This window comes from Marinicellulosiphila megalodicopiae (assembly GCF_045862395.1).
In the GTDB taxonomy this organism is placed as follows: domain Bacteria; phylum Pseudomonadota; class Gammaproteobacteria; order Pseudomonadales; family Natronospirillaceae; genus Marinicellulosiphila; species Marinicellulosiphila megalodicopiae.
On the sequence record NZ_AP023087.1, the window covers coordinates 576,714 to 1,038,086 of the forward strand.

General features: G+C 36.1%; 393 protein-coding genes, 6 tRNA genes, 6 rRNA genes, 2 pseudogenes and 2 riboswitches (2 of these 409 running past the window's edge). Of the genes and pseudogenes, 220 read left to right on the forward strand and 187 right to left on the reverse strand.

Annotated features, from left to right (window positions below; all coding sequences use genetic code 11):
* Window positions 1-217, forward strand: partial view of an MBL fold metallo-hydrolase gene (locus TYM08_RS02355; protein WP_422381370.1) — the final stretch only. Its footprint begins 743 nt before the window's first position; 217 of the gene's 960 nt are visible here — the last part of the coding sequence; its start codon lies off the left edge, out of view; it ends in the stop codon at window positions 215-217.
* Between the two features lie 526 nt (window positions 218-743).
* Here TYM08_RS02355 and map read toward each other — a convergent pair.
* From map to TYM08_RS02380, 5 genes are all read right to left on the reverse strand, one after another.
* Window positions 744-1,517 (reverse strand): type I methionyl aminopeptidase, encoded by a 774-nt coding sequence (gene map, locus TYM08_RS02360; RefSeq protein WP_422381371.1) that lies wholly within the window; start codon window positions 1,515-1,517, stop codon window positions 744-746.
* Window positions 1,510-1,719 carry a ParD-like family protein gene (locus tag TYM08_RS02365; protein ID WP_422381372.1) on the reverse strand — a complete coding sequence of 70 codons (210 nt, stop codon included), beginning with the start codon at window positions 1,717-1,719 and terminating at the stop codon, window positions 1,510-1,512. The genes map and TYM08_RS02365 overlap by 8 nt, the downstream gene beginning before the upstream one ends.
* Before the next feature lie 1,028 nt (window positions 1,720-2,747).
* Entirely contained in the window at window positions 2,748-6,167 is a 3,420-nt protein-coding gene (locus tag TYM08_RS02370) for a carbohydrate-binding protein (protein ID WP_422381373.1), read from the reverse strand.
* A complete protein-coding gene (locus TYM08_RS02375; RefSeq protein ID WP_422381374.1) occupies window positions 6,167-9,208 on the reverse strand; it encodes a hypothetical protein in 3,042 nt (1,013 codons plus the stop codon). The genes TYM08_RS02370 and TYM08_RS02375 overlap by 1 nt, the downstream gene beginning before the upstream one ends.
* 82 nt (window positions 9,209-9,290) lie before the next feature.
* Entirely contained in the window at window positions 9,291-12,290 is a 3,000-nt protein-coding gene (locus TYM08_RS02380; RefSeq protein ID WP_422381375.1) for a malectin domain-containing carbohydrate-binding protein, read from the reverse strand.
* A gap of 760 nt (window positions 12,291-13,050) precedes the next feature.
* Between TYM08_RS02380 and TYM08_RS02385 the strand changes: the two genes are divergently transcribed.
* From TYM08_RS02385 to TYM08_RS02395, 3 genes are read left to right on the forward strand one after another with little or no spacing between them, the layout of a single operon-like run.
* Window positions 13,051-13,620: a cytochrome b gene (locus TYM08_RS02385; protein ID WP_422381376.1), complete on the forward strand. Its 570-nt coding sequence runs from the start codon at window positions 13,051-13,053 to the stop codon at window positions 13,618-13,620.
* The gene (locus TYM08_RS02390) at window positions 13,620-15,938 is read left to right on the forward strand and encodes a DUF1592 domain-containing protein (RefSeq protein WP_422381377.1); all 2,319 of its coding nucleotides are present in this window, start codon (window positions 13,620-13,622) and stop codon (window positions 15,936-15,938) included. Before TYM08_RS02385 ends, TYM08_RS02390 begins: the two co-directional genes overlap by 1 nt.
* Before the next feature lies 1 nt (window position 15,939).
* Window positions 15,940-17,235, forward strand: coding sequence for a DUF1552 domain-containing protein (locus tag TYM08_RS02395; protein ID WP_422381378.1), 1,296 nt, complete (start codon window positions 15,940-15,942; stop codon window positions 17,233-17,235).
* A 136-nt stretch (window positions 17,236-17,371) separates the two neighbouring features.
* Here TYM08_RS02395 and TYM08_RS02400 read toward each other — a convergent pair whose 3' ends face one another.
* Window positions 17,372-18,586: a multidrug effflux MFS transporter gene (locus tag TYM08_RS02400; protein WP_422381379.1), complete on the reverse strand. Its 1,215-nt coding sequence runs from the start codon at window positions 18,584-18,586 to the stop codon at window positions 17,372-17,374.
* Window positions 18,587-18,975: 389 nt separating this feature from the next.
* Between TYM08_RS02400 and TYM08_RS02405 the strand changes: the two genes are divergently transcribed.
* The 5 genes from TYM08_RS02405 to TYM08_RS02425 all read left to right on the forward strand — a co-directional run bounded on the left by TYM08_RS02405 (window position 18,976) and on the right by TYM08_RS02425 (window position 24,384).
* Window positions 18,976-19,731 (forward strand): hypothetical protein, encoded by a 756-nt coding sequence (locus TYM08_RS02405; protein ID WP_422381380.1) that lies wholly within the window; start codon window positions 18,976-18,978, stop codon window positions 19,729-19,731.
* A 99-nt stretch (window positions 19,732-19,830) separates the two neighbouring features.
* Window positions 19,831-21,423 carry an ATP-binding protein gene (locus TYM08_RS02410; RefSeq protein WP_422381381.1) on the forward strand — a complete coding sequence of 531 codons (1,593 nt, stop codon included), beginning with the start codon at window positions 19,831-19,833 and terminating at the stop codon, window positions 21,421-21,423.
* 137 nt (window positions 21,424-21,560) lie between these two features.
* Window positions 21,561-22,220: a hypothetical protein gene (locus TYM08_RS02415; protein WP_422381382.1), complete on the forward strand. Its 660-nt coding sequence runs from the start codon at window positions 21,561-21,563 to the stop codon at window positions 22,218-22,220.
* Window positions 22,221-22,282: 62 nt separating this feature from the next.
* Window positions 22,283-23,671 (forward strand): tetratricopeptide repeat protein, encoded by a 1,389-nt coding sequence (locus TYM08_RS02420; protein WP_422381383.1) that lies wholly within the window; start codon window positions 22,283-22,285, stop codon window positions 23,669-23,671.
* Between the two features lie 23 nt (window positions 23,672-23,694).
* Window positions 23,695-24,384 carry a response regulator gene (locus tag TYM08_RS02425; RefSeq protein WP_422381384.1) on the forward strand — a complete coding sequence of 230 codons (690 nt, stop codon included), beginning with the start codon at window positions 23,695-23,697 and terminating at the stop codon, window positions 24,382-24,384.
* A gap of 63 nt (window positions 24,385-24,447) precedes the next feature.
* Here the strand turns inward: TYM08_RS02425 and TYM08_RS02430 are convergent, their stop codons facing one another.
* The 5 genes from TYM08_RS02430 to TYM08_RS02450 all read right to left on the reverse strand — a co-directional run bounded on the left by TYM08_RS02430 (window position 24,448) and on the right by TYM08_RS02450 (window position 28,957).
* Window positions 24,448-24,867, reverse strand: a complete 420-nt coding sequence (locus tag TYM08_RS02430) for a globin family protein (RefSeq protein ID WP_422381385.1) — start codon at window positions 24,865-24,867, stop codon at window positions 24,448-24,450.
* Between the two features lie 178 nt (window positions 24,868-25,045).
* The gene (locus TYM08_RS02435) at window positions 25,046-25,573 is read right to left on the reverse strand and encodes a PadR family transcriptional regulator (protein WP_422381386.1); all 528 of its coding nucleotides are present in this window, start codon (window positions 25,571-25,573) and stop codon (window positions 25,046-25,048) included.
* Complete coding sequence (locus TYM08_RS02440; protein WP_422381387.1) at window positions 25,563-26,813, reverse strand: hypothetical protein; 1,251 nt, start codon at window positions 26,811-26,813, stop codon at window positions 25,563-25,565. Before TYM08_RS02440 ends, TYM08_RS02435 begins: the two co-directional genes overlap by 11 nt.
* 383 nt (window positions 26,814-27,196) lie before the next feature.
* A complete protein-coding gene (gene hemH, locus TYM08_RS02445) occupies window positions 27,197-28,276 on the reverse strand; it encodes a ferrochelatase (protein WP_422381388.1) in 1,080 nt (359 codons plus the stop codon).
* A gap of 171 nt (window positions 28,277-28,447) precedes the next feature.
* Window positions 28,448-28,957 (reverse strand): SRPBCC family protein, encoded by a 510-nt coding sequence (locus TYM08_RS02450; RefSeq protein ID WP_422381389.1) that lies wholly within the window; start codon window positions 28,955-28,957, stop codon window positions 28,448-28,450.
* Window positions 28,958-29,118: 161 nt separating this feature from the next.
* Here TYM08_RS02450 and TYM08_RS02455 point away from each other — a divergent pair, with 161 nt between their 5' ends.
* Window positions 29,119-30,012, forward strand: a complete 894-nt coding sequence (locus TYM08_RS02455) for a LysR family transcriptional regulator (protein WP_422381390.1) — start codon at window positions 29,119-29,121, stop codon at window positions 30,010-30,012.
* Window positions 30,013-30,069: 57 nt separating this feature from the next.
* On the opposite strand, the gene TYM08_RS02460 is transcribed toward TYM08_RS02455, so the two are convergent.
* Both TYM08_RS02460 and TYM08_RS02465 read right to left on the reverse strand, forming a co-directional pair.
* Window positions 30,070-32,481 carry a beta-glucosidase gene (locus TYM08_RS02460; protein WP_422381391.1) on the reverse strand — a complete coding sequence of 804 codons (2,412 nt, stop codon included), beginning with the start codon at window positions 32,479-32,481 and terminating at the stop codon, window positions 30,070-30,072.
* 23 nt (window positions 32,482-32,504) lie between these two features.
* Window positions 32,505-33,140, reverse strand: a complete 636-nt coding sequence (locus TYM08_RS02465; RefSeq protein ID WP_422381392.1) for a TetR/AcrR family transcriptional regulator — start codon at window positions 33,138-33,140, stop codon at window positions 32,505-32,507.
* 717 nt (window positions 33,141-33,857) lie between these two features.
* Between TYM08_RS02465 and TYM08_RS02470 the strand changes: the two genes are divergently transcribed.
* From TYM08_RS02470 to TYM08_RS02490, 5 genes are all read left to right on the forward strand, one after another.
* Window positions 33,858-34,865, forward strand: coding sequence for a transposase (locus TYM08_RS02470; protein WP_422381393.1), 1,008 nt, complete (start codon window positions 33,858-33,860; stop codon window positions 34,863-34,865).
* Window positions 34,866-35,254: 389 nt separating this feature from the next.
* On the forward strand, window positions 35,255-35,482 hold the full coding sequence (locus TYM08_RS02475) for a hypothetical protein (RefSeq protein ID WP_422381394.1): 228 nt from the start codon (window positions 35,255-35,257) through the stop codon (window positions 35,480-35,482).
* Window positions 35,483-35,697: 215 nt separating this feature from the next.
* On the forward strand, window positions 35,698-35,922 hold the full coding sequence (locus tag TYM08_RS02480; RefSeq protein ID WP_422381395.1) for a DUF6429 family protein: 225 nt from the start codon (window positions 35,698-35,700) through the stop codon (window positions 35,920-35,922).
* Window positions 35,923-35,957: 35 nt separating this feature from the next.
* Window positions 35,958-36,470, forward strand: a complete 513-nt coding sequence (locus TYM08_RS02485; RefSeq protein WP_422381396.1) for a GNAT family N-acetyltransferase — start codon at window positions 35,958-35,960, stop codon at window positions 36,468-36,470.
* 202 nt (window positions 36,471-36,672) lie between these two features.
* On the forward strand, window positions 36,673-37,629 hold the full coding sequence (locus TYM08_RS02490) for an IS5 family transposase (protein WP_422379715.1): 957 nt from the start codon (window positions 36,673-36,675) through the stop codon (window positions 37,627-37,629).
* A 696-nt stretch (window positions 37,630-38,325) separates the two neighbouring features.
* On the opposite strand, the gene TYM08_RS02495 is transcribed toward TYM08_RS02490, so the two are convergent.
* Window positions 38,326-39,162: an SHOCT domain-containing protein gene (locus TYM08_RS02495; RefSeq protein WP_422381397.1), complete on the reverse strand. Its 837-nt coding sequence runs from the start codon at window positions 39,160-39,162 to the stop codon at window positions 38,326-38,328.
* 342 nt (window positions 39,163-39,504) lie between these two features.
* Between TYM08_RS02495 and TYM08_RS02500 the strand changes: the two genes are divergently transcribed.
* Window positions 39,505-40,104, forward strand: coding sequence for a hypothetical protein (locus tag TYM08_RS02500; protein ID WP_422381398.1), 600 nt, complete (start codon window positions 39,505-39,507; stop codon window positions 40,102-40,104).
* A gap of 10 nt (window positions 40,105-40,114) precedes the next feature.
* Here the strand turns inward: TYM08_RS02500 and TYM08_RS02505 are convergent, their stop codons facing one another.
* Complete coding sequence (locus tag TYM08_RS02505) at window positions 40,115-41,050, reverse strand: hypothetical protein (RefSeq protein ID WP_422381399.1); 936 nt, start codon at window positions 41,048-41,050, stop codon at window positions 40,115-40,117.
* Window positions 41,051-41,176: 126 nt separating this feature from the next.
* On the opposite strand from TYM08_RS02505, the gene TYM08_RS02510 reads away from it, so the two are divergent.
* Entirely contained in the window at window positions 41,177-41,755 is a 579-nt protein-coding gene (locus TYM08_RS02510) for an HD domain-containing protein (protein ID WP_422381400.1), read from the forward strand.
* Between the two features lie 46 nt (window positions 41,756-41,801).
* Here TYM08_RS02510 and TYM08_RS02515 read toward each other — a convergent pair whose 3' ends face one another.
* From TYM08_RS02515 to lnt, 5 genes are all read right to left on the reverse strand, one after another.
* A complete protein-coding gene (locus TYM08_RS02515; RefSeq protein ID WP_422381401.1) occupies window positions 41,802-42,587 on the reverse strand; it encodes an amino acid ABC transporter ATP-binding protein in 786 nt (261 codons plus the stop codon).
* A gap of 21 nt (window positions 42,588-42,608) precedes the next feature.
* On the reverse strand, window positions 42,609-43,709 hold the full coding sequence (locus TYM08_RS02520; RefSeq protein WP_422381402.1) for an amino acid ABC transporter permease: 1,101 nt from the start codon (window positions 43,707-43,709) through the stop codon (window positions 42,609-42,611).
* A 9-nt stretch (window positions 43,710-43,718) separates the two neighbouring features.
* Window positions 43,719-44,909 (reverse strand): amino acid ABC transporter permease, encoded by a 1,191-nt coding sequence (locus TYM08_RS02525; RefSeq protein ID WP_422381403.1) that lies wholly within the window; start codon window positions 44,907-44,909, stop codon window positions 43,719-43,721.
* A gap of 96 nt (window positions 44,910-45,005) precedes the next feature.
* The gene (locus tag TYM08_RS02530; protein ID WP_422381404.1) at window positions 45,006-46,019 is read right to left on the reverse strand and encodes an amino acid ABC transporter substrate-binding protein; all 1,014 of its coding nucleotides are present in this window, start codon (window positions 46,017-46,019) and stop codon (window positions 45,006-45,008) included.
* 377 nt (window positions 46,020-46,396) lie between these two features.
* Window positions 46,397-47,887 carry an apolipoprotein N-acyltransferase gene (lnt, locus tag TYM08_RS02535; RefSeq protein WP_422381405.1) on the reverse strand — a complete coding sequence of 497 codons (1,491 nt, stop codon included), beginning with the start codon at window positions 47,885-47,887 and terminating at the stop codon, window positions 46,397-46,399.
* Window positions 47,888-48,116: 229 nt separating this feature from the next.
* On the opposite strand from lnt, the gene TYM08_RS02540 reads away from it, so the two are divergent.
* Genes TYM08_RS02540 through TYM08_RS02560 form a run of 5 tightly spaced genes read left to right on the forward strand, consistent with a single transcriptional unit; the run spans window position 48,117 to window position 54,238 of the window.
* Window positions 48,117-50,030 carry a response regulator gene (locus TYM08_RS02540; protein WP_422381406.1) on the forward strand — a complete coding sequence of 638 codons (1,914 nt, stop codon included), beginning with the start codon at window positions 48,117-48,119 and terminating at the stop codon, window positions 50,028-50,030.
* 42 nt (window positions 50,031-50,072) lie between these two features.
* Entirely contained in the window at window positions 50,073-51,353 is a 1,281-nt protein-coding gene (argA, locus tag TYM08_RS02545) for an amino-acid N-acetyltransferase (protein WP_422381407.1), read from the forward strand.
* Window positions 51,354-51,367: 14 nt separating this feature from the next.
* Window positions 51,368-52,186: an orotidine-5'-phosphate decarboxylase gene (pyrF, locus tag TYM08_RS02550; RefSeq protein WP_422381408.1), complete on the forward strand. Its 819-nt coding sequence runs from the start codon at window positions 51,368-51,370 to the stop codon at window positions 52,184-52,186.
* A 13-nt stretch (window positions 52,187-52,199) separates the two neighbouring features.
* Entirely contained in the window at window positions 52,200-53,513 is a 1,314-nt protein-coding gene (locus TYM08_RS02555; protein ID WP_422381409.1) for a deoxyguanosinetriphosphate triphosphohydrolase, read from the forward strand.
* Between the two features lie 11 nt (window positions 53,514-53,524).
* Window positions 53,525-54,238, forward strand: a complete 714-nt coding sequence (locus TYM08_RS02560) for an SDR family NAD(P)-dependent oxidoreductase (RefSeq protein WP_422381410.1) — start codon at window positions 53,525-53,527, stop codon at window positions 54,236-54,238.
* A 62-nt stretch (window positions 54,239-54,300) separates the two neighbouring features.
* Here the strand turns inward: TYM08_RS02560 and TYM08_RS02565 are convergent, their stop codons facing one another.
* From TYM08_RS02565 to TYM08_RS02610, 10 genes are all read right to left on the reverse strand, one after another.
* Window positions 54,301-55,173, reverse strand: a complete 873-nt coding sequence (locus TYM08_RS02565; protein WP_422381411.1) for an AraC family transcriptional regulator — start codon at window positions 55,171-55,173, stop codon at window positions 54,301-54,303.
* A 115-nt stretch (window positions 55,174-55,288) separates the two neighbouring features.
* A complete protein-coding gene (nhaD, locus tag TYM08_RS02570; protein WP_422381412.1) occupies window positions 55,289-56,662 on the reverse strand; it encodes a sodium:proton antiporter NhaD in 1,374 nt (457 codons plus the stop codon).
* A gap of 130 nt (window positions 56,663-56,792) precedes the next feature.
* Window positions 56,793-57,776, reverse strand: a complete 984-nt coding sequence (locus TYM08_RS02575; RefSeq protein WP_422381413.1) for an NAD-dependent epimerase/dehydratase family protein — start codon at window positions 57,774-57,776, stop codon at window positions 56,793-56,795.
* Window positions 57,776-58,450 (reverse strand): trimeric intracellular cation channel family protein, encoded by a 675-nt coding sequence (locus TYM08_RS02580; RefSeq protein ID WP_422381414.1) that lies wholly within the window; start codon window positions 58,448-58,450, stop codon window positions 57,776-57,778. The genes TYM08_RS02575 and TYM08_RS02580 overlap by 1 nt, the downstream gene beginning before the upstream one ends.
* Complete coding sequence (locus TYM08_RS02585; protein ID WP_422381415.1) at window positions 58,447-58,860, reverse strand: hypothetical protein; 414 nt, start codon at window positions 58,858-58,860, stop codon at window positions 58,447-58,449. Before TYM08_RS02585 ends, TYM08_RS02580 begins: the two co-directional genes overlap by 4 nt.
* A 195-nt stretch (window positions 58,861-59,055) precedes the next feature.
* Window positions 59,056-60,285, reverse strand: coding sequence for a phosphoglycerate dehydrogenase (serA, locus tag TYM08_RS02590; RefSeq protein WP_422381416.1), 1,230 nt, complete (start codon window positions 60,283-60,285; stop codon window positions 59,056-59,058).
* A 137-nt stretch (window positions 60,286-60,422) separates the two neighbouring features.
* Window positions 60,423-61,499 carry a class II fructose-bisphosphate aldolase gene (gene fbaA, locus TYM08_RS02595; RefSeq protein WP_422381417.1) on the reverse strand — a complete coding sequence of 359 codons (1,077 nt, stop codon included), beginning with the start codon at window positions 61,497-61,499 and terminating at the stop codon, window positions 60,423-60,425.
* 61 nt (window positions 61,500-61,560) lie between these two features.
* The gene (locus tag TYM08_RS02600; RefSeq protein ID WP_422381418.1) at window positions 61,561-62,742 is read right to left on the reverse strand and encodes a phosphoglycerate kinase; all 1,182 of its coding nucleotides are present in this window, start codon (window positions 62,740-62,742) and stop codon (window positions 61,561-61,563) included.
* A gap of 238 nt (window positions 62,743-62,980) precedes the next feature.
* The gene (locus tag TYM08_RS02605) at window positions 62,981-63,187 is read right to left on the reverse strand and encodes a cold-shock protein (protein WP_422381419.1); all 207 of its coding nucleotides are present in this window, start codon (window positions 63,185-63,187) and stop codon (window positions 62,981-62,983) included.
* Between the two features lie 427 nt (window positions 63,188-63,614).
* Entirely contained in the window at window positions 63,615-63,821 is a 207-nt protein-coding gene (locus tag TYM08_RS02610; protein WP_422381419.1) for a cold-shock protein, read from the reverse strand.
* Between the two features lie 362 nt (window positions 63,822-64,183).
* Here TYM08_RS02610 and TYM08_RS02615 point away from each other — a divergent pair, with 362 nt between their 5' ends.
* Together TYM08_RS02615 and TYM08_RS02620 are read left to right on the forward strand one after the other, a co-directional pair.
* A complete protein-coding gene (locus TYM08_RS02615) occupies window positions 64,184-66,457 on the forward strand; it encodes a peptidase U32 family protein (protein ID WP_422381420.1) in 2,274 nt (757 codons plus the stop codon).
* 64 nt (window positions 66,458-66,521) lie between these two features.
* A complete protein-coding gene (locus tag TYM08_RS02620; protein ID WP_422381421.1) occupies window positions 66,522-67,220 on the forward strand; it encodes a glutathione S-transferase in 699 nt (232 codons plus the stop codon).
* Between the two features lie 102 nt (window positions 67,221-67,322).
* On the opposite strand, the gene TYM08_RS02625 is transcribed toward TYM08_RS02620, so the two are convergent.
* Window positions 67,323-67,523 carry a phage integrase N-terminal SAM-like domain-containing protein gene (locus TYM08_RS02625; protein WP_422381422.1) on the reverse strand — a complete coding sequence of 67 codons (201 nt, stop codon included), beginning with the start codon at window positions 67,521-67,523 and terminating at the stop codon, window positions 67,323-67,325.
* Between the two features lie 551 nt (window positions 67,524-68,074).
* Between TYM08_RS02625 and TYM08_RS02630 the strand changes: the two genes are divergently transcribed.
* Both TYM08_RS02630 and TYM08_RS02635 read left to right on the forward strand, forming a co-directional pair.
* Complete coding sequence (locus TYM08_RS02630) at window positions 68,075-68,710, forward strand: hypothetical protein (RefSeq protein ID WP_422381423.1); 636 nt, start codon at window positions 68,075-68,077, stop codon at window positions 68,708-68,710.
* 127 nt (window positions 68,711-68,837) lie between these two features.
* Window positions 68,838-69,317 carry a hypothetical protein gene (locus tag TYM08_RS02635; protein WP_422381424.1) on the forward strand — a complete coding sequence of 160 codons (480 nt, stop codon included), beginning with the start codon at window positions 68,838-68,840 and terminating at the stop codon, window positions 69,315-69,317.
* Window positions 69,318-70,004: 687 nt separating this feature from the next.
* Here TYM08_RS02635 and TYM08_RS02640 read toward each other — a convergent pair.
* Together TYM08_RS02640 and TYM08_RS02645 are read right to left on the reverse strand one after the other, a co-directional pair.
* Window positions 70,005-70,991: a transposase gene (locus tag TYM08_RS02640; protein ID WP_422381425.1), complete on the reverse strand. Its 987-nt coding sequence runs from the start codon at window positions 70,989-70,991 to the stop codon at window positions 70,005-70,007.
* 70 nt (window positions 70,992-71,061) lie between these two features.
* Complete coding sequence (locus tag TYM08_RS02645; protein ID WP_422381426.1) at window positions 71,062-71,295, reverse strand: hypothetical protein; 234 nt, start codon at window positions 71,293-71,295, stop codon at window positions 71,062-71,064.
* A 158-nt stretch (window positions 71,296-71,453) separates the two neighbouring features.
* On the opposite strand from TYM08_RS02645, the gene TYM08_RS02650 reads away from it, so the two are divergent.
* The 6 genes and pseudogenes from TYM08_RS02650 to TYM08_RS02675 form a co-directional block, all read left to right on the forward strand.
* Window positions 71,454-71,978 carry a hypothetical protein gene (locus TYM08_RS02650; protein WP_422381427.1) on the forward strand — a complete coding sequence of 175 codons (525 nt, stop codon included), beginning with the start codon at window positions 71,454-71,456 and terminating at the stop codon, window positions 71,976-71,978.
* A 624-nt stretch (window positions 71,979-72,602) separates the two neighbouring features.
* Window positions 72,603-73,943, forward strand: a complete 1,341-nt coding sequence (ltrA, locus tag TYM08_RS02655) for a group II intron reverse transcriptase/maturase (RefSeq protein ID WP_422381428.1) — start codon at window positions 72,603-72,605, stop codon at window positions 73,941-73,943.
* Window positions 73,944-74,112: 169 nt separating this feature from the next.
* Window positions 74,113-74,604: a hypothetical protein gene (locus TYM08_RS02660; protein ID WP_422381429.1), complete on the forward strand. Its 492-nt coding sequence runs from the start codon at window positions 74,113-74,115 to the stop codon at window positions 74,602-74,604.
* Window positions 74,605-75,373: 769 nt separating this feature from the next.
* The gene (ltrA, locus tag TYM08_RS02665; RefSeq protein ID WP_422379593.1) at window positions 75,374-76,714 is read left to right on the forward strand and encodes a group II intron reverse transcriptase/maturase; all 1,341 of its coding nucleotides are present in this window, start codon (window positions 75,374-75,376) and stop codon (window positions 76,712-76,714) included.
* Between the two features lie 158 nt (window positions 76,715-76,872).
* Window positions 76,873-77,847, forward strand: a complete 975-nt coding sequence (locus TYM08_RS02670) for a transposase (RefSeq protein WP_422381430.1) — start codon at window positions 76,873-76,875, stop codon at window positions 77,845-77,847.
* Window positions 77,848-77,921: 74 nt separating this feature from the next.
* Window positions 77,922-78,103: pseudogene (locus TYM08_RS02675) on the forward strand (transposase); the annotation flags it as partial.
* 366 nt (window positions 78,104-78,469) lie between these two features.
* Here the strand turns inward: TYM08_RS02675 and TYM08_RS02680 are convergent.
* From TYM08_RS02680 to TYM08_RS02690, 3 genes are all read right to left on the reverse strand, one after another.
* Window positions 78,470-79,018 (reverse strand): secretin N-terminal domain-containing protein, encoded by a 549-nt coding sequence (locus TYM08_RS02680; protein ID WP_422381431.1) that lies wholly within the window; start codon window positions 79,016-79,018, stop codon window positions 78,470-78,472.
* Between the two features lie 509 nt (window positions 79,019-79,527).
* Window positions 79,528-80,337: a DUF3037 domain-containing protein gene (locus TYM08_RS02685; protein WP_422381432.1), complete on the reverse strand. Its 810-nt coding sequence runs from the start codon at window positions 80,335-80,337 to the stop codon at window positions 79,528-79,530.
* On the reverse strand, window positions 80,334-81,053 hold the full coding sequence (locus TYM08_RS02690; protein ID WP_422381433.1) for a HipA family kinase: 720 nt from the start codon (window positions 81,051-81,053) through the stop codon (window positions 80,334-80,336). The genes TYM08_RS02685 and TYM08_RS02690 overlap by 4 nt, the downstream gene beginning before the upstream one ends.
* 569 nt (window positions 81,054-81,622) lie before the next feature.
* Here TYM08_RS02690 and TYM08_RS02695 point away from each other — a divergent pair.
* Window positions 81,623-82,084, forward strand: a complete 462-nt coding sequence (locus TYM08_RS02695; protein WP_422381434.1) for a GNAT family N-acetyltransferase — start codon at window positions 81,623-81,625, stop codon at window positions 82,082-82,084.
* A gap of 113 nt (window positions 82,085-82,197) precedes the next feature.
* Entirely contained in the window at window positions 82,198-83,505 is a 1,308-nt protein-coding gene (locus tag TYM08_RS02700; protein ID WP_422381435.1) for a DEAD/DEAH box helicase, read from the forward strand.
* Window positions 83,506-83,581: 76 nt separating this feature from the next.
* On the opposite strand, the gene TYM08_RS02705 is transcribed toward TYM08_RS02700, so the two are convergent.
* The 3 genes from TYM08_RS02705 to TYM08_RS02715 all read right to left on the reverse strand — a co-directional run bounded on the left by TYM08_RS02705 (window position 83,582) and on the right by TYM08_RS02715 (window position 86,556).
* Window positions 83,582-84,553, reverse strand: a complete 972-nt coding sequence (locus TYM08_RS02705) for an IS1595 family transposase (protein ID WP_422381436.1) — start codon at window positions 84,551-84,553, stop codon at window positions 83,582-83,584.
* 97 nt (window positions 84,554-84,650) lie between these two features.
* Window positions 84,651-85,526 carry a TIGR00730 family Rossman fold protein gene (locus tag TYM08_RS02710; RefSeq protein ID WP_422381437.1) on the reverse strand — a complete coding sequence of 292 codons (876 nt, stop codon included), beginning with the start codon at window positions 85,524-85,526 and terminating at the stop codon, window positions 84,651-84,653.
* 244 nt (window positions 85,527-85,770) lie between these two features.
* Window positions 85,771-86,556: a substrate-binding periplasmic protein gene (locus tag TYM08_RS02715; RefSeq protein WP_422381438.1), complete on the reverse strand. Its 786-nt coding sequence runs from the start codon at window positions 86,554-86,556 to the stop codon at window positions 85,771-85,773.
* Between the two features lie 216 nt (window positions 86,557-86,772).
* On the opposite strand from TYM08_RS02715, the gene TYM08_RS02720 reads away from it, so the two are divergent.
* The 3 genes from TYM08_RS02720 (at window position 86,773) to TYM08_RS02730 (ending at window position 89,600) form a co-directional block, all read left to right on the forward strand.
* Window positions 86,773-88,617 (forward strand): ABC transporter transmembrane domain-containing protein, encoded by a 1,845-nt coding sequence (locus TYM08_RS02720; RefSeq protein ID WP_422381439.1) that lies wholly within the window; start codon window positions 86,773-86,775, stop codon window positions 88,615-88,617.
* A gap of 38 nt (window positions 88,618-88,655) precedes the next feature.
* A complete protein-coding gene (locus TYM08_RS02725; RefSeq protein WP_422381440.1) occupies window positions 88,656-88,943 on the forward strand; it encodes a hypothetical protein in 288 nt (95 codons plus the stop codon).
* 297 nt (window positions 88,944-89,240) lie between these two features.
* The gene (locus tag TYM08_RS02730; RefSeq protein ID WP_422381441.1) at window positions 89,241-89,600 is read left to right on the forward strand and encodes a glutaredoxin family protein; all 360 of its coding nucleotides are present in this window, start codon (window positions 89,241-89,243) and stop codon (window positions 89,598-89,600) included.
* 31 nt (window positions 89,601-89,631) lie between these two features.
* On the opposite strand, the gene TYM08_RS02735 is transcribed toward TYM08_RS02730, so the two are convergent.
* A complete protein-coding gene (locus TYM08_RS02735; RefSeq protein ID WP_422381442.1) occupies window positions 89,632-90,633 on the reverse strand; it encodes a hypothetical protein in 1,002 nt (333 codons plus the stop codon).
* 343 nt (window positions 90,634-90,976) lie between these two features.
* Between TYM08_RS02735 and pssA the strand changes: the two genes are divergently transcribed.
* The 6 genes from pssA to rrf (TYM08_RS02765) all read left to right on the forward strand — a co-directional run bounded on the left by pssA (window position 90,977) and on the right by rrf (TYM08_RS02765) (window position 99,305).
* Complete coding sequence (pssA, locus tag TYM08_RS02740; RefSeq protein WP_422381443.1) at window positions 90,977-91,768, forward strand: CDP-diacylglycerol--serine O-phosphatidyltransferase; 792 nt, start codon at window positions 90,977-90,979, stop codon at window positions 91,766-91,768.
* A 289-nt stretch (window positions 91,769-92,057) separates the two neighbouring features.
* Window positions 92,058-93,035: a protein-methionine-sulfoxide reductase catalytic subunit MsrP gene (gene msrP / locus TYM08_RS02745; protein ID WP_422381444.1), complete on the forward strand. Its 978-nt coding sequence runs from the start codon at window positions 92,058-92,060 to the stop codon at window positions 93,033-93,035.
* Window positions 93,035-93,655 carry a sulfite oxidase heme-binding subunit YedZ gene (locus TYM08_RS02750; protein ID WP_422381445.1) on the forward strand — a complete coding sequence of 207 codons (621 nt, stop codon included), beginning with the start codon at window positions 93,035-93,037 and terminating at the stop codon, window positions 93,653-93,655. Before msrP ends, TYM08_RS02750 begins: the two co-directional genes overlap by 1 nt.
* 403 nt (window positions 93,656-94,058) lie before the next feature.
* Window positions 94,059-95,598, forward strand: a 16S ribosomal RNA gene (locus tag TYM08_RS02755).
* Window positions 95,599-95,970: 372 nt separating this feature from the next.
* Window positions 95,971-98,872: ribosomal RNA gene (locus tag TYM08_RS02760) — 23S ribosomal RNA — on the forward strand.
* Window positions 98,873-99,190: 318 nt separating this feature from the next.
* Window positions 99,191-99,305, forward strand: a 5S ribosomal RNA gene (gene rrf / locus TYM08_RS02765).
* The 16S, 23S and 5S rRNA genes sit together here, the layout of an rRNA operon.
* 541 nt (window positions 99,306-99,846) lie before the next feature.
* On the opposite strand, the gene TYM08_RS02770 is transcribed toward rrf (TYM08_RS02765), so the two are convergent.
* Window positions 99,847-101,079 (reverse strand): SDR family oxidoreductase, encoded by a 1,233-nt coding sequence (locus tag TYM08_RS02770; RefSeq protein ID WP_422381446.1) that lies wholly within the window; start codon window positions 101,077-101,079, stop codon window positions 99,847-99,849.
* A 1,447-nt stretch (window positions 101,080-102,526) separates the two neighbouring features.
* Here TYM08_RS02770 and TYM08_RS02775 point away from each other — a divergent pair.
* Window positions 102,527-102,826, forward strand: a complete 300-nt coding sequence (locus TYM08_RS02775; RefSeq protein WP_422381447.1) for a DUF6172 family protein — start codon at window positions 102,527-102,529, stop codon at window positions 102,824-102,826.
* A 53-nt stretch (window positions 102,827-102,879) separates the two neighbouring features.
* Here the strand turns inward: TYM08_RS02775 and TYM08_RS02780 are convergent, their stop codons facing one another.
* The 6 genes from TYM08_RS02780 to TYM08_RS02805 all read right to left on the reverse strand — a co-directional run bounded on the left by TYM08_RS02780 (window position 102,880) and on the right by TYM08_RS02805 (window position 108,506).
* Window positions 102,880-104,706, reverse strand: a complete 1,827-nt coding sequence (locus tag TYM08_RS02780; RefSeq protein WP_422381448.1) for a monovalent cation:proton antiporter-2 (CPA2) family protein — start codon at window positions 104,704-104,706, stop codon at window positions 102,880-102,882.
* A gap of 175 nt (window positions 104,707-104,881) precedes the next feature.
* Complete coding sequence (locus TYM08_RS02785) at window positions 104,882-105,439, reverse strand: SDR family NAD(P)-dependent oxidoreductase (protein ID WP_422382806.1); 558 nt, start codon at window positions 105,437-105,439, stop codon at window positions 104,882-104,884.
* Between the two features lie 136 nt (window positions 105,440-105,575).
* Window positions 105,576-106,568, reverse strand: a complete 993-nt coding sequence (locus TYM08_RS02790; protein ID WP_422381449.1) for a serine/threonine protein kinase — start codon at window positions 106,566-106,568, stop codon at window positions 105,576-105,578.
* Between the two features lie 119 nt (window positions 106,569-106,687).
* Complete coding sequence (locus TYM08_RS02795; RefSeq protein WP_422381450.1) at window positions 106,688-107,725, reverse strand: alpha/beta hydrolase; 1,038 nt, start codon at window positions 107,723-107,725, stop codon at window positions 106,688-106,690.
* 26 nt (window positions 107,726-107,751) lie between these two features.
* Window positions 107,752-108,117 carry a ZapG family protein gene (locus TYM08_RS02800; protein WP_422381451.1) on the reverse strand — a complete coding sequence of 122 codons (366 nt, stop codon included), beginning with the start codon at window positions 108,115-108,117 and terminating at the stop codon, window positions 107,752-107,754.
* Between the two features lie 170 nt (window positions 108,118-108,287).
* Window positions 108,288-108,506 (reverse strand): hypothetical protein, encoded by a 219-nt coding sequence (locus tag TYM08_RS02805; protein ID WP_422381452.1) that lies wholly within the window; start codon window positions 108,504-108,506, stop codon window positions 108,288-108,290.
* 430 nt (window positions 108,507-108,936) lie between these two features.
* On the opposite strand from TYM08_RS02805, the gene TYM08_RS02810 reads away from it, so the two are divergent.
* Window positions 108,937-109,158 (forward strand): hypothetical protein, encoded by a 222-nt coding sequence (locus tag TYM08_RS02810; protein ID WP_422381453.1) that lies wholly within the window; start codon window positions 108,937-108,939, stop codon window positions 109,156-109,158.
* Between the two features lie 87 nt (window positions 109,159-109,245).
* Here TYM08_RS02810 and TYM08_RS02815 read toward each other — a convergent pair whose 3' ends face one another.
* Entirely contained in the window at window positions 109,246-110,055 is an 810-nt protein-coding gene (locus TYM08_RS02815; protein ID WP_422381454.1) for a DUF4105 domain-containing protein, read from the reverse strand.
* A gap of 598 nt (window positions 110,056-110,653) precedes the next feature.
* Between TYM08_RS02815 and TYM08_RS02820 the strand changes: the two genes are divergently transcribed.
* Both TYM08_RS02820 and TYM08_RS02825 read left to right on the forward strand, forming a co-directional pair.
* Window positions 110,654-112,105, forward strand: a complete 1,452-nt coding sequence (locus TYM08_RS02820) for a hypothetical protein (protein WP_422381455.1) — start codon at window positions 110,654-110,656, stop codon at window positions 112,103-112,105.
* 36 nt (window positions 112,106-112,141) lie between these two features.
* Window positions 112,142-112,651 carry a hypothetical protein gene (locus tag TYM08_RS02825; protein ID WP_422381456.1) on the forward strand — a complete coding sequence of 170 codons (510 nt, stop codon included), beginning with the start codon at window positions 112,142-112,144 and terminating at the stop codon, window positions 112,649-112,651.
* 535 nt (window positions 112,652-113,186) lie between these two features.
* Here TYM08_RS02825 and TYM08_RS02830 read toward each other — a convergent pair.
* A complete protein-coding gene (locus TYM08_RS02830) occupies window positions 113,187-116,675 on the reverse strand; it encodes a G8 domain-containing protein (protein ID WP_422381457.1) in 3,489 nt (1,162 codons plus the stop codon).
* Window positions 116,676-117,275: 600 nt separating this feature from the next.
* Between TYM08_RS02830 and TYM08_RS02835 the strand changes: the two genes are divergently transcribed.
* Window positions 117,276-119,408 carry a sugar-binding protein gene (locus TYM08_RS02835; RefSeq protein WP_422381458.1) on the forward strand — a complete coding sequence of 711 codons (2,133 nt, stop codon included), beginning with the start codon at window positions 117,276-117,278 and terminating at the stop codon, window positions 119,406-119,408.
* A 284-nt stretch (window positions 119,409-119,692) separates the two neighbouring features.
* On the opposite strand, the gene speE is transcribed toward TYM08_RS02835, so the two are convergent.
* Both speE and TYM08_RS02845 read right to left on the reverse strand, forming a co-directional pair.
* Window positions 119,693-120,547 (reverse strand): polyamine aminopropyltransferase, encoded by an 855-nt coding sequence (speE, locus tag TYM08_RS02840; RefSeq protein WP_422381459.1) that lies wholly within the window; start codon window positions 120,545-120,547, stop codon window positions 119,693-119,695.
* A 9-nt stretch (window positions 120,548-120,556) separates the two neighbouring features.
* Window positions 120,557-122,677 carry a RelA/SpoT family protein gene (locus TYM08_RS02845; RefSeq protein ID WP_422381460.1) on the reverse strand — a complete coding sequence of 707 codons (2,121 nt, stop codon included), beginning with the start codon at window positions 122,675-122,677 and terminating at the stop codon, window positions 120,557-120,559.
* Window positions 122,678-122,781: 104 nt separating this feature from the next.
* Here TYM08_RS02845 and TYM08_RS02850 point away from each other — a divergent pair, with 104 nt between their 5' ends.
* Both TYM08_RS02850 and TYM08_RS02855 read left to right on the forward strand, forming a co-directional pair.
* Complete coding sequence (locus TYM08_RS02850) at window positions 122,782-123,726, forward strand: carbohydrate kinase family protein (protein WP_422381461.1); 945 nt, start codon at window positions 122,782-122,784, stop codon at window positions 123,724-123,726.
* Window positions 123,727-124,896 (forward strand): AGE family epimerase/isomerase, encoded by a 1,170-nt coding sequence (locus TYM08_RS02855; protein WP_422381462.1) that lies wholly within the window; start codon window positions 123,727-123,729, stop codon window positions 124,894-124,896.
* Between the two features lie 8 nt (window positions 124,897-124,904).
* Here TYM08_RS02855 and TYM08_RS02860 read toward each other — a convergent pair whose 3' ends face one another.
* From TYM08_RS02860 to TYM08_RS02890, 7 genes are all read right to left on the reverse strand, one after another.
* Complete coding sequence (locus TYM08_RS02860) at window positions 124,905-125,699, reverse strand: M48 family metallopeptidase (RefSeq protein WP_422381463.1); 795 nt, start codon at window positions 125,697-125,699, stop codon at window positions 124,905-124,907.
* Window positions 125,699-126,169 carry a molybdenum cofactor biosynthesis protein MoaE gene (locus TYM08_RS02865; protein WP_422381464.1) on the reverse strand — a complete coding sequence of 157 codons (471 nt, stop codon included), beginning with the start codon at window positions 126,167-126,169 and terminating at the stop codon, window positions 125,699-125,701. The genes TYM08_RS02860 and TYM08_RS02865 overlap by 1 nt, the downstream gene beginning before the upstream one ends.
* A complete protein-coding gene (gene moaD, locus TYM08_RS02870; RefSeq protein WP_422381465.1) occupies window positions 126,170-126,415 on the reverse strand; it encodes a molybdopterin converting factor subunit 1 in 246 nt (81 codons plus the stop codon).
* A 1-nt stretch (window position 126,416) separates the two neighbouring features.
* Window positions 126,417-126,965 carry a molybdenum cofactor biosynthesis protein B gene (moaB, locus tag TYM08_RS02875; RefSeq protein WP_422381466.1) on the reverse strand — a complete coding sequence of 183 codons (549 nt, stop codon included), beginning with the start codon at window positions 126,963-126,965 and terminating at the stop codon, window positions 126,417-126,419.
* Window positions 126,952-127,497 (reverse strand): molybdenum cofactor guanylyltransferase, encoded by a 546-nt coding sequence (gene mobA / locus TYM08_RS02880; RefSeq protein ID WP_422381467.1) that lies wholly within the window; start codon window positions 127,495-127,497, stop codon window positions 126,952-126,954. The genes moaB and mobA overlap by 14 nt, the downstream gene beginning before the upstream one ends.
* A gap of 1 nt (window position 127,498) precedes the next feature.
* Complete coding sequence (gene moaA, locus TYM08_RS02885) at window positions 127,499-128,500, reverse strand: GTP 3',8-cyclase MoaA (protein ID WP_422381468.1); 1,002 nt, start codon at window positions 128,498-128,500, stop codon at window positions 127,499-127,501.
* Window positions 128,488-128,622: riboswitch (molybdenum cofactor riboswitch) on the reverse strand. (Overlaps the previous gene by 13 nt.)
* A gap of 356 nt (window positions 128,623-128,978) precedes the next feature.
* Window positions 128,979-130,166, reverse strand: coding sequence for a PLP-dependent aminotransferase family protein (locus tag TYM08_RS02890; protein WP_422381469.1), 1,188 nt, complete (start codon window positions 130,164-130,166; stop codon window positions 128,979-128,981).
* Window positions 130,167-130,270: 104 nt separating this feature from the next.
* Between TYM08_RS02890 and TYM08_RS02895 the strand changes: the two genes are divergently transcribed.
* The 6 genes from TYM08_RS02895 (at window position 130,271) to TYM08_RS02920 (ending at window position 135,973) form a co-directional block, all read left to right on the forward strand.
* Window positions 130,271-131,134 (forward strand): AraC family transcriptional regulator, encoded by an 864-nt coding sequence (locus tag TYM08_RS02895; protein WP_422381470.1) that lies wholly within the window; start codon window positions 130,271-130,273, stop codon window positions 131,132-131,134.
* A gap of 715 nt (window positions 131,135-131,849) precedes the next feature.
* Window positions 131,850-133,430, forward strand: a complete 1,581-nt coding sequence (locus TYM08_RS02900) for an adenylate/guanylate cyclase domain-containing protein (RefSeq protein ID WP_422381471.1) — start codon at window positions 131,850-131,852, stop codon at window positions 133,428-133,430.
* Window positions 133,423-134,484 (forward strand): hypothetical protein, encoded by a 1,062-nt coding sequence (locus TYM08_RS02905; RefSeq protein ID WP_422381472.1) that lies wholly within the window; start codon window positions 133,423-133,425, stop codon window positions 134,482-134,484. The genes TYM08_RS02900 and TYM08_RS02905 overlap by 8 nt, the downstream gene beginning before the upstream one ends.
* Before the next feature lie 28 nt (window positions 134,485-134,512).
* Window positions 134,513-134,860, forward strand: a complete 348-nt coding sequence (locus TYM08_RS02910; protein ID WP_422381473.1) for a DUF6164 family protein — start codon at window positions 134,513-134,515, stop codon at window positions 134,858-134,860.
* A 150-nt stretch (window positions 134,861-135,010) separates the two neighbouring features.
* A complete protein-coding gene (locus TYM08_RS02915; protein WP_422381474.1) occupies window positions 135,011-135,271 on the forward strand; it encodes a hypothetical protein in 261 nt (86 codons plus the stop codon).
* A 153-nt stretch (window positions 135,272-135,424) separates the two neighbouring features.
* A complete protein-coding gene (locus TYM08_RS02920) occupies window positions 135,425-135,973 on the forward strand; it encodes a hypothetical protein (protein ID WP_422381475.1) in 549 nt (182 codons plus the stop codon).
* A 28-nt stretch (window positions 135,974-136,001) separates the two neighbouring features.
* Here the strand turns inward: TYM08_RS02920 and TYM08_RS02925 are convergent, their stop codons facing one another.
* Window positions 136,002-136,613, reverse strand: a complete 612-nt coding sequence (locus TYM08_RS02925; protein WP_422381476.1) for an FKBP-type peptidyl-prolyl cis-trans isomerase — start codon at window positions 136,611-136,613, stop codon at window positions 136,002-136,004.
* Window positions 136,614-136,729: 116 nt separating this feature from the next.
* On the opposite strand from TYM08_RS02925, the gene TYM08_RS02930 reads away from it, so the two are divergent.
* Window positions 136,730-138,139, forward strand: coding sequence for a hypothetical protein (locus tag TYM08_RS02930; protein ID WP_422381477.1), 1,410 nt, complete (start codon window positions 136,730-136,732; stop codon window positions 138,137-138,139).
* 54 nt (window positions 138,140-138,193) lie between these two features.
* Here the strand turns inward: TYM08_RS02930 and TYM08_RS02935 are convergent, their stop codons facing one another.
* Both TYM08_RS02935 and TYM08_RS02940 read right to left on the reverse strand, forming a co-directional pair.
* Complete coding sequence (locus TYM08_RS02935) at window positions 138,194-138,733, reverse strand: hypothetical protein (protein WP_422381478.1); 540 nt, start codon at window positions 138,731-138,733, stop codon at window positions 138,194-138,196.
* Between the two features lie 5 nt (window positions 138,734-138,738).
* Window positions 138,739-139,557 (reverse strand): ferritin-like domain-containing protein, encoded by an 819-nt coding sequence (locus TYM08_RS02940; RefSeq protein ID WP_422381479.1) that lies wholly within the window; start codon window positions 139,555-139,557, stop codon window positions 138,739-138,741.
* Between the two features lie 132 nt (window positions 139,558-139,689).
* On the opposite strand from TYM08_RS02940, the gene lepB reads away from it, so the two are divergent.
* Window positions 139,690-140,412: a signal peptidase I gene (gene lepB / locus TYM08_RS02945; protein ID WP_422381480.1), complete on the forward strand. Its 723-nt coding sequence runs from the start codon at window positions 139,690-139,692 to the stop codon at window positions 140,410-140,412.
* Window positions 140,413-140,502: 90 nt separating this feature from the next.
* Here lepB and TYM08_RS02950 read toward each other — a convergent pair whose 3' ends face one another.
* Window positions 140,503-140,823, reverse strand: coding sequence for a DUF2956 domain-containing protein (locus TYM08_RS02950; protein WP_422381481.1), 321 nt, complete (start codon window positions 140,821-140,823; stop codon window positions 140,503-140,505).
* A gap of 194 nt (window positions 140,824-141,017) precedes the next feature.
* Here TYM08_RS02950 and TYM08_RS02955 point away from each other — a divergent pair, with 194 nt between their 5' ends.
* From TYM08_RS02955 to TYM08_RS02965, 3 genes are all read left to right on the forward strand, one after another.
* Window positions 141,018-141,203 carry a PA3496 family putative envelope integrity protein gene (locus TYM08_RS02955; protein ID WP_422381482.1) on the forward strand — a complete coding sequence of 62 codons (186 nt, stop codon included), beginning with the start codon at window positions 141,018-141,020 and terminating at the stop codon, window positions 141,201-141,203.
* 153 nt (window positions 141,204-141,356) lie between these two features.
* Complete coding sequence (locus tag TYM08_RS02960; RefSeq protein ID WP_422381483.1) at window positions 141,357-141,719, forward strand: response regulator; 363 nt, start codon at window positions 141,357-141,359, stop codon at window positions 141,717-141,719.
* A 40-nt stretch (window positions 141,720-141,759) separates the two neighbouring features.
* Window positions 141,760-144,513, forward strand: a complete 2,754-nt coding sequence (locus tag TYM08_RS02965; protein WP_422381484.1) for a hypothetical protein — start codon at window positions 141,760-141,762, stop codon at window positions 144,511-144,513.
* Here the strand turns inward: TYM08_RS02965 and TYM08_RS02970 are convergent.
* The 8 genes from TYM08_RS02970 to rlmE all read right to left on the reverse strand — a co-directional run bounded on the left by TYM08_RS02970 (window position 144,473) and on the right by rlmE (window position 151,622).
* On the reverse strand, window positions 144,473-145,444 hold the full coding sequence (locus TYM08_RS02970; RefSeq protein WP_422381485.1) for a D-2-hydroxyacid dehydrogenase: 972 nt from the start codon (window positions 145,442-145,444) through the stop codon (window positions 144,473-144,475). The two genes, TYM08_RS02965 and TYM08_RS02970, sit on opposite strands and share 41 nt — an antisense overlap.
* Before the next feature lie 72 nt (window positions 145,445-145,516).
* Window positions 145,517-145,602, reverse strand: a tRNA-Leu gene (locus TYM08_RS02975).
* A gap of 7 nt (window positions 145,603-145,609) precedes the next feature.
* Window positions 145,610-145,933 (reverse strand): preprotein translocase subunit SecG, encoded by a 324-nt coding sequence (gene secG, locus TYM08_RS02980; RefSeq protein WP_422381486.1) that lies wholly within the window; start codon window positions 145,931-145,933, stop codon window positions 145,610-145,612.
* A 14-nt stretch (window positions 145,934-145,947) separates the two neighbouring features.
* Window positions 145,948-146,697, reverse strand: a complete 750-nt coding sequence (tpiA, locus tag TYM08_RS02985; protein WP_422381487.1) for a triose-phosphate isomerase — start codon at window positions 146,695-146,697, stop codon at window positions 145,948-145,950.
* Window positions 146,698-146,808: 111 nt separating this feature from the next.
* A complete protein-coding gene (gene glmM, locus TYM08_RS02990; protein WP_422381488.1) occupies window positions 146,809-148,164 on the reverse strand; it encodes a phosphoglucosamine mutase in 1,356 nt (451 codons plus the stop codon).
* Window positions 148,154-148,996, reverse strand: a complete 843-nt coding sequence (gene folP / locus TYM08_RS02995) for a dihydropteroate synthase (RefSeq protein WP_422381489.1) — start codon at window positions 148,994-148,996, stop codon at window positions 148,154-148,156. The genes glmM and folP overlap by 11 nt, the downstream gene beginning before the upstream one ends.
* Window positions 148,997-149,055: 59 nt before the next feature.
* Window positions 149,056-150,963, reverse strand: a complete 1,908-nt coding sequence (gene ftsH / locus TYM08_RS03000; RefSeq protein ID WP_422381490.1) for an ATP-dependent zinc metalloprotease FtsH — start codon at window positions 150,961-150,963, stop codon at window positions 149,056-149,058.
* Between the two features lie 38 nt (window positions 150,964-151,001).
* Window positions 151,002-151,622, reverse strand: coding sequence for a 23S rRNA (uridine(2552)-2'-O)-methyltransferase RlmE (rlmE, locus tag TYM08_RS03005; RefSeq protein WP_422381491.1), 621 nt, complete (start codon window positions 151,620-151,622; stop codon window positions 151,002-151,004).
* 67 nt (window positions 151,623-151,689) lie between these two features.
* Here rlmE and yhbY point away from each other — a divergent pair, with 67 nt between their 5' ends.
* A complete protein-coding gene (gene yhbY, locus TYM08_RS03010) occupies window positions 151,690-151,998 on the forward strand; it encodes a ribosome assembly RNA-binding protein YhbY (RefSeq protein ID WP_422381492.1) in 309 nt (102 codons plus the stop codon).
* 30 nt (window positions 151,999-152,028) lie between these two features.
* On the opposite strand, the gene TYM08_RS03015 is transcribed toward yhbY, so the two are convergent.
* Entirely contained in the window at window positions 152,029-153,279 is a 1,251-nt protein-coding gene (locus TYM08_RS03015; protein WP_422381493.1) for a hypothetical protein, read from the reverse strand.
* Between the two features lie 65 nt (window positions 153,280-153,344).
* The gene (locus tag TYM08_RS03020) at window positions 153,345-155,078 is read right to left on the reverse strand and encodes a hypothetical protein (RefSeq protein WP_422381494.1); all 1,734 of its coding nucleotides are present in this window, start codon (window positions 155,076-155,078) and stop codon (window positions 153,345-153,347) included.
* 26 nt (window positions 155,079-155,104) lie between these two features.
* On the opposite strand from TYM08_RS03020, the gene TYM08_RS03025 reads away from it, so the two are divergent.
* From TYM08_RS03025 to TYM08_RS03050, 6 genes are all read left to right on the forward strand, one after another.
* Window positions 155,105-155,542 carry a DUF423 domain-containing protein gene (locus TYM08_RS03025; RefSeq protein WP_422381495.1) on the forward strand — a complete coding sequence of 146 codons (438 nt, stop codon included), beginning with the start codon at window positions 155,105-155,107 and terminating at the stop codon, window positions 155,540-155,542.
* Window position 155,543: 1 nt separating this feature from the next.
* A complete protein-coding gene (gene trmB / locus TYM08_RS03030; RefSeq protein ID WP_422381496.1) occupies window positions 155,544-156,269 on the forward strand; it encodes a tRNA (guanosine(46)-N7)-methyltransferase TrmB in 726 nt (241 codons plus the stop codon).
* Window positions 156,270-156,345: 76 nt separating this feature from the next.
* Window positions 156,346-156,633 (forward strand): PA4642 family protein, encoded by a 288-nt coding sequence (locus tag TYM08_RS03035; RefSeq protein ID WP_422381497.1) that lies wholly within the window; start codon window positions 156,346-156,348, stop codon window positions 156,631-156,633.
* A gap of 11 nt (window positions 156,634-156,644) precedes the next feature.
* Window positions 156,645-157,541: a LysR family transcriptional regulator gene (locus tag TYM08_RS03040; protein WP_422381498.1), complete on the forward strand. Its 897-nt coding sequence runs from the start codon at window positions 156,645-156,647 to the stop codon at window positions 157,539-157,541.
* The gene (locus TYM08_RS03045) at window positions 157,531-158,298 is read left to right on the forward strand and encodes a YceH family protein (protein ID WP_422381499.1); all 768 of its coding nucleotides are present in this window, start codon (window positions 157,531-157,533) and stop codon (window positions 158,296-158,298) included. Before TYM08_RS03040 ends, TYM08_RS03045 begins: the two co-directional genes overlap by 11 nt.
* 66 nt (window positions 158,299-158,364) lie before the next feature.
* Window positions 158,365-158,637 carry a hypothetical protein gene (locus tag TYM08_RS03050; RefSeq protein ID WP_422381500.1) on the forward strand — a complete coding sequence of 91 codons (273 nt, stop codon included), beginning with the start codon at window positions 158,365-158,367 and terminating at the stop codon, window positions 158,635-158,637.
* Window positions 158,638-158,663: 26 nt separating this feature from the next.
* Here TYM08_RS03050 and TYM08_RS03055 read toward each other — a convergent pair whose 3' ends face one another.
* Both TYM08_RS03055 and clpB read right to left on the reverse strand, forming a co-directional pair.
* Window positions 158,664-159,593: a sigma-54 interaction domain-containing protein gene (locus TYM08_RS03055; protein ID WP_422381501.1), complete on the reverse strand. Its 930-nt coding sequence runs from the start codon at window positions 159,591-159,593 to the stop codon at window positions 158,664-158,666.
* 2 nt (window positions 159,594-159,595) lie between these two features.
* Window positions 159,596-162,169, reverse strand: a complete 2,574-nt coding sequence (clpB, locus tag TYM08_RS03060) for an ATP-dependent chaperone ClpB (protein ID WP_422381502.1) — start codon at window positions 162,167-162,169, stop codon at window positions 159,596-159,598.
* 198 nt (window positions 162,170-162,367) lie between these two features.
* Here clpB and TYM08_RS03065 point away from each other — a divergent pair, with 198 nt between their 5' ends.
* The 4 genes from TYM08_RS03065 (at window position 162,368) to TYM08_RS03080 (ending at window position 165,084) form a co-directional block, all read left to right on the forward strand.
* Entirely contained in the window at window positions 162,368-162,985 is a 618-nt protein-coding gene (locus TYM08_RS03065) for an RNA polymerase sigma factor (RefSeq protein WP_422381503.1), read from the forward strand.
* On the forward strand, window positions 162,979-163,212 hold the full coding sequence (locus TYM08_RS03070) for a zf-HC2 domain-containing protein (RefSeq protein WP_422381504.1): 234 nt from the start codon (window positions 162,979-162,981) through the stop codon (window positions 163,210-163,212). Before TYM08_RS03065 ends, TYM08_RS03070 begins: the two co-directional genes overlap by 7 nt.
* Before the next feature lie 326 nt (window positions 163,213-163,538).
* Window positions 163,539-164,225 carry a hypothetical protein gene (locus TYM08_RS03075; RefSeq protein WP_422381505.1) on the forward strand — a complete coding sequence of 229 codons (687 nt, stop codon included), beginning with the start codon at window positions 163,539-163,541 and terminating at the stop codon, window positions 164,223-164,225.
* A 22-nt stretch (window positions 164,226-164,247) separates the two neighbouring features.
* Window positions 164,248-165,084: a 3'(2'),5'-bisphosphate nucleotidase CysQ family protein gene (locus tag TYM08_RS03080; RefSeq protein WP_422381506.1), complete on the forward strand. Its 837-nt coding sequence runs from the start codon at window positions 164,248-164,250 to the stop codon at window positions 165,082-165,084.
* A gap of 35 nt (window positions 165,085-165,119) precedes the next feature.
* Here TYM08_RS03080 and TYM08_RS03085 read toward each other — a convergent pair whose 3' ends face one another.
* Window positions 165,120-165,923, reverse strand: a complete 804-nt coding sequence (locus tag TYM08_RS03085; protein ID WP_422381507.1) for a TatD family hydrolase — start codon at window positions 165,921-165,923, stop codon at window positions 165,120-165,122.
* Window positions 165,924-166,081: 158 nt separating this feature from the next.
* Here TYM08_RS03085 and TYM08_RS03090 point away from each other — a divergent pair.
* A pseudogene (locus TYM08_RS03090) lies at window positions 166,082-167,049 on the forward strand (IS30 family transposase).
* A gap of 62 nt (window positions 167,050-167,111) precedes the next feature.
* Here TYM08_RS03090 and TYM08_RS03095 read toward each other — a convergent pair.
* Window positions 167,112-168,290, reverse strand: coding sequence for an ATP-binding protein (locus tag TYM08_RS03095; protein WP_422381508.1), 1,179 nt, complete (start codon window positions 168,288-168,290; stop codon window positions 167,112-167,114).
* A gap of 209 nt (window positions 168,291-168,499) precedes the next feature.
* Between TYM08_RS03095 and TYM08_RS03100 the strand changes: the two genes are divergently transcribed.
* Window positions 168,500-170,086: a sensor histidine kinase gene (locus tag TYM08_RS03100; RefSeq protein WP_422381509.1), complete on the forward strand. Its 1,587-nt coding sequence runs from the start codon at window positions 168,500-168,502 to the stop codon at window positions 170,084-170,086.
* A gap of 8 nt (window positions 170,087-170,094) precedes the next feature.
* Here the strand turns inward: TYM08_RS03100 and TYM08_RS03105 are convergent, their stop codons facing one another.
* Window positions 170,095-170,778, reverse strand: coding sequence for a DUF6901 family protein (locus tag TYM08_RS03105; RefSeq protein ID WP_422381510.1), 684 nt, complete (start codon window positions 170,776-170,778; stop codon window positions 170,095-170,097).
* 89 nt (window positions 170,779-170,867) lie between these two features.
* On the opposite strand from TYM08_RS03105, the gene TYM08_RS03110 reads away from it, so the two are divergent.
* From TYM08_RS03110 to TYM08_RS03125, 4 genes are read left to right on the forward strand one after another with little or no spacing between them, the layout of a single operon-like run.
* Window positions 170,868-171,632 carry a response regulator gene (locus TYM08_RS03110; RefSeq protein WP_422381511.1) on the forward strand — a complete coding sequence of 255 codons (765 nt, stop codon included), beginning with the start codon at window positions 170,868-170,870 and terminating at the stop codon, window positions 171,630-171,632.
* 11 nt (window positions 171,633-171,643) lie between these two features.
* Window positions 171,644-171,913 carry a hypothetical protein gene (locus TYM08_RS03115; RefSeq protein ID WP_422381512.1) on the forward strand — a complete coding sequence of 90 codons (270 nt, stop codon included), beginning with the start codon at window positions 171,644-171,646 and terminating at the stop codon, window positions 171,911-171,913.
* 17 nt (window positions 171,914-171,930) lie between these two features.
* On the forward strand, window positions 171,931-172,680 hold the full coding sequence (locus TYM08_RS03120) for an HDOD domain-containing protein (RefSeq protein WP_422381513.1): 750 nt from the start codon (window positions 171,931-171,933) through the stop codon (window positions 172,678-172,680).
* A gap of 1 nt (window position 172,681) precedes the next feature.
* Window positions 172,682-173,983 carry an HD domain-containing phosphohydrolase gene (locus TYM08_RS03125; RefSeq protein ID WP_422381514.1) on the forward strand — a complete coding sequence of 434 codons (1,302 nt, stop codon included), beginning with the start codon at window positions 172,682-172,684 and terminating at the stop codon, window positions 173,981-173,983.
* 26 nt (window positions 173,984-174,009) lie between these two features.
* Here the strand turns inward: TYM08_RS03125 and TYM08_RS03130 are convergent, their stop codons facing one another.
* The 4 genes from TYM08_RS03130 to argH form a co-directional block, all read right to left on the reverse strand.
* The gene (locus tag TYM08_RS03130; protein WP_422381515.1) at window positions 174,010-175,155 is read right to left on the reverse strand and encodes a sterol desaturase family protein; all 1,146 of its coding nucleotides are present in this window, start codon (window positions 175,153-175,155) and stop codon (window positions 174,010-174,012) included.
* A 297-nt stretch (window positions 175,156-175,452) separates the two neighbouring features.
* Window positions 175,453-176,328, reverse strand: a complete 876-nt coding sequence (rpoH, locus tag TYM08_RS03135; RefSeq protein WP_422381516.1) for an RNA polymerase sigma factor RpoH — start codon at window positions 176,326-176,328, stop codon at window positions 175,453-175,455.
* A 175-nt stretch (window positions 176,329-176,503) separates the two neighbouring features.
* Window positions 176,504-177,469, reverse strand: a complete 966-nt coding sequence (gene ftsX / locus TYM08_RS03140) for a permease-like cell division protein FtsX (RefSeq protein ID WP_422381517.1) — start codon at window positions 177,467-177,469, stop codon at window positions 176,504-176,506.
* A 35-nt stretch (window positions 177,470-177,504) separates the two neighbouring features.
* Window positions 177,505-178,899, reverse strand: a complete 1,395-nt coding sequence (argH, locus tag TYM08_RS03145) for an argininosuccinate lyase (protein WP_422381518.1) — start codon at window positions 178,897-178,899, stop codon at window positions 177,505-177,507.
* Window positions 178,900-179,099: 200 nt separating this feature from the next.
* On the opposite strand from argH, the gene TYM08_RS03150 reads away from it, so the two are divergent.
* Both TYM08_RS03150 and TYM08_RS03155 read left to right on the forward strand, forming a co-directional pair.
* The gene (locus TYM08_RS03150; RefSeq protein ID WP_422381519.1) at window positions 179,100-179,435 is read left to right on the forward strand and encodes a thioredoxin family protein; all 336 of its coding nucleotides are present in this window, start codon (window positions 179,100-179,102) and stop codon (window positions 179,433-179,435) included.
* 143 nt (window positions 179,436-179,578) lie between these two features.
* Complete coding sequence (locus TYM08_RS03155) at window positions 179,579-180,649, forward strand: MBL fold metallo-hydrolase (RefSeq protein WP_422381520.1); 1,071 nt, start codon at window positions 179,579-179,581, stop codon at window positions 180,647-180,649.
* A 277-nt stretch (window positions 180,650-180,926) separates the two neighbouring features.
* Here TYM08_RS03155 and TYM08_RS03160 read toward each other — a convergent pair whose 3' ends face one another.
* Window positions 180,927-181,976, reverse strand: coding sequence for a Stealth CR1 domain-containing protein (locus TYM08_RS03160; protein WP_422381521.1), 1,050 nt, complete (start codon window positions 181,974-181,976; stop codon window positions 180,927-180,929).
* Window positions 181,977-182,200: 224 nt separating this feature from the next.
* On the opposite strand from TYM08_RS03160, the gene TYM08_RS03165 reads away from it, so the two are divergent.
* From TYM08_RS03165 to TYM08_RS03180, 4 genes are all read left to right on the forward strand, one after another.
* Complete coding sequence (locus TYM08_RS03165; protein WP_422381522.1) at window positions 182,201-184,501, forward strand: esterase-like activity of phytase family protein; 2,301 nt, start codon at window positions 182,201-182,203, stop codon at window positions 184,499-184,501.
* 135 nt (window positions 184,502-184,636) lie between these two features.
* Entirely contained in the window at window positions 184,637-185,005 is a 369-nt protein-coding gene (locus TYM08_RS03170) for a hypothetical protein (protein WP_422381523.1), read from the forward strand.
* A 187-nt stretch (window positions 185,006-185,192) separates the two neighbouring features.
* Window positions 185,193-188,615: a WD40/YVTN/BNR-like repeat-containing protein gene (locus TYM08_RS03175; RefSeq protein WP_422381524.1), complete on the forward strand. Its 3,423-nt coding sequence runs from the start codon at window positions 185,193-185,195 to the stop codon at window positions 188,613-188,615.
* Window positions 188,616-189,135: 520 nt separating this feature from the next.
* Entirely contained in the window at window positions 189,136-192,495 is a 3,360-nt protein-coding gene (locus TYM08_RS03180) for a PKD domain-containing protein (protein WP_422381525.1), read from the forward strand.
* Window positions 192,496-192,870: 375 nt separating this feature from the next.
* Here TYM08_RS03180 and TYM08_RS03185 read toward each other — a convergent pair whose 3' ends face one another.
* From TYM08_RS03185 to arsH, 7 genes are all read right to left on the reverse strand, one after another.
* Window positions 192,871-193,107: a DUF1059 domain-containing protein gene (locus tag TYM08_RS03185; protein ID WP_422381526.1), complete on the reverse strand. Its 237-nt coding sequence runs from the start codon at window positions 193,105-193,107 to the stop codon at window positions 192,871-192,873.
* 79 nt (window positions 193,108-193,186) lie between these two features.
* Complete coding sequence (locus TYM08_RS03190) at window positions 193,187-193,537, reverse strand: GFA family protein (protein ID WP_422381527.1); 351 nt, start codon at window positions 193,535-193,537, stop codon at window positions 193,187-193,189.
* Window positions 193,538-193,553: 16 nt separating this feature from the next.
* Window positions 193,554-194,900: an NAD(P)/FAD-dependent oxidoreductase gene (locus TYM08_RS03195; RefSeq protein ID WP_422381528.1), complete on the reverse strand. Its 1,347-nt coding sequence runs from the start codon at window positions 194,898-194,900 to the stop codon at window positions 193,554-193,556.
* Window positions 194,901-195,126: 226 nt separating this feature from the next.
* Window positions 195,127-196,353, reverse strand: coding sequence for a DUF1552 domain-containing protein (locus TYM08_RS03200; protein ID WP_422381529.1), 1,227 nt, complete (start codon window positions 196,351-196,353; stop codon window positions 195,127-195,129).
* A 10-nt stretch (window positions 196,354-196,363) separates the two neighbouring features.
* A complete protein-coding gene (locus TYM08_RS03205; protein ID WP_422381530.1) occupies window positions 196,364-198,754 on the reverse strand; it encodes a DUF1592 domain-containing protein in 2,391 nt (796 codons plus the stop codon).
* Window positions 198,755-198,972: 218 nt separating this feature from the next.
* On the reverse strand, window positions 198,973-199,380 hold the full coding sequence (locus tag TYM08_RS03210; RefSeq protein WP_422381531.1) for a hypothetical protein: 408 nt from the start codon (window positions 199,378-199,380) through the stop codon (window positions 198,973-198,975).
* Window positions 199,380-200,093 carry an arsenical resistance protein ArsH gene (gene arsH / locus TYM08_RS03215; protein WP_422381532.1) on the reverse strand — a complete coding sequence of 238 codons (714 nt, stop codon included), beginning with the start codon at window positions 200,091-200,093 and terminating at the stop codon, window positions 199,380-199,382. The genes TYM08_RS03210 and arsH overlap by 1 nt, the downstream gene beginning before the upstream one ends.
* 154 nt (window positions 200,094-200,247) lie before the next feature.
* Here arsH and TYM08_RS03220 point away from each other — a divergent pair, with 154 nt between their 5' ends.
* A complete protein-coding gene (locus TYM08_RS03220) occupies window positions 200,248-201,744 on the forward strand; it encodes a leucine-rich repeat domain-containing protein (RefSeq protein WP_422381533.1) in 1,497 nt (498 codons plus the stop codon).
* Window positions 201,745-201,977: 233 nt separating this feature from the next.
* Here TYM08_RS03220 and TYM08_RS03225 read toward each other — a convergent pair whose 3' ends face one another.
* The 3 genes from TYM08_RS03225 to TYM08_RS03235 form a co-directional block, all read right to left on the reverse strand.
* Window positions 201,978-202,349 (reverse strand): VOC family protein, encoded by a 372-nt coding sequence (locus TYM08_RS03225; protein ID WP_422381534.1) that lies wholly within the window; start codon window positions 202,347-202,349, stop codon window positions 201,978-201,980.
* A gap of 55 nt (window positions 202,350-202,404) precedes the next feature.
* Window positions 202,405-202,809, reverse strand: coding sequence for a hypothetical protein (locus TYM08_RS03230; RefSeq protein ID WP_422381535.1), 405 nt, complete (start codon window positions 202,807-202,809; stop codon window positions 202,405-202,407).
* 75 nt (window positions 202,810-202,884) lie between these two features.
* The gene (locus TYM08_RS03235) at window positions 202,885-203,118 is read right to left on the reverse strand and encodes a hypothetical protein (protein WP_422381536.1); all 234 of its coding nucleotides are present in this window, start codon (window positions 203,116-203,118) and stop codon (window positions 202,885-202,887) included.
* 432 nt (window positions 203,119-203,550) lie between these two features.
* Here TYM08_RS03235 and TYM08_RS03240 point away from each other — a divergent pair, with 432 nt between their 5' ends.
* The 5 genes from TYM08_RS03240 to ltrA (TYM08_RS03260) all read left to right on the forward strand — a co-directional run bounded on the left by TYM08_RS03240 (window position 203,551) and on the right by ltrA (TYM08_RS03260) (window position 207,553).
* The gene (locus tag TYM08_RS03240) at window positions 203,551-203,877 is read left to right on the forward strand and encodes a hypothetical protein (RefSeq protein ID WP_422381537.1); all 327 of its coding nucleotides are present in this window, start codon (window positions 203,551-203,553) and stop codon (window positions 203,875-203,877) included.
* Window positions 203,878-203,889: 12 nt separating this feature from the next.
* The gene (locus tag TYM08_RS03245; RefSeq protein ID WP_422381538.1) at window positions 203,890-204,585 is read left to right on the forward strand and encodes a hypothetical protein; all 696 of its coding nucleotides are present in this window, start codon (window positions 203,890-203,892) and stop codon (window positions 204,583-204,585) included.
* Entirely contained in the window at window positions 204,566-205,150 is a 585-nt protein-coding gene (locus TYM08_RS03250; protein WP_422381539.1) for a cytochrome c oxidase assembly factor Coa1 family protein, read from the forward strand. Before TYM08_RS03245 ends, TYM08_RS03250 begins: the two co-directional genes overlap by 20 nt.
* Window positions 205,151-205,476: 326 nt before the next feature.
* Window positions 205,477-205,701 (forward strand): type II toxin-antitoxin system VapB family antitoxin, encoded by a 225-nt coding sequence (gene vapB / locus TYM08_RS03255; protein ID WP_422381540.1) that lies wholly within the window; start codon window positions 205,477-205,479, stop codon window positions 205,699-205,701.
* A gap of 511 nt (window positions 205,702-206,212) precedes the next feature.
* Window positions 206,213-207,553, forward strand: coding sequence for a group II intron reverse transcriptase/maturase (ltrA, locus tag TYM08_RS03260; RefSeq protein WP_422379593.1), 1,341 nt, complete (start codon window positions 206,213-206,215; stop codon window positions 207,551-207,553).
* A 315-nt stretch (window positions 207,554-207,868) separates the two neighbouring features.
* Here ltrA (TYM08_RS03260) and TYM08_RS03265 read toward each other — a convergent pair whose 3' ends face one another.
* From TYM08_RS03265 to TYM08_RS03275, 3 genes are all read right to left on the reverse strand, one after another.
* On the reverse strand, window positions 207,869-208,570 hold the full coding sequence (locus TYM08_RS03265; RefSeq protein WP_422381541.1) for a hypothetical protein: 702 nt from the start codon (window positions 208,568-208,570) through the stop codon (window positions 207,869-207,871).
* 274 nt (window positions 208,571-208,844) lie between these two features.
* Window positions 208,845-211,946: an efflux RND transporter permease subunit gene (locus TYM08_RS03270; RefSeq protein WP_422381542.1), complete on the reverse strand. Its 3,102-nt coding sequence runs from the start codon at window positions 211,944-211,946 to the stop codon at window positions 208,845-208,847.
* A 27-nt stretch (window positions 211,947-211,973) separates the two neighbouring features.
* Complete coding sequence (locus TYM08_RS03275) at window positions 211,974-213,230, reverse strand: efflux RND transporter periplasmic adaptor subunit (protein ID WP_422381543.1); 1,257 nt, start codon at window positions 213,228-213,230, stop codon at window positions 211,974-211,976.
* A gap of 212 nt (window positions 213,231-213,442) precedes the next feature.
* On the opposite strand from TYM08_RS03275, the gene TYM08_RS03280 reads away from it, so the two are divergent.
* Window positions 213,443-213,967: a hypothetical protein gene (locus TYM08_RS03280; protein ID WP_422381544.1), complete on the forward strand. Its 525-nt coding sequence runs from the start codon at window positions 213,443-213,445 to the stop codon at window positions 213,965-213,967.
* Between the two features lie 560 nt (window positions 213,968-214,527).
* Here TYM08_RS03280 and TYM08_RS03285 read toward each other — a convergent pair.
* A complete protein-coding gene (locus TYM08_RS03285) occupies window positions 214,528-215,871 on the reverse strand; it encodes a sensor histidine kinase (protein WP_422381545.1) in 1,344 nt (447 codons plus the stop codon).
* Between the two features lie 214 nt (window positions 215,872-216,085).
* Window positions 216,086-219,118 (reverse strand): DUF6701 domain-containing protein, encoded by a 3,033-nt coding sequence (locus TYM08_RS03290; protein WP_422381546.1) that lies wholly within the window; start codon window positions 219,116-219,118, stop codon window positions 216,086-216,088.
* A 222-nt stretch (window positions 219,119-219,340) separates the two neighbouring features.
* On the opposite strand from TYM08_RS03290, the gene TYM08_RS03295 reads away from it, so the two are divergent.
* From TYM08_RS03295 to rrf (TYM08_RS03315), 5 genes are all read left to right on the forward strand, one after another.
* Window positions 219,341-220,099 (forward strand): SDR family NAD(P)-dependent oxidoreductase, encoded by a 759-nt coding sequence (locus TYM08_RS03295; RefSeq protein WP_422381547.1) that lies wholly within the window; start codon window positions 219,341-219,343, stop codon window positions 220,097-220,099.
* A gap of 89 nt (window positions 220,100-220,188) precedes the next feature.
* Entirely contained in the window at window positions 220,189-220,716 is a 528-nt protein-coding gene (locus tag TYM08_RS03300) for a c-type cytochrome (protein ID WP_422381548.1), read from the forward strand.
* Window positions 220,717-221,149: 433 nt separating this feature from the next.
* Window positions 221,150-222,689, forward strand: a 16S ribosomal RNA gene (locus TYM08_RS03305).
* 372 nt (window positions 222,690-223,061) lie between these two features.
* A 23S ribosomal RNA gene (locus tag TYM08_RS03310) occupies window positions 223,062-225,963 on the forward strand.
* 334 nt (window positions 225,964-226,297) lie between these two features.
* Window positions 226,298-226,412: ribosomal RNA gene (gene rrf, locus TYM08_RS03315) — 5S ribosomal RNA — on the forward strand.
* Between the two features lie 410 nt (window positions 226,413-226,822).
* Here rrf (TYM08_RS03315) and pip read toward each other — a convergent pair.
* Window positions 226,823-227,788: a prolyl aminopeptidase gene (gene pip, locus TYM08_RS03320; protein ID WP_422381549.1), complete on the reverse strand. Its 966-nt coding sequence runs from the start codon at window positions 227,786-227,788 to the stop codon at window positions 226,823-226,825.
* A gap of 73 nt (window positions 227,789-227,861) precedes the next feature.
* Window positions 227,862-229,673, reverse strand: coding sequence for a L,D-transpeptidase family protein (locus TYM08_RS03325; RefSeq protein WP_422381550.1), 1,812 nt, complete (start codon window positions 229,671-229,673; stop codon window positions 227,862-227,864).
* 208 nt (window positions 229,674-229,881) lie between these two features.
* Between TYM08_RS03325 and TYM08_RS03330 the strand changes: the two genes are divergently transcribed.
* From TYM08_RS03330 to sthA, 3 genes are read left to right on the forward strand one after another with little or no spacing between them, the layout of a single operon-like run.
* Entirely contained in the window at window positions 229,882-231,432 is a 1,551-nt protein-coding gene (locus TYM08_RS03330; protein ID WP_422381551.1) for a methyl-accepting chemotaxis protein, read from the forward strand.
* 14 nt (window positions 231,433-231,446) lie between these two features.
* The gene (locus TYM08_RS03335) at window positions 231,447-232,244 is read left to right on the forward strand and encodes an HDOD domain-containing protein (RefSeq protein WP_422381552.1); all 798 of its coding nucleotides are present in this window, start codon (window positions 231,447-231,449) and stop codon (window positions 232,242-232,244) included.
* A complete protein-coding gene (gene sthA, locus TYM08_RS03340) occupies window positions 232,241-233,653 on the forward strand; it encodes a Si-specific NAD(P)(+) transhydrogenase (protein ID WP_422381553.1) in 1,413 nt (470 codons plus the stop codon). The genes TYM08_RS03335 and sthA overlap by 4 nt, the downstream gene beginning before the upstream one ends.
* A 31-nt stretch (window positions 233,654-233,684) precedes the next feature.
* On the opposite strand, the gene TYM08_RS03345 is transcribed toward sthA, so the two are convergent.
* Window positions 233,685-236,885 (reverse strand): hypothetical protein, encoded by a 3,201-nt coding sequence (locus tag TYM08_RS03345; RefSeq protein WP_422381554.1) that lies wholly within the window; start codon window positions 236,883-236,885, stop codon window positions 233,685-233,687.
* A gap of 438 nt (window positions 236,886-237,323) precedes the next feature.
* Here TYM08_RS03345 and TYM08_RS03350 point away from each other — a divergent pair, with 438 nt between their 5' ends.
* On the forward strand, window positions 237,324-239,597 hold the full coding sequence (locus tag TYM08_RS03350) for a glycoside hydrolase family 6 protein (protein ID WP_422381555.1): 2,274 nt from the start codon (window positions 237,324-237,326) through the stop codon (window positions 239,595-239,597).
* 57 nt (window positions 239,598-239,654) lie between these two features.
* On the opposite strand, the gene TYM08_RS03355 is transcribed toward TYM08_RS03350, so the two are convergent.
* Complete coding sequence (locus TYM08_RS03355; RefSeq protein ID WP_422381556.1) at window positions 239,655-240,005, reverse strand: ComEA family DNA-binding protein; 351 nt, start codon at window positions 240,003-240,005, stop codon at window positions 239,655-239,657.
* Window positions 240,006-240,226: 221 nt separating this feature from the next.
* Between TYM08_RS03355 and pyrB the strand changes: the two genes are divergently transcribed.
* From pyrB to galE, 24 genes are all read left to right on the forward strand, one after another.
* Window positions 240,227-241,183 (forward strand): aspartate carbamoyltransferase, encoded by a 957-nt coding sequence (gene pyrB / locus TYM08_RS03360; RefSeq protein ID WP_422381557.1) that lies wholly within the window; start codon window positions 240,227-240,229, stop codon window positions 241,181-241,183.
* Window positions 241,167-241,622, forward strand: coding sequence for an aspartate carbamoyltransferase regulatory subunit (pyrI, locus tag TYM08_RS03365; protein WP_422381558.1), 456 nt, complete (start codon window positions 241,167-241,169; stop codon window positions 241,620-241,622). The genes pyrB and pyrI overlap by 17 nt, the downstream gene beginning before the upstream one ends.
* 9 nt (window positions 241,623-241,631) lie before the next feature.
* Window positions 241,632-242,651, forward strand: a complete 1,020-nt coding sequence (locus tag TYM08_RS03370) for an NAD-dependent epimerase (RefSeq protein WP_422381559.1) — start codon at window positions 241,632-241,634, stop codon at window positions 242,649-242,651.
* Window positions 242,651-243,820 (forward strand): nucleotide sugar dehydrogenase, encoded by a 1,170-nt coding sequence (locus tag TYM08_RS03375; RefSeq protein WP_422381560.1) that lies wholly within the window; start codon window positions 242,651-242,653, stop codon window positions 243,818-243,820. The genes TYM08_RS03370 and TYM08_RS03375 overlap by 1 nt, the downstream gene beginning before the upstream one ends.
* Window positions 243,821-243,823: 3 nt before the next feature.
* Window positions 243,824-245,284 carry a mannose-1-phosphate guanylyltransferase/mannose-6-phosphate isomerase gene (locus TYM08_RS03380; RefSeq protein WP_422381561.1) on the forward strand — a complete coding sequence of 487 codons (1,461 nt, stop codon included), beginning with the start codon at window positions 243,824-243,826 and terminating at the stop codon, window positions 245,282-245,284.
* Window positions 245,285-245,325: 41 nt separating this feature from the next.
* The gene (gmd, locus tag TYM08_RS03385) at window positions 245,326-246,453 is read left to right on the forward strand and encodes a GDP-mannose 4,6-dehydratase (RefSeq protein WP_422381562.1); all 1,128 of its coding nucleotides are present in this window, start codon (window positions 245,326-245,328) and stop codon (window positions 246,451-246,453) included.
* Between the two features lie 103 nt (window positions 246,454-246,556).
* Window positions 246,557-247,522 (forward strand): GDP-L-fucose synthase, encoded by a 966-nt coding sequence (gene fcl / locus TYM08_RS03390; protein WP_422381563.1) that lies wholly within the window; start codon window positions 246,557-246,559, stop codon window positions 247,520-247,522.
* Window positions 247,523-248,593, forward strand: a complete 1,071-nt coding sequence (gene rfbB / locus TYM08_RS03395) for a dTDP-glucose 4,6-dehydratase (protein WP_422381564.1) — start codon at window positions 247,523-247,525, stop codon at window positions 248,591-248,593.
* Between the two features lie 4 nt (window positions 248,594-248,597).
* A complete protein-coding gene (gene rfbA / locus TYM08_RS03400; protein ID WP_422381565.1) occupies window positions 248,598-249,479 on the forward strand; it encodes a glucose-1-phosphate thymidylyltransferase RfbA in 882 nt (293 codons plus the stop codon).
* Entirely contained in the window at window positions 249,466-250,521 is a 1,056-nt protein-coding gene (locus TYM08_RS03405) for a glycosyltransferase family 4 protein (protein WP_422381566.1), read from the forward strand. The genes rfbA and TYM08_RS03405 overlap by 14 nt, the downstream gene beginning before the upstream one ends.
* Complete coding sequence (locus tag TYM08_RS03410; protein ID WP_422381567.1) at window positions 250,518-251,018, forward strand: hypothetical protein; 501 nt, start codon at window positions 250,518-250,520, stop codon at window positions 251,016-251,018. The genes TYM08_RS03405 and TYM08_RS03410 overlap by 4 nt, the downstream gene beginning before the upstream one ends.
* 2 nt (window positions 251,019-251,020) lie before the next feature.
* Window positions 251,021-252,130 (forward strand): DegT/DnrJ/EryC1/StrS family aminotransferase, encoded by a 1,110-nt coding sequence (locus TYM08_RS03415; RefSeq protein WP_422381568.1) that lies wholly within the window; start codon window positions 251,021-251,023, stop codon window positions 252,128-252,130.
* A gap of 12 nt (window positions 252,131-252,142) precedes the next feature.
* Window positions 252,143-252,700, forward strand: a complete 558-nt coding sequence (gene rfbC / locus TYM08_RS03420) for a dTDP-4-dehydrorhamnose 3,5-epimerase (protein ID WP_422381569.1) — start codon at window positions 252,143-252,145, stop codon at window positions 252,698-252,700.
* A 29-nt stretch (window positions 252,701-252,729) separates the two neighbouring features.
* Window positions 252,730-253,806: a glycosyltransferase family protein gene (locus TYM08_RS03425; RefSeq protein WP_422381570.1), complete on the forward strand. Its 1,077-nt coding sequence runs from the start codon at window positions 252,730-252,732 to the stop codon at window positions 253,804-253,806.
* Window positions 253,790-255,061 (forward strand): hypothetical protein, encoded by a 1,272-nt coding sequence (locus TYM08_RS03430; RefSeq protein ID WP_422381571.1) that lies wholly within the window; start codon window positions 253,790-253,792, stop codon window positions 255,059-255,061. The genes TYM08_RS03425 and TYM08_RS03430 overlap by 17 nt, the downstream gene beginning before the upstream one ends.
* A 24-nt stretch (window positions 255,062-255,085) precedes the next feature.
* The gene (locus TYM08_RS03435; RefSeq protein ID WP_422381572.1) at window positions 255,086-256,702 is read left to right on the forward strand and encodes a hypothetical protein; all 1,617 of its coding nucleotides are present in this window, start codon (window positions 255,086-255,088) and stop codon (window positions 256,700-256,702) included.
* 53 nt (window positions 256,703-256,755) lie between these two features.
* Window positions 256,756-257,808, forward strand: a complete 1,053-nt coding sequence (locus TYM08_RS03440; RefSeq protein ID WP_422381573.1) for a glycosyltransferase family 4 protein — start codon at window positions 256,756-256,758, stop codon at window positions 257,806-257,808.
* Between the two features lie 39 nt (window positions 257,809-257,847).
* A complete protein-coding gene (locus tag TYM08_RS03445) occupies window positions 257,848-258,939 on the forward strand; it encodes an EpsG family protein (protein ID WP_422381574.1) in 1,092 nt (363 codons plus the stop codon).
* A gap of 112 nt (window positions 258,940-259,051) precedes the next feature.
* Window positions 259,052-259,795 (forward strand): glycosyltransferase family 2 protein, encoded by a 744-nt coding sequence (locus tag TYM08_RS03450; protein ID WP_422381575.1) that lies wholly within the window; start codon window positions 259,052-259,054, stop codon window positions 259,793-259,795.
* Entirely contained in the window at window positions 259,792-260,739 is a 948-nt protein-coding gene (locus TYM08_RS03455; RefSeq protein WP_422381576.1) for a UDP-glucose 4-epimerase family protein, read from the forward strand. Before TYM08_RS03450 ends, TYM08_RS03455 begins: the two co-directional genes overlap by 4 nt.
* A complete protein-coding gene (locus TYM08_RS03460) occupies window positions 260,736-261,296 on the forward strand; it encodes a sugar transferase (RefSeq protein WP_422381577.1) in 561 nt (186 codons plus the stop codon). The genes TYM08_RS03455 and TYM08_RS03460 overlap by 4 nt, the downstream gene beginning before the upstream one ends.
* 34 nt (window positions 261,297-261,330) lie before the next feature.
* Window positions 261,331-263,226: a polysaccharide biosynthesis protein gene (locus TYM08_RS03465; protein WP_422381578.1), complete on the forward strand. Its 1,896-nt coding sequence runs from the start codon at window positions 261,331-261,333 to the stop codon at window positions 263,224-263,226.
* 66 nt (window positions 263,227-263,292) lie between these two features.
* On the forward strand, window positions 263,293-264,663 hold the full coding sequence (locus TYM08_RS03470) for a phosphomannomutase CpsG (protein WP_422381579.1): 1,371 nt from the start codon (window positions 263,293-263,295) through the stop codon (window positions 264,661-264,663).
* Between the two features lie 77 nt (window positions 264,664-264,740).
* Complete coding sequence (gene galE / locus TYM08_RS03475; protein ID WP_422381580.1) at window positions 264,741-265,751, forward strand: UDP-glucose 4-epimerase GalE; 1,011 nt, start codon at window positions 264,741-264,743, stop codon at window positions 265,749-265,751.
* A gap of 173 nt (window positions 265,752-265,924) precedes the next feature.
* On the opposite strand, the gene pepP is transcribed toward galE, so the two are convergent.
* Window positions 265,925-267,235, reverse strand: coding sequence for a Xaa-Pro aminopeptidase (gene pepP, locus TYM08_RS03480; RefSeq protein WP_422381581.1), 1,311 nt, complete (start codon window positions 267,233-267,235; stop codon window positions 265,925-265,927).
* A 42-nt stretch (window positions 267,236-267,277) separates the two neighbouring features.
* Complete coding sequence (locus TYM08_RS03485; RefSeq protein ID WP_422381582.1) at window positions 267,278-267,886, reverse strand: UPF0149 family protein; 609 nt, start codon at window positions 267,884-267,886, stop codon at window positions 267,278-267,280.
* Between the two features lie 410 nt (window positions 267,887-268,296).
* On the opposite strand from TYM08_RS03485, the gene glnK reads away from it, so the two are divergent.
* The 22 genes from glnK to mutT all read left to right on the forward strand — a co-directional run bounded on the left by glnK (window position 268,297) and on the right by mutT (window position 292,941).
* Entirely contained in the window at window positions 268,297-268,635 is a 339-nt protein-coding gene (glnK, locus tag TYM08_RS03490) for a P-II family nitrogen regulator (RefSeq protein WP_422381583.1), read from the forward strand.
* Between the two features lie 34 nt (window positions 268,636-268,669).
* Window positions 268,670-270,028, forward strand: coding sequence for an ammonium transporter (locus TYM08_RS03495; protein ID WP_422382807.1), 1,359 nt, complete (start codon window positions 268,670-268,672; stop codon window positions 270,026-270,028).
* Between the two features lie 235 nt (window positions 270,029-270,263).
* Entirely contained in the window at window positions 270,264-270,602 is a 339-nt protein-coding gene (locus TYM08_RS03500; RefSeq protein ID WP_422381584.1) for a P-II family nitrogen regulator, read from the forward strand.
* Between the two features lie 344 nt (window positions 270,603-270,946).
* Entirely contained in the window at window positions 270,947-271,411 is a 465-nt protein-coding gene (gene mraZ, locus TYM08_RS03505) for a division/cell wall cluster transcriptional repressor MraZ (RefSeq protein ID WP_422381585.1), read from the forward strand.
* Window positions 271,408-272,382 carry a 16S rRNA (cytosine(1402)-N(4))-methyltransferase RsmH gene (rsmH, locus tag TYM08_RS03510; protein ID WP_422381586.1) on the forward strand — a complete coding sequence of 325 codons (975 nt, stop codon included), beginning with the start codon at window positions 271,408-271,410 and terminating at the stop codon, window positions 272,380-272,382. The genes mraZ and rsmH overlap by 4 nt, the downstream gene beginning before the upstream one ends.
* A complete protein-coding gene (ftsL, locus tag TYM08_RS03515) occupies window positions 272,383-272,661 on the forward strand; it encodes a cell division protein FtsL (RefSeq protein WP_422381587.1) in 279 nt (92 codons plus the stop codon).
* The gene (locus tag TYM08_RS03520; protein WP_422381588.1) at window positions 272,662-274,311 is read left to right on the forward strand and encodes a peptidoglycan D,D-transpeptidase FtsI family protein; all 1,650 of its coding nucleotides are present in this window, start codon (window positions 272,662-272,664) and stop codon (window positions 274,309-274,311) included.
* On the forward strand, window positions 274,308-275,792 hold the full coding sequence (locus TYM08_RS03525; RefSeq protein WP_422381589.1) for a UDP-N-acetylmuramoyl-L-alanyl-D-glutamate--2,6-diaminopimelate ligase: 1,485 nt from the start codon (window positions 274,308-274,310) through the stop codon (window positions 275,790-275,792). The genes TYM08_RS03520 and TYM08_RS03525 overlap by 4 nt, the downstream gene beginning before the upstream one ends.
* Window positions 275,779-277,173 carry a UDP-N-acetylmuramoyl-tripeptide--D-alanyl-D-alanine ligase gene (locus tag TYM08_RS03530; RefSeq protein ID WP_422381590.1) on the forward strand — a complete coding sequence of 465 codons (1,395 nt, stop codon included), beginning with the start codon at window positions 275,779-275,781 and terminating at the stop codon, window positions 277,171-277,173. Before TYM08_RS03525 ends, TYM08_RS03530 begins: the two co-directional genes overlap by 14 nt.
* A complete protein-coding gene (mraY, locus tag TYM08_RS03535; protein WP_422381591.1) occupies window positions 277,154-278,236 on the forward strand; it encodes a phospho-N-acetylmuramoyl-pentapeptide-transferase in 1,083 nt (360 codons plus the stop codon). The genes TYM08_RS03530 and mraY overlap by 20 nt, the downstream gene beginning before the upstream one ends.
* Before the next feature lie 2 nt (window positions 278,237-278,238).
* On the forward strand, window positions 278,239-279,582 hold the full coding sequence (gene murD, locus TYM08_RS03540; RefSeq protein ID WP_422381592.1) for a UDP-N-acetylmuramoyl-L-alanine--D-glutamate ligase: 1,344 nt from the start codon (window positions 278,239-278,241) through the stop codon (window positions 279,580-279,582).
* Window positions 279,583-279,587: 5 nt separating this feature from the next.
* The gene (gene ftsW, locus TYM08_RS03545) at window positions 279,588-280,754 is read left to right on the forward strand and encodes a putative lipid II flippase FtsW (protein WP_422381593.1); all 1,167 of its coding nucleotides are present in this window, start codon (window positions 279,588-279,590) and stop codon (window positions 280,752-280,754) included.
* Entirely contained in the window at window positions 280,751-281,839 is a 1,089-nt protein-coding gene (gene murG, locus TYM08_RS03550; RefSeq protein WP_422381594.1) for an undecaprenyldiphospho-muramoylpentapeptide beta-N-acetylglucosaminyltransferase, read from the forward strand. The genes ftsW and murG overlap by 4 nt, the downstream gene beginning before the upstream one ends.
* On the forward strand, window positions 281,836-283,266 hold the full coding sequence (gene murC, locus TYM08_RS03555) for a UDP-N-acetylmuramate--L-alanine ligase (protein WP_422381595.1): 1,431 nt from the start codon (window positions 281,836-281,838) through the stop codon (window positions 283,264-283,266). Before murG ends, murC begins: the two co-directional genes overlap by 4 nt.
* A gap of 87 nt (window positions 283,267-283,353) precedes the next feature.
* Complete coding sequence (locus TYM08_RS03560; RefSeq protein WP_422381596.1) at window positions 283,354-284,052, forward strand: cell division protein FtsQ/DivIB; 699 nt, start codon at window positions 283,354-283,356, stop codon at window positions 284,050-284,052.
* Window positions 284,042-285,283 carry a cell division protein FtsA gene (gene ftsA, locus TYM08_RS03565; protein ID WP_422381597.1) on the forward strand — a complete coding sequence of 414 codons (1,242 nt, stop codon included), beginning with the start codon at window positions 284,042-284,044 and terminating at the stop codon, window positions 285,281-285,283. The genes TYM08_RS03560 and ftsA overlap by 11 nt, the downstream gene beginning before the upstream one ends.
* 38 nt (window positions 285,284-285,321) lie before the next feature.
* Window positions 285,322-286,485 (forward strand): cell division protein FtsZ, encoded by a 1,164-nt coding sequence (gene ftsZ / locus TYM08_RS03570; RefSeq protein ID WP_422381598.1) that lies wholly within the window; start codon window positions 285,322-285,324, stop codon window positions 286,483-286,485.
* A gap of 88 nt (window positions 286,486-286,573) precedes the next feature.
* Window positions 286,574-287,488, forward strand: coding sequence for a UDP-3-O-acyl-N-acetylglucosamine deacetylase (gene lpxC, locus TYM08_RS03575; protein ID WP_422381599.1), 915 nt, complete (start codon window positions 286,574-286,576; stop codon window positions 287,486-287,488).
* 2 nt (window positions 287,489-287,490) lie between these two features.
* Entirely contained in the window at window positions 287,491-288,438 is a 948-nt protein-coding gene (locus TYM08_RS03580; RefSeq protein ID WP_422381600.1) for a M23 family metallopeptidase, read from the forward strand.
* Window positions 288,439-288,624: 186 nt separating this feature from the next.
* Entirely contained in the window at window positions 288,625-291,324 is a 2,700-nt protein-coding gene (secA, locus tag TYM08_RS03585; RefSeq protein ID WP_422381601.1) for a preprotein translocase subunit SecA, read from the forward strand.
* A 13-nt stretch (window positions 291,325-291,337) separates the two neighbouring features.
* Window positions 291,338-292,549, forward strand: coding sequence for a bifunctional glutamate N-acetyltransferase/amino-acid acetyltransferase ArgJ (gene argJ / locus TYM08_RS03590; RefSeq protein ID WP_422381602.1), 1,212 nt, complete (start codon window positions 291,338-291,340; stop codon window positions 292,547-292,549).
* Complete coding sequence (gene mutT / locus TYM08_RS03595; RefSeq protein ID WP_422381603.1) at window positions 292,549-292,941, forward strand: 8-oxo-dGTP diphosphatase MutT; 393 nt, start codon at window positions 292,549-292,551, stop codon at window positions 292,939-292,941. Before argJ ends, mutT begins: the two co-directional genes overlap by 1 nt.
* On the opposite strand, the gene TYM08_RS03600 is transcribed toward mutT, so the two are convergent.
* From TYM08_RS03600 to TYM08_RS03630, 7 genes are all read right to left on the reverse strand, one after another.
* A complete protein-coding gene (locus TYM08_RS03600) occupies window positions 292,917-293,114 on the reverse strand; it encodes a DNA gyrase inhibitor YacG (protein WP_422381604.1) in 198 nt (65 codons plus the stop codon). The genes mutT and TYM08_RS03600 overlap by 25 nt on opposite strands.
* A complete protein-coding gene (gene coaE, locus TYM08_RS03605; RefSeq protein WP_422381605.1) occupies window positions 293,101-293,703 on the reverse strand; it encodes a dephospho-CoA kinase in 603 nt (200 codons plus the stop codon). The genes TYM08_RS03600 and coaE overlap by 14 nt, the downstream gene beginning before the upstream one ends.
* On the reverse strand, window positions 293,700-294,593 hold the full coding sequence (locus tag TYM08_RS03610) for a prepilin peptidase (RefSeq protein ID WP_422381606.1): 894 nt from the start codon (window positions 294,591-294,593) through the stop codon (window positions 293,700-293,702). Before TYM08_RS03610 ends, coaE begins: the two co-directional genes overlap by 4 nt.
* Entirely contained in the window at window positions 294,590-295,807 is a 1,218-nt protein-coding gene (locus tag TYM08_RS03615) for a type II secretion system F family protein (RefSeq protein WP_422381607.1), read from the reverse strand. The genes TYM08_RS03610 and TYM08_RS03615 overlap by 4 nt, the downstream gene beginning before the upstream one ends.
* A 2-nt stretch (window positions 295,808-295,809) precedes the next feature.
* The gene (gene pilB / locus TYM08_RS03620; RefSeq protein ID WP_422381608.1) at window positions 295,810-297,495 is read right to left on the reverse strand and encodes a type IV-A pilus assembly ATPase PilB; all 1,686 of its coding nucleotides are present in this window, start codon (window positions 297,493-297,495) and stop codon (window positions 295,810-295,812) included.
* Between the two features lie 98 nt (window positions 297,496-297,593).
* A complete protein-coding gene (locus TYM08_RS03625; protein ID WP_422381609.1) occupies window positions 297,594-299,291 on the reverse strand; it encodes a PglL family O-oligosaccharyltransferase in 1,698 nt (565 codons plus the stop codon).
* 45 nt (window positions 299,292-299,336) lie between these two features.
* Window positions 299,337-299,762 (reverse strand): pilin, encoded by a 426-nt coding sequence (locus tag TYM08_RS03630; RefSeq protein ID WP_422381610.1) that lies wholly within the window; start codon window positions 299,760-299,762, stop codon window positions 299,337-299,339.
* Between the two features lie 273 nt (window positions 299,763-300,035).
* On the opposite strand from TYM08_RS03630, the gene TYM08_RS03635 reads away from it, so the two are divergent.
* Genes TYM08_RS03635 through TYM08_RS03645 form a run of 3 tightly spaced genes read left to right on the forward strand, consistent with a single transcriptional unit; the run spans window position 300,036 to window position 302,420 of the window.
* Window positions 300,036-301,262 carry a hypothetical protein gene (locus TYM08_RS03635; RefSeq protein ID WP_422381611.1) on the forward strand — a complete coding sequence of 409 codons (1,227 nt, stop codon included), beginning with the start codon at window positions 300,036-300,038 and terminating at the stop codon, window positions 301,260-301,262.
* The gene (locus TYM08_RS03640; RefSeq protein WP_422381612.1) at window positions 301,252-301,947 is read left to right on the forward strand and encodes an OmpA/MotB family protein; all 696 of its coding nucleotides are present in this window, start codon (window positions 301,252-301,254) and stop codon (window positions 301,945-301,947) included. The genes TYM08_RS03635 and TYM08_RS03640 overlap by 11 nt, the downstream gene beginning before the upstream one ends.
* Entirely contained in the window at window positions 301,944-302,420 is a 477-nt protein-coding gene (locus TYM08_RS03645; RefSeq protein WP_422381613.1) for a hypothetical protein, read from the forward strand. The genes TYM08_RS03640 and TYM08_RS03645 overlap by 4 nt, the downstream gene beginning before the upstream one ends.
* On the opposite strand, the gene TYM08_RS03650 is transcribed toward TYM08_RS03645, so the two are convergent.
* From TYM08_RS03650 to purM, 4 genes are read right to left on the reverse strand one after another with little or no spacing between them, the layout of a single operon-like run.
* Window positions 302,417-302,881 carry a deoxycytidylate deaminase gene (locus tag TYM08_RS03650; RefSeq protein WP_422381614.1) on the reverse strand — a complete coding sequence of 155 codons (465 nt, stop codon included), beginning with the start codon at window positions 302,879-302,881 and terminating at the stop codon, window positions 302,417-302,419. The two genes, TYM08_RS03645 and TYM08_RS03650, sit on opposite strands and share 4 nt — an antisense overlap.
* 10 nt (window positions 302,882-302,891) lie before the next feature.
* Window positions 302,892-303,599 (reverse strand): DUF3108 domain-containing protein, encoded by a 708-nt coding sequence (locus TYM08_RS03655; protein ID WP_422381615.1) that lies wholly within the window; start codon window positions 303,597-303,599, stop codon window positions 302,892-302,894.
* 30 nt (window positions 303,600-303,629) lie between these two features.
* The gene (purN, locus tag TYM08_RS03660) at window positions 303,630-304,283 is read right to left on the reverse strand and encodes a phosphoribosylglycinamide formyltransferase (protein ID WP_422381616.1); all 654 of its coding nucleotides are present in this window, start codon (window positions 304,281-304,283) and stop codon (window positions 303,630-303,632) included.
* On the reverse strand, window positions 304,280-305,314 hold the full coding sequence (gene purM, locus TYM08_RS03665) for a phosphoribosylformylglycinamidine cyclo-ligase (protein WP_422381617.1): 1,035 nt from the start codon (window positions 305,312-305,314) through the stop codon (window positions 304,280-304,282). Before purM ends, purN begins: the two co-directional genes overlap by 4 nt.
* 179 nt (window positions 305,315-305,493) lie before the next feature.
* Here purM and TYM08_RS03670 point away from each other — a divergent pair, with 179 nt between their 5' ends.
* The 3 genes from TYM08_RS03670 to hda are packed head-to-tail and all read left to right on the forward strand — an operon-like array spanning window position 305,494 to window position 308,547.
* Window positions 305,494-306,762, forward strand: coding sequence for a DUF2066 domain-containing protein (locus TYM08_RS03670; protein WP_422381618.1), 1,269 nt, complete (start codon window positions 305,494-305,496; stop codon window positions 306,760-306,762).
* 11 nt (window positions 306,763-306,773) lie between these two features.
* Window positions 306,774-307,844 (forward strand): AI-2E family transporter, encoded by a 1,071-nt coding sequence (locus TYM08_RS03675; RefSeq protein ID WP_422381619.1) that lies wholly within the window; start codon window positions 306,774-306,776, stop codon window positions 307,842-307,844.
* Window positions 307,837-308,547, forward strand: a complete 711-nt coding sequence (gene hda / locus TYM08_RS03680) for a DnaA regulatory inactivator Hda (protein ID WP_422381620.1) — start codon at window positions 307,837-307,839, stop codon at window positions 308,545-308,547. The genes TYM08_RS03675 and hda overlap by 8 nt, the downstream gene beginning before the upstream one ends.
* Window positions 308,548-308,552: 5 nt before the next feature.
* Here hda and TYM08_RS03685 read toward each other — a convergent pair whose 3' ends face one another.
* Window positions 308,553-308,900, reverse strand: coding sequence for a hypothetical protein (locus tag TYM08_RS03685; RefSeq protein ID WP_422381621.1), 348 nt, complete (start codon window positions 308,898-308,900; stop codon window positions 308,553-308,555).
* 50 nt (window positions 308,901-308,950) lie between these two features.
* Window positions 308,951-310,165 carry a pyridoxal phosphate-dependent aminotransferase gene (locus tag TYM08_RS03690; protein ID WP_422381622.1) on the reverse strand — a complete coding sequence of 405 codons (1,215 nt, stop codon included), beginning with the start codon at window positions 310,163-310,165 and terminating at the stop codon, window positions 308,951-308,953.
* Window positions 310,166-310,246: 81 nt separating this feature from the next.
* On the opposite strand from TYM08_RS03690, the gene msrB reads away from it, so the two are divergent.
* Complete coding sequence (gene msrB, locus TYM08_RS03695; RefSeq protein ID WP_422381623.1) at window positions 310,247-310,627, forward strand: peptide-methionine (R)-S-oxide reductase MsrB; 381 nt, start codon at window positions 310,247-310,249, stop codon at window positions 310,625-310,627.
* On the opposite strand, the gene TYM08_RS03700 is transcribed toward msrB, so the two are convergent.
* The 6 genes from TYM08_RS03700 to TYM08_RS03725 all read right to left on the reverse strand — a co-directional run bounded on the left by TYM08_RS03700 (window position 310,624) and on the right by TYM08_RS03725 (window position 316,026).
* Window positions 310,624-311,400, reverse strand: a complete 777-nt coding sequence (locus TYM08_RS03700; RefSeq protein ID WP_422381624.1) for a hypothetical protein — start codon at window positions 311,398-311,400, stop codon at window positions 310,624-310,626. The two genes, msrB and TYM08_RS03700, sit on opposite strands and share 4 nt — an antisense overlap.
* Window positions 311,401-311,451: 51 nt before the next feature.
* Complete coding sequence (locus TYM08_RS03705; protein ID WP_422381625.1) at window positions 311,452-311,697, reverse strand: LapA family protein; 246 nt, start codon at window positions 311,695-311,697, stop codon at window positions 311,452-311,454.
* An 8-nt stretch (window positions 311,698-311,705) separates the two neighbouring features.
* Complete coding sequence (gene ihfB / locus TYM08_RS03710; RefSeq protein ID WP_422381626.1) at window positions 311,706-311,996, reverse strand: integration host factor subunit beta; 291 nt, start codon at window positions 311,994-311,996, stop codon at window positions 311,706-311,708.
* A 229-nt stretch (window positions 311,997-312,225) separates the two neighbouring features.
* Window positions 312,226-313,902 (reverse strand): 30S ribosomal protein S1, encoded by a 1,677-nt coding sequence (gene rpsA, locus TYM08_RS03715; protein WP_422381627.1) that lies wholly within the window; start codon window positions 313,900-313,902, stop codon window positions 312,226-312,228.
* A gap of 253 nt (window positions 313,903-314,155) precedes the next feature.
* Window positions 314,156-314,860: a DNA/RNA nuclease SfsA gene (gene sfsA, locus TYM08_RS03720; RefSeq protein WP_422381628.1), complete on the reverse strand. Its 705-nt coding sequence runs from the start codon at window positions 314,858-314,860 to the stop codon at window positions 314,156-314,158.
* Window positions 314,857-316,026, reverse strand: a complete 1,170-nt coding sequence (locus tag TYM08_RS03725; RefSeq protein WP_422381629.1) for an aminotransferase class I/II-fold pyridoxal phosphate-dependent enzyme — start codon at window positions 316,024-316,026, stop codon at window positions 314,857-314,859. Before TYM08_RS03725 ends, sfsA begins: the two co-directional genes overlap by 4 nt.
* A gap of 61 nt (window positions 316,027-316,087) precedes the next feature.
* On the opposite strand from TYM08_RS03725, the gene gluQRS reads away from it, so the two are divergent.
* From gluQRS to TYM08_RS03770, 9 genes are all read left to right on the forward strand, one after another.
* The gene (gluQRS, locus tag TYM08_RS03730) at window positions 316,088-316,972 is read left to right on the forward strand and encodes a tRNA glutamyl-Q(34) synthetase GluQRS (protein ID WP_422381630.1); all 885 of its coding nucleotides are present in this window, start codon (window positions 316,088-316,090) and stop codon (window positions 316,970-316,972) included.
* A gap of 263 nt (window positions 316,973-317,235) precedes the next feature.
* Window positions 317,236-318,675: a cytochrome-c oxidase, cbb3-type subunit I gene (gene ccoN / locus TYM08_RS03735; RefSeq protein WP_422381631.1), complete on the forward strand. Its 1,440-nt coding sequence runs from the start codon at window positions 317,236-317,238 to the stop codon at window positions 318,673-318,675.
* Between the two features lie 9 nt (window positions 318,676-318,684).
* Complete coding sequence (gene ccoO / locus TYM08_RS03740) at window positions 318,685-319,332, forward strand: cytochrome-c oxidase, cbb3-type subunit II (RefSeq protein ID WP_422381632.1); 648 nt, start codon at window positions 318,685-318,687, stop codon at window positions 319,330-319,332.
* A 23-nt stretch (window positions 319,333-319,355) separates the two neighbouring features.
* On the forward strand, window positions 319,356-319,535 hold the full coding sequence (locus TYM08_RS03745; RefSeq protein WP_422381633.1) for a cbb3-type cytochrome oxidase subunit 3: 180 nt from the start codon (window positions 319,356-319,358) through the stop codon (window positions 319,533-319,535).
* The gene (gene ccoP / locus TYM08_RS03750; protein WP_422381634.1) at window positions 319,528-320,478 is read left to right on the forward strand and encodes a cytochrome-c oxidase, cbb3-type subunit III; all 951 of its coding nucleotides are present in this window, start codon (window positions 319,528-319,530) and stop codon (window positions 320,476-320,478) included. The genes TYM08_RS03745 and ccoP overlap by 8 nt, the downstream gene beginning before the upstream one ends.
* 74 nt (window positions 320,479-320,552) lie before the next feature.
* Window positions 320,553-321,953, forward strand: a complete 1,401-nt coding sequence (gene ccoG / locus TYM08_RS03755) for a cytochrome c oxidase accessory protein CcoG (RefSeq protein ID WP_422381635.1) — start codon at window positions 320,553-320,555, stop codon at window positions 321,951-321,953.
* Window positions 321,953-322,483: a FixH family protein gene (locus TYM08_RS03760; RefSeq protein WP_422381636.1), complete on the forward strand. Its 531-nt coding sequence runs from the start codon at window positions 321,953-321,955 to the stop codon at window positions 322,481-322,483. Before ccoG ends, TYM08_RS03760 begins: the two co-directional genes overlap by 1 nt.
* 9 nt (window positions 322,484-322,492) lie before the next feature.
* Window positions 322,493-324,850: a heavy metal translocating P-type ATPase gene (locus TYM08_RS03765; protein WP_422381637.1), complete on the forward strand. Its 2,358-nt coding sequence runs from the start codon at window positions 322,493-322,495 to the stop codon at window positions 324,848-324,850.
* A gap of 53 nt (window positions 324,851-324,903) precedes the next feature.
* On the forward strand, window positions 324,904-325,434 hold the full coding sequence (locus TYM08_RS03770; protein ID WP_422381638.1) for a UPF0149 family protein: 531 nt from the start codon (window positions 324,904-324,906) through the stop codon (window positions 325,432-325,434).
* Between the two features lie 69 nt (window positions 325,435-325,503).
* Here TYM08_RS03770 and TYM08_RS03775 read toward each other — a convergent pair whose 3' ends face one another.
* The 5 genes from TYM08_RS03775 to aroQ all read right to left on the reverse strand — a co-directional run bounded on the left by TYM08_RS03775 (window position 325,504) and on the right by aroQ (window position 330,386).
* On the reverse strand, window positions 325,504-327,120 hold the full coding sequence (locus TYM08_RS03775) for a DUF3426 domain-containing protein (protein WP_422381639.1): 1,617 nt from the start codon (window positions 327,118-327,120) through the stop codon (window positions 325,504-325,506).
* Window positions 327,121-327,147: 27 nt separating this feature from the next.
* Entirely contained in the window at window positions 327,148-328,041 is an 894-nt protein-coding gene (prmA, locus tag TYM08_RS03780; RefSeq protein WP_422381640.1) for a 50S ribosomal protein L11 methyltransferase, read from the reverse strand.
* Between the two features lie 64 nt (window positions 328,042-328,105).
* Window positions 328,106-329,449 carry an acetyl-CoA carboxylase biotin carboxylase subunit gene (accC, locus tag TYM08_RS03785; RefSeq protein ID WP_422381641.1) on the reverse strand — a complete coding sequence of 448 codons (1,344 nt, stop codon included), beginning with the start codon at window positions 329,447-329,449 and terminating at the stop codon, window positions 328,106-328,108.
* Between the two features lie 9 nt (window positions 329,450-329,458).
* Window positions 329,459-329,914, reverse strand: coding sequence for an acetyl-CoA carboxylase biotin carboxyl carrier protein (gene accB, locus TYM08_RS03790; RefSeq protein ID WP_422381642.1), 456 nt, complete (start codon window positions 329,912-329,914; stop codon window positions 329,459-329,461).
* Between the two features lie 31 nt (window positions 329,915-329,945).
* Complete coding sequence (aroQ, locus tag TYM08_RS03795) at window positions 329,946-330,386, reverse strand: type II 3-dehydroquinate dehydratase (protein ID WP_422381643.1); 441 nt, start codon at window positions 330,384-330,386, stop codon at window positions 329,946-329,948.
* Window positions 330,387-330,726: 340 nt separating this feature from the next.
* Here aroQ and panD point away from each other — a divergent pair, with 340 nt between their 5' ends.
* Together panD and pgi are read left to right on the forward strand one after the other, a co-directional pair.
* The gene (gene panD / locus TYM08_RS03800) at window positions 330,727-331,107 is read left to right on the forward strand and encodes an aspartate 1-decarboxylase (protein WP_422381644.1); all 381 of its coding nucleotides are present in this window, start codon (window positions 330,727-330,729) and stop codon (window positions 331,105-331,107) included.
* Window positions 331,108-331,202: 95 nt separating this feature from the next.
* Entirely contained in the window at window positions 331,203-332,822 is a 1,620-nt protein-coding gene (pgi, locus tag TYM08_RS03805) for a glucose-6-phosphate isomerase (RefSeq protein WP_422381645.1), read from the forward strand.
* Window positions 332,823-333,084: 262 nt separating this feature from the next.
* Here the strand turns inward: pgi and TYM08_RS03810 are convergent, their stop codons facing one another.
* The gene (locus tag TYM08_RS03810) at window positions 333,085-333,852 is read right to left on the reverse strand and encodes a hypothetical protein (RefSeq protein WP_422381646.1); all 768 of its coding nucleotides are present in this window, start codon (window positions 333,850-333,852) and stop codon (window positions 333,085-333,087) included.
* 139 nt (window positions 333,853-333,991) lie between these two features.
* Here TYM08_RS03810 and TYM08_RS03815 point away from each other — a divergent pair.
* Window positions 333,992-334,082 (forward strand) — tRNA-Ser (locus TYM08_RS03815).
* A gap of 215 nt (window positions 334,083-334,297) precedes the next feature.
* Here the strand turns inward: TYM08_RS03815 and TYM08_RS03820 are convergent.
* The 4 genes from TYM08_RS03820 to lexA form a co-directional block, all read right to left on the reverse strand.
* On the reverse strand, window positions 334,298-334,762 hold the full coding sequence (locus TYM08_RS03820; protein ID WP_422381647.1) for a hypothetical protein: 465 nt from the start codon (window positions 334,760-334,762) through the stop codon (window positions 334,298-334,300).
* Between the two features lie 188 nt (window positions 334,763-334,950).
* The gene (locus tag TYM08_RS03825) at window positions 334,951-335,844 is read right to left on the reverse strand and encodes a type II secretion system F family protein (RefSeq protein WP_422381648.1); all 894 of its coding nucleotides are present in this window, start codon (window positions 335,842-335,844) and stop codon (window positions 334,951-334,953) included.
* Complete coding sequence (locus TYM08_RS03830; RefSeq protein WP_422381649.1) at window positions 335,841-338,309, reverse strand: DNA polymerase II; 2,469 nt, start codon at window positions 338,307-338,309, stop codon at window positions 335,841-335,843. The genes TYM08_RS03825 and TYM08_RS03830 overlap by 4 nt, the downstream gene beginning before the upstream one ends.
* 437 nt (window positions 338,310-338,746) lie before the next feature.
* Window positions 338,747-339,346: a transcriptional repressor LexA gene (gene lexA / locus TYM08_RS03835; RefSeq protein WP_422381650.1), complete on the reverse strand. Its 600-nt coding sequence runs from the start codon at window positions 339,344-339,346 to the stop codon at window positions 338,747-338,749.
* A gap of 607 nt (window positions 339,347-339,953) precedes the next feature.
* On the opposite strand from lexA, the gene TYM08_RS03840 reads away from it, so the two are divergent.
* The 9 genes from TYM08_RS03840 to TYM08_RS03880 all read left to right on the forward strand — a co-directional run bounded on the left by TYM08_RS03840 (window position 339,954) and on the right by TYM08_RS03880 (window position 353,103).
* Window positions 339,954-340,892 (forward strand): hypothetical protein, encoded by a 939-nt coding sequence (locus tag TYM08_RS03840; RefSeq protein WP_422381651.1) that lies wholly within the window; start codon window positions 339,954-339,956, stop codon window positions 340,890-340,892.
* Between the two features lie 462 nt (window positions 340,893-341,354).
* Window positions 341,355-343,772, forward strand: a complete 2,418-nt coding sequence (hsdR, locus tag TYM08_RS03845; RefSeq protein WP_422381652.1) for an EcoAI/FtnUII family type I restriction enzme subunit R — start codon at window positions 341,355-341,357, stop codon at window positions 343,770-343,772.
* Between the two features lie 333 nt (window positions 343,773-344,105).
* Complete coding sequence (locus tag TYM08_RS03850) at window positions 344,106-345,260, forward strand: Fic family protein (RefSeq protein ID WP_422381653.1); 1,155 nt, start codon at window positions 344,106-344,108, stop codon at window positions 345,258-345,260.
* Between the two features lie 54 nt (window positions 345,261-345,314).
* Window positions 345,315-346,793 (forward strand): N-6 DNA methylase, encoded by a 1,479-nt coding sequence (locus tag TYM08_RS03855; RefSeq protein ID WP_422381654.1) that lies wholly within the window; start codon window positions 345,315-345,317, stop codon window positions 346,791-346,793.
* A 1-nt stretch (window position 346,794) separates the two neighbouring features.
* Entirely contained in the window at window positions 346,795-347,325 is a 531-nt protein-coding gene (locus tag TYM08_RS03860) for a hypothetical protein (RefSeq protein ID WP_422381655.1), read from the forward strand.
* The gene (locus TYM08_RS03865) at window positions 347,322-349,130 is read left to right on the forward strand and encodes a restriction endonuclease subunit S (RefSeq protein WP_422381656.1); all 1,809 of its coding nucleotides are present in this window, start codon (window positions 347,322-347,324) and stop codon (window positions 349,128-349,130) included. Before TYM08_RS03860 ends, TYM08_RS03865 begins: the two co-directional genes overlap by 4 nt.
* A 2-nt stretch (window positions 349,131-349,132) precedes the next feature.
* Window positions 349,133-351,043 carry an ATP-dependent nuclease gene (locus tag TYM08_RS03870; protein WP_422381657.1) on the forward strand — a complete coding sequence of 637 codons (1,911 nt, stop codon included), beginning with the start codon at window positions 349,133-349,135 and terminating at the stop codon, window positions 351,041-351,043.
* A gap of 1 nt (window position 351,044) precedes the next feature.
* Window positions 351,045-352,352, forward strand: a complete 1,308-nt coding sequence (locus TYM08_RS03875) for an RES family NAD+ phosphorylase (RefSeq protein WP_422381658.1) — start codon at window positions 351,045-351,047, stop codon at window positions 352,350-352,352.
* A gap of 289 nt (window positions 352,353-352,641) precedes the next feature.
* Window positions 352,642-353,103 carry a hypothetical protein gene (locus TYM08_RS03880; RefSeq protein ID WP_422381659.1) on the forward strand — a complete coding sequence of 154 codons (462 nt, stop codon included), beginning with the start codon at window positions 352,642-352,644 and terminating at the stop codon, window positions 353,101-353,103.
* A gap of 196 nt (window positions 353,104-353,299) precedes the next feature.
* On the opposite strand, the gene TYM08_RS03885 is transcribed toward TYM08_RS03880, so the two are convergent.
* The gene (locus TYM08_RS03885) at window positions 353,300-353,560 is read right to left on the reverse strand and encodes a hypothetical protein (RefSeq protein WP_422381660.1); all 261 of its coding nucleotides are present in this window, start codon (window positions 353,558-353,560) and stop codon (window positions 353,300-353,302) included.
* Window positions 353,561-353,650: 90 nt separating this feature from the next.
* Here TYM08_RS03885 and TYM08_RS03890 point away from each other — a divergent pair, with 90 nt between their 5' ends.
* The 7 genes from TYM08_RS03890 (at window position 353,651) to TYM08_RS03920 (ending at window position 362,671) form a co-directional block, all read left to right on the forward strand.
* The gene (locus tag TYM08_RS03890) at window positions 353,651-353,986 is read left to right on the forward strand and encodes a hypothetical protein (protein ID WP_422381661.1); all 336 of its coding nucleotides are present in this window, start codon (window positions 353,651-353,653) and stop codon (window positions 353,984-353,986) included.
* A gap of 90 nt (window positions 353,987-354,076) precedes the next feature.
* Window positions 354,077-354,247 (forward strand): hypothetical protein, encoded by a 171-nt coding sequence (locus tag TYM08_RS03895; RefSeq protein WP_422381662.1) that lies wholly within the window; start codon window positions 354,077-354,079, stop codon window positions 354,245-354,247.
* Between the two features lie 146 nt (window positions 354,248-354,393).
* Window positions 354,394-355,419, forward strand: a complete 1,026-nt coding sequence (locus TYM08_RS03900) for a virulence RhuM family protein (RefSeq protein WP_422381663.1) — start codon at window positions 354,394-354,396, stop codon at window positions 355,417-355,419.
* A gap of 817 nt (window positions 355,420-356,236) precedes the next feature.
* Window positions 356,237-357,553, forward strand: coding sequence for a pentapeptide repeat-containing protein (locus TYM08_RS03905; protein ID WP_422381664.1), 1,317 nt, complete (start codon window positions 356,237-356,239; stop codon window positions 357,551-357,553).
* A gap of 35 nt (window positions 357,554-357,588) precedes the next feature.
* Window positions 357,589-358,530 (forward strand): pentapeptide repeat-containing protein, encoded by a 942-nt coding sequence (locus tag TYM08_RS03910; RefSeq protein ID WP_422381665.1) that lies wholly within the window; start codon window positions 357,589-357,591, stop codon window positions 358,528-358,530.
* 525 nt (window positions 358,531-359,055) lie between these two features.
* Complete coding sequence (locus tag TYM08_RS03915) at window positions 359,056-360,330, forward strand: BspA family leucine-rich repeat surface protein (protein ID WP_422381666.1); 1,275 nt, start codon at window positions 359,056-359,058, stop codon at window positions 360,328-360,330.
* Window positions 360,331-361,045: 715 nt separating this feature from the next.
* Window positions 361,046-362,671 carry a hypothetical protein gene (locus tag TYM08_RS03920; protein ID WP_422381667.1) on the forward strand — a complete coding sequence of 542 codons (1,626 nt, stop codon included), beginning with the start codon at window positions 361,046-361,048 and terminating at the stop codon, window positions 362,669-362,671.
* Window positions 362,672-362,802: 131 nt separating this feature from the next.
* Here TYM08_RS03920 and TYM08_RS03925 read toward each other — a convergent pair whose 3' ends face one another.
* Window positions 362,803-363,759 carry an IS5 family transposase gene (locus tag TYM08_RS03925; protein WP_422379240.1) on the reverse strand — a complete coding sequence of 319 codons (957 nt, stop codon included), beginning with the start codon at window positions 363,757-363,759 and terminating at the stop codon, window positions 362,803-362,805.
* Between the two features lie 27 nt (window positions 363,760-363,786).
* Between TYM08_RS03925 and TYM08_RS03930 the strand changes: the two genes are divergently transcribed.
* From TYM08_RS03930 to TYM08_RS03940, 3 genes are read left to right on the forward strand one after another with little or no spacing between them, the layout of a single operon-like run.
* Window positions 363,787-364,857, forward strand: a complete 1,071-nt coding sequence (locus TYM08_RS03930; protein WP_422381668.1) for a leucine-rich repeat domain-containing protein — start codon at window positions 363,787-363,789, stop codon at window positions 364,855-364,857.
* Window positions 364,858-364,910: 53 nt separating this feature from the next.
* Window positions 364,911-367,622, forward strand: coding sequence for a leucine-rich repeat domain-containing protein (locus TYM08_RS03935; RefSeq protein ID WP_422381669.1), 2,712 nt, complete (start codon window positions 364,911-364,913; stop codon window positions 367,620-367,622).
* Between the two features lie 56 nt (window positions 367,623-367,678).
* Window positions 367,679-369,709, forward strand: coding sequence for a formylglycine-generating enzyme family protein (locus tag TYM08_RS03940; RefSeq protein ID WP_422381670.1), 2,031 nt, complete (start codon window positions 367,679-367,681; stop codon window positions 369,707-369,709).
* A 63-nt stretch (window positions 369,710-369,772) separates the two neighbouring features.
* On the opposite strand, the gene TYM08_RS03945 is transcribed toward TYM08_RS03940, so the two are convergent.
* Complete coding sequence (locus tag TYM08_RS03945) at window positions 369,773-370,855, reverse strand: helix-turn-helix transcriptional regulator (RefSeq protein ID WP_422381671.1); 1,083 nt, start codon at window positions 370,853-370,855, stop codon at window positions 369,773-369,775.
* Between the two features lie 146 nt (window positions 370,856-371,001).
* On the opposite strand from TYM08_RS03945, the gene TYM08_RS03950 reads away from it, so the two are divergent.
* The 4 genes from TYM08_RS03950 to TYM08_RS03965 all read left to right on the forward strand — a co-directional run bounded on the left by TYM08_RS03950 (window position 371,002) and on the right by TYM08_RS03965 (window position 378,596).
* Complete coding sequence (locus tag TYM08_RS03950) at window positions 371,002-372,108, forward strand: helix-turn-helix transcriptional regulator (protein ID WP_422381672.1); 1,107 nt, start codon at window positions 371,002-371,004, stop codon at window positions 372,106-372,108.
* Window positions 372,109-372,505: 397 nt separating this feature from the next.
* Window positions 372,506-376,429, forward strand: a complete 3,924-nt coding sequence (locus tag TYM08_RS03955) for an extracellular solute-binding protein (RefSeq protein ID WP_422381673.1) — start codon at window positions 372,506-372,508, stop codon at window positions 376,427-376,429.
* Window positions 376,430-376,586: 157 nt separating this feature from the next.
* Window positions 376,587-377,027, forward strand: coding sequence for a hypothetical protein (locus tag TYM08_RS03960; RefSeq protein WP_422381674.1), 441 nt, complete (start codon window positions 376,587-376,589; stop codon window positions 377,025-377,027).
* A 423-nt stretch (window positions 377,028-377,450) separates the two neighbouring features.
* Complete coding sequence (locus tag TYM08_RS03965; protein ID WP_422381675.1) at window positions 377,451-378,596, forward strand: helix-turn-helix transcriptional regulator; 1,146 nt, start codon at window positions 377,451-377,453, stop codon at window positions 378,594-378,596.
* Between the two features lie 486 nt (window positions 378,597-379,082).
* On the opposite strand, the gene TYM08_RS03970 is transcribed toward TYM08_RS03965, so the two are convergent.
* Together TYM08_RS03970 and TYM08_RS03975 are read right to left on the reverse strand one after the other, a co-directional pair.
* The gene (locus TYM08_RS03970) at window positions 379,083-380,837 is read right to left on the reverse strand and encodes an ABC transporter ATP-binding protein (RefSeq protein ID WP_422381676.1); all 1,755 of its coding nucleotides are present in this window, start codon (window positions 380,835-380,837) and stop codon (window positions 379,083-379,085) included.
* Entirely contained in the window at window positions 380,834-382,642 is a 1,809-nt protein-coding gene (locus TYM08_RS03975) for an ABC transporter ATP-binding protein (protein ID WP_422381677.1), read from the reverse strand. The genes TYM08_RS03970 and TYM08_RS03975 overlap by 4 nt, the downstream gene beginning before the upstream one ends.
* Window positions 382,643-383,436: 794 nt before the next feature.
* Between TYM08_RS03975 and TYM08_RS03980 the strand changes: the two genes are divergently transcribed.
* On the forward strand, window positions 383,437-384,201 hold the full coding sequence (locus tag TYM08_RS03980) for a carbon-nitrogen hydrolase family protein (RefSeq protein WP_422381678.1): 765 nt from the start codon (window positions 383,437-383,439) through the stop codon (window positions 384,199-384,201).
* A 279-nt stretch (window positions 384,202-384,480) separates the two neighbouring features.
* On the opposite strand, the gene TYM08_RS03985 is transcribed toward TYM08_RS03980, so the two are convergent.
* The 6 genes from TYM08_RS03985 to radC all read right to left on the reverse strand — a co-directional run bounded on the left by TYM08_RS03985 (window position 384,481) and on the right by radC (window position 387,832).
* Window positions 384,481-384,939 (reverse strand): DUF1456 family protein, encoded by a 459-nt coding sequence (locus TYM08_RS03985; protein WP_422381679.1) that lies wholly within the window; start codon window positions 384,937-384,939, stop codon window positions 384,481-384,483.
* Between the two features lie 57 nt (window positions 384,940-384,996).
* Window positions 384,997-385,689, reverse strand: a complete 693-nt coding sequence (locus TYM08_RS03990; protein WP_422381680.1) for a pseudouridine synthase — start codon at window positions 385,687-385,689, stop codon at window positions 384,997-384,999.
* The gene (mutM, locus tag TYM08_RS03995; RefSeq protein ID WP_422381681.1) at window positions 385,686-386,525 is read right to left on the reverse strand and encodes a bifunctional DNA-formamidopyrimidine glycosylase/DNA-(apurinic or apyrimidinic site) lyase; all 840 of its coding nucleotides are present in this window, start codon (window positions 386,523-386,525) and stop codon (window positions 385,686-385,688) included. Before mutM ends, TYM08_RS03990 begins: the two co-directional genes overlap by 4 nt.
* 43 nt (window positions 386,526-386,568) lie before the next feature.
* The gene (gene rpmG / locus TYM08_RS04000) at window positions 386,569-386,727 is read right to left on the reverse strand and encodes a 50S ribosomal protein L33 (protein WP_422381682.1); all 159 of its coding nucleotides are present in this window, start codon (window positions 386,725-386,727) and stop codon (window positions 386,569-386,571) included.
* A 10-nt stretch (window positions 386,728-386,737) separates the two neighbouring features.
* Window positions 386,738-386,974 carry a 50S ribosomal protein L28 gene (gene rpmB / locus TYM08_RS04005; RefSeq protein WP_422381683.1) on the reverse strand — a complete coding sequence of 79 codons (237 nt, stop codon included), beginning with the start codon at window positions 386,972-386,974 and terminating at the stop codon, window positions 386,738-386,740.
* A gap of 183 nt (window positions 386,975-387,157) precedes the next feature.
* Window positions 387,158-387,832: a RadC family protein gene (gene radC / locus TYM08_RS04010; RefSeq protein ID WP_422381684.1), complete on the reverse strand. Its 675-nt coding sequence runs from the start codon at window positions 387,830-387,832 to the stop codon at window positions 387,158-387,160.
* A gap of 105 nt (window positions 387,833-387,937) precedes the next feature.
* Between radC and coaBC the strand changes: the two genes are divergently transcribed.
* The 4 genes from coaBC to slmA are packed head-to-tail and all read left to right on the forward strand — an operon-like array spanning window position 387,938 to window position 393,357.
* Window positions 387,938-389,140: a bifunctional phosphopantothenoylcysteine decarboxylase/phosphopantothenate--cysteine ligase CoaBC gene (coaBC, locus tag TYM08_RS04015; RefSeq protein WP_422381685.1), complete on the forward strand. Its 1,203-nt coding sequence runs from the start codon at window positions 387,938-387,940 to the stop codon at window positions 389,138-389,140.
* A 17-nt stretch (window positions 389,141-389,157) separates the two neighbouring features.
* Window positions 389,158-391,836: a phosphomannomutase/phosphoglucomutase gene (locus TYM08_RS04020; protein ID WP_422381686.1), complete on the forward strand. Its 2,679-nt coding sequence runs from the start codon at window positions 389,158-389,160 to the stop codon at window positions 391,834-391,836.
* 15 nt (window positions 391,837-391,851) lie between these two features.
* Entirely contained in the window at window positions 391,852-392,754 is a 903-nt protein-coding gene (gene argB / locus TYM08_RS04025; RefSeq protein WP_422381687.1) for an acetylglutamate kinase, read from the forward strand.
* Between the two features lie 9 nt (window positions 392,755-392,763).
* The gene (slmA, locus tag TYM08_RS04030; RefSeq protein ID WP_422381688.1) at window positions 392,764-393,357 is read left to right on the forward strand and encodes a nucleoid occlusion factor SlmA; all 594 of its coding nucleotides are present in this window, start codon (window positions 392,764-392,766) and stop codon (window positions 393,355-393,357) included.
* 58 nt (window positions 393,358-393,415) lie between these two features.
* On the opposite strand, the gene TYM08_RS04035 is transcribed toward slmA, so the two are convergent.
* The 6 genes from TYM08_RS04035 to rnt form a co-directional block, all read right to left on the reverse strand.
* Complete coding sequence (locus TYM08_RS04035; protein WP_422381689.1) at window positions 393,416-393,904, reverse strand: hypothetical protein; 489 nt, start codon at window positions 393,902-393,904, stop codon at window positions 393,416-393,418.
* A gap of 199 nt (window positions 393,905-394,103) precedes the next feature.
* Entirely contained in the window at window positions 394,104-394,640 is a 537-nt protein-coding gene (locus TYM08_RS04040) for an adenine phosphoribosyltransferase (RefSeq protein ID WP_422381690.1), read from the reverse strand.
* Between the two features lie 109 nt (window positions 394,641-394,749).
* Window positions 394,750-395,160: a ribosome hibernation-promoting factor, HPF/YfiA family gene (gene hpf, locus TYM08_RS04045; RefSeq protein ID WP_422381691.1), complete on the reverse strand. Its 411-nt coding sequence runs from the start codon at window positions 395,158-395,160 to the stop codon at window positions 394,750-394,752.
* A gap of 340 nt (window positions 395,161-395,500) precedes the next feature.
* Window positions 395,501-395,995 (reverse strand): 2-amino-4-hydroxy-6-hydroxymethyldihydropteridine diphosphokinase, encoded by a 495-nt coding sequence (gene folK / locus TYM08_RS04050; RefSeq protein ID WP_422381692.1) that lies wholly within the window; start codon window positions 395,993-395,995, stop codon window positions 395,501-395,503.
* Entirely contained in the window at window positions 395,992-397,467 is a 1,476-nt protein-coding gene (pcnB, locus tag TYM08_RS04055) for a polynucleotide adenylyltransferase PcnB (protein WP_422381693.1), read from the reverse strand. The genes folK and pcnB overlap by 4 nt, the downstream gene beginning before the upstream one ends.
* 80 nt (window positions 397,468-397,547) lie before the next feature.
* Window positions 397,548-398,195 carry a ribonuclease T gene (gene rnt / locus TYM08_RS04060; RefSeq protein ID WP_422381694.1) on the reverse strand — a complete coding sequence of 216 codons (648 nt, stop codon included), beginning with the start codon at window positions 398,193-398,195 and terminating at the stop codon, window positions 397,548-397,550.
* A gap of 130 nt (window positions 398,196-398,325) precedes the next feature.
* Between rnt and TYM08_RS04065 the strand changes: the two genes are divergently transcribed.
* Window positions 398,326-398,664 (forward strand): Hpt domain-containing protein, encoded by a 339-nt coding sequence (locus TYM08_RS04065; protein ID WP_422381695.1) that lies wholly within the window; start codon window positions 398,326-398,328, stop codon window positions 398,662-398,664.
* A 15-nt stretch (window positions 398,665-398,679) separates the two neighbouring features.
* On the opposite strand, the gene TYM08_RS04070 is transcribed toward TYM08_RS04065, so the two are convergent.
* The 3 genes from TYM08_RS04070 to tyrS all read right to left on the reverse strand — a co-directional run bounded on the left by TYM08_RS04070 (window position 398,680) and on the right by tyrS (window position 402,004).
* A complete protein-coding gene (locus TYM08_RS04070; RefSeq protein ID WP_422381696.1) occupies window positions 398,680-399,897 on the reverse strand; it encodes a leucine-rich repeat domain-containing protein in 1,218 nt (405 codons plus the stop codon).
* Between the two features lie 61 nt (window positions 399,898-399,958).
* Window positions 399,959-400,804, reverse strand: a complete 846-nt coding sequence (prmC, locus tag TYM08_RS04075; RefSeq protein WP_422381697.1) for a peptide chain release factor N(5)-glutamine methyltransferase — start codon at window positions 400,802-400,804, stop codon at window positions 399,959-399,961.
* A 3-nt stretch (window positions 400,805-400,807) separates the two neighbouring features.
* Window positions 400,808-402,004 carry a tyrosine--tRNA ligase gene (gene tyrS / locus TYM08_RS04080; protein WP_422382808.1) on the reverse strand — a complete coding sequence of 399 codons (1,197 nt, stop codon included), beginning with the start codon at window positions 402,002-402,004 and terminating at the stop codon, window positions 400,808-400,810.
* Between the two features lie 306 nt (window positions 402,005-402,310).
* Here tyrS and TYM08_RS04085 point away from each other — a divergent pair, with 306 nt between their 5' ends.
* From TYM08_RS04085 to purT, 3 genes are all read left to right on the forward strand, one after another.
* Window positions 402,311-403,750 carry a peptidoglycan DD-metalloendopeptidase family protein gene (locus TYM08_RS04085; RefSeq protein WP_422381698.1) on the forward strand — a complete coding sequence of 480 codons (1,440 nt, stop codon included), beginning with the start codon at window positions 402,311-402,313 and terminating at the stop codon, window positions 403,748-403,750.
* A gap of 141 nt (window positions 403,751-403,891) precedes the next feature.
* Window positions 403,892-405,154 (forward strand): hypothetical protein, encoded by a 1,263-nt coding sequence (locus TYM08_RS04090; RefSeq protein ID WP_422381699.1) that lies wholly within the window; start codon window positions 403,892-403,894, stop codon window positions 405,152-405,154.
* 119 nt (window positions 405,155-405,273) lie between these two features.
* Entirely contained in the window at window positions 405,274-406,458 is a 1,185-nt protein-coding gene (gene purT / locus TYM08_RS04095; protein WP_422382809.1) for a formate-dependent phosphoribosylglycinamide formyltransferase, read from the forward strand.
* 173 nt (window positions 406,459-406,631) lie between these two features.
* Here the strand turns inward: purT and TYM08_RS04100 are convergent, their stop codons facing one another.
* The 5 genes from TYM08_RS04100 to TYM08_RS04120 form a co-directional block, all read right to left on the reverse strand.
* Window positions 406,632-407,600 (reverse strand): IS30 family transposase, encoded by a 969-nt coding sequence (locus TYM08_RS04100; RefSeq protein WP_422381700.1) that lies wholly within the window; start codon window positions 407,598-407,600, stop codon window positions 406,632-406,634.
* Between the two features lie 69 nt (window positions 407,601-407,669).
* Window positions 407,670-408,059 carry a GNAT family N-acetyltransferase gene (locus TYM08_RS04105; protein WP_422381701.1) on the reverse strand — a complete coding sequence of 130 codons (390 nt, stop codon included), beginning with the start codon at window positions 408,057-408,059 and terminating at the stop codon, window positions 407,670-407,672.
* Window positions 408,060-408,133: 74 nt separating this feature from the next.
* Entirely contained in the window at window positions 408,134-408,334 is a 201-nt protein-coding gene (locus TYM08_RS04110) for a hypothetical protein (protein WP_422381702.1), read from the reverse strand.
* A 928-nt stretch (window positions 408,335-409,262) separates the two neighbouring features.
* Window positions 409,263-410,018 (reverse strand): transposase, encoded by a 756-nt coding sequence (locus TYM08_RS04115; RefSeq protein WP_422381703.1) that lies wholly within the window; start codon window positions 410,016-410,018, stop codon window positions 409,263-409,265.
* A 72-nt stretch (window positions 410,019-410,090) separates the two neighbouring features.
* Window positions 410,091-410,249 carry a hypothetical protein gene (locus TYM08_RS04120; RefSeq protein ID WP_422381704.1) on the reverse strand — a complete coding sequence of 53 codons (159 nt, stop codon included), beginning with the start codon at window positions 410,247-410,249 and terminating at the stop codon, window positions 410,091-410,093.
* A gap of 1,134 nt (window positions 410,250-411,383) precedes the next feature.
* On the opposite strand from TYM08_RS04120, the gene TYM08_RS04125 reads away from it, so the two are divergent.
* The 11 genes from TYM08_RS04125 to TYM08_RS04175 all read left to right on the forward strand — a co-directional run bounded on the left by TYM08_RS04125 (window position 411,384) and on the right by TYM08_RS04175 (window position 426,024).
* Window positions 411,384-412,748 carry a CmpA/NrtA family ABC transporter substrate-binding protein gene (locus TYM08_RS04125; RefSeq protein WP_422381705.1) on the forward strand — a complete coding sequence of 455 codons (1,365 nt, stop codon included), beginning with the start codon at window positions 411,384-411,386 and terminating at the stop codon, window positions 412,746-412,748.
* A 190-nt stretch (window positions 412,749-412,938) separates the two neighbouring features.
* Window positions 412,939-413,937 (forward strand): ABC transporter permease, encoded by a 999-nt coding sequence (locus tag TYM08_RS04130; protein WP_422381706.1) that lies wholly within the window; start codon window positions 412,939-412,941, stop codon window positions 413,935-413,937.
* A 130-nt stretch (window positions 413,938-414,067) separates the two neighbouring features.
* Complete coding sequence (locus tag TYM08_RS04135; RefSeq protein ID WP_422382810.1) at window positions 414,068-414,823, forward strand: ABC transporter ATP-binding protein; 756 nt, start codon at window positions 414,068-414,070, stop codon at window positions 414,821-414,823.
* 25 nt (window positions 414,824-414,848) lie between these two features.
* Window positions 414,849-416,180 carry an NAD(P)/FAD-dependent oxidoreductase gene (locus TYM08_RS04140; RefSeq protein WP_422381707.1) on the forward strand — a complete coding sequence of 444 codons (1,332 nt, stop codon included), beginning with the start codon at window positions 414,849-414,851 and terminating at the stop codon, window positions 416,178-416,180.
* Window positions 416,180-417,169, forward strand: a complete 990-nt coding sequence (locus tag TYM08_RS04145) for an FAD-binding oxidoreductase (RefSeq protein ID WP_422381708.1) — start codon at window positions 416,180-416,182, stop codon at window positions 417,167-417,169. Before TYM08_RS04140 ends, TYM08_RS04145 begins: the two co-directional genes overlap by 1 nt.
* On the forward strand, window positions 417,159-418,073 hold the full coding sequence (locus TYM08_RS04150; RefSeq protein WP_422381709.1) for a hypothetical protein: 915 nt from the start codon (window positions 417,159-417,161) through the stop codon (window positions 418,071-418,073). Before TYM08_RS04145 ends, TYM08_RS04150 begins: the two co-directional genes overlap by 11 nt.
* Before the next feature lie 2 nt (window positions 418,074-418,075).
* On the forward strand, window positions 418,076-418,909 hold the full coding sequence (locus TYM08_RS04155; RefSeq protein WP_422381710.1) for an HAD-IIB family hydrolase: 834 nt from the start codon (window positions 418,076-418,078) through the stop codon (window positions 418,907-418,909).
* Between the two features lie 12 nt (window positions 418,910-418,921).
* A complete protein-coding gene (locus TYM08_RS04160) occupies window positions 418,922-420,148 on the forward strand; it encodes a glycosyl transferase (protein WP_422381711.1) in 1,227 nt (408 codons plus the stop codon).
* Between the two features lie 65 nt (window positions 420,149-420,213).
* On the forward strand, window positions 420,214-421,977 hold the full coding sequence (locus TYM08_RS04165; RefSeq protein WP_422381712.1) for a sugar phosphorylase: 1,764 nt from the start codon (window positions 420,214-420,216) through the stop codon (window positions 421,975-421,977).
* Between the two features lie 158 nt (window positions 421,978-422,135).
* Window positions 422,136-424,406 carry a hypothetical protein gene (locus TYM08_RS04170; protein WP_422381713.1) on the forward strand — a complete coding sequence of 757 codons (2,271 nt, stop codon included), beginning with the start codon at window positions 422,136-422,138 and terminating at the stop codon, window positions 424,404-424,406.
* A gap of 217 nt (window positions 424,407-424,623) precedes the next feature.
* Window positions 424,624-426,024: an HDOD domain-containing protein gene (locus TYM08_RS04175; RefSeq protein WP_422381714.1), complete on the forward strand. Its 1,401-nt coding sequence runs from the start codon at window positions 424,624-424,626 to the stop codon at window positions 426,022-426,024.
* 82 nt (window positions 426,025-426,106) lie between these two features.
* On the opposite strand, the gene TYM08_RS04180 is transcribed toward TYM08_RS04175, so the two are convergent.
* From TYM08_RS04180 to lolB, 7 genes are all read right to left on the reverse strand, one after another.
* On the reverse strand, window positions 426,107-426,559 hold the full coding sequence (locus tag TYM08_RS04180) for a copper chaperone PCu(A)C (protein ID WP_422381715.1): 453 nt from the start codon (window positions 426,557-426,559) through the stop codon (window positions 426,107-426,109).
* Between the two features lie 32 nt (window positions 426,560-426,591).
* Window positions 426,592-427,170, reverse strand: coding sequence for an aminoacyl-tRNA hydrolase (pth, locus tag TYM08_RS04185; protein WP_422381716.1), 579 nt, complete (start codon window positions 427,168-427,170; stop codon window positions 426,592-426,594).
* Window positions 427,171-427,231: 61 nt separating this feature from the next.
* On the reverse strand, window positions 427,232-427,828 hold the full coding sequence (locus TYM08_RS04190; RefSeq protein ID WP_422381717.1) for a 50S ribosomal protein L25/general stress protein Ctc: 597 nt from the start codon (window positions 427,826-427,828) through the stop codon (window positions 427,232-427,234).
* 156 nt (window positions 427,829-427,984) lie between these two features.
* Complete coding sequence (locus tag TYM08_RS04195; protein WP_422381718.1) at window positions 427,985-428,938, reverse strand: ribose-phosphate pyrophosphokinase; 954 nt, start codon at window positions 428,936-428,938, stop codon at window positions 427,985-427,987.
* Between the two features lie 19 nt (window positions 428,939-428,957).
* Window positions 428,958-429,032: transfer RNA gene (locus tag TYM08_RS04200), tRNA-Gln, on the reverse strand.
* A complete protein-coding gene (gene ispE / locus TYM08_RS04205) occupies window positions 429,033-429,917 on the reverse strand; it encodes a 4-(cytidine 5'-diphospho)-2-C-methyl-D-erythritol kinase (protein ID WP_422381719.1) in 885 nt (294 codons plus the stop codon).
* The gene (gene lolB / locus TYM08_RS04210) at window positions 429,917-430,546 is read right to left on the reverse strand and encodes a lipoprotein insertase outer membrane protein LolB (RefSeq protein WP_422381720.1); all 630 of its coding nucleotides are present in this window, start codon (window positions 430,544-430,546) and stop codon (window positions 429,917-429,919) included. The genes ispE and lolB overlap by 1 nt, the downstream gene beginning before the upstream one ends.
* Window positions 430,547-430,629: 83 nt before the next feature.
* Between lolB and ttcA the strand changes: the two genes are divergently transcribed.
* On the forward strand, window positions 430,630-431,619 hold the full coding sequence (gene ttcA, locus TYM08_RS04215; protein ID WP_422381721.1) for a tRNA 2-thiocytidine(32) synthetase TtcA: 990 nt from the start codon (window positions 430,630-430,632) through the stop codon (window positions 431,617-431,619).
* Window positions 431,620-431,651: 32 nt separating this feature from the next.
* On the opposite strand, the gene TYM08_RS04220 is transcribed toward ttcA, so the two are convergent.
* From TYM08_RS04220 to TYM08_RS04265, 10 genes are all read right to left on the reverse strand, one after another.
* Entirely contained in the window at window positions 431,652-432,659 is a 1,008-nt protein-coding gene (locus tag TYM08_RS04220) for a hypothetical protein (RefSeq protein ID WP_422381722.1), read from the reverse strand.
* Window positions 432,660-432,725: 66 nt separating this feature from the next.
* The gene (locus TYM08_RS04225) at window positions 432,726-432,872 is read right to left on the reverse strand and encodes a hypothetical protein (RefSeq protein WP_422381723.1); all 147 of its coding nucleotides are present in this window, start codon (window positions 432,870-432,872) and stop codon (window positions 432,726-432,728) included.
* A gap of 403 nt (window positions 432,873-433,275) precedes the next feature.
* Window positions 433,276-434,499 (reverse strand): elongation factor Tu, encoded by a 1,224-nt coding sequence (tuf, locus tag TYM08_RS04230; protein ID WP_422380500.1) that lies wholly within the window; start codon window positions 434,497-434,499, stop codon window positions 433,276-433,278.
* Window positions 434,500-434,563: 64 nt separating this feature from the next.
* Window positions 434,564-434,638 (reverse strand) — tRNA-Thr (locus TYM08_RS04235).
* A 13-nt stretch (window positions 434,639-434,651) separates the two neighbouring features.
* A tRNA-Gly gene (locus TYM08_RS04240) sits at window positions 434,652-434,725 on the reverse strand.
* Between the two features lie 16 nt (window positions 434,726-434,741).
* Window positions 434,742-434,825: transfer RNA gene (locus TYM08_RS04245), tRNA-Tyr, on the reverse strand.
* 172 nt (window positions 434,826-434,997) lie between these two features.
* A complete protein-coding gene (locus TYM08_RS04250; protein WP_422381724.1) occupies window positions 434,998-435,684 on the reverse strand; it encodes a hypothetical protein in 687 nt (228 codons plus the stop codon).
* The gene (locus TYM08_RS04255) at window positions 435,681-436,403 is read right to left on the reverse strand and encodes a type III pantothenate kinase (RefSeq protein ID WP_422381725.1); all 723 of its coding nucleotides are present in this window, start codon (window positions 436,401-436,403) and stop codon (window positions 435,681-435,683) included. Before TYM08_RS04255 ends, TYM08_RS04250 begins: the two co-directional genes overlap by 4 nt.
* Entirely contained in the window at window positions 436,396-437,364 is a 969-nt protein-coding gene (locus tag TYM08_RS04260) for a biotin--[acetyl-CoA-carboxylase] ligase (protein WP_422381726.1), read from the reverse strand. Before TYM08_RS04260 ends, TYM08_RS04255 begins: the two co-directional genes overlap by 8 nt.
* A 160-nt stretch (window positions 437,365-437,524) precedes the next feature.
* Complete coding sequence (locus TYM08_RS04265) at window positions 437,525-438,319, reverse strand: sterol desaturase family protein (protein ID WP_422381727.1); 795 nt, start codon at window positions 438,317-438,319, stop codon at window positions 437,525-437,527.
* 218 nt (window positions 438,320-438,537) lie between these two features.
* On the opposite strand from TYM08_RS04265, the gene yeiP reads away from it, so the two are divergent.
* Entirely contained in the window at window positions 438,538-439,107 is a 570-nt protein-coding gene (gene yeiP / locus TYM08_RS04270) for an elongation factor P-like protein EfpL (RefSeq protein WP_422381728.1), read from the forward strand.
* Between the two features lie 126 nt (window positions 439,108-439,233).
* Window positions 439,234-439,911 carry a phosphoglycolate phosphatase gene (locus TYM08_RS04275; protein ID WP_422381729.1) on the forward strand — a complete coding sequence of 226 codons (678 nt, stop codon included), beginning with the start codon at window positions 439,234-439,236 and terminating at the stop codon, window positions 439,909-439,911.
* 53 nt (window positions 439,912-439,964) lie between these two features.
* Here TYM08_RS04275 and chrA read toward each other — a convergent pair whose 3' ends face one another.
* The gene (gene chrA / locus TYM08_RS04280) at window positions 439,965-441,158 is read right to left on the reverse strand and encodes a chromate efflux transporter (RefSeq protein ID WP_422381730.1); all 1,194 of its coding nucleotides are present in this window, start codon (window positions 441,156-441,158) and stop codon (window positions 439,965-439,967) included.
* Between the two features lie 230 nt (window positions 441,159-441,388).
* On the opposite strand from chrA, the gene TYM08_RS04285 reads away from it, so the two are divergent.
* On the forward strand, window positions 441,389-442,726 hold the full coding sequence (locus TYM08_RS04285) for a diguanylate cyclase (RefSeq protein ID WP_422381731.1): 1,338 nt from the start codon (window positions 441,389-441,391) through the stop codon (window positions 442,724-442,726).
* A gap of 19 nt (window positions 442,727-442,745) precedes the next feature.
* Here TYM08_RS04285 and ampE read toward each other — a convergent pair whose 3' ends face one another.
* The gene (gene ampE / locus TYM08_RS04290) at window positions 442,746-443,573 is read right to left on the reverse strand and encodes a regulatory signaling modulator protein AmpE (RefSeq protein WP_422381732.1); all 828 of its coding nucleotides are present in this window, start codon (window positions 443,571-443,573) and stop codon (window positions 442,746-442,748) included.
* 164 nt (window positions 443,574-443,737) lie between these two features.
* Here ampE and nadC point away from each other — a divergent pair, with 164 nt between their 5' ends.
* Window positions 443,738-444,601: a carboxylating nicotinate-nucleotide diphosphorylase gene (nadC, locus tag TYM08_RS04295; protein ID WP_422381733.1), complete on the forward strand. Its 864-nt coding sequence runs from the start codon at window positions 443,738-443,740 to the stop codon at window positions 444,599-444,601.
* A gap of 50 nt (window positions 444,602-444,651) precedes the next feature.
* Complete coding sequence (locus TYM08_RS04300; protein WP_422381734.1) at window positions 444,652-444,954, forward strand: hypothetical protein; 303 nt, start codon at window positions 444,652-444,654, stop codon at window positions 444,952-444,954.
* Between the two features lie 37 nt (window positions 444,955-444,991).
* Here TYM08_RS04300 and TYM08_RS04305 read toward each other — a convergent pair whose 3' ends face one another.
* From TYM08_RS04305 to TYM08_RS04355, 11 genes are all read right to left on the reverse strand, one after another.
* Window positions 444,992-445,474 carry a c-type cytochrome gene (locus tag TYM08_RS04305; RefSeq protein ID WP_422381735.1) on the reverse strand — a complete coding sequence of 161 codons (483 nt, stop codon included), beginning with the start codon at window positions 445,472-445,474 and terminating at the stop codon, window positions 444,992-444,994.
* A 9-nt stretch (window positions 445,475-445,483) separates the two neighbouring features.
* Window positions 445,484-445,897 carry a c-type cytochrome gene (locus tag TYM08_RS04310; RefSeq protein ID WP_422381736.1) on the reverse strand — a complete coding sequence of 138 codons (414 nt, stop codon included), beginning with the start codon at window positions 445,895-445,897 and terminating at the stop codon, window positions 445,484-445,486.
* Window positions 445,894-446,382, reverse strand: a complete 489-nt coding sequence (locus tag TYM08_RS04315; protein WP_422381737.1) for a c-type cytochrome — start codon at window positions 446,380-446,382, stop codon at window positions 445,894-445,896. Before TYM08_RS04315 ends, TYM08_RS04310 begins: the two co-directional genes overlap by 4 nt.
* Window positions 446,383-446,397: 15 nt before the next feature.
* A complete protein-coding gene (locus TYM08_RS04320) occupies window positions 446,398-446,823 on the reverse strand; it encodes a c-type cytochrome (RefSeq protein ID WP_422381738.1) in 426 nt (141 codons plus the stop codon).
* A gap of 13 nt (window positions 446,824-446,836) precedes the next feature.
* The gene (locus tag TYM08_RS04325) at window positions 446,837-447,706 is read right to left on the reverse strand and encodes a copper resistance D family protein (protein ID WP_422381739.1); all 870 of its coding nucleotides are present in this window, start codon (window positions 447,704-447,706) and stop codon (window positions 446,837-446,839) included.
* 14 nt (window positions 447,707-447,720) lie between these two features.
* On the reverse strand, window positions 447,721-448,170 hold the full coding sequence (locus tag TYM08_RS04330) for a copper resistance CopC family protein (RefSeq protein ID WP_422381740.1): 450 nt from the start codon (window positions 448,168-448,170) through the stop codon (window positions 447,721-447,723).
* A gap of 57 nt (window positions 448,171-448,227) precedes the next feature.
* On the reverse strand, window positions 448,228-448,704 hold the full coding sequence (locus TYM08_RS04335; protein ID WP_422381741.1) for a copper resistance protein CopC: 477 nt from the start codon (window positions 448,702-448,704) through the stop codon (window positions 448,228-448,230).
* An 18-nt stretch (window positions 448,705-448,722) separates the two neighbouring features.
* Window positions 448,723-451,854, reverse strand: coding sequence for an efflux RND transporter permease subunit (locus tag TYM08_RS04340; RefSeq protein WP_422381742.1), 3,132 nt, complete (start codon window positions 451,852-451,854; stop codon window positions 448,723-448,725).
* A gap of 9 nt (window positions 451,855-451,863) precedes the next feature.
* Window positions 451,864-453,663, reverse strand: a complete 1,800-nt coding sequence (locus TYM08_RS04345; RefSeq protein ID WP_422381743.1) for an efflux RND transporter periplasmic adaptor subunit — start codon at window positions 453,661-453,663, stop codon at window positions 451,864-451,866.
* Window positions 453,660-454,934, reverse strand: a complete 1,275-nt coding sequence (locus TYM08_RS04350) for a TolC family protein (RefSeq protein WP_422381744.1) — start codon at window positions 454,932-454,934, stop codon at window positions 453,660-453,662. The genes TYM08_RS04345 and TYM08_RS04350 overlap by 4 nt, the downstream gene beginning before the upstream one ends.
* A 170-nt stretch (window positions 454,935-455,104) precedes the next feature.
* Window positions 455,105-455,464 carry a hypothetical protein gene (locus tag TYM08_RS04355; protein ID WP_422381745.1) on the reverse strand — a complete coding sequence of 120 codons (360 nt, stop codon included), beginning with the start codon at window positions 455,462-455,464 and terminating at the stop codon, window positions 455,105-455,107.
* Window positions 455,465-455,724: 260 nt separating this feature from the next.
* On the opposite strand from TYM08_RS04355, the gene TYM08_RS04360 reads away from it, so the two are divergent.
* The 6 genes from TYM08_RS04360 to TYM08_RS04385 form a co-directional block, all read left to right on the forward strand.
* A complete protein-coding gene (locus tag TYM08_RS04360; RefSeq protein WP_422381746.1) occupies window positions 455,725-458,469 on the forward strand; it encodes a copper-transporting P-type ATPase in 2,745 nt (914 codons plus the stop codon).
* Window positions 458,470-458,487: 18 nt separating this feature from the next.
* Window positions 458,488-458,841: a cupredoxin domain-containing protein gene (locus tag TYM08_RS04365; RefSeq protein ID WP_422381747.1), complete on the forward strand. Its 354-nt coding sequence runs from the start codon at window positions 458,488-458,490 to the stop codon at window positions 458,839-458,841.
* 22 nt (window positions 458,842-458,863) lie between these two features.
* Window positions 458,864-459,367 carry a hypothetical protein gene (locus TYM08_RS04370; RefSeq protein WP_422381748.1) on the forward strand — a complete coding sequence of 168 codons (504 nt, stop codon included), beginning with the start codon at window positions 458,864-458,866 and terminating at the stop codon, window positions 459,365-459,367.
* A gap of 16 nt (window positions 459,368-459,383) precedes the next feature.
* Complete coding sequence (locus TYM08_RS04375; RefSeq protein ID WP_422381749.1) at window positions 459,384-460,730, forward strand: multicopper oxidase family protein; 1,347 nt, start codon at window positions 459,384-459,386, stop codon at window positions 460,728-460,730.
* Window positions 460,731-460,824: 94 nt separating this feature from the next.
* Window positions 460,825-460,903: riboswitch (adenosylcobalamin-variant (AdoCbl-variant) riboswitch) on the forward strand.
* A 46-nt stretch (window positions 460,904-460,949) separates the two neighbouring features.
* The gene (locus TYM08_RS04380) at window positions 460,950-461,132 is read left to right on the forward strand and encodes a CbtB domain-containing protein (RefSeq protein ID WP_422381750.1); all 183 of its coding nucleotides are present in this window, start codon (window positions 460,950-460,952) and stop codon (window positions 461,130-461,132) included.
* Window positions 461,133-461,170: 38 nt separating this feature from the next.
* Window positions 461,171-461,373 carry the 5' end (the start) of a CbtA family protein gene (locus tag TYM08_RS04385; RefSeq protein ID WP_422381751.1) on the forward strand. The gene runs 553 nt beyond the window's last position, so the window shows 203 of its 756 coding nt (coding positions 1-203); it begins with the start codon at window positions 461,171-461,173; its stop codon lies beyond the right edge, outside the window.

Consider the following 461,373-nt stretch of genomic DNA (forward strand, 5'->3'; position numbering starts at 1 on the left):
TACAGCAGGGCATGTGTCTTATTTATTGAATACTACTGATGGTTGGATATTATTGGCAGGGGATGCCACACATTTTTCGTTTGGATTTGAAAATAATATTGCACCTGCGGCCATTGGCAAATCATTACAAAAACAGGCTGTAGAATCATTAAATGCCATTAAACAATTTAAGCAGCAATATTCTTTTATTAAAATAATATACGGTCACGAAAAGTGAAGTAAAGTAAAAAATCGAAGCGGGAAAAACATTCGCTTTACCATTATTTTTTACGATTTAAAAAAGCACAGAAGCAAAAATACTAGTTAATAAAACAAGCTCTATCCAGACACCCTAAATAAAGCATTTCTGTAGGTGCGTGATTCATTGCGCAAAAGAAAGCTCTATCAATACACATTAAATAAAGAGCATTTAAAGGATTTGGTTAGTTTTTCGGAATGAATCCCGAACCTACAGGGTGGATTTGTTTTTCGGAACGATTGCACGCTCTCGGCTTTGGCATCCCTGCGTCGCTCTAACGCCTAAGTTTATTTAGGCGCGCACAATTCTAATTAGTCACATCCCTGTGACGATAAATCCCGACCCTACAATGTTGGAAATAATCTTTCTGTAGGTGCGTGATTCATTACGCAAAAGAAAGCTCTACTATCCAGACGCACTACATAAAGAACCGTGGTTCGTAAAGTGGGCATCTCTTTTAGGCACTTCTCTTTTAGGCATTAATACAGTGGGTCACTATTTTTATTCAGATCACTTCATTTTCGCGTAAAGTTAATACCTTATAACCATCTTGGGTCACTGCAACGGTATGCTCCCATTGGGCAGATAACTTTTTATCTTTTGTGATAACGGTCCAGCCATCTTTTTTTACTTTACATTGCCGTTTACCCATATTGATCATTGGTTCAATGGTAAACACCATACCTTCTTTTAAAATTAAACCCGTATTTTTTCGTCCAAAATGTAAAACTTGAGGCGCTTCATGCATTTGTTCGCCAATGCCATGTCCACAATATTCTTGAACTACCGAATAATTATGCGTCTGAGCATGGCTTTGAATGGCATGACCAATATCCCCTAATCGAACTCCTGGTTTGACAAGTTGAATGGCTTTGCACATAGCTTGATACGTAACGGCTACTAATTTTTTGGCATGTGGTGAGACTTCGCCGATCAAATAAGTTGTGCTTGAATCTGCAATGTAACCGTTTTTTTCAAGAGTAATATCAATATTTACAATGTCGCCATTTTTTAACAAAACATGTTCATTAGGCATGCCATGACAAACTTCTTCGTTGATTGATGCATTTAACACAAATGGAAAATCGTACTGACCTTTACTTGCTGGGCGGGCTTTTAAATCATTAACAATAAATCCTTCTACTTTATTATTGATGTCCATAGTAGATATGCCTGCAGTAATATAACCGTCTAACATTTTAAAAACGCGAGCGAGTAATTGACCAGATTGATGCATAAGCTCAATCTGTTTTTCATTTTTTAAAATAATGCTATTCATTTACTAGCTCTTTGAGTGTCTTATTATTAGTTGATAACAACAGTTTTCGTGTCAGCTCGTTATAAGTTAGGTTTGGATGTATTTCCGCCATCATGCCGATTTTAATCCAAAATTCTGCCTGCGCATTAATTGAACGAGACATAACCGCGCTAGATTCACGAATGTCCTCATGCAACGCTTCGCTAATTTTTACAATACCCATGAACTTCTCTTTAAATTATTGAATATATGAATGGTATATTAAATATATACGTAATGTATATAGTTTATATAAAGAAAGTGAAGTAGAGAGATTGAGAATTGTCAAATAAATTGTCCACATAAACTGTGGATAACTGTGTTTGTAACAAGTTTTTAAAACCATTCATTACTTTCGCAGAAGCGTAAATGCATTTGGATGAATTATGATCATCTAAGTGAAAGTGGTTATACATCAATAGTTGTGTCGTTTTTGAATGTTAAATTGAGCGCATGTTTGCAATGACATGTAACTTAACATAGGTAGTGTTTGATCAATGTTAGATTTAGTTTGGGTGTATGTCCTGATGTTGCTCTGATGTTGCTTAGGGGCTTTTCTATATGATTATCACTTTTAGGCATTTATCAAGACACACTAAATAAAGTCCTACTAAATAAAGTCCTAAGTAAAGAGCATTTAAAGGATTTGGTTAGTTCTTTCGGAATAAATCCCGAACCTACAATGTTGGAAATAATCTTTCTGTAGGTGCGTGATTCATTACGCAAAAGAAAGCTCAATCAATACACATTAAATAAAGAGCATTTAAAGGGCTTGGTTTGTTTTTTCGGAATGAATCCCAAACCTACAATGTTGGAAATAATCTTTCTGTAGGAGCTCAATCAAGACACACTAAATAAGAGCATTTAAAGAATTTGGTTAGTTCTTTCGGAATAAATCCCGAACCTACAATGTTGGAAATAATCTTTCTGTAGGTGCGTGATTCATTACGCAAAAGAAAGCTCAATCAATACACATTAAATAAAGAGCATTTAAAGGGCTTGGTTTGTTTTTCGGAACGATTGCACGCTCTCGGCTTTGGCATCCCTGCGTCGCTCTAACGCCTAAGTCCATTTAGGCGCGCACAATTCTAATTAGTCACATCCCTGTGACGATAAATCCCGAACCTACAGGTATGCGCATATTTTACATTGTAGGGTCGGGATTCTTTGTGAGTTTTCAATCAATTAGTCACAACCTCTGTGACGATGAATCTATTTTTTTCTCCCCCATCTTATTACTACTAACATTATTGCTAATAACCATGCAGGGAAACTGCCCGATTTTTTGTCGGTTGATGCTGCGCTTGGTGACTGTTGTAGGTTAGTTTGGGTTTGGGTTGAGGTATTAACTGTTGTGTGCGTTGCGGTTTGTGTGTTTTGCTCTGTAGTGGTTTGTGTTTGAGTATTTTCATCGGTAAATGTGTCTGTTTCGATGACTGTGTCGGTAGTAGTAATAGTTTGAGTTGTAGTTTGGGTTGTAGTTTGAGTTGTAGTTTGGGTTGTAGTTTGAGTTGTAGTTTGAGTTGTAGTTTGAGTGTCATCAATTATAAATGTTATGTTGTCTATATTTGCCACAAAAGATTGATCCGCAGAGAGACCAATTAAATAAATATCTTGCCCGTTAATATCAACGCTTTGATTCAGTGTGTTGGTTATTTCAACATACTGTTGCCAATCACCTGTATCACTTAAATTAAACGTCGTTAACAACTCGCCAGTTGCGCTACCCAATCTTAATTCGATGCTGTTTCCTGCTGCTGGTACGGCAAAGTTAAGTTTAATTGCGGCAACTTTTCCTAGAGTTTTGTTTTTGTAAATCAGTTGTTCTTGATGATTAAAATAACCAATGGTTGTGCCGTTATTTTCTAAGGTAACGTCACCGACTGCTTCATCAAAACTTTCAGCTTGTAAGATAATCTGATTGTCAGTTTGGGTTCCAGTTGCAGTTATTGTATTGGTTGCGGACTCTGTATTGGTTGCGGACTCTGTATTGGTTGAAGACTCTGTAGCAGTTGAGGACTCTGTAGCAGTTGAGGACTCTGTAGCAGTTGCAGTTTGAGTAACTGTCTGAGTTTGCGTGTCTTGTACTTCGCAACCATTTTGTAAATCTGGCACAAACACAAATATTTTGCGTACCATACTGTGATTATCTGAATCGGTTACTTTAAACTCAACTTCATTCATTCCACAATTGGTTGCTTTTATTGAAGCGGTGTTACCAGAAATTTGCACCATCGCTTGATTGGCCGACTGTACTATATAATTTGGATTTTTGTTAAAACCTGCAAAAAAATCGTTTAAATTTAATTGTGTCGTGGCATTTAAATCCATTTGGAAATGTGGCGTGGCCATGTAATGCAAATAGTTTTCTAAGTTGGTATATCGGTCACCATCTAGATCACCATTGGTATCAGAGTAATCACCGCTTGCTGAATTTGGATTTAAATTATAAAACACTTCCCAAATATTTGGTAAGCCGTCACCGTCGCTATCGAAATCATTTGCACGTTGCACAAACGGATAATTTTCATAGCCGCCTACATCGTTTTCATGATCGGGTAATCCGGGATAACCTGACACACTGCCTTTGTATTGATAGGTGCCGTTTAAGGTTTCATTGATAATGCGTTTATCGTGATCATCGATCATTGGCATGTTCATGCCAACATCAGATAATACGATTTTGTAAGCATGTTCTGCAGTTTGAATCTCTGCATAAGATGGGAAAAACGGCTGATCCACCCAAGGGTTGTAATTAACCGGTAGGGTATTGCCATCATTAATATAATTACTGGCACTTAAAGTTTGCCCTTGGTTTGGTCCCTGAAAAATATAGTGGGTAGAGGTTCGTCCTTTATTAGTATCACTTGCCGAGAAATGTCCAGGCATCACATTACCTGAATAATAGTAGCGCTGTGATCCACCAAAATTGTCTTCAAAGTCTGCTTTTAACGCATGAAATACTCTTGATGCGGCGCCGGGTTTATAATAATTATTTACAAAATTTACTTCATGCGCGCCACCATCTGTGGTGCGACCGCGCCAGTTGTAAACCACGTTATTAAAAAGATCTAATTGCCCTGCAAATTCATTACTGCCATTTAGGCCGCCACCCATTGATACATTTCGCCCTTCGTTATGAGCGAATAAATTATGATGGATACTGGCAACTGCACCACCGACTGTTGCGGCGTAACCGTGAGCGGTTCCTACTGGGTAATTTTGGTGATTGGCAATATTTAACGCTTCGGAAATCAGCGTTTTTTGTAAAGTCACATTTTTGGCATTACGCGATGAAAACGCTTCATCAATCGACCAGCTCACTGAAATGTGATCCATAATCGAATGATTCGCCCCGGCCATACCTGTGCCGTCTTGTGTTTTTCCACCACCAATACGAATACGAAATTGCTGCCAAATTACGTCATCGCTGCCCATTCCAAATGGCGCACCTGAAACCGTTATGCCTTTGCCCGGTGCAGTTTGTCCTGCAATGGTGACAAATTTATCACCAAGAGATAAACGACTTTCTAATTTAATGCGACCTGCAACATCAAACACAATGGTTCTTGGGCCAATGTCTGTTTCAATGGCTTCACGCAAACTGCCGGGGCCACTGTCGTTTAAATTAGTGACATGCACAACTTTGCCGCCACGACCTCCAATTGCAAAACGCCCGTAACCTTCAGCGCCAGGAAAAGCTAATTGACGCGGTCTAAATTGCCACACGTCACCAGTAAATACATTGCCTTGACTGTCGACTTCATCCACGCGCCAAAAATAATTTTGAAAACTGTTTAGATCTTCAATCGTTAGATTTGAACTGTTTGTTTCAGTGACATAACCTGCTGTATTACCATTTATCAAATCGTTTTCATCGATGCTGAAATACACACGATGGCTGACAGCATTTGCCGATGAATCCCAACTTAAATTCACTTGGCCGTTATTCGATTCAACATGCAAATCTTGATGCAACGGCACTGGATTTTTAGCTAAATCGTCCACGTTTGTGGTGTTTAATTCAAAACCATTTAACGTGACGTTTTTGTATGATTTACCAACATTGGTTTTCGCTTTAATTTGTATTTTGCTTGTGCCAGTGCTGTTAAAAGTGACATAAGCAGTTGTGGCGTCTGCATTATTAGCAACACGAACAGTCGGCTGCACGTTGGCCACTATTAATTTGTCATCCACATAAATATCCACTGGTGCAATGTCGTTTGCAGCAACAGAATCTACGACACTCAAATATAATAAAACACTGTTTTTACCTGAATTTAAATTGGTTAATGTCATGATGACACTCGCACCATCGTTGCCTTCTTCGACAATCAAACCGTCGCCAGCTAAGCGCACATAATACGGACTTGACACATAGGTTTTATACCATGATGACCTAACACCTACGCCACCGGTGCTGGTGAATGTCACGCCCACTTCTGAAAAACTTTTACTGATGCTGGTCGCGCCATCGACTGGCCAAGGTAAAAAATCGATTTCGTTTACTTCAGTTTCACTGCGGCCGGCTTGGTTTAAATCCACTTTAAATTGTGGCGTTTGTGCTGCACTGCCTACTGCAACAAATAAAAGAGATAAAGGCATCAACGAGTTTATTATTGTTTTTTTCATTATTTCACCAAGCTATTGATGTATTCTTCGATGTTAACCCAACCATCGCCGTCGATGTCTGTCATTGCATCAGCAGGGTTGTTTGGATTTAAGCCGTTTGCTAATTCCCAGCTGTCTGCCATGCCATCGTTGTCACTGTCCGTTGGTAATGTACCTGTAGGAATGACACCCACATTATTGGTTAAGCCAAGCTCTGTTTCATTTGAAATGGTTTTACCGGTTGTGCCCCAGCTTAATACTTCGTTGATGACATATTGGTCTGGTTCGTCGCGCCATTTCGATGCTCCTGCGTTTGCAATCACATAATCAAATGCTTGTTGTGCACTTAAAATCGTGACATCAGGAAATTCTATAGAAGGGGTATCTTCATGCCATGTGACACTGCCGTAATCGCCTTTACCTAATAAACGCCCGTTTTGTACGCCGTCACGATTGCTGTCATACCAGTTATCTTTTGCGTACATATTGTAAGCAGGTCCGGGGCTGCCTAATGTGCTGCTGCCTTTTTCGGGCCCTGAAATATAATAGTTACCCACCATATATCCATCACTGCGACCGGTTGTATCCCCTAAAATGTATCCAGAAGCCACCCAGTTATAAACAACGTTATTGACCCACTGTAATGTGCCGCGTGCTTTTGGATTACGTGAATTATTATCGATCCATAAATTACGAATCACTGATGTTCCCGTGTTAGCTAACAAACCTCCTGTTGAGTGGGTTTGTAAACCTTGTGCAACAATCGAATCTTGTAAACTGATGTTATAAAGCGTGGCGCCAGATGAGGTATTTAAGTCAAAGTTTGCATCGCGCCCCCAGCTTAAACTCATGTGATCCAACATCATGTCATGGCCGTTGGCGGCGGCTAATGTGTCTTTGCCCGATGTGCCGATTCTGCCCATGCGAATACGACAATAACGAATAATTAAGTTATGCGCACCAGACATGGATGTCCCGTTTCCATAAATTGTTATGCCGCCACCTGGAGCCGTTTGACAGGCAATGGTTTGGTTTTGCTTGAACACTAGTCGCTCTGAAATTTTAATCACACCTGAGACATCAAACACCACAATACGATTAGGCTGACTGATGGCATCACGCAGAGAACCTGCGCCTGAATCATTTAAATTGGTGACATGCACCACTTCACCAAAACGACCACCCACTGCAAATCGACCTAGACCTTGCGCCCCTGGAAACGCTAATGTTTTGCCACTTGGATCAGGTACGTTGACGTCATCGTCATCATTGTCATCAACAACAGGCATGTTTTTGTTTTCGCCAGTTGTGTTGCAATCAGAATACACAGGATTTAAAAACCAACGCTGAGTTTGTTCGTCTGCAAATGTTTTTAAACTTAAAACATCTCCACTGCTTGTGCCGGATGCAGTGACACTTAAATTTGTACCTTTAGCAATTAATCGAAATGGGCCACCTGCTGCATTTTGGATTAAATCAAAGTGCGCGGGTTCTGTACTTAATTCTAAGTTTGCATTAACAGAGCTTTGCCCATTAGCAAAATTTAAATATAAATCGGAATGTTCAGGCTTAATGATCCAATCAAAATCATCGACCATTTCGAGCAAAAATATTTGATGTTTGCCACCTGAAAAATTCCAAATTCCCATTTGAGCGCCAGCCACATTTGCCGCAGATGGCGTATCAAAAGCTGGGCCGCCTTGGGCTAATTGTATGTGATAACTTAAACCGTTTTGTGGTTGGTCAATGCATTGATGTGCGAAAGGTTCAATGACGGTTTTGTCTTTTGAAATTAACTCAGGCACTGGTGTGTTAATTTCAATATTGGTTTCAATTAACTGTGGCTGTCCTGTTGTACAGGTGTTTTCTGTTGGATTAAAAAACCATCGACCTTGGCTTGTTTGATCGTCGCGAGTTTGAATAACTGGCGAGCCTTGATCGGCACTTTCAACGGATACGGTTAGCCCGCTTTGTGCAGCTACAATTTTAAATGGTTGGTTTTGATGGTCGCGTTGTACATAAAATCCAACAGAGTTATTTTGTTGCTCTAATTGAATGCCACCCACTAATAATTCATCGCGCACGGCAATGGGTAAATCAGAATGGCTTGGGTAAAACTGCCATAAATTATCGTTAATTTTTTCTGCACGATATATTTGATCGGCATTATTTAAGGTTTCCCAAATCACTAAATCGGCACCAGCATTTAAACTGCCCTCAGCAATACCCCAACCTAATGCGTTGTTGGCATTAATGATTGAATATTCACTGCCTGATTGCGGTTCATCTAAACAATAAGCATATTCTGGTTGCGCACAAGGCGGCATTAATACATCAATTAACTCACCATCGGCTTCAATAACCACTTCATCAATGTTTGCTAAACCTGTTGCGTTTAAAGCGCTGATGGTTAAATCGTGATTGCCCGCTGATAACGTTTCATTAAATACAATCGTTTGTATTTGCCAATTATCCCAAGTGTTTGTGCTAACAAAGTCGGCAGTTTGAGCATTTTGATCAAGTGTTACGGTTGCACTTCGACCTGTTGCGGTTGCATGTGCGTAACGAATTTTAATGGTTAACTGATTAATAGTTTCGCTTGTAAAACTCCAAGTAAAACTGGCACCGACTTCGTTTGCGCTGTTTAATGCCACGCCATTATTTGGCGAGTATTGGTATTCAAATAAATTTTGATAATCACAAGCTAATAAGTTGCGTTCGTCTAATAGAAGGGTTGTATTGATTTCTACATCGGTTTGAGTTTGCGTATTTGTTTGTGACTGGGTTTGAGTTTGAGTTTCAGTTTCAGTTTGCGTGATGGTATCTGTTGCAGTTTGTGTGATGGTATTTGTCAGTGTTTCATTTTGTGTGTCTGTTTCACTTTGTGTCTGACTTTCGGTTTGGTTTTGTGTGTTAGTAATTGTATTCGTATCACTTTGCGTCGCCAAACTTGTATTGGTTTGAGTATCATTTACTTCTGAAAATGGCGTTGTGTCGGGCGTTGTGTCACAGGCATTTAATAATATTCCTGAGGCAAGGCCAATTAATAATTTTGTTTTCATGTTTAACCTATTTTTTAATTAATTTTTAAAAGGCGCTGTTTATGGCGCCGTTTTTAATGTGAAAAGCCGGTTTAAATGCCTACTACTGGCATTGATAATTTACTGCATCGCCGGTGCAGTTTATGAATCCGCCTTGGCCAATGCCCATGCCTTGTTTGACAGTGTCTAATACGTCACTTGGATTACTATCTAAACCATATGGATAACTTGGTACTACTGAGTCGTCATTATTTAAAGTATTGACGTCATAACCGCGACTGCTAAATGCGTTTAATAATTCTGGCCAGCCAGTGTCGCTGAAAATATTTTGTTTTCTTGAATCGGTTAATAAGCTGTTATCCCATGGCGCGTAAATTTTCAAATTATCACCATCGCCCATTGCAAATGGCTCTTTGCCGTCTAAATAGCTGCCTTCGACTCTTAAGATGGCATCGTGGCGACCGTTAAGTCCGGTTTTGACATCTTCCCAAAGTGAATTAATAAAATGCGCATGCCCCCCATCAATGGCTGGGTTGCGCCCGTGTCCTTTATAAAAACGAGTATGATCAAAGGTTAATGCTGGGTTTTCGGTGGTAAAAAATGGATAAGGCGAATCGGTCTCGCCATTACAACGCCAGTCTTCTGAGCTGTTAATGTCTAACCAAGAGAACGTCATCCAACCTGAATCTTCATAAGCGTAAAATCCATATTCGCCGTTTGGATCGTCTACACGAGTACCAGATAGCACAACCGAGCCACGACCAAAATTAGAAAACGACATATGGTCTAACCAAATATGATCGGCACCAACTAAGTACATGCCATCATTCCAAACTCGCGCATCACCTGGTGTGTCGCGAACGGAAATATTTCTGAAAATCACATTGCTTACAAAATCGCCATCTGCGGATGGATTGCTATTGCGTGCAACCCATTGTGCTTTGGCAATATTTGCTCCGTCGCCCAAACCAATAATGGTTTTATTTAGACCAAACCAAATTCGACGACCATGATCGTTGTAAGTACCTGTTGGTGTATTTTCACCGGTGCACCAAGCTAAAAAGTCCCCCGTTGCTAAATAAGTGCCGCCGCTTGTGGTGCCACATTGTAGATAACAAGAGGCAATCACTTTTGGGCTGTCTGCTGAAAAATCATAATCGCCTTGTTCAAATATCACGATTTTTGCTTCGCTGCCTTGAAGTGCGGTATTTAATCGATCAAATGAATCAGAGCGAGTTGAGCCTTGAAAATCACTGGGCTTAAACCAAGTCACGTTACTGAAGTTTTTAGCGCGGGCATCTTGCCAAGTACCGCCGCCCACTGTTGGACCTGAATATCGGGTTTGTTCGTCGCCATTTGCAGGGGAACCGTCTGAAATTACAATGTCTTTTTCAATGGTTGCCCAACCAATAGGGCGCTCGTTTACCATTACTTCCATTGGGTCGGCGTTGCCAATTATGCTTACTTCAAACGAAGCACTGGCTTGGTTGGTGCCTGTTAATTCGCCTAATGATTTATTACCAATAAATGATTCAAACCCATAGCCATTTTGCGCATCGCCGTTGTAATGAAATTGTTGGTTAGGCGCATTGGTGCAGTTTTGTAATGATGATTCATCGCCAGCTACTTCTAGGCACATGCCGCTGTTGTTATCAATTATGCTTAGAAAGTCATCGCTTAACACTTGTAAACGTAATACCGCCAGATCTGATCCGCATACTGAGCTCATATTCATGATGCCAAATATTGCAGTCATACATTGGTTTGTACCTAACTCACGTAACGCTAACGTACTAAAACGAAGATCTTTTGAAATATCCACACCAGCATCTGTTACCCCTACAAAACTTTGCTCGGCTTGGCCGTACGCTGAACGAACTAAAATTGCTGAGACTATGGCTAAATCTTGTTCGGCTGTGTATTGAATGGTTAAAAATCCATCCTCAACGGTAACTGGGTCAGAGGTAATGTCTAATGCGGTGTTTTTGCCTGCTAACAAAAACGGGTCGATATTGGTTTGGATTGATTGCCCTTCAATGCTGATGCCCATCTTGCGAATATCTGCTGCGCTTTGGAACATCTCGGCAATTGACGTTGTGACTGTATAAACATTATTGCTTACAGGTAATTCATAAGTAAATAAACCAAAACGCTGTGTTTGATAAAGGGCATCGTCATTGGTGTTATCTACTTCTGCTGTATAAGTGTCGGTGCCATAAAACGCACCACCGTCATCGTTTGCCAAATAAGATGGGTCAGCGATGTATTCAATATTTTGCTCTGAGGCAAAAGGGGATGTACTGCCAACATTAATGGCGTACACAACCGGTTCAATACAATCTAGCCCAGTGGTAACAACCGAAACTTTGCCATTGGATGTAATAGTAATGTAATCAATATTAGGTAAACCTTCAGCGGTGGTTGCAGTTAATCTTAGGGCATATTCACCAGGGGTGATCACTTGACTAAACTGACTTGATTGCTCCGTCCAATTTGCCCAAACATCGGTGGTATTAGGTAATAGCATGGGGGTGAAGGATAAGTCGGATTGAAGTTGCGCAAAACTTAATTGAGCATCGCGGCTGTTGTTACTTCCGTTTGCGTAGCGAACTGAAATGTTCAACTCTGAGATATCTTCAACGTTAAGCATCCATGTTAATTCGGCGCCTAATGCATTAGGTGTATTTAAAGCCGAACCGCTTGATCCTGCATGTATGCCTTGTTCTTTAATATTGTCATAAAAACAAGCGAATAAATTGGATTCATCAGCCATTACTGTGAATTCAGTTTGGACTTGCGTTTGAGTGATTGTGTTGGTTTGGGTCAACGTCTCAGTCGGGGTGATGATCTCTGTTTCTGTTTCTGTGATTGATTGAGTTGTAGTTTGGGTTACCGTATTTGTATCACTTTGGGTCGCCAAACTTGTATTGGTTTGGGTGTCAGTTATTGTTCCATCCGTTATCGTGTCATCAGTTATCGTTCCACTTAGTGCTTGAGTATTGGTTGAGGTAGTACTTTGTGTATTGGCTGCATTGGAATTAGACGTGTCACAAGCACTTAAAGCAATGGAAGCTGCCAGTCCAATTATTAAATGAGACTTCATATTTCACCTATTAATTTATTGAAGGTATCAGTGGGGAATATCCGTGAGAGACAGCAACACAAAGATTCGATTATTTTTCGGGAGTATAAAGGGTACATAAAAATACATTGTGAAAACTATCACAACATAATAATAACAATATAAACGTATCGAATACATTGAGAAGTGGCGCAGGAAACCAGCCTTTAAGGACACTGGTTGTGAATTTTTTGAGCAGGGTAAATAAGGAAATAATCTTTCTGTAGGTGCGTGATTCATTGCGCAAAAAACTAACCCAATCATTTATAAAACCAAAATTTGTTGAAAACCTCGGAACGAGTCCCGAGCCTACAATGTTGGAAATAATCTTTCAGCTCTATCAAGACACACTAAATAAAGAGCATTTAAAGGATTTGGTTAGTTTTTCCGAATGAATCCGGAACCTACAATGTTGGAATTAATCTTTCTGTAGGTGCGTGATTCATTGCGCAAAAAACTAACCCAATCATTTATAAAACCAAAATTTGTTGAAAACCTCGGAATGAATCCCGAGCCTACAATGTTGGAATTAATCTTTCTGTAGGTGCGTGATTCATTGCACAAAAAACTAACCCAATCATTCAAAAAACCAAAAATCAGTCAAAACAGACGCTTACTTTTTAAAAGATTAATAAACGTTTAAAATTAATGGAAAATGCTAAATGTTACACGTTTTGCAGCAGTCAAATTTAAATCAACATGCTAGTATTGGTGCATTCATTTTCAATCTACAGTATTCATCATGTCTTCAAATTCACACCCAAACCTTCCATCACACCCACCATCAAACCCGAGCAAACAATATAACCTGCAAACTAAGCTCATTCATTGGGTATTTTTGTTGTTATTTATTGTCATGATTGTCTTGGGCAAGGTGATGACTTCTGTTTCATTTGAAAACCCGCTTTCTTATTATTTACCTCAATATCATTATTTATTGGGTTTGATATTATTGGGATTAGTGATTTTCCGATTTAAAAATTGGTGGGCAAATCGTTCTATGTTGTCACCAACGCAAGATAAAACCCTTAAATGGCTTGTGGCCAGAGTCGTGCAATTTTGTTTATTGTTGTGTGTCACTTTGTTAATAATTTCAGGTTATGCCTTAGCCACCATGGATGGCACCCCTGCGTTATTGCCTTGGGGCAGTTGGTTGCCCCAGCTGTTGCCAAATGATGTAGCATCCGAACAACAGCTTTATGCTTTGCATGAATATTCGTTGATGGGATTTTTTACTATACTGTTTTTACATGTTTCGGGCGCATTGTTAAATTTGATCACCAACTGGCGCTCCATTAAGAGAATCCTTTAATGAAACATTTATTTTTCAAATTTTGCTTTATAGTATTTTGCTTGCTTGGCATTAATATCTTTGTTCAGGCTGACGATTCGTCAATGACTTCTGCACAACTTTTGCAAAACACAATTGATCAAGCTCAGGCAGACTACAGTCAATGGTGCAGTAATTGTCATGGGCAAGATGGGTTGGGTGTGGGAGAGTTTCCAAAACTTTATAATTGTTTTCGCTGTAAAAATGAAAAAGAATTAATCCAATACATTCAAGCCAAAATGCCCCACGGACACAAACAAGACTGCGTAGATGAATGTGCTAAATCTACCGCATTTCATATTTTAAATACCATAGCCGCACAACCTGCTGCGCAACGCATTGCTAAAAAAGTCACCATTCAGCGCCTTAATAAAAATCAATACAACCATACCGTTCAAGATTTATTTTCTACAAACCTAAGACCTGCTGATGACTTTCCATCTGATGATCACGGTTATGGATTTGATCGTATTGGTGATGTGTTAAGTATTTCACCTGTGCAGTTTGAATTGTATTTACGCTCAGCTCAAATGCTGAGCGATGAATTATTTCAATCTCTAAACGTGCAATCTGTAGATAAACTAGTGAAAAGCCAACAATTTAAAAGTACAACGGGTAAAGATATGGGAGACTATTTTAACCTTTGGTCTAACGGTGAGGTTTCAACCAAATTTTATGTGGTGACACCAGGGGCATACAATGTGACCATTATCGCTTCAAGCTCAAAAGGGGGCGATGAAGAGGCGAAAATGGCTTATACATTAAATGACCAATCTTTAAATTATGAAGAAGTAGAAGCCGATAAAATTAAACCCTACCAAAAAAAATTTCAATTTAAAAAAGGCATGCAAAAAATTGGTGTTGAATTCTTAAATGATTTTTATGATGAAAAAACCAAACAAGATCGAAATTTATTTGTGCAATCTATTCAGATACAAGGGCCAATAATCAATAATGAATTAAAAGAAAAAGCAGAAGGGTTTATATTTTGTGACACTTACGACAGCGATATAACTTGTTTGACAGGTATCATTCAAAACTTTGCATCAAAAGTGTGGCGCAGGAACATTCAACCTGAAGAAGTCGGATTATTAATTGGGTTATTTAATCAGTTTGATGAAAATACAAAAAAAGAAGAGGCATTAAAAGAAGTCTTTAATGCTGTATTAGTGTCGCCTAATTTTATTTTTAGATTAGAATCGTTACCAACGAAAGATAATCAATTCTTATCTCATTATGAAATCGCTTCTCGGTTGTCTTATTTTATTTGGGACAGTAATCCAGATGAAATATTAATGAATTTAGCCAAAAATAATCAATTGCACGATGTTAATGTTATTAAACAACAGGTTAAAAGAATGCTGTTGGATGATAAATCTCAACGTATGGTAACTAGTTTTGCAGGGCAGTGGTTATTTTTTAATGCAATGGACGAACATGATGTGAATATGGCGTTGTTTCCAAAATATAATTTTTCTATTTCACAAGATTTAAAACAAGAAACTTCAATTTTATTTCGCGATTTTATGTTAAGCGATCAACCATTTTCAAATATTTTGTCTAATAATTACACCTATTTAAATGATAATCTAAAACAATATTACGGCATCAAAACATCTGAAAATACATTATCTGCAACAGATGAAAAAAACTCAAAATTTGAAAAAGTATTCTTAAATAATACTCCAGAACGATTTGGGTTATTAAGCCAAGGCAGTATTTTAACCACCACTTCTCATGCTAATCGCACATCGGTAGTTAAACGCGGTAAGTGGGTGTTGTCTAATTTGTTGTGTCAAACGCCGCCCCCACCGCCACCTGCTGTAGAAGGCGATCTTGCTGAATTATCAGACTCATTAACGCTTAAGCAAAAAATGAAAATCCATGCAAGTGATCCTGTGTGTCAATCTTGTCACGTAACAATGGATGCGATTGGTTTTGCCTTTGAGCATTACGATGCCATTGGATTATATCGACAAACCGATAACGGATTAGATATTGATAGCAGCGGCGAATTAGGATTTAGACAATCTTTTGATGATGCTCAACAGTTAAGTGACATTATCAAAAAAGATCCACGATTTAATGAGTGCGTGATTGAAAAGTTATACACATTTGCAACCAACAGTGGCGTAAGTGTTAACGATGCATTCTTTTTAAAAGAGATTTCAAAACAATTTAATGTGAATAAAAATAGCTGGCTTGAACTTATGCAAATCATAGCCACAAGTGATGGGTTTTTAAAACACAGCCCTTCGCAAGATATGTTCAGTAATCAACTTAGTCAAACGGTGCATTAACATGAGTTTAAATAGACGAGCATTTTTATCCAGCGCTGCGGTTACATTAAGTTTGCCTTGGATGGAATCACAAGCCAGTACACAACATCAAACGAAACGTTTTGTGGGGTTTTATGTACCAAATGGCATCCATATGCAAAACTTTGATATTGAAAACGAAGGACAACTTCAAACATTGTCCCCCATTTTGTCACCATTAGAATCAATCAAACATAAACTTACTGTTGTAGCAGGATTAAAAAATACCCCAGCCAAACCAAATGGTGCAGGAGATCATGCATCGGGTACGGCATCGTTTATGTCGGTGGCGCATCCTAAAAAAACAAATGGTTTAGGAATTAAAAACGGCATCACAATCGATCAGGTTATTGCTAATCATCTTAAATCTTCTACGCCTGTGCCTTCATTGCAATTAGGCTTAGAAGGTGGCAGCAGTATTGGAGATTGCGATTCAGGCTATTCTTGTGCGTATCCAAGAAATATATCATGGGCGTCTGACACGCAACCGTTACCTAAAATTGTCAATCCACGTTTGGTGTTTGATTATTTATTTGCAGGCGAAGATAAAAACGAGACAGTCATACAAAGAGAAAAAAGATTAAAAAGACAAACCAGTGTTTTAGATTATGTGAATGACCAAGCCAAAGCATTAAGTAATAAGATCAGTTTTACAGATCGTCAAAAAATGAATGAGTATTTAACATCCGTAAGAGAAACCGAATTAAAAATGCAAGCTACAGCTCAGTCATGTGGATTAGATTTAGTGACAGGCCAATACAATAATGTAGAAGCACACAGTGAAATCATGACAGACATAATGGTCATGGCATTAAGTTGCAACCATACACCTGTTATAAGCTATATGATGGGTAATGGCGGTTCGCAACGTAACTATGGATTTTTGGATATAGAAGGAGGGCATCACGATATTTCTCATCATCAAAATCGAAAATCCAATTTTGAAAAATTAACTAAAATTAATCATTGGGAAATAACGCAATACGCAGATTTAGTTAATAAACTTGACCAAATCAATGAAGGTGAGGGTACGTTACTTGATCAATGTTGTGTGTTTTTATCAAGTGAGGTATCAGATGGTAATCGACATAACCACACTAATTTACCTGTGATTTATGCGGGAAGTTTAGGTGGGAATTTATTAACGGGGCAAAATGTAAAACGATCGTTTAGATCCATTGGGGAGTTGTATATTTCAATCGCTCAAACCATGGGAGTAGAGCTAAATCAATTTGGTGATGCATTTGCACCATTGCAGGGAATTGCGTTGAATTCATAATGTTAATAACCAAACCTGTTTAAACCAAACCAAACCAAACCAAACCAAACCAAACCAAACCAAACCAAACCAAACCAAACCAAGCCAATTAAGCTAAACCATAACCTTTCAGCTACGAAAGGTTATGTAGAATTGTTTAAACCTGTTCTGTCTGCTTATTTATTTTACCCACATAAATCAAAATACCCGTTGCAATGGTGCCAATAAATACAAATCCTAAAGTGATGGGCATGACAGTGCCATCATATAGCTGTCCAATAGTTGTTCCGATAATAATAGACATAATAGACGACACAGATCCAATTACCGCAGAGGCAATGCCCGCATTGTCACCCATTGGCTCCATTGCCATGGCGTTGACATTACCAAAAATCAAACCAAAACTAAAAAATACACAGGCAATATAAGTTAAGAAAATCCACAAATTAATGTCCATTAATAATTGAATAATCAAAAAGATAACCGATGCCAGCACAATGGCCATAAATGCAGACTGACTTAAAAATTGCATACCCAGTCTTTGCACTAATTGTGAGTTGACCATTGACGAGACACCCATTACTAATGCAAGCACACCAAAATACACGCTGAACATTTTTCCTACTGCAAACTGCTCTTGGAATATTTGTTGAGAGCTATTTAAATAACTAATAAAACAACCAAACAATAACCCCATACAAATCGTCAAACTCATAGTGATTTTATGGGTGATCACTGCTTTAAAACCAGATAAAAATCCAGGTACGGTTAATTTAATACGATGATCTTTTGGTAGGGTTTCTGGTAAACGTAAAAATATCCATAATGTGATGATTAATGCATACGCAATATAAAAAATAAACACACCACGCCAATCTGATATCAACAATAGACCTTGACCTAATGTAGGTGCAATAGCTGGCACTAACATAAAAATCATCATCACTAATGACATGATTTTTGCCATGTCACGACCTTTATATTGATCACGTACTAATGACACTGCTGAAATATATGGACCAGCAACTCCTAAGCCTTGAATGAATCTTCCGGCTAATAACGTGTTTAAGTCTCCAGCGAAATAACAAAGTAATGTGCCTGCTAAATACATTAACAATCCAGCATACAAAACCGGTTTGCGACCAAGTGCGTCGGAATAAGGGCCGCAAATTAATTGGCCTAACGCCATACCTAAAAATAAAGCACTGATGACAAGTTGGGTTCTATTTGGGTCACTTACTAATAAATCACTACTAATAAACCCAAGAGCAGGTAACAGCGCATCAATAGAAATGGCGACCATAGACATTAATGTTGCAGTAAAAATCGTCATTTCCAACGGAGAAATAGCGGGATTGGTTTGGGGTGTCATAGTTAATACTCGAAAATAAAAAGATTTTAAGTAAGCAAAATGGGGTTTTGCTAGGGGTGGGCATTTTAGCATTGGTTTAACTTTAAATGGTTAAACAAACGCAGATTAATGACTTATGGCCAACAAATAAATCGAAGCATAAGCAATATGGAATTGAATGATTTTTTGAGAAAGATCAAATGTTTCTTACAATGTATAACATTAGTGGCACAGATTAAAACTGAATAAGGCGTAGCAAAACATTTTTCCCACAGTAAACCCAAGGACACAGTGCAAGCAATGAATAATAATTTACCCCACATTGATTAACACTTAAAACTTCTTAAGAGTGTGATTGATTTTAGTTTGAGTATTAAAAATAAAATTAATAATCCGTAAGGGGAAAAATTATGAACTTAAAGAAAACGTTAGCAATATGTGGCTTTCAAGTTGTTGCATTAACTGCAGCATTACAAGCAACTGCTGAGCAAGATGGTGTTTGGGCAGAATGGGATGAAATTGAGATCTCAGAAATTGTACTTGATGAAAACTTTGAAATGACAATTGAAGAATCTTTAGAAGTCATTACTAAAGAGCACAAACCCAATCGCGCCCGTCATGAATTTGAAGGTGAATTTAATCATAATGGATCAGCTAAAATTGATTTTTCTGACTTTGAATTACCAGCGTTTATTAAAGAGTCTTACCCTGAATTTGAAGGGGATTTTGAAGATTTCTTAGAAATGAAAAAAGAAGAGCGTCAAGTATTTATAGACGCTAAAAAAGTAGAATTTGAAAATGCTGATTTTGAAGCTGAATTTGAACATAAAGAAAAGCATGAATTTGAGCGCCCAGAATTTGTAGAGCGTGAGATGCCAGAATTCGAAAAACCAGAATTTGAGCGCCCAGAATTTATTGACGGTGACTTGCCTGAGTTTGAAGTTCCTGCGTTTGAACGTCCAGAATTTGTAGAAGTGGATTTACCTGAACTGGAACTTCCTGAGTTTGAACAAGGCGAAAAACCAAAATTTGAACGTCCTGAATTTCCAAAAGACGATTTTGAATTTGAACTGCCAGACTTTGAACTGCCAGACGTTGAAGTAGATGCAGAAATAGACGTTGAAATGCAAGTAAATGCTGACGTTGACGTTCAAGTATCCATCTAAAAAATTGTCATTGTTTCATTCAAGCAGCATAATAGTCTAATCACTACATGCTGCTTTTTTGCGTGTGCCTGTTATTTACCGTAATAATTAGATTATTTTATGACTCGATTATTTTTATCTCTGTATCTTAAATTAATAGCCGCCGCTCAAATATCCGTTGTGATTATTTGGTTGATCTTCAGCTCTGTCAATAAACAGCGTGAAATACAATATTGGGAGCACCAAATGTCAGGAGTTGCATATTTAGTGCAACAAGGAGCAAGTCGTCATCAAGGTGAAAGGCAACTGGCCTGGCTTAAATTAGCCTCCAATATTACTGATCTATCATTTAATTTAGTGAATCAATCCCTTAAAGATTCTAAAAAGAATTTACAAATCAAAAAAACAAAATTTAATGATCAGTTTCAAGCAAATGTGGCGTTAGGCGATAAAACCATACAGTTTGATTTTTCTATTATTAGTAAACAATTTATGGAAGGCGTTAATAAACTGATTCTTAATGAGCTTGCTTTGCGTAACACTATTGAAAGAGAGGGCTTTTTAATTGAGTTGAATTATCAATTTAATTATCCAATTGCCATGATACAAAGCCTAGATGTTGCATTAACTGAATTTGAAAAACGTCAATTAGGGTCAGGATTAGTTATTTTTAGATTTGAAGAAGGCATTAGCGCTATCAGTGGATTTGGCGATCCAAATACATTTTTAAAATCTGGCGCAGTGTCAGCATTTGTTACCTACCCAACAAGTTTATTATTAATTGCGAGTTTTGCGTTATTTGTCTTAACGTTATTGATGTCATTATTATTGATTAGACCATTAGAGAAGCGTTTTTCAATGTTTTCAGATCAAGTGGATTTAATAAAGTTGGGCAATAAAAATATATTTAATCGGGTGAATATTCGACAACCAGGTAATGATGAATTGTCTACTTTATCAATTAAAGTCGACGACATGGCTAAACGCATTATTCAATACGCAGAAGAACAACAACAAATGACTCGTTCTGTAAGTCATGAAATTCGCACCCCAATTGTAAAAATGAATTATCGATTAGCGCGGTTTAATCAAGACAACATGAATGAAAGTGAACTCAAAAATTTTAATGGACTTAAAACAAATATGGCGGAATTAGACAGTTTAGTAGACGAACTTTTGTTGTATTCTAGCCTTGATAAAATGCCTTCACCTGAATTGGTTTGTATTAACTTATATCAATTTTTACAAGATCAAATTAAGCCTTTGCAAAATTTGGCATGCGCGGACATTCATTTAAAAACTATCAAAAATACCGATACCGATACCGATACCGATGTACTAAGTTTTGCTCCGTATCTTTCGCGGATTATGCAAAATTTACTGACCAATGCGCAGCGTTATGCTCAACAAAATATTTGGGTAAGTTTTATTGTCACCCAAACGGGTTTTACCATAGTAGTTGAAGATGATGGTTCAGGTATTTCAAAAGAGTTGGCTAGCAAAATATTTGAGCCGTTTGTAGTGGACGATGAAAGTCGAAATAGTGCCTTAAATGGTCATGGATTGGGTTTATCTATTGTAAATAAAATGGTATCTGCGCTGTCAGGTGAAATAGAAGTATTAAGCAGCGAAAGATTAGGTGGAGCTTGTTTTGTACTTACATTCAATGAAAAAAGTGACCCTGTCGATGTTTCTAACATTTCTAAGACATAGGCTAACGAAAAACAACCGATTTTTATTACATTAAAAAGTATTATTTAAGCCTATATTATTTGAGGATTGCTTAGTTAATCTAAATATTAGTTAGCCTTTGCTCCTCTAAGTTTTGTTGTCATCAATTTGAGTTATGTATGAAGTATTATAATCCTATATTAAATCTGTTATTTATCATATTGGGTGTCAGTTTGGCTCCTATAGTTTGCGCTGAGGTTGATGAATTTGACCAGTGGGAAGAATGGATCAGTGAAGATCTTTTTGATCAAGGTGAGCTACAGGACTTTGATGAATTACAACTTTATGAATTGGACAATAGTGATATTCATCGTTTACCAAAACTTGATAAACCATTAAAAAATGATGATCAAGTTTGGTTGCAAGATCTTTGGGAGATTGAGAATTCTCATTGGGAGCAAAATATTCAATTAACGGATGAACAACGAGAGTTTTACGAGCAATGGTTAGATCATAAAAAAGATGGCTCAGAATATACTCCCGATCAACTTGATTGGTTAGAGCAAGTTGAATTGGATGATGATGCAGAACACAATAAATTTGATCGACCAAACCATGATCATAAACCACATGATCATCACAACCCAGATGATTATGATAAACCATCATTTAATGAGTTACCTAAACCCTTTGATTTAGATGATGCACCGCAATTCGATGAGTTGTTGCCACCACCATTTATGCCACTACCATTTATGCCACCTTTTGAATTTGAAGACTTTAATCCAGAAAATTTTCAAGATGAAGACGATCATCGATCGGATGATGATGACGATTAATTCGTCATTTTTTGTGATTATTAAATTTAAAAACATATACGTTGTTTCAAGGTGAATCAAAAGTGAGTTCAATCGTTAAAGTATCAATACAGTTTTTTACTGTAACCCTATTCTTATTTTTTGTATCAACATCATTGTATGCGCAAGAACTAAGCAGTGAACAAGTAAAACAAGCAAGAGTTGTTATTAAGGCGCTGCAAAAAAATAAAAACTATGCAGATGCTGACGAAATGATTAAAGAATTAATAAAGCAGCAACCTGATAATCCATTATTTTATTTGGATTTATCTTTAAATTATTATTATTCAGGCCAACCAATTAAAGCTGAAAAAGCATTGCAATATTTGATGGAAAATAAAAATATAGAAACTGCACCAGATCAAGTACAGCAAAATATTTCTGTATTTTATAAAAAAATACATCAAGCGGCCGAAGCCCATCGTGAAAAAAACTACAATAAATCAAGCTACAATAAATCAAGCAACAATAAATCAAAGTTCAATTATTCTGTCACGATCAGTACTAATTTTAACGATAACGCCAATTTATTTCCAAGTGATGTCGATGCGCAGCAAACAGAAGTGCAAAATGGTAATGAGTTTTTTGCTACTTATAACTTAGATCCTTCGTTATTTGGTTATGATACGCAAACTAATAAAAGCGTAACTACTGCAACAAATGTTTCGTTAAATTATTATTCAAAATATAAAGCTGTGAGTTCTCAATATTTACAGCTTGGGCATTTTTTGAAATTTTCAGGACAATCAACAAGTCAAACAGATGAGCAAACCAATAAAGGCATTTCATTTAGTTATAAATTTCAGCCAAAATTAAAATCTGTTAACCAAACTTCTTTGATCAGTACTCAGCAATATCCAGTTTCGTTTACTTATTTAACCGAAACTACAAACAGCTTAGCGATACTTTCTTTTGAGCCGAGTGTGAATGTATTTAAAGCTCATAGATTTGGTTATCGATTTAATTTTAATCAACGATTTTATCAACAGTCGAATCTTCGTCAACTTACCCAAACGCCTGACACCTACGAATATTATATTGATGACATTCAAGATGAAATTGTCAGTCATGCTGTATATTACCAATTTAATAAACAATTTGAATTCAAATTTAATCCTGTGATTTATAATAAACTTTCATTTGGGGTTGTTTCTAATGCAAGTGAATACACTCATTTTGGAAATTTATTAAATATTGAAATAAACATAACCAATAATCTTGCTATATCTGAGCAGTATCAATATAAGTATTTAAGTTACACTGATGATACCCGTATAGATATGGAGCACGCATTTATAAGTGCCATAGAATACGATTTATTAAAAAAATTGAAGATAGAGTCGCAATACCAATTTAAAATGCGTGATTCTAATGAAACAGAAGATAAGTATAATCAATCTCAATATACGATCATTTTAAAATGGATCGACTAATTGATTAACTACACGAGGTCACAATGAAACAGCATATAATGTTAGTAGAAGATGAAGTTGAAATTGCCGAATTAACAAAAGAATACTTAGAAGATAATGGTTATAAAGTGTCTGTTTGTTATAACGGGTTTGATGCAATTCAACAATATCAAGAATTAGAACCTGATCTGATCGTTTTGGATGTCATGTTACCTAAGATGGATGGTATGGAGGTATGTAAACATATTCGTCCGACATTTAAAGGGCCAATCATGATGTTAACATCACGTGATGATCAAATAGATCAAATTTTAGGCTTAGAATTAGGTGCGGACGATTACGTTCCTAAAACTTCAGACCCACGATTGGTACTGGCCCGAGTAAAAGCATTATTGCGTCGAAACGATCATATAAAACCCAATGATTCTGCTGATGATGGTGTCTTGGATTTTGGTAGTGTGTTTATTGACTTTGGCATGCGAGAAGTAAAAGTATTTGGTAATACCATTGAATTAAGCTCGCCCGAGTATGAATTATTATGTTTGTTAGCAAACAGTGCTGGTAAAGTCATGACACGGGAAAAAATATTTGAAAATATGCGTGGCATTCAATATGACGGACAAAATCGATTAGTTGATATAACTGTTTCGCAGCTAAGGGTGAAACTTGATAGTCCTGAGCGTATCAAAACCGTACGCAATAAAGGCTATCAATTTACTAATAAAGTCGATTGATAAAGTCGTTTGATTTTCTCGATTCAATACTGTTGTATTGAATCGAAATTTTCTCAACTGAAATTAAGCAATTTCATCATTGTAAGCGGCATCACACATTACATTTTTTAAAATGGTGTAAGCAGTGCACCACGCTTCTTTTGCTTCTTCGGTGTACGCAGGTCCTAATCCTTTTTCTAATGTCCATAATAATGATAAGCCAACCGTTTCGTACATATCAGAAGTGACACCATAATCCACATGGCGCCTGCCTAAATCTTGAATAGCAGGAATTAATGCATCTAAATTATTTAAACCATTTACCACATAACCTAGCATCTTCATTAACTTTGCGCCCTGCAACGTTAAATCTGATTTAAATAATTTTTTTAAACTAGGATCTAATTCAAATAAGCGCGTATAAAAAAGATCAGCAGCGGTATCGGCAATCGGTACGACCATAGCAAAGGTTTGTTGTATTATTTTTATTTGTTGATCATTCATCTCACACCCCTAAAATTTTAGTTAGTGAATATTTTATTCATTGTTCGTGCCAATTTTTAAACCTAATAAATAAGGGTTAATTTATTTAAAATACATTGTATATGCACTAAATTAAGTCGAAAGTTAAGGCTGGTTAACAATTTTAGTGCTTTTTAAAGTCACACTCGATTTTTTAAAGTCACACTCGACTTTTTAAATTCACATACCATTTACGAGCAAACTGCATATAATCAATACCAAAACGTAAGGTCTCTAACCTAAGCTTTTGCACTGAAGTGAGTGTGATGGATTTTATTTTTTGTTGATTTAATTGATCTAGCATTTTTAATGCATCTAATGACTCATCTAATTTTGCAATATATTCGTCAATTATTATTAGAATTTGTTCAGTTTTTAAATGCCCAATAAAAAATAATTTAACCAGTGCATCTTCTTTGATTCGTCCCATTTCAATAGAGCAGCTTAACCATTTTTTAAATTCAAGTTCACCTGATTTTGTAATGTGGTATTCAAAACTCTTTCGTTTACCCGATAGAATTTCTTTTGATTCACAAAAACCATTTTTTTCTAATTTTTTTAAACAAGGATGAATGCTGCCTAAACTGCAGCTATAAAAAAAATCCACACTTTGTTCCATGGCTTTTTTGATTGAATAAGATGTGTAAGGCTGCTCAATGAGTAGTCCTAGTATGATTTTATCTTGCATAAAATACTTCTATGGTTGCTTGTTTGTTTTTAAAATAAGGTGTGATGTTTAACTCTTTAGAATGAGGTTGCAAATAAAAATCTAAAATATCCACGCTGCTTGCATTCAGCCAGTGACCAAATTTTTTACCGTTAATTTTACCTAACATGCCAAATAATTTTAATATCGACTGATGGGTTAAGTCAGTAAAATTATTGTGATGTGCTTTTTCAATATTTACCAAGCAGCCTCCAAATGAGTTAGATTGAACTGACCGATCACTGACTCCAGTCATGCCAATATTATGTTTAGCTAACTGTGTGCCGTTGCCTTGAAATACGCAAACAGGTGATGCGTAGTAATTTGTCAAGTCAATGCCTTGTTGAAACTCAAATAATACCCCAGGCGCATCATAATTAATAACCAATGCAACGGGTGTTTTTTGTTTGGCTAGTTGTCTGCTTGCCTCAATTGAAATCATTGCTCCTAATGAATGCCCCACAAGAGCTATGTTAGATAAGTCCATATGTTGGAATACTGGCTGAGGCTGATTTGAAAAAGCATCAATGCTTTGAATTAGATTACGTGCACCGTTATCTACGTAAGGTGCGTACTTTGAAAATAATGAATCGTTACCAAGTTGTTTGAGCTGAGCGATGTAATTGGAGTGATCACTATTTTTGATGGCGTTTAAATTGTCAGCCATGTCTTTTGCCATGATTTTAACGCGTTTTTTATTCAAATTATCAAGCTTAACCATTGCAGGGGTCGTTCGATCCATTTGGATATAATCGCCGTTTGTGTATTCGGTTAACAGCGACGCTTTTGGATTGCTTATTGCCACAATGATGTAGCCATTTTTGGCAAAGTGTTCCATCATTTTATTGTTTTGGCGGGCAAAAGAGGCAAACCCGTGACTGAAAAAAACGACGGGGTGTTTGCCTTCAGCAATAGGTGAGTGAGTACTTGCTTGCGTGGTGGTCTTTGTTGATATTGAGAATCTAGGCATTTTAAATTGTTTTGCCATAGCATCACGCATGGGGATGCTGGTTTCATAATCAACTTCACCAGAAGGCTCTAGAGTTGGATACCAAATGATGGCGTTGAGCTTTTCACCTGATTTGATTTGATAATCAATTTTAGTGATGCCCACTTTGTAGTTTGGGCGAGTGTTTTTTTTCATAGTGGCTGCGCATCCTATTGTTGTGATTAAGAGTAACGCAAATGCGAAAATTTGAGTATGTTTCATTGTTTTAACCATATGTATCTATCCGATACATAAAATATATATCGTATAGATATATATTGCAATCAAGCAAACTAAATAATTTGTAATGAATCGTTTGTAATTGATTGTAAAAAGCCAGTTGTGGACAAAATTTTGAGGGGGATTATGCGTTGAATTAAAAGTGGGCTATGTTTTAAATTGTTGTTGCTGTTTAAAGTAAGTCAACTTAATAGTCGCTTTAGCCTAGGTTTAACAAGCAAGGATTCAGAATATACCTCGCAGTATCTGTGAATTGAAAATACGTTAAAAATCAATCCGTTATTGAAACAGCAACACAAATGTAAAACATAGCGGAAGCAAAGCGGTTTTTTCAATATTCAATGAATTCCCAAAGTGGGAATTCATTGGTTTAATACTTACTGTTTAGCACCAAATAATTTAGCCTGTTGCTCGGTGATATTCACATCTTGCTGAATTGACCAATCAGCAATACTGGTTTGAATAATATTAGCAAGCGCATCGATATGTTCTGCATCGGCATTTAATGCCTTGATGTATTCAAACTTTTCACCGCCGGCTTCTAAAAAGTAGTCACGGTTTTCTTCGCCAATTTCTTCGATAGTTTCTAAACAATCGGCACTAAAACCTGGACACACAATTTGTACAAATTTAATGCCCTGTTTCGGAAACGATTTTAAAGTGAAATCAGTATATGGTTGTAGCCATTCTTCTCGGCCAAAACGAGATTGGAATGTGGTCATGTATTGCTCTTTAGACAAACCTAATTTTTCTGCAATTAAGCGTGATGTTTTATAGCATTCACAATGGTACGGATCACCTTCATCTAAATAGCGTTTTGGAATGCCGTGATAAGAGAATAATAATTTGTCAGGTTGTCCGTTGCTGTCCCAATGTTTTTGTATTTTATTCGCCATCGCTTGAATATAGCCTTCATTATCATGGTAGTGGCTGATGAATCTAAAATCAGGTATCCAGCGACGTTTCATGAAATCTTGAGCAATAGCATCAAAAGTAGAGGCGCTGGTTGATGCAGAGTATTGTGGGTAAAGAGGCAGCACCACTAATTTGGTGACACCCTGTTCTTGCATAGAGTCTAATGCTGTACTAATTGATGGTTGTCCATAACGCATGGCAAGTTCAACAACAACATCATCGCCATACTGTTGTTTGAGTTTGTCTGTTAAAGCTTTGTGTTGGTGCAGAGAATGAACCAACAATGGAGAGCCTTCATCAGTCCAAACACCTGCATAGGCTTTAGCGGAACGCGCTGGACGAATATTAAGAATCACAATGTTTAAAATACACCACCAAATTAATTTAGGTACTTCAACAACTCTAGGGTCGGATAAAAACTCTTTTAAATAAACGCGAAGTGCTTTTTTAGTGGGGGCTTGCGGCGTACCTAAATTGGTGATCAATACGCCAATTTTAGCGGGTTGTTTGTGTGAAAAATGACTTTTACCTTTAAACTTCATGTTGGGTGTCCAATACAATTTGAAATAGTGCGTAACTATACCTAATTTTGCTCAAAGTTTCGATTATGAACAAGATTAGGTAATAGGCAGTAATACGCAAAAAACAGATGTTTGGATGATATTAAAAGTGATAAATGGGCAATTCCTAAATTTTGGTATTGCCCAACTGAGCTAAGCGGCTTTCATATCTTTTGCAAAAAAATCTTTAGATGCATGTTCGTCTTCCAATACAGACTGTACGGTTTTCACTATGCTGTCTAAATTGTTTTTCAATTTGTTTCGCATCATTAGTTTGTGCATCATTTTGCCAATTATTGATAAACGAATTGAATAAACCAGTGTAACGGTTAATAACGTGTCACCATTTTCAGTTGTGCTCAACTCCCATCGACTAGTCGCCCCATGAAGTGGACCAACAGGAGATATTTCATATTCAAACCCTTCGCCTTCTTCCCAAACAGTAATGTGTTCATCAATTCCGCCAAATCCTTTAATTTTACAATGCCTGCTATGACCTAAACCCACTTCTTTTTTACCCATACCATAAGATTCTTTAATGCTCGGTACCCATTTGTACACGTTGTCAAATTCAGATAATAACGCCCATGTTTTGGCTTGGCTGGCCTTAATTGTTATTTTTGCCTGTGCTTGATACGGACCTTTTGCTTGTGTTGGTTTCATGTTGTTGCCCTTTATTAAATATAAAATGTACACACAATATAGAGGCATAATGGAGATTTATTAAGACGGGGATATTGCGAAAGTGTGGTGCATTTTTGCACCAGATCTATTAAGGTTTATCATTTAAAATACTAACATTACAAGGCGAAAGAGTAAGCGCTATGAATTGGGACGACTTAAAATATTTTTTAGCAGTAGCACGAAATGGCTCGGTTAGATCTGCAGCTAAAGTGTTGGGTGTCAATCACACGACAGTTTCAAGGCGTATTAAACAGTTTGAAGAAGACTTAGGTGAGCGGTTATTTGATCGATCCAATGGTGGGTATGAGCGAACGATAATAGCCGATGAAATATACCAAGAGGCCATTCACTTAGAAGAGCGAATGTTTAATGTCTCACGTAAAGTGGCCTGTAAAGATCAAACACTCACAGGTGATATTCGTATTACGGTACCAGAAGGGGTGGGTGAGTGTTTATTAATGCCGTCTTTTTCTAAATTTTGCGACAGTCATACAAAAATAAATATTGAAATTATATCTTCAGCGGTGCCTTTAAATTTAAGTAATAGAGAAGCGGATGTTGCTATTAGAATTTGTAAAAATCCACCTGAACATTTGGTAGGTAGAAAATTAGCCAATATGCATCGAGCCTGTTATGTCAGTGCGCAGTTAAAAGAACAGATTAAAGATGAAGACTTTGTAAAGTCATTAAATTGGTTGGGGTTTTCGCAACGTGCAAGAAGGCCAGTAGGTCAAGTAGCCAAAGACTATCCTAAATTGAAAAGTAAACATTATATGTTAAATATGAATATGCAAGTGGCTGCATGTAAATTAAATATGGGGGTGGCAATTTTGCCTTGTTTTATAGCAGATAATGATTCAAGTCTCATACGAATTCCACCTTTTACTGATGAACATCAGTACGATTTATGGCTGCTGTATCATCCTGATTTACGTAAAAGTAAAAAGATTCAGACGTTTGTTCATTTTTTATATGAACAATTTGAAATACTGAAGCCGTTGATTGAAGGTGAGTGTTTTACGTTAAGTCCGTAGACAAAAAAATCCTCAATGCATTTAAGCATTGAGGATTTTTTTCTTTTAGCGCTTAAATTAAACGCCTGCTTTATTTAAATCAATAATTAATTGCTCAAGCATGGGTTCACTAAATTGGCCATCACCAAAAATCGGTAAATTTCGAAGTGGCATATCATCCACTAGCGCTTTAGCCATTAATAAACTTGCTTTAGCCGCTTCGCTGTTTTCATCTCCTGCAAACATTTTTGTAAACACAAAAATCGTTTTATCAAATACTTCTTTGCCTGCTTCGGTGTGCGCAATATCGCCTATTGTAGAATTGAAATGATACGGAAAAACAGGCATTTCTTTTGGAATCTCATAACCTAATAAATTAGCAAAAGATTGATCATCAAACTGTCCTGCTTTAGGAGAAAAATATACATCTAAATCAGTTGCGCGTTCTTCTGATAACGCGTTGGTTTCAATTGTAATTTCACAGCTGTCCTTTATGTCGTTAATAGATGCACCTACTTGAATGTTATAAACATCAGAGGGGGCATTCCAGTTATTATCAACGGTTGACCAATATGAAAAATCACGAATAGTTAATTTAATTGTAATTTCTTGAGATTCGCCTGGTTCTAAAAATACCTTCCCATAACCTTTTAATTCTTTATTTGGGCGTGGCACGCTTGGGTTTTGTTGAGCGATATATAATTGAACAATTTCAGCCCCAAAAACATCACCGATATTTTTAACGGTCACTTTTACTTTAAATGAATCATTTTTAGTGAAATCTATCATTTGTCTGTCATCAAATCCCTCAATGACAAGATCACTGTATTCAAATTGGGTATAAGATAAACCATGCCCAAATGGAAATAACACAGGTTGGTCTGCAGTATCAAAATAACGATAACCTACCCAAATACCTTCACGATATTGCACCTGTTTATTGGTACCTGGAAAGTTTGCATCACTGGCAATGGATTCTAAATTAAGCGGGAAGGTTTCTGCTAATTTACCACTTGGATTCACCGAACCTTTTAATATGTTTGCAATAGCTGATGCACCCGCTTGGCCACCTAAATACGCTTCTAAAATTGCAGGAACAGAATCCGCAAACGGCATTAAAATAGGCGCGCCATTTTGTAAAACCATTACGGTTTTATTTAAGTAAGGTTGCATTGCTTCAATCAATGTTAATTGTACTTGAGGTAAATCTAAATGCTTTCGATCAAACCCTTCGGATTCATATTTAGGGGTTAAACCTGCAAAGAAAATTACGACATCAGATTGTTCAGCAAGATGTAATGCTTCATCGATTAATGTTTGGCTGGTTTCATCATTAAGAGAAAAACCTTGCGCGTATTGAATGTTATTTTTGCCAAATACGTTTTCCAACTCTTCTAATGGTGTTTCTAATTTAAATGGATTAATTTTAGAGCTACCCGCACCTTGATAGCGTGGAGCTTTTGCAAATTCACCAATGACAGCAATCTTTTTATTTTGCGTAAGTGGCAAAAATTGATTGTCATTTTTTAATAATACTGCCGTTTGTTCTGCTATTTTTGCTGCTAATTTATGATGGTCTTCTAAGTTTACAGTGATCTGTGTTTCATCCAATGCTGCTTTAGATTTTAAAATTAAATTTAATAATAAGGCCACGCTGTCATCTAATTCTTTTAAACTTAAATTTCCATCTGTAATAGCTTTAAGAATTTTATTGGTATTTAAATCCCCAGAGCTTGGCATTTCTAAGGTTTGCCCCGCTTTTAACCCTGCAACACGATCGCTATTTGCGCCCCAATCTGTCACTAATACGCCTTGAAAATTCCATTGTTTGTACAGAATTTCGTCTAATAATACAGGATGCTCAGATGCATAAATGCCGTTGACTAAATTGTATGAGCTCATTATTGTCCAAGGTTGAGATTGCTTAACAGCAATTTCGAAGGCGGGTAAATAAATTTCACGCAACGTGCGTTCATCAACAATAGCATCAACTGTCATACGGCAATTTTCATGATTGTTAACGGCATAATGTTTTAAACTTGTACCCACTTTTTGGCTTTGAACGCCATTGATCCAAGCAGCTGAAAGTTGGCCTGATAATAAAGGGTCTTCTGAGAAATATTCAAAATTACGACCACCTAATGGATGGCGTTTTAAATTAACGCCAGGACCTAAAAGCACCGATACGTTTTCAGCACGGCATTCTTTACCTAAAGCGACACCCATTTGTTCTATTAATTCTAAATTCCAAGTTGCTGCCAAGCCCGATGCGGTTGGAAAACAAGTGGCTTTGACTGAATCATTTAAACCAACATGATCGCCTTCGCCTGCTTGCTTACGAAGACCGTGCGGTCCATCGGTTAGCATAATTGAAGGTAAATTTAATCGTTCGTTTCCGTGTAAATGCCAAAAATCTTTACCCGTACAAAGTTGTGCTTTTTCTTCTAGCGTCAACTGATTTAATAAATTTTGGATGATAGTAGAATTCATAATATACGCCTTGAATAAAAAAGTTATTTTTGTGGTTTTAATCCATCGATTAATAAATCAATCAACATAGGAGAGAGAGCTGGTACGTCTTCATGGCCAATTTCTAACAAGGCATCCATACGTAATAGCATTCGACGATAAAAAGAATTTACCGCATTTAAAATCGTGACAGCCATTAAATGTGGGTCTTTATCCGCACGAACACTGCCGTCTTTTTGGCCTTCAACAAACATGAAATCTAAACGAACAATGGTGTCCGAAGGTAATAATTGAGATAACTCAGATGCAAAATTTTCAGGCACCCGGGTGCCAGTATAATAGCCATCAAACTCAGCAATAAATCGGTCACTGTTTTTTTCATTTGGATTACAAAATGAGTAGAGAATCGCCTCAATACCTTCAATCGCACTGTTGTATTTTCCTGCTTCATAATCATCAAAGATTTGATCATAACTGCTCATGTAGCGAGTTAATACTTTAACCAAAATGGCAAAGCCTAATTCGTATTTGTCGCTGTAATAGCGATACAGTGTATTGCGGCTGGTGCCCACTTTAATCGCAATATCTTTCATTTGGGTTTCAGCAAAACCTTGGGCCACAAAAAGCGATTCCGCTCCATCAAGGATGCGCTCGCGAGTTTCATCTGTTTGGTAAATCATTCGGTCTGACATAAGTAATAGTACGCGTGTAACATTGATGTGCTAAAGATAGTATTAGTTTGAAATATAGTCAATTATTTTTTTGTATGAAATGTAGGGTTTTGTGAAAACAGAAGGTAAAAATATAGAATCCTACGTAGGTATTCTTATTAAGCAGACCTTGCGAGCATAATAAATACTGTGAGTTTCATAGCTAAATTTATAAAAAAGTACGGTTCCCTTTAATTTACGAGAAAAATAAAAATTTAGTACATGATTAATATTTATTAAAAGAATGAACTAATAATTTGAGTGTGTTTTTATGGAGTAAATTCATTTGTAAATTTTTGTTTCTTGATTTAAAAAATGATGGCCGATAAATAAAATAATTAATGTGCTGTGAAAAAATTAACCAACCTGGGTGACATTTTGTAAATCAGTGAACATGAGGTTTAAATGAATTCGGGAATTACCAAAGCACTAGCAAAGCACTAGCAAGACACACTAAATAAGAGCAAAGAATTACCAAAGCCCGCAAGCAACAAGACAAGAAAAGCACTAGCAAGAAGCACTAGCAAGACACACTAAATAAGAGTAAAGAATTACCAAAGCCCGCAAGCAAGACACACTAAATAAACAACAAAACGACACAAAACAAAAATAGCAATTCAATCATCTTAATCTATTCTTTAAATATGATTAAAGAAATCGAGAAATGAATCTTTAAGAGGATGAATAATGCCAATAGCCAGAAGTAAACTCGTATCTGTAGAGGCGACGCCATTTTACCATTTGATAAGCCGTTGCTGTAGGCAGTGCTACATTTTGGGTAAGGATGCAGTGACTAAAAAGGATTATTCACACAGACAAGAATGGATTGAAAATCGATTAGAAGAATTGCCCTCGATATTTAATATAAAAGTAGCATCCTATGCGATCATGTCAAATCATTTTCACCTAGTGGTGTTTGTAGATAAAGACGAGTCGAGTAAATTATCGGATTTACAAGTCATTGAGCGCTGGCATAAAATTTATAATGGCACAGTATTAACTCAAAAATATGCCAAAGGTGAGCTTTTATCAGAAATTGAGATGGATTTGGTAAAAGAGCGAGCGGATGAGTTTCGCAGTCGACTAATGGACTTAGGTTGGTTCATGAAATGCATTAATGAGCCATTAGCACGAAGCGCCAATCGAGAAGATAATTGCACAGGAAAATTCTGGGAAGGTCGTTTCAAGTCTCAAGCATTGCTTGATGAAAAAGCATTATTAGCCTGTATGGCATATGTGGATCTCAATCCAGTGCGCGCAAAAATGGCAAAAACACCAGAAAAATCAGCACATACCAGCATCAAAAAACGCATCGAACAATCATTAAAAACAGATAAGCCAAATAATCAAACAGAGCAAGTCAAAGGTCTTTTAAACTTTGTAAGTCAATCAAGGCAAGATATGCCTAAAGGGATTCCATGCAAACTGACAAGCTATATTGAATTAGTAGAATGGACAGGAAGGCAGTCCAGAAAAGGAAAAGCAGGTAAAATTGATTCAGATATACCAGAACTTATGCAGCGACTCAATATAGATCCAGTTAAGTGGGCACATATTACCTCAAATTTCGAATCAAGTTTTAAAGGTATTGTGGGTGAATCGTTATCCATAATAGAAACAGTCAAAAACTTTGGGCGAGAGCGTGCATTAAACGTATCAAACTGCTTGTATTATTTTGGAAAACAAAAAAATTAGAAAAAACATATCGAGCCTCAATCACAAATACTAGTTTTTCGGAATTAGAAAATCCGTATGTCTGAAAATTGACAAATCTGAATGTATTTTAAAATTTCATGTTCGTTATTGGTAAAAATTTAGAATTTATAAATAATGCTAGAATTGTAGGGATATAGTGTTTATTAATTGTTTTGATTCTTAATTCAGTCTGTCTTTGCAAGTTCTCTTTGATTCTTAATTCAGTATGTCTTCGTAAATCTTTCGTAAATCTTGTGCTTTGATTCTTAATTCAGTATGTCTTCGTAAATCTTGCAGTATGTCTTCGTAAATCTTTTATATTTTCGTGTTATGATACTTAACTTTAAAAGTTAATGTTGATCATCTAGAGAATTGAGATTTATACTGTTATGAAAAGTAAATACCAAAAATATTTTATGCAATTTTTATCTGAAGTGCAGTTAATTCAAGAAGCAGAACATGCAACTTATGAACTATCGGATGATTTGTTAAATTGTGTGATTTTGTCTGGCGAAATTTTTGGTGAAAGTACCTATGAGAAAATTAAAAAAATCGGTAAAAAGTATAATCTTCTTATGATGGATTGTGATTTAAGTATTTTATATCGTGAAAGTTAAATGCAGCGATCATAATATATATCTCATAGTCATAACAGCTCGATTTAAAAGTCATCTGTTGTTAAATTATTCTAATTTATCCAGATATCATAATATTATATTATCCAAAAATATCAGAATGTTTTCCTTATTTATTCTGTATTTAATTTATGGTATAAAGCAAATAGATAAAAACTTAAAAAATATTTAGTGATAAAACTATTTGGAGAAAAATAATGAATTTTGATAATGACAAAATTGATGAAGCCGCATTGGCTTTAATGTATCTTACTCTACATGACCATAATCGAGTTTGGAAACAAATGGATTGGGAAGTGACAAACCGTTTGCATCAAAAGGGATTGATTGATGATCCTATTGGTAAAACAAAATCTATTGTTTTAACAAAAGAGGGATTGAAGCAAAGTGAAGTACTGTTTACTCAGTTATTTTCTAAATAAAATGATGATTTTTATAATAAATTAAGTGAGATAATATGAGTGAATTATTTAATACATCTAGGCTTTGCATTACAGATACAAAGTCATATTTAACCCTTAATGATCAACAGTATTTTTTAGAGCAAGTAGTAGAAATACTTTCTAAGCAAGTAGTTGAACAATTGCCTGAGTCTTTTCATCATATATACTCATTGAACGAAGCTAAATGCTGGTTTGATCGTATGAATAATGAATGTCGTGTATTAATAGTTGTGCTAAATAAAACATCATTCATTGTAGGATTTATTTTCGTGTATGAATGTGATAAAAATGAAGCCAATATTGGATATTTACTAAAAGCATCATATTGGAAGCAGGGATTAGCTAAAGAGATGCTAACGGGGTTTTTAAATTGGAATGATCTTACAGGCAAATATAATAATTTATTAGCGGGTGTTAGTTTAAAAAATATGGCATCATCAAATTTGTTATTAAATATTGGTTTTTCAAAAGTAAGTAATAATGACGCCACTGTTTTTTATGAATATACAAGGAATGCATGTGATTGAAATTAAATATACGAATAGTCAAGTTTTGGATTGTTTGCATGGTTTATTATATTAATTAAATGCGATGAATTATCTTGCTAAGCCTAATGATTTTGAATCATCTAATGAAATAAGTACTGTTAAATATAGGTTTAAGGAAACTCTGTTTAAATAATGCTAAAATATGAGTGTCCATTAATTTTAAATAAAACCTATATATCACATGAAACAACTCAGCTTTACAGACGCAGAATCCCATTTAAAACGAAAACAAACTCGAAAAGAAAAATTCCTTAATCAAATGGAAGGACTTGTTCCTTGGGGCGTTTTTCTGCCTATCATCGAGCCATTTTATCCAAAAATGCATAAAAAAGGTCGTCAGCCTTACCCGCTTGAAACGATGCTTCGTGTTCATTTAATGCAAAACTGGTATACGATGAGTGATCCATCAATGGAGGATGCACTTTATGAAATTGCATCCATGCGACAATTTGCTCGATTAGAATTAACACATAAAATTCCTGATGAAACGACCATCTTAAAATTTAGGCATTTGCTTGAGAAGCATAAATTACAAGAAAAAATGCAACAAGCCATGAACCAAATTATGGTTGATCAAGGTGTATTATTAAAAGAAGGGACACTGATGGACGCCACAATTATTCACGCATCACCTTCAACCAAAAACAAATCGAAAGCACGCGATCCAGAAATGCATTCCTGCAAAAAAGCGAATCAATATTATTTTGGAATGAAAGCGCACGTGGGTGTCGACATGTACACAAGCGTGGCGCACAGCATGACATTTACATCGGCTAATCATCATGATGTGACCGAAGCGCATAATTTATTGCACGGTGAAGAAAAATTAATCGGTGGTGATAGCGGATATTTAGGTGCGGATCAGCGTGAAGAAAATAAAGATGTTTCAGCCCAATGGCTGATCGCAGAGCGACCAAGTTCATTAGTAAAAAAACACGGGACGGGCACAATTTACAATGACAAAAAAGCCACGGAAAAAATAAAGGCGCAATTAAGAGCGAAGGTGGAGCATATTTTTAGAATCGTAAAGTGTCAGTTTGGATTTCGAAAAGTGAAATACAAAGGGCTAGCAAAAAATGCGGCACAGCTGACGATGTTATTTACGTTAGCCAATATTTATATGATGAGGAATTTATAAATGAACTAGGCGAGTTACGCCTAGAATTTGGCAAACCAGCCAAATTCTAGGAAGTATGCGAGTTTTTTCGCAATTTCAGGGTGTTTTTTAGAAAAAAAATTGTAAGATTTTTTTTATTGAGTCTTTAGGATTCTAAATCAGAGATTCCTTAAGTATTTGTTGTGTGATGATGTATTTTCTTGTTTTGTTTAAAGTGAGGTTATGCCAATTGATTTTTCCGTTGGAGCGAATTATTACATTCTCTTATTTTTCAATAGGTGAAAGTTTGCTCTGTTGATGAAGTTTATATTGAAGAAAATATTAGGCGCAAGGGATGTCGGTAAAAAGCTGAATTTAAAATCGAGCAGTTTTCAGTTAGCCAATTAGTAACTGATTTTTTTACAGAAGTTTGGGGTTTTAATCAGGATGTATTATCGTTTTATCAATGTGGCGAATTAAATACTCAAGAGCACCGGTTGTGAAAAAAGTAATAAAAACTTGTAAGTATCCTGTTCATCCAAAATTTGAACCGTTCTGTATTAAAACATTATTAATAATTTATATATAAAGCACATTTTTACGAAGTTTGGCTGACCCAAAGAGTAAAACAATAGAGGGCGGAATATTTTTCTGCGTAAATTTATTTTATATTTGTTTTCAAAAATTTCCATATCAAAAAACAAAGGCAGAAAATTCTGCCTTTGTTTTAGTGTATTTTTAAATGCGACTTAAAAATTCATTCTTTTTATTTTGAAATTCTTCTTCACTTACCGCGCCCATATCTCTTAGCTTTGCTAGTTTTTCGATTAAGCTAAACGGATCTTCCAAGCTTGTTGATTTGTTTTCAAATTGAGCCGGTTGCAGCTGTTGTTTTTGCGCAGCTTGCTCATATACTGGTGCACTTGGTTGAGATGCACTTGGTTGAGATGCACTTGATTGAGGCGCAGGTTGTTGAAATGCTTCAGGTTCAATAAAATTATTATTGATTGGTTGGCTAGGTTGTACGCCATTGTTTTTTACAATCGGTAAACTAGACACGCTTAATGTGCCAAATTGACTATTAAATACTAGTGAATCGTTGCTGCCTTGTTGTTGGCTCACACCGCCTATGTTGTGATTTAGTGTATCGTAAATGGTCAGTGCACCATTATGTTCCACCGCTAGACGGTTTGCGAATAAAGCATAACGAGAATTGTTTTGTCCACCTGAACTAAATGGTTGACCTAATTCATCTGGCCACCAGTTAACACTGAACCCGCCAAGCTTATTTTTAACTGGTGCATAGATTTGATTATTTGCTAATGCATTTGATAATTCGCTGCATAAATTATCAACCGTATTTTTTAGTGATGAGTTAAACATATCTCCGACCATTGTCATTCCGCCGGCCATCCACTGACCGCCGCCACCAAGTTCAGGACAATTAAATTGAGCCATTGAGCCCGATCCATTATTAACTGCGTTAAGCATATGAATGACCGCATCGGTGCTCAATCCGTATCGATTAGCACAATCATTAACTATATTTTGACCTGTTTGAGTAAGCTTTTGCATATAAAACCTCTAATAATGGTGGGATTCATAGTTGCCGATGTTTAGTGCGGGTATGAATTTTATGAAATGGGGAAGAATTCAAATAGGAAGCTTATAAGAAATATAAGTCAGTTTGGTGAATTCAAAGAAGAATGTTGATTATAACAGCCTTTCTAATTTTACGCGCATTATTTTATTTTATTTAATCATTATTTTTTATTTATATTCCTTTATTTTAGTGTATGAAGCCCTCAACGGAAAATTTTTTTGTTAAAAAACCTTTAAAATCATTAACATGGCTGTCATATACTTTTGATATTTTATAGAATACCCACCCGCTTTAATTTTAAAGAAGTAATTAAAATGAAATATTTCCCTTTCACTTTGCCTTTTCCATTCCTTTTGGTTTTAACTCCGTTTGTTGTTGTCTCCTGTGCCAGCTCTAATGTGAAATCAACAAAATCAAGCCATTTGAGCTCTGAATTATCGTTATGTTATGGGTTGACTGGTCTGACTAAAATGACTGTAATTAATAAAAATAATGGTATGTCTTTGGTTGAACAACAGAGCAAGCGTAAAAAAATTATGTCTGAAAATTCCACTACATATGAACTTATTAATGATATTTCTAAGAGAATTTATCAGTCGGATTTAACCAATTCTGTTTCTACTGCAATTGACACACATCAGTCTTGTATTCAATCAAGCGGCAGTAATATTACTTATAATGAAGCAGCAATCGGATTTTGTCCGATGCAGGGTGGCGCCATTGACATGGCAGGGGCTGCAAAAAAAGCAGGGTTTACAAAACAAGGCACCCTAAAACTGCTAAATACAAACTATCCTGGTTTTTCTGATAAGTTTGACGGAGGGTTTAGTCAAATGATTCAAAATGTTTATAAAAATAAAATGATTTCAGGGGCTGAGTATTACGCGAATTGTATGGATCAAAACGAAATTTAAGCTTAAAAAATTAGTACAACAATGATCGAATAGGAAGCAGTTGAGTTTGTTGGTTTGAATTAAATAAACCAACGCGAAAGGCTTGGGCTTCAATTTTATAGTGTTGATTAAAAGTTTGTTTCCAAAAATTAGATTGTTTGATGCTGTTAAATTCGCCAAAGTATAAATAATATTCCCCGTTAACATGTGCAAAGAAAAATGATTGCGGGTGACTTAGATAAAACTCGGTTGATACTAATAAAAAAATATCGCGCTGTTTTAGTGCGTCTTTTAAGGCGTGAATGGTTTGAAATTTTCCAATAAGCAAAGAATAAAAATCAGAATCGCACAGGTAGCAGGTTTTTATGGTTTGTAATATTTTTGTTGAATCCATTAAATTGAAAAATGCAGGCTTATCATTAAACTTAAGTTTTTGCTTGACTGTGTAGGCTAAGCCAATTTTAAAACTGGTTTGCACTGGGTTATTACTTAATAAATAAGGCGATTGAAATTGCGCACCCAGAGTGAATGAGAAAGCATCAAAGATATTCAACTGAGAATTAATCAAACCTTGAATGCCAGGGTAAAATGCACGGACAATATTTCCATTTACTTCTTCTAACGGGCGAGACAGTTTGACAGAGGAAAATGAGAATACGCCATTAATATTTGCATTAAATTTTAATGATTCAAAAAAAGATTGTATTTGGTAGCCTGTACCAATACTCAATTGATTGATGGGGTAACTTAATGTACCAAAATTTTCTTGGTATTCTATTAAACCTAGTTGTTCGAAACCTAAATTGAGTTTAAATGCTTGTTGATTAATAAAACTTGTTTGCAGGTATAGGCCGCCGGTTTGGCTTAATTGGGTTTTGTTATATCCAGCATTTATTTCCCAAGATTGTCCCATTACAATTGGCGAATAAGAAAATAGGCATAATAGCGTAAATAATACGCACTTCATGTTGATTCCCAATTTGGATGTATAAAATTTAAGTGTAGCAAAGATATTACAAGCTATTTTGTGTCTGTTTTTGTCAGTTTGATTTTTTGTTACCATGCCAGAGTTAGATTATTTAAAGGTTAAAAAATGGAAGATATAGAAAAAATACTCAGCTTTATGGTTGAAGTGGAAAAACTCAAAAACGTGCATCGAAAGACTAAACCCGTTGGTTTAGATCGCTTTGAAAACTCAGCAGAACACAGTTGGCATGTTTGTTTGTCTGCGTTGATGTTAAAAGACCAGGCAGATGAAGACATCGATATTCTAAGAGTGCTGAAGATGTTGTTGATTCATGATTTAGGTGAAATCGATGCAGGTGATACGATCATTTATGCAAGTGAAACAATTGAGCTTAAAAATAAAGAGGCAGATGGTGTTAAGCGCATCTTGGGATTTTTGCCTGATCATATGCAAGATCAATTTATGCAATTATGGTTTGAATTCGAATCAGGTGAAACAGCAGATTCTCGTTTTGCCAAGGCGATTGATCGCATACCGCCGTTGTTTCACAATATTCATGGCGATGGACACAGTTGGAAAGCATTTAACGTCAGTCAAGAAAAAGTATTATCAGTGAATCAACGTATTGAATTGGGCAGTAAAAAGTTATGGAAAGTGATAAAAGCTAAATTATCAAAAGCGGCAGATGATGGATTATTAAAATAAAAACGCCTGAATGATTCAGGCGTTTTTGACTAGATAGGTTGTGAATTTAATCGCCGATGATCTGACTTAAAAACAGTTGTAGACGATCGGTTTGAGGGTTGTCGAAAATCTCGGTAGGTGTGTTTTGTTCTACAATTTCTCCTCCATCCATAAAAATCACGCGATCCGCGACTTTTTTAGCAAATCCCATTTCGTGTGTCACACAAATCATAGTCATCCCTTCATCGGCAAGTTCAACCATTACATCTAACACTTCTTTAATCATTTCAGGATCAAGTGCAGAAGTTGGCTCATCAAATAACATGATTTTAGGAGACATGCATAATGATCTTGCAATGGCCACACGTTGTTGCTGCCCCCCTGATAATTGTCCTGGATATTTATTTGCTTGATCAGGAATCTTCACTCGCTCTAAATACATCATGGCTGTTTTTTCTGCTTCTTCTTTAGATTTTTTTTGCACCCAAATTGGGCCAATGGTTAAATTTTCCAAGATTGTCAGGTGTGGAAACAAATTAAAGTGTTGAAACACCATGCCAACATCGCGACGTATTTTTTCGATGTTTTTAACATCGTCAATCATCTCAACGCCATCCACAATTAATGATCCTTGCTGAAACTCTTCTAGACGATTAATGCAACGAATTGCTGTTGATTTACCTGATCCTGATGGGCCGCAGATTACAATTTTTTCGCCGCGTTTAACATTAAGATTAACGTCTTTTAATACGTGAAAATTACCGTACCATTTATTTAAGTTTTTAATTTTTATGACATCTGAATCTTGTACATTTGACTGTTCAGTTTCATTATTTTCTAAATTCTGGCTCATAATTTTTTCCTCAACCTTAAGTTAATTTCTGTGGCTGGTATCTAGTTTACGTTCAATAGAGTTACTCATCATCGACATGCTAAAACAGCAAATCCAAAAGATGAACCCAACAAATAAATATCCTTCGGTCGCATGACCGCCTAACCAATTTGAATTGCTTAAAGAAGTCTGCACCGTAGCAAGCATTTCAAAAATTCCGATAATTAATAAGAATGTTGTGTTTTTAAATAACATCACAAACGTGGCTAATATATTTGGCATAGATACTTTGATGACTTGGGGTAAAATTATCAATAATGTTTTTTGCCAATAACTTAACCCTAATGAATCGGCTGCTTCATACTGACCTGTTGGCACGGCTTGAAATCCTCCTCTAAATACTTCAGCCATATAACCTGACATAAATAGTATTAAAACAATCCATACCCTAATCAGTTTGTCGATGTTCATGCCCTCTGGAAAAAACAACGGTAACATGACAGAACCCATAAAAAATAAAGCCAGTACAGGTACACCACGGAAAAATTCAATTAAGATAACACAGACTGTTTTTACAAACGGCATGTGAGATTGTCGCCCTAAAATCCATAAAAAACTTAAAGGAAATGAAACAATAATACTGGCCGCTGCCAATAAAATATTTAATGAAAATCCACCCCAGTAATCGGTACGAACAAATTCCAAACCAAATAAACGACCATCTAATAATGCCAAACCAATAAATGGTAAAAGCATTAAAGCAGGAATGGAAATTTTATTGCGATAGGCTTTGGGTAAAAAGTTTGAACCAGCAACAATTGCAAACAAAGAAACCAAACAAAGGTTTACCCGCCATAAAGATTCAGGAGGATAACTGCCATAAAAAAACTGTTTACTCCAGGCATTAATAAATACCCAGCATGCTCCTGTATCGGTACAGTCATCTTGAGATTCACCGACCCAATTAGCTGAAATGAATAACCAGTCAATCATTTTTGGTAAAGTGAAAAATACTAATGCAGCTAATACTAATGTCACAAAACTATTTTTATAGTTGGGAAAAAGATTCCCTCTGATCCAGCCTATGAATCCCACATCTAAATTGGGTGCTGGACGAGCAGGGGATGGTTTAAATTCAATCATGAAACGCTCCTATCGCTCTATGTGGGCTACTTTTTTATTAAGTCGATTCATTAAAAATGAAATCGCCATATTAAAAGCAAAATAAACGGCAATGGTCATAAATACAATTTCAATTGCTTGTCCGGTCTGGTTCAAACTAGTGCCTACGAACACTGTAAATAAGTCAGGGTAACCAATTGCAGTAGCAAGAGTTGAATTTTTTACAAGGGATTGGTATTCACTATTTAATAGAGGAACAATGACACGCATCGCTTGTGGGACAATCACTAAGCGCATGATGCGGCTTTCTTTTAAGCCTAAACTTCTCGCTGCCTCCGTTTGTCCTTGCGGTACAGATTGCACACCAGCACGTACAGCTTCTGCAATAAAAGCACCGGTATACACAGAAAGGGCAATGGCTAATGCCATTAATTCAGGAATGACCGTGATACCACCTTGAAAGTTAAACCCTTGAAGTGATGGAAATTCTAATGTAAATGGAATACCTGTGATGAATGTTATCAATAAAGGTAAGCCAATAATAATGCCAAGCCCAGCCCAAAATGTAGGAAACTGTTCACCTGTTAGCTCTTGTCGTTTTTTTGCCCATCGAGCTAAAAATATGGCACCAACAATAGCAACGCCAACGGATACGTAAACGATTGTCGACAATCCTTCGCCTATTAGTCTTGGTAAAAATAAACCACGTATGTTTAAAAAAACTGCCTCACCAATACTTAAGCTTTGTCTGGTTGAAGGGAGTGTAGCAAGTACTGCGGAGTACCAAAAAAAAACCTGTAACAATAATGGAATATTTCTGAAAATTTCAACATAGACAATGGAAGCTTTTTTGACTAACCAATTTTTTGAAAAATACGCCACACCCATTAAAAACCCAATGGCTGTCGCAAAAAATATTCCGATGACTGAAACTAACACTGTGTTTAGCATGCCAACTACAAACGTTCTTGCGTAACTGTAAGTGGCGTCATAGGGCACTAAGGTCATTAAAATATCAAATCCTGCTGTGCTTCCTAAAAATTCATATCCACTTTTAATGCCGCGTGCTTCCATGTTGGCTAACGTATTAGACACCATCGAATAGAAAAAATAAGACAGTGCAAATAACAACAAGAGTTGATAGATGATTGCTCTATTTTTGGGGTTATTAAAAAAGGAAGGTTTTGATTTTGTTTGAATAGTATCTGTATGTTCAATCATAATCTTTGCGCTTATTTGAATGAAGAATGTAAAAAACAGATAAAAAATTAAGAGATAAAAAAAGGCGAGTAATCATACTCGCCTTAGTTTAATTTTTTATCGAATTGGAGCAGAGTACATTAATCCGCCACGAGTCCATTGTGCATTTTGACCTCGAGCAATTTGTAAAGGAGAGTCTTTACCAACATTTCTGTCAAAACTCTCACCATAATTACCTACTTGTTTAACAATCATATAAGCCCAGTCAGCACTTAATTTTAAGCTTGAACCGGCATCACCTTCTGTGCCTAATAGGCGTTTTTGTGCAGGGTTACCGCTTTTCATTTTTGCGTCAACATTAGTTGAAGTCACACCTAAATATTCAGCTTCAATCATTGCGATTAACGACCAACGAACAACGTTAAACCATTCATCATCCCCTTGGCGAACAACAGGGCCAAGCGGCTCTTTTGAAATCACTTCTGGTAATACAATGGCACCACTTGGATTTTTTAGACCAATTCGAATAGCGTATAATTGCGATTGGTCAGACGTTAATGCATCACAACGACCCGATTCAAAACCTGCACGGGTTTGGTCGGATGAATCAAACGTGATCACTTTGTATGTCATATTTTTTGAACGGAAATAATCCGCTAAGTTTAATTCTGTTGTAGTACCTGCTTGAATACAAAAAGACGCGCCGTTTAATTCTAAAACACTTTTTACACCAAGGCTTGATTGAACCATAAACCCTTGACCATCATAATAATTCACGCCAGCAAAGTTTAAACCTAATGATGCATCTCGTGTGATTGTCCAGGTTGTATTTCGCGCTAGAATATCAATTTCACCTGATTGTAATGCAGTGAAACGCTCTTTTGCCGTTAAAGGTTTGTATTGTACTTTATTTGCATCACCTAAAACTGCTGCTGCTACTGCTTTACAGCTATCGACGTCTAGTCCACTCCATTGCCCTTTTTCATCCTTTTGAGAAAAACCTGCAAGGCCAGTACTCACGCCGCAAGAAAGTGTGCCGCGAGTTTTTACATCATCCAATGTACCTGCTGTTGCACTAAAACTAAGACCTAATGTTAAGCTGGTTGCTAGAATAGTTGAGAGTTTGATCATTTTGAGCTCCAAGATTTGTAATTAAATTACTGATTAGTGACACTGAAAATTCCAAAAACATGATTGTCAGATATTTTTAGATAAAATAAAACCAAGCAAATACCTAACCATATAACCAAAGAAATAACACAATGCTTGCTGTGCTTAATTAAGTAATTGAAAAATAAGGATTTTTTTTAGAAGGGAATAGAATAAAAACAGTTTATGTCTTTTTATGGTGAGTTTTTATGTGTCATAAATATGCAAGATTGTGAACTTGCACTGTTTCATAGCATAAAAAAACAGAATTCTGACTGACTTAAAATTATCATGGCGAGAAATAAATCAATAAATTATGGACTTATTTTTCAAGCGAAAAGTAAGTCCATAATTGGTTTTTATTTTTTATGGCGTACAAATACAATCACAACTAATGCTAATAAAGCTAAAAACATTAAATATACATGTCCATATTTTGAATAAACCGTCATGGATCGATTTAAGCTGACTTCACCTATTAATGTGGCAGAAACAAAAGATTCAAGTTTATGGGTAATTTTTCCATAAGGATCAATAAATGCTGTAATGCCTGATTGAGTTGAACGCACAACACTTAATCGATTTTCGATGGCGCGCATTTGAGCGATTTGTAAATGTTGATGAGGTGCTAAGGAATTTCCAAACCAGTCGTCGTTACTTACTGTAATGATGATTTCTTTGTCTTTTGCGTTGGTACGAACTAATTCAGGATACGCCGCTTCGTAACAAATAATTGAGCCGATCACATGTGGTATCCAAGTTTCATTTTTTAATTGATTGACAATGATTGGCGTTTGATTCGCATCCCCTGGAAAATAATCATAGGCATTCATATTTAGAAAAGGAAAGGTTTTGCGAATGATGTCACCATAAGGCATATATTCACCAAATGGCACTAAGTGGATTTTATCGTAAACCCCTGTTGAATTTCCCATCGCTTGGATGGAGTTACGTGGGCGATTATCTACAAGTCTTGGCACACCTGCTATTAATGAAGTTTGGTTTTTTTTCGCCCATTGGCCAATATAATCTAACACTTGTTGATTGGTTTGATAGCTATCTGTTAATGCTGCTTCTGGCCAAACAATAAGATCGGTGTCATTTAATTTAATGGTTTCGTTTAAATATTGTTCTCTGGATTCAACGGTGATTTTATTCGTCCATTTTGTTTTTTGATCAACGTTTGATTGAATTGCTGCCACTTTTAATGAGCCTGTGGTTTCATTAAATTGAATGAATTGAGTGAAATAACCAAGTACAAAAACTACAGCGAAGCTAAAAAGTATTGAGGCTTTTTTAATATGGCTAACATTGAGTATTTGACTAAAAAGAACGGCGAATAGCACTACGATAAATGACAATCCATAAACACCAAATAAACTTGCAAGCTGGCCTATATAGGTGTCGGTCATGCTGTAACCTGCAAACAGCCAAGGGAAACCCGTAAATAACCATGTTCGAATCCATTCAAATACCATCCAAAGGCAAGCAAAGCTGATAAACGAAAGCATTTTGTTTGCAAAAAATCGAGAATAAATCCAGCCTTGAGCCAAAAATAATAAGGCAAACCCTAGGCAAAACACAAAGATACTGGCCGCTGCAATGAATGGTGGAACATATACCGTTAAAAATGCGAAATAAATCCACGATATACCGGTTGCAAAAAAACCAAAGCCATATCCATAACTGATACGTTTTGAAAATTGGGGAAATTTACTTAATAAAATATACCACGCAGCTACGCTAACAAATGTTGCAGGCCACAGTTTAAAAGGGGCTAAACCGATTGAGAATAGAGCCCCAGAAATAATAGGTAATATAGTAGAATAAAGCGCAGTGGTCAGTTTCATAAGGATTCCGTAAAGCTATAAATACATGCTAGTTGATTGAATGTGGCTGATTGTATGAGGATTTAATTATTTTGCAAATTTGTCGAGTTTTTATCTTAGGTGAAGCTACACTTTTAAACAGTGATTGAGTTGCGATCACTTTTTAAGTGGGTGTTTTACTTACAGTTTTTGAAACATTGCCCTCAATATAGAGGCTAATAATTAAGCTACAGTTAGGTTTATTTCAGTTATGAACGTCATTATTTATTGCGAAGCGAAAAGTGAGAGACAGTATTATCAAGCCGTTTGTGAGGAAATTGGTGTAATCGTGACAATCAGTGAAACAACCGCCGCATTTAAAGATCAGTTAATTGCTAACGATTTTCAGCTAATTATTCTTTCATTACATTTGGTGGATATTCATAGTTTTGAATTAGCTGGCTATATTCGAAAGCAACTTCCCTTTATTAATACTCCTATAGTCGTGATGACCGCCGATAACCGCGAAACTGTTTTAAAAGATGCCTTGAAAGCTCAAATTTCAGATGTATGTGAAAAGCGTCATATTGAAAATTTAAAAAGCATTTTAGAGCGCATGAATGCTCGTCACAAACAAATAGACGCTAAAATATTGTATTTAGAAGATGATAAAGCTTTGGCTGGCGCTACGGTTTCTACATTAAATACCGCCGGCATTAAAGTAGATTGGTGTATTGATTTAAAACATGCTCAGGCGTTTGCTAATCAAAACAAATATGACTTAGTGTTATTGGATACCGTCTTAAACAATAATGAATCAGGGATTGATTTTTTAATTTGGATAAGAGCAAATGCTATTGCGCATAATGTTGATATTCCAATATTAGTGATTTCAAGTTTTGCCGCTGCAGATCGAAAAATACAAATATTTAATGCAGGGGCCGATGACTTTTTGGCTAAACCTTATGTAGAGGATGAATTATTAGCAAGGGTCATTAGTTTAATTGAACGTAAGCGAATTGAATCAGCAAGACCTTCATGTAGCGATCCGTTAATTGAACAAAAAAGATCACGTTTTTTAGCGACCATTGCTCATGATTTACGCTCACCATTAAATGCAGTGTTAGGGCATTTGCAATTGTTAGACAATAGCGCATTAAATGCAGCTCAACTTAATCACGTAAGCCAAGCAGTGCAATCGGCAACTACGTTAAAAGAGCTAATAAAGGATTTGCTTGATTTTAGTATTATTGAAGATGATCAATTTAAATTGTATCCAAAACCTAATGATTTACACGCTATATGTAATGAAGTCTTTAATACAGTTAATGTCACCAATGAAAAACACGATCTTAATTTAGTAATGACAATGTCTGAAGATCTGCCAGTTGACATAAATATTGATGCATTACGCTTAAAGCAAGTGTTACTTAATCTTTTAAGTAATGCGTTAAAATTTACAAAAAAAGGCACAATTCATTTTAAAATTGATTTTAACGACAAGACTAAGGTGGCTTCATTTCATATTATAGATACCGGAAAAGGCATTGATGAAGCTGAGTTAGCCAGTATATTTGATACATTCACCCAAACTGATCGAGGCAGTAAAGAGGCGTCAGAAGGATTCGGGTTAGGTTTGTCGATCTGTCATCGACTTGTATTTTTATTGGGGGGCAACATCAGTGTAAAATCAAAAATTAATAAAGGTAGCGATTTTTATTTTGATATACCACTGACTTTGAATGCAAAACAAAATATTGATACATCGCAAGTCAAACCGTTTGAGAAAGATAATCCTTATCAGGTTTTAATTGTGGATGATAATCAATTTAACCTAGAGGTGATGAAAGGATTTTTGAAAAAGTTAAATATTAAAAATCAAAGTGCAAATAATGGATTACAAGGATTAAAAAAATTGGAAACACAGCGATTTGATGCAGTGATTTTAGATTGTATGATGCCGATAATGGACGGGTACACCATGGCGCAACAAATGCGATACGAATCTAAATTTGACCATATAAGTATTATTGCAAGCAGTGGCAGTTTTAGTGATACGGAGAAACAAAAATGTTTGTCTTTTGGTATGAATGATTTTTTACCAAAGCCCATTTATTTTCCTGATGTAAAAAAAGTATTGAAACACGCATTTGATCGAACTTCTCTTTGCGCTAACAGGGGATAAAAGTTAAACTAATGCCCAATTTAACCTGTCTTTGAGCCTATTGTGAGTATCGATTCTAACGATTCAACCATTGATTCACCTAACTTCGTTTCGCTGTTTCGTCAAAGCGCACCCTATATCTATGCAAATCAAGATAAAACCGCTGTATTTGTTATCAGCGCACTAGCCCTTGAACATCCAAACTTTATCAATACTCTGCATGATTTAGCCTTACTTAATGCATTAGGATTAAAAATTGTTTTAACCTATGGTTTAGATCACGAGCAAGATAATGATCAAACCCCTGTAGATCCCGAAAAACTTAAACAACTAATTCAAAGAAACGGTGAAGTGTTGAGTCAAATTATGTCTCAGTTTTCATTAGGGTTAATTAATTCACCCATGCACGGCGCTAAAGTTCGAGCGATTACAGGGAACTTTGTAACCGCAAAACCAAAAGGCATTATTAATGGTGTGGATCATAAAGCATTAGGTGAAATTCGAAATGTGGATTCTCAGTCTTTTAATTCACATTTAAATTTAAACGAAATTATTGTAATTACACCTATTGCTAACTCCCCAAGCGGTGAAGTGTTTTATATTAACCCTTGGCAGCAGGGTGCAAAAATAGCCAGTAAATTACAAGCGGATAAAATAATATTTTTAGGGCAGTGTGAATTAATTAATCAATCGTTTAAAGGTGAACTGACATTAGAACAATCTAAGCGTTGGCTCTCTTTGCAACCATTTGATGCGATGGGGATTCGTGAATTGCGCCATGCAATTGTTGCATTAAATGAAAAAGTGAATCGTGCATATTTACTGGATTTTAAAATTAATGGGCAATTATTAACGGAGTTATATACTCGTGATGGTTGCGGCACGTTAATTTATCAAGACGATTATGACGTGATCCGTCATGCAACCATGGATGATGTGACGGGTATAAAAGCATTACTTGAACCGTTAGAAAAAAATGAAGTGTTGGTGACACGTACAAAACAAAACTTAGAAGAGAATATTAATCAATTTCAAGTTTTTGATCGTGACGGAATGATCATAGGCTGCGCTGCGTTTAATTCGTTCGGCGAAACAGGAGAGCTTGCTTGTTTGGTCATGCATGAACAATATCGTCAAGCAAGTCGTGGTGATATGTTATTGAAAAAAATACAAGAAGTTGCAAGAGCAAAAGGGGTAAGACAATTGTTTGTTTTAACCACTCAAACTGCACATTGGTTTGTTGAGCGTGGTTTTGTAAAGGCTGCGCTTCAAGATTTACCAGAGCAAAGACAATCACTTTACAATATTCAACGTAATTCAAGTGTGTATATTAAACAATTATAAATAGGTTTTTTTAAATGAGTTTTATTGAACAAATTAACAAACAACGCATTAAAAATAATTCAATGGTGTGTGTAGGGCTTGATCCTTTTGTAGAAAAAATGCCAATAGAATTTCAAAATTCTAAAACCGGAATTTTTGATTTTAACAAAGCCATCATTGATGCAACGTATGATGTTGTGTGTTCTTATAAACCACAGTTTGCGCATTATGCGGCTATCGGCCAATTAGATGCATTAAAACAAACCATCGCGTATATCAAAAAAACTTACCCAGAAGTGCCAGTGATTTTAGATTCAAAGCGTGGCGATATTGGGACCACTGCTGATATGTACGCAAAAGAAGCGTTTGAGCAATATAACGCCGATGCCGTAACGGTAAACCCCTATATGGGAGACGATACGATATTGCCTTTTACCGCTTATAAAGATAAAGGTGTCGTGATTTTATGTCGTACCTCTAACCCAGGTGCTGGCGTGATTCAAAATATTAAAAGTGATGGTAAAACATTATTTGAAATCATAGCTGAGCGTGCCAGTACCGTTTGGAATGAAAATAACAATGTCATGTTAGTAGTCGGTGCAACCGCACCAGAAGAAATGGCGCGCATTCGCTCTCTTGTTGGTAACATGGAATTTTTAGTTCCTGGTCTTGGTGCACAAGGTGGGGATGTACAAGCAGTCATGGACGCTGGTCTGAATGCAGATAATTCAGGTTTAGTGATCAATTCATCACGCGGTGTATTGTATGCTTCTAACCAATTGAGTGACTTTGCTCAAAAAGCCAGATTAGAAGCCATCGCTCTTAGAGATCAAGCTAATCAATATAAAAAATAATAAAACCGATAAAATGACCTGGAAAAAATTGTTAATTCAAGAGCGATTTTTTCTAGATCAAGACAGTCAAAATGAATCCTTTCGAAGTCAGTTTCATAAGGATCAGGATCGAGTGGTTTTCTCCACTGCTTTTCGTAAATTAGCAGGCAAAACTCAGGTTCATCCTTTATCCACTTCCGATCGAATTCATAATCGTTTATTACATTCATTAGAAGTGGGCAGTGTCGGTCGATCGTTGGGGGTGCAGGTTGGTTTTCATATAAAAGACGATTTACCAGAAAATATTTCTCCTGATGACATCGGTGTCATCGTTCAAAACGCATGTTATGTTCATGACATTGGTAACCCGCCTTTTGGTCATGCTGGTGAATACGCGATTCAAGATTGGACACGACAACACCCTGAGTTTTTTGACATGTTATCTGCAAATGAAATGGATGATTTGAAAAATTTTGAAGGTAACGCTCAAGGATTTCGTTTACTGATTCAAACAGAAAACCATTTTAATGAAGGGGGGCTGCGCTTAACCTACCCTACGTTAGCGTGCTCATTAAAATACCCCTGGACATACAATAAAAAACCTAAAAATAAGAAATTTGCAGTCTATCATTCTGAGCAACGCCAGCTTGATACATTGATGTTTCGATTGGGCATTTATAAAAAAACAAATGGGCAATATTCAAGATACCCACTTTCGTATTTAATGGAGGCAGCGGATGATATTTGCTATGCCTTGATGGATTTAGAAGATGCCGTGACATTAAATATTTTAACATTTAAAGAAGTCGCGGATATTTTTCAGTCTATTCATGGGCAGCATTTTTTTGATTTTGAAAGCCCTTCAGTGGGCGATGGCAAACAGCTTTCTGCTCTGCGCGGAAAAGTGATTGATGTTTTAATAGATCAAGTTGCGAAAACATTCGCTGAAAATTTAGACGAAATTTTAACCGGTGAATTAGACGGTGATATTTTTGGTCATTGCCCTGAACATATTAAACAGGGGATGTATAAAGCCAAAGAGTTAGCGCGCACAAAAGTGTTTATTAGTAGCAAAAAAACACAAGTTGAAATTGCCGCTTACACCGTTTTAAGTACATTATTAAGTTTATTTGTATCCGCTGGTTTTGAATTATATGAAAAACAAAACGTCGAACGATTAAGTTATCGCGCTCAACGTGCGTTGCAATTAATGGAAGACGAGGCCCCTCAAGCTGGGTGGTCTGCTTATAAAATTTACTTAAGAATGTATGACTTTATTGCAAGCATGACCGATCAACATGCAAGCACATTGGCTAAACAAATTTCAGATCCAATAGCATTTTATTAAGAGAAAAAATTATGACACTTATATTAAAAGATAAATGGGCGTTAGTAACTGGCGCGAGTCGTGGCGTAGGGCAGCAGATAGCTTTAGGCCTTGCTAAAAAAGGTGTAAATCTGGTTTTACATTCTTCAAGTATTAAAAATCAAGATAAAACCAAAGCATTATTAAGTGAATTTAATGTTGAAATCAAAAGCATTGAATCGAATTTAGAAGACCCAAAGAGTATTCAAAAAGGGTTAGAATCAGCTGAAGAATTAAGTGGTGGCATTGATATTTTATACAATAATGCAGCGGTTATGACGCAATTTATTGATTTGTTTGATGCGCCAATTGAGGACTATCACAAAAGTTTTCAGGTGAATGTGTATGCAGTCATCCAAGCGTGTACGTTTTTTGCACCTAAAATGAAAGCACGAGGTTTTGGTCGAATCATTAATACAACATCAGGAATTAAAGACACGCCAGGCTTAGATGCTTACAGTATTTCAAAAGCCGCATTAGATAAATACACAAGAGACTTAGCAGTTGAATTAGCAGGCTCGAACGTATTGGCTAATTTATTAGATCCAGGTTGGTGTCGTACGGATTTAGGTGGTGACCAAGCATGGAATGATGTGAAATCTGTTTTGCCTGGTGCATTATTACCCGCAATGATTGGAAAAGAAGGCGACGAAGAGCCAAGAGGTATGTGGTTTAGTGCGCAAGATTTCGCAGGTATGGATATTTAATAATCGAGTTTGATATAAAAAAGAAGGCGTTTGCCTTCTTTTTTTTGCCTGATGATTTTAAATTAAGCTAATGGTAAATACACATCCACAATCATTTCATTTTCTGGTACATCAGGAAAAAAAGATACCCGTTCAAAAAATAATGGAAGCTCCCCTTTTTGTTCGCCACTTTTATGTAACCATGCGCCTTGTAAAAATTTAGCAATGTGCGTTAATTGATCATCACTGCCTATGTGACGTACTTTTGCACAACGCATAGTTGGGAATGTTTTTTGTTCAAAATCTTGAGTATAAGCAAAATCAGAATGGGGAATTTGCGCTGCTAACACAAAACTAAATGCTTCAGGATTAGTTGGAAGAGGCGGGCTTAATGGAATATTAAATGTGCGGCTTTTATCAGGTGATAAACCGTTTTGTTTACGCCAATTAATAAATCGTTGAAGGGTTTGAGCTAACATTTTTGGGTGGCCAGAATGTTTGATACTCATTGTGTTGAGGGTTTTAAACTCAACTATCTCAACTTCATAGTTGGTCAGTAAGTCATTTATGTTCATAATCTTCTGTCTTATTTGTTGTATTTGCATTTGTTGATTAAACCAAATCTCAAGTGTTGGGGTTGTTCTAAATTGCTTAGGTGTGCGATGTAAGTGATGTTTAATTGCGCGTGAAAACCCTTCATAAGATTCGTAGCCATTATCTAAAGCTATGTCAGTCATACTTATTTTAGTGCGAAAGAATATTTGAAAGCTGGCGCGTTTTAATCGTATTAACTTTAAATATTGACCTACCGTCACTCCAAACTGTTGTTTAAATATTCGTTGAAAATGATAAGGCGACAAGCACGCAATTTTGCTCAACTGAGAAATAGTTATTTTTGAAGTTGGGTTTTTATCAATAAAAGCAATAACGATGCTTAAGCGGTTGAGTATATTCATGCCATTATTGTAATTGAGTTGAGATTTCAAACATGACTTAACGTGCTATTTTCAAATGTTAGGCAAAAAAAAGGCAGAATCTAAATTCTGCCTTTTTTGTTTTTAATTTAACTGCTTAGAAGTTAATTAAATAATGAGCATAGATTGAAGCGCCATAACCTAACGCAATTGCCCAACTCCATTTTAAATGGCTGAAAAATGTGTATAAGCCTTTTGACTGACCCATAAGTGCCACACCAGCAGCAGAACCCACTGATAATAACGAGCCACCCACACCTGCTGTTAATGTGACTAACAACCAATGTTCATGAGACATTTCAGGGCTCATTGATAAAATAGCAAACATTACCGGAATGTTATCAACAACAGCAGATAATAAACCAGCAACGATATTAGCAGTCATTGGACCCCAACCGTTGTACATGATGTCTGATACAAGTGCTAAATAACCAATTGTACCTAAACCGCCTACACAGAAAATCACACCGAAGAAGAACAATAATGTGTCCCACTCTGCTTTTGCTACTTTGTTGAAGATATCAAATTGTGTAATATCTTGAGAGAATTTTTTGTCTGTACGTTTGATGTAATAAGCAAAGAAGAACAAATAAGACAATCCCGTCATCATGCCTAAAAAAGGTTTTAAGTGTAAAAATTGCTCAAAACTTACCGCAGTTGCAATGGTTGCCAAAAATAAACCAATAATCACAAAGCCACCACGTTTAACTTCTACTACTTCATCAATTGCTTTTGGTGTCTCATTAGGAACAGCAAAGCTCATGATTGCGGCAGGGATTATAAAGTTTACAACTGACGGGATGAACAAGTTAAAGAATTCAGCAAAATTCACGTGACCTGACTGCCAAACCATTAAGGTTGTGATGTCGCCAAAAGGAGAGAATGCACCACCGGCGTTCGCTGCAATTACGATGTTAATAAACGCAACACTTACAAACTTAGGGCGATCGCCTCCTACTGCTAATACAACTGCACCCATTAATAATGCGGTGGTTAAGTTGTCGGCAATTGGTGAGATGAAAAACGCTAGAATACCTGTTATCCAAAATAGTTGACGGTAGCTTAATCCTTTGCCTACTAAATAAGCACGTAATGCTTCAAATACGTTACGTTCAGTTAATGCGTTAACATAAACCATTGCTGTTAATAAGAATAATAATAAAGCAGAAAATTCTAAGAGGTTGTGATCAAGTGCAACGCCAACGATCTCTTTTCCGCCTTCAACGGTATTACCTAAAATGGCAACTAATATCCAAATTACACCTGCTGCTAAAAGTACAGGTTTAGATTTACGTAAGTGGATGAATTCTTCTGCAATGACTAATACATAGGCTATTACAAAAAAGATGACACCAAAAATCGCTAATGGTGAGGTGATTAAACCCAATACTGGAGATGATGCGCCTTCAGCAGAACTGGCAAAAGCCGGTACTGTTAATAAAGACAACAATAAAAACATAAACGCTTTCATGGTTAGTTTCCTAGAAAATGCACAGAATCTGTGCGGTTGATAAATTTGGAGCGCGATTATAACGCTTTATAGGTAAGGATACCTAAAAAATTATGGAAATTTATAGGTAATTTTATGGTTGTTTAAGAATTTATTGGTTTGAATACCGTTCTAAAATGTTTTCAATTAATGCGTCAGAATTAGGGTTGTTAATTTGTCTTTGTGTATCCTGTTCAAACCATTGGATTGTTTGCGATATGCCTTCAGAAAAAGGTATTTTACAATTGAAATCTGGAACAAAAGCTTTTATTTTATTGTTATCAAATAATGTTGAGTTGGATTTATCCCCTTTAAGGGATCCTGTTTTTTCAGGTGCAATTTCGCAGATAAAATCCGTAGGAATATAAACTGCATTTAATGGTTGCTTAAATATATCGGCAATATGTTGATAAATTTCGTTCCATGATGGTGCTTCGTCACTTGTGATATGAAATGCCTGTCCAATTGTTTTGGGGTTACCTAATAAACCTGTGAGTCCAATTGCAAAATCTTTTGCATGAGTAATGGTAAATAGTGCAGCTCCATCGTCATGGATAATAATGGGTTTGTTCTGTTTAATGCGATTAATGATGTTGTAATCTGTCCAGCCGCCAAATGGTACAGGAATTACTGTGTCATAAGTAAGTGACGGCCTAACAATACAAACTGGAAAGTTGATCATTTTGTTAGCTGTAATTAACAGTGCTTCGCAATCAATTTTATCTTGAGAGTATTGCCAGTAAGGATTGTGTAATGGTGTGGATTCAATAATTTTTTGTCCTGTTGCAACTGTGTCATAACATGAAGCAGAACTGATAAAAATATATTGTTTTGTGATCGAATCAAATAACTCAATATCTCTTTCTATATCCGATGGGGTAAAGGCGATCCAATTTACAACGCAATCCCATTTTTGGCTTTTTAGTTTTTTTTGTATCTCAAAGTCATTAATGTCCCCTTGAATAAAAGAGGCACCTTTAATATCTGTGTGATGATTGCCTCTGGTTAAAATGGTTAGATGATAACCAAGTTCAACACAGCGTATGCTTGAATGTGTACTGATATTTCCGGTGCCGCCTATAAATAAAATATTCATTAGGATTTCCTATTTTTACGTTTTTTTAATTGTTGTTGCAAGCGCATTAAGTGTGAGGGTGAGCGGCGCATGGGTTTAGACTTTGGCAAATGTATATGAAAATGAATAGCCAAATAACGAATAAAAAATACAAAAAATGTCGTTGACCATAATAACCATTGATCATTTACCATAAATTGATTTAACAATAAAAAGAATACCCCACCTAAAATAGAGGCGGTTGCATAAAAATCTGAGTGAATGACCATTGGGATTTCGTTGACTAATAAATCGCGAATTGCGCCTCCACCACATGCAGTAAGCGAGCCCATAAAAATTGTACCAATGACACTCAATCCTGCTTGTTGTGCAATCATGCAACCAATAGCAGTAAATACACCTAAGCCTAATGCATCCGCTAATACAATCCAGTTCCAACGCCAAACTACTTTTGATGCCGCAAAAAATACAAGTAAACCTGCAATGACGGTAAGTATAATATAAATTTCTTGAGAAAAAACAGATGGTGGCGTGTTGCCTAAAATTACATCACGCATCATTCCTCCGCCTACACCTGTAATCGTCGCTAAAATAATAACGCCTAATAAATCTAGTTCATATTTAATTGCTTTAAATGCACCAGAAACTGCGAAAATAAATGTCCCAAATAAATCAAATATAAATAACCAGCTCAAAGTATTGCCTTAATTTTTTGTGATGTATTCATATCAAAGCAATATTTAATAATGCTGTAACTGTCATTATCTTTTGTGCTGAATATGAGTGAGTATTTCGGATGATCAATTTGAATGTCTTGAATGTTGCTTGTATTAATCTCCCAATGAATGTTTTTACCGGTTTTAAATATCACGGTACTGTCATTAATAATTAATGCAGTCTCATCTGTCGCCTTGAATGTCAGCAGATGTTTTAATAACAGGTGAATAAAAGCATGAATCAAAACTAGGGATGAAACGACTAAAGGAATGAAACTAATGGAAAGCAAAAAAAATGAAGCGATGGTTAAAATAGAAAGCCCAGCAAGAATGAGTGATGGCATTTTAAATGAGCCTTGGTAAGGCGATGCTGAAAAAGAATGATTCATAAATCACCAATTTTAATTATTGATCAACTCTACCACAAAAACAAAAAAACCTGCATAGAGCAGGTTTTGTCGGTAGTACTCAAATCTGCTGGAGCAGATTTTGCGATTGAGCATTTAAGAAAGTTTCCTTTCGTTAGAATGCTCACAAAGCGTTTAATTTATTCAAGGAATGAAGAAATTAAACTTAAACAGCACTTAAAACAGAATTCTTGTTTTAATTGTACCTTTAATTGTTTTGATTTTTTCTAATGCCAAGCTTGAGCATTTTTGATCAACATCCATCACAACATAACCGACTTGTTCAACAGTTTGTAAATACTGACTAGAAATGTTGATGCCGTTTTCTGAGAAAATGCTGTTGATGTCACTTAATACGCCGGGGCGGTTTTCATGAATATGCAAAATACGGTGCTTATCAGGGTGAGCTGGTAATGCCACTTCTGGGAAGTTAACAGCAGAAATAGACGTGCCGTTATCAGAATAAGTAGCTAATTTTTCAGACACTTCAAGACCAATATTATATTGTGCTTCAATAGTTGATCCACCAACGTGCGGCGTTAGTATGCAGTTATCAAATTCACGTAAAGGAGAAACAAATTCTTCTTTATTTGATTTTGGTTCAACCGGGAATACATCAATTGCAGCGCCTAAAAGCTTTTTAGTTTTTAAAGCGTTTGCTAATGCATCGATATCAACCACTGTGCCACGAGCAGCATTGATAAATATGGAATCTTGTTTTATTTGGGCAAATTCTTTTTCACCAATCATCCATTGTGTGGATGGGCTTTCAGGAACGTGCAAAGAAACAATGTCTGATTGTGCTAAAAGTTCTTCTAATGTACTAACTTGAGTTGCATTACCTAATGCTAGTTTGGTGACGATATCATAAAAAATGACAGTCATACCTAGGCTTTCAGCAATGACACTTAATTGGCTACCAATAGACCCATAACCCACAATACCTAGTTTTTTGCCGCGAATCTCGTAAGAGTTTTCAGCGGATTTTTGCCAGCCGCCACGATGACAAACTGCATTTTTTTCAGCAACGCCACGTAATAATAAAATGGCTTCAGCAATCACTAATTCTGCTACAGAGCGAGTGTTTGAAAAAGGCGCATTAAATACCGCAACGCCGTGTTCTGTTGCTGCTAATAAATCAACTTGGTTAGTACCAATACAAAAACAACCCGCTGCAACTAGTTTGTCAGCCGCTTCAAATACTTTGCGCGTCAGTTGTGTACGCGAACGTAAACCAACAAAGTGTGCATCTTTAATTTCTTCGATTAATTCATCTTCTGCTAAAGCGGTTTTTAGATAAACAATGTTTGAGTATCCTGCTTTTTTAAAGTTTTCGACTGCAGATTGGTGAACGCCTTCTAATAAAAGAATCTTGATCTTGCTTTTATTTAGAGAATTTTTGCTCATGATTTAGTTAGCCTTTTAAGACAATCATCGTGTGATGAATTAGTGAAATTTTATCGATAGACACTTTAAAAAAATTTGAAAGTGTCCATGAATAAAATAACTAATGAGCGTTGAATCAACGCTCATTTATAATTTTATTAAAGTACGTCTTTTGCGTTTAAATCAGCAAATGCTTTTTCTAAACGTGCAACCATTGATTCTTGACCTGCGCGTAACCAAACACGTGGATCATAGTATTTTTTGTTAGGAGCATCAGCGCCAGTTGGGTTGCCGATTTGACCTTGTAAGAACGCTTCTTTTTCAACGTAGAAGTTTTTAACGCCTTCCCAAGTTGCCCACTGAGTATCAGTGTCGATGTTCATTTTGATTACGCCGTAACCAATTGACTCTTTGATTTCTGCTTCAGTAGAACCAGAACCGCCGTGGAAAACGAAGTTTAAAGAGTTAGCTGGAATGCCGTGTTTTTCAGAAACGAAGCTTTGAGAATCACGTAAAATAGTAGGTGTTAATTTTACGTTACCTGGCTTATAAACGCCGTGTACGTTACCAAAAGAAGCAGCGATTGTGAAACGTGGGCTAATTTTCATTAACTCAGTGTAAGCGTAATCCACTTCAGATGGTTGAGTGTAAAGTAAAGACGTATCCATATCCGTGTTATCAACGCCGTCTTCTTCACCACCAGTACAACCCAGTTCGATCTCTAGCGTCATGCCCATTTTAGACATACGTGTTAGGTATTCAGCACAGATTGAGATGTTTTCTTCTAAAGGCTCTTCAGAAAGATCGATCATGTGAGAGCTGAATAATGGAGCGCCAGTTTTTTCAAAATGTGCTTCAGAAGCATCTAATAAGCCGTCGATCCAAGGCAATAATTTTTTAGCTGCGTGGTCAGTATGTAAAATAACTGGAACCCCATAAGCAGCTGCCATTGCGTGTACGTGGTGTGCACCAGAAACCGCACCAATAATTGCTGCTTCATGACCGTCTAATTTCAAACCTTTACCCGCATTAAAAACAGCGCCGCCGTTAGAAAATTGAATAACAACTGGCGCTTTAACACGAGCGGCAGCTTCTAATACAGCGTTGATTGAATCTGAACCAACAACGTTAACAGCTGGAAGTGCAAATTTATTTTCTTTTGCTACAGCAAAAACTTTTTGTACGTCATCGCCAGTAACAACACCTGGTTTTACGAAATCGAAAATCTTAGACATGAGTTAAACCTTTTTAAGACTAAAAGGAGCGATAAGCTCCTTAATTTAATTGAATGAGTAATTAAGCGTTTTTTGCGCGTTGTTTTAAAATGGCAACTGCAGGTAATTCTTTACCTTCTACCAATTCTAAAAATGCGCCACCGCCAGTTGAGATATAGCTTACATCTTTGCTTAAACCGAACTTGTCGATTGCAGCTAACGTGTCGCCACCACCAGCAACTGAAAATGCGTCACTAGCCGCAATTGCTTTTGCAACATCGCGAGTACCGTTTGCAAATGCATCAAATTCGAATACACCACAAGGGCCATTCCAAATCATAGTTTTTGCATTTTTGATGATTTGAGAAACTTGCTCAACGGTTTTAGGGCCGTAATCAATAATTTCTTCATCGGCAGCAATTTCGTTAGTTGCACGAACCGCTGTAACGGAATTATGGTTCCAATCGCCAAAACCTTCTTTTGTGATGCGAACGTCTTGGGCGAAAATAATTTCAGTTTCTTTCATTAATTTTTGTGCAGTTGGAATCAAATCTTTTTCATATAAAGAATTGCCCACTTCATTTCCATTTGCCGCAACAAACGTATTTGAAATGCCGCCACCCACAATTAAGATATCGACTTTTTTTGATAACGCTTCTAATACGTTTAATTTAGTGGAAACTTTAGCACCGCCTACTAAAGCGACAAATGGGCGCTCAGGCTTATCAAGTGCTTTGCCTAACGCATCTAGTTCAGCTGTTAATAATGGGCCAGAACAGGCAACGGGAGCAAAACGTGCTACCCCTTCAGTGGATGCGTGCGCGCGATGGGCTGTACCAAATGCATCCATCACAAAAACGTCACATAATTTAGCCATTCTTTTTGCTAATTTTAAATCGTTTTCAGATTCGCCTTCATTAAAGCGTACGTTTTCTAGTAAAACGATTTCACCTGGATTTAATTCAATACCGTCAACCCAGTCAGAAATTAAAGGAACGGGGCGATCTAATGCATCTGCTAAATTAGCAGCAACAGGTTTTAAAGAAAAAGCGTCATCAAACTCGCCTTCAGTTGGGCGACCCAAGTGAGACATAATCATAACCGTTGCGCCTTTTTCTAGGGCCAGTTTGATCGTTGGTAATGAGGCTTTAATACGAATGTCGCTGGTGATTTCGCCGTTTTCATCTAATGGAACGTTTAAATCTTGGCGAATTAAAACACGCTTCCCAGATAAATCCAGATCAGACATGTGGATCACTGACATACTTATACCTTTGCTGTTGAAAAAATGTGCGCGCATTATAAAGGCAACGGGTTCACAAGTCTATTTTGAAACGGTTAGATTAGTGTTGTAAAAAGGTATCGAGAAAGGAAAAAATTGAAGTGTAAATGGGAAAGGGGAGTACTTATATCCTTTTGAGGTATAAAGGTGGGGTGGGTTAAATTTAAAGCAAAAAAAAGACAAACTCGAAAGTTTGCCTTTTATATAACAATCTAAAAGATTAGATAGCTACGATGTTTTCAGCTTGTGGGCCTTTTTGACCTTGTGTTACTTTGAAAGAAACACGTTGACCTTCAGCAAGAGTTTTAAAACCAGAGCTTTCGATTGCAGAGAAATGTGCAAAAACGTCAGGACCAGATTCTTGCTCGATAAAACCAAAACCTTTAGACTCGTTGAACCATTTAACTGTACCAGTTGTAGTAGACATATTATGTACCTATATTATTAATTAATTTTGCCTTCAAGAGGCGGATGTTTAGCGGAAAAATACTCTTGAATTTAAAAACTACAGGTCGAAGTACTACTGAAAGGCAACGAAGTGGAGACAGATAAAAAAAGGACTTACTTTCTAGCTGCCGACGAATATATAGAAGTGAATGTGTTGTGTCAACTTTATATTGTAATTAAGTGTAATAAATTAGCATTTTTTTTAGCTGAAACCCTGTGGTAAAGGGGGAGTTGTGCGGGAAAAGAAATTTTTATTACTTTCAATAAAGTGAGGGTTGTCTAACGGTGGTAATCTGGGTTGTTTAAAGGTGGTAAATAGTAATGGGAAGGGAGTGAGGTGAGTGCTTTATTTTAGGCAAAAAAAAGACAAACTCGAAAGTTTGCCTTTTATATAACAATCTAAAAGATTAGATAGCTACGATGTTTTCAGCTTGTGGGCCTTTTTGACCTTGTGTTACTTTGAAAGAAACACGTTGACCTTCAGCAAGAGTTTTAAAACCAGAGCTTTCGATTGCAGAGAAATGTGCAAAAACGTCAGGACCAGATTCTTGCTCGATAAAACCAAAACCTTTAGACTCGTTGAACCATTTAACTGTACCAGTTGTAGTAGACATATTATGTACCTATATTATTAATTAATTTTGCCTTCAAGAGGCGGATGTTTAGCGGAAAATACTCTTGAATTTAAAAACTACATAACGAGAACTACTGAAAGGTAACGAAGTGGAGACAATAAAAAAAAGGACTTACTTTTAGCTGGCGTGAAATATATAGAGAGTTGAGACCTGTGTCAACTAAATAAAGTAATTAAACGTAATCAACAGAGTCATTTATGATAAGAATTCTCAGTTTTAGAAGAGTCTATATAAAGGAATAAGATGATTAACAATTTTACTCGGTGATTTAATAGCCATCGGCTACCTATAAAGCTAAAATCGCGCCCTTTAAAAATAAAGCTAAACAAAAGTGGGTTGTAATGAGTAGAAAGGTTGAATTATTAGCGCCAGGCGGTGATGTAAATGCGATTAAAGCCGCGATTGTCGCGGGAGCAAATGCCGTATATTGCGGACTCGATGTATTTAATGCGCGAAACCGAGCATCGAATCTTTCCTTTGACGAATTAAACGGCGTGATTCGTTTAGCCCACGAATATGGATGTGAAATATTTTTAACCGTTAACGTCGTGATTTTAGAGCAAGAATTGCCATCGCTTATTAATCTTTTTAATCAATTAGTGAACACCCATGTTGATGGCATCATCGTACAAGACTTGGGTGTGTTTAATTTAGTTAAAAAATATTTTCCAAGTTTGCATATTCATGCGTCCACTCAATTAACCACACATAATGAAGGGCAGATTGTCTTTTTAGGTAAAATCGGCGCAACCCGTGCGAATTTATCTCGTGAATTAAATTTAACCGAAATCAAACTGTTATCGGATTTGGCCCACGAGCATGATGTATTAACCGAGGTGTTTGTACACGGCGCATTATGTATTGCGTTTTCTGGGCAATGTTATTCAAGCTCGGTAAGTGTGGGTAACTCTGGTAATCGTGGTCGTTGTTCTCAAGCTTGTCGTGACGAATACGAACCCACAGCAATGGGAAATAAACACCCACTTAATTTAAAAGATAATTCTGCGTATTTTGATTTGCCAGAATTAGTAGCCGCCGGTGTCGACTCAATGAAAATTGAAGGTCGCATAAAAGGCGCAAACTACGTACACACGGTTGTGGATTCGTGGCGTCAGCAAATTGATAAATTTGTTCAAACTGGCGAACTACTACAAGATGATTCCAACTTGTATAAAGTGTTTAACCGAAACTTCACCAATTTATTCTTAAAAGGCGATATGACCAAATCGATGTTCACCGACAATGCGCGTGATCATAGTTTTACTCATGCCAATGAAAAAAGTAATGCCATTTCTGTTGTACAAATTCAAGAAGCGCAAGATCAATTATCACAAGAAAAAAATGAAATTGATGCGTTAGTGAAACAAAAAATCAAACACTTAGATATCAGCAAGCATAAATTACGTTTTGAAATTTCAGGTCAGCTTGATGAACCATTAACCATTAATGTGTTTATTACTTCAACCAACTCATTAGGTGAAATTAGCCGCGATGAGCAAATCGAAGTGCAATCAAAACTTACATTAAAAAGTGCGGGTGACGCAGTAACCGACCAAGGCGCCATCGAAAAACGATTTAAAAGTTTTAACAATGCTAACTTTGTCATCGAAAAATTTGATTTTACAAAACTGGGTAAAAACCTAAGTATTCCATTTAAAGAATTAACCGCGTTACGTAAACAAGTGGGATTCTTATTAAATGATTCAAAAGAAGTCATCGCCCCTGTTGATGTACCAAAACTAATTAACCATCCAAAACCAAACGGCAAAACCACTATGTCGATTTTAATTGCCGATGAAGCAGACAGTTATTTGTGTGATGTTACCGATGGCGATGTGTACTTTAAATTACCAGAAAGCTTTAAAGCAGGTAACAATAAATACATAGACATTCTAAAAAATAATCCCCGTTTAATTCCGTGGTTTCCAGCGGTGTTAATTGGTAAAGACTATATAGAGGCTGTCAGAGTCTTAGAAGAAGTGAAACCAAAACGTATTGTGTCTAACAATACCGGTGTGGCATATAAAGCCTTTGAGTTAGGCATCAATTGGATTGCAGGTCCATTTTTAAATACGACCAATTCTTACGCATTATTAACCATGCAAGAAGAGTTAAATTGCCAAGGTGCGTTTATTTCAAACGAAATCAACAAACGTCAAATTCAAAATATCAAACGTCCAGCAAACTTTAAAATGTTGTACAGCATTTATCATCCAATATTAATGATGACAAGCCGTCAGTGTTTTTTCCAACAAACTGTAGGTTGTAAAAAACCAAGTATTGAAGCGGGCTGTATGTTGAGCTGTAAAAAAGAAACGACAGTCACCAATGTAAAAGGGATTTCTTTTGCAATTGATAAACAAAAAGGCGGATACCCAAGTATTTATAATCACGAACAATTTTTAAACTTAGATATTGTGAATGATCTGTCTCACATGTTTGATGAATTTTTTATCGACTTAACGGATATCGGTTCGGGTTCAAAAGAGGTATTAGACAAAGCGGAATTAATTAAACACTTTTCGCGTTTAATTAGCGGCGAGCAAGAAGCGTCGAATCATTTAAATAACATGGTAGAAATCAAAACCAACGCACAATATACCCAGGGTTTATAGAAAGTAAATTCTCATCCTCGACAGCCACACCGTCGAGGATTCAGAGACTAAATAGGAAGTTGTCATGAATAACAATCAATCAGAACACCCCATTTTATATTCATTACAACATTGCCCCTACGCCATACGCGCCAGAATCGGAATTTATTTGGCCAAGCAACCGGTTATGTTGCGCGCCATCAACATGAAAAACAAACCCGAACACATGTTACAAGCCTCACCAAAAGCAACGGTGCCTGTGTTGATTTTACCTGTGATAATGTTAGATGAAACATTAAAACAAGAAAATTCAGTGGTGGATGAAAGCCTAGACATTATGCTTTGGGCATTATCAAAAACCGACCCACAAAACTTATTATATTCACATGATAAAACCGCATTAAATAAAATGTTGACACTCATAACACTCAACGACAAACAATTCAAACCCGTACTAGAAAAATACAAATTCGCCAAACGCAAACACGAAGTGTCTGAAATATATTACAGACAGTTATGTGAAGTATTTATTCAACAATTTGAAAACACCCTTAAAAAACAACCCTATTTTATGGGCGAAACACCCAGCCTAGCTGACTACGCGTTACTGCCTTTTATAAGGCAATTTGCCAGAGTCGATAAAGCTTGGTACCGCACCTCGCCCTATGTCAATGTTAAGCGCTGGTTAGATGAGCATCTACAGCAACCCTTTTTTACAAAAGTCATGGCAAAATATCCTCTGTGGTTAGATTGCGGTGAAGCGTTTTTGTATGGAGAGAAATAAAAAATACTCACTGAAATAACTCACTGAGACATCCATAGTTGTGTTTGGTGTTAATAAATGTCACAGCTAAAATAGATGTGGCAAATATTAGTGAATCAATCGCTAAATTGAGATTACTAATTTGGCATTGAGAGTGAATTGGTATGGATGTCTTGGTAATTTTTGTAACTGCGATGGGTGTTGCTGTTTATTAAAATTAATAAAAAACTTAATCCAATATAGGTAAGTTTCAATGGTTCGCTTGGCGTAACCTCGTTGCACCATCTCTCTATTAATGGATGTTAAAAAAGGGGAATTTGACATATTTTTATACTCATATTTACTGGTTATATATACAGGTTTGATCAAAAAAATAGTAAATCCAGAAAAAACACAGCACCTTGTAAAATGAAATAGGGCGATGACAAATACGGAAAAATTCCGTATTTGTCACTTATTTAAATTTTTTGGGTTATCTCAACTTGTTATCTAAAGTATAAATTTCGTATGAAAAATAGATAAACATGCTGCTAAAATCAGAGAACATGTAATCTATTAAAGTAAGTGCTGGGTAAATAGACCGACAGAAATAGCAGGCAGTTTCTGTTCGTCCTGAACCCACTGCATTAATGCATCCCTGCATGTCAATTTTTCCATGTTTTTATTGATCATGAAGAAATTTTCTATGTACTCTTATCAAAGCCTAGAAATAGTGAGGAAATTTTCTGTATTAGTCTCAAAAAAATAGTAAGTAAAATTTTGAAAATAGAAAATAACTGGGTATAGTGTGGCCTTAAACCAACTGACGGACTTTATTTAAAATGTTTAAAACAGATTTTTTCCGTCTAATAACATGTTAGAGATAAGGATAGATCGTGCAAGAAACATTAATAAAAGTCGGATCTGCAGTAGCGCTATTGGCGTTTTACATACCTTTTCTAGTAATTATGACGAGAAGTGTCGGGGCTAAAAGTGGCCGTCGTCACTTTTATAGATCATTGAAAAATATATTTGAGAGAGAAAAAGATAACTCGAAAGCTATAGATCAGATATCGATTATTTATAGGCAGGTCTCTGAAAATAACACAGAATTTTCAAAGAAATATAGAACTCCAATAGATATATGCGAAGATCTCCTATCTAGAGCTACGGGTTTCACATCGTTCGTGTTTAAGCTTCACTATTCCCTTAGCTTTACTCCTGAAGAAATCAGTAGATTAGCTGATATCGTTAAGTCTATAGAAACAGAAATGCCTTTTATTTCTTTATCGCCAAAATACGGAAATCAACTTGAGATGTTAAAGCTTGCTTATACGTCAAATGATGTCGATCTTGGTTCAAACGGTTTAAAACAACTTGCTAAAGATATCAAATTTTTAGAGTCTACAATCGAAAATCAAGAGCGTAAAAATCGCACATCTACGTGGGTTTCAGTAATAGGTGTAATTTTAACAATTGTGTTTGGTGCCGTTTCCATATTTCAAGTTTATGCCTCGTCACCAAACCTCTAACAAAAAGCTCCACCTGACAAATATTGCTACGCTCGTTTTTGTGTATGTCGCGTAGCTCCATTTTACACAAAAACGCTCTCCGCAATATTTACAGGTGAGCTTGGCGTTATGTTACTAGGGCTGACTTATGCGTTCTTTTAAAGGTGTTGATTTAAAAACCACACAAAATTTGCGAAAGCAGTTTCCACAATTAATAGATAGATTATGTGATGATGGTTTCAATTATGATTCTAGGGTTTGTATTTTTGATCACTTCTTAAATGCACAAGAAGCAGTTGAGTTAATGGATAAAGTTTCTTTGGAAGAAAGGACTAAGCGTGACGCATCATGGCACAAATTTTATGAAGCCATAGTTAACAATTTCGATATTTTCATTATTAAATATGCACGAGAAAAATTGATTTTTAAGTCACCGCGAAATAATAGTCTAGCGATAAAACGTTTAGATTTGATGGAGAGTGCAGGATATATTAGTTTTGTCATTCCTGTATTAGACCTTTATTATGAACAAGGTTGGGATGCTACGCATATCGTTTATTACCAAGAACCGAACAAATTAGAGTGTTTAAAATCAATTGTTAAAGAATCTGGCTTGTATTGGTTATAAAGTAACATAATAAATAAGAATAGGTTGCGCGTAGCCGCAACTTAATTCTATTGTTGTACAAGCCCGGTCTTCATTTATAGTGTATTTCTTTTCTGTGACTTTTTTCTGGGTTTTGGCTTCCTTCAACTTTTTCATGTTTAAAATTTGAGAAGCATCCTTACTCTCATTCTACTGTTTCCTTTTTTTGGGTAATTCTTAATTAATTCAGTGTCATATAATATTTTTACCCCATTAGTTTTCTGATTTAAACCTATCCCGTATACCTATCCTTTTTTACGCCCCGATCGTTCGCATTTTTTCTATCTTCATTTTTGATTTTATAAATCCACAAAATGTCATTACTTTTTTACAGCAAGGACAGATGACTTCGTAATGAAACGATTCACAAAGTTCAGGCAAGGTTACTCTTAGCATGAGTTGGATTTTCATAAGGAATACATAAGGAATATAAAGGAATATAAGGAATATAAGGACATGCAAAATAGTATAGGAAAATGAAAATCACCGAAAAGTAAGTGGTTTTTTAAATTAGGTTCAATGTGATTATTTAAAATTCATATCATTTTTATGAAAATGGTAAAAGGTGGGGAATAAGATGCTATTCATTGAATTGCGGGTATGTGTAATTCAACCAAGAAACGATGGAAGTTTTTAAGCCAATAAATTACAGGAGTTTTATTTTTTTATTTAAAATCCCAGAACTTGCAAAGCTTTAACCCAGCCACAAGCTCGTTTTAGTCCGAATTTAGAAAAGTGTTGATCGATACTGGATGCCTTGCCAATTAGATTGGCAAAACTTTTATTGATATTTACCGAGGCATTTAAAAATTGGGCTTCGGTTAAATCAATCCGAGATAAAATGTCAGGTAAATCAGATTTAATCGAACCTTTTTTGCCTTCGGCTAACTGCCTGCCAGTCCAATCTACCAGCTCTAAATAGGATTGTGTTGATATTTGAATGTGTTTTTTGCAATGTTTGGATAGTGGTAACAAATCATCAGGTTGATCTTTTACCGAGTTAGAGTGATTGGATGCTTTGAAACTTGCACTTCGTTTTTTAACTGATGTAAATTCAGATGTTTCAGGTGTGTCCGCCATTTGGGCGCGAACTGGGTTTAAATCGACATATACCATCGCACTTAATAACCCTTCATCATCTAAAATGGCTTTTGATTTATAACGGCTCTCCCAAAATTTTCCTGTGCAGTTATCTTCAATATTCGAAAGCCTTGCCATAGGTTCGTTAATGTTTTTCATGAACCAGCCAATATTCATCAAACGTTCACGCCAAATTACAACGCTTTCACTCAGCAACTTTTCTTCTAAATCGCTCAGTTTTGCGCCTTGTACAAAAGCTTGAGAAATCACAGTGCCGTTGTAGAGCTTATGCCAGCGTTTAATTATTTCGATTCTGGACCAAGATTCAACTTTTTGAGTGTCTACGCTAATTACTAAATGAAAATGGTTACTCATGATTGCATATGAAGCGATATCAATGGCGAATATGGTGGGTAGGTTTAATAAAATATCTTCGAGCCAGCCACGACGATGCTCATAATCTTGATTGGTGTATTGATCCTTACCACATAAAAAAGCACGTCGAACACAACGGCAAGTGATTAAATATTTAGTGGTGGCGGTATAGTTTACAAGGCGTTTTCTAGCTTGAGTCATTGTGATTCCATAATTAATGATTAATAATAATTTATTGGGAAACATTCAATCCATTTGAAATATGTTGTAATTAATTAAATGATAGATTGGAATTAGGCGTTGTCAAGTTGGCTTCCGTTGCATGTCCAATAGGGTCCTTCCAATAGGGTCCTTCAATAGGGTCCTTACCTCCTTTAGGTTTTGGTTTGGCTTGAATATTAAGCTGTTGTTCTATTTGTTCGATAAATTTAGATGTGCCTAATACCCAATATTTATTCGTGCATTCTCGAATATCTTGAATGAGTGTGTCTTTGATTTCTTGCAAAAACTAATTTGACCCTATTGGTTTCCATTCAGAACAAGATTCACTAAATGTTTAAAAATTTCACGCAATGCTTTACAATAAAAACCGTATGATTAGCATTCATTCTAATAACTAATCAAACAAGGAAAAACCATCAAATTTAATTCACTAGGATAACCATGAAATTACTAATAAGCTTAATCATTGCAATAGTTGTTACCAGCTGCTCACCTATAACTACAAATATACAAACCACTTACAACGATGTTTACAAAAAAAATCAACTAAATATAATCGTACAAGATAAGAATAAATTACCAATTGAAAACGTCAGTATTTATGTAGGGTATAATAGTTCAAAAATGATAACTAACCTAATTGACGAAGTTACAATAACCCCTATAAAAACAGACAGTAATGGCAAAGCAACTTTAACCCACTCAAAACAATGGAATCAGACAGTTAAAGATAATGCAAAATGTATTTTGAAATCAAAGGAGTTATTCTGCACCGAAGAACTGGTTGAAGGATTTGTTAGTGAGGAGTACGTTTATATTAACAAATCAGGATTTAAGGAACAGAAAATATTCTATTTATCTATCATTAATTGCAATATTTTAGGTGCAACATGCCAAACCGTCGAATTAGAAAATGGCAATAAACAATTCGTTATTAATCTAGTTATTGACTTAGAATCTATATAATTAACAATGGTAAATATAGAGCTAGAAAACTAACTAAGACCCAAAATAAAACCTAGGCCAATCCTAGAACTAATCAGGGTCAAATCGTACGCCGTTACCGGCAATATATCTAGCAGGTTAAAGTCCTGTCCTAGGAATTACTCATTCACCTAGGTAGCACTGAAAAGCAGTGTTCAAGTAATTGGATGCTGTAAGTTTTTCAAAGGCAAAACCGCAGACCGCAACGCAAGTGAATCTGTTTAGCCTCGTTAACTAAATAAGGACGCTGACTCTCTGTTTTGAAGGGGAAAGCTGTCATCTTTCAATCAAAAATATGATTTCTGATCTGTCTTTTTTTTAGACAGTCACAAACATGTTTAATGAGCATGAACGAAAGAGTCCTTCGGGGTTATAAGAGTGGTATGTGGTGGAAGATACATTGTGCAGGACGGGAGATCCAATAAGGTGATTTTTGCAGAATCAACGGTCATTTATAAGCGAAGAGCGAAATGATGACGGGCTTTATTGGAAGTCAGAGGGGCTAATAGTACCGTTTGAGGGTGAGCGACAACATAACGACACCCAAGGGAAGTGGCTCTACTTTATTCATGTAACCAAAGAGGAAAAGGCTCAGATGATTGCATTATGCTATTAACATCTTCCAGTTTGAAAAAACGAGTCGGTGACCTTCAGAGGAAACTATTTCAAAAAGCCAAACAACAATCCACATTTTGCTTTTATTCAATCTATGACAAGGTTTATCGTTTGGATGTCCTGCAATATGCTTACGAACTTGTTAAGAAAAACAATGGCAAACCTGGTTTAGATCGGGTGACATTTGAAACAATAGAACGAGAAATATCAAAGTGGCGTTACTTAAATATTTTACAATCTAAGCTTAAATTTAATTCCTATCAATCCAGTCCAATTAAACGTGTCGACATACCGAAAGGTAATGGCGAAACTCGTCCGTTGGGTATCCCGAATATTGAAGATCGAATCATCCAAATGGCTGTTAAAATTGTCATTGAACCAATTTTTGAATCGGGCTTCAGTAATAACAGTTACGGATTTCGTCCTAATCGATCGGCTCATCAAGCCATGAACAGTATTACTCAATCGTTAAGATCGGGACATACACAAGTGATTGATGCTGACCTGTCGAAATACTTTTATACCATCGCGCACGTTAAGCTCATGAAGTTAGTATCGCTGAGAGTTTCTGATAAGAAAGTATTAGCGTTATTAAATCAATGGTTAAAGTCGGTGGTGATCAAAGTAGAAAAGAGCGGAAAACAAACGGTTATTGCAGGTGGTAAGAAAAGTAAATTAGGCACACCTCAAGGTGGTGTTATCTCGCCATTATTGGCCAATATCTATCTGGATGTATTGGATAGAATATGGGACAAACACAATTTAGCATTTAAATTAAAAGCGAAAATAGTCCGATACGCTGACGATTTAGTGATTCTTTGTAAAAATGAAACAGATGCATCATATAAAGTGTTAACACAAGTTTTGGGTAAATTAGATTTACAACTTAATGGAGACAAAACTGAAGTGGTAGATTCGCTAAAAGAGAAGTTTAATTTTCTAGGTTTTGAAATTTCAATGGCAAAAAGCAAACAATCAGGAAAAGTATTCCCGATGGTTGAGCCGTCACAGAAATCGATGAAAAAAGTAAGTGAGAAGATTAAATTTTACACTCGAAGAGCGATGAATCCAGTACCGATAAATGAAGTGGTTAGACAATTAAATGCAACAGTCAGAGGCTGGTGCAATTATTTTTATTATGGTTACGGTCATCGAAAAATAAAGAAGATCCGATACTATATGGAAGAAAGTCTGCGACACCAACTAAGGTACAGACACAAGGTGAGAAATAGAGGGGCGAGTTATCATAAATTTCCAAGGCAGTATTTGTACGGTTATTTAGGGTTGTATCAGCCACCAGTAAAACCGCGTTGGAAAGTTGTGCATGCTTGAGAAGAAGGATATCGGAAAGCCGTATGCGGGAGAACCGCACGTACGGTTTGATGAGGGGAGGCTGTCATGTTTTTTTAGATGTGGCTGTCTTCTACTCTATTTGACTTCATACCTCACTGCAGTCCGAAGTCAATATTTGACCCTATTCTATTTAGATTGAGATGAGTGTATGAAAAATAAAAATAAAAATAAAAAATTAAAAGAAGTTAATGAAAATAAAATACCCGATGTAAAATCTTATAAAGAATTATTTAAGGAGAATAGGAAATTTATTTTTTTGGTAGTTATTTTTATTACATTATCCGCTATAACAGTTCCTCAAATTTTTACAATACCCGTTGGTTGGGTGATTAATTCAACTATAACTTATGAATTTAATAATTATAGTTATGCTAGAGGTAGTGGTTTTCAAGTGGTGTATTATTTGCAGCTTGTTGGTGAAAATAATTTGAAGGAACTTGGGTTTTTTATATACATATTTGCAATTATTTTATATGTATTTTTATTAGGAGTCGGCTCTGTACTTTTTAAGTATATTAAAGGTGATAAACATGTTGAGTATAAATTGCTTGTGTTGTTGCTCCCATTATTTGTAACGCTGTTGATTTTTAAAATAGATACTTCACATGTGATATTGAAATTCTTAATTAATACATATTAATCATTTAGGGTAAATAACAAGGAAAACAGAATGGACCAATGGGGGCAGAGTAAATAGAGAACGCGTTAAATTGAAGGCTTACTCTGACACACACAATAAGCTTGAACAAAACCAACCAAAACACCCAAAATAAAACCGAGGCCAATCCCAAAAAGATTGGCCTTTTTTTATCCAACGTAAACTAAGTGAAATACACCACAAAACAGAATGGCAAAACAGAATGGGGTCAAATCGTACGCCGTTACCGGCAATATATCTAGCGGGTTAAAGTCCTGTCCTAGGAATTACTCATTCACCTAGGTAGCACTGAAAAGCAGTGTTCAAGTAATTGGATGCTGTAAGTTTTTCAAAGGCGAAACCGCAGACCGCAACGCAAGTGAATCTGTTTAGCCTCGTTAACTAAATAAGGACGCTGACTCTCTGATTTGAAGGGGAAAGCTGTCATCTTTCAATCAAAAATATGATTTCTAATCTGTCTTTTTTAGACAGTCACAAACATGTTTAATGAGCATGAACGAAAGAGTCCTTCGGGGTTATAAGAGTGGTATGTGGTGGAAGATACATTGTGCAGGACGGGAGATCCAATAAGGTGATTTTTGCAGAATCAACGGTCATTTATAAGCGAAGAGCGAAATGATGACGGGCTTTATTGGAAGTCAGAGGGGCTAATAGTACCGTTTGAGGGTGAGCGACAACATAACGTCACCCAAGGGAAGTGGCTCTACTTTATTCATGTAACCAAAGAGGAAAAGGCTCAGATGATTGCATTATGCTATTAACATCTTCCAGTTTGAAAAAACGAGTCGGTGACCTTCAGAGGAAACTATTTCAAAAAGCCAAACAACAATCCACATTTTGCTTTTATTCAATCTATGACAAGGTTTATCGTTTGGATGTCCTGCAATATGCTTACGAACTTGTTAAGAAAAACAATGGCAAACCTGGTTTAGATCGGGTGACATTTGAAACAATAGAACGAGAAATATCAAAGTGGCGTTACTTAAATATTTTACAATCTAAGCTTAAATTTAATTCCTATCAATCCAGTCCAATTAAACGTGTCGACATACCGAAAGGTAATGGCGAAACTCGTCCGTTGGGTATCCCGAATATTGAAGATCGAATCATCCAAATGGCTGTTAAAATTGTCATTGAACCAATTTTTGAATCGGGCTTCAGTAATAACAGTTACGGATTTCGTCCTAATCGATCGGCTCATCAAGCCATGAACAGTATTACTCAATCGTTAAGATCGGGACATACACAAGTGATTGATGCTGACCTGTCGAAATACTTTGATACCATCGCGCACGTTAAGCTCATGAAGTTAGTATCGCTGAGAGTTTCTGATAAGAAAGTATTAGCGTTATTAAATCAATGGTTAAAGTCGGTGGTGATCAAAGTAGAAAAGAGCGGAAAACAAACGGTTATTGCAGGTGGTAAGAAAAGTAAATTAGGCACACCTCAAGGTGGTGTTATCTCGCCATTATTGGCCAATATCTATCTGGATGTATTGGATAGAATATGGGACAAACACAATTTAGCATTTAAATTAAAAGCGAAAATAGTCCGATACGCTGACGATTTAGTGATTCTTTGTAAAAATGAAACAGATGCATCATATAAAGTGTTAACACAAGTTTTGGGTAAATTAGATTTACAACTTAATGGAGACAAAACTGAAGTGGTAGATTCGCTAAAAGAGAAGTTTAATTTTCTAGGTTTTGAAATTTCAATGGCAAAAAGCAAACAATCAGGAAAAGTATTCCCGATGGTTGAGCCGTCACAGAAATCGATGAAAAAAGTAAGTGAGAAGATTAAATTTTACACTCGAAGAGCGATGAATCCAGTACCGATAAATGAAGTGGTTAGACAATTAAATGCAACAGTCAGAGGCTGGTGCAATTATTTTTATTATGGTTACGGTCATCGAAAAATAAAGAAGATCCGATACTATATGGAAGAAAGTCTGCGACACCAACTAAGGTACAGACACAAGGTGAGAAATAGAGGGGCGAGTTATCATAAATTTCCAAGGCAGTATTTGTACGGTTATTTAGGGTTGTATCAGCCACCAGTAAAACCGCGTTGGAAAGTTGTGCATGCTTGAGAAGAAGGATATCGGAAAGCCGTATGCGGGAGAACCGCACGTACGGTTTGATGAGGGGAGGCTGTCATGTTTTTTTAGATGTGGCTGTCTTCTACTCTATTTGACTTCAGACCGCATTGAGCTATCTTTAAATTAAGCCCACTTAAAGTTAGCTCAATATGTCTAGACCTTTACGAATTGAATTTGAAAACGCTTTTCACCATGTTATGAATCGAGGCCGTGGACGGCAGGATATTTTTTTAGATGATACAGATTATCAATACTTTCTTCATTGTATCGAACTGGCTTGTCAGCGATTTAAGGTTGAAATTCACGCTTATTGTTTGATGACCAATCATTATCATCTTTTAATAAAAACACCTAATGCTAACCTTAGTTATGCTATGAAGCATATTAATGGGCTTTATACTCAATACTTTAATCGAAAACACCACACTGATGGGAGTCTATTTAGAGGGCGCTATAAATCTGTATTGGTGGATGCTGATAATTATTTATTGCATGTTAGTCGATACATTCACAGAAACCCAATTGAAACAAAAAAGCCCATGGTTGAAAAGTTATCGGATTATTTTTGGTCAAGTTATCCTGCGTTTATAAATGAAATCAATCCACCAACTTGGCTAAATAGAGATTTTATTTATCAATTACAAAATAAACATCAAAAATACAATGCTTATAAACAATATGTTGAGTTGGGTAATGATCAGGCTATTGGTAAAATTTATAACGCTAAAAAATTATTGTCTATTTTGGGTGAGGATTCATTTGTTAAAAGGGTCAAGAATAATATTAAAAATGGTAACGATGAAATAAGATTGGTATCTAAAAATATATCGCCAGAAGTGATTGTCGCATATTTATCGAAGCGCTTTAGTCTTGATCAGTTTGATATTTTGAATGCTAAGCAAGGCGTGAAAGAAAAGAACTTACCACGCTGGTGTGCAATAAAGTTATGCCAAGATCTTTGTGGAATGAGGCTTAGTGAATTAGCTTATTTATTTAATGTGCAAAGTTATACAACAATCTCTAAAACCGTGAGTCGATTAAATAAATTAATGCAAGAAGAAAAAGAAATAAAATCAAAATATGATAAATTATTAAAAGGTTTGATGTCTGAAGTCAAGATTTGACCCCTAGCCCTAAGATTTGACCCCCTGCCCTGTGGACCCCCTGCCCTGTAAAGGTTATTTGACCCTATTGGCTTCTTATTGTTGATAATTACGCGACTCATAAACATGAAAATGTCAGGAAGTGGCTAGAAAAAAATAGTCGCGTGCAATTACATTTTATTCCCACAAGTTCGTCATGGTTAAATTTGGTTGAAAGGTTTTTTGCTTTAATTACACAAAATCAATTAAAAAAGGAATTTTCACATCGGTAAAAGAACACCACCTAATCAAGACACACCTAATCAAGACACACTGAATAAGCAACAAAACGTCACAAAACTAGGATAGTGAAATCACCGTCTTAAACTATTTTACGCTTGTTTCAGGATATCAAATATCTTATCCATAAATACTTTGAATTTATTGAAAACGCTTGATTAACATTGATAATGTAATTTGTTTATTACGTGTATTATTCATGATCAATAATCTTAATAGGGGCAAATCTTTACTTCAGACCTCACGATTGGTTATGCGGTCTGAAGTCAAGACTCGACCCCTTCTTTTTTTATGCGGTCTGAAGTCAAGACTCGACCCCTTCTTTTTCCTTCTTTTTCGCTTCTTTTTAATGGGTTTTTGGTGATTAAGGTTGGTCCAATTCAATTATTAAATCGCTTAATCTTTGTATGTTGTCTGCATGGTCCACAATAATAATGGAATTGACTCTACTTGATTCTATTTGGGTAATATAACCGTATTTCGAAACCAAAGGTCTTAATATGTCAACGGCATTGGACGCTTTGATGTTTTTTAATTCAATGGTTTCAGTGATTACCTCGCTGCTTTGAGGGTTTCCTGTTGTGTCTATTTTTGAAGATTTATTTTTTAAATGACCAGTAGGCATAACAACATAAAAACTGCCTTTATCCACTAATCCATAATTATTTAACAATAAAGTTTGGTTTAATAACTCAAATAATTGCTCGTTAGTTGCGTTGTCAAAATCAATGAAGAGTTTGACAGATCCTTCTAATGTGTCATTAATAACAAAAGATTTTCCCGTTGTGTCACCTACAATGTTGATCAATTCATTTAATGTGATCTCTTTTAAATGATCGTAGTTTTTTGAAAAAGTAAGAGGGCTGAATAAACACAGTAGGGTTAATGCGAATGCCTGTATTTTAACTGTCATAGTATTGCCTTAATGGTTGATCGCGTTATCCTGAAACGCAATTGATTGTTGCATCCTTATGTACAGTCTAAAGGAGTGCTTTAAGTTATGAGTGATGAATCTTTTATTAGTTTCAGATCAATATTTATTTATTTGGAGGCAAGAAGCTCAATGGGGGCGCGCCTTATATTTGACATAGACACTTACAAGATGATTAGTTTTGTCGCAGAAAGCAAACGACCTACGAATAAAATCCGTAAATTAAGCCTAGAATACTGAAAAAATTCCATTAACAAAAAAACAAAAGTCACACACTTTTGAACGCTATTCGTTAGTCGATTCAAATATTGGTTTTAGAAAAGGGCAGATTATTGAACTAGGCAATCATGATGAATTGAGTGATAGTGGAACCAGAAATGATACAAACCACATAAAAAAGACCACTAAATAGTGGCCTTTTTTATTTTTTGAAGGGTCGGGGCGATTGATTATTAATGCATCAAGATGACCTTAAAGTGATTCGAGTAACCCTACATTAACGCAAAATCTTGAATGTTTTTTTGGTCATCTGCATTCATTACAATACCAAAATCCCCAAAATCTTTTTTCACACAATTAATTGCATCAAGAATTTCTCCATCTACTTTTTTATGTTCAATAGGGAATATCATTTCTTTAGGTAGAATATTATTCAGTTTTAATCGCTTTAATTTTGCCAACCACGCATCACTGTGTTCATATATTTTGTTAACTTTATTCGTATCTAAAAATAATGGTTTTATAATTTTAATCCGCGCATTTTCATGTACCTGTGTTAAATCAAAGCGCGCGGTAAATCCATTATCTGTCTTAAGTATTTGCCTAATAAAAGGGCGCTCTAAGTTTAATTCTGTTAAAAAACCATTTATTTTAGAATGTAATTTCTTTTCATAACTTTCTTTAGTCGCGAATTTATGATTTACAAAATCATCAAAAATATTAGTCAATTCAGCATCTAAGTCAGTACTAATCAATTTTGTACGCTGTTCACTAAAGTTGATTATATTTGCTCGAGGCATCACTAAATGCTCTAAAGCGTCCATTGCGTTTATATGTTGATTTTCAACCTGCTCATTTAAGTAAGCCAACTCAGCTGTAAAATATTTCACGGCATCACTCACCAATGCTTTATCTAAGTGCTTAAAAAACTGAGTATAACGAGTAAAATTTTGTATCTCTAACTTGAATAGAAACTTATTCAATTTAGGAACCGCCATAATAATACCGATATTGGCAAATTCCTCGCTTTCTGGATACGGCATAAAGCGCACTACGGCGTAACGACAGGCTTGATTATTCATTTGCTACTCCAGAAAGAAGGTTGTTGATAAAGGTTAAGTATGGCAAAAATTGAGTCATAGTCTAACTCAATTGGACAAGTCTCTTCAAGGTCGGTCCATTGCCATTGTTCTGGTATTTGATTTAGACTTTCTTTTGCAGAAAGTATTGCTTGGGCCATTTTCAATTCAAATGCCTCTTTCTTAAATAAATCACCAAATATCTTGTCTTTTAAATGAGGAAATACGTGCAAGTCAAAAAAATCGGATTCATTAAATTCTAAATCAAAAGCTAAATTATGATCAATCACGACTAATTCTTTTTTAGTATGATTAAATAATAAATTTGGATTGCTATCCGTTCTATCTAAGTTTTGAACCCAAAAATCAAACAATAAAATTTTAATCGCTAACGACTCATCTATCAATTTTATTGAGCTTTTTTGAAACCATTGCGAATTATCAACATCCACGGTACCAAATGCTGGTCCTTCGCCAATTATTTTCTGATCGTTTGGCAAACAATCTATTAGCTCTTCTGAAAAATTAACCAGTTTAAATTCAGGAAAAGGTAGCTTCATTGAAACGGCCAAATGCGCACAAATCCATTCCTTAATCTGATCAAGACGACTAACATTATGACCTTTAACCCAATATTTTTTATGATCATCGCCTTTACATAGATGAACCCCACTCATTCCTTGAGCTGATCTGTTAATGACTTCAATTATTTCTGTCATGCCTTAACCTTTCTAGTGTTCGATTCTGAATATGAGCATCATTAACTAAGTTAGCTTAAGTGTCAAAGATAGCAACCAATAGAGGCTTACTCTGACACACACAATATGCCTGAATCCCTTGTGCTAAATGGGTTAAAAATTCAACTTGTTAACTGATTAAGGACACCTAACCAAGACACACTGAATAAGCAAAAAAACGTCACAAAACTAGGATAGCGAAATCACTGTCTTAAACTATTTTACGCTTGTTTCAGGATATCAAATATCTTATCCATAAATACTTTGAATTTATTGAAAACGATTGATTAACATTGATAATGTAATTTGTTTATTACGTGTATTATTCATGATCAGTATGTCTTAGTAGTTTTTATTAATGTAAATTGTCATTTATGATAATAAGTGACTATTTAAGCAAGTTAAGCAAGTTGGTGTGAGAATTTGGTCGCTACAAAATTGCGAAGAATCAGAGATTTAAATGTATTTTTTTATATATTCTAATTTGTTTTTTTGCAGATTAAGTCAGTTCATATTGAATTATTTGTATTTGGGAAAACTAAAAAATAAAAATGAAACACTATCGAAAAGCGCAACCAAAAGATGCGCAAGCATTAACGGACTTAATACGAAAAGCCAAAGCGCATTGGGGATATCCTGATGAGTGGATGGCACAATGGGAGCCGCTTTTAACGATGACAAGCGATTGGATTGAAAAACATAACGCGGTGCTATTATTAGATAAGCAAAAAATAATTGGTTTTTATGGCATTGAATTTAAAATCGATCATGCTTATTTGGAACACTTATGGGTGAACCCTGATTGGATCGGTACTGGTTGTGGAAAAGCGTTGTTTATTAAAGCTTGTGAAGATGCAAAAAACCAAGGGTTCACAATGATGGAGTTAAGTGCAGATCCAAATGCATTAGGGTTTTATTTGCATATGAACGCCGTTAAAGTAGGTGACATTCGTAGTTCGATTTGTGGGGTTGCTAGAATATTGCCGACTTTGAGGATCGATTTAAATACTTAGCACGCCTCAATAACATGATCAAAACCCCGCAATGATCACTCTGGTTACAATTAAAAGCGAACCCATTCTCAATTCAATGATATAATCGCGTTTTTATTATTTTAGAGCGAACTATGAGTTTCAAGCAGCTGGGCATTTCTGAGCCTATTATCCGCGCGTTAAACCTTAAAGGTTACACCGATGCGACGCCCATTCAGAAAAATTGTATTCCTGAAATCTTTGCGGGCAAAGATATGGTTGCCAGCGCACAAACGGGTACGGGTAAAACCGGCGCGTTTACGTTACCTCTCATTCAGCGTCTAAATAAATACGGCCCGTTAGAACCTAAAAAAGTGCGTTCTATTATTTTGGTGCCTACTCGTGAACTTGCCATTCAAGTACATGAAAACATATCTCAATACAGCCAGTTTTTATCTATTAAAGCCGGCGTTGCTTTTGGTGGTCAGCCATTAGCTCAACAAATTAAAGCGTTAGAAAAAGGCGTGCATGTTTTAGTGGTGACTCCTGGTCGATTGATGGATTTACAAAAACGTAAAGCCATTGAGTTAGATCAAGTGGATGTAATTGTATTAGATGAAGCGGATCGTTTGTTGGAGTTGGGTTTTCAAGCGCAGCTAGGAACGATTTTGGCTCAATTGCCTAAAATTCGCCAAACGTTGATGTTCTCTGCTACATACGGCGCTAAGATCAAAAAACTAAGCGAACAATGGTTAAACAACGAAGTACGTATCAACACAAAAGCACAGAACACCGTTGCTGATAACGTGACTCAAAAAGCCATTTTATGTGATAAAGAGCGTAAGTTTGAATTAACCGCGCACTTAATTAAGAAAAATAATTGGTCTCAAGTATTGGTTTTTGTACGAACTAAAGCCGGTGCCGATGAATTGGCCGATTACCTTTATGATCACAAACACGGTGTAAGCTTAAGTGCTGCGTCTATTCATAGTGATAAAACACAGGCTAAACGTACATCGATTTTGAAAAAATTCAAAGAGGGTAAAATTCAAGTATTGGTAGCCACCGATGTGGCCGCCCGTGGTTTGGATATTAAAGATTTACCCGCAGTGATTAATGTTAACTTGCCATTTGTTAAAGAAGATTACGTACACCGAATTGGTCGTACAGGTCGTGCTGAAGCAAAAGGTGAGGCTTATACATTGATTAGTGCAGACGAGTCTGAATTGCTTGATAAAATTGAAGTGTTATTACAAAAAGTGGTTGAGCGTGAAACCATTGTAGAGTTTCGCCCAAGACAGCCCGTTGCCCCGACCCGTTTGCGTTTGAAGTATCAACCGCGTGACCGAACTAAAAAACCAGGCGTGAGAAAATCAAAAGGCGCAACAAGTAAAAAAGATTTGGCAGCAAATAACCCGTATTTAATGGGTTTATCTAAACGCGCACGTAAAGCGGTAAGATAATAGTACGAGCACTTGCATGGATGCAGGTGCTCTTTATATTAAGGTTGTTGTTCAAAGCCCTTTTTTAAGGCTATGTTTAAAAATTATGTTGCTGTATCTGCAACAGCTTGAATTCTAACAATTTTTCTTGCTCATTTAAATTTTCAGAAAACACCTGATATTTATGCCAAGCCAGCATCCTAAACCAGCCCAGATATTTCGGTAAATACTTACTCGCCACCCCATGCATTTTTAAATACCACTGCTTCAATTGTGAGTGATAATTGTTGATATTTTGAATATGAAACACGCCTTCTTTAGTACGCGCATTGGTTAACACAACATGATGCAAATGATGATTTTCACAAATTCGATGATACGCAGGCTGGCCGTCAGTACATAAAATGGATTCATCCACAATTTTTGAGCCTAAATACATCTCGATTTCGTCACCGGTTACCTGCTTTAAAACATGATCAAACTCGTGATGATTCCGGTCCATCGCGGTTAACACTGCCACCCAATCTGTATTATTAAGCCCTTTTGTTGAGGCTTTTGTGCCGCGTTTTCGCGCTGGCCGATTAAGGTGTTTGTCGCCTTTTTTAGATTCTCGAAAGTAAGTTTCGTCAGCCTCAATAATGCCTTCAAGCCTGTCTTCAAAGGTGTTTTCGGCTGCATTCATATAACGGTGGCGCCAGTTAAAAGACGTCACCGAACTGATGCCCACTTTTTTAGCACAAACCCGAATGCTGTCTTGATCCAACATGTGCTCTAAATAGGCTTGCCAGTCGTCGGCTTTATGCTGATAAAAATACGCGCTGCCTCTTGTGCAAACAAAAGTCTTTTTACAATGATTACAATAAAACCGCTGGCGGCCGTTGCTTTTGCCGTATTTTCGCAAACGCTCACTTTCGCAATGAATGCACTTTCCATGAGAAATGCACTCTTTGGCTAAACGCTCTAAAATGGGGTTTTCTTGCAATGTTAGTGTTTGGACAAGCTTTTGTTTTTGCACAGGGTCTAATTTAGCGGCTTGTTTAATTAATTTTTGAAATTGTTGACGGTTCATACTTCGATCTATCATTAAGGTATAACTTTAGGTTAGATCGTGAAATGAATTTTGCTAGTAGCAACAAAAATGTTAAACATAGCCTTTTTAATTATCACTACTCGATCCAATGATGATGCAAGTATTCATAAGCCTCTTGTGCGGTATCCACAATTTTAAAATAATTTAAATCCTCTTCATTTATAGCGCCTTGCTCCACCAAAAATTCAAAGTTAATCAGTTTACTCCAATATTCTTTACCAATTAACGCGATGGGAATCGGTTTGACTTTTTTAGTTTGAATCAGTGTCAATGTTTCAAATAATTCATCTAAAGTGCCGTAACCACCAGGAAAGGCAGCCAGTCCAACTGCACGTTTTAAAAAGTGCATTTTTCGTATGGCAAAATAATGAAATTGAAAACACAGGTCTGGCGTAATAAACGGATTGGGTTTTTGCTCAAACGGTAAAACAATATTTAAACCGATGCTTTTGCCATTTTCATCAGCTGCACCTTGATTCGCCGCTTGCATCACACCAGGGCCACCACCTGTTACCACAACAAATTGTTTTCCGTTATATTTTAAGGACAGCTTGGTAATGTTTTGAGCAAGTTTGCGAGCCTCCAAATAAAAGCGACTGTTATTAACAATATTTTGTGCAATGGTTTTCTTTTTTAAGCGTTGTTTATTTTCACCTAGGGACTCAATTTCATCGCAAATGGTTTTTAATTTTTGCTGGGCAACCGATTGTTCTGGAAAGCGTGCGCCACCAAATATGACAACGGTTGATTCAATTTCATTTTCAGTTTGAATGATGTCTGCTTTTAACCATTCAAATTGCAAACGTGATGCACGCAGCTCATCGCGTAATAAAAAATCATCATCTGCATAAGCTAATTGATAAGACGGATTGTCCATTCTACTTTTGCGTGCTAATTCAAGATCTTGTGCTGCGCTAATCGCATCGTGTTTGGGTGCTTCTTGGTGACTCATGTGAGCTCCGTAATTAATATTTTTGTGAAATATTAAAGCATTGCATCGATGAGTGTCAGTTTAATTTTTTGGTTTGATTTTTTGGTTTGATTTTTTGGTTTGATTTTTTGGTTTGATTTTTTGATTGAAGCGATTAATTAGAAAAACACATTAATTAGAAAAACACATTAATTAGAAAACACATTGTTGTGAGTCATTAAATGATATTAGATTGATAAGGAAATTAGTACAAAAAGCCCCATTGCTACAACGCTATCATTTCATTACGACATTGTTGAATAGCATTGTTTAATAAAGGTAAATAATTCTCGTCTTGTCTGGCTAAAAAGTCTTTAGTCAGATAAATGCCAACAGGCATGCTTCTAGCAATAGATTTATGGATTTTGGTTGTAATATTGTTTTCTTTTATAAATGTTTCTACGGCTAATTCGTTGCCCATAAATACATCGATCCTATTGTTTAAAAGCATGCTGACTAAATTTTCAGTTTCAGCTACTTTGGTGACTAATCGGTAGTCGTTTTTTTCTAACCAATTGGCAATGTTAGAGCCGTTAGTCGCAACTACATCTATATCGGATTTGAAATGCTTACTTTGCGGATCAATATTTGAATCTATATAAAACCACGCCCAATTTTGTTCAGCAATGGCGGAGGTTCTAACGGCATAAATATCTCTGGTGGCATTTCTGGATGCTGAAAAAAATCCATCGGCAAAATTATTTTTAACCGCATGTTGTGCTCTTGCCCAGGGTAACACTTCAATTGTAAGGAGGGTGTTTAGTTTGGAGAATGCACATTGTACGACACTGACACTTTTACCAACTAATTCACCTGATTGGTTATAGTAGTGATACGGTGGCCAAATTTTAGTCGTTAGTCTGACTAGTTCGCTTGCATTTGAATAGCTAGTTAATGCGAAAATAATTAATAATGTGGGCTGTATTTTGAATAATAATTGCGTTTTAAATCGTTGAGTGGCTTTTAATCGTTGGGTAGTTCTAGTTGAAAATTTTAATTTTGCATGATGCATAGTTTTTTTTCACCTAGAGATTGTATTGCATTGTTTAAAGCATAGCAGTCAAAATACTGTTGAGTTGAATTTGCATTTAACAATTGTGTTACAAGTTGTATCGATGACAAAATTAGATAATATGTTCGATTTAGGTTTAAATAAAATGACTTCTGTTACTCATAAATAAGAGGCAAGAGCGTAAGCTGTCCTCTTTATTTTTTTGCAGAATTTTCTATGACTTCTCAAGCCGATATCCAAGTTTCCTCCTCAAACATTCACACTAAACACTCTGATCCTTCTTCTGACCCTTCTTCTGATCCTAGCTCACAAAAAGCGCCATTAAATTTATTAAAAAATTTAGTTCCTTTTTTGGCACGTTACAAATTGCGTATGGCGGGTGCAATGACAGCGTTATTGGTGACAACTGCCATTACTTTGTCGTTTGGCTCGGGTTTACGTTTATTAATTGATGAAGGGTTTGCCACGCAATCTACCGATCGATTAAATCAAATTTTATTGGGAATGTTGGTTTTGGCGGTCATATTTGCTATAGGAACAATTATTCGATTTTTTTTGGTTACCACACTGGGTGAATTAGTGACCAAAGATATACGTCAATCTGTTTTTAATCATGTTGTTAAGTTACATCCAAGTTATTTTGAGGAAAATAGAAGCGGTGAGATTATGTCTCGCTTAACCACTGATACCACGTTGTTACAGTCGATAATAGGGTCGAGTGTTTCCTTTGCGTTGCGAAGTGGTTTAACGATGGTGGGTGGTTTAATCATGATGTTAATTACTAATCCCAAACTAACTATGGTCGTTATTTTGGCTGTACCTTTGGTATTGATTCCAATGATTGTATTTGGCAAAAAAGTACGTGAATTATCAAAACGTAGCCAAGATCGTGTGGCCGATGTGGGTACATTTGCAGGCGAAATGATTCAGCAAATTAAAACGGTGCAAAGTTATAATCGAGAGGCGTACGAAATAAATAATTTCGATAAAGAAGTTTCAGGCGCTTATGATGTTTCAAAGTTGCGTATTCGCTATCGTTCAATTTTAATGGGCAGCGCCATATTCTTATCATTTTTTGCGATCGGAATTATGATTTGGGTGGGAGGCAGCGATGTGATACATGGACGTATGCAACCCGGTGAATTAGCTGAATTTGTCTTATACGCAATGATGGTTGCAATGGGTGTCGCATCCATTTCTGAAGTAATGGGGGAGTTACAGCGTGCAGCAGGTGCCACTGAGCGTTTGATGGATTTGATCAATGTGCACAGTGAAATTCAAACGCCTGAACATCCTATTGATGCATCATCAAGTAAAAATGGCGATATTGAATTTAAACAACTTAGTTTTAATTATCCTACTCGTCCTGATAAGCCTGCTATTGATGATATTCAATTAAGCATTAAACAAGGTCAAACAATTGCGATTGTAGGGCCAAGTGGTGCTGGTAAATCTACTATTTTTGAACTGTTGCTGCGTTTTTATGATCCGCAAAAAGGTCAAATTCTAGTGAATCAGCATAATATTAAAGACTGGTCTTTAGATGCATTACGTCAAAATATGGCTTGGGTGCCTCAGCATCCAATTTTATTCAGTGCAGATGTAATGCATAACATTCGCTACGGAAAGCCTGATGCCACTTTTGAGGAGGTAGTAGAAGCCGCTAAAGCGGCAAATGCACATGAATTTATTGAAAAATTACCCCAGGGTTATGAGTCGTATTTAGGTGAAAATGGCGTACGTTTAAGTGGCGGTCAAAAGCAGCGAATTGTGATAGCAAGGGCGATTTTAAATAATCCAAATATACTTTTACTTGATGAGGCGACCAGTGCACTGGATGCACAGTCAGAGCATTTAGTGCAAAACGCGTTAGATCGGTTGGTACTTTCAAGAACAACGCTGGTGATTGCGCATCGTTTGTCCACCATTAAAAATGCAGATTGTATCGTTGTTATGGATGAGGGGCGAATTGTTGAAACTGGCACCCACGATCAATTAATGCAAACGAGCAAGTTATATCAAAACTTAGCCCGACTGCAGTTTATGACATCGGCCCAATAACCGATTATAATGCGCCGATTTTATTAATTGAGTGAAATATGAAGACCTATACATTAAAGGCTGTGCTAATTTTCACAGCACTTACGTTTACTTTTCCATTATTTATTTTGGGGGTGGCAAAACTTGCTGGAGCGCGTGAAGCAGGAGCGATGCTTTTGCCTTTTTGCGCAGCTTCATTTTTATTTTTAACATTTTTTTATTCAAGATACTTTATGGGGCGTTTTAAATGGCCTGAGTCGATTGTGTTTGGTTTTATTTTGTCAGGTGTTGTGGTTGCATTCTTACTAAAAGTTTGTGTGCTATTTACAAACTTATTAGGTATTTAGTTTATTTCCTGATTACTTGTTGCAACTTAACTTGATTAAAGGCGCATTTGATAGGCTGTGTTTTGGTCATTATTTTTATTTCTAATGCTAAACCCAATCAGGAAAATCACTAATTGAGCTAATTATAGAATTTATTGTTGCATAATATTTTTTCTTTGTTGGAGAAGGTAAGAAATGTTTATTAAATATATTGCTTGGCGTGTATTAATGTTAATAATGCAGTATTAGAATTGTTATACCTATGCTTCTATTGTTTTTTAAGTATAATTCGCGTTTTTAAAAATTGAGAGTCTAAATATGAAAATAATTCGTGTAGTATTAGGGGCTTTGATTTTATTTTTAGATTGGGTGTTTACGCCAAAATCTGTAAAGCGCAGCGCAGCTTTTCAAAAGCAAATAGAGCAAAAAGTCAAAGGGTTAACCTTATATCAATATAAATCCTGTCCATTTTGTGTAAAAGTTCGCCGTGAATTAAAAAGACAATCTATACGCATTCCATTGAAGGATCCAAAAAGGGATGAGGTCGCAAAAACAGAGCTATTAGATGGCGCAGGTCGTTTAAAGGTGCCTTGTTTGAAGATAGTTGAAGGTTCAAATGTACGTTGGATGTTTGAATCGTCGGACATTATTGAATACATAAGAATGCGCACACTTTGAAGTAATAAAGGTTGATTAATTTCAGCCTTTTTTATTTTGCAATCAATGAAATATTTAAATATTGCACTGTGGAAAATGAGCCATTGATCCAGTCTAAACTTAATCCTGTTGATATACTCAATTGATCGGATCTTAACCAGTTGGACTCAATTGAAATATTAGAGAACGACTTTTGATTGTATCCAGTGTGGCCTTTTGGATTATAAAATTGATTGTTTATAAAATGGGATGCGTTTAATTTTATTTTATTATTTATTCGATTCCATGTTTTGTTGTAATTCACTTGGAAGGCTGTGGCAAGTTTGTTATTGATTAACTCATTTTCATATTTTGATGAAAGTAACGCTACAGATATTTGATTGTCACGATACTGACCACCTAACTTCATTTGCAGCCAAGTGCCTTTTTCAAATTGATTGTCGTTTGTTTCTTGGCCGCCTTTGTGGGTAATAAATATTTGTTCGTTAGTAAATAGATGCATATTTTTACTTTTCAAAAATCTATTTGAATGAATTGCACCTACTTCAAAATATTCTGCTGTGTTTTCTGTTTCTGCCACTTTCCAATTTGCCCATAAATCCATGTTGTTTCGTTGGGATGAGTTTAAATATTGAATTCCTTGTTCGACTTGTTGTTGATAAAAGTCATTATCCATACTTAAACCTTGATGAATGTCATGAGATTGATTGAGCACACCAAGAATCAAATTTTGATCGTTATTTAAATCAATATTTAAGCGAAACAAAGGTTTGATGGTATTTTGAGAATCACTTCCATATTTTATAAAGCCTATTGCGCCAATATCTAATTCAACTCGGCTGTTGAGTTGGCGACTTGCATAAATTGGAGCGATATTGCCAAAAAGTGTATAACCTTGAGCGCCATGTTCTTCAAACCATTCGTAATTGTATAAATAAGCAACGGCTTCTGTGGTGATGTGCCAATTTTTTGTAGATAAGGTGTTATTTGCTGTTTCAATCTGTCCATGAATATTTGCATAAGATAGTTCAGTTAAAACACCTAATATAATCATAGTGAAAACTTTAAATAACACGCAACGGGTTGCAGTTATATAACTCGTCGATTTGCTATGGATGTCGTTTGTAAATTGCATAACCGCACACTTTATTAGTGAAATATGAATATAATTCGTTTGTTCCCTTTATTTAATATAGTGGACGCTTTAGGGGTCTTAAGGATAAAAATGGTAGTGTTTTGTGTAGTTATATTGCATTTTATGCTTGTGTGTTTGTTTATGTGTTCAGGGATGAATTACTCAAATCTTCAGATTAAGAGTCTAATGGTTATGTAACAAAAGGTTGGAACTAATGAATCGGTGCTTTATCATGTGTTTTTTTTTAGACAAGTAGGACTTTATGAGTGATTTAAATTCATCAGAAATAACTGAGTCGTCAGAATCTCAAATTAAACATCGAGCAAAGGGTGTTTATATTTTACCGAATTTAGCAACGACTAGTGCCTTGTTTGCTGGGTTTTACGCAATTATTGCTGCAATAAAAGGCGATTTTATTGGCGCGGCTATGGCAATTTTTGCAGCGCAGGTTTTGGATACATTAGATGGACGAATTGCAAGAATGACTAATACTCAATCGGATTTCGGTGCGGAGTATGATTCATTATCTGATTGCATTTCATTTGGTCTGGCTCCAGCATTGTTAGCATATCAATTTGCGCTTCATTCAATTGATAAATTAGGGTGGATGGTTGCATTTGTTTATGTGGCTGCGGGTGCGTTAAGATTGGCAAGATTTAATACACAGGTTGGCACGTCGGATAAAAGATTTTTCATTGGGTTAGCTAGTCCTGCCGCTGCTGCAGTAATTGCCGGTGGGGTGTGGCTAATGAGTGTTTATGAAATTAAAGGTGAGGATTATTCGTACTATATAGCAGCAGTCGTGGCTTTTGTGGGCATTTTAATGGTGTCTAATGTTCGGTACTTTAGTTTTAAGGTAATTGGTACGTCTGGAAAGATGCCGTTTGTGTTGGTTCCTTTATTTTTGATTGTTTTTGCATTGATTGTTTCAAAGCCGGAGTATTCTCTAACCATTATGTCCATTACCTATGTTATTACAGGGGTTATGTTTGAAGTGTATTGTTTTGCCAAAAAGATGTTGGCAAAAAAACAGCCTATCAATGATTCTAAATAACAGGGTTTAGGGCAATATTGCTACATAGCCAATATTGTCCAAGTTTTTACTATTGGTATTTTTTTAAACACGCATGGATTGCTTGTTAAAAAATAAGTAACTTTTCTACTCATATCGAAATTTGCACGCGCAAACTCATATTTTCCTTGGAATCAAAACGTTAATGATTTCAAGGTTTGATTTTTCTGTTTTCTCCCATGATTTTGTAACAATTAATATAGGCTATGATCTAAATAGTCTTTACTGCGTAAAACTTTCATCCAATCATTACTTGAATAGGGCCTAATTGATGCGATTACTTAAATTTAAAACCGATTTAAAAGAAAGTGATGTCACTCCAAAAGACATTTTTGTTCGTCGTAGGGAGTTTATGGCGGGTTCTATTGCCCTTGGTGTAGGTGTCCAAAGCTTTGCTTCCGATGAAATAAAAAAAGATAGCTCACCGAAATGGATGCAAGATAAGTTATCTATTAGCAAAGGGACGACTATAAAGGCTGAAGATCAATTAACTCCTTATTCGGATGTGACTTCACATAATAATTTTTATGAATTTGGTACTCATAAAGCAGCGCCAAAATTAAAGTCTGAAAATTTCAAACCATTTCCTTGGCAGGTAAAAATTTCAGGTCATGTTGAGCAAGCAGGTACATTTGATCTTGAATATTTAATTAAAGAAATGATGATAGAAGAACGAATTTACCGTTTACGTTGTGTTGAGGCTTGGTCGATGGTGATTCCTTGGATGGGGTTTTCTTTAGCAAGTTTAATTAAAAAGCTTCAACCTACTTCCAAAGCAAAATATATTCAATTTGTAACTTCTGATGATAAAGAACAGTTTCCTGCAATTGGTGATCGTTTTTCCAACATTGACTGGCCGTATAGAGAAGGTTTGCGTATGGATGAAGCGATGCATGATTTATCATTTATGGCGATTGGGTTATATGGTGAATCATTACCTGCTCAAAATGGAGCGCCATTACGATTAGTAGTTCCTTGGAAGTATGGGTTTAAAAGTATTAAATCCATTGTCGAAATTCGTTTTGTTGGAGAGCAGCCTTATACAACATGGAATGCAATCTCTTCAAAAGAGTATGGGTTTTACGCAAATGTAAATCCTGAAGTGGATCATCCACGTTGGAGTCAGGCAACTGAACGTCGCCTACCAAATGGGTTGTTTTCGGCAAATCGTGTAGATACTAAGATGTTTAACGGTTATTCCGAGGTTGCTTCTTTGTATAAAGGTATGGATCTGAAGAAGTTTATATAATGAATGCTAAAAGAATTAAGCAGCTTGCGTGGTGGTGGGGGATTTTCTTAATTGCTTTGGTGCCTTTGATTGTAAATATTATTGAAATCATCAAATTACAAAAAGGACTACCTAATCAACTGGGTTCTGAGCCTGGTAAAGTCTTGGTTGATCGATTTGGTGAGATTACTTTAATTTCACTATGGATCGTGCTTGCAATTACACCTCTTAAAAAATGGCTTGGTTTTTCAAAACTAGTCAAATTTAGGCGTATGTTGGGTTTGTATGTCTTCTTCTACGCCAGTTTACATATATTATCTTATGGTACATTCTTGCTTGAGTGGTCGTGGTATCTATTAATGGAAGATGTGGCGCAGCGTCCTTATATTTTTGTGGGGTTTGTGGCTTGGCTTGGTTTGACTGTATTATCAATCACCTCCCCAAAGTGGATGATGAAAAAACTAAAAAAGAAATGGGTTGTGATTCATCGTTTTGTTTACGTTATTGCTATTCTCACTGTTGTGCATGAATGGATGCAAGTAAGGGATACATTTTTTGAACCTTTAATGCATGCATTAGTTCTATTTGTTTTACTTTGCTTGAGACTGCCCTTTTTATTAAATTTACGATTTAAAAAATAAATCGTAAATTTATCTAAATAAAGGTTGCACTCAAATCTAAAACGCGTATTATTCGCCTCCCTGCTGAGACAGAGGGGGATCAAAGCGAGGCCAAAGCGTGCTAAGTACTTGATTCAGTTAGTAATTTTTAAAATCTAATTCAAAATTAAATTTTAAAAAAGATTGACAAAGGTTCGCAACTCTATATAATGCGCGCCTCGCTTAACGAAGCCAAACGGCTACTTAAGCAAACGTTCTTTAACAAACAAAAAAACAATTTGTGTGGGCACTGGTTGAAGTCGAATAGCTGGTCCATGATTTACCTCGGTAGATCGTGAGATCGGCACAAAAAATTTGACTCAATTAGAGCTTACATAGTGAATTTTATTTACAGTAGTTTTAATAATAATGAGTATCTAGATATAAACTGAAGAGTTTGATCATGGCTCAGATTGAACGCTGGCGGCAGGCTTAACACATGCAAGTCGAGCGGAAACGATTCTAGCTTGCTAGAAGGCGTCGAGCGGCGGACGGGTGAGTAACGCGTAGGAACCTACCTAATAGAGGGGGATAGCCCAGAGAAATTTGGATTAATACCGCATAATGTCTACGGACCAAAGTATGGGACCTTCGGGCCATACACTATTAGATGGGCCTGCGTCGGATTAGCTAGTTGGTGAGGTAATGGCTCACCAAGGCGACGATCCGTAGCTGGTTTGAGAGGATGATCAGCCACACTGGAACTGAGACACGGTCCAGACTCCTACGGGAGGCAGCAGTGGGGAATATTGCACAATGGGCGCAAGCCTGATGCAGCCATGCCGCGTGTGTGAAGAAGGCCTTAGGGTTGTAAAGCACTTTCATTGGTGAGGAAAAGTTGGTTGTTAATAGCAATCAGCCGTGACGTTAACCAAAGAAGAAGGACCGGCTAACTCCGTGCCAGCAGCCGCGGTAATACGGAGGGTCCGAGCGTTAATCGGAATTACTGGGCGTAAAGCGCGCGTAGGCGGTATGTTAAGTTGGATGTGAAAGCCCAGGGCTCAACCTTGGAACTGCATCCAAAACTGGCATACTAGAGTATTGTAGAGGGGTGTGGAATTTCAGGTGTAGCGGTGAAATGCGTAGAGATCTGAAGGAACATCAGTGGCGAAGGCGACACCCTGGACAAATACTGACGCTGAGGTGCGAAAGCGTGGGGAGCAAACGGGATTAGATACCCCGGTAGTCCACGCCGTAAACGATGTCTACTAGCCGTTGGGAAGCTTGTCTTCTTAGTGGCGCAGCTAACGCAATAAGTAGACCGCCTGGGGAGTACGGTCGCAAGATTAAAACTCAAATGAATTGACGGGGGCCCGCACAAGCGGTGGAGCATGTGGTTTAATTCGACGCAACGCGAAGAACCTTACCTACTCTTGACATCCAGAGAATTTAGCAGAGATGCTTTAGTGCCTTCGGGAACTCTGAGACAGGTGCTGCATGGCTGTCGTCAGCTCGTGTTGTGAAATGTTGGGTTAAGTCCCGTAACGAGCGCAACCCTTATCCTTATTTGCCAGCGAGTAATGTCGGGGACTATAAGGAGACTGCCGGTGACAAACCGGAGGAAGGCGGGGACGACGTCAAGTCATCATGGCCCTTACGAGTAGGGCTACACACGTGCTACAATGGAGCATACAGAAGGTTGCTAACCCGCGAGGGGGCGCCAATCCTCAAAGTGTTTCGTAGTCCGGATCGCAGTCTGCAACTCGACTGCGTGAAGTCGGAATCGCTAGTAATCGTGGATCAGAATGCCACGGTGAATACGTTCCCGGGCCTTGTACACACCGCCCGTCACACCATGGGAGTGGGTTGCAAAAGAAGTGGCTAGTCTAACCTTCGGGGGGACGGTCACCACTTTGTGATTCATGACTGGGGTGAAGTCGTAACAAGGTAGCCCTAGGGGAACCTGGGGCTGGATCACCTCCTTAAACGATAAGACTTTGATCAGTGTTCACACAAATTGTTTTTTAGATTTTTTGACATAGCTTGGCTAATTTAGTCAGGCTGTATAAAAAATCATGTTCTTTAAAAATTTGGAAAATGAAAATAAGTTTTATGTATTGAAAGACTGTAAGCGCCATTTATGACACTTACATGAAACAATTATTTAAAAACTGAGTTTATATACAAGCGTTGTGCGAAAAAATATCGTTATAAAATGTAATAAATGAAAAAGAGAGATTGAGCGAAAGCTCAAAACCTTGAGTATCACCAAGAACATTATTGGCTTTGTGCATATAACCTAAGTCTTGTTGATCCAATCGTAAGATTGAGTCAATGCAGACTGTTTAGGGTTATATGGTCAAGTGAATAAGCGTACACGGTGGATGCCTAGGCAATTAGAGGCGATGAAAGGCGTGGAAATCTGCGAAAAGCTCGGGGGAGGCGATAACATCCTATAATCCCGAGATTCCTGAATGGGGAAACCCAACCGTCATAAGGCGGTTATCTTTACCTGAATACATAGGGTAAAGAAGCTAACCCGGAGAACTGAAACATCTAAGTACCCGGAGGAAAAGAAATCAACCGAGATTCCCTAAGTAGCGGCGAGCGAAAGGGGACTAGCCCAAAAGTATATATAGTTTTAGTAGAAGGCTCTGGAAAGTGCCGCCATAGTGGGTGATAGCCCCGTATACGAAAGAACTATATACATGATACACGAGTAGGTCGGGGCACGAGAAACCTTGACTGAATATGGGGGGACCATCCTCCAAGGCTAAATACTCCTAATTGACCGATAGTGAACCAGTACCGTGAGGGAAAGGCGAAAAGAACCCCTGTGAGGGGAGTGAAATAGATCCTGAAACCGTGTACGTACAAGCAGTGGGAGCCTACTTGTTAGGTGACTGCGTACCTTTTGTATAATGGGTCAGCGACTTACATTCAGTAGCAAGGTTAACCGAATAGGGGAGCCGAAGAGAAATCGAGTCTTAATAGGGCGTTGAGTTGCTGGGTGTAGACCCGAAACCGAGTGATCTATCCATGTGCAGGTTGAAGGTTGAGTAACATCAACTGGAGGACCGAACCCACTACCGTTGAAAAGTTAGGGGATGACGTGTGGATAGGAGTGAAAGGCTAATCAAACTCGGAGATAGCTGGTTCTCCTCGAAAGCTATTTAGGTAGCGCCTCGGACTTATACCACAGGGGGTAGAGCACTGTTTGGGCTAGGGGGTCATCCCGACTTACCAACCCCATGCAAACTCCGAATACCTGTGAGTACTATCCGGGAGACACACGGCGGGTGCTAACGTCCGTCGTGGAAAGGGAAACAACCCAGACCGTCAGCTAAGGTCCCAAAATCTATGTTAAGTGGGAAACGATGTGGGAAGGCTTAGACAGCTAGGAGGTTGGCTTAGAAGCAGCCACCCTTTAAAGAAAGCGTAATAGCTCACTAGTCGAGTCGGCCTGCGCGGAAGATATAACGGGGCTCAAACATAGTACCGAAGCTACGGATTCTTATTTATAAGAATGGTAGAGGAGCGTTCTGTAAGCTGTTGAAGGTGAATCGAGAGGTTTGCTGGAGGTATCAGAAGTGCGAATGCTGACATGAGTAACGATAAAGGGAGTGAAAAACTCCCTCGCCGGAAGACCAAGGTTTCCTGTCCCATGTTAATCAGGGCAGGGTGAGTCGACCCCTAAGGTGAGGCTGAGAAGCGTAATCGATGGGAAACGGGTTAATATTCCCGTACTTGTTATAGCTGCGATGGAGAGACGGAGAAGGTTAAGTGATCCAGGCGATGGTTGTCCTGGTTTAAGGTAGTAGGTAAGGGGATTAGGCAAATCCGGTCCCCTCTCTTTAGTGAGAATACTGAGAGCCGAATACGGTGAGTCTACGGACTCCGAAGTCACTGATACCATGCTTCCAGGAAAATCTTCTAAGCTTCAGGCTATAACGAATCGTACCCCAAACCGACACAGGTGGTCAGGTAGAGAATACTAAGGCGCTTGAGAGAACTCGGGTGAAGGAACTAGGCAAAATGGTACCGTAACTTCGGGAGAAGGTACGCTGTTGCCGGTGATGGGACTTGCTCCCTAAGCTAGCGACAGTCGAAGATACCAGTTGGCTGCGACTGTTTATTAAAAACACAGCACTGTGCAAACACGAAAGTGGACGTATACGGTGTGACGCCTGCCCGGTGCCGGAAGGTTAATTGATGGGGTTAGTCTTCGGACGAAGCTCTTGATCGAAGCCCCGGTAAACGGCGGCCGTAACTATAACGGTCCTAAGGTAGCGAAATTCCTTGTCGGGTAAGTTCCGACCTGCACGAATGGCGTAACGATGGCCAAACTGTCTCCACCCGAGACTCAGTGAAATTGAAATCGCTGTTAAGATGCAGTGTATCCGCGGCTAGACGGAAAGACCCCGTGAACCTTTACTATAGCTTCGCAGTGGACTTTGAATGTATTTGTGTAGGATAGGTGGGAGGCTTTGAAGCAGCGACGCTAGTTGTTGTGGAGCCAACCTTGAAATACCACCCTGATACATTTGAGGTTCTAACTCAGGTCCCTAATCGGGATCGAGGACATTGTGTGGTGGGTAGTTTGACTGGGGCGGTCTCCTCCCAAAGAGTAACGGAGGAGCACGAAGGTTGGCTAATCCTGGTCGGAAATCAGGAGGTTAGTGCAATGGCATAAGCCAGCTTAACTGCGAGACAGACAAGTCGAGCAGATACGAAAGTAGGTCATAGTGATCCGGTGGTTCTGAATGGAAGGGCCATCGCTCAACGGATAAAAGGTACTCCGGGGATAACAGGCTGATACCGCCCAAGAGTTCACATCGACGGCGGTGTTTGGCACCTCGATGTCGGCTCATCACATCCTGGGGCTGAAGCCGGTCCCAAGGGTATGGCTGTTCGCCATTTAAAGTGGTACGCGAGCTGGGTTTAGAACGTCGTGAGACAGTTCGGTCCCTATCTGCCGTGGACGTTTGAGATTTGAGAAGAGTTGCTCCTAGTACGAGAGGACCGGAGTGAACGAACCTCTGGTGTTCCGGTTGTCACGCCAGTGGCATTGCCGGGTAGCTAAGTTCGGACGGGATAACCGCTGAAAGCATCTAAGCGGGAAGCCTCCTTCAAGATGAGATCTCACTGGAATTTAATTCCCTAAAGGGCCCTGGAAGACTACCAGGTTGATAGGCAAGGTGTGTAAGTGCTGTGAGGCATTGAGCTAACTTGTACTAATTGCCCGTGAGGCTTGACCATATAACGCCTAAGCTGTTTACTAAAATCGTTCCATACGATTTTGAGTATTTCCTCCATCCGTGGAGGGCATACAGACTTAGCGTTATATGAGCTAAATTGTAGAGATACAATGAAGCGAATGAAGCTAAGAAAGATATTTTAAGCACGAAGTTTGTGTGTAAACGAAGAGATAGATACTGTATAATGAGCGACGTAAGTTACTTGAAGTACAGACATAAAACTTAAACTTATTTTCCGAATTTGGACGAGCGTTGCAGATTGAATTGAGCTGAAAAGCGAGAGAAAATCATTAAGACAACAGGAAGCCATAAAGAATTGTTTGACGACCATAGAGCATTGGTACCACCTGACCCCATCCCGAACTCAGAAGTGAAACGATGCATCGCCGATGGTAGTGTGGGGGTTCCCATGTGAGAGTAGGTCATTGTCAAACGCCAATTAAGTCTAATTTATTCATCCCTGAATTAATTAGAAGCTTGGTAAACAAGACAGCGGAAGGAAACCTTCCTAGCTTGTTTAGTCGCAAGACAGGCTCCAAGCCCGAACATGAAGAGCCCCGTCAGGTTATCCTGACGGGGTTTTTTATTGCCTGTAGGATAGTGAAATGATTAAATGTAAGCATGAAAGTTGGTATTTTATTAGTTTAACCGTATTATTCATCCCTGAATAAATTAGAAGCTTGGTAAACAAGACAGCGGAAGGAAGCCTTCCTAGCTTGTTTAGTCGCAAGACAGGCTCCAAGCCCGAACATGAAGAGCCCCGTCAGGTTATCCTGGTGGGGTTTTTTATTGCCTGCAAAAAAATAACGAATAAACTATAAATAAGAAAAATTAAAAAAGCTGTAAGTCGCAGATTAGTTAATTAAAGCAGTAAGTTTTGGTGTGAGCGTTTTGGTGTGAGTAATGGATTAACAGATAAGGAGCGTTTGAAATTAAATGCCTCTTTCGAGGCATTTAATAAAAAAGTAATGAATCTTAATAAGTAGGGCACTTTTCTGATGGGTTAACTTTTATATCTTTGATTAATACCTTCCAGTCAGAATTGTTGTTTTCATTATCAATTGATAGTGCTTGAGTTGCGCTGTTTTTTGAATCAAATTCACATTTAGCTGCATATTCTAATAATTTTGGTAATGCATTTTGAATTTCTGGTAACTCAACATCATGAGCTATCTTTTTAAGCTCTCTAACATCAAAACTCTGTTCCGGAGAGCAAAGATATTCAGTAAATATTGAACCAGCTGTAGCATAATAGAATCGCTCTGCTTTAGTTAAATCAGAAGGTGTTTCGCTTACAATTTTAAAATGAGCAAGTCCGACGGATTTAAAAATTTCAGAAACTAATAATCTAGAGTTCACATTGTTTTTATGTACTATATTCAATTGTTTGATATCACAATGAATGCTCTTGCAGATAACTTTTGCAACATAGTCTGCAGGTACAATATTCAAAGAGCTAACCATATTGCAGGTGACCCTCAATGGCGATTGTTTATTCGTTTTGTTTTGCAAAAACGCTGCACATTTAGCAAACCCATAAAAAACATCAAATTTACTCATATAATAGTAAGGTTTTTCTAATAAACGACCGCAGACAATGCTAGGCCGTAATATTTGCCATTGCATATTATGTGACTTACAAAATTCGACAACGGATTTTTCAGTTTGCAATTTATACTGTTCATAATGATTACGTGAACTGCCGTTTGTAGATGTTAAATAATCATCGGTTATTACACCTTCTTTTTGGCCAATAGCAAAAGAACTACTTAAATAGCAAACTTTCTTGGTTTTCGATGCTACTGCTTTTAATAGATGAAAAGTTGCGATCATATTGTTGTCAAAAACATCTGCTTTTGCCGCATCATTTGATGCTAAATTTGTACTAGCTGCGCTATGTATTACCGTTAAATCATGAGGTAATCTATCTTTTAATAGTGCTTCTAAATTATCAGATAATAAATCGGTATTAATGATATCAATGAAGTTTAAAAAATATTCAAAAGGGAACTTTGTTAAACTTGTTGGACATGAACCTAAATCAAATAGTTCCTGAAGTCGATCATAGGGGGATTGTTCTGTTGCTCGAATGGTTACAAAAATTTTATTGATTGAAATCCCTTTTATATTTTCTAATAATAATTCGTATAGAATATGACGACCTACTAATCCAGTTACGCCAGTTAATAATATATTTTTTTCATTCAAACTTTTCATGTATCACCTCACCCTGGTAAAAAAACTTTAAAATATAGTATTGAAAAAATTCAATGATTTTATACTACCTAGTTGTAAATATGCTGTAAATAAAGAATTTAATCTTTTTTCTAAAAAAAATTTATTTCATAAATAATTAATATTTTTAGAAAATAATTTTGAATTAATTTGCTAGTTTGTGACGTGTTTTGTCACTTGGTGTCGTATAGTTTCAAACGATAATCAAAAAAATTATCAATAAAATAATATGCCATAATTTTAGATTATTAATTGGATAATGAATTTTGTGAGCTGATTCTAAATATTTTATTTCGTCAAATATATGGCTGTCATTGAAAGAAGGTCGCTAAAATATTGACTCAAATATTGAACCTATAAATTCACTTGGTGAGAAATAAATTTGGCTGGTAAAAAAGATATTGGATAAATAAATTTTACTTTTTCAATGTCTTATATTTCGTTTGAAAATTGAAATCTTCAAATATACTTCCTTCTTTACTACAGTTAAAATTTTGATAATTTTTAGTTGGTACTTTTGACACGATTTTAATCAGTAATCAAATTGTTGATACAGCCAAATAAATCCTAAGAATATCTTATCTGTAAATAACCAACTATCTATCTATAAATCTACTATATGATGACAGGGTCAATATATTCAGTAGATACTCAAATTAATCAACAAGCTTGATCCTTTATAAATAAACAACGCCTATCAATCACTTGATAGGCGTAAAGAGCGATTATTCCAACTATGGGGCTTTAAATAAACAATGCCATACCCTAATTCACTTAATGTCATAGCGGTATTAAAATGGATGAAAAACCGTTTGAATTCTAATTGTTGCAGATGCAGCATCACAAGTTTAAAAAATAGCCCTTTAAAGGGAATATAATGAAGGTAATACTTTTATTATGCGTTTTTTCATTTTTGTAAATATATCAATGAAGTATCCTGACCTTTCTAGGTGATTTAAACATTTAAACTTCAGAAGTTAAGCTGTCACTATTAATTTAACTCTCATTTTTTAGTGTTTAACAATTTGTTTCTAATAATGTTACTTAAGATATAATTATGAGACTGTAATGTTTCAGTTAAGTGAATTTCGAACGGTCATTTAAACAAATTATTCATTGTCGAGTTTGACAAAACACGCAGTCTCTAATAAGAAAAATAGCCTATATTAACTTCAAATTTATCGATAAGGTCATTTAGCCATTAGGGTAAGCGACATTCATCTGAGTTTAATACTTACCTTGAGAATTATTTGCTATCACTGATTAAATAAGGAATATCAATGAATAACCAAGCTTCAGTGCTATTTTTTACCTGATGTTACAAACAAATTTGATCATTTAGTCCCCTAAGTTATCTAAATGATCGAATTTGAATGCAATCTGGCGTATGATACGCGCCGTTTCTAACCAAGGCTTAATCATGAAAAAGACATATAATTTAGACCATCCAAAGATCAAACCTGCTCGTTTGGTTGAGTCCGCAAAACACGATGTTAAAAAATACTTAAAACGCGAACGCAATAAAGCGTTGCCTAGTGGATTTGATTACTGGGAATTTGATTGTAAATTTGGCTTAACTCAAGAATCCGCAGCAGTTGTGTTGGTTGAAAATATGATTGAAAGTATTTCGCAAGCTGAATCTGAAGGTTGTACTGGTTTTTATATTGAAATATTAGCTCGTTCAGCTTTAAAAAGTGAGCGCGTGAGATTTAGCTCATAATTCTAATGAGTGTTAATTTAAAAAAACCAGATTATGAATCTGGTTTTTTTTAACTAATTTTCTTCGTGGTCATCTAAAGTTTTTTTAAGAATAATATCAAGTTGTTCTCGGTTGGTTCTGGCTTTTTCAATAAATACATCGTTATTTTCTTGATCGTATTCTTCTGCCATTTGATGTACAAATTCAATATCAATTTCTTTAAATTTAGTGCAAATCTTTTTTGCACTTCGCTCAGACATACCTAAAGAAGTCAGCGCTTCGTTTGCCATTTCAATAGACGATGAAAATGTTTCACGATAAGGATTATCTATACCTGCTTTTATTAATTCATAAGCCTCAAAACGCCCCCGACACCTGACTAAAATTTTAATGTCAGGATTATGCTTTCTAACATACTCAATAATTTTTAAAGATTTATCTAAGCTATTTAAGGCAATGACTAATAATTTAGCTTGCTCAATGCCTGCGCTGTGTAGTAAGTCTGTATGAGTGGCATCTCCATAATACGCTTTGTACCCATATTTTTTTACCATTTCAATGTGGTCAGGGTCGCGCTCTAAAATGGTTGTCCCGTATCCATTAGCATGTAATAAACGTACAATTATTTGTCCCACACGTCCAAATCCAATGACGACAACAGGGTTACTTTCGTCGACACGATCATGAACGCGGTCGTTTGTTTGTATATTATTATTGGCTGCAAAAAAACGTTCATATGCCATTAGCATAAATGGTGTAATTAACATGGTTAATGCTACAACTAAAACAAACGGGTTAGTTTGCTCGACACTTAATACGTTGTTTTGGTTGGCAAATGAAAATAATACAAAGGCAAATTCGCCAGCTTGGGCTAAGCAAAAGTAAAATAGTCGATTTTGTGATTGAGGTAATTTAAATAGTTTGCCAATAGAAAACAGTACAACCATTTTAACAATCAATACAAGTAAAGTGATACCTAATACAAAAATCGGCTGATTAATTAATACATCAAAATTCATACTCGCGCCAACCGATATGAAAAACAACCCTAATAACAAACCTTTAAAGGGCTCGATGTCCACTTCTAGCTGATGACGGTATTCACTGTCTGCTAAAACCACGCCCGCTATAAATGTACCTAAAGCTGCTGAAAGTCCAATCAAGTCCATTACAAAGGCAATGGCCACAACAATCATTAATGCGCAAACCGTAAACATTTCACGCAGTTCACTTTTTGCAATCATTCTAAATAATGGATTTAAAATAAACCGAGACACAAACACGATGGCCGCAATAACTGAAATAGAAACAATGGCTTTTAACCAGCCTGTTAAATGTAAACCTGTACTTGCATGATCATCAACGCTTTCATTGTGTAAACCTGCAATGGCTAATAATGGGAAGATTGCCAAAATAGGAATAACCGCTATATCCTGAAATAACAAAACTGAAAACGACGATTGCCCTGCAATTGATGAGAGTAATTTTTTCTCATTTAAATATTGTAAAACAATCGCCGTTGAAGAAAGAGATAAGGTTAATGAAATAGCAGTGGCTGCTTGCCAAGAATAATTAAATCCATAATGAAATATGCCATAAAAAATAGCACTCGAAAGGCCTACTTGTAAGCCGCCTAGGCCCAAAATTGATAAACGTAACTTCCAAAGCAAGGCGGGTTTTAATTCCATGCCCACTAAAAACAACATCATAACCACACCAAACTCGGCGAAGTGCATGACTGAAGTTTGGTCACCTACTAACTTAAGAACAAAAGGGCCGATGAGTATGCCGGCAATTAAGTAACCTAAAATCGAACCCAGTCCCAGTCGTTTGGCGATAGGTACGCAAATCACAGCAGCTAATAAATAAATGACCGCCATGGATAAAAACTCATGCCCCATTAGGGAATCCTCAATTGTATGTAATTGAACAGAATTGTAGCATAATCGTTTTTGATTAAAGAGATTTGAATCGAGCCGGAGGTGGGTGTGAGGAAAATATACATAGGTTGCAGGCGTGAAAAATAAGCGGATAACTGAATATCCTTATTCAGTTATCAACAAAATTGTGATTATTTTACCAAACGTGTACGTCACCTTCCCAAGTAAAAAACGTACCACTTTGTTCAAGCTTCACCGATTGTGCCAATCTATAAATGCCTTGCGCACTTTCTAGCGCTGTTATTTCAGCATCAACCCCACCCATTTGTGTTTGTACCCAGCCTGGGTGAATAGGACACACAATAATGCCTTTATCTTTAAGCTCAACGGACATGGTTTGCATCACTTTATTAACCGCTGCTTTTGAGCTTCTGTAAGCGTACATACCCATGCTGTCTCGATGCAGTGCCGCCATCATGCTAGATATGGTTAATATTCTAGGGCGTTTAGATTGCATTAAGTTTGGCAGTAATGCAGTAGAAATCATAAATGGCGCAATGCTGTTCACCGCAAAGGCGTGCATCCAACCGTTAGTGTCCATTTTTTCTAAGCTTTGATCAGCAGGGCTAATAACACCTGCATTGTTGATTAAAATATCAATGCTTTGATTATCAAGCAGCTTTACCATATTTGAAATAGACGCATCACTTGTGACTTCTAACTCAATTAACGTCACGTTCGCTAATTGTGCAATGTCGTTTAATTCAACACTTGGCTATCCACGATAGGTGGCAAGCACATTAAAGTTTGTTGAAAATTGTTTTAATAATTCTAAACCAATGCCTTTGTTTGTGCCTGTAATTAATATGGTTTCCATAATTGCCTCCTAATTATAAATACTCAATTTCTAAAAAACTGCCTGATATTAAATTTAAAATACGTTGCCAATAATTGGTATGTTCAATATCACTGAATGCCTTTTTAAACGCAGGGTCGTTCCAACGATTTACAATCCACACAGGATGTTGCATGATTCTTAATGTTTGTAATGCGTCTATAAATTGTAATTCTTTTCGATCAAAATCTAAAAATATTTCGTAACCTTCTAAAATTTCACTTAGTTGGTTAGGGTGTTCAAACTTTTCACCAGACAATAACATCCAAATATCACAAATAGCCGGACCCATATAGCTGTCATCAAAATCCACAATGAATACTTCTTCGTCACGAATCATAATGTTGCCCGGATGAAAATCACCATGCACTCGAATCTTTTTACATTTTTCGTAAATAGGATCAAGGCGTTCAAAATGCGGCAAGATGCGTGCAAATTGTTGTTTGAAATTTTCTAATAAATACCCGTCGATCCATTCTATTTTTAAAAACTGTTCGCAAAAATCTTGATACTGTTTTAACAAACTTAAGGTAGGGCGATGTTCAAATTTTTGTTTTTGCGCACACAAATGAATGCGGCCTAATTTTTGGCCAATTAAATACAATTGCTCTTCGTTATCTAACTCAATAGGACTGCCGCCTTTTAACGGCCAAATAGCAAAGATGTAGTCTTTGTATTCAAAATAAGATTGTCCATTAATTTGGCCATTAATCTTAAGGGGCGCAATCACAGCGTTTTCAGATTCATCTAACTCGTTGATGAATTCTAACTCTTCGTTTATTTGCTCTAAGCTCCAGCGATCAGGGCGATAGATTTTAACCACCACTGGACGAGCTTCGTCGATGCCCACATAATATACGCGGTTTTCATAGCTGTTTAATGGGTAAATCACGCCGCTGGTTAACAATCCAGCAGACTCGATGGCATCCAAAATAAGATCTTGGCTAAGGTGATCAAAAGGTTGGACTTCAGTTGATACAATAGACATAAAAGATACTCATAATAAAAATGGCATTGTAGCAGAGCCTATTACACCAATGGAAAAGGTTCTGTAATAAAGGTAATAAATTTGCAAAAAAAAACCTGCAAATGCAGGTTTCGGTAATACTAAATTTTGTAAAAGGTCTCAGGATTATTATATCGAGAGTAGATCAATTGGTTGTCTTTAAATTCAAACGTGTACTGCCACCCTAATACATGAAATAAAGAATCGCTTAGTGCAAGTAATGTCGCTTTTTTAGGAAAATCAACAGGGGATGCGATAAATCCAGTAAACGTAGCAAGTTGGTTGTTTTCAATGAAAATTTCAACTACTTCTTTTGTGTCTTGGTTTTGATATTTACCACAAAGCATTCCTAATCTACCTAGTGCAACTTGAATGTTTGGTTGGTTAAATATACTTTGCAAGCCCTGAGTGAATCCTTCTGGATTAACTAATGCGTGGCCTGCATTTTTAACTATTTTAAATTCACATGAAAACTGATCAAGGTTCATGTCAGTTAACTGTTGGGTCATGGCATCAACTTCTTCAGCTGGTTCCCATTCACCGCGACCTGCAATTAAATGAACAGGTTGGGTTAATTTATGATTAGCAAAATTATTCAATGCTTTTCTAAATTTTCCCTCTTTGGTTAGCCAATTTACCCCAATGCCAAAGGCTATGTAGTCACTAAATAAATTAGGACGAGCAAGACAGGCATAATAAGAAAACACGCCACCATATGAACTGCCAATTAATACAGTTTTATCAGTGGTTGCATATTCGCTTTTGATATGTGGAATAATTTCTTGATCAAGACACTCAATAAACGCATCGGCACCACCATGGTGTGGCGAGCTTGGGTCGACATCAGTGGTTAAGTCGTGAGCGCGTTGTTCAAACAAATTTCCGTTTTGCCAAGTAATGCCAACTATTAAAGCCTCTGGCATTTGGCGGTCGTGATGTAATGTGCCGTAAATGGCGCAAATAGTAGGGAAGTGCCATTGAGCATCTAATATATAAATGACAGGCAAAGGTTTGGGATCTTTACGTTGTAAATAACCTTCAGGGTATTGAATGCAAATGCCGTACTGTTTGTTGGTGATGTTTGATCTAAAGGAATACACATCAGTATTTTCAAGTACAAACGGGTTGAGCTTTTTCATTGTAAAGTGAATCCTTTGGTTGGGTATTACACATAGTCTTTGGGTTTGACTGATTCAGTGGCTTCATAATCAATTGGGATTTCTAGTAAATCGGTGTCATCAGAATTATCACCTATTTGATCCACACTGATTTTTTCAGTTTTAACTAGCAACTCAGCACCAGATTGAATATGAAGCTGCACCTTGGCGTATTGCTCGTTTAATGTTTCTAGCATTTCGGTTGTTTGTGAAAAATGCTCAGACACATCATATTGATATTGCTGGTGATCTTTTTTTAACTCAGCAAGTTGCTTAGATAATGACTTACCACCATGCTTGTTCATTAAAAAGAAGTGATAAATGAGTATGCCAGTGCCAATGCCAAGAATGATTAATCCAATATTGATAAACATGATCGTACTCCTCAATTAACTGAGCATCAATGATAACAAATGAATGTAAAGAGGCAACTAAAACAAATGGGTAGAAATAGTTAGATTATCGTAGGCAGGTTTATATTTGTAAAAAAACCTTTAAAAACAGGCATGTTCTGTACGGAACATGCCAAATTTAATATTTTAAATTAATAGCTTTTCATTTCTTCCATTTGTTTTTTGCTATTTTCTTCAAGTTGTTTGGCGGCATCCTTCGCTTCGTCGATGATTTCTTTTGAATCAGTAATTAAATTATAAGTTTCTTTTTTTACATCCTCGATTACAACGGCTTCTTCTGACTTTTTGGAACCGCATGCACTGATAATAATAGTAGATAATAACGCGGCAATTAAATGTGTCTTTTTCATTTTATTTTCTCTTGTGGAGTTGATGGATAAACCAAAGGTAGACGATACTGTATTTTTCACTAAATACAAAGAATAAGCTGTGAGATTAATTATTGAATGCAATCCAATGCAATTTGCTGATTGAAACGGCGGGGACCAATTTATAAAAAGGCATGAAATGTATAAACAGAAGTTATCCCCAAAATTTTAATAGAAAACATAAGCGAGTAGGTAGCGTATTCCAGCGACGATTCAAGTCCATATCGGGATGTTGATCGAGTGAAGTAGTCATTTATTGGTGGCTGTGTCGTTATCTCATGCCGAATCTTGTTAGAGCTCAAATGGTTAGTAGTGCAAAAGATTGGCCTTGGAGTAATTATCGAGGTGCGGTTGATGCAAATAAAAACACGATTGTTTAACCACCTTTGGGTGTTATCTATCTTTGGAAAAAATGAGAAAGCCTTCAGCTGAGAAATATCGAAAATTCATTAAACAAGGAAAAATTAAACCCTCGTCTTGGTTAAAATTAAACCCCGTTAAATTCTTAGGTTTTTATCAAAATATATTTAATACTCGAAATGAAGCAGTGGCAATGGCGTATTTAAGTGTTCACTATACTCTTGAAAAAGTGGCTGAACATTTAGGGGCGAGTTATGCAACGGTGAGTCCATAGGTGAAGCAAGTAGAAAGTAATGCTTGAATTAATGGGGGTGAAATATGCCCCATCTTTAAGGTGAGACATATTACAAAAAATGCACGACTAGATTCGATAGTTTTTACGAATTTGTTGTGAAAAATCTTTATTAGTTGGATTTGAATCTTTTGGATTTAGTTTGGATAATTGCCTTAATTCTTGGATTGAAAGCGAGGTATCTAATAAACCCCATTTTTGAGCCAGCGTATCTGAATGTCCAGGTAGGACTGCTCGGTAATCAAATAAAAATCTAAATGCATTAAACTTATTTGAATATTTAGCGATACTAGTAAAACAATTATCAACCAGCGTGTTATAAAACTCAGGTTGTTTTTCTAACTTGATAGACTCATCTACTAATGCTTTAAATAAATTTTGAGGTTGAAGTGTCTCTAAATCTAATGGGTATAAATACACTTTATGTTTTAAATAATGCGTACGTAAACCAATTAGGTCATTCTCTGTACCAAATACTATGGTTTTATTGTATGCCTTAAAAAGACCTTTTACTGGGCTAAATTTTTGTTGAGATTTTCTTCTAGCCTCAATTGATGTGACTAAATACTGACCGTCTTCAAATTCAAAACTTAAAAAGGAATGGGCAATTCCATATTTTGCAAAATGAGCAATTCCATACCAAACCGATACAACGCTATCGATATTGTAATTACTTTCGATGTATTTTATTTCTTTGATTTCACCGTCTTCAAAATAAGTAAAATCGTTAATATTCTTAATATTAACTAGGTTGTTTGAAATTTTAATATCGGGTGTTTTCTTATGAATTTCAGTCCAGTTGGCAAATTTTTTAGGGCGTTTTAGTAACACTACTAAAAGAAAAATAACGATTAAACTGAGCAGAATATATAAATACATATTAAGATATCGATTAAATAAATTGAATATAAGTGTAATGGATTTTGTCTAAATTAGTAGAGTTATCCAGTAAAATCAGTTTTGCATAAATACAACAAGGACAATTAAAGAGCTTACAGATCTATTATAAAACTTACAATTAACAAATTAGTGCAATCTATTAGAAAAAACCAGTCAATGGGTGTTGGTATGTTATTTTAGAGGTGAATGTGTATTTTTGAATGCTGTTGCGCATGTGCGCTAATCGTAATGCTTTATCATCCAAAAGACTTGATATTAAAAGAAAGACTCCTATAAACGGAGATCATTGTTACAAAGTTTGGTACAAAAGCCGAAAGCCGAAAGCCGAAAGTGAGTGTCGTAAAATTAGAAAGGGTCTCAACTTACGCACAACATTTTATCGATAATATACTTTTAACTCACAAATATACTTATAACTCACAAATAAACTTTAACTCACAAATATAATTACATACAATGAGCCTTGCTACTGTCAAATCAAAAATTTCATTGGCGGGCTTTTTCTTTGGGTCGCCAATGATTTCTGGTAAATCAACTGTCGTACAGTTTATGAGAAACTAATTAGAAAGGATGTCCTATGCATTTTGAAGCTGATACCCCTCAAAAATACAATTTTTTATATTCAAACTTGTTGTCCTATTTTTTACATCTTGAAAAATCAAATCAAGCGCTCGATATCATCGCCCCAATGATCAGTAGAATCGTTGCTTACCGAGAGGCCTATCCAGAGACAATTGACAAATTTTTCTATATTAAGCTTTCTGCGCCTGAAGTGGTTGTATTAATCGAAAGTTTCGATTTCTTTACAAAACAAAATAAAGTCGACGAAGAGACATTAGACATTATTTCCTACTACACAGAGCTTGCAAATGAATATCAAGACGACTTTGCCCAGCTGGAGTTTAGTGAGGCCGTCATTCATAATTTTTTTGATACATATAAACAAGAGCTGCAAATCTATTGCCAAAATACGATTGATACCCATGTTGAAGAGGGCAATGAGCCCGTGTATGTTTTTTGTATTCAATCTTTTCCTGGGCATCACTATAAACTTGCGACAATGAACACAGTAAAATCGCTGCATGAAATGGCAGGTAAAGATGGGTTAGAAGAAGCTGCAACTGAAGGGTACAATAGTGAGCTTTATAACCCAGCTTGTTTTGAAATGGAGTCACCTTCTCATGACGAATATGACAAGGCTGAAAATGCGATTCGAGAGTTATATGAACAACTCTATGATGCCACCAGTGACTTTAATGAAAACAGCTTTGAGGAAGGCACTGCTGAATACGAGGCGATCAAAAAATTTGAAAAGTTAGCCTATGAACGTTTTGATACTGACAGTATCGATGTGCTTAATAATCTTAATTTTGAAAAATTAAATAAATCAGATAATTTTTGTGCAATTCTTTATTCACATGAAGACAGTGAGGATGACTTTTATTTAAATGCCCAAAAAACGATACCAGAAGATAAGTTTGCGACTATTTTTCCGAATGCTTTTAAAGTACCTGAAGATTATATTGATTTTGAAACTGCAACTGAGGCTGAAATCGTAACCTACTTAGTGACATATATTAAAGATTACTATATGAAAACGGTACCCGATGGTAGGAACTACACCCCTAACAAAGTTTATGAATATCAAAAAAAACTAAGAACATATAAAAAGCTGATAGACGATGAAATTTTGGATGTGGTTGAGAGAATTATTGATAGGGCAAAACCAAATCCAAACGATCCAGAGGAAATACACTACGTCAATCTGTTTACAAAACGAGGATCAGTTTGTTCGGATCTTCTATCCATTTTACTAAGAGTTAGAGTCTACAAACAAACCACACAGGATAGACTTATTTCTATTTATAAAAAGGTGATAATTGGAAAAAAACCGTCCGACGATCAGTCTGCTTTTTTGCATCGTGATCTCGCTTTTTTAATATATCGCACGGACACTAATAAATATCCTGAAGTCGATTTTGATTTTGAAAAAAATTATGTCAACAATATGCATGATTACATAGCTTGATCTGTCAATAATTTAAGTAATAGGTGAAACTCAAATATGGCCATTATTTTTGATCTTCAAATTCAATTTTTAAATAAAAATGCAAATTACCATGATCTATACAATACCTTAAATAGTAAAGTTACTCCCTTTGAAGGTATTGATTTTCATAAAGTGAATAATACATTTATCACCGCCGACGGACCTGTAAACAGTCAGGTATCAATCTGTCCAGAAAATGTAGGGTTAGCCGTTTCGTTTGATGATCTCAGTAAAGGCCGAGTAAAGCTATCTGAAGAAAAAATGCTCGAACTATCACTGCATATGTATGATTTCATTAAAGATGTCCCAGAAGTTGACCTTGCGATCGTTGGATGGGAAATTGGGTCATTAGATGTATCCTATTTAACGTTTGATAAAAATGAAAAAGTGGTAGAAGTGGCCGAGGTAGAAGGTCTTGTTGTTTCCAATCATTTATTTGAACATGCATTTAAAAGTTCTGAGTGGGAAGAATTTGATGCCACGCACAGTTGGATTCGCTGCGAATCTATGCCTGCATTTGATTAGTAAATGATTGTTTAATACAAAAACTTTATCGACATATGTGAATAAAACTTAGAAAAACTAAGGACAGGCAACTTAATATAAAACATAGGTATCCAAAAATATAAAATCGTTTTTGAAGTGACTAAATTAAAATAAAGAAAAAAATTTAGTGGAATTGACAGAAGTGTTTGAAAGAAGTGTTTGAAAGAAGTGTTTGAATTTTTACTATAATTTACGAGTGTTCATTAAATCCCAGGTATGAAATATTAATCCAAGTTAATAGAGATTGGCTCAGATGAATATAAATGAACTAATTATTGAGTTAAGCTAAAATCCATATATTTTGTCAAAATAAATTTGATACTCGAAATGAAGCAAATACCTAGTCAGGACATTCACGATAAATATAAAAAGACACAAAAAATAAAATTACCCACACTGAACACTTTCGTTTTATAGCATGCTTATTCGATTAATTGCGATGCGATTACTTTTAAGTAAGCGCATCACCCAGCTGATAGGTTTTTTTAAGGCATTATGACTTTTAAGTGGCTGATTACTTTATTCTAAACTGAGTCTTTAACCAAGACTGTTCAGTAGTAAAGAATTTAATCCAAATATCATTTCCAACTTGTGCCCAAGAGGTTTGACTGGCATTACGAACTGCATTTAAGTCATTTACTTTGGTTCGGTTCCCCACTTTATGGCTATTTCCAATACCTGCGAATTTAACAATAGATGAGCCGTCTCTTGGGCCGGTTGCAATATAAAACTGAATATCAAAACCACCATTAATGCTATTTAAACCATCTGGGAAATTAACCGTATAATCACCACCATTAATCTTAACCAATGCGTTCGTGCCCGAAAATTGCCCTGTACCTGGGTTATCTGTTGCAACATCACCATCAGGTGTTGTCACACTAAAGGTAGTATCAGAGCCACCAAAGTTCGCCATTCTCATTAACGCATAACGATTATCCGACACCCGAACACTCCAGGTTTGAGGTTTTATATCGTCGCTGTCGTAATAATATTCATGATCTGCAACAACTGTTGAGCCTGCCTGTCCACCTACGTGGCCCGTCAGTGTGCCGTCCTCATCATAAAGAACGGATGGTGCCGATTTACCTAATGGCTTAAGGTTTTTGTAATTGATTGCATAACCAGCTTCGGTAGCAAAGCGCATATTGTTCGCCGAACCATCATCTTCATAGGATGTATTTCGCATCACAAAGTGCGTGTGACGACCAGCAATTGCGGCAACTCGGAACATATGTGCATTGTTTGCTGTAAAACCAGCAAAGTGAGATCCATCTAGAGTATTTGCGCCATCATAAAAAGTATGGCCAGTAACAATTTGATTGAGATCACTGTTACCACGACTGTGGCCTATGTATAGCGCATTACTAATACGCTGAGTAAAGGTAATAAATGTGCTGTTGAAGTTGTCAGCGAATTTATTGTCTACAAAGTTAGCAATTCGTCCACGATGATAAACCGCCACTTTGTGTTTGTAGCCAGTCACGTTTGCAAACTGCGGCTCTACTGCTGGCTTGTATTCATTACCATTAAAATTAGGTAATAAGGTATCGCCAACTTCACCCTCTAAATCACTGCCTCGGTCAACATTTAAACCAATTGGGGATGAATGTGTTGAGTTGTAATTATACTCGCCTAAGTTAACTGTATCGGGTGTGACACCTGCATAGGCTGGATTATTAGCTGCAAGACCAATGGGAGTACTTGGGAATAAAAACCAAAAACCTGTTCCTTGTGAACCTGCTGAAATATTGCCTCGCCAGATATTATCAGGATTGGTCATCCAGTAAGCGGCGGAGCTTAAAAAGCGCGTTGGGTTTTGTCCTACAAAATCGTGCGTATCTACAATAAAAGGATCATTCGCATCAGGCGCTTTATCACCCACAGCATCACTTCGACCCACTTTGTGAATACCAAAAGCAATGTTTGAAAGGAAGGTATTGCCTGTTTCCACAGCGTCTTCCATAAAGAAACCATGACCATGGATATCATGTAACACCACATCTTGAATTAACAAATTATGAGTTCCATGTACGGTAACACCACGGTTATTTGAGTTAGTGATTGAAACACCACGAAGTGAATCTCCAGTACGATCCCCTGCCACATGCCAATGCATCGGATAACGACCTAAACGACCAGTCTGCCCCATTTTATCTAATTGAACACTATCTAAATTTACAGGGCCAGCTGTGCCCATAGCCATTATGTTACCACCCACGCCTTGGCTGACTCCAGCGTTAAAGTTCACTCTATCTCCAAAGTTTACATCGGTGTCTTGAGACGACAACCCTTGAATTTTAACGTTACGATTTAAAATAGCGACTTCAGCACGCATATCAATTTTTCGGATATTATCGCCTTCACCATAACTTTCAATTTCACCATAATGGCGATGCAAAAGCGGTGAATCTAAGGTGATAGAAGAATTTGAATTACCCAAATCAGTAATTTCAGTAATGGTTCGTATTTCTTCATCGGCATAATCATAAGACGAACTTGCAATCACAATTTGATCGCCCACTTCCCAATTCAATTCACCATCAGACTCAACTGAATATACACCATCATAATTTCGCTCAGTTAAGTTTCTAACATATATAACACTACTATTCATTTCTGCTGTAGCAGCTAAGCGCGTGTAAGTTAGCTTATTTTTTCCAAAAAATTGCAGACTTCCGCCCATGCCCGCCATGATAAATCCATTATTATCATTCACTGGCATAAGAGCACCACTTGCCATTTCAATGTCCCAATCGGCCTCTGGATCATCCCCTGTTAAAGTCAGCGTAAAATTACCTTCATCGTAAGGATCATCTTTTGTGCCAATTTGGAAAATACCGTTTGAGTTCACGTGAACCCAGTCTGTAGATAAAGAAAAATTAGCACCCGCTTGCTCACCAACTTTTAATAAACCATGTACCACAACGCCATTAGCACGAGGGTTTCCACCCCATATTGTGACCGTTTTACCTTGAGGAATAATGGCTCTTGTTGTTGCTGTTGGCACACCATGGCTCCAAGTAGCCGCTGCACCCCAGCCACCATTTACAACGGCTGTGGTTTGAGTGGGCGGCGGGCTTAAATCAAATTTAATCCAGGTAAGATTAAAATTACCACCGATCACTTTAAGCCTTAAAATAGCGTCGCCTGCAGGAATATTGATTTCATTAAGCGTTTGAGTTTCATAAGTTTGCCAAGCACCAGTTGAGCTCACATCTAACGTACCTAAATCTACAAAACCTGAACCATCATTAATTTGAATTAAAATCGAGCCTGGATCAGCATGAGCAGAACCTACTCGTGCCGAAATATCATAAAACCCTTGGGTGGCATCAACTGTGTAATTCATCCATTCATTATCCACAGTCCAACTGATATTAAAATCACCTTCAGTATCTTCAGTTACTTGAATATCTACACCTTCATCTAGACGGTAAGCAGCAGAACGATTCTCTGGTTCAAAATCATTGTAAGCAACACCTTGACCGCCTAAGTCAAAGTTTTCTGCTTGAAGAGTTGCTCCATTTTCTAGCTTGAAAGGAGTCATGCCAAATGGCTCGGAAGTTTGCTCAGTCTCTGTTTGAGTAGCAGTGTCAGTAATTGTTTCTGTTTGAGTATTAGAATCAGTTTGAGTTTGAGTAGCTGACTCAGTTTGTGTCTCTGATTGAGTTTGAGTAGCTGACTCAGTTTGTGTCTCTGATTGAGTTTGTGTCTCTGATTGAGTTTGTGTCTCTGATTGAGTTTGTGTCTCTGATTGAGTTTGTGTCTCTGATTGAGTTTGAGTAGCTGACTCAGTTTGTGTATCTGATTGAGTTTGAGTAGCTGACTCAGTTTGTGTCTCTGATTGTGTTTGAGTAGCTGACTCAGTTTGTGTTTCTGATTGGGTGTCTGAATTCGTATGTGTTACTGAAACTAAGCTAGAGCTAGGGTCCGCACAACCTATTTGAAGTAACGATAGAATTACAACAGTTTTGATCGTGAATGTTTTAACTAATGACATAAAATACCCCAAGAATTTATCTAATTTTCTAATTGTGACATTTTTTACTGAACTCGGTTGTTATCATATTTATTGAATTTTTTAATTTTGAATTTTGAATGTAGTTTTAAAACTTTATATGTTTTGTTTTTTATTTAATTTGTTGTTTTTATTTTTTGTGGATTAATTGTTTTATTTGTATTCTTATTTATTTTTTTGTATTTAATCTGTTATTTAGGCATCAAATATCACTGTCCTAATCATTGGGTTGAAACGGCTATAGTCAAAGAAACTGAATTGGCATCCATTTAATTTTAGCTTAGCTGAGTTGATGAAGGTATATCGGCCTTTATAATGTTTAGATTTTTCTAACTGAAATTGCCAAAAATCAGGTTTTTAGGACATAATGTGTGTTACTGCTTATACTTTATCCTGAACATCGTTCAAAAAATTCACAGCAATTCTTAACATAATATTATCAGCGCTGTCACACCTCTCAATTTAAACAAAAATATATATAATTGTAGTATTTTATCAATATAATGTTATTTCTTTGTATGTTTGTCTTTTTGATAGGCCAAACACTTTCTCTTCCAGTTTGAAATTGTAAAAAGGCACGATATGTTGAAGCATCTTTTATTAATATTTTCCATGTTTTTGTTAATTAGTTGCGAGGACATTGCAAAAAATAAAGTGAAACAATCACCTGTAACGGAGCAATCTAAACCCGTTATTAGTATTCAAAAAGAAGTGAATGTAAAAGGTGGTGATATTTATATTATTGAGTTTTCAACATCAGATAAAGATGGAGAAGTTCAATTAGTCTATGTCAGCCAAAAAGATGAGTTAACTTTTGATTTACAGGCCATTATTAAAAACGATAACCAGCTTGTTATCGATATACCTGATTCAAAAATTGATCGAACCATTGAATTAACCATTACCGCTGTTAATGATTCCGATGCAACCACAGATCAAACAATAACAATTAATGTTTCGCCCAGTAGTGAAAACTTAACGCCCCCTAATTTAATATTGCAAGAATCAATAAGTGCGCTTGAATTATCACTTGTTAATGTGCCAAGTACTGCAACGGATTCAGATGGCGAAATCGTGCATTATTTATGGAAACAAAACCCATCAGATGCCATTCAGCTTAACCTTCATAGCAACATACTTTTACAACCTGTTTTAATGTTTACAGCACCTGAAGTCACTCAAGACACTGCATTACATTTTGAATTAACAGTGACGGATAACGATAAACAATCAACCCATCAATTCATAACTGTTATGATTTTAAATAACAATGTCACCTACCCAATTAGCACTGCTCAGAATTTTACTTCATTTGAATCTCAAATCATTTCGTTAATTGCTTCTACTCCAATTAATGATTCAGACATTAAAAGCATAAAGTGGACTCAAATTTCTGGTATGCAAGTGATGCTTAATCAGGTTAATTTGTTCGAGGCACGATTTAGTGCACCTAATGTTGAATCAACACAGCAATTAAGCTTTAAAGTCGAATTGACAGATATATATAACACTCAAACATCTGACACAATCACCGTTACGATTCAAAATATTACGGATTCTGGGACATTTATTTCATCGATTATTGACTCTGTTTACGATCAAGCACTTAAGCAATGCATCTTAGACCAAGTAGGTACATACACATATGAAATCACTGAAATACATTGCAATACAAAAAGAGTATCAGATACGTCGGGATTATATCATTTTGAAAATTTAACCAATCTCAATTTTTCCAATCCTGAATCAAAGGATGCTGAAAATCCATTTAGTTATGTTTCAAATCAAACCATTACAGCAATGAATTTATCGAACAATAATTTGTCAGAATTAAACACTGATAATATGGAAAATATTAAGCAACTAGATGTATCAGGTAACCCTCTAAATACGTTGGATTTTTCAAATTTTGATTCTTTGCAAGTTGTCAATCTTACTAACACTAATATTAGTTGCGAATCCATTACGTCATTATCAATGATGTATCCTAATATCATCATTCAAAATAAATCTTGTGAATTAGATGACACCTTAGCTCAAAATAATAATTACAATGCACACAAAACCAATTATACACCTGTTATCGACGGTATAATTGATGAGTCGATTTGGGAGGTTTCACAATGGCAGGCAATGAATGTTTTTTGGATGGCACCTCTTGTTTTACCTACGGCTGATGATTACAGTGGGAAATTTAAAATAATATGGGATGAAAATTATATATATTTATTATTTGAAATAATTGATGAATTTATTGATGCAGGCACAACACCCAATCACGATACGATTGAGCTTTTTGTAGATGAAAATCAATCTGGAGGCGAGCATACAACTGCACAAAACAGCGCAAATGCTTTTGCTTATCACGTAGGTGTTGATGGTGTTGCAAGAGATGAATTTGCTCGACGCCCAGTGAGTTACGACTTTGAACATATCCATGGTGTTATGGCCAGTTACGGTGACACTCATATATGGGAAATAAAAATGAAAATTTATTCTGATAGTTTTAATTTGGAACAAGAAGCTTGGAATCCAACAAGTGCAGAGGTGTTATATGCAGATAAAATATTAGGTTTTTCTGCAGCTTATATAGATGGCGATGGCACATTTGGCCGAGAACATTTTATTGGAACTGTGGATACACCAGAGCATCATAATAACGACGGATGGTTAAATGCAGATGGATTTGGGACATTGACATTATTAGATGAATAACTAACGCAACATAAATTGTATGCCGCTTAAATTTCAGGTTCAGGTCAGAATGATTTAAATTAAACTAGGTTGATATTATCTTAAAAAGATTGGCCTTTTTAATTCATTGCTATAGAATTTTTTGATTTTGATTTTGATTTTGATTTTGATTTTGATTTTGATAGATTTAGATGGTCTTGTTTTTGCGCTCTAAATTAAATATCACAAAAAGTTCAATTATTTAAATCGAATAAAAAAGCCCTGTATCTAAAAAATATAGGGCTTTTTGATGTTTAAATTAAAATTTAATCCAATGCTTTTTTCATAAACTCTGGCGTGCAAAGTGCCCCAAGATGAATGCCGTAGTTATAGTATTGTGTATCAAATACTTTGTTTTCAGCATCGCTGGCTCTAAATTGGGTGACATCTAAATCTTTACTTGCCATCGTGCAGCTCCACCAACCTGATGGGTAAATAGGTTGTGGAAACGGTAGGGTTTTTAGGGATGTAAATCCAGCGGCTTTTAATTCAGTATGTAAATCTTTAATTAATGTATTGCTATGAAATAATGGCGATTCACTTTGTTGAACCAATACGCCATTAGTATTTAATGCGCGTAAACATTCGCCTAAAAACTCACGATTAAAAAGACCAGCAGCAGGGCCAACAGGATCAGTTGAATCAATAATGATGACATCTAAAGAGTTTGCAGGTCTTTCTTTTAACCAAGCAATGCCATCTCCAAAATAAAAATTAGCGCGTGTGTCGTTGTTGCTGTCGCACAGATCTGGAAAATATTCTTCTGATACACGAGTTACACGTTCGTCAATTTCAACTTGCCACGCTTCTTTTACAGTTGGGTGTTTTAATACTTCTTTTAATGCACCGCAATCACCACCACCAATCACTAATACTTTTTTAGGATCGGGGTGGGTAAATAAAACAGGGTGAGTCATCATTTCGTGATATAAAAAATTATCACGATCGGTCACCATGTAACAGCCATCTAATACCATAAGGTTGCCCCAGTGAGTAGTTTTGTAGATGTCTATTTTTTGGTAATCACTTTGTTCGGTGTGTAGTAATTCGCTTACTTCTAAAGAAAAACTCGAGCCTTCAGGGCTCCAGATTTCTTCAAACCAAGTTGTTTTATTGGTCATGTTGTTCTCTTAATTTTTAGTACGGATAATTTTATAAACCGATTTTAATTTGCGTAAGCGTTTCATAACTTGCGCCATGTGAATTCGGTTTTCAATTGAAATATTAATTTTTAAACGACTCATGTGTTTGTCGCTTTTATCAATATTAATGGAGTTAATGTTGGCGTGCTCTAAAGCAATAGTGCCTGCTATTTCTGCTAATACGCCGGGGTGATCCGATGCATCAATTGCAAGTGTGACAAAGAACTGGCCATGCATTTCTTTGTCCCATGTTAAATGTAAACAACGATCTGCTTGATTTCGAATGTCAACTAAATTTGAGCAACGCGAGCGATGAATAACAACGCCTTTGCCTACGTTAATTACACCTAAAATATGATCGCCAGGAATAGGGCTGCAGCATTTGGCATAGGAAATAGCCAAGCCTTCATTGCCATGAATTTTCATTGGTGTTTGAATGACTTCTTTGCTGTTAGGGGACACTTCTGTGCTTTGAATCAGTTTTGATGCAACAATATATGCCAGTTTATTTCCAAGACCAATATCTTCTAGTAATTCATTTAAAGTTGAAAAATTCGATTCATTTAATACAGAATCAATAACAGTAAGTGATATAGAGTCTAATGTGTGGTTGGTAATAGATAGCGCATTTTCTAATAAGTTACGCCCAAGCAAAGTGGTGTCAGAAGATTTTAATTGTTTTAAATAACTGCGGATATTACTGCGCGCTTTTTGGGTTTTAATGAATGATAACCATGCGGGATTTGGTCTTGCGCCTTCGACTGTTTTAATTTTAATGGTGTCGCCATTTTTTAAAGGTTCACTTAAACTGGATATTCGGTTGTTGATTTCGCAACCAACGCATTGCTCACCAATTTTAGTGTGAATTGCAAAAGCAAAATCGACAGCGGTAGCACCTGCATGTAATTCAATAATTTTACCTTTAGGGCTGAATACGTAAATTTCTTCGGGAAATAAATCACTTTTGACGTCTTCAATAAATTCTAACGGTGTGGATGCTTGTTCTTGCATGTCTAGTAAACTTTTTACCCATTTTTGTGCGCGTAAATTGGTAAGTGAATTACTTTGAGTGTCGTCGGATTCTTTGTATAGCCAATGACTAGCAACACCGTGATTGGAATGTGCTTCCATTTCTTTTGTGCGTATTTGAATTTCTAAAGGTAATCCGCGTGGGCTAATCACAATAGTATGCAATGACTGATAGCCATTTGCTTTTGGTACGGCTATATAATCTTTAAAACGATCAGAAATTGGTGTGTATGCACTATGCACTGCACCTAATGCGCGATAACAATCGTCGCTGGTTTTGACAATAATTCTAAAAGCAAACACATCTAAAATATCACGAAAAGATTTTCGGTTATTTTTCATTTTATTATAAATACTGTAGAGGTGTTTTTCTCGCCCCGAAATTTCATATTCAAAATTTAAAAGATTAATTTTATCACTAATAGACGATGTGACTTGATCAATATTATCTTTGCGGCGACCACGCATATTTTTTGTGGCATTTTGAATTAATTGCGCACGCATGGGGTGCAAAGCATGAAAACACAAATCTTCTAATTCAACGCGAAAATTATTAATACCTAAACGTGCAGCAATTGGCGAATAGATATCTAATGTTTCTCGGGCGATACGTCGTTTTTTGTCAGGGCGTAAAGCACCAAGGGTGCGCATATTATGAATTCGATCAGCAAGTTTCACAATGATGACTCGAATATCACGAGTCATGGCCATGATCATTTTTTGAAAGTTTTCAGCCTGCTCATGTTGTTTGGTTTCAAACTCTAAATGGGTTAATTTACTCACTCCATCAACTAAGTTTGCAACTTCATCACCAAATTGAGCCACGATGGCTGACTTTGGAATATTGGTGTCTTCTATCACGTCATGTAACATAGCTGCCATGAGTGTTTGGCTGTCGAGCTTGATTTCGCTTAATATGTTGGCAACAGCAAGTGGGTGAGTGACATAATGCTCGCCAGATTGCCTATTTTGCCCTTCGTGTGCTTGCTCTGCATAATAGTAAGCACGTTTCACCTGACGGATTTGTTCTTCAGGTAAATATTCTTTTAGTCGGTCGGCAAGCGCGTTGATGCTAGGCAAGGTATGTATTCTCTTTAAATGTACTTGAATAATAAGAATTTTATGTAATTAAGCAATACTAAATTTTAGTATCGTCATTATTTTATGCAATCAAAAGGTTAACTATGCACACAATTTTATGCTTTGGTGAATTACTGATCGATTTTTTGAATTTTAATCTGTATCAAGATGGTGAAGATACCTTAAATGAATTTCGGCAATACCCAGGTGGTGCGCCTGCAAATGTGGCAGCAGCCATTGGTAAACTTGGTGGTAACGCTCGATTTTTAGGCCAAGTAGGCGATGATAAATTTGGTCGATTTTTAATAAACGCGCTGAATGACTATAACGTCGATACGCAGTTTTTATATATCCATCCTATCGCATCGACGCCATTAGCGTTTGTATTTTTAGATGAACACAAAGAGCGCAGTTTTGAATTTTTTAGAACCAACACGGCCGACATGGTGTTTAAACAAGAGCAAATTGTCGATGACGTATTTAATGATGTCAGTATTTTTCATTTTTGCTCAAACACATTAACGGATGATCACATTTTTGCAGTAACAATGGATGCGATACATAAAGCCAAAAGCCATGGTTGTACAATCAGTTTTGATGTGAATTTACGTTTTAATCTATGGAAAGATAAACAAGTTGATATTCACAAAATTACTCAAGCACTTCAATTGGCCGATATCATAAAAGTCAGTAAAGAAGAGGCCGATTGGATTTTTAGCCAAGGATTTGAAATAAAGTCATGGTTACAAACAGCTAAAATTATTTGGCAAACCGACGGTGGTAATGACATTCAAATTTTCACTAATGACATGCAATTTTCATTACCTTCTCAAAAAGTCACCGTTGTAGACAGCACAGCCGCAGGAGACGCTTTTAGTGCGGGTTTATTATTAGCCATTAACGAATTTGATAATTTAGAATTCTCACAACAAACCATTAAAGATATTACGAAATTTGCAAGTAGTTGTGGTGCAGTAGCGGTGCAAAAACAAGGTGCATTGCCAAGTTTACCAACGATAAAAGATGTTCAATCAACCTGGGTGTTTTAAATGAATTTTTTTGATAAAGAATTTCTAACCACGCATATACAATCTATTTTGGATTTTTACGAACCGAATGTTATTGATGTAAACGGTGGTTATGCACAAAATTTTTATGATGACGGCTCTGTTTTTAATGTGGATCAAAAACAATTAGTTAGCTCTACACGGCTCATTGTCAATTACGCTTTAAGTGCTCAGTTATTTGACAATATCCATTATCGTCAAAATGCGTTACACGGGTTAAAATTTTTAGAAGAGTCGCATTTTTTAGAAGATGAAAATAAATTTGTTTGGACATTTAAAGATGGCAAGCCAAACGATTTAACTCAGCAAGCTTATGGCTACGCTTTTGTTTTATTGGCTTATTCACAGCTTAAAAAAACTAACATTATTCAAAGTGATGAATGGATTGATAAAACGTTTAATATGCTAGAAACCACTTTCTGGCAAGAAGAATTTGGATTGTATGCCGATGAATTAAGCGAAGATAATGTCCTAAGTGATTATCGTGGTCAAAATTCAAATATGCATTTATGTGAAGCCATGATTGCGGCATATGAAGCAACTCAAAATCCAAAATATTTAGCCCGTGCAAAAATATTGGCATTTAATATTGCTATTAAACAGGCTGACTTATCAAATGGTTTGGTGTGGGAACATTTTAATACTCAATTTAAAATTGACTGGGAATATAATAAAAACGACCCTAAGAATTTATATCGCCCATGGGGGTTTCAGCCAGGACATCAAACCGAATGGACAAAACTTTTACTTCAGTTATATCAATACGATCCACAAGAATGGATGTTAGAAAGAGCTAAAACGTTATTTGATACTGCATGGAATGTCGCATGGGATCATAACAATGGAGGGTTGTTTTACGGCTTTGACACAGATAAAAATATTTGTGATGACGATAAATATTTTTGGGTTCAAGCTGAAAGTTTTGCAGCTGCTGCTCTGTTATACAAAGCCACCAACGATGAAAAATATTTAGAGCGTTACAATAAACTTTGGCAATACAGTTGGGATCATTTTGTGGATCATGAAAACGGTGCTTGGTATCGAGTTTTAAAAGCAGACAATTCGAAGTATTCAAACAAGAAAAGTGAAGCAGGCGCAAAGTGTGATTATCATACAATTTGTGCCTGTCTTGAGGTTTTAAAAATGTTATAGGTTAATAATTATTTCAAAAACCCTTCGCAACTTGGTTTGATTCGAACGGCTTTGTAATAATGTTCAACCAAATTCACATGTTGAGTTAAGCCATCGATACGGGTTTTATGGCTAGGGTGGCTGGACATAAACTCAGGTGGCTGGCCTTGTGAATTATTTGCCATGTTTTCCCATAAACGAACTGCATCATAAGGGTCAAACCCTGCTTTTGCCATTAAGACATGGCCTCTTACATCGGATTCAGATTCGTGTGATCGGCTAAAAGGTAATGTCACACCATAATTAATACCTAAGCCTAATCCAGCCATAATTAATCCTTTGTTTTCTTCTGATGCATTGCTTAACGAGCCTTCGCCAAGTGCCATTGCAGCGCCTGCTACCAAACCTAAACTCATACGTTGATTAGAATGCTCTTCTAAAACGTGTGCCACTTCGTGACCAATAATTGCAGCAAGTTGACCCTGAGAGGTGGCGACATTTAATATCCCTGTATACACTCCGATTTTACCGCCAGGTAATGCAAACGCGTTAACTTGATCGGACTCAAACACCACCACTTCCCACTGACCTGAAAATTCGTCAACTGAAACTTGATCAGTAATGGCATTAGCAACACAACTTACATAACGATTGGTTTTGTAATCTGTTGAAATGGGTAGTGTTGTTTTCATTTCTTCAAATGATTGTATGCCCATTGCATCCATTTGTGCATTTGGAATCAATGTCATTTGGTTTAATTTTATTCCGCCACATGCACTTAGCGCGAGGATAGTTGCACCAGTTAAAAGTTTTTTATATAACATTAATTGTCCCATCTTTTTAATTGTTGTTGATCGCTTAATTTAGCATCGACCCAATAACTTTGATCGTTTTTAGATTCCTGCTTCCAAAATGGGGCGCTGGTTTTGAGAAAATCCATAATGAAGTCGCAGGCCAAAAATGCTTCTTTACGATGCGAACTGCTGACACCAACAAATACAATTTGCTCACCACGGGCTAACTTGCCAACACGGTGCACAATTTTAATCTGTCCGATTTCCCATTTAGATAACGCTTGTTGGCATAAGTCACTTAACACTTTCATGCACATAGCATGGTAATGTTCGATAATTAATTCTGTGGACTCAAACTCACCATCGTCACCCATTAGGTCTCGAACGGTGCCAGTAAACGTCACAATTGCCCCTTCGTGGGTATTATGAAGGCTTTGATGTAATAAACCAACATCAAAGTCCTCTTCGCTGATCTCAATACTAAAAGGTTGGCTTTGCATCTAACCTCCTGTAACTGGTGGAAAAAATGCAACTTCATCACCTTCATTTAACTCAGAGTCAAAATCAGCCATGTCTTGATTAATAGCAACAAGTAAATTCGCTGTATTTTTTAAATCAGATAACGCTGCATTTTCAGCAGATAGACAATCAAAAAGCTGTTGGATATTAGAGCAGGGTGCTTCAATGTTAAGTTGATCAATTTTAAACTGATCACGTAGTTTTCCAAAAAATAAAACAGTAATCATATTAGCCTCTTGATTCGCATTGATCGGTAATTTGATTGTTTACTTTTTTAAGTTGAGCCACAAAATTACAAGGTTTATGGGTGGCATCTAATTGCTCTTTTATTATTTTATTCCAAGCTGTTTTGCACGCTCCTGTTGAACCAGGCATACAGAAAATAATCGTCTCGTTAGACAAGCCTGCTAAAGATCGAGATTGAATCGTTGATGTGCCAATTTCTTCAAAGGAAACTTGTCTAAATAACTCGCCATAACCTTCAACGGTTTTATCTAATAACGGTTTGATTGCCTCAGGTGTGCTGTCTCTTGAAGTGAAACCCGTACCACCTGTAATTAAAATTACCTGAGTGGTGTCACTTGCGATCCATTGTGAGGTAACGGCACGAATTTTATAAATATCATCAATCACAATTTTTTTATCATCTAATACATGCCCTGCTTCTTTTAATGCAGAAACTAATGATTGTCCTGATGTGTCCGTGTCTTCATTACGAGTGTCTGATACTGTTAAAACCGCTATATTTAAAGGTTGAAATGATTTAGATGCGCTCATGATTTAAGTACTCCTCCCATTGCTGGGGTGTATTAATATTAATAAGATAATGATCGTCGATGTCTATGAAATGTGTATTTAAAAATCGACTGAAATGATTGATTGACCAATTAGTCTCAGTGGTTAGTTGATTGTCTAACCACTGTTTTGTTTGACGGTTTACTTTAAAAACCAAAGGTAAAATAGAATTAGTAAAGGCCACAGATTGATTGCTGTTAATTGCAAATTGAATTAATTGATTGATCGAATCTTGGTTTAAATTGGGCATATCCACAGGCAAACAAATACAAAAATCAAAGTCTAAAAAATCGTCCACTTGAAATAAAGCATCTATTGCCCCTAGTGGCCCTTTTTTCTCAAAGCGATCTTTAATTTGTTGATTGTCGCAAACAAATATTTGCTCAATATTACAAGATTCTAATATTGAAATTTGTCGTTGCTTTAAACTTTGATTGTCTATTTCTAATTTGGATTTGTCTTGTCCCATTCTTGATGATAAACCACCGCCAAGTAACGCTGCCGCTATTTTCAAATTACCCTCCAATCATGGCTAAATGTTTGGTCGAACCAGAAATATTATCGTGTAAAGAATGACTGTCTTTTTTATAACCTAATACCGATTGTAATTCTGATATTAAATTTTGTTGTGGCTGGTCTGCTTGCATAAACGGTCGTAAATCAAATCCGCCATCACCAAATAAACATAAATGTAATTTACCGGTAGAGCTGATGCGTAATCGATTGCAGGTTTTGCAAAAATCTTGGCTGTAAGGGGTGATAAAACCGATGTTACCTATAGATTCTCTATGCTCATATTCAATGGCTGGGCCTGCGGTTTTTGATTTTTTAATGGCTGTCCAGCCCAATAATGAAAGCTGTGAAATTAAGCTATCTGCGCGAACGTGTTCTTTGTTAAAAAATTCGGTGTTATCGCCGGTTTGCATTAATTCAATAAATCGCAATGTAATGGGTTTGTTTTTTACCCATTGCACAAATTGTAAAAATTCATGGGCATTAAACGATTGCATCAACACCACGTTGACTTTGATTTGTTTGAACCCTAATTCAACGGCGCGATCTAATCCTTTTAAAATATCATCTAAAATAGAGTGTCCAGTAATTTTGTTAAACGTCGAAGGGTGCAGGCTATCGATAGAAACCGTTAAATTATCTAATCCCGCGTCTTTCCATTGATCGACATAATCGTTGATTTTATAACCGTTAGTGGTCATGCAGACTTGTTTGATGCCATCGATATTTTTTAACGTGCGAATAATCTCTACGTGATCTTTTCGTAAAACAGGCTCACCACCGGTAACACGAATTTTACTCACGCCAAGTTTGGCAAGAGATTGGGCGGTGTGTTTGATTTCAGGTAGTGTCAAAAACTGGTTTTTACCATTTTTTTCATAACCGTCAGGCAGGCAGTAATCGCATTTAAAATTACATACATCAGTGATAGATAATCGCACATAGCGAAAATCACGCCCTTGAGGGTCGGTTAACCCTAGCGTTTTAATAGGTTGAGCTGTCATATACCTTTCCAAATTCGGGAGATTAGGTCGTTTCCTTCCTAACCCTGGTAAACACAAGGTTTACGGTTAACAGATCGTAGCGATATACCTTAGAGCTGAGAACTTCGGTTATTGTGACAAAAGTATAGTGGAAATTGTGATTCAGTCCTATGGCAAAGGGTATTTTTTTGCCAAAGTACGTATTTATGAGTAGGTGAAAAAGAGGAGTGGAGCTGGGAGTTTGAGGCTTGAGGTGACAGGGTTTGATGTATTCATCCCCCTTGGTTAATTTAAAGGGATGAATCACTTTGGTGTTTATTTAATTGGCTATGTTTTAAATTGTTGTTGCAGCATTCAAATCGCTTTTTACAAACTCAGCAAAGTCATTGTAAATAGTAAAATGTATGCAATATTTGAGTAAACTTTGCTAATACTCAAAACCATTTCAAATCAAACAGTTACGGTAATAGCAACACAAATGTAAAACATAGCGCTTTAGTTAAGCCGCTAATTTAGCTAATTCCACTTTGATAATGCCAATGGCTTGTTCAATTTTTTCAACGGATGCGTGAGTGAAATTCAATCTAAAGCCAACTTGCTGATCTTCCAAGGCAAAATCAGACGGGTAAAATACATTACTAGGTACCACGGCTACATTCGCTTTTAATAATGTTCTTGCCACGGTTTCAACATCGGCTGCTTTGACATGCTTAAGAGCAACCCATAAAAACATACCGCCATCGACGCTTTTTGCTTCTGCGTATTCAGACAAATGTTCGTTGATTGCATTTAACATTGCATCGTGATGAGTTTGGTATTTTTGTTTGATGTTTTCAATGTGTTTTGGGAAATTTTCGTGAGTTAATAACTTTAATAACAACGCTTGCATAGGAATACTGCTGTGCAAATCAGAGGTTTGTTTGATTTTAACTAACGTATTAATCAATGTTTTATTGCCAATGACGCTACCCAGTCTTAATCCTGGTGTGGCAATTTTTGAAAACGAACGTAATACAAAACAGTTTTCATAAAAATCAGAAACTGGCGCGATGGGCTCGTTCTTAAAGCGTAAGTCACGATACGGCACGTCTTCAATAAAGAACACTTCATATTGTTTACATAATGATGCGACGGCTTTACGAACTTCTAAGCTCCAGCAAATGCCTGTAGGGTTGTGAAAATCAGGAACGGCGTAAAAAAACTTAACGTCATTTTGTTTAAAGGTGTTTTCTAATTGCGTTAAATCAGGGCCCGTTAGTGACTCGTTTTCGCCAATGCTGTGAATGTTGGCTTGAGCTAATTCAAAGATTTGCAGAGCACCCAAATAACTCGGTGCCTCCATTACAATGTGATCACCAGGGGCAATAAACCCACGGGCAATTAAATCTAAGCATTGTTGCGAGCCTGTGCCAATCATGGCGTCGTCTTGTTCGCGCACGACATATTGCTCGCGTACGTAATTTAATAACGGGGGATAACCCTGCGTACTGCCATATTGAAATATGGTGCGATCACTTTTAATTTCCTGCATGGATTGTTCAATAATTTCCATAGGAAACGCACTTTCGTTGGGTAACCCGCCTGCTAAAGAAATCATGCCCGCTTGATGAGTGGCAGCTAAAATTTCTCGGATGTAGCTTGGTTTAATTGCTTGAACGGCTTTTGTAGGGGAGAGTGTGAAAGTCATGATCTGCTCAGTTGGTTATTTTGAGGCAGTATAAGTGGTTAATTGATGTCTAATTTGTCCGTTTATGCTTTAATATTTGTCCATTTATGATATTTGTGCATTTTATGAGTCACCAATCACGAATCAATGATGCGTTGTATAAAATACATCAGGATATTGCCTCCCCCTTACCCGCCAAACAGCTTGCAGATATTGCCTGTTATTCTGAACAGCACTTTCATAGAGTATTCAAACAGGTGGTTGGGCAGTCGGTGCATCAATATATAAGACAGTGCCGATTAGAGTACGCGGGCAATCAGTTGATGTTTGATGTGCGCTGCCCTGTGATTGAAATTGCCAATAAATCGGGTTTTACCTCCTTATCTTCTTTTAGCCGTGCCTTTAAAGAGCAATACGATCTGTCTCCTGGGCAATGGCGTTTAAAATCAAGTATGAATCAAGATCGGCCATATCTGCAAAATCCTGAAATAAAAGCGGCGTATGAACGACTAAAAGGTAAAGGATTACCCAAACCAAGAATTAAAGAGTTACCTGAATACCATGTAGCGTACATACGTCATCAAGGTTATGGGCGAAGTATTTCTAAGTCCTGGAGAGGATTGCAAAGCTGGTGCTTGAAGGAAGGCAGAAGTTTCGAGTATCAATTTGGATTACACCATTCTAATCCGTCATGTGTCCCGTTAGATGAATGTCGATATGTTGCTTGTGTGCAAATTGACAAGCCAATACTAAAAAGAGGGCATGTTAACTCCTTAACGATTCCAAAAGGTTTGCACGTTGTGTTTCGATTAACGGGACAATATGGTGAATTACTGCCGCAACTTTCTAAAATTTATGAGCATTGGCTGCCAAAATCAGGCTATAAAATGATGTCTACACCCAGTGTGGTGCGTTATATAAAGAATCAATTTATGGAAGACGATGAGAGTTTTGTATTAGATTTTTGTTTACCGATAGGATTTTATTAGAAAACTGTAATTTTGCGTGTAAAAAGTAACCAATATTGAAAAAGAGCAAAAATATGCAGTTTTTTGAGTTTATATTTTTGTTATCCCGATAGTTATCCACATAAAATTTGGAAAAGTAATTTCATTTTTTTGTTGACAAGCCTAAAATTTTTTTAATTCTATTTTTGAAATAGATAAGTCCTAAAAAAATTTCAGAGAAAAAAATATTGAAATAACTCACATAGACGATGTAAGGCATTTATTGAATAAATAGATTGTTGATAACTTGTCATTCTTATTAAATCATTATATTTCAATGGCTTAGCTTATATATGTAATGTTTGAAATTAACGTGAAACCTTGAAAAATTCACTTGTAATTAAGTTATCCTTGAAGTTATCCACAAATAAAAGTTACTTAAATAATAAAAGATAAGTACCCGTTTATTAAAATATACCAGGCGGATGTTTGTTTTTTACCAGTGAATACTTACTAACTGTTTGGTGGGCATTACATTGTTTCAAAAAGTTTTACACAATCGATAAATTCGAGGCTGCAATAAAAATGTCATATTTTGGAAAGCTAAAATCCCCTGTGTAGTCAAATTATTGATGATAAATTAGTAATGAATGCGTCAATTCTTCCTTCCGTTTACAAAAAACTGTAATTGAGAGTCTCATTATTTATAGAATTGTATGGTATATTGTCAGACCGTTTTTTAATCAATTGGTGAACCATGAGGCTGTTTTCTGCAATTCCATATGCGTACCGCGTCGCTTTGATGATTAATGCATCAATTGTTGTCGTTATGGCAGCATTTGGTGGTATTGTTTTAGATCGTCAGCAGAAACTGTTAGAAGAACAGTTTACAAAATCTGGACAATTGAGCGCTTCGCAGTTAGCAGGTTCTGCAACTGAACCACTATTTGGGGGCGATAAATTCAGTTTAACCCTTCAAATTAATGCATTGACCGCGGATACTATTGATATTTCTGTGTTTGACTTTCAAGGACGCGTTAAAGCACGAACTAATTATTTGCAAAATAATGAAGAGCCAGCAGAATCTTTATTTTCTTTTTTCGAACAAGCGCCTGACTTTACCATTCCAGCTAATGTTTATGGTGAAATTGAACTTAATTCATCTAATATTACCTCTCAGTCTGGTGCAGAATATAAAAAAGAATTAGTTTCAACGATTAACCACATCTATACCAAATATAGAAATCAATGGTTAGAAGACACGCCGATGTCTTTTGACTGGCAGGACCTAGATTCAACGCGTCAATGGACAACGTTTGTTTCCCCAGTTAAGTTTAGAGATGCAGTGGGCGGACATGTATTTGTCACCACCAGTCGAAAAGAAATTACACAAGCAAAAAATGATATTTTACAATTTATCATGGTCGTCAGTTTTATATTAGTTGTTGGCGTTTTTACTTTATCCATGGCCATTGGTCGCAGGCTCTCTAAGCCGGTTCTTGATTTGATTAAAGCAACCAATGCCATTTCAGATGAACAATACTCGTATCGAATTTCAAAAGTGTATCATGGCGAATTTGGACAGTTGATTCGTTCATTTAACCACATGGCAGAAGAAGTTGAGCGTAAGCAAAAAGTAGAAAATGCTTTAACTCATTTTGTATCGGATTCAGTTGCTGACCAGTATTTATCTGAAGGTGGTGGGCGAGGTGAAGGCAAGATGGTCGATGCTTCGGTTATTTTTGTGGATATTGTAGGGTTTACATCATTTAGTGAGAACAACTCAGCCAAACAAGTTGCTGAAATATTAAATGAATATTTCGAATACTTTACTTATTGTTGTGAATTTTATGGTGGTCATGTTGATAAATTTATTGGTGATGCTGCGATGTTTGTATTTGGTGCGCCTAATGAAGACCCTGAACATCCTTTTAACGCCGCTGCTTGTGCAGTGTTAATGCAAAAAATCATTGCAGATATTAACAATAAACACAAAGCTCAGAACAAACCCTGTCTAGAAATACGCATCGGAATAAGCAGTGGGCAAATGCTTGCAGGTGTGATTGGAAGTAAAAGCCGACTTCAATATACGGTTGTTGGCGATCCAGTCAATTTGGCATCAAGACTATGTGATTTAGCTGGATCAGGGGGGATTTTAGTGGATGAATCGTTCTTTAATCGAGCGAATCATCATAATTATTTAAGCTCTGGTAAACGAGTGAGTGTAAAAGTGAAAGGTGTTAAAGAAGAGGTGAAAACAGTCTTTATTGAAGATATTATTAAAACACCTTATAGCCATTTCGAAACAGTAAGGGAGCAATTGAATCTACATGCATAATTTAACTCGTACATTTTTATTGGCGTCATTATTTATTAGTCCACTTTGTTTTGCGCAATCAGTTGTAGAAAAAGCGACACAATTAATACAAGAAAATAAATTTTCAGAAGCAAAAAATTTAATTTTATCGGTTAATTCCAGTGAGTCTGAGTACCGCGAGCTTCAAAAAGTATTGGTCTCAATCACGCCTGCTCAAGAAGCTTTTGTGGATGGTGTTATTGCTGAGGCAAATTTGTATTTTCGCAACCGCACAAAAGATTACGGTAAGGCAATTAATATCCTCACTGTTGGTTTAAAAGAATTACCAAACCACCCGAAATTAAAAGAAGCGTTTGTTGCTGTTGATGTTGAACGAAAAGTAGAAGCTCAAAAACAACGACAAGAAATCTTATTAAACCATGGTCGATATTTATTGGATGTTGCTCAATTTGAAAAGACAGTGAAAGACTTATATCCAAATGATCCGATTGTACAAGCTCGGTTTGAGCAATTTTTAGTTGAAACACAAAATGTAGCAAATCAATTATCGGTGCAAGCACAGCAATTATTAAAAATGGAAGATATACAATTGGCGGTCGCTCATAGTAGTGCATTATTAGCGTACCAACTTGATCCAAGTGATCGAATTACCCAAATTTATACCAATATAGATCAACAAATGAAGTCGCGTATTGCAGATATTGAAGCTGCTCAATCTGAACAAATGCGTGAACGCAGTATCGTAGAAATTAACTATTTAAGTGATCAATTTTCTATTGAGTTAAGCACCAATAATATTACTGAAGCACGACGTATTCTTAAAGAGCTGCAAAGTTTTGGTGTAGATGTGGTTGAATTAGATAAGAAAATTGAAAGAAAAATTAATCAAATTGTTCAGCGTGCTCTTGATAGAGGGAATGTGCTGTGGAGTGAGGGGCGCATTGAAGATGCCCTGGCAAAATGGCTTGAAGTTCAGCAATACGGAAGAGATAACCGAGTGTTAAATAACAATATTGCAAAAGCTCAGAGCTTCATTGCTTATTACAATGAAGTAAAATTAAAAAACTCACAATAAAAAGAATAACTATTTAGGTTGCATATTCATGGCAAAATTAATTTTTAAAACCCAAAGCGTACCTGATGATGAGTGTATGGCCATTAGGAGATTATTGGTGGATAACGATATTGTGTTCCACGAAACGAGCTCAGGGCTTTTGGGGTTGTCTGTGGCAGGGTTGTGGGTGGATCAAGAGTTAGTTGATCAAGCTAGGGCTATTATTGAAACAGAGCAGTGCACTCGTCAAATGCAAATGCGTGAAACATTTTCGAGATCCCCTGTTACATTCAAAGAGCAATTTAAGCGTCATCCAATCAAGTGGATTGCAAGTGTTTTAGCGGTCCCAGCCATTTTATCCCTCATAATTATTCCATTTTTTTATTTCTCACCATAAGTAAAAAATACTTATAGTAAAAAAACTGTGAACTAGTTCAAAAAAATCTTGTATTCCCTAATTACTTTGTTAGAATGATTTCATATTGAGATCTGCGTCACGTTTATTCTCAATAAAATCTAACATAAATTATTTTAAAGAGGAATTATCATGAACATTGAACAATATAATCAAGCATTTCATGAGCAACCAGGCCACGAATTTGACAATTACGTTAAAGTCGGTGATTTAGTGAGTCCATTTACAAAAAGAGTTTTAACTCAAGCAGAAGTGGATGCGTTTAATGGTTTTACGGTTGCATATAATCGTTTACATAAAGATACGGCTAAACAAATTTGTTTAGAAAGCCGCAAAGAATACTTAAAAGAGTGTTTTTTAACCGGTGCTGATGAAGCTATGTTAGCTGAATAAATTCTATGTAAATCACTGATAATCAGTGATTGCATAGAATGCATTTGATATTTTTATTGTATTTTTTATATTCCAAAACAATTTAGGCGTGCCAGCCACAGTCTAATAATTTTTTACTGCTAAACTAAATATAGATAATTTTGGTGAAACAGTATGAAACCCTTTTATATTCTTATTTTTCTCTTATTTTGCACAAAAACATTTGCTTTTGATCAAAAACGTAAAGGCACGTTTATTGATTTAGGTTTAGGTGTGAATATCCTCAACTCTGATTTAACTCAACGTTCAAACTCAATTATTCAATCGTTTAATGATGCTGGAATGTCTGGAAGTATTCGTATTGGTAGCGGGTTAGTCAAAAAGGTATCAATTTTTAGTGATATCAATCATCGTCATTATTTAAGTCAATCTGATCAAGGTAATTATTTTATTACTGATATTGGGTTGGGCGTTCAATATTATTTTACCAAGTATGTTCAAACTTTTTATGTAATGGGTTCATTTTCTACCTCGGTGGTTGGGTTTTCGGAAGAGAAAATAAGCTTAGGAAGAACATTTAAAAGTGGAGTTGGATACGAATTTACACCAAGGTGGCAAGCGGAATTAACTTATCAAGATACAGCATCAGAGATTAATCACACACTTTTTGATCACTTAGAATCGAAAAGTGTGCAATTTACTATTCATTTTTTATGGTACTAAACAATTTTGAGAAATGTTTAAAAACGAATTAAAGAACTTTTAATAATTCAATATCAAAGATTAATGTTGAGAATGGGCCAATTTTTCCACCAGCGCCTTGTTCTCCGTATGCTAAGTTATACGGAATGTATAAACGCCATTTAGAACCTTCGGTCATTAATTGTAATGCTTCAGTCCATCCGGTAATTACGCCGCCCACTGGGAATTCTGCAGGTTGGCCGCGCTCGTAAGAGCTATCAAATACTTCACCGTTGATTAATGTGCCGTGGTAATGCGTGCTAACAGTATCAGATGCTGTAGGTGTTGCACCTTCGCCAGTTTGTAATACTTCATATTGTAAGCCAGAAGCGGTAACGGTAACTTCTTCACGTTTAGCATTTTCTTCTAAGAATTTTTGGCCTTCACCAGATAACTCTTTAGCTTGCTCGGCTTGTTTTGCTTGCATTTGTTCGTTGATCATACGAAATGCAACTTCTAAATCTTCTTGAGAAACAACAGATTCAACCCCTGCATAAGAATCTTGAACACCTTGCACTAATGCTTGGATATCTAGACCATTGAATGGGTTAGCTGCAAGTTGATCGCCAAAATTGCGACCAATTCCGTAGCTTGCTTGTTGTTCAGGTAGTTTATAAGACATAATGTTCTCTTAAGTTGAGTGAATAAAGTGCCAATTAATGGGGTTTGATTGATTGGTTTCAAGGGTTGCTGGTATATAATGTTAAATTAAGTGAATAATTAAAGAATATGAATGTAATGAAATCGGTATTTTTTTTAGTTTTTGGGTGCTTATTCAGTGTTTTTGCCATAGCAGGCACTGAGTTTTGGGATTGGCAAACGAGGCATAAGCAACTAGTAGAACAAAAAAATGTGGCAGTATTGCCTGAGGATTTGGCTTATATCCAAAATTTATCGGATTCTTGGGAAACTCAAGCAATGAAATTGGATGAGTACGTACCTTTAAATTATTCAAAAACGATGCCTAAAAAACAGATAATCAATATTGAAAAGTTTGAATCTGCCCGTGCTCAACAATTGACTCAACCTTTAATTGAAATTTTAGATACTAAGCATATTTTAAGTGAAAGGATTTCATTTGATTTTTATCAACATCACTTTCAAATTAAAGATTCCAGCAATTGGCAAACAGATTTAATTATAAATCAAGCAAATGATGTATCAAAAGTTTGGTCGTATTTCGCAAGTTTGCCCACAGAACATTTAATTGAGCAGATGCTAATTTTAAAACAGTCCTTGAATTTGAATGATTGGGATTATGCTGTCATGCTTTTTCAATACAGTTCAATTTGGCAAAACGATATTAACGCACAGTTATTGCAGGCGCATTATTTATTAGTCAAATCGGGATTAAATGTCAGAATTGGTTTTGCTAATGAAAAAGTGTATCTATTAATGCAAACTCAGTTATTTGTTTTAAATGAAAGTTATGTGCAAGATAGCATGAAAAAGCGTTGGTATATTATGGATTTTAATAATGATATTACTCCAATGGAAAATATTGATTTGGTAGAGAAATCCCATTCAAATTCTAAAGAGCCATTAAAATTATTGATGAACCCAAAGTTAAACTTAGGCGGGCAGTGGCAGCATAAATTATTTAATTATCAAGTTGGAAATACACAATACGATATCTATTTACCATTTCAAGCGGATATTCTTGAACATTATAAGTACTATCCGATTTTGTTAGTGGATAATTACATTAATCAAGAAATACATGAGATTGTTTTTCAATCTATTTATGAGCAAATTAAAGACAAAATAAATCCTCGAGATGAGCAGAAAACCATTAACTTTTTACTGAACTTTGTGCAGACTTTAATTAAAGAGAATAAAGAAACTGGGAATGTGAATAAGCAATTGTTTGTTCAGCAGGTTGTGTTTGAATCAAAAGGGGGGGCTCAAGAGCGTGTGTTATTGTTTAAAAATTTGGTAGAAAAAATATTAGGGAATTACATGATGATTGTGCTTTATGATAATCATATTTCAACTGGAGTTAAATTAAAAACTAAGCAAAATTTAAGTGCTTTCCATGTTAATTTAAACGATTATGTATTTGCTGATCCGTCTTATACCCATGCAAAGCTGGGTGAAAAAATGCCATTAGAAAATAGTCCTTTTAAAAAATGGCTGCCTATTTATTGAGTAACCATTATTGAGCATCCATTCATGGTTTGTTATCGATGAAATTCTTTGAAATTATAACTGCCCTGTTATTGCCTGAATTCTTATTTCTGTCATGGTTTTAATGCAAGCTTGAGTGTCCTTGATGTCATTTTTTATGCAATTAGAATTTCTTTCATTTAACCATTCAGGTTGGTTTAGAATATTAAATTCAGATGTTTTGGTGGATTTTTTCCATTTCTGTAACACAAAATTCATTCGTTTATCTTGATCTAATAAATCTGAATTGGCACAAATTATTCGCTCAAGTTTGTTGTTTGGTGCATCGCATTCAATCATGCTATCTAAATGATCAAAGGCAAAAGAAGTAGTCGTTGTTGCGGGTATTATAACGGGTGATGGCTCGAGTTTTTGTATCGTATTTGAGTTAGAGATAGTCGTGGTTACAGAAGTGGAATCATCTGACTGTGGTGTTGGGTGAATCACTTTGTTAATGTCTTGTTTTGCTTGTTTGACACTTTGAACTAACCAGTCTTTATCTTTATTTGAATATAAAATATATGATTGCGCTGTACATATTAATATAAGCGTTACAATAAGTAGATTTTTAAACATGTTGGTTACCTTGGTTTGGGCTTGAATTCTCGATCCATTCGATCAAGTTCATTAAGTTCATATTCACTGAATCCAGAAGCTAATCGAGCTTCGCGATTAAATGGGCCTTTTGGTGGATTGGCTAAGAATTTATTGACCAATTGTATAAATGTTTGGTCACTATTAACTTGTTGTAAATCACATTGATGCTTAAACCATCGTGTGGATGAACTAATATGGCCAATTTCCTCATTACCAATAATGTTAAGGGTGTCGACCATTTTTCGATCACCTATGTCAGAAAATCTTTGTGACGTCATTGGAATTGCGTCTAATGCACGAGCCTCTAAAATCCGATGAACCACTCCCATTCTTTCTAATAAACTATGACGAGTTGTTCTTGCCATAGCCCAAAGCTCTCCATGTACTTTAAAGTCGCCATAATTAAAGCCTAATATCTTTAGCGATTCACAAAGAAGTTTAAAGTGAGTGGCTTCTTCTTTGGCACATTGTACCCAGTCTGAATAATAATCTTTAGGTAATCCTCTAAAGCGATAAACACTATCCCATGCCAAATTGACTGCAGTTAATTCAATATGCGCTAATGCATGAATGGCGTTTGCTTTGCCATATAATTTTTTGAATGGATAAGATTTAAGATCTTTTGGTGCAACAATAAATGGTTGAGGTTCTTTGCCAGGATCTAAATAATCAATGATAGGTAAGCCTTCATTCCAACTTAGTTTATTTTGTTCAAAAAGGTTTGCACAATCAAGTGTGAGGGCAATTTTTTCATCTGGATTTTGGCAGAGGAATATTTTTTGAGCTTGTTCGAATAAGTTCAATTGATGACCTAGCGTTAGAGGGGTGGAGATTGGCCGATTTTACATGAAAAGTGAAGGGAATAGTTGAGAAAATAGTGTACATTTTATATCGAGCAAAGTAGCCTTGCGCGTGTTAAAAACATAGGTGTCATTATGACTAAAAAATTGAAAGAAATATTGTTTGAATATAAAGGATTTCTAGTTTTAATTTTACTTATGCTGATAGTTAGGTCCAGTGTGATGGATTGGAATCCAGTACCTAGTACTTCGATGATGCCAACTATAATTGAAGGTGATCGAGTGTTAATTGATAAGCTGGCTTATGATCTAAGATTTCCTTTTTTTAAATGGTCATTAGTGCATTTTAAGGACCCTCTGCGCGCTGATATTGTTGTAATTAATTCCAGTCAGGCTAAAAAACGCTTAATTAAACGAATCATAGCGATACCTGGAGATGAAATATGGATAAAAGATAATAGGGTAGTGATAAATCAATCAGTGTTAAGTGCCCAATTAATAAGGACCGATTATGATAAATTAGCAGGATTTGAAGAACTGCTTGAAACAAATATTACTCAAAATGGAAAAAACCGTTCATATGTTGTTCGTTTATATGTGAATCAAGAAGATATTTCACCATTGAAAAATATGAAGCCACTTAGGGTGCCTGAAGGTTTTTATTTTGTTATGGGTGATAATCGCCATTTAAGCGATGACTCTCGATTAAATCTAAAATTAGTTCCAAGAAATGAAATTATTGGAAAAGCGAAAAGTGTTGTTTTTTCAGCGGATTATGAAAATTATCATCTACCTAGAAGTGATCGTTGGTTTGTACCTTTGTATTTAAATAATCAAGATGCAGTTAGGAAAAAGTGATGTAGTTTATCTGGACCATTCTTAATAATGGCCCAAGTATTAGAACGATAAAAATAAATGGAGTTCACTCAAACTGATACGCAGTTAAGGTTAATTAAGGAGCGTATTGGATAAAATGTAACCAGAAAATCCCAGCCAAGATATCGCCAGCAATAACCAAGCGATAGTGGGTTGTTTGATGATGATTGTTGGCTCTATTGAGTCGCTGGTGTTTTTATTGGCTTTCTTTTTTATTTTGTCTTGCTCTCTAAGTTTTGCCTTATGTTGTTTCTTGTAAAGCTCGATACCCTTTTGAATTCCTTGGGTGATTAGCTTTGTTTGTTGTTTGGTTTGATTTGGTTTTTGAATTGACTTTGCCATTTTTGCGGCATCTTCATTTGATTTGTTGGGTGAGCTTTTCATGTCTGTCATCTTATTGTCAATTATGTGGAGTAGGATAAAGCCTTGATTTTAAAAGTAAATATTTAATTAAATAAAAAAATAGGCATAAAATTTGCTTTATTTTAGATAGTTGAAATTATATGACAATTTTTTGAACACTAAATATCAAAGTAGTTATCACGATATTTATAATTTATCATTTTTACATTACACGGAGACAAGTTATGTCGATGAATTTATTACAAGCTGAACTAAGTAACATTGAAAGTAATGGTTTGCATAAACCAGCTGAAGTAAGTGAAACAAAACGTGATCGAAATCATAGAAAGTTAGCAGCAAGACGAGCTGTTGAAGAGCATCTTGAAAGGCAAAGACTAAAAGAAGAGTATGCAATGGATATGCTAGATTAAACAACCAAATTATCTAAAAGAAGATGGATTATTATCCATCTTTTTTTTCGCCTGTCATAAAACAAGTAATGTTTATTTTTGTTACCCCCTCTTGTAAAGTGAGTGAGTACTACTAATCTATTTGATACAAAAGTATTAATTTATAGAGTATTTATGTCTAATATTTTGACTGTAGATGATAATGAAGCCATGCGTAAAATGATCTCCCATACTTTATGTTTAGGTGGGTTTGTGGTTGCTGAGGCAGAGAATGCTCAAATCGCTTTGGATAAAATGCAGCATGAATATTTTGATTTAATTATAACCGATATCAATATGCCCATCATGGATGGTATTGAATTTACAAAAGCAGTGCGTCAATTAAGTCAACATCGTACCGTCCCAATTCTAGTCCTCTCAACTGAAGATACCGAAGATTTAAAAAAAACAGCCTCCACCGCAGGTGCTAATGGATGGGTTGTCAAACCTTTTTCACCATCAGATTTGATTCAAAAAGTACGTAGCGTTATGCATTGATTAAGTTGTATCCAATCCTTTAACTCTGTAAGTGGGCATTATGAAATATTCTTTTTTATCATTAGTTTTTGTTTTAATGGTTTCATGTCAATCAGATCGAACTGATAATCTAGAAAATTTCCAATCCGCCTCTGGATTTGATGCGAATGTATTGGATTTTTCTGGACGCATTTATGAAGACTCAGTCCGATTAAGTTGGTCATTTAGTTCAGCTAATCAGCAAGTAATGCTCCGACGAGGAAGTGGAAGTTTTCCATCAGATGAAAGTGATGGAACGCTAATGTATAGAGGTGTGAATGATTTTTTTGTGGATGTATCCGCACGGCCAAAAGAAGTTAATTATTATCAATTATTTATTTATAAAAATGAGCAAGGTTATCAGCCCATTGCTCAATTAATTGTTTCTGTTGATACTCAAATTGAAACTACGATTTTGCCTATATTAAATTTAAGACATTTAATAAAAGACGCAGAGGTTATTTTAGAATGGGATGTGCCTGAGGATATAGAGATTTCTCAATTTGAAATTGTAAGAAATAATATTTCTATTGCAAAAACAACTCGCCCATTTTGGAAGGATCTAAACCCACCTATTGGTAGTGAGCTTGAATATGAGGTGTTTAGCTTAAATTCAACCGATGAGCGTTCGAAATCATCTTTAAAATTTATGGTTACTGTTTCTGAGCCAATTATTGAGGTGATTGAGCAATTACTGATTGTAGCTGAAAATAATCAAGCTCACATCACTTGGGGGGTACCTGAAAATAATTATTATCTTAAAACGGTTTTATTTCGAGATGATGTTTTAATATTTGAAGACCTTGAAGGTGCTGGGGTATTTGTTGATAGACAGGTTAGTAACCACAATAACTATAAATACTCAATTTCTCATATTAATACAGCATTGGTGTTTTCTCCATTGTTAGAATTGGAAGTGACAATTCAAGATACCATTGGGCCGAATAACGTGAGTGAATTTCAAATAGATGCAAGAAACAATCAATCCAATATAAGTTGGGTGTTACCTCAAGGTGTCGATTTTGATTATGTGGAGTTATTTAAAAATGACGCCTTAATCTATTCAGGTAATGATACTTTATTTATTGATACCGCTGTTTTGAATGGAGATACTGTTATTTATAGGATTCAAAGTGTCGACACTTCAGGAAATCTTAGTGCGATTGAGCAATTATCTGTTGAAGTCATCGATGACATCGCACCAAATACAATTGCTAATGCGCATATAGAAATCTATGACTCCCAGCTTACTGTATCTTGGGATGTGCCAGAAGAAGAGTATGAAAAAATTCAAGTATATAGAAGTGATTCACCTTTGCTAAATTATCAAGATGGATACTTATTATTTGAGACCTTTTCAGTAGCGCCGTCGTTAGAAATTTTGGATCGAGAGTTAGTCAATGATCAAGAGTACTTTTATGGAATTTTTGTCATAGATAGTTCAGGCAATGTCTCACAAGGGGTTCAACTAAGTGCAACACCTTTAATTGAAGGAAGTATTGAATTGCCAACTAATGCCTCATCAATAGTCGAGTTTTCTCCATTTGACAGTATGATGACTTATGTAATGGATACACAAATTGACTCAAAAGGCAGGGTATTGTTTCTTTGGCAGGACTACAGTTTGCAGCCAGTTGGATTTAAATTAGAACGACGATTTGCTGATGGGCAGTTGGATAGTACATTTGGGGATATGGGGACGGTTATTTTTCAAGATGCTTCTGAAAATATTTACCCAAATAAATTTGCTCTAATTGATACTGGTGAAATAATAGTAGCGGGCAGGACTTATATTAATGAAGATCAGGTTTTATTGCTTGCAAAATTTTCTGAAGATGGCGTATCTGTAAATGGTTTCGGTGTCACAAGTACACATGGAGATATTAATATTGTTGCAGATAGTGCTTCAAAATTTATGACTATTGACCATGTATCTGCCTATTTCAATGACTTATCTGTTATTTCATATTCCGGGAATGATATTTATTTAGTTGGAAATGCCTCTTTAGCATCTGACGATATAATATTTACCCTTAAATTGGATGCTAATATAGGGGAGTTGGATTCCAGTTACGCTTCAGGTTTGGGTATGAGTGCTATTAATACAACCCCTAATGTATTTTATAACTTACGCTCTGCAGTGGATGACTTAGGGCAAATTTATGTCTCAGGTGTAACTTCTGCTACAGGAATATTGGTACGTTTAAATTCAGAAGGGGATTTGGATACAGCTTTTAATTCTGGTGCGCCTGTCATTTTACAAACTGATTCACAGTGCTTGCAATTGCAAGAGGTAAGCAATGTGGCACTGGACAATTCAAATGATATTTATTTAAATATTAATTGCTACGACAATGTTAATTATTGGTCCCCAAAACAAATTCATAAAATTAATGTTGATGGCACATATAGTTCGGCATTTGGGGGGGGCTCAGGAATTACGACATATTTGAGTCAAGATTCAAGTAATATTTCGCATATGTTAATTGATAAGCAACAACAAATTTGGGTAGCCAGTTCGGTAAATATTCAATCAGATTATGATGTTACGCTTATGAAAATGAATTCAATGGGCGTAATGCAAGATGGATATCCTTTGCTATTTTCAAATTATTTTGCCCCAGGTGAATATGAGAATGTAGGGGACTTTTTGATGCACCCACTTTCAGATAAACCAATAATACTTGGAACTAAATATGAAAATGGGTCCGATCATTTATTTATGATGAAAGTAATTACAAAGTCGATAGATTATCTTGAGCCTTCAATGAATTAGTTAAAAACGCATTCACTTTATCAATTAATTGATCTGCTAGTATTTGCATTGCCTCTATACTTGCCCAAGCGATATGAGGTGTAATTATTAAATTATCTAACATTAAATTTTGCATCGCAATGTCGTTTATATGTGGTGGCTCTGTGGGTAATACGTCTAGACCTGCTGCACCAATAGTTTTGTTTTGAAGTGCGTTAATTAAAGCAAAAGAATCAACAATTGGACCTCTTGCAGTATTAATCAGAATGCAATTTTTTTTCATCATTAATAATTCCTTTTCGCTTATAAGCGATTCAGTATCTTTATTAAGTGGGCAGTGAATAGAAATGATGTCCGATGTTGATAAAATTGTATTCAAGTCGACACATGTTTTTTGATCTACTGAATGCCGATTTGATGGGCTATAAAAATTAACTTTCATAGCAAAAGCCGATGCAATCTTTGCAGTTTGTTTTGCTATTTCCCCTGTTCCAATTAATCCAAGAGTTTTACCTTTTAATAAATGTATAGGTGAAGTGAAATAACAAAATTGCTTCGATTTTTGCCAGGCATTTTCTTTTAATGTTCGCTCGTAACTCTTTAATTGTTTGGTTAGGCAGAGCATTAACATAAATACATGCTCGCTTACTGTGTGTTTTGCATAGTTGGTGATATTGGTTACAGTAATGTTTTTTTGTTTGCAGTATTGAAGATCAATAATATTGAATCCTGTGGCTGCTACGCAAATGCATTTTAATTGCGGAAGTTGAGAAAGTATTTTTGCATCTAGTATGACTTTATTGGTGATGGCAATCGTTGCGTTTTTTAAGCGGTCAACCGTTTGTTCATTTAAGGTTTGGCTGTATTCAATATAAGTGCTATTAGGTGCTAGTTTTTTAAATTGAATTTGCTCAGCAAGTGTTGCACGGTCAAGAAAGACTACTTCAAACATAATATTTTCCTATTTAAAAGGCAAAAAAAAGTCGAACTATAAAAGTTCGACTTAAATATAACAAAAAATAAGTGGTACCGACGACTAGATTCGAACTAGCACGAGCTAAGCTCACCACCCCCTCAAGGTGGCGTGTCTACCAATTTCACCACGTCGGCAGAAGTCTTATTCTAAATCTTCAATAGTAGGTTTAGCATCTTCAGAAATCATTGAATCCATAACTTGCTCAGCAGGTGCCGAAATAATATTTCGATCATCATAATCTGATTTAGCTAAATATACCAAAGCTAAGCTAGTTAAGAAAAATAACGTCATCAAAATAGAAGTGGTTTTCGTTAAAAAGTTACCACTACCTGAGGCGCCAAAAATGGATTGTGACGCGCCGCCAAAAGAAGCGCCAGCATCAGCACCTTTACCACGTTGTAATAAAACAAAACAAATTACTGAAATTGCAATTAACACGTGAATGAATAGTATATAAGTAGCCATTGTATTTCCTCCAGTTAAACAGCGGCGGCACAGATTGCAACAAATTCTTCTGCAATCATAGATGCACCACCTACTAAGCCACCATCAATATCTGGTTGGCCAATTAATTCTTTAGCATTAGCAGCTTTCATGCTTCCGCCGTATAAAATGATCAATTTTTCCGCTACATCTGCATTTTTTTGTGCAAATAATTGGCGAATAAATGCGTGCGCTTCTTGAGCTTGTTCTGCTGAGGCAGTAACGCCTGTGCCAATTGCCCATACAGGTTCATATGCAACAATAATATTAGCAAATGCTTCCACACCAACACGATCGATGACAGCGTTAATTTGGCGAGCAACAACCGCTTCCATATTGCCAGACTCGCGCTCTTCTAAAGTTTCGCCGATACAAAAAACAGGAGTAATGCCTGCTTCTAATGCAGTCGCTGTTTTTTCAGCAACCACTTCGTCTGTTTCGCCGTTCATTACACGACGCTCAGAGTGACCAGTTAAAACATGGGTGCAGCCCACTTCTTTGATCATTGATAAAGATGTTTCACCAGTAAAAGCACCGCTTGCAGCAGTGTTTGCAGTTTGCGCGCCTACACTGATTTTGCTGCCTTTTAGTTGTTCTGAAAGAGCAGATAAGTAAACATGTGGTGCAAATACAGCGGCATCTACTTTTGATGTATCAATGCCAGCTGCGAAAGCTTGAGCTAGATTTGCATTTGAGGCTAAATCGCCATTCATTTTCCAATTTGCAGCAACAAAAGGACGACGCATAATAATACCTTTTTAAGTGATCGATGATTTTTTGAGCGCGCAATCTTAGCTGTTTTCAACTTTAGTCGCAATGAAAAAGCGTAAAACGACTGCAAATGAGCGCTTTATATGTTATTTAGGTAGTTCTTCTACCGCTTGTTTAACTTTTTCGGCCAAAGCTTGGCAGACATCGGACACTTGATGCGCGTCTTTTCCTTCAACCATTACACGAACAACAGGTTCTGTTCCAGATGGTCTAAGTAAAATTCGGCCATTATCAGCTAATTCAGCTTCGGCCAATTTGACGGCTTCTCGTACTGACTCAATAGACATCACATCTACTTTAGTTGCTAATTTTACGTTAATCATTTCTTGAGGGTATTTTCTCATGCCTGATTTAGCGGTGTATAACTTTTGATTGCTATCCACTAATGCTTTAAGTACTTGTAAGGCAGCAACAATGCCATCGCCTGTTGAGGTGACGTGTTTGCATAAAATGTGGCCTGAGTTCTCGCCACCAATGATCCAATCGCGTTTACTCATTTCTTCTAATACGTAACGATCGCCCACTTTTGCACGAACAAAATCAATTTCGGCACGCTCTAATGCACGCTCAAAACCAAGGTTGCTCATTAATGTGCCGACAACGCCGCCATTTAATTTATTCTTTTTCTTTAGGTAGCTGGCAATGATGAATAGTAATTCATCACCATCAACTATCTCACCTTTATGATCCACCATAGCAACACGGTCGCCATCGCCATCAAACGCAATACCTAAATCAGCACCCGTTTCTAATACTTTACTTTGAAGTCTTGCTGGTTTTGTGGAGCCACATGCATTGTTGATGTTGATGCCATCAGGGTTGATTGCAATAGGAATCACTTTAGCACCTAACTCATCAAATACCTTTGGCCCAACATCGTAAGTTGCGCCATTCGCGCAATCTAAAACAATCGTTAAACCTGTTAAATCTAAATATCCGCATGTGCTTTTGCAAAATTCAACATAACGGCCGCCAGCATCCGTTAAGCGGCGAGCTTTGCCAAGACCTTCGGAATCGACAGTGGTTAACTCACGCGTGTCTAATATGTCCTCTATGGCAAATTCAACGTCATCGTCAAGTTTCTCGCCTTTGCTATTAAAGAACTTAATTCCATTATCAAAAAATTGATTATGAGACGCACTGATGACAATACCTGCATCGGCTTTAAATGTTTGCGTTAAATAAGCGATAGCTGGAGTGGGCATTGGACCAACTAAAATAATATCGACGCCCGCTGCTGACAAACCTGCCTCTAATGCAGATTCAAACATGTAGCCCGATATACGTGTATCTTTACCAATTAAGATGCGTTTTTTGCCAGTGCTTGCAAATACTTTACCTGCTGCCCATCCTAGACGCATGATAAATTCAGGGGTGATATTGCCTCTGCCTACTAATCCGCGAATACCATCTGTTCCGAAATACTTCTTTTTACGACTCATGATTAACCTTATTCATTGCGTCTACAATCTGTAGTGCTTGTTTAGTTTGAGGCACATCGTGCACTCTTAATATTTGTGCGCCTTTCATGGCGCTGATTACCGCTGCGCTGAGGCTTGCATGCAATCGTTGATCTTCTGGAAGCCCTGTAATTTGGCCAAGCATCGATTTTCGTGAAATACCAATGAGCAACGGTAAATCTAAAGAATGAAATGTTTCCAATTGGTTTAACATTTGAAGATTATGCTCTAGGGTTTTTCCAAAACCAAAACCGATGTCTAAAATAAGTTTTTCCTGCGATATTCCTGCAGTTTGACATTGTTTGATTTTTAATCTAAAAAAATCGCAGACTTCTTCTAATATATTTTCGTAATTAGGTTTGATTTGCATGGTCAAAGGAGAGCCTTGCATGTGCATCAAACAAATAGGTAAATTTGTTTTGGCTGCTATTTCTAATGCATTTTCACGACTAAGCGCCCTAACATCGTTAATTAAATCTGCACCTGAATTATAAGCTTCCCACATAACTTTTGGGTTGCTCGTATCCACAGAAATCAAACAATTAAATTCTTTTTTTAATGCGTTGATAACAGGAATCACTCTGTTTAGTTCTTCTTCGTCACTGACCGCTGTCGCACCTGGGCGGGTGGATTCCCCCCCTATATCAATTATGTCGGCGCCATTTTTAAGCATAAACTCAGCATGAGTTAATGCTTGATTGAGCTGATTGAATTGACCCCCATCGGAAAAAGAATCCGGTGTGACATTTAATATGCCCATTATACTGGTTCGATTTTCTGACAATCCTAGTAAGGATAAGGCGTTGTTTTGCATATGCTTTGCTCAATAAAAAAGACGACCTAAGTCGTCTTTTGTTTAACTAGAACCAAAGTTTAATCTTTTTGTTCATTATTTTCATCTGATTCTTTTGGTGTTACTTCGGAATCTGTTTTCTGTGCAGGAGTATCCACGCTTGGAATGTTCCAGTTTTTAGGTGGTTGAACCGGGCGTCGATTCATAATGTCTTCAATTTGGTCAGGTAATAACGTTTCGTATTCCATTAGCGCTGTTTTCATAGCTTCAAGAATGTCCCTGTTATCAGTTAGTATTTTAGTAGCATTGGTATATCCAGTTTCTAAAATATCCATGACTTCTTTATCAACTTTTGCACGAGTTGATGAAGTAAAGTCGCTAGATGAACCACTTCCACCTAAATAGTTCTGTTCTTCTTTTTCGTATAAAACAGGGCCAAGCTCTTTAGAAAAACCAATTTTTCCCACCATGTATCGTGCATAATTTGTGGCAACTTGAATATCTTGCTGTGCCCCAGTTGTTACGCCGTCAAACCCATAAATTAATTCTTCCGCTATACGGCCGCCGTAAGCAACCTCAATTGAGCTTAAGAACCATTGGCGGGATCGGCTGACCACATCACCTTCAGGAATTTGCATTAAGAAACCTAACGATTTAGAGCGTGGAATGATCGTTACTTTATGAATTGGATCCGATTCTTTACTTAAATAAGCTAATATTGTGTGACCAGATTCATGATATGCCGTATTTTCTTTTTCTTGATCAGTCATCACTTTGTTTTTACGTTCAGATCCCATGATGATTTTGTCTTTGGCTTTATCAAAATCTTCTGCGCTTACGGTGCGTTTATTTAATCTTGCTGCAAATAAAGCTGCTTCGTTGACTAGGTTTGCTAGATCGGCACCAGAAAAACGTGAAGTGCCGCGTGCGACTACTTTTAAGTTAACCGTTGAGTCCAATGGTACTTTTTTGGAATGCACTTTTAATATCTGTTCACGACCAACTACGTCAGGTAGAGAAACTTCGATTTGGCGATCAAAACGACCAGGACGTTTTAATGCTGGGTCTAATACGTCGGGACGGTTTGTTGCAGCAATGACAATAATCCCGTCGTTAGCCTCAAATCCGTCCATTTCAACTAATAATTGGTTTAATGTTTGTTCGCGTTCATCATTTCCGCCACCCATGCCTACACCACGAGAGCGACCAACGGCATCAATTTCATCAATAAATACGATACAAGGCGCTTGTTTTTTAGCTTGTTCAAACATATCACGCACTCGTGAAGCGCCTACGCCTACAAACATTTCGACAAAGTCAGAACCAGAGATTGAAAAGAATGGCACTTTTGCTTCACCAGCAATGGCTTTTGCTAATAATGTTTTACCCGTACCAGGTTGGCCAACCATTAATACACCGCGAGGAATCTTGCCGCCTAAACGATGATATTTACCAGGGTCGCGTAAGAAATCGACTAACTCTTCAACGTCCTCTTTTGCTTCATCAACACCCGCTACATCAGCAAATGTTGTCTTAATCTGGTCTTCAGTAAGCATTTTGGCTTTAGATTTACCAAAGCTCATCGGGCCACCCTTACCGCCGCCACCGCCTTGCATTTGACGCATAAAGAAAAAGAAAACCGCAATTATGATTAGTATTGGAAAACTCGCGACGAGAAGCTGAGTTAATAAGTTGGGTGTTTTTGGTTGAAGATATTCAACTTGAACGTTGTGTTCTTCTAAAAATGGAATAAATGTTTGATCAAATACATAACTGGCATTGTAGACCGTTGTATATTCTTTACGATCACGGGTGTAAATTGTGATGACGTCGGTTCCGATTTTAACGCTTTCAACACTGCCATTAGATACCATCATTTTGAAGTCACTTGATGGGATGGTTTCTGGTGCATTCATCTCGCTGATGTTCATTGCTATTACAAGAAACACTGAGATCAATACAAGCCATAACACTATATTCTTTGCCATAATTTTTACACTACCCTATTAATTGAATGAGGTTGGTATCATTGAATGAAACCGGTTGCCACTACATACGTTTCTTTAGATCTAGCCCGAGATGATTCGGGTTTACGTATGACGACTTTATTAAATTGTTGGCGAAGTGATTTGATGTATTCATCGAATCCTTCACCATGGAAAATTTTTGCCACAAACGCTCCGCCTGGTTTAAGCGTATTTTGTGCCATTTCAAAGGCCAATTCGATTAAGTACATCGATTTTGGCTGATCAATTGCGGACATTCCACTCATATTGGGTGCCATATCCGAAATTACAAGGTCTGCTTTATTATTTCCTAAATAATCTAAAAGGGATTGATAGACTGAATCTTCTGTAAAATCCCCTTGAATAAAATGCACACCTGCAATTGGATTCATTTCTAATATATCCGATGCTAGGACTCGCCCGTGGTCACCTACGTATTTTACAGCCACTTGAGACCAGCCCCCAGGCGCACTGCCAAGGTCAACTACGGTCATGCCTGGTTTTATAAGCTGATCTTTTTCTTGTAATTCTATTAATTTATAACAAGCACGAGATCGATATCCGTCTTGTTTTGCCTGATTTACATATTTGTCATCGTGGTGTTCTTTTAACCAATCACCACTGCTTTTTGAGCGTGCCACAAAACTACCTTTTGTTCATTAACGTAAACTGATTTAAACTATCGTTTTTAAAAAGTGAATATACCCCATGAGTTTAACCCAAGATACTAAAAAACGTTATAGGTCTATCGGCCATTCTTTAAATCCAGTTGTGATGGTAAGCGAAAATGGCTTGACTGAAAACGTGCTTGAAGCCATTGAAACGGCTTTGTTTGATCACGAATTAATCAAAGTTAAAATAAGCGTAGGTGATCGTGAAGATAAAAAAGCAATCATTGCTGAAATTCTTAAACAAACTGGCTGCACTTTGGTTCAATCCATTGGCAAAATGATTTTGATTCTTAAAGAAAATCCTAAAGCCAAGCCAAAGCTTTCTAATTTAAAGCGCCCTCTTTAAAACTGTAAGTGATACCTGTGGAAGTTATGCTTATAGCTTCCACTTAACTCCAGTTGTGAAATTTAGACCCTCAAGGGATAAAAAATTTAAGCCTTTGTTTGAATCATCATCCGATGTATTTGTTTGATCTGAATTGGTTTGATTATTTTTTTCTTGGTAAAACAACAATTGTTTTGCTTTAACGAATAGTTGATAGTCTTTCGCGTTAAATTCATAGCCCATACTGAGCCTGGTTAATATCGCATTAAGCTCATTCATACGTAATGAGCTTTTAATAACGGGCAATCCTAAAAATAAAACTGAATCGTATTCTCGGTAAATATAATTATTCATATTGATTTTATTAATGTCTATTTGCGCATCAAATCTGTGTTTATTTTGTATCCAATGGTGATGGATGAAAAAATTAAGCAATGTATTGTTGCCTTTTACAAAAATGATTTTACGACCAATACCAAAGGAATTTGCCACTTCATTTAAATAAAAAACATCCAAATAAGGCGCAATTTGAAAAGTTTGATGAGATATACCTGCTTTGAAATTAGCAAATTCATAATTAATCGAAAGTTTTTCATGGTCAATGGGGAGTTTGTATTGAATGTTAAAATTGTCTGAATCAAATGCATCCTCATCGTTAAATTGCATTTCATCTTTTAAATAATTTAAGGAAAAACGTTGTTGTTTGAATTGATAATCCAATTGCAGTTCTGCGCAATGAGCAAGGGATTTAATATTGGCACAGATCACTTGTATCCATTGCTTTGTATCAATTTGATATCTAGTCGAGAATTGGAGCTTTTTTTGTTTTATCTTCTGGTTAAAGTCATAGCCAGCATAATCAATTGATAATAATTGATTATGCGTGGATCGTAATGCTTGTAAAGTCCATTTATCATTAAAATTTAATTCCATGGCTTGTTCAGAAGCGCCAATGCGAAAAGCATGCCCCTTGTGATAAAAATCCATCATCACATTGATTGATGGGTCCTCAAGTGATGCACCGTTCCCATTGGGTATAAAAAAGTGAGATTGGTCTTTAATTTGGTACTTAACTGCAATGGATTGCATAAATTGTTGATAAGTAATGTAGTTATGGTTGTATTGATAATCAGTAAGTTTAAAGCTTTGATTTTCTAATGAAATAAATGAGTCACTAATAGTGCTGAATAGTTGATTTGAATGGGTTGGGTATAAAATTTGATTGATTAGGTCTTCTGCAAAACTAAGATTTGGAACCCAAAAAAACAAAAATACCGAAAAGATACGGGGGAAATAGGACATAGTAAATGCTTAGATCGTAATAAAAAAAGCCAGTAAAAACTGGCTTTTTGAAAGGGGGATTCTATTTATAAATAAATATCTGAATCTTCAAAATCTGCAGAAATTTTCTGTTGAAATTCTTCCAAATCGTATTCATTAAAAATAACAATCTCAGAACTATCCGTAAATACTGCAATCAGTTCAATGTTTTCAATATCTAATTTTACCTGAGCTACCACTTCGCCATTACTGACAATCGACCCAATATTGAGGATATTGTTGTCATCTGGAGTGGCATTGCTGTTTTGTGCGATTACTAATGAAGTGGCGATATTATCTTTTTCAGAAGAGATGACGTAGCTGATATCGGCGTATTCAGTATCGTTATCTATGTTCACAAGTAATTCAATTGCGTAGGCGTATAAACGATCGCCAATTGCAAGGCTGTAGTCGTTACTTAATTCAATGCTACCTGAATTTGATGCTTCGATAAATTCGATTTCAAATAAAATATCATTACTAAGTTCGATGTAATTAGCGGTTGTAAAGGCTTGAGAGTAATCAATGCTATAGCTTAATCCTCCGGTTATTAAATCAATTGTACCGTTGTGATCGCCATCGGTAATATCCATGCTGAAGGTTGTACTTGCACTAAGTTTTTCTAATTTACTGTTCTGCAATGAACCATCAAGACTGAAATCAATGTGAGAAACCGCTGTATCTGAAGTGTCAGAGAAATCGCCAGTTATATTTAAGCTGCCAGAACCCGTTAAGATTATGTCATCTAACTGTACAATGGCTTGTTCTAAACCGAACGAAATGCCTTCCAAATCGGTTTCACTGACACCATTTTCAAAAATATCTGTATTAGCAAATTCGTCTTTAAAATCGACGGTCAAATATAGGTTTTTAGCGTAAATTGTCGAAACAAAATCGTCTTCACTGTTAAATTCAACTAATGCCGTATGGATTTGGCCATTTATATCCAATGTTAAATTCGGTAATAAAATAGAAAATGACGTTGTGATCGTATTGTATTCAGTCTCTTGAGATTCCCAATTAGTGTATTCAACTGTAGTTGTGCTGTTAACACTCAACACTAATGTGTCAGCATTGAATTCAAAATCACCGCTGAAGGTATTGATAGAATCAAATGGGTAGTTGCTTTCGCATTCTTCTATATATTCATAATCATTTATTTCTGGGTTATAAACATAGTCGGTATAACAAGTCTCATTTGCGAATAATTCAGAGGAATTATAAGATTCAATGGAAGCACTTGAAGGTAATAAGTCAAAATCGATGCTAACTTCCTGACTTTGGTCATCCAATACAATCGCATCAATTAAGTATAAGGCAGTTAATGTTGAAATTTGGCTGATTGCTGAAAAATGAGCCGATATTGAATCGCCATCGTTTTCTAAGTTGTTAAAGTCGTCAGCTACATTAGATCCAAATCCCATTAATTCATCTTGTACGGCCATTGCTACATTTAATTGTTCAGATAATTCTACAGCTAATTCTTTGCCATGAACTAATGCAATGTTTGTATCTGTTTCAGTATTTGAATGAGTGTCGGTTGCTGTATTTGAATGAGTTTCGGTTGCTGTATTTGAATGAGTTTCGGTTTCAGTAGTTGAATGTGTTTCAGTTTCAGTAGTTGAAATTGTTTCTGAATTGGTTTGTGTATCAGTCAAAGTCCCAGTAGCTACGTTATCATTTGTGTCAGTATCATCTGTAAACACGCTTTCAACATTACAGGCGCTTAATACGATCGCGGAACTTAATAGGGATATTTTAAGGGTTCGGTTAAAACTCATTAGACTTTCCTTTGGTTAGAGCAAAAATGTGCGCGAAGATTAATCCAAAAACAGGTAAAATGCAAAATAATAACCAGTGTGAGTTACTTTTAAAAATGACAATTCAGCATAAAACAATGTTTGTGTTTGCATGTATAATGATGTCTTGTGCCATTGTATTGGACGCAATGGGCGCCCATGCATTATCAAAATTTTTAAATCAACAACAGCTATCAATTTGGTCGATAGCGGGTCGTTATTTATTAATTCAATCATTGGCATTGTTAGTATTGAGTTTGCTAAGTGAAAGCAAAATATTAAACATCAGTTTAAAAATGATAACTTTCGGTGTGTTGGCCTTTAGTTTAAGCCTATATACACTATGTTTTATCCAAATTCCGTATCTCGGTTTGCTCACTCCAATTGGGGGTGTTTCCATGTTAATGGGCTGGCTGGGTGTAATATTGAGTGTAATTAAGAAGTAATATGAAAGAACAACAAAATCCAGGGCAACAAGACGAGCAAAATACAGAGTTAACACCTCAACTTCGACGTATACGTAGTTATGCGATTCGAGGCAAAGTCTCTCAAGCGCATAAGCAGGCATATGCAGATCATTGGGATCAATACGGCTGCAATGTTGAAGATGGAATGTTAAATTTCACTGAACGTTTTGGGCGTGAACACTTCAAGGTGCTTGAAATTGGCTTTGGTATGGGGAAATCATTACACCAAATGGTGGTATCTTACCCTGATCAAGATTTCATTGGTGTGGAAGTACATGCGCCAGGAGTCGGTCGTATTTTGATGGACATCGGCGAAAGTAAAGCGAATAATTTTTTAGTATTTAAACACGATGCCATTGATGTGTTAGAGCAATGCATTCCTGATAACAGCCTAGATCGTGTGCAATTATTTTTCCCTGACCCATGGCATAAAGCCCGTCATCATAAGCGCAGAATTGTGCAACAGCCATTTATTGATTCGATAGCGAAAAAATTAAAAATAGGCGGTATTTTCCATTTAGCTACAGACTGGGAAAACTACGCTGAACACATGATGATCCAAATGAATGAAAATAAACATTTTGAAAACACGGCAAAAAAAGATCAATACAGTGAGCAGCCTGAGTATCGTCCAACTACAAAATTTGAAGTGCGTGGACAAAATTTAGGACACGGTGTTTGGGATCTGTTATTTAAAAAAGTTTAGACATATATGGGTCGCAACCTGAACTGCGACATAATTACCAAACATAAAAATTTTGAAAATATTAAGTGAGAATAAAATGAAAAAAGATAAAGTCAGAGTTGAAGAAGAAGTTTTTAGCCAGTCACAAATTGAATCGTATTTAGAATGCAAAACCTACGATGAAGCGGATGCGCAATTTGTAATGTTAGAAAAAGCCTACCGATCAATGCCATTAGAACATTTTGAAAAATTCTTAGATGTATTTTTGGCTAAAGGATATAACTTAAATGCTAAAAATGTTGATGGTCAAACCATTAGCGAATTAATGATACCTAATAAAGCGTTTCAAGATTATTTAAACGCTATTCAATCACGAGTTGCGTAACTTTGAATCTTATGAGTTTCCAGCAGTCTGTTGATTGGGATGATCTGCGTTATTTTTTAGCAGTGGCGCAAACAGGCAGTTTGCTGGGAGCAAGTAAGTTATTGAACGTCAATCACTCCACTGTGTTTCGCCGCATTCAATTGTTAGAAGACAAAATAGGTCAACCATTATTTTTGCGCTCTAAAGAAGGATATTTACTTAACGATTCTGGCCAAGTGGTGTTTAAACACACTCAAAATATGGCAGAACAACTGGATATGATGCATTTAAAGTTATCTGGTTTGGATAATCGTTTAAAAGGTAAAATCAGTGTAACTGCACCAGCAAGCATGATTGAAAGTATTCTCATCCCCGCATCGAAGCTATTTCAAACATCCAATCCAGATGTTCAATTTGAATTCATATCTTCTTTAGAACAGGTGGATTTGCGTCGAGGTGATGCTGATATTGCTTTACGTGCAACCACTACCCCGCCAGATTATTTAATTGGACATAAAGTACAGCAGTTTTCTTGGGCGATATACGGGGGGGTTGAGTATCTTAAACAACATGGACAGCCTCAAACATTGGAAGAGTGTTTCACTCATCAATGGATTGGGCCAAGCAAGCATATGAATATTCAGGCGCGTTCTGAATTTGATCAAAAAATACCCGCAAAATGTTTTGTATATCGATCCAACGATTTAGGCTTGTGCCGTTCCATGGCAGAACAAAATTTAGGGTTATGTTATTTGCCAAAAGCGCCTGATTACGAAGACGCCAATTTAATCGAATTAAGTCATATTTCACCTGGTAACTCTATGAGTCAAATTTGGGTGCTGGTTCACCCAGATTTAAAAGGATCTGCTAGAGTAATGGGTTTCTATCGTTTTATAATCGAGTATTTGGAGGGTAAAAATGAAATATAATATGACACCAAATCAAGCAAGAGTATTAGGGGCGTTGATTGAAAAATCCATTACGACTCCTGAGTATTATCCATTATCCTTAAATGCATTAACCAATGCATGCAATCAAAAAAGCAGCCGCGATCCTGTTACTAGTTTTAGTGATCAAGTGGTGCAAAGCATTTGTCAAAGTTTGCAAGAAAAGCACTTTGTAATTAAAGAATCCAGTTCAAGAACAGTAAAATACAAACATCGTTTTTTTAATACAGAATTTGGTGAATTAAAATTAAATGACTCTCAAATCGCAGTTGTCTGCGTGATGTTACTTCGTGGGAATCAATCTGCAGGTGAATTAAAAACACGATGCCAGCGTTTGTTTGAATTTCAATCAAACGAGGAAGTTGAACAAACATTAAAAAGTTTGGTTGAACATGCATTAGGCCCATTTGTGAAAGAACTGCCTAGAGAAAATGGTAAGCGGGATGCGAGATGGATGCACTTTTTTGATCAAGCATTAAATGTCGACTTATCAATTGAAAATACAGAAATCGAAAATACAGAAATTGAAAATACAGAAAATACAAATGTGCAAGGCACCGAATTAACTGCGCACACACAAACTGACTCAACAGAGAGTTACGTTGAAAAACCGAAAACGGATGCCTTAGTATCTGCTGGTAATGAAGAATTTGATGTGATCGCAGAAATTAAACAATTAAAAATGGAAGTCGAGAAATTAAAATTACAATTCTCTAACATCAATCAAGAAAAAAGTTGAACTGGATCAAACGAAGAGCCGAATAAATTTGTTACGCTAATCCCTTGATTGATATAGGTATTTTGCATGGCAAACGAAACATTTGAATCTTGGTTGTTGATTCCAGGTAATCATCGAATTATTTTACAGTTAAAAAAGCAGGTGAGTGTGATTTTAAATAAGCCTGCTAAAATTGATTCTTGGCGCAGCTTGTATGAATATTACGAAGTTGTACTTGATCAAGGCCTTACCCATGCTCAAATCTTTACACCCGTGTTTTTTAGTCACCCACCATCTATAGAGCTAGGAGCAACTTTTGAACAGGTGGATTTATATCAACAGGTTATCTCAGTGGTATAGTGGTGTAGTGGTATAGTGTGATGAGCTTAAGTTAATTGATGTTGTTTAAGTTTTCGCCATAAAGTGGCGCGGGAGCATCCCATTTCAAGGGCAACATCACTACGCTTGCCATTAAATTTCTGCATCAATTTTGCTAACTTCATTTTTTCGTCATTTTCTTCAAATTCTAATTCGAATAAGTCTTGAGGCAAATCATCGATTGTGACGGTGCTGCCTTCACCAATTGCATGCATATATTCACATGTATTTTGTAATTCTCTTACATTACCAGGCCACTCATAATTCATTAATACTTCGTAGCTGTCTTCGTCAAAGGCAATAACTTTGCGAGGGTTTTCGTTATTGAGCTTTTCTATAAAATGCCACAATAACATTTCTACATCACCAGTTCTTTCAACTAACGAGGGTAAAAATAAAGGAATTACTCGTATGCGATACATTAGATCTTCACGAAATTTTTTTTGTGCTACTAAAGCGCGTAATGATTCGTGTGTAGCAGAAATCAAGCGAATATCTGTTTTTAACGTTTGGGAAGAGCCTACAGGTGAAAATTCTTTATCTTGTAATACACGCAATAATCTTGCTTGAATGTCCAATGGCATTTCAGCTATTTCATCTAAAAATAAAGTGCCTTTATCCGTAAGTTGTAATAAACCTTTACGATCTGAAATTGCTCCAGTATATGCACCTTTTACATGGCCAAATAATTCAGAAGTCATTAACTCGCCAGTTAATGTGGCACAGTTAATGGCTTTATAACTTTGATTGGATCGTAAGCTAATATTATGTATGTGTCTTGCAATTAAATCCTTACCTGTTCCTGTATTGCCTCTTACTAAAATCGATGCATTCGTTTTAGCGACGCGCTCCACTTTATGTACAAACTGTTTCATTTGAGTAGAAACCGTTAATAAACCGGAATAATTTTCAGGAACAAGTTTCGGATTTTTTTTCATAATTAAGAAATACTAAAAGTTAATGTGTCATTAATATTATCGATGCTAACAGTTTGTTCAGTTACGACATCGCCACTTAAAATTAAGTTTGCTAATTCATTTTCTAGCAACTGTTGAATAGCGCGTTTTAATGGTCTTGCGCCATAAACGGGGTCGTAACCAGCTAAACAAATTTTCTCTAACGCGGCATCGGTCAATACTAAATGAATGCCTTGTTCCAATAAACGTTTCTCAATAATGCTGATTTGAATATTAGCAATGCCTTTAATTTGATCTTGAGCTAATGGATCAAATAACACCACTTCATCAATACGGTTAATAAATTCAGGCCTAAAATGTTTGCCAACTATTTCCATTACGGATTTTTTAGTGTCGACATTATTTTTACCTTCGGTATTCATTTCTTGAATGATGTCACTGCCTAAATTAGATGTCATGACAATGACTGTGTTTTTGAAATCAACCGTACGACCTTGACCATCTGTCAAGCGACCATCATCTAGCACTTGTAATAAAATATTAAATACATCTGGGTGTGCTTTTTCAATTTCATCTAATAATAAAACCGAGTATGGGCGACGGCGAACCGCTTCAGTTAAGTATCCACCTTCTTCGTAGCCTACATAACCTGGAGGTGCCCCAACCAGTCTGGCAACGCTGTGTTTTTCCATGAATTCAGACATGTCAATTCGCACCATGGACTCTTCTGTATCGAATAAAAAATGCGCTAAAGTTTTACATAATTCAGTTTTACCGACACCCGTTGGGCCTAAAAATAAGAATGAGCCATTAGGGCGATTTGGATCTGAAATACCAGCACGACTTCTGCGAATTGCATTACTCACAGCTTTTACAGCTTGTGCTTGACCCACAACACGATGGGTGAGCACACCTTCCATTTTTAATAATTTTTCTCGTTCGCCTTCAAGCATTTTATCAACAGGAATGCCTGTCCATTTCGCCACAATATTAGCAATCGCTTCCTCGGTCACGGTGTTGTGTAATAATTGCATGTCTAGCATTTCTGCTTGGCTGGCGCGATCTAGTTGCTTTTCAAGTTCAGGAATCAAACCATACTGTAATTCAGACATTTTATTTAAATCACCAGCTCGGCGAGCACTTTCCATTTGTTTGCGCGCTTGCTCAAGTTGTTCTTTAATTTCTTGGCTGCCTTGTAATGCGGCTTTTTCAGTGTTCCAAATTTCTTCTAAATCGGCGTATTCTTTTTCTAATAGTTTGATATCTTCTTTTAATTTAACTAATGTTTTTTTAGTGCCTAAATCTTTGTCTTTACTTAATGCCTGCGCTTCCATTTTGTATTGAATTAATTTACGTTCAAGTTTATCCATTGATTCGGGTTTAGAATCAATTTCCATACGAATTCGGCTACCAGCTTCATCAATTAAATCAATGGCTTTATCGGGTAATTTTCGTTCTGTAATATAACGTTGTGATAATTTCACTGCTGCAATAATGGCGCTGTCAGAAATATCCACAGCATGATGAATTTCATAGCGTTCTTTTAATCCACGTAAAATTGCAATCGTCGCTTCTTCGTTTGGTTCGCTAACCAATACTTTTTGAAAGCGTCGCTCAAGCGCTCCATCTTTTTCAATAAATTGACGATACTCATCTAATGTTGTTGCACCAACACAGTGTAATTCACCACGAGCGAGTGCAGGTTTTAACATGTTTCCTGCATCCATTGCCCCTTCGGATTTCCCTGCGCCTACCATGGTGTGAATTTCATCAATAAATAAAATGATTTGACCTTCTTGTTTGGCAAGTTCATTTAATACGGATTTTAAGCGTTCTTCAAAATCACCACGAAATTTAGCGCCTGCTAATAATGCACCTAAATCTAAAGAAAGCACTCGTTTATTTTTTAACCCCTCGGGTACTTCACCATTTACAATCCGTTGTGCCAAACCTTCAACTATAGCGGTTTTACCTACACCAGGCTCCCCAATTAATACTGGATTATTTTTACGGCGACGTTGTAATACTTGAATCGTGCGACGAATTTCATCGTCACGACCAATGACAGGGTCTAATTTACCTTGCTCAGCACGTTCATTTAAGTCAATACAATATTTGTCTAGAGCTTGGCGCGATTCTTCAGCATTTTGTGAATTAATAGTTTCGCCACCACGTAAATCCAAAATCGACTTTTCTAGGCTTTTACTGTCTATATTGGCGTCTTTTAATAATTTTCCCACTTCACCTTTATCTTCAGTCATCGCTAACAATACCAATTCACAGGAAATATATTGGTCGTTGCGTTTTTGTGATAATTTATCCGCCATATTCATTATACGTATACAATCGTTGGACATATGAATGTCATTTTGTCCTTGGACCGTGGGCATATTAGCTAAGGCTGATTTTATGCTGTCTTGTAATTTTGATAGTTGTCCGCCTGTTTTTTGAATCAACGGAGAAATACCGGGTTTGTCATTTAACATGGCGCTTAATAAATGAATAGGCTCGATAAAATTGTGATCTTTACCCAGCGCGATAGATTGTGCATCAGATAGAGTTAGTTGAAGTTTATTTGTTAATTTATCGATTCTCATGTTGACCTCTTAGTGGATACAGCATAAATGGTTAATAACTGTTTGGTTTCTAATTGATAAATGGGGTGTTTATATTTAAAAGCAAGATCAGTAAAAATAAAATATTACATTTCTGTTAGAAAAAAGTGATGTGCAGAACCATTCAATACTCGATAGAATGAATGAACTTAAATTTTGTTTAAAAACAGTGGATATCAAATGAGTGAACTTGAAGTGACCCAGACACTATCTTATCCAGAAGATAGAGAGACTGTACGACTAGCGTTGGCTTCACAGGCGGGATTTCGTAAATTAGTCGAGCAATATTACCCAATAATGATTATAGTAGCGCGATCTATCGTAGGTGAAAATTTAGCTGAGGACGCCGTGCAAGACAGTTGGATATCAATTCATCGAAATTTGCCAAAATTTGAGTTCCGATCTTCCTTAAAAACATGGGTAAGTACGATTGCAGCAAATGCAGCAAAGGCAAAAATTAAAAAAGAATCAAAATACGAAACCCAAGAAAATAATGATTTCATGGACCGTTTTGATGATAAAGGGCATTGGCAATCGCCCCCTTCAAAGTGGGAGCAAGATAGCCCTGAAGCGCTATTGGGGCATGATCAATTGAAAAAATGCATCGAAAAATTTATTGGCTATTTAAAGCCAACCCACCGAGCTGTTTTAAGCTTAAAAGAAATGCAAAACTTAGATAATTCAGAAATTTGTAATATTTTGGACATAAGTGAATCTAATGTAAGAGTGCTGCTGCATCGGGCACGTGTTGAAGTATTTTCACATATTGAACATTATCAAGAGACTGGCGAATGCTAAATTGTAAGCAAGTAACTGAACAAACAAGTGAATATATCGATGGAAACGTAACTGGATTAGGGAAAGTTCGGATAAAATTTCACTTATTAATGTGTAAACATTGCCGCGGATTTGTTAAGAAAATACGCATAACCAAATCTGTAGTGGGAAAATTGTCCTTCGCCCCTGTGGATAAAAGCAAAATCGATGATATTATGGACAGAATTGAGCGAGATCAAAAAGAATAATCATACTCGCGCCACAGGAGTGAATTATCAACTTTTTAATTGAATCGATTGTATCTGCAACGGGTACACATCAAATAAAAGAAAAAGAATGTCTACAAATTTTATGGAGCGGGTATGGTAAAATACTGCGTTTCGAACTTGATGGTCAATCTAATAAAACCATTATTGTTAAACATATCCACCTACCTAAAGCTTCATCACATCCAAAAGGATGGAATACTGATAATTCTCATCAACGAAAATTAACCTCTTATCAAGTCGAATCAAACTGGTACGAATTTTACAATGCTCAATCCCAACACTGTTTGATACCAAACTGCTTAGGTGTGTTTAATCGAGTAGATGAACGTGTCATTGTGATGCAGGATTTAGACGCAATTGGTTTTACGCAAAGATTGGATCAAGCAAATAATAATCAAATAAAACAAATAATATCGTGGCTCGCGTTTTTTCATGCTAAACATTTAAATGTGTCACCTAATCTTTTGTGGCCAAAAGGTACGTATTGGCATTTAGCCACAAGGCCCGATGAATTAGAAGCCTTGGATGATATGGCTTTAAAAAATGGTGCCAAATTGATTGATGACAAGTTATCAAACTGTCCGATTCAAAGCATTGTTCATGGTGATGCAAAGCTGGCTAATTTTTGTTTTAACCCCACTAATCACACAGTGGCCGGAGTCGACTTTCAATATACTGGCGGTGGTGTGGGTGTCAAAGATTTAGCTTATTTTCTAGGAAGTTGTTTAAATGAATCTCAATGTCAACAAAGTGCGTTTAAGTGGGTTGGTGTATATTTCGAAGAGTTAAGTCAAGCGATGACGCAACAACAATCATCCATTAATTTTAATGAGGTTGAGCAATTATGGCGACCGTTGTTTGAATTTGCTTGGGTGGATTTTCATCGATTTTTAAAAGGTTGGAGCCCAGGGCATTGGAAAATCAATGACTTCAGTGAACAATTAAGTAAAAAAGTAATAAAAGAAATATCTACTTCGACGATTTTAAAATAAGTTATAAAATAGGTAAGAAAGTATGCAATTAACTTCTAAGCAATTATTAGCATTAACGCAAACTGCTAAACAAGCTGCATTAAAAGCAGGAAAAATCATTCAAACCTCCTGTGTCGAAGAGTTAAATATTCAAACCAAAGAAATGGCCACAAGTTTAGCTTCAAGTGTATTTACAAAAATAGATTTAGAGTGTCAAGAAATTATATATCAAACATTAAATGATTCAATTTTACAATTTGATATAGGCTGGCTTGGGGAAGAGTCACAAGATGATTTAAGTCGATTCAAAAAAGATTATTTTTGGTGTGTCGATCCATTAGATGGCACTTTATCTTTTATTAAACAGCGTGCTGGATTTTGTGTGAGTATTGCACTTATTAATAAACAGGGTGTCCCCGTTATTGGTGTGGTGTTTAATCCTAATTCATCAGATTTATATCACGCTACTTTTGAGCAGGGCGCATTTAAAAATGAAAATGAAATTAAAGTTGAATATCAAAAAAATATAACTTTGATTAACGACGATTCATTTGTAAATACTGATTATTATCAAATTTTAAAAGACAAGCTTGAGTTTAAAAATAAAAATATTGTCCCACAAATTCTACAAGGTGGCGCAGTGATGAATGCCATTTGGTGTATTGAGCATGCACCTGCGTGTTATGTTAAATATCCTAAAAAAACAGAAGGAGGTGGTAGTATTTGGGATTACGCAGCAGCGACCTGTATTTATAATGAATTGAAATTGAATGCGACGGATTTTTATAGGCAGCCACTGAATTTAAATAAAAAAGGATCGGCGTTTATGAATGAGCAAGGTGTGATTATGAGCACACTTTTGGATAATACAATTATTTAGAAAAATACCCTCAATGTTTATTGAGGGTATTTTTTTTATTTAAAAAATAATTTCTCAGAGTTCAAATAGCACTGGTGCAACACTTCTTCCACATCAATATTTTTAACGTCTGCTATTTTTTGTGCAATAAACGGTAAATACTTAGGATGGTTAGGTCGTCCACGATAAGGAATCGGTGTTAAATACGGCGCATCGGTTTCTAATACAATTTGATCCAGCGGTGTCATGCTTAATACTTCGCGAACATTCTCTGCAGAATTAAACGTCACAATGCCATTAAAGCCTAAAAAATACCCTTCACTTAAACAGTATTCTGCTAATTTCAAACTAGAAGTAAAGCTATGAATCACACCACGTTTTTTATTGGTTTTTTCACAGTTTCTTAATATTGCTGCTGTATCGTCGCATGCTTCACGCGTGTGGATCACAACAGGCAAGTCTAAATCATCGGCAATTTGCATCTGTCTAGCAAACGCCGCTTTTTGTATATCTGGTTCACAATGATCATAAAAATAATCCAAACCAATTTCGCCAACCGCGAGCATTTTTTCAAATTCTGCATTTTTACGAATAATGGCTTCAACTTCTGGGTCAAAATCTTTAGCGTCGTGGGGGTGAATACCTTGAGTACAGTATACTTTTTCATGGGCTTTTGAAATTTCAACAACTTTGCTTAAGTTAGCCTTACTGACCGCAATAGTGACGATTTTTTCAACACCAACTTCATACGCTGTGTCTAAGGAATCTGCCATAGTGTCCATTTCTAAATAGTCTAAATGGCAATGTGTCTCGATAATAGGGGTATTAAAACGCGGAATAGGTTTGTTAGATTTACTCATGATTTTATTGTGTTTGCAAAAAAACGTATTATAACTGAATTACTATTAAATTAAATATCGCGGATTCAAATCCGAAGTGCATCATCTAACAAGGTAGAAAAAGAGGTCAGCTGAAGGTAAGCTCATAATCTTTTTCTCCGGCAAGAGATGAAGTGATTATGAGTATAAACCCACAGCTAACCTATGAACAAAGATGCCAGATCTACGCATTAATTAAAAGTGATTTTTCACAAAGAAAAATTGCAGAAATTATTAATGTCAATCAATCCACAATTAGTCGAGAGCTTAAACGCAACACAGGCGAACGCGGTTATCGGTACAAACAAGCACAGATATTGACTGATAATCGAAGGAAAAATGCTTGTAAACCAACAAAGATGACTAAAGAATTGATCTTAACTATAGAGACTAAAATTAGATTGGATTGGAGCCCTGAACAAATCTCAAATTGGCTTCTTAAAGATGAGGCGACACTCATCAGCCACGAAAGCATCTATATTCATATTTGGAAAGATAAGCGTGCAGGTGGTTATTTATACACACACCTTCGTCGAGTTGGAAAAAATATGATAAACGCCGTAATGGAAAATCAACACGAGGACATATTAAAAACCGAATCAGTATTGATGATCGGCCATCCATTGTTGATTTAAAATCCCGCGTGGGTGACTGGGAGATTGATACCATAATAGGAAAAGGACACAGTGGTGCATTAGTTACTATTGTTGAGCGTAAAACAAAATTTACAGTCGCTGCACAGGTAAAAAGCAAAAGTACAAAAGATGTAACAGCGGCAACAATTAGGCTACTAGAACCTTACAAAGACCTTGTTCACACGATTACAGCAGATAATGGAAAAGAGTTTTCTGGACATGAAGAAATTAGTAAAGCACTTAACGCAGAAATTTATTTTGCGCACCCATATAGTTCCTGGGAAAGAGGGTTGAATGAAAATACAAATGGATTAATTCGCCAGTATTTTCCAAAATTCACTGACTTTAAAACTGTTAAGCAGCAAGAGGTAGATTGTGCGATTAAAAAAATAAATACAAGGCCAAGAAAAATACTGAATTATGAAACGCCATATGATTTAATGCATGAATATCAAGCAGCATTCGCTGCATAGATTTTGATGCACTTCGGATTTGAATCCGCGTATTGAAAAAAGTCGTGATTTTAGCTTTAAAATTAATGGCTAAGGGGTAATTCAATTTTGATTGTTGTTCCAGCTCCTTTTTTGGAGCTTAAAGTGATTTTACCTAAATGATGTTCAATGATCGTTTTTGAAATTGCCATACCTAACCCCGTGCCTTTACCAATCGGTTTAGTAGTAAAAAAGGGATTAAATATCTGCTCTTGAATGTCTAGATCAATACCACAACCATTATCGGTTACTTCTATTTTACATAGAGTATCCGTACAGGTTTGGGTAATATGAATTTCACCAAAATTTTCAATTGCATGGCACGCATTGACTAATAAATTGATAAGTACCTGACTAAGTTGGTTAGGAATGCAATCGATATAACATGATTCTGTGGTATCTAAAATGACATTGGCTTTATGTTTAATTTCACTGTTTGCCAAATTTAATGCGCTTTTAATTACATACACAATGTCGTGGCTTGTGAATTTATCTTCTTGATTGTATGCGTAATATTTTAAATCTTTTACAATGTCAGTGACACGTTTAATCCCTTCATCAGATTCATCGATGATTTCCTTAAAATCCTCCAATAAAAATTGAATTTTATACACTTCTTTTAAACGTTTTAATAACATTTCATTTTCATCAACATCATTATAACCAAGGGTTTCTTCTATATCGTTAAAACAGGACGCTAGTTTGTCCAAGTTTTTAGAAAATGCGTTCATATTCGTTTTTATATACCCCATCGGATTGTTCACTTCATGGGCAACCCCTGCGGCAAGTTGGCCTAATGCTGCCATTTTTTCGTTAGCTATTAAATGTTCTTGAGCATCAATAATTTGGTTTTTTTGTTCGATAAAAGTGAGGTTTAATAGAATTCTATGTCTGAATGTTTCTGGACTAAATGGTTTTCGTATGAAGTCAATTGCACCTGCCAGTAAACATTTTTTTTCTACTTCTAAGTCGTCACAGCCAGTCATAACAATAATAGGTGTTTTGTAGTTCTTACAGGCTTCTAACACAAACATGCCATTTTTATCTGGCATTATATAATCCGTAATAATTAAATCATAAGTATCAAGATCTTCATGACTTAAAAAGTCATCAACATGTTTAAATGTGATGACATTACAGTTTTTTTCCAAAATAACCTCAATACAATGCAATTGAGATGGTGAATCATCGATAATAGCGACATAAGGTAAAGGCTCTGACATTGTAAAAACCAATTAGAATATTAATGAATATTTCAAAGTATAGATGGGTTTTTACAGTTTTCTAATTTTAGTAAAAAAAGTTGAAATTGTGGAAACATCGAAAATTTTTACTAAGCTTCAGACAAGAAATTTTATATTGGAATTTATGAATAGATCGATTTTCTCACTACTGATGACTGATAAAAAAATATCAAAATTGGATTCTGACAATGACTAGCGGTACTAAAAATAGCTGGGTCGAATTTGATACTGAGTTTGTTATCACAAAAATACTGTCTAAAGACAACCGATTACGTAGTTGTGGGTACCATTTTGGCGATGAGTTACCTCAGCTTGTCATTGATTTTATTAAAAATAAGCTATCTTTTTTTGGTTATCAGTTCGAAGGATTAGATATAGAATTAATTCGTCCACAACCAAGTCAGCTTGGATTTAGCGTGTGCGTGTCAGAAAGTTTTAGCTTTATAGAAAATAAATTAGAAAGTATCAGTAAAATTAATGATACATTAATGGCTTGTCACTCACGAAAAGAGTTGTTTAAACAGTCTGTTTCGGTGTGTCTAAATGATTTAGATGTAGATCGAGCGGGGTTTTTTACATTTGATCATGCTAATGGAAATATGCATGGCACCTGGGGAACAGATGAACAAGGGCAACTATATGAAGACTTTGATCTTGTTAAACCCTTGCAGGGGCAAGATTGGTTATTAGATATGTTAGAAAACCATGAAACTATTCGTATCAGAAAAAATGTAGAATTAGAAACCAGTGGGCGCATAGGAAGTAATGGATGGCATATCAGCATCATTGTTTGGACAAACGATGGCGCTTATGGCTGGTTGTCTTGTGATAATATGTTATTGCATAGACCCCTATATGTTATGCAAAAAGAATTAATGAGGATTTTTAGTAAAACATTAACGCAATGGTTTTCAGTAATTGAAAATAATGAAAAGTTACAAAATATTTCAAGTGAGTTGCGTAAAGTACTTGATGAAAAATCCTCACATTTACAAAAAAATATATTCGAATTAAGTAAAATGCATAAACAGGTACACTCCTTTGAGCGTATAAATATGCTATCCAAATTTACTTCAGGGCTTGCACACGAAATTAATAACCCCAATAGTTTTGTTATGGCTAATATTTCTTATTTACTCAAGCAAGAGACGCTTATACAAAGTATTGATGAGAAAAGTGTGGATGAATCGTTTAAAAAATCTCTTTTAATTCTAAAAGATGATTGGGCAGATATCTTAAATGACTCTCAAGAAGGTTTAAAACGAATTAAAAATATTATTACTGCATTAGAGCCAATTAATTACTGTATTTCAGAAGAGTATTGCGATATTTATATTATTAGTGTGTTAAATATTATTTCTGAAAAATATAAAGACCTGTTAGTGATTAACTTGAATATCCCAAGAGATTCCCTGTTTAGAATTAAAAGTAAAAAAGTAGTAATCGATACAGTATTAAATAATGTTTTCAAGAATTCATTTGAAGCTTACGAAAAAGATTGTAGCAGTATTGACGATCGTATCGTTGATGTGAATATTAAAGATGAAGGTGGGCAAGTCATGATTTCAATTAGAGATCATGCAAGTGGTATAAAAAATGAGGATATTAACCGAATTTTTGACCCATTTAGTACCGACAAAAACGAGCACAAAAGTGTGGGTTTGGGACTGTCGGTGGCTCAACAGCTTTTGTTAAGTGTTGATGGCAATATTTATGCAAAAATTTGCCCTGTTGGAATTGAAATTATTATCGAGCTTCCAAATAAATCTGAATAGTTTGGTTGTTATTTTAAATCGTAGATATCTTGAAAATCTTCAAATTTATGTTCTAAATTATATAAAATCATTTTAATAAAAGTATCTAAATTTATCAGGCCATTATTTAGAGCGTCGCCTTTTGCAAATTGTTGAATTCTTGCAGAAAAATCGATATTTAATGTATGCATGTTTTCGTAAAAATTTGTGCAATATTCGATAAAATTAAGTGGCGAATCATTTAATACATAATAAATTGACATATTCGAAATCGCTCTAAAAACGGATTCTTCTAGGGTCGCCATAGGTGTGTGTTGCTGGAGCATTGGCCATAAGAATTGCGTGTATTGACATCCGCTGCCCGCAGTTGATAAACCAATCAAAGATGAGCAAACCCTAGCGGCACTGGCTTTAGCTTGAAAGTGTAATTCTTGATTAATGAAAACGGTTAACTCAAATACTTCAATTGAACTGATATCTTTAAAATACTCAGCAATACTTCCTATTGATTGAGCCACTGGGCAGTAGGGTTTGTTTTGTGTTTGGTATGGACAATGTTTACATTGATTGCATTCTAGCTTTTGCCATTGCATATTCTGAGATTCAGGTTCGATATGGCACCGATGTTGTTCATTATCAAGTTTAAATACCCATGATGTATTTTCATAAGTAGTGGATGAAATTTTATATTCAATAATGATGTCGCAGGCCATAGTAAATACTTTTTGTAAGTTAATGTTTTGATGCTTGAAGTTTGTAAAAACTGTCTATACTCAATTGAAGTGTAGTAGGGTTTAATATTATGACTAGTAAAATCTTAATTGTAGATGATGAAAGAAACATCAGAAGAGCGTTAAAACGTCTTATAAATGATATTGATGTTGAAATATTTGAAGCTGGAAATGGACATGAAGCATTAGAATGCGTGGACAATCATCCAGATATAAAAGTGGTGATATCTGATCAACGAATGCCTAAAATGGGTGGAGCAGAGTTGTTTGAGCGACTTGCGGTTCAGCATGAATCCATTAAACGTATTTTAATTACAGGGTTCACTGATTTGGAATCAATCCGTTCCACGATTAACGATGGTTCAGTGTATCGTTTGATTTTAAAACCCTGGGATGATGACGAATTATTACTAAGTGTAGTGCAAGCCATTAATGATTTTGAATTGGCTGATGAAAATAAAAAATTGCATGACAAAATATTAACTATTAATAAAGATTTAGAAAAAAAAGTCGATCAAAAAACTCGCGTACTTCAAGTCAATATCAAATCATTAGAAATGTCTAGAAGGATATTGGATGAGCTACCAGTGGCGATTTATTGTATTAATGAAGAGGGGGTAATAATTGAATCTAATGAAATGTCTAAAACAGTACTTGGCTGTAATGGTGCAATTGATGGATTAAATTATCACAATGTATTTTCTGATTCGATGATTCAAGCTGTTGAAACAAATAGCAAAAATAATATTTTGGTAGACGAGCAAAAATGGATGCCCATGCTATCTAGTTTAAATGGTATTGAGGGTAAAATTTTAATAATGACTAGGGCAATGTAATGATGGTGAGTGTGAATGATTTAAACCCAGGTGATATCCTCAATCAAGATGTTGTTATGCCTAGTGGGCGAATCTTAATGACACGTGGAATGATTCTTACACAATCAATGATTGAATTAGTTAAAAAACGAAATTTCACACAACTAAAAATTGAATCACTTAATAAAGACTCTTCATCAATTGTGGATGTAATTTTCACACAAGAAGTGTTAGTAAATGATGCGATGTTCGACTTTAAAAAATACGTACAGCAACGAGTCGATTATTATGAACTTATTTGATGATAGGAGGATAATAGTTGATAAAACAATGGTTTGAAAACAATAAAGTAAAGTTGCTTGAAATTAATTCTCCGATTTTACCTTGTGTACGTGAAGCATTAGTTATGCTTGAAAGTGAAGATGTGAAAATTGACGATGTCGTCAGTTCAATCTCTAAAGATCCGATGTTATGTACAAAATTATTAATGATGGCCAATTCGCCTTTTTATGGATTACCCCGAGAAGTTAAAAACTTACAAGAAGTGATTGTTATTTTGGGGGCTTATAAAGTCAAATCATTAATTATGACAGGCAGTGTGGATGCTTGGAAAGGTGAGATGGATACAGAGCAAAAAAAAATATGGATTCACAGTTTAGCGGTTGCCTCATTTTGTCAAAATTTTGCATTGAAGTTAGGTGAAAATGATCAAGAAGCGTATTTAATTGGGCTTTTACACGAAGTGCTTATGTTTAAATTATCATCAATAGATAATGATTATGTTGGGGAAATAAATGAATTGCTCGAGTATTGTATGCCAAAAATGTTAACACTGTGGGGCTTTCCTGAAAATATAATTCAGTCAATTTCTCGATTTTATAAGAAACAATACTTAGAGGGCGATGTACTTCCATTAGCTCATTGTGTCACCCATTCTCTTAAATTCTTTCATAAATGGGACGATACAATAAATATAATTGAAAAAGAAAATTTATGTGGAAAAGATTTTGATTTTTGGCTTCACGATTCTAATGAAACTGTTAAAAAAATTATTAGTTTGAGGTATTAGTATGAAGGGTTACGGAATTTTATTTGTAGATGATGAAAAGAATATTCTTTCATCTTTGAAGCGATTGACCCGAGAATTAGGAGTGAATTGTTATTTTGCCAATTCAGGACAAGAAGGTTTAGATTTATTAAAAGTTGAAACCATTCATATTGTTATTTCTGATATGCGTATGCCAGGAATGATGGGCGACGAATTTTTGAAAAAGGTAAAAGAACAGTATTCAGAAACCATTCGTTTTTTATTAACAGGGCAATCGGATTTTCAGTCTACAATTAATGCAGTTAATAAAGGAGGAATCTCTCGCTTCATTTCAAAACCTTGGGACGATGAATCACTTTTGGGTTTGATAAATGATGCTTTAAATATTTTAAAATTAGAAAATGAAAATAAATCACTTAAAACAAAAATAGAAGCACAAAACGTATTGTTATCTAAGTCTAATCGAGACTTAGAAGAAAAAGTAAAAATTAGAACTTCAGAACTACAACAAACTTCAGATATGCTTGAAATGAGTAATGTTGATATGAAAGAAAATTATCGAAATTTCATTCGATTGTTTTCTCATTCTCTACAATTACGCGCAAGCTGTGTTGATGGATTCTATGAAATATTAGATGAAATATTAGTTGCTATGGCCAAATACTTCGATTTAAGTCCAGGTGATACAGAAAATTTACGCTACAGTGGAATGTTGTATGAAATTGGTAAACTGAAAATTAGCGATGAAATATTAAAACTTCCCTTTACGAAAATGGATGAGCGCCAATTACGTGAATTTAAACGTTACCCAGCTGATAGTGCGGCTTTATTAACCAGTGTGCCTTATTTACATGAAACAAGTTTGATTATTAAATCTCATCGTGAATACTGGAACGGAAATGGATATCCAGATCATATTGAAGGGGACAATATTTTATTTGGTTCTCGAGTATTATCAATTTGTATTGATTATTTAGAATTAGTGTTTGGTATAAAAACAGGGAAAAGCATCGAAGATGTCGATGCAGTTAAAATGTTAGAGACCAAAAAAGGTAAAATTTATTGTCCAGATGTGGTTGATGCATTTGTAATTGTCATTAAAGAAATTGACGATAAAAGTGATGGCGATTTAATGAATCAGCTTGAAATTGATGAGTTGCGACCTGCTATGAAACTTGCTCGTGATTTTGTTAATAATAAAGGCATGTTATTATTACGAAAAGATATGGTATTAAGTCGTGGAATTATTGATAAATTAGTGTATCTGAAAAAACGCGATAAAATGGCTTATCATTTATTTGTGTATAAAGATTCAATTAAATAATAAGCCGTTAGGTTTCAATATACCAACTAATCTTTAAAAGGATACAAAAACTGACCAATATAGGTTTGAGGTAAAGGTTTTGTTGTGCCGTATTTTTTAGGCCAGTATTTTATAGGCATATGATACGTACCAAATAATCTATCAAACAATACAGTATGAGCTGCAAAGTTAGTGTCTATTGCTGGTTGGTCACTTGCATGATGCCAGTGATGAAATTGCGGTGTGACCAAAATAAAACGCAACCACCCAACAGGTAAATCGCTATTTAGATGTATTAAAACTGCTTGAGTGGCAGCAAAAATTATATAAGTGTCTACTACGGTTTTATCAGCGCCTAATAAAAATAATAAAAGCATAATCAAGCTGCGTTCAAACACACTGTGAACCATATGGCTGCGTGAACCTGCTAACCAATCCATGTGTTCAGTACTATGATGCACTGCATGAAATTTCCAAAGTTTTGGATAAATATGAAATACTCGATGACTCCAATATAAAATAAAATCGGCACACATAAATATTATTAGAAATTGTAAAATTACAGGAATAGTTCTAATTTGCGCTTGGAAATCTTCATTGATTGCCCAACTAAATTGATGGCATCCCCAGTTGCCCACCAGCATAAATCCAGTAATTAATAAGTGATTCACACTGAAATAAACCATATCCAGTTTCCATTTCGGGCGCAATACAACCTGTTCTTTGTATTTGGGAAATGTTTTTTCTAGAGTAATACAGATTATTGCTGAAATGATAAACGCTAAAATTAACCAATCAAATCCAAATGAAAACACATCATCAGTTGCTTGTTCATAGTTAATGGAATACCCACCTAATAAGTGTGCCCAGCTTGTATATAGCACACCCACAATGGCTAACTTTCTTCGACGTTCTATCACTATACAAATAACAGCAAATAATATTGATGCCCACATACCGACTTGCAGCATGATTTTTAAAAAGTCGGGATTGTAAACTTCACGAAGAGTTTGAGTGGTTAAATAGGTCGGAAACAAAAAACATAGTACAGCTAAAAAACTAAAGACACCTAAAAAACTGCTGATATATCCGGCAAGTTGACCATTATAAAGTGTCATTTCTTTTTTAGGCATTGCCTCAATTTGGCGTTCACCGTATTGATATTGTTCATTTGTATTTGTTGTATTTTGCATGATACACCTCACTAATAATTACTGTTTAAATTATATGAAGTTAGTACTTGCTTGGCTGTAGACGTTTATCTGAACTGGTTTTGCATAAATGCAAAGCAAAAAAGGAGTTTTTTGAATTTCGATGGCGTTCTGATTTGACTGGTTGCAAAATCGAACGTAAAACAAGCGTATGTTGTATTTGTCATGCTAACAATAACGTTAATCTACTAATTTCAATCGTCATGAATTCAGCTTTGTTTCACACATAAAAAAGGTCGCTTAAAGCGACCTAATATATAACATGATTGTGGTTTTTGATTAACCATCAAGATCAGTCATTGCCATAGCTTGTTTCATTTTTTTCATGGCGTTTTTCTCAAGCTGTCTGATACGTTCTGCAGACACGCCGTAATCAGCAGCAAGTTCGTGCAGTGTTGATTTCTCATCATGCAGCCAGCGACGGTTCAAAATGTCTTGGCTGCGCTCATCTAAGCCTTGAATTGCTTTGTAAAGCTGAGCTTTGGAGTTATCTTCGTATGCATTAGTGGCTACTTGCTCTTCAGGGTTGTAGCGATCATCCATTAAGTATTGTGATGGAGCAAACGCTGCAGAGTCATCGTCATCGTCAGCACCGCCATCAAATCCTGCATCAAATGCTGAAAGCCGTGTTTCCATTTGGTAAACCGCTTCTTCTTTAACGTCTAAATCTTTAGCAATTGCCTGGGCTTCTTTTTGTGACAACCAACCTAAACGTTTCTTTTTACCGCGTAAATTAAAGAATAACTTACGTTGAGCTTTCGTAGTGGCCACTTTAACAATACGCCAGTTACGTAAAATAAACTCGTGAATTTCAGCTTTGATCCAATGCACAGCAAAAGAGACTAAGCGCACGCCAACTTCAGGGTTGAAACGTTTAACCGCTTTCATTAAACCCACGTTGCCTTCTTGAATTAAATCGCCTTGATTCAATCCGTATCCTGAATAGCTTTTTGCAATATGGACTACAAAACGTAAATGAGAAAAAATTAGCTCACGCGCGGCAGTTACATCACCGTCATAATAAAGGCGTTCGGATAATACTTTTTCTTCCTCAGCAGTCAAAATCGCAACTTGACTGATTGTTTGAATATAAGAGTCTAGGTTTTGACCTGGAGACATGGTTTCAAACATTCTTGCTGGTAATTTAGTGCTCATTTTCTACCTCAATATGAAAAAACATATTTATTAACGCTTCAAAGAGTATATAAAAAATTTTCATAAAATCAATTATTCAGAAGCGCCTTTAGTGTAACAAATAAAATGTAAATACTAACGGTCATTAGTCACCTTTTTAGACCATTATTTTATGTAATTATAGGCAAAGTTTATATCATGCGGGATTTATGTCACGAAGATGGCGCCAAACTGCTAGCCATGCTCCGATCATTGCGCAAAATATAGAGCCTAAAAGTAGGTAAATAGTTCCGCCAATATCCCATTGCATCACAGAAAACGACATACCACCGTAGTTTTGTTCGAGTATTTTTAATGGTTGTTGTAATAATAAAGAACAAATAAACACTACAATCCAAGCACCTATCGCACCAAGAAAGCCATACCAAAAACCCATATATAGAAAGCCACGACGAACAAAGGCATCGGTTGCGCCCACTAATTTTGAAACTGTAATTTCTTCACGGTGCGCTTCAATATTTAAACGGATGGTATTACCAACCACTAATAAAACAGTTAGTGCTAATAAAGTTGCAATCACCCAAACAGTCTGTTTAATCACTAATAACCAGGCATTTAAACGCTCAACCCAGGCCATGTCGACTAAAATCTCACTTACAACCCCTAGGTTTTCTAACACCAATTGAAGTCGTTCAATGGATTCTAAATCATCTTGTTTTGGGATGACTTCTATTGCAGAAGGCAGGGGGTTCTGGTTGACAAGTTGTGATATTTTTTGTCCAACAAATTGTTGTTGCATTTGCTCCCATGCGAGTTCTTTTGAAAGAAATTCAGCAGATTTAATCTCATCGCGAGCCTGAAGGGATTCAACAATATCCAGCGCTTCATTTTCAGATACATAGCTGTGTAAAAACAAAGTGATGCGTCCGCCTTTTTGTAAATCAGCGGTGCGATCAGTGATATTGTCTAGTGCCACAAACAACAACGAAGGCAAACTCAAAGAAATGGCAATCACCAACCAAGTAAGTGCACTTGATAACGGTTTGTTCATAATCTGTTTGATTGAGCCTACCATCATTTGACGATGATGAAACAACCAAGCAGATCGTTTTTCTTTTGAGCTGATTTTACGGCGGCTCGCGCCACTGGATTTTTTAGCCATGCTACATGTTTCGTCTTATTGTAGAAAGAATCGTCTTATTTCAGATTATCTAAAGCAGTTTGAGCAGCCTTTTTAACTTGATTAGGTGCAGTACCACCAAAATGATCACGCGCTGCAATTGAACCATCAAGGGTTAACACCTCAAAAACGTCATCCGTAATTTGATCAGAGAACTGTTGTAACTCTTCTAATGACATTTCTGATAGGTCTTTTTTAGTTTTTAAGCCATACGCAACCGACTCACCCACAATCTCGTGAGCATCACGAAACGCAATGCCTTTTTTAACTAAATAATCCGCTAAATCCGTTGCCGTTGAGTAACCTTTTAACGCGGCAGTACGCATCACGTCTTGCTTAGGGGTAATGTGTGGCACCATATCAGCAAACGCACGTAAACAACCTTGAACTGTATCAATCGTATCAAAAATCGGTTCTTTGTCTTCTTGGTTATCTTTGTTGTAAGCAAGTGGTTGTGACTTCATTAATGTTAACAAGCTCATTAAATGACCAAATACACGACCAGACTTACCACGTACTAATTCAGGTACATCCGGGTTTTTCTTTTGCGGCATGATTGAAGAGCCCGTACAAAAACGGTCAGGCAAATCAATGAAATCAAACTGAGCAGACGCCCAAAGCACTAACTCTTCAGACATACGAGACATATGCATCATCATAATGGCACTCGCAGCACTGAATTCAATCGCAAAATCACGATCCGAAACAGAATCTAATGAGTTAGCCGTCGGTTTATCAAAACCTAATAATGACGCCGTTAAATCACGATCAATTGGGTAAGTAGTACCCGCAAGCGCTGCAGCACCAAGTGGTAATTGATTCATACGTGCACGACAGTCAACAAAACGAGAGTAATCACGTTTTAACATTTCAAGCCATGCTAATAAATGATGACCAAAGCTAACGGGTTGTGCTGTTTGTAAATGAGTAAAACCAGGCATTACCACATCGTTATACTTCAGCGCTTGATCTGCTAAGCCTTTTTGTAAACGTGAAATCTCAGTTAAGATAAAATCAATTTCATCACGCAGATACAAACGAATATCCGTTGCCACTTGGTCATTACGCGAACGACCCGTGTGTAATTTTTTACCCACAATGCCGATTTTTGCAGTTAACGCCGCTTCAATGTTCATGTGGACATCTTCAAGTGCCACAGACCATTCAAAGTTACCCGCTTCAATATCAGCTTGAACTTCAGCCAAACCTTTAATAATTTGGTCAACTTCGTTTTGAGTTAATACGCCTACTTTGCCAAGCATCGTAGCGTGTGCCACAGAACCTTGAATATCATGCTTATACATGCGGCGATCAAAGTCTACCGATGCAGTAAATTGTGCAACAAACTCGTCAGTGGCTTCCGTAAAACGGCCACCCCAAGAGGCATTAGTAGATGATGAATCGTTACTCATGGTTTTGCTCCAAAAATCGTAAAAATAAAGGTGAGGGATTATATGCTAAAAAATTGCATAAATCAGGTTGATTTTAGTGCTGAATTAATCGCGTCAATCCAGTGTTTACCCGTTATAAAATATAATCATTTGCCTGTAATCATCTATGATGACGAATTAATCCGATATACTGAAATTAAATAACCAAAAGAGAGAAGAATGTGGACGTTTTTAAAGGACAAAATTACACCGACGCAGCCCTGACAAAAGAAGAGTTAACCCAATCAAAAGGATGGTTATTATTAGAGTTTGGTGAAAACTGGTGTCCAATTTGCCAGCAAGCTCAACCCTTAATTCAATCAGCGTTATCTGACTTGCCTGACATTCAAAGACTGATGATCATTGATGGCAAAGGTAAGCGCTTAGGCAGGCAGTTCAAAGTAAAGCTTTGGCCAAGTTTATTTTTACTTAATAATGGTGAAATAAAAGGCAGTTTGGTTCGACCAAATTCCCAAAACCAAATTGAGCAATGGTTAAACGAGTTGATGTCAACTTAATCAAATGACTCAAGACACTTACGTCTTCTAACTGCCCTTAATACACTGCCTTTTTTAAACTGAGTTCTGTTATGCGTAAACGCTATCGTTATCCTCTTACAAGCATTGTATTTATAGCATTGCTTTTCACTACAGGTGCTTTCATGTTCAATTTTACTTTCAAATCAACCGATCCGCTTCGAGAAGAATCAACAATAAAAGACAAAGTACAAGCCTCTGATCAATTTAATGGTAAACAATTTGTGAATATCGATGCCACCCAAATGGTGACTAATTTTTGGGCGGTTTTAAAAATGTATCTGTTTGATAAACAAAAACCCGCAAGCCCAACTACCCCTATTCAAGTTCAATCCATGACAACTGATCAACTGATAGCTTTACAAAAACAGTCAATATCTAAACAGGATATGTATTTTTCAAGATTAGGACACTCAACAATTTTAATTTTAATGGATGGTGAGTTTTGGTTAACAGACCCTGTGTTTTCAAAACGAGCTTCGCCTTTTAGTTTTGCAGGCCCAAAGCGTTTTCATCAACCGCCATTAACGATTGAACAATTACCTCCTATTAAAGGTGTGTTGTTGTCCCATAATCATTATGACCATTTAGATCAATGGGCAATCCAACAATTAATTAATAAGGTTGAACATTTTTATACACCGTTAGGTGTTGGAGAGGATTTAATTACTTGGGGAGTAAAACCAGAAAATGTTACTCAACTAGACTGGTGGGAAAGCGTGACAGTTAATAATTTATCTATCACTGCAGCCCCCGCTCAGCATTTTTCAGGAAGAGGGTTGGGCGATTCAAATAAAACACTATGGGCAAGTTGGTCGGTAAAAAGTGATCAAGCTAGTTTTTATTTTACTGGAGATTCTGGTTACTTTGGCGGATTTAAAGAAATTGGCGAACGTTTAGGTCCATTTGACGTGAGCTTTATAGAAACAGGCGCTTATAATAAATTATGGCCTGATGTTCACATGATGCCAGAGGAATCCGCTCAAGCGCATTTGGATGTGAAAGCAACATTTATGGTGCCCATTCATAATGGTACATTTGATTTAAGTGTGCACACTTGGACTGATCCATTTGAAAAAATAGTCGAACTATCAAAGCAAAAAAATATTAATTTGGTTACGCCATCAATGGGTGAAATCACAAGTCTTCAATCGCTTAAAGAAAAACCTTTAGTGGAAAATTATTGGTGGGAGTGATCAAAGAAAGTTGTATTTTTTTTAGCCTAAAAGCTAGATATTCTATGGCATCTTGGGAAAAAATACGTCTAGGATGAGTGATTGAAATAAGATTACTGTCTCTTTTTGCGCCATTTTTTACAGTCTTGAGCTACATTCTTGAGCTACATTCTTGAGCTACAGTCTTGAACTACAGTCTTGAACTACAGTCTTGAACTACAGTCTTGCTTTACAATACCATCGTCGTTATCCCGTGACTTGATCGTGATGCTTAGTGATGATTGATGGTAACGAAAGTCTACTTTTTATATTTAATGTTTAAATCGTTTTCAATCCAATTTCTAATATAATTTTGTTTTTTCATATCCGCATCTGCCAAATTTTGAATACACAAATATGCGCTGTTAGGATTTTGTTGAATCGCATTTAATTTTAATTGGACAGCTTCAAATGAAATATGATTTGCTTTAATCATTTCACTTTGTTTTTTTGAATTAAAAACGGCCTTATTTTTTTCTAAAGCATAATGTACCGTTAATCCTTCAGGTGAGTATTGTTTGTTGCTGCGAAATTTATGGTTGATCATGTGATGCATTTTTTCTGGATGATTTTCAAATAAAAATTTATAACAGGATGTTAAAAAAGGGTGGGGCGCATGATCCAGAGAAACAAAGCGGTGTTTAAACCCAAATGGTTTACTGCTTAAGTACACGGATTTAATGTGGCTTGCATTGTTGATTTTTTTCTTAAAAATACCAAGATTTTTATTTAAAAAAATAATCAACTTAGTTTTAGTTGGGTATAAATTCTCCCATTTCCCATTAATTACTATTTTATCGTTAATAAAAAAATCTTTGGCAGTGACAGGCTTAATGATTAAAAAATCGTCATTAAAATAGATGAACCGATCTGAAATACCATGAATTTTCCAAAGCATCATAGGAATTGATCGAGAGTTGAAACTTGGCAGTGCATGTTCAAATCCTGAAAATATCTCTTTGTGATCAACCACTTTAATTTTATGTGTTAATTGTGCGTATTCAGGCAAATCTAAAAACTCAGGGCGTTGATCATCAGCAATGATGAAAATATTACGTATCCAAGGGGCATTAATTAAAATTGAATCCACGCACCATTTCACCTCACCAACATCAATTAGTCTAGGCCCTTGAAGTGACACAGGGATCGCTTTGCCCAAATCAGCCAAGGTTTGCTTTAGTTTGGCAGCATGCTTTTCATCGCTGCCATTTACCCATGTAATGACGGCGTCTATATGCATGTCTTTAGGTGTGTCTCTAGGTGTGTCTAAAGTTGCGTTGAAGTTGTTTGTGTCACAGTGCGAAGTCATAAGTAATAATCAAAAAGAAAATATAAAGGGAAATAAAAACAAAAAGTCAAACCTTGCAGAATGATACCAGCGTTTGATAGTTGATTCTATGAACAATGCTCAACTAAGTCTTTATATATAAAAGGATTAAAATTCAAGTTCATAAAAGTGTAATAAATGTGTAAGAAATGTTTCATAGTTGGCAAGTATTGTACTGCGAAATTTTTTAACCCATGAGAATAACTATGAATAAGTTTTTATTATTAAATGCAGTGTTATTACCGTTATTAGTGTCATCTTGTAATGATAAAAAAGAAGAATCACCTGTTGAAGAATCCATCAGCCACTTTAATCGTATATCGAGTTATTTTGTTTGTGAGCAAATCGATGCTAATTGTAATGACGACAGCGAAACCTCTGCTGAAATTGTGGCTGCATCAACAGATGGTATGACATTAATTTATACCGACAGCCCAATGGATCAAATTGGTTTTGTAGATATTGCAGATGCGCATAATCCACAATCATTAGGTGTATTAGCAATGAATGGTGAGCCAACCAGTGTGGCAGTGTTAAACGATTACGCATTGATCGCAGTGAATACCTCACTTGATTATATCAATGTGTCAGGTGTGTTAAATGTAGTAAATATTCAATCACAACAAATTGAACATACTATAGATTTAACAGGACAGCCAGATTCTATTGCCGTCAGTAAAGACGGAAAATATGCATTAATAGCCATTGAAAACGAACGTGACGAAGATTTAGGTGACGGCGCTCCCGGACAATTACCAGCAGGCAAATTAGTGGTCATTGAATTAACAGGCGAACCTACTTCTTGGGTGGCATCAGATATTCTATTAACAGGAATGGATATGTTATTTCCAACCGATCCTGAACCAGAGTACGTTGATATTAATAGCAAAAACCAAGCGGTTGTTACGTTACAAGAAAATAACCACATCGTTATTGTAGATTTAGCAACTAAGACAGTTATTGATGATTTTTCTGCAGGGTTTGTTAACTTAACTCAAATTGACGTAACTGACGAAAAACCACATAACATCTTTTTAAATGATTCGGTTATGCAGATTCCACGTGAGCCAGATGGTGTTACTTGGGTTGATGACACGCATTTTATTACGGCGGATGAAGGTGACTTAAATGGTGGCAGTCGTGGTTTTACAATTTTTGATATTTCAGGAAATGTAGTTTGGGCAGCTGGAAACGAGCTTGAGCATTTAACTGCAAGCTTTGGTCATTACCCTGATAAGCGATCAGATGCAAAAGGTAATGAGCCTGAAAATGCAGATGTGGGTGTTTTTGGATCAACGACTTATTCGTTTATAAATTCTGAGCGTTCATCTTTAACATTTGTGTATGACATGAGTGATCTAAGTGCACCTAAATTTAAACAGGCTTTACCAACGGCTGTTGCACCTGAAGGTGTGTTGGCATTACCTGAGAGAAATTTATTAATTGTGGCTAGTGAAGCCGATTCACGTGGTGATAAATTTCGCTCAGGTTTGAATATTTATCAATATGCAGTTCAAGAGGCTGTTTATCCAAGTTTACATTCTAAAATTGAAAGTGGTAAAGCACCGATTACATGGGCTGCGCTTTCTGCATTAACTCATGACACGCAAGACTCAGATGTTTTATACAGTATTAATGATAGTTTTTTCGCATCAAATAAAATATTTACAATCAATACTGCAACGATTCCTGCTGTAATTACTGGTGAAGTAATGATCAAAGACACCAATGATGTATTAGCAAAAATTGCCGTTGAAATTGACGATATGGCAGACATTGATAATGTATTTACAGCTGATGATTTGAGCGAATTAATTAATGCGGATAAGACCATTAACATCGATCCTGAAGGTTTAGTACAATCTGAAGATGGTGGTTTTTGGATCGCATCTGAAGGAAACGGGACAATCAATGAACAGGCGCGTCCAATTAAATCTTTAAACATGTTAATTAAAACCGATGCACATGGTGTGATTACGCAAGTTGTATTGTTGCCAAAATCAATTAACGACAAGCAACTGCGTTTTGGTTTTGAAGGAGTGGCGCAATCAAATGGACAGTTAATCGTAACGTTCCAGCGTGCTTGGTTAGGTGAAACGAATGCAAGAATTGGGTTGTATGATATTGCTAATGCAACATGGAAGTTTGTCATGTATCCACTTGATGCCGCAGAATCACAAGCAGGTGGTTGGGTTGGATTGTCAGATATTGCAGCGTTAGGTGAAAATAAATTTTTGATTTTAGAGCGTGATAATCAATCAGGTTTTGATGCAGCAATAAAGCGTATTTATGAAATTGATTTAACAGATGTAAAAGATGGCGATCTAATTACAAAAACACTATACAAAGATTTAATATCAGAACTTGCCAAAACAAATGGTTTAATTGTTGAGAAAATTGAAGGATTAGCTATTGATAACAACAATAATGTTTGGATCAATAACGACAACGATGGGGTGGATGATAATAGTGGTGAACATCATTTGATTAATTTGGGGCAATTTTAGTCTTAATATCATTTGAGTTATGAAATGGTCAATTTTGTAAAAGATTGGCCATTTTTTTTGCATGTGGGAATTTTTATGCTGTCTATGATCACAGCAGCTATACTTTTATTAGGATAATAAAAGGTAAAGTCAATCATGTTAAAGCAAGGCCAACTTAATAATACCCATAGAAAAATGCTGAAAGTTTCTAGAATTTTATCGTTGTTATCCAGTGGATTTATTCTGGCTGCATTGGTTTTTTTGCATCTTGCTAAACCCGAGTGGCAAACTGGCGTCATGACTTATAAAGGTGTGTTTGCCAGTCAAAACTGGTCTCAAATCGGTTTGTTCATTGCTTTACCTTTAAGTTTTGTTTCAAGTATTCTGTTGTCATTTGTGTGGCTTTTTCGTTATATCGAATATGACAGAAAAGATTCCCCGCTTTTTGTGCATTTTTTAATGTGCGTTTTATCTTGGTCTGTGTTTGGGATTGTGCTGACCATTTTGTATAAAGCATGGTTTTAATGTAAATATTTGTAATTTTATAAAATAACTAAATATTTAATGTAAGCGCTTAACTTAAGGTGTTAATTTCACTAAGTGAGGTAAATTCACGTTTTTACTGATACAGATCTCAATCCAACATTTCTATTTTGCTGTTTGCGACGCTGATTTCTATACTCGTGCCAAATTCTTTTTTCGCGAGATCTTCATGAAATTTTCAAAATTTTATTTGTTAAATGCCATTGTTATTGCCACGACTGTTATTGCCACGACAACCAGTTGTATTGATTCAAAAAATACTACTAACACAAATACAAACACTCAACTAAATACCGCACCAATTGTCGCGAATTTAAATAATATTGAAGCAACCGTTGGGCAAACGATAAATTTAACGCCATTAATTTATGATGAGCAAGGCGATACTTTATCCTATGTTTGGACTATAAATGGAGAATCATTTAACTCGGAAACTTTGCAATATCAATTTTCGCAACCAGGCAGTTATGACGTTGTTTTAACTGTGTATGATAATCAAACAAGCACAACAAAAAATATGGTCGTTGTTGTTTCATCTGAAGCGATTAATTTATCGCCAATGATTACTTCTATCAATGATGTTAATGTTTTAATTGATGAAACTATAAGTATTTCTGCCGATGCTTCAGATCCTGAAGGAGGACAATTATCGTATTCATGGATGTACGAAGGTCAAGAATTATCAAATGAATCGACCTTGCATTATGCCTCTTCAAACTCAGGTGAATTTTCAATTGTCTTGACTGTAAAAGATGCACAAGGCAATCAAGCTAGTGAAGAATTTAATATCACTGTGTACGCACCGAATCAAAATCAAAAACCAATTATTGAACAAATTGCTGATAGAGAAATCACAATTGGTGAAACTCTGACCATAACCCCTAATGTGAATGATCCTGAAAATGGACAGCTACAATATAGCTGGACAGTCAGTAATCAAAACACTCAGCAATTTAATTATCAGTTTAATACAATTGGAATGGTCACTGTTGAATTGACGGTTATTGATGATGCACAAAATAAAAGTACGATGAGTTTTGTTGTGAATGTCGTAGCTTTACCTGTTAATCAAGCTCCCGAAATTACTGCAATAAATGATGTAAATATTTTTGAAAATGAAAATATAAATATTACAGCGATCGTCAATGATAACGAAAATGACGATTTAGAATTTGAATGGAAATTAAATAACCAAATTATTGCAACGACTAATCCAATTAATTATCAGTTTGTTTCTGCTGGTCAATTTACTATTGAGTTAAATGTGTCAGATGGATTGAATACTTCTCAAATTGACTTTGATGTTTATGTAAATGAAACCCCCATTCCAAATGCCGATGGTTATGTTTGGAATCCTGTTGTGATTAAAGGGGGTGGTTTTGTTTCGGGTTTAATTTACAGCAAAGCCGATCCAAGTATTTTATATGCCCGTACAGATATTGGCGGTATTTATCGTTGGAATGCACCCAATAAAACTTGGATTCCATTAAACGACTCTTTCACTAATGGTAATGACTGGGGTGTGTGGAGTGTGGCGGCTGATCCATCGGATGCTAATAAAGTATATATGGCAACCGGGCTTTATAGTGCAGATTGGGGACAAGTCGGCTCAATTTTTTCATCAAATGATAAAGGTGATAGTTGGACAAAAGTAGCAGCGGCTCCTGTGAAATTAGGCGGAAATAATCCAGGTCGTGGCAATGGCGAATTTTTGCAAGTAGATCCAAATAAACCCAATGAATTATTATTAGGTTCTAAAAAAGATGGCCTATTTAAAAGTACTGACTCTGGTGCAAGCTGGAATAAAGTGTCCAGTTTAAATGCTTCATATATTACCTTTGTTGAATACGACGATCAGTCAGGTGCCAATGGATCATCGACACCAATTATTTATGTAGGTGTCGCAGATTATATTTATAACGGTGGAAATGTCGGCGTATATCGTTCAACCGATGCAGGACAAACTTGGTCAAAATTAATTAACCATCCAGCCCAAATGGCTGCAAAATCGTTTGATATGGATAATCCGTCAAATGTGACAGTGCCCATGGGAATGGCACGAAATGGAAATAGTTTTTATTTTGTTTTCAGTAATACAGTCACACCTGATGGTGATAAATCTTTAGATGCAGCTTATTGGAATCCAACAAATGGTGCGGTATTTAAATTTAATGCAGCAAATAATAACTGGACAGACATCACTCCAGCCGGTTCTGCAAATTTACAAGGCGGATTTGCAAGTGTAGATGTCAGTTCAGTTAATCCAAATATTGTAATGATCAGTACCATTGGACGTTGGTATCCGATGGATGAAATTTATTTCACAGAAGACGGCGGCAGTAATTGGACATCCACATTTAATAGTTATAACTATGCAAGTACTTGGGGAAATAGCTTAAATAAAGCAGCCATTACTGGTGATAAAGCACCTTACGCAGATGAGAGTCATTTACACTGGCCTGCAAAAGTGCGTTTTAATCCTGTTGATCATAACGAAGCGATGGTTGTGAGTGGTATGGGGATATACATGAGTTTTGATGTGTCCGGATTATTAACCAATACCACAGCAAATAATTCAGAATTTACAACATGGAGCTTTGAAAATGACGGCATCGAAGAAACCGCGCCTTTAGATTTAATCAGTCCTCCAGGCGGTGCGCCATTGGTTTCTGCGTTGGGTGATATTGATGGTTTTAGGCACGATGATTTAAATGTATCACCACCAGCTGGTCGTCATTTAGTAAATAATTCACACCCAGGCACAACACGCTCCATTGATTTTGCACAAAATTCACCAGACAAAATCGTGATGGCTTATGATAATAACAATCATAATAAAGGTGCGTTATCTACTGATGGTGGCTCAACATGGAATGCTTTTGCAACCAAACCTAGTGGTGTGGCAGATAATGATTTAAGCGGCAATATTGCTATTTCAGCAAATGGCAGCACGATTGTTTGGGGCAGTCAAAATGCGACAATGGCGTATTCTGCCAATGATGGACAAAGCTGGGCAGCTGTAAATGGTTTGTCGGTGTCAGGTTTAAAACCTGTTGCAGATCGTGTGAATAGCAATAAATTTTATGCCTTTGATCCTGCTACACAAATTATGTATTACTCTACTAATGCAGCCAGCTCTTTTAGTAGTACTGCATTAAATTTAACGGGTATTCCTAATTATTTAGCCCCTCAACCTGAAGTGAAATCTGTTTATAATAAAGAAGGGGATTTATGGTTAGCAAATTATACTCACGGTTTATATCGCTCAATTAATAGCGGAACAAGCTTCAATAAAATATCGGGTGTAACAACTGCATTTAATGTTGCGATTGGCGCACCTGAAATAACAGGTGATTATCCTACCGTTTATATTTGGGGCATTATAGATGGTGTAAATGGAATATTTAGATCCCAAGATGAAGGTGTAAACTGGACACAAATAAATGATAACGACACCCAGTGGGCACAAAATCATTCTGACTTAACCGCTAGTCAAACTATTTTTGGTCGTTTATTTATTGCATTAGGCGGACGAGGGATTATTTATGGTGATCAAGGTTGCCAGCGTGATAATGACGGAGATTGTTTGTAATAAAACATAAAACATAAAACATAAAACGAAAAAAACCGATTTAAAAATCGGTTTTTTTATATCTCTATAATCCCGAAAAAAACGGGCAACATGGCTTATAAAAGTGTATTTGATAGTTAAAATTAGTCTTAAATCGTTTTGTTTATTGCGCTGCGTTAAAGTTTTTTTAGTGCTTTATTGTTATTTGGTTGGCTCTTTCTAAATATCGAATATGATATAAAAAATTCATCTTTCTAAATCAGAGATTCCTTTAATGTGTTTTTTATATTAATTCGTTTTTGTGCCGTCCTTAGGTTTTTATATAAAGAATGATTTTAACCTGAATCCGTAGCATCGAATATTTACAATTTATATAATCACTTATATTTTTAATGTAAACGATTAACATATAGTATTAATTTCATTGCCTTAGGTAAATTCATTTTTTTTACGGATGCAGATCTCAATCCAACATTTCTTTTTTGCTGTTTGCGACGCTGATTTCTATACTCGCGCCAAATTCTTTTTTCGCGAGATCTCCATGAAATTTTCAAAACTTTATTTGTTAAATGCCATTGTTATTGCCACGACAACCAGTTGTATTGATTCAAAAAATACTACTGACACAAATACAAACACTCAACTAAATACCGCACCAATTGTCGCGAATTTAAATAATATTGAAGCAACCGTTGGGCAAACGATAAATTTAACGCCATTAATTTATGATGAGCAAGGCGATACTTTATCCTATGTTTGGACTATAAATGGAGAATCATTTAACTCGGAAACTTTGCAATATCAATTTTCGCAACCAGGCAGTTATGACGTTGTTTTAACTGTGTATGATAATCAAACAAGCACAACAAAAAATATGGTCGTTGTTGTTTCATCTGAAGCGATTAATTTATCGCCAATGATTACTTCTATCAATGATGTTAATGTTTTAATTGATGAAACTATAAGTATTTCTGCCGATGCTTCAGATCCTGAAGGAGGACAATTATCGTATTCATGGATGTACGAAGGTCAAGAAATATCAAATGAATCGACCTTGCATTATGCCTCTTCAAACTCAGGTGAATTTTCAATTATCTTGACTGTAAAAGATGCACAAGGCAATCAAGCTAGTGAAGAATTCAATATCACTGTGTACGCACCGAATCAAAATCAAAAACCAATTATTGAACAAATTACTGATGTTGAAATTACAAAAGGTGATACGTTTTCAGTAACCCCTAATGTGAATGATCCTGAAAATGGACAGCTACAATATAGCTGGACAGTTAATGGTCAAGCTGATCAAACAAGCGCTCAATTTAGTCATCAATTTAATTCAACAGGTATATTTCCAGTTGAATTAACCGTGACCGATGATGCACAAAATACTCAGACCATGAGTTTTAATGTGACTGTGGTGGATGCAGTTGTGAATCAGGCACCTACTATTTCGCAGGTTAATAATATTGAAATCACAATCGGCGAAACCTATTCAGTTACACCCGTTGTAAACGATCCTGAAAATGGGCAACTTCAATATAACTGGACACTTAGCAATCAAACAGGCGAGCAATTTAGTTATCAATTTGATTCAATCGGTACATTTACTGTTGAATTAACTGTGACCGATGATGCACAAAATTCTGCAACCATGAGCTTTGATGTGAAGGTGGTCAATCAAACGGTGGAAAATAATTGGACCAATGTAAAAATTGGTGGGCATGGTTATACACCTGGTGTGATTTTCCATCCGGTAGTTCCAGATGTTTACTATGCTCGCACCGATATTGGTGGTCTTTACCGTTGGGATAAAGAAATTGTGGGATGGCACGCCGTTACTGACAGTTTTGATGTGACAGAAGGTGGCTATATCGGTGCAGAAAGTGTTGCGCTTGATCCTAACAATGCAGCGATGCTCTACATGAGTACTGGGTTGTATGTCCAAAATGGTAATGGACGCCTCTATATATCATCTGATCAGGGTGACAGCTGGACACATGCGGATTTACCCTTCCCGGTAGGTGCTAATAATGACGGCCGTGCTATTGGTGAGCGCATGATGGTTGATCCTAATAATCCATCGACACTATTTTATGGTTCACGCACTGCTGGATTGTGGAAATCAACAAATAGCGGTCAGAACTGGACACAGGTGAGCAGCCTGTCTACTGCCAAGATGACAGTTAACTGGGGGGATGCCATCCCTGCGGGAATTGAGTTTGTGGTTTTTGATACAAACACTAAAGGGACGGGTTCAGCAACCCAAACTATTTACGTTGGTGTCGGCCCTAAATACGCCAGTGCCGCAGGTCTAGACAAAATGGTTTATCGATCTACAAATGGCGGAGCGACTTGGGAAGGGGTCTCGACGCCTCTGGATAATGACAATACTGATTATTATATTCCACATGTGGTGCGCTCAGATGATGGCAAACTCTATTTTATTTTCACCGGCGGCATGGGCCCAGGCGCTTCTGGCCCCGCACGTCTTTACCGCTATGATGGCAACAATTGGGATTTATTACGCCAAATGAATCCGGGTTCTGGCATAGATGCTGGGTATGCTGGTCTTTCTGTTTATGGCTCGGGAAACAATACTAAAATCGCACTGGGCATTAGTGGTACTTGGGGTACATGGGCAGGTAAACCCGTGCTTGAACTGTCTGAAGATGGCGGTGCGAATTGGAGAGAGATTTCCAACGGTAAACCTCATACACCTAACGAAGATGTTTCGGGCTGGATTGATGACGTGGAGATCAACCCTTTTAATCCAGATCACATTATGCACGTGACCGGTGGCGGGCCTTGGGAGACCTACAACGCAACTGATGCTAATCCGAGCTGGCATAAAATGGTGGAAAATCTTGAAGAAACCGCCACCCTTAATCTGACCACGCCACCGCCAAGCGCTTCTTACGCATTGTTGAACGCATCGGGCGATATCGGGACCTGGGTACATACAAATTTAACCCAAGAGCCAACGCGTACACCAAGCGGCGATCTGAAGTTTGCTAACGGTATTAGTGGAGATATGGCTTGGTCTGATCCGTCGTACATAGCGACTATTGGTACGAGACACTGGGCATTTAACAACACCCCTGCGGCGCGTTATTCACGAGACAACGGCTTGACTTGGTCTGTTTTTGGCTCAATGCCTCAAGGTGTCAATCCCAGTGCAGGTGGGTTAGATAATGCAAATAATATCGCGGTGACCTCGCCTGATAATATTATTTGGTCAGTAGCCAACTCAAAGCCTTATTACTCAACAGATAGCGGGAGCACTTGGCAAGCAACGGGGCTGCCAGTAGTGGCTCCAGTGAGTAATGCAGTCGGCGGTTACCATGTAGCAGCGGATCGCCAGAACCCGAACAAGGTGTATGCCTATGACTACGGTGCATCTTGGTGGGGAACACCTGGAAATTTCTACTATTCAACAGATAGCGGTAAAACCTTTAGCAAAAGTACAGACCCTAATCTGGATTTAAGTGCCAACGACTGGGCTCACACATCCATTGCCGTTAATCCAAATGCTGAAGGTGATATCTGGCTTGTTGATGGTCACAGCGTGTTCCATTCCCTAGATTCTGGGGCGACTTGGAACAAACTTGATGTGACGGCATCTGTATACAGCTCAAACCAATGGCCGGATATATACGGAGCTTCAGCCATTGCCGTAGGTAAAGCCGCCAATGGCTCTAGTTACTCAGCTGCCGTTTATGTGGTGGGTGTAATAAATAATCAATGGGGCGTGTATCGCTCCGATGATATGGGCGTGAATTGGGTGCGCATCAACGACGATAACCATCAGTATGGTGGCATTGAACGACTTGCCGCAGACAACAAAGTTTACGGTCGCGTGTATTTTGCTGGTGTTGGCCGAGGCATTCTTTATAACAAGTAATCAGCCGCAGCAAATATGAAGCCTGTAGCAGCCAGAATTTTCCCTTGAATTTTGGCTGCTCTTAAACGCAAAGATAACTAAAAACTCTGCGTGGTTTTTAACTTTTGGTTTAACGATTATCGCTAAAATCGTTGGGTAAATTGTTGAAGACAAAGAGGGCTTAAGTTAAACGAATACAATGTCCAAAAAATCATGTCGGCTTAACTGCTAGACAGAGTATATTTACTTGAATATCCCTAGCGATTGATGGTCATGGTTATCAGCGTGATAACGATTGCTTATAAACATTTATTCCACACGAAAAAAACCGATTGTTAAATCGGTTTTTTGCTTTTAAACATCAAACATCAAACATCAAACATCAAACATCAAACATCAAACATCAGGCGCTGCTTCAAAATCTGCTTTACGTTCGTCCATCCATTTTTGCATAGCAATCGGATCAGTCATTAAATGTTTCATGTCATTCATCGCAGTTAAATGCGCTTCGTCAGATTTTTGAAACATTTCCATCCCGTGAGCACGACTTAAGTTTGCCATCTCTTCAAATGTGTTTGCGCTAATTTCTAAATCGCATGCCCCGCCAAGTTGCTTACATGTCATTGTTTTCATTTAAATTCCCCTGTTTTTAAACGTTAAAAGTATAAATACTCTCTCATCTTTGAGTCTGATTCACAACCATAAAAAAAGTTTAAATTGACGCACCATCATAAATACTAAATGGTAAGGTTGAAGTATCAATTGTTTCCACACAACCTAAATTAATTCGATAATACCCAATTTCTTTCATTGATTGATGAAAAGTATATACACCACAATTATTACAGAAATGATGTTTAGCCACATGACTGGCAAAAGTATATGTGGACAAAGCATTATCTTTAATTGAAATATTTATATCCTTTGGCGCCAATGTGAATTCGGTCATAAGCGCGCCTTTACGAACACAAATAGTACAATTACAGCGAGTGCCGTTTTCAATCAGTGGGCTTGTAAATTCAAATTGAATTTTAGCGCAATGGCAACTGCCTTTGTAAATCATGATTTGTCTCGTAAATTTAATGTAATTTTAATCTTGGACGAATCACTTTATTGATACGCCCAGAAATTGTAATCAATACCATTTTGAAAAAACCAAATAAAGCCAATTGATGTAATCGATATAAACTGATGTACATAATGCGTGCAATGCGACCTTCAATCATCATCGAACCTTTAGTTAGCCCACCCATTAAACTACCAACGGTTGAATAATGGCTTAAGCTCACTAATGATCCATAATCTTTATATTTAAATGGTTTTAAATTTTCACTTAAAGGCATTTTATTTTTCATTAATGACACTAAGTTTTTATAAGTGACGCTTGCCATTTGATGAGCTGCTTGTGCGGTAGGCGGCACCATTTTTTGGCGGCCATTTTCAGGTATGGCTTCATCAGGATTAAGTGGCAAACTTGCGCAATCGCCAATGGCAAAAACACGATCGTCATCTAATGTTTGTAAGCTGGGTTTTACCATTAATTGATTAATACGATTGGTTTGTAAGCCTGCAATGTTATTCATAAAATCAGGTACTTTTACACCTGCTGCCCAAACCATCATATCACTTTGAATTAACTCGTCGTTGTCTTGTAAAAAACCATCTGGCAAGCCTTTTACAACTTTTGTATTAGTTAACACATTGACACCTAAAGATGATAATTCGTGAGTAGCGTTTAAACTAATACGATCAGGTAATGCTGGTAAAATACGCGGACCAGCTTCAATTAAATTCACCTTTAAATGCGCTGCGGTTAATCGACTTAATCCGTAAACTTTTAGGACATCCACCGCGTTATATAATTCAGCACTGAGTTCAACCCCAGTAGCGCCAGCGCCAACTATTGAAATAGTTAATTTAGAATTTGGTTCGGTTTTTAGTGTTTCATCTAACGCTAATAAAGACTCTAATAACTCAGTATGAAAACGCATCGCTTGTGAGGGTTTGTCTAAAAAAATACAATTTTCACTGATGCCTTCTACATTAAAGTCATTAGTAATACTGCCTAAAGCAAAAACCACATAATCGTAGGGCACAAATCGAGTTTGTAAAATGACTTCGTCGTCTGAGTTTAAAAGGGGGGCTAATTCAATCTGGCGAGTATCGCGATTAATATTAATTACTTTACCAAGTTGAAAATCAAAACCACAATAATGACCTTGAGCCCTATATGAGACCGCATCAATACCGGAATCCAGAGCGCCTGTAGCGACTTCGTGTAATAATGGCTTCCAAAGATGGGTGTTATTTTGATCAATTAACGTGATCTCGACATGATCACGAAAATTACGTTGTTTTCGTTTTTTACCTAATTTACTGGCTAATTCAAGCCCGCCGGCGCCTCCGCCAATGACAACTATTTTCATGTGAATACTCCCAAAATAACTCTATTATCAATGTTATAAAGAAAGTCGCAATGATTAATCGGTAGTTTTTCAATTAATTAATAATTAGTTAGCTTATAATTTTTATAGACATACAATAAAAAAGGCTAATAAAAAAGGCTAATAAAAATTAGCCTTTATAAATGACAGTTTTAAGGAGACTCTTAAAAGCTAAGATTTTTCTTAGTTAATCAGAGGCTCCTTGAATTTACTTAAATAAACCATCAACAGTGCTTGTGCCAAACATTCCAATTTGATCACTCAAACCAAGTGCTTGGGTAATGGTGTCTAATAATTCGTAGTTATCTTTTGCTGATACATTACGCCCACCGTCAAAAATATTGTTACCAGCGGCCATCATAAAAGGAGCATTGCTCGGATCATGAGCATCGGCATTACCAAAGTCTGTTACTTTTAAAACCAACGTTGAATCTAATAATGGCTGTCCGTTTTCATCAGTAGTGTTTTTAAGATTGTCGATTAAATATGCAATACGTTCATTACAATAACGAGAGTAAGTTATATATTTATCTTTACCATAATGAGTCATTTCATAAAAGCCAACCCCTTCAAAATCTGGAATGGTAGACTGGGTCGATGTATCAGGATTACTTAGTTGAAGAGTCGCTATTTTTGTAATATTACATTTAAATGCAGTGGCAATTGTGTCGCAATGCATATTAGATATTAATGTAAAATTATTAGAAATTTCACCATTCCAATCGTAAATATTTTGAGTTTCATTTGAGCACAAAACCCCTGGCATATTTTGATTTTGTTTTTTAATTTTTTGAATGGCAGTTTCAAAATCTTCTATGCGTTGGACTTTTTTTGAATCATGACTAATCGTTTGTTTAATTTTAGCTAACTCTTCAAGGTTGTACTCTAATGGGCTCACAATTTTTTTATAATCTTGCGACAGAAGGTTATTTCCTGTTGCACTAATAATATCGTTATAAGCGTTGACTGGATTGTTCTGTTGGGGCACAACTTGGTTGTTATTATATGAAATACTCGTTGTTGAAGTTTCTACTCCTAATTGGATAGAAGGAATAAGACTTTCATTTTCAAATGCCTCACCTAAAGCCACATCTAGAGTCTTACTTCTATCTCTTAAACCTAAAATACCATTAGTTTGGTATGTTGAAACATTTGAATCACAACCTTCAAAAAATATAATATTGTCTTTGTGGTTCTCTAATGGCTCACAGCCTTCTTGTAATTCACTATCATTATTGAAAAGGTGTGTTCCTGGATATGCACCAAAAGGTACATACACAAACACGACACGCTTAATAGGTGAGTCAGTAGCTGCCATTGCTTGAGTTGATAATACATTTAAACCAATAGCACTTGTTGGCATAGTTGCAACACCAGCACTGGCTTTTAGAAAATTGCGTCTTTGTACCTGTTGTTTTGTTTTTAAATTTTTCATAATCCGTCTCCTATTGCTCAGCTGTGTAATGAGTACGCAATCGAACTAAGTCCGACAAACCTAATTGAATGAATGCAAATTTTAAACTGTCATTGTTATCTTGCATGGTGCTTAACATTTTATTTTTTACACAGGTGTTACTTAATTTTTGTTCGTCGGTATAAACATCATGATATCCATAATAATCATTATTTTGAATGCCGTGTCCCATTGTGAATCTAAATGCCATTTCTGTATAACAGGCTTTAGCTGTTTCACTTTTTGCTAAAATGTCACCTAACTCTTTAGCGCCTTCAAAAAAGATTGGATCATTTTTTTCATAAATATTATCACTGCCATATAGTGCAGATTTATGGTATTCGTCAGTTTCATCAAAACCCATAAAGTCGACAGGTATACCATTTGCGTAAGTGTCACGAAGTTTTCCCACAGCATCGTAATCTTCAAGACCTAATCCTAAAGGAGCAATAATCGTTTCATGGCAGCCTTGGCAAGCATCTGGTTCTATGTTGATAAACGTTAAGTGAGCAGGGCTAATATACCCTTGGGTCTCTTTTGTTATGTCTTCCACTTTTTGCGCTTGCACTTCGCGTATCGGGCCTAAATCTATATCAGTAGGAAAAAGTGGAAGATTTTGGCACAACATATTTTCACGTATGAACGCACCGCGTTTTAAAATGGATGATTCATCGTGTTGAGCATTTTGAGTTAAAAATGCACTTGATGCAGTTAGACCTGCATATTCGGGTAAAAACACTCTGGAAAATGTTTCGTCTGAGATTGCATCACCATCCACACTTGCTGAATAAAAATCTAACAACACTTGGTCCATCATGGCAAAGTTAGTGTCGTATAAGTCTTCAAACGTACGATGCTGAGTGAAAAATGCATCTTTAAATATTTCTTTAGTTTGTTGATTCATCGACGCTTTGACAGTGTCATCAAAATTCGGAAATAAATCTAAGTCTTTTTGTGAGTGTAATACTCCCTCACTGCCCATCCACTGTGCAGCAAATTCTCCCATTTGAATTTGTGCTCTATCGGTTTCTAATAAACGTTCAATTTGAACTAAAATCTGTGCATCTGTTTGTAATGCATTATTTTTTGCAGCGATTAATAATTCATCATCAGGTGTGCTACCTGTATAGGTATAAGATAAAAAACTCGCCATTTCAAAAGTCGTTAATTCAAATTTATTGTCTTCATTTGCAATTGGCTTACCTATTTCAAAACGGAATAAAAAATTGGGAGAAGTTAGTGCCGTACGCAATGCTAATTCAAATCCTGCTTTAGGGTTATCTTGAGTGTTAAATTCAGCGTTATCAAAAAAGTATGAAAAACGTGCTTGTTCATCAATGTTAATGTCACGTCTAAATATTCTTGGTAATAATTCATCAATAAATTGTGTTTTACAATTTTGATTTTCTAAACAACCTAAAGTGTGTTCGTTTGTTGTAAAAGCAGCATATGAAAATTGCTCAGTAACGCTATTGGCTAAGTTGATATACAAATCCAAATTAGAGGTGTTCACAGATTGTTGATTACCTGTTTTTATATTGTAGAAAACAGTTGGATCATTTGGTAGCTGACTTTTATCCACGTCAATATTTAAAATATCTGAAATACTATTTATGTATTCGTGGCTAAGTAATAAACGCATTTGTTGTTGACCATAAACCGGTGCGTCATTGGGTAAATCGCAACTTGATCGTTGGCTGTCATTTGGAAACGCATCGTCTATATCTGCAACATTATCCGCATCAACATCAATAAAATCATCTACGCTGTCATCAATTCCATCGCTATCTGCATCCACTTGAATCAGTGCATTTAATGGATCGGCATCATGGATATTTAAAATGCCGTCACCATCAATATCATCATCGATTGAATCATCTTTACCATCATTATCCATATCATGGGCAAGCATGGCGTCAAATGAATTGACGTCATCTTCATTTAATGTCCCGTCATTATCAATATCTGGATCAGAATTGTCACCTAAGCCGTCATTATCAAAATCGGCCCACTCATTGACATCTAAAGGAAAGCGATCTTCGGAGTTTTTATATGTGTCATTATCTAAATCATCGTCAGAGTTATCACCAATTCCATCATTATCATAATCTTTAGATTCTAATGGATCCAAAGGAAAAACATCAAAGGCGTCAACAATGCCATCATTATCGTCATCATCATCTAAACGATCGATCACAGAGTCTTGATCTGTATCTAATTCTTGAACGATAGTCTGAGTTTGAGTGTCTACTACTGCTTGGGGGTCATCAGTATGGTTAGTTGAGTCAGAAGGGGGGCCATCAAACTCACATGAAAGTAATAATAAGCTACTGCTAATTAGTAATGTTGATTGAATAATAGACTTAAAAGGGCGTTTAGCCATGAAACTCTCCTAGATGTTACATGCAATTAAATTGTGCTCGTTGTTAACATGCACAAAAGTTGAGGCGAACAATATATTAATAATCTAAAATTAATGTATTTCGATTGTAAAAATGTGATGGAGTTTTCTTAAATAATTATAAAATTTATCATTGTTAATTTTAGATGACAGTTTTTGATTACTGAATTAATCATTTTGTAATAATTTATACAAAACGATTATTCACCATAATATTTTTCAATCGCTTTAAAATCACAAATTGGATCAGGGCCAATGTATTTTGTTCTAATCCATGACACTAAAAAAACGACGTTTGCAAATATTGCTAAGCAACTTATCAGTAAAGACAATAACGAACTCAATAATAAAAAATGATGTAAATAAGGGGTTCTGATATAGGTTTGAAGGCAATAAAAACTGGCTGTAATTGCAAAAATAATTAACAGCCAATTAAAAATAAAAGTTAATTTTTTTAGTTTGAAATCAGATAGATACTCACCTTCAATTGGCATTGGGTCATTCAAAGAAAACTCAATAAACTTAAGCCAATTAGGCTGAGTAAAATGCACTAAAGCAATAATTGAAAAAACAATTAAGTACCCTATAAAAAAATAAACTGTCATCATTATATTTTACGTTCATCAATACGTTTTCTAAATTCTTCCATATTTTCTTTGCGCTCTGAATAACGATCAACAAAATATTCTTTATTATCACGAGTCAATAGCGTGAATTTCACCAATTCTTCGCACACATCCACAATACGATCATAATAAGATGAGGGTTTCATTGCATTATTGTCATCAAATTCTAACCAAGCTTTAGCCACCGATGACTGATTAGGAATAGTTAGCATACGCATCCAACGACCTAAAATACGTAATTGGTTGACTGCGTTAAATGACTGGGAGCCACCGCAAACTTGCATGACAGCCAGAGTTTTACCCTGAGTAGGGCGCACCGCTTGAATCGCTAATGGAATCCAATCAATTTGGCTTTTCATCACACCGGTCATGGCACCATGACGCTCAGGACTGCACCAAATCATACCCTCAGACCATGTCACCAAATCACGTAACTCTTGAACTTTTGGATGATCTGCATCGCAATCATCAGGTAATGGCAAGCCTGAAGGATTAAAGGTTTTACATTCTGCCCCATAGTATTCAAGAATTTTTGCGCATTCTTGAGTAACTAAACGGCTGAACGAGCGATCTCTTAAGCTTCCGTACATTAAAAGGATTTTGGGTTTGTGAGTAGAAAATATGGGTTGTATCTGTGTTGGATCAATGGGTTTAATCACTTCTTGATCGATATTGGGCATGTTGTTTTGGGGCATGTGCTGACCTAATAATTTGATGATTTATTCAACCTGATATTTTAACGCAAAGTTAAATTTTTATCATGTGTTGGATACGAGTATGTGATAAATGAGAACTTATTGAACGATGCTAGGTCAGGGCACAGACTGAATGAATTCAATAGGAAATATAATGAATCGAATATTCTACGTAGGTACTGTTTTAATAATAGCAGCTGTAATAAGCATGATTATCTTAAATAAAAATATTGCAGATATTCAAATTCAAAAACAAGACGTGGTAATGCAGCCGCCTAAGAGCATTGATCAAGGTATTAAGTCAAAGGAATCTTCAGGAGCATCAAAAGATGAGATCGAATATAAAACCCAGCAAGATATTCAAAGTGATCAAATTATAAAAACTCCGGTTAAAGTTGAAAGCTGTGTAATAGATAAAGGGCGAATAATTAAAGGTAATTGCAAAATATTTAATAATTTAGAAAAAATGAATTTAGATCGATTTACCAATTTACGTTTACATGACAGTTTTGAAGACATGTTAATGAAAAGTCAGTTTGATGAATATCATAATCAAGGATTTTTATTCTTAGAATTAGGTAAGTCAGATCAGGGATACGTATATCAAGTTGTTAGTTTTGATATGTCTACAAATGGCGAGTTTTATGTGTTTAATTCAAAATTAAATAAAATTTCAAATATTGTATTACAGTCTGAAATTGATATTAGTATTGAGTCAGTCAATGGAATGGATCTAATAAACTTAGATGTTACGGGTGGTATTAAAATAACTAAAATGAAAGAGCAGGATTCAGAATGTTTAAATGAATATTTGAATATTATTTATGAAGAAAATGGATACGACTCAGATTATGAAAAATGCTCATCAGATACAGAATTACTTGGTGATTTTGAATTAATCAAACCCATAAAATTTGAAAATGATGAGTTACTTTCTGATTTTCCGATTTTTGAATATTGCACCATTAATTACAATGGCGAGGTGGTAATAATTGATAAAGTTACCTCAATTGAATGCAATTGGTTAGAAAATATAGATACATCTCCATTAGCAAGATTTACAAATCTTAATTTTTTTACACTTAGAGATTCATCTGCAGATTTAAGTTTTCTAAAAGATTTTAAAAATATAAAACAATTAGATTTAAGAAACATTGAAGAATTAGATGTGAAGTTGATATCTAATTTTTATAACCTAACGGATTTAATTATTATAAATTCTAAAATTGTGAACGTAGATGGGTTAAATAATTCTATATTTCAATTGACGAATTTAAAAATACGAAATTCACAGTTGAATGAGCTTGATTTTTTAAAGAATCAGCATGCATTGCAAGTCGTGTCTTTAATTGATTTGAATTTAGAAAAATTACCTGAATTTGGATCCTACGAGTCTGTGAAATCATTGAATATTAAAAATAACTCAATATCTGATGTAGATTGGTTTTATAAATTTACCTCACTTGAGGAGTTAGATATGAGAAATAATAATGTTAAATATATGTCTCAAGTTAGCTTGGAAAATGGTGTAATTAGAAATTTTAATATCACATTCAATCCTTTAGACTGTGATGATTCTGGTTTGTATTATTCTCCAATTGTTAAAAGCAGTTGTAATATTAAATTAAAGAAAGAATTGAAAGTTAATTGAAGACGATCTTACTAAGACATCCACAGTGTTGTGAATCTGTGTAAAATGTTATATCTAAAATAGAAAATGGCGATTATTTATTCAATAATCGCCAAGTTGAAGTTATTGATTTGGCATTTAGAGTGGATTGGTATGGATGACTTAGTAAATCTTTAGTAATTCTTGACTTACATTATCATCTAAAAGGGATTAAACCTTCATAAAAATCATATCGTTTTTCAAAAAATGCATTTCTAACTTGGCGAAGACACATCACAAACAGTGCCTTCAGGTGCAACAAGCAGCATACGTTTTTGACCGTAAGGTGTCATTTCAGGCTGTTGAATAATTTCGTAACCTAATTTTTGAGATAGCTCGAAACAACTGTCCACGTTTTCAACAACAAATGTTAAGTATACTCCCAAAATTTTTCCTTTAACTTGATCTGGAACTACAGCATGATCTTGAGCAATGATGCCTAATTCAAGTTCTCTGCCTTCTGATATCAGATGCACAAACCAATCACTGTCGTAATCAACGTTAAAGCTGAACAAAGAAGTATAAAACTGTTTGGATGCTTCCAAATTTTGTGAGCAGACATTTGTTAATAAACGGTTTATTTTCATTATATTGCCTTTTTTAAGAGTTGCGTCTAACACATAGATACTGGAACATTGTAAATTAATTGAATGATAAATCAGCTTGAATAAGAATTAATCTAATGAACTCTTCACTATTGTTCAAATTTGTACAAGTAAGTTCAAAGTTGTTTTCCATAGCTATTCGAACAAAAGTAATGCCTCTTTCTTGAAAGGATACTACCTTATTCACTTTTTGATATTCAATAGTGGTGGAGTAATCTGAATTCAATATTTCATATTTAAATGTTTTATCGTTGAGTGTTATTTTACATTTTTCATGAAAGTCAGGGGATTTTCTTCTTAAATAATGTAAGGCTATTAAGAAAGAAATAAAATGAGGTTTATTAAGTAATAATAGTGAGTTTGTCGCAATTAATAAAAATAGAACCCACCCGGTTGAATCAAAATTTGGTTTGCAATATTCTTTTGATGAAAACGAACTCATAAATTATCACACTTCAAAAAATACATAATTTGAGACTAGAATGATTTAAAAAATCCTACTCTACATCCTGGGTTTTTACTTAATCTGCAGTTTTATTTTTTCTAAAGCACTGCGCATGTCTTCGTTTGAAAATTCAACCGTGACTTGAGTTAGATCGTAATCATTACCTTTCTCTGCCTTGGTCATTAGAAATACAGTATCATTACCTTCTAACATCACCTTGGCAGAGCCGCCAGATTTTAATACTTCTTCTAATGCTTTTTGAGTGTCAGGCTCAATTGGAATGACATTGCTATTTGATTTCTTCATTTTATTTCTCTTTTTCTATGTGGAAGATACTTGGATTATTGAATGCATAATACATCATGTAAGTGGAAAAAAACAAAACGAGGGTAGTGTTCGCCAAACTCAAATTGGTTTATGGTGGGCCCGACTCTGGTAACCTAGAATATCACGTCACTAAAATGGTTGGAGGTGGGCGCGATCCCAATATCCAAATTTTTAGTCCGTTTAGAAAATGATAAGTAGGGGTTAATCAAAACTTGACTTCGACATCAGTTCGAAGATCGTGAAGTATGAAGTCGATATTTGACCCTGATTTCTCTAATAATTATGATCCTTTTAATCCAATACCGCTCATTAATGCCACCATTAATGCTGACACACAGAATAAGTCCAAGAATTTATTTGTTCTTTCGTTAATTTTTATGAATATTTGTTATTTTTTGTTTTAATAACTATGTGTGTCTGGATAATCGTCCAGGTGGGGATGCGAATTTTATTGGTATCGGTGCGAAAGCAGAAGGTGGCACTGAAGTTGGAAAAAATAAAGTAAAACTATATGGTGGCTTGGGGTTGACTGCATTAATTGGACTATATGCAAAAGTTGGTATAGAGGCAGGTCTTGAGGAAGGTACAGTGGAGCAATTGAAAATTATTTCTGATAAAATAAATGAAAAAGCAATTACACCAGTAGTAAAACCAATTAATGATGCAGTTGATAAAATTAATAAATATGAGCAAGGTTTGAATGACTATTTTGAGAATAAGCACTTCAATAATTATTAAGAAGGTTAAATTATGAAAAAGTTAATAGTAGGTTTGTTAATGTTAATTTCCAATTTATCATTAGCAAACTGGGATATCAATGTTGATTTTCTAAATATTAATATTGAAGCAATTAGAATTGCCGAGGTTGAATCACCACAAAGTGGCATTGATTATTTTGAAAAAGAAGCTTCTGAATACGCAAATAAAGACGGAAGGTTTGAGTATGAATTATCGTCTTTGTATTATGAATATGACAATCTTTCAGAAGCTTATAAATATATAATTAAGGCCTACTTTTTAAATAAAAAAGCATCCTTAATATATTCTAAAATGGCTGATCTTCAAATGAAGAATTACGGTGAAAACGTAGATAAAGGAGACTTAGAGACGCTATATAATAAGGCCGTTTTATATTTACGTGAAAATAATATAAATGATAATATTGCGATAATGGATTTAGAGTTTGAACTTGAATACTATCAAAAAGCCTTAATAAGATACGATGCAATTGATCTTATTATTGACGGATACAATAAAAAAAGAGAAAAAAGAGGTGAACCTGCTTTTTCATATTTTGATTTCCCACATATCGCTTATAAAATTAAAGTTCTTAGAATACTAGGTAATGAAAAGCAGGCAGACGACTTAGCTATTAAATTGAAGAATAATACTAGTGTATTAAGGTCATTGACTGAGGAGTATACGAATGACAACGCAACAAGATAAAAGTAGATTTGATCAATGGAATTGGGGCGCGTTTTGCTTTAATTGGATTTGGGGGCTGAGCAATAACACGTATAGCGCTTTTAAGATATTTATTCCATTTTATGGAATATATTATATGTTTATGCTTGGAAAGCATGGAAATAAATGGGCTTGGGAAAATAAAAAATGGGAAAATGAGAACGCATTTTTTAAATCTCAACGTAAATGGAATATTGCGAGTTTGTTTATAATTCCAATCATTTTAATATTTATTACCCTGATCTTTTTTATTATTTTATTATTATTTAAGAAATCTGCCCCTTATTTATTGTCATTACAATTATTAGAAGCATCACCAGAGTTTAAGGACAATATTGGTAACAGTTTTAGCACGGGTATGGTTCTTGGCAGTATTCAATATAATAATTTAAAAGGTGATGCTGACCTATACTACACAGCTACAAGTGAAAAAGGATATGTGAATGTAAATGTTGTCGCGACTAAATCAAAGCAATGGAAAATTGTTTGCCTCAAGGCAGAATATAACGATTCAATTATTAAATATTATGGAAATTGTAAAAAGTAAAAATAACAAGAAACATGGGTGTCTGAAAACTTAAGAATCAGATAGGTAGGCATACTGCAAAATAGTAAAATGAAACTAACTCAGACACCCAAAGTAAAACTTAGGCTAATCCCAAAAAGATTAGCCTTTTTTTGTACAAAATTTCAAAATCAGGACTAATCAAGCCGCCATAAAAAAACCAACAAATCATTATGGTCACCTCACAATCCATGCTCATCAACCGCCAATATTCATGATGTACAAGAATAAATGGAACAAGTTCGAAATAATGTACATACTTGGTGAATATAGCAATTGTGTTGCAACAACAGATAGGCGGAACCATCATGGCTAAAGGCAGTATTTTTACAAACAATCGAACCCAAGCAGTGCGGTTACCTGCGCAAATGCGTTTTGATGATGACATAAAGCAGGTAAGTGTCCGAAGAGTGGGTAAAGATCGTATTCTTTGTCCGTTAGAAAATACCTGGGACAGTTTCTTTATGCAGGAAAGAAATGGGGTCAAAAAGAAATGGGGTCAAAACGTACGCCGTTACCGGCAATATATCTAGCAGGTTAAAGTCCTGTCCTAGGAATTACTCATTCACCTAGGTAGCACTGAAAAGCAGTGTTCAAGTAATTGGATGCTGTAAGTTTTTCAAAGGCAAAACCGCAGACCGCAACGCAAGTGAATCTGTTTAGCCTCGTTAACTAAATAAGGACGCTGACTCTCTGTTTTGAAGGGGAAAGCTGTCATCTTTCAATCAAAAATATGATTTCTGATCTGTCTTTTTTTTAGACAGTCACAAACATGTTTAATGAGCATGAACGAAAGAGTCCTTCGGGGTTATAAGAGTGGTATGTGGTGGAAGATACATTGTGCAGGACGGGAGATCCAATAAGGTGATTTTTGCAGAATCAACGGTCATTTATAAGCGAAGAGCGAAATGATGACGGGCTTTATTGGAAGTCAGAGGGGCTAATAGTACCGTTTGAGGGTGAGCGACAACATAACGACACCCAAGGGAAGTGGCTCTACTTTATTCATGTAACCAAAGAGGAAAAGGCTCAGATGATTGCATTATGCTATTAACATCTTCCAGTTTGAAAAAACGAGTCGGTGACCTTCAGAGGAAACTATTTCAAAAAGCCAAACAACAATCCACATTTTGCTTTTATTCAATCTATGACAAGGTTTATCGTTTGGATGTCCTGCAATATGCTTACGAACTTGTTAAGAAAAACAATGGCAAACCTGGTTTAGATCGGGTGACATTTGAAACAATAGAACGAGAAATATCAAAGTGGCGTTACTTAAATATTTTACAATCTAAGCTTAAATTTAATTCCTATCAATCCAGTCCAATTAAACGTGTCGACATACCGAAAGGTAATGGCGAAACTCGTCCGTTGGGTATCCCGAATATTGAAGATCGAATCATCCAAATGGCTGTTAAAATTGTCATTGAACCAATTTTTGAATCGGGCTTCAGTAATAACAGTTACGGATTTCGTCCTAATCGATCGGCTCATCAAGCCATGAACAGTATTACTCAATCGTTAAGATCGGGACATACACAAGTGATTGATGCTGACCTGTCGAAATACTTTGATACCATCGCGCACGTTAAGCTCATGAAGTTAGTATCGCTGAGAGTTTCTGATAAGAAAGTATTAGCGTTATTAAATCAATGGTTAAAGTCGGTGGTGATCAAAGTAGAAAAGAGCGGAAAACAAACGGTTATTGCAGGTGGTAAGAAAAGTAAATTAGGCACACCTCAAGGTGGTGTTATCTCGCCATTATTGGCCAATATCTATCTGGATGTATTGGATAGAATATGGGACAAACACAATTTAGCATTTAAATTAAAAGCGAAAATAGTCCGATACGCTGACGATTTAGTGATTCTTTGTAAAAATGAAACAGATGCATCATATAAAGTGTTAACACAAGTTTTGGGTAAATTAGATTTACAACTTAATGGAGACAAAACTGAAGTGGTAGATTCGCTAAAAGAGAAGTTTAATTTTCTAGGTTTTGAAATTTCAATGGCAAAAAGCAAACAATCAGGAAAAGTATTCCCGATGGTTGAGCCGTCACAGAAATCGATGAAAAAAGTAAGTGAGAAGATTAAATTTTACACTCGAAGAGCGATGAATCCAGTACCGATAAATGAAGTGGTTAGACAATTAAATGCAACAGTCAGAGGCTGGTGCAATTATTTTTATTATGGTTACGGTCATCGAAAAATAAAGAAGATCCGATACTATATGGAAGAAAGTCTGCGACACCAACTAAGGTACAGACACAAGGTGAGAAATAGAGGGGCGAGTTATCATAAATTTCCAAGGCAGTATTTGTACGGTTATTTAGGGTTGTATCAGCCACCAGTAAAACCGCGTTGGAAAGTTGTGCATGCTTGAGAAGAAGGATATCGGAAAGCCGTATGCGGGAGAACCGCACGTACGGTTTGATGAGGGGAGGCTGTCATGTTTTTTTAGATGTGGCTGTCTTCTACTCTATTTGACTTCAGACATCACTTCGAAGATCGTGAAGTATGAAGTCAAGATTTGACCCTGATTTTTTGCTGATTTTTTGGACCCTGATTTTTTGTAAATTAATGGATCAAAATATTAAAAATTTATTACATAGAAGTAGTGATAACTCATGAAGGTTATATTTCCCAAAATTCATATGGCGATACAGAGCAAAACACCCATACCCATGAACCTTTTTTATTATGGCTTATTCTTCAATTGATATTCATCAATTATATTTCTAGTATATTGGGTGGTTAATTCTATAAAATCAATTAAAAAATCAATGTTTTTTAATCGGAAATATAATATGTCACCTCGAAACCAAATATTGTGTTTTTTGAGTAAATCATAGCCAATCACTTTATTAAGTTGAGTTTTCTTGTTTTTGTTTAAAATTGAAGAGTTATGTACTACAGCATTTCTTATTGCTTTATAAGATAAGATATTTTTCCATTGATGTTTGTCGCAATTAGCAGAATCAAGGTTTATCACTAAGTGTATGTATTTTCTGAAAGTGTCTATCTCACCACTTCCCTTGATGTCATTTGGTTTTATCAAATTTTTTTCTGAGGATGAAAAGCAATTCGTTATTCTCTTCATGTGGTTTTCAAACATAGAAAAAGCCGATAAAAATAGTGAATTCATTAATAAATAATCGACATGGTATTGATAATGATTTAAATCATCAAAAGTTTCTTCACAAAAAGGTATGTAACCCTCGGATTCTAACTTTTGATTATCTTCACTCCATTTCTCAATTAATTCGTGAATTTCACTTATTCTGAACTCCCTGTTTCTTTCGCTATCTTGATAGATGGAAATTAAGGAATTTAACGAAGATTTATATATTGAGTGGCTTAAATTAATTTCTGCAATTACTTTTGGAGCAACGATAATCATAAAATCACCTTAAAAACAGCTATATATACTGCAAATAAAAAATAGGGTAACAGTAGTGTTATTTGAATATTATAATAAACAACTATACCGTCGAAATCGATAGAGGTCTATAAAAGGAAAGAGCTGTACTCTGACTAATTATATTTAAAAAATAAAGCCGATTGAAAATTCAATTGTTTTGAGGAGGGTGGGGGAGGTATTTTAGTAAATATCAATTATATAAAAAGCCCCAGCAACAACAAAGTCATCACCAAGGCTTTACGAGTCCTAAAAACTAAACAGCTAACAAAGCTTCATTAAGCTCTTTATTTAGTTCGGCCTTATTAACCCCACGTCTTTTCTCAATACTCACCAACAAAGCTGGCACAAATAACAGTATCAAAATAGTTGCATAGGCTAAACCAAATACTAAACCTGCTGCCATTGGGATTAAAAATTGTGCATCAAAAGCCGATTCAAATAATAGTGGGGTTAAACCACCACAGGTTGTCATCGATGTCAGTACTACAGGGCGAAAACGTCTTACGGCTGCTTCTTCAATCGCTTGGTAAATCGCAACCCCTTCTTCCCTTAAACGTTTGTAGTAGCTCACTAATACAATCGAGTCATTGATCACAATTCCGCTTAGGCCAAATAATCCGTAGATTGATAATGCTGATAATTCTAGACCCATGAAATAATGACCAAAGATTGCGCCAGTTAAACCAAGTGGTATCGCAGCCATTACCGCTACCGGCCATGCATAACTTTCAAATACCCAAGCCAGTACACCAAAGATTAAGAACATACCAATTAATGCGCCAAACTGTACGTCTACTAAAAACGATGCCTGTCCAGCTGCGTCGCCTTCTAGGTTTACGTTTACATTAAACTGTTGCAATAATTGTGGAATATAAGTGTCGGTGACGTATTTGTTCACTTCGTTTAAATTCACATTACGATCTGCACGTTTTGCGCTGACTACTACTGCTAACTCGCCGTCTACTCGGTTGAGTTGTTCAATGGCTCTTGAGTATTGGACATCTAAAAAGGCACCAATTGGGCGATAGCTTCCATCGTTTAATTGAATCGGAATATTTTTAATATCCTGCCAATGGGTAAACGAGTTGTTGTATCCAATTTGTACTTTTAAGTCGTCATTTAAATGCTGTAACTCTTGTACGGTTGTTGTGCCAGTTATGGTGTTGATTTGTTGTGATAACGATTGAACGGTTAGTCCCGCAGCCACACCTTCGCTGTTAATAGATAAAATGATTTGTTCTGCGCCTAACGGTAGGTTGTCGGTAATTTCTACCACGGTGCCTAAGGTTGCCATTTGGTTTTGTAGCCAGTTTGACGCTGCTTTTAATTCAGTTAAGTCGTCACCTGAAAGCCTAAACGATACGCTGTTTGTGCTTGGGCCTTGTTGACCTTCTTTAAATTTAACCGATAACAAACCTGGGTAAAATTCTAAATTTTCACGCCATTTAGTTAATATTTGATCGTTACTTAACGCGCGATCGGTGCTGCTGTCTAGCTCTACAAATATAGAACCTGAATGCGCGTCACCAGTGGCTACATTTTTAATTACCGATTGTACAAAACTTACGCCTGATTCTTTTTCAATATTTAAAATTATTTGTTCGTTTTTATCTAAGTAGTCTGATAATAAATACGCTGGACTGTCTTGTGAAAACTCAACTTCTAATTCAATTTGTGGTGACGCAATAGCAGGGAAGAATACAAATTTAACTCGACCGCTGGTTACCATAGTAATAGACAAAATAAATAATGAAACGATAATCACATATAAAGCACGGCGGTTATTAATCGCAAGTCTGACTAATTTTCTGTAAGGATTTTCACGTACGTAATCGATTTTGTCGTTAATCCACTTACGGTATTTATTTTCTTTTTTGTCTTTTTTTGCTTTTAAACTGTGAGCTAAATGACCCGGTAAAATAATGAAACATTCTATTAATGAAGCAACAATGGCAAAGATCACAACCAACGGTACACTTTTAGTAAACGTGCCTGCTTGGCCACCTACTAACAATAATGGTAAAAATGCAGCAATTGTGGTGATGCTACTTGCAATAATCGCTGGCAACATTCTATGTGCTGCGGTTACAGCGGCGTCTTCTGGTGTCGCGCCTTTTTCTATTTCGGCGTAGGTGTCCTCTGAGACCACAATGGCGTCATCAACAATGATACCCAGCGCAATCAAAAAACCAAACAGTGAAATCATGTTGATGCTGGTGCCGGAAAAATCCATCACAATCAACGCACCCAAGAAACTAATTGGAATACCCGCTGCTACCCACCAAGCTAAACGTGAATTTAAGAATATAAACAAAATGATTAACACTAACGCCATGCCGCCTAAGCCATTGTTAACAATGATTGAGATTCGGCTTTTTACGAATTTCCAGTTTTCGTTATACACTTTTAAATTAACGGATTGCGGTAATGTTTGGGTGTAGTCTTTTTCCCATTGAATTAAACGGTCGGCCACTTCTAATGTGTCTTCGTTTTTAGCGCGGCTTAAACTTAAAATAACCGCACGTTGGCCTTTATAGAAAATAGTTTGTTCGTCGTTATTAAATTCATAAGTTAAGTCGGCTAAATCTGTTAAATTAAATTTTAATTCATTTAATGAAATAGACGCGTCACTTAAGTTTTGAATCTCGCTACTTTGTTCTGAAAAACGTAATTGTGTTTGTATAGATGGGGCCGTACTGTTATTGCTTTCAATTTGGCCAGCAGGTGTGTTGCTGTTTTGTGCGCGTAATAAATTACCTAATTGTTGTGCACTTTGATTACGATCAAGAGACTGTTCAATGCTTAACTCTATATTTAATTGTTTTTCTGGTAAGCCCGATACATCTAACTTACTGATGCCTGCGTTACGTAAACTTTTTTCAGTTTTTTCTGAAAGTATTTGCAGTTCTTCTAAGGTCAAATCGCCATATAAAATAACATTGGCTACGGGATCAAAAAAAGTAAATTGTTCAACAGTAAATTCTTCAGCGCCTTCAGGTAGGCTAATGGAATCTACCGCATTTTGAATGTCGCTCATGGCTTGATCAACATCGTCTACGTATTCTTTAAGTGTCACATTTAAATTTGCGTAGCCTTCTCTTACGGTTGTGTTGACTGAGTCTACTTCAGTAATCGCAAGAATCGCTCGTTCTGCAGGTTCTGCTATGGACGATTGCATGTCCTCAACATTAGCGCCACTCCAAACGGAAACTGCATTGACTAATTTTAATTCAAAGTCGGGTAAAAACTGTGTATTGATTCTGTTTAATGACCATAAGCCACCTAGAATAATCACAAACATTACAATGTTGGATGCGATGCGATGTCTTGCAAAACTTTCTATTAATGATTTCATTTTTTTATTTCCTCAGCTCGATTAATTTTATTTAGATTCAACAACGTTGACTTCAAGGCCGTTAATTGCATCATTTAATCGAGTGGTTAATAAATTAAATTCAGACGTTGTTATTGAATCTGAATTAATAATTTTAATTAATAAATTGTTGTCTTGTTTACCCAACACTTCAATATTAATTCTGTTTAATTTGTCATTTAACACTGCATAAATTCTATTGTTTGAGTAAACAGTATGTACTGGCACTGAATAAATATTATCAATGCTTTTTAAAGGAAGTTGGACATTCATATAGCGATTTACCGCTAAGTCTGTTTGATTCATAGCGCTAAAGGTTAATTTAATTGCCCCTTGTTTTGCTACTTGGTCAAAGCTTGTTAACGTTAAGTTGATTTTTATATCATCAATTTTACCAATAGCGGTTGAGCCAATGTTTAAATCTGCAAAAGACAATGAGTTAACAGCTGCATAAGTTTCAACTAATAAAGCCGACTGGTTCACCAATGTTAATAGTGATTGGTTTAGACTGACTTCTTCAAATGTTTTGATATTTAATTGGTTAACCACGCCAGAAAAATCCGCTTTAATCGTCAAATCATTTACGCTGTTTTGTAGTTGATTAAACGTAGATTGAATTTGTTTTTTTGAAGCATTTAATTGGTTGATTGTCGAAGCATGTTTTTCAACAGTTAATTCACGATTGTTTAATTGAAGTTTTTGACTTTGTAAGGCGCGTTGCGCACTTTCTAAATCACTTTGTGAGGCTAACCCGTCTTTTACTAACGCTTGTTGGCGAGATAATGATTTTTCGTTGATGTCTAATAATGATTGTTCAATTTTTAATGCGTTTACATCACTTTTGTACTGAATGTTTTGTGCATCGATTTTAGCTTGAATGTCATCTAAATTTGCTCGCGCTGCATCCAGTTGAAATTGTAAGTCAGCATTTTCTATTGTGAGTAACACATCGCCTTTATTAACGCGCTGGGCATTTTTTACATTGACGGAACTTACCTTGCCAGATGCTTTTGCAATGACGTTTACTTGGTTATCGGCCTTTAGCGTACCATAGAGGCTTAAGCTGGGAGCATAGCTGCCCGGTTTAATGGTGGCGGTTGTGACATAAGCGGCTTGATTGGGTTTGTCAGCACTTACCTGTGCCACTGGTGGTTTTCCACCGGTTTTAGCAACTACTGTGATGATTGCTAATGCAATAAGGATTAGCCAAAGTGGTAAAAATCGTCGAAATATAGAGGGTTTTGGCGCGGTGGAGTGAGTAGTCATTTTTAAAGTCCCAGCGGTTCGGTTTTAAGGTAGGTTTTAAGGTTTTGATGTTATACGCAAGAATGCTAAGAATAGATGAGAAATTGCTTATAGATATTGCAGGTTGTAGGTTTGATATTTATGTTAAAAAATAACAATAAACAGCTGTAATTAAAGAAAGAATTTAAACTCTATTAATGTAGGATAATATAAATAGACCGATTGAGAAAAACATGACGACAAATGACAGTGTGTTAAAACGATTTATTAAAAGATTGCAATTCGCATTTGTATTGACAATTGATTCGTCTGCAACTCAAAAAATTAGCATGGTTGTATTTGGCTTAATGTTATTTTTGCATTTGTTGATTTTTCCATCAGAAGTGATTGGTGGAGAAATTGGTATTGAGTCGTTTAAAAATATCAGTATTAAAATTTTATTATTGTCGATTGTGTTTGCAAGTTTTGAAGCAGTGCTGGTGAATTTGTGGGTGTATTTAATGCGTAATAAAAAACACTGTAAAACTGCGCCAGCAAGTGGTGGCTTTTTAATTGGTTTTATTAGTCCTTTGTTATGTTGTACACCGTTGCTGCCTGCAATATTAAGTGTGGTTGCATTGGTGTTTCCTTCAGCATTAACAGGACAGGGAATCGAGATTCAGTATTTTGTGAATGTCTATCAAATTCATTTAATGGGGTTGGCTTTGTGTTTGCTGATACTGGCTATTGTGCAGAATGTTAAGTCGTTAGAGGAATAAGTGGGAAAGTTAGTGAGTCGCGAAAAAATCTACCGCGCCCTAGGAAATTTGTTCCAGATATTGCTCTAATATCTACTTTCTGTAGGGTTGTCTCTTATGCTCATATGAAGTGTGAGATGATGATTGTCTAATTTTAATAAGTATGAATTGTGTTTAATAAAGAGATGTTAGTGTGCATGATTTTTTTATAATTTATCATTGACTTAAAAGTATATTTTGATGCGTTGTTAATTGTATGAAAAATAATTTCGTAGAAACGATTGGTAATGCCATTTAATATATAATTAGAGAATATCTACAAAACCAATTAATTGAATTAGATAGTAAAGCGAGTAATGCTGACCAACTCGGTTTTTTTAAATTCATTTACTTTTGAATGATATTGTTATTGCAACGTTTCTATATTTATTAATTTTTTTTAATTTAATATGTGTTCTAAATAATAAAATATTCACGATTTTTTTAATCATCATTTGTATGTACTTAATGCATAATGTGTTATTGCTTTTGATCTGTATAGTTGCATATTTTGTAAAATTGTAATTTAGGTGAGGCTTGTTTTATGTTGGATCAATTGGAATGGTGATTTTATAGTGTAATCCACCACCTTCTTGGTTAGTTGCCTCAATAAATCCATTCATTCTTTGTACAATTAAATTGTAGATAATGAAAGTACCAAGTCCTAAACCTTTTTTGCTTTGAGTTTGTGAAAATGGATCATATAAATTTTCTAAATTAGTTGAGTCTCCTTTTCCGTTATCTGAATATTGAATGATCAATCTTTTGTTATTTCTGTCGGTTGTGATGAGTATTTTTATAATGCCAGTGTCAAGCCCTGGAAATCCATGCTGTAAAGAATTCGTTACAAGCTGATTAAAGACTTGAGTTAATAAACTTATTTGTAATTTTGCTTTTACTTCAGTTTCGCTTACAACTATAAATTCGTGTTGAAGCGCTTTGTTTACTTGTTTTATGTTGTCTATTAAATCAGGTATAACGGTATCGATTTCAACTTCTCTAATGGAATCATCTGTTTGATTAGATGCAATGGTTTGGAATTGACCTAATAAGCGAGAAGCTTTACTTTGGTTTTTATTTATTTTATTAAATAAAGTTCCTACAGATTGATGAAAATCTCGCATGTCGCTATCACTTAAATTTCCTTCTAGTTGTTTGGTAAAGAAACTGTCCACTATCGTTTTGAATTCTGTTGTTGCATTTAATGAGTCTGTCAAAGGGTCTGCTAATTCTTCCGAAATGCCTTGCACTAATCTTCCTAACGCTGACAGTTTTTCACTTTCTATGATTTGATCTTGTGCATAAGAAAGTTTTTCCATTGTTTTTTCTAAAAATGAATTTTGATTTTCTAAATCTAAATTTATTTCAGAAAATTGTTTTTGGGATTGAATGCGCACTAGTAACTGGCTAACGATTGCACCAAACAATTTTAAGGTTTCGAGTAATTCATCAGTAATGGGTTTTTGCGAAATTAAATTATCTGAAAATATCCATCCCTGACATTCATTTTTATGAAAAATAACTATGCTTGCATGCCATCCTTTTCCTACACATTCTGTTCCGTCGTATAATTTTCGGTCTTCTTGAACATCAATGATGCCTTTGTATTTATCAGCATCCATTTGAATACGATGGTCATAGCTTATTTCAATGCTTAAATCTTCTTCGTTTCTTAATACGCCATCACGATCTGTGCCCCAAGTGCCTTTTAGTTTGTCATTTTGCTTGTCATATAAAAGCACCCCTAATCGATCAAAGCCTAAATTATTTAAGGCGTAGTCAATAGCTAAATAAGACAATTGCGAGATGTCGCCCGCATAAGAAAGTTGCGTGGTGAGTTCATAAAATTTTGTTATTTTGTCGTTGTTTTTTTTGAATCCGAACATATTTCATTTTACCTATTACAATATCGCTTCTGGTGTTGTATTGCACCTGTGTAAATACTCATAGTAGTGATGGTATTTAAAAAATATGAGTGTTTAAGTCATGTATGGCTTCATAATTTTTTATGGTCTTTATTTTACTATAGCTATTATTTATCAAATATTTATTAATCAATGTGATGTTTTGTTAACGTCACATTGATTTTTTAGTGAAGTACTATCTATATTGATCTTGAGTATAAATAATGGAGTCCTGATTGTTGTTGATTCCAAAATCAATTGTGGATGTTGGTGAATCGACACCTATGCCTAAGTAATCAAATTGCAAGTAGGATGGGACATTGAGTTTAACTTGTAAGCGGCCTGTGTTGTTTTCACCAGGGCCATCAATAGTGGCATTTGCTTCTCCTGATGTTACTCCAGAAAAACTATGAGGCGCTGCAAACGTATTTTGATAAGTTGCGTCACACCAAGTCCCAGACTGTTCCGTACAGGATAAAAATTCAAAATCAGTAAGATTAAATATGCTGCAACTATCACTGGTTATCGTGTAAAAATCCGTTAAATTATTTTGAGTAGCCCATATTTTTAGCTTAACAGGTAAGGTTGCATCCATTAATTCTGATTTAATTTGGTTTTGTAAAAATACTACGCCATAAATAATGGTAGCTCCGGTAATATCGTTGGACTCGAAATTTGAACATCCAGAGCCTGTATCAAAACAAACATCATCAGAGTCCGTTAATAGGGCGCTTGAAACCTGTGCGTATAATTCTGCAGAAAAAGGTAAATCGCTTGTTAATGGTGAACTGTTTGATTTTGGAAACTCAATGGAGTCGACTTCAATTGAAATAACCCAATCACCGTCAAAATTGGTTTCATCTGAAATAGAAGGTGCAAGCCATGAAATATTTGGAGCGGTACCCAGTGTGCTAGTGGTGGCGGTCCTGTTTAATGTGGGTAAAAAACTTGCAGTGTCAAATTTATTAAAATCCCCTGCGTAATTTAATACAGGTAAGCCAGAAGCGTTTAATGCGTTAAACGTAAAATCTAATGTTGTATCTAAAGCTAATTCTTGTCCTTGATAAGTAATGCCGCAAGCATTAAATCCGTCAACTAAATTGACAGCGTTTAAACTGACGCTGAAATGATCTGGAATGAATCGGCCCACAGTATTTAAAGTGGTTAATGCATCCACGCCACTGTTTAAAAATCCGTTGTTAGTAATTTGTGCGCTTAATGACACAATACCTGCTTCTGAATAACTTAAAACATAATCATGACTATTACTTGAATAATCGCTGCTTGAAGTTGTGCCAGATAATGTTCCAGTGACTCCGCCTGCAGGTAGCAAATTTGAAACCGTAATTTCTATGGCTTCATTGGTTGAATTAAAATTGGGGATCACATCGTTATCACTTAGGTCTGCGCCTACATCAACTATTCCGTCATTGTTGATATCATCTGCGCTGTCCCATAAAACGGGTGTGACAGTAAGGGTAAAGTTTTCATCTACAGCTTTAAAAATAGAGCCATTGGCATCTGCAGCTAAGCTATTTGCTGCATCTGCATCGTTAGCAACATCCATAGCCAAGGCAAATGGGCGTAAAGTTATAGTGGGTGATTGACCTTCAATTCTTAATGGTGCACCAAATTTATCATTTTTATATTGTGAAATTTCGTCCAATACATAAAATTCAAATTGGCCAACATCATCATTAGTCAATGTGATATTGGCAATACCATTAACAAAGTTAAAAGTCTCATTAAATGAGTTTGGCTCATTACTTTTTAGCTTCACATTGTTTAATTTAGGTGCGTTATTTCCCGTTAATAAAACAATAGGGTCGTACCAAGATTTGATTTGTACTTGATTGTAATCTGTTGCAATACCACATTGATTACTACTTGCATCCGTTAATATCAGGGTAACTTTCACACCCAATGGTTTGCCTGCAATTTGTAATGCATCAGGCTCTACTAAAAATACGTTATCGGCAAAACTAATATCGCTGCTGTCGGTACTAACTGATGCTGCACTGTCTTCAACAGTAATGATGCTGGTATCTGCGTGGGTGTTTTCTAAATCAAGGACAATCTCTCCTAGATCGGAGGCGACAAATGTGTAACTAGCAAGGCCATCATCATCGGTGCTGTCAGTAAGTGTTCCGTCAGCATTATTAATGCTCCAGGTTCCGTGTGCGCTTGAAACACTTAAATCAATGCTGCCAACATAATCGGTAATTATCGCATTGGATGCATCAAGTGCTCTGATAGTAATTTCGCTGGCAAACCCCGGACAAGTCGACCCTGTGGGTGCAAAGCTGATATTAAAGTGATCAATGCTTGGTGCACCGCCACCTCCAGTTAAAGTACAGATATCAGTAAAACTCGGAGAGGTAGGTGCTAATAATGGGTCTCTATAATTTAATGTGACGGTACTTGATGTCCATATTTCATCTGCGGCAATACTGCCCCAAAATTCATTAGTAGATTGAGATTCGAATTTTCCTTGCACATACATGTAACCCGAAAATGTTGAACCGCTATTAAAAAATACACCATTATAAAAAACAAAAATTAATTTACCTGTATCACCTTCAAGTCCACTTGGTGAATTAAAATCAGCGTAAGATTGAATATAGGCGTAATTTTTTACAAATATTCTTACTGTGCCGCTTCCAATAACATTAAATGCCATGTTTGAAGTGGTGGCTAGAGTTTCGACATAATAATCACCAGCGGCGAAATTAACGGTACCACGATCCCCAAATGTTAAGGATTCAATTTTGTAAACACCACCTGAGGGTGCAGCCATATCTAATTGCCCTTCAGAGTCCATTCCAATGCTTTTAATATCAGTAACAGAGCCGTCAAAACTCATTTGCGACTGATAAGCGACGTAATAATCAGCACCACCAGTTTGGGTTTGAAAAGTAGGTAAGGTAAAAGGAGTAAAAGGAGAACCCGTTGCTGAGCAAAAATCAGAGTCACAAGTTTTTGGGGATTGATAGGCGTTATAAATGATTGAGCTGCCATTTAATGTAGTGTCAGGATTGTTATAGATTACACTTTGGTAGCCGATTTCTATGGTGCCATTATTACTGGATGCACCGACTGCATCTGTAAAAACATCATTACAGCTATCAGAGGCATCAGCCCAAGCAATTGATGTACTTATAAAACCTAAAATCAATAGGCTGAATAATTGTATACTTTTTGAAAAATGCCTCACTTGGTTTTTGAACATATATAACTCGAAATTCGACCGATGTATGTTAAAGGTAGTATCAACATGTTTAATTCGTTGTAAATTTTTGTGTGTTTTGCGTAACCGTTGATTGATGACTCAGCATTTGATTTGATTTGATTAAATAAGGGAGGATGCTTTTTTAATGTGCTTAACACGGGTTAATGCTTTTGAATGCTGTTCGTTTAGTATTGAGTCATTATCAATTTATTAGGGTGTATTATGAATGCAATCAAAGAATCAACTAGATTAGTTGATAAAACAATTCTAATTACTGGTGGCAGCGAAGGGGTTGGGTTCGCTTTAGCTAAAATATTATGTGAACAAAATACAGTGATAATTTGTGCAAGGAATGAGGTGAAATTGAATCGTGCTAAAAAAATGTGCCCAAAATTAATTATATATTGCTGTGATATTACGGATACAGTGCAGCGTAAAAAAATGTTAAATCATGTTATTAATGAGCACCCTTCATTTGACTGTTTGATTAACAATGCTGGTGCAAAGCATGTTACGCAGTTACTCGATCCTATTAATTTAGTGGAATCCATGCATCAGGATATGCTATTAAATTTTACAGCACCGGTTATGTTGTGTTCTGAAATATTGGACTATTTCAAAAAACGACCTCATGCCATGATAATCAATATCACAACTGGATTGGTGTATTTACCAAAGGCTCAGCAAGCATTTTATAGTGCTGCTAAAGCAGCGCTTCATTCTTATACACAAAGTTTGCAGTGGGAGTGTGCCTTACTTAAAGTTGATGTAATAGAAGTTTTATTGCCTTTGATTAATACGCAATTTCATAAAGGCAGCTTGCCAGATAATATTTCCCCAATGTCGGCTTCACAGGCGGCAAAGCAAATAGTTTACCGTGTAAAAAAAGGGAACAAGACTATTCACATCGGCAAGTCGATTCTAGCAAAATGGCTGAGTATTATAGCCCCTTTGACAGGTATGAAAATTATAAATAAATAACTGGTTATCAATGAAGTGTGTGGGGTATGTTTGAGTTTTATACATAAATTATCGTTACAATGGTGTTGTATTATAAATGAGTATAAAAAATGAGATTAACCAAGCTAACTTTAGTATCAGTTCTAAGTTATATAGTTGCTTCTTTATGTAGTGCTCAACCAAGCGAGTTAAATACTGAATTGCAAACTAAGTATAAACAGTATCAGTCAACTTTGGCTGCAAAAAAAGCAAAAGATCTGTTCCAAGTGCCTGATGTTATACATCAAAATAAGCAAACTCAGCGTTGGTATGGCATTGAGCGAATTGATAAAGGTAAAGCTATTTATAATCAATTATGTATCGGTTGCCATTTGAAAGATGGGATAGGTACTGAAAATTGGCAAGAATCGTTGGATGAGGGTGGGTATCCACCACCTCCATTAAATGGCACTGCTCATACTTGGCATCATCCATTGGGTCAATTACATGAAGTAATAAAGTATGGGCTTATTGAATACGGCTCTTCAATGCCTGCTTGGGGAGCTGTTTTAAGTGATGATCAAATTTTGGATTTGATTGCATCTTTTCAATCTTATTGGAGCGATGAGACTTATCAAAGTTGGCTGGAGCGTCATTAAAATTGCTCAGCTTAAAATTCTTCTAAATAAAATCAAATAAAGGTTGCACTCAAATCTAAAGCGCGTATTATTCGCCTCCCTGCTGACACAGAGGGGAATCAAAGCGAAGAACAAAGCGTTCTAAGTCCTTGATTCAGTTAGTAATTTTTAAAATCTAATTCAAAATTAAATTTTAAAAAAGATTGACAAAGGTTCGCAGCTCTATATAATGCGCGCCTCGCTTAACGGCTCCAAGTGAACAGTTAAGCAAACGTTCTTTAACAAACAAAAAAACAATTTGTGTGGGCACTGGTTGAAGTCGAATAGCCGCTCCGCATTTACTAAGGTCTAGTATCTTGTGGATGTGAGAGAGGCACAAAAAATTTGACTCAATTAGAGCTTGCATAGTGAATTTTATTTACAGTAGTTTTAATAATAATGAGTATCTAGATATAAACTGAAGAGTTTGATCATGGCTCAGATTGAACGCTGGCGGCAGGCTTAACACATGCAAGTCGAGCGGAAACGATTCTAGCTTGCTAGAAGGCGTCGAGCGGCGGACGGGTGAGTAACGCGTAGGAACCTACCTAATAGAGGGGGATAGCCCAGAGAAATTTGGATTAATACCGCATAATGTCTACGGACCAAAGTATGGGACCTTCGGGCCATACACTATTAGATGGGCCTGCGTCGGATTAGCTAGTTGGTAGGGTAATGGCCTACCAAGGCGACGATCCGTAGCTGGTTTGAGAGGATGATCAGCCACACTGGAACTGAGACACGGTCCAGACTCCTACGGGAGGCAGCAGTGGGGAATATTGCACAATGGGCGCAAGCCTGATGCAGCCATGCCGCGTGTGTGAAGAAGGCCTTAGGGTTGTAAAGCACTTTCATTGGTGAGGAAAAGTTGGTTGTTAATAGCAATCAGCCGTGACGTTAACCAAAGAAGAAGGACCGGCTAACTCCGTGCCAGCAGCCGCGGTAATACGGAGGGTCCGAGCGTTAATCGGAATTACTGGGCGTAAAGCGCGCGTAGGCGGTATGTTAAGTTGGATGTGAAAGCCCAGGGCTCAACCTTGGAACTGCATCCAAAACTGGCATACTAGAGTATTGTAGAGGGGTGTGGAATTTCAGGTGTAGCGGTGAAATGCGTAGAGATCTGAAGGAACATCAGTGGCGAAGGCGACACCCTGGACAAATACTGACGCTGAGGTGCGAAAGCGTGGGGAGCAAACGGGATTAGATACCCCGGTAGTCCACGCCGTAAACGATGTCTACTAGCCGTTGGGAAGCTTGTCTTCTTAGTGGCGCAGCTAACGCAATAAGTAGACCGCCTGGGGAGTACGGTCGCAAGATTAAAACTCAAATGAATTGACGGGGGCCCGCACAAGCGGTGGAGCATGTGGTTTAATTCGACGCAACGCGAAGAACCTTACCTACTCTTGACATCCAGAGAATTTAGCAGAGATGCTTTAGTGCCTTCGGGAACTCTGAGACAGGTGCTGCATGGCTGTCGTCAGCTCGTGTTGTGAAATGTTGGGTTAAGTCCCGTAACGAGCGCAACCCTTATCCTTATTTGCCAGCGAGTAATGTCGGGGACTATAAGGAGACTGCCGGTGACAAACCGGAGGAAGGCGGGGACGACGTCAAGTCATCATGGCCCTTACGAGTAGGGCTACACACGTGCTACAATGGAGCATACAGAAGGTTGCTAACCCGCGAGGGGGCGCCAATCCTCAAAGTGTTTCGTAGTCCGGATCGCAGTCTGCAACTCGACTGCGTGAAGTCGGAATCGCTAGTAATCGTGGATCAGAATGCCACGGTGAATACGTTCCCGGGCCTTGTACACACCGCCCGTCACACCATGGGAGTGGGTTGCAAAAGAAGTGGCTAGTCTAACCTTCGGGGGGACGGTCACCACTTTGTGATTCATGACTGGGGTGAAGTCGTAACAAGGTAGCCCTAGGGGAACCTGGGGCTGGATCACCTCCTTAAACGATAAGACTTTGATCAGTGTTCACACAAATTGTTTTTTAGATTTTTTGACATAGCTTGGCTAATTTAGTCAGGCTGTATAAAAAATCATGTTCTTTAAAAATTTGGAAAATGAAAATAAGTTTTATGTATTGAAAGACTGTAAGCGCCATTTATGACACTTACATGAAACAATTATTTAAAAACTGAGTTTATATACAAGCGTTGTGCGAAAAAATATCGTTATAAAATGTAATAAATGAAAAAGAGAGATTGAGCGAAAGCTCAAAACCTTGAGTATCACCAAGAACATTATTGGCTTTGTGCATATAACCTAAGTCTTGTTGATCCAATCGTAAGATTGAGTCAATGCAGACTGTTTAGGGTTATATGGTCAAGTGAATAAGCGTACACGGTGGATGCCTAGGCAATTAGAGGCGATGAAAGGCGTGGAAATCTGCGAAAAGCTCGGGGGAGGCGATAACATCCTATAATCCCGAGATTCCTGAATGGGGAAACCCAACCGTCATAAGGCGGTTATCTTTACCTGAATACATAGGGTAAAGAAGCTAACCCGGAGAACTGAAACATCTAAGTACCCGGAGGAAAAGAAATCAACCGAGATTCCCTAAGTAGCGGCGAGCGAAAGGGGACTAGCCCAAAAGTATATATAGTTTTAGTAGAAGGCTCTGGAAAGTGCCGCCATAGTGGGTGATAGCCCCGTATACGAAAGAACTATATACATGATACACGAGTAGGTCGGGGCACGAGAAACCTTGACTGAATATGGGGGGACCATCCTCCAAGGCTAAATACTCCTAATTGACCGATAGTGAACCAGTACCGTGAGGGAAAGGCGAAAAGAACCCCTGTGAGGGGAGTGAAATAGATCCTGAAACCGTGTACGTACAAGCAGTGGGAGCCTACTTGTTAGGTGACTGCGTACCTTTTGTATAATGGGTCAGCGACTTACATTCAGTAGCAAGGTTAACCGAATAGGGGAGCCGAAGAGAAATCGAGTCTTAATAGGGCGTTGAGTTGCTGGGTGTAGACCCGAAACCGAGTGATCTATCCATGTGCAGGTTGAAGGTTGAGTAACATCAACTGGAGGACCGAACCCACTACCGTTGAAAAGTTAGGGGATGACGTGTGGATAGGAGTGAAAGGCTAATCAAACTCGGAGATAGCTGGTTCTCCTCGAAAGCTATTTAGGTAGCGCCTCGGACTTATACCACAGGGGGTAGAGCACTGTTTGGGCTAGGGGGTCATCCCGACTTACCAACCCCATGCAAACTCCGAATACCTGTGAGTACTATCCGGGAGACACACGGCGGGTGCTAACGTCCGTCGTGGAAAGGGAAACAACCCAGACCGTCAGCTAAGGTCCCAAAATCTATGTTAAGTGGGAAACGATGTGGGAAGGCTTAGACAGCTAGGAGGTTGGCTTAGAAGCAGCCACCCTTTAAAGAAAGCGTAATAGCTCACTAGTCGAGTCGGCCTGCGCGGAAGATATAACGGGGCTCAAACATAGTACCGAAGCTACGGATTCTTATTTATAAGAATGGTAGAGGAGCGTTCTGTAAGCTGTTGAAGGTGAATCGAGAGGTTTGCTGGAGGTATCAGAAGTGCGAATGCTGACATGAGTAACGATAAAGGGAGTGAAAAACTCCCTCGCCGGAAGACCAAGGTTTCCTGTCCCATGTTAATCAGGGCAGGGTGAGTCGACCCCTAAGGTGAGGCTGAGAAGCGTAATCGATGGGAAACGGGTTAATATTCCCGTACTTGTTATAGCTGCGATGGAGAGACGGAGAAGGTTAAGTGATCCAGGCGATGGTTGTCCTGGTTTAAGGTAGTAGGTAAGGGGATTAGGCAAATCCGGTCCCCTCTCTTTAGTGAGAATACTGAGAGCCGAATACGGTGAGTCTACGGACTCCGAAGTCACTGATACCATGCTTCCAGGAAAATCTTCTAAGCTTCAGGCTATAACGAATCGTACCCCAAACCGACACAGGTGGTCAGGTAGAGAATACTAAGGCGCTTGAGAGAACTCGGGTGAAGGAACTAGGCAAAATGGTACCGTAACTTCGGGAGAAGGTACGCTGTTGCCGGTGATGGGACTTGCTCCCTAAGCTAGCGACAGTCGAAGATACCAGTTGGCTGCGACTGTTTATTAAAAACACAGCACTGTGCAAACACGAAAGTGGACGTATACGGTGTGACGCCTGCCCGGTGCCGGAAGGTTAATTGATGGGGTTAGTCTTCGGACGAAGCTCTTGATCGAAGCCCCGGTAAACGGCGGCCGTAACTATAACGGTCCTAAGGTAGCGAAATTCCTTGTCGGGTAAGTTCCGACCTGCACGAATGGCGTAACGATGGCCAAACTGTCTCCACCCGAGACTCAGTGAAATTGAAATCGCTGTTAAGATGCAGTGTATCCGCGGCTAGACGGAAAGACCCCGTGAACCTTTACTATAGCTTCGCAGTGGACTTTGAATGTATTTGTGTAGGATAGGTGGGAGGCTTTGAAGCAGCGACGCTAGTTGTTGTGGAGCCAACCTTGAAATACCACCCTGATACATTTGAGGTTCTAACTCAGGTCCCTAATCGGGATCGAGGACATTGTGTGGTGGGTAGTTTGACTGGGGCGGTCTCCTCCCAAAGAGTAACGGAGGAGCACGAAGGTTGGCTAATCCTGGTCGGAAATCAGGAGGTTAGTGCAATGGCATAAGCCAGCTTAACTGCGAGACAGACAAGTCGAGCAGATACGAAAGTAGGTCATAGTGATCCGGTGGTTCTGAATGGAAGGGCCATCGCTCAACGGATAAAAGGTACTCCGGGGATAACAGGCTGATACCGCCCAAGAGTTCACATCGACGGCGGTGTTTGGCACCTCGATGTCGGCTCATCACATCCTGGGGCTGAAGCCGGTCCCAAGGGTATGGCTGTTCGCCATTTAAAGTGGTACGCGAGCTGGGTTTAGAACGTCGTGAGACAGTTCGGTCCCTATCTGCCGTGGACGTTTGAGATTTGAGAAGAGTTGCTCCTAGTACGAGAGGACCGGAGTGAACGAACCTCTGGTGTTCCGGTTGTCACGCCAGTGGCATTGCCGGGTAGCTAAGTTCGGACGGGATAACCGCTGAAAGCATCTAAGCGGGAAGCCTCCTTCAAGATGAGATCTCACTGGAATTTAATTCCCTAAAGGGCCCTGGAAGACTACCAGGTTGATAGGCAAGGTGTGTAAGTGCTGTGAGGCATTGAGCTAACTTGTACTAATTGCCCGTGAGGCTTGACCATATAACGCCTAAGCTGTTTACTAAAATCGTTCCATACGATTTTGAGTATTTCCTCCATCCGTGGAGGGCATACAGACTTAGCGTTATATGAGCTAAATTGTAGAGATACAATGAAGCGAATGAAGCTAAGAAAGATATTTTAAGCACGAAGTTTGTGTGTAAACGAAGAGATAGATACTGTATAATGAGCGACGTAAGTTACTTAAAGTACAGACATAGAACTTAAACTTATTTTCCGAATTTGGATGAAGGTTGCATATTGAGATGAAGGTTAAATACGAAAGTGTTTAATAATAGTCAAAATAGCTAAGACAACTGAAAGCCATAAAGAATTGTTTGACGACCATAGAGCATTGGTACCACCTGACCCCATCCCGAACTCAGAAGTGAAACGATGCATCGCCGATGGTAGTGTGGGGGTTCCCATGTGAGAGTAGGTCATTGTCAAACGCCAAATAGTGAAGAGCCCCGTTAGGATTATCCTGACGGGGTTTTTTATTGCCTGTAGGAAAGTGAAATGATTAAATATAAGCATGAAAGTTGGTATTTTATGAGTTTAACCGTATTATTCGTCCCTGAATAAATTAGAAGCTTGGTAAACAAGACAGCGGAAGGCAACCTTCCTGGCTTGTTTAGTCGCAAGACAGGCTCCAAGCCCGAACATGAAGAGCCCCGTCAGGTTATCCTGGTGGGGTTTTTTATTGCCTGCAAAAAAATAACGAATAAACTATAAAGAAGTAAAATTAAAAAAGCTGTAAGTCGCAGATTAGTTAATTAAAGCAGTAAGTTTTGGTGTGAGAAATGGATTAACAGATAAGGAGCGTTTGAAATTAAATGCCTCTTTCGAGGCATCTTAAATATTAGGCTTTAGAGTCTTGCTTCCCTAACTGCTTCGCCATATTTACGCACGCTTTAAGAAGAGCATCCCTAATACTAGGTTCAAATGCAGAGTGACCCGCTTCCCTTATAATATCTAATTCACAATTATCCCAATGTTTATATAATTCAGTAGCATTATCTAAAGGGCATACCATATCATATCTTCCATGAACGATCACAGCAGGAATATGAGCTATTTTACTCATATTATTGATGATTTGATTCTCTTCAATAAAGCAATAATTTAAAAAGAAATGAACCGAAATTAATGCCATGGGTAACGCAATTCTTGGGTCTAAAAGACCAGTAATTGTTTCTTTACTAGGTTTTAACGTTGAACACGAGCCTTCCCAATTGACCCATGCTCTGGCTGCAGCCATTCTTTGAATCTCGTTTTTACTTGTTAGTTGTTCATAATATGCTTCCAGTAAGCCAGCTCCTGTTCTTCCGTTTACATGGTCTGTAAAAAGCTGCCATTGATCTGGAAATATTCGACTAGCACCTTCGTCGTATAACCATTTATATTCTTGTTCCCTTGCTAAAAACACACCTCGTAATATTAAACCTAATACATTGTTAGGGTACTTCTGTGAATATACCAAACTTAAAGTTGTTCCCCACGACCCCCCAAATAACATCCATTTATCAATATTTAAGTGAGTACGAATATCCTCCATATCTTGGATCAAGTTATTCATAGAGTTATGCTCAAGAAGTGCATGTGGTCTAGATTGTCCACATCCCCTTTGGTCAAACATGATTATATGATAATCATTAGGGTTGAAAAAAGATCTTAATTTTGCATTACTTCCACCGCCAGGACCACCATGTACTACGCAAACAGGAATGCCGTTTGGGTTACCTGATTGTTCAAAATATATTCTATGACCTTGTCTTTCAAAAGTGTGTTCTGAAAAGGGTTTTATATCAGCAAATAAACTGTGCATATCGATCTCAATTGATAAAAATAGCTATTCAAGTAAAGCAATAAAACTGAAGAAATTCCAGTATTAAACAATATTAAGGTGCTAATGAATAATCGTTAACCGCAACGTCGTTACCAATTTGTTGTAACCTATCCCAGTTGTAGACATCTTCTCTTCTTTGTAATTTTCCTTGCTCATCAACATAAGCTGTCCAATAAATTAGATAAACAGGGACAGGTTCTGGCAACTTAACGTATGTTGTCTTGCGCGTATCAATAATATTGTTAAATTTTTGTTGGCTCCAATTAGACTTGCCATCTAAAAGGGCTTGGGCAAGCTCAAGTGGCTTTTCAACACGAACACAACCAGAACTTAATGCTCGGTAATCTCTATCAAATAATTCTCTATGGTTAGTATCGTGTAGGTAAATAGCCATGTCATTTGGAAGTGCAAATTTTACAAGTCCTAATGAGCTGTTGTATCCCGATTTTTGTTTAAAATAAAACGGTAAATTATTGGGGCCAATACTATTCCAATTAATCGTAGTTGGATCTATAACTTTTGCATTTTCACCATATCCTTTTAATATTTCTATATTATGACTGGAAAGGTAATTTGGATCTCTACGAGCTTGAGGGACTATATCTAGCAATGCAATTCGTCTTGGCACTGTCCATGTAGGATTTAATACGACTGTTTTAATCGGATCAATTAATGTAGGTGTTCTTCTATTAGGCCTTCCAACAATTACTTTCATTTTCATTATTGATGCACTATTTTCATATAAATTCAAATCAAATGCAGCCATATTAACCATAATATGCTTTCGACCTAATTCTTCAGGAAGTCGTCGCCAGCGTTTCATATTTAAAGCAATTTGTCTTATGAATCGTTGAGGTGGTGTTTGAAATAGTTTTCTTGTTTTAGGTCCAACTTCACCTGTCGGCTCTAATCCGTTTTGGCTTTGTATAATCTTAATACGTTCAGAAAGTATTTCGTCTAATATTTTTGCAGATTGGGAATAATCAATATCTTTAAAAAAATTTGGATATTCAATTTCAGTCGGGTTGGCTTCATCATAGAAGCTTGCTGCTTCCAAGAAATTAACTTGAGCACGAATTAATGCAATGTCTTTGTGCTCTGAATGCAATTTAATTAACTCTCCTTTTGGTAATGGTTTCCATGTTTGAAAGCTTGAAACCAATATAAAATGATTAAACATTTTACGCATTGTTAAGTAACCTTCATGTTTTGGAAACAGTGCATCGATGGCTTCAAGCAATTGTTGTGCTTCAACATGTTTTATAATCCAAGCAACAACATCATCTGTAGTTAGTCGAACTTGTTCTTCAATGGGTACCTGTACAGCTTCTGAATTATGATGATCATGATTATTCAAATCAGGCACGAAATCATTGTTAAGTGCATCTTGGACGATGCTGACAAAGGCATCGGTAACAAGCATGTCTAATTTTGTAATATCTTTAATGAATACGCTGTGTTTGTTGATTTCATTTTTGAACGGAATATCAGAATATCGATAAAAATATCGATCGTCAGCTACTGCTTCTCTCATTAATGAGATTAATTTATGCCCCTCACTTTTAAATTCTAAATTATTAAACCAAATCATTTCATACCCAGCAGCTTGGTAAATCTCCATTACATTATTTAAATTATAAATTTTTGCTGTTTTTTGATCATATTCAATTCTAGGGGGGTTAGAAATCCAATGTTTAAGATGTTTTTCAATTAGTCCAGGAGGAAATATCGTTGTAATATTTGAATTTGCGGCAAGAGCAAAAACTAAAACACTCATACACATAATCATTAATATAGCCGTCACCAGTATGGGTTGGGCTTTACCATTTTGTGTGGTTGTGTTGATATTTTCCCTTGAAACCATATTGAAACTTCTATTTCGTAAGTGAATGTTACTTTGGAATCTTAAACTTTAAAAATTTAAGCCATTATTAAAAGTATGGCTGAGGTTTTTAAAAGTATTGTATTTTTTCGATTATATTTTTAATTTTTAAATTAGCGCGCTGAGTTTTGTTGGCTACACTGAAAATTAAGTAATATTTATTGGAAAAAACATGAGGCGAAATGGTGAAGTGAATAAGCAAGAAAATGTGCTTTCTGATTCTGCAAATCTTGTATCAGCAACGGATTTAAATAGCCGTATCACATTTTGTAATGATGAATTCTTAAATTACTCAGGATATGATCGTGAGGAACTAATAGGTCAGTCCCATAATATAGTTAGGCATCCTGATATGCCTCAAGTTGCTTTTAAAATGATGTGGGAGAGATTAAAAGATAAAAAACCATGGATGGGTATAGTTAAAAATAGATGCAAAGACGGGAGCTTTTACTGGGTAAATGCATATGTAACCCCAATTTTTGAAAATGAAAATGTAATCGGTTATGAATCGGTCAGAACAAAAGCAGATAAAAGTGAAATAAAAAGAGCTGAAAAAATATATAAAAAAATAAATGAATCTAGTCAACCCTTTGATTTGGTTTATAAAAGTTCACCATATATAGAAATATATTTAATGGTTGCTAGCATAGTTACTTTAAGTTTTACAATTAATTACTTTAGTAACCAGGTACTTCCAGTTTTTTTATCAATCTTGATTTCTGTTTTACTTGGCACAATTATGGGCGGTGTATGGATAAAAAAATATTGTGATAAACATCTAGATTCGGCAGTAAAAGTGACTGATGATAAAATTGCCCAGTATATTTATATTAATGAATCCGGCAGTTTCGGAAGATCCAAACTTGCAGGGTTGATGCGACAAAAACACCTTCATACCGTTTTAGAAAGGCTTCGGCAGCTTGCTAATTTAGTGGATATCCGTACTTCTAAAACTCAAGAAAATTTTGTGGAAACTCAATCTCTTACCAATGAACAAAAACAACAATCGGCATTAGTTGAAAAAAATTCACATCAATTAGTCGCTGGCGTTAATTCTGTAAATGACTCTGCAAATAGTTCTAGAAAAACAACTCAATTAACAATTCAAAATATTAAAAATAGTAATCAGCAGTTACAAAAAACAATAAACTCATTAACCCAGTTGAATACTCATATTGTCAACTCAAATGAAAAAGTTAATATTTTGGCAGAAGATTCAGATGAGATTAAAAATGTAGTTCAGGTGATTCGCTCAATTGCCGAGCAAACAAATCTTTTAGCTTTAAATGCTGCTATTGAAGCTGCAAGGGCTGGTGAACAAGGAAGAGGATTTGCGGTAGTGGCAGATGAAGTTCGAAATTTAGCACAACGAACACAAGACAGTACCGCTTCAATTACGCAAATTATTGATAAATTAACGATCACCACTAATGAAACTGTCACTTCAATGCAGCACTCAAAAGAGCAGTCTGAACAATGTATTTCTCAAATACATATGGTTGAGGAGGAGCTAACACAAATCACAGGTCAAATTAATGCCATAGATGAAAAAGCATTAATGCAGGCTGAAGTGGTAGAAGATCAAACCAAGGCAATCAGTTCAATTGATAAACATGCTCATCGTATTCATGCTTTAGCTGAATCAACAGATGAAAAAATGATGCAAGCAATTGAATTGGCAAACGAATTAAAACAACTGACTCAATATCAACACAAATTGATTTCAGGATTTCAACGTTAAAAAAAGAGGCAAACATGATTGAAGAATTAGCACAGGGTTTATTAGATAAATCAATTGAAGGCAAATTATCAATGCCAATGTTGCCTGAAGTTGCTCAAAAAGCGATGTCATTGGCTCAAGACCCAGATTCTGATGCTGGGAGTTTGGCTAATTTGATACAGTCAGATCAATCTCTTGCCGCACATGTCATGAGAATTGCCAACTCAGCTGCTTACTCACCAAATGGAAATATCATTTCTTTGCAGCAAGCTATCAGTCGATTAGGCATGAATATGATTGCAGAGATTACCTTAACTGCAGCGTTAAGTGCTGTTCGTTTTAAAATAAAAGGATTTGAAAAAACACTGGATCTGATTTGGCAGCATGCTGTATTAAGTGGATTATGGAGTAAGGAAATTGCACGTAAGGCGAGAAAGAATGTTGAAGCCGCCTACATTGGAGGATTACTTCATAGTATAGGTAAACCCGTTATAATTCAGGCATTAGTAAATGATGATCCAAGTGTGACTCCTGAGCAATGTTTGAAGGTTTGTGAATTATGCTTTTTGCAAATTGGTGTTCATATTGCCAATTTTTGGAAAATGCCTGAACAAGTCATAAAAGCCATTCAAATTCAAGATTCCAATGAATTAAGTGATGCCGTTTATATAGGTAGCTTATTTGCTGGAGTAAATTTATCTGAGGAATTAGATTGGGAGTCACTAAAAGGTCAGGAGCGTCTTGCGAGTTTAAATCTTTATGAAGAGGACGTTGAAGCATTAATACAAATGCAGGATAAAATTCAATCTGCGAAAATGGCGATGATGTTATGAATCAAATAAAAGATTTAGATTTTGTTGTAATTGGATCAGGTCCAGCTGGTCAAAAAGCTGCAATTCAAGCTGCAAAAGCAGGTCAGTCAGTCGCTTTAATCGAGCAGGATGCATTATTAGGAGGTGCGTGTGTACATAGAGGGACTATTCCTAGTAAAACATTAAGAGAAAATGCAAAGCGCGTAAATATTATGCGTGAAAATGCAAACTTAGCTAATTTTCAATTAGATGAAACAACAGAAATGAACACGTTGATTGATCGCTTGGATTTAGTACTAAAAGCCCATGATCATTTTATGGTTAAACAAATAAAACGAAATCAAATTGATCATATTCATGGTCGAGCAAATTTTGAAGCCTTTGATGAAAATAAAAACAAGCACGTTATTAAAGTTAGATTTATCCAAGGAGATGAGCAAACTATTTATGCATCGCAAGTAGTGATTGCAACTGGGTCTATTCCTCGTGAGCCTGATGATGTGCCTATAGATCATGAATATATTTTTGATTCGGATTCTATTTTATCAATGCTGTATCTTCCAAAAAGTTTAACTGTGTTGGGTGGCGGTGTGATTGCAAGTGAGTATGCATCAGTTTTTCAAGCCTTGGGGGTAAAGGTAACAATGATTGATAAATATCCAAGACCTCTTGGGTTTATGGATCATGAATTAACCGATCGTTTTGTTCATGCCTTCGAACAAATGGGAGGCACTTGGCTTGGAGATACACAATTGAATAAAGTGTATTGGGACAATAAAAATTCAGTAGTATGTGAAACATCAACAGGAATAGAAATAAAATCTGAAAAATTATTATGTGCAGCAGGAAGAGTTGCGAATATTAAAGGATTAAAAATTGAAAATGTAAATTTAAATTTAAATGATCGGGGCCATATTCCTGTGGATGAAAATTTAGAGACACCTACTAAAAATATCTATGCAGCAGGCGATGTAATTGGACCACCTTCATTGGCATCTACATCAATGGAGCAAGGGCGAAGAGTTGCTTGTAATGCATTGAATTTAGAAATTGGGAAAATGAGCCATTTAATTCCAACAGGTATTTATGGTATTCCCGAATTGTCAGCCGTTGGGCTAACTCAAACGCAAGCTGTAGAAAAGTATGGCGAAGTATTAATAGGACATGCAAATTTTGAAGAGATTGCTCGAGGGCAGATTTCGGGTATTCAAAATGGCATGCTGAAATTAATTTGTTCTGCGGATGCAAAAACTATTTTGGGAGTGCAAATTGTAGGTGAAGGCGCAACAGAATTAATTCATATTGGCCAAATGGCAATGTTAGGTAATTTTAAAGTTAAAGATTTTGTTGAAACAATTTTTAACTTCCCCACGTTAGCAGAAGCGTATCGTGTGGCTGCACTTTCTGCTTTGGGAAAACTTAAAAATTAGAGTAACTTAAAAATTTTAAGTTACTCTAATTTTAAAAAAAGCGATGGATCGATAAGGTAATCGCATTTGCATCACTAGTAAAAGTGCTAAGATTGATTCTTGCAAAAAGATCCGCCTGTAACTGTAATTCAGCTCCTAAAACAAAACTGGGTTGAAAATTAGAGGTGGAATTTATAGTAATTAACTCTGAGTTAGTGCGATTTCTAACCGCCGACAAACCTGTTTTTATAAATAAATTGTAAGGTTTTAGTTGTTCGGCTTTATATAAATAACCACCAACATATAGTGCAGGGGTAAAATAATGCAATTTAGCTTCGCCAGTGATGTCTGGATTATTATTTTTTAGCGTATTAGCCCCTAGATAATTGAATTCTATTTCTGAAAATGCTCGATTATAAAAACGCCATCCTAGTTGAGCTGTGACTGCACTTGAGATCGAATTCTGAGCTTTCCAAGTACTTTGACTATCGTCAGGATTTAATAATGAAACACCTAGCTGGCCACCACCATAAAAACATCTTTGATAATATTCATTAGAATAATTACATGAGCTATAAGGTGTAATTGCTTGAGAAATGGTGGATGTTAAAAGCAATCCTAAGAACAAAAATTGAAATTTATGCGTGCTGAATCTAGTAATCATTATCAAGCTTGTAATTAAACTTATAAATAGAATTGGGAAGGATCCAACCGCTGTATTTACGCCAGGATCTACTTCAAGATAATCAATAATATTGTTGTTGTTAAAGTCACCGTTTTCCAATCCATCTATCCAACCATCATTATCTGAATCCGAATCTAAATAATTAAGTAGCCCATCTTGATCAAAATCATTAAAAGCTAAGACTTTTGCATCATCGATCCCGTCTTTATTCAGATCAATACCATTGGTAATATTGACGTCAAACGCATCATCAATGCCGTCAAAGTCGGAATCTTTTAAAAGTGGTGGAGTTTGTAGTTGTTCTAAATTATCTGTAATACCATCGTCATCACTATCAATACTAAAAACTGGATACAAACTGGACTCATTAATGTCTTTTGCGCCATCATTATTAATATCAATTATACCTAAGAAATCTACATCATAAGCGTCATCGATTCCATCAGAGTCAGAATCATTGCCTGTTAATGGCGCAGAACCACTTTCAATTTGGTCAGATATGCCATCGCCATCACTGTCAGGATCAAGTCTGTCTACAACGCCATCGCCATCGGTATCTTGATTACCTTCTTGTCCGTCAGCTATGCCATCGTTATCATCATCACCATCAATGCTGCTTGGAATACCATCGTTGTCTACATCATCTGAGCTACCATGTTTATTCGGTTCATAATCGGCTAAACCTATAATGCCGTCTGCGTCTTCATCGTCAGTGCCGTCAATCATACCGTCGTTGTTTTCATCTAATATTCCTATTGCAATGGTGGATATGTCGAAAATATTATCGCCGTTGGCATCTAAATCTTTATAATCGGGGATAGAGTCGTTGTCTGTATCGCTTGGGTTTTCAATGAGTTCAGGTGAACCATTTACTAATCCGTCGCCATCAATGTCATTTGCATTGGGGGCTTGACTGCCTCCTGTTGCCACACTGTTTGCTTCAAGTGTATCTAAGATGCTGTCATTATCGGAATCCAAATCTAAAAAATCCGCAACACCATCGTTGTCAGTGTCGATAGCCATTGCATTATCATCAATGCCATCATTATTGTTATCAATTCCAAGGGTAACATCCGCGTCAAATGTATCAATGATGCCATCGCCATCACTATCTATTAACTTTCCATTAATTAGGTGGTTTTCATTTTCAGCGCGATCACTTATCCCGTCGTTATCGGAATCTAAATCAAGAGAATTTATGATGCCGTCATGATCATTATCTAAATCAATTAAACCGTTATTATTTTCGATAATATCCACAATTCCATCGTTATCGTCATCGGGGTCTGTAATGTTTGGGTCTAAATCTTCATCACTATCAAGTAAAATAGTGACTTCGAAAGTTTGAATGTTTGTATTGTTTTCAGGATCGCTCACACTAATTTCAACGGTTAACAAAGTGCTAGCTTGGCCTTTTAAATCTAAACCATTGATTAAATGCAGTTCGCCATTATTAATCTCAAATGCATTGCCCGAGTCGTTGGTTATCTGGATGATTAATTCATTTGAATCATTATCTTCATCAAATACTTGAATGGTTTCGATATAGGTGGTTTTTTCAGCTATGGCAATTTCGACTAATATTTCACTGTTATTATTGGTGAAAATTGGAGCATTTGAAGTGCCGATTTGAACAGTTTTGGTAGAAGCAACTTGAGGGATTTCACCTACTAATTCATTACCAAATTCAATGACATAACCTGCAATATCATTTCCAGAGAATCCATTTTCAGCATCATCAGGGTAGTCGTTCCATGTGCCATTTGCATAAAAATGGCCATATAGCTCATTTCGGTTTTCATAATTATTAGGCTCTTGTGTATCCCAATTTTCGAACATATTATCCACTGGCGTGCCATTGATTAATCCCATCCAAAATGTTTGGCCAGCTTCAGGCCCCGAAACCCATTGCCATTCATTGGTGTCTCCAAGATCAATATTACGTGCGCCCATCCATGAATTGCCATTTATTTTTTCAGTCACAAATTGATTTTCTGTAATTTCAGTAACAGTCACAAGGTAACCAGTCATAGACTGATAAATAGTATTTTGAGCAATAGAATTTGCTTCAGTCCAGCTGATAGCATCTGCTTCAACGTATTTATAAAAATGATTATTGTAAAAGTTAAATAAAATATCTTCCCCAACAGTGAAGGAAATATACCGAGGGCCTTTATCTTGAGTTGCAGTGATCGTGACCGTTCTTAGTAATGCCTGATAGTCACTGTCCAAAGTAGCAGAACCATCAGAGGTAAAAGTAAGAATCCCTTTGCTTGAATCGTAAGAGCCATTAATTGAAAAGTTAGTTGCAATCTCTTGATCAAAATCTAACGTATCTCCAAGTGATAAATTAGCAATAATTACCTGCATTGCGGTTATAGGTTCATCACTAGATAAACTAAAATTTGGATCAACTAGTGTAGGTTGGTTGAGTTTTGCTATAGAAGTGCCATCTGAATTATTAATATCTAAGGCGGCGAAGCCTTGAAGGGGGAATAGAAGACTAAAAAGGATAATCAGTAATGAGAATTTCTGAGTAAATAAAGAATCAAAATTGGGGTTTGTCATAATAGTTCTCATTTTAGAAGCGGGCTTTTTCGTCAATATATGATCGATTCTTGCACGGTTGTTAATTTAAAACTATGAACTCAGGCACGAGTTGTTAAAAAGTGATCAAAAATTGTCAGAAAATACAGATATGGAATATTGTTTAATAGAAAATGAAATATAAACCTTTTTTTAATTCGAAAGAGAAATATAAGTGGAATAATTAAGGAACATTTATTACTCAGGGGTAGTAAATAGAGTAAGTAAATGTGATAAGCGTCACAAAAAGTTACAATAACTGAGTGGTTGATCACTATATTACACTTCGCAACACTAACTTATGAGGGAATGACTGGTGTTTTGACGTAGAATTGGCACACCAAAACAGAGTTGAGTCGTATTAACGAGTTTAATTTCAATTCAACCTGTTTAAGAAATTTTCCACCAAAGGTAAAAATTATGATTTTTAACAAAACGGCATTAGCCATTGGTATGACTTCAGCATTAGTGCTAGCAAGTTGTTCAAAAAAAGAAGAAACACCAGATCCTACTCCTACACCAGTAGTTAATACAGCTCCTACTGCTGCACCAGAAGTAACTGGAACTGTGGTATTGTCTAATGCAAATGATACAGCAGGTGATACTTTAACTTACTTATGGACAATAAATGGAGCACCTGTAAGTAGTGATGAAATTTTAGATTTAGCTTTATTGACTAATTTGTCTGGAGAGCAAACAATTTTATTAACTGTTGAAGATTCAGGCGGATTAAAAGCTTATGCTCCTGTTCTGTATAATTTCGGAACAGATCCAGGAACTGGTACAGGAACAGGTACTGGAACTGGTACAGGTACTGGAACTGGAACTGGAACTGGTACTGGAACTGGTACTGGAACTGGTACTGGAACTGGTACTGGAACTGGTACAGGAACTGGAACTGGAACTGGAACTGGAACTGGAACAGGTACAGGTACTGGAACAGGTACTGGAACAGGTACTGGAACAGGTACTGGAACAGGTACTGGAACAGGTACTGGAACAGGTACTGGAACAGGTACTGGAACTGGAACTGGTACAGGTTCTTCGGCTGATGTTGATATTGTTGATGATTCAAAATATAACGGAACGATCCCTTTAAGCCAAAAAGCAGTAGGTGATATAAATACTCCTTTGCAAACTCAAGGTAATCCATTCGAAGATTCATACTTTTATTTGAGTCCTGATATCAAAACTATGATGGATGATTCATTGGTGCTAGTTGAAAATGATACTGATCCAATGGCTAGTACTTATAATAAAACTGAAATGGTTAATAAAATTAAATATATCCAGCGTCAACCTTCGGCTGTATGGATGGATTCAATTGCAACTATTTCTGGTGATCCAGAAGCGGGTCGACGTTCTTTGATTGGACACCTAGATGCAGCTGTTGCTCAGCAAGAGTTTTATGCAACTAAGGATGGTGGTAAATCACCAATGACTATTGTTGTAATAATTTACAACCTTCCAGATCGCGATTGTGCTGCATTTGCATCTAGTGGTCAGTTGTATGAAATTGGCAAGCCTCAAGAAAGTTATAGTGCTGGACAGTTGGATGGTTTGAATAAATATCGTACTGATTATTTAAATGTTATTACTAGTGCAATGTCTTCAAAATCTGAGTATCAAGATTTACGTATTGTTGCAATGCTAGAGCCAGACTCGTACCCTAATATGATTACAAATACTATGTTGAATCCAGATGGTCCTTCATTAGTTGTAGATGGGTTGACTCGTGATGATGGTACTACATATTGTGATACTTTACTTGAGTACACAGAAGATGGTTTGGCGGAAGGATTAGGTGTATATGGTCGTGGTCTGCAGCTTGCAATTGATGAGTTAGATAAAGTTGGCAATGTATATACTTACCTAGATATTGGTCATGCTGGTTGGTTAGGTTGGGATGATCCTGGTAGTGAAACAACTAACATAAAGCGTGGTGTTGAAGGTTTCCTTAAGTTGATTGCTGGTGCGGATGCTGATGGAAAATCTGGTTTTGAAAAAGTGCGAGGCTTTGCTTCAAACACTTCGGGTTATACACCTGTTGAAGAGCCTCTTATTTCAAATGATACCGCTGACCGTGAGGCACTTGCTGATTATTATGAGTGGAATCAATCTGTTGATGAAGTAACTTATATTGACGCATTTAATGCGCGTGTTCGTTCAGAGCAGTCTGGATTTGAGCCAGGGTTTATTATTGATACTGCCCGTAATGGTTGGGGTATGAATGCTAATCGCCCAGTTGCGAACCAAACTCGTCAAATGGGTACTGATCCAAGTGATCGTGTAGATGATCGTGATCATCGTGGTCATTGGTGTAATGTTGCAAATGCAGGTGTGGGTGAAGTTCCAAAAGCTAACCCAGACGCTAATCGTCCTCACTTAGATGCGTTTTTCTGGATGAAGCCACCTGGAGAATCTGATGGTATTTCGTTCGATCATAATACTACGAGCACAGCTGGTTTAGATATTGTCGATCAAGCTATTTATGAGTCTGCAACGGATCCAATTTACGCTGGTAAGCAATTAGATACTATGTGTATTTCTGGATCAATACGTGATGGTGGTGAGGCTAACCCTGTTCGTCCAATGGATTATATGGCTCCGCATGCTGGTGCATGGTTCCATAAGCAATTTATTGAATTAATCAATAATGCTTATCCTGAATTAGGTGAGTCAGATTACGACTAATTATCAATCTTGATTAAAAAAACCCGGCTATTGCCGGGTTTTTTATTGAGTGATAGTTTATTTAACGCTCAGCTCCATTGTTCCCTTAATATCCTTCAAAATTATCGCATCGCGATTGCGCTCTAATATTTTCTCTCCAATTCCTTTTACGTTTAATAGTTCGTCTGCACTATTAAAAGGGCCATTTTCTTCTCTATATTCAATTATTGCTTGTGCCTTGGCAGAACCAACACCTACTAACAAATCAGAAAGTGTATCTTGAGAATCTGTGTTGATATTCACATACAACAACATTTGTGAAGAAGACGTTTTCTCTGTATCCATTGGTTCAGCATTCGCATGGCCTGTTAATAATGAAAATGCAGTGAGGGACGATAAAACAAGTGTGCTAAATTTAAAATTTCTCATAACGAGATTCCTTTGGTAAAAAATGATGGAGAATACGTTGTGTTTCTCCTTTAAGTGCCAACAATGGAAATCCTTCCAGTCAGCAAGAAAAAATATAGACAGGGAATTGTAGTTTTGCCAACTTTTTTGCTGCAATTAATTGCATCAACGGTTTTTTACTTTGAGCCAAACCATAAAATTCGTTACAATCAGCAACATTCTTTAATCTGACACCAATTTTCATGCACAATCCGCTTTATCAACGCGATGTCGTTTCGATCAAAGACTTCACCCGAGAAGATCTTGAACTGATTATACAAACCGCACAAAAAATTAAACTAAACCCAACAGGCCAATTCTTGTCGGGAAAAATAATAGCGAGTTGTTTTTTTGAAGCTTCGACCCGAACTCGATTGTCTTTTGAAACCGCAGTGCAGCGTCAAGGTGGTCAATTAATTGGATTTGCCGATGCAACTAATACGTCATTTGGCAAAAAAGGGGAAACCCTTTCAGATTCTATAAGAATGATCGATGCCTATGCCGATGCCATTATTTTAAGGCATCCAAATGAAGGTTCAGCCCGATTAGCCGCAGAAGTCGCAAAAGTGCCTGTCATCAATGGTGGAGATGGTGCAAATCAGCACCCAAGCCAAACTTTATTAGATTTATTTACCATTTTTGAAACACAAAACTCCCTAGACGGTATTAAAATTGCGTTTGTTGGAGACTTAAAATACGGTCGAACCGTGCATTCATTAGCTCAAGCACTTTCGTTATTTAAAGATGTAAAAATGCAATTCATCGCACCAGACGCTTTGAAAATGCCTGAATACATTTGTGATGAATTAAGAAGCAAAGGCGTTGAATATCAAATCGTTCAAAAAATAAGCGATGCTGTCAAGTGGGCGGATATTATCTACATGACCCGCGTTCAAAAAGAACGATTTGATCCCAATGAATATCACCTAGTGGCTTCTCAATACGTATTAAAAGCTAAAGGGTTAAAAAACGCCAAAGACAATCTAAAAATATTACATCCATTACCGCGAATTGATGAAATTTGCACATCTGTAGATAACACACCTTACGCATATTACTTTCAACAAGCGGAAAATGGATTATATGCAAGACAGGCATTATTAGCATTGTTGTTAAATGAAGAATTAAACGAACAGGTGGTTTATGCAAAAAACTCATAAATTACAAGTTGAGGCCATCCAAAAAGGCACGGTGATTGATCACATACCTGCTGGACAGGGACTAAAGATCATAAACCACTTACAACTGATGGATAAAAAGTTACGCCTTACTGTAGGGCTTAATTTACCAACTTCATCGGGCGAATTTAAAGACATCATCAAAGTAAATGAGTGGCACCTCGCTGATAGCGAGGCAGAAAACTTATTTTTATTTGCACCTGATGCCAGTATCAATCAAATAGATGATTATTTGGTTGTAAAAAAATACAAAATGAAAGCGCCAAAAGAATTAAAAGGCGTATTTAAGTGTCGTAACCATAACTGCATAAGCTTAACAGAATCGGTTACGAGTAAATTTTTAGTAGACCAGTCTGAGCAAGGTTTGCGTCTACAGTGCCACTATTGCGAGCGTTGGTTTCGTGATTGGGTGTTTGTATAAGAGATGAATATGAAAGGAAGGGTGTTAGTAACCGGGGCGGCTGGATTTATTGGTTCAGCGACATCCATTAAATTAATTGAATTGGGTTATACCGTTGTTGGTATCGATAATATTAATGATTATTATGATGTTAATTTAAAACTAGCTAGGTTAGAGCGTGTAAAGGCGTTTGAACAATTTAAATTTGTGAAATTAGATATTGCCGATCGCGACGCAATCGAAGCCTTGTTTGCACAAGAGCAGTTTGATTATGTGATTCATTTAGCTGCACAAGCAGGGGTGCGATATTCAATTGATAATCCACATGCTTATGCTGAAAGCAATTTAGTCGGGCACTTGCATATTCTAGAAGGGTGTCGTCAACATAAGGTTAAACATTTAGTTTATGCCTCTTCAAGTTCGGTTTATGGTTTAAATTCAAAGACTCCGTTTTCAACCAGTGATTCAGTTGATCATCCAATATCGTTATATGCGGCAACTAAAAAATCTAATGAATTAATGAGTCATACTTATTCGCATTTATACAACATCCCCACGACGGGGTTAAGATTTTTTACTGTGTACGGCCCTTGGGGGCGTCCAGATATGGCGTTGTTTAAATTTACTAAAAGTATTTTAAATGGTGAGCCTATTGATATTTATAACAATGGCGATTTAAGCCGAGACTTTACCTATATCGACGATATTGTTGATGGTGTGGTCAATATTTTATCTGTATTGCCACAAGGTCAAAAAAATTGGACAGTTGAAACCGGCAGTGCTGCAAATAGCTCGGCGCCGTACGCCATTTATAATATTGGCAATGGTAATCCTGTAAAATTAATGGATTTTGTCAAAGCATTAGAAAATGCATTAGGCACTGAGTCCATTAAAAATTTTATGCCAATGCAAGATGGTGATGTGTATCAAACTTTTGCCGATACCGAAGATTTTGTCGCGACAACAGGCGTAAAATCAAATGTAGACGTACAAACAGGTATTAATAATTTTGTTGATTGGTATCAATCATTTTATGGAGAAACTAAATAATGGCTAAAATTGCAGTAGCGGGAACAGGTTATGTAGGGTTATCAAACTCAATGTTATTAGCGCAGCATAACGAAGTTGTAGCAATTGATATTGTCGAAGAAAAAGTGGCGATGTTAAATAATAAGCAGTCGCCGATTGCTGATGTTGAAATTGAAGATTTTTTACAAAATAAACAATTAAATTTTAAAGCCACATTAGATAAAAACGAAGCATATGCAAATGCCGATTTTGTAATAATTGCCACACCAACAGATTACGATGTAGAAAATAATTATTTTAATACAAGCTCGGTTGAGTCTGTGATTAAAGACGTGATGCAAATTAATCCAAATGCTGTAATGGTGATTAAGTCTACTGTGCCAGTGGGATATACAAAATCAATCAAACAAGAATTTGATTGTCCTAATATTATGTTTAGCCCTGAGTTTTTACGCGAAGGCAAAGCACTGTATGACAACCTGCACCCATCAAGAATCATAGTCGGTGAAAAAAGCAAACGCGCTGAAATATTTGCTAATTTATTAGCTCAAGGTGCCATCAAACAAAATATCGATATTTTATACACTGATTCCACAGAAGCAGAAGGTGTAAAACTATTTTCAAATACCTACCTAGCTATGCGTGTCTCATATTTTAATGAATTAGACAGCTATGCAGAAACCCACGGATTAGACGCCAAACAAATCATCGAAGGGGTCGGGCTAGATCCAAGAATTGGCAGTCATTATAATAATCCCTCTTTCGGGTACGGTGGTTACTGCCTACCCAAAGACACCAAACAATTATTGGCCAACTACAAAGATGTACCAAATAGTATTATAGGCGCAATTGTATCGGCCAATACAACACGCAAAGATTTTATAGCGGATTCAATTATCAAAAAGAATCCAAAAGTGGTGGGTATATATCGATTAATAATGAAATCAGGTTCAGATAATTTCAGAGCCTCAGCCATTCAAGGGATAATGAAACGGATAAAGGCAAAAGGTATTACAGTTGTTGTGTATGAGCCAGTATTAACTGAAGATGAGTTTTACAATTCAAAAGTAATTAAAGATTTAAATGAATTTAAAGAAATCAGTGATGTGATCATTGCCAATCGTCGAGTGGAAGAACTTGAAGATGTAATGGATAAAGTTTATACACGTGATTTGTTTGGTAGTGATTAAATAATGAACTTTTTACCCGTAATTATGGCCGGCGGTTCCGGCACTCGCCTTTGGCCGTTGTCTCGTAAAAAATACCCAAAACAATTTTTAGCGTTAACGGGTGATGATAAAAGCACCATGTTGCAACAAACCATCAAACGCTTAGATGGTTTAAACACGTTGCCTATTAGCTTAATTTGTAATGACGATCATCGTTTTATTGCTGCTGAGCAATGCCGTCAAATTGGCCAAACGCAAGCTTCTATTATTTTAGAACCTGTGGGTCGTAATACCGCCCCTGCCATTGCCTTGGCTGCGTTTAATGCCATGGCAAAATTTAATCCGCAGGCTCAACAAGACGATGCATTGTTGTTAGTGTTAGCAGCGGATCATGACATGAAAGATTCGGCTGAATTTTGTAAGGTTGTGAAACATGCCTGTCCATTAGCGTTAGATAATAAATTAGTCACCTTTGGTATTGTGCCCAAAACCCCTGAAACTGGTTACGGTTATATTCAACAAGGCGAAGAAGTGCGCGTAGGTGCAAGCACTGGCAGAAAAGTAGCCAAGTTTGTTGAAAAACCCGATTTAGAAACCGCGCAAACCTATTTAGACTCTGGGGATTTTTTCTGGAACAGCGGCATGTTTTTATTTAAAGCCAGCACCTATTTAAATGAGCTTGAAAAACATCAGCCTGATATTTATAACGCCTGTAAATTAGCCATTTCAAAACCAACTCAAGATTTAGATTTTGTACGTATTGATGCCGATGCGTTTAAAGCCTGCCCTGATGATTCCATTGATTATGCTGTAATGGAGCCTTTATGTAACGCTGAGGGCTCCTCGAACGCGGTAGTAGTGCCGCTTGATGCTGGCTGGAGTGACGTAGGTGGCTTTGCTGCACTTTGGGATGTAAAACAAAAAGACGACAACCACAATGCGTTTGAAGGCGAAGTATTAGCAACCGACACGCATAATTGTTTGGTTATGAGCGAAGACAAATTAGTCGCCACCGTGGGTGTCGACAATTTAGTTATTATTAACACTAAAGACTCAGTATTGGTTGCCCACAAAGACAAAGCCCAAGAAGTCAAAGCGATTGTTGAACAACTTAAAGCGCAAAACAGACCTGAGGTAGATTTACACCGCGAAGTGTATCGACCATGGGGCAGTTATGATTCGATCGACAACGGCGAGCGTTACCAAGTAAAACGCATAAGCGTAAAACCCGGCGCTAAATTATCCGTACAAATGCATCATCATCGTGCCGAGCATTGGATTGTTGTGTCGGGCACCGCGCTGGTGACCAATGGCGATAAAGAAATCATGCTAACGGAAAACCAATCGACTTATATTCCTGTGGGTGTCGTACATGCCCTTAAAAATCCTGGGGTATTGCCGCTTGAGTTAATTGAAGTGCAGTCAGGTTCGTATTTGGGCGAAGATGATATAGTGCGTTTTGAAGATTTGTATGGTCGTGTTTAAATCACGAATCTCATATTATTAAATTATAGGAAAGTTTTACCATGGCAAAAGTTGCTTTAATAACAGGCGTAACCGGACAGGATGGATCGTACTTAGCAGAATTTTTATTAGAAAAAGGCTACGAAGTACACGGCATTAAACGTCGTGCATCGTCATTAAACACCGAACGTGTGGATCATATTTATCAAGACTTACATCAAATAGACGCAAAATTCTTTTTGCATTATGGTGATTTGACCGACACGTCTAACTTAACGCGTTTATTAAAAGACATTCAACCTGATGAAGTTTATAACTTAGGTGCGCAGTCTCATGTTGCGGTTTCGTTTGATTCACCTGAATACACAGCCGATGTGGATGCGATGGGTGCGTTGCGTATTTTAGAAGCGATTCGTTTTTTAGGTTTGGAAAAAAAGACGCGTTTTTATCAGGCGTCAACTTCTGAGTTGTATGGCGAAGTGCAAGAAATTCCACAAAAAGAAACGACGCCGTTTCACCCTCGTTCCCCTTACGCCGTGGCTAAAATGTACGCGTATTGGATAACGGTTAACTATCGTGAGTCTTATGGCATGTATGCTTGTAACGGTATTTTGTTTAACCATGAATCGCCGCGTCGTGGTGAAACATTTGTGACACGCAAAATTACTCGTGCGTTTGCCAACATTGCCCATGGTTTAGAAAACTGCTTGTATTTAGGCAATATGGACGCGCTTCGAGATTGGGGACACGCAAAAGATTACGTGCGTATGCAATGGATGATGTTACAACAAGAGGTGGCAGACGATTTTGTGATTGCAACGGGCAAACAAATTTCGGTACGTGAATTTGTAAAAATGTCGGCACAAAATGCAGGCATTACCATTGAATTTACTGGCAGCGCATTAGAAGAGATCGGTACGGTTACGGCTGTTGATCAAAGCATTGCACCTGAAGTGAATGTTGGTGATGTATTGGTAAAAGTTGACCCGCGTTATTTCCGCCCTGCTGAAGTTGAAACGTTATTAGGTGATCCGTCAAAAGCGAAAAAATTACTAGGCTGGACACCTGAGATTACAGTAGAAGAAATGTGTGCCGAAATGGTAGAAAACGATTTAAACAAAGCCAAACAACATGCCCTACTTAAAAAACACGGTTTTGATATTGCCGTTGCCATTGAAAACCAAGGGTAATTAAAGTGCGACTAGGACATCAAGAAAGGTCTCCTTTCGCAAGATGCACTACCAAGCTTTTAATTTTTCATCACTTCGAAAAATTAAACTTAAAGAGAAAATTATGAAAAGAATATTCGTAGCAGGACACAATGGCATGGTTGGTTCAGCCATTGTGCGCCAACTTAAACAACGCGCTGATGTAGAAGTCATTACAAAAAGTCGCAGTGAGTTAAATTTATTAGATCAACAAGCCGTGGCGCAATTTTTTGCGCAATCGAATATTGATTGCGTGTATTTAGCCGCGGCAAAAGTAGGCGGTATTGTGGCTAACAATACGTATCCTGCGGATTTTATTTATGAAAATTTAAGCATTCAAAATAATATTATTCACTCATGTCATGTTGCGAATATTCAAGACTTATTGTTTTTAGGCTCGTCTTGTATTTATCCAAAATTAGCCGAACAACCAATGAGCGAACACGCATTATTAACGGGTACGTTGGAACCAACAAACGAGCCTTATGCCATTGCAAAAATTGCAGGCATCAAAATGTGCGAGTCTTATAATCGCCAATACAAACGCAATTATCGCTCGGTGATGCCAACTAACTTGTATGGCGAAAACGACAATTTTCACCCTGAAAATTCTCATGTGATTCCTGCGTTGTTACGCAGATTTCACGAAGCTAAATTAAATGGTGATTCAGAAGTAATCGCATGGGGTTCAGGTAAACCGATGCGAGAATTTTTACATGTTGATGACATGGCCGCTGCATCCATTTATGTAATGGAATTAGACCAAGACACTTACAATGCAAACACCCAAGAAATGCTAAGCCATATTAATGTGGGTACAGGTGTGGATTGTACAATTCGTGAATTGGTAGAAACCGTTGCAAAAGTGACTGGGTTTAAAGGCGAAATAAAATTTGATGCCAGCAAACCAGATGGTGCGCCACGTAAGTTAATGAATGTAGATCGCCTTGCAGATTTGGGTTGGAAATATTCGATTGATTTAGAGCAGGGTTTGGCAACAACGTATGAATGGTTTTTAGCGAATCAAGATAATTTTAGAGGTGTCGTATAAATGAAAATACTCATCACTGGAGGTGCTGGTTTTATTGGATCTGCAGTCATTCGTAATATATTAGAGAATACAAATGATTCAGTAATAAATATTGATAAATTAACTTATGCAGGTAATTTAGATTCATTACAATCGATTGAAAAATCTGACCGATACTTATTTCAAAAAATTGATATATGCGATAAAAATAAATTAGTTGAAGTTTTTAAAAAACTTCAACCTGACGCAGTTATGCACTTGGCTGCAGAATCACATGTTGATCGATCGATCGATGGGCCTGCTGAATTTATGCAAACAAACATAATAGGGACATTCATTTTGCTTGAAGCTGCTAGAGAATACTGGAATACGCTTACTGGTAATGAGAAAGAACAATTTAGATTTCATCATATTTCAACGGATGAAGTGTATGGGGATTTAACCAATACAACAGATTTATTTACAGAAGAAACGTCATACGATCCAAGCTCACCTTATTCAGCCTCCAAAGCATCCAGTGATCATTTAGTTAGAGCTTGGCACAGAACATATGGGTTGCCTGTTCTTATAACAAATTGTTCCAATAATTATGGTCCGTATCATTTCCCAGAAAAACTCATTCCCCATGTCATTTTAAATGCATTAGATGCAAAGGCATTACCAATATATGGTGATGGTTCACAAATTCGTGATTGGTTATATGTGGAAGATCATGCTCGCGCTTTATATAAAGTCGTGACAGAAGGTAGTGTCGGTCAAACATACAATATTGGTGGTCACAATGAAAAAACCAATTTAGAAGTGGTGAATACATTGTGCAAAATATTAGATGAATTAGTGCCTGTTAAAACCAATGAAAAAATGAAAGGGGTAGATTCCTATAGTAAATTGATCACCTTCGTTAAAGATCGACCAGGGCATGATGTGCGATATGCTATAAATGCAAGTAAGATTCAAAATGAATTAAATTGGACGCCAGAAGAAACATTTGAAACGGGTATTCGAAAAACAGTTCACTGGTATTTAGAAAATGAGAGTTGGTGGAAACGAGTATTAAATGGTGATTATCAATTAGAACGACTAGGGGGGTAAAGTTTTGGCTAATTATAAAGGTATAATTTTAGCTGGTGGTTCAGGGACAAGATTATATCCACTCACAATCGGAGTATCTAAGCAGTTATTACCTGTTTATGATAAACCTATGATTTACTATCCATTATCAGTATTAATGTTAGCAGGTATTCAAGAAATATTAATCATTACAACGCCCGAAGATAAGAATAGTTTCAAGCGATTGTTAGGTGATGGATCAAAATTCGGTATTAAATTACAATATAAGGTCCAAAAAACACCCGACGGTTTAGCGCAAGCATTTATAATTGGCGAAAAATTCATTGGGAGTGATTCAGTTTGTTTGATCTTAGGCGATAATATTTTTTACGGACCACAACTTACTCCTAAGTTACTAAATGCAAAAAAACAAAAAATTGGGGCAACTGTGTTTGGGTATCGTGTTAATGATCCGCATAGATTTGGTGTAGTTGAGTTTGATGAAAAAAATAAAGCGGTCTCTATTGAAGAAAAACCTAAGGCTCCAAAGTCAAGCTACGCAATAACAGGGCTTTATTTTTACGATAATGAGGTAGTGGAAATTGCAAAGTCTATTTTACCATCGGTACGTGGAGAGTTGGAAATCACTGATGTTAATAATGTATATCTTGGAAAAGGTCTGCTAAATGTTGAGGTCTTGGGGCGAGGATATGCATGGTTGGACACTGGAACTCATAAAAGTCTTCTTGATGCATCTCAATTTGTCTATACAGTTGAATCAAGACAAGGCTTTAAAATTGCTTGCTTGGAAGAAATTGCGAACAATAACGGCTGGATTGATTTGAAAAAAACTAAATTTGACAACTCGGAATTAAATAAAACAAATTATGGTAAATATATTTTGGGGTTAATTAATGGAAATCATTAATTTTATACAAGATGAAGCAACTCCACATAATAATATTCTAATTAAAAATGTACTAGATAATTGTGATATGAAATTATGGTATGCAGTAAAAAAATCAAAACAGTATAATTGGAATGTTGATCTTAATAATGAAATTATTGAATCTGAAATATATGGCACGAAATTGAATTTTAGATTATTAAAATATTTTTTAGCTAAACATAAAGTTGAAAAATTTTTAATGGTTGGATGGAGCAATTCAACAACAAGAGTTTTGTTTATATTAGCTGTATTCTTTAGGTTGAATCTTTTTATGTGGTTCGATTTACCAGATGAAAAGAAAGAAAGAGGTTGGTTGAAAATAAAACTTCGAAAAATTTTTTATTTTTTACTTAAAAATTCTAAAATTCAATTATTTTGTGCTGGAAAAAACACAGTAGAATATTTTATTTTAAATGGGTTTAATAAAAATAGATTACATAATTTACCTATACAGGTAGAAGTAGTAAAATATAAAAAATTTAATTCGAGAACGAAATACCTTAAAATTTTTGCAGGAAGTAGGTTGACATTCGATAAAGGGTTTGACCTTTTAATTGCTGCGTTAGGTCAATTAGAGAGAAATTGTAATATAAAATTAAATTTAGCAGGTGAGGGTCCAGAGCTTAATAATCTAAAATCTCAATCGAAATACTTGAATATAGCTGATAAAATCGAATTTTTGGGCTGGATATCACCTTTAGAATATCAAAATCAATTATCGAATTGTGATGTGTTTATTCACCCTGCTCGAAAAGATGCTTATGGTGCTACAGTTCTTGCATTAGCGTCAGGAACCCCTGTAATTGGTTCTAATTGTGCGGGAGCTGTAAATGATTGCTTGATAGAAGGGGAGAATGGTTTTTCGTATTCTCCTGAATCAGTAGATGATCTAATGTTGCTGATTTTGCGTTTTTACGAGGATTGCTCATTGATTAAAGCGATGTCCGACAAAGCACTTTATATAGCAAATCAATATGATGGTAAATATTGGGCTAAAAAATTAGTTGAGGTTATGAAATGATTATTACAGATGAATATGAAAGTTTTATATTAAAAAGTATTTTAGTAGAAGATATTGAAAGTCTGAGGGTTTGGAAGAATAAACATAGGGGAAGCTTTTTTCATAAAAATGAAATTACATCATCAGAGCAGTATACTTGGTTTTCTGAATATCAAAATGATCCTGAAAATATTATGTTTGTAGTGATTGTTGATGGTGTAAGTATTGGATGCATGGGGTATCGATTAAAAGATGGAGGTGTTGATGTGTATAATATTATGAGAGGAGAAAAAACATCACATAAACCTTTTAAAATGTCAGATGCTTTTTCAGTAATGTTGAGTTATCTAAAAGTTAAATATCAATTAACAATTAGTTGTGTAGTTTTAAATGATAATCCTGCCTTTAATTGGTATTTAAATAATAATTTTATAGTTAAAGCAAAATACGACAATTACTCATTGTTAGAGTACTATTCGGGAAATAACATGAAAAAATATTTAATTAAGGTGAAATAATCATGATTACAGTTTTTGGGTCGCATGTAGGTGAAAAAGAAATAGAATCTGTAGCAGATTCAATGAGTAAACAATGGATGGGTATGGGGCCAAAAGTTGCAAAATTTGAAAGCAATTTTAAGAAAAGATTAGGTCTCGAAAATTTTTTGATGGTAGATAGCGGTTCTAACGCATTATATATGGCGATAACACTCTTAGACTTACCAAAAGGGACTGAAGTTATTGTTCCCACTTTTACTTGGGTGTCATGTGCTCAAGCAGTTATATTAGCTGGATTAAAACCTATATTTTGTGATGTTGATTTAGTTACAATGAATGTTACCAAGGAAACTGTTCAAGAAAAAATAACTAGTAATACCTCAGCAATAATGGTCGTTCATTATGCTGGTTTACCTGTGGATTTAGATAGAATAAAAGAATTAGGTTTTCCGATAGTTGAAGATGCTGCACATGCAGTAGATTCATATTATAAAGGTCAGGCTTGTGGCGGTATTGCTGATGTTGGAATTTATAGTTTCGATGCAGTTAAGAATTTGGCTGTTGGTGAAGGTGGTGGTGTCACTATTAAATCAAATAAAGATGCAATAAGAGCAAAAAAACTAAGATACTGCGGAATTGGTAAATCAGGTTTTGAGGCTTCAACAAATGGAAAAAAACGGTGGTGGGAATATCAAATCGAAGAAGCTTTTATTAAAATGAATCCTTCTGATATTGCTGGAGCTATTGCAGTCGAACAATTAAATAGATTGGATGATCTTCAGCAAATAAGGAAAGATATTTGGAACTATTATCAAGAAAATTTGGCAAAACTTTCTCAAATTAAAACACCAGTTGAAGCAAATGAAGGGGATCAGCACTCGTATTTTACCTATTGTATAAGAGCGCCAAAACGAGATGAATTAGCAAAACATTTACTCGATAATAAAATATATACTACTTTAAGATATCATCCCTTACATTTAAATCCTTTGTATTCTCAAATGGATGTTAGGTTAAAAAATAGTGAATTATTAAATGATGATGCATTGAGTATTCCACTTCATCCTAATATGACTATGGAGGATGCAAAAAAAGTTGTTTCTGAAATAGTTTCATTTTATAAAGGTAAATGAGTAATTCTGAAAATGAAAATTAAATGTACTAAAATTGACTCTGTAAAAATAATTGAACCAACTGTATTTGGTGATGAACGTGGATTTTTCATGGAAACATGGAATGATAAAAAGTTTCGCAACTTAGTTAGTGATAAATGTTTTGTTCAAGATAATCATTCTAAATCTAAAAAAGGAATTTTACGAGGATTACATTTCCAAACAAAAAATTGTCAAGGAAAGTTGGTTCGAGTTGTACAAGGTGAGGTATTTGATGTGGCCGTTGACCTTAGAAAAGAATCAAATACTTACGGGGAATGGGTTGGTGAATATTTGTCAGCTGATAATAAAAGGCAATTGTGGGTGCCTGAAGGATTTGCTCATGGATTTTTAGTAATGAGTGAAGAAGCTGAATTTGTTTATAAGTGTAGCGATTATTATAATCCAGAATTTGAGCAAAGTTTATTGTGGGATGATCCCGTCATTAAAATAGAATGGCCATTGAATGAGTTAGAATCACCAATCTTATCCGAAAAAGATAAAAATGGCATATCATTCTTGAATCTACCTAAAATTATAAAAGAGAAATAGGTGGTTAATAAAACACCTAGGTATACAATATGAAAGTTTTAGTTGTTGGTGACTGGCTTGCTGAAATATATGAAGAGTCATTTTATCAAGCTTTCATGGAGCATGGATGTAAAGTATCGAAATTTTCATGGATTCAATACTTCAAGTACTATCAATATGCAAATAGATACTCAGTAAAGAAAAATGTTTTATTATCATTGTATTACAGGTTTCAAAATAAATTTACTTTTGGACCTGTGATATTAAGAATTAATCATGATTTAATAGCAGATGTATTATGCAATAAATATGATCTTATATTTATTTATAGAGGAACTCATATTTACCCAAACACAATCAAAAAACTCAAAAAAACTGGGGCGATTGTATTTGGTTATAATAATGATGATCCTTTTAGTCCGCATTACCCAAAATATTTTTGGAGGCATTTTGTTCGTAGTATAAATCAATATGATCATATTTTTTCTTACCGAAATAAAAATTTAAATGATTATAATAAAGTTGGTTATGAGAATACTTCAATTTTGAGATCATATTACCTTAAAAATAAAAATTTTTTAATGTCAAAAAAAACAGTTAAAAAAAGTTTAATGTCAGATGTTGTATTTATAGGTCATTTTGAAAATGATGGGCGCGACCAAGTTATTTTACATATTTTGAAATCAGGTGTAGCCCTTAAATTATATGGAACTAGTTGGGATAAATCGCCATTAATTAATGAAATAAAAAAATTTACTGGTGAAATTAATCCTGTCTATTCAAATTATAATAAAGTATTGAATGGTGCTAAAATAGCATTAGTTTTTTTATCAAAACTTAATAATGATACTTATACTCGTCGTGTTTTTGAAATTCCCGCTACGAAAACATTAATGCTTTCTGAGTATACTGAAGATTTGGCAAGTTTGTATCAACCTGGAGAGGAAATTTTATTTTTCACAGATAAAAACCAATGTGTGAATATTATTAAAGATTTGTTAAAAAAACCAGAATTGATAAAAAAAATTAGTGATCAAGCTTATTGTAGGCTGATGAATGATGGGCATGAAGTTTATGATCGTGTCTCTGAAATTATAAAAGAGTATAAGAATGAAAAATCTAATTAAATCAAAGGGACGTTTGTTAGTGTTTTCTGCAGGTTTAGTATTTACTAACTTTTTTACAACTATTATTATTGCTTCAGTTTTAGGGTTTGGGTTAGATCTTGATATTTACTATATGACACTTTCTGTCTATCTTTTCTTATTGAGTTCAGTTGGCTGGAGTTTGACGAATGTTATTACACCAATGCTGATACGAAATGGAATTGAAAAAACTATATCTAGTGTATTTTATATAGTGTTTTCCTGGGCTTTGTTGGTTGTGGGAGGGGTGATTTTGTTGTTTCCATTTATTATAAATATTTTATATGGTAATTATTCAGAAGTATTCTCTATGAAATATATTTATTTACTTGTTTTAATTTCCTGTATTATTTTTATTATCGATATTCTTGCACAAGTTTTTATTTGTTTTGAAAATGCCTCTTCAAGATTTGGTCGAGCAATTTTAATTAATTTTATTTCATCATTAGCAGGGTTGATAGTCTGTTTTTGTTTTGTGAAAAATATGGGAGTTGTTGGTGCTCTATTAACTCAAGCAACTATAAAATTAACTCTACTAATTATTTTATTGTATTTTAATTTTAAATTTTTAACTAAAATTAATTATAATAAAAAATTAGCAAAGGAATTGTTTGAAAGATCAAAATATTTTTTTGTAAGTGGTGTGTATTATCGTACTGAAGATATAGTTGAGAAATATATCGCTAGTTTTTTGGCTCCAGGATTTCTTTCATTGGTAACGTTCGTCCAGAGGATTTATGGTGCTTTAATTACAGTTATAAATACTGTGTTTGTTACGCCAACTCTTACGCGATTTTGTAAAAGTAATACTGTAAGTGAGAAATATTCAGATCATAAATTCGTAAAATTGTTATCAGTGATAATATGTTTAGTTAGTTTGCTTTTGTTTCCAATAATTTACTTATATGGTGACGTTTTTTTATTCTTGATATTTAGTGAGAAATTATTGGGTGTAGTTGATAGCGTTACTTTAACATTGGTTTTGATATTTCCAACATTGACATTGTTGACAATAAATCAATTGTTGCATAATTTTTTATTAAGTCGCTCTAAAGAAAAGAATATTGCAGTAAATGATATGATTTCATATACAATTTCGCTTGTTGTAAAAATTGTTTTAACTATTAAGTTTGGTTTTATTGGGTTTTTAATCGGTATTGTTTTAAGTGCTTCAATTAAATTATTTTTTAAAGCAATAGTAGTGTTTGGTGTGGTAAAAACTGAACAAACTATTTAGAATTAAAAAAGAGGTGGGTAATAAATGAAAAATAGATTTATTAAAATTAAAATTAAATTTTCTGAAAGTACTAAACCTATTGTGGATATCGAAACAAATGGTTTGTTCATTATGAAGTCAAAAGTATATACTTTTATTTCAAATGATAAAGATGTAAACGATGTTGTTTTAAAAGATGATATGGATGAATGTGTTTTTTTAAAGAAAAACAATGGGGTGTTAATTAAATATAATCAAATTAGTTTGGAAATTATTAATGATCTATTTTGTACAATTCCACTATATTATGCTAAAGAATTAGATGGTCTAATTGTCACAAGTAATCCAGATTTAATTCCTAGTGTATTTAAAAAAGAAATTGACAATGCAGGTTTGTGGGAAATTATTTTATTCGGAACTTGCTTATGGAGGAGAACGTTATATGAGGATGTAAGTCAATTTCCGTCAGCTTGCAGATTAAATATTACGAAAGAAAATATAAAATTAAAAAGATATTGGGATTTCAATGTTTATGAAAATACTGAATTATTAGATGAGAATAAATATATTAAGAGACTTGATTCTGCGCTATTAGATATTTTTAATAAAATTCCTGAAGGTAAATATTTAATGGGGGTTAGTGGAGGCATGGATAGTAGGTTGTCTGCTGCTTATCTGAATAAAGTTGGTAAAGCACATATGGTTGATACATTTACATATTGTTCAACAAAATACAGTATGGAATATAAGATAGCTAAAAAAGTATGTCAAAATTATAATCTAAATGATAATAAGTTGTACGTTTTAACTGAGGAATCCTATCGTAATACAATTGATTTTCTTCCAAAATTCACATGCGGTCAAATTGGTATACAGCATTCACATATATGTTCTATATTGGATGAATATGAGGATAATGAGTTGACGCAGATATGCAACTATTATTCTGACGCTCTTTTTGGTTATGAATGTTCTGGTGAAAATAATAAGCAAAGTAATTCCTTATTAAATATATTGAATCTAAATTGTGATTTAGACAAAATAGTGAGAAAGAATATAGAGGATGATATTAAAAATATTTTTTTATTGTATGATCCAAAATCTAATTACAGCTCTTATGATGAATATAGATATGTTACTGAACGTAATCAAAAATTTCATATAAACTTATCATTTCAACAATCACAATTTTTAGATATTAATTTACCTTATGCTAATTATAACCTACTTCAATTAATGATATCCATTCCTTTAAAATTTCGTAAGCGTAAGAAAATAATAGACTTATTATTTGATAGTGGATTAATAGAAAAATATAATTTAGACGATATTTCATCCAAGCATTTTATTCAAGGTAATGTATTTGCCAATGAAAAAATTATGGGGTTACTTAAAAAAATCGATTTTAAACTGCAAAATTTACTTTCTGCAATGACAGCAAGATTGACAAAAGGGCGTATAATATTTCCAAATAAATATCATACAGAGTCACATGTAAATGTATTGCACTTTTTTAAGAAAGATTTAATTAGTGCATGTGATAAATTATATGATCTAAATGTGTTTGATGAAAAACAACGCGAAATATTTAAAATAATTCCTTTAAGATCAACAGGGGTATCTGAAAGGTTTCAAATTATTAGTTTGGCAAGTTTGTTGTGATTGGTATTGTTGTGTTTTGAAAATAAACTTTAAAAAAATAAGTGAATTGTAATATGAAAAAAATATTATTTTATGGGGAAACATCGCGCTATGCATGTCATGGTATATCAATGTCAAATGATCTCTTTTTAAAGGATTTAAAAAAAGAGTTCATAATTGAGGTTTATGAGGAAGTTAATGATTTGTCTAAATATGGTAAAGCAGGGTTTTCAAAAATATTATGTTTCTTTAACGTGTTAATTAGTATTTTTAAAGGTATTAGAATTAGTAAGCCTGATTTTTTTTATAGTGTATTAAATTTGAGTGCGTTTGGATCAATTAAATTATTGCTGCTATGTCTTGTTGTTACATTTTTTTCACGGCATACAAAAATAATTATCCATATACATAGGGGGGATTATTTAGTAAAAGTTCGAAGTAACTGGTTGATTTATTTTTTGAATTTTATAATTTTTTATTTGGCTGATAAAATTGCGCTGATTAGTGAGGCGCAGGTCAAAGAATTTAACAATAAAAAAATAATGTGGGTTTCAAAGTATAGTTATATTTGTAATAGTGTAGATTTAATGAGGTATAAAGTTGAAAAATGTAAAACTAATTACTATTTATATTTGTCAAATTATATTAAAGAGAAAGGTATATATGATCTTTTGGATGCATGGGCTTGTGTGAAGTTGAAGTTGCTTTGTTTTGGAGGGGAAACTCCTGGTATTTCGATAATGCAGTTAAAGGAAAAGTATGTTGATGAAAATATTACAATTAATGGCTCAATCGATGGGGATAAAAAAAAATCAATTATTGCTTGCTGTCATGCATTAATATTACCTTCATGGAACGAAGGTGCGCCGTTAGTGATTTTAGAAGCAATGTCATTGGGAGTACCTATAATTGCATCAAAGGTAGGGTTCATAAGTGAGATGGTTGGTGAAGAATACCCATTTCTGTTTGAACCAAAAAATAAAAAAGAATTAATAACTAGGATTCTTGAGTTTGAAAGTCTTGATCAGCCTGCAAGAAAAAAAATAAGCAATGAGCTACTTGATCGATTCGAATCAAAATATAGTAGGTCAAATAGGATCAAATGTTATAAAAATATTTTTAATTAGAAATTTATTACTTCAACTTGCCATCAAATTAAGAGCGCTATGATTATTTTAAATTATTATATATTGTTTTCCGTAAGTTTAGTACTTAGTGGAATCTATAGTTTTTTTAGGAGGGGGTTAAAACATTCTGCATTAATTTATATTTTTCCAATAATAGCTTCAATGTTTTTAGCATCACGATCGTTGAGCGGAGGGTATGACACTCGATTATATATTGAGGCTTTTCTGTCAATGGCTAACCAAAGTGAGTTTTCCCTTTCTGTTTTTTTTGACGAGTACCAAAAGCACAAGCATTATATATTGGAACCACTTTTTTCTTTTTTTATGTATTTAACTTCAAGATTTACATCAAGTGGTGTAGTTTATTTGTTTGTTTATTCATTTTTTTGTACTTTTATTCTGATTAAATCATATAAAAATTTCACGGAAAAATATGTATTTGCTTTTTTTATGTTTTTATGTTCGTTTACATTTGTTTTTTTATTCGCTAATGCAATTAGGCAAGCAGGTGCTGTTTCTATTTTTATATTTGCAGTTTCACTGTATATTAAAGACAGAAATACATTTAAATATATGTTGTTAATACTTTTGGCATCAATGTTTCATGTAACTGCTATTTTCTTTCTAATTGTTCCTTTATTAATTAGATTCAAAATTTATCAGTTATTTATCATTTTATTTATGTTGGTATGTTTAAGTTTTTCTGGGTTTGTTTATGAATTGTTAAATATATTTCCAATGCCAGAAATATTGAATGATAAATTAAATATATATTTTTCAAGAAGTTTGCCTAGAATTAATTTTACTATTATCTCATTTTTTATTTTTACTTCATTAGGTTCTTTTGTGAATAGGAAAAATAAGAATTTACAACTACTATTAGTGTTGAAGGTCTATGTTATTGTTTTTTTAGTTTCTTCCTTTTTTCTTCAATCTGATATCGCGTTTAATAGGTTTTCTGCTTATAGGTTTTTATTGGAGCCCATCCTTATAATTTTGATTTTGGATAATCAAAATAAAAATTATAAAATGAAATGGGGTGCGCTTACAGTGCTTGTTTTTTTGTATTTTTTATTGTTGGTGTCAACGAATTTAAGTATTGTCACTACTTTGAGTTCTACAAGCTTATGATTTATCGTAAGTCTTTTTAAATATTTGTCTTTTGTCTTGAGAAGAGTGTATATTTTAAATTGTTTTTTTGTTACTAAATGTTACACATTACATTTTTTTATTAGGTTTTTTTATGAAAGTTTCAATTATTACTGTATGTTATAATTCATCTTCTACAATTGAGGACACTATCAAATCAGTCGTTTCGCAAGATTATTGTGATATTGAATATATAATTATTGATGGCGGTTCAACTGATAATACGGGCTTATTAATTGAAAAATATTGTGATTTTGTGGATGTTTTAGTAAGTGAACAAGATGATGGGCTTTATGATGCTATGAATAAAGGTATAAAACTAGCAACTGGCGATGTTGTTGGTATTTTAAATTCAGATGACGTTTTAGCTAATAATAATGTCATACAAAATATTGTCGACCATATGGGGGCTTATGGTTGTGTTTATGGTGATATCGGCTTTTATTCGGATGATAATTTCAACGTAAAGAAGAGGCACTATTCCTCAAAAGGCTTTTCAATTTCAAAATTTAAGCGAGGCATGATGCCTGCGCATCCATCTTGTTATGTTAAAAGAGGTGAGTATCTTAAAGCGGGTGAATATCGTACAGATTTTAAAATTGCATCTGATTTTGATATGTTATTAAGGTTGTTTACATTACCAAAATTTAAATCAATATATTTAGAAGAAGAAATAGTTAAAATGCGATTGGGTGGAGTTAGTACATCAGGAATTAAATCAACATATCTTTTGAATAAAGAAATAATTCAATCTTGCCGCTCAAATAAAATTAAAACCAATTGGTTTTTGTTATTATCTAAATATCCGTCGAAATTTTTAGGGTATATTTTCAAATGATCGGTTTAACAGGTGCAACAGGTTTTTTGGGTACTTCTTTGTTAAAGAATTTAGATGGTAAATTCATTAAAGCTTTTGGGCGATCAATACCAACTACTTTGGATGATGGTGACTTTTATGGGGGAAGTATAAACAAAGAAACAAACTTTTCACATTTTTTAAAAGGTATTAATGTTTGTATTCATTGTGCAGCACGTACACATGTTATGCACGATAAATCATTAAATCCACTCGAAGATTTTCGTGAAGTTAATACGTGCGGAACTTTAAATTTAGCTAATCAAGCTGCAAAGGCGGGCGTAAAACGTTTTATTTTCATTAGTTCAATAAAAGTTAATGGTGAGTCTACGGAACTTCATCACCCTTTTTGTTCGTCAGATACATACATTCCTCGTGATCCATATGGATTAAGCAAATACGAAGCAGAGGTTGGTTTAAAAAAAATCTCTAAAGAAACTGGCATGGAAGTCGTCATCATTCGGCCACCGCTTGTATATGGTCCGGGTGTAAAAGCTAACTTTTTCTCAATGATGAATTTAATGTCTAAAGGTTTGCCTTTACCGTTAGGTGGCATTACAAAAAACCAAAGAAGTTTGGTTTATATTGAAAATTTAGTTGATTTAATTATTACTTGTATCGATCATCCAAAAGCTGCAAATAAAACTTTTTTAGTGTCTGATGATCATGATGTATCAACCACTGAGTTATTATCTACTATCGCTAGCAAATTAAAAGTCCCTAATCGTTTAATCCCCTTACCTAGTTCATGGCTTAATTTTATGGCAAAATTAGTGGGTAAATCTGATGTTGCACAAAGATTGTGTGGCTCACTACAGGTTGATATTGAAGAGACCAAGTCTACTTTAGATTGGAAACCACCTTTTACTTTTGATGAAGGTATTCAATTGACTGCTAAAGCTTATCTAAATAAGAATTTAAAATGAAATCAATCCTAAAATCTATTTTTGAACGTTGCCTTGCTTTATTAGGTTTAATTATTACTTTTCCCATTTTAATTATCGTAATAATAATTGGGCTATTTGACACTGGTTCACCTGTTTTTATCCAAGAACGAGTTGGCCGTAATAAAAAGCCCTTTAAATTGATTAAGTTTCGCACAATGAGTGTTGAGACTAAATCAGTTGCGAGTCATTTAGCGAGCCCAGCTTCTATTACACGATTTGGCTCCTTTTTACGCAAAACCAAAATTGATGAACTGCCACAATTGATCAATGTATTAAAAGGTGAAATGAGTTTTGTGGGGCCGAGGCCTAACTTATTTAATCAGGTTGAATTAATTAAAGAACGCCATATTAGAGGGGTTTATTCAGTCAAGCCAGGTATTACAGGTTTGGCCCAAATCAACACAATCGACATGTCTACCCCTGAATTACTTGCGCAAACAGATCAAAAAATGATCGAAGGCTTGTCAATTAAAAAATATTTTATATATATAATTAAGACAGTCATTGGAAATGGCTCGGGTGATAGAGTAAAGTAGCCGATATTTTTTAGTATTATATCGAGGCTGGCACTTGTTCTTAATTTCACGGATATTTGAATTTTCTAGATTTAGCAAACGCTTAATTTCGTTGTGCATAGATAGTGTCTTTATTTTCATCAGTTTTTGGGGGGCTTTTTATTTTAGGCTTGATAACGTTGATATCTTTTCTGAAAGTGAGTATTGGTATTTATTCACTACGATCTTAATAATTAGCGCATTATCTTTTGCTCGTTTAGGTTTATATAGAGCTGTATTGAGATTCATCAATTCACAGGCCCTATGGGCAGTTGTTGCAGGGGTCGTTATCTCGACTTTCTGCTTGATTACTTTAAGTTTCTACTTTGAAATTACCCTGCCTCGCTCCGTCCCTTTAATTTATTTTTGTTTTTCGATTTTACTTGTTGGTGGTTCAAGGTTAACTGTTCGCGCACTTGTTGAACGAGGTAATAATTACAATAAGGAACCTATTTTAATTTATGGTGCAGGATCTGCAGGTGTTCAGTTAGCAACCGCTTTAACTCAAGGGCCTGAGTACCATGTGGTGGCGTTTGTTGATGATGAGCGCGCTAAACAAGGGACAGTTATTAAAGGGATTCGAGTTTATAGTCCTGCCGAAATAGAAAATATAATTAAAACGAAAAAAGTTAAAAAAGTAAGCCTGGCTCTTCCTAGTGCAACTCGATCTAGACGAAAAGAAATTTTGTTAAGTTTGGAGTCTTTGCCAATTGGTGTATTTACTATCCCAGGTATATCTGAGTTAGTCGACGGCTCAGCGAAGGTGTCTGAATTTAAAGAGGTAGGAATTGAGGACTTATTAGGGCGTGACGCAGTTGTTCCAAAGCAAAATTTAATGACTGCCAATATCACGGATAAAGTTGTTTTGGTCACCGGTGCCGGCGGGTCGATAGGATCAGAATTATGCCGCCAAATTATTTTGCAAAAACCTAGTAAATTAGTGTTATTCGAACTGTCTGAATTTGCTTTGTATTCCATTGAAAAAGAATTGAATTCGATTAATTTGGATAAACATTTAGAAATAGAAATTTTACCTGTCATGGGCTCTGTGCAAAAAGAAAATCGGTTAGAGACTGTCTATCAATCTTTTAATGTTCAAACTGTATATCATGCAGCTGCCTATAAACATGTGCCGTTAGTTGAATTAAATGTAGTTGAAGGGGTGCGTAATAATATTTTTGGAACGTTATATGCGGCTAAAGCTGCGATTTCAGCAGGCGTTGAAAAGTTTGTTTTGATCTCTACGGATAAAGCGGTTCGCCCGACTAATATTATGGGCACAACCAAAAGAATGGCAGAGCTTGTTTTACAATCATTGGCAAAAGAACAATCAAAAACCAATTTTACCATGGTGCGTTTTGGTAATGTTTTGGGCTCTTCTGGCTCGGTTGTTCCTTTGTTTCGCAAACAAATTAAAGAAGGTGGGCCAGTCACATTAACCCATCCTGATATCACGCGCTTTTTTATGACGATACCTGAAGCTGCGCAATTAGTGATTCAAGCAGGCGCTATGGGTAAAGGTGGTGATGTGTTTGTCCTTGATATGGGGCAGTCTGTTAAAATTAAAGATCTAGCTGAAAAAATGATCAAGCTTTCAGGTTTTACCTTAAAGTCAGATACCAATCCTTTGGGGGATATTGCAATTGAATGCACAGGTCTAAGGCCTGGCGAAAAATTGTATGAAGAGTTACTTATTGGTGATGATGTGATTGGCACTTCTCATGAAAGAATCATGACAGCCAATGAAGTAATGCTTGACTGGAAGGCGCTTGAGAAAATTCTAGTTAAGTTAGATAAAGCCTGTCATGAATTTAATCATGAAAAAATCAGAGAGTTATTGCTAGAAGCTCCTACTGCTTTTAATCCAAAAGATGGCATATGCGATTTAGTTTGGACTGCAAATAAACAATAAAAACTTATAATTGCTGTTGCCCCTGCTTTTAACGTAAAATAGGCCAAATTTTTTTTGGTTTATTTTATGTCTGAATTAACATGTTTCAAAGCCTACGATATCCGTGGCAAGCTTGGCACTGAATTAGATACTTCTATTGCTTATCGTATTGGTTGTGCTTATGCGCAGGTGATTAATCCTACTAAAGTGGTAGTAGGTGAAGATGTTCGCGCGACTTCTAATGAAATTAAAAATGCCTTTGCCCAAGGTTTGATGGATATGGGGGTGGATGTACTGGATATTGGGTTATGTGGTACGGAAGAAATCTATTTTGCGACTAAGTTTTTGGGTATTTCTGGCGGTGCGATGATTACGGCTAGTCATAATCCTATTGATTACAATGGTTTGAAGTTAGTACGTGAAGATTCTAAGCCTGTATCAAATGATACGGGTTTGTTGGATATTAAGTTATCGGCTGAGAAAAACGATTTCACGTTTGCTGATGTTAAAGGCACGATGTCTGTTGTTGATACCACTAAAGAGTATATTGAACATTTAATTGGTTATGTGGCGATAGATACACTAAAGCCAATGCGTATTGTGGTTAATGGCGGTAATGGTGCAGCCGCGCCTACTTTAGATCGTTTAGAAGTTGCGTTTAAACAAAAAAATATTCCTATTGAATTTATCAAAATGAATCACGAGCCTGATTCTACTTTCCCAAATGGTATTCCAAATCCTTTATTACATGAACAACAAGCCGTTACTGGTGATCAAGTAAAAGCGCATAAGGCAGATTTAGGTATTGCTTGGGATGGCGATTTTGATCGTTGTTTCTTGTGGGACTCAGACGGCCGTTTTATTGAAGGTTATTACATTGTTGGGTTATTAGCAGAGGCATTTTTGTTGAAAAACCCGGGCGCGAGCATTATTCATGATCCGCGTTTATTGTGGAATACAATTGATATTGTTGAACAAAATGGCGGTAAAGCGATTCAATCACAAACCGGTCATGCGTATATTAAAGAAATTATGCGTAAAGAAGATGCGGTGTATGGTGGCGAGATGAGCGCTCATCATTATTTTAAAGATTTTGCTTACTGCGACAGCGGCATGATTCCATGGTTGTTGGTTGTGGATTTATTGTCTCGTCGTAGTACTGATCTACAAACATTGGTTTCTAAGCGTATGACGGCTTATCCTTCTCCAGGTGAAATCAATCGAAAAGTTGCCGATGCTGATGTGGCTATTGTAGCGGTTCGTGCAAAATTTGAAGCGGATTCTATTGCTATTGATACCACAGATGGTGTGAGTTTGAGTTTTGAGCAATGGCGCTTTAATTTGCGTAAATCTAATACAGAACCTGTTGTGCGTTTGAATTTAGAAACGCGTGGTGATGCAGTTTTGATGCAAGCCAAAACCGATGAAATTCTCGCTATTTTAGATGCGCACGCATAATTAAGTGGCAAAGCTTGTTTGTAGTGGGTTGATTTTAAACCCGCTACACATTTATTTAAGATTTTAAAGGAGCATCAATGACTGTTTTAGTAACAGGTGGCGCAGGTTATATTGGCACGCATACTTTAGTTGAATTGATTGAATCGGATCACAAGGTATTAGTGTTGGATAATTTTAGTAATTCTTCTGCTAAATCTTTGGAAAAAGTCACACAAATCACAGGGCAAGACATTTCTGTTGTGGAAGGTGATGTGAATGACAAAGCCTGTTTAACTGCTATTTTTTCAAAGCACAACATTCAAGCTGTTATTCATTTTGCAGGTTTGAAAGCTGTGGGTGAATCTTGTGAAAAACCTCTTAAGTATTATCAAAATAATGTAGCCGGCACGCTTACGTTGTGCGAAGTTATGGCGCAATTTAACTGCAAAAACTTTGTTTTTAGCTCGTCTGCAACGGTTTATGGTGACCCAGCAACCGTGCCTATTACTGAGTCTTTTCCATTAAGTACCACCAATCCTTATGGTGCATCAAAGTTGATGGTTGAAAATATTCTGCGTGATTTATATCAATCCGATCATGAATGGAATATTGCCATTTTGCGTTACTTTAACCCAGTCGGTGCACATCATTCAGGCTTGATTGGTGAAGATCCTAACGATATTCCTAATAATTTAATGCCGTTTATTACTCAGGTTGCTGTGGGTAAACGTGAATTTTTAAGTGTGTTTGGTGATGATTACGACACCCCTGATGGAAGCGGCGTGCGTGATTACATTCATGTGGTGGATTTAGCCAAAGGCCATTTAAAAGCGTTGGATAAACTGACTCAAAATATTGGTTGCGTCGAATATAATTTGGGCACAGGCTCGGGAATATCTGTACTGGAAATGGTTAATGCTTTTGAGTCCGTCACTGGGCAAAAAGTGCCTTACCAAATAACCAATAGACGAGCAGGGGATATTGCTTGTTGTTATGCGCAAACTGATTTTGCAGAGTCTGAGTTAAATTGGAAAGCTGAAAAAACATTAACCGATATGATGGCCGATGCGTGGAATTGGCAAAGTAATAATCCAAATGGTTATGAATAATTAAATAATGTTGGGTCGGGATTTATTCCGATTTTTTTGCATTGTTTGGTTGGTTTTCAATCCATTAGGGCAAAATCGATTTTTGCCCTAACTAATATCTTTTATGTTCGTCAGGCTGGATATGGAATCCGCCCTTACGGGAGGTATTTGATGATCACATTTGCGGTGTCGGTTTACGACTGACACATAGCCTCAACATCTTTAATCTCTTTCACACAATCTTTACTCAAAACATCATATCCAGTCTCAGTAATCACAATATCGTCTTCAATTCGAATGCCAATTCCGCGATACTCAATTGGAGCTTGTTCGTTATCAAGCGCAACATAAAGACCAGGCTCAATTGTAATGACCATTCCAGGTTTAAATTCACGCCACTTACCATCAATTTTATATCGTCCAGCATCATGCACGTCCATGCCTAACCAGTGTCCTGTGTTGTGCATGTAGTAAGTTTTATAGGCTTCGTCTTCAACCAGCTTATTTACGTCACCAGTTAATAATCCTAAATCCACTAACCCATGTGTCAGTATTTTTACCGCCGCTTGGTGTGGCGCATTATATAAGTTTCCTGGTTTTACTTCGGCTAATGCAGCGCTTTGTGCATCTAAAACTAATTGATATAAAGTGGCTTGTTCTTTTGAAAATTTACCATTTGCAGGGAAGGTTCGAGTAATGTCTGCTGCGTAATAGTTGTATTCGCAACCCGCGTCAATTAACACTAAGTCGCCGTTTTTGATGGGTTGGTCGTTACTGACATAATGCAAAATACAGGCATTGTTGCCTGAGCCCACAATACTTGAATAGGCTTCGCGTTTGCTTCCATTCATTTTACTATGAAAATTAATGTGGGCGTCCAGTTGATATTCCATGACCCCATCATTGCATTGTTGCATGGCTATGTGATGTGCCTGTGCACTGATTTGAGCGGCTTTTCGCAGTTGTTCAATTTCAGCGTCGCTCTTGATTAAACGCATTTCGTGAATTAAATTTGAAATGTCGTTAAATTGAGTTGGGGCACTTACTCCCTTGCGGGCATGGCTTTTGACCTGGTTAACCCAATGCATTATATGTTGGTCAAAATCAGGGTTTTGTCCAAAAGAGGCATAAACTGAACGGCAGTCAAACATTAGGTTAGGAACGATTTCATCAATTTGCTCAACTTCAAATGCCTCATCTGCAAGATAATCTTGAATCGCGCCTTCGGGCCCAGCTCGGTAGCCGTTCCATATTTCCATGTTTTTGTCTTTTGGACGAACAAATAAAATTGTTTCGCCATCACTGCGTTTTGGGCAAAGCACTAAAAAAGCATCGGGTTCTTCAAAGCCTGTTAGATAATAAAAATCACTGGTTTGACGAAATGGAAACTCAACATCGTTGTTTCGTGTTTGCTCGGTTGCACCAGCTATAATTGCAACGCAGTTTTCGGGCAGTAATTGAATTAATGCTTGGCGACGCGTTTTGAATGTATTGTTGTCGATCATAATTTATTTACCATTGAAACTTGCAGTGAAAGTTAATTAGAATTAATGAACCGGTAAGCCATCATCTAAAGCGTTTTTATTCTCTTTTTTTGCAGGTTCATTTAATTCTAAGAATAGATGGATAGAAACTAGTCGAAGGTGTTCCACCAATGCAGTGAAGTCTTCTTCAAACTCCTCTGCGCTGATGTCTTCTTCTGTGTCGATTTGTGCGATGTTTGCAAGATCATCAAGTGCATCGCGAATGTCTTCACTTAAATCTTCATCAGTATGCTTAGGATTTAAGCGGCTGTAAGTTAGGCCAAACCCACTAATGAAATTTGAGCACCAATTGCAAAGGGAGTCTAAGCGCTCTGGGGATTCATAATCTTCATTTGCAATTAAAGGCTCATATGAGAAACCTTCTTCGCTGAGCTGATTTTCAATAAATTGTGCAAAATCAACAAATATTTGGCTGGTTTCATCATCTAGAAGAATTTCAGGCTCGATGTGTTTGAAAGCTTCTTTTATATCAATTTTACCTGGGCGTAGGCCAGCGCAGATGCTACCAGTTATATAGGCATCAATTTCACTTGGTTGTGCGTTCCCTTTTATACGGATAACAAGGTCTGCAATAAAATCAAAACGTTCTTCAGAATTGGAGGGTATAGACATGCTGTTCTCTGATCATTTAACAAGGCCGTATGCTACCAGATGCTGAGTTATTGTTTAATCAAAACAAAAGATTATCTCCAGTTACTTTTGTGGTGCACCTATGTTGGGCGTATGTTTTTGATGCACCAAGTTCGATTTTTTGAAATTTTGAAGTGCAATTATGGTGCGTAAATATAAATAAGGTGATTTTTATACGCGCAAAATGGTTTGAAAAGGTGCAAAAAGTGAATAACTTGTTTGATCATTAATACAGTCAAAAGTAATAAAGAGGCGCTATTTTATTGTGATTAATTCCCTTGAAAATAAGGAGTTATCATAAAAAAGTGCAATTGGCACACCTTATGCTTTGAGTGCTTTGAGATTATTAAACGCATCAAGATTAATTGATGTAAACAACAAATGAGGTGAGTATGAAATTAGTAACAGCAATCATCAAACCATTCAAACTAGACGACGTTCGTGAAGCATTGTCTGAGATTGGTGTACAGGGTATTACCGTAACTGAAGTAAAAGGTTTCGGTCGTCAAAAGGGTCACACTGAATTGTACCGTGGTGCAGAATATGTGGTTGATTTTTTACCAAAAGTAAAAGTTGAAGTGGGTGTTGCGGATGAGGCATTAGATGAATGTTTAGAAGCCATCACTAAAGCTGCAAACACAGGCAAAATTGGTGACGGTAAAATCTTCGTGACTAATTTAGAACAAATCATTCGTATCCGTACTGGTGAGACCGGTAACGACGCGATTTAATTAATTAACTATATATTTATTACGGGATTTTATGATGGAAAATCAAATTTTAGAACTTCAATATGCAATGGATACCTTTTACTTTTTGGTATGCGGTGCATTAGTAATGTGGATGGCGGCTGGTTTTGCAATGCTGGAAGCTGGCTTGGTACGTGCAAAAAACACAACGGAAATTTTAACTAAAAACGTTGCTTTGTTCGCGATTTCTTGTGGTATGTATATGATTTGTGGTTACGCAATCATGTATGGCGGAGATATTTTTATTAGTTCGATTGGTAATGATGGTGTAGTTCTTCCTGAGCTTGCAACAATTACTGCTGAATACTTAGGTGTCACAGCTGAAGTTTTTGCTGAGTTATCACAAAGTGATATTGAATCTGCTGCATGGAATGTTGCGGTATTAGCTGAGTCAAAAGAGGCGGGTTTCTCTGGTGATTCTGTATATTCAAATGCCTCTGACTTCTTCTTTCAGGTAGTGTTTGTTGCTACTGCAATGTCAATCGTATCTGGTGCGGTTGCAGAACGTATGAAATTATGGGCTTTCTTAGCATTTGCTGTTGTAATGACAGGCTTTATCTATCCTATGGAAGGTTCGTGGACTTGGAATGGGGCTGATGTTTTTGGTTTGTTTAATCTTGGTGATTTAGGTTTTGCTGATTTCGCAGGTTCTGGTATTGTGCATATGGCTGGTGCTTCTGCTGCTTTAGCGGGTGTATTGGTATTAGGTGCTCGTAAGGGTAAGTACAACAAAGACGGTTCTGTAAACGCAATTCCTGGTGCAAACTTACCAATGGCTACTTTAGGTACGTTCATATTATGGATGGGTTGGTTTGGCTTTAACGGTGGTTCGGTTTTAAAATTAGGTGATATGTCTAGTTCAAATGCTGTTGCAATTGTATTTATGAATACATTAATGGCTGCTTCTGGTGGTGTTATTGGAGCGTTAGTTGTTGCGCGTTTATGGTTCAAAAAAGCCGATTTAACAATGGCTTTAAATGGTGCGTTGGCTGGTTTAGTTGCAATTACTGCTTCCCCTGATTCCTCTACTGCATTGGTTGCAACATTAGTTGGTTTAGCAGGTGGTATTATTGTTGTGTTCTCAATCGTTGGGTTGGATAAAGTTAAGATTGATGATCCTGTAGGTGCAATCTCTGTTCACGGAACAGTTGGTTTATTTGGTTTATTGATTGCATCAGCAATTGGTGAGGCTACATTTATAGGTCAGCTAGTCGGTGCATTAACTATCTTCGTGTGGGTGTTTGGTGCTTCATTAGTAGTTTGGTTCATCATCAAAGCTATAATGGGTATTCGCATCACTGAAGAAGAAGAATACGAAGGCGCTGATATCGCTGAATGTGGTCAAGAAGCTTACCCAGAGTTTACTGGTAAGTAATATTTGATACATATTTTTAATAATAAGGGTGCTTTTAGCGCCCTTTTTTGTGCGTGAGTATAAATTCTGTTTAAAATCTGCTTAAATTCAAAGTGTAAGGTGTAGCGATATTGGGATAACTAAGTTATCGTACTGCCAATTGTAAATTTGTGTTAAGTGATTCTTAGCACTAAGCGGGTGTAAGCTCGCATAAAATACTGAATTTTTAAAATCATTTTCAAACTGAGAACAATCTATGAAATTAATTACCGCAATTATTAAACCATTCAAATTGGATGAGGTTCGTGAAGCCATTTCTGCAGAAGGCGTTTATGGCGTAACTGTTACTGAAGTTAAAGGTTTTGGTCGTCAAAAAGGACATACTGAGCTATACCGTGGTGCTGAGTACGTAGTTGATTTTTTACCAAAAGTAAAAATTGAAGTAGCCGTTGATGATGAGCGTGCTGATGCAATTATTGATGTAATTGTTAAGGCTGCTAATACCGGAAAGATTGGTGATGGGAAAATTTTCGTTACTTCATTAGAGCAGGTGATCCGTATTAGAACCGGTGAAACAGGTACTGACGCTATTTAAAAAATGCTGTAGATGATCCAAATACAACGCGGCTTTTTCTGGGTCGCGTTTCTTATTTCAAAACCCCGCTTTTATAACACTCCATATTCAAAAAAAATCTTAAACTTAATGCGCTACATTAACTTGGCTGTTTTAAGCCTTTGTTTTCCTCATTTTTCCTTAAATAAATTGTAAAAGTCCCCCAGTGTAACTGGGCACTGCTCGTGATTTGCGTACAGTTACGCCCATTGCTTACTTGCAAATGTAACGAAGTGTTTCTATAGTGTATCATTGTGGGTAAAAGTGGGGAAAAGTGTATTTTTCTCCCATTTTTTATAACCAATTCATTTTTTGTAGAGTAGCGAATGGCCGATTCAGCGATCAGATTACGATTACGCGGAACCACGCCTTTGAATTTGGATTCAAAGGGCCGCTTTGCGCTGCCTACAAAGTACCGAGATACTATCAATGACTGCTGTGATGGGCAATTAGTAATGACAGTTGACCCTGCTGGCAGATGTCTACTTATTTACCCTGAACCTGTTTTTGAGCAAATTGAAGATGCGATATTAGATGCGCCCAATGCAACTGAAGATATGCGTAAACTAGAGCGAACAGTATTGGGGTGTGCAGAAAGTATCAAGCTTGACAGCGCTTCAAGATTGTTAGTTTCCCCCTATCTTCGTCAAACCGGTCAGCTAGATAAAAAGATGATCTTAACAGGGCAGGGTAATAAGTTTGAGTTGTGGAATGAAGAAAACTGGAATGAATATATGCAATCCCAAGTGATTCCAGAAATGTCCGATGCGATTAGGCAAATAAAGATATGAGTGCAGATCAAAATATGAGTACACAAGATACTTCTTTTGAATACAAACATGTAACCGTGCTTTTAAATGAAGCGGTGGATGCAATGGGAGTGGCAAAAGATACACATGAAGCCGTTTATATCGATTGTACATTTGGTCGAGGCGGGCATTCGAAGTTGATATTACAAACGGCAAATCCCAAAAGCAGATTGATTGGTATTGATAAAGACGATCGAGCAATTGAAACCGCAAACGAATTAGCGGCAAATGACGGACGCTTTAAAATTGTTAAAGACTCTTTTGCTCAACTAAAGCAAATTGCGACAGATGAAGGTTTGTTAGGTCAAGTTGATGCAATTTTGATGGATTTGGGGGTGTCATCACCACAGTTAGATGAAGCGGATCGCGGATTTAGCTTTATGAATGATGGTCCATTAGATATGCGTATGGATACTTCATCAGGTATCAGTGCCGCACAATGGGTGAATGAAACCGATGAAAACACAATGATGCATACGTTTTTCGATTATGGTGAAGAGAAATTTTCAAGACGCATTGCAAAAGCCATTTGTGAACATCGTGAAACCTCACCCTTTACACGTACAAAAGAATTGGCAGATGTCGTAGCAAAAGCGCATCCAAAATGGCAAAAAGGTAAAAATCCAGCCACTCGAATTTTTCAAGCAATCCGTATCAAAATCAATCAAGAACTGGATGATTTAGAGCAAGCGTTAGCAGATGTTTTAGATGTGTTAAAACCAGGTGGACGTTTGGTGGTGATCAGTTTTCACTCTCTTGAAGACCGAATTGTAAAACGTTTTATAAAAAGACAGTGTAAAGGGGATGAATTACCCCGTGGTTTGCCAGTATTTGACCAAGATCTAAATCAAACTATGAAAATGCAGGGTAAAGCAATTAAGCCGACGGCTCATGAAATAGATATTAACCCTCGTTCAAGAAGTGCAGTGATGCGAGCTGCCGTAAAACTTTAAATGTTTACACATAAGTTGATAGCCGTTGTGGTGTTAACGGCATTGGTTTTAATGAGCGCAATACTGGTCATTAAAGCCACTCATTCAACTCGAAATGCATTTGCATCCTTACAAGTTTTAAAAAAAGAATATAGAGAAGAGTTAGTCATCCAAACGCAGTATTTGTTAGAAAAAAGTACATTGCTATCACCTTCATTGTTAGAAAATTTAGCAATAGAAAAGTTTAAGATGCAAGTGCCTACTAAACAACAAATCCATATGATTGAGACGATTGAGTGAATGAATAAAATTTACGTATGGCGTTTTTATTTTGTATTAATTGTTTTGGCATTGCTTTTAGGTGTCATGCTTGCCCGTGCGTTAGATTTACAAGTATTAAATAAAGAATTTTACATTGAGCAAGGATTGCAGCGGTTCGAACGAGTCGAAGAATTTAAAGTAGCTCGTGGCAATATTGTTGACAGAAATGGCGAACCATTAGCCGTTAGTACTCCAGTTACCACTATTTGGGCGGATCCTCGAGAATTAAAACTAGAAGATTTGCCTGCTATTTCCAAGTTATCAGGTGTGCCATTAAGTGTTTTGAAAAATAGATACGATCCCAAAAAGCATTTTATTTACATCGCAAGACAATTAGCGCCTGCGGATGCAGATTTGTTAATGTCCCAAAAATTTTCAGGTGTTTACAGTGTAAATGAATTCAAACGTTTTTATCCAGCGGGGGAAATTATTTCTCAATTAATTGGATTTACGGATATTAATGATCACGGGCAAGAAGGATTAGAACTTGAATATGAAACACATTTATCAGGACACGATGGTTCGAAAAGCATTTTAAAAACTCGAAAAGGCGATGCCATTCGTGATGTAAAAATGATTGAAGAAGCACAAGCGGGTGAAGACATTCAATTAACTATTGATTTGCAACTTCAATATATTGCTTATAAAGAATTAAAAAAAGCCACAACAAAATTACATGCGCAATCAGGTTCAATTGTTATTTTAAATATTGAAAATAATGAAATATTAGCCATGGCAAATATGCCAAGTTTTAACCCAAATGATCGAGCAACATTAGAAGGCATTGGATTACGAAATCGAGTTTTGACTAATCAATATGAACCTGGCTCTGTAATGAAAACATTTACCCTGGCAGCGGCATTGGAATCTGGAAAATTTAATGAACAATCAATTATAGATGTAAAGCCAATGCGAATAAGTGGTCGAAGTACGGTATTAGAAGATCCAAGATATTATGGAGAAATCGATTTAGAAACCATATTGGCCAAAAGCTCAAATGTAGGTGTGACAAAAATCGCATTAGAATTGGGCGACCAACCAATGTGGCGAAAATTTTACGAATTAGGGTTTGGTCAATCCTCTGGTTTAGGTTTTCCTGGTGAAGTTACGGGGTATTTACCGAATCATGAAAAATGGCAAGAAGTGCAATTGTCATCATTAAGTTTTGGTTATGGCATTACTGTTACGCCTATGCAATTAGCACAAGCGACCTCAGTGATTGCAAATGAGGGGGTGAAATTACCAGTAAAATTATTAAAAAATAATCAATATCTTACCTCTGCACCTGAAACAGTAATGACAAAAAATAATGCAAAAATACTTAAAAATATGATGAAACAAGTAGTAGAAAAAGGGACAGGCAGTAAAGCTGCATTAAATAATTATTCAGTTGCTGGAAAAACAGGAACCGCTCGAAAGGTGAGTAGCGAGGGGTATATTGATGACCAGCACACAGCAACTTTTATCGGATTTGCTCCTGTTGAGGAACCAAAGATCGTTGTTGTCGTCGTAATCGATAGTCCACAAGGTGAACTATACGGCGGTGGTGCAGTTGCAGCCCCAGTTTTTTCAAGTGTTATGCAACAGGCGTTACCCCTTTTGAACGTGATTCCAAAGGAGGCAATATGAGTACAATAACTCCCTTTACTTTATCTGAATTAGAGCGATTTAATCCTATTTTTAGTGGATTAAAAACAAAAGTACTTGGCTTTCAATCAGACAGCAGAAAAGTGAAAAATGGCGATATTTTCATTGCATTAAAAGGCATGACAGTTGATGGTTTTTTATACGCTCTTCAAGCAGAGAATGCAGGTGCAGTTTGCATAATTAGCGATAGTGATTTTGCAAAAACACAACAAGATGGTTTATCTATTCCTGTTGTGTATGATGAAAGTATTCAAAAATGGTTACCTGAAGCAATAAAGTTGCTAACCAATATTAATGCGAAATTAATTGGTGTGACAGGTACAAATGGCAAAACTTCAATTACGCATTATATCGCTCAAGCAATAAATTTAATTGAGAAAAAAAATGATTGTTGTGTCATAGGTACTGCTGGCAATGGCGATATTCAAAACTTAACACCAAGTATTAATACAACGCCAGATATCTTAGATTTTTATGATTATGTTTTGCAATATCAAACGGATCATAATTATATTGCTGTTGAAGTATCCAGTCATGGTATTGCATTGAATCGCATTAAAGGTGTGGATTTTTCAGTTAAGGTGTTTAGTAACATCACCCAAGATCATTTAGATTTTCATTCGGATTTCAGTGAATATTTTCAAACAAAATCTGAATGGTTTTTAGAATCTAATGCAATTAAAGTTGTAAATGTCGATGATCCAAGATTACGTAGTTTAGTTTTAAAAAATAATTCAAATAAAATATTGAGTTATGGATTGAAGTTAGATTCAGATATCTGTGCAAAAAATATTGAGTATAAAGAGAAATCGATTGAATTTGATTTGTATATACATAAACAATTTATTGGGCGAACTGATATTAAACTGTTAGGTGAGTTTAATCTAAGTAATGTGCTTGCTTCAATTGCTGTTTTGGTCAGTTTAGATTTTAATTTAATTGAAATAATCTCAATTCTTCCAAAATTGAAATCTGTTTCTGGTCGAATGCAAATTTTTGAAAATACCAAGAATTTAGTCGTTGTGGATTATGCTCATACACCTGATGCATTAGAAAAATCTTTAAAAGCACTAAGAAATCAAACTAAAGGCCAGTTGTTTTGCGTGTTTGGCTGTGGCGGAGATCGAGATAAATCCAAGCGTCCTAAAATGGCAAAAGTAGCAGAAGATTTAGCGGATAAAATATTTATCACTAATGATAATCCGCGTTTTGAAAATCCAGAGTCCATTATTGAAGATATTCAATCTGGATTAAGTCTAAGTGGATTGGAAAAAACACAAGTGATATTAGATCGTAAAAAAGCTATTGAGTTAGCAATATCTCAGATGCAAGAAAAAGACGTGTTATTGGTAGCAGGAAAAGGCCATGAAGATTATCAAATTATAGGCAGTAAAAAAATTGATTTTTCAGATTTAAAAGTTGTTAGACAGCTTATGCAAGAGGTGTCAAATGATACCATTTAAGTTATCTGAACTTTTAAAAAATCTAGAAATTAAAATGCAATATGATCAAGATGCATTGATTTCACATATTACGATAGATAGTCGTGCTTGTATTGAAGGCTCATTATTTATTGCCATTAATGGAGAGAATAACGACGGACATAATTATGTGAAAAGCGCCGTAGAAAATGGTGCAAAAATTATTATCGTTGAAAAAAATATTGAACTTCAAGATAAAAATATTGTTTGTATTAAAGTTAAAAATACCATCCATGTAATGGCTGAAATCGCTAAACTAGTATTAAGGCATTTTGCTGGAAAAATAATTAGTCTGACAGGTAGTTGTGGGAAAACAACCACAAAACAAATGCTTGCCTCTATATGTGCTCAACAATTTAATACTCAATCAACAAAAGGGAATTTTAATAATTTTATCGGTGTGCCTTTAACGGTTTTTGATGTTGAGCAACAGCATGATATTTTAATTGCTGAATTAGGCGCAAATGCAAAAAAGGAAATTCAATATTTAAATAGTATTGTTAATCCAAATGTCGCTATTTTATTAAATGCCAGTGCCGCGCATTTAGATGGTTTTGAAGATCTAGAATCTGTGATAAAAACTAAAGGTGAAATCATAACTTCATCGGATCAAGATGCCATCATTGTATTAAATAAGGATGATCCTTCTTTTAGCCAGTGGTTGAATTCTGCAGGTGAAAAACAAGTGGTTACCTTTAGTAGTGTTGATTCCACAGCTGATGTATTTATCAAACAAGCTAATTATTTATCAGATCGATCAGAATTTACCGTTTCTGTTTTTGATCGAGACCTTATTTGTGTTTTAAAGGCACCGGGTAAGCATAATGTTCAAAATGCATTGGCAGCAATTAGCGCTGCCAGTAGTGTTGGAGTGTCTGATATCAATATAATTAAAGGTATTCATTTATTTGAAAACTGTAAAGGGCGTTTGCAAAGCATTCAAATTGAAAATGTTTCAATTTGGGATGACACCTATAACGCAAATCCTGCAAGCATTAAAAGCGCTGTGGATGTACTTGAATTACAAAACGGTTTAAATATTTTGGTTTTAGGTGATATGGCCGAAATGGACAGTCACATAGAACAATATTCACAAGAATTAAAAAAATACATTTCAAATAAGGTTGATTTTTTATTTACAGTAGGAAACCAATCGAAATTAATTTCATCGGATTTAGAATCTGCGAAACATTTTATAAAACAACAAGAATTAGTTGAGTATATTATTCAGTTAATCAAACTAAATAGCGCTTCCCAAATCAATATAATGGTGAAAGGTTCAAGAAGTGCAAAAATGGAAAATGTTGTGAGTCAACTTACTTTGTGTCTACAAGAGAATAGAAATGATTTATTGGTTAACTGAATATTTACAAAGATTTGATAGCAGCTTTGCAGCTTTTGACTCTATTACTTTACGAGCAACCTTAGCAGCGCTTACTGCATTAGTGTTTAGTTTGGTATTAGGTCCGAAAATGATCAAAAAATTAAAACATTACCAAATTGGTCAATCAATAAGAGATGACGGCCCACAATCTCATTTAAGTAAAGCCGGAACGCCTACTATGGGTGGGGCGCTAATATTAGTGTCTATGATATTTAGCACACTACTTTGGGCAGACTTAACTCAAAAATATATTTGGGTTGTGTTATTTGTGACAACGGGTTTTGGCATTATTGGCTGGGTAGATGATTATAGAAAAGTAGTTAAAAAAAACTCAGACGGTCTATCAGCTAAAGCTAAATTTTTCTTTCAATGTGTAGTGGGATTAATCGCATCAACTGTATTATATATTTATGCTCAAACCCCAGAAGGAACAACATTAATTTTTCCATTGATTAAAGAGTGGAGTATCAATCTAGGTATTTTCTTTATTTTCTTTAGCGCCTTTATGATTGTCGGGATGTCTAATGCGGTAAATTTAACTGATGGATTAGACGGTTTAGCAATTTTACCAACGGTTCTTGTGGCAGGTGCTTTAGGTGTATTTGCGTATGTGTCTGGTAATATTAATTTTTCAGAATATTTAAATGTTCCTTACATTATTGAATCTGGTGAGCTTTTAATTTTTTGCGGGTCAATAGTGGGAGCAGGGTTAGGTTTTCTTTGGTTTAACACCTATCCAGCACAGGTTTTTATGGGTGATGTTGGCTCGTTAGCACTTGGTGCTGCATTGGGTGTTGTTGCTGTTGTGGTTAGGCAAGAGATTGTATTGTTAATTATGGGGGGGGTTTTTGTAGCCGAAACATTGTCTGTCATTATCCAAGTGGCATCTTATAAATTAACAGGAAAGCGTGTTTTTAGAATGGCACCATTACATCATCATTTTGAATTAAAAGGTTGGGCTGAGCCAAAAGTGATTGTACGTTTTTGGATCATTACTTTAGTTTTAGTTTTGATTGGCCTGATTACACTTAAGTTGAGATAAAAATGAATTTAATAGTTTCAGATAAACAACGAATCATATTAGGGTTAGGTAAAACTGGTTACTCCTGTGTGAAGTTTTTATCTGAAAAAAATATACCGGTGCAAGTATGGGATACAAGAAAAAATCCTCCATTTTTAGATGAGTGTCGAAAAAATTTTCCAAATGTAAATATCATACTAGGTCCATTGAATGCTGAGCAATTATCTAGGTTTGATCAAATTGTTATCAGTCCTGGTTTACCGATGAATGATCCAGCGATTGTATATGCTAAACAACAGGGTTCAGAAGTTATTGGGGATGTTGATTTATTTGTTCAATATTGCAATGGGAAAATAGTCGCAATCACAGGTTCAAATGCTAAAAGTACTGTGACATCAATGGTAGGGCATTTGCTTGAAAGTATCGGACAAAAAGTAAAAGTTGGAGGGAATTTAGGTGTGCCAATGCTTGAATTGTTGGATATAGACACACAGGTTTATATTCTAGAGTTATCAAGTTTTCAACTAGAAACTACTCACGAACTTAATGCTGATGTTGCAACGGTTTTAAATGTATCTGAAGATCATATGGATCGTTACGATTCTTTTTCACAATATTATATGGCCAAACATCGAGTATTTAATGGATGTAAAAGTATTGTAGTAAATAGAGATGATGCATTATCTCAACCTTTGGTCTCTGATAAATATCCAAAAATTACATTTTCAAAAAATTCTCCTGATATCAATCAATATGGTTTAATTGAATTAGATTCAGCAATGTATTTAGCAAAAGGGTTTAATCCAATAATTGCTGTTTCTGAGTTGAATTTAATGGGACGACATAATTATTGTAATTATTTGGCTGCATTGGCTATTTGTGATTGTCTTAAATTTGAACCTAAACAATTTGTAAGTGCTCTGAGTAACTTTAAAGGATTAGCACATCGCTGCGAAAAAATACAAACTATTGATGACGTAATATTTATCAATGATTCAAAAGCCACTAATGTTGGTGCGACATTGGCTGCAATAGATGGTTTGAGTGATAAAAATATTCATTTAATTTTGGGTGGTGTGGGTAAAGGCGCTGACTTTTCTGCATTAAAACCTGCAATTGAGAAACAGGTTAAAAGTGTGGCAATTTTTGGTGAAAGCAAAAATGAATTATTTGAATTATTAAAACAAAACGTAAACGTAAACGTTACTTTGCAAAATGATTTGAAATCTGCGTTAAATTTTTTATTTAATACGGCAAAACCAAATGACGTGATTTTATTATCACCTGCATGTGCAAGCTTTGATATGTTTGAAAATTTCGAAGACAGAGGGAGTAAATTTGTTGAGTTAGTGGGGCAATTACAGTGACTCAAATGACACTAGAATCACCTTCAGATACTTTTAATATAAAAAATCTATATTTTGATTTTTGGTTATTAGTGCCAGTGATATCATTGTGTCTAATCGGGTTTACAATGGTTACTTCGGCATCAATGGATTTTGCAAATAGTAATTTAGGTAACCCGTATTATCATATGCAACGACATGGTATTTATCTTTTTTTAGGTCTTTTTAGTTTTGTTTTATTTTATTTACTTCCAATTAATTTTATAGAGAAATTTAGTTGGTTGGCCTTAATTGCATCATTCGCATTATTGATTTTAGTTTTAATACCTGGTATTGGAATGCGAGTAAATGGATCGATTCGTTGGATTAATTTGGGATTTTTTACTTTACAGCCTTCAGAGACAATGAAAGTTGCGATGGTTTTATACTTGTCCAGCTATTTAGTTAGACGTCAAGACGAAGTGCGCTCGCGTTGGTCGGGTTTTTTCAAGCCGATGACAATATTGGCATTTGTGGTTGTCCTGTTGTTGTTGGAACCAGATTTTGGGGCGTTCGTTGTTATTTTATCTGCTGTACTGGGTATGATGTTTTTAGCGGGTGTGAAAGCTGGGCAGTTTTTCCTCGTTATGGCCGGATGTGCTATTGCAGTGGCAATTATGGCTGTCTCACAAGAATATAGAATGCTTCGTTTATTAAGTTATTTAGAGCCTTGGTCACCTGAAAATGTATATGGTAGTGGATATCAATTGACACAGGCATTAATTGCATTTGGTCGAGGTGAATGGTTTGGTGTTGGGTTGGGAAATAGTATCCAAAAATTATTTTATTTGCCTGAAGCCCACACGGATTTTGTATTATCTATTTTTGCAGAAGAGTTTGGTTTGTTTGGTGTTGTGTGTTTATTTACGCTTTTTTCAGTGGTTGTTGGGCGAATTATGTTTATAGGTAAACAAGCTGAACAACTTGAATTATATTTTCAAGCGTATTGTGCATATGGTGTAGGCATCGTTTTGGCGATTCAAGCCATTATCAATATTGGAGTAAATACAGGAGTATTGCCGACTAAAGGATTAACGTTACCCTTTGTTAGTTACGGTGGCACCAGTATTTTAATTTGTTTAGGTGTAATTGGTTTAGTTTCAAATATATACCAAAGTGTAAAAATTGCAGAAAGTACTCAGGAGGTAATATGAAAAAACCCTCAGTACTTATTATGGCAGGTGGCACTGGAGGACATATTTTTCCAGCGATGGCAGTTGCGCAAGAATTTATTAATCAAGGTTGTGAAATTCACTGGTTGGGTGCAAAAAGTGGTTTGGAGCAAACATTAATTCCAGAAAAGAATTGGCCTTTATATAGTTTAAAAATTAGTGGGTTTGTAAATAAATCATTTATTAAAAAATGTTTTTACTTGGTTGAGTTAATACTGGCAGTTATACACGCCAAAAAAATTATTAAAAAAATCAATCCTGATATCGTCATCGGTTTTGGAGGGTTTCCAGCTGCACCAGGAGGAATAGCTGCAAAACTATCTGGAAAATGGTTGGCAATTCATGAACAAAATGCAGTGGCCGGTAAGACAAATCAATTATTAGCTAAATTTGCGCACCAAATACTAGAAGGGTTTCCAGGAGTTTTTGATCATGCATTAAATTCAGTTTATGTGGGTAATCCTATTCGCAGCGAAATTGAAAAAATTCGATGGGCCAAACAAGAAGGTGAATTTAATTTATTGATTGTTGGGGGGAGTTTGGGAGCTCGAGGCATAAACCATCTGATTCCTGATGTAGCGAATTTATTAGAGGGTTCAAAAATTAATATTTGCCATCAAGTTGGTCGAAATAATAAAGATGTGATTGAGCGCCTTTATCAAACTAACTGCCAAAACAGCAAAATTAATAATATTGAAGTCTTGGAATTTATTGATGATATTGCGTCTAAATATCAATGGGCGGATTTAATTGTGTGTCGTGCTGGTGCCAGTACTGTTTGCGAAATCAACCATGTTGGGTTACCTGCGATTTATATTCCGTATCCTTATCATAAAGATCAACAACAAATGAAAAATACGCAATATGTTGTAAATGCAAAAGGTGCTTTTGTGCATGAAGAATTTAAAACAAATTGCAATGATTTAGCTGATACAGTTAATTTATTAGTCAAAAATACAGAATTATTAAACGAAATGTCGAAACAGACATTAAGTTGTGCAAAACAAGACAGCGCAAAAATAATTACACAAAAATGCTTAACATTATCTAAAGAGTTTTATTTATGAATCAACAATTTCCTATTCCAGAAATGCGCAGAATTGGCCAAATTCATTTTATTGGTATTGGTGGCGTGGGGATGTGCGGAATAGCTGAAGTTTTATTAAATCAAGGTTATAAAATATCAGGCTCTGATTTAGCCATTTCTGCAAATACAGAGCGTTTAAAAAATATGGGTGCCACTATTTTTATAGGCCATAGATCAACGAATGTTGAATCAGCGGATGTGATTGTGGTATCAACGGCAATTGATAAAACTAATCCTGAAATTGAATACGCCTATGAACATTTAATACCTGTTGTTCGTCGTGCTGAAATGCTTGCGGAATTAATGCGTTATAGACACGGAATTGCAATTTGTGGAACACACGGAAAAACAACCACGACAAGTTTGATGGCGTCTATTTTTGCAGAGGCAAATTTAGATCCTACATTTGTAATTGGTGGCAGATTGAATGCAGCCGGAACCAATGCAAAATTAGGTAAGAGTCGTTATTTAGTTGCCGAAGCAGATGAAAGTGATGCTTCTTTTTTACATTTACAGCCAATGGTGAGTGTTGTAACAAATATTGATGCTGATCATATGGGAACTTATGGTGGTGATTTTGAAAAAGTAAAAGATACTTTTGTGCAATTTATTCATAATTTACCTTTTTATGGTTTGGCAGTTGTTTGTATTGAAGATAAAAATATCTGTGAAATTTTACCAAGATTTTCTAGGCCAATATTAACTTATGGTTTTTCAGAAAAGGCAGATTATTATGCTAAAAATATTGTCCAAAATGAATTTAAAACTTCTTTTGTTGCGCACCGTCCAAGTGGATTAGATCCTTTGAAAATAGTGTTAAATATGCCAGGGGAACATAATGTGTTAAATGCTTTAGCATGTATTGCTGTTGCTTCTGATGAAGGTGTGCATGACGATGCAATTGTAATTGGCTTGAATGAATTTGCAGGCGTTGGACGTCGATTTGAAGTGAAAGATTTTTGTCAAACACCTAAAGGCGAGGTGTTGTTAGTGGATGATTATGGGCATCACCCAAAAGAAGTTGAAGTGACGATAGATGCAATACGATCGGGATGGCCAAAGAAAAGATTGGTAATGATTTTTCAGCCTCACCGTTATTCAAGAACAGAAGAGCTATACGATGATTTTGTAGAGGTGCTTTCAAGGGTGGATGTGCTTTTATTATTGGAAGTTTATCCAGCGGGTGAACAGCCAATTTTAAATGCAGATGGGCGATCTTTGGCAAAAAGTATTCGAAAAAGAGGTAAAGTAGATCCGATATTTATTGATGATTTAGATAAAGTTTTTGATGTGTTATCTGATATTGTTGAAGGTGGTGATTTGGTTCTTACACAGGGTGCTGGAAATATCGGAATGCTTTCAAATTCAATCTTAGAAAGAAACTTAGGTTTTAATAAAGAGAAATAAAAATTGAGTGCAACAGGGGCTACAAAAAAAAATCAAAAAAAGCAAATTAATGGTTTGTCCTCGAAGGGTTATTTGTTAAAATATCCAATGATTATTTTTTTTGTATGTCTCTCTGTTTTTTTTATAAAAAAACAAGACTGGTTGTTGATAAAAACCGTCAATTTACCTAACGACGGTCAGTTTAAGTGTCAAGATTTTGTTGAGTTAGAGCTGTTGGCGCAAACTGCAATAAATAAAGATTTTATTGATTTTGAAATTTCAGAGTTTCATAAAAAAATTGAAAATTTAGATTGGATTAAATCAGCAGATATTCAATTTTTTTGGCCAAATGTATTAGAAATTTCAGTTGAAGAGTACAAACCAATAGCGGTTTGGAATAATCGTTACTTGTTGAACGAACAGGCTCAAATCTTGCCTCAAAGTTGTAATATGATTCCTGGTGTTGAATTAATCGGGCCTGAAGTTGGATTGAATGATCCAAAAACAGAAAATGAAAAAGTTTCAAATATTATGAATAGGTACCGCCAATTGGCTGTCCAGTTTTCATTTTTTAATATGGGCATAAGTCGCCTTGAATATAAAAAATATGGAAGTTGGGAGATTACATTGGATAGTAATTTAATTATTAAAATGTCAGACACACATTTTAATTTAGAGTTCGAAAGATTGTTGGTTTGGTTAAATTCGAATCATCATAAATTAATAGATATTTATAAAATTGATACTCGCTACCAACATGGTTTGATTGTTGGTAAAAAGCCAGTTGGAGCAAATGATGAGTCATAGCGCGCAAGGCAAACTAATTGTAGGTTTGGATATAGGAACCTCAAAAGTAGTTGCAATTGTCGGAACAGTTACCGCTGACGGCTCAATTGAAGTGATTGGGTTAGGCTCGCACCCTTCAAACGGCATGAAAAAAGGTGTCGTAATTAATATTGAGGCGACAGTAAATTCAATTCAAAGAGCAATTGAAGAAGCTGAATTGATGTCAGGATGTGATATACATTCTGTGTTTGTTGGTATTGCTGGAAATCATATTAAATCTTTGAGTTCTCATGGCGTAGTTGCTATTAAAGATAAAGAGGTGGTTGAGGCGGATGTTGAGCGTGTAATTGAAGCGGCTAAGGCAGTGGTGATTCCTGCTGACCAAGAAATTTTACATGTATTGCCACAAGAATATTTAATTGATAATCAAGAAGGTATTAAAGAGCCTTGGGGTATGTGCGGTGTGCGATTGGAGGCCAAAGTGCATTTGGTAACTGCTGCACTCAACGCTGTCCAGAATATTGAAAAATGTGTTAAACGTTGTGGGCTTGATGTGGATCAAGTTATTTTAGAGCAACTTGCTTCATCTCATGCCGTTTTAACTGTGGATGAAAAAGAATTAGGCGTATGTTTGGTTGATATTGGCGGTGGTACAACGGATATTGCAATATTTACAGATGGTGCAATAAGTCACACTGCTGTCATTCCCATTGCGGGCGACCAGGTTACAAATGATATTGCAATGGCGTTTGCAACTCCTACGCATCATGCAGAGGATATAAAAATCAAATATGCATGTGCGCTAGCTCGTCAAGTTGGTGAAAATGAATTGATTAAAGTGCCAAGTGTGGGAGATCGAGATGCAAGAGATTTAACACGTCAGGCATTAGCAGAAGTAGTTGAAGCAAGATTTGAGGAATTATTTCTATTGGTTCAGTCTGAAATTCGAAGAAGTGGGTTTGAAGATTTAATACCTGCGGGTATTGTTTTGACAGGCGGAACGGCAAAATTAGAGGGCGCGGTTGATTTGGCTGCTGAAGTGTTTCATGCATCAGTAAGATTAGCTTCGCCAACCGGTGTCACGGGGTTGACTGATATATTGTCAAACCCAATTTACTCAACTGGCGTTGGGTTGTTATTGCACGGTTTGGATCGCTTGGAAGGAAGTGGGTCGAAATCTGTTAATAAAAAAGAAGTCACAAAATTAGCTTGGATTGGTAAAGCTAAAAATTGGCTGGCAAATAATTTTTAATATTAGATTCATAAATTCTAATAAACGGAGCAAATGTTATGTCTACAGATTTTTTTGATTTAGTTGATGAGGAGCATCAAATCGCCAATATTAAAGTTATTGGTGTTGGTGGTGGTGGCGGAAACGCTGTTAAACACATGATTGATAACATGGTAGATGGTGTGGATTTTATTTGCGCCAATACTGATGCTCAAGCACTTCAAAATATGAATTGTAAAACCAATATTCAAATTGGTACAGCGGTTACTCGCGGTTTGGGTGCGGGCGCTAATCCTAAAATTGGCCGTGCAGCAGCAGAAGAGGATCGTGAAAGAATTCGTGATTCAATTGAAGGCGCGGACATGCTTTTTATTACAGCTGGCATGGGTGGTGGTACAGGTACAGGTGCTGCACCAATAATCGCTGAAGTTGCACGTGAATTAGGTATTTTAACGGTTGCTGTGGTGAGTAAACCTTTTGAATTTGAAGGTAAGCGTCGCATGGCATTTGCGGACGCGGGCATTGCAGAATTAAAACAATATGTTGATTCACTAATCACGATTCCAAATCAAAGATTGTTATCTGTATTGGATGCAAAAGTAACATTGGTTCAAGCATTTTCAGAGGCCAATAACGTTTTATTAAATGCCGTGCAAGGTATTGCGGATTTAATTATTAATCCAGGTATGATTAACGTCGATTTCGCCGACGTTAGAACCGTTATGTCTGAAATGGGTCAGGCAATGATGGGTACTGGTCGTGCAAGTGGTGAAGATCGTGCTGCACGTGCTACTGAGGCTGCTATTAGAAGTCCATTATTGGAAGGTGTTGATTTGCAAGGTGCTCGAGGTATTTTGGTAAATATCACAGCTGGTAGCGATTTGGGTCTTGGTGAGTACTCAGAGGTAGGTGATATTGTTAAAGAATTCGCATCCCCTGATGCGACCTGTGTAATTGGTATGGCAAATGACGACACGTTAGGTGATGAAATTATTGTTACTGTTGTGGCGACGGGTATTGGTGAAAAAGAACCTGCTCTAAAAGTGGTAGAAGCTAAGCCTGTTGTGAGTGAATCTGTTGCGAATAGCACTGTAAACTCCCATTCTGCACAGCCTCAAACACAGTCGGCAGCTCAGCCTACTCAAGCAAGAAGAGTGGATTTGAGTAACTCAAATCACGATCGTTTGGATATTCCAACGTTCTTAAGAAATCAGGCTGATTAACATTTTTTTAAATTCAATTTGCTTGATTAGAGAAATTTGATTAGTATCGCGCCCTTCCGTGCGAACACAAGGTACTAGTTAAAGTTTTATGATTAAGCAACGCACTTTAAAAAATTCTATAAAAGCTACAGGTGTAGGACTGCATTCGGGTGAAAAAATTTATTTGACCCTCAATCCTGCTCCGGTTGATTCAGGTATTGTTTTTCGCAGAACAGACCTTACACCTGTAGTTGATATTTCGGCAAAAACAGAAAATGTTTCTTGTACGACTCTATCCACCACTTTACAAAATGGCGATGCGACAGTTGATACTGTTGAGCATTTATTATCTGCGCTAGCAGGTTTATCTGTCGATAATGTAATTATTGAGTTAAGTGCTCAAGAAGTACCAATTATGGATGGCAGTTCTAGCCCTTTTGTTTTCCTAATTCAGTCTGCTGGTCTAGTTGAGCAGAACGCTGTTAAAAAATTCATCAAAGTTAATAAAGTTGTACGTGTTGAAGACGGCGATAAGTTTGCCCAATTTACTCCATTTGAAGGATTTAAAATATCTTTCGGAATTAATTTTGAACACCCAGTTATAAAAACAAAAAAACAATCACTTGAGTTGGATTTTTCAAGCACTGCTTATGTGAAAGAAATCAGTAGAGCGCGTACTTTTGGCTTTATGAGTGATTTTGAAGCATTAAGAAGTAATAATTTGGCTTTGGGTGCTAGTGTTAAGAATGCAATTGCTGTTGATGATAGGCAAGTTTTAAACGAAGATGGACTTCGAGATGATGAGGAATTTGTTAAACATAAAATATTAGATGCCATTGGGGATCTATATTTACTGGGCTACGGTCTTGTTGGGCATTTTGAAGGCTACAAATCTGGACATAGTTTAAACAATCAATTACTGAAAAAACTTCTTTCAAATAATGATAATTGGGAGTTTGTCACCTATGATTCAGAAGAAGATCTACCAATTTCATATACTTCGTTGTTAAGCGCTGGGGCGTAAAAATGCATTTAATTGTAGTTAAAAATCGTTATGGGGATTCCGCAATCCTATCTAGTCGTGTGTTAGTCGGGCTGGGTGTGATTATCTCAATGCTATTAATTGCAATTATTGTTTTTTCCTTCAATTATATCCAATTAACAAATGCGGTATTAAGTTATCAAGATCTTGAACAAAAAAATCAGCATCTTGAATCACAATTAGTTAAGCAAAAAAATGAAAACGTTATTCAGTCCAATGCTTACCGTCAGCATATTGATGCATTTGGGGTTCGCTTGGCGCAATTGCAATCTGAAGTCACGCGAATGAATGCGCTTGGTGAAAGGCTTGTTGAAGTTGCAGGTATCAGCACAGAGGAATTTAATTTCCAAGCTCTTCCTGCTACAGGTGGTCCAATCGCAGAAAGTGGTGTGGATGATGTATTTTCATGTAGTCCTGAAACGTTATCAGATGAAATGTATTTATTAAATAATGCTTTAGTTTCTCAAGCGGATAAAATTAACGTCTTGTCTCGTTTTATTGAAGATAAAGATATATTTGCTCAAAGTTATATTTCTGGACGGCCAATTACAGACTCAAAAGGTTGGTTGTCGTCTCGATTTGGAAAGCGCAAAGATCCATTTGAAAATAAAATAGCGATGCATAAAGGGGTGGATTATGCTGCAGCTGAAGGAACAGATATTATTTCAACTGGAGCCGGTGTTATTACTTGGGCTGGAAAAAGATACGGCTACGGTAATCTTGTTGAGGTGAATCACGGGAATGGGATTGTAACAAGGTACGGGCATGCAAAAGCTATTTTAGTTCAAACTGGTGATATAGTTGAAAAAGGCAGTCCAATTGCATTGGTTGGAAATACAGGTCGCTCAACTGGGCCTCATATCCATTACGAAGTACTCATAAATGGCGCTCAGGTGAATCCTGAAAAATACTTGATTAGAGATGCACTTTAATCAAACACCTTAATTAAATCATTCAAAATCACATGAAAAAGCAACCGCATCTAGGTTGTTTTTTTCGTTATGGGAACTATATAACTTAAAAATCTAAAAAACCGTCTTGTTAGCGTAATTTCGCAAGACTTCAAATGCGGACTTCGATATAGTTACGCTCAAAATAATTGATGTTGAAATACCATTATGTTTACTTCCATTGTTAAAAAAATAGTCGGCACAAAAAACGATCGTGTCGTAAAAGCGTTAATGAAAACAGTTCATCAAATAACAGCATTAGAGCCTCAAATGCAGGCGTTAACGGATGAACAATTAAAAGCAAAAACCAACGAATTTAAAGAGAGATTCAAAAATGGAGAAACCCTTGATCAACTTATGATTGAGGCGTTTGCTGTGTGTCGTGAAACCGGTTTTAGAGTAATGGGAATGCGTCATTTCGACGTTCAATTATTAGGTGCAATGGTGCTTAATGAAGGTAAAATTCCTGAAATGCGAACGGGTGAGGGTAAAACACTTGTTGCAACATTAGCGGTTTACTTGAATGCGCTTTCTGGAGAATCAGTGCATGTTGTCACGGTCAATGATTACCTAGCAGCACGTGATGCAAATTGGATGCGTCCACTGTACGAAGCATTAGATTTAACTGTTGGAATTGTTGTAAGTCAGCAAGATTCAGCTTCCAAAAAAGAAGCCTATAAAGCAGATATTACTTACGGAACAAACAATGAATTTGGCTTTGATTATCTGCGCGATAACATGGCATTTTCAATTGATGATAAAAATCAAAGAGGCTTTGGTTTTGCAGTAATTGATGAGGTTGATTCAATTTTAATTGATGAGGCTAGAACACCTTTAATTATTTCAGGTGCAGCAGAAGACAGCAGCAAAAAATACACACAAATAAATCATATTATTCCATTTTTGGAACGTGGCGAATTAAACGAAGCTGAAAAAACAACAACGGGCGATTTTGTTCTTGATGAAAAACATAGAAGCATTGAGTTAACAGAAGAAGGTCATGAAAAAGTTGAACAATTATTAGTAAGTAATAAATTATTACCTGAAGGTGAAAGTCTATATTCTTCGGGTAATCTAGGTTTATTACACCATGTTCAAGCAGCAATCAAAGCACATCACGTTTTTAATAAAGATGTAGATTACATTATTCAAGACAATGAAGTTGTTATTGTTGATGAACACACAGGGCGCACAATGCCTGGGCGTAGATGGAGTGAAGGTATTCACCAAGCCATTGAAGCTAAAGAAAACTTAGTAATACAACGTGAAAATCAAACCCTCGCTTCGACTACTTTCCAAAACTACTTTCGATTGTATAAAAAACTTTCAGGTATGACTGGTACTGCCGATACCGAAGCATTTGAATTGAAACAAATTTATGGTCTTGATGTGGTTGTTATTCCTACAAATACACAAGTTCAGCGAATAGACTACAACGATTTGATCTTCTTATCACAAGAAGATAAATACGCTGCAATTGTAAAAGACATCATTGAAACTACAAAAGCAGGAAGGCCTGTATTAGTTGGCACGGCTTCGGTTGAATCTTCAGAATTAGTCTCGAAAGCATTAACTAAAGCAAAAATTAAACATAGCGTTTTAAATGCAAAACAACATGCTAATGAAGCGCATATAATTGCCCAGGCGGGTAAAGCTGGATCGGTAACAATTGCAACTAATATGGCTGGCCGTGGGACGGATATTGTTTTAGGTGGTAATTGGAAGGCAGAAGTTGAAAGCTTAACCAACCCAACTGATGAGCAAATTAAAGCAATTAAATCTCAGTGGCAAAAAGATCACGACGCTGTAATTGCAGCCGGTGGATTGCATATTGTTGGTACAGAGCGTCACGAATCACGCCGTGTAGATAATCAATTGCGTGGTCGTTCTGGTCGACAAGGGGACCCTGGCTCTTCGCGTTTTTATATTTCACTTGATGATAATTTAATGCGTATCTTTATGTCTGATGGTGTAAAAAACTTCATGCGTAAAATTGGTGAAAAAGGCGAAGCGATTGAAGCGAAAATGGTAAATAACGCCATTGAAAAATCCCAGAAAAAAGTTGAAAACCGTAACTTTGATATTCGTAAATCATTATTAGAATATGATGATGTATCAAATGACCAGCGTACGGTTGTGTATGAGCAACGTGATGAATTATTAGAGGTACCAGATATTTCTGATTTGATTGATACCGTTAGAGTCAGTGTGATGAATGCTCGTATTGATGAATTTGTACCTCATCAATCGTTACGTGAACAGTGGGACATAGCAGGGGTGCAAACTTCATTACACCGTGAATTTGGTATTGAAGAAGATGTAAAAGCTTGGCTAGAAGATGATCATTTCACTGAAGCGAAATTACGTGAAAAAGCTTTGGCTTTAGCGCTTCAAAATTATAAAAATAAAGAAGAAGTTGCGGGTGCTGAAAATATTCGTAAATTTGAAAAACACGTAATGCTTCAAGTACTTGACCAGCACTGGAAAGATCATTTATATGCTATGGATCATTTACGTCAAAGCATACAATTACGTGGTTATGCACAAAAAAATCCAAAACAAGAATTTAAACGTGAGGCATTTGAATTATTTCAGCAAATGCTTGTGTCTGTTAAAACCGATACCATTCGTTTACTTAGTAATATAAAAGTGCAATCTCAAGAAGAGGCAATGGAAGCTGAGCGTTTAAAACGTGAAGCATTAAAAGAAAAAATGAATTTTAAACATGCTCAAGCAGATGAGGCGTCTCAAGAGCAGGTTCAAGAAAAAGCACAACCTGTAGTTGCCCAGAAAAAGCCTGGTCGAAATGAAGAATGCCCTTGTGGCTCAGGTAAAAAATATAAACAATGTCATGGTAAATTAGCATAATAGGTGTATTGGTATGGCGATAGGTAACGGGTTAGTTGATCCAGTAACTCCAATCAATGGAGTAAAATTTTGTGTCACACAAGCTGGGGTTAAATATAGTAATCGTGACGATTTGGTTGTAATTGCATTAAGTGAGCAAACCATTTCAGCAGGTGTGTTTACTACCAATAAATTTTGTGCCGCTCCAGTGCACATTGCTAAAAAGCATCTTTGTGAAGCAAAGCCTAAATATCTGTTGATCAACACAGGTAATGCAAATGCAGGAACTGGCAAGCAAGGCTTGAAAGACGCACAAACATCCTGTGAATTATTAGCTAAGCAGCTGGGTTGTAACAGTAATGAAATTATTCCGTTTTCAACAGGTGTGATTGGCGAGTATTTGCCAATGGCAAAAATTGAAACAGCGATTTCAAATTTACCAGCGGTTTCTGATTTTAAAGATGATCATGCTCGTGCTGCAAAAGGAATTATGACAACGGATACTCGCCCAAAAGCCGCTAGTATTGATTTTGAGATTGAAGGTCAAACGATCACAATTAGTGGTATGACTAAAGGTTCAGGCATGATCAAACCAAATATGGGAACCATGCTTTCGTTTATTCAAACTGATGTCGATGTATCTCAAATTGATCTGCAAGCATTATTGCTTCGTGCAACCAATCAATCATTTAATAGAATTACCGTTGATAGTGACACCTCCACAAATGATGCCTGTGTATTATCTGCCACCGGCTCTTCTGGAGTGGTGCTAAATGAAAACACACTGGAAATTTTCGAAACTAAATTAATAGAGTTGATGCAGACTTTGGCCCATGAGATGGTTCGTGATGGCGAAGGTGCAAGTAAATTTATAGAGATTAAAGTTAAAAATGCAGCCTCAAATGCCGATGCGTTATCTATCGCTTACAGTGTTGGACACTCGCCATTAGTTAAAACAGCTATTTCAGCATCCGATGCTAATTGGGGAAGAATCTTAATGGCGGTTGGTAAGGCTGACGCCGGTTCACTTGATGTTGATCAAGTAGATGTGTATTTGGATGATGTGTGTATTGTGCAAAATGGACAAAAACATCCTGATTATACGGAACAAAAAGGCGCAGCAGTATTTGCAAAAGAAGAATTCAGTATCATTGTCGATTTGAAGTTAGGTGAAAGCGAAGAATGTATCTGGACTTGTGATTTGTCCTATGAATACATTCGAATCAATGCTGAGTATCGCAGCTAATGATCAGTGTTGCGGTAGGTGTGATCGTATCTAATAAACAGGTATATCTTACCTATCGTAATGCAACACAGCATCAAGGAGATAAATGGGAGTTTCCTGGCGGAAAGTTTGAGCTAGGAGAAACAGGTAAGGATGCATTAAAAAGAGAATTATTCGAAGAGGTTGGCATTATCGTCAAACAAGCTCAACCCTTGACTCAAATTACCCATGACTACGGTGATAAGTCCGTGTTGTTAGATGTCTATATTGTCGATGAATTTGAAAACGAACCTAAAGGAAAAGAAGGACAGCACGGAAAATGGTTAGATATTAAAAAATTAGACCCGTTAGCGTTTCCAAAGGCAAATATCGAAATTATAAAAATGCTTCAATCTTCGTCATATTCTGCCTGAGTTTGGTTTAGCATACTTTCTTGTGCTGGAATTGCGTAACCATCACTTGCCCACGAATTAAAATCAATTAATTTACAGCGTTCACTACAAAAAGGTCGAAATGCATTGCTTGTATCGTATGCATGGCTTTTTTGGCATTCTGGACATTTTACCATTGTGTTAGTTTTGGTCATGGCTTAAACCCTTTAATATGTGTGTATGTTGATTCAATATGGATTGTTTGAAATCATTTAAGATTGCGTTGTTGCGAATAATTATATCAGCACGCAAGCGCTTTTCTTGTGATGGAAGCTGAGAATTTACAATATTATAAGCAGTTTGTTCATCGCATTGATCTCGTTGCATGATTCTGGCGACTTGCAATTCAGGATCAGCATCAATCAGCCAGGTAATATCACATAATTTATCAAGATTGTTTTCAAATAATAATGGTGCACAAAGCACTGTATATTGATTGGTTTTTGAGTTTGCTAATGCGCTTAATATTAATTGATGAATCGCTGGGTGGGTGATGCTGTTTAATAATTTGATATTTTTTGAGCTGGCAAACGCTTTTTGTCTTAATATGGATCGATCAAGCGTACCATTAATTAATATATCGTCACCAAATGATTCTGCTAGTTTTTGCAAAATAGGATGATTAGGTTCGGTAATCTGTCGAGCAATAATATCCGCATCGACAATTGGAATATTTAAGTCTTGTAAAATTGAACATGCGGTGGATTTGCCAGAGGCAATGCCACCTGTTAAGCCAATGATCATATTTGAGGGAAAATAACAGCAAGAATTTCTGTTGCAAAAAAGATATATAAAAACGCAGCACCGCAAAGATACGGACCAAATGGCAATGTGGTTTTTTCAATGGATTGTTTTTGAACGGTTAAAATAATAATGCCAACAATCGCACCGACTACGGATGATAAAAGAATAATCGGAATTAATGCTTTTAATCCAAACCAAGCGCCAAAGGCGGCAAATAACTTAAAATCACCAGCGCCCATGCCTTCTTTACCGCGAAGTACTTTATACAAAAAAGTAATTGTCCATAAACTTAAATAAGCAACCGCAGCTCCATAGATACTGTCTAAAAGACTGACACTGTTTAGCAAGTCAGAACTTAAAATTTGTGGTTGTGTATGAATTAAAATACCAATCCACATTAAAGGTAATGTCAGACTATCAGGTAATAATTTTTCATCCGCATCAATCATTGTCATGCTGATTAATATAAATAAAAATAAGATCAATAATACAGAATCAATTGTAACGCCAAACTGATATGCGATTAGCGTTGAAAGCGCAGCTGTAATCAATTCAATGATTGGATAACGAGGGCTGATTGAAACTGAGCAACTGGCACATTTACCTTTAATCAACATATACCCAATAATCGGTAAATTATGCCAAGGCTTAATAGGCGTATTACAATGAGGGCAGTGAGAGTTTGGCGTTGCTAAATTAAACGTCTCAGAATCTTTTTCCTCATGAGGGTTTTTCGTTTCAAGAAATTCAGAACATTCACAACGCCATTGGCGTTTCATTATTTCAGGTAAACGATAAATAACTACGTTTAAAAAACTGCCGACTAATGCAGAAAATACAAAAACACAAATCAACCATATGAATAAACTTTGTTGAAATACTTCAATCATCCAACTACTTTCCCCATTTGGAAAATTGGCAGATACATCGCAATTACAAGCCCACCAATTACTACACCTAAAAATGCCATAATCAATGGCTCCATCATTGAGGTTAGCCCTTCAACAAGCTGGTCAACTTCTTCTTCGTAAATTTCAGCTGCTTTATCTAGCATTTCATCAACTGCACCAGATTGTTCACCAATTGCAATCATTTGTACTAACATTGGTGGGAAAAGATTAGTTTCTTTAATTGCCACGTTTAACTCTACACCAGTTGATACCTCGTCTCTAGTTCTTAAAATTGCAGATTCGTAAACATAGTTTCCTGAAGCGCCAGCTGCCGATTCAAGCGCATCAATGAGTGGAACACCTGCCGCAAAAGTAGTGGATAATGTGCGAGCAAAACGTGCATAGGCGGATTGTTTGAAAATATTGCCTAGAATTGGCACTTTTAAAGAATATCGTTCCCAGTTCTGACGAAATTTAATAGATTTTTGTAGGGCGAAAGATAACGAAATACTAAAAGTTACAATGAATAATAATAATTTCCACCAATTATTAATCATCCAATCCGATAACATGACTACTACTTGAGTTGGAACTGGTAAATCTGCTCCAAAACTTGAAAACATATCACCAAATACAGGAACTACTTTCATTAAAAGGATCGTTGTAACAATACCTGCAATTATTAATATCGTAATAGGATATTTAACTGCTGATTTTACTTTTCGTTTGATACTTTCAGATTTCTCTTTGTAAATCGCTATTCGATCAAGCATCGTTTCCAAAGCACCAGATTGCTCACCTGAATCAACTAAAGAACAGAATAAATCATCAAAATATTTAGGTTGTCCTTTTAAAGCGCTTGCAAATGTACCGCCAGAGGAAACTTCATTTCGTAAAGAATTGACCATTTCTGTCAATGCTGGGTTTTGACTGCCTTCAGCGACAATTTCAAAAGCTTTAACTAATGGCACGCCTGCTTTCATCATTGTGGCCATTTGGCGAGTGAATAATGCAATATCGGAGGCGCTAATTGACGAGCCAAGGCTTAAATTAAATTCTTTAGGTTTTTTCTTAACGGATGGGTTCGCGATCCCTTGTTTTCTGAGTTGCGCTTTCACAACGTTGACGTTTGTACCTGTTACTTCACCTTTCTTTTTTTTGCCAGACTTGTCGGTGCCGCTATAGGTAAATATTACTTCTTTGATCGCTGCCATAATTAATCCTCGTTTGTCACTCGGTTGACTTCTTCAACACTGGTTATACCTTGGGTTACTTTTACAAGGCCAGATTTTCTTAAGCTATTAAAGCCTTCTTTTTCAAATTGTTCATTAAGCTCAATTGCATTGCCGTCTTCCATTATTATTTTGGAAATACTTGGGGTGATTTTCACTACTTCATAAATCCCCACCCGACCTTTATAACCATTGGTGCAAGAAGAACAACCAACAGGCTCAAAAATAGTCGCATTTTCTAGCATTGCTTCGGTAAAGCCTAATTGTTGCAAACTTTCTTTTGGGTATTCTGTTGGTTTTTTACATGAAGAGCATAAACGCCTACCAAGACGTTGTGCAATGATTAAATTGACTGTAGTTGCAATATTGAAAGTTGGAACCCCCATATTTACCATACGAGTAATGGTTTCTGCTGCACTATTTGTATGCAGTGTCGACATCACCATATGACCGGTTTGTGCAGCTTTAATAGCAATTGACGCAGTTTCCAAATCACGAATCTCACCAACCATAATAATATCAGGATCTTGACGTAAAAACGCACGTAGTGCCATGCCAAAATCTAATCCGACTTTTGGGTTAACATTAACTTGGTTGATGCCTTCTAAGTTGATTTCTACCGGATCTTCTGCTGTGGATATATTACGATCTTCAGTGTTGAGTATATTAAGACCTGTATAAAGTGAAACGGTTTTACCAGAACCAGTAGGCCCAGTTACTAATATCATGCCTTGTGGTTTAGATAGGCAATCCATATACATATCTTTTTGTTCAGGCTCATACCCAAGTGCGTCAATGCCCATTTTGGCACTTGATGGATCTAAAATACGTAATACGATCTTTTCGCCAAATAGCCCAGGCAGTGTACTTACACGAAAATCAATGGATTTTTTTGCTGAAACTTTTAATTTGATACGGCCATCTTGTGGCGCGCGACGCTCTGCAATATCTAAGTTAGACATGACTTTTAATCGAGCAGCGAGTTTTTTTGTGAGAGCCACAGGAGGCTTTGACATGGTGCGTAAAACTCCATCAACACGAAACCTGACTCGATAGGATTTTTCATAGGGTTCAAAATGTAAATCTGATGCCCCTTTTTTGATGGCTGATAACAGCATTTGGTTAACAAATTTAACTACAGGCGCATCATCCGCGGCATTGTGGTCATCGTCTTTATCGGCTTGTTCTTCTACAACATCAAGGCCTTCAACATCTTCATCCAAATCATCAAAGCTGTCATCATCGTCATCTTCATAACCTTGAATGTATGCTGTTAGTTTGTCTTCTTCAACTAATACACCTTCAGTGCTTAAGCCGGTATGAAATTTGATTTCATCAAGCCCAACTAAATTGGTGGGGTCTGAGATACCAACAAAAAGGCGACTACCACGTTTGAATAATGGGATTGCATGATGTTGCTGTACTAATTCATTAGACACAATTTCACGATCAATACTTTCAGGATCAAAAGCATCTAAGTCAAATAATGGGGTGCCAAATTCATCAGCCGTACTAATAGCTAAATCTTTAGCATTAGCTATACCCTTGGATACCAAATAAGTAATTAATGCTTGTTTTTCAATTTTTGCTTGATTACTTGCTTCTAAAGCTTCATTTTCAGAAATTATCTGATCTTGAACAAATCGCCTCGCTAGGCCGCCGATAGACATTTAATTAGTTACCTTAGTGTTTTGATGTTTAAGTATAGTAACTGATGTATATTTTATTTGCTAAATTTGAAGGTCTAAATTTGTGTTAAATCACCTTTTTATTCAATTAAATTGTAGTTTGGGATTAATTCTTCGTAGTTAGATCTATCTTTGAAGAATGGATTGTGTGTATAGAGAGTTTTTGCGTAGTTGAATATTTCCTCTGCAGATTTAAAATCTTCTAGATTATGTAGAGTTTGGATAATTTGTAAATATATTTTGGGGTGTGGTTTTCTTTTGCAAAACTCCAATGCATCCTCGATGGCTCTTAGTTTTTGCTCTGTAGATTGCATACGATTTGCATAATGTAAATTTGAGGAGATGTGCAATAAAGTTATTTCATCGTCATGGGAGAATGGATTAATGACCTTGCTCGAATATGAAAGATCATCCCCGCCATATTTATACATTTCTTTATATATAAAAAATGAGTGTAATGCGGAGGAAAAATATAAAAAGCTAATAAGAATAATTGTAAATGTAGGTAGGTTTAAATGTTTAATGGAGTTATTTTTGTATGTGTAGACTCTTAGTGGTTCGCAAAATAAAAATAAAATAATAATAAATGTTATGAAATATGCTGTAGATGTATACATTGGAAGTTCAAGCATTGAGTGAATTCCAATAGGTGTAATAATAGCGAGGCGACCAATTGATTCGATTTTATTGAATGTGAAATTTTTATAAATAATCCAGCTGAAAAATGCAACTATAGGCAGAGTGGCAAATAGGCCACCTTGAACTAACCAAAATAATAACTCATTATGAGGATGTGTAAGATGTGGAGAGATATGGGAGATATATCCAGAATTTAATGAATTTTGAACAAAGCTGCTTGCGAAACTTCCTTCAAATCCTCCGATGCCCCAACCAAAAAAAGGTTTCTCTATAAACATATTTAGTGCATGTGTCCAATCTAGTTCCCTCATCCCAAAGGATTGTAGGGTTTCAATTGATCTTGGGATTGTTTGATTTTCGATTGTGATGAATAACTGTGCTAAACCAAGTATTATTCCAGTAAAAAAACTAAGTGTAATAATGCCTTTTAGTCTTTTTGTTAATCCTAAGTAAATAATAATTAATAATGAGGAAATAATAAAAGAAATAAGCCCTAATCGTGAAAAAGTTAATAATATTGTGCTTGGGCCAATTAGTGTGATTAAAAATAATGGAAAATTAATTAATTTTGAAGTTGAATTTTTGTAAAAATATAATGACAACGAAATACCAATCATAGCAAAAGATGCAAGAATATTTGGTTGTCTAAAAAAACCTATAGGTCTGTTATTGTTGGATGTGAAAAACCAATCAAAATCTAAAGGATAGTAATATTGGAGTAAACCATAAATGCAATTCAACGTTGCTAAAATAATGATAGGGTAAATTAAGATAAAACGATTTAAATTTAATTGCTGTAACGATATTAGGAAAAACAAGCCATATGTAACCCCAGAAATTAAAATAAATCCGCTTTGTTTAAATTCGCTAAATCCAACTAAAATAAATAACCAAAGTAATAGTAGGGCGCCATATATATTGGAGAAATTGTAAAAAAATAGATTTTTTTTAACTGAATACCATATGCCGATAAAAGCTAGAATTGAAAACGGTATCCACGAAATTGCATTATTGGATATGTTTAATCCAACCCCTCCGTTATCTGGTATTATTAGTACTTCACCTAATATTATTGCTGCAAATACAAGTATATAGGTTGATGTCTTGAAAGGGGTTGTTGTCAATTTATTCTCATCCAAAAAAAAGCACCTCTACTGAGGTGCTTTGTTTAAAAGTGTTTATATCTATTGTACGTTTGATCCTGCACCAGCTTTACACTGATCTACAGTCGCAGCAGTTGTACCTGATGGGACGCTTGCGGTGTATGTAACTCTACCACTTGCAACTGCCCCAGTTATAATGCATACGCCGTCGTTATATGAAAAGCTAGGCGTTCCACCCAATGCAAAAGCAGCTGTTTTTGTTATTCCATCTGAAGGTGTTGCCGAAATTGTTGAAATTTCTGAGTTTAAAGTATCACAGCCAGTGCCCGCTTGTACGCATGTTAATACTTTAGTTTCATAGTTAGCTACACCTTTTAATGCTGCAGCGCCATGAGATTCAGCAACATATTCGCTGTATGCTGGGATAGCGAATGCAGCCAAAATACCGATAATCGCAACAACGATCATTAATTCAATTAGTGTGAAACCTTGTTGATTCGTTTTCATAATATACTCTCCACGAGTTAAGTTGATTTAGTCTGCTTTTCTTTCTGTTTAAGTAGCAGAGTTGTAATTCATATTGCATCTGGCGTGCCAACTTTTAAAAGTCACGTTTTTCGGTGGGTTTTGTTCATATTTGATTCATTTGTGATGCAGTCGTGCTGATTAATTGGGTTTAAATGTGACCATTTTTGTCAGGTATGAATGTTTGGTGTCGCTTATGCGTAATTACAAAAGTGAACTACACTGATAAAAATGGTTACACTTGGGTACGCTGCATTGCAATTTTCATTGATTAGTATGGTTTTGATGTCGTTAATCGCTGGGTTAACGGTTATGTTTCATCTGTTTAAGTTTTCTTACAAAACGGTACAGGTGGCGCCTTCTATTTTAACGAGCTTGGGCGTGTTTGGTACGTTTTTGGGTGTGGCGTTAGGTTTGAGCGGATTTGATACGGCTAATATTGAGCAATCGGTTCCCAGTTTAATTGAAGGATTAAAAACAGCTTTTTGGACTTCAATCATCGGGATTTTTGGTGCGATCTCAATTAAAGTGCGGTTTTCTATTGCGCATATTCATCAATCAGATGTGGTCGAACAATCTGAATTAACCCAAATCACACAATTATTAACTGCATGGATGGAAAAAGATAACACTCAAGCGCAACAGGTATTTTTTGATAATACTCATCAGCAATTAGACGCAATCACGCAATCTCTTGGGCAGTACCAAGAAAAAATGGTTGAAGCCACAACTGAGGCATTGATCGATGCGCTTCGTCAAATTATGCATGATTTCAATACGAAAATAGATGAGCAATATGGACAAAATTTTAAAGCATTGCATGATGCAGTCGGTGAGATGCGTATTTGGCAGGCTGAAAACAAAGAGGCGATGCATGATTTAATACAGCATCATAAAAAGTCCGCAGATTTATCCAAACAATCGTTACAAACATTTGAAGATTTGGTCAGCCATTCGCAAGTATTTTCTACAGTGGCCAGTCAAATGGCCGGTGTTATGAGTGAATTGAATCAGCAAAGTGGTAAGTTATCGTCTTATTTAGAGCAATTGGCCAATGTTGTGGTGCAAGCAAGGGAAGGTTTGCCAGATTTAGAGGGTCGAATTGTATCTCTAACCACATCGTTAGAAAAAAACATCACCACACATCAACAGCAAATGAGTCAATTACTGAAACAGACCAGCGAAGATATCGTGCAAACCAGCGAATCTGTGCAGAATCAATTTTTAATGCTGAATGAAAAAACCCTAAATGGCATGTCGCAACATGTCGAAACCTTATTAAATCGAAATACCGAGCAAGTCGAAAAACTCGATGCTGCTCTTGAAAAAGAGCTGACTCAAGCCTTAAGAATCATGGGGTTTCAGCTTTCGAGTTTGTCTGAAAAATTTGTCAGTGACTACACGCCGTTAACGCAAAAATTACAGCTTTTACTCGAATCTACCGATGTGCAAAAAGTGAAGGGAAATCAACATGTCGCCTGATTTGTCACAAACTGAAGACGATAGCTGGAGCAGTTTGTCGGATTTAATGGCCGGGTTAATGATGGTGTTTTTGTTGATTGCCTTGGTGTTTATGGTCAATGTTGAGATTCAGCGTCATCAAATGAAGCAGGTAGCGGTTTTGTATGATCATGTCAGAGAGCAATTATATAACGAGTTAAAAATTGAGTTTGCTGATGATTTGCCTGTATGGGGCGCCATTATTCGAGAGGATTTATCCATTAGTTTTCAGCGTGAATCGTTAATGTTTGCTCATGGTTCAAGCGAGTTAAGTGTTGAGTTTGAACAAATTTTATTGGATTTTTTTCCCAGATATTTGAATATTTTATCTAAATCTGATTATAAGCCGCATATTGAAGAGGTGCGTATTGAGGGGCACACATCAGAAGGTTGGGGGGCTAAATCAAAAGATGAGGCGTATATTTTAAATATGTCGCTTTCGCAATCCCGTACAAAATCCGCTTTGGCATTTGTGCTAGCTTTGGATCAAGTTAAAAGTGAAAAGGCTTGGTTGATTGATAAACTCACTGCAAATGGATTGAGCTCATCTAAACCGATTTATGATAAAAACCACAATATTGATGAAGGGAAATCACGCAGAGTGGAGTTTAAAGTGCGTACCGATGCTGAACATGCAATCGCCACACTGTTGGATACATTAAAATGAAGCTGCCCGATTTTGAAAGTTTTGAACCGTTTAATGATTTACGCGAAAAAATGGGGGCAGAATTATGGACCATGGAAGAGTCCTTTGATGAAAGGTTACATATCTCGTTATATGAAAAATCTGTGTTAGATACGGATTATTTGCTGCTAAATATGAATCAGTTGGCCCGAGACGCGGATTATCGATTACGTTTTAAAAATGCGAACGTGGTGTTGTTGGAGGATTCTATTTTTCATTTAGCGGCGTGTTCCATCGTTGCAAAAAAAGAAGGCGAGCAAAAATTAAGCTGGAAAATAGATAATCAAAAAGTCTGTATCGATTGTTTGCATCAAATGAATTACGAAGGCGTGAATTTGCATAAAACACGAAGGCAAATTCACAATGAAAAAATATCCACTCAATTTAATCTTGAGCAATATTGGAAGAAAAATCCAAACTTTCCTCTTAAATCTCGTAAGATTACAATCTTTTAATACTGTTCTTCTTCATCTTCAATGACATCTAATATTACACCAGCTTTTTCAAACATATCGCGAGATTCTTGTGCTGCATGGTAGCGTTTTTCTGCGACAACCCGTTTGATACCGCAACTTATAATGAGCATTGCGCACACTCGACAAGGCTCCATTTTACAATAAAGTGTCGCATCTTGGAGGGATATTCCGTGCTTAGCTGCTTGGCATATTGCGTTTTGCTCGGCGTGGATAGTGCGCATGCAGTGCATTCTTTCTGTACCATCATCGTCGACTACTTTTTTCATTAAATGGCCAACTTCATCGCAGTGAGATAAACCAGGAGGAGAGCCGACATAACCGGTTGTGACAATTTGTTTGTCTTTTACAATGATGCAACCCGATCGGCCGCGATCGCATGTGGCGCGTTTGCCAATGGTTTGCATTAATTCAATGAAATAAGAATCCCAGGTTGGACGCATAATATACTCTTTAATAAGTGACGGATGTCGCAGTGACGCGAGATTGTAACGTGTTGGATTTGTAGGTTTCAAATTGCACGGGCAGATAATTCCAGCGTTTTGCAAACCATATCAAAACTTTGCTTGAGCCTCTTGTTTGTTCAACAATTAACGTCTCTAAAATGCCTGCTTTTGTAAACAGGGTTTCTTTATCGATGACTTTAAAATTGTATGCTTTGATTTTATCGCCGGCGACTAAATCTAATTTAAATTGGGTTTGGCCTTGTTGTAATAGCTTTTGAATCTGTAAGGGGTAGCTGACTTCATCAAATACTTGGGTGTTTAAGTCTAAAGTGTTTTGTTTGTCTTCAAAGAGCGTAGTGACGGTTTTATTTTGATAATCAAATTGAGCGTTGCGATGTGTTTTTTTCCAAAATGCACGATCGTCTTGTTGAATATAATAAGACTGAATGGTGTTTTCTATTTCAAAGAATTTTGCAAGTTGGTGCACTTCGGCAATTTTGATTTTAGTATCAACACGATAACACCAAAGATTTAACTCGATGTCTTGAGGGTTTGTGCATTGGTCAAGGTTGATAGTGCCATTGGCTTTGGCTTTAACGGGTTTGAAAGTTTGAGCAAATACTTGCATAGAAAACGATTTAAGCTCTACAGAGTCTGACTCGGCAAAGCTTAATGTCGATAAAAAAACGGATAATGCTAAAACAATAAAGCGCATCGATGTGCCTTTGATTAATGTTAAATAGCGTTAATTTAGCTCAAAACCCTCAGGGTTTAAAACTTTATCATCTAAAACGGTTTGGTTGTTGTTCATTTTTAAACGGCCATTTAAAAACCAGTCTATCGCCATTGGATAAATGATATGCTCTTTTTTTAGTACTTTTTTAGCTAATGACTCTTCAGTTTCGCCTGTTTCAATGGCAACTTTTGCTTGAATAATATTTGGCCCACCATCAAGTTCAGCCGTTACAAAATGTACAGTCACACCAGCAAACGTTTCATTTGCTTCAATTGCGCGCTTGTGGGTGTGTAAACCTTGAAATTTTGGCAATAAAGATGGGTGAATATTTAGCATCTTGCCTAAATAATGCTCAGTAAAACCAGCGGTTAAAATTCGCATGAACCCGGCTAAAACAACTAAATGAGGATTGTAAACATCAATTTGGGTTTGTAGGTGGGCATCAAAACTTTCTCTTGAATCAAACGCTTTATGATCCACCACTTGAGTAGGGATGCCTGCTTGTTTAGCTCGCTCCAATCCAAATGCATCGGCTTTGTTACTAATCACGCAGGCAATCTCGCATTTAAGATTACCCTGTGTGACTTGATCAATGATCGCTTGTAAATTAGAGCCGCTGCCTGAAAGTAAAACAACGACTTTAGTTAAAGCAGTTTGACTCATTTCATGTCGACCTGAGCTTCATCGCCATTACGTGCGGCAATGCTGCCCACTACAAACGCTTCTTCGCCTTGAGCGTTTAAGAAATCAACGGCTTGTTGTGCTTGATCGCTTTCAACCGCTAGAACCATACCAACGCCACAGTTAAATGTACGGTACATTTCAGTTTGGTTGATGTTGCCGTTGGTTTGTAACCAGTTAAATACAGCCGGAATTTCCCAAGATGTTGTATCAATAATTGCTTTGCAATCTGATGGTAATACACGAGGGATATTTTCTAAGAAGCCGCCGCCAGTAATGTGGCTTAATGCGTAAACAGGCACTTCTTTGAATAATGCTAATAACGATTTAACGTAAATTTTAGTCGGCGCCATTAATGCGTCTGCTAATACTTTGCCATCTGGAAGGGTTTGTTGTAAATCGGCTTTAGATACTTCGATTACTTTACGCACTAACGAGTAACCGTTTGAGTGAGGACCTGAAGATTTAAGGGCAATTAACGTTTGGCCTGCTTTTACTTTTGTGCCATCAATGATGTCTGCTTTTTCAACAACACCGGTACAAAAACCAGCTACATCGTAGTCATCGCCTTCATACATGCCTGGCATTTCAGCAGTCTCGCCGCCAACTAATGCGCAACCAGATTGAATACAACCTTCAGCAATGCCTTTTACAACATCAGTAGCTACATTAATGTCTAATTTGCCAGTAGCGTAATAATCTAAAAAATACAAAGGCTCAGCACCTGCAACGATTAAATCATTTACACACATAGCCACTAAGTCAATGCCGATTGTGTCGTGTTTTTTTAGATCAATAGCAAGGCGTAGTTTCGTACCAACGCCGTCAGTGCCTGACACTAAAACTGGCTGCTTGTAACCAGCAGGAATTTCACAAAGCGCGCCGAAACCACCAATGCCGCCTAATACTTCTGGGCGAGTGGTGCGTTTTACTGCAGATTTGATGTTTTCAACTAACGCGTTTCCAGCGTCGATATCAACACCAGCGTCTTTGTAGCTTAGAGAGTCAGACATAATGAATACCTAAAGATCGAGGGATAATAAAAGCCGCGCATTGTACCAGAGCAAGAAACAAACAAAAATGAAAAATTGTAAACGAAACGGCTAATTTACTTAATATTTGATGAACTGATATTGCATAAATTGGTCTTGGTCGTCATGTAGGTATTTTAACTCTTAAAAGCAGGCAGACAATGCAGTACAATGCAGCGTTTAAAATCTATGATGCACATGTTATGAAAACACTGTTTAAATTTTTTATTTTGATATTTGTAATATTCCAAGTAAATATCGCTGCAGCCGTGCAACAAGTGGATATTTACACGCAATCTGTACTCATCGAAAAAAATGCCAGTGCGACTCGGGTGAATGAAATTCGTATGCAAGCTTTGCTACAAGCATTACAAGCGGCTACCTTAAAAACTGACATTGAGCGATCTTCAATCATTCAAAGCGGCCTGAAACTGCATAAACAATATATTTTGTCAGAAAAGGTAAGAGCGTCAGATGAAGTGTTCACTTCTGTTATCGGTCAACAAATATCAATGGTTGAGTTAGTGATCGCATTTGATTCTAAAAAAGTGAATCAATTATTGCTTAAAGCTAATCTGTCAACATTAGATGCAAAGCGACCGGAAACCTTAGCTGTAATACTTGTGCAAAATAAAGACGGCACAACCAAAATCATGTCAAGAGATGACTTATATGAAGAGTTAACGGATGGTGTTGCAAGTTCAACTGATGTGATTTCTGCGCAACAGATGCAAGATAGACAGTTTTTGGAAAATAATATTGAAGGCGGATTGCCAGGCGCACAAACTTCAGTAAATGATCAAATGGTGTTTTATCCTCAAATATTACAAACAATGGAGCGTGAAGCGGCAGCTTTAAAATTACCCATTGTTTGGCCAATGATGGATCCGCAGGATCTCTTTTTCTTTAATCAAGGGGACTTTTGGCAGGTTAATAAAGAAAGTATTTTAGGATTTGCAAAACGATATAAAACTCAAGTTGTGCTTATTGCTCGAATCAAAGAACATGATGATGGCCGATTTATTGGGGAGTGGAATGTTTTGGATCTTGGTCGACCAAATGTTCAATATTATTCAACATTAGAATCATTCAGCTTAGCAGGACTCAAGCAGTTATCTCAAGCAATCATGCAGCAATATGGCATTAACCCAAATGATAAAAAAGATGAACAGGTTTTGATAAGAATGAAAAATGTGACAAGCATTTTTCAGTTTCATCAAAACGAAGTGTATTTGAAGCAGCTATCAGGTGTTCAAAGCGTGACAGCATTAAATGTTGATAACCAGGAAGTTAACTATTTGCTTCAGTTAAATGTCAGTCAGAAGCAATTTTTAACGAATTTACAATTAAATGAGAATATTGATTTTCTAATAGAGGATGAATTACGACGACCAGTACTTGTGGATGTTGTGATAAATGACTTTGAATAAAGGATAGGACAATGACAGATTCCAAAAAATGGTTTTATATTTTAACCGCTTGCTTAATTTTATTTTTCTTTTATATGCTTTCCCCAATCTTAATGCCTTTTTTAACGGCGATGTTATTGGCTTATATTGGTGACCCAGTTGTAGATAGATTGGAGAAAAAATTCAGCCGCACAATTTCTGTTACGATTACATTTGCAACATTAAGTGTGGTGTTTTTGATTGTTGGATTAATTTGTGTCCCGATTTTATTGCGTCAAATTGATGAGTTAATTTCCACGATTCCAGAATTATTAATTTGGGGGCAGGAAATTTTTCTACCTTGGATCAGTGAAAAAACGGGAGTTGACACCACTACTTTGTCGTTAACTCAATTATCTAAAGAATTGGATTTAGGTAAAACTTCAAATGTATTAGCAAAAATATTAGGGTCCATCGGGTCATCTACTTTGCAAATTGCAGGTGTACTTGGGAATTTATTTCTAATTCCAGTAGTGACATTTTATTTATTACGAGATTGGGATGTTTTAGTGGCAAAAATAGCTCACTTAATTCCACGAGCTTATTTTCCAACCACCCAATCAATTACGCTTGAGTGTCATGAAACTCTTGGTGCATTTTTAAAAGGGCAATTAATTGTGATGTGTGCTCTTGGTGCTATTTACAGTTTAGGGTTAATGGTCATTGGGGTTAAATTCGGATTGATTATTGGTGTGATAGCGGGGCTTGCATCCATTGTGCCTTATATGGGATTAGTAGTGGGATTAGGTATTGCGTTAATCAGTGCTTTTTTTCAATTCGACTCTTATTTGCCTTTAGTGTTTGTGTTAGCTGTTTTTGTGGTTGGCCAGCTATTGGAAGGTACGGTTTTAACGCCATTATTAGTAGGTGATAAAATTGGTTTGCATCCTGTTGCTGTCATCTTTGCTGTTTTAGCTGGTGGGCAGATTTTTGGATTTGTTGGGATTTTATTAGCGTTACCTATTGCCGCTATTATAATGGTGGTGTTGCGACGCATTCATTTAGATTATAAAGAGAGTGATTTTTATGATCGCTCCAAAAAGGCAGTAAAAAACGATGTCTAAGCAGTTATCGTTAGTTGATCAAATTCCATTGGGGGTGCAGATCGAAGAGCACTCTACTTTGGATACATTCCATATCGGATCAAATGAGCAAACCTATTGTTCATTAAGGCCATTTTTAATGGATGAAAAGCAATTAATGCTTTGTCTTTGGGGGCAAACTTTAAGTGGTGTGACGCATTTATTACAAGCGGTTACCCATTTGGGAATTCAATCAGGTAAACACTGCATTTACTTACCATTAAAAACAGTTAAAGATCATTCAAGTGAAATGTTAAATGCATTGGATCAATTTGATGTGGTGTGTTTGGATGATTTAGAAGATGTATTGGATCAAAGAGATTGGCAAGAAAGTTTGTTTAATTTAATTAATCGTTTTCGTGCAAGTAAAAAGAAATTAGTTGTTGGAATGAAACAGCATCCAGCACAGTTAGAGATTGAATTAAAAGATTTACGCTCTCGATTAAACTGGGGGTTGAGTTTGCAAATTCATGCTTTAAATGAACAAGATTTAAAGCAAGCATTACAAGAGAAAGCGCACCGTCAAGGTTTGTTGTTGTCTGATGAATTGGCAAATTATATTGTTTCTCGTGCGCCTAGAGATATTCGCTCTGTGTTAAATATTTTTGAAAAACTCGATCACGCATCATTAGTTGAACAAAAAAAATTGACTGTGATGTTTGCTAAAAAAGTAATGAATTGGTGATTTTGTTATTTTGTTGTCGCGATATCTAAAACTGGTTTAACGGCTTGCTCGATAGTATCAGAAGAACCTGATCTGATGGCTTTGCGAATATCAGTGATTGCAGTGGTTTGACCGTCTTCAGTAAACTTATTTAAGTTTTGAAATCCTTTTAATGTTAATACGCAGTGGTTGAATCCATTAAATCCATCTTGTGTGCTGTAACGAATAAATCCTTCTTTTTCTAAAAATAAAACAGTGCCAAAACATGACATGTACCTTTTTGAGTGCATGCCATATTCGTCTGTTTCATCTTCTGTACATATATCATCTAGCCATAGGGTATCTTCACGAGGGAACGTCGCGTGCAATTGCACAAAGATCCGGCTTAAGTCGTGGTAAAAATCGCATATATGAATATCAAACATTACTGGCGATACTTCTCAAAAAATCTAGCAATGCGTGTCATGGTAATGGTTAGTTCATCTGGAGATTGTAAAAATACTAATCGAAAATGATCCGGTGACGGCCAATTAAACCCTTTACCGTGAACCAACAGTACTTTTTCTTGAACCAATAAATCCAATACCATTTTTTCATCGTCTTGAATATTGAATTTCTCTCGATCCATTTTGACAAACATATAAAGCGCGCCTTTTGGTTTGACGCAGCTGATGCCATCTATTTTATTTAATTCTGACCATGCAATGTCTCTTTGAATACAAAGACGACCTGTAGGCATAACTAAATCTTCAATGGATTGGCGACCGCCAAGTGCGGTTTGAATTGCATGCTGTGCTGGAACGTTTGCACATAAACGCATTGACGATAAAATATTAAGGCCAGCTATAAAATCTTTTGCGTGTTTTTTAGGGCCGCTTATTACCATCCAACCTGAGCGATATCCAGCCAAGCGGTAATTTTTTGATAAACCGCCATATGTAATGATAAATACATCTTCACATAAACTTGCGATTGGGGTGTGTTTTACACCATCATATAAAATTTTATCGTAAATTTCGTCGGCTAAAATAATTAGGCCATATTCACGCGCTAATTCAATGATCTGTAATAATGTTTCGTCATCATACAGAGCGCCTGTTGGATTATTTGGGTTGATGATAACAATAGCGCGAGTACGATCTGTTATTTTTTTGCGAATATCATCAATGCATGGATACCATAGATTTTCCTCATCGCATAAATAATGTACTGCTTTACCGCCTGCTAAGTTTACTGAAGCCGTCCAAAGCGGGTAATCTGGCATTGGAATTAATATTTCATCTTCATTATTTAAAAGTGCCATAGTGGTTAGGCTAATTAATTCGCTCACACCATTTCCAAGATAAATATCTTCAATGGTGACACCTTCTACTTCTTTCTTTTGAAATTCTTGCATAACGGCTTTTCTTGCAGAATACAGGCCTTTAGATTCACAGTATCCTTCGGAATTTTGCAGATTTTTAATCACATCTGTGACAATTTCATCAGGTGCATTTAGGCCAAAATGAGCAGGTGAACCCACATTTAATTTCATGATACGATGGCCTTCGTCTTCAAGACGCTTGGCGGCATCCAATACAGGTCCACGAATGTCGTAACATACATTTGCTAACTTGTTGGATTTTTTTAATTCGTTCATGATTGCACCTTAAGGCCGTTTAGTAAAAGTACGCTATCATACTCTTTAATCGAAAACTCGAAAACCAATTTGGAGAAAATCGTGGATAAAGCGCTGTTAAAAGAGAAATTAAGTTCAATTGCATGGGAAGTGACTCAAAATAAATCTACTGAGCGTCCGTTTACAGGTGAATTTAATAACTTCACCGATGATGGTCAGTATAGTTGTATCTGCTGTGGTTCACTATTATTTGAATCAAGTACGAAATTTGATGCGGGTTGTGGGTGGCCGAGTTTTTATGAGGGTATTGATGGTGATGCAATTAAAAAAATCAGAGATACGTCTCATGGAATGATTCGAGATGAGGTTGTTTGTGCTCATTGTGATGCTCACTTGGGGCATGTATTTCCAGATGGGCCACAACCTACAGGTTTGCGTTATTGTATTAACTCTGCAAGTATTGATTTTAAAAAACAAGATTAATCATAATCTTGTTTTTGTTGCCAAGTATCTTGGTCGTCTTCTAAGGAGTCAAGTGACTGAGAAAGGCTGTTGTTGGCGAGTGAGGCTTGATTGCGTTCTGCGGTGTATTCGCGCCAAGTGGTTTGAATATCAGATATGAAATTATTTAATTCGATGCTGTGTTGTTTGAATTGATCTCGGTGTTTGCTTTTACTGATCGCCTCGATGGCTTTTTGGCTTTGGTTATGTGCTTCACGATATTTTTCAGCTTCCAAGTTTTGTTTGGCGTTATGAATATAAAAATCATAAATGGCTTCAAGCATCATTACTTCGATTTGTTCAATCAGACTTTCGGCCATTGAATTTGGAATGCGTTTTAATGTATAGCTGTCTTGGGTGTAGGAGTGAAGGGATTTTAAGGCGCTTCTATAAACATTGACCTTTGAGGGTTCGACTTCTGAGCTTTGTGACTGGGGATTATTTTTGAATTGTTGTCTTTGATTGATGATTAGTTGCATATCGCTTTGAAGGTATTCTTTTTGACTTGGGTGTATTTCGATGCATTGACGATACGCTGTAATTAAAGATTGAAAAACAAAGTCTCGTAATTCAACAGTCCAATATTTCCCTGGCAACGTGCGAAGTGTGTTTTGCAAGCGTTTGATTTGCGTAGTTAATTCTGCAATTTTTGCTTGCCTGGCCAGTTTTGTGCGATGTTTTCCTTGTGCAACTAACATTGCAATGAACATCCCTGCAAAAATAACAACGATGCAAATAGTGATTATGCTATTCATGAGCGTGTTTTAGTCTTTAAAGTTATATGTAAATTGAGTGTAGACTAAAAACTATTTTTTGGGAGGAGTGCGTTTTTTTCGAAGAAATAAAGGGCTGAGTACAATTAACGTTAGAGTAACGCCAAAAATAAATGCAATGAGTAGCCATACAAAAAGTGGGGCTTCAGGGCTTTTAAAATCTAAAAAAGATAAATTGATGGGTTGGGTATTTTCGCTGCTAAACCCTATCGCAATGCCAATAGCAGTGAAACATAAAAGGATTAGCCAGAATTTTAGTAATTTAAATAGTTTAATCATGGTGCGAATTATTGATCAATACTGGCGTTAACGCAATCCCTAAGTTCTTTACCTGGTTTAAAATGTGGTACAAACTTCCCATCTAAAATAACAGATTCGCCTGTTTTTGGGTTGCGCCCAGTTCTAGCGTTTCTATAATGCAGAGAAAAACTACCAAATCCGCGAATCTCAATGCGATCACCGTCGGCTAGGGTTTCGCTCATTGCATCAAGCATGATTTTAATCGCATGTTCGATGTCTTTAACAGAAAGTTGATCTTGTTTTTCAATTATTCGTTCTATTAATTCTGATTTTGTCATTATACTCTCCTGTAACCTTTTTCAGTTTGTCATGTAATTATGACATTTGAATGTAATGCTATAGGTTGTTTTTTGAACAGATTTATTCTAAGACTAAATCACAAGACAGTCAAACGCAAGTCCTTATTTTTAAAGGCCTTTTTTAAATATGGAATATTAATGGTTTGATTAATGACAGGCAAAAAAAAGCCGAGAATCAATCTCGGCTTTTTGTATGAATCAATAAAATTTATTTATTGTCCATTTGTTGCTTGATTAGGTCACCAATTGTAGTTGGGCCTTCAGCTTCAGCTTGTTTTTCGCGTAATTCTTTAACCGCTGATTTCTCATCATCAACATCTTTCGACTTGATAGATAAACCAATTACACGGTTTTTACGGTCAACGTTGATGATTTTAGCTTCAACTTCGTCGCCTTCTTTAAGAACGTTACGAGCATCTTCAACTTTATCTTGGCTGATTTCAGAAGCTTTTAATACAGCTTCTACTTCTTCAGCTAAAGTGATGATTGCGCCTTTCGCGTCAACTTCTTTAACGATACCTTTAACAATTGCGCCTTTGTCGTTTTCAGAAGCGAATTCTGCAAACGGATCAGAGTCTAATTGCTTGATACCTAAAGAAATACGTTCACGTTCAGAATCGATAGATAAGATAGTTGTTTCTAGCTCATCACCTTTCTTATAACGACGAACTGCTTCTTCACCAGATTCGTTCCAGCTGATATCAGACAGGTGAACTAAACCGTCGATGCCGCCTTCAAGACCTAAGAAGATACCGAAATCAGTGATCGATTTGATCTTACCTGACACTTTATCATTCTTCTCATACTTACCAGAGAAATCTTCCCATGGGTTAGTTTGAGTTTGTTTGATACCTAAAGAGATACGACGACGTTCTTCGTCAATATCAAGTACCATAACGCTGATTTCATCACCAACTTGTACCACTTTAGAAGGGTGGATGTTTTTGTTAGTCCAATCCATTTCTGAAACGTGAACTAAACCTTCAACACCAGTTTCTAACTCTGCGAAACAACCGTAGTCTGTTAAGTTAGTCACTTTAGCAACAACGTGCTTGTCTTCTGGGTAACGAGCTTTGATGTCTATCCAAGGATCTTCGCCTAATTGCTTAAGACCTAGTGATACACGATTACGCTCGCGATCAAACTTAAGAACTTTAACGTCTATCTCATCGCCAACTGCAACGATTTCGCTTGGGTGCTTGATGCGTTTCCAAGCCATATCAGTGATATGTAATAAACCATCAACACCACCAAGATCAACGAAAGCACCGTAGTCTGTAAGGTTCTTAACGATACCTTTAACTTCTTGACCTTCTTGAAGGTTAGAAAGTAATTCGTCACGTTCAACTGAGTTAGCTTGCTCAAGAACTGCACGACGAGATACAACAACGTTGTTACGTTTTTGATCAAGTTTGATTACTTTAAATTCTAACTCTTTGCCTTCTAGGTGAGTAGTTTCACGTACTGGGCGTACATCTACTAATGAACCAGGAAGGAACGCGCGGATTGCGTTAACTTCAACAGTGAAACCGCCTTTAACTTTACCGTTAATCACACCGATCACAACTTCTTCAGCGGTGAATACACGCTCAAGCTCTAACCAAGATTCAGCACGTTTCGCTTTTTCACGAGATAATTTGGTAGCACCAAATCCGTCTTCAACTGCTTCTAGTGATACTTTAACTTCATCACCAATTGCAACTTCGATCTCGCCTTTATCGTTTAGGAATTGCGCGCGTGGCACGATGCCTTCAGATTTAAGACCTGCGTGAATTGTTACCCAGTCGTTGTCGATATCAACAACAACACCTGTAACAATTGAACCCTGTTGCATGTCAGTGGTTTTTAAACTTTCTTCAAATAATTCAGCAAAATTCTCGCTCATTATTTTAATACCTAATAATGTGATTAACGGCTCAACGGTGTGAGCACTGCCGTATCCCAATCCATACGGGTCAACCTGAGTTATGCAACAAAATCTACGACTGGGCGTTTAAGTGATTATGCTGCGGTAAAATGAATGCCTAAATTTAGTCTATCTCTTCAAAAAAAGCGAAAAAGATAGGTAAAAAAAGGAGCGCGTATTTTACAGTATGCGTATATAGATGCAAGTGTTTATATTTTGAGCGCTTTGGGCATTAAATAATGACGTGGACTTGTTTGTCTAAAAAGATCTGATCGGGTGAAATGTTGCTTTTATAAGCAAGAATTTCAACGCCTTTTTTGTGTGCTTCATAAAGTAGTTCGTGGTAGGTGGGATCTATGTGTTTTGCTGCTTCAACTTGATGAATACCTTGGTGTGCAACATGAAATAAAAGCACGGCTCTAAAGCCCTGTTGTTTCATAAGAATGAGTTCGCGCAGATGTTTGTGTCCGCGAGTAGTGACTGAGTCAGGAAAGTAGCCTTGTGAGTCCTCAAGCAGTGTGACGTTTTTTACTTCAATGTATGCGTTTGGCTCGGTTGGGTGGTTGCACATTAATATATCGATACGGCTCTTTTCTTCGCCGTACTTCTGTTCTGTTAATATGTTTTCGTAGCCAGATAACTCTTGAATTACACCGTTTTCAATGCCTTCTTTAATAATGGCATTAGCGCGGTTAGTTTGAATGCAGGCAAGATGTTGATGATCTACTTCAATTAACTCCCAGGTGAATTTTAGTTTTCTTTTTGGGTTGTCGCTTGTTGAATACCATACCTTTGAGTTTTCTTGTAATAATCCTTTCATTGAGCCTGTATTGGGGCAGTGAGTAATGATCGTACTGCCGTCATCTAAAAGAATGTCGGCAAAAAAACGTTTGTAGCGTTTAATTAAACGACCAGATAATAACGTTGGGAAGTTCATGATATTAAGCCTTTTAGATAGATGGAAATACGTTCAATAGCTTGTTTTAAGCGAGCAATTTCTGATGTATAGGCAATTCTCACCATTTGATTAGACTGAAAACCGCGAAAATCTTTGCCAGGAGTTATAGCGACACCAGTGTGCTCAAGTAAATCTTGGCAAAATTGCATGCTGTCTTTTGTAAATGCACTGGCATCTGCATAAATATAAAATGCACCATCGCAGGGTTGCTCTATTTTAAAGCCTAGTTTTTTTAATTCAGGTAATAAATAATCTCGGCGCTGGGTAAATTGTTTGGCGCGTTGTTTGAACTGTTGAATACAATCATCGTCAAGTGCGCGAATAGCTGCGTATTGAGCGGGAGTAGGTGCTGATAAATATAAGTTTTGTGCAAGTTTATCCGCAGCTTCAATCATGTGTTCAGGCACGACAATCCAGCCAATGCGCCAACCAGTCATTGAGAAAAATTTTGAAAAACTGTTAATGACAATGGTTTGGTCGCTCACACTTAATGCAGTTGAGTTGCTGTTGTTGTGAGTTAGGCCTTGATAGATTTCATCAACAATTAATTGGCTTTTAATTTTGTTTGCATGATTAGTTAATAAATGAATCTCTTCGTCATCAAGCACTGCGCCAGTAGGATTTGCAGGGCTGGCAATTAATAAACCTTTGTTTGCAGCTGTCCAATATTGCTCGATAAGTGATTGGGTTACTTTGAAATTTTGACGTGCATCAATGGGAATGGCTGCATGCTTGGCGCCTAATAAATCAATAAAATGTTGATTGCATGGATAGCCCGGTTCCGTAATTACCATGGTGTCGGATGTATCAAGAATTAAGCTTAGTGCCAGCATCAAGCCTGACGATGCACCAGGTGTAATAAAGATACGGTTCGGATTAATGGTGGTGTTGAATTCTGATTGGTAATACTGACTCAGTTTTTCTCTTAATTCTATTAGGCCAGCAGAGGCTGTGTATTTGGTGTTGCCAGCTAAAATTGCGTTGGCGCCTGCTTGTGCCACCTCTGGTAAATCAGGAAAATCGGGCTCACCCACCTCCAAATGAATGATGTCCTCGCCTTTTGCTTCTAGTGCTTTTGCCTTTGATAAAATGTCCATCACGTAAAATGGGGCGATATCATTTAGTCTGTTTGCCAGTGCTACCATTATTCAAAACCTGTAAACTGTGAAAATCGAACATTCTAACAGTTAAAGGTTGAAAACACAGTTGGCCACTCAAACAAAATACATAGGCAGATTTGCCCCGACACCAACCGGTTATTTGCATATGGGCTCGCTTGTGGCTGCACTTGCAAGCTATCTTGACGCAAAAGCTAATCAAGGTAAGTGGTTGGTGCGCATTGATGACATTGACCCGCCAAGAGAGGTTGCTGGTGCATCTGACTCAATATTAAAATGTTTGGAGCGCTTTGGATTAAATTGGGATGACTCAGTTGTGTATCAGTCTAAGCAAAATGACAAATACGAAGCGTATCTGGCTGAGTTGGCGCAAAACACATATCGCTGTGAATGCTCAAGAAAAATGATTGGTTCAGGGTTGTACGCAGGAACTTGTTTTGAAAAGTCGATTGAGCCATCAAAGCCGACGTCAGTCAGGTTGAATGTAGCAGGTGCGCTGGTTGAATTTAATGATCGCATTCAATCTTTGCAAACTGAGCAAGCAAGTGAAGATTTTGTTATTAAACGAAAAGACAATCTTTGGTCATATCATTTAGCGGTAGTTGTGGATGATTATTTAGCGGGTGTGACGGATGTCGTAAGGGGAATAGATTTGATGGATTCGACGTTTAATCATATTCATTTACAAAAGATGCTTGGATTTAATCAGCCAAGTTATGCGCATATTCCCGTTGTGATTCAAGCTAATGGTCAAAAATTAAGTAAACAGAATATGGCGGTGCCTGTTGGGGTTAATGCAAAAAGTGTTGAACGTGAGTTGAAATTGGCACTTAGTTTGTTGGGAATAAGTGTGGAAGATGCTGTTAATGTTAAAGATGTGCTGGATTTGGCTGTGAAATCATGGAATATCGAAAAATTAAAAGGAATTGAGGTTGTAAGTTGTAATGTTGGAGGAGTACCTCTGAAAGGGTAACGAATTCAATATAGTGATCTGTGATAATACATAAAAGAAAAGTGCGGTAGCGATTTTAGTAAAAAATTGTAAAAATTTAATATAAAGCTATCCTTCCAAAGAATGAATGCGCTATTGAATTAAATGATTTGCTTAGATTAATTCTTTGTCCACTTTAAAAAGTTGGTTTTTTTTAGGGTGAACATTGCAATGAAACGATGTTTTAAGCATACTTGCGCCGATTTTTTCTAACCCATTATTATTAACTAAAACTGGATGCAACTATGAATAATACAAGCAGTCCTGATCAATTGACTTACAACTATAAAGTTGTGCGCCAATTTGCTTTCATGACGGTTGTTTGGGGAATTATTGGTATGTTGGTTGGCGTGGTTATCGCTTCTCAGCTTATATTTCCTGAATTCACTTTAATTTTTGATCAACTTCACTTTGGTCGTCTTCGACCTATTCATACCAATGCAGTAATATTTGCATTTGGTGGCTCGGCGCTATTCGCCACTTCTTATTACGTTGTACAACGTACCTGTCAAGCGCGCTTGGCTTTTGAAGGGTTGGTGAAATTTACGTTCTGGGGTTGGCAAGCAGTGATCGTATTAGCGGTCATTACTTTATCATTGGGGTACACCTCTGCTAAAGAATACGCTGAATTAGAATGGCCAATTGATATATTGATCACGCTGGTTTGGGTTTCTTATTTAGCTGTATTTATCGGCACCATTATGCGTCGTAAATCATCACATATTTATGTGGCTAACTGGTTTTATTTAGCATTTATCATCACAATTGCAGTGTTGCATGTTGTGAATAGTGCATTTACACCGGTCACACTCTTTAAATCTTATTCAGCTTACTCGGGTACTCGCGATGCGATGATTCAGTGGTGGTATGGTCATAACGCAGTAGGATTCTTCTTAACTGCAGGTTTCTTGGGGATGATGTATTACTTTGTACCTAAGCAAGCTAACCGTCCTGTATTCTCGTACCGTTTATCCATTGTTCATTTTTGGGCTTTGATCAGTATTTATATGTGGGCTGGTGGACATCACCTTCATTATTCTTCATTGCCAGATTGGGCGCAAACCGCCGGTATGGTTATGTCGTTAATATTATTAGCGCCTTCTTGGGGCGGCATGATCAACGGTATGATGACGTTATCAGGTGCTTGGCATAAACTTCGTACTGACCCTATCTTACGATTCTTAGTTTTATCCTTAGCTTTCTATGGTATGTCTACCTTTGAAGGCCCAATGATGGCTATTAAAACGGTTAACGCGTTATCACATAATACAGATTGGACAATTGGTCACGTACATGCAGGTGCATTAGGCTGGGTTGCTATGATCACAATTGGCGCAACTTATCATATGGTTCCTGTTATTTGGGGTGCTAAGCAAATGCACTCAACGATGTTAATTAATGTTCACTTCTGGTTAGCAACAACTGGAACAGTTTTGTACATCGTAGCCATGTGGATCAATGGTTTGATGCAAGGTTTCTTCTGGCGAGCATTTGATGATTACGGCACATTAAAGTATGAATTTGTTGAGAGTGTTGAGAATAGTAAGTTTGGTTACATCATGCGCGCCATTGGTGGTGCTATTTTCTTAACGGGTATGTTGATCATGCTATATAACGTTTGGATGACTATGCAAGATGCCAAAAAAGAACAACAATCCGATTCTTTAGAATCAAAAACAGCTTAAGGGGGCGTTATGAATCATTCACAAATTGAAAAAAACGTCGGACTAATGGCAATATTAGTAGTGGTCGCAATTAGTTTCGGTGGCCTAGTTGAGATTGTTCCTTTATTCGGCTTAGATGAAACAAGTGATCCGATTGAAGGGTTAGAGCCGTATACAGCATTGCAGTTAGAAGGTCGTGATATTTATATCCGCGAAGGCTGCCATGTCTGTCATACGCAAATGGTTCGCCCACTACGTGCTGAAGTTGAGCGTTTTGGTGCGCCTTCACAAGCCGGTGAATACATTTACGATCATCCGTTTTTATGGGGCTCAAAACGTACCGGACCTGATTTACATCGTGTAGGTACGCGTGAATATTCTGATGAATGGCATCGTAAACATTTGATTGATCCAAGATCAGTTGTGCCTAAATCAAATATGCCAGCCTTCGCTTTCTTATTGGATGCAAAATTAGATGGCAAAAGTACAGCTGCAAAAATGAAGGCATTAACGCGAGTAGGTGTTCCATATACTGAAGAAGACATGAAAGGTGCAAAAGAAGCCGTTGAAGGTAAGTCTGAAATGACCGCTTTGATTGCATATTTGCAAAATTTAGGTCAGGCCTATCGTAAAACACAAGTTATTCAAACTCGTCAAAAAGATGAAGCGAATAAATAATCAGTTCGAGTTAAGGGGCACCAGTGGACATTAATACATTACGAGGCATCGCAACCATATTAGCAATACTCGGGTTTGCTGCTGTTTGTTATTGGGCGTTTAGTAAACGCAATAAAAAAGCATTTGATGAAGCTGCTATGTTGCCGTTTGCTGATGATGCCCCTAAAGACTCAAGTACAGAGGAACATAAAAACAATGAATAACAATATACCTTTATTTTGGAATGTGTGGATCTTTGGATTAACACTGATTGTTCTAGTTGGTTTGGTCATCTTGCTTCATTTTACCCGTAAAATGAAAGGCGATGGCGAGCCGAATAAAACAACCGGTCATGTGTTTGATGGTATTGAAGAATATAACAACCCATTACCTAAATGGTGGTTGTACTTGTTTTACGGAACAATCATTTACGGTTTGGGGTATTTCGCTTATTACGGTTATGCAAGCTTTTCTGGATTAACTAGCTGGTCTTCTGCAAGTCAGCTTCAAGAAGAGCAAGCAGAATATGATGCGGAATTTGGTCCTGTTTTTGATAAGTATTTTAAAATGTCGCTAGATGAGTTTATTTCAGATGAAAATACTGCGCCAGAGCAGTTGGCTGAAAATGAGCGAGCACTTGCAATGGGTGAACAAATCTTCAGAAATAACTGTGTGATTTGTCATGGTGTGGATAAAACAGGGCAAAGTGCTTATGGTTTTCCAAACTTAACAGATGATGATTGGCTGCATGGTTCAAGTGCTGAACAGATTGAAAAAACGATTCAAAATGGTCGCCGAGGGGTTATGCCTGCTCAGAAAGATATTTTATCCAATGAACAGATAAAACAAGTGACAGAATATGTTTTAACGTTGTCCGAGAATGATCAGATCGCAGATTTAGAATTGGCTGAAAAAGGTCAAGAATTGTTTAAATCAAATTGTGCGATTTGTCACGGAATGGATGGTAAGGGGAGCATTGATTTTGGGTCAGCTAATTTAACTGATGATATCTGGTTATTTAACAATCCAAATTTGCAGTTACGTGAAGATATTAACTTTACTGTAAAGTTTGGTCGTAATTCTCAAATGCCTGCATGGAAAAATATCATAGGTGAAAAGAAAGCGCATTTAGCCGCAGCCTATATATATAGTGAAAGTTTAAAATAAACGATCTATTTGATGCCAGCAGTCGCTGGCATCGTCTTTTTTACTTCCTTACAAAAAATTATCGCTGAGGGTGTATGAGCAATAAAATTCAAATCAAAAATGTCACAGAAGATCAAAATGGTGAGTACGATTTATACGTTGCCAGTGAGAAAATTCATATCCGTCGAATAAAAGGGTTGTTTAGAAACCTACGTTTATTTGGTGGGATATTTTTGTTTGCTCTATTTTTTGGATTTGTTTGGTTAAATTACAATGGTACTCAAGCAGTGCTTTGGGATTTACCAAAACGTGAATTTAGTATTTTTTGGATGACTTTTGCACCTAAAGATTTAATTTATTTGGCTTGTGCATTAATTATTTGTGCCTTTGGTTTGTTTTTTATAACAGCCGTAGCAGGGAGGGTTTGGTGTGGTTATACCTGTCCTCAGTCTGTGTTTACTTGGGTGTTTATGTACATCGAAGAAAAGTGTGAGGGCAAACGAAATGCTCGAATTAAAATGGATAAGCAAGCAAATAGCTTAAACAAAATCGCAAGAAGGTTCACTAAGCATGTTTTATGGCTGATGGTTGGTTTTGCAACTGGGGTGACATTTGTTGGGTATTTTTCACCAATAAGAGAGCTAGTCCCAGATTTGTTTATGGGCACAGCGCATTACTGGGAATATTTTTGGGTCGGTTTTTTTACCTTAGCTACATACGGTAATGCGGGTTGGTTGCGTGAGCAAGTGTGTATTTATATGTGTCCATATTCTCGTTTTCAATCGGTTATGTTTGATAAAGATACTCTTGTGATCGCATATGATACTAAGCGTGGTGAGAAAAGAGGTTCGCGAAGAAAAGATGCGGATCCTAAAGATTTAGGATTGGGTGATTGCATAGATTGCGATTTATGTGTTCATGTTTGTCCAACGGGTATTGATATTCGAGACGGATTGCAAATTGAGTGTATTGGTTGTGCTGCTTGTGTCGATGCTTGTGACTCTGTTATGGATCAAATGGGTTATGATCGGGGACTAGTTAAATACACAAGTGAAAACGCGCAGGAAGGAAAGGCGTTTAAGTTATTTCGACCGCGTGTGATTTTTTATGCAGCGTTACTTGTGTTTATGAGTGGTGCGATGGTGTGGTCAATATCTAATAGAAGTAATGTGGATATTGAAGTGACTCGAGAGCGGGGTAAGTTATACAATGTTTCAGAGGGGCAAATTACAAATTCATATGAATTTAAATTAACTAATACCACGCAAACTTCGCAAATTTACTCAATTAATGTTGTGGGAAATGTGAATATTACTTTTGATATTGATCCAACTTGGTCATTGAGTGCATTAGAAAGTAAAAAAGTGGATGTTAAATTACTTATGCCTTTAGATAAAATCGATGCATATAGTTATGATTTAGAATTACAAGTATTGCAAGACAATCAAATAATCGAATCTGAAGTAACAACATTTATGACAAACTGGAATCCTTAATGACAAATCAAAAGCACGATGATGACTTTAATAGCGGCCCTGCATATAAACAACCTTGGTTTTGGTTAATAATGGCGCCGCTTATGACAACCATTGTCGTAGGCACAAGTATGCTTGTGTATTCAATTATTGCTTATGATGGGGGATCAATTAATAAATTCGAAAAAGATGGGTTTGATGTAACACCATCAGTTGAAAAAGAAAAAATGGCGCAATCATTAAATTTAATTGCTCAATTAATTCAAACAGATAATAAAATTGAAATAAATTTAAATGGAAGAATTGAAAACTTACCAAAGCATTTATTGTTGACTATTTATTCCCCAGTATCAAAATCTAAAGATATAAAAATAACGTTAAATTTAGAAAAAGATAAATTTATTGCAAACCTAGATACCGATCACATGGTTTTGTCAGAGCGTGTTATGCAGTTAGTTGACCCCGGTGATTCATCTTGGTTGATTCAAGCAAAATCTGCTTGGCCATTGACTGCCCCCGTTGCATTTACTCCATTTTTGGTTATTCAATAGGAAAGCATAATGGCACAGTCATTATGTTTTCACTGTCAATTACCTAATACAAATCAAAATATATCTGCAAAAATTAATGATACGAAACAATATTTCTGTTGTTACGGTTGTCAGGCTGTTGCATTAAGTATTAGTGATTCGGGTTTGAATCAATTTTACCAATATAAAAAACCTTCTCAAAATAAAACTTCATTAAAAAAAACGCGTTATGAAATTTATGACAGCCAAGCTATGTTAGAAAGCATTGCGTTAAAAAGTAATGATGAATGCTGTGAAGCGAAATTTACAATCGAGGGAATCAGTTGCGCTGCCTGTGTTTGGTTGATAGAACAAAGGCTGAAGCAAGAAAACGCCATCGAATTTTGTTATGTGAATTTAAGTCAGTCACGTTTAAGTTTGAAATGGAATCAATCAAAAATTGCTCTTAGTCGCATTATGCAAATTTGCCAAGAAATTGGGTTTACTTTATCGCCTTATCAAGCGGATAAACATGAAGCCATACAAAACAAACAAGCAAAAAGTTACCTAATTAAGTTGGCCATTTCTGCAATTGCGAGTATGCAATCAATGATGAATGCAGTCGCATTATATTCTGGCAATATCAGTGAGCAATTTGAATTGTTAATGCGCTACGCTAGTTTATTTTTGGCGTTGCCTGTAGTTTTTTATTGTGCCTCTGGCTTTTTTAAAAACACTTTTAGAGATTTAAAACAAAGACACTTAACAATGGATACTCCTGTTGCCATTGCAATTGGTTTAGCTTTTATTGCAAGTGTAAAAGCAACACTCTTGCAAGTGGGTGAGGTATATTTTGAATCATTGTGTATGTTTACTTTCTTTTTATTACTAGGTCGTTATTTAGAATTTAGAACAAGATTGAATCAAGGAAGCCAAGGAAATCAGTTAGCCTCTTTAGTGCCTCAGGTTTGTAAGTTATCCAATGGTGACGTGATCAATGTCAATGCGCTTAAAATAGGCGATCAAATTATATGTGCAATCGGCGAAGTAGTTCCCTGTGATGGCGTGGTTATCTCAGGTATAAGCGAAATTAATGCATCAGCAATTAATGGAGAGTTTAAGACAATTGAGAAAACCCCTGGTGATTTAGTATTAGCAGGATGCATTAATGTGACAGAGCAATTAGAGGTCCAGGTTACTCAAATTGGTGATGGAAGTTCAATTAATCAAATGAGTAAACTGTTAGAGCGGGCAATGAGTGAGAAAACAAAATTAGCCAGTTTAGCAGATTCAGGTGCTTCTTATTTCGTGTTAACGGTTTTGTGTTTGTCGTTAAGTGCTTACGTATTTTGGATGTTTTTTTCGCCAGAAAATGCATTTTGGATTGCGCTGAGTGTGTTGGTAGTTACCTGTCCATGTGCATTGAGTTTAGCTACACCTGTCGCCATAACTCAGGCAGTAACTACGCTAAGTAAAATGGGGTTGTTAGTGACCCGAGCCAATGCCTTTGAAAAATTAAGTAAGGTTAAAAAAATCGTATTTGATAAAACAGGGACACTAACAAAGGGTGAATATCAAATAATCAATACTCAAATATATGCTGAGCTTAATCAACAAGAATGTTTGAATATTGCAGCAAATTTACAATTGAAATCATCTCACCCGATCGCGATGGCATTTAATCAATTTTTAATTCAATCATTGCAAATAAGTGATTTCGAAAATCAGCCTTCAAAAGGTTTGCAGGGAATGATTAAAGGTAAACAGTATAAAATTGGTCATGCGCAATTTTGCAATATTGAAGAAGTGGGGCAGAATTTGGTCGATCATCAAGTGTTGTATTTGACTGAAAATAACAATGTAATCGCCCAGTTTCATTTAAATGATCAAATTGATTCCAGTGCTTATTTATTTGTAGAAAAACAAAAGCGTCTATTACCTAGTGTCAGCTTACATATTTTAAGTGGCGATCCTTCTTCTCAGGTTAATGTTGTTGCCAATCAATTAGATATTTCAGATTTTCATAATCCATTAAATGCACAGCAAAAATTAAATTGGGTAGTGGCGCAAAAAGATCCATGTTTGATGATTGGTGATGGTGTCAACGATGCTGCAGTTTTGGCAGGTGCCAGTGTTAGTGTTGCTATGTCACAAGGTGCTGATTTGGCTAAGCAACAAGCAGATAGTGTGCTCATTCGAGATGATCTGTCTGTATTAGTAGATGCAATTTTATTAAGTAAAAAAGCCAATAAAATTATTAAACAAAATGTATTATGGGCACTAATTTATAATATTTTGGCCGTTCCTTTGGCATTTATGGGGTTGGTGACTCCGTGGATGGCTGCAATAGGTATGTCATTAAGCTCGATTATTGTGGTTTTAAATGCGTTAAGATTGCGAAAAGTGTAATCAAGGTGTAAATTCCCGATCAAATAAAATTTAAATAGAATTAGGTAAGTATTATGAGTGATTGTTTTGAAAAGTTAGAAACGATTTTAGATTCAGATTGGAATAGTGAAGATAGCTTAGATTTTATAGGTGCAATTGGTGCGCTAACTGCTCATGTGATTTTGCCTTGTGTGCAATTGGATGAAATCGTTTTCGAACAGTCTTTACCCCAAGGTGCCGATTTAATACTTTGGCAATCAGTGAAAAAAGAAATTTGTCGCGAATTAGAAGAAGAGCTTTATGGTGAAACTGCATTTGAGCTTCCTTTTGAGCTGACAGATGAAGTCGAAGATTCCGATATGCAGGCATTTTGTTGCGGGTTTATGGAGGTGTTGTTCGCCAATCAAGATGCTTGGTTTGAAAAAGATGATGAGCGTGTTTCGGTGTTGTTGTTACCTTTGGAAGTAGGTAGTGGATTATTTAACGACGAACCAGATTTTGAAAAATTCAATAATGACGGTGAATTACTGTGGTCAACCATTCAAGATATGTCTGAAGCATTAACCGATTTGTATCTTATTTTTAATAGTGGTGACAAAAGTTAATAGTTAATAAATTAAGCACAAAAAAAGCTCAATGCTGTTAAGGCAATTGAGCTTTTTTTTGATTTAAATTTAAAGTGAAACTTTATAATTTCTAGCCGCAGTTCCTAAATCTTTAATAGTGATGACCGCTTGAACATCGGTTTTGGCTCGCATGCTGATGTCAGTTTTAATTTGACTAGGTAAATACTGTTTTGGTGAAAAGGATTGATCGCCAATAAGTTTGTCATTTTTATCCAAAACCTGAATAACAACATTTGGATAATCAGCATTTGTTGTATTTGAGTTCCTTAAAACAAATAAAACTTTAACGGCATCAGGAAGTTCGGGGTGTTCAACTACCTGAAATTTCTCAATGCTAATTGTAGGTGAAATTCTTTTTGTGTCTGGAATAGTGCAGTTTAGGGTGTTGCATAATGTAGTCAATTGCGGTCGCCATTTACTTTGGGCGAGGTAATCGAAGTTATAATAAATATACTGCCCTGCAAGTGTGAGTAGAAGTATGGCGCTTAAAAAAGACCAAGCAAATAAAGTTAAAATGCCGCGACTGCCTTTTTCTAGAAGACTATCGAGTTCGTGAGTGTCTTGTGCAACTTTATGAACAATGTTTTTGGGGTTTTGTTTATCCTTAACTTTTGTTTTTTTATTAACAATCTCAGTGACGTCATCGTCAAATTCATTTGGAAGCTGTTCGCTGTAAAAACTTTTTCTTTTATTGGTAGGTGTTTTATTAGTGCTGGATTCCCCAAGATTTTTTGCAGTAAAAACGGCTTTATTTTCTTCGGGTTCATCATCTTCAATTAATGCTTTTGTCCAGCTTTCATCTGTTGTTTCATCATCAGGATTACTCACTTTTTCAGTGATTTCTTCTTTAGCAATAATGGCGTCATCTGAAAAAGCGTCTTCTATGTTTTCTTCAAAATTTAAAAAATCATCATCAATTTCAAATTCATTTTTTTCATCAACCCCAAAAATAAAGTCATCTTCATTTGAGTCGTCATCGTTATCATTAGAGTTGGTTGAGTCTGATTGAGAGTCCGATTCAGAGTCCGATTCAGAGTCAAATAAATTATTAATATCGTAAAGCTCATTCTCGTTTTGTTTGTTTTTTGATTGGGTGTTATTTGATTTTTTATCGGTTTGAATCGTGTTGTTTGAAGGTGTGGATTCAAACATTTCATTCAAGTCATGATCATCTTGCTCAAATAATGAATTGATGTCATCACTGTCATCATTAAGATTATATGATTCAGATTGGTTGTTTGACGAATTGTTAGACGAGTTGTCGCTATCTAGATCTGAAAATAATGAATCAGAAATGTCATCTTCATCATCAGTTGCGCTAACACCTGATAAATCATATTCACTTGGTTGATCGTCTAAATCCGAAAATAACGAATCGGATAAATCGTCTTCCACTTCCTCAGAGTATATATCAAAGCTAAATGATAGGTCGTCAACTTCCGTTTGAGTTTCAAGTGTTCTGGTTTCAGTGATTACTTTTTTGGCTTGTACTGTTTTAGCGGGGGTAGCAGGTTTTATTGCTTGCTCAATAAGATGGTTTTTGGCGTTAAATACATTTAGACATGCACCACAACGTACTGAACCGGCCGCCGCATTAATTTGGCTTTCGGTTAGTTTAAATTTCACTTGGCAGTGGGGGCATTTCGTTATGAAAGAATCCGCCATTTGTTACTCCATCTTATTGATCTTAGGTTATTTTTTCGTGCCGCTTAGGCAAACCCATTCATCTTGTTCTTTAATAGGGTCAAAGTCAATACAGTGTGAGTACGCATCGATCACTTGCTGATATTGATGATTTAAAATGCCAGACAGTACTAATTTTCCGCCGGATTTTAACGTACCTGTGATGCCTTCATTTAAACTAATTAACGGCCCAGCAAGAATATTTGCTAATACGATATCGGCTTGAAATGGAGTGAAATCTTCAGGCAAATGTACGGTATAAGTGCTTTCATCAATTTTATTGCGTAATGCGTTTTCTTTGGTAGCAATAATCGCTTGAGGATCGTTATCGACACCCACAAAGTTAGTTGCGCCTAATAATAAAGAAGCAATACCTAAAATACCCGAGCCACAGCCGTAATCGACCACTTTTGCGTCTTTTACTAATGCATCATGCTTGTCTAGCCATTTTAAACACATGAATGTGGTTGGGTGCGTACCTGTGCCAAATGCTAAGCCTGGGTCTAACATCAGGTTAACTGCATTTTCATCAGGCGGCTCACGCCAGCTTGGGGTAATCCATAAACGGTCACCGCATTGTATCGGGTGGAAGTGTTCCATCCATTCGCGTTCCCAATCTTTATCTTCAAGAATTTCAGCTTTGCCTTCTGGTAAGGCTAGGCCATTTACTTGATAGGTAAGGGCAATTTGATTGAATATTTCTTCAATATTGGTTTCGCCATCAAACAAACCAATTACTTGGGTTTTGTCCCATAATGGCGTGGTACCACGAATCGGTTCAAAAACAGGTTGGTCTGCGCCATCCATAAGGGTTACTGCGCTTGCGCCCAGCTCTAGTAGTAAATCTTCAAGTGGCTCAACTTGGTCGAGCAGTGTTTGAAAACGAATTTGTATCCAAGGCATAAATAGGTTCTTTTTAAAGTAAAAAGGCTGTCAAAAGACAGCCTTATATTATTAGAAATACAGATTATTTGTTTTCTAATTTATGTTCTAAGTAGTGAATATTAACGCCACCTTGTTGGAAGTGACCATCACGTACTAAATCTTTTTGAAGTGGTATGTTGGTTTTTATGCCTTCAATTAACAATTCATCTAAAGCAGATTGCATGCGCATTAAAGCAGCTTTGCGATCTTTATCATGAGTGATTAACTTACCAATCATCGAGTCATAAGTTGGTGGAACGTTGTAGCCACTGTAAATATGAGAATCCCAACGCACACCTAAACCGCCAGGGGCGTGCATATGTGTCACTAATCCAGGGCTTGGCATAAAGTTTTCTGGGTTTTCAGCATTAATACGACATTCAAACGCATGGCCGTTTAATTTAACGTCATCTTGAGTAATAGATAATTTGTTACCCGCAGCAATGTTCAATTGCTCACGAATAATATCCACACCCGTTACCATTTCAGATACTGGATGCTCAACCTGAACACGAGTGTTCATTTCAATGAAGTAGAAATTGCCATCTTCGTATAGGAACTCAAAAGTACCTGCACCGCGATAACCAATTTCAATACACGCATCCACACAAGATTTTAAACAAGCTGCGCGAGCTGTTTCATCAAGGCCAGGAGCGGGCGCTTCTTCTAATACTTTTTGGTGGCGACGTTGTAATGAACAATCACGGTCATACAAATGAACCGCATTGCCTTGGCCATCTGCTAACACTTGCACTTCAACGTGGCGTGGGTTTTGAAGATATTTCTCCATATAAACCGTGCCATCACCAAAGAACATCTGTGCTTCGTTTTTGGTTAATGCAATCGACGTAGTTAATGATGCTTCAGAGTGAACAACACGCATACCGCGTCCACCACCACCAGCTGCAGCTTTAATGATAATTGGGTAGCCAATTTTACGAGCCACAGCGTGTGAGCGTTCGTCATCATCATCTAATGGGCCACCAGAACCAGGTACGGTCGGTACGCCAGATTTAACCATCGCTTTAATTGCTTGAACTTTATCGCCCATAAGACGAATGGTTTCCGCTCTTGGTCCGATGAATTTAAAACCCGATTTTTCAACTTGTTCAGCAAAAGCTGCGTTTTCAGCTAAAAAGCCGTAACCTGGGTGAATGGCTACTGAGTCTGTTACTTCAGCCGCTGCAATTAATGCAGGGATGTTTAAATAACTTTCTGATGATGGGTTTGGCCCAATACATACAGATTCATCTGCTAACTTAACGTGCATTAAGTCTTTGTCGATTTTGGAATAAACCGCAACGGTTTTAATTCCCAACTCTTTACATGCACGTAAGATGCGAAGTGCGATTTCACCGCGGTTCGCAATCAATACTTTTTCTAACATGTTTAAGTCCTATTCGATGATGATTAATGGCTGATCAAACTCAACCGCTTGACCGTTTTCAATTAAGATTTCTTTAATTACGCCAGACTTATCAGCTTCAATTTGGTTCATCATTTTCATCGCTTCAACGATACAAACGGTGTCGCCAGCTTTAACTGTTTGGCCTACTTCACAGAAGTTAGGTGATGAAGGTGACGGTGCGCGGTAGAAAGAACCGACCATTGGTGATTTAACGCTATGACCCGTTTCTACAGAAGCGGCAGCTTCAACTGGTGCTGCTACAGCAGCAGGTGCAGCTACTGGAGCAGGTGCTTGCATAGGTGCAGGTGCATACTGGTAAGGTGCTTGGATTTTTGTCGATGAACGGCTGATACGAATCGATTCTTCGCCTTCTGATATTTCAATCTCGTCGATGCCTGACTCTTCTAATAATTCGATTAACTTCTTTACTTTGCGAATATCCATTGGGAAACCCTTATATTAAATGATGATGTTTTTACTGATCTGTTAAAAATTTGTGTGCCGATTCAATGGCATACAAATAACCTTGGCTGCCCAAGCCGCAAATAACGCCTCGAGCTAAATCTGAAAAATACGAGTGATGACGAAATGCTTCGCGGGCATGTACGTTGGATAAATGCACCTCTATAAAAGGCACATCGATTGCCGATAATGCGTCACGAATCGCTACACTGGTATGGGTAAATGCGGCGGGATTGATAACAATAAAATCCACGATGCCTCTGCTTTGTTGAATTTTTTCAATCAATTCAACCTCGGCATTGGACTGCATGAAATCTAATTGGTGCCCAAAAGACTCAGCTTTTAAAGTGCACGAAGTGTGTATGTCATTAAGTGTTTCATGACCATACACTTCGGGCTCTCTGGTGCCGAGCATATTTAGATTAGGACCATTAATTATTAGCAATTTTGCCATTGTTTTACCTAAAATTTGATTCAAACAAGTATATGAAAATCTCATATTACTTGGCTGGTTAAATATCATTTTTGTCGATTGTTTTAGATAACATCTATGAACAGTTCGACAAAAGGAGGGGTAATGTAACATTAAAGAAAAGTTGCGTAAACTTTGTTGTTAAATTCTGTAAAGTTCTGTGATATTGCTTTTAGTTGACTGATCAAAAAATAATCAGAGGTTGACTTCTATTCGTTTAAAATTTGTTATGGATTACTTGTTTTCCATTGAACCTTACCCCTGCATAAGGCATAATCGCGCCCGAAAATTAGTCCAATGAAGTCCGATTGAAGGTCCCTAGATGCAAACAACCATGTTAAAAGCAAAATTACACCAAGCGCGTGTTACCCATGCCGTTTTAAATTATGAAGGCAGCTGTGCAATAGATGGCGATTTGTTAGATATGGCCGGAATCCGTGAGTTTGAACAAATTCAAATTTACAATATTGCAAATGGTGAGCGATTCACCACTTATGCCATTCGCGGTGAAGAAGGATCCAAAATCATCTCGGTTAATGGTGCTGCGGCTCATAAAGCAGTGGTAGGTGATAGCGTGATTATTTGCGCGTATGCAAATTATGATGAGCAAGAATTAAAAACTTTCAAACCTCGTATGATTTATATGACAGAAAAAAACGAAGTCAGTCATACAAGTAATGCTATTGCTGTTCAATTAGCATAAAGAATTCTAAAAGCCGTCCCATGACGGCTTTTTTTGTGAGTGTATACTTGCAATAAATTAACGTATTTATTAAAACTTTAAACAGGAAACTTACCGTGAGTAAATTTACCCAGTTATCCGCTTTTACCAAGCTTCAAGCGCATAAAACGCAAATGGATCAAACGAATTTGATCGGATTATTTGCAGATGATGCAGATCGCGCAAACAAAATGACAGTCAGTGCTTGCGATATTGAATTAGATTATTCAAAAAACTTAGTAAACGAAGAAACGTTATCTTTATTAGTTGAATTGGCAGAGCAGTCAAACTTACAAGGTCAAATCGACAAAATGTTTGGCGGCGAAGTGATTAACGGTTCTGAAAAAAGAAGCGTTTTGCATACGGCTTTACGTGATTTTGATAAAACAACTCCAGAAGCAAAAGGGGTTGTAGCAGATTCATTAGCGAAAGTTGAAAGCTTTGTAAACTCTGTGCATAACGCAGAATTTGCTGGTTACACAGGTAAAAAATTAACGACGATTGTTAATATCGGAATCGGTGGTTCTTACTTAGGTCCTAAGCTTATTTCTGATGCGTTAAAACCATACTGGAAAGAAGGATTTGATATTCAGTACATTGCAAACGTAGATGGCACTGCAGTAACAGAAGGCATGAAAGGCTTAGATCCAGAAACGACGCTTTTTGTTATCTGTTCTAAATCGTTCGGTACATTAGAGACATTAAAAAATTCTGAAGCGGCACGTGAATGGTTCTTATCCACAGGCGCAAAACAGTCTGATGTTAAAAATCACTTTGTAGCCGTCACCACCAACCAAAAAGCAGCCGTTGATTTTGGTATTGACGCTGAAAACTTATTTCCTTTATGGGATTGGGTGGGGGGTCGTTATTCGTTATGGTCAACCATTGGTTTACCTCAAGCGATCCTGTTGGGTATGGATACATTCAAAGAAGTGCTTAAAGGCGCATTTGATATGGATCTGCATTTTAAAAATACGCCAATCAAAGAAAATCTACCTGCTTTGCTAGGCTTAACGGGTATTTGGTATAACAACTTTTACGATGCTCAGTCTCAGGCAATTTTAGTATACGACGATTACTTGCAAGAATTACCAAACCATTTACAACAAGTAGACATGGAATCAAACGGTAAAAGCGTGACTCAAGATGGCGACATCGTTGATTACAATACCGGTCCAATTATTTGGGGTGGTGCAGGCACTAACGGTCAGCACGCTTATCACCAGTTGTTACATCAAGGTACACGTTTAGTACCTTCTGATTTTATCGTTCCGTTAAAATCACATAACCCAGTTGCAGATCACCATCCGTGGTTGTACGCAAACGCAGTGGGTCAAGCTCAGGCGATGTTAGAAGGCAAAAACTTAGAACAAGTGACGGCTGAATTAGTATCAAAAGGCATGAGCGAAGAAGATGTTGCGTTTATTGCGCCACATAAAGTACATGCAGGTAATCGTCCAAGTAACATGATTACGTTTGAACAGTTAACACCAAAAGTGTTGGGTTCATTGATTGCTATGTACGAACATAAAGTGATGGTTCAAGGTGCTATTTGGCAGATCAACTCGTTTGACCAATGGGGCGTTGAATTAGGTAAAGTATTGGGTGTGGCAGTATTTGATGCATTGCAAACGGGCAATGTTGCAAAAATGGACAGCTCAACTGCAAACCTTGTGAATAAATTTCGTGATGCCTAGTAAATAGCACGCATAAAAAAAGGGTGATAATCGTAAGGTTATCACCCTTTTTTTTGGCTATGTTTTAAATTATTGTTGTTTGAATTATTGTTGTTTGAATTATTTGACCACTATTTTGTCCGCTTGCAACAAGCAACCGACTTTATTTCTTTGATTTCTTTGATTTACTTGAATCTTTGGGGTGTTTGAAATCTGTTTAAAATCAGAGGGTTATATTCATTGCAACACGAATTTAAAACATAGCCCTTTTTCTCGTAAATATTTAAGGAGACTCAAACACTTTTTGTTCTTTAGATATCGGGCAGGTAAAAGCAATTTTTCTTAAAGATATTTCTTGGGTTGCTAATTGCTCTTTATCGTCGGTTTCTTGAATAATTTGAAAACTTGGATTTGCGCTGCATGTTTTTGTTAAACCGTGTACGTCTGTTTTAATTAACATTGCCATGCGAGTTTGATTAACTGCATTTTGAAATGAGATTTTTTGAGCTGTACAAAAATCAATTGCAGAAGCATCTATATCACCTTCTAGAGTTACTAATAGCGTTGATTCAATTTGGCCGCTGTTTAATAAATCATTTAATACGCTCGCCATTTTGCGTGAGTGTGCCAATAAAAATAAACCAGATTGAGCATCACTTGGTAAAGTGATTGGCCAGTAGGGAAGGCCTTTACGGGCAAATTCAAGTTGTCTTGATACGCAGTGATGATCGCCAAAGTCGTCACCTTGCATAGGGATGCCTTGCGGTTTGTACCAAACTGAATATTCTTCGCAGTCTTCAATAAGTTCGCAGGCAATGGCTTTACTGTCTAAGCGCGCGTCATCGTAAAACACTTCAATGATATCACCTTCTTGAATGCGGCTGGTTGCTTTGCGCATGCGTTGACGATGATCACCATCTACCAGCCACACCGCGCCAATTTGGATGCATTTTTTTAGGCGCGTCTTACTAATATTAATATTATCGACTAAAAAGTCGATGAGCACTTTTGAGTCTTCAAGCTCAACTTCTAAACCAACATCGGTACGCATAATGATTCCAGTTTGAAAAAAATCCTATTCTACCTCAAAAATAATAGGAGAAAACTGAAAAAACATTATAAATTTCAATAGTTTATAAAAAAATGTTTGACATGAAAAAAATTATCCGTAATATACGCATCTCTTCTGCGGAGGGGTGGCTGAGTGGCCGAAAGCACTGGTCTTGAAAACCAGCGAGGGTTGATAGCTCTCCAAGAGTTCGAATCTCTTCCCCTCCGCCATTTTTATTTTCTAACCTATTGATTCATAAAGGTTAATATAAAAATGGCGAGTAACTCGCATCTTGTTAAATCCATGTCAAATCCAAAAACTTCCTAAATAATTCTTTTTAATATTCTATTTTTTTCGTTCGCCCAAAAAAATACCCATCATAATTTTATCTCGAATCCTATATTGCAATTCGCGGTTATTATAATGGGTTTTGTGGTTTTTTAAGTTATGCGCAGTTTAAAATTAAATTACGCTCTTTGTCATATTGTGCATCATTTAATGTACTACTTTGCCAAAGTTTGATCATCGCTTTTAATTTAGTTTGTTGGTGTGCAGGTAATGTTGTAGATAGTTTATTTTGTCTATAAATTTCAATGGCATGTAGGAATTCTAAACTTGCTTTTTTATCCTTAGTGGCTATTTCAATTAAGCGACCACGATACTCTAATTGGATAAGGTGAATATTTTTCTTTTGTTGAAAAAACAAATTTGTAATGTGTTTGCATTCAATGATTGTTTCTTTATTGGCATTGCCTGTTGGGTAAATAAATACTCGTAAATTAGTAACAAGTGCAAAGCCTTTTTTTCTTCCAAATAGTCCGTTATTTAAATCTGTGCTTTCAATAATATGTTCACCAGTAATGATTTGACTGCCTTTGAAGTAATATAATAGTGCGTTTGTAGATTTCATTGTACCTTCCAAATTAATAAATGGCCTCACCTTGAGGCGATGTTAACTATAGTCCAGAATTTTTAGTTATCCATTAAATTTTAAAATAATATCCATGTTTTTCATACATGTTTTTCATAAGTAGGTGTAAGTGTATATACAGTGGTAGATAACTTAGGTTTAATTTAAACAACTTATTAATGACACGCTTATAAAATGACACTAAGCGCAACACTTGCGGCAATCACAAATAATCCTTTTTGTAGAAGTTTTACCCAATCCATCAAAATGTCATCAATGTATTTTTGGTTATTGTCCAAATACACGCCCATCGTACTGTGCCAATCGCCTGTAGACTCGGCCGTTAATAATAATTGCTGACACTGATAAGACGCAGGTAAGTCCGCTTTAATAATACTTTGTGAAATACTAATACCTTGTTGGCAAAGCGAACTTGCCTTTAATAGCTTTTGTTTAAGCTCTTTAGATGTCATGTAGTTAGCAATTAACTTAAAGGCTGTGGCGTAATCAACGGAGCTTTGGCTAAGGTAATATAAACTGCTGATGCAAATCTGATCAAAAAACAGTTGATATTTTTTATTTTTTTGATGACTGTCCAGTTTGGTTAACCAATAAAATACGTCTTTTTTTAATAAGCTAAAAAAAATCTTAGTAATAAAATAAATGACACCAAGCTTTAATCCAATCATAAAAAACACATTCATTGCAGGCTGATCACTAAACAAATCCACCGCTGCTGTAGAAAGTATGGCAACCAGTAATATAAATAGAGGATACAGTAATTTACCTTTAACCAATTTAAGTCGGCTCTCTCGTTTGGTTTGTGCGCGCTCAATGGTTTGTAGTGCTTGATCCGTTTGTCCGCAACTTTCAGCGGCATGTAACCAGCTTGCTTGCTCTTTACTGATTAACTCATATTTAAATAATGCTTCAGACAAACTTTTGCCTTGATCAATATATTTAGCTGCATCTTTAAATTGTTGTGGGTGCGTTGAAATACTTGCCAGTTTTTTAATAGCGCTGGCAGGATCCATTCCTGCGCTCATTAATGTGCCTAAATCTCTAAAAATATTCTTTTTCATAAATTTAACTGTCCTTGAAACGATAGGGTTTGTTCAAAGTTACTACCAATAAATTGTAAAACATCATCGCAGATCGGTTGTATTTGTTTTTCAATGTACCAATCATAGTTTAATGGCGACTTGCTGTAATTAAAAATTTCGGGTCCATTGAGTGTCATGACATATTCAATTGGGCTGCCGCGCTGGTATTTAGCTTGTTCTGTTAAAGGAAGCTTCAATATTGCCTGTATATGTGGCGGAATCATTGCAGTAAATTCGCTTAATGGTTTACGTAAACGTTTTTTAAATAATAACTGGCTGTCTAGCTCTTTATTTTTAAGCTGAATAATTAACGTTTGCAGCAGTTCTTGTATTTTATCTTGATCCGTAAATACCAAAAAGAATAACTGTCGTTGCATCTTTTGTGCAACTTCTGTCCAATCACTGCGAACAGCCTCTAATCCTTTAAATATAATATCATCGGCAGTATGTTCGCCATGTTTTAAACCGGCATAGCGTTTTTTACTGCCTTTTTCCATACCACGAATTCTTGGCATGACAAAATGCTGATAATGCGCTTCAAATTCTAACTCTAAGTGACTTTGTATTTGGTGGCGTTGTTGTAACGCATCTTGCCAATATTGGTTTAATTCATTTTGTAAGGATTGTGCATATTCAGTAATGTCGGCACAAGGCTGACTTAAATGCACAAAAATAGAATCTGTATCCCCATAAATAACCTGTAAGCCTTTTTGTTCAAACCAACGTTTACTTTCAGTTAAAATTTGATGACCACGCAATGTTATGGAGCTGGGTAACTGATGATTAAAAAATCGACATCCTGGAGTACCCAAAACACCATAAAAAGAATTCATAATAATTTTGATAGCTTGAGAGCGAGCAGATAATTTATTTGCTTTTGCATCATCACGCGCAGCCCAAAGTTGAGTAATTAACTCGGGCAGTATTTGATTGCCTTTATTAAAAACCGCTTGGTTAAATCCTGCGATGTAATTGTGTTTGTCATCAATAATGGTTTCTTGTTGGTCATAGTTAGCCGACAGTTTTAAATCGTTTTGTGCAACGGCTAACCCTAATGGATCGACTTTAAATGTCTGAATAATACTTGGATAAAGGCTTTTATAATCAAACACTAAAATATTTTGATACAAACCCGCAATCGAATCAAACACATAACCGCCAGGGCTACCCACACCTTCAGGATCAATTGGTGTATTAGGTGCTACAAATCCTTTGCGATGTAATAAAGGTAAATAACGATAATCAAACGCTTCAACGGAGCCGCCTAATCGATTTAATGGCAGTCCTGTTAATTGTTCGCGCTGAAACAAATAACCAAATAAATCCGCCTTAATAAAAATTTCCCAAACCAAATCGCAATCTTCAATGTTGTAAGCAATAAAATCATCGGTTTGATCTTCAAATAAACGCACAATTTCTAAAGCGCGTTGCTCAGGGTGATCAATTAATTTACCTTTTCCTAAAAAGTGATTGGCAACAAAATCTAGCGAGTATTTATTTAGTTGGTAGGTTGTATTTTTTAAAGCATCAATGCCGTCAACTACCACGCGACCTTCAATGATTAATCGTTTGCTGTCATCGTCACGTCTACTTTGCCAAACAATGGTTTCTTGGTTTCGCCCAAGATTTAAAGGCACATTAAACTGTTTGGATTTATTTTGTAAAAAATTAAAATCAAAATCCACAACGGACCAGCCAATAATAATATCGGGATTAACCGATAAAAAATAAGCCACAAATTCACGTAATAGCTGCGCTTCATCCAAACAAATATGAATGTATTCATCATCAGTTGAAAACTTAGGTGTCGATAAAATAAATACATCACGTTGCAAACTTAAATTATTAGGGTACTGATAGCTGGTACAAGCAATCGATAGTAAGCGTTCATCCACAATGGAAGTCTCAATATCTAAAGACATCACACAAAACTCAATGTGATCAAAATGATCCACAGATTTTAATTTTGGATTATGAATAACAGAAAAATTAGGATGGGATTTGCTTGGCCTGAACTTATTAGCAGAAGGTTGTGCTTCATTACATTGAATCATCGCACTTGCGTGAATGAAACGCTCCATTAAATATCGTGACGCAGGATTAACATCAGACTCAAATGTTTGAATATCAGCAGAGCTTAATGCTTGTCTAGCAAGGTAAATCTGCTTTTGACTATTAAAATAGATGGCGCAAACCGGATTAAAATGAAAGCTTTGTAACTCAACCGGTTTAATCGACCAGCTTTGTTTGTTGGGTAATACTCGGGAGATAATATCAAAGGCTTGTTGTGAATGTTGCTGCTCAATAAAAAATAAAGGCTTCTCATCATCGATGATTACTTTGGCCACTTGGTCATGAGTTTTGAAATAAAAGGTTAACACCAATTGCTCGTTAATATCTTGCCAAGATTTTTGCAATAAAAAACCAGACAGAATATTAGACAAAACACACCTCTATTTTTAAATGGACAAATAAAAACAGATTAACAGAAAAATCATTAACCCATAAATAATAAAACCGCAAAATAACGAATTATTTGCGGTTAAGTAACATCTTGTAGCTGAGCCTATTGTAGCTGAGCCTAAGCGAATTCAGTTTATTTTGCTACTAATTTTAATTGTCATTAAATTTGTGCAGTTCGAGCCAAGAAATGTGAGTTTGCCTCTAAGTTAAGTAGTCTGTAAATACTTAGTATCTCCACCAATTCAGCTTGCGCCAAACTTTGTACAGGGCAAGGCTAAAAAATGTGAGTTTAAGTGTAAATACTCAGCACATCCTATGTTTCGCCTTGAGGGCCGACTATTCGTCGTTAAAGCTTGTTCCAGACAAGTTTTTAATCATTTTTTAAACGCAGTAATGTGCAAAGTTTGGTGTGATCTGGTTAGACTTGGCGTCTGATAACGCCTACATACACCCCTTCCACTTCAAAATGGCAAGAAGTTGTATCCACTTCAATCACATTAAACTCTTCGTTTTCTGGGTGCAGATATATCACATTGCCCTTACGTTCGTAGCGCTTAACCGTTACATCTTCATCAATACGCGCAATCACAATATCACCATTTCGAATGCGATCGGTTTTATGTACACCAATCAAATCATCTTCATAAATGCCAATATCTTTCATGCTCATACCCTGTACACGCAACAAGTAATCGGCGCTTGGGTAAAACATATTACCGGGCAAATTCAAATACTCATCAATATGCTCAGTGGCCAGAATAGGCGAACCTGCTGCCACACTACCAACAATCGGCAAGCCTTTATCTTTTTCAACAATCTTAATACCACGGCTAGCGCCCGGTAAAATCTCAATTGCTCCCTTACGCGCAAGGGCTTTAATGTGTTCCTCTGCGGCATTAGGAGACTTAAAACCTAAAGTCGTCGCAAGCTCAGCGCGAGTAGGAGGAAAACCGGTTTCTTCAATACTGGATTTAATTAAATCCAAAACCTGCTGTTGACGAGTAGTAAGTTTGATCATAAAAGCTCCAAAAGACTGTGAGTATATACATTGATGTAAGTATATACAGTAATCTGGTGATGTAAACATAGGATTTGAGTTTGTTGCTGGTTAAGTGTGTGCCACATTATAGTTTGGCCACCTGCTCAAACTATGGTGTGGATAAACAACAAGTTTGGCCAAATGAGTCTGAGTGTGAAATTCATAGTTTTAAGAAATAGTAATTTCTTTGAAGTTGAATGTTTGTTAATTGGGTTAGTTGCTAGCTCAACATTTTATTTTGATTAACAATTACAATCCTGTCCGAAAAAGGCCATCGATTTTCGGACAAATTTAATTTTTACAACTCACTAAAAGCCTTGATATTAAAGGCTATTAATTAAAAATGTTTAAGGGTGGGTGTTTGGATTTTCTTAAAAATACATCAAGCTTCTAATTTGGAAGTAGGGTTGATAAGCTCTAGAAATATCTTATAAATTTAAATGAGTGTCTCTTTTAAATTTGTCATGAGCAGCTACCCAATATTTACGTTGTGGAGCATAAAAAGTATAATCACGGCATTTACTCAATCCTTACCCAACTCTTACCTAATCCATCAATTTCTGCATATCTGGTATAAAATAAAATTATGAAAAAAAATAAAAAAGTACAAAAGCGATTTACAGGCCGAGGCCCAATTGCACGAAAGTTGATTGAATCAGCAGCAACACAATTAAAAAACAAAATTACCCACATCCAACAATGGCAAGAAGGGAAGTTTACTGCAGAGCAATATCAAAAAAGCATCGTCAGCGAAAAACAACTAAGCGATTTAGATCCATTGCATGCCTTGTATATGTATGCCCAAAACCAACTTTCTGTACTCATTGAGCAAGTTGGTCAATTTCCATCACTTGAAAAATTAACAGCCCCCTACGCTCATGCCGTTGATGAATATTTACCATCAGGGCCACCTAGTAGCCCCATCACAAAATCTTATTTTACATGCTGGGGTGCGTTTGACTTAAGTACACAGGGGGCAAAAAAAGAAACGTTATGCACCGTCGCTACGGATTTTTGTAAATTTATCAATGCCGATAACAGCTATATTGATATTTTTGAGAAAATGCAATCATCATCAATGGGGATTTATAAACATTTAGGACAATCAGGCAAGTTCATTAATTTAAAAGAATTAGTCACCAATAAAGAAATCAAAGTAATTTGCCCTTCAGGTTATAATGGTCGATCAGGTGAAATTTGGCTGGCTCGAATTTTCCCAGCGTTATTTGATCATATTGATTACAGTGTTGTTTTTACCACCCCTTATGTACTTGGAAATCAGAATCAAGACGATCATCAAGTCGAAAAAAATTGGTTAGATTTTTTTGAAAGAAATATGAAAAACACTAAACAAAAACAAAGTGTTGCGTCTTATAATGAAATCATGAAATATGGTTTAAGCACTAATTATTGGAATGAATACATATTTCTCGCTTATAAAAATTTCCAACCCAACGTGGTTTTTCTTGAAGGAATGCCTGATATAAAATCCAGCCTGCCGTTACATGAATTGGCGCGTGATTAATCAGTATTCAATAATTAAAAAAGCTTACTCAAATCCGTGAGTAAGCAAACTCCTAAAAGAAATAAGCCTTAGCATTTAATTTCAATGGCCAATAATACGAAGCAGTGCCATTTCTGCATTCCAGTCCAAATTTACAAAATTAAATCAATTCGAGTTTTAAGCTAAATATCATATCTAAATTAATACTCTAAAGAGTGTGTCCTTGTTGTCCTTGTTGTCCTTGTTGTCCTTGTTGTCCTTGTTGTCCTTGTTGTGTCGGTGTGGAATTTTGGGCCCGACACTGATATTTTTTGCTGAAAAAGTGGATGTTTTTAGGATTTTTTAAAGTTTGCGAGATTACAATTAGTCCTCTTACACGCAACTATCACCAGCAACAAAATCAAGCTTTCACCAATACTTCATCAAATCCACATATATGATATAGTCGACGCACTTTTTACATGATCTTGCGGCTTTATTAAAATGGATAAAAAACAGCTTTCTGAATCGGACATCATTTCTAAATTCATCATGCCTTCGGTCGAATCCTCAGGTTGGGACTCTATGAATCAAATCAGGCAAGAAGTGTCTTTGCGTGACGGTAAGGTGATTGTGCGCGGTCAAATTGGTATGCGCCAAACTGTAAAGTCTGCAGATATTGTGCTTTATCATAAGCCTAATATGCCTTTGGCGGTGATTGAAGCAAAAGCGAATAAACACGAGATGGGTAAAGGCATTCAGCAAGCATTAGATTATGCGCGTTTATTAGATGTCCCATTTGTATTTTCATCGAATGGAGACGGCTTTATTTTTCATGATAAAACCGCGTTAAAAGGTGAGCCTATTGAGCGTGAGATTACTTTAGACGAGTTCCCGTCGCCTCAAACCCTTTGGCAAAAATATTGTGTGTATAAAGGTTATACCCAGCAACAATTGCCAATAATTACACAAAATTATTATGATGACGGTTCAGGCAAAGCGCCGCGTTATTATCAACTTCAAGCCATTAATAAAACCATTGAAGCAATCAGTTCAGGCCAGAATCGCGCATTGTTGGTAATGGCAACTGGCACAGGTAAAACATACACAGCATTTCAAATCATTTGGCGATTATGGAAGTCTCGCGCTAAAAAACGTATTTTATTTTTGGCGGATCGAAATATTTTAGTGGATCAAACTAAAAATAATGACTTCCAACCTTTTGGCACCGCCATGACAAAAATCACGGGTCGTACTGTTGATCCTGCTTATGAAATTCATTTAGCTTTATACCAAGCTTTAACTGGCCCTGAAGAATATCAAAAAGCATTTAAACAAGTTGATCGTGATTTTTTTGATTTAATTATAATTGATGAGTGTCATAGAGGAAGTGCCAGTGAAGACAGTGCGTGGCGTGAAATTTTAGAATATTTTTCATCTGCCTCGCAAATTGGTTTAACCGCTACACCCAAAGAGACAGACGAAGTATCCAATATCGATTATTTTGGCAAACCTGTTTATACCTACTCATTAAAAGAAGGCATCGAAGACGGATTTTTAGCGCCTTATAAAGTCGTGCGTGTTGATTTAGATATTGATTTACAAGGCTGGCGCCCAACCAAAGGTATGATTGATAAAAACGGCGAAGAAATTGTTGATCGTATCTATAACCAAAAAGATTTTGATCGCACCATGGTGATTGATGAACGAACACATTTGGTAGCAAAAACCATTACCGCGTATTTAAAACGTACAGACCCAATGGCAAAAACCATTGTGTTTTGTAATGACATCGATCACGCCGAACGTATGCGTCGAGAGTTAGTGAATTTAAATCCAGAGCAAGTACAAAAAAACGAAAAGTATGTAATGAAAATTACAGGCGACGACGAATTAGGCAAAGCGCAATTAGATAATTTTATTAATCCCAAAAAAGCTTACCCAGTCATTGCCACAACATCAGAATTAATGACAACAGGTGTAGATGCCAAAACCTGTAAGTTAGTCGTGTTAGATCAAAACATACAATCCATGACTAAATTTAAACAAATTATAGGTCGGGGTACGCGTATTGATGATCGATACAATAAATTGTGGTTCACCATTTTAGATTTTAAAAAAGCCACTGAATTATTTGCCGATGAGCGTTTTGATGGGATTCCTGAGCAAGTATTAGTTGTCGATCCAGAAGATGTGATTGACACCGAAAACACAGATTTTGATGACGCGTTAGATGAAATACAGTCTGTTGATTCTGATGAGCAAGACACTCAAAAAACAGACGATATTCTAATTTCAAGCGATCCAATTGGTGGAAGCACCGATGAAACCAATGAAGAGAGTCGTTGGGTAAAATATCGAGTATCAGGCATTCAAGTTAATAAAATAGCCGAGCGTGTTCAATACTATGACACCGACGGAAAGTTAGTCACCGAATCATTTAAAGACTACACCAAAGGTTGCATCAAAAAGCAATACGCATCATTAGATGACTTTGTTAAAAACTGGCAATCTGCAGATCGTAAACAAGCCATCATTAAAGAATTAGAAAACCAAGGTGTTATCTGGAAAGCACTAGAAGATGACGTCAGTAAAGAGCTCGATCCCTTTGATTTAATTTGCCACGTAGCTTTTGATCAACCTGCATTAACTCGTCGTGAGCGTGCCGACAACGTTAAAAAGCGTAATTACTTTTCTAAATATTCAGAACAAGCTCAGCATGTTTTAAATAATTTATTAGAAAAATACGCAGACGTTGGCGTACAAGAAATCGAATCAAACAACGTATTAAAAGTGACCCCATTTAGAGAGATGGGACGCCCACTTGAAATCGTCAAGCAAGCATTTGGCGGTAAACAACAATACGACGACGCCATCAGCGATTTAGAGCAAGCTTTATATAGCCAAGATAAAACAGGTTAATTTTGAGTAACTATCCAACTCACGCTAAAATTTGCACTGTTCTGCGTTGAAAAATGATCAAAAGTTTGTCAGGAACAAACTTTAACGACGGATAGTCGGCCTGAAAGGCGAAGTACAGGATGTACTGAGTATTTACACTTGTAAACTCACATTTTTCGCCTTGCTCAGCACAAATTTGAACGCAATCTAAACAGTTTCGGATTGGGCTGAATAGTTAAATTTTGACTTAAGCGTGGTTATAAATGTACCATGCGTTAATTTTATGACATATGGAGTTGTTGATTTGCTCTATATGTTATTTTTTTGATATTTGAATGGTGCTTAGGTCAGTATATGTCACAAAACAATCAAACAAGAAGTGGGAGCTTCAGAAAGGTATCGGCAGGTTACACCGCTTTTTTCCCCAGTCATCTACCACCAGAACCTTCAATTGAGTTAAGTGAAGCTTTGCAGTTACAGCTATCACAAGCCGACAGAGCCGTAGGCGCTTTAAACATGGTGTTAAGTGTGTTGCCTAACCCCGAGTTATTAACAGGCATGTTGATTCAAAAAGAAGCGTTGTTAAGCTCGCAAATTGAAGGCACACAAAGCTCATTAGTTGACGTACTGGGCGCAGAAGAACAAAACGAACCCACAAAAGATGTAGGCGAAGTTTTAAATTATGTAAAAGCCGCGCGCCACGGATTAAACCGATTAAAAAAAGACGACATGCCTTTGTGTTTACGCATCATCAAAGAAATGCACGAAATACTTATGCAAGACGTGCGCGGCGGTATGGCCAATTTAACCCCAGGTGAATTTCGCACCATGCAAAACTGGATAGGCGGAAGCAAACCCAGTAACGCACGTTACGTACCGCCACCAGCTACCGAGTTATTAGAATACTTAGGCCAGTTTGAAAAATACCTAAATGATTCGCCTCAATTACCGCCATTAATTCAATGCGCATTAATCCATTATCAATTTGAAACATTGCATCCATTTAACGACGGCAATGGGCGCGTAGGTCGATTATTAATCACCCTGTATTTAGTGAGTCAAAACATACTAGAGCAACCGGTTTTGTACCTAAGTGCATACTTAAAAATCAGACAACAAGAATATTATGACCGCCTACAACAAGTAAGAGTTGAAGGCAGTTACGAAAAATGGATTGCGTTCTTTCTAGAGGGCATCGAAGCGGTGTCGCACATGGTGGTAGAAACCACCAAACAAGTACAAAAAATAGAACGCGACGACACAGACAAAATGATCGCCCAAGGCGCAGGCAGCGAAGGGGTGAACGTCATACGATTTTTATTACAACAACCCATCGTACAAGTCAGCGACATTGAAAAACACATTGGTAAATCCAGAGGCACCGCCACAAAATTAATCAACATTGCCGAACAACTTGGCATTATTGAACAAATTAGCAAAGGCAAACGAAACCGTAAATATATCTACAAACAGTACGTCGATATTTTGTCCGAAGGCTGTGAGTTATAACCATCGTTTACCCATTTAAATACACACAAATTTATAACAATTAAAGAGAAAAATATGTCCATTTCATCCGTAATAAAATCCATTCAAGACATCATGCGTAAAGACGCAGGGGTCGATGGCGACGCACAGCGTTTAGGTCAGTTGTCGTGGTTATTATTTTTAAAAATATTTGACGCACAAGAACAAGAATTAGAATTTGAGCAAGACAATTACAAAACCCCCATTCCAAAAAAATACTTATGGAGCAACTGGGCAGAAGATAAAGAAGGCATCACAGGCGACGAGTTATTAGAATTTGTAAACGCCGATTTAATACCAGGTTTAAAAAATTTAACCGCGCCATTAACAACCAACCCACGCGGTTACGTCGTAAAAGAAGCATTCAGCGATGCCTTCAACTATATGAAAAACGGCACGCTGTTACGCCAAATAATAAATAAATTAAACGAGATTGATTTTACCAATTCACAAGAGCGCCATTTGTTTGGTGATTTATACGAACAAATATTAAAAGACTTACAAAGCGCAGGTAACGCTGGCGAGTTTTATACACCGCGTGCCGTTACCCGTTTTATAGTACAAATGATCAACCCAAAACTAGGCGAATCCGTAATGGACCCTGCCTGTGGTACGGGCGGATTTTTAGCCTGCACGGTTGATACGCTACGCGAACAAGTCAAAGACACCGACGGCGAATTTCAATTACAACAATCGGTGCGCGGTGTAGAAAAAAAACAACTGCCGCATTTATTGTGTGTCACCAATATGATGTTACACGGCATCGAAGTACCCAAACAAATTCGCCACGGCAATACATTAAACAAACCGCTGTCTAGTTTAGATGACAACGACATGGTCGACGTAGTCGTTTCCAATCCACCCTTTGGTGGCACCGAAGAAGACGGCATCGAAAAAAATTTCCCGTCCGAAATGCAAACCCGCGAAACAGCCGATTTATTTTTACAATACATAGTAGAAGTATTAAATAAAAAAGGCCGTGCCGCTGTGGTGTTACCCGACGGTACATTATTTGGTGAAGGCGTAAAAACCAAAATCAAAAAAATGTTATTAGACGAATGTAACTTACACACATTAGTGCGCCTACCTAATTCAGTTTTCGCCCCTTATACAAGCATTAAAACCAATATATTATTTTTTGAAAAAGGCACACCCACAAAAAATATTTGGTATTACGAAGTGCCGTTACCTAACGACGTAAAAGCATTTAACAAAACCAAACCGATGAAATTAGAAGACTTTGACGACTGCGTAAAGTGGTGGGGCGAAGGCAAAAGTATTGGTGCAAAAACAAAACGTAAAAATCGTGAAGCCAATACCCAAGCATGGCAAGTTAGCATCGACGAAATTATTGAGCGCAACTACAACCTCGACATAAAAAATCCACATGTAGAAGAAACAGAAATACACGATCCTGAACAATTATTGGCTGACTTCAACAAACAACAACAAGACATTCAAACATTACGTGACCAGTTAAAATCCATTTTATCCGACGCGCTTACTGGTAAATAACATGACAGAAAAGAATAAAGAAAATACAAAAAATGATGTTGTGATTTTTGAAAGTAAAAACGGCGAAGTTGAAGTTATTTTAAAACAAGACACAGTCTGGTTGCGCCAAGAGCAAATGGCTGAGTTATTTGGTCGAGATCGAACCGTCATTACTCGTCATATTGGTAATATATTCAAAGAAGGTGAGTTAGAAGAAAAAAGCAATGTGCAAAATATGCACATTGCTCATTCAGACAAACCTGTAAAGCTCTACAACCTAGACGTAATCATATCTGTAGGTTATCGAGAGTGTGAATTAGAAGAAAAAGTAACCATCAAGGATTCCTTGATAGTTCGAAAAGAAGGCAAAATAAACGTCAAACGCCAAATCAATTTTATGAAAAAGCATACTGCCCAAGGTTACACAGTAACCAAAAATGGATTCGAGAACATCACACAAAAATTTAAGAATTATATAAATCACGTACACAAAGAAATGCAATATCAACAATTAAATGTCATGAATATGCTAGCCAACGAGCAAACACTATGAGCAGTAAAAATACAAAAACATCCCACAATTTAATCACCGACAATATGGATTTATGGACATCTACATTAATTAAAAAGTCTACCCAAGGTCGTGGAAGCTCTAAAAAAATTGATTTGTATGGGATTAAAAAACTTAGAGAGCTAATTTTAGAGTTGGCCGTGCGTGGCAAGTTAGTGGATCAAGATCCAAGTGATGAACCCGCGTGTATTTTGTTGGAACGGATTTCGGTAGAGAAAGCGCAGTTGGTTGCTGATGGGAAGATTAAGAAGACTAAGGCTTTGCCTGAGATTAGTGAAGATGAGAAGCCTTTTGATTTACCTGATGGGTGGGAGTGGGTGAGGCTAAAAGATATTGCAAACATATACAACGGTAATAGTGTTAACGCTCAAGTTAAAGAATTGAAATACTCTAACGGAAATGGCCTTCCATATATTGGTACCAAGGATATTGGATATGGTTTTGAGTCAATAAATTATAATAACGGAGTAAATATCCCAGAAAATGAACCGAAATTTAAAATTGCAAATAAAGGTACTGTTCTAATTTGTGCTGAAGGTGGAAGTGCTGGAAAAAAATGTGCAATCACAATGAATAAAATTTATTTCGGTAATAAACTATTTGCCAATGAACTTTTTTCAGGTGTTATTCCTAAATATTTATTAACAAATATATTAACACCTACATTTTATACTCAATTCTCAAATTCAATGACAGGTATAATTGGCGGTATATCTACATTAAAGTATTTGGAGCTAATCATACCGATTGCTCCAGAACAAGAACAAAACAGAATAGTAAAAAAAGTCGATGAACTCATGTTGTTATGCGACAAACTAGAACAACAAACCGAAGACAACATCGACGCCCATAACATATTAGCCACAACGTTATTAGATGGCTTAACGAATGTTGAAAGTCATGAAGAATTATTAGAAAACTGGAACCGCATAGCCGATAATTTCGACATCCTGTTCAGTGCAAACCCACAAGGCGAACTCGCCCTCGACCACCTAAAACAAACCATCTTACAATTAGCAGTAATGGGCAAACTTACCCCTCAAGATCCAAACGACGAACCTGCTAGTGAATTGTTAAAACGTATTGCTATTGAAAAAGAACAACTTATTAAAGATGGGAAGATTAAGAAGCAGAAACCGTTGCCTGAGATTAGTGAGAATGAAAAGCCTTTTGAATTGCCTGATGGGTGGGAGTGGTGTCGTTTAGATGATCTAACACTACAGTCAGGTGCTGGATGGAGCCCTAAATGTAATGGGTCACCACGTGAAGGAAACAATTGGGGTGTATTAAAAGTAAGTGCTGTTACTTGGGGGGTTTTTCAACCCAATGAAAATAAAGAACTTCCAAGTCATTTAGAGCCAAGACCGGAACATGAAATAAAAAAGAATGACTTCTTAATATCCAGAGCAAACACCCCTGAATTAGTCGCTAGATCTGTAGTTGTACCTGAGAACACTGAAGCACAATTGATGATGAGTGATAAAATTATTCGATTTAAATTTAGCCAGTACATTTCACCAGATTATGTCAGTATGGTTAACAATAGCCAATGGTCTAAAGACTATTATGCCAAAGTCGCAGGCGGCACAAGTAGTACTATGAAAAATGTTTCTAGAACTCAAATTCAAATGCTTCTAACTGCTTTACCTCCATATAAAGAGCAAAAAAGGATAATGTCTAAAGTAGAGGGTATTATGGCGCTATGTAATAACCTTAAAGAAATAATACGCCATTCTTCGAAAACTAACGTACAGATGACAGATTATATTGTCAAATTAGGAGAATAACATTGCGTATTAAATCCATTTATATTAGTGATTATAAAAATTTAAAAGATTTTAATTTAAAATTTACAACTGACAATTTTTTAGAAATATTTGTAGGTAAAAATGGATCAGGTAAATCGAATTTTATTGAGGCATTAATTGAAATATTTCGCCATTTATACGAGTTGCATCTAACTGTACCTTACGAGATAAGTTTTGATTATACGATTGAATATATAATCGATGGAAATGCAGTAATTATTCAATACAATTTTACAAATAATATATTATTAATCAACGGTGTTGAACGCGCAACACTAGGGCAAACAATCATGCCTGAAAATATTTTAATCTATTATGCAGGCCAGAATGAAATAATAAATAACACGTTAAATGCATATGAAATAAATTTTTCTAAAAGAATAATATCAGCTGACATAAATGAAAGTCGTAAATTTATAGGCATAAATTCAAGTTATAAAGATATTTTCTTAACTGTAATTTCTTTAATGGATACTAACTCTAAATTGAAGAAATTTATATTGAATAAATTAGGAATACAAATTTTAGGTAATGACTTAAAAGTAAAATTAAAAAGACCATTATATGCAAGTAGGCGCAACGCAAACACATTTAACATTGAAAGCAATGATGATATTAATGAATATTGGAAACTTACGGGCGCGTCAAAATCATTTCTTAAAAAATTAGAGGGTTGCACTTTAAAAGAGTCAAATAATGGACTTCGAACGGAGGGATACTTATCAGACACTGACACCTATCAACTATACTTTTCAATTGAAAGTATTCAGCGTGAGTTTTCAGGATTTGCACCTCTAGAATTTTTTAAGGCTTTCGATAATCTAAAAACCTTGGGAATATTAGAGTCTTTATCCATATCCATGACTTTAAAAAACGATCAAGAAATTCATTCATCTTCATTTAGTGATGGGCAGTTTCAAACCATTTATTTATTTGCAGTCACTGAAATATTCAAAAACTCAAACTGTATAACCTTATTGGATGAACCAGATTCTTTTCTTCACCCTGAATGGCAAGCTGAATGTGTTGGACAGCTTCAGAATATAACAGACCAAGCTAAGTATACTAATCACGTCTTGATGACCAGTCATAGTGCCGTGACTCTGATTAAAAATATAGATCAAAGAGTCAGGTATTTTGATTTAAATTCAGATGGGTTTGTAAATACATACTTAATACCAAAAGATATTGCAGTAAAAAAACTTTGCTCAGATATTATAAAGTACTCAGCAAATGAACAAATATTAAGTGTTTTAAACACCATTCAAATTGAAAATAAACCGGTGTTATTTACCGAAGGTAGTACTGACCCATTAATTATTAAGCAAGCTTGGTTGAATTTATTTGATGAAGAAATGCCGTTTATTCCTTTTTATGCATTCAGCTCTACTTACCTCGTCCAATTACTAACAGATGCCCGTATTCTTAACGAGATGAATGGCCTTCCAATGTTTGGTCTTTTTGATTTTGACAAAGCATATGATACTTGGAATGGCATAAATGGAGATGAAATAGAATTGGACGCGAATAAAGGGTTGATTAAGAAATGGGTGAACGGTGATTCATTTGCGATAATGATCCCCATTCCAGAAAATGCAGAAATTAAAAAACAAGTATATAAAAACCATTTTAATGGAGAGACTTTTGGTGGTAACTCATGCTGTGAAATAGAGCATATGTTTTATGGGTTAGAAGAAACGGATCAATATTTTGAAAAACAAGCATGTGCAGGTGGTAATCAAATAAAATTCAAAGCTGATGGCAGTAAAACGGCATTTGCCCAAGACATAGTTCCGCAGCTCCCTAAAGAGTCTTTTGAAGTATTTAGGCCAATTTTGGAGTTTATAAAAACTAAATGCTTAATAGGCAAACAAGAATTAGATGTAGCTTAAAATGAAAATAGAAGAAGAAAAACTATATATCTGCATAGAGTGTATTAAAAACCCATATTTAATTAATAAATTGAAGTCCAAAAAAGGAATATATAACTGTGCAATTTGTGAGAATGACGGAAAAGGAATCGCACTTAATGAATTAGTTTCTAAAATTGAAGGGGTATTTAGTGAAAGCTATCAATTAACACCTGAAAATCCAGAAGGGCATGAATATTATTTACAAAAAATTGGCGAATGGTATCGCAAAGGTGATGAAGCCGATTTTATTATTTCTGAATTATTAGGAGTTGATGAAGATTCCGAATTAACTAATATGATTTTAGAACACTTTGATTTAAGTATGTTTAATATGTACGAAGATCAAAATGATGAATTTATGTTTGAACAAAAAAAAATTGTAGATCATAACTATAAATTCTCATGGAATAAATACATAAACTCTATTGAAAATGAATCAAGGTTTTTTAATAAATTTGCGTTAGAAATATTGGATGATCTTTTCAATAATATACAAAATTATAAAAATGAAAGTAATAATTCAATTATTAGAATAATCGATAAATCCACTCCTATTTATAGAGCAAGGTCTAAATTTAATTTCAAAGATATTGTAGATATAATTGAGGATTTACCAAACTCCTTAGGTATACCCAAAAACACTGGATTAGGTAGAATGAATTTTTCAGGAATTAGAGCATTTTACGGATCTTTAGACCCTAGCACATGCATCAATGAAATTAGACCAGACGTTGATAGTTATACAATTATGGGGGAGTTTAAATTACTGAGAAAGTTAACAATAATTGATTTATCAGATTTAAGTGAGTTTTACATTAATGACAGTATGTTTGATCCTGATTATGTAAAAAACCAACAAAAGGCTAAGTTTTTAGAGTATCTAATAAAAGAAATCAGCAAACCAATTGAAAAAAACAAAGAAGAAAAAGAATATCTACCAACACAAGTTCTCTCAGAATACCTTTGTAATCATGCCAATTTAAAATTAGATGGGATAATTTTTAACTCCTCTAGAGATAAAGACTCAAATAAAAATATTGTGATTTTCAATAGATCTTGCGAAATAAGAAATGATTTTAAATACTCAATTATTGAAAGGTACGATTATGATTTTCCAAATGATATACATATTTCAAAGAAGAAAAGAGATATAAATCCAGTTAATAATGAAATTATTGATATGGATACATTTACAGAAGATTCATTAGAATTGGAAAATGTTATAATTAGTGAAATTGAATCGGTTAGTTATAAAGAAAAAAGGCATAGCGTAAAGGAGGAAGAATGAGTGATCGAGACAAAATTAAACTCTTTGATGAAATTATGCAACCTGATGTTCTTCATAAAAACTTTGCATGGTTAAGTGTCAGGCCATTAGTTTTAAATGGATACTCACAAAGTAAGTTGCTGGACAGTAAGGCCGAGGGTCAGGTCTTTATTTTGACATAGACACTTATAAAAAATGATTACATACAATATGACATTAAACCAAATGCATAGCGTTGAAGTTTACATAACATACGGTAGTGATAAAGGGTTAAAGAGTTATCCTCTTAGATTGGATTAAAAGGTTGAAAATGGAAAATAATAAAGAAGTAACAGAGAAGAAAGTAAAACATAAATTATGTGGTTGTGAAAAGTCAGTGCCTGAATCATTAGATATGAGTTTTTATTGCGCGCAATGTAAGGCTAATTCAAAAAGCTTCAATTTGAAGAGTCCTTTTAAAATCGCTGCAATACTCGCTATTTTGGGATTTACGGGCAGTAATTTTATTGAATATGCTGCAACAGATAACCGTTATTCGATATCAGCAGAGTATGATTTGTTGAATGCTTGCATTAACTCAAGCAAGAAGGTGCAGTCAAAAGCACAGTATCAAGCCAAAGAAAAAATCTGTTTTTGCGCTTTAGAGGATACGATGAATGAAATTTCCTATATTCGATATATGCTAGAGAAAGAAGATATTTTAGATAAAGATAAATTTGATGGTTTTGATAATGTGATGAAAAAGAATACATTGGAATGTAAAAAAGCCTAACATTCGTTAGGCTTGTCGTTAATTATTTACCTTTGGGTGGATTATTACCACGGCCGCCACCAGAAGGGTTACCTGTTTGACTTGGACCATTTGGTGGGGTTGCTGATTGTATGTTAATTAAAATATTCATAATGTTACCTTTTAAAGTTAATTGATCAATCGAATACCTCAAAGGATATTCAAAAATTAGGTCTAATTATTTATTTACCTTTGGCTTGTCGTTGCTTCGGCTTTTATTTGAAGGGTTGTCAGTTTTTCTAGGTGCATTTTTAAGCGAAGCGGTTTGATTTATTTGATCAGGTTTTGGGCTCTGCTCTTTTTGACTTGAGCTTTTTTTGTCTGTGATTGATTGAGCTTTAGCTGCAAATGAATCTTTTGATACTTTGCCATTATTTTTTCTAGCTTCTGCGCTTTGAATTCGTTTAGCAGCGGCTTGGTCTAATGTAGATTTACTCATGGTATTTACCTTTATATAATAAATGAATGTCTTTGTTTTGCTCGCTAGCTAGCAAAGACAAACTAAATATACGCAATAGGAATGGGACAAATGGGGACAGATGATAGCGAAATATTAAAAAAACAAATTAAAATGGTAATTGGTCAACTTGGTTGGAAGATGAATCAACTTGCAAGGGTGATATATACCGAAGAGCATGAAATTGATAATGATGATGAAATTAAACGGTTCGAAGAAACGTTTAAAAAACAATTTCAAAGAAAGTCAGATAACACAGAGCGGTTTAAGCGTTATTTGAGAATAATTTCTATGCATCCAGATTTTGTTAGGTTAGATATGGTTTTACCCGTATATGTTGAAAATGAACGTTTATCTAAACGTATGATCGACAAAATGAAAAATATTTCGAAGTTGATTGATGAATAATGATGGCTCATCGTTTAAAGTCCCTGTTAATATTTAATTATCAAAAAATATTTTCCAGTAAAACCTAATTAAAAACGAGGTTGATCAAACATGAATCAAAATAACGCTCTACTTGAAACATTCAAATCAAACGGCCTAATCAAACTAAAAAACGCCCTTAACAAAAATGATGTGTCTACATTACAAAAAAATATCTGGAAAGAAATCTACAACAAACTTGATATCGAATTAGCCAAACCAGAAACTCATGAAATACTTTGATGTATACTGCCTTTAGAAGCTAAAAAGGATGGTGAGCTATTTAAACCAAGTGAAGAAGAAAAGAAAAAATGGGATGATGCAATGAAACTCTTTCGATATGCTAAATAAACGTAAAAACTCAAACCAAAAACTTCAGGAGTCATTAAATGACTGACCTCCCACCACAAGCCCCAAAAGGCGAATTCATTTTATTCCAAAGCAACGATGGCACAGCAAAGGTTGAATGTCGCTTTGAATTGGATACTTTATGGTTGTCGCAGGCGATGATGTGTGACCTGTATGGCAAAGCTAAGGCGACCATTAGTGAACATATAAGTAACGTATTAAGCGAAGGTGAGTTAGATGAAAATTCAGTTGTTCGGTTTTACCGAACAACTGCCGCTGACGGCAAACCTTATAATGTGAAACACTTTAGTTTGCCAATGGTAATAGCCGTGGGTTACCGAGTTCGCTCAGCCCGTGGTACGCAGTTTAGAAAGTGGGCCACTCAAACCTTGCAGGAATATTTAGTCAAAGGTTTTGTCATGGATGACGAACGATTAAAAAATCCACCTGTAGGTGATTCTGCAGTGCCTGATTATTTTGACGAAATGCTTGAGCGCATTCGTGATATTCGTGCAAGCGAACGCCGTGTGTATTTGCGGGTAAAAGAGATTTTTACCATGGCGGCGGATTATGAACCCTCTAGTAAAGACACCAATCGATTTTTTCAAAGTATTCAAAATAAGTTGCACTTTGCCAGCACAAACATGACGGCTGCTGAATTGATTGCGGCACGTGTTGATGCCAAAAAACCAGACATGGGTTTAACCTGCTTCAAAGGCGATGAAGGACGTAAAACCGATGTGACCATTGCTAAAAATTACCTGAAAGAAGATGAAATTAAAACTCTGAATCGTATTGTGGTTATGTGGCTTGATTATGCCGAAGACCAAGCACTGCGCCGTAAACAGGTATTGTTAAACGACTGGCATCAAAAGCTGGATCAGTTTTTAGAATTTAATGAGCGAGATGTATTGCAAGGTTCGGGTTCGCTTACAAAAAAAGAAGCGGATGAAAAAGCCAAACACAGTTACGACCAGTTTTCTCAAAATCGAAGACAGTTAAAAGAAGCTGAGGGCGCACTAGCAAATATAAATGCTTTAAATGCGATAGCCAAAAAGAAGTTATGATGAAATGCATAATTATTCAATTAGTCATTGCGCTGCACGATGACTTTTTAGATCAACGATTAATAGGCGTTTAAATGCTCACCATCCATACCACCAAAGCCTGTAAAGAATTTTTTACTCTAACCAAAAGAAGCTACTTGCACATACACACTAAGCCTCAAATAAACCGAGTAAAAAATAAGTCTAAACCGCTGGATCTGCAAATATTACTGCGCAAATTTGAGGAAGATGTTTTTTTGGGTGTCATTTACTGCAACAAAGTTTGGATAGTTTTGTTTGCCTAAAGCAAAACCTACAATTTAAAAGTGGGTGTCCTTTGTTGTTTCCTTTGTTGTTTCCTTTGTTGTTTCATTTGATAAATGAAAGGAATTAAATGTCATTGTGTTAAATGGTTGTAAGTACTTACTTATTTTTAAGTGATGGAAATTGTTGAATATGCACTTGTGATTCACTTTTGGGATGGGTTAAGTTAAAGCCAATATTTAGATAAATTTAAAGTAACTAATCAGTTCACGCTAAAAATTGCACTGATCTGCGTTTAAAAATTATCAAAATTTTGTATGGAACAAGCTTTAACGACGATGAGTCGCTCCGAAGGGTGAAGCACAGGATATGCGGAATATTTATACATGAAAACTCACATTTTTTGCCTTGTTCAGCACGAATTTGATCGCTACAAGGAAGTAACTAATTAAAGCAATGCTTTGAGCTCGTTGCCGAGCGCAATCTGATCAGTTACAATTTAAATGACAATAAATGAAAAGTCGTGGTTTTTGGAATTAGCCATGTCATTTTAATTCAATCATAGGAAATAACCATGAACCAGCAAGAAGTAGATAATATATTAGCCCTGCATAAATTTAAATTAATGGGCATTAATGACGATTTAATTAATCAGCATTTTGGCACCAATCAAGAAGATGGTGAGCAACGCAGTTATAAGTTAAGTGACTTAGAAAGCAACCAGCTTGATTTTTCTAATAAAAAACTACGAAATGTGAAGTTTAAGTGTGTCGATTTATCTAATGCTAATTTTGAGGGCGCAGATTTAAAAGGCTCTAAGTTTTTAAATGTAAATATATCCAATGCAAACTTCAAAAATGCAAAATTTAAAGGGGCGGTTTTTTATAATGCCTGTTTAAAAAACACTGATTTGTCTGAGGCAATCTTTACGTCTGCAAGATTTGAAAATTGTGAATTGGATGGCGTTAACTTAAGCCAGTCCAAATTTAACAATGCTGACTTTTTTCGAAGCGGTATTATCGACAGTAATTTAGAGTTAATCTCGTTGTATCAAGCAACATTTAAGTTATGCAATATTGCTGATTGTTCGTTTAAAGAGGCAGATTTGTCTGATGCTTCAATTTATGAGTCGAGCTTTGAAAACGTTAACTTTGAACAAACTAAATTCTTAAAGCTATATGTTGATAGCAGTTCATTTAAAAAGGCAACATTTAACACACTGGATATGACTGAAGTTCGAATTGAAACCAGTGAGTGGATTGATGTTAGTTTTGTTGGCGTAACGGCTACGGATATTCGTTATGGAAATTGTCATTTTGAAAATGTGGAATTTAAATCATCGAAGATCACGGATTTCTATTTTGAAGAAGCGGCATTAACTAACGTCACTTTTAATAGTGTTGAGCTTAATGATGGGCAATTCTATCGTGTGAATGTGGCTCAATCTTCAACAGAATCGGTTGATAGTTTTATTGAGTGTCAATTTACCAAGGTTCGTTTTGAGTGTGCGAATTTAAATAGAATTAATTTCTTAAAGAGTAAAATCAACAGCACAACCATTACATCAAGTAATTTCACTGAGACAAAATTTGATGAATGTGTGTTAACAGAATTTCAATGTAATCGCTCAAATTTGTCCAATGCATACTTTATATATAGCCCTATTAATGATTTCTCCCTTTATTATAAAACCCTTATGCATGGTGTTCAGTTTGAAGAATCTGAAATTATAGATGCAAGGTTTAATGATTCTGAATTTGATGGAAGTAATCTTTTAAATATGAGAAAAGAAAAAAATTCCAATAATTATTACCCAAGATCTGACGATGATGAAGTTGAGTCTGCTGGATTGTTTGGTTTTCTTCGTTCGTTTTTCAAAAAATCTGCTTAATGGATTTTATCAATTATAGTTAAAAGGGTAATAATATGAATCAGCAAGATGTGAATAATAAATTATTTCAGTATGCCGTTAATTTAAAAAATAATACGCAAGATGTTTCTCTGTTGGACTTTTCTGGTGAACAACTTGAGGGCTTAACGTTTGAAAATCTAGAAGTAAATGATATAAATTTTAAAGGCGCCAATTTAAAAAATGCAATATTTAGAAATTTTGAAGCGTTTAATATCAATTTTGAAGGCGCCAATTTAGATAATGTTCAAGTTGAAAATTCTCATTTGAATGGTAAGCGCGAAGGTAATATTGACGAGGCCAGTTTTAAAGGGGTAAATATTAAAAATACATCCATGCAACAATTTAATGCAGAAAATACTGATTTTACCGATGCAGAATTGGAGAGAGTTCAAATTCATTATGTGGATTTTGATCGTGCAGTATTAAAAAATACTTCATTAAAAAATATGGAGCTCCAAAGCTGTAATTTTGATAATGCTAATTTTACAGGTTCTCAATTTAAAAGTGCTGTTTTGTCTTGTGTGAAATTTGATGCAGGTCAGTTTGATAATGCTCAATTAATCAATATGAACATTGATGAGGCCGAGTTTTTAAATACTAAATTTAACGCCACTAAAATTAGAAACAGTGACTTGTCTGTCGATTTAACTGGCGTTAATTTTACTGATGTGTTATTTGAAAATACTCAAGTAAAGCAAAATAATTCAGAGTGCAAAAAAGCGATCTTTAAAGATGTGGTTGTGAGAAATTCATATTTCGGTGATTTAGAATATATGAAGTCTGAAATGTTTAATATGGTTTTTGAAAATTCGCAGATGAATTTTGATGACATTGGAAAAGGAATTAAAATTACAGGCATGAAATTATTAAATACTAATATAGATGGATTTGATTTGGATGACGATGACCAAGTGGTAGGGGAATTTGGTTTAGTACATGAGAATTGCACGTTTTAAACTGTGTATTGATGATAAAATGTATTTACAATCTAGAATACTTTTAGCGTAATTGTTTTGGTTCTAAACAGAGGTGTTTTATTTTAAAAAGGCTAATGATTATTAGTCTTTTTTTTTGTAAGCAATTCAGTTTATTTAAAGAACTTTTGAGTAGCGACTTAAATGCTGTGCATCAGTGGTTAGGATAGGTTATTGATATTACGCGGATTCAAATCCGAAGTGAAGCTACTTGGAAGCTACTTGGACATGCACACTTAGCCATGCACAAAGGGTTAGACATACTGGCTTATTAATAAAATAGTACGAGTGTTTGGTTTAACTTGTTCATTATAATTAGATATTTTTGAATTCGCTATTCGTACTGTGCCCTATTGTACAGATGACAATTTAGGGTATGACTCTAAAATTTCAAAGATTTCGACTCTCTTGAAATTCTATAGAACTTCTATATTCTAAGTTACTTTCCAGAAAATTTAATAAGAGAGTGTAAAATGTTTAAGAGTCAAAATTTTTTCGTTTATATGTATGTTCTTAATGATGGGGGCATTGCAATCATGTGTTGATAGTAAAGACTTTAATGCTAAAGACCGTGTCCCTGAATTGGTCATGCCAGAAGGCGGTCAGCTTTATTTTGAAATCGGCGAAGAGGCAAGCTATATATTTCAAAATAATGGTGGGCTACCAAATGAGTGTTGGATTCCAGTTTCTTCATCATTACCAGCAGGGCTAGCTATTAAAGTAACAGACGATGGATTAAGTTGTGAAATTTATGGTTACCCAATTGATAAAGCTGTTGAATTTCCTACTATTATTTCCACTAACAATTACTCACGCTGGATAGAATCTGAATTAAATTTAACCATTAACATAAACTCTGAAGCACCTTATTTTAAGAAATTACCCAAATTAATTCGGATGTTTCGTAATATGGACATACCTACCATACATCTAAATAATGGGAGTGATGCCACCATTACAAAATGTGCAATTGATAATATGCCAAGCTGGATGATAATTTTGAAATCGGAAGATAGTCAAAGCTGTATTATCACAGGACATCCTACACAATTGCAGTATGAAGAGACTTTTCAAATACATGCAAGCTCATCTACAGGGGACAGATCCATTGACTTTACGTTTGAAGTAGTGGATCAGTTTCCTACGCAAATCACAGTGGACACTACAATCAGTAGCAATCCATCGGTAGAGATTCGGGCTCAGCCTTTCAATGATGTTCAACCTGATCATTATTATAACTTTCATATCGATTGGGGGGATGGATCGACAGATTCTAATCTTAATAAAAGTATCACTCATCACTATTTGGAGCATCGAGTTTATAATATTTCTATATCGGGTTATTTTCCTTCGTTAGCATTTAGTCCCAAATTAATAGCTGTTGATTGCTGGGGAAACCAACAGTGGAAAAGTATGGCAGGTATGTTTCAATCAAACACTAATTTAGCAAATGGTTTTAATTCTTCAGATCAGCCAGATGTATCATTTGTAACCAGCTTGAGTGATATGTTTAAATTTTCAAATTTTAATGATGATATTAGTCAGTGGGATGTATCATCTGTACAAAGTATGGACAGAATGATGGGTTACCCGTCGAGCAACCAAAAATTTTCCACAACCAACTATGATGCACTTTTACAAAGTTGGAGCCAGTTAAATTTACAGCGCGATGTTACTTTTGACGCTGGCGCAAGTACGTATTCTGAAAGTTTACAGTCAGCACGAGATATTTTAACCAATAATTTTGGTTGGCATATCAATGATGGTGGGATGGTTCCTTAATATTATATTGATTTATAAAATATTAGATTCTAATTTGAAGTATAGAATCAAGTGAATGTAAATTAAGTACCTAAAAAATATGTTTACTCAAATATTGAGTAAACATATTATAGAGTCAATCTACAAAGCCCCTTTCATTAAGAAGCTACTTGGACATGCACACTAAGCCTCAAATAACTTAGGTAAAAAATAAGTCTAAACCGCGTTGGATCTGCAAATATTACTGCGCAATTTTTGGAAGACGTTTTTTAGGCTGTCATTTACGGCAACAAGATTTGGATAGTTTTGTTTGCCTAAAGCAAAGCCTACAATTTAAAAGTGGGTGTTATTTGTTGCTTATTTTTTGCATTTTTGCCTTATTTGTTGTCCACAGATTCAACAAAATGAAAACACATATATGTCATTGATTGTTAGAGATTACTCGAACACTGCAATGTGTGCTCAAAAAAATAACCGAAAATACAGGGCGTGAATATATAAAGCGCATATATTACAAAACAGGTTGTAAGAATTTATTTGAATTAATGAATTTAATTTGTTCTTTGCCACTGTCGCAGACTAAATAATTTTATATTTTATACCCCTAATATTGGGACTTTCATTTTGTTGCTTAATTCTTTATTGTACGGAGCAAATTACTTTATAACTCCTGCACAATATTCTAACTCTGTTCAATTTGGTTCAATATTATATTCGTTTATTAAAATGAGAAATTATGAAAAACAAACTAAGATCATCCCTGATATTTCTTTGTGTATTAGTGGGAATACTCTCTGCTTGCAAGGATAATCCTGTTCAAACACAACAAATATCTTTCGATAGCCAATTCAGTGCTTTAATATCAAGGCTAAGTATTGAGCGTGCATTAACGTTAGATACGTTATTTAAAGGTACAATGACTGTCACGAATTTAGATCGTGATATTGAAGTACAATACCCATGGTCACTGTACTTACAAAGCGACAATACTGCCACTTCAAATGAAACCATCACATTAGCACCAGGTAATTATCAATTTGATTTAGTGCTGACAAAAGGCAACCAAACCTATATTGGAATTTCTACACAAACGATTGAGGCCGAGGGTAATTACTCAAATATTCCTTTGGTGATTAAACCAGTATTAGGTGAAGTCACAACAAACGCTCAAATAGAAAATCAATTAGCGGCATTTAAATTTAATTTTCCTGGAGAAGAGTTAAGTGAAGTGAATGCAACAAGTTTAAATATTACGATAGATGACATTCTAACCGCTTCTTTAAATTTAACTGATGGATTGTTTTTAAATGATGCAAGCGTGTGGCACATACTTAATGCACAACCTCAAACTATTCATTTAGAACTATATAGTGGTAACAAAATAATCGGACATTCAGTATTGGCGCAAGAATTACAAAATGTGCAATACGGACAAAATATCACAATGGATATCATTCCATTGTCTGCCAATGTGTCGTTTGAGATGGACGAAACTACAAACACAGCAACATTTGAATTTACACTGCCTCAAGAAGTATTAGATGAAGTGGGGGGGGCAGAAAATCTCCAAACCCGATTACAAATTTCCGGAGACAATAACCAAGATATAATTTTGGATGGCGCTGAAATTACATTCAATGAATTTCAATATGGCGAAGCAAATATAGTTTTAACGTATAGCGATATTCTAACAGGTGATGTGATCGGCTCATGTATCGTTGCAGATTTAACATTAGATAATCAATCAAGCACGAATGTGTGTCAGCTGACATTAACGCGTCGATCTGAAATATCAGGGTCATTATTAGCTGACGTAGTGCTAAATGTATACGCAAATGATGGACAGCCAGCAACCAATGCGTCTGTTTATGTTGATGGGGAATTTGTTGGGCTGACAGGGGCTCACCTAACAACTGGTGCATTGCAATTATATTTAAGTGCAGGTGAACATGTTGTCTATATAGAAGATCAGACGCACTTTAGTGAAAGTACAATCAATACAGAAGCATTATCAGTTAATAATCTATTTATTACGTTGGATGAATCGTTAGAAGTGTTACCTACTTTTAATTTTACTGATGTGAATTTAGAGAATTGCATCTTGGAATCGTTAGGATTAAATGCGGGTGATGTACCTACGACTGAACAGATGTTGTCAATTAAAAATTTAAATTGTCCTGACAGGGATATAATGAGTTTATCAGGTTTGAAAAATTGGAATCACTTGAATCAGATATATTTACCAAATAATAAAATCAGTGATATTAATGAGTTGGATAGTTTAACGAATGTCAGCAGATTGTATCTACAATCAAATGAAATTATTGATATTGATCCAATATCTAAGGAATCTCTGATTTAGAATCCTAAAGACTCAATAAAAAAAATCTTACAATTTTTTTCTAAAAAACACCCTGAAATTGCGAAAAAACTCGCATACTTCCTAGAATTTGACTGGTTTGCCAAATTCTAGGCACAACTCGCCTAGTTCATTTATAAATTCCTCATCATATAAATATTGGCTAACGTAAATAACATCGTCAGCTGTGCCGCATTTTTTGCCAGCCCTTTGTATTTCACTTTTCGAAATCCAAACTGACACTTTACGATTCTAAAAATATGCTCCACCTTCGCTCTTAATTGCGCCTTTATTTTTTCCGTGGCTTTTTTGTCATTGTAAATTGTGCCCGTCCCGTGTTTTTTTACTAATGAACTTGGTCGCTCTGCGATCAGCCATTGGGCTGAAACATCTTTATTTTCTTCACGCTGATCCGCACCTAAATACCCGCTGTCACCACCTATTAATTTTTCTTCACCGTGCAATAAATTATGCGCTTCGGTCACATCATGATGATTAGCCGATGTAAATGTCATGCTGTGCGCCACGCCTGTGTGCATGTCGACACCCACGTGCGCTTTCATTCCAAAATAATATTGATTCGCTTTTTTGCAGGAATGCATTTCTGGATCGCGTGCTTTCGATTTGTTTTTGGTTGAAGGTGATGCGTGAATAATTGTGGCGTCCATCAGTGTCCCTTCTTTTAATAATACACCTTGATCAACCATAATTTGGTTCATGGCTTGTTGCATTTTTTCTTGTAATTTATGCTTCTCAAGCAAATGCCTAAATTTTAAGATGGTCGTTTCATCAGGAATTTTATGTGTTAATTCTAATCGAGCAAATTGTCGCATAGATGCAATTTCATAAAGTGCATCCTCCATTGATGGATCACTCATCGTATACCAGTTTTGCATTAAATGAACACGAAGCATCGTTTCAAGCGGGTAAGGCTGACGACCTTTTTTATGCATTTTTGGATAAAATGGCTCGATGATAGGCAGAAAAACGCCCCAAGGAACAAGTTCTTCCATTTGATTAAGGAATTTTTCTTTTCGAGTTTGTTTTCGTTTTAAATGGGATTCTGCGTCTGTAAAGCTGAGTTGTTTCATGTGATATATAGGTTTTATTTAAAATTAATGGACACTCATATTTTAGCATTATTTAAACAGAGTTTCCCTAAATTACTAAAATTAGTTGTACTTAATTTAGATATAAATAATATATCCGATATAAATTCATTATCAAATTTAATTAATTTAGAAAAATTAAGTTTAGAGCAGAATAAAATTTTAAATGTTGATTCATTGTCTCAGTTAATTAAAATTTATAATTTAGGGATAGGCTTTAATGAAATACAAAATATTGATCCACTAATTAATTTAAAAGATATAATAAATTTTAGAGCATCAGATAATAAAATTTCAGATATTTCAATATTACGCAATATGAATAATCTAACAAGTGTTACTATGTCAGATAATGAAATTGTTGATGTATCACCGTTAGAGAATTTGAATAAATTAACTTATATTCAGATGCAGGGTAATAATATTGTGGATATCTTACCCTTATCAAATTTAAGGAATTTGACAACATTGTGGCTATTTGTTAATGAAATTCAAGATATTAGTATGTTGTCAGGTGACGTGTTAAATAAAATTACTACGTTAAATATTGGTGAAAATGAAATTTCAAATATTGACGTCTTAAGTACTTTTACAAATGTTAAAAATTTAACAATAAGTGGGAATCCAATAGTGAGTTTGCAACCAATCAGTAATTTGACTTCTATAACTTATTTAAATGTTGGAAGTAATGTTTTAATAGAAAGTTTAGATCCAATTGCTGGGTTAGTAAATTTAACGAATTTAAATTTAGCCATCACACGCAGTAGTGACTTGACAATTTTATATAATTTTCCTGAGCTCACTAGTTTAATGCTTTGGGCAAATGGAATATCGGATATTACACCCATTGCATCATTATCTAAGCTGGATTATTTATTTTTAAATAACAATTATGTGGAAGATTTAACACCATTAAGCGAGTTAACTCAATTAACTAGATTGTATCTTGCAAATAATAAAATAACGGATGTTTCGCCTCTAAGCACACTAACAAATTTAACCAAGTTACAGTTGAACGGGAATTTAATTACAGATTGTACACCTGTTGATTTCTTTGAGAATAGTGGTTGTGGCGAATAAATAGTTATTATCAATATCTAACAAAATAATAATTTTTTTAAAAAGAGAATAAAATGAACATAAAACAATTACTAAGCTTAACCACATTTTCGCTGGTCGCCGTTTTTTTTAATGCATGCGGTGATGAAAAAAATCAAACATCAAACACAACATCTGTTTCTTTTGATGGTAAGTTCAGCTCGATAATTTCTAAAGTAAGCGTTGGGCGTGCATTAACAGTGGATACATTGTTTAAAGGCACGATGACAGTCACTAATTTAGATGACGAGTCGTTTACTGCCTATCCTTGGTCTGTGTATGTTGGAGATGATTTTTCTACTACGTCAAATGAAACCATTGCATTGACTCCAGGCAATTATCAATTTGATTTAGTGTTGAATAAAAACAATCAAACCTACATTGGCATCGCTTTGCATACTATTGAAGATGCGGGCGTGTATGGCAATGTGCCTATGACAATCAAACCGGTTATAGGAAATGCATCAACACAAACTGAAATTGAAGCAAGACTGGCTGCATTTAAGTTTAACTTTCCAGCAGATGAGTTAACAGCAGTGGGTGCAACGAGTTTAAATATTACAATCGACGGCACAACGACCACCACGTTAACTTTGTCACAAGGTGAATTTTTAAATGACAGTTCAGTTTGGCATGTGTTAGATGCACAAGCACAAAATATTCATTTAGAATTATATAATGGCAATCAAATAATAGGACATTCAGTTTTATCGCAAGAATTACAAACGGTGCAATATGGTCAAAATATCACAATGGATATCATTCCATTGTCTGCCAATGTGGCGTTTGAAATGGACGAAACTACAAATACAGCTACATTTGAATTTACACTGCCTCAAGAAGTATTAGACGAAGTGGGGGGGGCAGAAAATCTCCAAACCCGTTTACAAATTTCCGGAGACAATAACCAAGATATAATTTTGGATGGCTCTGAAATTGCATTCAATGAATTTCAATATGGCGAAGCAAATATAGTTTTAACGTATAGCGATATTCAAACAGGCGATGTAATCGGCTCATGTATCATTGCAGATTTAACATTAGATAATCAAACAAGCACAAATGTGTGTCAGCTGACATTAACGCGTCGATCTGAAATATCAGGATCATTATTAGCTGACGTAGTGCTGAATGTGTACGCAAATGATGGACAGCCAGCAACCAATGCGTCTGTTTATGTTGATGGGGAATTTGTTGGGCTGACAGGGGCTCACTTAACAACTGGTGCATTGCAATTATATTTAAGCGCAGGTGAACATGTTGTCTATATAGAAGGTCAGACGCACTTTAATGAAAGTACAATTATTACAGAAGCATTATCAGTGAATAATCTATTTATTACATTGGATGAATCGTTAGTTGTGTTGCCTACTTTTAATTTTACTGATGTGAATTTAGAAAATTGTATTTTGGAGTCGTTAGGATTAAATGCGGGTGATGTACCTACGACTGAACAGATGTTGTCAATGAATAGTATTTCATGTGTATCAAAAAACATAACCAGTTTGTCAGGACTTGAAGATTGGGTGCATGTTAAAAGATTGGTATTACGAAATAATAAAATTGAATCATTATCTCCACTTTCTAATATGATGAAATTAAATTGGTTATGGGTTGGTGGAAATAATATATCTAATATTAGTGATTTACCTAATTATCCGGAATTGATGGGGCTCCAATTAAATGATAATGAATTAATTGATATTACAGCGTTAGCTAGACAAACTTCTGTGCAAAGTTTGAGCTTAAATAAAAATGAAATTATGGATGTTTCGCCTATTTCTGAATTAATAAACTTAACTTATCTTGATATATCATATAATAATGTTACAGATTTATTGCCACTTGATAAATTGGTTAATATCACAAATTTAAATATATCTAGTAATAATATATCAGATATTAATACACTTTCTAATTTGATAAAAATTACAAATTTTAGTGCAAATGAAAATTCGATTGTTGATATTTCAGTGTTTTCATTTATGATGAATCTCCAAAATATTGTTATGTTGAATAATGATGTAATCGATCTTGCACCGCTAACAAATTTAAAATATCTTTCTTATTTGCATATGCAAGGTAATAATATTGTGGATGTGTCTTCATTGGCAGGATTGAGCAATTTGACAACACTATGGTTACTTTCAAATGACATAGAAGATATTAGTATGTTATCGGGAGCGTTTTTAAATAAACTAATAGTATTAAATTTAGGTGCTAATAATATTTCTAATATTAATTCATTAAGTTCTTTCACGAGCGTAAAGAATTTAATTATAGGTGGAAATCCAATTGTGAGTTTACAGCCAATCAGTAATTTAATTTCGTTAACATCGTTAGATGTAAGTAGTAATGTTGTATTGGAAAGTTTGGATCCAATTGCAGGATTAGTAAATTTAACAAATTTAAATATAGCTATCACTCATACAGATGATCTAACAATTTTATATAATTTTCCGGAACTGACTAGTTTGGTTATGTTGGCAATTGGCGCGTCAGATATTACCCCTGTCACATCGTTAGTTAAGCTGAAATATTTGAATTTAAATAATAATTATGTTGAAGATTTGACGCCATTGAGTAATTTAACTCAACTGACTCAATTGTATTTATCAAATAATAAAATAACGGATGTTTCGCCTCTAAGCACACTAACAAATTTAACCAAGTTACAGTTGAACGGGAATATAATTACAGATTGTACACCTGTTGATTTCTTTGAGAATAGTGGTTGTGGCGAATAAATAGTTATTATCAATATCTAACAAAATAATAAATTTTATAAAATGAGAATAGAAAAATGAATATAAAACAAATATTAACATGGTCAGCAATATCACTAACTGCTTTTGCATTTACCGGCTGTAGTGACGAAGACCCACAATCAGTTGAAACAACAACGGTTGCTTTTGACAGCAAGTTCAGTTCAATAATTGAAAAAGTAAGCGTTGAGCGTGCATTAACAGTGGATACATTGTTTAAAGGCACGATGACAGTTACTAATTTAGATGATGAGTCATTCGTTGACTATCCTTGGTCTGTGTATGTTGAAGATGATTTTACTACGACATCAAATGAAACCATTTCATTGGCTCCAGGTAATTATCAATTTGATTTAGTGTTGAATAAAAACAAGCAAACCTACATTGGTATCGCTTTGCAAACTATTGAAGATGCGGGTGTGTATGGTAATGTGCCTATGACAATCAAACCGGTTATAGGAAATGCAGCAACACAAACTGAAATTGAAGCAAGACTGGCTGCATTTAAGTTTAACTTTCCAGCAGATGAGTTAACAGCAGTGGGTGCAACGAGTTTAAATATTACAATCGACGGCACAACGACCACCACGTTAACTTTGTCACAAGGTGAATTTTTAAATGACAGTTCAGTTTGGCATGTGTTAGATGCACAAGCACAAAATATTCATTTAGAATTATATAATGGCAATCAAATAATAGGACATTCAGTATTAGCGCAAGAATTACAAAATGTGCAATACGGACAAAATATCACAATGGATATCATTCCATTGTCTGCAAAAATTTCATTGGAAGTAAATGCACAAACTAATGTGGCGAATTTCAACTTTAATGTACCTCAAGAAATAATTGACGAAGTAGGCAGTGCTGATAACTTACAAACACGCGTGCAAATTGCAGGCGGTCAAAATAGTGTAGATCGTTTGATTTTAATTTCGCATAACGGTGAAGGCAATATGGCCGACTATTTAGTTTCTTATAATGACGACGTGAATATCGTGATTACTTATAGTGATTTAGCCACGCAAGAACGCATTGGTACGTGTACAGTTGAAAATATTGTATTCAACAATCAAGATCAAATATTTAGTTGTGACATTACTTTAACAAAACGTGCTGAAATTACAGGATCGTTATTGTCTGATTATGCCATTAACGTTTACAACGAAGACGGTCAACCAGCAACCAGTGCGTCGGTTTTTGTTGATGGACAATTGGTCGGTATTACAGGCAGCGATGTAAATTTCACAACGGGTTTTGTTGCAACGTATTTATCCGGCGGTGATCATGTGATTCGTATTGAGAGTCAAACGCACTTTCATGAATCGACAATTACTGTTACTCCACTGTCTGTTAATACGCTTTTCATCACTCTTGATCAACTGTTAATAGACTTGAATATGGTTTTGATTCCAGCAGGTTCATTTCAAATGGGTTCAGCAAATAGTCATCCTAATCAAACACCTGTACATAGCGTAGATGTTCCAAGTTTTAATTTAATGCAAACTGCCGTTACTTGGGATATGTACCAACCGTGTATTGATGACAGTGTGTGCGCCCAGCCAGCTGATGAAGGTTTTGGTCAAGGTGAGCGACCTGTTATTAATGTGTCATGGGAAGATGCGCAAATTTATATTGATTGGTTAAATACAAGACATTCAACAACCTACCGTTTACCAAGTGAGTCTCAAAGAGAATACGCGACTCGAGCAGGTTCAATCACAAACTATACTTGGGGTGACAGCATTGATTGTAGCCAAGCAGATTACTGGAGTGAAAACTGTAATGCCCTTGGCACAAGTATTGTTAAATCGTATTTACCCAACGCATTTAGTTTGTTTGACATGCACGGAAATGTTTGGGAATGGGTACAAGATTGTTCAAATGAAAACTATGTCGGTGCACCTACAGATGGCAGTGCTTGGGAGACTGGAGATTGTTCAAACAGAATGTTAAAAGGCGGTTCGTGGGCAAGTGATCCAACGTCTTTATATTCGTCAGCACGATCGTCGAATGCGTCTAGTTTACGATTCTTAAATATTGGATTTCGTTTAGCGCAGGATATTTAAGTTTTGATTGAATGAGTATCTGATGGTTTCGAATTTAGAAAATCATCAGGTATTCATTGATTATTAATTACTTGGCAAGCTACACAATAAATTCATCAATGATATTTGATTATTACATTTCGTTTTTTTATAAATCTCTTTAATATTCCCTCTAACAGTGTGTTCTGACACATCCCTAATCTTCGAAATTTCCTTTGGTATTAAACCCTTCATCAAATGAATGCAGGTTTCACTTTCTTTTTTGGTTAATGAAAATAAATTATTTAAAATAGCCGGGTTTAATGTTTTCTGGAATGTTGAGTCAATGGCATACACTAATGCCCCGCTGAAACTCAATTCGTCATCAACGTGTAATAGCGGTGTACAGGCAAGCCGGATCCCTTCAATGCAAATCATCTTGGACGAAAAACCATAATCTTGAATGTTAGATAAAGCCAAAACATTATTGATTTCTTGTTGTAATAACTTAGTTTTATCAGGGGACGACAATTGAAGTGTTTTGTTGGTGATATCAATATATTTGTTTTCACTAATCAACACCTGCATCGCCTGATTGTGAGCCCACAGTTCACCGTGTTCTGTAAACACCGCAATGGGTAATCGAAACATTTCAACTAATGCTCTTGATCGTTCACGATCTTGTGTGCGTTCTTGTTTTTTTAAGGCTTGTTTTAACGTTGAGGTAATAAATGGAATAAAAAAATTCAATTCAACCGAATCATTGATTGGATCAAAACTGGGTTGATTGATATTTCTCTCAATCGACATCAAAAATAGATGTGCATCGTCTTCATACATATTTGCGCAAGCGATGTCTTTTAATAGAGGAGGTTGATTGTTATTAAAATACAACGATGTTGGGTTATGTGTTTGTGAAGATAATGTTTCATTTAAAAAATAGAATTGATGCTTAGGTTGACTAAGAATGGTTTGCACAAAATCATCTTGGTGAATATAACTGTGTAGATCATTCAAATGTGCTCGATTATCTATCGTGTTGCTACCTGATACATGAAACAGAATATTTAAACTAGATTTTTTAATAATCATTATGTGAAGCATCTGTAAATTAAAATGCGACACAAACGCATCTATAAAAGCTGTCCACCCTTGGGTTTGATTGTCCGATTGTATGAGTTTACTCACAATCTGACTTATTTTAGGGTTGATTAAATTCAAGAGCATCTCTTATAAATTACGTGAGTGAAAATCAGTTTATTATCAAGGTATGTAACCATCACTAAATATGGTATTTTTAAGTATATATCAAAAAAGAATGAGTTTACGATTAAATGACGACATCAATTTATAACCAAAATACGGGCCATCTCATTACCAGTTTAATGAATGTTAATGAACATAAAAATGGATGGAAGGTATTTTTAACTGAATATGTTGAATACTTCAATATACGAGCCGCCAATTTAATGGTGTTAGAAAAAGCCACATTCATCCCGAAGTTTCATGAAGAGGGCGGGGTGATAACAAGTGATGCCGATGCCAAAGATTATATTGATAATTATTTATATCGTGATCCAATGATTGCAAAAATGATGAGTAATCCTGGTGATAAATTTTGGTTTTTACATGATTTATGCACCGTCGAAGAATTTTGGCAAACGCCTCTTTATTTAGAGTGGGACATCAAACAAGACATTCGTGATGGTGCGGCAGTAAATATATTTGAAGAGCAGGGCAATGTTTGTATTTTATTAATTACCCGAAGTCACAGCCAACCTTTGTTTGAACGAGAAAAAGACGCTCAGATATTTGACTTTTTTACGCCCATTATTAGAAATGCCATATTCAACTCAATCGAATTACAAAAAAATGTGAACGACCAGGTCAGATCAAAATCCATGGTAGAGTTATTTAGAATGCCAGTGGCAGTTTATACTGAATTTGGTGATTTGTGGGCAGTGAATAAATCCATGACACATTTAATTGAAAGCAACCAACAACTGCAATTGATTGATAACACATTGAATTTAATAGATACCGACAAAAATAATGAATTTCGTCGAGGGGTTTTTGATGTATTACACGGTTATGAAGATACCATTAAAGTCACACAATATGGTGAATTGACCTTAGTTTGCATCTCTTTAGAAACAGAAAATACAGAAAGTACTTTTCAAGGAGTAATGGTGTATGTGTTGAATCAAACACTGAATCAAGTCATGAATCCAAAACTGTTACAAGACTTGTTTTTACTCACCCCAAAAGAAAGCGATACCTGTTTAGAATTATTAAAAGGCCTAGTACCCAAACAAATCGCAGCACAAAGAGAAGTGGCAGAATCAACGGTGAGAGAAAATATTAAAAACATCTACAAAAAAACGCAATGTAAAAATCAAATATCTTTGATTAATTTATTGAGTAGTATTCCAGTAGTGTAAATGTTTATACCCCTAATATTTGATACCTTACTATTCCTCCCCCATTGGTCTAATAAAATAATGGGGCAAACGGAATATAGCCACAATTCAATAATGTGTGACCTCAATACTTTAAAATAAAATTCAACTGGCTCCACCATTTATTCGAAAATTCTGATGATCAAAATTGTGAATTTTTGGGTAATAATAATTTTGATTTGTATATATTCAATTAACTTTGCTTATTATTTTTCAGATATTTCTGTCAGAACTATTTCACACGTAAAGTTTGGTCAATTTTAAGTCATTTCATTCAAATGTTTTCATTTAAATCAAAATACCCCCAATCTTAGGACTTATGAGTTTTTAAAGACACTGCTAAAGTATGATTTCAATAAAAGATAATGCCGAGACAAATATGAATAAATTAAATTCGATCATAAAACCAGTACTATTCAGTGCTGCAGTTTTATTGGCGGGCTGTGGTAGTGATAAAGAAAAAGACGATAATGGCGATATGGATACAACCGGTGAGGATTTAAACACAGGGCAAACGGTAAGTCTGACAGGCGTGGTTGCAGACGGTTATTTACAAGGTGCTAAAGCCTGTTTAGATATGAATTTAAGTGGCCGTTGTGATGATGGCGAACCGTTTGCAATTACTGGTGCTGGCGGCGATTTTGATTTGGATGTGGCGATTGGAAATGAAGATAAATTTCCTGTTGTAGTTGAAGTACCTATAGGTGCAATTGATAGCGACTACGGTGAAGTGACGCAGGGTTATACCTTATCGGCACCTGCTGGAAAAGTGGCATTTATTAGTCCTATGACTACGTTGATTCAAGCGTATATGACTATTAATCCTGGCACTTCAGCAGAAGATGCTGAAGACGTTTTAATGTTTGCAATGGGATTGTCGACTTCAGATGTTTCGTTGTTTGCTAATTACATGGTAGAAAAAGATACGAATGAAGAATACGCAACAATGCATGTGGTCGCGCAAGTTGTCGCAGCAGAAATTTCAGACAATATGAAATCTGTAGATGACGGCGTTGCAAGTGGTGCAATTGATTCTGCATCGATTCAAGACAAACAAGCACAGGTAATGACGGTTATTGCTTCTAAGGTTTCAGATCAATTAACCGCGATTGTTAGTGAAGTTGAAACGGCTAAAGCCAATTTGGCGGAAGGTGAAACCCTTAATGTAAAAACAATTAATGAAAATATAGACACGCAAGTCGTGGTTGAAGAAATTGTTTCGGATATTGAAAAAGTTGACACACTCGCCAATGCAAATTTAACCATTGACGTGTATGACAGCTTTAATACTTACTTTGAAATTAATAATGATGATATTTTTGAAAGCAAAGGAATAAAAGCCACAATTAGAGCAAATGATTGGGGTGGGCACCATAACGCATTAGATAAAAATTTAACGACAGGTAGAGGTGCCAGTGATTTAATTTTAATCGATTCAGGCAATATTGCTGAATATATTGAATCCGATTTGATCATTGATTTGACAGATAGCTTTGTTGATCTCAAATCAACCCTATCAGCAGCGGCAGTAACACAAGGAATCGATTCAAAAGGCCAGCAGAAATTTATCCCAATCGATATGGGGCCAACAGTAGCATTTTATCGTAAAGATTATATGCAAGATTTGGATTTTGACCCAGTTGAAGTAATGGCAACTTGGGATTCATTTGTTGAGTATGGACGTTACTTAAAAGAAAACGTCACCACTACTTATATGACAGCCAAATTAGATGAAAATGGTGATTCAACGTTTGATGAAAATGGGGATATGATCATGGAAGAAATCACGCGACCTGTTTATTTAATTTCAAATACCGAGGCATTAACAAGAGCAATAATTTATGGCAATTTAATTGAAGGTGAGGGTTTTTTTACAGATGTTAATGGTGAATATGATTTGGAATCGACACGTATAACAAAAGCCTTTGAATTGACCAAACTCTTAGTGGATGAGGGGTTGGCAGCACAAACAGGATTGTGGAATGATGCCTGGTATGATGGATTTAATAATGGGACGTTTGCAATTGAAATTCAAGGAAGTTGGTTAAAAGGAACACTAGAATCTTGGATTGCCCCAGACACTTCAGGATTATGGCGCGTTTCAGAATTACCAGAGCAAACTTACTCCTATTCAGGCGGGACATTCGTAGCGATACCTTCACAATCTAAAAATAAAGAAGCGGCATGGTCAATGATTGAATACATGATTGATGCCTCTACTCAATTAGATGCTTATAAGAATTGGAATATGCTTCCTTCAAATACCTCAGTTTATGAGGATGAATATTTTGATGAAGCAATTGAATTTTTAGACGGACAAGCAGCAAGAAAGATATATGCATCAAGTATTTTAAATCGCCCAGTTGTAGAAAATTCTGAATTTGATAGGGATGCATCGAGCATTGTTTTTGGACGAGATATATTTGTTGATTTATATGAATCTGATAAAACAGTGTCTGAAATTTTAAATTATTCAAATAAATTATTAAACTGTGAGTTAGAATTGACTGAGGTTTGCCCAATTAAAATAGGTGGTGAATTAATTGATTCAGGTTTTAACGAACCAAGTTCTCCAGGTAATGTACAGTTCAAATTAGTCATAAACAATACATCAGATATTGTTATGGATATTGAAGGGTTTAATGGATTAACCATCATGTTATTAAATGAAAATTTTGAATTAATACAAACAGATATTTCAAACCGAACGCATTTAGATAGTTTGTTAGAAGGTACTTATTACATAGAAGTAACTACAATAAGTCCTCATGATTCTGGTGAATTTACGTTGATAGTTGATTCACAAAATGAAGATGATTTTGGATTGACACATCATCAAGATATTTCAATGAATAATATTGTTGCATCGGTTGAAGCTATTTGGGAACAAGAAGAAACCTATGATAATGCCTATGCTATTTTAGAGCTAAATATTTTAAAAACTTCAAATATGCAATTAAATTTTTATTCACAAACCGGTGGACAATTTATTTTATATGATGGCGATCATAATGAAATTTTAAGAAGTGATGTTTATTATGATATTGCTGATTATAATTTATTAGATGATATAGATGTTGGTACCTATTATATCGAAGTGATAAATTATAATGATTACAGTGATGGTTATAAAATTGACATATATTCTGATGTTGAAAATAGCGTGACACTTTCAGCACCCAAGCATTCAGATGTAAACAACCAAGCGCCTTTATTTATTATTAATTGTACGTCAACGGAATTAATTGTGACTTGTAATCAAAATGCAGAAGATCCTGAAAGTGATAGTTTAAGTTTTATATGGACAATTGATGGAAATCAAATGGACGGTGAATATGTTGAATATTTATATTCTGAATATGGCGAAAAAACCATAACGTTATTAGTTTCTGATGGATATAACCTTGTTGAAAAAGATTTTACATTTACGTTAGTCCAAGAGAACCTTTCATTAAATACAGTTTCTGAGTTTATAGGAACATGGCTGCCTGAAGGCGATAACGATAATGCATATGCAGAGTTTAATTTAGTCGTAAGTGAAGACTCCATCTTCCAAATGAAATTTATTTCACAAACCGGCGGTGAAATTATTTTATACGATCAATCAAATAATGTAATTGTTACAAGTAAAGTGTATTACAACCAGGCTGATTATCTTTATGGAGTGGAGAACATAGCGGCGGGTAATTATCGAATTGAAGTAGTGAATTACAATGATTACAGTGGAAATTTTCAAATTGAAATACTTTCAAATTTGTTGGACAACATAATGATAACTGAACCGCAATCAATTACAAATCTTGCTCCACAAGCAGAAATCAGCGCGAATGTAACATCAGGAGTAGCCACGTTAGACGTTTCGTTTGATGGTCGTAATTCTTTTGATAGTAACGGTTCCATTGAAAAATTTGAATGGTTTGTTGATGGAATTAGCATTGGAGAAGGTGGGCTGATTGATTACTCATTTACACAAGCAGGTGTTTATAATGTTTCATTAATAGTCACTGATGATCAAGGTGCAACCTCTGAAAATTCAATGGATATTACAGTAAGCGCAGCTAATAATGCACCTGTAGCTGAATTTATATGTTCAAAGGATGGATTAACTGTGACTTGTGATGGATCAGTCTCTTCCGATCAAGATGGTGATACTCTATTATTTACATGGAACGTAAATGGTGTGACATACAATACAATTAGTATTACGCATGCATTTGATCTCGAAGGTACGTATATCATTAGTTTGATGGTTTCAGATTCAACTAACGATGATGAAAAATTATATAGCATTACTGTAAATTAGATTTTAACAATATCAGAAATCCGTGGACACTAATTTTCCACGGATTTTGTTATGACCATCAAAATTTCAATTGTCTTTAACCTTTCCCTAAATTTGAGGGTAAGTGTTTAATCGCCAACTTGATACGATCCGCTTTTTATAGATAATAGTGAATGCTATGAGCCTGAAATTACTTCAATCCCGAGATATTTTAAAATTGTTAATAAGTGCATATCAAAATCCCATAGCAGTATTGGATATGAAAGGTAATTTCTGGATGCATAATATTAATATGCATAAAGAGATTGAAACCAGTCAAAATTTAACATTTCAAGATAATAAAATTCAAATATTAGATAAAAACAAAAAAATCGATAAATTAAAAAATATTGAATTAAACTTTTTTTTAAAAAATATAAATACGAATACAGAGGAAATGGGTAGAATAAAAATTAATGATGGAAAATACTTAGACATTAAGGTAGTAACCATCAATCAATTTTGCATTAATGAGTTTGACGTAATATTACTCACTTTACTTGATGAATATAAATATCCAGTAAAAGTAGAGCGGGTATTTTCAATTAAAACCGATTTACAAAATACAGTACACAATTAAAATTTTAAGCGAAAATGAATTTAGCAGGATAAATTCGCTTTTATTGAATTTTCGTAACTGCAATTTCGTTCGACGAGTTGTTGTATTGACTCGGTGTTATGAATAGCCTCAATCAATCATCACTAAAAGTTTATTTTTTAATATCAGTTGAGTTAATAAAGGGTTAAATCCAATTGAAATGCTTGTTCTAAATAAACGCAATACTTACAAGTTTTAATACATCTTCTTTACTAAATGGACTTTTTGCTTTCATATTGATTAATTTTATTTAATGTATACCCCTAATATAGGGGGGTATGTTTTTTGAAACAATACTGATATTTTGCATACCTTAATAAAGCCTATGAAAATTAGTTTCAGTTGGCTGCTTACTTATTTCAGCTAATCATGCAGCGGATAATAATAAAACATAAGGTATATGAAATGACAACACTACCCGTCCATGCTAATTCAGGAAAATTGCTTGGTTTGCTGATGCAAGCAGGCTCCAACCCTAATGGATGGAAATTATTTTTAAATGAGTTTGTAGAGGTGTTTAATTTACGTTCAATTAATTTGTTAATTGTGCATAAAGAAAAACTGATTCCAAAATTTCACGAAGAAGGCGGTGTCATTACTGAAGAACAAGCAGGAATTGACTATATTGAAAAATACATATTTCAAGATCCGTTAATGCTTAAAATGATGAGCAATCCTGAAAGTAAGTTCATATTTCTAGATGAAGAGTGCCCGTTAGATCAGTTTTGGAAAACCCCATTCTATTTAGAATGGGACAAAAAATATGACATTCAAGATGCCGCCGCAGCGCACATTTTTGAAGATGACGGATGGGTGTGCCATATCATTTTAAATCGAAGTCATTCCCAGCCTTTGTTTTCACCTAAAGACGATGGTCCAGCAATGGATTTTTTCTTGCCGTTAATAAAAATAGCCGTTCAAAATTCAATGGAATTCCAGAACAGCATAAATGACAAAGCCCGATCAAAAGCGATCGTCCATGCATTTAGAATCCCAGTAGCAGTGTTCACCGAATTTGGTGATTTATGGGCTATGAACGAAGGTATGGAATCCTTGATTTTAAATGACAAGCATTTAAGTTCAAACAACAAACAACTAATAATCAGTGATGAAATCCAAAACAAACAATTTCAACGCGCTGTTTTTGATGTGTTGTCTCAAGCAAGAGATTTAAAATACGGAAATTCATCTGATGTCGTTCGTTTAACCGATAGCGATGTCAGCTTAGCCTTTGCACCATTGTCAGCACTTACAAATGAATTAAATGAAGACAGCCAACAATTTACAGGCGGTATGGTTTACGCCATTGATTCTAAAAAACAAAAAAACATTAAATCCTCAACGTTACAAAAACTGTTTGGATTTACACCGTCAGAATCGGAAACTTGTCAGTTAATAATTTCGGGATTAACCCCTAAAAAAATTGCGGAGCAAAAAGAGTTATCTGAATATACGATACGTGAATACATAAAAAGAATTTATCAAAAAACAGGATGCAATAACCAAATTTCTTTGATGAATTTATTGTGTAGTTTGCCTGTTTTAGACTAGAGAGAAAATAATATATTTTGCAAGGATGCAAGTTTTAAGGAATTAAAAATAAATGATTGAAGTCACGTTCTTTTGTAGGCGTTATAAAAAATAGACTTCATTATTTTGCCTTTGCCTTTGCCTTTGCCTTTGTTTTAATTGAGAGTACGTCCAATCAGTGAATGGATTTGATTAAACAGTGATGTAAATGTTTAGCGCAAAAATGTGAAGGTTTTAAGTAGATGATTATACTCAAGATGCTTGTGGGCTAATCAATTCTGATTGTACACTTTATGCGTTGTTGCTTTTACGGACGGTGAAAGTATTAAATCATCAATCATCAATCATCAATCATCAATCATCAATCATCAATCATCAATCGCGTTGAATCTGAAAATATTACTGCGAAATTTTGAAGACAAGGCTTTTTAGTTTGTTTTGTGCAACAAAATCTAAATAGGTTTTGTTGGCCTCAAGCAAAACCTATAATTTTTTTCGACTCAAAAATCAGTCTAATTCCTCCTGTAACAACCCCGCATACACTCCTTGCATTTTTACAAGCTCATCATGATTACCGCGTTCAATAATTTCACCTGTTTCTAATACTAATATTTGGTCAGACTCTCGAATGGTGCTTAAGCGATGGGCGATGGCGATGACGGTGCGTTCTTGAAATACTCGCTCTAGGGCTTTTTGGATGAGGCTTTCGGTGACCGAATCGATGGAGCTGGTGGCTTCGTCTAGTAGCATTAATTGGCCGCCACTTGCCATGGCGCGTGCAAATGAGATGAGTTGTTTTTGCCCTGCGCTGAGTTGGTCGCCTGCATTGGTTAATTGGGTGTCATAGCCCGAAGGTAAACTTTGTATGAACTCATGGGCGTAGACATATTTTGCGGCCTCGATTATGCTGTTTTGATCAACTTTTGTTAAGCCAATGTTGAAGCTGACGTTTTGTTCGAACAAAAATACGTCTTGTTGCATCATGGTAAATAATTTAGCGAGTTTTAGTTTGGGTATGTGAGATAACTCTAAACCGTTGACTAAAATGCTGCCTTCGTAATTTTCATAGGTTTTGGTCAGTAAACGCATGATGGTGGATTTACCTGAACCAGTTGTGCCGACTAAGGCTAAATGCTGAGCTTTATTTAACGTAAAATTTACATTTTTTAGCACGTAAGGATCGCTACTTTTATAGCGAAACGAGACATCTTTGAATTCGATGGTTTTAAAGTGATTGAGTTGATCGCCCAGTTCTTTATCGGTGTATAACGTTTTGTCACTGTCTTCTAATGGTTCATTAAATAATTCATCTAAATGCTCAAACGCTGCAAATGAACGTTGAATGTCGGTAATTTGGCCTGTGAATTCTCGAATCGGTATGAATATTTTTTCTAGGGTATTAATAAACGCAATCACCACACCTAAGCTTACTGCGCTGCTTAATACCAAATTTGAGCCTGTCCAAATAATCAGCGCCATGGCAATAGTGGTGATGCCTGCCACGACTGAAAACAATGCCGCATCCCAACCATTGGCTTTTACCTGAGCATGTAAAAACTCATCGGTTAAGTGTTTGTACTTGTCTTCTACTTCTTTTTCGGCAGCATACAATTGCACAGTGGTAATGCCGCGAATGCATTCTTGTAAGTAGCCCGTTGATCGCGCTAACGATGAGCGTGTGGTTTGGTATAAGCCACGTAATTTTTGGCTGGCGTATTTAGTGATGTATAAAATGGGCGGAAACAAAAGCAAAATGACTGTAGCTAATTGCCAATTAATTATGTACAAAAATATAATCAATCCAAGGGTGTTGATGGTGTCTTTTACAATACCCAACACGCCTAACACAAAACTGTCGCCGATGGATTCTAAGTCACTGGTTAATCGAGATAGAGTCATGCCTGTCGGCGTGTTGTCAAAATAAGTGCGCGGTAATTTTATAATTCTAGCAATTAAAGTTTGGCGAATATCAAAAATAGAACGCTGGCCCACTAAGCGTAAACTATAACTATAAACGGCGTCGCTTATGTAGTTCATTACAAGCACGCCACTCATAAAAATAAGCATCTTTGGCAGGTTTTCTAGTTGTCCTGTCATTAATTGAGTGTCAATAACTTTAATGATCAACCATGGGAATAATAAATTTGCTGCCAAACTAAATGGCATTGAGCTCAGTCCGACAATAATATAAATTTTATATTTGGCCGCAAATTTCCAAAAAATTTTCAGGATTTGCCAATCGCTTTTTTTAATTTTATTCATGCGTCGCTCTCCTGTTCGTTCTGTTTTTCGTTTTGTTGCAGATCCCAAGTTTGTTTGTAATACGCGCAGTCTTTTAGTAATTGTAAATGTTGACCTCGCGCGATGATTTCCCCTTCTTTTAATACGAGTATTTCGTCCATGTCTTGTAATGCTGAAATTCGATGAGACACGACTATTAAACTTCTGTTGACCAGTTTATTATTTAACTCACTCATAATGGCGCGTTCGGTTTCGTAATCCACCGCAGACAACACATTGTCCAAAATCAAAATATCAGCGGGGGTGTAAAGGGCTCTGGCAATGCTCAAACGTTGTTTTTGTCCACCTGATAACATGATGCCTTTTTCACCTACGATGGTTTCTGCTTGATTTGTAAACCTGTCAACATCGCTTTTAAGTTGGGCCATTTCAATGGTTTGATCCAGGCTTAATTGTTGTTTGTCGAATGTGTTGGATGTGTTTTTTGAACCAAACGTTATGTTTTCATTGAGCGTGGCTGAAAATAAATAAGGGTCTTGCGTAATGGTGCGCACTTGTTTGTGCCAGTCGTGACGAGAGAACGTGGTGATGTCTTGTTCGCCATAAAAAATATGGCCTGTTGGTAAATCTTTTAAATGATTTAAACAATTCACTAGCGTGGTTTTGCCTGAGCCGACTGAGCCTAAAATGCCTAGTTTTTTACCTTGGGCTAATTCAAAGCTGATGTTTTTTAACGTGGGTTCAACATGTTCGCTGTTAGGGTAGCGATAAGATAAATTCTTAACGCTTAATGTTGAACGTGCAATGGCTTGTGTTTGTTGATCACTTAAACGTAATAAATTGGTGGGATCCACCTGGGCATTTAAAATGGTCATCACACTTTTTAAACTGGCCATGCCCATTTGCAAGACACTTAAAATTCGACCCAAACTCATAAACGGCATGGCAAGCATAACCGAGTAAGATAAAAATGCAGTAATTTCACCAATAGTGAGTTCACTTTTAACGATCATTGTTGCACCTAAGCCAAGAATTAAAATCTTCATCACTTCGTTGGCGTAATTTAAAATCGGTAAAATAAATACTTGAATGCGTTGAATATGTAACGTGACATCTAATAATTTTTGATTCGCTTGTGCAATTTGTTGTTGCACCCAATCGTCCATGTGTTCAGATTTTATAACATCCATCCCTGATAAAAAATGCACAAGTTGTTCACTTAAAGTTTGTAAACTGTGCATGCGTTGCGTCCACAATACGCGCATTCTCACAAAACCAAACCGATAAATAATAAAAGCGAACACAATCGGTAATAAACAATACAACGTTAAAGATGGGGAAATTTTCCACATATAAATAGGGGTTAACGACAACGCAAAAATGATATTAAATAATTGCATAAAGCCAATACCAAAAAACAAACGAATACCGGTGATGTCGTTGTTAATAATAGAGATCAATTTGCCGCTATTATTTTCACTGTGAAAACTATCGGTTAATCGGTTTAATTTAGCGAACAAATCGTTTTTTAATTGCGCTTCAACAAAACGCCCAGGATTTAGCCCAAACATTCGCGACAACGTCCGAATCACAATCATCACCAATGACGCGCCAATGATCATAAAAATACCATTAAGTAACGCAGGATGATTTTGGCTGATATCGCCCGTCAGTAAATCGATGGTAGTTTTCACCATTAAGGGAATTTCAACTTGCAGCCAGTTCACTAAAAAAATAAACACAATTGCCAAGCTATATGAAAGGCGGTTTTGCCAGAGATAGTGCCATATTAGCTGGGCTTTAGAGTGTGCGGATTCAACCAACATGACAGGTTCCGGATATTAGGTGGCACATCATTATTGGGGCGAAAGGGATAGATTTAAAGGTGATGACTATCAAAGAGCTTCCGACTTTAAAAGGATTGCTAGAATTTTTTCAAAGTTACTTAGCAGTCTTATACAAACCATGCGCTAATTGTTTGCTCACTATGGATGTTAAGTTGCTGTTTTTTATGAATTTTTTACCTTGATGATTAAAAAGTGATCAAATAGAATTAGGCTATTGTACAAGTATTCAATGGTTTTAAAAACTCGTTACAGACACAGTTATCCACATAAACTGTGGAGTAAATATTAAATTAATCCACAACCTTGTTATTCACGATTGTTTTTATCCAAAGCCGCCTTAAGAAAAGGTGATAAGCTTCACACTGACTTTTATTTTAGATAAATTGAATAAACTATTTTTGATTAAATTTGTTTAAATATTAATCAATATAATTGTGCGATTTGTAAAAACGACACTCAAATTTTAAGTTATCCCAATTCGAATAACTTGTTGTTTTATATCGTTTTTTACCCTGTTGATTAAAAACTAATCAAATGGATTGAGTCTATTATAGAAGTATTCAATGGTTTTAAAAACTTGTTACAGACACAGTTATCCACAGAAACTGTGGACAGAATATTTGACAAATGCGCAATGCTTTACGCCAGTTTAGATTGAGTGATTTTGGTGAAGGATAAGCCCGATAAATACGTCCAAACTGCTTAGGTTGAATTATGGATCTATACACCATGGACAGGTATATTAAGAAAAATCTTAAACAAATAGGAATCGTATGAAGCTATTCGCGGGGCAATTTAACCCAATTGCAGGTCAACTTGATCTTAATATTCAAAAGCACATTGAATTAATTGAGCTGGCTGTCAAACAGGGGGCGGATTTAGTGTTTTTTTCAGAGTTGTCTATCACTGGTTACCAATTAACTTTAGCCGATCAATTCGCTAGTACATTGAATGATGAGTGCTTTGATTGTTTTCAAAAATTAAGCGATGAGTGTAATGTTATTATTGGAATAGGTGTCCCGTTAAAATCCATCACTCTAATATCCAGTGCAGCTAATTTAGATGATAAAAACACAATCGGAATGATATTTTTTCAACCTAATAAACATAGGCAGTCATATTCAAAACAAATGATTCACAGTAGCGAAATGCCATTTTTTAAACAGGGTAGTGCGCAACTTTATATTCATGAACATAATGAGGTTTTAGTTCCAGGAATTTGTTATGAATCGTTGCAATCATCTCATTCAGAATGCGCAATAAAAAATGGCATGACTGTGTATTTAGCCAGTGTGGCAAAAGATGAAGAAGGTTATCAACGAGGAATTGAACATTACTCAAACTTAGCTAAATGCTCAAATGTGATTGTGTTAATGGCAAATAGTTACGGACAGTGCGAGGGGTTTGATAGTTGTGGGTTGTCTGCTGTTTGGAATAAGCAAGGGGATAGAGTTGCGCAATTAGGCAATGCTGATGATGGATTGGTAGGGATTGATACAGTCAGTTGTGAAAATTTTGTTATAAAGGTGAAAAGGTAGAGATAAAATAGTAAAGATGGTTATTCAGCTTATATGAAAATTTGCACCAAACTGTGTTAAAAAAAGGATTATAGATTCAGGTAAATTCATTTTTTGTTGTTCAGTAAAAAATGGTTATTCTTGTTAGTAGTTACATAGATTATTAAAAAATTCGAATAATTAAGGGAAATAATTATTTTTGTCAGTAATTTAAGTTTTGAAGTTTTGTGCGATAGGTTTTTATAATAAAACGTTATAATTTATTTTAGAATAACGTTTTATTTTTCTTAAATTTAATATTTATTTTGCAAATGTATTTTTTAATCCACGTAAAAATGCAGACAATACATCATCAGAGCAAGGCTTAAAGTGTTTGTGTTGGTTATTTCTAAAAAACGCACTTAACTCGTATTTAGTAAGTGTCACTTCCGCTGATTTAAATATTTCTATTGTGTCTTCTGCTTTTAACTCTAATGCGATTTTTATTTTATTTAAAATGGCATTGTTGCTTAATTGCGTTTCCATTTCAGGCTGCGCACCTTCTTTTTTTCCACGTTTTTCAATGATGAATCCATTTAAAAAGTGCGCAAGTTCTAAATCAGTCATTTGTGCGTAACCGTCTTCACTATTTTGCTTAAACAAATTAGCAAATTGTTCATCATTTAAATTTAATTGGGTATGGGCAAAGATTGCTTTAGTTTGAGTGTCGTCTAGGTCATAGGTTTTTCTTAATCGACGAACGATGTCATTATTAATCATAGGATTCTCGAATAGTTAAATTTGGTTGTTTAGATTTTGTTGTTTAAATTTTGTTGTTTAAATTTTGTTGTAATAATATTTAAAATCTTCGCATAAAGGCGCGTTGATTGTAATAGGTTGTTGTGTAAATGGATGAGTAAACGATAGCTCATGAGCCATTAACATCATACGAGGGATTTGTGTGTGTTCAGCGACTTGAATATTGTGATCAATGTCTCCGTATAAATAATCGCCCACAATCGGCAAGTTGGCATTGGCAAGGTGGCGTCTGATTTGGTGGTAGCGGCCAGAATGCGGTTGCGCTTCTAAAATGGATACTTCTAAGTTTTCATCTTCAGCAAAGCTGCCTTTTTTGCGAAATTGTAATTGGCGAAAACTGGTACTGGCGGATTTCATTTCTTTGTTTTCTGGTTTTTCCAGCTCGTCGTTATTTTGCCATTGGTGTTGTGTTTTGCCATGCACGACGGCGATGTACTTTTTTTGTACCTGTTGTTGTTCAAACATTTTTTGCATGATTTGAACGGCCGGTACATTTAGAGCAAATAATAATAAGCCAGAAGTAGGACGGTCTAGTCGATGTACTGTGTAAACCTGTTTGCCTAACTGGTCACGAATCACCTTCATGGCAATTTCGTTTTTTGGATGTGGGGTGTCAACGGGATGCACCAGCATTCCACGAGGTTTGTTGATGACGACGTAATTTTCATCGATGTAACAAATCTCTAAAATAGGGTCTTCTTGATTGCTCATAACGCCTGACAGCTTGGGCAAAAACTAGATGCTCGGCCACCTAGTTGTATGGATTTAATGATGTCGTTACATTTTTGGCAGGGTTTGCCTTTTTTGCCGTAAACATTAAGTGTTTGTTGAAAGTAGCCTGGCTTGCCATCGGCATTGATAAAATCTTTTAATGTCGTGCCCCCTTGTTTGATGGCCTTTTTAAGAATTTGTTTGATGGTTTTTAAAAGCTGTTGAATTTGTTCGTCACTGATTTGATTTGCAGGCGTGGCTGGGTGAATGCCGCACAAATACAAGCTTTCAGTGGCGTAAATATTACCTACGCCTACGACTACTTTACTGTCCATTATGACGTTTTTAATAGGGGCAGAGCGCTTAAGGAGTGCTTTGGATAAGTATTGTTTATTAAAAAATTTGGTTAAAGGCTCAGGTCCAAGAGTATTTAATAGTGGATGTTGTGTATCATCGTGCTCATACCATAAGCAAAATCCAAATCGCCTAGGGTCGTTATAGCGAATGACGCAGTCGTTAAACTCTAACTCAATGTGGTCGTGCTTTTTGAGGGCTTCGTCTTGCTGACAGACTCTTAAGCTGCCTGACATGCCAAGATGAAACATAAGGGTGCCTTGATCAAAACGCATTAATAAATATTTAGATCGTCGATCAATACTTCGCAGGATTTGGTTGCTCAGAATTTCTAAATCGACAGGTTCTATTGTCCAGCGTAAATTTGCTCTATGACGGTGCATGGCTAATAAGGGTTTATTAACGATGTGGGGTGTTAATCCGTTTTTTGTGGTTTCGACTTCTGGTAACTCTGGCATAGGGGCTCTTTTTTGATCAGGCATAAAAAAACCCAGAAAACTGGGTTTTTTAAATCAAAGAGGAAAATTATTTAATTTTCGCTTCTTTGTACATAACATGCTTGCGTACTTTTGGATCGTACTTTTTCATTTCAAGCTTGTCTGGTGTGTTCTTTTTGTTTTTATCTGTAGTGTAGAAGTGACCTGTACCTGCAGATGAAACTAATTTGATTTTATCACGTGGCATGATTAACCCCTTATACCTTTTGACCAGTAGCGCGCATTTCAGCTAACACAAGATCGATGCCTTTTTTATCGATGATGCGCATGCCTTTAGACGATACTTTTAATTTAACGAAACGATTTTCACTTTCCACCCAAAAACGGTGAGTGTGAAGATTTGGTAAAAAACGACGACGCGTTTTTGCCATAGAATGCGATACATTGTTTCCGGCAACTGGACGTTTACCAGTCACTTGACATACTTTAGACATTTTCAGCTAGCCTCTGACTTCTCGTCGGTACCACCTAACTAGAAGTGAAAAACCGAACATAAATGGGAAAATTTGCTCTCAAAAAATTATAGATTTTTAAGGCCAAATTTCAAAGAGCGCGTTTTATACCAGAACAGCCCTTAGAACTCAACAAAAAAAACAATTATTTGCAGTTTCGCACTGTTAGATAAGTCCTTGTTCTGCGAAGGAAAATGCCTTGTTTTTACCGATAATTATATGGTCTAACACTTGGATATCCACTAACGACAAGGCTTCCTTCAATCGACGTGTTATATTTTTATCACTTTGGCTGGGCTCTAAAGTACCTGAAGGATGATTGTGAGCAAAAATAATGGTGCTGGCTTGATGCTTGAGTGCTTCGATGACAACTTCGCGTGGATAAACTGCCGAGGCGTTGATGGTTCCGCGAAAAATTTCTTGGTATTTAATTAATTGATTTTGGTTATTTAGGTATAAGCAACTAAAAACTTCATGGGGTAATAATCCTAGTTTGCTAATTAAAAATTGTTTGCTGTCTTCCGATTTTGTGAAAGATTCGGTTTGTTTGCATTTGCTTTCAAAAAATCGACTGGCCATTTCAAGCACTGCTTGTAGTTGAGCAAATTTAGCAACGCCTAAACCTTTTGCTTGGCAAAATGTGTCTAAATCGGCGCTGAGTAATCCATGTAAATCTTCAAAGTGATTGATCAGCTGTTCTGCAAGCTCTACAGCATTACAGCCCTTAGTGCCTGTGCGTAAAAATATTGCGAGCAATTCCGCATCGGACAAGCTGTGGCTTCCGTGATGGATGAGTTTTTCTCTAGGTCTTTGGTGTAGTGGCCATTGATTAATGGGCATGTCAATTCCTTATCTATTTTAAAAGAGTAAACAACAGTATAGCCAAAGATTCACTTTTTAAGGTCACATCGGTACACTTGCTGTTTTTACAGGTTGTATCATGTTATGAGAATTATTTTAGCGATTACAGGTGGCATTGCCGCTTATAAAAGTGCTGTATTGGCAAGATTGTTAGTTAAGCAGGGGCATGATGTACGAGTGATTATGACTCAAAATGCTTGTGAATTTATTTCGCCTCTTACTTTACAGGCTTTAACGGGTAAGGAAGTACATACTACGTTGCTGGATGAACAGGCTGAAAAGGGTATGGGGCATATTGAATTGGCCAAGTGGGCTGAGGTGATTTTAATTGCGCCTGCCACTGCTAATTGTATTGCTACGTTAAATGCTGGTTTGGCGCCTGAATTGTTATATGCCGTGATTTTGGCAAGTCGTGCAAAGCTTTGGGTGGCTCCTGCTATGAATGAATTAATGTGGCAAAACCCTGTGGTGCAACATAATTTAAGTCAGTTGCGAAAAATGTATGCCCACAGATGGCATACAATCGGTCCAGATTCTGGCGAACAAGCTTGTGGGGATGTTGGACTTGGTAGAATGAGTGAACCTGAAACAATTGCGCAATTTGTGCTTGATCAATTAGATGATAAACCTGCCGATGCTTTGTTTTTGCAATCAAAACATGTGGTAATTACCGCAGGTCCCACTGAAGAGTTGATCGACCCAGTGCGTTTTATCTCCAATAAAAGCTCTGGAAAAATGGGTTATGCCTTAGCGGAAGCTGCAAGTAAAATGGGGGCAAAGGTGACATTGATTTCAGGGCCTGTGAATATTGAAGCACCGAAAAACATTCAATTAGTGAAAGTGCAAAGTGCTAAGCAAATGTTGCAACAAGTGATGAACATCATAAATGAGTGTGATATATTCATTTCCTGTGCGGCAGTGGCCGACTATGCATGCTCACAAGTGAGTGAGCATAAACTTAAAAAACAAAATGATCAGCCAATTTTAACGTTAGAATTGATTAAAAACCCAGATATTTTGGCGACGGTAGGTAAACTACCAAGCAAGCCATTTTGTGTGGGATTTGCAGCAGAAACGCAAAATGTTGAACAATATGCTAGAACCAAATTGGTTCAAAAAAATATTGATTGGATCGTGGCAAATGATGTTTCAAAAGAAGGGATTGGTTTCAATTCTGATGATAATCAAGTGACACTCATTTCACACGACAAAACTATGAAACTAAAAAAAATGACAAAACAAAAATTAGCCTACACGATTTTAGAAACCGTATGCGCTGTTAATTAAATTGGAAGGGACGAGTTATGGCCAAACACTCTAAAGAAAATAATCAAACAAAAATAAAAAAAAGTAAGCGCCGAAGTATTTTCAGTTTTCTGATCCCTTCCATTGTTGCTGTTTTAGTTATTTTACCTGTACTTGCTGTTGTGTTGATTAAATTCACAATTGAACCGATCAACGATAAATTTCAACAAGATAGTGTAAAAATTTATAGTCAGTCTATTGCGAGTAATATTAACGCTGAAATTCTATCTAAACGATCATTAATTGAATCCATTGCTAGCGATGCAAAGTTAGTTGAGTTAGTTGAGAAAACCGATACTGACGGATTGTTAAATTTTGAAAAAATTAAAATGCAATCCATTGAAGGTGTTAGGCAAATACGGGTTACGTTACCTGGTTTAGCTGATCCAAATGATGGACGCTTCCCTGAGCTTGGTTACCCTGGTGCGGATATGATTCGTGTGGTTGAAAAAGGCGGTAAAGAGCCAGCACAATTCTATCCAAGAGAAACCGGCGGAGATGTTATATTAATTGTATTGCCTGTTCTGAATGCAAATAGTGAACATATTGCATCGTTATCTGCGTCCTTTGGTGTGGGGTACTTTAATCAAGTTTTAAAATCTAATTTTAATAATGCAAGTGCGTTACAAATTGTTCAGTCCAGACCGTCTGAGCCATCACAAAACATTGCTACAGTGGGCACGATGGTTCGTGGTGATGCCATTGGTATCGATTTAAGTGTGCAATATTGGAAGCTTTATTATTTACCAAGCGACAAAATATTAAATGCACAAATTGTACAATCTAGCCATTATTTATTGCCTATTATTGGTGCTATGTTGTTGATTTTATTGGCGATTGTATTGCCTGTTTGGAACTTGCAGAAAATCGTACGAAAAGAAACAGCATCGGTTGCGGTTTACGTGCAAAAAGTATTGGCCGGTCAGCAACAAGCAACGCCTCAAGTGACTATTGCTTTGTACAGTTCGTTATTAGAAAGCTTATCTCGTGTTAGGTTTTCAAGACAAAGCGCTCAACAAGTTACTCCTAATAAGCCTGAACCTTCAGAGACAACTCAAGCACTTGAGGATTTTTCTAATCCTAGTCATTTATCCAACCAAAACTCTAATTTAAATACGTCACATACCCCTTCCACTGAAGTGTTAGATTTAGATGATGATATGGCACAAATTGATCAGATTCCTGATATGAATTTGGATATGGATAATTCCGAACAATCGATCATGTCATTGCATTTAGGTGACGATCATGATCGGTTAGGCATTGATGCCGCACAAGATCAAGCGCCGATCCCTAATCAAGGTTTAAACGTCACCCCAGAGATATTTAATGGTTTTGATATTTGTGGATTAGTAGGTGAGACGTTAGATGCATCGATTGCGCGAATCATTGGTTTGGCAATTGGGTCAGAAGCTGCGGATCGTGGTGAGCAAACCATTATTGTTGGGCGTGATGGTCGATTATCAAGTTCTGAAATTACACGTGCATTAATTTTAGGGTTAACTGAGTCTGGTCGTGACGTATTGGATTTAGGATTAGTGCCAACGCCATTAATGTATTACGCAACTAAAATATTGGGGGTGAATTCTGGTGTAATGGTGACAGGTGGAAATCATTCTCCTAATCATAATGGTATGAAAATCATTTTAGCAGGCCAAGCCTTAGTTCCAGAACAAATCGCGGCGTTGTATACACGAATTGAATCCAGAAATTTATTAAGTGGTAATGGCAGTGTCACTCAAAATAACATTATTAATAATTACATAAAGCGTATTTCAAGTGATGTAAAAGTGAAACGTAAACTCAAGGTTGTGGTTGATGCAGGTAATGGTGTAGCGGGTAATGTTGCTCCTGCATTATTTGATGCCATGGATTGTGAAGTGATTCAGTTGCATTGCGAAGTGGATGGCAATTTTCCAAACCATACACCCAACCCAACGAATGTTAAGAATATGTTAGACCTGCAAAAAGCGGTAAAAGAGCATAATGCCGATTTAGGGTTTGCATTTGACGGGGAAGCAGATCGTTTAGGCATGGTAACCAATGAGGGTACAATTATTCAGCCAGATAGAATGTTGATGCTATTGGCTAAAAACTTATTGCAGCGTAAATCAAATTCAGTTGTCATTCACGACATCAGAAGTACACGTCGCCTTAAAGCATTAATTGTGGGTTATGGTGGTCGCGCGATTATGTCTAAATCAGGCAGTGCATTAATTAAACGTAAAATGAAAGAAACAGGCGCTTTATTAGCAGGTGAAATGGATGGTCACATTATCTTCAGAGAAAGGTGGTATGGTTTTGATGATGCACTTTATGCTGCAGCAAGAATTTTAGAAGTTGTCAGTCAAGATTCTAAAACCGTTGAATCAATATTTGCATCTTTTCCTGAAGACAGTTCAACGTTAGATTTGCCTTTGAGTGTCCCTGAAAATGTTAAATATGAGCTGATAGAGCGATTATCAAGAGAAGGTAAATTTCCAAACGGTACCATCATTGAATTAGATGGGTTGCGTGTTGATTTCCCTGATGGATGGGGGTTGATTAGACCTCATCAAACCAAAAATGTACTTATTATGAAGTTTGAAGCGGATACACCAAGTTCATTACGCAAAATACAAGAAACATTCAAACTGCAAATGTTGAATCTTGATTCAAAATTACAGTTTCCTTATTAGAGAGAAGTATAAATCATGTCGATTGATTTAAAAGCAGCACAAAATTTTACAAGCGTTTTATCTGAAGCGCTTCCGTACATTCAAAAATTTGCAGGTTGTACCATCGTTGTAAAATACGGCGGTAATGCAATGATTGATGAAGAGCTTAAACAAAGCTTTGCAAGAGATATCGTATTGCTAAAAGCAGTGGGTATTAACCCTGTTGTGGTTCATGGTGGCGGACCCCAAATTGGAGACCTCTTAGAGCGCTTAAATATTGAATCTAAATTTGTTGATGGCATGCGAGTGACGACAACAGAAACCATGGATGTGGTTGAGATGGTTTTAGGTGGATTGGTTAATAAAGAAATAGTAAGTTTGCTAAACCAAGTTGGCGGTAAGGCAGTGGGTATGACAGGTAAAGACGCTTCGTTTATTCAGGCTGAAAAATTAGTCATCACAAGCTCAAGTCCTGATTTACAAAAGTCTGAAATCATTGATATAGGGCATGTCGGTAAAGTGAAATCCATTGATACTTCGTACATCGATTTACTGGTGAAGTCAGATTATATTCCTGTAGTTGCACCAATTGGTGTCGATGAAAAAGGACAATCCTATAATATTAATGCCGATTTAGTTGCAGGAAAAATTGCAGAAGTTTTAAATGCGGAAAAACTGATTTTATTAACAAACATTGCTGGTTTGCAAAGCAAAGAAGGTAAGGTGTTAACCGGATTAAGTACTGCTCAGGTGGACGCTTTAATAGCTGATGGTACGATTTATGGCGGCATGTTACCGAAGATTGGCTGTGCATTAGATGCAGTTAAAAATTCTGTGAAAAGTGCGCATATTATTGATGGACGAGTGGCACACGCCACATTGTTAGAAATATTCTCAGACCAAGGTGTGGGAACATTAATAACAAATGAAGCAATATAAGGGGGTGTCATGACTGCAGTGAGCGAACGTAAAATTTCAAGACGCGAACAAATATTACAGTGCCTTGCACGTATGCTTGAGCATAGTCCTGGGAACCGAATCACTATTTCCAAATTGGCAAAAGAGGTGGGTGTTTCTGAGGCTGCGTTATATAGACATTTTCCTAGTAAAACAAAAATGTTTGAAGGGTTAATTATCTATATTGAAGAAAGTATTTTTTCACGTATTAATATTATTTTACAGGATGAAAATTCAACTGTAGTGCGCTGTCAGTTAATTTTAAACTTAATGCTTGGCTTCGCTCAAAACAATCCTGGAATGTGTCGTATTTTAATTGGTGATGCACTAGCAGGAGAAGATGATCGTTTAAGAGTAAGAGTCGCGCAATTTTTTGAACGAGTTGAGTTGCAATTAAAGCAAGTAATACGCGAAGCACAAATTCGTGACCAACAATCGGTTCAATTACCAAATACAGTTTGTGCTAATTTGATGCTGTGTTTAGTGGAAGGCAGAATCAGTCAATTTGTTAGGAGTGAATTTAAAAAAATGCCAATGCAAGATTGGGATCTTAATTGGCAAGGTTTGCATCGAGCGATTTTTTAGATTTATTAGTATAAAAAAACCAGCATTTGCTGGTTTTTTTTGGCTGTTAAAATTTAATTCATGCGGCCATTGAATCTTTATCGATGTATTCTTGATAATGTCGAATAAAATCCGACTGGCTTGCATGACTACCATGAAAATAATGCTGCCAGCATTTTGCAATACCGTGAATGTCTTTGCGTTTTGGAATCGGGGCGTCTTGACTTGTATAAATACACCAAGCAATGGCGGTAGAATAAATTAAATTCGTCGCTAATTCGCTGTGTGGGTTTTCAAGAAACATATGCTGGCTTGCCAGCCCCCTTACTAAACTTGCAAGTTCTGGTTTTTTTGCTAAATAATCATCCCAAATACGTTCATGAGTTTTCGCATCAATATGAAACACCCCCATGCCTCTGTGGTGTTTTTGTTTAAGGTGCGAACCTAATCCAGATTCTTGGGCGGCAGTTGCCATCAGTAACTCTTCCATACCTGATGTGTAATTGCCTAATTGTTTTAATGTGGGTCTAATCACATAATGGCGTAATTCTGAAGCGCAAATTCCCATTTTAAATTGCTCTTTATGATTTTTTAATTATTTAGCAAAATACTTGCCGACAAAGGCAAATTACATGTTGAATTATAAAGATAGTGTGTATTTTTGTGAAAGGGTCGATAAAATTCATTCTTTTAATATCAATTAATAATTTAAATTTTTTTTTAAACGTTTTTGATTATATTGAAAAAAATAAAATTATTTTTTAAAGTTATATTCCTTCGTAAGCGCATAAATTAAATACTGGAACATTTAAAGTGCCAATATTTTGTACGCCTTTTAAATCAGGTAAACAAACTAGGCATGCAACCTCAAAAATATTTGCCCCAGTTTGATTAATTAAATTAATTGCCCCCATTGTGGATTTTCCTGCAGCAATTAAGTCATCAAAAATCAATACGTTGTCCTGCTCATTACAAGCATTTTTGTGCATCTGTAATGCGCGAGTATGCGAATCGTTTTGGGAATGAAGGAGTTCTCCTGCCATTTTATGGGGTTTTCTAATTAAAATTAAGGGCAAGTTTAAGCGTGCAGCTAACATCGAGCCTAAAATAAATGCTCTAGCTTCTAATACAGCTATGTGAGTAAGATTGGAATTTATATAGCGCTCATATAATCGATTAACGCATTTTTGAGTGATTTCACTGTGACGATAAATGTCAGTTAAATCTCTAAAAATATCACCTTCATTTGGCCAGTTTTTATAAGACTTGATGTGGTTTTTAATTTCAAATGAAATGTCAGCCATAAAACACCTTGTTATTGAATGAAGAAACTAAAAAAAGAAATTTGAAAAGGAGGTAAAAATTTAAGAATTAAAAAAGCCCGAATCAAATGATTCAGGCTTATTATGGGAATTATGCGACTGAGCTTACAAGCTCGACTTCTATTCCGCGATCAACAAGGGCATTAAATTCTTCTTGTTGCATATCTTCAATTGAAGTGTCTTCAGCAAAACGTTCTGAAGATTTTGATTTCGTTTTATTTTTATAACGACGTAATTGTTTTTCAAGTTTTTGCACTAAGCTGTCGACTGTGACACTCATGCTGTTGTCCGCTTCAGAGGTTGCGAAAAATTCTTTGCCAGGAATCCGAATGGTTGCTTCGGCTTGGACTTTATCCGTTTCTTGTTTAGTCAGATTAAAAGTTACGTTCACGCTTGTAATTTTGTCATTATAACGGCTTAGTTTTGCCATAGACTCTTTAATTAATGCTTTGATTTCATTTGGAACCGTAACTTGGTGACCGCTGATGTTCAATGTGTACATATATAAATCCTCTGATAATAAATTAAAAATTGACGTCTTTTTAGTGGTAATTTTTTTCCTCTTTTGTGTGGGTTGACTTATAAACTACTCCGACTGATAAAAAAGTCAAACACTTTTATCAATCATTTTAAAAATTAATTTCATACCAAAACTCAGTTCTGTTTTTATAAAATTAATCTCTATGTAGCGATAAAAGAATAGACTAGTGATCGGCTACATAGTTCATAAATGATGTGTAATTTTGAAATTTCAATGGTGGGATTTGTAAGTTTTTTTGATTTTTCTACAAAACGTGACTTTTGTCTAATTTAAAAAAATAAGCATTGAATTGCGCAGAATTTTAAATAAGGAATTCATTTAAAGTTGTAATCTCTTGATCGTTAATCAGGGAAATCCAGTGTGTAAGGTTTTTATTTTTTAATTTTGTCACAGGATAATTATTTTGCAAGTCTTGAAGGGGGAGTAGCACAAAGAGTCGTTTATGAGCCAGCGGATGAGGGATAATTAAACGTTGCGTATCCAATTTAATAGCATCATAAAGGATAATGTCTAAATCTAACGTTCTAGGCCCCCAGTGGCGATCTCGCGTACGGTGGTGGGATTGTTCGATTGCTTGAAGTGCATCAAGTAATTCAATTGGTGAGTATTGGGTTTCAATTAAAATACAGCCATTTACAAAATCATCTTGGTCTTGTGGACCAACAGGACTTGAGGTATAAATTTTAGAGCCTGCAATTACCTTGGTGTAGGGTAATTGATCGATCTCATTGCAGGCGTCCAAAATTTGCTGTTTAGGCTGATTTAAATTACTGCCTAATGCTATCCAAGCTTTCATGCTTTTTTAGGTTTGCTACGACGTGGCGGGCGTTTTTTTTTGTCTTTCTCAAGAGCAAGGGTCATTTGATGTTTACGGTCTTTGTCAGCAAATTGGAATTCTTGCCACCATGCGCCTAATCCACTTAAATCTTCACCAGCTTCTTCGCGTAACAATACAAAATCAAAACCTGCACGGAATTTTTGATGCTCTAGTATTTGTTCTGCACGTTTACCAAATCTGCGGGGTAAGCGCATTTGAAGGTCCCAAATATCGCGCATAGTGAATGAAAAACGTTTTGGAATGCTCGCGCTTTTTGCCTGAAGTGTTAATACTTTTTGACACGCTTGGTGCATAGCAGGTACAGCAGGTACGCCTTTGTCGATAAAAGATTGTTGCACCTTTAGTAACTCAGGCCATAAAAATACAGCCAAAATGAATGCAGGTGTTATGGATTTTCCCGAATTTATACGTTTATCGGTATTGATCAAGGCTTGTTTAAACAATCTTAAGTTGAAGCCTTCAGGGTCGTCATCAATGTGTTTTTGAGCCTGTGGATAAAGTGTTCTGAATAGGTCAAACTTGAGCAGCATTTCAAACGTCTCAAGTCCTTTACCATTTAGAATAAGTTTTAAGGATTCATCAAATAATCGAGCAGGGGGGATATTGGCCATCAAATCTGCAAGTTCGTAAATAGGGTTTGCCGTTTCTGGTTCAATTTCAAAGCCCAGCTTAATCGCAAAACGAACCGCGCGAATCATGCGAACAGGGTCTTCACGGTATCGAGCTGATGCATCACCAATCATACGGATTTGTTTGTTTTTAAGATCTTCTAAGCCTTGAGGTAACGCTCGAATTACAAAACCTTTCGAAGTGTAATACATTGCATTGATTGTAAAATCTCTGCGCATTGCATCATCATCAATGGTTCCGTAGACATTGTCACGCAATAACATACCTTCAGAAGAACGTGAAGATTGATTATGATTTGAGTCTTCTTGGTGGTTTGCGCGAAATGTAGCGACTTCAATCAGTTCACGGCCAAAAGTGACGTGAATAAGCTTAAAACGACGTCCAATGATTCGAGAATTACTGAATAATTGATTCACTTGCTCGGGTGTTGCGTTGGTTACCACATCAAAATCTTTTGGATGCAAATCCAATAATAAGTCACGTACACAACCGCCAACTAAATAGGCTTCAAATCCATTAGATTGTAAACGATGCAGTACTTTAAGCGCATTAGGACTGATGTCATTTCTTGAAAGCTCATGATCATCGCGTTCAACTTGTACTAGTACATCGCTTTCGAACTTTTCAATATTGCGGTTTTTGTAAGTCTTTTTCTCGTAGGATTTGCGTGATGAGTGTTTATGCTCAGCATCAAAATTATCAGAAGAAGTTTGGGATGGCTCAGCTGGTTGCTGTTCCATATTGTTTTTTGGGGGAGTGATATTGGCTTTTTTAAACCAATCACTTACTTTTTTAATCAAGCCATTTGCCATAGTATAAAAAATCATCAAATATAAATAAAAGGTGATTCTAACCAATCACCATGTATAAATCTAACTAACTAACGCGATAATTCAGGTAAAATCGGCCAACCACCAATTTCTTTATAGCGATTCACCATTTTGCAGTACAGTTCACATGTTTTTTGAGTGTCATATAGAGCGCTGTGCGCTTTAGAGTTTTCAAATTCAATTTGAGCTTCATCGCATGCTTTTTTTAATACGGTCTGTCCGTAAATTAAACCCGCAAGGGCTGATGTGTCAAAAGTAGAAAAAGGATGAAAAGGATTACGTTTAATGCCACAACGCTCACTGGCAGCCATCACAAAAGAGTGATCAAACGTAGCGTTGTGCCCAACTAACACTGCTCTTGAGCAGCCGGTTGCTTTTACTTCGCTGCTGATGATATTAAACATTTGTTTTAATGCATCTAACTCACTCACTGCACCACGAAGGGGGTTAGTGGGGTCTATGCCAGTAAATGCCAATGCTTCTTTTTCTAAATTTGCCCCTTCAAAAGGTTCAATATTAAAGCTGATACTTTTACCTGGTACTAAAAAACCTTGCTCGTCCATGGTGACGGTTTGCATCGCCATTTCTAATAATGCATCGGTTTTCGAATTAAACCCTGCAGTTTCAACATCAATTACAATGGGTAAAAAGCCACGAAAGCGGTAGGCAATGCCTGTTTTAGCCGAATCAGAATCCAAAATTTTATCACTTATAAAAATAAAGTCGCTATGGTAAAGACTAACTTAAGACAATTCAATGAGGTTTTGCCTTATATAAGTATTGGTCTATGCTAAATCTATATGATTTGAAGTGAATTTGGGAATGACTATGACGCCAATAGATGATCAAGCGCTCAGCGCATTGCAAGGGCTATTAAAAACAAGGTTTAACATTGTGCTGGAAAAATATATTGAAGAGTCTGACTCAATGTTAGAGCAACTTCAGCCAGCTAAAGAAACACATGATGAAGAATTAATGATTCGAATTGTGCACAGTTTGAAATCATCCAGCAGAAATCTTGGGGCGAACGACCTTTCCGATCTGTCAGGTCAATTAGAGGAATCATTTAAAAATGGCCAATATGATGATTTTGAACAAAACACACAGCAATTAAAGTCAATGTACAACGAAGTAAAAACGTATTTAACGTCTAATTATTTGCATTAGTTCTTACATTAGTTCTTACATTGGCTCATCGTTCTCACATTTAAGTTTGCCTTTTCTATCAAGGATAAAAGAAAGGGCTGAACAATCAGAATTTAATGGATTGTTTGATAAGTCGACATTATAAAGTTGATACAAGGTGGTTAACGGTGAGATATCTTCAATTTTATTATTATCCAGTAACAATACTTCAACTTGGGTGAATGTATATAAATTAGAAATATCCGATATGAGATTGTTTGATAAATCCACAAACTTCAAACTATTTATGTTTAATAAAGGCGCCATTTGCGAAACTTGATTACCATCAGCGACAAGAAAGATTAATAAATTTAAAGAAGCTAATGCATTTAATTTTGAAATTTGATTATTTGAAATTGTTAAACGTCGAAGATTACTTAAGTTTGCAAGTGGGGTTAAATCTTGAATATTATTGTTAGATAAATTCAGTCTTGTTAAATTATTTAAACCTGATAATGCCCGAATATTTGTGATGTTGTTAAACGATAAATCCAGTTGGGTTAAAGAGGTTAATCGCCCTAATCCTTCAAGAGATTCAATGTTGTTATTTTTTAAAACTAAATATTCAAGTTTATCTAAGTTGGTTAAGCCTCGAACATCGTGGATTTGATTTTGATTCGCAGTTAAGGTTTTTAACTGAGTCATATCTTCAAGCGCATCTAAATTGGTTAAATTATTTTTAAATAAAACCAAGTCCTCCATGTTTACAAGGGTTTTAATTGCTGAAATATCCGTAAGGCCGCCTCCTTTTAAATCTAAAGTATGAATTTGAGTCCAATCCTCTAATCCCTCTAACCCATCTGCAATGCAATTTAACCTTGTTACATACAACATGCGCTCTAATGTTGGCTGTTCTCCTTCATCTACTAATAATTTATTTTGAAGGCATTGTCTTAATTTAGGATTAGTAATATTAAAAGTAGGTGTATGCTCTGAAGTAATGCTGAAAGAATCGGATTGTGCAGCTGTAGGTTCTTCTATATCGATTTCGTTTTGTTTAACGATTTTTATTGGTACTTGTTCGGGAATATCTATTTTGTCTACAACATTTTTAGCAGGGAGGGTATCTGAAATAATAGAGCTTAAAGAATGCGTTTGTATTTTGCTATTTGTTTTTTCTACGTTATTTTTGGATGTGTCTACATCGGTTTGAGTGGCCAGATAAATCCATATTAAACCTAATGAAATAACCAATCCTAGTATTAATCGTTTCATGTAAACCTCAAAAAATTAGATAAAATCAGTCTAATTTAATTCGAGTATGATTGCGACCCGTTTAATTAGAACTGGCGATTGTATGTTTGATACCAACAGTAAAACGATCATTGCTAGCATAATCTTGAAAACTTTCTACGTGAGAAAAACCATGTTGGATGAAAATATCTGTAACCGCTTTTGCTTGATTGTATCCATGTTCAACAATTAAATAGCCGTTAACAATCAAGCATTCAAATGACTGCTTTGCAATAATACGAATATCATCTAACCCATCAACACCAGATGTAAGGGCGGTTTTAGGCTCAAAGCGAACATCTCCCTCATCTAAATGATGATCGTTTTCTTCGATATAAGGTGGGTTTGAAATCACAATATCCAAGCTGTCTGTTTTGAAATTATCTAACCAACTGCTATTAGAGACATGAATATCAACTTTGTTACGTTGCGCATTTTTAATGGCTAATTCACAGGCGCCTTTTTGAACATCAACGGCATTCACCGTCCAGTTCTCAAATTCGCTCTTAAGAGTGATCGCGATCGCGCCGGTTCCTGTACCTAAATCGACAATGGTTTTTGAGCTTTTAGGGTCAAATTCATTTAAACAAAATTCAATTAAACATTCAGTATCAGGGCGGGGAATTAACGTAGAGGCGTTGCAGTAAAAAGGCAAAGAGAAAAACTCTTGCTGACCTAAAATATAGGCAATAGGCAAACCTTTGATGCGTTGTTGTAATACCTCTTCTGCTTTTGCAAGATCCGTCTCGCTGATTGTTTGTTCGGGCCAAGTAAACAAATAAGTCGTGCTTTTATTTAAAACAAAACTAAGCAACAGTTTGGCGTCAAGCATCGCGCTATCGGATTGAATTTGCGTGTGTGCTTTTGCCAACCATTGCTGAATTTGCATAACTTAAGCAACCGTTACTTTAGCGATGCTTTTTTTGCCAGCTTGGATAATATATGTACCCGCTGCCACTTTATGAGAAATGCTCACCACTTCTTGGTCAATTTTAACGCGACCATTTTTAAGCATATCTTTACCAGCTGCGCCATTTTTAACTAACTTGGCTTGATTGATCACATAGGTAATCGCTAAATCTTCAGCGCCATCTAAGTCTAATGTAACTTGCGCAATATCATCTGGAATTTCACCGTCTTGAATAATATTACCACTGCCTTTATGGGCATTTTGCGCGGCTTGCGTGTCATGAAAACGCTCAATTAATTCAAAGGCCAATACTTTTTTAACTTCTTGAGGGTTTTCGCCATTTTCAATTTTTGCCATTAATTCATCAATTTCTTCTAATGTTTTAAAGCTTAATAATTCAAAATAACGACGAATCATCGCGTCAGGTAACGACAATAATTTTTGGTACATCACACCAGGAGCGTCAGTAATACCAATGTAGTTATCTAATGACTTCGACATTTTTTGAACGCCGTCTAGGCCTTCTAAAAGTGGCATCATCAAAACCGTTTGGGGTTTCATACCACTTTGTTTTTGTAATTCACGACCCACTAATAAGTTGAATTTTTGATCCGTTCCGCCAAGTTCAACATCAGACTCTAATGCAACAGAATCGTAACCTTGAATCAACGGGTATAAAAATTCATGAATCGCAATGGACTGACCGTTTTTATAACGTTTTTTGAAATCATCACGCTCTAACATGCGCGCAACGTTGTACTTTGCAGCCAAAGCAATCATATCAGCGGCTGATTTTTTACCCATCCATTCTGAGTTAAAACGAACGGTAGTTTTAGACTCGTCTAAAATTTTGAAGACTTGCTCAGTATAGGTTTTAGCGTTTTCAGCGACTTGCTCGGTAGTTAAAGGTGGGCGCGTCGCACTTTTACCCGTCGGGTCACCAATCATCGCAGTGAAATCACCAATCAAGAAAATCACTTCGTGACCTAATTCTTGAAACTGACGCAATTTATTGATTAAAACCGTATGACCAAGATGCAAATCTTTAGCCGTAGGATCAAAACCTGCTTTAATTTTTAAAGGTTTGCCTGATTGCAAACGTTCAATTAATTCTTCTTCTAATAGTATTTCTTCGCTTCCGCGTTTAATTTGAGCGAGAGCTTTATCAATATTTTGCACAGACATACGCAACCTTTTTGGATCTGAAGTGACTTATATGGGTCTTGATTTACATTATTTAACACAAGACACGATAAAAACGACGTTGATATTAAAGAAAATACAGTCTTTAATTTCACCAGCGTCTTAGATAAATTAGTTATCCTCATCGATGAGGAAAGCCGCGCATTATAGCAATACAAACACAAAAAACGTATTTTTTGACAAAACTAATAAGAAAAATTCATAAAAATCAAACACAACGTCATGATTTTAAAGTGGTTTTTGTTATACTTGCCCCACAAAATTGGAGTTACATTTGTTTACATGACTAGTAAAGCATTCCCTAAGATTCATACATTAGCTATTTTAATTACGATTGTGATCATATTTTTAGTGATTATTTGGCCATCATCTGAACCCAACTTAGTTGTTATTAAAGTTGTACCTACTCAACAGCCATTCCAAGTGAATTCTAAAGTTGAGTTTTATAGTAATGTTCAAGCAACCGTTAATGAGACAAACTCGATAGAATCAGAGCCTGATTTTGCAAAAATTAATCCCATTGAAGTGAAAAAACTTCAAAATGACTTACATCAAAATACCGATATAGAATTAGCCACTGTCCCTAAACCTGTTAAAGCTCCGATTATTATTACTGTAAAAAAAGAAGATACCCTTTCGCATATTTTTGAACGCTCTGGGGCAGGAGTGCGTTTAATGATGAATCTTCTGAATAATAAATCGATAAAACAAACCATTACGCCGATCAAGCCCGGTGAAAAAATAGAATTTCATTTTGATGAAAATGAAGACATTGCTCAAGTGCATTTGGTGCATGATGCAAAATACTCAGTGGTTATTACAGGGATTGTAGAAAAAAAATATGGTATAGAACAGCGCGTGGCTAAATCAGAGATAAAAACCCACTTCAAATCCGCAGCAATTGAATTGTCGTTATTTGGTTCTGCTGAAAAAGCAGGCATAAATGCCAATTTAACTGCGCAAATTATGCATATATTTGGTTGGGATATCGATTTTGGTCAAGACTTAAGGCAGGGCGATCATTTAAGTGTGCTTTATGAGCAAGAATATATTAATGGTGAGTCTTACGGAAATGGCACCGTAATCGCATCGCAGTTTTTTAATAAAGATGAGCTATTTCAAGCGACGTTATTTACAGATTCTTCAGGACGCACGGATTATTATAATCAAGACGGAAAAAGTATGAAAAAATCATTTTTACGTACACCGGTTGATGCAAGCAGAGTTTCTTCAAGTTTCAGTAAAAAGCGTTTTCACCCCGTTCATCAAACCTATAAGCGTCATACAGGGACAGATTATGCCGCACCTTCTGGTACATCTATAAAAGCAAGCGGCGACGGTAAAATAATATTTGCAGGTGTAAAAGGTGGATATGGCAATGCGATTATCATTCAGCATCAGCAGGGTATTACGACTTTATATGCACATATGAAAAACTTTAAACGTGGCATGCGAGTTGGAACAAAGGTGTCTCAGGGCGATGTGATAGGATTTGTTGGTAAATCTGGTACTGCAACTGGGTATCATTTACATTATGAATTTCGCGTAAATGGCGTTCATCAAAACCCTGAAACTGTTAAATTACCGAAAGCAGAACCTATTAATAAAAAATATTTAGCAGAATATATGGATCATGCAAACTTCTTATTAAATAAACTGAATGCACAGCGAATCGCCTTTCAGCAAATGGATGAGTTAAGTAATTCACAAGAAATATTATAATAAAGTATATAAATTAAGCACAGTTTTTTGAATTATTAGGATTTTTGTCCATACTGAACAAAGGATCCTAATAATTGTTAATTTATGTATATCAGTAAACTTGTACTCTTTATTACATTTGAGTCCTTACTTGGACTGCTTGTGATCGGCGGCTTTCTTTTTTATAAAAGCCGTTTGTATAATTTATTGCTTAAAATTTATCAAAAAAAAGAAAAAAAAGAAATCCGTCAAGCCAACCAATCACTGTTAATACAGAATAAAAAATTATTAGCTCAATTGGCTGAAGCCCAAAATGATACAACGCTAAATATAGACCTTTCTGAGCAAGACCCAGACAATACAATCTTGCAGTTAGATGGCGATCATCATCAGCAACTAAGTGCACTAGGTGTGGCGTATCAAACTGTAAAAGCCATGTTGGATGAAAATCCTCATATGGACGAGGCGCAGTCTCAGCATTTAAATGAGCGAATTGCTAAAATTCTAAATATCCCAATAAATAAAGAACAAGATGTTGTTATTCGTGAATTACAAGGGCAGATCGATTTCTTAAAACAAGAAAATTTATTAATTGAAACAAAAAATCAAAAAATAGAACAATTAGAAGCACAAATATCACGTTTAAAATCTATAGATGCTGCTGCCATTGAAAAGGCCAAGGCTCCTAAGCAAGGAGATTTTGCAGATGAAATTTATAAATTAAAATGTGAAAAATTCGATATGCTTGAAAATATTAATCGATTAAAAATGGATATTGATCGATTAAGTGGGACTCCAGAAGGCGACGAATTACTTTCAACATTACAAGAACAAGTCATTGAGCAAAACAATTACATCAAACAATCAGACGTAGTGGTTTCGTTATTGGAAAAAGAATTAGAGGCGGCCAATATTTTAATTACTGAGTTGGAAGCAAGTGGCAACGCAGACGAAAATAATTCAAACTCTGAAAATAACGATAAAGATATAAAAGCCATTCATGCATTACAAAAAGCCCAGCGTGAGACATTAAGTGAGTTAAAAGAAAAACTCAGTCAAACCGAAGAAACCACATCAGATGAATTACATTTAACACAGAAAAAAGATATTGAGACGATTGAAAAAAATATTGAAGACACTGAGCGTTGTGTTGAATCTTTAAAGTCAGAATTACAAAACGCACGCGATCGAATTAAAATTTTAGAATCTCAGCTTGAAGCAAGTTATGAAGTGAATAAAAAAACCAAGGAAAACTCGACAGGTGATGATGAACAGCTTGCAAATCAAAATAAAAATGACCGTTCAGAATCGGATGAAGAATTAGAAGAACTATTAAGAAAACTTATCAACGATTCTCAAGAAATGCTCACCACGATCGCAGACTTGGAAGATGAAAATTTAAAACTAAAAGAGCAGCTTGCTTAAATTTGAACATTTTCTCGTCATTTAAAAACAAAAAACCTATCTAACAGGTTAAAATTCCATTTCGTAAATCCCATCAAAAACCATACAATACACGTTTATAATACAGAATAATGAGGTTTATCGTGAAATTAGGCAGTGCATTATGTACAAGTGCTAAAAAAATGTTGCTATTAGGCAGTGGCGAGTTAGGTAAAGAAGTGGCTATTGAAGCACAGCGATTAGGAATAGAAGTGATCGCGTGTGACCGTTACCAAAACGCACCTGCCATGCAAGTGGCTCACCGATCTTACGTGTTTGATATGTTAGACGACACTCAATTAGAAACGATAATTAAACAAGAACAACCTGATTTTATCGTGCCTGAAATTGAAGCCATCGCCACTTCTAAATTGGTTCAACTAGAACAAGAAGGTTTTAACGTTGTACCTAGCGCAAAAGCCGTGCACTTAACCATGAACCGAGAAGGTATTCGTCGTTTAGTCAGTGAAACTTTAAATATCCAAACCTCAAATTATCAATTTTGTGAAACCGTTGAACAATTCCAATTTGCAGTCAATGAAATTGGCATACCCTGTGTGGTTAAACCTATTATGAGTTCATCAGGTAAAGGACAGTCAGTGATCAAATCAGTCGATGACATTCAACAGTCTTGGGACTACGCGCAAGAGGGTGGGCGCGCAGGAAAAGGTCGAGTCATTGTAGAAGGGTTTGTTGATTTTGATTATGAAATTACTTTACTCACTATAAACGCTATTGACGGCATTCATTTTTGCGCACCTATTGGGCACAGGCAAGAAAATGGTGATTATCAAGAATCTTGGCAACCAGCCGAAATGAGCGAGCAAGCTTTATTAGCAGCGAAACAAATGGCCGAAAAAGTCGTATTAGAACTTGGCGGATTTGGATTGTTTGGTGTCGAGTTTTTTGTAAAAGGTACGGAAGTGATTTTTTCAGAATTATCACCAAGGCCACATGACACAGGTTTGGTGACACTCATTTCACAAAACCAGTCAGAGTTTGCTTTACATGTACGAGCTATTTTAAATTTGCCGATCACCTATATTGAACAATTAGGAAACTGTGCGTCAGCCGTCGTATTAGCAAAAGGCATTAGCAAAGACATTGAGTTTGAAGGTGTGCAAAATGTATTAAGCGAACCGAATACCCAAGTTCGATTATTTGCAAAACCAGAAATAAATGGACCAAGACGATTAGCGGTTGTGCTGCATAAAAATGAAACCATTGAATCAGCAGTAAAAAAAGCAATTGAATTGTCTAATAACATTAAAGTGATATTGAATTAAAAAAACCAAAGAATAGTCAGTGAAAATAATTTCACTGACTATTAAGCTTTAATATCAGTTCAATAACGAGTTAAGCATTGATATTATCGCTTTGATTAAGTGAGTACATATTTAAATCATCACGTAACTCCCAGCCTTTATTTCGCGGATTCAAATCCGAAGTGCATCAAAATCTATGCAGCGAATGCTGCTTGATATTCATGCATTAAATCATATGGCGTTTCATAATTCAGTATTTTTCTTGGCCTTGTATTTATTTTTTTAATCGCACAATCTACCTCTTGCTGCTTAACAGTTTTAAAGTCAGTGAATTTTGGAAAATACTGGCGAATTAATCCATTTGTATTTTCATTCAACCCTCTTTCCCAGGAACTATATGGGTGCGCAAAATAAATTTCTGCGTTAAGTGCTTTACTAATTTCTTCATGTCCAGAAAACTCTTTTCCATTATCTGCTGTAATCGTGTGAACAAGGTCTTTGTAAGGTTCTAGTAGCCTAATTGTTGCCGCTGTTACATCTTTTGTACTTTTGCTTTTTACCTGTGCAGCGACTGTAAATTTTGTTTTACGCTCAACAATAGTAACTAATGCACCACTGTGTCCTTTTCCTATTATGGTATCAATCTCCCAGTCACCCACGCGGGATTTTAAATCAACAATGGATGGCCGATCATCAATACTGATTCGGTTTTTAATATGTCCACGTGTTGATTTTCCATTACGGCGTTTATCATATTTTTTTCCAACTCGACGAAGGTGTGTGTATAAATCACCACCTGCACGCTTATCTTTCCAAATATGAATATAGATGCTTTCGTGGCTGATGAGTGTCGCCTCATCTTTAAGAAGCCAATTTGAGATTTGTTCAGGGCTCCAATCCAATCTAATTTTAGTCTCTATAGTTAAGATCAATTCTTTAGTCATCTTTGTTGGTTTACAAGCATTTTTCCTTCGATTATCAGTCAATATCTGTGCTTGTTTGTACCGATAACCGCGTTCGCCTGTGTTGCGTTTAAGCTCTCGACTAATTGTGGATTGATTGACATTAATAATTTCTGCAATTTTTCTTTGTGAAAAATCACTTTTAATTAATGCGTAGATCTGGCATCTTTGTTCATAGGTTAGCTGTGGGTTTATACTCATAATCACTTCATCTCTTGCCGGAGAAAAAGATTATGAGCTTACCTTCAGCTGACCTCTTTTTCTACCTTGTTAGATGATGCACTTCGGATTTGAATCCGCGTTTTGCCAAAAAGCATTAGCTAAAGAATTACTTTTAAATACAAAAATATGAGTTTTTTGAATGCCTAGCTGCAAAAGTGAATCGATACAACTATTCAATAACTGTTCACCAAAGCCTTGGTTTCGATACTTAGGTAACACAAGTAAATGCTGTAAATAACCCCGTCTACCATCATGACCGCACATCACACAGCCAATAATCTTATCATCAATAACTTTAACAAAATTTAAAAGTGGATTACGTTCTAAATAAACCTGAGTACTCTCAAAAGAATCCGCTTCTCTTACAGTTACTCCAGGTGTGTTTGAAAATAGCTCAATTACTAACCCATGGTCGTGTATGGTCATTTCTCTTATCATAATTGTTCTTTTTAATTTTGTATGTGTGACTATGGATGGAGGGATAAAGACTTAAAACAAGGTGTTTTTAGTAATTATCTGGCAAGTTCAGTGAAAAATAAAGCTGTAAATATTAATGTGGCAATGGTGCCGCCCCATTTTAATACTGGCTGTAATTTACTCCACCATTCTTTTTTATCATCAGGTGTATTCATAGGAATTATTTCCCACCCAATTAAAGCAACGGCTAATGACACGCCGATATCAATTAATAAACTTAAACTATCTGCATTCATGGAGTACCTTACTTATAATTAATGGATCTTTTTGTGTGATACTGTACGAAGGGAAATATAAAAAAGCAAAGTGTTTTTATCGGATTTAATATGCTTATTTATTAGGTTTGTTTTGCAAGAGATATAACTAAGATATACCAAGACACACTGAATAAGCAACAAAACGTCACAAAACTAGGATGGCGAAATAACCGTATTAAACAATTATTTAAAAATGATTAATTAATTCAAAAAAATAATATTTAAGAAGGAGAATTATGCCAATTTTCAGAAAGAAACTCGTATCTTTAGAGGCCACACCATATTACCATCTGATAAGCCGCTGCTGTAGGCGATGCTACATTTTGGGTCTGGATTCGGTTACGAAAAAGGATTATTCACATAGGCAAGAATGGATTGAAAATCGTTTAGAGGAGTTGCCAACAATCTTTAATATAAAAATAGAATCGTATGCGATTATGTTAAATCAATAAAATATCTGGAATATTTTTTCATGAGCAAAGCGAACCTGAAGGGGGTAGACAGGATCTCTTAAGTATTTCCATTTAGTTGTATTTGTAGATCTTGATGCTTCTAAAAACCTGAGCGATCTTCAGGTAATCGAACGCTGGCATAAGGTTTACAAAGGCACAGTGTTAACTCAAAAATACGTTAAAGGTGAGCTTTTATCAGGAACAACAAGGAACAACAAGCAAGGAACAACAAGGACAGGCAACTAAATAAAAACCAATGACATCTAAAAATAAATAAGGCACATATTTTAGAAAATATGATGCCTTAACAAATTAATTTGTTAAAAAATAGATCACACAGAGGGAATTGCTACAATTATCGAGCATTGCTCAAATCGAAGGCGCAGGGAATTCAATCAAAATTTATTGATTCGAATAAAAGCTAATAAAATATGTATGAATAATAAAAAAGGAAGCTAAAGCCCAAGAACACTTAATGATTTCACCCAGCCACAAGCTCGCTTGAGTCCAAATTTAGAAAAATGCTGATCGATACTGGATGCTTTGCCAATTAAGTTAGCAAAGCTATTGTTGATATTCAGTGACGCATTTAAAAACAACGTTTCGGACAAATCGAGTCGAGTTAATATGTCGGGTAATTCACTATCGATTTTTCCTTTTTTACTTTCTGCACATTGTTTTCCTGTCCAGTCTACTAATTCTAAATACGCCTTAGTTGAAATTTGAATGTGGGTTTTACAGTGTTTTGAAAGAGGTAATAAATCATTCGGTTGATCTTTTACTAGATTAGAATGGTTTGATTTTTTAAAGCACTCACTTCTTTTTTTGATTGATGTATATTCAGATTCTTCAGGTGTTTTAGTCATTTGAGCGCGCACAGGATTTAAATCTACATAAACCATGGCGGCTAATAATCCTTCATCGTCTAAAATCGCTTTTGATTTATATCGACCCTCCCAAAATTTGCCTGTGCAGTTATCTTCAATATTTGAGAGTCTAGAAATCGGCTCATTAATATTTTTCATAAACCAACCAATATTAATCAATCGATTACGCCAAATTTCAACGGTTTCGGCTAGCAAAATACTTTCTTGTGGGTTGAGTTTAGAGCCATCTAAAAACGCTCTAGATATCATCGTACCCGTATACAATTGATGCCAGCGCTTGATTACCTCGGCAGCAGACCAAGACTCAGCCTGTTTAACGTTCACGCTAATCACCAAATGATAATGGTTATTCATGATTGCATATGAGGCGATATCAATTGCAAATATGCTGGGAAGTTACAATAAAATATCTTCAACCCATGCACGGCGATGCTCAAAATCTTGGTTGGTATACTCATCTTTACCGCACAGAAATGCGCGACGCACGCAACGGCAGGTAATTAAGTATTTTGTAGTAGCAGTATAATTTACTAGGCGTTTTCTCGCTTTTGTCATGTTGATTCCTAATTGATTAATCAAATGACAACAAATTCAATCCATTTGAATTATGTTGTCTTTATATTTATAAAATGATAGATCGATTGTGAGGGTTGTCAAATTATTTTAATTAGCCTGTCCTTTTTAGTTCATATTTTATGTAGGTTCCGGATGTATTCGGAAAAACTAAGCCAATCATTCAAAAAACAAAATTTGTAAAAAAACTCACAATGAATCCCGAGCCTACAGTGTAGAAAATAATCTTTTCTGTAGGTTCCGGATTTATTCGGAAAAACTATCCAGATCATTCAAAAAAAATTTGTTGAAACCCTCGGAATGAATCCCGAGCCTACAGTGTTGAAAATAATCTTTTATGTAGGTTCCGGATTCATTCGGAAAAAAACTAACCCAATGATTCAAAAAACAAAATTTATAAAAACCCTCACAATGAATCCCGAGCCTACAGTGTAAAAAATAATCTTTTATGTAGGTTCCGGATTCATTCGAAAAACTAACCCAATGATTCAAAAAAACAAAATTTGATGTCACTACAATACACTACAGGGAACCAAGGGCCTTTAATCATTTTAATAGAAACAACAGCTGGCGGGTTGTAAGCAATATTCTCAACAATCATTGCACGACCTTCCTTATCAATTACTTCAAGGTATAAATCCTTCTCAATTTTATTTCAATTAATGAATAGGATTTAGGAAATGGATTCCAATTAAGTCTTATTGAAAAGTCTTGAGTGATATCAAAAAGAGACGCTTGTCAGGATTTAAGAGGAGGTGCACTTTTTTAGCGCACCAAAATGAAACTCGATTCATTTTTTTATTGTTTTTAGCGCTTTAAAATTCTAAATAATTAGAAGGTTTTAAAATATTATACGCTATAACCCTTTAAATATGGCTGTTATAGGCTGTTTATAATGTTTTTAATTTAACTTGGCATAGTAAATGCTTTTGTATATGAGATTTGAAAAATTCTACTTTTTTATCAATGGCGATAGAAAGGTCAAAAGCAAAACGAAGTCGTTTTGTAACAAGCAAAGACGCTTATTCGTTACTTCTTAATTGAAGTGGGCGAATAGGCGTTTTTTTTTGGCTAAAAAAAGCCATCAATTAAAAAATTAAATAACGAGGAAATACCATGAAGTGGTTAAAACCGATACAAACAGTTTTATTAGGTGCAGCAGTGAGTGTGTCATTCAATGCAAATGCAGAATTAGGATACCCAGAAAAAGAGGAGCTAACATTTGGTTTTATTAAACTGACCGATATGGCTCCAATTGCCATTGCCTATGAAAATGGATACTTTGAAGAAGAGGGTTTGTATGTGACGATTGAGGCGCAAGCTAACTGGAAAGTATTGCTAGATGGTGTGATCGATGGTCGTTTAGATGGTGCACATATGTTAGCAGGACAGCCAATTGCTGCAACGATGGGTTATGGTACGAAAGCTAATATTATTACGCCGTTTTCAATGGATTTAAACGGTAATGCAATTACAGTATCTAATGATATTTGGGCACAAATGTTACCAAATATTCCTAAGCAAGCAGACGGAAAACCGGTTCATCCTATTAAGGCAGATTCATTAAAACCGGTTATTGAAAAATATAAAGATGAAGGAAAGCCATTTAATATGGGTATGGTATTTCCTGTATCCACACATAACTACGAGTTACGTTATTGGTTAGCAGCAGGTGGAATTCACCCTGGTTTTTATGCGCCACATAATGGTGATACTTCAGGAAAAATTAGTGCAGATGCATTTTTATCTGTCACACCACCGCCACAAATGCCTGCCACTTTAGAAGCTGGAACTATTTATGGTTACTGCGTGGGAGAACCTTGGAATCAGCAAGCTGTATTTAAAGGTATCGGTGTTCCAGTTGTTACGGATTACGAAATCTGGAAAAACAATCCAGAAAAAGTTTTCGGAATCACAGAAGAGTTTGCTGAAAAATACCCAAATACAACGATTCGTTTAACACGTGCATTAATTCGTGCGGCAATGTGGTTGGATGCTGAAAATAATAAAAATCGCCCAGCGGCTGTTAAAATTTTATCGCAATCAAATTACGTGGGTGCAGATTACGAAGTGATTGCAAATTCAATGACAGGCACATTTGAATATGAAAAAGGTGATAAGCGTTCAGTACCTGATTTCAATGTGTTTTTCCGTTATAACGCAACTTACCCATATTATTCTGATGCAGTTTGGTACTTAACTCAAATGCGTCGTTGGGGGCAAATATCTGAAGATAAGTCTGATCAATGGTACGACGATTTAGCAAAACAAGTGTACCGTCCTGATCTATATGAGTTAGCTGCACAATCTTTAATAGATGAAGGGTTAGCAAAAGCATCTGAATTTCCTGATTTTAAAACTGAAGATGGTTACCGTGACCCTCAAAAACATTTCATTGATGACATTGTTTATGATGGTAAAACTCCTAACGCTTACATCAATAAATTCAGTATTGGTTTAAAACAAGGGGACAAACTTTAAATAAAAATGACACTTATTAATTAATAGAAGAATTAATGGAAGCATTAATAATAAGTGTCAAAGGCTTTAAGCAGTAGCGTTTAACCTGCCCGGAAAAATGCTGCTGCTTTATTTATAAGATGTAAATCGAATCTTAATTACTAGAAATGTACTGGAAATAACGATTCAAATAAGAGGTTAGATATTTATCATGACAACTGAAACAATAATTGAGACACCTAAAAAGCAAAGAATTGCTGATTGGTTTAAAGCGTTAGATCGTAATACACCGTCAATTATTAAAGCTATTTTAGCGCCATGTATTGGAATATTAATTTTTTTATTGGTTTGGTCTGCTGCGGCATCCAATATCAATACGTCCTTGGGGAAATTTCCAGGGCCTAGTGCTGTAATGGAACAATTCAGTTCATTATATGAAGAGCATAAAACTGAACGCCAAAAAGAAGACGCATTTATGGTGCGCCAAGAAACGAGAAATAATGAACGGTTAGCAAAAGATCCAAGTTATGAGATAAAAACAAGAAGTTACCCTGGTAAAGAAACATTTATTGATCAAATATTTACAAGTTTAATTACCGTTATGAGTGGTTTTTTAGTTGGGGCTATTATCGCTGTGCCTCTAGGTATTGCAATCGGACTGAACAAATTTATAAGAAATGGTGTGGATCCAATTATTCAAGTATTTAAACCAGTATCACCGCTGGCATGGCTGCCATTGGTAACCATTGTAGTGAGCGCATTGTATGTAAGTGATGATCCGATGTTTGCAAAATCATTTATTGTTTCGATGATTACAGTGACATTATGCTGTATTTGGCCAATGGTCATTAACACAGCTGTGGGTGTTTCAAGTATTGATCAAGATTTAGTGAATGTCAGTAAAGTATTGCGTTTACCTGCTTTAAAACACGTTCAAAAAATAGTATTACCTGCCTCCATTCCAATGATTTTTACGGGTATGCGTTTATCTTTGGGTATTGCTTGGATGGTGTTAATTGCCGCAGAAATGTTGGCGCAAAACCCAGGGCTTGGAAAGTTTGTTTGGGATGAATTCCAAAATGGCAGCTCAAATTCATTGGCAAGAATCATGACAGCAGTATTTGTTATTGGGTTTATAGGCTTTTTACTTGACCGCGCAATGCTTCAACTTCAACGCTTTTTCTCTTGGGATAAAAGTACAGCAAACTAATTAGGTGAATCTTATGAATGATATTTTAAGCACGACTCCAAGCACGACTCCAAGCACGACTCCAAGCACGACTCCAAGCACTACCCCAAATAAAGTAAGTGATATTATTTTAGATATCAGTGATATCGATATGACTTTTCCAACACCCAATGGTGATTTTACAGCGTTAAAAGATGTTTCATTAAAATTAAAAAAAGGAGAGTTCGTTTCATTAATTGGACACTCAGGTTGTGGTAAATCAACCGTGTTAAATGTGGTTGCCGGACTTTATCAAGCGACAAAAGGAGGTGTGATTTTAAATGGTAAAGAAGTTACAGAGCCAGGTCCTGAGCGTGCTGTTGTGTTTCAAAATCATTCATTGCTACCATGGCTAAGTGCTTTTCAAAATGTTGAATTAGCCGTTGATCAGGTTTTTGGTAAAGAGAAATCAAAAGCAGAAAAAAAGGAATGGATTGAACATAATTTAAAATTAGTACATATGGATCATGCCATGCACAAACGTCCGGATGAAATATCCGGCGGTATGAAGCAGCGAGTGGGTATTGCAAGAGCCTTAGCTATGCAGCCTGATATTCTATTAATGGATGAACCATTTGGTGCACTTGATGCGTTAACCCGTGCTCATATGCAAGACTCGTTAATGGAAATTCAAGCTGAATTAAATAATACAGTAATTATGATTACTCATGATGTAGATGAAGCTGTTTTATTATCTGACCGTATTGTGATGATGACAAATGGGCCTGCTGCTACTATTGGTGAAATTTTACATGTGGATTTAGAGAGACCAAGAAGCCGTTTAGAATTAGCAAGCGATCCACATTACAATCAATTAAGAGCAGAAGTATTACGTTTCTTATATGAAAAACAACGTAAAGTTGCTTAATGATTTTTAAACAATAGGCAGCTAAATGAGCGAGCATCCGTTATCAACTTATCATGTGTTAAAGGAAGAAAAAGCTGATTATATTAAAAAAATAATTGTAATTGGTGCTGGCCCAGTAGGCATAAAATTTTGTTGTGAGTTATTGCAACGATCAGATAAATATGACATTCATATTTTTTCAAATGAGCCGTTTGAACCTTATAATCGAACCAAATTATCGTCTTGGTTAGCCGGTCAAACTTCACGAGAATCAATTGAAATTGATATGTCTGATCTTTTAAATTATTCACGTTTTAAATTAAGTCATATAAAAATTGAAAAAATCGATAAGAGAAATAATCAAGTTATTGATATTTTAGGCGACACTCATAAATATGATCACTTAGTAATTGCCACAGGTGCAAGGACTCATGTGCCAAATATTTCAGGGGTTAATCTTTGTGGGGTTTATACGTTTCGAAATTTAAAAGATGCTGAACATTTATTTTCACGAATCGCTCGATCGCGACATATAGTGGTAGCAGGTGGTGGCATGCTAGGAATTGAAACCGCAAAATCTCTTACTAAATTTAATACTAAAATTACTCTAATCCAACAGGGTTCGCACCTAATGAATCATCATTTGGATGAGTATGCTGCCAACTTACTGAGAAATGAACTACAAAAATGTAATATTGATGTCATTGTTTGCTCGGGAGTGAGAGAAATTATTGGCTCTGAGTATGTTGAGAGTGTTCGTTTATTTGGTAATAAAATAATCCGCTGCGATACCGTCATTTTATGTACAGGGATTAAACCCAATATTGAATTAGCTAGGAATGCAAATTTAGGTGTAGGTAAAGGCATTATTGTGAATGATCAATTAATAGCTTCAAATCAATCGATTTTTGCCATTGGTGAATGCAGTGAGCATCGAGGAAAAGTTTACTCAGTTGTTCATCCAGGTTATGAACAAGCAATGGTTGCAGCTAATTCAATCATTACAGGAAAAACTAATTATCGAGGTTCATTTGTTGTGAATAAGATAAATGTAATCGATCAAAACATTTTTAGTTTTGGCCAGGTAACCAATATTGAAAAAAATCCATTAATTAAAGTTTTAATATTTAAAAATAAAAACGTATATCGAAAAATAGTATTAAAAAGAAATAATATTATTGGTGTGATTGGATATGGTCAGTGGGAAGGTGAGCATCAGGTAAAAAAAAGTTTTACCAAACAGAAAAAACTCAGTTTTTGGCAGCAGTTAAAATTTAAGTTGTATGGCGATATTAATCCTTCAAAAATATCTGCCAATAATGCTGGAAATTTAAAAAGTGGTTTGCCTACACAAAAAATTGAAAATAAGGAGCGTTAATGACAATCATACATTATCAAAATTTAGATGTTGAACTGAAAATAGGGGAAACTTTATTAGATGGGTTATTGCGAAATGGTTTTGATGTACCATGTGGGTGCAAGGCAGGAAAATGCCAAAGTTGCTTAGTCAGTGTTAAATCAACAAACGACTCATTAAAAAGCTCACAGTATGGCGTTAATGATACACAAAAATCCCTAGGCTATGTGTTAAGTTGTCAATTTAAACCATTATCTAATACAACAATTACTCCTGTAAGTGCAAATGGAAAGCAAATTGAAGCGATCGTTATCGATAAAGTATTTCTAAATGACAATGTGGTGCGCATTCGTTTAAAAGCCCCATTTGAATACATAACAGGTCAATACGTGACACTCTATAAAAACGCTCAAATCGCGCGTTCATATTCAATCGTCAGTCACCCCATTTACCATGATTTTATTGAGTTGCATATTCGAATATTAAAAAACGGAGTATTCAGTCAATGGATTAAAAACGATGTATGGGTTGGGCATAAAATTGGTGTACAAGGGCCAATGGGGGATTGTGTGTATAAAAAAGAAAATAGGGATATGTTGTTAATTGCAACAGGAACTGGAATTGCACCAATATATGGCATTGTGCAAGATGCTATTATAAATGGGCATAAAAAAGACATTCAAATAGTGTACGCAGCCATGCGATATAAAGATTTGTATTTAGCGAAAGACTTACAGGTATTATTGAAAAAATATTCAAACATCAAATTGCATTTAATTACTCAATATAGCTCAGGAATAGGGGCGTGCAAGCAAGATGTGTATCAATACGTGCAAGAAAAAATTAAAAATTTATCAGAAAAAAACGTCTATGTATGTGGCGTTGACAGCTTTGTAAAAAAAATGAAAAAGAAATTAATTAGTAATGGTTTGAATCTTGCAAACCTTTCATATGAGAGTTTTTTAAGTTTTGAACCCACTGATGAAGGTAAGAAGCCAGATGTTAAGTAAAGCGGTATGTGAACAATTTATTCAAAAACATAAATTAGACCAAGCTTATATTGATAAAGCGCAAAAACATTACGTCTCTATGATTAAATCGTTTATCAATCAGAAAGAATATAATTCACAATCTGAACCATTAATAATTGGGATAAATGGATGTCAAGGATCTGGTAAGTCTACTATTTCTGATTTTATTGGGGCATATATTGAGGACCAAACGCATTATAAAGCCGTTGTTTTCTCGTTGGATGATTTTTATCTTACACAAGAAATTAGACAAAAAAATGGAAAAAATATTCATCCATTATTGTCTGTACGCGGTGTGCCAGGAACTCATAACGTTGCTTTATTACAGTTTGTGCTTAATCAATTGAAATTTAATCAACCTGTTTCTATTCCTAAATTTAATAAAGCTAAAGATGATGTCGAGCCAAAAGAAAACTGGACGCATATAAAAGATCCTGTTGATTTTATAATAATTGAAGGTTGGTGCTTAGGGGTTGACGCTCAAACGGATTTGGAATTACAAGAACCAATCAATACTTTAGAAAAAAATGAAGACGCCCATAGGTTATGGCGCAACTATGTAAATGATGCGATTAAACAAGATTATCAAATAATTTATGAGTTAATCCAGCATTGGGTAGTTTTAAAAGCACCCAATTTTGATACTGTTTATCGATGGAGAAAAGAGCAGGAAGATAAATTAAGAGTGAAATTAAAAAATGCAAATGATATGGATAAATCCAAAATTATGAATGATGAACAGGTAACAAGATTTATTCAATTTTTTGAACGTTTAACTACCCATGGGTTTAAAACATTACCTAGTATTGCGGATTATTGTTTTGAATTGGATGAAAATCGTGAAATAACAACTGTACAAAAAAATAGACAAACGGTGGTTTAAATATGGCGATAAGTGCAAATCACACTCTAGTATTTACGGATTTGGATGGTACGTTGTTAGATCATGACACGTACAGTTTTTCAGATGCCATTCCAACGCTAGATATTTTAAATAAAAAAAACATACCAATTATTATTAATAGTAGTAAAACCTTTGATGAAATTATTGAAATAAGAGAGCAATTAAAAATAAAAGACCCATTTATAGTTGAAAATGGCGCTGCGATTTTTTTTGAATTGGATTATTTTGATGTGATTCCTGATCACGTCATTGAATATGAAAACCATTACGTATTGGAATTAAGTAAGCCCATTCAATATTGGAATGAGATATTTAAAGACATTGAATTTCAAATAAATACAAAATTGGAGCGTTTTTCAACTATGACGCCACAACGAGTCAGTGAATTAACTGGTTTGAGTTTGATAGAATCATCAAAAGCAAAAAAGCGCTTATATAGTGACCCAATTTATTTTGATGGAGAGGAAAGTGATTTAAAATTTCTATTGGAAATGTTAGAAAATATGGGGTGTCATGTATTAGTTGGTGGTCGATTTATTCATGTGACTAATGGTTGTAATAAAGGTGTGGCTTTAAAAGAAATGGTTAATGTTTTTAAAATTAATAACCAATTAGATTACAGCACGATCGCATTAGGAGACAGTAATAACGATTTGGCGATGTTAGAAATTGCAGATACAAGTATCGTTATTTCAAATAGAAATAAAACTCCTTTAGTTGTGAAAAAGGCAGTAAATACGTTCACCAGTACATTGTTTGGTCCAGCTGGTTGGAATGAAATTCTTGGGCCGATTATTCAAACTGATTATTTATAAGGGATCCATATTATGGCTGATTTTTATCAAAACGGTATTATTACTACGCTACATAATTTATCAAAACGCCCACTTGAAGAAGTAGAAAAAGAGTTAGTTGGATTTTCAGAAAAACGGCCAATGTCGTTAATTTTACCCTCACTTTTTTCAGAGTTAGAAGGCGATGCGTTACCTAATATTGTGAATCATTTAAAAGATGTGCCGTATTTAAATGAAATTGTGATTGGTTTGGATCGAGCAGATCAAGCTCAATACGAACATGCTTTGAAATTCTTTAAAAAATTACCACAACATCATCGAGTACTTTGGAATGATGGACCAAGATTAAAAGCATTGGACGCTAAATTACAAGCACTAGGTGTTGCACCCAAAGAAATGGGTAAAGGCAGAAACGTTTGGTATTGCATGGGATACGTTTTGGCTTCTGGCCGTGGAGAATCAGTTGCACTACACGATTGTGATATCGTCACTTATGATCGTGAATTATTAGCGCGATTGATTTACCCCGTTGCTAATCCAAGATTTAACTATGAATTTTGTAAAGGGTTTTATGCTCGAGTATCCGACGGAAAATTAAATGGACGTGTGTCTCGATTATTAGTCACACCGTTATTACGTTCTTTTAAACGAGTATTAGGTGATCGTCCTTATTTAGAATTTATGGACAGCTTTAGATATGCCTTAGCCGGCGAATTTTCATTTAGACGCGATGTATTACAAGATATTCGTATTCCAAGTGATTGGGGATTAGAAATTGGTGTGTTATCTGAAATGCATCGAAATTATTCTAATAATCGTTTGTGTCAGGTGGATATTGCAGATAATTATGATCATAAACATCAAAAGTTATCGTTAGATGATCAGGCTGCAGGTTTGTCAAAAATGTCCATTGATATCACCAAAGCATTATTTAGAAAACTGGCCACTCAAGGGGAGTGTTTTACGACTGAAACTTTTCGCTCTTTAAAGGCGACGTATTTTAGAATCGCATTAGACTTTATAGAAACCTATAACAATGATGCCATTATGAATGGTTTAAAAATTGATATTCATCAAGAAGAAAAAGCTGTAGAAATGTTTGCACAAAATATCATGACTGCAGGTAAACACTTTTTAGAACACCCAATGGAAACACCATTTATTCCAAGTTGGAGTCGCGTGCAAAGTGCGATGCCTGATGTATTTGAACAGTTATTAGAGGCTGTAGAATTAGATAATCAAGAATTTATGCAAGGCTAATTAGTGTTCACTATTGAAAGCAACTCAATAGTGGATCCCTTCATATAAACAGTAAGGTAAATATTATGAGTATAAAAGATAACTTGTTACAACGGGTCCAACAACAACTTGAATTCATTTACGCTGAAGTTGAGTTAAATATTAGCTATCTTGATTTTTCGAAAATGTTAGTTGAAACCATCACCCAATACTCAGATTTACAACAACCTGAACCTCATAAAAATTTATGGACAGAAAAGGATGCAATTTTAATTACTTATGGAGACAGCATTACTCAATACGATTCGCAGCATAATGTGTTAGAAAAACCATTACATACTTTGCATCGTTTTTTAAATGATTATATTGCGCCGACCATTAATTCTGTACATATTTTGCCTTTTTATCCTTATAGCTCGGATGATGGTTTTTCGGTGATTAATTACGTTAGTGTCAATGAATCTTTAGGAGAATGGTCGGATGTGAATGCCATTGCGAAAGACTATAATTTAATGGCAGATTTAGTGATCAATCACTGCTCATCAAGAAGTTTATGGTATGCCAATTTTAAAAAAGGAAAAGGCATAGGGCATGATTATTTTATGCCTGGGGACCCTAATTGGGACTTAACTCAAGTAGTCAGACCGAGAACTTCAGAATTATTAAAATTAGCCAAAACCAAAAAAGGCGAAAAATTTGTTTGGTGTACGTTTAGTCATGACCAAGTGGATTTGAATTTTCAAAACCCAAATGTATTAAATGAAATGGTTAATATTATTGCGTTTTATATTCGTCAGGGCGTAAAAGTATTTCGTTTGGATGCGGTCGCTTTTTTATGGAAAAAACCAGGAACCAGTTGTATCAATTTAGAAGAAACTCACGAGGCCGTTCGATTATTTAGAACACTCATTGAACATGTTGCGCCAAATGCGATTATTATCACAGAAACAAATATACCTAATCGTGAAAACCTTGCGTATTTTGGTAATGCTAATGAAGCCCATTGTATTTATAATTTTTCGTTGCCACCATTATTAATAAATACATTATTAACCGGTAATAATCGTTATTTAAAACAATGGATGATGAGTATGCCGCCTGCGCAAAATGGCACCTGTTATTTTAATTTTATTGCATCCCATGATGGGGTTGGCTTACGTCCAGCTGAAGGGTTGTTAAGTGATAAAGAAATTAATGAGTTAGTTGGAACCATTCAATCCTTTGGCGGCAGAGTATCATTAAGAACATTACCTGATGGCTCCACGCGTCCATATGAAATGAACATTGCACTGTATGACGCACTACAGGGAACCACCAAAGGCCCTGATAGTTTTAATGAAGCTCGTTTTTTATGTGCTCACGCGATTATGTTTGCAATGGAAGGCATACCAGGGGTTTACATTCATTCAATGATTGCCACGCAAAACGATTACGAAAAAGTGAAGCATACCAATTCAAATCGATCGATCAATCGACATCGCTGGGATGAGTTAGAGCTCATTCAAAAATTAAATGATGACACTCATCATAATCGTATATTTAATGGTATGAGACATTTGTTAAAGGTGCGTACCAAGCAAAAGGCATTTCATCCAAATGCTACACAGTTTACTTTGCATATTAATGAACAGGTGTTTGGTTTCTGGCGACAAAGTATGGATCGCAAACAAAGTATTTTTTGTATTTTTAATATTACAGATGAACTGATTTCATTAACTTTGGCAGAAATTAATTTGGTTGTTACCGACAACTGGTGGGACTTAGTAACGGGAAATGAAATTAACGACACTCAAGAAATAATTGAATTAAAACCTTATCAATGTATGTGGATATCTAATGTGAATTCGTAAATTTCATTTCTTAAATAACGACTGCTTTTTAAAACCCTCTTTTGAGGGTTTTTTGTTATGTGTTTCACCATTACGTCACATTAATAATATAAACGATATACAAAACTACTTTTGGGTAACATAATGTATAAATTATTTAACATATGGGTGGTAGAGTAATGATGAAGTCGACTTTAGTAATCGGATTGGCAGCTGGTTTAATGCTTAGTGCCTGTGATAATGCGCTGTTAACGGGGGAATCCATTGACCAATCTACCAATGGTGCGATTGCAGATAGTACTGGAGATGTAGTGCAAACTCTCACAATGACTCACACGCTATCTAATATCGAAACGAATACTCAAACCAATACCAATACCAATACCAATACCAATTCAACTGAAACTGTGACAACAACAGTGTCTGATACGGCTACGGTTACTGAGTCTGTAGGTCAAACTGACACTGAAACTATGTTTGATACAGCCACGCAAACAAATACAGAATCCCAAACCAGCGATCAAACTGAAACAATTAGTGATACACAAACCCAAACGCAGCAAAATACTGTCACCCAAACCCAAACCCAAACTGAAACTCTCATAGATTCATTTTCGATTACGTTAGATGAGCAAAATGTACTGCTTTGTGATATTGATTCTGTCAAAGAAGATGGAAATAATGCACCAAATGGCTTTGCATTAAATAGTCCAAATGAACAGGGAGCATCGTTTTCATGGGAGTTAACTGTTGAAACAATTCAATCCATAGAGGTTTCAATTGTATTTGCTAATGGCGCGGACACAGATCGCAGTGCTGTTTTAAGTATTGCTGGAATGCAGCAAAATTTGGATTTTGTTACCGATGCAAATTGGACAAATTGGCGCACAGAAGACGTTGTGTTTGATCAGATGATTTCAGCAGGTACTTATACAGTAACATTAACCGCTAATAGCGCGGGTGGTTTGGCAAATATTGATGAAATGATATTCACATCGACTGCATTAATGTCTGCAAGTCAATCCACTTTAGATTGTTCAACCAATACAGATAGTGACACTCAAACCCAAACCCAAACCCAAACCCAAACCCAAACCCAAACCCAAACTGGCCTTGATATTGAAAATGAAGCTGCTTTTCCAGGTGCTTATGGGTTTGGTAAACACGCAACCGGTGGTCGAGGTGGTGATGTGTATGTGGTAACTAACTTAAATGATTCAGGGGCGGGCTCTTTACGAGAAGGGATTAATTCAACGTCAGGTCCTCGAACCATAGTTTTTAATATCTCGGGAACTATCATGTTAGATTCCCCTTTAAATATTAAAAAAGACAACTTAACCATTGCAGGCCAAACTGCGCCAGTGGGTGGTATTACTGTCGCAGGTTATCCAACGCATATTGAGTCGGATAATTTAATTGTGCGGTATATGCGTTTTCGTTGTACCGATTTAAATGCCAAAGCTGCCAATGGTAAACCTTCAAAAGGTAATGGCGACTTAAAAGGTGATAATGCAGATGGTTTAACCGTCACGTTATCTAATAATGTTATATTGGATCATATTACAACTTCATGGAGCATGGATGAGGCGTTTTCTGTGACTTCTTCGCATAATGTCACTGTGCAAAATTCATTTATTTATGAGGCGTTACGCGCTTCTTATCATTCTAAAGTGTTACATGGTTTTGGTTCTTTATTTAGAGCAGGTAATTCCGATTCAACTCGCAATGGTTATTCGGTATTTAGAAATTTATATGCTTACAACGATGGACGAAATCCAGGAGTGGGTTCATATCAATTAGATATTAGTTACCATCTTCAATTTGATTATGTAAATAACGTGGTATATGGCTGGGGATTGCGCAGTGGGGAAATGATTGATGGATCAAAAGGCTCAATGGTTTATGCAAACTACATTAACAACTACGCAATTTCAAATAGCGATGCCACAGAGCCAGATAGTGTATGGGCAGATGGCAAAGATTCAGGATTGATGGTTTATCAACGGGGCAATAAAATTGATGGCAATTTAAACTCAACGTTAGATGGTCAAAATGTTGGGTTTGATATGTTCGGTGGCGTCAGCGCTAATCAAGAGCAAAGCTCAAAATATAATTATCCTGAAATCCCGACTGTAAGTGCTGATGAGGCTTATGAATTAGTTTTGAATGATGCGGGAAGTTCATTGCATCGAGACGCAGCAGATCTTCGTGTTGTTAATCAAATACGCAACCATAGTGGCAATATGGTAAATAGCCAAGATGATGTCGGGGGGCTGCCATACATCGCATCAGTGGTTCGTAATAATGATGCGGACTTTGATGGAATGGATGACAGTTGGGAGTTAGACAATAATTTAGATTCCAATCAAGCAAGTGATCGAAATGATCATGACTTACATGGTTTTTACACCAATTTAGAAATGTACTTACATAGTCTGGTTAATCAATAATCAATATTTAAAAATATGGTTTCCTCTAGCGCTGTATGCCTTGGTATACGGCGTTTTTTTATGGGGGTGGTAAATGTCCCTGTTGTTAAGGGGGGTTGCTAAGGGGGCAGTTATGGGGACTTTTTTGTAAATAAATGTTTCATTATTGTGTTTTCTTTAAGTATTTCTAATTAGCTGGCTACACTGAAACTATAAGTAATATTTAAGGTATGAACTCATGGGTTTAGCTGCTATGAATGATGAATTTGAGACACCAAAGTCAATTGAATCTTTTGTTTCACAACACAGTGTGGATATTGGTCAGGATATTTTTAATACCAATCAATTAATAAAAGCGGAAGTGGTGTTACTTGAAGATAGCGAAGGCACGGTTCAAATGTTTTTTGCATCCAATACGATCTTTGAGCTATCGATTTTGTGTGAGTTAACCGGGCGCTCTCTTGTTCCGATGATGCCTGAAAAAGTTGAAAAGATTAAACATGATTGCGACGTGGGGGAGTTTCCTGCGCTAGATAATTATCTAAATATGCAGACGTTTATCGATCATCGTTTGCTAGACATTGAAGAGCTATATATTTACAACGGCTCGCGACGCCATGTTATGTTGTTAAAAGATAAATCAAAACTGGTCAGTAATGAAAATTCAAAAATTATTGATACCTGTACAGAAATTCGCTCTTTGACTATGGAGTCGGATTTAACTTTATTAGAAGCTGATCATCTTGCGATTCATAATGCGGTTGATAATTTTACATCTAAACGTATCAAACAACGCATTGAAGAGACACTTGAGATCCCTCCTTTACCAGAAACCGCACAAGCGATTATTAACCTTAGAATGGACCCTAATGCTGATGTAAATAAATTGTGTAAGATTGTTGAGACCGACCCAAGTTTGTCGGCGCAGGTAGTCAGCTGGGCTGGCAGTTCTTATTATGCGGCTCCAGGCTCTGTAAAGTCAGTGCAGGATGCCATTGTTAGAGTATTAGGGTTTGAGTTGGTTATGAATTTGTCGCTGGGATTATCCCTTGGTAAAACCTTAGATTTACCTAAAGATGGGCCAGAGGGGGTAACGCCTTATTGGACTCAAGCGGTATATTGCGCTACAGGAATGGGCAGTTTAGCCAGTATTATTCCTAGAGAATTTCGCCCTACCTTTGGTTTGGCGTATTTAAGTGGTTTGTTACATAATTTTGGATATTTGATTTTAGCGCATTCTTTTAAGCCACAATTTATTAATAGTTGCCATTTAATTGATAGCAACCCTCATTTAGAGCCGTTTACTGTTGAGAATCATCTTATGGATGTGAATCGTGAACAAATGGCCTACAGCTTAATGCAATCATGGCGCATGCCTGATGAAGTTTGCATGGCAATAAGGCACCAAAGTGAACCATTATATCGTGGCCCTCATGCAGATTATGCTTATTTGGTATATTTAACCAAGCAAAAGCTGCGTCAACACGGTGTGATTTCAGGTCCAATTTTACCAATTGATTCTTCGGTATATGAATTACTTCATGTGACAGAAGATGAGGTGGATGAAGTGTTTGAAACGCTGTTAGAGTCAAAAGATGAGCTGGATTCTATCGCGCGAGGTTTAGGAGGGGGGTTGTAAGTTCAAATCACATAATTGATATTTATAAAAGGTAAGTGGAGTGTTCCAACTTACCTTTTTTTTTGGATCGCATATATATCGCTTAATGTTTCATCGAATGAGTTGATGTCATGTTTTGGACAGTCGCCTCAAATGTTGTCGTCTGATTATTATCTAGCGTTAAAGTGATTAAAACTTTGTCGTTTTCAATTAGCGAATCTTTAATGCCCATTACCATAATGTGAAATGACCCAGATTTAAATTGTTGCTCAGAATTTGATTTAATTTTTATATTATCGACAGGGTGCATATGCATCATATTGTTTTTCATGCTGACATTATGAATTTCTAATTTTGCATTTAATGGGCTGGAAGCAGATAGGATTTGTATGTCTTGGTCACTTTGATTTTTGAAAGTAAAAAATACGGCGCTATTTGTGCCTGCTCCGGCTGGTAACCTCATAACTGCATTTTCAATTACGTAGGGCTGCTTAGAGCAAGAATGAATCAAAAAGATGCTTAACATTAAAGTGATAATTAAACTGAAATTTTTCATAGGTGGCTTCGTTATTATTAATTAAAAAATTATTATTTTTGATGCAAAATATTCATGGCTTCTTGCCACTGTGCTCTTGCAATATATTCATCGAGTTTGATCGCTTTGTTTATGGCGTCTTCTATTAATTCAAAATCCGCAGGGGCTGCTTTTTTTAAAACGTAGTTTGCCACTTCTTTTGCGTTTCCTGGGTGGCCTATTCCTAATCTTAGGCGGTGAAAGTCTTTGCTGTTGCCTAGGCATTTTATAATGTCGCGAAGTCCGTTGTGTCCACCATGTCCTCCAGAAAATTTAATTTTGGCAATGCCTGGGTCTAGATCTAATTCATCGTGTGCAACCAAAATTTCTTCAGGTTCAATTTTATAAAAATTGGCCAATGTGGAAACGGACTTTCCAGATAAATTCATAAAGGTTTGCGGTTTTAACAACCAAACTGGGCAAATACCAATTTGAATTTTGCACAGCAATGCTGAATATTTTGTATCCAATGCAAATGAGCCGTTATGTTTGCGGGCCAACTCATCCACAAAGTCAAACCCAGCATTGTGGCGGGTATGTTCATATTGATTGCCTGGATTACCAAGGCCAACGATCATTTTTATAAAAGGCATTATGTTTCCCCATAAAAAAAGGGTCAATTAAGACCCTTTGATTTAATTAGCTAAATATTGCTTATTCAGCAGCTGCGCCACCACGAGCAACAGAAATACTAGCAATTGCGCCGTTGTGATCTTCACCTAATAATAAATCTTTGCTCTGTACGCCTTCAGGCATAACGATGTCAGAAATATGTAAAACAGTACCAGCTTGAACTTTTAACATATCAACTGTTAAAGAAGCAGGTAAGTCTTTAGCTTGGCAAGTGATCAATACTTCAGATACAACGTGAGTGATTTTACCACCACCGATTTTAACACCAACACAAGCCGTTTCGTTTGTGAAGTGTAAAGGAACGCGTTTAGAAACAACGGTAGTTGGTTCAACTCGTAAAAAGTCAGCGTGCATGATTAAATCTTTTGCAGGGTGACGTTGTAAGTCAACTAAGATTACATCTTGTTTTGTGCCTTCGATATCTAAAGTAATTACAGACGAATAAAAAGCTTCGTTTAAAAGCGCTTTATTGATATCTTTTTGTACTAAAGTAATGCTTTGTGGTGCAGTTTCGCCACCGTATACGATAGCGGCAGTTTGACCAGCGTGACGCAGGCGGCGGCTCGCACCTTTGCCCTGATGTTCACGTTTAGTTACGTTCAAAAATAATTCAGACATGCTGTCTTCTCCAAAAATGATGACCTTTGCGACCAAGGCCATCTAATAGTGTTTAACCTTAATTGATTAAACATTGATTCAGTGTGTAATTTAATACCCACCAATAAACAAAAAAATCTGAGCCTTGTTAAAGACTCAGATTTTATTTTAACTTTTTTAAAAGAATAACGCGCTGATGGATTCTTCGTTATTTACTCGGCGCATGGATTCTGCCAAAACATCGCTAATAGATAATTGGCGAATGTTAGGGCAAGCTTCCGCTTCTTTTGAAAGAGCAATCGTATCAGTTACCACTAATTCTAATTGCGCTTTTGAAATACGTTCAATTGCAGGACCCGATAAAACAGGGTGAGTCGCATAAGCTACGACTTTCTTAGCACCAAATTTAATTAATGCTTCTGCAGCGTGACAAAGTGTGCCCGCGGTGTCGACCATGTCATCAACCAGAATACATGTTTTGCCTTCAACGTCACCGATGATGTGCATCACTTCTGATGTATTTGCTTTTGCGCGACGTTTATCAATAATCGCAAGGTCAGCTTCATCTAATTGCTTAGCAATGGCACGCGCACGTACAACACCACCCACATCAGGTGAAACAATAATAAGGTTTTCGTAGTTTTGACGCTGGATGTCGTCTAACAAAATTGGCGAACCGTAAATGTTATCTACAGGAATCGAGAAGAAACCTTGAATTTGATCGGCATGTAAGTCGATCGTTAAGATGCGGTCAAAACCAACAACCGTCATTTGGTCAGCGACAACTTTCGCGGAAATAGGCACACGAGCGGAGCGAGGACGACGATCTTGGCGAGCATAACCATAATAAGGAACAACAGCAGTAATACGACCAGCAGATGCACGACGTAACGCATCACAGAATAATAATAATTCCATTAAGTTGTCGTTGGTTGGTGCGCAAGTAGATTGAATGACAAACACATCCGCTCCACGAACATTTTCGTTGATCTCAACAGCAATTTCACCATCGCTGAATTTATTGATTGAGGCATCACCTAACGGCAAACCTAGGCGTTGTACAACTTTTTCAGCCAATTTAGGGTTGGCACTGCCCGAGAAGACCATCATAGAGGATTTACCTTTTTTCATATAATTCACAATTACAAAATGGCTGGGATGGCAGGATTCGAACCTGCGGTACACTGGATCAAAACCAGATGCCTTACCGCTTGGCTACATCCCATTATGCGTTGTTAGTATTGTTCCATTTTTTAAGTTCAATATGTGTATTAGACATATTTACACCCTTGGCAACCCAAGCTTGTAAAGACTTAGGTAATTGTGCAAAAGCTTGCTTGGCGTCTGATTCATGTTCAAATGTGATAAACACACATGCTCCTGTACCAGTTAGCCTTGGCGATCCGAATTTTTCGAGTAAATTAAATACTTCGTCAACTTCAGGATATAGCTTTCGAACAAGCGGCTCGCAATCATTATGAAATTCTTGCAAACAGGCCGTTTCAAATGGGTGGCGAATTCTGAGGTAAGTCGTGTCTCTTGTCAATTCCTTAGAGGTAAAAATTTTCATAGTACTGACATGTGCATCGGGTTTTACGATTAAAAAAAAGCGTTGATCTAGATTTACTTGAGAAAGTTTTTCGCCGATTCCTTCGGCAAATGACGTGTGTCCTCTTACAAAAACAGGTACATCGGCGCCTAATTTTTTTCCAATGTTGGCAAGTTCATCAATACTTAAACCTAGATTCCATAGGCTGTTTAAGCCAAGTAGTGTTGTGGCTGCATCGGAACTGCCTCCTCCTACTCCTCCGCCAATAGGGAGGTTTTTTTCTAATGTTATATGTGTACCAAAATGATTGTTGGTATAAGTATTTAGCGCTTTGGCTGCTTGAACAATTAAATTATCTTCATTTTGAATATTGTAATTATTTGTATCAGAAACAGTTAAGGAAATTTCATCGGCTATTTCAAAATGCAATATGTCAGCGATATCCACTAATTGAAATAAAGTTTGCAGCTCGTGATAACCATCAGGGCGTTGAGAGTTAATATGTAAAAATAAATTTAACTTAGCAGGGGCGCTTAAAGTAAGTTGTGTTGGCTTTGTCATTAATAAAACGTCCAGTTTTCAATAAATACAGTTGCCGATTGAGTGCCATCTGACAATTTTATTTTATTTGGCATGTTGTAGGTTTTACGATCTGTGTATTTGCTCATGATAATTTGCCAGCCGAATTGCTCAAAAGATGTCGTTTTTGGCTCGCTAGTAGCTGTTTTAACAGTGATGATAGTATCTGGTTGTGCTTCGCCTTTAATCCAGTATGAGAATGCTTCGATAGGAAGTGGTAATGGGCTGAATTGCTCCCAAAGAGAGGGTAATGATTCGGCGCTTTCATTGACTTTGGATGATTCGATCGATGCACTGCCATCAGGATTTACTCGAATGATATGCGTTCCAAGACCAAATGTGCCGGAAAAATCTAATTTTAAACGCTCACCAGATTGAATCCAGATCATATTGATTTTTTCAGCTGACCCATCGCTTAAACGAACCGATAAGCGGCCTTCCATTTTCCAGTAGTGCTCTTGATTTATGTCAACAGTATCAGTTAGCGAAAAGTCATTATTTTTAGTTTGTGGAGTACTGCAGCTAACCATTAATAAAAGCGAGATAATAGTCATTAATAAATGTGAAATATAGGTTGAAATATAAGTGTGTGCGTTGGATTTGGTTTTCATCTTGATCCTCAAATTACAAAAGCAAATTTACAATAAAGTGTGGTTATGCTAAAAAGCGCGCAAATACTATTTTTGGCATCACCATGACTGAACGCTTATCTAAAAAAGATCAAATAAACATGAATAAATTACGCAAACGTTTGCGCCGTGAAACAGGTCGCGCGATTGTCGATTACAATATGATCGAAGAAGGCGACAAAGTCATGGTGTGCCTATCTGGCGGAAAAGATTCCTATACCATGCTGGCTATTCTAAATGATTTACAGCGCTCAGCTCCAGTTAACTTTGAGTTGATTGCGGTAAATCTTGATCAAAAACAGCCAGGTTACCCTGAGCATATTTTGCCAGAATACTTAAAAAGCATAAACCAGCCGTATCATATTATTGAGCGTGATACTTACAGCGTTGTAAAGGACACTGTGCCCGAAGGTAAAACAACCTGTGGTATTTGTTCGCGATTACGCAGATCAACGCTGTATGCCATAGCAAATGAGATTGGTGCCACTAAAATTGCACTGGGTCATCATCGTGACGACATCATCGAAACATTATTCTTAAATATGTTTAACGGCGGTAAACTCAAAGCAATGCCACCTAAGTTACGCTCTGACAGCGGAAGAAACGTTTTGATCCGTCCGTTGGCGTATTGTAAAGAAAAAGACATCGAACAATACTCAATTGCCAAAAAATTCCCGATCATTCCGTGTAACTTATGCGGCACACAAGAAGGTTTACAGCGTCAAAGTATCAAAGCCATGATCAAACAATGGGATAAAGATTATCCGGGCAGAAGTGATGTGATTTTCAAATCCATTCAAAACGTGTCACCCAGTCAATTGGCCGATGGCGAGTTGTTTGACTTTAAATCGTTGGCGGTGAATGCCATTGCCACAGCACCTGAGCAAAATCATGCGTTAAGTCCACTTGCGAATATTAAGCTTAATTCTTGGGTGCCAGAGCTTGAAGGCGAATCTGAGGAAGTTGAAGAGATTGTTGAGGATTGGTCGGCGAGTTCTGCAGATGAGGTTAATTCAGTTGTGGGCAAGTCTAAGGTTCAGGTTTTTGAACCTTAGATGTTGGTTGTATTTTATTCGATATCACTAAGTTAAATTGAGCAGTTAGCGTCCCAGTTTTTTTGGAAATTGGAGTGTTTATTTTCAATTAATAGGGTGTTTGAAAATCCATAATAGAAGTGTGTTTTAGTGTGGGATGATTGGTCTTCAATTGTTCCGCACATGGATTTAAGTTCTTGTTGTCCGTATAAATTATAATTTGCTATTTTATGATTGGGTTTAATTTTTAATATTTTCTGTTCTATTTTACGTACTAAAATTTCTTCGCTACTGATTTGATTGGTGCAGTGCCTTTCCCATGATTCATTATTCGATGTATCGCCGCTCTCTATTTCGTCATGAATAATTAGCTCCTTTGTAAATGGGTCAGTCATGACTTTGATTCCTGAGTGGGTTGTGGCGCAAACTAATCGTTGGCCTGCAAATCCTGAATTATAAATTTGAGCTGTTTTGAATTCTATATTCTCATCTTGTAATTCAACTTGTAGGCGTCGTTCTATTTTGAGTATATCTAATTGATATCTGTGTTTATATTCTCCCTTAATTGGTTTGCAGTCTTGAGTTTTATTAATAATAAATCTTAAAATATCTTTGCGAATTAGGTTCTGTTTTTTGCTGGATGGATCTAGGTGGTCAATTCCTAATGATTCGTGTTGACTGAATTTTTTAGTTTCTAGTTCTGTGTGCGTCGCGCAATTTGGGTGGCTGTCGTTGCAAAATGTTAGTAATTCTGAATTTTGAATTATTTTATTCACACTTGAATAGTCTTTGCAATAATCGATATTTTTTTTAGTACAGGATTCATGTATTTCATAGATATAGTCTGAATTATTTTCTGGCTTGATATAAAGAGTGAGTTCTCTAAGATTGCCGCTTGCTTTGATGGTTAGATTGTTTTCAATATCTGACCAGGTTGAGCTGATGTTGCAGTCATTAATTTCAATGGTAATTTCATTATCTTTAATTTGGTAATTGAAAAATTCAGCGTAACTAGTGACTGGAATTATAAGTAAAAATAGTAATGATAATCGAGTGGTCATAATAAAATGCTTATTCTTTTAGGGCTTGTATTTAGAGTGTGTATTTAGATTTTGAATTTATTTAAATCATTGGCAAAAAATATCATCAATCACAACTGAGTTGTATTCAATAATGGTCGTGTTTTCAATATCTCCTGACACGGAGTAAATTCCTGCGTCATCTTGCTCTAAGGTTAAATTAAGTGTTTTAGTATCACCTAGCGTTAAGTTCACAATAAAAGCGCATTGCGAGTCTTCAATTGCAGGTGTTTGCGACAGTAAAAATAAATTATCTTCGTTTGCAGAGGCTAGGCGTTTTGTGGTTTTTCCATATAGAGCATTGGCTTACGACCCCATTCCCCGAGCAGTCACTAAATATATTGGCGTGTTGTAGAGATGTTTGTCCAGTTTTTAATTGGTTGGTTAAAATGACTGTATCGATAGGGTTGTATTCGGAAGCGTAAGTTGTGGATGCGCAGGCGCTTAAAAATATATAAATTGTGGGTAAAGGGGTTTTCATTAGGGGTCATTGTTATTAAGGGTTGGAGATGAAAAATGATGAAGAAGCTTAAATTCAGATCAAAAAAAAGACCGCTAAAAAGCGGTCTTAATATTAGTGTTTAACTAAGTCATCGAATTACGCGATGATTTTAGCAACAACACCAGCGCCAACAGTACGGCCACCTTCACGGATAGCGAAACGTAAGTTGTCTTCCATCGCGATTGGTTGAATTAATTCAACATCCATCTTGATGTTATCACCAGGCATTACCATTTCAACGCCTTCAGGTAATGTACAAGCACCTGTTACGTCAGTTGTACGGAAGTAGAACTGTGGACGGTAACCTTTGAAGAAAGGAGTATGACGACCACCTTCGTCTTTCGACAAGATGTATACTTCTGCTTCGAAAGTTGTATGCGGAGTAACAGTACCAGGATGAACTAGACACTGACCACGTTCGATATCTTCACGTTTAGTACCACGTAATAAAACACCAACGTTCTCGCCTGCACGACCTTCGTCAAGCAATTTACGGAACATTTCAACACCAGTACAAGTAGACTTAGTAGTTTCTTTGATACCAACGATATCAACTTCTTCACCCACTTTAACGATACCACGTTCAACACGACCAGTTACAACCGTACCACGACCAGAGATTGAGAAAACATCTTCAATTGGTAATAGGAAAGGTTGGTCAATGGCACGAACAGGTTCTGGAATGTAAGAATCCAAAGTTTCAACTAATGTTTTAACAGCAGTTGTACCCATTTCGTTATCGTCACGGCCTTCAAGAGCCATTAAAGCAGAACCAGCGATGATTGGTGTGTCGTCACCAGGGAATTCGTACATGTCTAATAATTCACGTAATTCCATTTCAACTAATTCTAACATTTCATTGTATTCTTCAGAACCTGCTCCACCGCAATCTTCTGCAAGTAAATCCGCTTTGTTTAAGAATACTACGATGTATGGAACACCAACTTGACGTGATAAAAGGATGTGTTCACGAGTCTGTGGCATAGGGCCATCAGTTGCGCCACATACTAAGATAGCGCCATCCATTTGAGCAGCACCAGTGATCATGTTTTTAACGTAATCGGCGTGACCTGGGCAATCTACGTGTGCGTAGTGACGAATAGGTGAATCGTATTCAACGTGAGAAGTTGAAATAGTGATACCACGCTCACGTTCTTCAGGTGCGTTATCGATACCGTCGAATGCAACGGCAGCGCCGCCCCATACTTCAGAACATACACGAGTTAATGCAGCAGTTAATGTAGTTTTACCGTGATCGACGTGACCAATAGTACCAACGTTAACGTGCGGTTTGTTTCTTTCAAAATTAGCTTTAGCCATGGGAGCTCGCCTTAAAAATTAAAAATAATAAATTAAAAAACGCAGGCTAACCCTGCATGATGTTTGGTGCTCACGATGCGATTTGAACGCATGACCTCTTCATTACCAATGAAGTGCTCTACCACTGAGCTACGCGAGCGATTGTTCGATTATGGAGCGGGTAGCGAGAATCGAACTCGCCTATTCAGCTTGGAAGGCTGACGTTCTACCAATGAACTATACCCGCGGAAATCTTCAAAAAATGGTGGAGGGGGGTGGATTTGAACCACCGAAGCTTGCGCGTCAGATTTACAGTCTGATCCCTTTGGCCACTCGGGAACCCCTCCAAATTTGGATGCGAATCTTGCCAACTTTAATTATTGTAGTCAACCTTTTTTACAATAATTTTTTTACTACTAGCAGATTCTTTTGGAATCAACGGTATGTGTCGTTTTACTGACTGGCCATTGCCCGTTGAGTGAGGCGCATTATACGTAGTTTTCCTTTTGAATCAATACCTTAGCAATCTTTTTTTGATTTTTTTATTGTGCTGCTACTTTTTAAAAGCTCATTCCACACATTATTATCGAGTTTGGTACTGCTATGTGAGGGTAAATCAAAGAAATAAAGTGTTTTAAATATTTTGCGTTCTTCTAATCTTGAGTCGAACCCTTTTTTGTTTATTCGTTCAACTTCGCCTTTAGCATTGCTTAAACCACTATATAAACCCAATGAAATAGCGCCAGTGTAGGGTTCATTTGCACGAATATAATAATCAATGGATTCTTTCTTTAAGTTGCTGACTTCCAGTTTGGTTCGATTAGTTGAAGAAAAAGGGCCAATTAAAATCCAATATTCTGTTTTAATTAATGACTCCAGTTCGCGTACGCTATGGGTTATTTGATTTTTATTTAAAATTGATTGGATGCTTGTTACTGTTTCTGGTTCGATAATTTGGCTGATTTCAATACAAAAAGTAGCAGGTTTGACTGGTTGTGCTTGAATCGCGGGTTTTGCAGCTTCAATAGGCTTAATCGAAGCGGTGGTTGGTTTTTGTTGGGTTGTCGATTGGGGGGAGTACGCTAAGTTTGAAAGCGTTGCTTGAGTGCTTTTCACTGTTTTGTTTTTAGCATCCGTTTTGGTGCTGAAATAAAAAGCGGCAAATACGATGTTTGCAGCAATGAGTATATAAGCAATAAGTTTCATAATAACCTTGTGGATAATTTGGTTAGGGTTTGCATGATTAAATCTGGAATAATATGTATGGATGTATCCATATTGGCAAATTGATTAGCGTTGCCGCCACATATTATTAAATTGTCTACTTTATATTCTTTTACAATGGCCAATACAAGTCCTTGGTTCATAAATGCGAGGCCTGTTTGCATGCAATTGTATGAGTCTTTGCCAATTTTAATGGCTCGATCGACATTTAATTTGGGTAATTGTTGTGCAGTAAAAAGCGAATTAAGCATTAATTGATTGCCTGCTATGATCATTCCGCCTTTGTGTGTTTGATTATTTATCAGTTCGACTGTTGTCGCGGTGCCTGCATTAATTACTGCAAGATTTGGAGATTCAAATAATAATCGAGCGCCAAGAGAGGCCAGTAATCGATCGATGCCTAATTGGTTTGGATCTATATATTCAGTATTAAAACCAAAATGTTGTTTTATAAGTTGGTGATTAATTTCTATGACTTTTTCAAACTGTGTTAGTAATAATGTTAAAGAATGGTGGGATGCCACTTTGGTTAAAATTGCCCGACACTTATTAAATATGTTTTTATTTGATTCAATAAATTCACTTGTTAGCAGTGGCCAATATAAAACAATCGAACGTACCGTGCGCTCCCCATGTAATTCTCGAAGTTTAATGCGCGTGTTACCGGCATCAATGATCCAAACAGATGATTGATCATTCACCGGTTGTATCCTTTAAACGAATAGATACTTCGCCGCCAGTTAATTCTCGTGGACTGGATTCGCCTTGTATTTGAACTAATAAGTTTCCAGCAGCATTTATACCCGATGCAACCCCATAGTAGCTTGGTTTTTGATCATTACCTGCCAATACATTTACAGTCATTGATTTTAATGCATCAAATTCATGCCAATTTGAAAAGTCAGCGTGAGGGTTAAGTAAACATTGTCCGCAAGCGTCTAATAATTCAGCAGCAATGATATTTCGATCTATTTCCTTGCCTAAAAGTTGATAAAAAGAAGTCCAAGGTTGGTCGACTTCATCCAATGCATTTGAAACATTCACATTCAAACCCAGTCCAAAAACAATTTTAAAACTGCCATCAGAGAGAACTTTAATGTCTACTAAAATCCCCCCGATTTTATGTTTGTTTACCCATAAATCATTTGGCCATTTTACTTGAATATTAGGGATGTAGTTTTGCAAAACTTCAGCAACCTTTAAGCCGGTTTGAATGCTTAAACTACTATGATCAGTGGATAATTCTTTGCAAACAGTGCTCATAGACATATAAATATTTTTTGCAATTGGGCTTACCCACGTTTTGCCGCGCCGACCTCGGCCTGAGCTTTGATGTTCTGTTAGTAATGCATTTAATTGACCAGTTTGTTTTTGTTGCAAAAGCACGCTGTTGGTTGAACTTTCAGAAAGACTGACATTTAAAGTGTCTAATTTTACCTGCTTCATTTGTTTTAGAATTTTTGACGAATTTAACCAAATAATATTTTGCGCTAACTTATACCCGCGACCATTAACAGCTATTACATCAATGCCTAATTTTCGTAACTTATCCACAGACTTCCATACCATGGCTTTGGTGACTTGGCATTCTAAACCGATCACCTCTCCACTTTTAAATGTTATGTGGGAAAGTTGTTTTAAAACGCGGTAATGAGAATGCATAAAATCGACACAGAAAAAAGAATGAATTTAAGCATAATCTGAGTTTGAAGTCAGTAATTGCAATACCTTTTAAACTTAATAGTGAGATGAAATGCGTTTAAAATTACGAGAAAAGAAATCTTAGGCAACTAAAATGTGACATTTGAGTTGCCATTTAGGGTTAAAGTTTGGAAGTGATATTAGAAGCAGCTGTTTGTATTGTGTATTGATTAGTAGCTTCATAAAAACGTGCTTCATAGTAAGGGGCTTCTGTTTTACAAATTTTATCCCACCAATTAAAGTGCAACCCAAAATTATATTTAAACCGATCATGGTGTATGTCGTGATGCGTTACGGGTGTAATAAATTTTAATGGACTGTTAAGCCACCAATTTGGGTACAGTTCAAAACCACTGTGGCCTACTGCATTTCTAACCATTAAAATATTCAAATACACAATTAATGCTTCTACATGCATCGGAACAAATTGCAAAGCGATAGTAAAAAACAATGCCTGAATAAACGCTTCAGGTAACGAAAATGAATAAGAGGTAAAAGGTGTAGGTGTGCGTGATTTATGATGCACCGTGTGGGTGTATTTATAGATTTTTTTATGATGAATAGCTCTATGTGTCCAGTAAAAATAGGTATCGTGAGTGATCGCTAAAGCTATGACTTGTAAGATAAAAGCGTAAACAGAAATTGATTGTTCGCTTGCAATCACCGATGCTGGCGTACCATATACAAAAATAAAGGCAGTTCCTAATACAGAGAACACAATAGTTGAGTTAAATGAGTGTAATATTTCAAATTTACGTTGGTGTTTTGTCGGGTAATTTTTTTGGATTTTACGTTTGATTAATTGTTTGGATAATAGAATCAATAAAAAGCTGATGCTTAAAGTCCCCCAAATATAGCGTATTAAATCCAGAGTAATAATTTCAATGAAAGTATCAATAATATTTTGAATCGACATAAAAAGTCCTAATGAGTCTGTAACACTTGGAGTTAGATAATATATCATTTAATTAGCGCCACCAAGATCAAAGAGCAAGGATGCATGAACAAAGTACACACTCAAATGATCATTTGAATACAAAATCACAAAATGGAAGCGTTATTATCATTGTGTTGCTTTCCAAACACGAAGCTCAAGCATATAATGCGCTGCATTAATTTAAGGGGAAGCTAAAAATGCCTAAAGCAAGTGAAATCAAAAAAAATATGGCCGTTGAGATGAACGGTGAAGCTTATATTGTAAGAGATATTGAGCGCAGCGTACCTCAAGGTCGTGCAGGTGGTAGTTTGTATCGTATGCGTATGTATTCAGTTGCAACCAATCAGAAAATCGATGATACATTTAAAGATTCTGACATGATTGCATTGGCGGATTTAGAGAGACGTGAAGTGACGTTCTCTTATATCGATGGCGAAGAATATGTATTTATGGACAGTCAAGATTACACGGCTTATAACTTACACAAAGATGCATTGGGCGATCAATTGCTTTTCGTTTCAGAAGATACAAAAGGGCTTCAAGTGATGATAGTAAATGACGCTCCCGTTGCATTGGATTTACCTTCAACCGTTGAGTTGGTAATTACAGAAACTGACCCGTCATTAAAAGGTGGCTCGGCTACTGCTAGAACAAAACCTGCAATTTTAACGACAGGTTTGACTGTTCAAGTACCTGAACATATTTCTATTGGTGATAAAATTAAAATCAACGTTGAAGATCGTAAATTCACAGGTCGTTGTAACTAAGATTTTTTAAATTTAATTCCGGCGTTCTGTCGGAATTAAATATTACAGTCAGCCTACAAAATTTCTGCACCGCAACACCGCAACAAATAAACCTCTCTTAAATATTCCCATCAATTAGAACCTTCCATGATAAATACCCTAGTCCAGCCCAAACCCAAAGCGATATTTTTTGATTTAGACGGCACATTAGTCGATAGCTCGTATGACATTTACCAAGCCATTAGCAAAATGTTAATTGATTTAAAACTCAAAGCAGTCACGCTAGAGCAAGTTCAAAGTTGGATAGGAAATGGCTCACGAAAATTAGTACAACGCACCTTGGCTTTTAGTTTAGAAAAAACAGAACAAGAAATTGAAGTGCAAATGGAAAATGCAATGGTATTTTTTAATCAACATTATGCGCAGTGCAGCGGTCACTCTACAAAATTATACGAAGGTGTCTTTGATGTATTAACTATATTAAAACAACAAAACATAAAAATGTGCGTCATCACAAATAAACCCAAACAATTTACACCCACTGTTTTAAAGTCTATGAAAATAGATGTTTTTTTTGAATTAGTAATAAGTGGCGACACGCTTAAAGTTAAAAAACCCGATCCCGCACCATTAAATTATGCAATAGACTTTTTTAACTTAACGGCTCAAGACGTGATAATGGTGGGAGATTCAAGCAGTGATATTGATGCGGCAAATGCTGCGAATATCAAATCTGTATGTGTCACCTATGGTTATAACCATGGTAATGATCCAAGGTTGCTGCCGGCGACCAAACATATTGATTCATTTAATGAGTTGATTTAAATCAATCGATTTAGGGGGAAGGAGTCAAAAATATTGAGTCTCTTTTAAATTTTTTAAATCAATGCAAAACCCATGCTTGCCAACACACAAAATCCCACAATCTCTAAAACCGAACGTTTAAAATAATTCAATAAAACCAATCCTATCAAACCAATTAAAATATCAAACCAAGAAACGATCGCGTGGGTAATTATTGGGTCATAAAACGTAGCAGCCAGTAAACCTATCACCGCTGCATTTATACCTGTCATAATTTTAGTTGCGTTTGGATGGTTTGATAATGTATTCCAAAAGGGCAATGCAGCAGCCACTAATAAAAAACCCGGTAAAAAAATAAATAAAACCGCGAACAATGCATTCATTATTGAAGGCGTTTGCTCAGGCATTGCTAGCCCTAAATAAGCGGCAAATGAAAACATAGGGCCAGGCATCGCTTGAGACGCACCGTAACCTGAAATAAACGTTTGTTGTGAAATTAATTCAGTGGCTACTAATTCGTTTTCTAATAAAGGCAATACCACATGGCCACCGCCAAAAACCAGTGCACCTGTTTTGTAAAATATTTGAAACAATAAAATCAAGTCTTGTTTTAATGACGGTATAAAACATAAAGACAATAATCCAAAAAACACAATTAACAATATGGCGCTGAGTTTTTTGCCGTATTGAAGTTTAAAGGTTTGTCCTATTTGTATCTGTGTTGGTTTACAAAAATAAAAACCCACAACCCCCGCAAAAAGAATAGTGAGTATTTGTGCATAACTTTGATTAAACACAATTAATATCGTAAGGGATAAAAGTGCAATGCAAATAGTGGCTGCATCCACGCACATCTTTTTTGACATACCAATAATAGCATCGGCTACCACCACTAAAGCGACCAGCGTGAGTCCATGAATCATACTTTGGCTGATGGATTCAGGTATGTGGGGTAATAGCCAAACAAAACCAATCAACAAACACACCGAGGGAAGAGTGAAGGCGATAAATGCTGAAATTCCCCCAAGCCAACTTGCACGCAATAAACCTAACGCAAACCCCAGCTGGCTGCTTGCGGGCCCTGGCAGTACTTGGCAAATAGCAACCAATTGTGCAAATTCTGATTCAGATACCCATTTTTGTTTTTCGACCAACTGTTTTCGAAAATAGCCAATATGGGCAACTGGGCCGCCAAAAGAGGTGAGGCCAAGCTTCAAAAAAGTAATAAATACATATAAAAAGGGCGCTAGTGTGTTTTTGTGTTGCATGGATAGAATTCAACAATATAAAACAGGTAGTGTACCTAAAAATTATGTCAGTTTGGATGGGCCTGACAAACATATGGGCTCATTTATCCTATTTATTTCTAGCAGAATACATAAAATAACAATAATAAAAGTAAAGGTGGATCGTTACGTCTAGAGTTAAAGATACAGATAGATAAAATAAGTGAGAGTACCAAAAAAGCGAACTTGGTTGGTTTTTTTGTGAATTATATATGAAGATATTAATCATTGAATATTCAAAAACATTTGCGCATTTACTGCAAAAAACCCTACGCACCATTGGGATGGAATTTGAATATTACTCCAACACAAAACAAGGATTAGAACGTTGTAAACAGGTTAAATTCAGTGCAATCACTATATCCCATGAAAACTCAAAAAATTATCAAGTATTTGCAAAAAACATCAAAGAGCTACCTCATTATAATCATTGCCCAATCTATCTTTTTACATCGCAATTTAGTCAAGATCTATTAATAGAAGCATTTAATGCAAATATTACTGAAGTCTTTGCAAAGCAGAATTTTTTATCGATTATTCATAGTTTAAAGCGTTCAGCATTACTTGAAAATATAGCCTCTCAAGCAAAAATTCTTTATGTGGATGATTCATTAGCTCAATCTTCTAACACGATTTTGCAATTACAACAAATCGGTTATCAAGTAAAACATGTTTCTAATGCCAGTAATGCAATTGATTTAATCGAGCATAATCAATTTGATTTAGCCATAGTAGATTTGATTTTGGATAAAGGGGATTCTGGATTAAGTGTTGTGAAATATATTCGTGCATTAAGTGATGATATTCAGCAGCAAATGCCTGTGATTGTGTTGACCAACGACGCAGATAAAGCACGATTATTAGATGTGTTCTTGATCGGTGGAAACGATTATATGATTAAACCTGTGCATTTTGACGAGTTAAACTTACGTATACGTAGCTTAATTATGCATTATCGTGAATATCGAGAAACCAAACTTGAAAACAATAAATTAGAAAAAATTGCTTTAACTGATGAATTAAGCAATTTATACAACCGTCATGGATTTAACGAAACGTCTCGTCATACCTTTGATTACGCCAGTCGAAAAAAGCTGCCCATTGCATTTATGTTAATAGATATCGATTTATTTAAAGAGATTAATGATAATTTTGGTCATCAAATAGGAGATGAAATAATTGCAGCGGTAGGTAGTGTGTTAAATAGTTGTTTACGCCAACAAGATATTGCAGCTCGCTGGGGGGGAGATGAATTTTTGGTGTTTTTTAGTGATTGTGATGAACAAAATGCTAGAACAGTGGCTCAAAGAATTCAGCATAAATTTAATTTGAAAACTGCTAAGTATCAATGCAGCTGTTCAATTGGATTGGTGGCATTAGATCAAATTAATCAACGAGAGTTTAGCCAGTTATATGATTTGGCAGATCAGGCGTTATACGAGGCAAAAGAGCGAGGGCGTAACCAAGTCGTGATGCACGATTTATCTGGAAATATCACAATGATTTCTAATGGACCTTCGATTACCGGATCAAATAATTTGATGCAGTAATCGAAGTAAATGTCGCTTATTAAAATAAATCCCCAAATAAACTGATTAGTGCTATTAAAACGATCCATACAATTAAACTACGTTGCAGTAATTTTATAATTTGTAGAGACAGTTCATCAGGTTCAATCATCTCACCTAAAGCAGCATTGGCGTACTCTTGTAAAATTTTTCTGGATGGCATTTGTATATCTAATAAATCTTTAAACCAAACATTAATGCAGCGAACAAAGTCCCCAACTAAAGCAAAGGTTAGGCCTGTCAATCGTACGGGAATCCACGCAAGAGCATGGCGTAGGTTCAAAGCAATTAAAGGAGCACATGGAGCGGTTTTAATAAATAAATTTAAACATAAAATTAATACAACCGCAGATGGGTGACCTAATAAAACGACATACCAAAAAAAGCATAAAAATAACGAATTAAATTGAAGGCCAATGATTCCACGATTAACCGCATCATATAAATTAGGATCATTTTGATTGTGTTTTTCTGGGTCTAGACCTAAATGATGTGTGGCCACGTCAAAGGCCTGTTTGTCATTTCCATTTTTGCGTAATGCAATAAAGTCCTCAAGATGTTTTTGATAGTTATTGCCAGCAAATGCGACAATCAAAAGCACTAAACTTGCACTGTAAATGAATATGTCTTGGGGGAATAAGGTTAAAATACCGATTGAAATTAAAGTGGGTAATATGACACCAATAAACAGTGCAACCAAACCATTTGCCTGTTTCATTGAGTGAATTTTAAGCAACACGGGTTGTGCTATCGGTAAAATAATACGCTGTGGGTTAAAATGTGAAAAACGAAACACCGCAAATGCGATGGCTAAAATGACCAAAATCATTGAGGATTCCTCGGTTAAAAATTGGAAAAAACACACGTTACCACAATTTAAAAAAATATGACCCCTCACAAACTAGGTAATTGTGCTTTTTTATGAAAAAGTGACGCGCAAGGCCTTCTTCAAGTATAATTGCGCGCAATTTTAACAGATAGAATGAACTATATATGCAAACTTCGAGTTTAAAGCTACCAGCAGATTTACCTTATTTATCATTATTAACCCAGCATATTAAAAAGAATGTTGAATTTGCTTTAGAAGAAGATATTCAATCTGGCGATATTACTGCTGAATTAATCGAAGCCGATTCAATCTCAAATGCTCGTGTGATTACTCGTGAGCACGCTGTAATTTGTGGGGTTGCTTGGGTGGATGAAACCTTTAAGCAATTTGATGACACCGTTAAATTAAACTGGTTTGTAAAAGATGGCGACAAAGTCGAACCAAATCAAACCTTGTTAGAATTGTCAGGCAATTCACGTTCAATATTAACCGCAGAACGCACCGCCCTTAACTTTTTGCAGCTATTAAGTGCAACGGCAACCTTGGCCAATCAATTCACTCAAGCCATTTCCAATAAAAACATCACCATTTTAGACACTCGTAAAACCATACCGGGTTTACGCATGGGGCAAAAGTACGCGGCATTAGTGGGTGGATGTGGCAATCATCGCATTGGTTTATACGATATGTTTTTAATCAAAGAAAATCATATCGCCGCTTGTGGTGGTATTGAACAAGCGATCAATAAAGCGCGCAGTTTGTATCCAGATAAAAAAATTGAAATTGAAGTCGAAAACGAAAAAGAATTAGAGCGTGCATTAGCCTGTGCACCAGATGTTATTATGTTAGATAACTTTCAGTTAAAAAGTAATTTAGCCATTGACCGAACTCGAACAAAGTTAGAATCTTCAGGTAATATTACATTAGAGACACTAGCGACATTTAATGAAGATGTTGATTTTGTATCATCAGGTCAAATAACTAAAAACGTGACGGCTATAGATTTAAGTTTACGGTTAATTGATTAAACTAGGCGTAGTTAATGTGTAGTTAATTAGTTTTAAATAAAGAGGTTAATATGAAGAAAATGCTATTAGGCAGTGCAATGAGTGTATTGATGTTGGCAAGTTGCGATGGTGGTATTACGTATTCGTCATGTAAAGTTAAAACTGATAGTGATGTGGCTAATTTTTTCATCCCAGGTGGCGAATATTGTTATGATGTGGATGGCGGCGGATTTCTTCTAAAAAGTGATGCAGAGCAATGGTGCGAAGAGCAATTACCAAGTGCTTTAGAAAACCTTAATGGCACGACTGAAGTTGAATTGGTGTATGAACTTTCAAGAGAATCGTGCTCAGCATCATCAGACGAAGAAGAATAAAAAAAACCATCCATTTTTAAAAATGGATGGGTAACAATTAATGGTGCATGCCACCTTTATTTGCCCATTGATGATAAACCTCATCACTCCATTTGCTTTGAAAAAACGCAATGGTTTCTATAATTTTCTCATCACTTAATACCTTTCCCCATGCAGGCATATTACCGCCTAAGCTTGCCGTGCCATTTTTAATAGTGGAATGTATTTGATCTAATGGATGATGCCAAGTATGCCCGTTACCATTTAATGGCGGGGGTGGAAATACACCTGACGGACTAGACTCTTTCCAATTTTCAGAGCCACTTGCGTCTTTTTTATGGCAACTTGCGCAAATTTGTTCAAAGGTTTTTTGACCGTTTACAACTTGCTCGCCAGTATACCAACGATTTGTGTCGGGTTGAGTTATTGATGAATCAGGTAACATTGTTGTGTCGCTGTGAGCTTGCATGTCGTCTTTTTTATCAGAACAAGCACTTAACGCTAATAATGCAGTAAATGTTAAAACCAAACTTTTTTTCATTTTAGAGCCTTAAAAAAAGTCATTCATCTTTAATGACGTGTTAATAAAATTGATCAATTGTTTCATATCTTGTTTAGACATATCGGGGTAACCCGGCATATCGCCAAAATACCAATGATCTTGTTTTACACCTTGGCGAATACTTTTATCAAGTCTTGCATCGCTGTGAGAGCTTGGACTGTATAGTGCAAAAATAATAGGAGGGCCTTTTAAGCCGCCTTCTAATTTTTCACCATGACACGCATTACAACCCTGTTGTTTATACACATCAAACCCAGGTAAATGATCAGCAATGCCTGTCACGTTTACATTTTTAATTGTCATCGCCTGATGCTCTAACGGATCCATTTTTGGTGTGGCTTTGCAACCAATTAATAATGTAATGACTGAACTTGTTAATATTAAGTTTGAAAAAATATTCATGGTTGCGGCCTATTTCTTTTTAGCCATGCAGCGTAAGTGTCATCGTTCCATTTGCTTTGAAAAAACGAAATCGCTTCATAGATTTGTTCATCATTTAAAATGGATTCCCAAGCGGGCATATTGCCACCGTATTTTACCGTCCCACCTTTAATAGTTTGATGTAATGCAATTAAAGGATGATGCCAAGCATGAGCGTCGCCATTTAAAGGGGGAGTATGATATGAGCCTTTTTTAGGTTTATCCATCCAGTTTTTAGCGCCACTTGCGTCTTTTTTATGGCAAGCGCCGCAATAATCTTGAAATGTTTGTTCACCGTTTTTTACCATTTGATTGGAATACCAGCGACGAGTATCTTGTTTAACCATATCAAAAGTGGGGGTGGTAAAGGGTTCATTAGTTACTGGAATGCTTTCAATGTTGTCTTGTTTGGAACAAGATAAAACCAAAACAGCGGTACTGATTGAGCAAATAATAATCTTTTTCATAAGTGGCTTTCCCCGTTATTTTATTTTGTTTAATTCTAATGATTGACGAATAAAAGTCACCATAAGGTTGATGTCTGTATCGGATATGTGAGCAAAAGCAGGCATATTGCCAAAATACCAATGATGTTGAGCCACGCCTTCTTTTATACTCTTAAATAAACGTTCATTATTATGATGACCATTTTTATAAAGCGAGAATATCAAAGGTGGTCCCATTTTAGTGCCCGATAAATCTTTGTCATGACAAACAGGGCAGCCATTTTTTAAAAATAAATCATATCCAGGGTGTTGATCAGCAAATTCAGTGATGATTATGGATTCAATTAATTTTGCTTGGGCAATGGTGGGATCAACTTTTGTTTGATCTTGTTCTGGTTGAGTCTGACAGCTAATGCTGGCAAACCCGATCATTAATAGTAACGATAAATGTTTAATTAACATAATTCAGTCCAAATTATTCCAGTCCAATATATTTTACTACAACGGTACTAATCAAAATAATGATTAACGCAACGATGATTTCGATAAAAATGGATCGATTGAGTTTTACTAAAGAATGCCTATCACTAAGATTTTTAACTAATACAAATTTATGAAGACAGGCAATAATAAGAATGACAGCGACACTTAAAAATTTAACTAAAAAACCAAGGTGGTAATTACTTGTAAAAATTGTGTTTAAATCATTAGTGTTATATACCAATAATATTCCACCAGACAATATTAAACTAGCGACAAATGCCGCAGCAATATTTCCAAATTTGTCCATCAATGATTTAACACTTGGGATATCGGTGTTTAGTGTGGGCAAACTGCATAAATATAAAGGGTATAAACTGCCAATCCAAAAGCTGACGCAAATAATATGAATAAGTATTAAAACGGTAAAAACAATGTGAGCATCATAGAAATGCCCGGAAAATATAAAGGGAGATAATAATAAACTACTGAAAATTAAATTAATGATGGATTTGAAGTATGACTTTATAGCTATTAAGTGAGTAATGCTTAGCAGTAATAAACTTAAAACACTTAGTGCAAGAATCCATTTTTGTGGGCCGTCCAAAATCAATTCATGATAAAAAGGGTCCATTAAACCAGAGAAACCTTCTTCGGCAAATACAATCACTAAAGTGATGTAATTAATTATCAAAAATATTCCCAATAAAATAATTTGTGCTATTTTCCAAGATTTTAGTTTTAAAATGATAATAGGGTTAAGTGCTTTTGGCATTATAATAGTTTGACAGATAAATAATCCTATCAGTGTAATACTTAATAGATTAATCATAATCTGGGACAATAGTTGAATCATTTCAAACATAAGAGTGACCTAAGTTATTTGGTTGTTTTAGGTGTTGTGGTTGAAGGTATTGCAGTAGTTGAAGCGATGAATGATTGATAGAATGCTTCAAGTTTTTCATCATGTTGCATATTTTCTGCATGATACATAAATGAAAATTCACCGGACATTTTGTGCCCATCTTTTCCTAAACTTGACCATTTAACTAGATAATATTCAGGATTGATTTCGTCCATCATTATTTTGTGTGTTTCAATAAATGTTTTGCCAAGATTCTTTAATTTTAATGTTTCACCATTTTGATCCGTTAACGATACCTTTATTAAGCGCATTGGTTTATTAAAGTTAAAGCCAATAGTGGAAGGTGATACATCTATTACGCTGTTTTTTTCAGGTGTAGATGATTCAAGTTTGGCATGCGAGAAAGCAAAAGTAGACAAACATAAAGCGGTGCTAAATAAAAAACTCTTTGTAATTAATTTCATAATAAATCCTCTAAAAAATAAAAAACTTCCCCGATAAAATATCAGGGAAGAACAAAATTAATGAACCATAAACCAGAATTCACCTTGCTCAAGATCATCACTTGAGTTGGCGTAAAAATATTTAATTGTATAAGTACCGGCATTTAAAGTGTCTATATCTTGTTTGAACATTGTTTCAGGGGAATCTGAAAAGTCAAATTCGACATCTAACGCTTCTTCTGCTTCGTTATACAGTGTAATAGATTTAATGGTGACGGCTTCATTAAAATGAAGCATAACGCTTTGTGGGCTGCCCATAAGCATTTCACCGTCTTCTGGCATCGTCATTACTTTGTTTTTCATCATCATGCCATTTTTCATGCTGCTGTGGTCCATATTTTCCATATGGTCCATATTTTTCATAGCATCATGTTTCATAGGCATAGTTTCTTTCATATCATGGCCGCTTGAATGGCTACCAGATGCGATTGCATTCACACTTAATGCTAACGTTGTGCTCAAAATAGTGGTTTTAACAATTGTTTGTAATTTCATTTTAGGATCCCCTAATAATTATTGATTATGTTTTTTAATAACACTTTTTTTGGTAATAAAATAAACAACAGGCAATACTAACAACGTTAATATTACCGAGCTGATCATGCCGCCCACCATAGGCGCTGCAATTCGAGTCATCACTTCAGAGCCTGTACCCGTTCCAAATAATATAGGTAATAATCCGACAATAATGGCACAAGCCGTCATCATAACTGGGCGAATTCGCAAACCAGCACCATGTAAAATCGATGCTTTTAAATTTTCTAATGTAGGCGTAACTTGTTTTTGTTCGCAGTCATCTAACATTTCTTTGAATGACTGGTTTAAATACACAAGCATAATCACGCCAATTTCTACGGATACACCGGCTAGCGCAATAAACCCGACACCCACTGCAATAGAAAAATTATATTCCAATATAAACATTAACCAAATACTGCCAATAATGGCAAAGGGTAGTGTGCCCATTATGATTAATACTTCTGTAAAGTTTTTAAAATTTAAAAATAATAAAAGCACAATGATCACAAGCGTTAATGGAATCACCATCGACAGTTTCTTTTTAGCGCGTTGCATATATTCATACTGACCCGACCAAGCAATTGCATAACCTGCTGGTAACTCAAGTTGTTCTTGTACAATTTTTTGAGCATTTTCAACATAAGTGCCAATATCAATGTCTTTGATGTCAATAAATGTCCAACCGTTTAAGCGAGCATTTTCACTTTTAATACCAGCAGGGCCTTTTTCAATATACACATGCGCTACATCTTGCAGGGCTATACGCTCACCTTTAGGGGTAATTAACGGCAGTGTTTTTAGACTCTCAGGCGAATTACGCTCCGATTGTGGATAACGTAAATTCACAGGATAACGCTCTAACCCTTCAACGGTTGTAGTGATTTTCATACCACCAATTGCAGAGGCAACCACTTCTTGAATGTCTAATATGTTTAAACCATAACGAGACGCTTGAAGACGGTCGATGTCCACTTTAATGTATCGACCACCTACTACTCGTTCTGAATAAACAGAAGCGGTACCTGTAATTGGGTCAATAATTTTCTCTAAGTCTTGTCCGATTTTTTCAATAACTGATAAATCAGGGCCACTGACTTTAATACCCACTGGTGTTTTAATGCCTGTGGCTAACATGTCAATTCGAGTTTTAATTGGCATGACCCAAGCATTGGTTAACCCCGGTATTTTCACTAAAGAATCTAATTCTTCTTTAATTTTTTTCGTGGTCATCCCTTCACGCCACTGATCTTGTGGTTTCAATTGAATGAAGGTTTCGATCATAGTTAAAGGTGCAGGATCCGTTGCAGTTTCTGCGCGTCCTACTTTTCCGTAAACCGTTAACACTTCAGGCAAAGTTTTAATCAGCTTATTAGTATGTTGTAAAATACTGCGCGACTCACCAATAGAAATAGCAGGATAAGTCGTTGGCATATACATTAAATCCCCTTCATCTAAAGGAGGAATAAACTCGCTACCGATTTTATTAACAGGATATAAACCTACTACTAAACTTAATAATGCAACCGCAATGGTCTTTTTAGGATTCGACAATACCCAATTTAAAACGGGCATATATATAAACGTTAAAAAACGATTTAACGGATTTTTATGCTCAGGTAATACTTTACCTCGAATGAAATACCCCATTAATACAGGCACTAACGTAATGGCTAAAATTGCAGATGCAGCCATAGCATAAGTTTTAGTAAAGGCTAACGGTGCAAACATTTTTCCTTCTTGTGCTTCTAAAGTAAAGACAGGTACAAAACTTACCGTAATAATCAACAAACTAAAAAATAAAGCAGGGCCCACTTCTGATGCGCTTTTTGCTACCACTTCCCAGCGGTTTTCTTTGGTGAGTGGGGTTTTTTCCATGTGTTTGTGCATGTTTTCAATCATCACAATGGCACCATCAATCATTGCACCAATGGCAATAGCAATGCCGCCTAATGACATGATGTTGGCATTTAAACCCTGTGCTTTCATAATAATAAACGCCGCTAAAATTCCAACGGGTAAACTAATAATGGCAACCAATGAGCTGCGTATATGGAATAAGAAAATAAAACAAACAAACATCACAACTAAGAATTCTTCTAGCAATTTATGCCATAAGTTTTCAACAGCGCGCTCAATTAATCCTGAACGATCATAGACAGGCACAATTTCAACGCCTTCAGGTAAGCCGCTTTTAAGTTGTTCTAATTTTGCTTTTACATCGATGATGGTTTGTCTGGCATTTTCACCAAATCGCATTACTACTACACCACCTACAGCCTCACCTTCACCGTTTAACTCACCAATACCACGGCGCATTTGTGGGCCTAATTGAATGTCTGCCACATCTTGTAATAATAACGGGACACCTTGATCGTTTGCGCCTAAATTAATTGCGCGTAAATCTTCAATTGATTGAATGTAACCCGTGACTCGCACCATGTATTCTGCTTCAGATAGCTCAACAACCGATGCGCCCACTTCTTGGTTAGAACGTTTAACTGCCATTTTGATATGCTGTAATGGAATATTAAACGCCGCTAATTTATCGGGGTCTACTTCAATTTGGTATTGTTTAACCATACCGCCAATGGTGGCTACTTCAGATACATTTGGCACCGTTTGTAATTCATATTTTAAAAACCAATCTTGTAAACTGCGCAGTTGCGCTAAGTCATGTTTGCCTGTTTTATCTACAAGAGCATAAGCGTAAATCCAACCTACACCGGTCGCATCGGGGCCAAGTTGTGTGCTGGCTTGTGGTGGTAAATTGGGTGCAACTTGCGATAAATATTCAAGTACTCGCGATCGAGCCCAATATAAATCGGTGCCTTCATCAAAAATAATGTAGACATAAGAGTCACCAAAAAAACTATAACCACGCACAGTACGTGCACCAGGTACGGTTAACATTGCCGTGGTTAACGGATACGTGACTTGGTCTTCAACCACCTGTGGCGCTTGACCTGGGTAACTTGTTTTAATGATTACTTGCACGTCTGATAAATCAGGAATCGCATCAAGGGGTGTTTTAGAAAGTGAATATAAACCCATTAAGGTAATAAACACCGTTGCCAGTAAAACCAAAAAACGGTTTTTAACTGACCATAAAATAATGTGACCAATCATAAGTTTCTCCTAATGACCCATCGATGAATGATCCATACCAGAATGATCGACATCATCACTTTTTGGTATAGGGTTAATATCAATCACTATGAATTTCTTGCCATTTTTTTCAATCGTTGTCATGACTTCCATGCCTTCTTTAATTTCAGAAAGATCGATGTTGTCAGCAAGATTAAAATTCATTTTCATGGCAGGCCATTTGAATGCTTCAATAGGTGGGTGGGAAATATTGGCTTTTAAATTCTCTATATCAAGGGTATTTATGGTTGATGCCACCATTGCGATATTTTTATTGTTTGATTTAACTGCAACAATATAATATTTTTTATCTTGTTTGCTTAATTGAACCTCTACTTTTGAGTTTTCTTTTAAAGACGTTAAATCAAGTGATTCACCGGCGTTAAAATTCATGGTCATAGCAGGCCATTTCCATTGTTCGATGGCAGGATGGTCAATATTGATTTTGTTGGTGTCTGAGTTAATTGAATTAATGGTTGCGCTTACCCATACAGAGTCACTGGCCATTTCTTTTTCGGACTTACCTGTCATACTTTCCATTTCGCTCATGCTTTCATTTGATTCAGTCGTAAAACGTTTAAAGTCAGAGCTTTTAGATGATTCAGAGTCAATCATAAACTGAGATGACGTCACAACAGTATCCGTTGCCAAAAGTCCTGATTTTATTTCAGCCCAATTTTCATTGATGCGATTAATCGTGACGTTGACTGTTTTAAATTTATTGTCATCCATTTTTACGACTACACGGTTAGTATCGCCTAATCGAATTAACGCTTCTGTAGGAATCTGAAGTGATTTTTCTGAATCTTGAATGCTCAAAGTCACATCAGCAAACATGTTAAGTTTTAATTTTATGCCTTTGTTTTTTAATTTAATTCTAGCGGTAATGTTTCGGTTTTTTGCATCTAATTCAGGGTAAATGTAATCTAACTTACCTTCCCATGTATCAGACGGATAGGCATTAAATTTCATGGTTGCAAACATGTCAGTGCTTAATAAATTAGATTGGCTTTCAAATATTTGCGTTTCGACCCAAATGTGTTCTAAATCAGCAATAGACATTAATGTCATACCTGGTTGAATATAATAGCCTTCAACAATATTAAGTTTGGTAACAATGCCTGATTCTTTTGCGTAAATTTTGACCGTTTGTTTAACTTTTTTCTCTTTTTTTAATGTGTTAATTTGCGCTTGAGAGAGTTGTAAGGCAAGTAATCGTTGTGCTGAAGCGTCCACTAAAAATTGATTGTTTCGATTAAGTGCAATTAATAATTCTTCTTGGGCGTTGACTAATTCAGGTGAATAAATTTCATATAATGCTTGGTCTTTTTCTATTTTGTCACCAACAGATTTTACATACAGTTTTTCAATCCAACCTTGAACTCGAGAATGCTGATGCACAATATAATCAGAATCTGGAACCACATAACCAATGGTTTGAATTTTTGTGTTAAATTTTTGATTGCTTACTTTGGCTGTGCGTAAACCTAAATTAAATTGAATATCAGGGTGAATTGAAATGGTGCCAGGTGACGCCCCTTCTTTTTCACCATAAAAAGGTATTAAATCCATACCCATTGGTGATTGACCTGGTTCATCACGTCGATAGTTTGGGTCCATCGGGGCCACCCAATAAAGCGGTTTGTCACTGTCCATTTCACTCATATCTTCGCTAGAATGCGAACCTGTAAATTGCGTCAGTAATTGTGTTTTTGTTATCAGTAAAAAGGCAATAATAAACCCCGTTAACAATAATAAAGTGCTAAGTATTACTTTTTTAAGAGCATTCATTTTGATGTTCCTGTGTTGATGTATTGGTATTGCGCGATAAGGTTATGTTGGTCACTTGTTAACTCTAATAATGTCAATTTAGTATTTAGCTCAATAATTTTTGCCTTTAATACTTTTGAAAAATCGTTGCTGTTAGTGGTGTAAGAGTTAAGCGCCACATCAGAAAACTCAGTGCTTTTTTCTAATGACTGATTTTGATTTAACTTTAAGCGCTCTGCATTGTTTTCCCATTGCGCTAAAATGGATTGATATTGAGTGGTTAATTGATTAGCCAATGTTTGTTTTTCAAACATTAACGCTTGAATCATTGATGATTTTGATTCCACTTTTAGGTTTGCTTTGTTCTTAGAAAAATAAGGGACATTCACGCTGACAGATATGCTTAATAAGTCACTTCGTTTCATGCCATTATCTGCATCTGCGCGATATGCGTATCCAGCACCTACTGTCCAATTTAAATCGTCCGTTGTGCTTGAAAGTGATTTTTCATTTTCAAGAATCACAATTCGTTGATTTAATATTTGCATGCTTGGGTGTGCGTTTACGGCCTCACTAATAAATTGATTTGTATCGATTTTGATGATGTTGTGATCTGTTGGCCATTGACTGTTTGCAAGATCGATTGGTTTATTAAGGTATTGAGAAAGTTTAGCAAGCATAAGATTTTGCTTGTTTTTTAGTATTAATAGTTTGTCATCCATTTTTAAAAGCTCTAATTCGGCTTCTAAAATATTTTGACTGTCTGAAAATTTGTAACCGGACTGATAATTGTTTTTACTCAAATCAATCATCTGCTCGAACCATTGATAATTATCTTTAATTAACGCAATGCTGGCATGGGCGTGAAACGCTTCTATCCACAGCTTTTTAATTTCTAGGCTGATTTGTGCGATACGTTGATCGCGTAAAAGCGGCTGTAAATTAGCTTGTTCAATAAATACTTTTTCAGATAAATGTAATTTGTTTTTATTGGGTAACATCTGCATTAACGACACATTTAACTGTGTCATGGCTTCTTGATTAAAATCAAAGCTGTCAGTGGCTAAGTTACCAAGGCTCACAGATAGCTTTGGGTCCATCCATTGTGTGCTTGCCAAGCCTTGTTGGGTTAATGCTTTTTGTTGCCAGTTTGAAGATTGGATCCATGGATCATTATCAACGGCATCTTTTAGTAAATCAGTTAAGTCTTGACTGAATACAGGAGCGCTGAACATAAATGCACAGCTAAACGTACCGCTTATAAATAAACGGCGAAATAATAAAGGTTTCATCACATGAGCCTATAAATTATGAAATTAAGAGACTATTGTGCATCGATCAATTGGTTATAAGGCTTGCTAAAAAAAGTGTTAAGTATTTTAAGCGAAGCAAAAAATCAATTTGATTATGCTAAATAGAATAAATTTTTTATAAAGGATAGGGCTATAGAAGTACTAGCCGATTAAGCTAGGTGTTTAGGCGGTCGTAAAATGAATGAAACAGTAGGGATGGGTTTAGTGGAAATGCTGGGGAATGAAATGTATGAATAAAGTGAATTTGATTTTACTTTATTTGGGTCAATTAATAGCAGAGTAAAACTACAGTGCTGGGATTTGCATTCTTTTTCATGTTGCGTGGTCGCGACGGATTCGTCTGAAGTGTTACAACAGTCATGATTTTGTGTATGTTGCATTTTCTGGTGATGTGAGGTTGTGTTGTTAGAATCAATTTGAGATGTTGAATTCATAGCAGAAGCAACGCTGACTTGTAATAAAGTCGCGCACAGCACTAAAAATGTCATCACAATTGATTTTAATTTCATGTAGAACCTCAAATTTGAGCCTTAAGTGTAACGATTATTTTTTAACATGCAATATAAAAAAGTATAAAATTGTTAATTTTCGAGATTAGTTTTTGTTTTTTAAGTCATAAACAAAATTAGATGATATTTCTTCATTAGTGTTACAAGCTGTAAATTTAATAACTATTAATGAGTAAAGTGGAAATAAATGCAATGAATTGCTTGACCCTCAACCTACTTGAGGGTTTATAGTTTTAATACTTACTTTTTTAGGTTTTATTATGAATACTGAAACACTACTGAGCAATCAAAAAAACTGGGAAGTTGCCGTTGAAGGCATTAGTTGTGGTGGTTGTGTCAATAAAATACAAACAGCATTATTAGGGCACGCTGATGTACTAGAAGCATCAATTGATTTAGCCACTAAAGTGTTAACGCTAAACTTACAATCTGCAATGAATGCTACAGTCGTGACTCAGATTATTTCAAATTCTGGATATACAGCTAAAGAAAGTACCTATACCTACAATATTGATAAAATAAGTTGTGAGCACTGTGTTAACAAAATTACACAGTCTCTATTTGAGTTAAAGGGTGTAATTAAGGTAATTGTTGCGTTAGATACTAAGATTGTAACTGTAAGCACAATTGGTCAGCAGATTTCAGATGCTCAAATTATTGAGCAATTAACTGCTTTGGATTATGCGCCTGATACAAATGAGTCTTTTGTAAAAACTGAATTACAAACTTCTGTAACCAAAAAATATCGTAATAATGAAACAGCAACTGAAATAGAGTTAATGATTGAAGGAGCAAGTTGCGCAAGTTGTGTCACTAAAATTGAAGGCGCATTAAAACAAATTGAAGGCGTTGAGTTAGCCCAAATGAATTTGGCGCAACAATCTGTGACTGTAAAAGGCTCGGTAGATGTTGATACTCTCATTAACGCGATTAAACAGGCCGGATATTCTGCCAAATTAAGCGATGCTAAAAATGACGAAGAGGCGCTGGATGAAAAAGAACAGGCTGATTTGAAATATTATAAAAAATTAATGACTCAAATGTGGATCGCATTATCTTTAGGTGTCCCGTTAATGGCCTATGGATTAATTACAGGTTCAATGAGTGTTAACAGTTTAACCGAGCAAGTTATCTGGTTTTTAGTGGGCAGCGCAACGGCCGCTATTTTGTATTTTGCTGGTAAACATTTTTACATGGGTGCGTGGCATTCGTTTAAAAATCATTCTGCCAATATGGATACACTGATTGCACTTGGTACAGGTACCGCTTGGTTATACTCTATGTTTGTCGTGTTTTTTCCAAATATTTTGCCTATTGAGGCAAGGCATGTATATTTTGAAGCATCAGCTATGATTATTGGTTTAATCAATTTAGGACTTGCATTAGAGGTAAAAGCGAAAGGTCGAACCAGTGAAGCAATTAAACGCTTAATAGGTTTACAGGCTAAAACCGCAAGAGTCGTTAAAGACGGACAAGACATAGATATTCAAATTGAACAGGTTGTATTAGGTGATTTAGTAAGAGTGCGACCTGGTGAAAAAATCCCAGTCGACGGCGAGGTAACAGAAGGTCAAAGTACAATAGATGAGTCGATGTTAACAGGTGAACCTATGCCTGTTAGCAAACAACAGGGCGACTATATTGTTGCGGGTACTGTTAATAAAAGTGGCAGCTTAATTTTTAAAGCCACTAAAGTTGGAAAAGATACGGCATTGGCTCAAATCATAACTATGGTAAAACGCGCACAAAATTCTAAGCCGTCTATTGGTCGTTTAGCAGATGTGATTTCTGGATATTTTGTGCCTTCTATTATGATTATTTCAATATTCAGTGCGCTTATTTGGTTGAATTTTGGACCCAGCCCTCAAATGGCTTATGCCATAATTGCTGCCACCACCGTATTAATTATTGCTTGTCCCTGTGCTTTAGGTTTGGCGACACCCATGTCTGTTATGGTGGGCGTAGGTAAAGCTGCGCAAGCAGGTGTGTTAATTAGAAACGGCGAAGCATTGCAAACTGCATCAAAAATAACAGTCATGTTATTAGATAAAACAGGGACAATTACAAAAGGCTCGCCGCAGGTTACCGATATTATTACGGATGAATCAATGTCTGAGCAAACCCTGTTGCAACTTGCTGCCAGTGTTGAAACTGGATCAGAACATCCACTGGCCCAAGCTATTATGCAAAGTGCAAAAGATAAAAGTATTGAGTTAATAAAACTCGATTCATTTAATGCAATATCTGGTCAAGGTATAGAGGCTATGTTGAATGATCAAAAAATATTATTCGGCAATGAAAAATTAATGAATAATCAAAATGTAAATTTACAAACTGAAAAAACAGATTTTATTGAGAAGGCGCAATGTTTAGCAAGTGAAGCAAAAACACCGATGTATTTTGCCATCGATAATAAAATTGCAGGTATTATTGCAGTCGCCGATCCCATTAAAGAAGACTCAATTGACGCGATAAAACGACTGCAAAAAAACAATATAAAAGTAGTAATGATAACCGGAGACAATCGAGCAACTGCAAAAGCAGTGGCTAAAAAAGTGGGTATTACTGATTTTATAGCCGAAGTGATGCCCGAAGATAAAGCAAAAAAAGTCAGCGAATTTCAACAACAAGGTGAAATCGTAGGCATGACCGGTGACGGAATTAATGATGCTCCCGCACTTGCATTAGCCAATGTAGGTTTTGCAATTGGCACAGGCACCGACGTTGCCATTGAAAGCTCTGACATTACATTAATGCGTGGATCGTTACATGGTTTAGCCGATGCGATTGCTATTAGTAAGGCGACACTTAAAAATATAAAACAAAATTTATTTGGTGCGTTTATTTACAATGCAGCGGGTGTCCCAATTGCCGCAGGAATTTTATTTCCTGTAATGGGTGTGTTGATGAATCCTGTTTTAGCAGGAGCGGCAATGGCGCTTTCATCTTTGACCGTGGTGATGAACGCAAATCGATTACGTTTTTTTAAAGCTAAAAAACATTAATATAAAAAGAGAATTATTATGATTTATATCAATATAGTAGGTGTGATTTTAATGGGTTTAATTGTGTGGTGGTTTTGGTTGTATAAAAAACAAACTACAAAAGTCACTGACACAATTATAAAAATTAATGTTGAAAATGGTATTTATCAACCAGCCAATATCACTGTTAATGCAAATACTGAATATACAATGGTATTCACACGAAAAGACGAAACACCCTGTGCAGAAATATTGAGTATTCCAAAATTGGAGATCAATGAAGTATTGCCTTTAAATGTGGCTACTTCAATTAAGTTGCCCAAACTTAATGCAGGGAGCTATCCATTTCATTGTCAAATGAAAATGTATACAGGTTTAATTGTTGTTGAATAATAAATACTAGTGAGGTAATAAAATGAAAGTAAATCCATTTGGAAAAGTTATATTACCTTGTCCCGTTTGTGCAATGAGCGTTGATAAAGAAAGTGTATTGCATACTTATTTAGTCGTAGATTATTATTTTTGTTCACGTCAATGTTTGCTGCGTTTTAAATCACACCCAGGATTGTATTGTGGTAACCCTAAAAGTGGAAAGTCTGTCAAGCAAAGAGGGGTTGAGGAAATTAAAAAAAGAAAAATTACGTTGTCGATCTCTATGTTAGACGATCAAATACAAACTCTTAATGATTCAATCAAAAAATTAATGGGTATTAAAGAGGTGACTATTTATGATAAAGAAATTCTGGTTACTTATGATTTAATAGTGATTTCATTAGAAGAAATTGAACATGCAATTGAGGCGAATTTGAGTATAAATACCTCAACAACTAATACTTTGAAGCGTAAATGGATTCATTACACGGAATCCTGTGAATTAGATAATTTAGCAAATCCAGTTAGTAAAGGCTGCTGTCATTAAATTTTAGGTGAATATTATGAATAACCGTCGTCAATTTTTAAAAAGAAGTATGGGTGTATCAGTGTTTGTTGTAATGCCTTTATCTTCGTGTTCTAAAAGTGAAAATACCGATTTTGAAATAAAAGTCGAATATAAAACTGAGAGTTGGCTGGATTCTAAAGTAGACACTTTTTCATATTCAATGCCAGAAATAGAGCTTATTCAAAATAAAAAAACACGAATAAAAGTAACCAATAATTTGAATGAACCCACAACGATTCATTGGCATGGTATTCGTCTAGAAAATAAAATGGATGGTGTGTCTGGTTTGATTCAAGCGCCAATTGAACCTGGTGAATCTTTTATTTATGAATTTTCAGCGCCCGATGCGGGTACATTTTGGTTTCATAGTCACCACGACTCAATTAAACAGGTAGCTATGGGTTTATATGGTGCGCTTATTGTTAAGCCAGAAAAATCGTTAAATAATTCCGAGCAAGACCTTACTTTATTAATTGACGATTGGTTATTAAATGAAAACGGAATTGACCCTAATTTTACGGCTATGCATAGTTTAAGTCATGGCGGAATAATGGGTAATGTTTTGACGGTTAATAAACAGCCGGGTTTGCAGGCGTTTCAAATTGAAGATAAGCAATACTTAAGATTAAGATTAATTAATGTGGCAAATAGTCGCATACAATCATGGTCGTTTTCTGGCTTAAACCCTATTGTTATTGCAAAAGATGGGCAGCCATTAAAAGATCAGTATACGTTAAATAAATCACTAGTATTGGGTCCAGCAGAACGATATGACTTATTGGTAAAAGTTAAAGAAATACCAGAAGACGGTTTCAAATTAAATTACGATACAGCAAATGGCGCACTTCCTATCGCTGAGTTTATTTTACCAAAAGTTAAAACTGATTTTAAAAATGAGGCATATAATATTGAGAAATCAGTATTGGTTGTTCCAAAAAAAATAGATAAAACGGTCGTTGTAGAGCTTGATGGTGGCGCAATGGGACGTATGCAAACTGGAATACTTGATGGTGAAAAATTGAGTATCAATCAATTGGTTCAGAAGAATATGATCTGGGCATTAAATGGTCAGGTAGCATTACTGGCTACCCCAATGGATAAGCTCGAGCTTAATGCTGCTGTTAATATAACGTTTAAAAATAATACGTCATTTGCGCATAATATGCATTTGCACGGACATCATTTTTTTATTGATGGTATATGGCAAGATTCTGTTTTGATTGGACGAGGTGAATCAAAATCCGGTGTTTTTTATGCTGATAATCCAGGTAAATGGTTATTGCATTGTCATATGTTGGGGCACGCAGTAACGGGTATGACGACTTGGTTTGAAATTGGTTAATTAAGGTGGCCATCAATTTCAGGCTATATATCTATCATAATCTGTCTGGAATTGAATTAAATTGTGCAAATATACCGAATATTGGTTACACTTATTACTCGAATGTTTAATTGGAAGAAAGGTGAGAATCCTTCGCTGCCCCCGCAACGGTAAAGCCCGATACAATTGAACATACTCCTTTTATCCTTCAATGTGTGCGGGTTGGCACGGGTCTAAATTATGAATTTTTTAAATATTACTTCTTCTATTACATTAAGCAAACAGTCTGTATTAATGGCTTCTATGCTTTTTACCTCTGTTTTAGCGATTGCTTTGGTTTACACCGTTGGTTTTGCACCTATGGATTTACTGCATAACGCTGCGCACGACACTCGTCATATTGCTGCTTTTCCTTGTCACTAATTAGTTAATTTCACAAAATGTAAGTTATAGAGGTAATTATGTATTTTAAAAATACGCTTATCGCAGCTTTGCTGTGCGCGTTAGTTTCGTCTGTTGTATTAAGTTCTGTTCAAACGTTGTGGGTAACTGAATTGATTTTTGAGGCAGAAGTGTTTGAAAATCAGCCAAGTGAAATTGATCACCATGACTTAGCTGATGATCATCATTCTGTTTCTAGTGATCATCATGCAGGGCAAACGAC

What these genes read in the sequence shown, in the direction of transcription:
- TYM08_RS03520 (WP_422381588.1), top strand. Translation starts at nt 272,662, where the DNA reads ATGAATAAAATTTACGTATGGCGTTTTTATTTTGTATTAATTGTTTTG.
- TYM08_RS03855 (WP_422381654.1), top strand. Translation starts at nt 345,315, where the DNA reads ATGTCCATTTCATCCGTAATAAAATCCATTCAAGACATCATGCGTAAA.
- TYM08_RS03455 (WP_422381576.1), top strand. Translation starts at nt 259,792, where the DNA reads ATGATCGGTTTAACAGGTGCAACAGGTTTTTTGGGTACTTCTTTGTTA.
- TYM08_RS02410 (WP_422381381.1), top strand. Translation starts at nt 19,831, where the DNA reads ATGACTCGATTATTTTTATCTCTGTATCTTAAATTAATAGCCGCCGCT.
- TYM08_RS03630 (WP_422381610.1), bottom strand. Translation starts at nt 299,762, where the DNA reads ATGAAAACGAATCAACAAGGTTTCACACTAATTGAATTAATGATCGTT.
- TYM08_RS03560 (WP_422381596.1), top strand. Translation starts at nt 283,354, where the DNA reads ATGATTATTTTTTTTGTATGTCTCTCTGTTTTTTTTATAAAAAAACAA.
- TYM08_RS04340 (WP_422381742.1), bottom strand. Translation starts at nt 451,854, where the DNA reads ATGATTGGTCACATTATTTTATGGTCAGTTAAAAACCGTTTTTTGGTT.
- TYM08_RS03965 (WP_422381675.1), top strand. Translation starts at nt 377,451, where the DNA reads ATGACAACACTACCCGTCCATGCTAATTCAGGAAAATTGCTTGGTTTG.
- TYM08_RS02540 (WP_422381406.1), top strand. Translation starts at nt 48,117, where the DNA reads ATGAACGTCATTATTTATTGCGAAGCGAAAAGTGAGAGACAGTATTAT.
- TYM08_RS03525 (WP_422381589.1), top strand. Translation starts at nt 274,308, where the DNA reads ATGAGTACAATAACTCCCTTTACTTTATCTGAATTAGAGCGATTTAAT.
- TYM08_RS03190 (WP_422381527.1), bottom strand. Translation starts at nt 193,537, where the DNA reads ATGATTTACAAAGGCAGTTGCCATTGCGCTAAAATTCAATTTGAATTT.
- TYM08_RS03380 (WP_422381561.1), top strand. Translation starts at nt 243,824, where the DNA reads ATGAACTTTTTACCCGTAATTATGGCCGGCGGTTCCGGCACTCGCCTT.
- sthA (WP_422381553.1), top strand. Translation starts at nt 232,241, where the DNA reads ATGAATCAAATAAAAGATTTAGATTTTGTTGTAATTGGATCAGGTCCA.
- TYM08_RS03080 (WP_422381506.1), top strand. Translation starts at nt 164,248, where the DNA reads ATGCAATTAACTTCTAAGCAATTATTAGCATTAACGCAAACTGCTAAA.
- TYM08_RS02370 (WP_422381373.1), bottom strand. Translation starts at nt 6,167, where the DNA reads ATGAAAAAAACAATAATAAACTCGTTGATGCCTTTATCTCTTTTATTT.
- TYM08_RS03130 (WP_422381515.1), bottom strand. Translation starts at nt 175,155, where the DNA reads ATGCAAAATACAACAAATACAAATGAACAATATCAATACGGTGAACGC.
- TYM08_RS04195 (WP_422381718.1), bottom strand. Translation starts at nt 428,938, where the DNA reads ATGAAAAAAGGTAAATCCTCTATGATGGTCTTCTCGGGCAGTGCCAAC.
- TYM08_RS03050 (WP_422381500.1), top strand. Translation starts at nt 158,365, where the DNA reads ATGGCAAACGAAACATTTGAATCTTGGTTGTTGATTCCAGGTAATCAT.
- TYM08_RS02965 (WP_422381484.1), top strand. Translation starts at nt 141,760, where the DNA reads ATGAAATATTCTTTTTTATCATTAGTTTTTGTTTTAATGGTTTCATGT.
- TYM08_RS02435 (WP_422381386.1), bottom strand. Translation starts at nt 25,573, where the DNA reads ATGCAAGATAAAATCATACTAGGACTACTCATTGAGCAGCCTTACACA.
- TYM08_RS03100 (WP_422381509.1), top strand. Translation starts at nt 168,500, where the DNA reads ATGACTAGCGGTACTAAAAATAGCTGGGTCGAATTTGATACTGAGTTT.
- radC (WP_422381684.1), bottom strand. Translation starts at nt 387,832, where the DNA reads ATGCCCATTAATCAATGGCCACTACACCAAAGACCTAGAGAAAAACTC.
- folP (WP_422381489.1), bottom strand. Translation starts at nt 148,996, where the DNA reads ATGCAAAACAACGCCTTATCCTTACTAGGATTGTCAGAAAATCGAACC.
- mraY (WP_422381591.1), top strand. Translation starts at nt 277,154, where the DNA reads ATGATTTATTGGTTAACTGAATATTTACAAAGATTTGATAGCAGCTTT.
- TYM08_RS03650 (WP_422381614.1), bottom strand. Translation starts at nt 302,881, where the DNA reads ATGCGTCCAACCTGGGATTCTTATTTCATTGAATTAATGCAAACCATT.
- TYM08_RS02810 (WP_422381453.1), top strand. Translation starts at nt 108,937, where the DNA reads ATGAGAAAGCCTTCAGCTGAGAAATATCGAAAATTCATTAAACAAGGA.
- TYM08_RS03370 (WP_422381559.1), top strand. Translation starts at nt 241,632, where the DNA reads ATGAAAGGAAGGGTGTTAGTAACCGGGGCGGCTGGATTTATTGGTTCA.
- TYM08_RS03645 (WP_422381613.1), top strand. Translation starts at nt 301,944, where the DNA reads ATGAAGCTGCCCGATTTTGAAAGTTTTGAACCGTTTAATGATTTACGC.
- hpf (WP_422381691.1), bottom strand. Translation starts at nt 395,160, where the DNA reads ATGTACACATTGAACATCAGCGGTCACCAAGTTACGGTTCCAAATGAA.
- TYM08_RS02415 (WP_422381382.1), top strand. Translation starts at nt 21,561, where the DNA reads ATGAAGTATTATAATCCTATATTAAATCTGTTATTTATCATATTGGGT.
- TYM08_RS03350 (WP_422381555.1), top strand. Translation starts at nt 237,324, where the DNA reads ATGATTTTTAACAAAACGGCATTAGCCATTGGTATGACTTCAGCATTA.
- TYM08_RS04085 (WP_422381698.1), top strand. Translation starts at nt 402,311, where the DNA reads ATGACTAGTAAAGCATTCCCTAAGATTCATACATTAGCTATTTTAATT.
- TYM08_RS04350 (WP_422381744.1), bottom strand. Translation starts at nt 454,934, where the DNA reads ATGAAACCTTTATTATTTCGCCGTTTATTTATAAGCGGTACGTTTAGC.
- pyrF (WP_422381408.1), top strand. Translation starts at nt 51,368, where the DNA reads ATGAGTTTTATTGAACAAATTAACAAACAACGCATTAAAAATAATTCA.
- TYM08_RS04335 (WP_422381741.1), bottom strand. Translation starts at nt 448,704, where the DNA reads ATGAAATTACAAACAATTGTTAAAACCACTATTTTGAGCACAACGTTA.
- TYM08_RS03025 (WP_422381495.1), top strand. Translation starts at nt 155,105, where the DNA reads ATGTGCGCGAAGATTAATCCAAAAACAGGTAAAATGCAAAATAATAAC.
- ccoP (WP_422381634.1), top strand. Translation starts at nt 319,528, where the DNA reads ATGAATAACAATATACCTTTATTTTGGAATGTGTGGATCTTTGGATTA.
- TYM08_RS03725 (WP_422381629.1), bottom strand. Translation starts at nt 316,026, where the DNA reads ATGGTAGCACTGGCAAACAGACTAAATGATATCGCCCCATTTTACGTG.
- TYM08_RS02710 (WP_422381437.1), bottom strand. Translation starts at nt 85,526, where the DNA reads ATGAGTCACCAAGAAGCACCCAAACACGATGCGATTAGCGCAGCACAA.
- ccoG (WP_422381635.1), top strand. Translation starts at nt 320,553, where the DNA reads ATGAGCAATAAAATTCAAATCAAAAATGTCACAGAAGATCAAAATGGT.
- msrP (WP_422381444.1), top strand. Translation starts at nt 92,058, where the DNA reads ATGCGATTACTTAAATTTAAAACCGATTTAAAAGAAAGTGATGTCACT.
- TYM08_RS02750 (WP_422381445.1), top strand. Translation starts at nt 93,035, where the DNA reads ATGAATGCTAAAAGAATTAAGCAGCTTGCGTGGTGGTGGGGGATTTTC.
- nhaD (WP_422381412.1), bottom strand. Translation starts at nt 56,662, where the DNA reads ATGAAAGCGTTTATGTTTTTATTGTTGTCTTTATTAACAGTACCGGCT.
- murD (WP_422381592.1), top strand. Translation starts at nt 278,239, where the DNA reads ATGAATTTAATAGTTTCAGATAAACAACGAATCATATTAGGGTTAGGT.
- aroQ (WP_422381643.1), bottom strand. Translation starts at nt 330,386, where the DNA reads ATGGCAAAATTGCTAATAATTAATGGTCCTAATCTAAATATGCTCGGC.
- TYM08_RS03110 (WP_422381511.1), top strand. Translation starts at nt 170,868, where the DNA reads ATGACTAGTAAAATCTTAATTGTAGATGATGAAAGAAACATCAGAAGA.
- TYM08_RS04300 (WP_422381734.1), top strand. Translation starts at nt 444,652, where the DNA reads ATGAAGAAAATGCTATTAGGCAGTGCAATGAGTGTATTGATGTTGGCA.
- TYM08_RS03485 (WP_422381582.1), bottom strand. Translation starts at nt 267,886, where the DNA reads ATGTCTATACCCTCCAATTCTGAAGAACGTTTTGATTTTATTGCAGAC.
- TYM08_RS02850 (WP_422381461.1), top strand. Translation starts at nt 122,782, where the DNA reads ATGCACACAATTTTATGCTTTGGTGAATTACTGATCGATTTTTTGAAT.
- TYM08_RS02470 (WP_422381393.1), top strand. Translation starts at nt 33,858, where the DNA reads ATGCCAATAGCCAGAAGTAAACTCGTATCTGTAGAGGCGACGCCATTT.
- TYM08_RS02575 (WP_422381413.1), bottom strand. Translation starts at nt 57,776, where the DNA reads ATGAATATTTTATTTATAGGCGGCACCGGAAATATCAGTACACATTCA.
- moaD (WP_422381465.1), bottom strand. Translation starts at nt 126,415, where the DNA reads ATGATTACTGTTTTATTTTTTGGAAAACTACGTGATCAGTTTAAAATT.
- TYM08_RS02620 (WP_422381421.1), top strand. Translation starts at nt 66,522, where the DNA reads ATGAATAACAATCAATCAGAACACCCCATTTTATATTCATTACAACAT.
- TYM08_RS03960 (WP_422381674.1), top strand. Translation starts at nt 376,587, where the DNA reads ATGAGCCTGAAATTACTTCAATCCCGAGATATTTTAAAATTGTTAATA.
- folK (WP_422381692.1), bottom strand. Translation starts at nt 395,995, where the DNA reads ATGAAAGCTTGGATAGCATTAGGCAGTAATTTAAATCAGCCTAAACAG.
- TYM08_RS02815 (WP_422381454.1), bottom strand. Translation starts at nt 110,055, where the DNA reads ATGTATTTATATATTCTGCTCAGTTTAATCGTTATTTTTCTTTTAGTA.
- TYM08_RS04250 (WP_422381724.1), bottom strand. Translation starts at nt 435,684, where the DNA reads ATGAAACTTATTGCTTATATACTCATTGCTGCAAACATCGTATTTGCC.
- TYM08_RS02555 (WP_422381409.1), top strand. Translation starts at nt 52,200, where the DNA reads ATGACCTGGAAAAAATTGTTAATTCAAGAGCGATTTTTTCTAGATCAA.
- TYM08_RS02930 (WP_422381477.1), top strand. Translation starts at nt 136,730, where the DNA reads ATGAAATCGGTATTTTTTTTAGTTTTTGGGTGCTTATTCAGTGTTTTT.
- TYM08_RS02970 (WP_422381485.1), bottom strand. Translation starts at nt 145,444, where the DNA reads ATGTTTGAAGTAGTCTTTCTTGACCGTGCAACACTTGCTGAGCAAATT.
- TYM08_RS02485 (WP_422381396.1), top strand. Translation starts at nt 35,958, where the DNA reads ATGAGTGAATTATTTAATACATCTAGGCTTTGCATTACAGATACAAAG.
- TYM08_RS02500 (WP_422381398.1), top strand. Translation starts at nt 39,505, where the DNA reads ATGAAATATTTCCCTTTCACTTTGCCTTTTCCATTCCTTTTGGTTTTA.
- argJ (WP_422381602.1), top strand. Translation starts at nt 291,338, where the DNA reads ATGGCGATAGGTAACGGGTTAGTTGATCCAGTAACTCCAATCAATGGA.
- TYM08_RS03070 (WP_422381504.1), top strand. Translation starts at nt 162,979, where the DNA reads ATGCTAAATTGTAAGCAAGTAACTGAACAAACAAGTGAATATATCGAT.
- TYM08_RS04305 (WP_422381735.1), bottom strand. Translation starts at nt 445,474, where the DNA reads ATGAAAAAAAGTTTGGTTTTAACATTTACTGCATTATTAGCGTTAAGT.
- TYM08_RS03975 (WP_422381677.1), bottom strand. Translation starts at nt 382,642, where the DNA reads ATGTTGGTTGAATCCGCACACTCTAAAGCCCAGCTAATATGGCACTAT.
- TYM08_RS02390 (WP_422381377.1), top strand. Translation starts at nt 13,620, where the DNA reads ATGAAACATTTATTTTTCAAATTTTGCTTTATAGTATTTTGCTTGCTT.
- TYM08_RS04130 (WP_422381706.1), top strand. Translation starts at nt 412,939, where the DNA reads ATGACAACTGAAACAATAATTGAGACACCTAAAAAGCAAAGAATTGCT.
- TYM08_RS03015 (WP_422381493.1), bottom strand. Translation starts at nt 153,279, where the DNA reads ATGTCCTATTTCCCCCGTATCTTTTCGGTATTTTTGTTTTTTTGGGTT.
- TYM08_RS03430 (WP_422381571.1), top strand. Translation starts at nt 253,790, where the DNA reads ATGAAAAATCTAATTAAATCAAAGGGACGTTTGTTAGTGTTTTCTGCA.
- TYM08_RS03245 (WP_422381538.1), top strand. Translation starts at nt 203,890, where the DNA reads ATGAAAAAGTTAATAGTAGGTTTGTTAATGTTAATTTCCAATTTATCA.
- rpoH (WP_422381516.1), bottom strand. Translation starts at nt 176,328, where the DNA reads ATGAGCACTAAATTACCAGCAAGAATGTTTGAAACCATGTCTCCAGGT.
- TYM08_RS03230 (WP_422381535.1), bottom strand. Translation starts at nt 202,809, where the DNA reads ATGAGTTCGTTTTCATCAAAAGAATATTGCAAACCAAATTTTGATTCA.
- ftsZ (WP_422381598.1), top strand. Translation starts at nt 285,322, where the DNA reads ATGTCTACAGATTTTTTTGATTTAGTTGATGAGGAGCATCAAATCGCC.
- TYM08_RS02915 (WP_422381474.1), top strand. Translation starts at nt 135,011, where the DNA reads ATGAACATTGAACAATATAATCAAGCATTTCATGAGCAACCAGGCCAC.
- TYM08_RS02400 (WP_422381379.1), bottom strand. Translation starts at nt 18,586, where the DNA reads ATGACACCCCAAACCAATCCCGCTATTTCTCCGTTGGAAATGACGATT.
- TYM08_RS04345 (WP_422381743.1), bottom strand. Translation starts at nt 453,663, where the DNA reads ATGAATGCTCTTAAAAAAGTAATACTTAGCACTTTATTATTGTTAACG.
- ihfB (WP_422381626.1), bottom strand. Translation starts at nt 311,996, where the DNA reads ATGACAAAATCAGAATTAATAGAACGAATAATTGAAAAACAAGATCAA.
- moaB (WP_422381466.1), bottom strand. Translation starts at nt 126,965, where the DNA reads ATGAGCGCATCTAAATCATTTCAACCTTTAAATATAGCGGTTTTAACA.
- TYM08_RS03280 (WP_422381544.1), top strand. Translation starts at nt 213,443, where the DNA reads ATGACGACAAATGACAGTGTGTTAAAACGATTTATTAAAAGATTGCAA.
- TYM08_RS03345 (WP_422381554.1), bottom strand. Translation starts at nt 236,885, where the DNA reads ATGACAAACCCCAATTTTGATTCTTTATTTACTCAGAAATTCTCATTA.
- TYM08_RS04360 (WP_422381746.1), top strand. Translation starts at nt 455,725, where the DNA reads ATGAATACTGAAACACTACTGAGCAATCAAAAAAACTGGGAAGTTGCC.
- rpsA (WP_422381627.1), bottom strand. Translation starts at nt 313,902, where the DNA reads ATGAGCGAGAATTTTGCTGAATTATTTGAAGAAAGTTTAAAAACCACT.
- TYM08_RS03640 (WP_422381612.1), top strand. Translation starts at nt 301,252, where the DNA reads ATGTCGCCTGATTTGTCACAAACTGAAGACGATAGCTGGAGCAGTTTG.
- hda (WP_422381620.1), top strand. Translation starts at nt 307,837, where the DNA reads ATGTCTAAGCAGTTATCGTTAGTTGATCAAATTCCATTGGGGGTGCAG.
- coaBC (WP_422381685.1), top strand. Translation starts at nt 387,938, where the DNA reads ATGAGAATTATTTTAGCGATTACAGGTGGCATTGCCGCTTATAAAAGT.
- TYM08_RS04370 (WP_422381748.1), top strand. Translation starts at nt 458,864, where the DNA reads ATGAAAGTAAATCCATTTGGAAAAGTTATATTACCTTGTCCCGTTTGT.
- TYM08_RS03435 (WP_422381572.1), top strand. Translation starts at nt 255,086, where the DNA reads ATGAAAAATAGATTTATTAAAATTAAAATTAAATTTTCTGAAAGTACT.
- TYM08_RS03265 (WP_422381541.1), bottom strand. Translation starts at nt 208,570, where the DNA reads ATGATTATCGTTGCTCCAAAAGTAATTGCAGAAATTAATTTAAGCCAC.
- TYM08_RS02730 (WP_422381441.1), top strand. Translation starts at nt 89,241, where the DNA reads ATGAAAATAATTCGTGTAGTATTAGGGGCTTTGATTTTATTTTTAGAT.
- TYM08_RS02640 (WP_422381425.1), bottom strand. Translation starts at nt 70,991, where the DNA reads ATGACTCAAGCTAGAAAACGCCTTGTAAACTATACCGCCACCACTAAA.
- TYM08_RS02905 (WP_422381472.1), top strand. Translation starts at nt 133,423, where the DNA reads ATGCATAATTTAACTCGTACATTTTTATTGGCGTCATTATTTATTAGT.
- mutT (WP_422381603.1), top strand. Translation starts at nt 292,549, where the DNA reads ATGATCAGTGTTGCGGTAGGTGTGATCGTATCTAATAAACAGGTATAT.
- TYM08_RS03470 (WP_422381579.1), top strand. Translation starts at nt 263,293, where the DNA reads ATGTCTGAATTAACATGTTTCAAAGCCTACGATATCCGTGGCAAGCTT.
- tuf (WP_422380500.1), bottom strand. Translation starts at nt 434,499, where the DNA reads ATGGCTAAAGCTAATTTTGAAAGAAACAAACCGCACGTTAACGTTGGT.
- TYM08_RS03970 (WP_422381676.1), bottom strand. Translation starts at nt 380,837, where the DNA reads ATGAATAAAATTAAAAAAAGCGATTGGCAAATCCTGAAAATTTTTTGG.
- TYM08_RS02615 (WP_422381420.1), top strand. Translation starts at nt 64,184, where the DNA reads ATGAGTAGAAAGGTTGAATTATTAGCGCCAGGCGGTGATGTAAATGCG.
- TYM08_RS03335 (WP_422381552.1), top strand. Translation starts at nt 231,447, where the DNA reads ATGATTGAAGAATTAGCACAGGGTTTATTAGATAAATCAATTGAAGGC.
- TYM08_RS04365 (WP_422381747.1), top strand. Translation starts at nt 458,488, where the DNA reads ATGATTTATATCAATATAGTAGGTGTGATTTTAATGGGTTTAATTGTG.
- fcl (WP_422381563.1), top strand. Translation starts at nt 246,557, where the DNA reads ATGAAAAGAATATTCGTAGCAGGACACAATGGCATGGTTGGTTCAGCC.
- TYM08_RS02440 (WP_422381387.1), bottom strand. Translation starts at nt 26,813, where the DNA reads ATGGTTAAAACAATGAAACATACTCAAATTTTCGCATTTGCGTTACTC.
- serA (WP_422381416.1), bottom strand. Translation starts at nt 60,285, where the DNA reads ATGAGCAAAAATTCTCTAAATAAAAGCAAGATCAAGATTCTTTTATTA.
- TYM08_RS03905 (WP_422381664.1), top strand. Translation starts at nt 356,237, where the DNA reads ATGAACCAGCAAGAAGTAGATAATATATTAGCCCTGCATAAATTTAAA.
- TYM08_RS02480 (WP_422381395.1), top strand. Translation starts at nt 35,698, where the DNA reads ATGAATTTTGATAATGACAAAATTGATGAAGCCGCATTGGCTTTAATG.
- TYM08_RS04160 (WP_422381711.1), top strand. Translation starts at nt 418,922, where the DNA reads ATGGCTGATTTTTATCAAAACGGTATTATTACTACGCTACATAATTTA.
- sfsA (WP_422381628.1), bottom strand. Translation starts at nt 314,860, where the DNA reads ATGAACTTCCCAACGTTATTATCTGGTCGTTTAATTAAACGCTACAAA.
- TYM08_RS02900 (WP_422381471.1), top strand. Translation starts at nt 131,850, where the DNA reads ATGAGGCTGTTTTCTGCAATTCCATATGCGTACCGCGTCGCTTTGATG.
- TYM08_RS02375 (WP_422381374.1), bottom strand. Translation starts at nt 9,208, where the DNA reads ATGAAAACAAAATTATTAATTGGCCTTGCCTCAGGAATATTATTAAAT.
- TYM08_RS03705 (WP_422381625.1), bottom strand. Translation starts at nt 311,697, where the DNA reads ATGATTAAACTATTTAAATTACTAAAATTCTGGCTAATCCTTTTATGT.
- ftsH (WP_422381490.1), bottom strand. Translation starts at nt 150,963, where the DNA reads ATGGCAAAGAATATAGTGTTATGGCTTGTATTGATCTCAGTGTTTCTT.
- TYM08_RS04190 (WP_422381717.1), bottom strand. Translation starts at nt 427,828, where the DNA reads ATGTCTGAATTATTTTTGAACGTAACTAAACGTGAACATCAGGGCAAA.
- TYM08_RS04180 (WP_422381715.1), bottom strand. Translation starts at nt 426,559, where the DNA reads ATGAAAAATTTCAGTTTAATTATCACTTTAATGTTAAGCATCTTTTTG.
- TYM08_RS02690 (WP_422381433.1), bottom strand. Translation starts at nt 81,053, where the DNA reads ATGACAGAAATAATTGAAGTCATTAACAGATCAGCTCAAGGAATGAGT.
- rsmH (WP_422381586.1), top strand. Translation starts at nt 271,408, where the DNA reads ATGAGTGCAGATCAAAATATGAGTACACAAGATACTTCTTTTGAATAC.
- TYM08_RS03035 (WP_422381497.1), top strand. Translation starts at nt 156,346, where the DNA reads ATGAAAAAAGATAAAGTCAGAGTTGAAGAAGAAGTTTTTAGCCAGTCA.
- TYM08_RS02860 (WP_422381463.1), bottom strand. Translation starts at nt 125,699, where the DNA reads ATGTTATATAAAAAACTTTTAACTGGTGCAACTATCCTCGCGCTAAGT.
- TYM08_RS02625 (WP_422381422.1), bottom strand. Translation starts at nt 67,523, where the DNA reads ATGTCAAATTCCCCTTTTTTAACATCCATTAATAGAGAGATGGTGCAA.
- TYM08_RS02660 (WP_422381429.1), top strand. Translation starts at nt 74,113, where the DNA reads ATGAAAAATAAAAATAAAAATAAAAAATTAAAAGAAGTTAATGAAAAT.
- yhbY (WP_422381492.1), top strand. Translation starts at nt 151,690, where the DNA reads ATGAGTTTAACCCAAGATACTAAAAAACGTTATAGGTCTATCGGCCAT.
- TYM08_RS03900 (WP_422381663.1), top strand. Translation starts at nt 354,394, where the DNA reads ATGACTGACCTCCCACCACAAGCCCCAAAAGGCGAATTCATTTTATTC.
- purM (WP_422381617.1), bottom strand. Translation starts at nt 305,314, where the DNA reads ATGTCTGACTCTCTAAGCTACAAAGACGCTGGTGTTGATATCGACGCT.
- TYM08_RS03180 (WP_422381525.1), top strand. Translation starts at nt 189,136, where the DNA reads ATGAAATTTTCAAAACTTTATTTGTTAAATGCCATTGTTATTGCCACG.
- ltrA (WP_422379593.1), top strand. Translation starts at nt 75,374, where the DNA reads ATGCTATTAACATCTTCCAGTTTGAAAAAACGAGTCGGTGACCTTCAG.
- TYM08_RS03985 (WP_422381679.1), bottom strand. Translation starts at nt 384,939, where the DNA reads ATGATTAATAATGACATCGTTCGTCGATTAAGAAAAACCTATGACCTA.
- TYM08_RS03875 (WP_422381658.1), top strand. Translation starts at nt 351,045, where the DNA reads ATGAAAATAGAAGAAGAAAAACTATATATCTGCATAGAGTGTATTAAA.
- TYM08_RS04220 (WP_422381722.1), bottom strand. Translation starts at nt 432,659, where the DNA reads ATGACCACTCGATTATCATTACTATTTTTACTTATAATTCCAGTCACT.
- accC (WP_422381641.1), bottom strand. Translation starts at nt 329,449, where the DNA reads ATGTTAGAAAAAGTATTGATTGCGAACCGCGGTGAAATCGCACTTCGC.
- tpiA (WP_422381487.1), bottom strand. Translation starts at nt 146,697, where the DNA reads ATGCGTCGTCCTTTTGTTGCTGCAAATTGGAAAATGAATGGCGATTTA.
- rpmB (WP_422381683.1), bottom strand. Translation starts at nt 386,974, where the DNA reads ATGTCTAAAGTATGTCAAGTGACTGGTAAACGTCCAGTTGCCGGAAAC.
- hsdR (WP_422381652.1), top strand. Translation starts at nt 341,355, where the DNA reads ATGGATAAAAAACAGCTTTCTGAATCGGACATCATTTCTAAATTCATC.
- rfbB (WP_422381564.1), top strand. Translation starts at nt 247,523, where the DNA reads ATGAAAATACTCATCACTGGAGGTGCTGGTTTTATTGGATCTGCAGTC.
- lexA (WP_422381650.1), bottom strand. Translation starts at nt 339,346, where the DNA reads ATGATCAAACTTACTACTCGTCAACAGCAGGTTTTGGATTTAATTAAA.
- TYM08_RS04145 (WP_422381708.1), top strand. Translation starts at nt 416,180, where the DNA reads ATGACAATCATACATTATCAAAATTTAGATGTTGAACTGAAAATAGGG.
- TYM08_RS03860 (WP_422381655.1), top strand. Translation starts at nt 346,795, where the DNA reads ATGACAGAAAAGAATAAAGAAAATACAAAAAATGATGTTGTGATTTTT.
- rfbC (WP_422381569.1), top strand. Translation starts at nt 252,143, where the DNA reads ATGAAAATTAAATGTACTAAAATTGACTCTGTAAAAATAATTGAACCA.
- TYM08_RS02605 (WP_422381419.1), bottom strand. Translation starts at nt 63,187, where the DNA reads ATGTCTACTACAACTGGTACAGTTAAATGGTTCAACGAGTCTAAAGGT.
- TYM08_RS04155 (WP_422381710.1), top strand. Translation starts at nt 418,076, where the DNA reads ATGGCGATAAGTGCAAATCACACTCTAGTATTTACGGATTTGGATGGT.
- TYM08_RS03940 (WP_422381670.1), top strand. Translation starts at nt 367,679, where the DNA reads ATGAATATAAAACAAATATTAACATGGTCAGCAATATCACTAACTGCT.
- TYM08_RS02405 (WP_422381380.1), top strand. Translation starts at nt 18,976, where the DNA reads ATGAACTTAAAGAAAACGTTAGCAATATGTGGCTTTCAAGTTGTTGCA.
- TYM08_RS02790 (WP_422381449.1), bottom strand. Translation starts at nt 106,568, where the DNA reads ATGTCTATTGTATCAACTGAAGTCCAACCTTTTGATCACCTTAGCCAA.
- TYM08_RS04325 (WP_422381739.1), bottom strand. Translation starts at nt 447,706, where the DNA reads ATGTTTGAAATGATTCAACTATTGTCCCAGATTATGATTAATCTATTA.
- galE (WP_422381580.1), top strand. Translation starts at nt 264,741, where the DNA reads ATGACTGTTTTAGTAACAGGTGGCGCAGGTTATATTGGCACGCATACT.
- pyrI (WP_422381558.1), top strand. Translation starts at nt 241,167, where the DNA reads ATGCAAAAAACTCATAAATTACAAGTTGAGGCCATCCAAAAAGGCACG.
- TYM08_RS03220 (WP_422381533.1), top strand. Translation starts at nt 200,248, where the DNA reads ATGAATCGAATATTCTACGTAGGTACTGTTTTAATAATAGCAGCTGTA.
- mraZ (WP_422381585.1), top strand. Translation starts at nt 270,947, where the DNA reads ATGGCCGATTCAGCGATCAGATTACGATTACGCGGAACCACGCCTTTG.
- mutM (WP_422381681.1), bottom strand. Translation starts at nt 386,525, where the DNA reads ATGCCTGATCAAAAAAGAGCCCCTATGCCAGAGTTACCAGAAGTCGAA.
- hemH (WP_422381388.1), bottom strand. Translation starts at nt 28,276, where the DNA reads ATGAAGTTTAAAGGTAAAAGTCATTTTTCACACAAACAACCCGCTAAA.
- TYM08_RS03270 (WP_422381542.1), bottom strand. Translation starts at nt 211,946, where the DNA reads ATGAAATCATTAATAGAAAGTTTTGCAAGACATCGCATCGCATCCAAC.
- ftsL (WP_422381587.1), top strand. Translation starts at nt 272,383, where the DNA reads ATGTTTACACATAAGTTGATAGCCGTTGTGGTGTTAACGGCATTGGTT.
- nadC (WP_422381733.1), top strand. Translation starts at nt 443,738, where the DNA reads ATGCAAACTTCGAGTTTAAAGCTACCAGCAGATTTACCTTATTTATCA.
- TYM08_RS02890 (WP_422381469.1), bottom strand. Translation starts at nt 130,166, where the DNA reads ATGACTTTCACACTCTCCCCTACAAAAGCCGTTCAAGCAATTAAACCA.
- TYM08_RS02775 (WP_422381447.1), top strand. Translation starts at nt 102,527, where the DNA reads ATGAAAAAGACATATAATTTAGACCATCCAAAGATCAAACCTGCTCGT.
- TYM08_RS02895 (WP_422381470.1), top strand. Translation starts at nt 130,271, where the DNA reads ATGAGTCACCAATCACGAATCAATGATGCGTTGTATAAAATACATCAG.
- TYM08_RS03275 (WP_422381543.1), bottom strand. Translation starts at nt 213,230, where the DNA reads ATGACTACTCACTCCACCGCGCCAAAACCCTCTATATTTCGACGATTT.
- TYM08_RS02795 (WP_422381450.1), bottom strand. Translation starts at nt 107,725, where the DNA reads ATGAAAAAGCTCAACCCGTTTGTACTTGAAAATACTGATGTGTATTCC.
- ccoN (WP_422381631.1), top strand. Translation starts at nt 317,236, where the DNA reads ATGAATAATACAAGCAGTCCTGATCAATTGACTTACAACTATAAAGTT.
- TYM08_RS04310 (WP_422381736.1), bottom strand. Translation starts at nt 445,897, where the DNA reads ATGAATATTTTTTCAAACTTAATATTAACAAGTTCAGTCATTACATTA.
- TYM08_RS02450 (WP_422381389.1), bottom strand. Translation starts at nt 28,957, where the DNA reads ATGAAACCAACACAAGCAAAAGGTCCGTATCAAGCACAGGCAAAAATA.
- TYM08_RS02955 (WP_422381482.1), top strand. Translation starts at nt 141,018, where the DNA reads ATGTCGATGAATTTATTACAAGCTGAACTAAGTAACATTGAAAGTAAT.
- TYM08_RS03700 (WP_422381624.1), bottom strand. Translation starts at nt 311,400, where the DNA reads ATGAATAGCATAATCACTATTTGCATCGTTGTTATTTTTGCAGGGATG.
- TYM08_RS02835 (WP_422381458.1), top strand. Translation starts at nt 117,276, where the DNA reads ATGTTGAAGCATCTTTTATTAATATTTTCCATGTTTTTGTTAATTAGT.
- pssA (WP_422381443.1), top strand. Translation starts at nt 90,977, where the DNA reads ATGAGTGATTTAAATTCATCAGAAATAACTGAGTCGTCAGAATCTCAA.
- TYM08_RS04170 (WP_422381713.1), top strand. Translation starts at nt 422,136, where the DNA reads ATGATGAAGTCGACTTTAGTAATCGGATTGGCAGCTGGTTTAATGCTT.
- TYM08_RS02455 (WP_422381390.1), top strand. Translation starts at nt 29,119, where the DNA reads ATGAATTGGGACGACTTAAAATATTTTTTAGCAGTAGCACGAAATGGC.
- TYM08_RS03185 (WP_422381526.1), bottom strand. Translation starts at nt 193,107, where the DNA reads ATGAAAACAATGACATGTAAGCAACTTGGCGGGGCATGCGATTTAGAA.
- TYM08_RS03445 (WP_422381574.1), top strand. Translation starts at nt 257,848, where the DNA reads ATGATTATTTTAAATTATTATATATTGTTTTCCGTAAGTTTAGTACTT.
- argH (WP_422381518.1), bottom strand. Translation starts at nt 178,899, where the DNA reads ATGAGTAACGATTCATCATCTACTAATGCCTCTTGGGGTGGCCGTTTT.
- TYM08_RS03095 (WP_422381508.1), bottom strand. Translation starts at nt 168,290, where the DNA reads ATGTCAGAGCCTTTACCTTATGTCGCTATTATCGATGATTCACCATCT.
- TYM08_RS02935 (WP_422381478.1), bottom strand. Translation starts at nt 138,733, where the DNA reads ATGTTTAAAAATCTACTTATTGTAACGCTTATATTAATATGTACAGCG.
- gmd (WP_422381562.1), top strand. Translation starts at nt 245,326, where the DNA reads ATGGCAAAAGTTGCTTTAATAACAGGCGTAACCGGACAGGATGGATCG.
- TYM08_RS02520 (WP_422381402.1), bottom strand. Translation starts at nt 43,709, where the DNA reads ATGATTGAATTTAAACCATCCCCTGCTCGTCCAGCACCCAATTTAGAT.
- moaA (WP_422381468.1), bottom strand. Translation starts at nt 128,500, where the DNA reads ATGACAGCTCAACCTATTAAAACGCTAGGGTTAACCGACCCTCAAGGG.
- trmB (WP_422381496.1), top strand. Translation starts at nt 155,544, where the DNA reads ATGAAAGAACAACAAAATCCAGGGCAACAAGACGAGCAAAATACAGAG.
- TYM08_RS03810 (WP_422381646.1), bottom strand. Translation starts at nt 333,852, where the DNA reads ATGCGTACCGATGTTGGTTTAGAAGTTGAGCTTGAAGACTCAAAAGTG.
- map (WP_422381371.1), bottom strand. Translation starts at nt 1,517, where the DNA reads ATGAATAGCATTATTTTAAAAAATGAAAAACAGATTGAGCTTATGCAT.
- TYM08_RS03235 (WP_422381536.1), bottom strand. Translation starts at nt 203,118, where the DNA reads ATGAAGAAATCAAATAGCAATGTCATTCCAATTGAGCCTGACACTCAA.
- TYM08_RS03690 (WP_422381622.1), bottom strand. Translation starts at nt 310,165, where the DNA reads ATGAACGAATTAAAAAAATCCAACAAGTTAGCAAATGTATGTTACGAC.
- TYM08_RS02830 (WP_422381457.1), bottom strand. Translation starts at nt 116,675, where the DNA reads ATGTCATTAGTTAAAACATTCACGATCAAAACTGTTGTAATTCTATCG.
- TYM08_RS03325 (WP_422381550.1), bottom strand. Translation starts at nt 229,673, where the DNA reads ATGGTTTCAAGGGAAAATATCAACACAACCACACAAAATGGTAAAGCC.
- TYM08_RS02820 (WP_422381455.1), top strand. Translation starts at nt 110,654, where the DNA reads ATGCATTTTGAAGCTGATACCCCTCAAAAATACAATTTTTTATATTCA.
- TYM08_RS04275 (WP_422381729.1), top strand. Translation starts at nt 439,234, where the DNA reads ATGATAAATACCCTAGTCCAGCCCAAACCCAAAGCGATATTTTTTGAT.
- ltrA (WP_422379593.1), top strand. Translation starts at nt 206,213, where the DNA reads ATGCTATTAACATCTTCCAGTTTGAAAAAACGAGTCGGTGACCTTCAG.
- TYM08_RS04380 (WP_422381750.1), top strand. Translation starts at nt 460,950, where the DNA reads ATGAATTTTTTAAATATTACTTCTTCTATTACATTAAGCAAACAGTCT.
- TYM08_RS02735 (WP_422381442.1), bottom strand. Translation starts at nt 90,633, where the DNA reads ATGATTATATTAGGTGTTTTAACTGAACTATCTTATGCAAATATTCAT.
- TYM08_RS02430 (WP_422381385.1), bottom strand. Translation starts at nt 24,867, where the DNA reads ATGAATGATCAACAAATAAAAATAATACAACAAACCTTTGCTATGGTC.
- TYM08_RS03935 (WP_422381669.1), top strand. Translation starts at nt 364,911, where the DNA reads ATGAACATAAAACAATTACTAAGCTTAACCACATTTTCGCTGGTCGCC.
- TYM08_RS04065 (WP_422381695.1), top strand. Translation starts at nt 398,326, where the DNA reads ATGACGCCAATAGATGATCAAGCGCTCAGCGCATTGCAAGGGCTATTA.
- TYM08_RS03890 (WP_422381661.1), top strand. Translation starts at nt 353,651, where the DNA reads ATGGGGACAGATGATAGCGAAATATTAAAAAAACAAATTAAAATGGTA.
- ttcA (WP_422381721.1), top strand. Translation starts at nt 430,630, where the DNA reads ATGACTGAACGCTTATCTAAAAAAGATCAAATAAACATGAATAAATTA.
- TYM08_RS03600 (WP_422381604.1), bottom strand. Translation starts at nt 293,114, where the DNA reads ATGACCAAAACTAACACAATGGTAAAATGTCCAGAATGCCAAAAAAGC.
- TYM08_RS03615 (WP_422381607.1), bottom strand. Translation starts at nt 295,807, where the DNA reads ATGGCAGCGATCAAAGAAGTAATATTTACCTATAGCGGCACCGACAAG.
- prmC (WP_422381697.1), bottom strand. Translation starts at nt 400,804, where the DNA reads ATGCAAATTCAGCAATGGTTGGCAAAAGCACACACGCAAATTCAATCC.
- TYM08_RS03425 (WP_422381570.1), top strand. Translation starts at nt 252,730, where the DNA reads ATGAAAGTTTTAGTTGTTGGTGACTGGCTTGCTGAAATATATGAAGAG.
- TYM08_RS02925 (WP_422381476.1), bottom strand. Translation starts at nt 136,613, where the DNA reads ATGTCTTATAAACTACCTGAACAACAAGCAAGCTACGGAATTGGTCGC.
- TYM08_RS03195 (WP_422381528.1), bottom strand. Translation starts at nt 194,900, where the DNA reads ATGAAAATAGTTGTCATTGGCGGAGGCGCCGGCGGGCTTGAATTAGCC.
- TYM08_RS02600 (WP_422381418.1), bottom strand. Translation starts at nt 62,742, where the DNA reads ATGTCAGTGATCCACATGTCTGATCTGGATTTATCTGGGAAGCGTGTT.
- TYM08_RS03865 (WP_422381656.1), top strand. Translation starts at nt 347,322, where the DNA reads ATGAGCAGTAAAAATACAAAAACATCCCACAATTTAATCACCGACAAT.
- TYM08_RS03160 (WP_422381521.1), bottom strand. Translation starts at nt 181,976, where the DNA reads ATGACTTCGCACTGTGACACAAACAACTTCAACGCAACTTTAGACACA.
- vapB (WP_422381540.1), top strand. Translation starts at nt 205,477, where the DNA reads ATGGCTAAAGGCAGTATTTTTACAAACAATCGAACCCAAGCAGTGCGG.
- clpB (WP_422381502.1), bottom strand. Translation starts at nt 162,169, where the DNA reads ATGAGAATCGATAAATTAACAAATAAACTTCAACTAACTCTATCTGAT.
- TYM08_RS02585 (WP_422381415.1), bottom strand. Translation starts at nt 58,860, where the DNA reads ATGAATCATTCTTTTTCAGCATCGCCTTACCAAGGCTCATTTAAAATG.
- TYM08_RS02725 (WP_422381440.1), top strand. Translation starts at nt 88,656, where the DNA reads ATGAAGACCTATACATTAAAGGCTGTGCTAATTTTCACAGCACTTACG.
- TYM08_RS03300 (WP_422381548.1), top strand. Translation starts at nt 220,189, where the DNA reads ATGAGATTAACCAAGCTAACTTTAGTATCAGTTCTAAGTTATATAGTT.
- pepP (WP_422381581.1), bottom strand. Translation starts at nt 267,235, where the DNA reads ATGATCGACAACAATACATTCAAAACGCGTCGCCAAGCATTAATTCAA.
- pth (WP_422381716.1), bottom strand. Translation starts at nt 427,170, where the DNA reads ATGCCTTTTATAAAAATGATCGTTGGCCTTGGTAATCCAGGCAATCAA.
- TYM08_RS02920 (WP_422381475.1), top strand. Translation starts at nt 135,425, where the DNA reads ATGAAACCCTTTTATATTCTTATTTTTCTCTTATTTTGCACAAAAACA.
- TYM08_RS02465 (WP_422381392.1), bottom strand. Translation starts at nt 33,140, where the DNA reads ATGATTTACCAAACAGATGAAACTCGCGAGCGCATCCTTGATGGAGCG.
- TYM08_RS02505 (WP_422381399.1), bottom strand. Translation starts at nt 41,050, where the DNA reads ATGAAGTGCGTATTATTTACGCTATTATGCCTATTTTCTTATTCGCCA.
- TYM08_RS03205 (WP_422381530.1), bottom strand. Translation starts at nt 198,754, where the DNA reads ATGGCTAAACGCCCTTTTAAGTCTATTATTCAATCAACATTACTAATT.
- TYM08_RS03950 (WP_422381672.1), top strand. Translation starts at nt 371,002, where the DNA reads ATGACGACATCAATTTATAACCAAAATACGGGCCATCTCATTACCAGT.
- TYM08_RS04315 (WP_422381737.1), bottom strand. Translation starts at nt 446,382, where the DNA reads ATGAAAAAGATTATTATTTGCTCAATCAGTACCGCTGTTTTGGTTTTA.
- TYM08_RS03155 (WP_422381520.1), top strand. Translation starts at nt 179,579, where the DNA reads ATGTTCAATTTTACTTTCAAATCAACCGATCCGCTTCGAGAAGAATCA.
- TYM08_RS04125 (WP_422381705.1), top strand. Translation starts at nt 411,384, where the DNA reads ATGAAGTGGTTAAAACCGATACAAACAGTTTTATTAGGTGCAGCAGTG.
- TYM08_RS02705 (WP_422381436.1), bottom strand. Translation starts at nt 84,553, where the DNA reads ATGAACCGTCAACAATTTCAAAAATTAATTAAACAAGCCGCTAAATTA.
- TYM08_RS03850 (WP_422381653.1), top strand. Translation starts at nt 344,106, where the DNA reads ATGTCACAAAACAATCAAACAAGAAGTGGGAGCTTCAGAAAGGTATCG.
- TYM08_RS02565 (WP_422381411.1), bottom strand. Translation starts at nt 55,173, where the DNA reads ATGAATATACTCAACCGCTTAAGCATCGTTATTGCTTTTATTGATAAA.
- coaE (WP_422381605.1), bottom strand. Translation starts at nt 293,703, where the DNA reads ATGATCATTGGCTTAACAGGTGGCATTGCCTCTGGCAAATCCACCGCA.
- TYM08_RS02380 (WP_422381375.1), bottom strand. Translation starts at nt 12,290, where the DNA reads ATGAAGTCTCATTTAATAATTGGACTGGCAGCTTCCATTGCTTTAAGT.
- TYM08_RS02800 (WP_422381451.1), bottom strand. Translation starts at nt 108,117, where the DNA reads ATGTTTATCAATATTGGATTAATCATTCTTGGCATTGGCACTGGCATA.
- TYM08_RS03375 (WP_422381560.1), top strand. Translation starts at nt 242,651, where the DNA reads ATGGCTAAAATTGCAGTAGCGGGAACAGGTTATGTAGGGTTATCAAAC.
- TYM08_RS03760 (WP_422381636.1), top strand. Translation starts at nt 321,953, where the DNA reads ATGACAAATCAAAAGCACGATGATGACTTTAATAGCGGCCCTGCATAT.
- TYM08_RS02700 (WP_422381435.1), top strand. Translation starts at nt 82,198, where the DNA reads ATGAGTTTCAAGCAGCTGGGCATTTCTGAGCCTATTATCCGCGCGTTA.
- TYM08_RS02650 (WP_422381427.1), top strand. Translation starts at nt 71,454, where the DNA reads ATGAAATTACTAATAAGCTTAATCATTGCAATAGTTGTTACCAGCTGC.
- TYM08_RS02495 (WP_422381397.1), bottom strand. Translation starts at nt 39,162, where the DNA reads ATGCAAAAGCTTACTCAAACAGGTCAAAATATAGTTAATGATTGTGCT.
- TYM08_RS02610 (WP_422381419.1), bottom strand. Translation starts at nt 63,821, where the DNA reads ATGTCTACTACAACTGGTACAGTTAAATGGTTCAACGAGTCTAAAGGT.
- TYM08_RS03450 (WP_422381575.1), top strand. Translation starts at nt 259,052, where the DNA reads ATGAAAGTTTCAATTATTACTGTATGTTATAATTCATCTTCTACAATT.
- TYM08_RS03770 (WP_422381638.1), top strand. Translation starts at nt 324,904, where the DNA reads ATGAGTGATTGTTTTGAAAAGTTAGAAACGATTTTAGATTCAGATTGG.
- TYM08_RS02910 (WP_422381473.1), top strand. Translation starts at nt 134,513, where the DNA reads ATGGCAAAATTAATTTTTAAAACCCAAAGCGTACCTGATGATGAGTGT.
- TYM08_RS02510 (WP_422381400.1), top strand. Translation starts at nt 41,177, where the DNA reads ATGGAAGATATAGAAAAAATACTCAGCTTTATGGTTGAAGTGGAAAAA.
- ftsX (WP_422381517.1), bottom strand. Translation starts at nt 177,469, where the DNA reads ATGGCTAAAAAATCCAGTGGCGCGAGCCGCCGTAAAATCAGCTCAAAA.
- TYM08_RS02530 (WP_422381404.1), bottom strand. Translation starts at nt 46,019, where the DNA reads ATGATCAAACTCTCAACTATTCTAGCAACCAGCTTAACATTAGGTCTT.
- TYM08_RS03895 (WP_422381662.1), top strand. Translation starts at nt 354,077, where the DNA reads ATGAATCAAAATAACGCTCTACTTGAAACATTCAAATCAAACGGCCTA.
- TYM08_RS02560 (WP_422381410.1), top strand. Translation starts at nt 53,525, where the DNA reads ATGACACTTATATTAAAAGATAAATGGGCGTTAGTAACTGGCGCGAGT.
- TYM08_RS03825 (WP_422381648.1), bottom strand. Translation starts at nt 335,844, where the DNA reads ATGAAAAAGAATATTTTTAGAGATTTAGGCACATTAATGAGCGCAGGA.
- TYM08_RS03980 (WP_422381678.1), top strand. Translation starts at nt 383,437, where the DNA reads ATGAAGCTATTCGCGGGGCAATTTAACCCAATTGCAGGTCAACTTGAT.
- TYM08_RS02865 (WP_422381464.1), bottom strand. Translation starts at nt 126,169, where the DNA reads ATGCAAAGCCAACCTTTTAGTATTGAGATCAGCGAAGAGGACTTTGAT.
- murG (WP_422381594.1), top strand. Translation starts at nt 280,751, where the DNA reads ATGAAAAAACCCTCAGTACTTATTATGGCAGGTGGCACTGGAGGACAT.
- ltrA (WP_422381428.1), top strand. Translation starts at nt 72,603, where the DNA reads ATGCTATTAACATCTTCCAGTTTGAAAAAACGAGTCGGTGACCTTCAG.
- TYM08_RS03915 (WP_422381666.1), top strand. Translation starts at nt 359,056, where the DNA reads ATGTTCTTAATGATGGGGGCATTGCAATCATGTGTTGATAGTAAAGAC.
- TYM08_RS02365 (WP_422381372.1), bottom strand. Translation starts at nt 1,719, where the DNA reads ATGGGTATTGTAAAAATTAGCGAAGCGTTGCATGAGGACATTCGTGAA.
- TYM08_RS02720 (WP_422381439.1), top strand. Translation starts at nt 86,773, where the DNA reads ATGACTTCTCAAGCCGATATCCAAGTTTCCTCCTCAAACATTCACACT.
- argB (WP_422381687.1), top strand. Translation starts at nt 391,852, where the DNA reads ATGTCGATTGATTTAAAAGCAGCACAAAATTTTACAAGCGTTTTATCT.
- lpxC (WP_422381599.1), top strand. Translation starts at nt 286,574, where the DNA reads ATGATTAAGCAACGCACTTTAAAAAATTCTATAAAAGCTACAGGTGTA.
- TYM08_RS03440 (WP_422381573.1), top strand. Translation starts at nt 256,756, where the DNA reads ATGAAAAAAATATTATTTTATGGGGAAACATCGCGCTATGCATGTCAT.
- TYM08_RS02460 (WP_422381391.1), bottom strand. Translation starts at nt 32,481, where the DNA reads ATGAATTCTACTATCATCCAAAATTTATTAAATCAGTTGACGCTAGAA.
- lnt (WP_422381405.1), bottom strand. Translation starts at nt 47,887, where the DNA reads ATGAAACTGACCACTGCGCTTTATTCTACTATATTACCTATTATTTCT.
- secG (WP_422381486.1), bottom strand. Translation starts at nt 145,933, where the DNA reads ATGGCTACTTATATACTATTCATTCACGTGTTAATTGCAATTTCAGTA.
- TYM08_RS03580 (WP_422381600.1), top strand. Translation starts at nt 287,491, where the DNA reads ATGCATTTAATTGTAGTTAAAAATCGTTATGGGGATTCCGCAATCCTA.
- TYM08_RS03165 (WP_422381522.1), top strand. Translation starts at nt 182,201, where the DNA reads ATGAATAAGTTTTTATTATTAAATGCAGTGTTATTACCGTTATTAGTG.
- ftsW (WP_422381593.1), top strand. Translation starts at nt 279,588, where the DNA reads ATGACACTAGAATCACCTTCAGATACTTTTAATATAAAAAATCTATAT.
- TYM08_RS04020 (WP_422381686.1), top strand. Translation starts at nt 389,158, where the DNA reads ATGGCCAAACACTCTAAAGAAAATAATCAAACAAAAATAAAAAAAAGT.
- TYM08_RS03670 (WP_422381618.1), top strand. Translation starts at nt 305,494, where the DNA reads ATGCAGTACAATGCAGCGTTTAAAATCTATGATGCACATGTTATGAAA.
- TYM08_RS03955 (WP_422381673.1), top strand. Translation starts at nt 372,506, where the DNA reads ATGAATAAATTAAATTCGATCATAAAACCAGTACTATTCAGTGCTGCA.
- pyrB (WP_422381557.1), top strand. Translation starts at nt 240,227, where the DNA reads ATGCACAATCCGCTTTATCAACGCGATGTCGTTTCGATCAAAGACTTC.
- TYM08_RS02805 (WP_422381452.1), bottom strand. Translation starts at nt 108,506, where the DNA reads ATGAAAAAGACACATTTAATTGCCGCGTTATTATCTACTATTATTATC.
- TYM08_RS03460 (WP_422381577.1), top strand. Translation starts at nt 260,736, where the DNA reads ATGAAATCAATCCTAAAATCTATTTTTGAACGTTGCCTTGCTTTATTA.
- TYM08_RS02515 (WP_422381401.1), bottom strand. Translation starts at nt 42,587, where the DNA reads ATGAGCCAGAATTTAGAAAATAATGAAACTGAACAGTCAAATGTACAA.
- TYM08_RS04100 (WP_422381700.1), bottom strand. Translation starts at nt 407,600, where the DNA reads ATGAGTATAAACCCACAGCTAACCTATGAACAAAGATGCCAGATCTAC.
- TYM08_RS03990 (WP_422381680.1), bottom strand. Translation starts at nt 385,689, where the DNA reads ATGAGCAATCAAGAAGACCCTATTTTAGAGATTTGTTACATCGATGAA.
- TYM08_RS02680 (WP_422381431.1), bottom strand. Translation starts at nt 79,018, where the DNA reads ATGACAGTTAAAATACAGGCATTCGCATTAACCCTACTGTGTTTATTC.
- lepB (WP_422381480.1), top strand. Translation starts at nt 139,690, where the DNA reads ATGACTAAAAAATTGAAAGAAATATTGTTTGAATATAAAGGATTTCTA.
- TYM08_RS02715 (WP_422381438.1), bottom strand. Translation starts at nt 86,556, where the DNA reads ATGCATCATGCAAAATTAAAATTTTCAACTAGAACTACCCAACGATTA.
- TYM08_RS04375 (WP_422381749.1), top strand. Translation starts at nt 459,384, where the DNA reads ATGAATAACCGTCGTCAATTTTTAAAAAGAAGTATGGGTGTATCAGTG.
- ampE (WP_422381732.1), bottom strand. Translation starts at nt 443,573, where the DNA reads ATGATTTTGGTCATTTTAGCCATCGCATTTGCGGTGTTTCGTTTTTCA.
- TYM08_RS04140 (WP_422381707.1), top strand. Translation starts at nt 414,849, where the DNA reads ATGAGCGAGCATCCGTTATCAACTTATCATGTGTTAAAGGAAGAAAAA.
- TYM08_RS03105 (WP_422381510.1), bottom strand. Translation starts at nt 170,778, where the DNA reads ATGGCCTGCGACATCATTATTGAATATAAAATTTCATCCACTACTTAT.
- TYM08_RS03655 (WP_422381615.1), bottom strand. Translation starts at nt 303,599, where the DNA reads ATGCGCTTTATTGTTTTAGCATTATCCGTTTTTTTATCGACATTAAGC.
- TYM08_RS03125 (WP_422381514.1), top strand. Translation starts at nt 172,682, where the DNA reads ATGAAGGGTTACGGAATTTTATTTGTAGATGATGAAAAGAATATTCTT.
- TYM08_RS02670 (WP_422381430.1), top strand. Translation starts at nt 76,873, where the DNA reads ATGTCTAGACCTTTACGAATTGAATTTGAAAACGCTTTTCACCATGTT.
- TYM08_RS04265 (WP_422381727.1), bottom strand. Translation starts at nt 438,319, where the DNA reads ATGTCGATTCAAAATATTATTGATACTTTCATTGAAATTATTACTCTG.
- fbaA (WP_422381417.1), bottom strand. Translation starts at nt 61,499, where the DNA reads ATGTCTAAGATTTTCGATTTCGTAAAACCAGGTGTTGTTACTGGCGAT.
- TYM08_RS03920 (WP_422381667.1), top strand. Translation starts at nt 361,046, where the DNA reads ATGAAAAACAAACTAAGATCATCCCTGATATTTCTTTGTGTATTAGTG.
- TYM08_RS03930 (WP_422381668.1), top strand. Translation starts at nt 363,787, where the DNA reads ATGGACACTCATATTTTAGCATTATTTAAACAGAGTTTCCCTAAATTA.
- TYM08_RS03175 (WP_422381524.1), top strand. Translation starts at nt 185,193, where the DNA reads ATGAAATTTTCAAAATTTTATTTGTTAAATGCCATTGTTATTGCCACG.
- TYM08_RS03055 (WP_422381501.1), bottom strand. Translation starts at nt 159,593, where the DNA reads ATGAAAAAAAATCCGAAACTTGTTCCTGAAAATTATTCCGGTTTATTA.
- slmA (WP_422381688.1), top strand. Translation starts at nt 392,764, where the DNA reads ATGACTGCAGTGAGCGAACGTAAAATTTCAAGACGCGAACAAATATTA.
- arsH (WP_422381532.1), bottom strand. Translation starts at nt 200,093, where the DNA reads ATGCCCCAAAACAACATGCCCAATATCGATCAAGAAGTGATTAAACCC.
- TYM08_RS04110 (WP_422381702.1), bottom strand. Translation starts at nt 408,334, where the DNA reads ATGAATGCAGATAGTTTAAGTTTATTAATTGATATCGGCGTGTCATTA.
- TYM08_RS03610 (WP_422381606.1), bottom strand. Translation starts at nt 294,593, where the DNA reads ATGATTGAAGTATTTCAACAAAGTTTATTCATATGGTTGATTTGTGTT.
- glnK (WP_422381583.1), top strand. Translation starts at nt 268,297, where the DNA reads ATGAAATTAGTAACAGCAATCATCAAACCATTCAAACTAGACGACGTT.
- TYM08_RS04355 (WP_422381745.1), bottom strand. Translation starts at nt 455,464, where the DNA reads ATGAAATTAAAATCAATTGTGATGACATTTTTAGTGCTGTGCGCGACT.
- TYM08_RS04150 (WP_422381709.1), top strand. Translation starts at nt 417,159, where the DNA reads ATGTTAAGTAAAGCGGTATGTGAACAATTTATTCAAAAACATAAATTA.
- murC (WP_422381595.1), top strand. Translation starts at nt 281,836, where the DNA reads ATGAATCAACAATTTCCTATTCCAGAAATGCGCAGAATTGGCCAAATT.
- TYM08_RS03820 (WP_422381647.1), bottom strand. Translation starts at nt 334,762, where the DNA reads ATGAAATCTACAAACGCACTATTATATTACTTCAAAGGCAGTCAAATC.
- TYM08_RS03200 (WP_422381529.1), bottom strand. Translation starts at nt 196,353, where the DNA reads ATGAAAAATTTAAAAACAAAACAACAGGTACAAAGACGCAATTTTCTA.
- TYM08_RS04040 (WP_422381690.1), bottom strand. Translation starts at nt 394,640, where the DNA reads ATGGCTGACATTTCATTTGAAATTAAAAACCACATCAAGTCTTATAAA.
- prmA (WP_422381640.1), bottom strand. Translation starts at nt 328,041, where the DNA reads ATGCCTTGGATACAAATTCGTTTTCAAACACTGCTCGACCAAGTTGAG.
- pilB (WP_422381608.1), bottom strand. Translation starts at nt 297,495, where the DNA reads ATGTCTATCGGCGGCCTAGCGAGGCGATTTGTTCAAGATCAGATAATT.
- TYM08_RS04070 (WP_422381696.1), bottom strand. Translation starts at nt 399,897, where the DNA reads ATGAAACGATTAATACTAGGATTGGTTATTTCATTAGGTTTAATATGG.
- TYM08_RS04120 (WP_422381704.1), bottom strand. Translation starts at nt 410,249, where the DNA reads ATGACAAAAGCGAGAAAACGCCTAGTAAATTATACTGCTACTACAAAA.
- secA (WP_422381601.1), top strand. Translation starts at nt 288,625, where the DNA reads ATGTTTACTTCCATTGTTAAAAAAATAGTCGGCACAAAAAACGATCGT.
- TYM08_RS02425 (WP_422381384.1), top strand. Translation starts at nt 23,695, where the DNA reads ATGAAACAGCATATAATGTTAGTAGAAGATGAAGTTGAAATTGCCGAA.
- TYM08_RS03210 (WP_422381531.1), bottom strand. Translation starts at nt 199,380, where the DNA reads ATGATGACAGTTTATTTTTTTATAGGGTACTTAATTGTTTTTTCAATT.
- TYM08_RS02525 (WP_422381403.1), bottom strand. Translation starts at nt 44,909, where the DNA reads ATGATTGAACATACAGATACTATTCAAACAAAATCAAAACCTTCCTTT.
- TYM08_RS02695 (WP_422381434.1), top strand. Translation starts at nt 81,623, where the DNA reads ATGAAACACTATCGAAAAGCGCAACCAAAAGATGCGCAAGCATTAACG.
- ispE (WP_422381719.1), bottom strand. Translation starts at nt 429,917, where the DNA reads ATGACAAAGCCAACACAACTTACTTTAAGCGCCCCTGCTAAGTTAAAT.
- TYM08_RS03290 (WP_422381546.1), bottom strand. Translation starts at nt 219,118, where the DNA reads ATGTTCAAAAACCAAGTGAGGCATTTTTCAAAAAGTATACAATTATTC.
- TYM08_RS03675 (WP_422381619.1), top strand. Translation starts at nt 306,774, where the DNA reads ATGACAGATTCCAAAAAATGGTTTTATATTTTAACCGCTTGCTTAATT.
- TYM08_RS03885 (WP_422381660.1), bottom strand. Translation starts at nt 353,560, where the DNA reads ATGAGTAAATCTACATTAGACCAAGCCGCTGCTAAACGAATTCAAAGC.
- TYM08_RS03225 (WP_422381534.1), bottom strand. Translation starts at nt 202,349, where the DNA reads ATGAAAATAAACCGTTTATTAACAAATGTCTGCTCACAAAATTTGGAA.
- TYM08_RS02855 (WP_422381462.1), top strand. Translation starts at nt 123,727, where the DNA reads ATGAATTTTTTTGATAAAGAATTTCTAACCACGCATATACAATCTATT.
- TYM08_RS02490 (WP_422379715.1), top strand. Translation starts at nt 36,673, where the DNA reads ATGAAACAACTCAGCTTTACAGACGCAGAATCCCATTTAAAACGAAAA.
- TYM08_RS03065 (WP_422381503.1), top strand. Translation starts at nt 162,368, where the DNA reads ATGAGTGAACTTGAAGTGACCCAGACACTATCTTATCCAGAAGATAGA.
- TYM08_RS03020 (WP_422381494.1), bottom strand. Translation starts at nt 155,078, where the DNA reads ATGAGTTTTAACCGAACCCTTAAAATATCCCTATTAAGTTCCGCGATC.
- glmM (WP_422381488.1), bottom strand. Translation starts at nt 148,164, where the DNA reads ATGAGTCGTAAAAAGAAGTATTTCGGAACAGATGGTATTCGCGGATTA.
- TYM08_RS03405 (WP_422381566.1), top strand. Translation starts at nt 249,466, where the DNA reads ATGGAAATCATTAATTTTATACAAGATGAAGCAACTCCACATAATAAT.
- lolB (WP_422381720.1), bottom strand. Translation starts at nt 430,546, where the DNA reads ATGAAAACCAAATCCAACGCACACACTTATATTTCAACCTATATTTCA.
- TYM08_RS02950 (WP_422381481.1), bottom strand. Translation starts at nt 140,823, where the DNA reads ATGACAGACATGAAAAGCTCACCCAACAAATCAAATGAAGATGCCGCA.
- ccoO (WP_422381632.1), top strand. Translation starts at nt 318,685, where the DNA reads ATGAATCATTCACAAATTGAAAAAAACGTCGGACTAATGGCAATATTA.
- TYM08_RS03410 (WP_422381567.1), top strand. Translation starts at nt 250,518, where the DNA reads ATGATTATTACAGATGAATATGAAAGTTTTATATTAAAAAGTATTTTA.
- chrA (WP_422381730.1), bottom strand. Translation starts at nt 441,158, where the DNA reads ATGCAACACAAAAACACACTAGCGCCCTTTTTATATGTATTTATTACT.
- TYM08_RS03040 (WP_422381498.1), top strand. Translation starts at nt 156,645, where the DNA reads ATGAGTTTCCAGCAGTCTGTTGATTGGGATGATCTGCGTTATTTTTTA.
- accB (WP_422381642.1), bottom strand. Translation starts at nt 329,914, where the DNA reads ATGGATATTCGCAAAGTAAAGAAGTTAATCGAATTATTAGAAGAGTCA.
- TYM08_RS04320 (WP_422381738.1), bottom strand. Translation starts at nt 446,823, where the DNA reads ATGTTAATTAAACATTTATCGTTACTATTAATGATCGGGTTTGCCAGC.
- TYM08_RS03765 (WP_422381637.1), top strand. Translation starts at nt 322,493, where the DNA reads ATGGCACAGTCATTATGTTTTCACTGTCAATTACCTAATACAAATCAA.
- TYM08_RS02960 (WP_422381483.1), top strand. Translation starts at nt 141,357, where the DNA reads ATGTCTAATATTTTGACTGTAGATGATAATGAAGCCATGCGTAAAATG.
- TYM08_RS04260 (WP_422381726.1), bottom strand. Translation starts at nt 437,364, where the DNA reads ATGCATTCTCATTACCGCGTTTTAAAACAACTTTCCCACATAACATTT.
- TYM08_RS04165 (WP_422381712.1), top strand. Translation starts at nt 420,214, where the DNA reads ATGAGTATAAAAGATAACTTGTTACAACGGGTCCAACAACAACTTGAA.
- TYM08_RS03170 (WP_422381523.1), top strand. Translation starts at nt 184,637, where the DNA reads ATGTTAAAGCAAGGCCAACTTAATAATACCCATAGAAAAATGCTGAAA.
- TYM08_RS04330 (WP_422381740.1), bottom strand. Translation starts at nt 448,170, where the DNA reads ATGAAATTAATTACAAAGAGTTTTTTATTTAGCACCGCTTTATGTTTG.
- TYM08_RS02825 (WP_422381456.1), top strand. Translation starts at nt 112,142, where the DNA reads ATGGCCATTATTTTTGATCTTCAAATTCAATTTTTAAATAAAAATGCA.
- TYM08_RS02780 (WP_422381448.1), bottom strand. Translation starts at nt 104,706, where the DNA reads ATGGGGCATGAGTTTTTATCCATGGCGGTCATTTATTTATTAGCTGCT.
- TYM08_RS02395 (WP_422381378.1), top strand. Translation starts at nt 15,940, where the DNA reads ATGAGTTTAAATAGACGAGCATTTTTATCCAGCGCTGCGGTTACATTA.
- TYM08_RS03775 (WP_422381639.1), bottom strand. Translation starts at nt 327,120, where the DNA reads ATGGCGGATTCTTTCATAACGAAATGCCCCCACTGCCAAGTGAAATTT.
- TYM08_RS03910 (WP_422381665.1), top strand. Translation starts at nt 357,589, where the DNA reads ATGAATCAGCAAGATGTGAATAATAAATTATTTCAGTATGCCGTTAAT.
- TYM08_RS03355 (WP_422381556.1), bottom strand. Translation starts at nt 240,005, where the DNA reads ATGAGAAATTTTAAATTTAGCACACTTGTTTTATCGTCCCTCACTGCA.
- TYM08_RS03840 (WP_422381651.1), top strand. Translation starts at nt 339,954, where the DNA reads ATGAAAAAAAATAAAAAAGTACAAAAGCGATTTACAGGCCGAGGCCCA.
- TYM08_RS02685 (WP_422381432.1), bottom strand. Translation starts at nt 80,337, where the DNA reads ATGAATAATCAAGCCTGTCGTTACGCCGTAGTGCGCTTTATGCCGTAT.
- TYM08_RS02385 (WP_422381376.1), top strand. Translation starts at nt 13,051, where the DNA reads ATGTCTTCAAATTCACACCCAAACCTTCCATCACACCCACCATCAAAC.
- purN (WP_422381616.1), bottom strand. Translation starts at nt 304,283, where the DNA reads ATGAGTCAAACTGCTTTAACTAAAGTCGTTGTTTTACTTTCAGGCAGC.
- TYM08_RS02475 (WP_422381394.1), top strand. Translation starts at nt 35,255, where the DNA reads ATGAAAAGTAAATACCAAAAATATTTTATGCAATTTTTATCTGAAGTG.
- TYM08_RS03415 (WP_422381568.1), top strand. Translation starts at nt 251,021, where the DNA reads ATGATTACAGTTTTTGGGTCGCATGTAGGTGAAAAAGAAATAGAATCT.
- TYM08_RS04285 (WP_422381731.1), top strand. Translation starts at nt 441,389, where the DNA reads ATGAAGATATTAATCATTGAATATTCAAAAACATTTGCGCATTTACTG.
- TYM08_RS03285 (WP_422381545.1), bottom strand. Translation starts at nt 215,871, where the DNA reads ATGTTCGGATTCAAAAAAAACAACGACAAAATAACAAAATTTTATGAA.
- TYM08_RS04105 (WP_422381701.1), bottom strand. Translation starts at nt 408,059, where the DNA reads ATGATAAGAGAAATGACCATACACGACCATGGGTTAGTAATTGAGCTA.
- TYM08_RS03045 (WP_422381499.1), top strand. Translation starts at nt 157,531, where the DNA reads ATGAAATATAATATGACACCAAATCAAGCAAGAGTATTAGGGGCGTTG.
- ftsA (WP_422381597.1), top strand. Translation starts at nt 284,042, where the DNA reads ATGAGTCATAGCGCGCAAGGCAAACTAATTGTAGGTTTGGATATAGGA.
- TYM08_RS04035 (WP_422381689.1), bottom strand. Translation starts at nt 393,904, where the DNA reads ATGGGAATTTGCGCTTCAGAATTACGCCATTATGTGATTAGACCCACA.
- TYM08_RS03880 (WP_422381659.1), top strand. Translation starts at nt 352,642, where the DNA reads ATGGAAAATAATAAAGAAGTAACAGAGAAGAAAGTAAAACATAAATTA.
- TYM08_RS04175 (WP_422381714.1), top strand. Translation starts at nt 424,624, where the DNA reads ATGGGTTTAGCTGCTATGAATGATGAATTTGAGACACCAAAGTCAATT.
- yeiP (WP_422381728.1), top strand. Translation starts at nt 438,538, where the DNA reads ATGCCTAAAGCAAGTGAAATCAAAAAAAATATGGCCGTTGAGATGAAC.
- pip (WP_422381549.1), bottom strand. Translation starts at nt 227,788, where the DNA reads ATGCACAGTTTATTTGCTGATATAAAACCCTTTTCAGAACACACTTTT.
- TYM08_RS03495 (WP_422382807.1), top strand. Translation starts at nt 268,670, where the DNA reads ATGGAAAATCAAATTTTAGAACTTCAATATGCAATGGATACCTTTTAC.
- speE (WP_422381459.1), bottom strand. Translation starts at nt 120,547, where the DNA reads ATGACCAATAAAACAACTTGGTTTGAAGAAATCTGGAGCCCTGAAGGC.
- TYM08_RS03530 (WP_422381590.1), top strand. Translation starts at nt 275,779, where the DNA reads ATGATACCATTTAAGTTATCTGAACTTTTAAAAAATCTAGAAATTAAA.
- TYM08_RS03295 (WP_422381547.1), top strand. Translation starts at nt 219,341, where the DNA reads ATGAATGCAATCAAAGAATCAACTAGATTAGTTGATAAAACAATTCTA.
- TYM08_RS04135 (WP_422382810.1), top strand. Translation starts at nt 414,068, where the DNA reads ATGACTTTTCCAACACCCAATGGTGATTTTACAGCGTTAAAAGATGTT.
- panD (WP_422381644.1), top strand. Translation starts at nt 330,727, where the DNA reads ATGCAAACAACCATGTTAAAAGCAAAATTACACCAAGCGCGTGTTACC.
- TYM08_RS02635 (WP_422381424.1), top strand. Translation starts at nt 68,838, where the DNA reads ATGCGTTCTTTTAAAGGTGTTGATTTAAAAACCACACAAAATTTGCGA.
- TYM08_RS03500 (WP_422381584.1), top strand. Translation starts at nt 270,264, where the DNA reads ATGAAATTAATTACCGCAATTATTAAACCATTCAAATTGGATGAGGTT.
- TYM08_RS03250 (WP_422381539.1), top strand. Translation starts at nt 204,566, where the DNA reads ATGACAACGCAACAAGATAAAAGTAGATTTGATCAATGGAATTGGGGC.
- TYM08_RS03085 (WP_422381507.1), bottom strand. Translation starts at nt 165,923, where the DNA reads ATGAGTAAATCTAACAAACCTATTCCGCGTTTTAATACCCCTATTATC.
- rpmG (WP_422381682.1), bottom strand. Translation starts at nt 386,727, where the DNA reads ATGCCACGTGATAAAATCAAATTAGTTTCATCTGCAGGTACAGGTCAC.
- TYM08_RS03925 (WP_422379240.1), bottom strand. Translation starts at nt 363,759, where the DNA reads ATGAAACAACTCAGCTTTACAGACGCAGAATCCCATTTAAAACGAAAA.